Genomic DNA, 461,373 nt, shown 5'->3' with positions numbered 1-461,373 from the left:
GTAATACTAGTTACCACAAAAGACGGTGATGGAGAACCATCTTTTTCTTTCAAAGCATTTACTGGAGTAAAATCCATTCTTAGGTTACCAGATATTCTCAATACTACAGAAACCACAAACTTTGAACGCAATGAAAGACAGTTAAGAGAGAATGCCCTAGCCCTAAGAGAAAATAGGACTCCTAACACCGTAGGCTTTACCAATGTAGAATTAGCTAGTCGTATCATTGCTCAAAACACGAGTCTTGATGGTAATGGGACAGATTGGTTAGATGCCGCAACCAGAGATAATACGACCATTCAGAATTATCAATTTGATGTAGGTGGTGGTAGCCGCTTAACAAAATATTATTTCTCAGGTCAATTCATTCAAGATGAAGGAGTTCTTAAGGATAATGAATATAGAGCGTTGAATCTTCAGGCTCGTTTTAGTACTAAACTTAGTGATGATGTAAAAATCGGTATAAACTTTAGACCTTCTTTTTCAAGACAACAGAGAAGTGCCCAACAATTTTCTGATTTTGCAAGAAACTACAACTTCTTACCTACTAGACACAATCAATTTTCTAGTGATTTGACAGGTGAGCCCGTTGGAAGCTATGCTCACGCTAGACACTTTAGAAATTTGGACTTTTCTATTTTGGACGAGAATGGAGTTCAGAATGATTTCACCATATCCAGCATTTGGGGAACTCGAAATAATAATCCCTTAGCCAGATTAGAGCAGGAAGAACGTTTGCGTTACGAATATAGATTCATAGCAGATGGAAATTTAGATTGGAAAATTGCCAAAAACTTGACTTATCAAGGTAGAGTAGGAGCCTACTTCCGCTTGAGAACTGATGAGGAGTTTAGGAGTTCGCTAGCACGTCAGGATGGACAATCCTATTCTGAAGACGTCAATGGAATACGTAATCGTGTCATTACAGAGCATACCCTTGATTACAATTACAAAACTGGTAAGCACAATTTCAGCGCGCTACTAGGTGGTACTTACGAATACACGTTTTTAAAAACCAGCAGCTTGGTTGGAAATAATTTCCCGACCAATTTTATTCAGACCATTAATGCAGCTACCATAATTGACGCAGATAACAGCTTTACTTTAAAAGAGGAGATAGGATTGCTATCTGGACTGGCTAGGGTAAATTATAATTATGACAACAAATATTTATTGTCTGTTGCAGCAAGAGCAGATGGAAGTTCTCTTTTTGGTCCTAACAATAAATACGGTTTTTTCCCTTCAGCAAGTGCTGGCTGGAATCTGCACAATGAGGACTTCTTTTCTAAGAATGTTCCCGTGTTTGATCAATTTAAGTTAAGAGCAAGTTATGGTGTGGTAGGTAATAATAATATTGACAATTATTCTTTCACTAACCTTTTATTCCCAGCAAACTACTCCTTAGGAGATGGCGGTGGATCTATCGCTTCAGGTCTTGCTGAAAATGGAAATACATTAGCTAATAGAAGCATAAGTTGGGAACAGACAGATTCTTTTGATGTAGGATTGGATCTAGCGATATTAGATAAGCGTGTATCCATCACGACAGATTACTACTATTCTATCACTCAAGACCTTTTGTTGAATCAGAACATTTCTTATGCTACCGGACGCGACAATTTTATCAATAACGTAGGTAAAATTCAAAATCAAGGTATTGAATTTACCGCCACTACAGATTTTGATTTTGGTGGACTCAACTGGGTGTTCTCTGGTAACATAAGTGCCAATAGGAATAAGTTAATATCCCTAGGCGGTGAAGAGCAATTCATCAATAATGGAGAGCGCGAGGATCAATACATTTCACGAGTTGGAGAAGAAGCCATACAGTTCTATGGTTACAGAACCATAGGTATATGGCAAAGTCAGGAAGAAATTGATAATAACCCAAGTTCGGCGGAAGATGCACCTGGTGGCTTAAGGGTAGCAGACATCAATGGAGATGGTGTGATTACAACCGCAGATAGAACAACCACAGGAAGTCCATTTCCAGACTTTACTTGGGGTATAAGCAACACCTTTAAATACAAAGGTTTTGATCTCTACTTCTTGTTTCAAGGTAGTCAAGGTGGCGAGGTATTCTATGGTGATGGTTTCTATCTTGAAACCCGGGCTATTCATACTGATTTTGTTCAAGGTAGATGGATTGATCAAGACATACCTGCAAGTAAACCATTTGAACGCAATGGTCGTGAATGGACAGCAACAGACTACTTGATTCAAGATGCGAGTTATGTAGCGTTGAGAGAAGCCGTTTTGGGATATACGTTCAAGGACAAAATCACGAGTTCTTTAGGCTTGCAATCCATGAGGATTTTTGCATCTGCTCAAAACCTGCTCTACTTCTTTGCAGACGATTATTACGGTAACAACCCTGAAGAACTAAGAAACACCAGCCAGTATGCATCGCCATTAGTTTCTGGTTATCAACGAGGAGCAGATCCTTTGACAAAACAATTTGCAGCAGGTATTGATATTACATTCTAAAAGCTATTATGAAAATGAAGACATACATATTAAGAACAGCCGCAGCCTTAACAATACTGTTATCACTACAGTCTTGTGAAGACGCTATAAATCTAGATCCTATATCAGACATTGGAGCTGATGGGTTTTATTCCAACACTCAAGAGGTTAATCTAGCCGTAATAGGAATTTACAATTCACTACACCTTAAACAACTGGATGAATGGGTAGTGACAGAACTACGCAGTGATAATACACAACTTAGTTTTGACAATTCCCAAAATGCAAACGTTCCGTATCGACAGTTAGATCGTTTTGTTTCCAATCCATTAAATGAATTCACGGCCAGTTACTGGCGTGCATCCTACAAGACGATAGGTTTAAGCAATAATGTTTTAGCAAATCTAGATGCTGTCACAGATGCAGAACTAGGGCTGCAGTATGAAGGTGAAGCAAGATTTCTAAGAGCTCACAGCATGTTTAATCTTGTGAGACTGTATGGTGGTATTTTTATAGTTACCGAGCCCATTGCACCTCAAGAGGCAAGAAATCTAGAACGAAAAAGCATTGAAGAAGCCTATGCGGTTATCATAGAAGACTTAGAATTCGCTTATAACAATTTGCCAGAATCTTATGGATCTGACCAAATAGGTAGAGCCACAAAATGGGCTGCTGGAGTAGAATTAGGGAAAGCATTACTTACCCAAAAAACTGCGGCTTCTACTACCCGAGCAGAGATTGTGCTTAGGGATGTAGTTCAAATGAGCGGTGGTCGATTACTTCCCAATTATGAGGATGTATTTGATACCAACAATGAGTACAATGATGAGATTTTCTTTGCGGTTAGATATCAATCAGGTCTGGTAGGTCTGGGATCTCCTTTTGCTAATTTATTTGCGCCTTTACAAAGTGAGAACAACGTCGTTTTTGGTGGTGGTGATGAATTCAACATACCTACCGGTGACTTTGAAACGCTTTATTCCAGCAACGACCCTAGAGCTGACGTCAACCTGGCTTTCTCATGGGTCGATTCCCGTAATAATGTGAATATGGAGAGATTTGTGACTAAATACAACGGCAACTTCAACAACGTTGACGATGCCCCAAATGATTGGGTAATTAGCAGATATGCAGATGCCATACTGCTACTTGCCGAGGCTATCAATGAAAACAATGGTGCGCCTACTCCAGAGGCCATCGGTTATCTTAATGATGTACGCAATAGAGCTAACCAAGGCGATATTCCAGATGCCCAGGTAGATTCATTCTTTGATTTCAAACTCGCATTAGAAGAAGAACGCCGCAAGGAGTTTGCCTTTGAAAACCACAGATGGTTCGATCTATTGAGAACCAATCGCGCGGTGACCGTGATGAACAATCACTTTGCCACTGACTTTCAGTACAATGACCCAGATCAGCCATTTTTTAACACACCACCTATTCAACCATTTCAGACACTATTGCCTATACCGCAATATGAAATTGACTTGAATCCTAGTGTGGCTCAAAACGTAGGTTACTAATGAATAAGAAGCTGGTTCTATCCTTTGTGGCTGTTATGTTTTTCGCTTTCGCGAAAGCGCAATTAAAACCTGCCAAAGATGCAAAGGAACTAAAGTCTGTAATTGCCACTGCCATTCCAGGTGATACGATCGTCATGCTCGATGGTGAATGGAAGGATACAGAAATAAAATTTGAAGCAAGCGGAACTGCGGCGCAACCCATCGTGTTGAAAGCCCAATCGCTAGGTAAGGTGAAGCTCACTGGTAATAGTACCTTGAGAATAGGAGGCGATTATCTTGAAGTACATGGATTGTGGTTTGACAGTGGCCAGGTTGATGATGAACATGTGATACGTTTTGAAACAGGTTCTGATAAGCCTGCTCGATACTCTCGATTGTCAAATACTGCCATTACCAATGTGACTACAAAACACCAGGATTCTACCAACTATTACGTCTCTCTTCACGGTATCAATAATAGAGTAGATCACTGTGCCTTTATGGGTAAAGTGAATAAAGGTCCAACGCTTGCCGTACGTTTAAAGAATAGCGAAAACAATCAACATAGGATCGATCACAATTACTTTGGAGAGCGCAGGGAATTGGGAATCAATGGTGGTGAAACGATACGCATAGGAACTTCCACCTATTCCAAGGCCAGTTCTAGAACGATCGTTGAAAACAACTTTTTTGAAAAATGTAATGGTGAGATTGAAATCATTTCCATCAAGTCTGCCAATAATATTGTTAGGAACAATTTATTTCTAGAAAGTGAAGGCGCGATTACTTTAAGACATGGTGATTATAATTTGGTTGAAGGAAATGTCATCATAGGCAATGATAATCCTAACGTTGGAGGCATTCGCGTAATCAACAAAGGTCATGTGATTCAAAATAATGTCATGATAGGTGTTAAGGGAACTGAGTATCGCGCTCCATTATCTGTGATGATGGGAATACCTGACGGGCCTTTAAACGGCTACGATCCGGTGGTAGATGTGGTCATACAAAATAACACGATCATCAACTCCAGTCCTATTGCCCTAGCGATAGGTACCCGTGATAATGCTACCGTGGCACCTCAAGGTGTTGTAATGGCTAATAATTTAATCTATAATACTGAAAGAGCCTTGGGAATCCAGACTTTTGACAATATCTCTGGCATTGAGTTGAAAGGCAACAAAATGAATGACCTCACCATAGCCGATTTTAAAGGAGTTGATATATCGACATTTGACATGGTCCCAGCGAACAACATTTTGATTCCATCCAAAGAAAGTGATGAGGCACTTACGGGAGTTGCTACAAGTCCCAAAGCAAGAATTGACGCAACTGGTGCCCTTAGATCTTCCATCAAGGTTGGAGCAATCGTACCCGGAAATTTCAAAGCGCCATTAGCTTTGTCACAGGAATTCGGAACCAGTTTTGTCAACATTAATGATTTGAGAGAACAGGTAATTGAACCCGAACCAGAAACGATTACCGTCGAACCAGGTCTCAAAACCTTGGAAAAAGCTCTTAAAAAGTTAAGCGGTCCAGCTACCATTATTTTAAGAGAAGGTGTGTATGAAATGGAAAAGGGTTTTAAAATCACACAAGACCTCGTCATTAAAGGTACAGGAAAAGATAAAACCTTCCTCAAGATAGCCTCAGGTGCAGAAAGTGCACCTCAATATTATTTTAGAATAGAAAGTGCGTTAACTTTTGATATAACAGGTTTGACGATGGACGGTAATGTAGGCAAGGAAAGTGTGAAGTATGCCATTTCTTCTCCTAGCGAGGGCAATGGGTCTATTTATAAAGTAAAAGTTAATGAAGTTGCCTTTCAAAACTTCATAGATGAAAATGGAGCAGTATTCAAAGCCTATAAAGGAACCATGGCTGATACTATATCTATTTCAAATTCTGTGATCAAAAACTCGTTTAGAGGTTTAAACCTATCTTATGAAAAGGACGGAAACGGAAAATATAACGCTAACCACATCATTATTAGCAACTCAATCTTCAAAGACATTGAGCAATATGCGGTTCATTTTTACCGTGAGGGATCCAATAGTTTAGGAAATGGAGGAAACATCAAAATTGACCATTCTGTTTTTTACAATGTCGATAACAATGAAAAGGGACGAATCATTAGAGTTGATGGCATTGAAAACGTACTTATAACCAATAGCGTTATTGATGCAAGTCCCAATACCACCAACACGATACGATTAAACGGTACTAAACATATTATGGTGAATTCTGTGATTAATAATTCCAGTAAAATCAAGGTATCTAATGGTGCACTTACTAAGGGCGTTGATTACAAGGATCCCAAATGGAAAGACTTAGAAAGCTTTACGATTGAGGAGAACTCTCCACTTAAAGGAGCCGCTACGGACGGCAAAGACATCGGATTAATTCAATAAAAAAATGAATATGAAAACCTATATAAACAAATTCTTCCTACTAGCTACTTTGATAGTATTGGGAGTTTCCTGCGAGGCAGATCTTGAAATTGATCAGACCGTAGAAGAAATTAAATCGGCGCAACCAACCATTACTTCCATTAGTCCCACTACAGCCGCGGTCAATTCAACGGTAACGATTGAAGGTACATTCCTAAATTTTGCCACCAAAGCGTTCATTGGAGATATTGAAGCCCAAATAACCTCTAGAATTACGGGACAAAGATTAGAGATTCAGGTTCCCAACAACGCTTTGCCCGGTATTGTAAGAATCGTAACCGAACAAGAGAAGGAAGCCTCAAGCACTGAGCAACTTTCCATAACTTATCCAGAGCCTACTTTTACTGGTACATTACCTACGGAAGGATTCGTGAATTCAACGATCACTATTCAGGGTAATGCTTTGACATCTATTACAGATGTCAAATTTGGTACGGTAAGCGGTGTTATTGAGTTTCAGGAAGAACAAGCTTTGGTGGTTCGTATTCCAAACAACCCTGGAAATGTAGACATTACTTTGACCTATTTATCTTCAAATGGACCTGTTACCCAAACGATAGCAACAGGATTTGAAGTCATCTTACCGCAACCAACCATAGGAGGATTCCCTAGTGTTTTCAATAGAGATCAAGAGGTAATCGTTATAGGTCAAGATATGAATTTGATAACCAGTGGAACAGTGAAGAGAGAAGATGCTAATGGAATGGTACTGGAAGAAGGTGATATAACCTTTACAACACAATCACCTACAGAAGTAAGATTCATGGTTCCATCAAACATTTTAACTGGTTATGTAGACGTCACACTAAATTTTGATGGCGGTGGCGTGATTACAAGAGAAGGAACTCCATACATTAATGGACAGTTTGCCCAGATTTATGAATTTGACACTACTGGAATTGATGTTATGGCAGCTGAAAGCGGTAGAAACCCACAGCCAATTCGTTCAATCAATGGTAATGTCGAACAACCTCCTTTTCCAGGGACTCAATATTTTGCTTCAGAACTAATTCAAGTAACTGGTAGCACACAGATTCGTCCTAGAATGCATGAGACGGCTGCTGAAGCTACAGCAGATATTTTGGATGCTGGTAACTATGGAGATAATCCAGTGCTTCACTTCTGGATGCATACAGAAAATACAGAACCTAATCTTAATATTTACATAGGTGGTACAGGTAGCGCTAACAGGAGATTATTTGGTGATTATCAAGACGTAGGTCCCAATAATAATATTGATTTAGATTTGAGCCAATGGAATCTCTATGCCGTAAGAGTAAAGAATTTTATACCAGATGTGAATAGTACTGCTGGAACTTTTGAACTTAGAATAGCAAGAGGATCAGATACTGGTGGACCTGCTGGTAGTGGTTCTAAATTTTTCAATTTTGACTGGTTTATTGTTACCGATGCGGTGCTAACCGAGTTTGGTGCAATCGATATTACAGACGATTTTCGTCCAGCTGGATAGAAGGATTAAAATTTACTCTACGCAATCTAAGTGTCTCGATAGGCACTTAGATTGCGTTTTAAGATGTATCAATATCAACTCTAACCCATGAAAGAACGTAGCTAGACGTGTGGTGAATAATTTTTGATAACCTCCTTTCGCGAAAGCGAAAACTCTACGATAAATTAAGTGAGATAGGAATATTCAGCTTAAATCGCTCAGGTTATTTGATAAGTATAGATTCCAACAAACCATGAAGGCACAAAGCATTATTTTAACTTTATCGATGGCTTGTGCCATTGTAAGTTGCAGTACAGAAGAGGTTGCTGAACCAGATCGCATACAATTGGTCGATCCCAGAGATCCAGCTGGTCCAGATGCCGTGAACATCGACTTTTCAAGTTGGAAAGTCACCTTGCCTGTTGATAAAAACAACGACAACAAGCCTGATGAATACATGCCCAGCCAGCTTAAGGATGGAAAATACCGCAACTTAGCTGCTTTAGAGGACTTCATGTATGACGATGATGATAATCAAGGCATCATATTCCATACCTACTACGGTGGTTCGACCACGGCTAACAGCTCTTTTCCCAGAACAGAATTGCGTGAATTGATCAATCCTTCCAACTCTAGGGAAAACTGGAATCTAGCCTCTGGCGGCGTTTTAAAAATACGTACCCAAGTTATCGATGTTTCGAATAACACCTATACTGGAAGCTTGGATAAAGACCGTTTTATCATGGCACAGATTCATGGTATCATCAATCCTGCAGATGTGCAGCGCCTAGGCTTAAGCAGTGATGCTGCGCCACCATTGTTAAAGATGCAATGGCGTGATGGAGAGATGTATGCCTATAAGAAAACGCTTAAAGATGACAACACGACTGGTGACGACCTCTATAGTAAGAGCGATGATATCTGGGGTGATATTTCCTTTAATTTTGGAACAGTAGGCTATGACCCTTTTGATATTGAAATTAGAGCCAGTGCTGCCCGCATCGATGTTACCGTCAATGGCGTTTCACATACGTTCCAAGATGTCAGTCTGGATAAATGGAAGTTTGACAGCTACTTTAAGGCTGGAGTTTATTTACAATCTACAGACCCAGCAGCTTTTGCCACGGTCAAGATCCATAGTTTGGAGGTGACTCATTAGCAAAGTGATCCACGTACGAATCAAGTATTTTTTGAGTTCGCTTTCGCGAAAGCGAATGATCCCCCAAACCTATATTCTCCTTAAAATTATCGAGGAGAAAGAATTTTAAACAAAAACGACCGGTGTGTTAAGCACCGGTCGTTTTTGTTCTTATAGTTCTCTATTTTAATCCATCAAGTCAAAGACTCGAGGCAACCATAGTGTAAGATCCTCAAAATAGGTGATCATCACCAGCACGGCGATCATAGCTAAAAACAAAGGTAGCATGGGTCGTATGACCTTCTGAATCTTAAGGTCTGCCACGCTACAACCCACAAAAAGAACCGAGCCTACCGGTGGTGTACATAAGCCAATACATAGGTTCATGATCATGATGATCCCAAAATGTACGGGATCCATTCCCATGGCAGTTACAATAGGTAAGAAAATAGGAGTGAAGATCAAAACCGCTGGCGTCATGTCCATAAAGATCCCAACAAACAGAAGAATCAAGTTGATTAGAATAAGTATTACTACAGGATTCTCACTAATACCTAGCAATGCAGCGCTTATTTCTTGAGGGATGTTTTCATAACTCATGACCCAACTCATCGCGATGGATGTAGCGATCAACAAAAGAACGATAGCGCTGGTTTTAATAGTTTCCAAGAGGATGGGAGCTAGGTCCTTAATCTTGATTTCTTTATAGATAAATCCTAAAGCAACTGTATACATTACTGCAACAGCACTCGCCTCGGTAGCTGTAAAAACGCCGCCTACGATTCCACCTATAACAACAACAAGGAGCATAAGACTAGGCAAAGCATCAAAAAATCTTTTAAGAAAGGTTTTGAGACTTACCAGCTTATCAGTAGGGTACTTTTTAATGATGGAATAAATCGCAGCCACTACCATTAAGGCGAGTCCCAGTAAAATTCCAGGTACGTATCCTGCAATAAACAAGGCAGCAATAGAAACACCACCGCTGGCCAAGGAATAAACGATCAACACATTACTAGGCGGAATAATCAAACCCGTTGTGGCACTGGTAATATTGACTGCAGCAGAGAATGGTTTGCTGTATCCATCTTTCTCCATCATAGGATTCATAAAACCTCCAATGGCGCTTGCTGCTGCAACCGCACTACCTGATATGGCTCCGAAAAGCATACAAGAAATGATGTTTACAAAAGCCAGTCCACCTGGCAATGGTCCGACTATCGCTTTGGCAAAATTGATAAGCCGTACGGCAATACCACCACGATTCATGATCTGTCCAGCGAGTATAAAGAATGGTATCGCACTAAGTGTGAAACTATCCAATGAAGTGGCCATCCGTTGCGCCAGCGTGGTTACTGATGGTAGAAATGGCATGGAGTAAATTAGTGTTGCAAAAGCTGCAAGTCCTATCGCATACGCGATAGGCACACGAAAGGAAAGAAATATCAAAAAGCTTAAAACGAGAATGAGGATTTCAACATAATTCATATTAGGAAGCTTTTTGGGATTTGAGTTTGGCGAAAAACGAATCCAGACTAAAGTAACAGATCAGGATTCCAGAAATAGGTACAATCAAGTAGATAAAACCTAGTGGTAGTCCCAACGATGCAGAGGTTTGCTCAAATTGGAAAGTCAACTGGCACAATCTAGAACCGCCTATGATCATGACACATAATGAAAAGACGAAAACACTTAAATAAACAAAGCCGTCAAAAAAGGCAAGGTTTTTACCTACCATCTTTTCTGGTAAAAGGTCAATTGCTAGGTGTAGGTGTTCACCTGTAGCATATGCGGCACCCAACAATCCTACCCATATCAAGGCAAAACTGGAGATTTCATCTGTCGCCGTGCTGGGTGATTGAAGAATAAAACGTGAAAACACTTGCCAGATCACGGCGACAAGCATAATGATAAGTACGGCAAGACATACCTTACCTACAATATTAACTACTGCTGCTCTCATATTAATTTTCTTGAATGGATTGAACCAATTTTTTCATGCTTGGATTTTCATCAAATATTTGAAGCATCTCTTTGGTAGCCTCTCTAAAGGGTTGTTTTTCTGGATAGTTGACTTTGACGCCGCTTTTGGTGACCGCTTCTAGAGATTCTTTTTCTGATTTTTCCCAAAGTGCACGCTGGGCTTTTTTAGATTCCTGCACAGCTTCTTCCAACCATTCTTTTTCTTGATCAGTCAATCGTGCTAATGTTTCAGTTCCTATGACCAGAACATCTGGAACTGACGTGTGTTCATCAATGCTTAAAAACTTGCAGACTTCAAAATGCTTTGAGGTATAATAACTAGGAATATTATTTTCGGCACCATCAACCACGCCTTGCTGTAATGCGGTATACAGTTCTCCAAAGGAAATAGGAGTAGGCGCACCACCTAGATCCTGGATCATCTCAATGGCCATATTGCTCTTCATGACTCTTATCTTCATGTCCTTCACATCTGCTGGCGAATTGATGGGTTCTGTTTTTGTATAAAAACTGCGGCTACCGGCATCATAAAATGTCAATCCTTGGAGGTTGAACTTTTCACCTTTGTTGAGAATGGATCTGCCTACTTCTCCGTCATAAATATTGTGGCTGTGCTGCTTGTCCCTAAATAAGTATGGAATACTGAAGACTTTATATTCAGGGATGAAATTTTCCAATACTCCAGCGCTCACCTTTGTAATGTCCAGACTGCCTATTTGGAGTAATTCAATACTTTCACGTTCACCACCTAGCTGGCCGTTAGGATATAATTGAACTTTCATTTTACCGCCAGACTTTTGTTCCAGACTTTCTCCTAGGACGACCATTCCTTTGTGAACCGGATGTTCTGTATCCAGACTATGTGCTAGTCTAAGAACGGTCACATCTTCCTCACTGGCACAGCTGCTCAATAGTAGGATTGGAACAAGAAGCAATACATATTTGAACTTCATGATTTTCATATAATGAGATTATTGAATCAGTATAGGTTTTGCAATGGTTGAACCTGCTTTTTTTACTTCATTAGTAAAACCTCTGGCTGTTGTGAAAGCGGAATCGCTAGCTTCCCAACCGCTCATGAAGTAATAGGTGAACTCATTTCCACCTCCTAAATTCCATAAATGCGTTTGGGTAATTCCAGCTCCTTCTTTTGGAGCTTCACTTTCGGTTAAGTCATCTGTAGTAAAAATGAGCGCCATGCCCAGCTGGTCGTCGTTTTCGGATTGTTTCCCAAATGTGGCGTAAGCGGAATAACCATTAGTTAAAGCGATTTTTTCTCCAACATTGGGTTTAAGATCAACAATACCGGTGACCAGTTCCATTCCTGCTGCATCGCCATTGACAACGACATCGCTCTTATAAAACCAGTCTCCTTTTTCTATAGAAATGGTGTGTATAATGTCCACTATGCGGTCGCCTATAGCTTCATCTTTATAATGCAGTTCAAAGATGGCTCGTACGGGACCTTCCGTAATGGTTTTGAACGTAGCACCATTAGTTCCCGTGACTCTGTAAAGCGAATCTTCATATTTTATGGCTATGGATCCAGCACCTAGAGAAGTGCCTACTTTTAAGATATCCATTCCCCAATCTTCTTGGGCGTGATAGTCCGTTGTCAAGCCTTGTTGCGCCAGAGTAGGTTGCGCAGTGGTTTTACCGAAGATGTCGATCCCATTGCGAGGATCAAAATAAATCCTGAAGCCCAGTTTATCGTTTTCCCAGGCTGGTCCTTCCATTTGGAAAAATAGACTGTCCAGTTCTCTTGGGTCGCCTGTGCGCTCGTACGTTTGGACCTCGGTGGCGTTAGGTTTCGCTTTTCCAACACCAAAATGTACGTCGGTGGTATTAGGAAATGATGCTTGTTCCGCTTTCGCGAAAGCGGAAAAAACAACTTTCTTCTCTTCATTAGGAGCAAAGTCGATCACTGCCGAAAGCTCGTCCCAATTGCCGTCGCCATCCAGATCATCCAACTGGAACGGAATCGCTTCTCCTGCAACGGTTCGCAAACCAGGAATAGAGTCGCCAGAAGAACCGGACCATTCCTTTTCTACCTCAGATCTTGGGAAAACAATCACTTCAGTTCTAGCTACATCGATTGAGTTCACGAGTAAAATGGAGTCGTCCTCCATTTCTTTTTCCTGCTTACAGCTTATCGCTGCCATTGCGATCCATCCTATAAGAATCCAACTATTCTTCATCTAGTCCTCGTTTGATGGCTTGCCAATGGTGGCTAGAATACCACCATCTACATATAGAATATGTCCATTTACAAAATCACTGGCGCTGGCCGCAAGGAAAATCGCGGCACCGGCAAGATCGTCTGGATCACCCCATTTTGCTGCTGGTGTGCGGTTCACGATAAAATCGTTGAATGGATGTCCATCCACTCTAATTGGTGCCGTTTGCGAGGTCGCAAAATATCCTGGACCTATACCATTCACCTGTATGTTGTGTTTTGCCCATTCTGTCGCCATGTTTTTAGTAAGCATGACCAGACCGCCTTTTGCCGCGGCATAGGCACCAACCGTGTTGCGACCCAGCTCACTCATCATGGAGCAAATGTTGATGATCTTTCCTGACTGGCGTTTCATCATTCCTTGAACCACGTGTTTTGATACCAAAAATGGACTCACTAAATCTATATCGATCACTTGTTTGAAGTCTGCGACTTCCATTTCGGCAAGTGGTGTTCTTTTAATGATACCTGCATTGTTCACTAGGATATCAATGCCGCCTACTTCGTTTTCGATTTTTTGAATGGCATCTTTCACTTGTGCCTCGTCAGAAACATCAAATTTGTAGCCTACAGCTTTGATTCCAGCGCTTTCATATTCGGCAACCGCTTTGTCAATTTTTTCTTGTGAAGAGTTCCCGTTCACCACAATGGTGGCGCCGGCCTGACCAAGCCCTTTGGCCATTGACATTCCCAAACCATGTGTACTACCGGTCACTAAGGCAACCTTACCTGTTAGGTCGAATAATTTCATAAATCTGGATTATCTAAGTTCAGTAATTTTCGCAACGTCCATATCTCCATAATCCAGGTTTTCTCCAGCCATACCCCATATAAAGGTATAGTTGGAAGTTCCAGATCCTGAATGGATCGACCATGGCGGTGAAATGATCGCTTGATGATTTTGCATCCAGACGTGTCTGGTTTCCTGCGGCTGTCCCATAAAGTGACACACCGATTGTCCTTCTGGTACATCCAGATAAAAATACACTTCCATCCTGCGATCGTGAACGTGGGCTGGCATGGTGTTCCAGACGCTACCGGTTTTGAGTTCTGTCATTCCCATTTGCAACTGGCAGGTATCCACGATACCGCCTATGATCATCTGGCTTACTGTTCTATGATTGGCTGTTTCAAGACTTCCTAGCTCGATTTTGTTAGCCTCAGCAAGGCTTACTTTTTTTGTTGGGAACGATTTGTGTGCAGGAGCAGAGTTGATGTAAAATTTAGCTGGATCGCTAGCATTAGCACTATGAAAAACCACCTCTTTTGCACCTTGTCCTATATATAAGGCATCTTTATGATTGATTTCATATTTTTTGCCATCTACCTCAACCGTTCCTGCTGCACCTACATTGATGATTCCCATCTCGCGACGTTCCAGAAAATATTCTGCCTTGAGTGGATCAATGGTTTCCAGTTTCAAAGAACTTGAAGTAGGAACAGCACCACCAGCGATGTATCTATCGTAATGAGTGTAGACTAAATTAATTTTACCTTCCTGCAAGGGCTTATCTATCAAAAACTCATTTCTAAGCTCTTGAGTATCTAGTTTTTTCACAGCGTAAGGGCTTGATGCATAACGTGTTTCAAATGTTGTTGACATGGTTGTTAGTTCTATAATCGGGCTGCTGTCATGTAGTCTGCCGACGTTAATTATAATTAATGTAATCGATTGCCTAATATTACGAAATTGATCTTCTCACTCCTAACTCTAGGCCACGTAATTCTGCCAGACCTCTCAATCTTCCTATGCCTGAGTAGCCTGGGTTTGTTTTTTTCTTGAGATCATCCAGCATTTTATGACCGTGATCTGGCCTAAAAGGCATCCTTAAATCTGATCTTCCTGATTGTTCTCTTTTCATCTGTTCTTTAACGAGTGCCTTCATCACGGCATACATATCTACGTCACCATCTAGGTGGTCTGCCTCATGAAAATTTCCCTCTTCATCTCTTTTTGTAGCTCTTAAATGTATAAAATGGATGCGACTACCCAATCGTTCTACCATTCCAGCAAGATCATTGTCTGCCCGCACACCAAAGCTTCCCGTGCAAAATGTCAAACCATTGTTGGGACTGTCCACGGCTGTGTACAAATCAATAATGTCCTGTTCTGTACTTACCACACGTGGCAAGCCCAAAATAGGGAATGGTGGATCGTCTGGATGAATACACATAAGCACGCCAGCCTTTTCTGCAGCTGGAATGATTTCTGACAAGAAATAAAATAGGTTTTCTTTTAATTCCCTAGGACCTATGTTGTCATAGGTAGCAAGAATAGTGTTGAATTCTTTGAGTGTGTAGCCTTCTTCAGCGCCTGGTAGTCCAGCTATGATGTTTTTAACAATTTTCTTTTGTTGTTCTGGAGTGGATTTTTCAAGATAATCCTTGGCAGCTTGTTGCTGGGCTTTTGTATAGTCATTTTCTGCGCCGGGACGTTTTAGCAAATACAGTTCAAATGCTGCAAACGCTGCAGCTTCAAAACGCAATGCCGTAGAACCGTCTGGCAGTTTATAATCTAGATTAGTACGTGTCCAGTCCAGTACTGGCATAAAGTTGTAACAGACGATGTCAATACCGCATTTGCCTAAATTGGTCAAGGTATTCTTATACCGCTCGATGTAGGTTTTATAATCGCCAGATCTGGTCTTTATATTCTCGTGAATAGGTACACTCTCTACAACAGACCAAGTTAAACCGGCATCCTCGATCCATTTCTTACGTTGCATGATCGCCTCGACAGACCATTCTTCGCCATTAGGAATCTGGTGGCAAGCGCTCACGATGCCCGTGGCACCAGCTTGTTTAATATCTGCAAGGGAAACTGGATCCTTGGGACCGTACCATCGCCATGTTTGTTCTAGTTTCATTGTTTATGAGGTTGTTACGCTTTCGCGAAAGCGAAATTATTCTTCTACTTTATTACAAATTATAAATTCTAGACACCGCTATAGGCGCTGAATCCGCCATCTATAGGAACCACGATCCCTGTTATGAAGGAAGCCGCATCGTCACACAACCATTCTACGGTGCTAACGAGATCTTCTGGTTTTCCATAGCGGCCCATGGGTGTTTGTCCAATGATTTGCTCACCACGAGGCGTTGCAGAGCCGTCACTGTTAGTAAGGAGTGCACGGTTTTGATCTGTTAGAAAAAAGCCAGGAGCGATAGCATTGACACGTATTCCAACTTTAGAAAAATGAACGGCAAGCCATTGTGTAAAATTCGATACGGCAGCTTTGGCACCGCTGTATGCTGGGATTTTAGTAAGTGGAGTGAAGGCATTCATGGATGAGATGTTGAGAATGCTACAACCATCGCGACCTACCATGTCTTTGGCAAACACTTGTGTAGGCAAAAGCGTTCCCAAGAAATTAAGGTTGAAGGTAAACTCGATGCCTTTAGGGTCAAGGTCAAAAAAGGTCTTGAATCCATCGGTAGTGTTTTTAAGATCTTCCATCTGGAAAAATGGATTGCTGGTTGTTCCCATGGGATGATTGCCTCCAGCGCCGTTGATCAATATATCAACCTTACCGTATGCGTTGTTGATTTCCTTCTTTGCTGTCTCGAGTGAATCCTTTTCCAAAACATTGCCCGCGATACCCACGGCTTTTCCTCCATTGGCTTTGATTTCATCTGCCACGGCATCTGCAGCTTCTTTTCTCAAATCAAGAACGGCGATGTTGTGGCCGTGTGTAGCAAGTGCAGCTGCTAGTGTGCTGCAAAGCACGCCGCCTGCTCCGGTAAGGACAATTGTTTTAGGCATAATGGATTTTATAAGGTTTTGGTCAACTTGAAAAGGTCAAATATGAGAAATAACTATGAAATCTGGTCGACCAAATATAAATCTATTTATATTTAAACAATATTGAAACATCACTAATTGTCAAAAAACTGATTTCAATACTGATAATTATGCAATGGTGTTGGTTCAAATTTTAAAAACTGCCAACTTTATAACATTAGATTTGAAACTAGCGTTGAGCAGTGCTAATGACTGAATCCTATTTACAATGAATATCATGAAACCATTAATTGCCCTAATATGCTCCAGATTATGCTTTGCACTTTTCATAAGTTGTCTAGGTTTTGAGATGACGGCTCAGGTGACTCCAGAAATTTTAAGATCTAAGGATGTTATCAAATCAGTTTATCTACCTGACTTTAGTTATGCGGGCTATAAAAACGGCGAGGAACAAATTCCAACCGCTACAGGAACCGTGATTCAAGCAACGGATTATGGAGTGGTTGCAGATGACGAGCTGGATGATTCAAAAGCCTTAATAGCAGCTCTAGATGCAGTGAAGTCAATGGACGGTAAAATCACACTAGAATTACCTGCTGGTAGAATCATTTTGAGTGATATTATATATATCGAGCGCAGCAATTTCGTTTTAAAGGGTGCCGGCCAAAATTTAAATGGTACAGAACTTTATTTCCCTAGACCCTTGATTTATGTACCAGATCCAGAGCCACTGCAGGAACTAAGAGAATATCTTGTTGAATTTGACAAGGTACAAAGAGAAAAGAAAAACAACATCGAGTTGCCTTATTCACAATATGCATGGTCTGGCGGCTTTATCTGGACACAGGTTCCAGGAGAGCGAGTCAAGTCCTATTTGCAAAAATATGAGCGTGAACAAAACGTTCTTGCCCATGTAATTACTGGGAAAAGAGGATCACTGGAATTTAAAGTCAAAAACGCCTCAACACTAAAGGTAGGCGACGTGGTGGAACTGCAACTGTTTAATAAAGAAGGTCAGGACGGTAAAATCATTGATGCCTTGTATCACGGTGCAGATGTCAAAATAGGAAGCCACCACTGGAACTTTCCAGATCTACCCATCGTAAGGCAACAAGTAGAAATAAAGGAAATCTCAAGGAATACGATAAAGATCAATACACCACTTACTATAGAAATAGATCCATCTTACCAAGCAAGACTTATTGAATGGAAGCATTTAGAAAATGTAGGCCTAGAAGGTTTTAGAATCAATTTCCCAATGGCTCCAAGAGTGGCACATCATGTTGAGCAAGGATTCAATGGTATATTCCTCACGAGACTTTTCAATAGCTGGGTAAAGGACGTGGTCATCCACAATGCAGATAGCGGCATATTGTCTGAAGAAATAGCAAATGTGACCATCAAAAACATCACCACCACAGGTGACCATCTGGCTCATTATACCGTTGCTATGGCCGCCGTACACAACGTACTGGCCGAAAAAGTGAAGGTGTATAACAAAGCAGTGCATCCGTTAAGCTTCAATACTTTTTCTACCAAAAATGTGTATAAGGATTGTGAAATATTTACAGATCCTGCGCTGGATCAACACAGTGGAGCAAACCACCAAAATTTATTTGACAATACGCTGTTGCGCATCGACGCTGCAAATATTAAGGAGTATCCTCTTTTTGCTGGTGGTGGCGCTGGTTACTGGAAGCCATCGCACGGTGCCTACAGTACCTTCTGGAATCTCCAGGTGCAACTTGAAAACCATGACACCGATTCAGAATTCGTTTTAAATGGAATGGACGACGGCCCAGAAGCGCGCATCATCGGTTTATCGGGAAATGCGAGGTTCAAGATTGAATACGGCCCAGATGCCTACATGGAAAGTATCAATGAAAAGGTCGCGCCGCTTTCCTTGTATGAGTTCCAGTTATCTAGACGTTTGCGTTAAGGTTTATGAAATGGTTGGAGTAGGATCTTATTTCGCTTTCGCGAAAGCGAAATACCTAAAAATAACTGATTAGAGAACCTGATTTTGCCTTCCAAATAATACACGATTAAGCTTTTAGACATTATTGAAAAAACCATTTCATTTTGCTAAAATAAAATTCGTAGATTGTCACCCAATTCTGGTCGACCAGATTTTAATAAAAGTCTTGATGATGAATAATTTTTATAAGTCCCTAATATTTTGGGCGGTAGGCTTGACACTCATGAGTTGCAAGCAGGACCAGAGTCAAAGTGAAGAGCTCAAGCCCTATAACGCTCAAGAAGCGCTTGAGGTGCGTTATGAAAAGTTAGCTTCCTATCCTGTGGATTCTCTCTCTTTTCCGCGTAGTTATAGTCGTAAGGAAAACGCCGTGCAAAAAGTGCCTTCAAAAGACTGGACCAGTGGTTTTTATGTGGGGAACTTGTTTCAAATTCATAGTTTGACCGGTGAGGATCGCTTTCAAAAAGTGGCGCTTGAATGGCTGCCCTACATGCAGAAGGAAGAACTCAATGATGGTACTCATGACATGGGTTTTAAGATTTGGTGTAGTTATGGAGAAGCTTATGAGCAAACTGGTGATACGGCTTATGAAAAAGTAATCTTAAAGGGTGCACAGACTTTATCCACAAGATTTAATGAGACAGTAGGCTCCTTGCGCAGTTGGGATTTTAATGATGACATCTGGGAATTCCCGGTAATCATAGATAATATGATGAATCTGGAATTGTTGTTTGAAGCTACACGCATCAGCGGTGATAGTACGTATCACAACCTAGCGGTCCAGCATGCAAATACGACTCTTAAGAATCACTTTAGAGAGGATCAAAGCAGCGTTCATGTGACGGTTTATGATACTATTTCAGGAGCCGTAAAGCAAAGAGTGACACACCAAGGTCTTAACGATGACTCTTCATGGGCACGTGGACAAGGCTGGGCGATTTATGGCTATACGATGGCCTACCGTTACACTAAAGATCCAGCTTATCTCAATCAAGCCAAAAAAACAGCGGCGTTTTTTCTAGACCACAAAAACTTACCAGATGACGGTATACCTTACTGGGATTTCAATGATCCAGCCATTCCAGATGCGCCACGAGATGTCAGTGCTGGAGCACTAGTCGCCTCAGGTCTAGTAGAGCTATACTCGTACACCAATGATCAAAAATATCTTGACTATAGCAACAAGGTTCTTTCAAGTTTGAAGTCACAAGAATATATTCTACCAGCTGATTTTGATGCGCCGTTCATTTTGGATCACAGTACGGGCAACTGGCCTAAAAATGACGAAATAGATGAACCTATCGTCTATGGTGATTATTATTTCCTTGAACTCATGTTGCGCTTGAATAATCTCAACAATAATTAAGAACTAAACTCCACTTTTTTATGAAGCGTATCATTATGCTCCTATTGTTAATTGGTCTTATCGCCTGCGATGATCAATTCAACTCCTCAAGCGACTCCAGACAACGAACTAAAGTCAACATCAATGAAGATTGGGAATACTTGGAGAATCCAACTCAGGATTTTGCAGATGCCAATAAAGCTACAGGGTGGGAAGCTATCCATCTACCACACACATGGAATGCTCTGGACGCCACAGATCTTGAACCAGGATATCGACGTAGCTCCAGCTGGTACAAAAAGAATGTAGAGTTGGACAGATTACTGGAAAACACTGTTTATCAAATTTATTTTGAAGGTGTCAATATCGTGTCTGAGGTTTATTTTAATGGTGAAAAGGTAGGTGGTCATATAGGTGGCTACATTGGTTTCACTGTCGATGTGAGTGATTTAATACGCTATGGTAACAATGAATTATTGATTCGAGTTGATAATAGCTATGATCCAGAAGTCATTCCAAGTCAGAAAAGTGATTTCTTTATTTATGGCGGTATTACTAGAGATGTGTGGTTTATAACTCTACCCAAAACTCACATCGATCACGTGAAGATCACCACACCTGATGTTTCCCTACAAGGAGCTTCCGTTGTGGCAGATGTTGCCGTAAATAATGCTGGCGAAAACACCAGACTTTCTGCAAAGCTCACCAGCCCATCTGGAAAGACCTATGAGAAAAAGGATGTCAAGATTAAAGATGGTATTTCGACAATTTTGTTTGATGATATTCTAGAGCCTGAATTGTGGAGCCCAAATAATCCTAACCTATATACACTCACCACAACAATAACTGAGGAAGATAAAGTTGTGGACCAGATGGATGAAACACTGGGATTGAGATGGTTTGAGTTTAAGGACTATGGAGCCTTTTATTTAAATGGAGAACGTCTACTGTTGCGAGGAACGCATCGTCATGAAGAACATGCTGGAGTAGGAGCAGCCATGAGCAATGAGCAACATAGGGCAGATATGGAACTAATCAAAAGCATGGGAACCAATTTTGTGAGATTGGCACATTATCCACAAGATCCAGAGATCTATAAAGCCTGCGATGAGTTGGGACTAATCGTCTGGGATGAATTACCATGGTGTCGTGGTGGATTGGGAAATGACACCTGGAAAGAAAATACTACTGGAATGCTCAAAGAAATTATCGAGCAAAACTACAATCATCCCAGCATTGTTTTCTGGTCGCTAGGTAACGAGATGTATTGGCTGCCAGATTTTGAGGATGGCGGCAACACAAACAATATGAATGAATATCTCAAGTCGCTTAACGATCTAGCGCATGAGATGGATCCTTATCGAGTCACTGCCATTAGAAAATATTATGAGGGCGCAGATATAGTCGATGTATTTTCACCCAGCATCTGGTCTGGTTGGTATTCTGGAAGCTATAAAAGCTACCAAAAGGCCATTGATCAATACAAAGCAGAATACAAACACTTTATCCATACCGAGTATGGCGGCAGTAGTCACTTTGGTAGGCATACAGAAAACCCCATTACAGGTGAAGGAGAAATCCAGGCGGACGGTTGGGAAGAAGCCATTGTACAAACTGATGTGGCCAATATTGCACAGATAGGCGACTGGAGTGAGAACTATATGGTGGATCTTTTTGATTGGCACCTGCGTATATCAGAGACAGACAGCACCTTTATAGGGAACGCACAATGGGCGTTCAAGGACTTTGGAACGCCATTGCGACCAGAAAATGACATACCATATGTGAACCAAAAAGGGCTGACAGATCGCGCTGGAAACTTGAAAGATTCCTACTATGTATTTAAAAGCTACTGGAGCGATGAGCCATTTGCCTACATAGAGTCACATACCTGGACAGAGCGTCAAGGACCTGAAGGAACTAAACGCGACATAAGTGTCTATAGCAACTTGAAGAACGTTGAATTCTTCCTCAATGGTGAGAGTTTGGGAAGCAAGACTAAGGATATCAACAAATTCCCGGCATCTGGATTGACCTGGACCGTTGATTTCAAAGAAGGAAATAACACCTTAAAAGCCGTAGGCCAGGATCAAGATGGCAATACTGTTACTGACGAGATGACTGTGAATTATAGGTATACAAAAAACAAGAAACCCGTCGAATTGACACTGGAATATGAACAATTGGAAAATGGAAACTATCTGTTCACCACTTATGCCAAGGATGCCGATGGATTGAGGTGCCTGGATTATGAAGACCGCGTTTATTTTCAGTGTATGTCTGGTGGGACCACTATGAAGAGTTTGGGAACACCTACCGGTAGCGAATCCATTAAAATGGCAAATGGTAAAGCACAAATTGAAGTCGTGCCAGATGACGACTCCAGCACAGAGTTGGTCATGATGGTATTGAACCAAAGCTTCAAGGGTACCTACACTAAAGTAGAATAATAATTATCACTAATAATCCTGTAACTCATAACGCTACAGGATTTTTAATTTATGTATGATCAAGCGCTTCCTTTTCTTTCTAGTTAGTGTCCTGTCGATTTCCTGCCTGCAGAAAAAGAATAACTTCTTAGATCAAGTGGTTGCCATAGAAAGGGATCGTGTTCTTACTAAGGTGGATACACTAATAGACCTTGAGCCCATAACGATTTCACAGGATACCGCCGTGCGCAGCGCTGGTACCGTTCATGATTTTTATTCTGAAGGTGATTACTGGTGGCCAGATCCGCAAAACCCAGAAGGGCCGTACATCAGAAGAGACGGTCTTACAAATCCAGATAATTTTACGGCTCACCGCGAGTCCATGCTTCGTTTTTCACAAATTGTCGGCGCCTTGGGAAGTGCTTACCAGATTACTGGTGATATCGCTTTCGCTAAAGCGATACAACCGCACCTACACGCGTGGTTCGTCCATCCTCAAACCCGCATGAATCCCAGCTTGAACTATGGCCAGGCCATTAAGGGAAAGACCACCGGCCGCGGTATAGGCATCATTGATACGGTCCACCTGGTGGAAGTAGCTCTGTCAATCGAGCGCATTCAAAACTCAGGAGTGCTTACCCAATCAGAACTATCTACCATCAAAAACTGGTTTGCACACTATGTGGAATGGTTGACGACCAGCACATTTGGTCAAGAAGAGCGTGACAACGGCAATAATCATAGTGTGACCTGGGCACTACAGGTTACGGCATTTGCTAGGGTTGCAGGCGATCAAGACCAACTTCAAAAAATGCGAAACTTTTATAAGCAAACCTTGTTGCCACAACAAATGGCGGCAGACGGAAGCTTTCCTGAAGAAACTAGCAGAACCAAGCCTTATGGATATTCCATTTTCAATCTGGACGCCATGACAGCGCTGGCACAATTACTATCTACAAAGGACCAAAACCTTTTTGATCATCAAACAGATCAAGGCTTGAGTTTATCCAATGGTATGGAGTTTTTATATCCATTTCTTAAGGATAAATCCAGCTGGCCCTATGATCCAGATGTGATGTATTGGGAAAACTGGCCTGTGGCACAGCCCAGTCTTTTATTTAGCAGTTATCATTACCAAGAAGAGAAATATATGGATCTTTGGAAAACCTTGGATCGCGACTTCTCAATGGTTGAAGTGGTCAGAAACATGCCCGTCAAGCACTACACATTGTGGTTTGATGACCTCTAGATTACAGAATGAAGGAATTACATAAAGCGATTTTATTTATGATGTTAAGTGCTTTTGCATTTGCTATCATGAACGGTCTCGTAAAATATCTTGCCGATTTTAGTGCCTATCAGTTGGTCTTTTTTAGATCTATTGGGACTTTATTGATTACTTCAAGTCTTCTTATGTACCATAAGATTCCCATGTTGGGTAACAAGCGATGGTTGTTGATTTTGAGAGGTGTTGCCGGTGCGATTTCCCTTCTCTTATTTTTTGCTTCCTTAAAATTCCTGCCGGTAGGTACTGCGGTGACCTTGCGGTATTTGTCGCCTATTTTTGCGGCCATTTTTGCAGTGATCTGGCTCAAGGAACGTATCAAACCTTTGCAGTGGCTTTTCTTTTTGCTGGCATTTGCAGGAGTTTTGGTCCTCAAGGGATTTGATGACGGCCTCAGTTTGATAGGCTTGAGCATGATCATACTTTCGGCGTTATTTATGGGGTTGATATTTGTAGTCATTTCCAAAATAGGGAAGCAGGATCATCCTATGGTTGTGGTCAACTACTTCATGTTTATTGGGACCGTGCTGGGCGGTTTACTCTCTATAGGCAACTGGAAAAACCCGATAGGAGTAGAATGGATATGGTTGGGAATATTGGGAATCGTAGGTTTTGTAGGCCAGCTGTATATGACCAAAGCTTTTCAAATTGCCTCTACCAATCAGATTGCACCTTTAAAATATCTGGAAGTGATTTTTACCGTGATGATAGGTGCATTTTGGTTTCTTGAAATCTATACCTGGTGGTCGCTACTGGGTATTTTGATGGTCATGGCAGGATTGACCTTGAATATTTTGTACAAAGGCAGAAACGCCTGATTCGAGCAAATACTAATCTTTACTTGCAGACCTAGAGACCTCACTGGATGGTTATATAGTTCGCTTTCGCGAAAGCGAATACACCATAAGCTTAACTACTTTATTTCTAGATAGCTCAATCTATAAATGTCTAAAAATAAAAATCCCCATTTCTCAATGGGGATTTTAAACCAATCAAATAAATCATCTACTTCCAGCCGCCACCTAGCGCCTGATAAAGATCTACTCTAGCAAGGAGTTGATCTTTTTTAGTTTCAACAAGTTCCATTTTTGATTCCAAAGCATCGCGTTGGGTCAACAAAACCTCCATATAATCTGCTCTGGCTGAGGTGAACAGTTTGTTGATGATGTCAATAGATTCAGTCAACGCGGCAACTTGCTGTTCCTTGAGGTCATAACTCTTTTTGAGGTTATCAATACGTGACAGCTCGTTTGCCACCTCAAAGTATCCATTAAGGATGTTCTTCTCATACTCAAAAACAGCCTGTAATTGCTGTGCATTCGCCGTGTTGTACTGTGCTTTGATGGCATTTCTATTGATCAATGGACTTACCAGGTCTCCAACGAGATTGTATGCTAGAGATTCTGGAGTTGAGGTTAGGTATTGAGGTTTGAAGGCTTGTAAGCCTACGCCTGCCTTAATCCCGATGGAAGGAAAGAAGTTGGCTCTTGCGACCTTCACATCGAGTTTTGCAGCCATCAATTCATATTCTGCCTGTCTTATATCAGGTCTGTTTTGTAGCAGCTGTGACGGTAGGCCTGCATTGATAGTGTCTACCTTTATATCAAGAAAATTAGCCGAATTACGAGCTATAGGAGACGGTTTCCTTCCTATCAAGAAATTGATTTTGTTCTCAATTTCAGTGATCTGTTGTTCAATCTCATACTTCTCGCTCTGGTTCTTAAATACCTCTGCATCAAAACGTCTCACACCCAACTGGGTTGCTCTTGCAGCCTCTTTTTGAAGCTTTACAATGCGCAGCGCATCAGTTTGCAAGGCAAGGTTTTGTTCAATGATGTCCAGTTTGTTGTCCAACGTTATGAGCTCATAATAGGAGTCGGCCAGTTCTGCAATGAGTTGGGTCACCATAAAGTTTTTCCCTTCAACGCTGGCTAGATATTCCATTACGGCTGCCTTTTTTGAATTGCGCAGTTTTTTCCAGATATCCAATTCCCAGGAGGCTTGAACACCTACATTAAAATCTGTCAATGGATCTGGAAATGCTTCATTCTCACGTATGGGAAGTTGTGTTTCTACAGCACCATTTCTGGTAAATTCACCAACTTTTTCTACTTCTGCACCAGCTTGAACACCAACAAAAGGTAAGTATTCACCCTTGCGAGCTTGCACCTCATTTTGCGCTACACTTACTCGTTGCAGCATGATGTTAAGCTCTTGATTATTTACTAGAGCAGTATCTATAAGGTGTTTGAGATACTCGTCTGCAAAGAAATCTTGCCATTTCATGTTTGCGGTGTTCAGGGAATCCACCAGCTTATTTCTATAATGATCTGGCATCGCTCTATTTTCTTCTCTAACTTCCAGTGTAGGCGCACAGGAATGAACCAGCACCATTGCCAAAATGAGAAAGGCATACAGTTTTATGTTTCTAATCATGGTCTTCAACTTTATCGTTTTTGATTTTAGACTTCAGCTTTTTCATCAATCTGCGTAGTTTACTGATGTCTTGTTTTGCGTCGTATTGCTCTTCACTGTTTCTAATGAATGATTGAGACACGGTCTCGTAATCTTCATTCTTAATGAGTGATTTTCCATCTGCCCAAGAACCGAATATGAAATACAATCCTGGTATGACCAGAACTCCTACCAGAGTTCCCAATAGCATTCCACCTAGGGCAGATCCACCTATGGTTTTATTTGCTATCGCACCTGCACCATGAGCAATTACCAACGGTATCAAACCTGCGATAAAGGCAAAGGAAGTCATCAAAATAGGACGGAATCTCATTCTTGCACCTTCAATAGCCGCTTCTAGAATGTTAGCACCTTCACGTCTTTTTTGGACGGCAAATTCAACGATCAAAACGGCGTTCTTTCCTAAAAGTCCTACCAGCATGATCAAGCCGATTTGCGCATAAATATCATTGGCAAGGCCCATAAATTTGAGTAATACAAAAGATCCAAATACACCAACCGGCAAGGAGAAAATAACGGCTAATGGTAATATGAAGCTTTCATATTGTGCTGCAAGAACGAAATAGACAAACAGTAACACGACCCCAAAAATGTAGATGGACTCACTACCACGATTAGCCTCATCATAAGACAATCCTTCATAGGCAATGTCATAACCACGCGGTAACTGTTCCTTTGCGACCTCGTTGATAGCAGCGATGGCGTCACCACTGGTGAATCCTTTGGCAGGCAATCCACGTATGGAAGCTGAATTATAAAGATTGTAACGAGTGATCTCATTGGGTCCCAGTTTCTTTTCCATGGTCATGAAGGATGAATATGGAACCATTTCACCTTCTTCATTTTTCACAAATAGTTTCTCAAGATCTGAGAATAACCTACGGTACTCAGGACCTGCTTGAGTATACACTTTGAAGAACCTACCGAAACGAATGAATCCTTGCTCATAGGTACTACCAATCAAAATATTCAGATTTTCCATGGCGTTACCGATGGTAACTCCTTTTTGCATGGCTGCCTTATTGTTGATTTTAAGTTCTATTTGAGGATAGTTAGCTGCAAAGAATGTGAAGAGGCCTGTGAGTTCCTCTCTTTCGCGTAAAGCGTCCATAAACTCATTGTTCACTCTTTCAAATTCCTGATAATCCGTACCGTTGGTCTTATCCAATAATCGCATGGAGAATCCACCTGATGAACCAAAACCTGGTACTGCTGGCGGCTCAAAGTATTCAATAACGGCACCTAGATCCTTGCTTTGTTCTTCTAATTCTTCCATGATTTCATGAACGGAATGTTCTCGTTCTGACCAGGGTTTAAGGTTGATCAAACAAGTACCGGCGTTGGATCCACGACCTTCAGTCATGATCTCGTAGCCAGCCAGTGATGATACAGATTCTACACCATCAATTTTGGAACAGACGCGCTGTAGGTTTTGGGCGACTTCATTTGTACGCTCTAGTGTTGCTCCTGGCGGTGTTTGTATGATAGCATAGATAGTTCCTTGATCTTCATTAGGGATAAAGCCTGATGGCAATACCTCGTTAGTCAAGAAGATGCCTACACAAAATGCTATCAAAATACCAAAGGTCACTACACGTCTATTGACAATGTGCCTCAAGACCTTAATATATCTTCCAGTCAGCTTTTCAAAACCACGGTTAAAGGCGTCGATGAACCTATTCATGATAGATCTATGTCTAGGCTTACCATGATTATTCTTAAGAATCATAGCGCATAAAACGGGTGTAAGTGTCAAAGCCACGATGGCCGAAATGATGATTGAACCAGCCATGGTAATGGAGAATTGACGATAGAATACACCAACAGGTCCAGACATAAATGAAATAGGAATGAACACTGCGACCATGACTAGAGTTATGGCGATAATTGCACCGCCTATCTCTTTGATGACTTTCTTGACCGCATCGTAGGGATTGAGATGCTCTTCTTCCATTTTGGCATGGACTGCCTCGACTACTACAATGGCATCATCCACGACAATACCAATCGCGAGTACTAGAGCAAATAAAGTGATCAGGTTGATGGAGAGTCCAAATAATTGCATGACAAAAAATGCTCCAATCAAAGAAACAGGTACCGCTATAATAGGAATCAAGGTAGATCTCCAGTCACCTAAAAAAAGAAAGACCACAATGGCTACCAAGATGAAAGCATCCCGCAAGGTATGAATGACCTGCTCTATGGAAGCATCCAAGAAATTTGAGACATCATAACTGATTTTATACTCGACTCCTGGCGGTAGAGAAGCTTCAAAATCTCTTAAGGTAGACTTCACCTGATCGATGACATCACTTGCGTTGCTTCCTACGGTTTGCTTCAAAACGATAGAAGCTGAGGGCTTACCATCCAGATTGGAGTAAATATCAAAAAACTCGCTGCCCAATTCTACATCTGCAATATCCTTGAGCATGAGAAGTTCACCTTCTGCATTTGCCTTGATGATGATATCCTTGTATTGCTCTTCTTTATTGTACCGTTCTTGGAACGACAACACATATTCTAAAGACTGCGATTTGATACCAGAACTTTGACCCAATCTACCAGGTCTAGCAATGATGCTTTGCTCTTCCATGGCTTTGAGAACCTCTTCTGCCGAAACATTATAGGCTCGCATTCTATCAGGTTTGAGCCAAACGCGCATGGCATACTTTCTACTACCTAAAATTTGTGCACTCGCGATACCGTTAATACGCTGGAGTTCAGGAATAATGGTGGTATAGGAATAGTTGTAAAGGAATTTCTCGTCATTTTTCTTGGCATCGCTATAGAGGTTGACATACATCAACATACTGGGTTGGACTGGTGTGATGATAACTCCTTCACGCTGGACCAATTCAGGTAACAAAGGCATGACCTGATCGACTCTAGTTTTAACTCTAACCACAGCTTCATTAGGATCTGTGCCTGGTTCAAAAATAATTCTGATGGTTCCTTCTCCAGCACTGGTGGCGTCTGAAGCAATGTAACGCATATCTTGAACACCATTAATGGCAGTCTCTAAAGGGATTAGCGTGGAATTTACCAAAACCTCTGCGCTGGACCCTGGGTAGGCGATAAAGATATTGACCGTGGTAGGTGCAATTTCTGGAAATTGAGAAATTGGTAGATTGTTGATCGATAGAAGTCCTGTGAAAACAATGATCACAGAAATGACTATGGCCAGTACTGGCCGTTTTATAAACTTGCTGAACATCTCTTAATATTTTAGGTGGAACTACTCTGCGTAGAGGTCTAGTGAAGAGATGGACTTTTTAGGCTGTACAAAATCATATTCAATATGATCTCCAGCTTTTACAAGTCGAATACCTTCCAGTAAAATCTTATCTGTTGTGGCAAGGCCTTTTTCTACTACAAAAAGATTGGGAAGTTCTGTACCAACGGTGATCTCACGTTGTTGTACGATACCGTTTTCATCAATAACAAATACAAAACGCTTGTCTAAAACTTCAAAGGTTGCTTTTTGAGGAATGATGATAGCCTTCGTTAAAGGTATGGTCATCAATACGCTACCAGTTTCACCGTGTCTTAAAATTCCTTCTGGGTTTGGAAAAGTCGCTCTGAAAGCGATGTTTCCAGTTTCATTGTTGAATTCACCTTCAATGGTTTTTACGATACCTTCATGTGGGAACTCTTTATTGTTTGCCATTAAAAGACGAACATGCTTCTTATCGCCTTGATCCTTACTCATGGCATAATCCAGATATTCAGCTTCTGGGACATTAAAATAAACCCACATTTCACTGTTGTCAGAGAGTGTAGTAAGTAATTCTCCTTCTTCCAAAAGACTTCCTTCTCTAACTCTTAAATGATCAACGATACCATCAAACGGTGCTTTTACATTAGTGAATCCTAAATGAATTTGAGCCATGGAAACCTCGGCCAATGCTTTATCAAGTTTTGCCTTTGACATTGCTAGTTCGTTGGGAGAAACTACATTACCGTCTGATAATAGCTGGGTGTTTTTAAGCTCGATTCTGGCAACATTTGCTTCTGCCTGCGCTTTTTGCAACTCGGCCTGATAAACGTTAGGCATGATTCTAAACAAGGACTGCCCTTTTGAGACGGTTTGCCCTTCATCAATATTGATGCTTTTGAGGTAACCTCTTTCCAGCGCTCTCAACTCTATATTGCGTATGGAATGTATTTGGCTAATGTAATCTTTCGTGATGACCGTATCCATCTGGATAGGACTACTTACTAGATATTTAGTGGATTCGTGTGCTTCTTCTTTTTTATGAGTACAACTGCTTAAGATCGTGCAGAGCCCTAAAAACAATAGGAATTGTTTCATTTTACTAAGTGTTTGTATGTAATATGATTAAAAAAATGGGTGGTATGAACTGGCTCTTATTGGAGTCAATTTGCATACATGAATGTTGACCTATTGATTTTATAAAATCACTAGGTGGACCATAATCATATTATAAAAACACTGTGTAGTAAATAGATATGCGGCGAGGAAGAGGCAAGTGCATTGGAATGCTGTATTGCTCTAGAGGCAGAAACAGGAGCATTATGCACCTCGAATACTTCTTCACTAGAATTCGAATAATCAAAACTGTAGTGATCCTTTCTCGCTAACTTATAGGACTGTCTCCAATCTTCCTCTTCAACTTCTTCGGCGATTAATTCCAGTTCCTTTTCTTGCTCTAAATTTCCCAAGAAATGATGGTCAAAACCTTGATTTTCTTGAGTATGTATGGAATGTTCTGTCTCCAGTATGGATGCTAATCCAGAAAATGTAGAAGAAGTAAGGTTAGCCGTGGAAAGCGAACCTACCGCCATCAAAATGGCAGCGGCAATAAACACGAAAAATGATATTTTTTCATTTCAACGTGCAAAATTAGAATGAAATAATGATATAAGCGTCAAAAAAGGTCTAATTTTTTTCACTTGGTCAATGGAGTTAGAAGAAAAAAACGTCAGCTTGACAATTTAAAATTGCTTCAATCCATCTTGATTAACTTCATAAAAAAAGGCCCTCAAAAACATGAGGGCCTTTCGTGATCGCAGAAGGATTCGAACCTTCGACCGCCTGCTTAGAAGGCAGGTGCTCTATCCAGCTGAGCTATGCGACCTAAAATCTACTTCTTTCAAAGCGGTTGCAAATATAAAGCATTTTTAAAAAGCCAAAAGCGATTTTCAACTAATTATCGCTCTCTTTATCCAGTTGGATTCCGAATCTGGCTAACATTTTCTTTTCAAACTTCCAGAAAAAGTCAAATTGGCCAAAAAGCCAACCCATAAATACCAACAATACCTGATAAAAAGGGAAAATGATTAATAATCGTAACGGCCAGAAAATCCAACCGCTTGTGGTATCTCTATCCAGGCCTATCCATTCTAAAACCGGTCCAGACAATCGTGCCGATGCGGATCCTGTAATGGCAAAAACAATAAAGATGGCAATCAATTCCCAGCGATACTCGACGTTCCATTTTGGCCCCAATTTTTTGAAGAGCCACATCGCTATAAGGTAGAAGATATAAGCATTGACGATCGTAACACCTAAGACAAATAGGTACTCATACATTACATCCTCAAAAGTGTTGGGAATGATCTTGCGAGCCACAAAAAAACCACAGGCGAGAAGGCCTATGATTCCTAGAAAAATATAGATGAGTTGCCAGTTTTTATCTATTTCCCAGCGTTCTTTAAGTCTTTGCATGCTGCAAAAATAATCTACAAGCGTTGATTAAACCGCTCCTCAAAGAATTTAAAGTAATTAAACAGTAAGTAAGTCACCTCATAGCCGTAATCAACAGAAGTATCATAATCGATACGGAATGGATACAGGTTGGGATCGTACTGTAATGGTTGATTTACTCTCAAGTTATACAAAGGGATCTTAAAATCATTGATGATATCCATAGAGCTTTGTGATCGATAACCACGTGGTGGTTGCGTCGCCAGCCAGGAGTTGAAACCTGGCTCAATAATGATGACCTCATATTCCAGACTATCGTTAGCTATACGTATCGTATCAGACTTTTCTAGATAGACACTATCATTTTCTGTACTTCCAGAAGCTTCACTGGTGCCACCACAGCTGGACAGCATCACAATTACAATAAAGAAAGTAAGTACTCCAGCAACTATCTTCATGATCTATTATTTTCCAAAAAGGCCACCCAGCATACCGCCTAAACCACCTTTTTTCTTTGTGTCGCCACCTAGAACCATTCCAGCAACGTCATCGATGATGCTACCATCACCATCTGCGTCTAGAATGGTGGTTAAAAAGGATTGATCATGGCTACCAGATTGACCCAACACAGATCCCAGCAGGTCACCTATGCCGTTTTGACTTATCTGTTGTTCTTGTTTTTGCTTACCTAAAAGCCCCATAATGATAGGAGCGGCGATCTTGATGATTTGGCCTACAGACTGCATGTCCACACCACTTGAAGATGATATCGCGCTTTCTACTTGCGGTTGTTTGCCACCTAGAACATGCTTTAATATTCCAGCGCCATCTTGCTCTAGATCGTCTGGACTGCCTGGTCCATCACCAAATAATCCACCCAACATATCCAGCACGCCACCATTATGTCGTGAATCACTCAACGCGTTTGAAAGTGACGCTGCACCTTCTGGGGTTTTTGCATTGCGTTGCATCGCACCTAGAATAAGCGGCATGGCCTGAGATAAGACATTTGCTGTCTTATCAGGTGAAGTGTTTGTTTTTTGGGCAGCTCCTTGAATAAGCGTTTGCCCCATTTCAGTTTGTAAAAGGTCTAATATAGAAGCCATAATGGGTTGGTTTGGGAGTCAAAATACAAATAAACGTGGAAGTATTTTGTAGGAAGATTATATTATTTCGCTTTCGCGAAAGCGAATACATTTAAAGCCTAGTTCTTAATTCAACATAAAATAGTTCACAGCTTACTTCTCAAGCCATTCAAGGGATTCATGATCTTCTTCAATATCAAAAGTTTTACAGCTAACCGTTGGGATCAACATAAACTCTATATTTAAGTTTTTTCTTAGGGCAGCGTTAGCGGTCACTACAGCCACCTTTTTGACCGATTTGATGAGGTCAATTACATATTCCAGCAGCATTTTAAAATATTCCCAATAAGTGCTCAAGGTAAGTTCTTCAAAATCCTCAAATTTCACATAGAGAGACACGGCAGTTTTGGTTCTCGAGTATTTCTGGTCAATGCGTTCTACCAGCCAGTCCACATCTTCTTGTTCCATCTGGGTTTTGATCATGAAGGCGAGAATATCTGGATTCTCTCTATTGACGAGTTTAATCATGGTCGTTTAGTTTACAAATCACAACTGTTAACTATTTTAATTTCAGTAAGATAGGTTTAGGTCATTAAAGATAATCTAAGCTACGTTGATTTTATGAAAGAAAAAACGCACCTCTGTCGAAGTGCGTTGTCATCCTATACAGACTAGAATTATCCTAAAATGGCAATGATTTGATCTGCCAGTTCTTCACCTATACGATCCTGAGCTTCATTAGTTGCCGCACCTATGTGAGGTGTAAGTGACAATTTACTGTTCATCATCAGGGTAACTTCTGGAGCAGGCTCTTTTTCAAAAACGTCCAAGGCTGCAAAACTTAAATGCTCATTTTCTAGAGCTTCTACCAGTGCAACTTCATCTAGGACTCCACCACGAGCAGCGTTAACTACAGCGCTTCCTTTTTTCATCATGGCAAATTCTTTTTTCCCTAAGACATATTCTTTTTGAGCAGGAACGTGAAGTGTAACAAAATCTGATGTTTTGAGCAGTTCCTCTTTTTCCACTAGCGGAATCTCTACTTTGATTTCCTGACCATCAAAAAGTTTCCATGAAATGGTTGGTGCTTTTTCTGCAAAGCTATCGTGAGCAATTACTTTCATTCCAACTCCAGCAGCGATTTTAGCAACTTCTTGTCCTATACGTCCTATACCGATAATCCCTATGGTTTTGCCACGCAGTTCAACACCAGCGCCGTAAGCTTTTTTCAATCCTTTAAAATTACTATCACCTTCTAGTGGCATGTTTCTATTGGAATCGTACAAGAACCTCACACCACCATATAAGTGTGCAAAAACAAGTTCTGCCACACTAGCGCTACTCGCTGCAGGTGTGTTGATGACTTTAAGTCCTTTATCTCGAGCATATTGTACATCAATGTTATCCATACCTACACCACCACGACCTATGATTTTAAGGCTAGGACAGTTGTCAATAAGATCCTGACGAGCGGTAGTCGCAGATCGTACGAGCAACACGTCAATCTCATGCTTATTGATGTAGTCCTGTAGTTGCTCTTGAGCCACATTTGTAGTTATGACTTCATAACCGTTAGCTTTCAATTTATCTATTCCGCTTTGGGAAACGCCATCATTGGCCAGTACCTTTTTACTCATATTTCTTGTTTTGAGCATCGCTGTAAGGCGACGTTTTGTGATCCAGCCATTTGTCTATAGCTGTAATTGTTTTGATGGTAATGCGTTGATAGTGTTTACGTATCCGCAGTTCTATATTTATCAAAAATATTCTTTGTGAATCAAATTTGTTAGAAAACGAGATCATAATTCATTAAGCCGTACGTTCCAGTTCTTTCATGGTATCTACTAAGGTCTGTACACTTTCCACACTTAAGGCATTGTACATGCTGGCGCGGTAGCCACCTACAGATCTGTGACCATTCAAACCGTTGATTCCAGCTTCTTTTACCATGGCATTGAAACGCTCTGCAAGTGATTCATCATGCAGGGAAAAGGTAGCGTTCATTTTAGAACGATCTTCTTTGTTGATTACAAATCCTTTAAACAAGGGGTTTCTATCAATCTCGCTATAGACCATTTCTGCCTTCTGGTCATTGATTTTTTCAATCCAATCAATGCCTCCATTATCTTTCAACCACTCCAGTGTCAACATCGTGGCATAGATAGGAAATACAGGTGGCGTATTGAACATAGATTCCTTCTCAATATGAACTTTATAGTTGAGCATGGAAGGAATTTGTCTGGAAACCTTTCCAAGAATTTCATCTTTAACCACCACAAGTGTGGTACCAGCTGGTCCCATATTTTTCTGGGCACCGGCATAGATCAAATCGTATTTTTCAAAATCGCGCTGGCGAGACATGATATCACTACTCATGTCACAAACCAACGGTACGTTTACATCAGGCGTTTCATGTAGTTGTGTTCCGAAAATGGTATTGTTGGTTTGGAAGTGAAAGTAATCCACATCGTCAGGTACGGTATATCCTTTTGGAATATGATTGTAATTGTCATCTTTTGATGAGGCCACCACATTTACTTCACCAAACATCTTAGCTTCTTTGATCGCTTTATCAGACCAAGTTCCCGTGTTCAAATAAGCGGCCTTTTTTTCCAATAAGTTATAGGCTACCATAAGGAATTGCATGCTGGCGCCACCACCTAAATACAAAGCTGAATATCCTTTACCAGTCAATCCTAAATGTTCTAGTGCCAGTGCTTGTGCTTTATCCATCACAGCGATAAAATCCTTGCTGCGGTGAGAAATCTCCAGAATACTTAAATCGTTGAAGTTGAGGATCGCATCAGCTGCTTTTTTGAGAACTTCTTGTGGTAGCACGCATGGACCAGCGCTAAAATTATACTTAAGCATATACTAGGATTTAGGTTTACACAAAGGTGCAAAAATGCCCTTTTAACTATGTTATGAAAGCGATAAGTTTTTAAGATAATGTCAACAGAAAATGTATCGTGTCCACACCATCTGCATAATCAGCTAGTCCAGGTTTTTGGGTTTCTCCAAAATCAACCAACTGTGGTGCCGCCATAGCTTTTAAAGATGGTTCTAGTGTCTGCTGCACTTTTTGATTGGCAACCACGCATTGCAAATCTTCTGCATGAGCAGTGATTTCTGCCACCAAGTCATCGTTGGTAGCATAAGAGCTGTACCCAAGCGACGCAATAGGTGAGGCGTAGCTTTCGGTTTCTTCCTTGATGATCAGGAACTCGTTGTCCAATAATTTGAACTCGCTCATCAAATAAACCGCTTTATTATAATCATAATTGTTGGAGTACTTGATGTAGTTGATTAACTCTCGTTTTTCATACATGGCCTTGAAAAAGGCGTCAAAATTGTAATTCTCCGGCACCTTAATGTGACTTACACTGCGACATCCCAATCCAAAAAATAAAAACACATCATCACTCAACGCGACCAGTTCATCGTGGGTTTCATCTCCAGTGAGTATGGCAATAGAATTGCGATTCTTGCGTATGATGTTAGGCTTCTTACCAAAGTAATGCTCAAAATATCGAGCTGTATTGTTACTGCCAGTGGCGATGACCGCATCAAAATCGGTCAGGCGATCTTCAGTAAAGTCAAAAGATTCTTCCAGTGCCGGTACATCTGCGCTGGCTAGTTTCAAGATTAACGGCAACAGCACATCATCGTTGCTGCTGGTTTTGATTTGTGCAAAATGGCCCGTCAAAATGATACAAAGCACATCATGAAATCCCACTAAAGGAATATTTCCCGCAGCGATGACCGCAACTTTTTTAGGCTCTACATGCTCCAGGTGATAAGGCTCCAACCAATTGTTGAGATGCTCAACCGTTAAGGCTTGAGACCATTGTTCCAGCGCAAACAGCAGATTGTCACGTGTAAACCAGGAATTTTTCTGCTCGGCGAGCGTTAGGGTTTGGTTAATGGTAATGGCCCACAAGTCCTCATCGATGTCGATGGCACTGTGGTCTGATGCTAGGTACTGGGATAGAATTTTTCCCGCTTTCGCGAAAGCGGAAACCCTATCATTTAACGAGGTATTAATTGGCTTAACAGGCAATGAATCTTATTTTTGCACAAAAGTAAAGAAAACAGCTATGGCGATCATCATCACAGACGAATGTATCAATTGCGGAGCCTGCGAACCAGAATGCCCCAACACGGCAATCTATGAGGCTGCAGATGACTGGCGATATGCAGATGGAACTGATCTGGATGGCAACGTGGTCTTGCCATCTGGCAAGGAAGTGGATGCCAACGAGACCCAAGAGCCTGTGAGCGATGAGTTCTATTATATCGTACCTGATAAGTGTACCGAGTGTGTAGGTTTTCATGAAGAGCCACAGTGTGCTGCCGTGTGTCCCGTGGATTGCTGCGTTCCTGATGAGGATGTAGTTGAAGATGAAGCCACGCTTAGAACCAAGCAAGCCTTCATGCACAAAAGCTAGTCACGCAATCTTTTACGTATTTTTCTTCTCCTGCGCAAATATCTAAAAAGGATCACTAGCGCAATCAAAACAATGATAAAGGGCCAGATGTTGATCAACCCAATGAAGAACCACACCAGATTGTCCCAACCATTAGCAAAACTCTCAGAAAATCGGTTTTTGTTGTAGCTCAATTCTGGAGTGGATTCATAAAACGAAATATGAAGGGTCGAGTAGGAGACCTGATTTTCCAGATACTTTAAGCGTCCTTCAAAACTTTCAATATCAGATCTAAGAACGGCGATTTGCCTTTCAATTTCTAGAATATCGGTTACATTTTTGGCTTGTTCGAGGATTTCCAGATAACGCTCTTCCAGTTCTTTTTTGGTTTTTAAACGAGCCTCGATATCCAGAAATTCTTCAGTGACATCCTTTACGTTAATGGTTTTGTAGTCCAATCGGTCCACGCCAGCAGTGGCATCTGCCAGTAAGTTGTCAAAGTTTTTTGAGGGAACGCGTACGGTGATGGTGTTGGTTTTACGGCCGGTAGAGCTGGATTCCTCATCTGCAGCAATATAGCCACGATGTTTATTGACGGCCGTGATGATGTTGTTTCTGGTCTGTGAAATATCGTTGGTTTCAAATTCTATCCTACCATTGGTGATCAATTTACGATCAGTTATCTCAATGGCTTCCTGTTCAGGTTCTACCATTGGAAACATATCCACATTTTCAACCATTTCGGCATTTGGATTTTCATCACAAGCGGTAAAGCTCGCAGCAATGAAAAGAAGCAAAAAACTGATTTTAAAGATTCTAGCTGTCATCATTTGGCATATTTTTGGTTTCAAATAATTCCGATATCTCATTGACGTTTCTTCAGATCAAACGCGCAGTGTGCTTCAAATATGCAGAATTTATGAAATATAGTTACTTGATTATGGTTTGTATCGCTTTCGCGAAAGCGAACTCACAACAAACACCACCACAATTAACAGGACCACAGTTGTTGGAAAAAGCGATTGCGTACCACGATCCCAAAGGAAACTGGTCGCGATTTGCAGACAGTCTGGAGATACTGACCACATCACCAGATATGGAGGACCGTACCAGTAACATCAAGATCAATTTGCCGGCAAAAAGTTTTGAATTGGTTTCCAAACGTGGTGATATCGTCAATGAATATACCGTGCTTAAAGACAGCGTCGTGACCGCAGCAAAGATGGATCTATCGCAAATGGACACCACTTTTGTAATGGGAAAGGAAGATTTTAAACGTGCCGTTTTTATGCGTGATTACTACACATACCTTTACGGCTTGCCCATGAAATTAAAGGATAAAGGCACTGTAATCTCCTATGAAGTGGAGCGTAAAATGTGGAAGGAAAAGGAATATCTAGTACTGCGCGCAGATTATGATCCTAGCGTGGGCAGCGATATTTGGTTCTTTTATTTTGACCCAGAAACGTATCGCATGGAAGCTTATCAATTCTACAAACAAAAGGAGCCTAGAGTCAAGGATCCAAAATCTGGTGAGTACATTTTACTATCTGAAGAGTACAAAACCAACGGCATCAAAATGCCTAAGGTGCGCAAATGGTACTACAACAAGAATGATAAATATCTTGCCACTGACACGATTGTGGATTAGGCATCGATCAACTCAATACAGTCGATTAACAATTCAAATTTTTGATCCACTTTTTTTGTGGCAATCAAGAATCTCGCGTGTTTGATTTGATCGTGGTTAAAGTTGGGCATGTTTAGATTCCTACCTCTATAGGTAGGTTTCATTTCATTTAGCTTGATCTCAATAGTTTGCCACTCGCCATTGGTTTCAAATTCTTTAATGTAGCTTTCTCTCGCGTTGTTGGAATGCTGGATTCTAAACTGATAGGTATTGCCGTCGCCTTTAACTTTGATTTTTGCGATTTGGTCAGGATTCACTTTGATGTCCAGTGAGTTATTTTGTACAGAGCTAAACCCGCCATTACTTTCAACGGTAACATTACCATAAAATCTGGCGTGACCATCTTCAGTCAACTCCACTTTACCTTGAGAGATACCGCCCATAACACGGTCGTCCTCAATGCGCCAATTGCCCAGCCCATTTTCATTATTGAAGTCGTAAATCATTATAGGTGCGGTCATAATTAAAGTGCTTAGAAAAAGGAATAAGGATTTCATGAGATCTATTTTTAGAATAGTCGATGAGGAGCGATGGCCTTTCAGTCCACCAATCTAATCTTCATCAAGTTAATTATTAATATTTGATGAGTACGCAACCTTATGGTAAGTTTTGCATCTAGAATAAAAAGCCAGCCCATGAAAAAACTTATTCTTTTACTTATTCCCATTTTGTTATTGTCTTGTGAGGCACGACTGGATGATGATAAGAGAGCTTTCTTTAAAACCAGAATTGTTGATGCTCAAGGCAATCCCATTAATGATGCGGTAGTAGAAGTGACTAATTTTAGAACCTTCGAGTTCAATCCTTTTGTTTCAAGTATAAGTAAGTTTTCAGAGCCTAGTAGGGACTTTTTGCTAGGTAGAGGCGTCACTGACAATAATGGAGAAACAGATTTTCTGCTGTTGTTTGATACTTCAAATGAATATTTTGTCAATGTGTATCGCGATGGTCAAAACATTTTTAGTGTAGCTACTGGAATCGAGAGTTTTAATGACGACTTGACGCTCAACATCCCATTAATTACGGTTAAGGATGTTGCAGAGGTTGAGTTGGATTTTGTAAATACTTCTGGAGCCACAGATGTTTTTGAATTGCGGGTCAATTATTTTGATTTATCCTGTTCAGAAGTTTTTAAAAATGGCGAATTCCTATTAGATGGAAACTGCGGCTTTTTCAATCAGATCTTTACGAGAATAAATGAAACACCAGATGATGGCAACTTTGAGTTTCAAGCTTTTTATCCTTCTATCATCACCATTTCACTTACTGATGAGGCAGGTACTGAAACTATTCAAGAATTGACTATCAACGATCCAACAGAGCGCTATGAGATCAATTACTAAAGTCGTTCTAGCATGTATTGTTTTAATTAGCAGCATAGCATTTGCTCAAGAAGATGAAAGCCGACTAGCTATTCAGATTCCAGATCGAGTTTTTGCTGCAGACATCTACCTTCAAAGAGCTTTTCCTAGTGGTGATAACTTCGTAGGCAATGGACTTGCCAGTGGTACTGGTTTTGGGATTAGACTACAAAGTGATGTGTATAAAAATATCTATGTAGGTGGCGCCTTGACTCAGGATTATTTTGATGTCAAGGATGTTCAGGAAATAGGGCAGTTCGATAGAGCCACAAAGTTCAATGCCTACCTATTTGCAGGTTATGATTATGTACTCAATGATGATTGGAATTTTACCGCAGATCTAGGCTACGGTTACAGTCAGAATAAGAATAAACAAGGATTTGAGCAAGGTGGCGGCACCTTTAGGGATACAGGGAATCTACTGCGACTTACCACGAGCACAGAATATGCACTGAGCAACGGCATATCTGTTTACTTGAGTCCTAGCTATGAAAAAGTCTTCTATAAAATTGAAACCGCTCCAGCCTTGGGCGATCATTTTAATGTTGGTAATTATTTCAATCTCGCCATAGGTTTCAGGTTCAATGTGAGAGACTACAACAGTATGGATAGTACAACCTCTTACGATCAGGAAATCATGGAATTACAGAGCCGTGATCGCGATGATTTAAGCATTAAGGAAAAGCGAAAGCTTTATTTTCTCAAAAAGAAAGCTGCTCGTAAAGCCCGTAGAGAACATAGAAACAATAATTAATCATCTAGAATAAATGTCTTCGCTAATCTTAATTAAGGAAGATTTGCAAGCATCGATTAAATCTGAGATCAAATATAGTTGCGGATCAATAATGAATTCTGTTTTATCACCGTAGGTTTCAGGGTGCAATCCAAAAGAATCAAAGTATTCTTCATTTTTATTATGAAGTTGTAAGATAACCCTATAAGTTTTTGAAGTCTTCAAACACTTACCATTATTATGTACTAAGCAATTTCTGACTGTTTTCAGAGAATTTATAAAGTCCCATTGATATGCAGGATTTGTGATAATCAACTTGCATTGTTTAGTTAAGAACATTTTAATTTTTTCAAAATCGCTATGACCTTTTAAATCCTTTACCGAAAAATTTGAATTGGTCCTACTTGCGTGTGTATCACATATTTTCATCAATTCAACTTCATAAAAACTGAATACGGAAATTAATAATGACGATTGCAATATATTGGAAAAGATAATCCCATATTTTTGAGACTCTTCAATTTTAGAAATTATCGAGCTAACATTCTTATTAGAAATCTTTGTATTTACAACGGGAAAATCAATTTCTTGCGACTTGTCAAGTAAAAAATCCTGTATCAGTAATTGATATTCTGAAAAGAAACTAAATATTTTCTCGAAATCATTTACCATTTTTTTAGTTATCTAACAGCGTCAAAATATCGATCGCGGCCTCACTGATTTTTGTTCCGGGTCCAAAGACAGCTGCCACGCCGGCATCAAACAAGAACTGGTAGTCCTTGCGCGGTATCACGCCGCCCACGATGATCATGATGTCCTCGCGGCCGTATTTTTTAAGATGTTCCAACACTTGCGGCACCAATGTCTTGTGACCGGCTGCCAGCGATGAAATGCCTAGGATGTGGACATCATTTTCCACGGCTTGTTTGGCAGCTTCGGTTGGCGTTTGGAACAACGGTCCTATGTCCACGTCAAAACCTACATCGGCATAGCCAGTAGCGACCACCTTGGCGCCACGATCGTGACCGTCCTGACCCATTTTTGCGATCATGATGCGTGGTCTACGACCTTCTTTTTTTGCAAAGGCGTCTGCTAATTGTTGCGCTTTCGCGAAAGCGGGATCATCCATAATCTCTTTTTTATACACACCTTGAACGCTCTTGATCTGGGCACGGTAACGGCCAAATTCCTTCTCCAAAGAATAGGAAATCTCACCCAAGGTAGCGCGCTCCTTAGCGGCGTTAACGGCGAGTTCCAGTAGGTTACCTTCTCCAGTTTTTGCGCAAGCGGTTAAAGCTTCCAATGCTTTATTCACTTTATCATCGTTGCGATCTGCCTTGATCTTTTTCAATCGGTCGATTTGCTCAATTCTTACGGCCGCATTGTCCACTTCCAGCGTGTCTATAAGATCTTCATCTGGACTTGGGTATTTGTTCACGCCCACGATCACATCTATGTTGGAATCGATGCGCGCCTGCTTTTTTGCAGCGGCTTCCTCAATACGCATTTTTGGGATACCGGCTTCAATGGCTTTGGTCATGCCGCCTAGCTCTTCAACTTCCTCTATAAGTTCCCAGGCTTTATGGGCGATTTGATCTGTTAAAGACTCTACATAGTAGGAGCCAGCCCATGGATCTACGGTTTTGGTAATTCCCGTTTCTTCTTGTAGGTAAATTTGTGTGTTTCTCGCGATACGTGCGCTGAAGTCGGTTGGCAACGCAATCGCCTCATCCAACGCATTGGTATGAAGACTTTGTGTCCCGCCAAAAGCTGCCGCAGCCGCCTCGATGGTAGTTCTAGCCACATTATTAAATGGGTCTTGTTCCGTTAACGACCAGCCTGATGTTTGACAATGCGTTCTTAAGGCAAGTGATTTGGCATTTTTAGGATTGAATTGTTTGATCATTTTTGCCCATAGCATTCTGGCGGCGCGCATTTTGGCGATTTCCATAAAATGGTTCATCCCAATGGCCCAGAAAAAAGATAGTCTAGGAGCAAAAGTGTCTATGTCCATGCCTGCTTCCAGTCCTTTGCGCACATATTCCAAACCATCTGCCAGCGTATATGCCAACTCAATATCGCTGGTCGCGCCAGCTTCATACATATGGTAACCCGAGATCGAGATCGAGTTGAATTTAGGCATGTTCTTACTAGTATACTCAAATATATCAGAGATGATCTGCATGCTAGGCGTAGGCGGATAGATGTAGGTATTACGCACCATAAATTCCTTAAGGATATCATTCTGAATCGTACCGCTCAACGAAGCGATATCCACACCTTGTTCCATGGCCGCAACGATGTAAAATGCCATAATGGGCAACACGGCACCGTTCATGGTCATGGAAACGGACATTTGGTCCAGCGGAATTTGATCAAAAAGGATCTTCATATCCTCAACGCTATCGATTGCAACACCAGCTTTCCCGACATCACCTTCTACACGCTCATGATCGCTGTCATAGCCGCGATGAGTGGCCAGATCAAAAGCTACCGAAAGTCCCTTTTGTCCTGCAGCAAGATTTCTTCTATAAAAGGCGTTGGATTCTGTCGCGCTGGAAAAACCAGCGTATTGTCTTATGGTCCATGGCCGGCGCACGTACATAGTGGAATAGGGTCCACGTAGGTTGGGAGCTATTCCTGCTACAAAATCAAGATGCTCTAGATCTTTGAGGTCTTCTTTAGAATACTGCTTTTTGAGCGAGATACCTTCGGACGTCTCGTAGTGTTCTTGAGTTTGCGTTGCATTCCCATTATCAAGAGCTGTGAAATCTGCTGTTATGTTTGAAATGTTTTTTCTTCTCATTTATTGAATTTTTGTAAACTCTGCCTTTGTTAGATTAAAAAACTTTTCACTTGCTTGTCCTACAACTAATTCATCCTCAGTTATTTCTAGAATTTTAAATTCGAGAATGTTAGATTTATCTAATATTTCGCTGTCACTGGTAATTGTAACATAATTTTTCTCGGAAGTATATTCACATACTTTAGAACTGTAACCTATTCTTCCTATCAACTTGAGGGTAGTTCCATCTTCAAATTCTATCGCTTTATAACTCCGGACAAACGCTTTATCTATTGAGCCATCATCAAATACAGAGATTGGATTTTTAGTTGTTGTATGACTCACTTGCCAGTAACCAATTAACAGATCACTATTGAAGTCTGAAGAACATGAACAGAGTAATATACTAAGCAGAACCGAAATTTTTACAAGGGTAGACTTAAGTCTACTTTCATGAAAATAGGAAGAAACAGCTGATTTTATCATTTCGGCATTTGTTCTATTTCTACATCTTCTGCAAGTCGCTTGAAAAGAATAGGTTGTATCAAGGTCTTGCGAGGCTCTATTTTTTGAAAAGGAAGGATCTCGTATTCTTTTTGAAGTGGTGCTTCTGCATTCGGGAATTTGTTGACGCCTACGAGTGTTTTTTCTCCTTTTTTAAGTCGATCACGCTCTGCCGTATCACTTTCCTTGACTTTGCGTTGTATCGTTCCTTCAAAAAGCGATTGGACAAATCCGCCAGCTTTTTCAATGCTCTTGAAGATTTCCAGCGCTTTTTCGGTCAACTCCTTAGTCAATGCGTTGATGTAGTAAGTGCCATCTGCAGCGTTAGCAACTTTGTTTAGATAAGCTTCTTCTTTAAGAATCAATAATTGATTGCGAGCGATGCGGTCGCCAAATTCATTTTCCTTATTGAAAAAAGCGTCATATGCTAGATTGTGGACCGTATCTGCGCCACCCAAAACCGCGCTCATGCATTCTGTGGTGGTGCGCAGTAGATTGACATTGTAATCCAGCAGTGATTTGTTGCGCAAACTGGGCGTTGCTGTGATGTAACACCCTAGGTCTTTTATGCCGTAGGCGTTACCTAATGTTTTGGTCAATATGCGATAGGCTCTGTACTTTGCGATCTCCATAAAATAGTTGGAACCTATGGTGGTGTCAATGTTGATACGTTTACTTCGACTCCGCTCAGTAACCATTTCCGCTTTCGCGCCAGCCTGCCGGTCAGGCAGGAAAGCGTCGTAAATATCCTTATCGTGTTCCTTAGTGTTATCGCAATAATGATTGAGGTATTCATTAAGGTGCGCTGCAAAATAGGCGAGTTCTTGGGTAACTGTCGCACCAGCTTGTTGATAGGTGCTCGTATTTACCGTAATATTTGAAAAATAACCTTGAAAGGATTTCAGGAAATTGGCATAGTGAGTACGATCTGATTTTTGATTTATAAACCAGTTCCCAGTAGCAGCCAGCTGGTGTATGATATCCAGATGCACATAGGCTTTAGGTTTAAATCCATGAAGTTTCTTTAAAAAATCAAGATCTAAAAATCGAGGATGTACTTGTAAACCAACCTCTGGTAAGTCTTTTAATAAAACCTCGAGATCAATATCTGGATTAGGAATGTCTAATAAAACACCTTCAGCTCCTCGAGATAATACGTTGAGCGCTTTTTTGTTTGCTGCTCGTGCATTGCCGCAGTAAATCTTTTGAGAAATGTACCAATCATTGTTCTGGGTACCTCGACTAGGAGTATCAATGTTTACGGCACTGTCGCTGTGGTAAATAGGTTTGATATTGATGCCGTCTGGAGTAGGCGTGACCAATGTCTGGTTATAATCGGCGCCCTTGAGATCCATTTGAATCTTTTGTTTCCATGCGGCCTCAGAAACTGGTGTAAAGTCATCAAGTAATCGCTTCTTCATCAATCTTCGTTTTTTACGGAATCTGCATACTCTATAATATACACTTCTTCATTTTCCTTCTTCATTAAATATCGCTCACGTCCAAATTTCTCTATCCCAGCACTGTCTTCCAACTGCTGGATACGCGCTTTGTCTGCAGCGATGCCTCGCATATAGAAATCTGCTGTTTGTTCCTTGTCGGCAATTTGCTGGTCCAGCGCTCTGTGTGCAGTAAGCCATGCGCTGTCATCCAGAAACAGAATCCAAATCGCAAATAGAATTGTGATAATGAAGTATTTATTAAAATACCATTTGCTTTTGATCTCTTTCCATTTCATAAAGTCAAGATACCAATTTAAGCCAACTTTTGATCCAGAATAGAGCGCAAGATCTTAACACCAACTTCATTAAGTCTATTGGTAGGTATGATGACATCAGCATAGGCTTTAGTAGGCTCTATAAATTGCTGGTGCATAGGCTTGAGCGTGTTTTGATAGCGATCAAGTACCTCGTTGATGTCACGACCACGGTCTGTGATATCGCGTTTCAATCTGCGTATAAGACGCTCATCGCTATCGCAATCAATGTAAACCTTGATGTCAAAAAGCTCTCGAATTTCCGGCAGTGTCAGAATAAGGATTCCTTCCACAATAATGACATTGCTAGGCTCTGTCACGACCGTTTCTTTAGTGCGGTTGTGTTCTACAAAAGAATAAACCGGTTGCTCAATACTATTTCCCTTGCGCAACTCGATCAAATGTTCCTTCAAAAGCGCAAAGTCTATGGAATTAGGGTGATCAAAATTAATTTTCACACGTTCCTCATAGGTAAGGTGGCTCGTGTCTTTATAGTAGGAATCTTGAGAGATGACAGTAACGTCAGTATCTGGATATTGATGGGCTACCTGACCCACAACTGTGGTTTTACCAGACCCAGTACCGCCTGCAATACCTATGATAAGCATAATTAGATTTTAGTACTGCAAAGGTAATGGTTCATCACAAATAGAATCAATAATAGACACCTTCAAATTCATTACTCATGATGATAAGGCTCGTTTTTCAGAATAGTAAACGCGCGATAAATCTGTTCTGTGGCAAAGAGTCTTACCATCTGGTGGGAAAAGGTCATGGCGCTTAAAGATAATTTTGAATTGGCTCGAGCGTAAACCGCATCAGAGAATCCGTAGGGTCCACCTATCACATAAACCAGTCGTTTCATTCCAGAAAGACTTCGTTTATTGATCAATTGCGCAAATTGCTGGCTGGAAAGGCTTTTTCCCTTTTCGTCCAGTAAGGTCACAAAATCACTGGTTTGCAATTGGTTGAGTAAAAGCTCTCCTTCTTTGACCTTTTGCTGGTCGATGCTTAGGTTCTTCGTTTTTTTGAGGTCCGGAATGATTTCCAGCTCAAAATTGATGTAATGCTTGAGCCGTTCCACGTACATATCTGTAAGGTCTGCGATACGGCTATCATCGGTTTTACCTACCGCCAGTAGAGTTATCTTCATGCGCCAAAGGTAAAATCTTTATTCATTTTCATAAGATTGCCTGCAGAATCTTACTTTTGAGAAACGAGAATTTGACCACTATTATGAAGTACCATGGAGCTGCATTTGAAGAAGAAGTTGACCGCATCATCACCAATGCCTTGCGAGAAGATGTAGGTGATGGCGACCATAGCAGCCTGGCTTGCATTCCACGCAGTGCCAGTGGTAAGGCACGACTGCTGGTAAAGGATGAAGGAGTGATTGCTGGTATCGCTTTCGCGAAAGCGATATTCCACAAAGTCGATCCTACATTAAAAATAGAAGAATTGAAAAAGGACGGTGATCGCGTGGTTTATGGCGACGAAGTGTTTTATGTGAGCGGTTCTTCCAGATCCATTCTCACGGCCGAACGTCTCGCACTTAACAGCATGCAGCGCATGAGTGCGATCGCGACCAAAACTCGGCAATTTGTTGACCGGTTGGAAGGTACCAAAACCAAGATATTAGACACGCGCAAGACCACACCAGGAATACGATTATTGGAAAAATGGGCAGTTCATACCGGTGGCGGCGTTAACCATAGGTCTGGTCTTTATGACATGATCATGCTCAAGGACAACCATATTGATTTTGCAGGTGGCATTACAAAAGCTATTGAAAAAACGACGGACTACCTTCAAGAAACCAACAGGGATTTAAAGATCATTGTAGAGGCAAGAAATCTGGAAGAAATCAAAGAGATTCTAACCTCGGCCGATAAGGTTTACCGCATCCTGATTGATAATTTTAATTACGAAGACACTAGAAAAGCGGTAGAATTGATAGGCGATCAATGCCTGACTGAAAGTAGTGGCGGCATTACTCTGGACACGGTACGACAGTACGCGGAATGTGGTGTGGATTACGTCTCCAGCGGTGCGCTTACTCATAGCGTTTACAACATGGATCTTAGTTTGAAAGCCATGCATGAGTAGGCTTAAGGCAATATTGGATCGCATACCGGTCATTTCTTGGTTCGTCGCGGTTTCCAGCAGGGCACGATTGCCAGGTTTTGAAGGGATGACCGTTTATGATCTTTGGGAAACCTATAGTGTTGGAATTGTTCAAGGTGCTTTTACATTGCGCGCCAGTGCGATAAGCTATAGTTTTTTCATGGCGATTTTCCCGTTCATACTGTTCATGCTTAATCTTATTCCTTTTGTACCGGTAGATAATTTCCAGGTAGATTTTTTAGAGTTTGTCAATGGGTTGCTACCGGCACAGGCCGCTGGTTCTTTTGATACGATATTTAAGGAAATTGCATTACAGGAGAATACAGGCTTATTAACGATTGCTTTTATCACGTCCTTATTTTTTATGAGCAATGGCGTTAATGCGATTTTTGACGGCTTTGAGCGTTCGTATCATTCATCGTTTAATCGCAACATGTTCAGGCAATATTTTGTGGCGGTTGGAGTGTCATTGATGCTCAGTCTTTTTTTATTGATTTCCATTGCCATGTTTGGTGTGGTTGAATACTGGATTGATTCTTTAAGAGCAGAAGATTTTATGACGCAAAGCTCTACAGAGATCTGGTTGATCATACTGCGTTACATCGCGATTATCATCATGCTCTATCTATTTGTGAGTACGCTGTATTACACAGGTACCAAAGAAGGAAGGCAAACCAGATTCTTCTCTATAGGCTCTGTAGTAACCACGGTGCTTATTTTAATTACATCATACCTCTACGGGATTTATATAGACAATTTTGCTTCCTATAACGAGATCTATGGTTCCATAGGTGCACTACTAATTTTAATGATCTATATATGGCTTGCAGCCAACATTTTGCTATTGGGTTATGAGCTTAATGCGTCTATCAGATCATTAAAGGCACGGAATTTGAAATAGGAATACTATATTTAAACAATCTAATAACTACTAATATGAAAAAATTACTCTTAATCGCTGTTGCCGCTCTTGGTACCTATACAGCATCTGCACAAATGACCGTAGAAGGCGTTACTGTAGAAAAAAGCCTGACCGTGGACGGTAAGGAACTTATTCTTAATGGCGCTGGATTGCGTGAGAAGTTTGTTTTTGATCTTTATGTAGGTGGCTTGTACACTACAGCAAAAACTACTAATGGTGCGGCATTGTTAAGCTCTGATCAGCCTATGGCGATCACACTTGACATCGTCAGTAAACTGGTAACACAAGAGAATATGGTTGAGGCCATTACAGAAGGTTTTGAAGACAGCGTATCGAGTGCAGAGCGTAAAAAACTACAACCTAAAATCGATAAGTTCATTGGATTCTTTAATGAAGAGATTGTCAATGGAAACGAATTCCAGATCTCATATGTGCCAGGAAAAGGAACTATGGCTCACAAGAACGGTAAGCTATTGGGAACTATTGAAGGAAAGGATTTTGCTACAGGACTTTTTGGGATCTGGTTGGGTAACAAGCCGGCAGACAAAGATTTGAAAAAAGGAATGTTGGGACTTTAATCTCAAACCTGTTGAATTAATTAAAAGCCCGTGAGATTTCATGGGCTTTATAATACACAGATTATGAAATATGTAGTGTTGGTGCTGTTGTGTTTTTTCGCTTTCGCGAAAGCGAACTCCCAAGACGTCACTGGAACATGGAAAACCATTGATGATGAATCTGGAGAAGTAAAATCTCATGTCCAGGTGTACAAAAAAGGTGATTCCTATTACGGTAAAGTATTGAAGGTACTCTCCAAAGACGCGCCACCTAATCCTAAATGTATTGCCTGTGAAGGAGCCCTAAAAGATCAACCCATTGAAGGTATGGTCATCATGAAGGACCTGAAAAAAAAGGGTAAAATGTATAAGGATGGCACCATTATCGATCCAGAAAACGGCAAAGAATATGACTGTAAAATCTGGCTCAATGAAGATAATCCAGACTTGTTGATGGTACGCGGTTATATCTTGTTTTTGTACAGGACCCAAACCTGGGAACGTCTATAAGTTATTCATAAAATAGCGCACCACAGCAAGCGCACAAAAAGGGAATCGGTTATTTTTACATAACCGATTTTTTTTATGTCCTATTTTCTAGATGTTATACTGCCATTGCCATTGGAGCGCTATTTTTCATACCGCATCACGGCTGCAGAGGCTGGTATGATTCAGCTAGGTATGCGCGTTGCGGTTCCCTTTGGAAAATCAAAGATCTACACCGGTATCGCCGTGGCCGTACGCGAGAATATTGAGGTTGCATACGACATTAAAGACATAGAGTTTGTTATTGATGAGGCACCTATTTTACAAAAGGGACAAATCAAATTTTGGGAATGGATCGCTTCCTATTACCTATGTAGTGTAGGTCAAGTCATGAAGGCAGCCTTGCCTAAATCACTGCTGCTGGAAAGCGAGACCATTATCCAGCGCAACGAGGAAACAACCGTAGAAGACGATGAATTAACAGATCAGGAATTCCTGATCATGGAGGCATTGGAGAATCGTAAAGCCATGAAAGTGGACGAGGTGGCCAGTTTGCTGGATCGTAAAACGGTATTGCCTATTTTAAGGAACATGCTGTCCAAGCATTTGATCATCCTGCAAGAAGAACTCTACAATACCTACAGGGCCAAAACCGAAAAATACATATCGCTCGCTCCAGAATTTCAGGATGAAGATGCTTTAAGAGAACTACTGGACTCTATGACTCGGGCTCCTAAACAGCGCGAGGTACTCATGACACTTTTCATGATGCGCGCTGGTGATAAACCGGTCAAATCCAAAGATCTAGAAACGAGATCCAAAGCTACTCGTGCCGTAATGAAATCTTTGATTGACAAAAAAATTTTGTTGGAAACGGAACAGGAAGTGAGCCGTATGTTGATGGACCGGCAAACGGGTCATGAGTTATATGAACTCAACGATGCTCAAGAAGTCGCATACAATGAGATCAAAACGGCGTTTGAAGACGACAAGGTTTGCCTATTGCATGGCGTGACGTCCAGCGGTAAAACCGAAATTTACGTCAAACTCATTGAGGAATATTTAGTGCTGGGCAAGCAATGTCTGTATCTGTTGCCAGAAATCGCTCTGACCACTCAACTTATTGGAAGATTACAGCATTACTTCAAACATCAAGTGCTGGTGTACCATTCTAAATACAATCTCAATGAGCGACAGGAAGTATGGAATCTCGTACTGGATGCCCATGAACCTTACGTGGTCATTGGCGCGCGCAGCGCTTTATTGTTGCCCTTTGCAGATCTGGGTTTGATCATCGTGGATGAGGAACATGAGACCAGTTTCAAGCAATTTGATCCTGCACCGCGCTACCACGCCAGAGATTCCAGTATCGTGTTGGGAAAAATGAAAAGCTCACAAATCCTTTTGGGTAGCGCCACGCCTTCCTTAGAAAGTTATTACAATACGACTATTGGTAAGTTTGAATTGGTTGAGCTCAAAAAGCGCTATAACAATGTGTTGATGCCAGAAATCAACATGATTGACATTAAGGAGAAGCACCGCAAGAAACGCATGACCGGACATTTTTCCGACACGTTGATTGAGGCCATGACTCAAGCCTTTAAAAATGATGAACAGGTCATTCTATTCCAAAACCGCCGCGGTTTTGCACCCATCATGGAGTGTAATACCTGTGGCCATGCACCACAATGTCCCAATTGTGATGTGAGCCTCACTGTGCACCAGCATCGTGGCCAGATGCGATGTCATTACTGCGGTTACCACACTTTTATCCCTAAGGAATGCATCGCCTGCTCCAGTACCGACCTGGACACTAAAGGTTTTGGAACCGAACAAATAGAAGCCGAATTTCTAGAGATTTTTCCCCAGCGCAAAATCGCGCGGATGGACCTGGATACCACGCGAGGAAAATACAGCTATGAAAAACTCATCGATCAAGTCGAGAATAGGGAAGTGGACGCTTTGGTAGGCACCCAAATGCTTACGAAAGGACTTGATTTTAGACACGTGAGCCTGGTTGGAGTTCTCAATGCAGATGCCATGCTTAATTTCCCAGACTTCAGATCGCACGAGCGTTGTTTCCAATTATTGACGCAGGTGGCAGGTCGCGCAGGTAGAACGGAGAAGCGAGGTACGGTTTTATTGCAGAGCTACAATCCATACCATATGATTTTGCAGCAGGTAAGCACTTATGATTACAAGACGATGTTCAAGGAGCAGTTGCAGGATCGATACCAGTTTAAATATCCGCCATACCAGCGATTGATCAGGATCACGTTCAAGCATAGGGATTACAATACCACTTTGCAGGCAGGTGAGTGGTTTGTGGGCGCTCTAAATCAAATTGAACATGGCGTTGAGGTGCTGGGACCAGAGTTTCCGCCGGTTTCTCGAGTGCGTAATCTTTTCAACGTACACGTGCTGGTCAAAATGGGCAAGACCCATTCACCAGAAACCATAAAAGGCTTCATTGCCAAAGTCAAACGCAGCTTTGAGAGCATCAAACAATACCGTGCCGTGCGCTGCAATATTGATGTGGATTGTTATTAGGCTGCTGTTGAGTTCGCTTTCCTGCCTGACCGGCAGGCAGGCGCGAAAGCGAATTATCAAAAATCAAGGAATAATCAGGCTTAGTTCCTCTCAAACGTGAGAAGATCTGTACCGCCGTTTCCACCACTGATGTCAATAAGTTCAATTTTAGTGGAACTCTGCGAAATAATATCCCAGTCGTCACTTAGGTCTTCAAAATCGTTCATTACAGTGAAATTGATGTTGAAGTCAAGATCATCTGGACTGTCATCGCTGCTATTGCTGCTTTCCACGCTCCAAGTTCCATCATAGGAATTGACGCCGTTAGTGGCATTTAAAACACCATTTGCATTAAAGGTAAAATTATAGCCAGTGAAATCGCTGGTTTCATCGGTACCCGAATCGATAAAGCTGGTAATTCTCCAGGTTCCAATACCTACATTAGCCCTAATCTTATTTTGGATTGTGAGATTGTTAGGATTATCATCATCAGAGGAACATGAAAAAATAAATAAACTGATTCCAAAAAGGAATACTGCAGGAAAATTGGTTTTGAAAGATTTCATCACTTCGTTTTTAGGGTTAGGTTCCACTGAAACGAAAATTTACTCTTCTTATTGTTTCACTAACAGCTCAATGCGGTCGTCCAAAATGTTGATGAGTTTATGCTTGTATAGATTCCCTACGGCTTTTTTAAAGGACTTTTTACTCATGTTGAACTCATGGCGTATTTGATCTGGCGAGCTCTTATCTGTTATCATGATGGCACCAGATGGGCTTTCGCGTAGGGTTTCCAGTATGGTTTCAGAGTCGGTTTCAATCACGTTTACATAACCTTGCGGTCTCAAGGTGACGTCAATCTTACCGTCTTCACGTATGTTTTTGATAAAACCTATGCCTTCCATACCTTCTTCCAGCTCAATGAATACGTCGTCGTGATAGACGAGTCCCTCAAATTCATTTTCTATTAGTACGGTGAAACCTAGTGGTGTCTCTCGTTCAATAAGAAGGTTGACCTTGTCTCCTGGCTTTAGATTCATCGAGTAAAATTTAGAACTTTAATGAAATGCGAAAGTTAGCCAATCCCTTTCAAGAATGTGATAAAAGGAACATAATTACTTTGCTGCTGGAACGGAGCGCTGCTAATTCTTTAAAAATTTAAAGAAGATGTTGGGCTCACGATTATCGATGATTTCCAGGAAATAGATTCCTACATTCAAGCCATTGATGGAATTATTGGAAAGGCTTTTAAGTTCTTAACTTAAACGCGCCTCAATTTTAAAAATGCAAGATTGATTTTCATTTCCAATAAAGAACGCAACTAGGAAAGCAGTTTTGCCTTACGTCTTTTGCGAAAGGTCAAAATTCCACCTATGAGAATCAGAATTAAGGATGGATACAAACTAACGAATGCTAAAATCCCGAATCCTACCGCATTTCTAGCTTCTACGAGATGTAAAGCGTCCAGTAATAAAAGAATGAGTAATGGACCAACCCCAAAAATAAATAGCAGCAATCCAATCTTTAAAGTCAAGTGTAATTTACTCCAGGCTGATTTCATGCGGATTGATTTAGGAAAGTGTTTCTAACTAGTGATTTGTGAATGTACAACTAGTTGAGGCCGTTACTTTCTTTAAATCAATTTATAATTTTTAAAAAGCGAAGTGAAGTATTTTTAAGTGTTGATGGACTGAGGAGTTTCATCACTATTCCTGCATTTTCTAAAATTACTTAGGCTAGGTACAGCTTTGAGGTTTGGCTTTTGCCTTTGGTAATATGTGCCAAAGTAAAAAGACTCGAGGATTTTCAGAAGTAGGCAAGAACAGCGCCATTACTTATTGCCATTGTTAGGCAACGTTTTTTATTTTATCCAGTTCGAAAAATTCATTGATTTTATTCAACAGTTCACTTTTCGATTTATTCATATTCAACACTCCATAAAATGGATTATTTATTGATTTGTCAATTAGCTTTCCATTTCTAATTTTCATTAAATGAGGAAATTTATTGTAGTGTTTTAATCCGTATAATGCTTCAGAAATAAATTCCGAATTATATTCAGACTCAATCTTTCTCCCGTTCAGGTATAAGATTTCAATTCCGTCATTAAGATTTGGTATAATATCATCCTCAATATATTGTTTTGAGTACTTTCTGTTATTGTAGCAGAAGAAATTCTTCCCGTTGTTTTTATTTAGAAACACTGCATATTTCTTTTCAAACTTTTTTCGCTGAAAATGTCCAATCGGGATAATAGCTACCATAAACGGAATAGCCAGAATAAATAGTGGAATTCCTATGATAATAATTGCAATGATTATTAATATGCCTTTCAGTTTTCTCAATGGTCCTTCAAATGTTGCCTATCGGTCTAATATAACCTTCAGTTACGGATTAATATGCGTAAATTTTTGGTTTAGCATAGTCGTTAGCAATTCCGAGTGGATTCGGACATAATCGAATCCGCCGTAATTGCGGTTATATATTTTTGCTACGCGTTTTTTATTTCGGTATGTAGAACTTTTTATGTTCAATCCAGTTGTTTAAAAATTCTTTGTCAGTCAAATGTGTGAACCAAATTTGGTCATTTCCAGTTTTATATTCTAATTCCATTATTTTTCCGCCAACTTTTGATACCAACGTTCTTATTTTCTCTTTGTTTTTCGTAAAATCAGGGTCAATTGCTGTCGAAAAATCCACAAATCCGTTTTCAATTTCCATTACTTTGGACATCACTTCCGCAATAAATTTATGTCCGAATTTTTGGTTGGTCCAAGCCATAAATCCGATATAACATTTTGGAATAAACCAAGCTTTTTTTCAAATTCAGCTTTTGATTCCGAGTCAAACTCCACGTCCTGTTCCGCATCCGAGTAATAAATTCGGAAATGGTAATCTTCTCCATTATTTTCAACACTTATATCGTATTCCAAGTCATTTTCCAATTCAAACTCTCCACAGGATTCAATAGTTTCTTTAATCTGACTTTTTGATTGTTCAGATAAGTAATTTTTGAAATAAATCAGATTTGTAAATCCTCCCATTGCATTTTTCTCAAATGTGTGGTAACGGTCTTGTATATGGCTCGTAGCGTGTAAATTAGCGATTATTGTTCGGTTAAACTTTTATTTTGCAAATATGCTTGAACTTCGATTAAACAACTACCTAGCTATGAGCTATATACTTTGTTAGCAAACGTTTTTATCGATACTTTTTTATTTACTTAAGTTCCTATAGATTTTATCTAAACCTACTTTTATAAGTTTTGAGACTTTATCATTTTTATATATAAATTTAAAACTAACGGACTTAATTTATAATATAATCTAATAAAAGCTCTACCCCACATTGATTTTTTCAATTCTTCATCACGATATTTTCTGAAAGCTATGACTTCTTCTGAATATAAATCTTTATAACAGGCTGTTGCTATAAAACAGTTTGAATTATTTGATGAATTTTGCGACTCTATCAATTCTTTTGGCAATGCTGACTTCCAATATGTATTGAGGAACAAGGTAATGTTAGGTAAAAACTCGCTTGAACAGTACAATACTAGCTTTTGTACAGCACCTTGTTCATTCTCGTAATTTAAAGTTAATTTGTGGCCTTCATATTCTTCGGTATTTACAACCGTAAATTCATCTGCGATATGTCCAGTCAAAGAGCCAACTAAACCGAAAGCACTCTTTCCTAAAAGTTTTGCTTTATGTTTTAGAAACTCTTCTTTTACAAATACCAAATTATTATTTTCTTCAGTTTCGTAATCTAAAATATTCGTACGATGTATATGTGCACCAGCAAGTTCACGAGTTTCATCTCTTACTTTTTTACTAAAATATAAAGTTATTCCATCAATACTCGCTAAAAGTTGACAGACATATCCTAATTTTATGTATCCTTCAGGGTAAAATAACTTATCAAATTCTGGAATTCCAGAATCGTAATAAACTTGTGCTTGATGATGGTCGCCTACTTCAAATGTAGCAATAGCATCAAGCATATCATCATCTCCTTGAGAAAAAGTTTTCCCAGATAGATATATATTTTCGTTATTCAAACGTTTTTTTTCATCAATTAAATTTTAATATTTTCAGTAATAAAGTGATTAAACAAAGCTAAATCCATTTCCGTTTTTACTATATTTTATTTTTCTATCGATGAAATTTTCAGATTTTTTTGGATGTTTTATTGTAAACTCATCTGTTCCATTTCTTTCTATCAAATTTAATCTTCTATCTAAAATAATTTTTAAAAAATGATATCCAAATAATGCGCTGTAAATAAATCTCAAACTCCATTCGTCAAAAGAGATAGTCTGTAATTCCCAGCTCTTTCCTCCATAATTATATAGGTTAATTCGATTGTTATCATTCATTCTATCAAATGAATATTCTGAATGTGCAAACGCATTTCTTAATGAAGTATGAAATCCTTTTTTTATTACTTCCCAAATTTTTAAATTATTATTTTTGAAAACCTTCCGTATTTTGTCGATTATAAAGTCGTGCTTTCCCATCGGTGGAACTTTTACATTCCAGTCGTAATCCTCATTATTATTTAAGTGAGCTAAACGATATAGCTTTTTCAAAAACGATTTTGATTCCCAAACGTGAGAGTATACCATCAACTCGATATTCATTCTATACGAATTGTCGTCAGTTGAAAGCATTTCTTCTGGAAATGAATAATAATTTGTAAGAAATTCTGATAAAAATTCTATTCGTGTTGAATCTTGTTTACCATCAATTCTATAATCAATGCAAAAAGGATTAAAGTCAGCATTATCATTCTCCACATATTGAGCATCCGCTAAAAATAAAATGTAATTGCCTAAATTTTGAGTTTTGAGTTTGTCCAAAGATTCCTCAATACTTTCTTTAACTTCTTTGTCAATTACTGCAAATTGTTTTCTACTTATCATTTTTTTTCTAATGTTTGCTAACTAGTGTATAAACAAACCTAACCAATTTTTATTGCAAACTATCATCAGATGAGTTGGTTATCCAAACTTTTATTGGGAATCGCACATACCAATATTTTAGATGGTTATGAAACCTTTTTAATCTTAAACGTTTAATACCGGTTTTTAAGAAAGTTACTTCTTCCTACTGCAGCAGCGAAAGCTATACATCTATTCAACCAAAAAAAGCCCATTCAATTTGAATGGGCTTTTGAAATAGGGTAGTTGGATTGTTTTAATCCTCGCGCGAGTATTTCTCCATATAGCGTTCATACAGTTCCTTCTGGCGCGTGTCCAGTGAGACATCACGACCATCGATAAAGGCTCTGGTCAACTTATTGGTTCTCATGTCCAGCGCATTGCCTTCAGAGATAAATAGGGTCGCGCTCTTGCCTTGTTCCAGCGAGCCGTACTCCTTATCAATGCCCAAAATCTTGGCGGGATTCAGCGTCACCATCATCAACGCCTTCTCGATATCCAGCCCAAAACCCGCGACGGTGCCCGCATAAAAAGGCACGTTACGCACCTGGTGGCGTTCCATGCTACCTGAGTTTTCCAGACCTACCAAAACACCAGCATCGGCCAGCAGCTTCGGGAATTTGTACGGCATGTCATAATCCTCATCGTCTCTGGACGGCAAGCTGTGCACACGTGCGGCAAGTACAGGCACGCCAGCGGCAGCGATGTCTTTGGCGATCTTTTCAGATCCTTCTGCGCCTACCAGTACGAGATTGTTGGTCAGGTTGTTCGCTTTCGCGAAAGCGAGAACGTCAATCACCGCTTTCTCACCACTCACATGAACGTACATATTAGTCGTTCCTGCCATGGCCGTTCCCATCGCCTGTAGTTTTAAATCCACATTGTCTGGATTTTTAGTTTTGGCATAGGCCTTGGCCTTGTTGAGAAACAGGCGTAATTCTTCTACCTGCTCGTCATAATCCTTAGCCGGTTCGATAGGTCCATAGTTGGGCCAGGAACCAGAACGGGCAAAGCTGCGCGGCCAGTTCACGTGGATACCATCGTCCATGCGTACGGCGGCATCTTCCCAGTTCCAAGCGTCCATGTGCACCACACTGGATTTACCCGAAACACGACCACCACGTGGTGTGATCTGTGCCAGTAGTATCCCGTTGGGACGCATGGTTTCTACGATCTTACTTTCTGCATTGTAGGCGATAATGCTACGTATGTGCGGATTGTAGGTTCCTATCTCACGCTCGTCATCACTGGCACCTACAGCGTCAACCTCTACCAATCCCAGCGTCGTGTTTGCCGCGATCATTCCTGGATAGATATGTTTGCCGCTGGCATCGATCACTTCGCCTTTAGGTGCTGCGAGTCTCATAGTGGTGGCATCACCAACAATAGTCAACTTACCATCTTCAAATTCAATAACCGAATTCTCAATGACCTGACCGTTACCCAAATGTGCCGTACCATTCATGATACGCACGGCCGTTTTTTGCACGGGTGCCGGTGCCTGTTGTGCAAAGCCAGTCGCCGCGACGAGCAAGCTTGCGATATATATTAGTTTTTTCATTCTTTATAATTTACAAATCCAGTTTCCCAGATTCAGAATTTCTATATATGTTTTATTTCCTGTAATTCTTTGTAACAAACCAAACTTGATATTTCAAATTCAAATTCAAATTCAAATTCAGGTTCGAGTTCAAGTTCAAGTTCAAGTTCATCTGTTTACCATTCCAAAGTATCACAGTGGTATTCAGTCTTCTTAGATTGTTTAGGAGTTTGGGTTTTAAGTCCCTTATTTTTGGCCATGATCATCTCGTTGGACAATTGCTGACGCTCTTTCTGGACGGCAGCTCTCATTTGCTTGTCTTTTTCAATGTCAAAGAAAACGATCCCATCCACCATGGTGATTTGTGGTCTCGCTTGAACATCTAGTGGGTGCTTGTTCCACAACACAAGGTCTGCATCCTTTCCTTCCTTGATACTACCAGTACGGTCATCGATGTGTAAGAGTTTAGCAGGATTGAGTGTTACAAATTTCCAGGCTTCTTCCTCGCTAACATTACCATATTTAACGGCTTTGGCGGCTTCTTGATTCAAGCGGCGTGACATCTCGGCATCATCACTATTAAAAGCAGTTACAACGCCTTGAGAATGCATGATGGCACCGTTGTAAGGTATGGCATCGTTCACCTCGTACTTGTAGGCCCACCAGTCAGAAAAGGTAGAACCACCAGCACCGTGCGCAGCCATTTTATCGGCCAGTTTGTAGCCTTCCAAGATGTGCGTGAACGTGTTCAAGGTAAATCCATAGCGTTCTGCTACTTCCATCATCATGTTGATTTCTGTCTGTACATAAGAGTGACAGGTCACGTAGCGTTCGCCTTTCAAGATTTCAGAAAGGGTTTCCATTTCTTCATCATATCTAAAGCCATCTGTACCACGAGTTTTTTCGTATTCCTGCGCTCTGGTAAAGTAGTCCTCAAAAACTTGTTCGACACCCATTCGCGTTTGCGGGAAACGAATACCGTTATCATATCTGGATTGCTTTACGTTTTCGCCTAGAGCGAACTTGATAAATTTAGGAGAGTTGTCATAAATCATCTCGTCTGGCTTGTAACCCCATTTCAATTTGATGATGGCGCTGCGACCACCTATTGGGTTAGCAGATCCATGCAATAGTTGTGAGGTGGTAACGCCACCAGCTAGGTCACGATATAGGTTGATGTCTTCATGATCGACGACGTCCTCGATGGTAACTTCAGCCGTAGAGTTGTGGCCAGCTTCATTGACACCGCCATCAATACCTATGTGAGAGTGCTCATCAATAATACCACTAGTCAAGTGCATGCCGGTAGCATCAATCGTACGAGCACCACCAGCGCTTAGGTTAGTACCTACTTTTGAGATCTTACCGTTCTTTACCAAAACATCCATGTTTTCTACAATACCTTGATCTTCATTAGTCCAGACCGTGGCATTTTTATACAAAACAGTTTCTTGTGTTGGTTTTTTTGTCGAGCCAAAAGCAACATTAGGATAGGTGATAGGTCCTATTTCCATATTTGCCATGGCATCCTCATCTTCTTCTTTTTCGTCTTCATCATCTTTCTCAGATTCCTCACCCGATTTTATCGCAACAAAACTGCTTTCTGTTCCATTAGGTAAATACACTTTACCGTTGATTCTTGAAGTGTCATTAGTCAGTTTTAAGGTCCAGCGTGTGAAGGATTTGTCACTGGTATCTTTTTGAGAAGTGGTTACTGTGATCCATTCACCATTGCGCGCAATCTTGCTGCCTAATTTTGTACTGTCTTGTTTGACGGTGATTTTCTTAGCATCGCCACTGATATCGAAAGAGTAGCTTTCTCCCATCATCTGCACTGTGTAGTTTCCATCTGCATTGATGACACTGCGGTCTTTTAAGATATGCTTGGAACCTTGTACCCAGTTTTCAAAGATCTTGGTGTCCTTATTAAAAAGCTCACCGCTGGTTACTATAAAGTTGGCTAGTTTTCCTTTTTCCAAGGTTCCTACCATAGTTTCTGCTTTGATAATTTTTGCAGGAATGGTAGTTAAAGAAGCTAGTGCTTGTTCTTTAGTCAGACCGTACTCAATGGCCTTCATCAATTTTTCATTCAAATCTCCAGGAGATTTCAAACCGTGCGTTGTGATAGCATAGGTGATTCCTGCTTTAGAAAGCATCATAGGATTTGCAGGACCTTGTTTCCAGTCGCGCATATCAGCTAGGTTCACGTACCATTCCTGATAAGGATCTGTGGTGTCGTAGGCATCTTCAAAATTGATGGGTAAGATCAATTGTGCGTTTGTGGCTTTGATATCGTCCACCATTTCATAAGCGTCTTCACCACCTATAATGACAAATTGTTTACCAACACGGTCACCTAGCTTATCGGCTCTCAAGATATTTTTCTTATCGCCAGCTTCTATATATTGAACTAGATTCTTGGTAGCGTTTAAAGCTTCAAGAGAACGGTCTTTGGTTTTGGAGTTTCCTTTGGCATACCAGTCGGCATCAAAATGCGACTGGCGCAACAACGCCATCGTGCCCATAAGCGAAGTAGGGTAGGACTGGTTCGTTTGACGACTGCGGTCAAAAGAGTAGTAAGCGCCATTTTTGTTGATCAAAATACGCTCAGAATCATTACCGTTGTTATTCAAGGCCACTAACATACCAGTACCTCTTGCAATACCATCATGTAAATGGGTTTGAACCGCACCGTAACCGGCTTCCATCATTTTTTCGGCGGCCTTACTGTCGTACTCGTAAAAATCTATGGCATTCTGCTCTGGTCGTATATGGTCATTCCAGTAAAAACCTTCACGGCCTTCATCATATTGTTGACCTCCACGAGATGCTCTTTCTGGAGTTTTCATTCCAAAGTCTCCATATGCTTCCACAAAAGAAGGATAGATATAGGTTCCTGCAGCATCTTCTACTAGAGTGCCTTCTGGGATCTTGATGTTTTTGCCTATTTCAACGATTTTTCCATCCTTGATGAGAATAGAGGCATTCTCCATCTGTTTTCCTGGGCTGGTGATGATAGTGGCGTTTGTAATGGCTCTAGTGGCACTACTCACGGCAGATATGTCATCATTGTTTGGGAAATACTCTTGAGCAGTAGCGGTAAAAGCCACCACCGTTAAGAGCGAAAAAAGTATTTTTTTCATGTATAAATGATTTATTTAAGCTTTAAAGATAGCAATCTGATCACAATTAAATAGGTGATCTCATTGTGAACTAATCCGTGGTTAGAATTTCCTACAAAACGAATATGGCGGTTACCATTGAAGATTGACGATAGTGGATTAATGATTTTAGATTTTTGATTTGATCTCTGTCATGCTGAATTTATTTCAGCATCCTTCTATTGAAGAGCTTATACTAATTCAGTTCAAGCTGAGCAAAACCTTATTACTCCTGAAAATCTCCAGACCACACCCTTTCAGAAAGCAAGAAATCATTTATAATAATTGACCAGCAAGGCTACCACATAAGAATACGTCCGCATCCCATCTGGCTGATTGTTAGCCTGTAAATACGTATTGTAACTGGCCTGAGAAACTTTCTCGATCACATTGTCATCATACGGCCCCCAGAAATCGTCCAGTTCTTTATAGTTCTTAAAAATCCCAGGTGTTATTTCGGGTCTCAAAAGTTCAAAGGCTTCAGGATCTTTAAGGTATAAATCGTTAAGGCAATAGCGCAAGGCAAAAATACTCGCACTGTACTGAAAGTATGGATCTACATGCTTCATACCCGCAATCACCGCGATAAAGTTGGCCTCATTTTCTTTTGCAAATCCCAATTGATGCGACATTTCATGCAGAATCAGAACTGGTGTTTTGTAATTGTTGATATAGCCATTGGTTTGCGCCTCGCCAGTCATGGGATTGAGATAACCGCTGTAGCCCATATACGTGAGCGGTAACGTGAGCAAGGATTTTTTTATACTGTTGGGTCCATAGGTCAATGATGGATCAACGGATCCTAGATTTTCAAATCCAGAAGGCGCCAGCTCAAATAAATCGGCTTGAGATCTTTTGAAATCAACCGCTAGACTATCTTGAGATTGCAGTTGTTTGTGCAGCTCGTTTGACGTGTACACTAGTTGTCGCGTCACTTTCAGCAATTCCTCATCGGTGTAGGTAGATTCCAGTTCCAGAATCTTATGGAGCGGTTGACGGTAATAATTCAAACCCCAAGCTGCATGAAAAAACGCCAGTACAACATTAAGAGTCACAAATAGCTGGGTATATCGCTTTCGCGAAAGCGTCACAACCTCTTTAAAATGTACGATCAACCACCTAACGGCGAGCAGAATAACCAATACATAAAAAACATCTCCAAAAGAAAACGGAATCCAACCCAATCCAAAACGCATGGCGCGGCCTATGTATGGATAGATGCCCGTACTATACCAGCGCTCCACAATTTCTGGAAAGTGGCGCAGTGCGCGATACATTATAATTTGTACTACCAATAAAGTGATGGAAAGTAAGAGCGGCAGCCATTTTTTCATACTGGCTAAATTACTTTTTAATCTTCTATTTTAACAGGTATTGGGCCGCCATGTCTAACAAAGCCGCCACCTATTTCTTCAACATTAACATCCAGCTCATCCATAGTGCTTATGCGGGAAATGTTTACATCGATAGTCTCTGTATTGGATAAACGTACATTAATAGAGCCGTCTTCATTTACGGGCAGATTAGGCACGGTGGCATGAGTATTATTACTTAGCATTGTTGCGCTTAAAATAGATAGATTGAGTGCAATAACACCTAACATGCTTTTAGTAAACAGGTCATTTTTGAACATAAGATTGTGGTTTTTTAGAATTTGGATATGGATTGTTCTACAATTGGTATTCCAATTTTCTATCTGTTTACTTTTTTCCCGACCTTTGAATCAAAACCTACTACATGAACATCGTCCTGTCTGACTTTAACCTGCACACGCCATTACTGCCATTTACCTTTACACGTCCTACATCTCATATAAGATGCGGGATTCTTACCATGGCACAGCGTTGGGAAAAGATGCTGGAACAACCAGTGAGTTATCAGACAGAAGATTATTTACAAACTAAATATCCGCTTACAGAAACAGACGATAACCTCGTGGTTGCCGGACACATCTTTGCAACCAAAAAGTTAACGCAAGCCATTCTAAATTTAGAAATAGGGCAGAAGCTCATGGGCGGCAATCATGTGATTGCCTACCGGGCAGCAAAAATCCATACACCAACCATAGAGCTCACTCAGGTTTTGTTTACAGATGAAGAAGTCGATGGCATCTTTAATACCTGGGATATTTTCTCTAAAAACGGAAAAGCACTTCAAGCTGACTTTGACCTGATCACCAATGGTCGAAAATCGCAAGCTATTCCAGACAGCGTTCAGACAGTAAATCCTGAGAACATATTCCTGGAAGAAGGCGCCGTCGCTCAGTTTTGTATTCTAAATGCCTCTACAGGTCCTATTTATTTAGGTAAAGACAGCGAGGTCATGGAAGGCAGTATCATACGCGGTGGTTTTGCATTGTGTGAACATAGCGCAACCAAATTAGGAACTAAAGTCTACGGACCAACAACTGTTGGACCACATTCTAAAATAGGTGGCGAGGTGAACAATTCGGTGATTTTTGGATATTCCAATAAAGGTCATGAAGGATTTTTGGGTAACAGTGTGCTAGGCGAGTGGTGTAATCTGGGAGCAGATACCAATACCAGCAACCTCAAAAACAATTATGCCGAAGTCAAATTATGGAATTATGAAACCGGTCGCTTTGCACCAACCGGCTTGCAGTTTTGCGGCCTTGTGATGGGCGACCATTCAAAATGTGGCATCAATACTATGTTCAATACGGGAACCGTGATAGGTGTAAGTGCCAATATCTATGGCGCTGGATATCCACGTAATTTCATCTCGAGTTTTTCTTGGGGTGGACCACAGGGAACCATGACTTACAAACCATCCAAAGCCTATGAGGTGGCCGATGTCGTCATGAAACGCCGTGGTCTATCACTGGAGCAAATCGATATTGATATTCTGGACGCTGTGTTTGAAAAAACGAGCAAATATCGCAAGGACTAATCTGCTCTTACATAGCGCTCACCGCAAGCTTCTATACATTGATAGGTCACCGTTAACTCTCCAGTTGCTTCATCCAATTCATAGCTAGCGGTACAATCTTCTAGGCTAAATTCCTTGGCATCAGGATTCCATTCTGCGACAGTGCCTTCCTTGAAGTTGTTTCCTATACAAACGTTTTGGTTGGAGATGACCGTGCCGTAAGCAGTAAAAAGTAGGGTTTTGTCGCTCTCAACCTTGCGATAGGTGGCGTTACCGTCGCCTATGTCACTCATGGATTCTGATAATTTCCAGGCTCCAACAACATCATTATCAACGGCTGCATCATTGCAGGCAACGGTCAAAACAATCGCTAGTAAAAAATAGGCGTACTTCATAATCGATTTTTAATTTATCTGTGGTGGGACGATCTAGCTTTTAGAATATCCTTATTTTAGGTGTTTTGTCTAAAATTATGAAATACCTATCAACTCTCGCGTGTTATCTGATGGTTTTGAATTTCGCTTTCGCGAAAGCGAACTCCCAACAACCACCTCAACAATTTAAAGGCTTTTATGACTTCACCTATGACGATAGCAAGGGAACCATCCTGCTGGAAGTCAAAGATTTGGACAAGGAGTTTTTATACGTCCATTCTTTGTCTACAGGATTGGGATCCAACGAAATAGGTCTGGATCGCGGACAGTTGGGCGATGGAGTGGTCGTGAAATGGGTCAAGGCAGGAAACAAATTGCTGCTCGTGCAACCCAACCTAAAATACCGCGCCATTACAGATAATGATGAAGAGCGCCAGTCTGTAGAAGAGGCTTTTGCACGATCTGTACTCTACGGTTTTGAGATCAAAAATGACAAGAAAGAAAAGACTGCAAAGGAAACTAATTACACGATCGACCTGACACCATTTTTGCTGGAAGACGCTCATGGAGTAGTGGACCGACTTAAATCCCGTAATGAAGGTTCGTATAAAATCGATAAATCGCGCAGTGCCCTTTGGATGGAAAATACCAAGGCATTCCCTAAAAACGTTGAGTTTGAAGCGATGCTCACCTTTACCGGCGAGCCTAAAGGTCGCAATTTGCGAAGTGTGGCGCCAGATGCGAATAGCGTCACAGTCATCCAACACCACAGCTTTGTGGAATTACCAGACGATGGTTTTGAACCTAGAGCCTTTCATCCACGATCTGGATCATTTTACACAAGTTATATGGATTATAGCAGCTCTATAGGAACACCTATGGAAAAACGCTGGATCACCAGACATAGATTGGAAAAGAAGAATCCGCAGGCAGCTGTGAGTGAAGCCGTAGAGCCTATCATCTACTATCTGGATCCAGGAACGCCAGAACCAGTGCGCAGTGCGCTGCTGGAAGGTGCCAGCTGGTGGAATCAGGCCTATGAAAGCGCTGGCTATTTCAATGCCTTTCAGGTCAAAATGCTACCAGCAGACGCAGATCCTATGGACCTGAGGTACAATTTGATCCAATGGGTACACCGCAGTACACGTGGCTGGAGTTATGGTGGCTCCATCACAGATCCACGAACGGGTGAGATCCTCAAAGGACACGTGAGTCTAGGTAGTTTACGTATACGCCAGGACTATATGCTCGCTCAAGGAATGTTGGAGGCGCCTTTTGCCAATGGAAAAGAATCTCCAGAAATGCTCAAAATGGCTTTGGCGCGAATACGTCAATTGGGTGCTCATGAAGTAGGTCACACGTTGGGTTTTGCACATAACTACGCGGCAAGCGTGAGTGATCAATCTAGTGTGATGGATTATCCGCATCCTAAATATGACTTGGTGAATGGTAAAATCTCCTTGGCAGATGCGTATGATACCGGCATAGGCGAATGGGATAAGTTGACTGTTCAATATTCTTATGGAACACCTGAAGAAAATGAGACTGAAAACGACTTTTTGTTGAGAATTATCAAAAAGGCAGAATATGAAAATCTCCAATTCATTAGTGACAGCGATGCAAGAGCGGCTAGTGGCGCGCATGCAGATGCGCATCTATGGGATGGCGGCGAGGACGCCGTCGAAGAGCTCAATCGTATGATGCAAATTCGTAAAGTGGCGATGGAGCAATTCGGTTTAGATAATATTCCGGCTGGGCAACCCTTAAGTGTTTTGGAAGATGTTTTTGTACCGGTTTATTTTTCGCATCGCTATCAGGTAGAGGCTGCATCCAAGGTGATAGGAGGCATGCGTTATTCTTATGCCATAAAAGGTGATGCCAATTTTGAATACGTCTCCAAAAAGGAGCAGGTAGCAGCACTGGAAGCCTTATTGGCAACGCTAGAACCAGAAAACCTTAGAATCCCAGATGATTTATTATCCTATTTTCCTCCACGTGCTTATGGATATAATAGAGATCGTGAAAGTTTTAAATCAGAGACTGGAGTAGCTTTTGATCCCATTGCCGCAGCTGTCACCAGCGCCGAAGTCACTATAGACTTCATGCTTAACGCTACCCGATTGAATAGAATCGCACAACAAGGTATTTATGGTAAAAACCTGGAATTAGGTGACATGATGAACCAATTAACGGATCAGATATTTGATGCTAAAACTTCTGGTGATTATGAAATTTTAATTGCCAGACGTTTACAGGAACTGTATCTGAGTAAACTTTTGATAGCAAATAATTCCAGCCAGCTGAATCTTAATGTGGAGTCAAAAGTCAAGAAACAAATCGATGCTATTAACAGTCGCCTGCTGGGTTCCAAAGATGATCACGATGTAGTTTTGCACGACATGATAAAGACTGCGCAAGACCATCCCGAAAACATCAAGGCGATTCCAGTGATGGATATTCCTGACGGTAGTCCTATAGGGAGTTGTGGTATGTAATCACTATAAATTATTTATCGTCATTCCTGCCCCAAACAAGTTGAGTTCCCAGAATGGCAGCGCAAAGCACAATCCCTAAAACAGAAACACCTGGCCAGCCATAGTTGTCCCATGCGATGGAAGCACATAAGGTTCCCAACGCACCACCCACAAAAAACCCTACCATATAAATGGTATTGATTCTGTTTCTAGCGTCTTTGTTTTTTGAGAAAATGATATTCTGATTGGTAATATGCAGGGCTTGCATTCCAAGATCGATTAGTACTACGCCTATAATCAATCCTAGGATAGAATTACCAGAGAAATAAAACAGTATCCAAGAAATCAATAGAATAATACTTGCCGATAAGATGATGTAATACTTATTCATGGTATCGTTCAACTTACCAGTTACTGTGGCACCCATGGCGCCTACAACACCTATGAGCCCAAAATACCCAGCAACATCACTGCCGTATCCAAAAGAGTCTTCCAGCAGGAATACCAAGGTGGTCCAAAAGACACTTATTGCGGCAAAACCTAGGCCGCCGCGTAAGGCGGCAACGCGTACGGTTGGCTCTGTCTTGAAATAATGAGCGATGGATCTGAATAAGCTTAGATAGCTTCCTTCATAGGTTGGATTTAATTTTGGGAGCTTAAAGTGCAGGAGAATAAAAAGCAAAACCATCAAACCAGCGGCGATGTAAAAGATGGCTCGCCATCCAAAATATTCACCGACAACACCACTAATAGTACGGCTGGCCAGTATCCCGATGAGCAAACCGCTCATAACGATGCCTATGGCACGGCCACGATGGGCTTCTTCCGACAACCGTGCCGCCATGGGAACAAACAATTGCGGAATCACAGAAGCAAATCCTATGACAAAGCTGCTAGCAATAAGAATGTAGATATTGCTAGCAACAGCGGTAACCAATAAGGAAATCACTAAAATGAGAAAGTCGTATTTTAGAATGAGCTTGTTGGAAAATTTGTCGCCTAAAGGAATGATGATCAGTAATCCTGCCGCATAACCCAACTGTGTGGCTAATGCCACGTTACTAGCTGAAGCCTGAGAAACGCCTAAATTTTGCGATATCAAATTCAACAGCGGCTGATTGTAATAAATATTTGCCACCACGAGACCGGCAGAAATACTCATTAAGTAAAGAACGGTATTGCTTAGTTTAGGTTCTGCAGTTACGTTTTGATTCATAGCCTGCAAAGTTGCGTGCTTTTATGCTTTGGTAGTGGTAAGATTTAGTGAAAAAGAATTTACTACTCTGTTCTGTTTTTCCTGCCTTCGACAAGAATTTACTTTGTTATTGTACATAAAATCCTAGCGTTGAATGGCAGCTTCTGCGCATCGTTCACCATCCATGGCGGCGCTTACAATACCACCGGCATATCCACCACCTTCACCACAAGGAAAGAGATTGGAAATCTGTGGATGCTCCAGAGTGTCATTTCTAGGAATTTTGACCGGTGAAGAAGTTCTGGATTCTACTCCTACAATATTGGCTTCGTTAGTATTGTAACCATGCATTTTATGTCCAAAGGCTTCAAAACCTTTACGCAATCGGCTGCCTAAATGTTTGGGTAATAAACTATGTAAGGGCGCACTGACTAATCCTGGCTGATATGAACTTTCATTAAGTTGAGGCGAGAGTTTACCATCAACAAAGTCCGTCAATCGTTGTGCAGGTGCGGTTTGGGTTCTCCCACCAGCCGTGAAGGATGTGCGTTCCAGACTTTTTTGAAACTCAAGACCAGCAAGCGCACCATGATGCGCAAAGGACCTCAAATCTTCATCGGCATTTATTTCTACGACAATACCAGAGTTGGCAAACTTGTTATTTCTTCTTGATGGTGACATACCGTTAACGACTACCTCTCCAGCTTCAGTAGCTGCTGGGACGATAAATCCACCGGGACACATACAAAAGGAGTAAACACCACGGCCTTTTACTTGTTGGACAAGGCTGTAGGCCGCTGCTGGCAATAAGTCCGGCCGCTCCATACCGCAGTTGTATTGTATGGAGTCGATAATGTGTTGTGGATGTTCCACACGCACGCCCATTGCAAACGACTTTGCCTCAATAGCAATATTTTTTTTATGCAGTAATTCAAAAATATCGCGAGCAGAATGGCCTGTGGCGAGAATAACTTTCTCCACTTTCATTTCACGATTATCGTCTAGAATCAAAGTTTTGATGTGATCCTTTTGGATGACAAAATCAGTTACCTTGGTTTCAAAATGTATCTCACCACCGTAATTCAATATGGTTTCCCTAATGCGCTTGATAATTTTAGGTAGCTTGTTCGTTCCTATATGTGGATGGGCATCTACCAATATCTCATTGGTCGCACCGTGAAACACTAGATTTTCAAAGATGCGTCTCACATCACCGCGTTTTAAACTGCGCGTGTAGAGCTTGCCATCACTATAGGTTCCAGCGCCACCTTCTCCAAAACAATAGTTGGAATCACCATTGACGACATGATCTTGATTGATGGCCTTGATGTCGCGCCGGCGTTTTTGAACATCCTTGCCACGTTCCAGCACCACAGGTTTGTAACCCAACTCAATGCAACGCAAAGCGGCATACATTCCTGCAGGTCCAAAGCCTATGATATGAATTTCGCTTGCACTGGAAACATCTTTATAATCAAAGTGATACTCAGATTCCTTAGGAAGCTCTTCATTAATGTAAACCGCTAGTTTGTAATTGAATACAACGATTTTTTTACGCGCATCAATAGACTTGCGCAATATGACGACACCAGTAATATTGGATACATCCTCATCTAAAAAAGCCGCAGCTCTTTTTTTGATATCAGGATCCTGTTGTTCTTCAGGCAATGTGACGCGCAGTTGTATCTCTTTGATCATGGCGCAAATTTATGGATAAAGCGGTGGATAAAGTTTGCATTCAGGCGATTTCAGATGTCTAGATATTCTGACACAAACCTTATTTTTAAGATTATGAAATCAACTTTCCTTTTTATGCTTATGGCCATTGGTACCAGTGCCCAGCAAACCTATTTTCCAGAGCGTCATGCTATCTGGCAGCAAATCTCAGTTCAAGATGCTGGAATGGATCCAGAAAAGCTGGATGATGTTATCGCTTTCGCGAAAGCGAACGAATATTCAGGCTCTAGGGACTTGCGCATTGCCATTTTGGACGGTTTTAAATCAGAACCATTCCATGAGATTTTAGGTCCTACCAAAAAACGTGGCGGTCCTGCCGGCATGATTCTAAAGAATGGGAAATTGGTAGCAAGTTGGGGCGACACTAAGCGTGTAGACATGACATTTTCAGTGACCAAAAGTTTCCTATCCACGGTTGCTGGACTCGCTGTGGATGATGGATTGATCAAAAATGTCAATAACACGGTAGCTGATTATGTATGGGACGGCACCTTTGCGGGAAGGCATAATTCCCAAATCACATGGAGACAATTATTACAGCAAAATAGCGCCTGGCAAGGAACCTTGTATGGCGGTAAGGACTGGGCAGACCGGCCACCACGAGATGGTGATGTGGATGACTGGCAATATGCAGCGCCTGCCACGCCTGGTACCGTCATGGAATACAACGATGTGCGTGTCAATGTGCTGGCCTATAGTTTACTACAAGTTTTAAGAGAGCCGCTGCCACTTGTGCTAAGAAACAGAATTATGGACAAGATAGGCGCTTCTAGATCCTGGCGCTGGTACGGTTATGATGACGCATGGGAAACGATCGACGGTCTGCAAATGAAGAGCGTTACTGGCGGAGGCCACAGCGGTGCTGGTTTGTTTATCAATACTGAAGATATGGCGCGATTTGGTTTACTGTTTTCCAATAACGGTAAGTGGAAGAACGAACAACTGATCTCCAAAGAATGGATAAAGATGGCCACAACTTCTTCCACACCAGAGCCTAATTACGGTTTTATGTGGTGGCTCAATGCAGATGGCAAACGACAATGGGATGGCGTGGATAAAGAGGTGTTTTATGCCGCTGGTTTTGGCGGGAATTTTATCGTGGTAGATCGTAAGAATGACCTAGTGGTTGTCACCAGGTGGCTTGAGCCCAGTAAGATTGGTGCGTTCATGAAATTATTGAATGCTACTTTGTGATAATTGGCCGAGTTTCTGAAGAATTCTTTTCTTGCGATTTCCTTGATCTTGATATTTTATCATGATATAAACTCTGAAAGATATCACAGTCCAGACGAGAATAGCAATCGCGGTATTTATTTAAAATTTAAAGCCACGTGGATCAATGATTTTTATTAAGACACATTTACCCTTGTAAAATTTATATTTTAGGTGGTTAAATCTAAATATTTCAAAATTAGTAATTGTGGGAATTTCAATTTAGTGAAAGCGACCTAATAAGAGATATATGGATCTCCATTATCGTCATATTGTAACTCTATGTAATGCTCAACAAGCTTTTGCTTACTTACATCATTATAAGCTGATGATGACGTTCTACTGATATATATGTACTCTGGCACGCCAGGATTGTAAAAATATTGATAATAATTATTATCGAAAATTTTGAGATCTATCCCGTCGCGGTCGTGTTCGGGAACATTATTTTTGTCCAGTAATATTTCTAAAACACGACCTATATCTTGAGGATTGAGACGCGACTCCTGGCGCAGGATGCAAAAACCGTTTTTTGTATCTACCTCTTCAAAGGTTATTGTGGCATCAGCCTTAATCTTAGTATTTGTCAGGTGATGATCTACTTCATCTTCGTACATGATGGGTACATCTGTTTCAAACTGTACTCCCAAAGGGAAATGGAAATACTGCAACTCTGGCACTAAGAATTGCTCTATCCCTTCTTTTGAAGTAAATGCCATTAAGTATTGTTGCAATTGTGATTCCACCATATTAAACTTATTGGGATATTTTTCTTTCAACATTCGTATTATTTCATCCCAGATAATTTTGAGTCCTTCGCTTATCTCCTTCCAATTGACGATCCCGGTAAAGACTCCCAATTCATTGGTAGTATATTTTACATTATTAAAATTGAGCTTTTCGATTTCGTTCCACACTGAATCATTGTCATTCAGCGCATTAATAAAATTGAATGATGAATCTTCTACTAATGTTTTTTTGTGTGTCCAGTCTATCGTGTAACTTGTGGCTGTACTATCCACGACTTTAAAATTGGCCAGATATGATGTGGAGTCTTTAGATTGTTCTAAATTATTTTGCCAATTAGTCTCTACCTTGGAAATTTTATAATCATAACTGTCTCCAATAGACCAATAGGCTATGAACGCAATTGATGTACTATCTGTTATAACTTCATCTTGCTGTGCCCACAATGGTGAGATCCAGAAAAGTAAGGTAAAAAGAACGGCAGTGGTTCGCATAATTATCGGTTGAAATCAAATATATTATGCTTTACGCAATTTGCACACAGTTAATAATAATTTAAATACTATTTATTTTATCTAGTTGCTTTTCACATGAATCAAGTTCGTTTGCATAAAAATAAAAAATGCCCTCTCAATTTTGAAAGGGCATTTCCATTTGATACAATTTTAGATCAATCGTTTTTGACGTCATAACGATCCAGCATCATGACTTTGTCCCAAGCTTTGACAAAGTCGTGCACAAATCGCTCCTGTGCATCATCAGTGGCATAAACCTCTGCTATGTTGCGCAGCTGTGCGTTGGAGCCAAAAACAAGATCGCATCGTGTCGCGGTATATTTGGTCTCGCCGTTCGCTCTGCTATTGATGTCAAAGAGCATTTTGCTGGAACTCTTAGGCTTCCATTCATAGTCCATACTGGTAATGACTTGGAAAAAGTCGTTTGTCAATTGTTCTGGTCTTTCTGTGAAAACACCATGTTTAGAGTGATCAAAATTTTGATCCAGCACACGCAAACCACCTACTAAAACGGTCCATTCTGGAGCACTTAAATTCAACAATTGAGCTCTATCCAAGAAGATGCGCTCTGAAGATGTGTGATAACCTACTTTGTTGTTATGGTAGTTTCTAAATCCATCAGAAACAGGTTGTAACCAGTCAAAGCTTTCCACATCTGTCAGCTCTTGAGTCGTATCCATACGTCCAGGAGTAAAAGGTACTTTTACATGAGTACCAGCATCATTAGCTGCTTTTTCAATAGCGACGCAACCTCCTAAAACGATAAGATCTGCAAGTGAAACTTTTTTATTACCAGACTGACTGGAGTTGAAGTTATTTTTAATTTCCTTTAATTTTTGGAGCACTTGATTTAATTCTGCTGGACGATTGACTTCCCAGTTATTCTGTGGTTCTAGTGCAATACGAGCACCATTAGCGCCACCGCGCTTATCAGAATGACGATATACTGCGGCAGAGGACCAAGCTGCAGATACCAATGCCGAAATACTGAGTCCACTGGCTATTATCTGATTCTTTAAGTCTTCTATGTCGCGATCATTGACCAGTTCATGATCCAAAGCCGGAACAGGATCTTGCCATAACAAGTCTTCTTCTGGAACCTCTGGACCTAGATAACGATCTTTAGGTCCCATGTCGCGGTGCGTTAGTTTGTACCAAGCTTTAGAAAAGGCTGTCGTGAAATAGTCAAAATCGCTCATGAATTTCTCACAAACCTTGCGATACTCTGGATCCACTTTAAGCGCGATATCTGAGGTCATCATCATCAAGTCGTCCATCTTGCCATCAATGTGGGCATCTGGAGTTTTAGGAGCGTCAGGATCTATAGGTGTCCACTGACCTGCACCGGCTGGACTTTTCTTTTGCTTCCAATCATACTTAAATAGATTGATCAAATAATCATTATCCCAATTGGTTGGGTTAGGCGTCCATGAACCTTCAATACCGTTGGTACTGGTAAACTCTGCATTTCCTGTTCCCACTGGATTATGCCATCCAAAGCCTTGTTCTTCAATACCAGCGGCTTCTGGAGCAGCACCTATTTTTTCTGCCGGCACGGCACCATGACTTTTACCAAATGCGTGTCCACCTGCAATTAGGGCAACTGTTTCTTCATCATTCATAGCCATGCGCTTGAATGATTCTCTAATATTACGAGCACTATCCGTAGGATCCATGTTACCGCCTGGACCTTCTGGGTTTACATAAATCAAATTAGAGTGCGTCGCTGCAAGTGGGTTTTCAAGATCGTGATATTCTTCTTTAGGTCCACCTACCCAGCGCAAGTTAGCATTCACCATTTCACCTGGATGACCCTTACGATCTCCACCTGTTTGTGATTCATCAAAAGGTTTTCCATCCCAAAATTCTGGTCCCCAATAGGTACTGCGATCTGGTTCCCACGCATCACGACGACCACCTGCAAAACCAAAAGTTGGAAAGTTCATGATTTCTAGGGCACAGTTACCTGTTAGGATGATCAAATCAGCCCAGGAAAGAGCAGATCCGTATTTTTTCTTAATAGGCCACATCAGTCTACGTGACTTATCAATATTACCATTGTCCCACCAGGAATTGATAGGAGCAAAACGCTGCATTCCTTGTGCGGCGCCGCCACGACCGTCTGCGATGCGGTAGGTACCAGCAGAGTGCCAGGCCATACGAATCATTTGAGGACCGTAGTTGTTGTAATCTGCAGGCCACCAGTCTTGAGAATCTGTTAGAGCATTTTTAATGTCTTTCTTTAATTCTTGAAAATCGATCTGGTTGAATTTCTCTTTATAGTCTTCATCGCTTAAGGGATTCGATATGGGTTGTTCCTGGTGTAATAGATCAACTTGTAATCGGTTGGGCCACCAGTCGTCTGTTCTAGGTGCAGAGCCTATAGCACCACCAATTCTGGTACCACGAAAAGGACATTTCTCTAAGTTCTCTGGGTTGTCAATGTGTTTCATTAAAAAGGTTTTTCAATTAGTAAAATGGCAAGAAACAAGATGAAATTTATCGCTTCAAAGGGATTGAAGCTTCTTGAAATCAAGCTATGCTTGTAAAGTTAGAGGATCATCACTAGTTTGAAAACCTTCAAATGCCAAATTTGTTTTAAAAAAGCCTTTTACGCATGCTTATGATGCCTATTGAACAAGCAATGAAAACGATCATTAGTACAAGTCCTATGATCAACTCTCCATAAAGTAGCTTTCCAAAAGAAAAAAGCAAACTGTAGACACCAGCTACTCCTAATAGAAAGGCTATCGTTTTATATTGAAAGTTGTGAAATTTAGATTCGTTGCCAAAGATGGCCTTATTGAACGCTGCTAAAGTGTCTGGACTACTAGGTCTGGTAAAGAAGGTTACGGTTAGCCAGGCGATGCTGGTGACCAGGACGTTCAGACATATTTTTTCATAACCTGCCATATCTGTAAACAGAGCAGCGTCCATTCTTGCGTTAATAAAAAATGCAATAGCCATACAAAAGGAAACGACCATCGCAGTGATTTCTGACCATGGATTGATACGGTACCAGAACCAGCGCAGTATAAAAAGTAATCCAGAGCCAGCACCTATTTGTATCACTAAATCAAAAGCGTCTTTTGCTTCTTCCAATACCAAAGAAAGTAAACCAGCAAGTATCATAATGATAATGATGGATAAGCGACCGGTGATGATTTTTTGTTTTTCACTAGCTTTTTTATTGATGAACCTAGTATAAAAATCATTCACGATATAGCTCGATCCCCAATTCAAGTGAGTAGAAATCGTACTCATGAATGCCGCAACCAGCGATGTAACCACAAGACCCAACAAACCAGCTGGCAAAAAAGTAAGCATGGCAGGATAGCTCAAGTCATTTTTGATAAATTGTGATCCTAGGTCTGGAAAGGCAGTGGCTAACGCATCCAGATTGGGGTAAATGATTAAGGAAGCTAAACCTATGATGATCCACGGCCATGGACGTAGAGCATAGTGTGCCAAATTAAAAAATAGCACTGCCCACGTAGCGTTCTTTTCATCCTTGGCTGCCAGCATACGTTGTGCTACATAACCACCACCACCAGGCTCTGCACCTGGATACCAGGTGCTCCACCATTGTACGGCAATAGGGATGATAAAGATTCCCATAAGCAAATCGATATTGGAGAAATCAGGTAGAAGGTTGATTTTATCGGCTACATTGGGATGCGTGATAAGGTTTTGCATGCCGCCTATTTGTGGTAGATCTAGAATGTACACGGTTGCCCATATAGAGCCTACCATGGCAATGATAAACTGAATGAAATCTGTGATGAGTACGCCCTTCAAACCACCCAAAAGGGAATAGGCCACTGTCACGACACTCGCAATGACTAGAGTGCGCCCAGCGCTAAAACCAAACATAACATGCCCTATTTTGATAGCCGCAAGACAGACAGTTCCCATGATGATCACGTTGAAAATCACACCTAAGTAAATCGCCCTAAAGCCTCTCAAAAAAGCCGCACTTTTCCCATCGTAACGCATTTCATAAAACTCAAGGTCTGTAGTGATACCGCTCCTGCGCCATAATCGAGCATAGAAAAAAACCGTCAACATTCCAGTAAGTAAAAATGCCCACCATTCCCAATTTCCAGCGACTCCAGTGGTTCTTACAATACCTGCAACGAGGTTAGGGGTATCTGCCGCAAACGTAGTGGCAACCATAGAAACACCCAGCAGCCACCAAGGCATGCTGCGCCCAGAAAGGAAAAAGGAATCGGCATTTTTGGAACTTTGTCTGGAAACGACGATACCTACAATAAGTGAAATGGCAAAAAAGGAGATAATGATTGCGAAATCAATGAATTCAAGCGCCATATAGTGAAAAGTTATTAACGATAACGTTTTAGTTGCTACGAAAGGCTAAATATAAAAGAATTAGGTAGCCATTAACTCAAAGATTTAATAGATTAGCTAGGATTTTATCAAAAACTACATGACAAAAAACATTCGTAAGATAGGAGTAATGACTTCGGGTGGAGACTCACCTGGGATGAATGCGGCCATTCGCTCCGTTGTTCGTACCTGTGCTTTTCACAAACTGGAATGTATAGGAATATATCGAGGGTATCAAGGTCTTATTGAAGGTGATTTTAAGCCTATGGATGCACGTAGCGTGAATAACATCATCCATAAAGGTGGTACGATCTTAAAAAGTGCACGATCTAAAGAGTTTAGGACTAAAGAAGGCCGTGATATCGCTTTCGCGAAAGCGAAACAACAAGGTCTTGATGCACTGGTAGTCATAGGTGGTGACGGTAGCTTTACGGGAGCCATGATTTTTTCTGAGGAGAATGATTTCCCTGTGATGGGTATTCCTGGGACCATTGACAATGACATTTATGGTACATCATCAACATTAGGTTATGATACCGCTTTAAATACAGTGGTAGATGCGATCGATAAGATACGTGACACGGCTAGTTCCCATAACCGTCTCTTTTTTGTAGAAGTTATGGGTCGCGATGTAGGTAACATTGCCCTAAATGCCGGTGTTGGAGCAGGAGCAGAGGAAATTCTTATTCCAGAAGAAAACCTGGGCAGAGATCGTTTGCTAGAAAGTTTGAAACGCAGCCGTGCATCAGGAAAATCATCAAGTATCGTTGTGGTTGCCGAAGGTGTGGAGACTGGAGAGAATGTCTTTGCATTAAAGGACTATGTGGAACAGAATCTTCCAGAATACGAAGTACGTGTATCGGTTTTAGGACACATGCAACGTGGTGGCTCGCCAACTTGTTGGGACCGCGTTCTTGCCAGCCGTATGGGTGTTAAAGCTGTTGAAAGTTTGATGGATGGCAATTATAATAATATGGTAGGAATACAGGACACTAAAATTGTTTTGTGCCCTCTAGAAAAAGCTGTAAAAGGTAAAACCGCTATCGATAAGGAACTCATCAGAGTGAGTGATATAATGACGACTTAAAGTGATAGTTAAAGAATATATTTTAGAACTGAAAGGATTTTTTCAGTTTGAAAGTCAATTAAGTGAACAGCTGCTTTGAGTAGCTATTAATAATTAAAGAACAAAAAAATGAGTAAGAAATTAAGATTAGGAATCAATGGATTCGGCCGTATAGGACGTATAGTATTTAGAGCAACATTAGAACGTGATAATGTAGAAGTGGTTGCTATTAATGATCTTGTAGACATTGATCAACTCGCATATTTATTGGAATACGATTCTGTTCATGGCCGTTACGGTGGTACCATTGAAATAAAAGATGGGAATCTCATTATTGATGGTGTTCAAGTGCGTGTAACTGCAGAGCGTGATCCAAAGAACTTGAAGTGGGATGAGGTAGATGTAGATGTAGTTGCTGACTGTACAGGAATCTTCACAGATCTTGATACTGCACAGGCTCACATTGATGCTGGTGCCAAAAAAGTAGTGATTTCTGCACCATCTAAAACAGCTCCTATGTTTGTAATGGGTGTTAATGATGATCAATTGACTGCAGATCAAACTATTGTTTCCAACGCCTCATGTACGACCAACTGTCTTGCACCAATGGCAAAAATCCTTAATGACAATTTTGGAATCAAGGAAGCATTGATGACTACGATACATGCAACCACAGCCACTCAAACTACTGTGGATGGACCTAGCAAGAAAGACTTTAGATCTGGACGTAGTTCCTTAGTAAACATTATTCCAGCTTCTACTGGTGCAGCTGTTGCGGTGACTAAAGTAATTCCTTCATTGAAAGGTAAATTGACTGGTATGGCATTCCGTGTTCCTACAGTTGATGTATCAGTTGTGGACTTAACAGTTAAACTGGAAAAGGAAACTAGCCTTGATGAAATCCACGCGGCTTTTGAAAAAGCATCTAAAGGAGATATGAAAGGAGTAGTAGGTTATACTGATGAGCCTGTCGTTTCTCAGGATTTTGTGAGCGATGCTAGAACAAGTATCTATGACGCTGGAGCGGCTATCGAATTGAACCCTTCTTTCTATAAGTTAGTAAGCTGGTACGATAATGAATTCGGTTACTCCAACAAGTTAGTTGACCTAGCAGAAAAAGTTAACTCTCTGTAATTTTCAAGAAAAGGCTGTTGGAATTGAATCTAACAGCCTTTTTTGTATCTTAAAAATAATAAAAGGGTAACATGATTTTATTAACTGACAGTGGATCAACTAAGTGCGACTGGATTGCTTTATCTGACGATGGAGAGCAATTATTCAAAGCTCGCACACGTGGTATGAATCCTGCAATTTTATCTGTTGAAGATCTACAGCAACGCCTTGAAGAAAGTGAAGAGCTAGTGAATCATCGTGATGAAGTCACAGAAGTTTTTTTCTACGGTGCAGGCTGTGGAACCGAAAAACCAAGAACAGCTCTGAGGTCTTTGTTGTGCAGTTATTTCACTAATGCAGAGGTAATGGTGAAGGAAGATACAGCGGCAGCGGTTTATGCAGCAGTAGGAGATGAGCCTGGAGTGGTCTGTATCCTAGGTACAGGGTCTAATTGCTGTTATTCTGATGGTGAGAAATTACATCAACGAGTGGTGTCACTGGGCTACACACTTATGGATGAGGCTAGTGGTAATTGGTATGGAAAGGAATTGATAAGAGATTATTATTTCAAAAACATGCCAGACAATTTACGTGTGCAGTTCGCAGAGAATTATGATATGAGTGATGACCATATTAAATACAACCTCTACAAACAACCCAATCCCAACGCTTACCTTGCGAGTCATGCCGAATTTATTTTTCAGCATCTGGATGAAAGTTACATCAAGAAATTGTTGAGACGTGGTTTACGCAAGTTTTCAAGGAATATGATATTGCAGTTTCATGAAGAAATAAAATCCTGTCAAGTTCACTTTGTGGGTAGTATAGCCCATTTTGCTAAAGGACGCATCCAACAAGTAGCTGAAGAATTTGATTATGAAGTAGGTAACATCGTGAGACGTCCCATTGATGGTCTTGTAGAATACCATCGCAGCAAACTTAACAGTTAGTGAAACCTGATATATTCAATTTGAAAATTGAAATCGGTAGTTTTTCTGTGACTTGCTAGAATATTGTATCGTTGTATCTCACTCAGGTAATGCTCTAACTTAGGTTTACGGCTTATATATTCTTTATGGGTATTGTAAATTTTGAAATCAGCCATTTCTAGATGCATCACCTTCCATTGGTTGGCAACAATATCAATTTCTACACTCAATTTATCTTCTTGCCATGCAGGATTATGCTCTAACTGAAAGTGATAGGGTTGACCATCTGTTTTTATCTTGATCTCAATGAACTTATAGTCACTTAGGTCGTGCTCTTCTTTTTTGGAGCGCAATCCAGCCCAACCACGATCTAACGTAGGCTTTAGAGATCCTTTAAATTCCAAAAAATCTTCATGAAAGATAATGTCACCTTTAGAGAGTCCACCTACTACTTGATCTGAAAAAGCATGCCAAGTAATATTTTGGTTTTGAGCACCAAATAAGATGACTTCAGGTTTGATATAATTCATTGGTCTGATTGGTGTTAGGTTGTAATTTGTTATTGGTCTTGCAAATATTAAAAATTTTGAACATAGTGCTCAACGGTTTGCAAATCTCTATTTAAAAAGAAGTAAATAATTTGTTTGTCGGTCTCTAATTCCATTTGCAACAAAAATTTATTCTCCTTTATCTTTCTAAAGTTTAGGTCATTTTCAATCCATTGAGGATATCCGGCAACTTGATTTTTTTTAGCTTTTCCTGTCAGCTCCTCTTTAGCCTTTTTATACAGCGTCCAGGGATTGTCGGGCTCTAGAGCTACAATTTCCTTATGCTTCAATACATCTACGTGAATCAAGGATTCCCATGTTGGCAAAGAGGGAAATTCATTTGGTATATTTTGGTTTTCCTTATTCTCTATCACCAACTGAATCTTAGAAGAGTGCTTTGCATTCTGGTCCGAGTCAAGATAAACATGCAATAGATATTCAGGATGTAAAAAAGTTTTATAATAGGGAATAGTTGTTTTCTTAAGATCAAAAAACTGTGGCGTGGTAGACGAACGATCTGCCTCCACTAGACCGTAGGATTTCTTGATTAGAGGCTTTAATATCCTTTTTGCCTCTTGGATTTGATCTTCTGTAATCGTCACCTTAGGATCGCGAGACTTCATCAATTTATCATAGTAGATTGATGAGCCCCCCAAAACACGTTGTAAAAATTTCCACATAGATTAAATATACAATAGTTACCTAAGGCGTCTGACGCTTGTGAACGTTATTTACCAATATGATTTTTCAAAAGAAAGCCCATTCTTCAAAAGAGGAATGGGCTTTCAAGGTTTCCGAAGATTATAGGCATCTAATCCTCATTTTCAGTTCCAGAATCTTCCTCTGTTTCATCTTCATTCTCACGTTCTAACTGTCGTTGTAGAATATTTAACTGCTTTTGTTTTTCTTTAATCACATCCAATTCTTTCTGTAGTGCGGCAATGTTCTTACGCTGCTGCACGAGAAATGGATTCTTATCATCTTTGGCATTAATGAATTGCAGATTATTTTCTAGCTGTCGCATTTCATCTTGAATCTCATCTCGACGTTTTCTTAAGTAGAAACGCTCGTTCTTGAAGTCACGTTCATCACCTTCTTTTAGGCTGTCCAACTTGTTGTTGTACTTCAGCATCTCTGCATCCACGGCGGTCATACCTGCAGCAATGAATTTAGCTTTTACAAGCTTTTCAAATTTATCTTGCAATTGGCGCTTAGAATGCGGTACTCTACCTATGGCAGACCATTCTTCCATTAAAGCCTCTACCTGTGCCTTCATGGCTTCCTGATCATCTTGTGGTAAAAGTTCTTTGATCTTATCATAGACCTTCAACTTAGCCTCATAATTTGCCACTTCTTCTTTGCTTTCGGCTTTGCGCTGAGCGTTTTTCTGATCAAAAAATGAATTACACGCTTTTTGGAATCGTTTCCAGATTTTATCACTGTCTTTGCGAGGTACGTGGCCAATAGTTTTCCATTCTGCTTGAATGCGCTTCATGGTATCCAGTGACTCGTGAAAATTACCAGCTTCTGCATGTTCTTCGGCAATCTTGACCAGTTCCATTTTCTTGTCAAGATTATCCTGTTGCTCTTTTTTCAAGCCTTTGTAATAATCATTTTTCACCTTGTTAAATTCACGCGTCACATTGCGGAATTGATTCCAAAGCTCATTATTTACTTTTTTAGGCGCACCACCAGTAGATGTAAAAAGCTCACGTAAGGCATTAACTTCCTGTAAACTGTCTTGCCAGGCTTTATGACTATCGCCGCCGCGCTCAACTATTTTATGAAGCTCTGCAATGATATTTTCCTTAATGGTTTGATTGGTGGCAGCTTGCTTGTCGCGTTCTTCATAATACGCTTGTCTGCGATCATGAATCACATCTGATGCTGCTTTGAACTCTTCCCAGATAGGATCTCTCATTTCCTTTGCAACAGGACCAGTGTCTTCCTTCCACATACGGTGCAGTTCCTGTAATTCCCGCAGTGCTTTGTGGACATCTGGCTCATCAGCTAGCTCTTGGGCTCTAGCGATAATCTTTTTATGAAATTCAAGATTGCGTTCAAAATCCTTATCTCTTAGTTCCTTACTTAAGGAGATGTAATCATAGAAATTCTGGACATGCAGGCGATAATCTTCCCAAATGATGTTGTAAGCATCGTGTGGTATGCTTCCCGTATTCTTCCACTCGTCCTGTAGCTGGTTGAATTTCTTGAAAGTCGTACCTATGTTTTCTTCTTCGTCAATAAGGTTTTTGATGCCTTCAATAATAGCACGTCTCTTTTCAAGATTTTGTTCCTTTTGTTTTCTTACTTCACGTTGGAATTCTCCACGTTGTTTGCGGTAAAGAGCATGTAGGTCTTTGAATTCCTTACTTTCCTTGTTATCATAATGAAAGTCTGCCGTGCGCTCTTCTTCAGGTAATTGTTTTTGGCCTTTTTCAAAAGCTTCCTTCTGTTCGGCTTGAATTTCCTTATCCTTTTGTTCAAAGGCTTTTTCCAGTTGTTTTACCGGTTCTTTGATCTTATTGATGGGATATTCCTGCATCAAATTGCGCAACTCCTTTGTTAAAAGCGCAATAGACATGACACTGTAATCCTTTTGATCTGGAGATTTGTTTTGGGATGTCGGGTCATCGCTGTCATTATCATCCTCAGATTCCTCATCATCCTCATCATCTTCGTCATCTGCATCGACAAAAGTGTCTACCGTGGTTTCTACTTTTTTCTTTTCTTCAATGATGGCTTCTTCATGGGCGTCATCTTCCTCATTTTCTTTTGAAGTTTGACGGTTGGTTCCTTCTTTCACTTTCTCATCAGATTCTTTTTCTACCTCGATGTGTTCCTCGGTTCTGGTGGTTTCAGATTCTTTGATGATCGCTTCCTCGTGCGTGTTGTCCTCTAACTGCTCGTTAGTAGGTTTTTTGGTTTTTCCGTCTGCGTTTTTGGGCAGGTTATCGTTCGTGTCCATGTAATGGTTTTAAAAAGATGGCAAGATAATTAGAATCTACGGTTGTGACAATGATAGACAGATCACTTATTCCAGAGTTCCCAAGATTTTTCGGCTTGATTTACCAGCATTTGATGGCCGTTGGTGACTTTGGCGCCATGCTGTTGTCCCTTTTTCATAAATAAGGTCAAGCTGGGATTGTAGACCAGATCGTAAAGTACATGATCGCTGGTAAGATGCTCATAGGGAATTGCTGGACACTGGTCAATATTAGGGTGAGTTCCTACAGGTGTGGTATTGACTATGAGTCGTACCTGTTGCATCACATCTTGATTGAGTGATGCATAGCCTATGGTAAAATCATCCTGCGGATTCCTACTTACTTTAAGATATGGGATCTGCAAAGCTTCCAGAGTATAGGCGATAGCTTTTGAAGCGCCGCCAGTACCCAGTATCAGAGCATTTCCCTTGATGGGAAGAAAAGGTTCCAAAGACTTCCCAAAACCGTAGGCATCTGTATTATGGCCCGTCCAGACGTTATCCTCAATAACCACCGTATTTATGGCGCCTATGGCAGCCGCATCTTCGTGGACATGATCCACAATCTTGAGCATGCTTTGTTTATAGGGAATGGTAACATTGAGGCCTCGTAAGATCTCGTTTTTGCCATTAGTGGTTTGATGTTGCTGGTCGTAGAGTACGCTTTCGCGAAAGCGAACTAATTCTTCCTCACTGCTCAATTCAAAATTGCGGTACTCGTGATCGCTCAACTTCAACTTTTCGAATTTTTCACCAAAATAGGCTCTCGAAAAACTGTAGTCCAGGCGTGCGCCTATGAGTCCAAAAATGCTACGCGGGATTTGCTTTGTTTCCATAATGATCCAGTAAATATACGATGGCAAAACCAACGGCAATCATAAGTATGGCAAGCCACGTGTGGCCGCTGGTAATCGATGGCCAGTATCGCTGGTAATTTTCTACGATCCTGTTGCCGTTGTTGTCCAATAATGCAATTCCTGTCTCGCTAAGCTTAAAAATCTCACGTTTCCAAGGCCAGACCACGCCCAATGATCCGGTTATGAAACCTATGATGGTGGCATTGGTCTCGTCTCTATAATGTTTGAATGTCCAGCCCAACAAGTGGGAAAAACTGATTAAACCAGCCAAAGAGCCTGCGACAAAAACGGTAAGAATAAGTAGCAGCTCTGTTTGCATGGGATCATACCACCAACTAACGTCTCCTTGCAAGGTCAACACCACCGCGTTTAGAAAGGCATTCACACTATCGACCATCAACAAGACGTAATTGCCAAATAGAATCAATAAATAGCTACCGCTCAAACCTGGTAGCGTCATTCCTGAGATGCTAACCATCCCGCAAAAGAATACAAATAATAGATTGGTGTTTTGAGTGGCTGGATCGAGTAGGGACGTAGCGATTCCAACCAGCGCACCGGCCATTAGAAATATGACTTTTCTACTGGTCCAGTCTTCATAGCTGCGCGTGAGATAATAGATAGAACCTAGAATCATTCCAAAGAATGCTGCCCAGACCAAAATAGGATAGTAGGAAATAAGGACGTCAAAACCCAGACTCACGGTAAAATAGCTAATGAGTTCACCCAGTATCAGTAACCCCAGAAACCTACCATTGATGTAGTACATAAAACTGCGCAACCTACCAGCAGCCAAAAGCTTTAGTGCCTTGAGGTTGAGTTTTTGGAACGAATAGATGAACTCTTCATAAAAACCGGCGACATAGGCGACAATACCACCACTAACGCCAGGAACTTTATTTGCGGTTCCCATGGCGATACCTTTAAGTACCAGAAAAAATTTATCGCTAAGGTTACGAGTAGGTTGACGCACTTATGCTGGTTTTTTAACTGCCCATTGTTCTAAGATAAGAATAAGCAGAAAACCAATGATTACAACAATACCAACCCATAAAATTTGTGGATCACCCGCATAATTTTGAGGGCACACACTTTTTTCTAAAAAAGGAACTTCAAGACCCTTGGAATTGACCCTGGTACTAAGCACTTCTTTCCATGGCCATAATTTATTGAGTGAGCCAATCATAAAGCCTGTAAGTAAAGCGAGTGTAAGGTTCTTCTTGTTTTCAAACAACCAAGTCAAAACTCTTGAGAATAGTTTGATCCCTAATATGGCGCCTATGCCAACCAACACAAGATTGGTAAAGCTTTTAAAAGCAATGGACCACTCGCCATCCACGATTCCCTCAATCAGATCAGTCAATGAGTTGAGTACCGTTTGATAACTACCCAGAAGCAATAGTAAAAATGCTCCAGACACACCAGGCAAGATCATAGCGATAATAGCGATAAATCCAGAAAAGAGTAAATACCACCAGCTGTCTGGTGCTCCCAATGGTTCTGCTATGGTAATGTAGTAGGAAATTATGCTTCCTACTATAATAGCAACTACGGTAAGAACCTTCCAGCGATCAATCTGTTTCCCAATGTATAAAATACTTGCAAGTACCAGCCCAAAGAAAAAAGCCCAGACTAGCACTGGATAACTCTCAAGCAGATGGGTGATGATTTTTGCCAGACTTAAAATGCTGATGGCAATTCCAAGTAAAAGCGATATAAGAAAACCTAGATTATACTTGACAGTAGTAGCTTTCCATCCTATTCTCCAGAAATCTTTAATAACGTCGATTCCTAGGTTATCGATGGTTTTAATCAACTCCTCATAGATTCCCATAATGAAAGCAATCGTTCCACCTGATACTCCAGGGACCACGTCTGCTGCTCCCATCATCATTCCTTTCAGTATTACGGTAACGTTTCTTCTAAAGGCCATTTTGTGGTATGTGGATGGAAAAGGGTTATTATGTCAACGTCTTAGGTTTTATTTACCTATGGATAGTCTGTGTACGGTCTGGACCAACGCTTACGATCTTAATAGGAATTTCCAGTTCTTTCTCTAAGAAATCTATGTATTCGTTTAATTCTTTAGGGAACTGTGAAGGATCTGTCATTTTGGTCAGGTCTTCTTTCCAGCAAGGAAAGGACTTGTAGACTGGCGTCACATTTTCTGGTTCTATGTTATATGGTAAATGCTCAATTTCTTTATCGTTGGATTTGTATGCAGTACAAACTTTCAACTCCTTAAATCCAGAAAGCACGTCACCTTTCATCATCATGAGTTGGGTAACTCCGTTGACTTGACAGGTGTATTTTAAAGCAACAAGATCTAGCCAGCCACAACGGCGTGGACGACCAGTAACGGCGCCAAATTCGTGTCCTACTTTGGCCATTTTTTCTCCTACTTCATCAAATAATTCTGTTGGGAAAGGACCGCTACCTACACGAGTCGTATAGGCTTTGAAAATTCCATACACTTCACCTATTTGATTAGGAGCAACGCCTAAACCGGTACAAGCACCAGCAGCGGTAGTGTTGGAGGATGTTACAAACGGATAGGTTCCAAAATCAATATCCAACAATGAGCCTTGAGCACCTTCGGCAAGAATGCTTTTTCCACTTTTCTGGGCTTGCTGCAAATACTCTTCAGAATCTATGAACGTCAATTCTTTTAATCGCTCTACAGCGGTAAAAAACTCTTCTTCCATTTCATTGAGATCATACTGAATGTCAACGTCATGGAAATTAATAAGTGCTTCATGCTTGTTAGCCAGTGCACGGTACTTTTCTTTCCAGCCATCCATTTCTAGATCACCTATACGTATACCATTACGGCCAGTCTTATCCATATAGGTAGGACCAATGCCTTTAAGCGTTGAGCCTATTTTTGCCTTTCCTTTTGAAGTTTCAGAGGCCGCATCTAGCAACCTGTGGGTAGGTAGTATGATATGCGCTTTTCTGGAAATGATCAATTTTTTCTTGTAATCAATTTTAAATTGATCTAATCCATCAAGCTCTTGTACAAAAACTACTGGATCGATAACAACACCATTCCCTATGACATTTATGGATTCTTCATGAAATATCCCAGATGGGATCGTTCTCAGTACATGCTTGATACCATCAAATTCAAGCGTATGTCCTGCATTAGGTCCACCTTGAAATCTTGCGATGATATTATAGTTAGAAGTGAGTACGTCTACAATCTTTCCTTTTCCCTCGTCGCCCCATTGAAGACCGAGCAATAGATCTACTGCCATTATTTGTTGTTTTCGGTTGTGTTTTTAACGCCGTAAAAGTATAAAGAATGGCTGGCAATCTTAACATCAAACACCTCTTCAATTGTCTTTTTTATCGACTCAATTCTAGGGTCACAAAACTCGATGACCTCGTTAGTATCCTGAATAATTAAATGATCGTGTTGTCTGTCAAAATAGGACTTCTCATAATGCGACTGATTCTGCCCAAATTGATGCCTGCGAACAAGTCCACAATCCAACAGTAATTCTATGGTGTTATAAAGCGTGGCGCGGCTCACTCTATAATTTTGTTCCTTCATTTTGATGTAGAGCGACTCAACATCAAAATGCTCTTCACTGGCATAAATCTCGTCTAATATGGCATATCGTTCTGGCGTTTTTCTGTGCTTATTTTCGCTTAGAAATTGCGTAAAAACACCTCTAACGATTTCTTGTTCTCTTTCTAAATTGTTGATAATTTCTTTCATTCTATTATGATCTGGTAACCTTATCGATACCATTTATTTTATTCAAATTCTGCATGAGCTTGGTGAGCATACTTATGTTGGGAACCACTACGGTAATCTGTCCCTTAAATATACCATCATCACTGGTAAAGCTTATATTTCTAATATTCACATGCATATTTTCAGAGATAAGCTGTGTGACTTCCTGTACTAATCCCATACGATCTATTCCTTCTAAATTGATATCGGCGCGATGTTCTTTTTGAGAAGAATCAATCCATTTGGCAGAAATAATACGATACGCATATTTACTTTGTAGACTTATCGCATTTGGGCAATTATTTTTATGGACCTTGATGCCTTCACTCACCGTGGTAAAACCAAATACCGCATCACCCGGAATAGGGTTGCAACATTTAGATAAGGTATAATCTAGACTGGCTTGCTCCTTACCGAAGACCAGTTCATCGTACTTTTGAGTAACCTCTTCCTTATACAAATCAACATTTTCTTCCTTTTTGCGCATTTTGCTTTTGAAGAAAGAGTACAAGGCATTACTACGACTGTTTGCGTAGTCCTTGATCATTTTATTGTCAATACTGCCTAATCCAACCCTATAGAAAAGGTCTTGACTGGTTTTCATTTTAAAGAAGGTAACCATTTCATTGACCGTATTCTCGTCCAGCTTGATCTTTTGGGATTTGAGCTTACGGGTAAGAATAACTTTTCCTTCTGCGGCAACGTCCTTTTGATCCTCTTTAAGGGCACTTTTAATTTTTGATCGCGCGCGCGCGGTTGTTGCATAATCCAACCAGTTCTTAGTCGGCTTTTGGTTATCGCTGGTAATGATGTCTACCTGGTCACCACTATTAAGCGTATGTGATAATGGCACAAGTTTACCATTTACGCGAGCGCCACGGGTGTGAAGACCTACTTCAGTATGAATAGCAAATGCAAAATCTAACGGTGTTGCTCCTTTAGGCAGTGACTTGAGCTCACCTTTAGGAGTAAACACAAATATTTCCTTGCTGTAAAGATTGAGTTTGAATTGCTCCACAAAATCAATCGCATTTGATTCTGAATTTTCCAAAGCCTCTTGAAGACGGTTGAGCCATTCATCAAGGCCATCTTCTTGATTTCCTTGTTTGTACTTATAATGAGCAGCATATCCTTTTTCTGCAATCTCGTGCATGCGTTCGCTACGTATCTGTACTTCTACCCAGCGACCATCTGGTCCCATTACGGTGATGTGTAAGGCTTCGTAACCAGTGGATTTAGGTGAGCTTATCCAATCTCTCAAACGTACCGGATTGGGTCTAAAATGGTCTGTGACCACACTGTATATTTTCCAAGCTAGAAACTTCTCGTTTGCTCTGTCGCTTCTAAAAACAATACGCACGGCAAACTTGTCATAGACCTCGTCAAAACTTACATTTTGTTTGAGCATCTTACGACGTATGGAAAAAACCGATTTAGGTCTACCCTTAATATAGTATTCTAGGCCTTCTTTTTCCAGACTATCATCAATTATGGAGCTGAATTGCTTGATGTAAGCATCCTGTTGCTCCTTACTTTCTTTAATCGATTTCTGGATGTCATCAAAAACCTCTGGCTCTGTATATTTAAGACCTAGATCTTCAAGTTCGGTTTTAATGTTGTAAAGCCCCAATCGATGGGCGATGGGCGCATAAATATAGAGCGTCTCGCTGGCAATTTTAACTTGCTTTGCCGGTGGCATGCTGTCCATGGTTTGCATGTTGTGCAAACGATCTGCAATCTTGATGATAATAACCCGTACATCATCATTGAGCGTCAACAACATCTTCCGGAAGTTCTCTGCCTGTGAGGAAATATCGGCCTCATTCTTAAGGTGCATGATCTTGGTCAGTCCATCTACGATCCTGGCAATAGTGGGATTGAATAGCTCCTCGATATCTGCGAGCGTGTATTGGGTATCCTCAACCACGTCGTGCAATAGGGCAGCGGCGATGGCCGTGGCATCAAGGCCTATTTGTTTGGCAACAATTTTTGCCACCGCAATCGGGTGAAAAATGTACGCCTCTCCAGACTTGCGCCGTTGTGGCGCATGCGCTTCTACAGCAATGTCAAAAGCTTTCCTGATCAGCTTCTTGTCGTCATTGGACAAGGCCTGATAACTAATCTTGAGCAATTCCTTGTATTCCTTGGCAATGCGCTTGTTTTCCTCTTTTACGGCAGCTTCTGTCATTATAGTAAAAATACATTAGTTTGAAACATCCACCAATAGTTAATCATGCAGTATGTCGGATTGTTTGAGTTCGCTTTCGCGAAAGCGAGAAAACATTAAACACTGCTTCTTTTAATCTAGATTATTCGTCCCTAATCAATTAAGTCCACGTCTTTAACAATTTTATATGTAGTTTTAAATCCCCTTTAAGTACATCGCTCAAAAAATGGTGTTGACATGAAAGAAGCGCTTAAAATGCACAAGTCCCTACTAAAAAGTAACACTCGTTTACCTGAAGATGATTTGAAAAAATTGATTCACAGGTTCAAACGAGCTTCCAATCAATCGCTGCATAAAAATTCATTTTCTTATCTACTTAATCTGCACACGTTGGGATACGAATTTGTCAGTGATCAGTGTGCTGCATTCACTGGATTAAACTCCGCAGAATTTTGCGAGAAAGGGCTGGATGTTCTTCCAGAAATCATGGTTTCAGAAGATCTGGCAAAACTTGCCCAGCATATATTTCCTGAAATGGAGACTGCCTACAAAGCAATGGAGCCTAAGGATAGATCCAATATCATGTTTGAGGTTTACTATAGATTGAAAGGGCACGATAACAAGGAAACTATTTCTATCGTAGAATATAGTTCTTATACCGTTTTTGATGAACAAGGCAACGCCACTGCATCTACTGGGATATGTTATGAATCGTCATTGCAGATCAACGGAGTGCGCGGTATTGTTAGACTACAAACAGATAGCGGACAAGAATTGATCTATGACCGCATGATTTTACATGAACTTGAGGTGCTTACCGCAACAGAATTAAAACTTGCCGAGTTACTCTCAAAAGGAAACACTAGAAAAGACATTGCTCAAGAATTGAATGTGTCCATTCACACAGTAAAAACCCATGTAAAAAATATTTACAAAAAGCTCAACGTGAATAGCGCTACAGAGCTCATTAGCCATCTTAATCCCAACTAATAGTGGATTGACGCTTGCTATGCGACATGGCACAGTCAATCATTGATGTTAGCTATAGAAAAACACATTGCAATATGACATCATATGTTTTGGGATCGCACTTTAAAGATTATCAACATGATGTATCCAGCCGTTTCAAATTAAACCATAAGCAGATCTTGTTTGATGAAATATTTTTCTCATTCCCTATTTAAATAGGTTTTCTCTGAGTCAGCAGTGATCTTATCAACAACTTGTTATTGATTAATACTGTTGAAACTCAGCTTACGATAGATTTTGACTATGAAGCCGTGCGTTTAATCATTGAAAATCCCCTGTATAAGGCCGCAAATTGAAATATTTTTGAAAAGGTTTAATAAAAATAATTATCATGGATAACAATAATCACCACGACAAAGGTGCTGCTAATTCAAATGTTTGGGATATAAATGATTCCAGCGCAGTAGCCAAATGTCCTTTTATGGGTGGCGCACCTTCCAGTACTGCTGGAAGCGGAACAACCAATAGAGACTGGTGGCCCAATGCCCTTAAATTAAACATACTAAGACAAAACGCACCTAAGTCTGACCCACTGGACGAGACTTTTGACTATGCAACTGCATTTAAGAATCTTGATCTGGAAGCATTAAAAACAGATTTGAAGAATCTCATGACAGATTCTCAAGAATGGTGGCCTGCAGATTATGGTCATTATGGTGGATTAATGATCCGTCTTGCATGGCACGCAGCAGGAACCTATCGCATAGGTGACGGTCGTGGTGGAGCAGGAACTGGTAACCAGAGATTTGCACCATTAAACAGTTGGCCAGATAACGGTAACCTTGATAAGGCGAGATTACTTTTATGGCCTATAAAGAAGAAATATGGTCAGCAAATTTCTTGGGCAGATCTTTTGATTCTTGCCGGTAATATGGCGATCGAGTCCATGGGACTCAAATTAAAAGGTTTTGCAGGTGGTCGTACGGATGTATGGGAGCCAGAACAAGATATTTATTGGGGTTCTGAAACGGAATGGATGGGTAACGAAGCCCGCTATGCAGAAGGAGAATTGGAATCGCCTCTAGGAGCTACTCACATGGGATTGATATATGTGAATCCAGAAGGACCTAATGCAAATCCAGATCCGTTAGGTTCTGCGCATGACATTAGAGAAACCTTTGGTCGTATGGCGATGAACGATGAAGAAACCGTGGCACTGGTTGCTGGTGGGCATACTTTTGGAAAAGCCCATGGTGCAGCAGATCCTGAACAATATGTAGGTGCGGAGCCTGCTGGAGCACCTATGGCAGAAATGTCCATGGGATGGAAAAACAGCTATAAAACTGGAAAAGGTGACCATACTATTACCAGTGGACTAGAAGGAGCCTGGACTCCAAATCCTATTCAATGGGATCACGATTACTTTAAGGTCTTGTTGGATTATGAATGGGAGCTCACTAAAAGTCCTGCAGGTGCACACCAATGGAAACCTACTGAAGCCTCTAATGCCATGAAGGCACCTATGGCTGGCGATGCCTCAAAGACTCAAGATCTAATGATGTCTACAGCAGATATGGCACTTAAGATGGATCCAAAGTATCTGGAAATATCTAAGAGATTTAGAGCCAATCCAGCTGAATTTGAAGACGCTTTCGCGAAAGCGTGGTTCAAACTTACTCATAGGGACATGGGACCTAAATCATTGTATCTAGGTGCAGATGTGCCTGAGGAGGACTTTACATGGCAAGACCCGATCCCAACGGTAGATTATGACGTGATCAATGCAGATGACGTCGAGCAACTGAAATCTGAAATTTTAAGTAAAGGATTGTCTGTATCAGAATTGGTAAGCGTGGCTTGGGCATCTGCCTTTACCTATAGACACTCAGATAAACGTGGTGGAGCTAATGGTGGACATATACGACTGGCACCTCAAAACCAATGGGAAGTCAACAATCCTAAACAGTTGCACAAGGTGTTGAACATTTTGAAAGAGATACAGACTAATTTCAATAATAATGCAAGCGGCAACAAGCAAGTTTCTATGGCAGACCTTATTGTTTTAGGTGGTACAGCTGCGGTTGAAAAAGCTGCTAAAGACGCTGGACATGATGTAGAGGTAGAATTCACACCAGGACGTGCAGATGCATTGCAAGAGCAAACTGATGTAGAATCTTTTGGCTATCTAGAGCCTAAGGCAGACGCCTTTAGAAACTATATCGCTAACGGTCAAAAAGCATCAGGTGAGGAATTGATGATTGATAGAGCTAATTTGATGACGCTTTCCATTCCTGAAATGACTGTGCTAATAGGTGGTATGCGAGCACTTAATACCAATCAAGATGGTAGCGATACAGGAATATTCACTAATACTCCAGGGACATTGACTAATGATTTCTTTGTAGTAATTACTGACTTGGGAATTACCTGGAATGCAGCATCTTCAGCAGAGTTGTTGTTTGACGGTACAGATCGCAAAACTGGCCAGAAGAAGTATCGTGGTTCTAGAGTAGATCTTATTTTTGGATCCAATAGTGAACTAAGAGCCATTGCAGAGGTTTATGCCAGCGATGATGCCAAAGAAAAGTTTGTAAAAGACTTTGCTAAAGCATGGACCAAAGTAATGAACCTAGACCGTTTTGATCTGGTAGATCAATTCTAATATTCATTTATAATATGCAAAAAGCCGATTCAATCTTGAATCGGCTTTTTTGTTTGTTGCCATTTGAGGCTTTTCTAAAAGCTTATTCGACGATCAATTTTCTAACCGTAGTACCTGAGTCACCGCTCAAACGTACCATGTAAATACCACTGGCAAGTTGGTGCTGTATTGGAGCATCGCTGGTAAGTTCCTTGGTTAAAGCTTCACGACCTAAGGTATCATAAACTCGCATGGTCAAAGGTTCTGTAATATTTTTGACATAAAACAAACCGCGAGAAGGATTGGGATATATGCTGACTTGATCCAATACCTCTGTAGTATTAGAAAGCGTAAAGGATTGTCCAACCTTATCGCCAAAGATAAAATCTACCAATTCTGGTCGATCTATGAAAGGGTTTCTATTGCGTTGCCAGTCATAAACCACATTATTTCTATTCATTTCAAAGTCATCCACTGGATCTTCCTGGTGCCATTGCAATAGCGTTTGAAGATCGCCTATTTGACCTAAACGATTTTCAGGATAACCATTTACTACCTGAAGCATTTGAGACTCATTGTAGTTGTAACGTAGGGTCATATAGAAAATGGATCGTGCCACGTCACCATGCCAAGAACCTTGATTGCCTGTAGGGCCGTTATATTCTGGAAAATTATCATCACCTCTAGAAGAGTTTGTTCCAGAGTCTGTGGCTCTTAAATGATGGGCGTCGCTATTACCATGTCTTAAACTATCCACGCTGGTTTCTACCCAAACGTCAATACCATCTGCGATATCATCTAAATCTTCCAGGCTATCGTAACCACCACGAGATCTTGGAAAGACGTGCTCTCGGTTCCATCTTCCAGACCCATCACTACCATCTTGAAACAATACATCACGACGTTCAGTTTCAGAGTACATGAGCCATACTTTATTGCTGTTAAGCGCACTGGCATCAGCTTTTTTAAGAATGGTGGTGATGTCTGCATACGTATGGTGGCGTACGACTCCAGTTTCTGCAATAATCGCGGTAATGGCTTGCTCCAATTCTGGACTGGACTTGTTTTCCAGCTCGTCATAATAATCTGCAGGAATGGTAGGTCTCACATTACCGTAGGTAGGTGTAGTTGGATTCCCATAATTTGCTACGGTAAAATCATCATCTATAACTACGTACTCCACATTGTCTTTGATTCTCTTAAAGCCTATTGGTAGGTTGTCGTTTAGATCGACTCTCATAAATTCATCACCTTCATCTATATTGTCATTCACTAATTCAAAATCCAACTGCTGTGAAGTCTGGCCGGCGGGAATAAATATTTCTGTCACGCCAGTATAATCTGCTTCATCAAAAGTTCCATTATTGAGGCTAAAATCTAAGGTGAATTCCTGATCTGCAGGTCTGGTTAAGGTAAAGGTGAGACTAAAAAAGTCACCTTCGTTCAAATCCTCAGTCGCTGTGATTCTAAAATCAACACCTATGTAGGACGTCTCTGTGGCATCGTTTAAGGAATGCGGTGTAGGTGCTTTTACCTCATAGGTTCCATCTGCCTTGCGTTGGATGGATTCTGTTGTTTTTCTACCGTTTTCATTTTCATTGTATTGCACGGTTTCACCTAGACCATCAAGTAGGACTTGTACATCTGCATCATCTGTATCATACACTAGTGCATCGATCAGATTTTGGTTATTGGGCTGTACAAAACTCTGGTCAGGAAAATCATCTGCCGTACCAAAGTAAATGGCAACAGCGTCTGCACCCAATTGTATATTACTTTCGGCCAATCTTGCGTCAACGGCTGGTGACACCAGTGAACTTCCCAAAACAAGTAAACCATTGACATCACTTGTCAATCCATCAAGTTCATAACTATAGTATACTCTACCATTACCGGTCGTGGAGCTATTACTTCCATTAAAGAAAACGAGTACCATATTTTCTAGGGTTTGGAACGGCTCATCCGTTTTGAGTTCTACAAATTGCCTATCGTTGGTACTTGGCGTGTCGACATCTAGTTCGTTAATGACTACTTGTGAGCTCGCTTTCGCGAAAGCGAAAACCACCACAATACATATAACGTAAAAATTTCTCATAGCTTTTTTTAAGGGGTTCGGCAAAAATATCAATTACCTATACATTCAATGATACCTAAACGTTAAGTCTGGTTTTTTTAGGATTTTAAGTGGAAGTAATTCCTGCGATCTGGTTATGTTTGAGCATGCATCAAGATCGATCTGCACATTTTTATTCTGACTTATATGTGTACTCTGGGCAGCTGGTAGAAATCTATGCCGATCATACTCATTTTTGCCTGGTGCCAGATGATTGGTTCATCATAGTGACCGATGTGGAAAACTCGACCATCGCCGTACAAAACGGTAAACAGCAGGAAGTCAATCTTGCGGCTACTGGCAGCATTGTGGCTTGCCTTAATATTGCTCGTGAGGCAGGAGTTGATATTCCGTTTTTCTTTGGTGGTGATGGGGCAACGCTCCTTGTTCCTAAATTGATTAAAGAGTCTTGCCTACAGGCTTTGACCTATCATCAGGAGCGATGCCTGACTTCATTTGATTTTTACCTGCGTGTAGGCTATCGCACGGTTAAAGAGATGCGTCATAGAGGCTGTGTTCTCAATATTTCTAAGTTTCAGCGCAATTCCTATCACGTGATGCCACTTATTCAAGGCGACGCACTACAGCGAGCAGAAAGTGAGATCAAATCCAACGAGGCCCAGGATTTAGGCATTACCCAATTGGAGACTCAACTGCTCAACCTGGAAGGTATGGAATGCAAATGGGACAAGATCTCGCCGCCACAAGAGCAAAATGAGGTTCTCGCCCTTATAGTGAATGCAACAGATGTCTCGCTTCAACACGACATCTATGCAGCCATTCTCAAAGAAATGGATCGCATCTATGGTGAGGATCACCAGCGCAGTCCAGTTACTATGGAACATTTAAAGATGGTCAATAGTTTAAGCCAATTGAAAAACGAGATCAAGGTCAAGTATGCCACTTCAGGTTTGCGCAAGATCATCAGTACGGCAGCACGGTCCATCTTTGGAAGTTTTTACGTCAAGTACACTGAAAAAGGTCGCAACTATCTCAATGAACTTATACAATTGACCGAGGTATTACTTCTAGACGGATCCATAAATACAGTCATAGCAGGAACTGTAGAGAAACGCAAGGAGTTTTTCAAGATGCTGGATAATATGGAGCGTAATGATCAGATCCAGTACGGTTATTATTCCAGCAAAAGCAGTATTCTATCCTGTTATGTGACGGCTATTGACGATTACCACATTCACTTTCTTGATGGAGACAATGGCGGATATACCAGAGCCAGTAAAGTACTGAAGAAAAAATTAAGTGCTTAACCGCTAACGCCTTTTTTGAGAGAATTCAAGTTAGTAATGTTGCGCTACGTGAAGCCTAAAAAACGATTGAAAACAAAACTGCTTTGAAAAATTCTAGGTTTTAGAATCTTTCAAAGCAGCTTAAGAGTTATGATAATCTCTAGTAGTAGGTGTATCTGCGCACTTTTGCAATATACTTAGCCAGTCGTATCACTTGATGGCTATATCCATATTCATTATCGTACCACACATAAATGACAACTTTATTACCTTCTTCATTGACGATGGTTGCGTTGGAATCATAAATGGATGGCGCATTAGAACCAACGATATCTGTAGATACTAGTTCATTGTCAATGCTGTATTTGATTTGCTCCACTAGATCGCCTTCTAGGGCATATTTTTTCATGATAGCATTGAGTGCATCCTTGCTGGTTTTGGTTTCCAATTCTAGATTGAGAATCGCAAGAGATCCATTAGGTACAGGTACGCGTATAGCGTTAGAAGTTAGCTTACCTTCAAAAGATGGCAATGCCTTGCTTACCGCTTTACCAGCGCCGGTTTCTGTAATTACCATGTTGAGGGCAGCAGCACGACCACGACGGTATTTGCTGTGCATGTTGTCTACAAGATTCTGATCATTAGTATAGGCATGAATGGTTTCCAAATGACCATTGACAACACCAAAACTATCTTCAATCGCCTTCAATACTGGAGTAATAGCATTTGTCGTACAGCTTGCTGCAGAGAAAATATCCACCTTATCAGGATGATGCTCTTTGTGATTCACACCATGGACAATGTTGGGAATCCCTTTTCCAGGTGCTGTAAGCAATACTTTATGGGCTCCTTTAGCTTTGAGGTGTCTGCTTAGAGCATTATCATCTCTAAACGCACCCGTATTATCGATAATTAAAGCATCATTAATGCCATATGCTGTGTAATCAATATCTTCTGGCGCATTGGCGCTGATCAACTTCACAGTAGTACCATTGATGATTAAGGATTCATCATCCAGATTATAACTTACTGTTCCAGAAAAATCCCCATGAACCGAATCCTGGGCAAGGAGTGAGGCTCTCTTTTCAAGAACACTTTCTGTTATCGCGCCTCTGGTCACGATGGCACGCAATCTTAATTGGCTACCTTTTCCAGCCTTGCACATAAGTTCGCGAGCAAGCAATCGACCTATCCTACCAAAACCGTACAACACCACATCTTTAGGCGTGATTTCTTCCGTAGTTCTGGCGTCATTTAACTTGCGTGCGACAAAAGCTTGAGCATCTTGCAATTCGTTTTCTTCCAGATGGTATTCATAAGTCAGTTTACCTATATCCAGTTTTGATGGCGGCAAGTCCAGCGATAGAATAGCCTGAGCGATTTCCACACTATCAAAAATCGATAGGGGTTTTTGAACAAATTCACCAGCATACTCATGCAGGTTGATGATCTCGCTCACATTGCGATCAATCAATTGGTTTCTAAATAGTACCAGCTCGATGGCCTTATCGTACCATAAATCGCTCACCGCTTTGATAAAAGCGACTGCGGCGCGACGTCGATCTGTTTGGAAAGCGAGTTCCTTCTCGTAGATATCTACTTGACTCATGAAATGAAGCGTTTAATTTTTTGCAAAAATAACCCACTAAATCGTTTTCGTAAAATATGGTGGTGTTTTTTTCGCTTTCGCGAAAGCGAACTCACTAAAATCATGAATTTCATAATAGCTAGCCGTGTTTAAGATTTAAGCAAAACCGGTATGACATAAAAAAAAGACCCAACAAATTAAGTTGGGCCTTCTTGTATCAGAGATGAAAATTTATTTAGTCCACGGTCAATCTCCAGCGTTCTGTCTGACCTTGTGGATTCTTCACTTCTAGAATCAATCGCTGATTCGCTTCAGTTTGATCCATGATGTATTTTAGGTTCTCCACATTCTTGACATTCCTATCGTTGACCTTGGTAATGACATAACCGTTAAGGTTAGTGTCGGCAAGGCCGTTTTTTGTTCCTATGATGAGAGCACCGCTGTCTAGGTTATATTTTCGTTTTTCATCATTGGTAAGGTCTCTAAAGTCCATATCCAATTCTGGGATAGTGACTGTGCTATTTTTAGTAATCTCGATGGAGATAGGTCTTTCTTTGCCATTGCGCAATACAGTTGCTTCTACAAAATCCCCAGGATTTTTGGATCCTACATATCCAGAAAGGTCTGCAAAAGATCTCATGCGCACACCGTCAATACTGGTAATGATGTCACCTTTTTTAAGTCCAGCTTTCTCTGCACCGCTGTCTTCTACCACTTCTGAAACATAAATCCCTTCAGCACTTTGAAGACCTAATTCTTGAGCGGCACGTCCGTTAAGAGTACCGCCAGAAATACCCAGCATCCCTTTTTGTACAAAACCATATTCCATCAAATCCTGAATGATCTTGCGGGCATTGTTGGACGGCACGGCAAAGGAATATCCTGTGTAAGATCCAGTTGGTGATTGAATAGCGGTATTGATCCCAATAAGTTCACCACGATTATTGACCAGTGCACCACCCGAATTTCCAGGGTTTACGGCCGCATCTGTCTGAATGAAACTTTGCTGCATTTGATCTCTAGTGTTGAGGTCGCGACCTTTAGCACTAATGATACCTGCGGTTACCGTACTGGTCAAATTAAATGGATTCCCTACGGCAAGTACCCATTCGCCTATTCGTGCTTGATCACTATCTCCAAAGGCGACTACCGGTAAATCCTCATCCACATCAATTTTAATCAATGCAATATCACTTCCAGGTTCCGTTCCTATAATTTCTGCTTCATAGGTGCGATTGTCATTTAAGGTCACTTGTAGCGCCTGAGAATTTTCAATCACGTGATTATTGGTGACGATGTAACCATCTTTGGTGATAATCACACCACTACCGGTTCCTACAGCCTGACGCAAGGGAACAAGTCCATACATTAAATCGCGCATGGTTGGATTACCGCGAGATACGGTCAGGTTTTTAACGTGTACTACTGCATGTACGGTTTTTTCTGCTGCCTCAGTAAAATCTACTGCATTAGGGATGGCATTGTTGGTATAAGTTACTGGCGTTGCAGTAAGAATGGATTCTTGAGCAAGCTCAATTTTTGATGATGTATCGGGTTCTATAAATGTTTTATAAGATCCCAATACCACTGCGCCACCTAGAACGGCAGCTCCTACAGATTTAAGTATGGATTTCATATAATGGTGTTTAAATTAAAAACTGTTTATTTGTTCTTTCATTGTTTGAGCGTCGATGATTAACCCGTATTTAACAATCGTAATTTTAACGATCCACGTACATTTGCAAGATGCAATCTATTACGTTTCATAAATATCAAGGTACCGGTAACGATTTTATCATCATCGATGATCGTCAAGAACAATTCTCCAAAAAAGATACCAAACTTATAGCAAGACTATGCGATCGCAAATTTGGCATCGGTGCAGATGGATTGATTCTGCTTCAAAACAATAAACTGCATGACTTTACCATGGTTTATTACAATGCCGATGGAAATGAGAGTAGCATGTGTGGTAATGGCGGTAGATGTATTGCCAGTTTTGCACGATTTCTGGGCGTAGCTACTGACAATACGACATTTGAGGCCATTGATGGTCTACACCATGCCAAAATATTTGACAACGGTACGGTTAGCTTACAAATGATGGATGTCAAAAATTTACAGCTTTTTGACGGTCATGTATTTACAAACACCGGCTCACCACACCATGTGGAGTTGACAGATAACATTGACCACGTAGATGTATTTCATCAAGGTCGACACTTGCGAAACGAGCTTTACGGTAAAGAAGGTGCCAATATCAATTTTGTCCAACCAGTGACCTCATCCACTTTTAAGGCGCGAACTTATGAACGTGGCGTTGAAGATGAGACCTTAAGCTGTGGTACTGGAGTTACAGCGGTTGCGCTGGCCATGCATAAAACCGGACAGACGCAATCCCAAACGGTAGAATTGCAAACGCCTGGAGGTAATTTGCAGGTAAACTTCGAACCAACACCAACAGGATATCAAAACATCTGGCTCACGGGACCAGCTACTCAAGTTTTTAAAGGCACCATCGAGTTATGATCCTAGAAACTGAAACTTGTAAACTACGTGCCGTAGATCCAGAAGATCTGGAGTACATCTATCAGCTGGAGAATAATCCAGCGCTTTGGGATGTAGGCCACACTTTGACACCTTACTCAAAGTTTACCATACGCGAGTATCTTGAAAATGCCCATCGGGATATTTATGAAGTAAAACAGTTGCGACTTGCCATTTGTAAGAAGGACGATAGCATTGTTGGAGTAGTGGATCTTTACGATTTTGATCCCTATCACAAACGCGCAGGAGTTGGCATCGTGATTCCGCAAGATCTGGATAGATCAAAAGGCTATGCCAGTGCTGGTTTGCAAATGATGATTGACTACAGCTTCAACCGGCTAAGATTGCACCAATTGTATGCAGGAATTGCAGAGGATAATCTGGCGAGCAGGAAATTATTTGAGAAGTTACGCTTTCGCGAAAGCGGAATAAAAAAAGACTGGATTGCAACGGACAAGGCCTACAAAAATGAGGTCATCTACCAATTGATCAATGAATAAATACAAGAAGATATTACTGGGAATCGTCCTCATGGGACTGGTTGTGATGGCGTTTTTTGCCTACAGGGTTTATGATACGTTTTTCACAACAAACACCAACTTTACTGAAGGTACCTTTGAAGTGCTTATTCCAACGGGCGCCGATTATAATACCGCATTTCTCGCAATGGCAGATGCTGTCGAGGATCGAGATGCATTGCATGAAACGGCAGTGCGTAAAGGCTATAATAAGAATGTAAAAGCAGGACGTTTCCTAATCGAGCCTGGTATGAGTAACAATGACATTATTAATGCCGTACGTTCCCGCAATATACCATTGAATGTGAGGTTCAACAATCAAGAGCGATTAGAGGACCTTGCTGGTCGTATCGCGAGCCAGTTGGAACCCGATAGTCTGAGTCTGCTTAATGTCATGAGAGACCCAACTTTTCTTAAGGAAAACGGATTTACCCAAGAGAATGCATTGTCGATGTATCTGCCCAACCAGTATGAATTCTACTGGAACAGTTCTCCAGAAGCTTACAGAAGAAGAATGCTCGCCTCATGGAAAAGCTTCTGGAACGAAACGAGAAGAGCCAGAGCGGCAGCGCTGGGCTTGACGCCACAACAAGTCACATCACTGGCGGCCATAGTTCATAAAGAAACGGCAAAAGTGGACGAACGTCCCGTTGTTGCTGGCGTGTACATAAATAGACTGAAAAACGGAATCAAACTGGATGCAGATCCAACCGTTATTTATGCCAAGAAATTAACGGACAATGATTTTAATCAAGTGATTAAACGAGTTTTGTACAAAGATCTCACGATTGATAACCGCTACAATACCTACAAATATCCTGGCGTGCCGCCGGGACCCATAGTCACGCCTGATTTAAGTGCTATCGATGCGGTTTTGAATTATAAAAAACACGACTATCTCTATTTTGTGGCAAATATTGACAACTTTGGGTACCACGATTTTTCCAAAACCTTGTCAGAGCATAACCGAAAGGCAGATCGATATCGTCAATGGATAAGTGCTCAAAAAGTCAATCGCTAGATCCAGATCTGACGTTTTGAGGTCCAGTATTTCTCCTATTTAAATCCTGAAAAGCCGTTTTTAGTTAATTTTTTTAACTTTTTGAATTCGTTTGGGTTTTCAGCAATCGCCCTAATCATCACTTGTAGCAGCCGATTTTAAGTTCTGAAAATCGGTTAACTAACTGTTTAACAAACTTTTGTAGTTCAGCTGGAATTATGTTGTAAATTTGCAGCGCTTTTAGAAAGGGTGACAGCAGCTTTCGAAACAGTAAACTATGAGAACAAACTTTGTAAACTTTTTAGCTTATCCAGTAGTTTTAATCGCTGGATTCTTTGTCTTCAAAAAAGACAATTTAAGTGTAAAAAGCATCCAAAAGCACCAAGAGTCAAAAATGACGTTTTTGACTAGTGCTACAAGACCTGTCCTTTATGGTCCCAATGATGAAACTTTTGAATCCTATACTAAGGATCTTAAGGAGTACTCACTAGCAACACCTAATTCTGACTCCTTTATCTCTTTTAGAGAGGCACTTGCGTTTAAGGAATCCCAAGGAAAATATGGTGTCGTGAATACATTGGGATATCTTGGTAAATACCAGTTTGGTATGAGTACCCTGCGCACCTTTGGTGTTAATGATTCCTTGGCTTTTTTACAATCGCCTAGATTACAGGAACGTGTTTTTTTAAAGAACCTGAAGTACAACCACACCATGCTGGAAGATTACATTGAAATGTTTGAAGGCAAGGAAGTAGGTGGTGTCAAGGTAACAGAAAGTGGTATTCTTGCCGCGGCTCACCTTAGTGGTGTAGGTGGTGTCAAGAAGTACTTGAGAACAAATGGTTCTGGTCGCAGTCGCGATGCCTACGGTAGTTCTGTAAGAGGTTATCTTAAAAAATTTGGAGGTTATGATTTGAGCCGCGTGCTTGATTAATCACGAATTGACAATAGTATAAAAGCCTGACTGTTAAAGTCGGGCTTTTTGATTTTATCACTTTTTCGTCCCAATGCTCTTGAGCTGTATACTTAATGCTTTTGTAGATAGCTGTACTTCTATAAGTGATAGAATCAAGGAAACCATCAAGGCCAATAGACTCACACCAAAAACAATATTTGCCCAGAAGCTCTTCTCAATATATATCAAAAACATGGTGATCACTGCCAGCAAAAAACTAACGATGGCGACCGCTTGCATGTTTTTGATTATAGTGAGTCGCTTTCTCAATTTACGTACCTGTTGCAACACAGGCTCTGATGCAGACTCTTCGTATTTGCTGTGCAAACTTCTTATCAATGCCGCAATAGCGAGATACCTAGCATTGTAGGCCAGCATGGTCAATGAGATCGCTGGGAATAGTAATGCTGGTATGCTTAAGGTTAGTTCCACGGTTGATGATATTATTTATTCATGATCATGTTAATCTCTACTGCCAAAAATAGCGCTGCCTATGCGTACCATGGTACTGCCTTCTTCTAAAGCGATCTCATAATCACCCGTCATTCCCATGGAAAGTTCGTCAAACTCATGTCTAGGATCCAGCAATTGCTCAGATTTTATTTTGTCAAACATCGCCATGAGCGATTTGAATTCTGCTCTTACTTGGTCCTTGTCATCTGTAAAGGTAGCCATGCCCATGAGGCCGTGAATATTGATGTTTTTCAGGTTTTTGAAGGCGTCAGAGTTTAGATATGCCATCAACTCGTCCTCGTCAAATCCATATTTACTTTCTTCATCTGCTATGAATACCTGTAATAGGCAATTGATGACCCGATCGTTTTTTTGAGCTTGTTTGTTGATTTCTTTGGCCAGTCGCGGCGAGTCAACAGAATGAATCAAATGCACGTAAGGCGCCATGTACTTGACCTTATTACGTTGCGTGTGACCTATCATGTGCCAGTGAATGTCCTTGGGCAACGTTTCCCATTTTTCGGTCATTTCCTGGATCTTGTTCTCACCTAGGTGTCGCTGTCCAGCATCATAGGCCTCTTGCAGGTCGCTTATAGGTTTTGTCTTGCTTACCGCTACTAGGGTGGCTTGTGGTTCTACGCTTTCGCGAAAGCGAACTATATTATCTGCTATTTTACTCATTTTCAAATTCGTATATGATCAATCCACTGGGAAGTTTGGGCCTGATGAAGGTGCTTTTGGGAGGCATCCTTAAGTCAGCATCTGCAATGGATTTCATTTGTTCTACCGTGGCAGGAAATAGTCCAAAACCTACGGCATATTCGCCTTGGTCGATTTTTGACTTCATCACCAACAAGTCTGACTTGCCATAACTGTAATCGATGCGACCTTCATTTCTTAAATCTGCGATTCCCAGGATAGGTTGCAGCACTAAATCGTATAACATCTGTGTATCCAGATCGTCCAGGGCATTCTTGATGCGGTGCAAACCCTTGCGTAAATAAAGGCTGTAGAAATCACCATCCAGATACATGGAAAAATGATGTTTTTTTGAAGGCTTGTAGATTTCCAGACCACGATTCTGTATCCTGAAATACTGATCAAGCTGCATAAGAAAGGACTCTTTAGAATGGCCATTAAGGTCTTTGACCAATCTATTGAATTCATAGATATTGAGCTGACTCTCTGAAATCAAGAAACTCATGAAATAGTTATAGCTATCATGTTTTTCTCCCATTTCTTGCGCCAGCAGTGACGAACTTGAGCTGCGATGATGACCATCTGCAATGTACAAATGCTCTTTGTTTGCAAATATCTTTTGAATGGACGCAATCAGGTCAGGATCTGTAACGGTCCATATTTTGTGGCTGTTAAAATCTGTGGTCGAAAAATGATATGCAGGTAAAGATTTCTTTATCTGTTCGGTGATGTTTTCTATGACATCATCATCTTTATAGGTTAACAATACCGGTTCTGCGTTGAAACCTACGATTTTAAGATACTCTTTAAACAACACCTCTTTATGTGATAAGGTATCTTCGTGTTTTTTGATGCGGTTGCTCTGGTAATCCTCTACACTTGCGGCGGCAATAATTCCCGTGTACTCATGATGGGGATCTTTATTCTCATAAAGGTAAAAGGCAGGAACACTTTCCTGAAGTAAATGATTTTCTTCCCTAAACTCCAGAAACCTATTGCGTACGAGATTGAATCTTTCTTCACCAGTAATCTCGTGGCTGTATTTGTATCCTGGATTAAGGATGTGCAAAAAACTAAACGGATTGAATTTAAGCAATGCCTCCAATTCTTCTGGGCCGTAATCCTGATAGGTGCGCGAGATGACATGCGCCGCCTTTTCTGGCGTTGCTCTAATGGCTTTGAAAGGTTTTATGGTGGGCATTTCTGAAGCTTTGAGTTTATTTTCTCTGAATAGGATACTTCAAAATTGCGATCTCTTGTCTTTCAACAAATTTCTTATGATCAGACTTTTCAAAGTGAAAATATAGAGAATCATAAATTTCAAGATTTGATATTTCCTTTTGACTTATACTGAACAATTTAATTCCTTTTATTCTTAGTAAACTGTCATTGTAAAAATTGAACTTCGGTTCCTTAACATTAATTGTTAATATGGTTATAGAGTCATTATTCATTGACGAAACTCCAAAACTGACATTTTTAGCCTTCGTTTCAGATTTGATTTCTTCATTAAAGGTGTTACGTTCTGAATTGAATTTTGGAAAGACATATGGATTTTCTTTTTTCAATATGTTATCGCAAGACGAGAACATTATCAAAGCAAATACAATTACAATCGATTTTTTCATGTTCGTTAATCAATAAAACTCTTAGAAACCTTTTCTGCTTTTCTTGATACTGAATAATCGTAAAAACCTTCACCAGATTTAACGCCTTTCTTGCCAGCCATCACCATATTGACCAATAGTGGGCATGGTGCGTATTTATCTTTTTTGAAACCGTCATACATCACATTCAATATAGAGAGACAAACGTCCAGCCCTATAAAATCTGCAAGTTGTAGTGGTCCCATAGGATGTGCCATTCCCAATTTCATTACGGTATCAATCTCTTCAACTCCAGCAACGCCATTGTATAAGGTTTCAATCGCCTCATTGATCATAGGCATCAAGATGCGGTTAGCCACAAAACCTGGATAGTCGTTTACTTCAGTTGGTGTTTTTCCTAGCTGAACAGATAAGTCCATAATAGTCTTAGTGACTTCATCGCTGGTGGAATAACCGCGTATGATCTCTACCAACTTCATGATAGGCACCGGATTCATAAAATGCATTCCAATTACCTGATCAGGTCTGCTGGTAATGGCAGCAATTTGAGTGATGGAGATGGAAGAAGTGTTTGTAGCTAGAATACAATCTGCTGGTGCAGCCTCATCCAGTTGTTTGAAGATCTTCAATTTCAACTCTAAATTCTCTGTAGCCGCCTCAACAATAAGATCTGCTTTCTGAACACCATCTGGGATAGAAGTATAGGAGGTGATGTTATCTAGGGTTTCCTTTTTATCTGCCTCGGTAATTCTTTCTTTGGCAATCATGCGGTCCAGGTTCTTACTTATCGTTCCCAAACCTCTATCGATAGCTTCCTGAGATATATCAACCAGAGAAACCTTAAATCCTGACTGGGCAAAAGTATGTGCAATGCCGTTTCCCATGGTTCCGGCGCCTATGATGGTAATATTTTTCATTTGATGTATTTACGGGTTAAAAAAGGTTGTTCTAATAAAAATTTCTAGAGTTGCTTTTTATTAATTTTTATAAGAGATTTTAGTTATTCGGTTTGACGAGATTACAAGGACTTGAAGTTTTCAATCACTTGCATCGCAACGTCCAGCGCTGCTGTGCCGTCTTCCAGACTAACCACAGGAACGGTGTCGTCCTCAATGGCATCTGCAAAAGTCTCCAGTTCCATCAAGATCGCATTGGTTTCGGTAATGTCTGGATTGTCAAAGTAGATTTGTTTCTTGATGCCTTCAGCATTTTGAAGGATCATGTCAAAATCTCCCGGAACTTCTGGAGCATCCTTCATACGAACAACTTCTACCTTCTTGGTTAGAAAATCGACAGAGATATAGGCATCGCGCTGGAAAAATCTTGCCTTGCGCATTTTTTTGAGGCTAATCCTGCTGGCAGTTAGATTGGCCACACAACCATTTTCGAACTCAATGCGCGCATTGGCAATATCTGGAGTTTCTGATATGACGGAAACGCCACTGGAACTCACATGCTTCACGGGACTTTTCACCACGCTAAGTATCGCATCAATATCATGGATCATTAAATCCAGCACCACGCTCACATCGGTTCCTCGTGGATTGAATTCCGCTAGGCGATGTGTTTCAATAAACATGGGATTTTCAATGCGGTCCTGCACGGTTCTAAAGGCATCATTAAAACGTTCTACTTGTCCTACCTGGCCTTTGACATTATGCTTTCGCGCAAGCGATATCAACTCTTGAGCCTCTTCAACGGTAACCGTGATGGGTTTTTCAATAAAGAGGTGCTTACCAGCTTCAAGAACCTTTTTACCAGACTCGTGATGAAAAGTGGTAGGCGTCACGACATCTACCATATCGCAGGCAGCGATGAGCTCATCCATGTTGCTGTAGTACCTGTAGCCGTACTCTTTTTCAATCTCACGGGCATAGGACTCGTTAGCATCATAAAATCCCACAAGATCGTAACGCGTGGACTGCTGTAATAATTTCAAGTGGATTTTACCCAAATGTCCTGCGCCCAGAACCCCAGCTTTCAACATATTGCTTGTGTTTCCCACAAAAATAGGGATTTTGAAGCTGGTTATCGACGTCTTTTGATACCGATATGACCAATTTTAAAACAATTTGATAATGAAATTTTTAAGGGCGTTCCCTCGCCAAAACCTCGGTCGGGCTTTACGTTTCAATCTTTCTTTCTAGAGTGCCATGCAGGCACTCTAGAAAGAAAGGATTTCCTCTTCAATCCCTAACGCAAGCAACCTATGGATTTTTATTTATGTATTGGCATTATCCAGAGTTCCGCATTGTTGTAGGAATAATTGGTAAAAAAAGAGCGTATCTAAATCTGTGAATAAATGATCTCAAAAAGGATGGCTACATCCTGATGGATTTGCAGTAGGCGTTCTATTTTTGCCGCATCAAAGACGACTTCATACATAAAGGAAAACGACGCCACCTCATGCAACTCATGAAGGAGAAAGGTATTTGCGACAATGCCGTGCTGGAAGCTATCAACAAAGTGCCCAGGCATTTGTTTTTGGACAGTTCTTTTATGGAGCATGCATACCAGAACAAAGCTTTCCCTATAGGTGCTGACCAGACCATATCACATCCCTATACCGTAGCTTTTCAAAGCGAACTTCTCCAGGCACAAGCTGGTGATAAGGTCCTGGAAATAGGAACTGGTAGTGGTTATCAATGTGCGGTGCTGTTGGAAATGAAACTGCAGGTCTACACCATTGAGCGACAAAATGAATTGTTCAAAAAAACCAGCACACTTTTTAGGAAGCTGCGTTATAGACCTCGTAAGTTCGTTTTTGGTGATGGATATCTAGGTCTACCGGACGAGGCACCCTTTGACGGAATCATAGTCACCTGTGGCGCTCCAGAAATTCCTCAAAGCTTGCTGGGTCAGCTTAAAATAGGAGGTAGGCTTGTCATTCCAGTAGGTCAAGACGAGCAAATCATGACGCTTATCGTTAGAGAGTCCGAAACAGATTATCGCAAAACCACTTATGGTGAGTTTAGGTTTGTGCCATTTTTAGGTGGTAAGCAGTAAAAATTACTTGTTTCATAGCTGGCAGTTGGTTTAGAAGCTTTAAACTAAAAAAGCCCAACGATTAAGTTGAGCTTTCTTATGATTATGTATTGATTTTTTAGAATTGCGAAAGTGCTTCTACCAAGTCTGCCTTGCGATTACGACTTAATGGCAACACTTCAGAGTCAAGTTCTACTGCTTTGGAATTGAATTTCTCTACACGACGTAAATTGACTATATAAGATTTGTGTATGCGCAGAAAGTCTTCTTCAGGTAACTGCTTTTCAAAAGCTTTCATGGTAGAAAGGACGACCAGACTTTCAGTTTCTGTAATTAATTTAACGTAGTCACCTAATGCCTGTATAAATTTAAGATCCTTCAGATATACCTTTCTTTTCTTCAGGTTGCTTTTGACAAAAATGAATTCGCCTTTGTCCTCTACCATTTCTGTTCGCATCTTATGAGCAAGAAGCGCACGTTCTACGGCATAAAGGAAGCGGTCCTTTTTTATAGGCTTTTGAAGGTAATCAATAGCACTGTAGTCAAAAGCCTTAAAGGCATACTTAGTTTGACCTGTTACAAATATGACGCCTGGCTTTTCAGTAATGTCATCCAAAAGGTCAAAACCTGTCAGAATAGGCATCTCTACATCAAGAAATATAAGGTCAACACCAGCATCCTTAATTGCAGCTTTCGTTTCAATAGCATTGCTAAATTCTCCTGCAAGCTTTAAGTTAGGATGGTTTTCAATCAGCTTAACGATCGCAAGTCGCTGTATGCTTGAGTCGTCAACGACAAAACATTTGAGAATAGTATCTGTCATAAGAAAAGTCTGGTTAAGTAAATACTAAACAATACTAATACCTTTATAGACGAAATGCAAATAAAAGTGTTCATTAATCGATACTTTAGGTTTTTTTAACGATTTGAGCCAGTATTGTTTTTCAGGTAATGACCTAAATAACTAGTATAAAATATATTGCTGGGTTTGTGGAAAAAATGTATTTTTGCACTCGTTTTAAAATAATGTAACATGAATCAATACGAAACTGTTTTCATTTTGAATCCCGTTTTATCTGATGATCAGGTAAAGGAAACAGTAAAGAAGTTTGAGAATTTCCTTACTGAGCGTGGTGCCAAGATGGTAGCTAACGAAGATTGGGGCCTTAAAAAATTGGCTTACACAATCGACAACAAGAAGAGTGGTTTTTACCACCTTTTCCAATTTGCCGCACCAGGTGAGGTAATCAATGACTATGAGGTAGAATTCCGTCGTGACGAGCGCGTGATGAGATACCTTACTGTAAGACTTGATAAATACGCTATCGAGTGGGCAGAAAAAAGAAGAAGTAGAATGTCTAAAAAATCTCAAGCTTAATTATGGCAACATTACAACAACAAGCTAAAGGAAAAAAAGACGGTGACATACGTTACCTGTCTCCTTTAAAGATCGAGACTCAAGAGAGAAAAAAATACTGTCGTTTTCAACGTAGCGGTATTAAATATATAGACTACAAGGATCCAGATTTCTTGATGGGTCTTGTCAACGAGCAAGGAAAAATACTTCCTAGACGATTGACAGGAACAAGTCTTAAATATCAGCGCAAGGTAGCCGTTGCCATCAAAAGATGTAGACACATCGCTTTGATGCCATTTGAAGGTGACCTATTAAAATAATCTAATCAGACTCAAACAATGGAACTAATACTAAAACAAGATGTAGAGCACCTAGGCTTTACAGACGATGTGGTTACTGTTAAGCCTGGTTATGGCCGTAACTTTTTGATACCTCAAGGAAAAGCTGTAATGGCAACACCTGGAGCAAAAAAGCAACTTGCCGAAACGGTAAAGCAGCGTGCACATAAAGAAGCTTCTAATGTCAAGGCGGCACAATCGCAAGCAGACAAACTAAGCGCTTTGGATCTTAAAATGGCTGTAAAAGCAGGAGAAGGCGACAAGCTTTTCGGTTCTGTAACGACAGCAGATCTTTCTGACGCTCTTGCAAAAGAAGGCATTGAAATAGACAAGAAGTTCATCTCTATCGCTGGTGGTAACATCAAGAGATTGGGACAATATGAAGCAACGGTGCGTTTTCACCGTGAAGTACAGACTTCTTTCACATTTGATGTTGTCGCTACAAAAGGATAACACACAATTGAATTGAATAGAGCCGTTCCAAATTTTGGGACGGCTTTTTTATGACTTGATATGAAGTACAGAAGACTTACTAAAGAACAGCTGGAAGAATTACATCCAGAATTCATCAACTTTCTAGCCACTCAATCTATTGACGCGGCAGAATGGGACAAAATAAAAAAAGATAAGCCTGAAGTAGCTGAAGAAGAGATCGACATATTCTCGGATTTGGTCTGGGAAGGTGTATTAGGCAAGGCCAAGTTTTTGGAACACATAAGTCCGCAAACGATGAATCTCTTTGAACTGCGAGAAAAGGACATGGGCTTGATCTCAATCATCGTGGGCGACAACAAGATTGACATCACCACTGCAACCGGTTACAAATGGCTGCAAAACAATTTGCTGGATGAAGAAGTAAAAATCTTTACGGCAAACAAAACCTACGGCGAGGATCCCAACCTCGACAAATTCAAACTCATCGAATCTGGTGCAGTCATCACAAAAGGTGATTTATTCCGCTATTTTGATGATTTGATGGAAATGGGAAAAGAGAAAAACGGTTTCTAAAATAACCGTTGCTGGCCGTGCGTAAGATCGACTCCTTCCAGCTCCAATAACTTTTTCTTGGCGTTCAATCCACCGGCGTACCCAGTCAATGAACCATCACTACCTATAACTCGGTGGCATGGTATGATGATGGAAATTGCATTGGCACCGTTGGCAGCTGCAACTGCTCGCACATCTTTAGGGGATACATCGTTGTTCAGAACCTGAGGTTGAGTTTGTGATGAAAGATTGTTTTGATTTCGCTTTCGCGAAAGCGAACTATACGAAACCGTTTCTCCATAAGGAATTTGCAGTAGGCTGTCCCACACGCTTTGCTGAAATGGCGTACCACACAATAGCAATGGGATATCAAATTGTGTGCGTTCTTTAAGGAAGTATTGATCCAATTGCTGGATGGCGAGATCTATCAATTCATGATCACCTTCAGTCATGGTAGCGCGACAAAAGGTTTGAATGCGTTGATCGATTTGATCACGCATCTTACGATAGGTCCAATCACATAAGCAAAGTTGATTTTCAAAAACACCCAAAGTAAGTTCGCCCAGAGGAGAACGATATACTTGAGTGATGATCTTACTCATACCTCAATGCCTCGATAGGGTCCAATCTTGACGCCTTGATAGCGGGAATAATACCAGAGAATATGGTGATCACAATGGAAATGATGATGGCCCAAATGATGGCTGTCCACGGTATTTGAAACGGAATTTCAAACCCTGCCGAAACGCCCCAACCTATCAACATCCCTAAAATAATTCCGACAATACTGCCGTACTGGCTTACCAGTAAGGTCTCAATAAAAAATTGCCAGGAAATAGTAGATCTTTTGGCTCCAAGCGCTTTGCGCACGCCTATTTCACGCGTACGTTCCGTTACAGATACCAGCATGATGTTCATCAATGCAATGGAACTACCAAAAATGGTAATCACGCTTATGATAATCGCCGCTGCATTAAGCGCAACGCTTATTTCGTCAACTGATGACATGAGCTCGTCACGCTGTACGATCCCAAAATTATCTTCTTCCAGTGGTGTCAAACCGCGTATGCTGCGCATGAGCAGTGTTGCTTTGTCTCTCGCGGCATCCATAAGTTGCTGGTCGTTTACTTTCACACTAATGTCATAATTGATATTAGGCAAGGTGTAGATGCTGCGCGCAACATTTAATGGTATCAGTACGCGTAAGTCGACGTTGTTTCCAAAGGTGGACCCTTTTTCTTCCAACAATCCTATCACGGTAAATTTGTTACCGCGTATGCTAATGGTTTGACCTATAGGATTCAATCCCTGAAATAAAGCATCTTCCATATCGCTGCCCAATAGAGCGACTCTCGAATTATTTTCAATGTCGCTGGCAGAAAAGCCACGGCCATCCACAATTTTAGTACCGCTGTTATCTATGAAGTGTTCATTAACTCCAGATACGATGACTTTAGGTTTCGTCTTTCGATCCTCGCTTTTTACCTCAGCTTGAGAGGTTGCCTGAAATGAGACGCCAACTTGTGCAGTAGGAAAATCGTAATCACCTTCAAAAGCACGAACATCGCTGTACCCTATAACTGGATTGATCTTGCGTACCTCGCCACCGCCGCTGCGTCGTATCCCTAAAGAATATCGCTGGATGCTAAAGGTGTTGGTTCCTATATCAGAAAAACCATCGCTCAAGGTTCTCTCTAATGCATTGACCGCACTTAGAATACCTACCAACGCTGTAATTCCTATAGCGATGATAAAAACGGTAAGAATAGTGCGCAGCAGTTGACCTTTAATGTTCTGCTGGGCGATGCTTAGGTTTTCCTTAAATAATCCAATCATGCTTAATAGGACTAATGATGAGTTTAAAAGTTACAAATCTAAGACTGGAATTTTTACTTAATACTTATTGTTTTATACAAGTGAGAAATATTTAATGTCTCGTTTGTTATTCGACTGACTGGTTTTATAGTTCAACAATAACCGTCACCATAACTTCAGTTCTATGCTCAAGGTTTTATATTTGCATCTTTATTGCAATTCATGGCACAAAAACCTTCCATACCTAAAGGAACTAGAGATTTTAACCCTACTGAAGTATCTCGTAGAGAATATATCATAAGCACCATCAAGAAGCATTTTCAGACCTACGGATTCATGCCGATTGAGACACCGAGTTTTGAAAATTCTGACACATTGCTGGGTAAATATGGAGAAGAAGGCGACCGCTTGATATTCAAAATTTTGAATAATGGTGAGTATTTGAGTAAAGTGAATAACGATGACCTATCCACAAAGGATGAATCGGTCATCACACCGCAAATAAGCGACCGTGCCTTGCGTTACGACCTGACGGTACCTTTTGCGCGTTATGTGGTACAGCACCAGAATGAGATTGCGTTTCCCTTTAAAAGATACCAAGTCCAGAACGTGTGGCGAGCAGACCGTCCGCAAAAGGGTCGCTTTAGAGAATTCACGCAATGTGATGCCGATGTTGTTGGTAGCGATTCATTGCTACAAGAAGTGGAATTTATCAAACTATTTGATGATGTTTATACCGATCTAGGCTTAGAGGGTTGCACGATCAAAATCAACAATCGTAAGGTTCTTGCCGGTATTGCTCAAATGATGGGAGCAGAAGATAAGCTCATTGATTTTACCGTGGCACTGGACAAGCTTGATAAAATTGGAGCAGATAAGGTGAAGCAGGAAATGCTGGACAAAGGCATTGACCCACAAGCGATAGAAAAACTACAACCTGTTTTTGAACTGGATGGTTCTTTTGAAGAGAAGATCGGTCAGATGAAGAATTTGTTGGCGTCTTCCAACATTGGACTACAAGGAATTGCAGAGTTGGAATTTATAAAGGAAAACCTGGTTGGGTTAGAACTCAAAACCACACATCTGGATCTTGACATCACCCTTGCCAGAGGTCTTAACTATTATACCGGCTGCATTTTTGAAGTGGCGGCTCCAGCAGGAGTGGCTATGGGCAGCATAAGTGGTGGCGGTCGATATGATGACCTTACCGGTATTTTTGGAATGAAGGACATGAGTGGTGTTGGAATCAGCTTTGGGCTGGACCGCATCTATTTGGTCTTGGAAGAACTGAATCTTTTTCCAGAAACCGTTAAAGCAGGCGTGCAGATATTGTTTATCAATTTTGGAGAGGTTGAAGCTAGTTACTGTATGAAATTGATGTTTCGCTTTCGCGAAAGCGGCATCAAAACAGAGCTCTATCCAGACAGCGGGAAAATGAAAAAGCAAATGACTTATGCAGATAAGAATGATATACCATTTGTGATTCTAGCCGGTGAAGACGAGATTAAATCTGGTAAGCTAACGCTTAAGAACATGAAGACCGGTGAGCAAAACCAACTCACTGCCGATGAGCTTATCCAGCGATTTAAGTAAGGCTTATTTCAAAATCACCTTGCGCTGGTAATCTTGCCCATCACTTTTCATAGTGACGATGTAATTACCACTGGCTATGCTCTGACGAGGTAGAATGATCTCCTTGCTGCCCGTTGAAACGTTCCAAGATTTTACTTGTTGTCCCATCATATTGATCAATACCACCTCATCCAACTGAATATTTCCAGGAGTTTTGATATGGATCGCGTCAGTCGCTTGTGGCGTGAACACTAAGATATTATCCTGATCTTCCAACGTCTCGTTACTCAAAGTAGATTTACCATGAAATATGATGGAGAATCTGGTTTTGTATTGACCTCTAAATAAGAAAGGACTTTGAAATTTGCCTTCTCTTAGGTTATGCATTTCGCCGGTAACCGAATCTTTAAGAAATACAGGTTGGTCTGGATCTAGGTTTTCTATGTGATCCAATCCTATTTTGATCGTTCCATGATCACTAAGCTTTACAAATAAAGGCAGTTCTATAGCATCGTTCACAATCCCAATCCCTTGAATGGATAGACGCTCATTTTTTACCCAGAAAGCCATGTCATCCATTTGATCATCAAATTGCAAACCATCATAACCGCGATCATAACCTGTGGTAGCGTTTGGATCAATCGTCAATAATAATTGCCTGTGGATCAAGTTAGGGGAATCAAATCCTATTCTAATTTTTGTACGTTCGTCTGCATGTTGCTGATAAGTGGCTAGCGATGGATTGAAATTACTTCCTGGCGCAGCTTTAAAAACACTATTTCCTGATGCTTCCTTTTCAAAAACGCGCTGGGCATTATTGAACTTGATGGCACCGTCATCTTTAACTATCACAAAAAAACCTTGTGCCACTGGGATATAGCGTCCAGGAAGTTCGGCTTGTTTCCCGTCGTTATTCATTAAGGCATCAGAAGTGCCTATGGTAGGATTAGGAGTGCCACCAGAAAGATTGTACATAGAGTAACCACCTTCATAATTTTCAAGGTTGTGACTCTCACCGCCAACATGCTCCCAAAAATAAATCGTGCCATCCAATAAAGGATTGTCTGCGATGAATTGAGTAGCGTCCATAGCACTAGGGTATGGATTGCCAACTAAATAATCGTTACCAGCATTAGCCGTCAACTCGATAGGGCCGTTGTTGGGTAATCCCATAAATGTATAGTTTTGATCTGTAGAACATCCTGTACCTTTCATGGAATAGGCTTCTCCAGCCTTTAGCTTTCCTGTGTTACCTACAAATTGCCAGTTGGCATAGGTTCCTGAGGGTAGATTGGCATATTTGTGTATCCATTTTGAAGATACGGTTGCTGCCTGGCTTTCGGTTGCTGGTGCACCATCTGAGTCGGTTGGATTCGTAAAGTTTAATGGTTTAGGTGCCGCTGGGTCGGTCCCATCCATCATAACGGCAGATAGGTCAAAACCACCATTGATCTCGTTAACACCAGTATAGCTCACCGGTGAGCTCCAGTAGTTGTAATTGTATTTGTTTCCAGTGCCTTGTTGATCACGTTCAATTTTCCCTGTACTGGATGGATCTAATTCACTACCAGCAGTCTGAATAAGTTGGGATTCATTTTCAAGATCTAAGGTTCCATTAAGTTGCAGAAATCCAGTAATGGTTAGGGCTTGATCATTTTGAATTTTGATGGTGTTAGCTTTAAGTTGTAATGCCAAAAGTTCAGTCTCCTCAGAAACGATAATATCATGATAACTGTTCACAATATTCCAAGTAACACGAACTTGCTCCCCATTCATGATTCTAAAAGATCCAGGTGCGTGGATAGTACTTTGAGCATCCCAAATATCACTGGCATTCCAGTTTCCATTTTGAACAGAAACATAGGGTAGTGGTGCACTTTGATTGTTTGTCGTGAAGCTTGAATGTTGAGCGTCTAAAGTGGCAGCGCTCACAGAGAGATCTGTTGCGATTCCATTATTAAAGGTTAAGTAGGTAATCAAGCTGTTCCAGGGTAAAGCACTGGTGTTATTTGAAGACGTTTTGATGATGGCGCCAGCGAGCATATCATTTTCATTAACTAGCTCCTGATTCATGAAGAAGCGTATTTGCTCTACAGTAAGAGCTCTGTCAAAAACACGAACCTCATCAATAGATCCTTTAAAATGTTGCGGAGTTGATGAATTTGTCGCACCTATGATTAAGGGTAGGTTTTGAGATTGATCCGTCAAATTAGAGGATTGAACAGAGTCCAAAATACCATCTATGTGAATCTTCAAACTGCCATCAGTATAAGTAAGAGTGATCTGGCGCCACACGTCATAACTCAAGAAGTGATTTGAAATCATTTGAGTGGCTGCGCCTTCCTTATAAAAAGTCACTTGGATTTTATTGCTTTCATTAAGCTGGATGTTCCAACCGTTATTTTGATCGCCTTTGGAAATGATGGTTTGAACGGCACTGCTTTGATCGCTGCTCGTATTTATCCATGTAGATATGGTAAAGGCTTCACCAAATGATATGTCATTTTGCAGAATGACTTGATCTGTGCTGCCATTAAGCGAAATGCTACCCATAGATGTGAGAATCGTTGGATTAGCAAATGCAAAACTATTAGATAGTACTATTATCAATGTTGAGATAAAGGAATTAATTTTTAGCATATCTAGTAATTTTTAGGACACAACTAATATATCACAGTTAATCGTTAAAATATGCATTATAACATTTTAATAGTTTTTAAACGATATATAAATGCATTTAAACATATTATCGATTAATTAATAACGAATATTTGTTCGCATAAGCGTATAATGTAAAAATAGATATAAAGGTTTTAACGGTTGTTTCGCTTTCGCGAAAGCGAAATTTTAATGGTATCTACAACAAAACATTTACCTTTATTAAAAATTCTAGAGTGAAGAAAAACAAGGTCACCTTAAGTATACTTGCCGAAAAGCTCGGACTGTCTATCTCTACGATTTCAAAATCCCTGAAGAATAGTAACGAGATAAGTGAAGAGACTAAACAACTGGTAGTCAACACGGCCAGGAAGATGGGATACAAAGGAACGGTTGAGCATCCCAAAGCCCATAAGATTATTGCTGTGGTCATTCCAGATGTGGTCAACGGCTTTTTTGCCCAGGTGCTTACAGGTATCGAACAAATGGCAGCCGAGAATGATTACAAGATCCTGACGTGCCTTACTGGAGACTCTACTGAGAAAGAAGCCTCTTTTATAGAAAGCCTTCTCAACAACACTATTGATGGTTTTATAGTTGCCGTGGCAGAGGAATCCCAGGTCGCTTCCAACTACAGTCACTTTCAAAAAGTACTGGATCGTAAAATCCCTATGGTGATGTTTGATCGTGTGGTGGACGAGCTTGAATGCGATAAAATCACTAACGATGATTTACTTTCAGGAATCAGAGCAGTACAGTTTCTAGTTGAAAAAAGAGACAAGCAATTGTGCATGATAAGCACCATAAGTCAATTAAGTGTTGGTAAATTAAGAGAAGAAGGAATTAGAAGACAAGTGGCGCAACACGAAGATGTACTGTTGAATGTCATTACTAATGTGGATGAAAAACAACTTGATGCACGTATTGAGGATGCCTTAAAATACGATGGTATCGACGCCATCATCGCCTTAGATCAAATGGCTGGTATTATTGCGCTTAATAAAGCAAAAGAATTGGGTGTCAATATTCCAAATGATCTACAGATCATTTGCTATTCTAATGTAGTCACCTCAGAATACTCGTTCCCTAAAATGACTGTTGTGGATCAACATGCAGTAGAAATGGGAAATAAGACCTTTACAAGATTGCGCAACTTGATCAACAACCTTGAAGATATCAAGGTGACTAGAGTGCATACCCTAAAGACCTCGCTGCTAGAAAGAGGAACCACTAGAAAATAAAAAAACCCTTCAAATTTGAAGGGTTTTTTCGTAGCGTGAGGCGGGCACGATCCGCCGACCTCAGCATTATGAGTGCTGCGCTCTAACCAGCTGAGCTACCACGCCATTTTCACTTAAACCGCTGATTGCTTAAGCGGCTGCAAATATAACTTTAATTTATATTGTAGACCAAACCCAATCGAGCAAAAATTTTAATTCAATAAATTTTCAAGACTTAATAGGTTTACGTTATATTGCCGCTCAAAGTTTAACACCCATGCAAGAGCCTATAAAATTTGAGTTGGAATTTCTCGTTCAAGTATCTCCCAGTTTATTATACCAATACTTTGCTACACCATCTGGAATGTCCGAATGGTTTGCAGATAACGTGAACAGTCGCGGTGAATACTTTAGATTCATTTGGGATGGCCAGGAAGAGAAGGCAAAAATCATTAAGAGAATAGGCGAGGAGCGCGCTAGATTTCAATGGGATTATGATGAAGATACTAAGAAGTATTTTGAATTCCGTATTGAGGTAGATGAAATCACAAAGGATGTATCATTGATGATCACAGATTTTGGTGATGATGAGGACGAGGTTGAGGAGCAAAAAATGTTTTGGGAAAACCAAGTGAGCGAACTCAAAAAAGTACTGGGATCACGATAGTGAGCCTTTTATAAAGATTAAATTTGTGCCCTGTAAATCAGGGCATTTTTTATGATATTACTTAACGATCAATTAGTAGAAAACGAACAGGCGCACATTGCCTATAACAATCGTGGTACTTATTATGGTGATGGGGTTTTTGAGACCATGCGCTGCTATAAGGGGATTGCTATTTTCTATGAATCACATTATTTTAGACTTATGTCAAGCATGCGCATCTTGCGTATGGAGATTCCCGATTCATTTACCCCAGAATTTTTTGAAGAACAAATCAAAGAGTTGCACGAGGCCAATGAATTGAATTCTGACCATACTAGAATTCGTATTACAGTATGGCGAAATCAAGGCGGACTGTACACTCCAACAGATTCCACCGTATCTTATAGCATGGAGGTAAGTTCACTTTCTCATGTTTTTGAACACATCGCAACCAATGAAGTAGAGCTGTTCAAGGACCATTTGTTGCCGCTTGGAATGCTGGGAACTCTCAAAACGGCTACCAAAACCGTCAACATACTTGCCGGAATTTACAAGACAGAGAACGATTATGATGATATGCTACTGCTCAACCAAAATAAAATGGTTGTCGAATCTATCTCGGGTAATTTGTTTTTAAGATCTGGAAATATCATTAAAACGCCACCTATTACAGACGGTTGTTTGAATGGTATCATGAGAGGCCAAGTGATTGCGCAATTGAAACGAATGCTCAACTATCAGGTTGTAGAAGAAAGCATTACTCCTTTTGAATTGCAAAGAGCAGATGAGATGTTTTCTACTAATGTGATCCAGGGAATCAAATCTATTAGTAAGTATCGTAAGAAAGAATATGAAACCAGCGCGGCTGATGAGTTGCGCGAGTTTTTTAATCAAAAACTTTTCAGTTAAGATTAATTGTAACTAGGGTTTTCTGGGGCATTGGACCAGATTTCATAGCCATTTCCCAAATCACGCATCTTTATTTTCCAGATATCATGAATTTCATCAGATAATACGACCGCACTGTCTTCATTATCTGTAACGACCCAGCTTTTAGAGTCTAATTCCTGTTGTAGTTGATCTCGTTCCCAACCTGAATAGCCCAAAAAGAATTTAATTTCATTCGAGGCAATCTTGTTCTGATTGATTAGTGCGCTAACCGTTTGAAAATCGCCACCCCAATAGATACCGTCTTCTATATGGTGAGAATCTGGAATAAGTTCTGGGACTCGATGTAAAAAATAGAGATTGTCTGTACTTACTGGGCCACCATCATACACTTCAAACTCTTCTTGAATTTCAGGAACCAATTCATTAAGAGTATAGTCCAATGGTTTGTTGATGATAAACCCCACAATTCCTTCATTATTGAACTCAGTTAAGAGAACAACAGATCTAGAAAATGAAGCATCGCCAATAATACTGGGTTCAGATATCAATAGTTTGCCTCGGTTGGGTGCAAGAGTTTTCATAGTGTGGTGGCTATGATTAAACTTAATAAAATAAATCTGTTTATTAACAAATCATTATAATTTATTTTAAATAGATGTCTTAAAAAGAAAAACCCATCCAGCTGTAGCGGGATGGGTTTCAAATTCGTAAGAATGGGAATTAGTTTACAGCTTTCTGTAAATCGCTTCCTGCTTTGAATTTCACTACTTTTTTAGCAGCGATCTTGATGGTTTTACCAGTCTGTGGGTTTCTTCCTTCACGTGCAGCTCTTTTAGAAACTGAGAATGATCCGAAACCTACTAGAGAAACACGGTCACCTTTTTTAAGGGACTTTTCTACGTTACCTAGAAAAGATTCTAATGCTTTTTTTGCAGCTGCTTTAGAAATGCCAGCAGATTCTGCCATTCCTTCGATTAAATCTGTTTTGTTCATAATTGAATTTAAATTAATGTTGGTTAAACTAAAACGTGAAACAAATTTATACGGATTATGCTACCACACAAGGAATACTGCAAGAAATGAGAAAAAATGTTGATAAACCTAAACAATTGTTAATAAGTATGAAGCATACGTACCATTTTATCGCGAGGCCTTGTCAAATCTAGCATTGGCGGTAAATTGATACCCGTTAAGTAAATCGGCTGTCTTCATTCTTTTTTTGTTGGGAAATTGAAGCTCTTTTAGTTCTACCATATTTTCCACACATGCCACCAAAAGTTTTCCATCTTCGATGACAATACTACCAGGTATCATTTCATGAATTTTATCAACAACCTCGGTTTTAAATATCTTGACGGTTTGAGTAGTGTCGTCTTTTAGGACCGCTTTTGCTACTGGAAAAGGGTTTAGGCCTCTAACCATGGCATCCACAGCCGTTGCAGTAATATTAAAGGCAATAGTTGTGTTGGCTGCATCTAGCTTGGGAGCCTCTTTGAGCTCTTCAGCATCTTTTTGTATAGTGGTAGTTACATTGCCTGTTGCGATATCGTTTACCGTTTTTAAGCTCAGCGCAGCGCCTAGCTCCATAAGCTTCATGTAAAGTGTTCCTACGGTTTCTCTTTGTTCTATAGGACACTTTAGTTGATCGATGATGGCACCAGTATCAATTTTTTCATCAATAAAAAAAGTAGTCACGCCTGTTTCCTTTTCATTGTTTATGATAGCCCAATTGATGGGAGCAGCGCCTCGATATTGAGGTAGTAAACTAGCATGAAGATTAAAGGTTCCTAAAGGCGGCATTGCCCAGACCACCTCTGGTAACATACGGAAGGCGACAACCACTTGTAAATCTGCCTTAAGCTCTTTTAATTGTTCTGTAAACTCGGTTGACTTGAGATTAGTGGGCTGCAATAGGTGCAATTGATTTTCTAATGCATACTTCTTCACGTCACTTTGATGAAGTTGTCTGCCACGTCCCGCAGGTTTATCTGGAGCGGTCACCACGCCCACGATTTCATGTTCTGACTCGTTGAGAGTCTTGAGAATACCGGTGGCAAACTCTGGTGTTCCAAAGAATATGATTTTTAGTTTTTTACTCATTGATGTGGTATTTATTGTCCGGAGTAATTTTGATCTTCTTTTGCTCCAGTAAATGTTTAATGTGATAAGTTAATTGATCGGTAGGTATTGCTGCCTTATTTCTGATCTCCTCAAAATTCATGGGTTCTTTCAAAAATTCCAAAAGATCGAGTTCATTGAAAGTGGTTTTTGAACTCCTACCAGGTCGACAATTGGAACAGGAACCGCAAGGCGCACCTGATGGTTCATCAAAATACTCCAAAATGAAATTCTGTAAGCAAAGGTCGCGCTCCTGTACCAGTTGCATCATCGCATCCAGCTTTTTTTTCTTAATCTCATTTTGCTTTTTAAGCAGTCCGGCAAAACGGTTGATCGTGCGATCGTTTTCTCTGGGAACCAGAAAAAATACCTGGGTATCTGCTTGGGCTAGTTGGGCGTCAATGGCCTCAAGTTGCGCCATTTTCTCAAGGACTTGTACCACTTCCTTTTCGGTAGTGTTGCTGCGCATCGCAATAAGTCCCAGATTGATATGGATCTCTTGTTGCTGGCTGCCGCTGTAGGTTCTCAAAATTGCCTGCATGACGCTACCAGCAAGCTGATTGTTTCTTGTGTGGTTGATGATGGTGTTTGCGCTTTCGCGAAAGCGAATACTCGACCGTCTTTCTCCATGTTGATGCATCTTCAACACATCATATCGATCCAGGACCTGCAAGGCATTGAAACAAGATATGGCATTGAAGTCATGATTCTTGCAAAATTCTGAAAACGAAAATTGGTGTTGCGTCTCCATACCTTCGTTAATAGGTATTTGAAGGTGATTGCACAGTGCTCTATAGACTTGTTTGACCAAAGCCACGCTGGGCAATCCTTTTATGAATTGATTGTGAGCATGATTGAGATCATTGATATTATAGATGAATTGCGCTATGCTGGGTTGACCATCGCGACCAGCACGACCGGTTTCCTGATAATAACTCTCGATGCTGTCTGGCAGTTGCAGGTGGACAATGGTGCGCACATCTGGTTTGTCAATTCCCATTCCAAAGGCATTGGTCGCGACCATGACTTGTTTCTGGCCTAGCATCCATTCTTTCATGGAGGCGTCTCGGCTACGCGCATCCAGACCACCATGGTAATACTGGGATGTAACGTTTTGCTGTTCTAGATATGCAGCATATTCTAGACAGTTTTTTCTACTGCGCACGTAGGTGATGGAGCTGCCATTGTATTTTTTGTAAAAGGAAGCTATGGCGACTCTTTTGTTAGGCGTGTCGAGAATCCTGTAGGTAATATTATCCCTTTTGAAACTGTTTTTGAAAACCTGGGTATTTGGTATTTCAAGATTGTTGAGAATGTCTTCTTGAACTTGAGCGGTTGCCGTCGCGGTTAAAGCAATGATAGGAACCTCAGGTTTTAAAGCTGTGACCGTAGAGATCTGTCGATATGCTGGCCTAAAATCGTGTCCCCATTCACTTATGCAATGCGCTTCATCCACAGCAAAAAGGTTGACGTTCATCATTTTGATACGCTGCTGTACCAGTGGATGCTGCAGTCGCTCTGGACTCAAATACAGGAATTTATAGACATTTTTCCCATCGCTGTCAATGGCATGTATAGCATTGTCCAGCATATCATCCAGGTCTTTGATGCGCACCGATCCGGTTATGCCTATGGCCTTCACTCCGCGTTTTTTGAGTTGAGCGACTTGATCTTTAATTAAAGCAACCAGAGGTGAGATTACGATGCATATACCGTCCAACTGGATGGCTGGCACTTGATAGCAAAGAGACTTGCCACCACCGGTAGGTAGTAAGACGAGACTGTTGTTTCCCTTTAAAACATTGGAAATAACTTTTTCCTGTAGCGGTAAAAAATCAGGATGACCAAAAACGTCTTGTAATATTTGCTTTGACTTTTCAATCAATGCTAACATGTTTTAGAATGAATTCCAATCGTTTTTCAACACTGGTCTTAGGCACCTCAATAATTTCATATTTAAGGTCTTGATAATAATGGGCTAGAATGGAACCTATGGTTACTGCTTGATCATAACTTTCATAGCGTTCATTATCGCTTTGATAGATCTCTTTCCATGGTGGCAGGTAGAACACTGCATCATATTGATATTTCTCAGAGGCATCTTGATAAGACTCTGGAATAGGATCGTCGGTGAATTTATGATAAGCCGGTACATCTGGAATGCCGCGATCATAAAAGTTGATACCGCTGGAAGCGCTTTCAAATTGTTCAATGCGACCTTTAAGTAATTCATTACTAAACGCCATAGGATCTTCCAGAAACAGCTGATCAATTCCTTGTTCCTGTGCTCGTTGCGTTACCATTCTAGAGATCTCGTGGTGTACTGTATAACCAGCTTGTTCAATCGCATGGATTAACGTGGTTTTTCCAGAACCTGGACCACCTATCAACAAGATTCTTTTTATCTTTTCCATAAACTACAAATTAAGCAAATCTCCAGTTAGCAGTAGCGCTATCCTATTATTATATTTGCATTTCTTATCACTGTTATGAACGACCCAAAGTCAGAAGAATTCTACGAAAAACTCAGATTACAACTAGCAGATACAAGCTTATGGCCTTCTAAATATCTCTATAAGTTCATCGTACCATCGCAGCAATCCAAAATTGTTGAGATTGAACAAATCTTTGACAACATGGGCGCCGTCATCAATACGAAAGAATCCAGTAAAGGCAAATACACGAGCTTGTCTATTTTAGTCAAAATGAAGAACCCAGAGCACGTGATCCAGAAGTATAAGGAAGTGGCGACAGTAGATGGAGTGATTTCCCTATAAGATAGTATTCTTCTATTTACATTAATTTTTTGTTTGAATTAGTGCTTTTTGCTTATTTTGCAGCACTTCACAATACCAATTACAGTCCATTTTGATATCATCATTAGAGTACAACACAGAGCGTAACCAGCTCAACATACCTGAATACGGTCGTCACATACAAAAACTAGTCGAGCACTGCAAAACCTTGGAAACTAAGGAAGAGCGCAATCGCATGGCTAACGCGATCATAGGTGTCATGGGAAATTTGAATCCGCATTTGAGAGATGTGGCAGATTTCCAGCACAAGCTATGGGATCAGTTTTTTATCATAGCAAACTTTGATCTGGACGTAGATTCACCATATCCTTTGCCTAAAAGGGAAGATCTTGAGGCGCATCCACCTAGAATGCCTTATCCACAAAAGAAGCCAAGATATCGTTTCTATGGAAACAACATCCAGAGCATGATCGATGTGGCAAGCTCATGGGAAAAAGGAGAAAAGCGCGAGGCGCTTACGTTTATCATTGCTAATCACATGAAGAAGTCCTTTCTTAATTGGAATAAGGATTCAGTAGATGATGCCGTGATTTTTAAACACCTGTTTGAATTAAGTGACGGAAAAATCAATCTTGCGGCCAAGGATGAAGATCTTTTGGAATCCAAGGATTTGATCTACCGTAATACCAACACAAAACGTCACAATAATAATAACAACAACAATCGAAACCGCTCCAAAAAAGGCGGACGCAGCAATAATAACAATAGACGTAGACGTAACTAATACAAGTTACGCTTAGATCTGACCTATAATTACTTGTTGTTCTCTAGGCTTGCCTACGAGAGGTCGGCAATTGGTATCGACCATTCACGTATCCTTTTCAACAAGGCCATTTCTTATTCAACATAGAAAATATTCTTCTGTTGATTACTTATGAATACTTCTCCATAAAAATAAAAGATCTGATTATCCAGATGTCTATTTTTAAATTTTAAACCTATTTGTTTTCATGGGAACATTCATTATAGAAGGCGGTCACGCGCTTAAAGGAGATATTCAACCACAAGGAGCTAAAAATGAAGCGCTACAAATTTTATGTGCGGTTCTATTAACAGCAAATCCTGTCACCATCAACAATGTTCCTGATATCATTGATGTCAATAAATTGATTGACTTGTTAAGTCATTTAGGCGTTAAAGTCACAAAAAACTCCAGTTCATCCTACACTTTTCAAGCAGACAATGTAGATCTGGATTTCCTGCAATCTGAAGAATACAAAATATTGGGTCGTGGATTACGCGGTTCCATCATGCTGGTTGGTCCTTTATTGGCACGTTTTGGTAAAGGCTTTATTCCTAGACCTGGTGGCGATAAAATAGGTCGCCGCCGATTGGACACTCATTTTGAAGGTTTCATCAAATTAGGAGCAAAGTTCAGGTACAACCGTGAAGAGTATTTTTATGGAGTAGAGGCAGATCAGCTTCAAGGTACACACATGCTGCTTGATGAGGCATCAGTTACAGGGACCGCAAATATTGTGATGGCTGCCGTCATGGCAAAGGGAATTACCACTATCTACAACGCTGCTTGTGAACCTTATCTACAGCAATTGTGTAAAATGTTGGTGCGTATGGGCGCAAAAATATCTGGTATAGGTTCCAACTTATTGACCATTGAAGGAGTTGACAAATTAGGTGGTACAGAACACCGCATTTTACCAGATATGATCGAGATAGGTAGCTGGATAGGACTAGCTGCTATGACTAAAAGTGAAGTGACGATCAAGAACGTCGCATATGACGAGCTGGGTTTGATCCCATCTACCTTTCGCAAATTGGGTATAACCATAGAGCGTCGTGGCGATGATATCTATATTCCTGCACACACAGATGGTTATGAGATCCAGAACTACATTGATGGTTCTATATTGACCATAAGCGATGCACCATGGCCTGGATTTACACCAGATCTTTTGAGCATTGTGCTAGTTGTTGCCACACAGGCTCGTGGTAGCGTTTTGATACATCAAAAAATGTTTGAAAGCCGCCTGTTCTTTGTAGATAAACTCATAGACATGGGTGCCAAAATCATACTTTGTGACCCGCATCGTGCGAGTGTGATAGGCCACGATTTCCAGTCCAGTTTAAAGGCTACGACCATGACGTCTCCAGACATACGCGCAGGTATCTCTCTACTCATTGCAGCATTGAGTGCAAAGGGGACCAGCACGATTCACAACATAGAGCAGATCGATCGTGGTTATCAAAATATTGATGCCAGGCTCAAGCGCATAGGAGCTCATATCCAGCGAGTGAACTAGTTATTTGTAAAGTGGCTTGAAGACAAGTTCGCTTTCGCGAAAGCGATATTTTCAAGGTCCACATGCAACTATTGGTCTATTCTCGTGTCAGATAGATTAGAAAATTTTCTGCCAAATTCAAGTTAGGCAAGGATTTTGTTATTTTAGTTGTATGAAACTACGATGTTTATGTATCGTTTTGCTTTTGGGATCTTTTGCGATAGCGCAGGAGACGCCTAGAAGTTCTACAGTTAAAGTCAATCCTGTGGAGCGCAAGGTAGAAACACCAGAAGAAACTGGCTCTTTGTTGTTTCCTAAAAAGGAAGAGGCCATCACTCCATTTTTTTCTAGAACCAAAGCTCGTCCAGAAGTAAGTATGCGCACTGACACTGATCTATTAGATCCTGGTGTACAATTTGCAAAACCCAAGTTTAAAAAGGATCTTGGGAACAGTATAGGTTTTGTGAGTGATACCTTTTTAGGAGAGATCAAGACAGGTGAGAATGTATTAACCATGGTGTGCCGTGACCATCAATATGAGGATGGTGATCTGGTCAGAGTCTGGTTGGACGACAAGATTTTAGTAGAGCAGATTTACTTGCGTAATATCTTTCAAGGATTTGATATCAATCTAAAGGAAGGATTCAATAAGCTGGAAATCGAGGCATTAAATCAAGGTTCTTCAGGTCCCAACACTGCCGAATTCAAGGTGATGGATAAAGAAGGTAATGTCATTTCTAAAAATGTCTGGAACCTAGCCTCTGGAGTTAAAGCTACAATGATCGTTATCAAGAAATAGCATCTCTTAACGTATTGTCATCAAGTTCCATCACTTCACCACTTTTCATTGTACCTATTTCGTAAATCCCTATTCTTACTCTTACAAGGCGTAGTGTGGGAAAACCTACGGCGCTCGTCATTTTACGCACTTGCCTAAATTTTCCTTCGTTTAAGGTGAGCGAAATCCAACTTGTAGGGCCGTGCCTTTCATCTCTTATTTTTTGCTTTGTTTCTGGCAGGTTAGGAACAGTTTCAAGTTTTTTCACATCACAAGTATCAGTTACATAGGGTTTGGCATTTGATGTGATCTCTACACCACTGGCGAGCATTTTTGAAGCTTTCTCTGTGATTACTCCATCTACTTGAGCGTAATATTGTTTAGTAAAGGTCTTGGATCTGTTGATGTTATTACTCAGCTGTCCATCAGTGGTTATAATTAATAAGCCTTCACTGGTTTCATCCAATCTTCCAACAGCCATACAGCCATTCGGGAAATCATAAAGTTCTCCTAGAAACCTTTTCTTTTTTTGATGGCGATCATTGGAAATAAACTGGCTGACCATTTTAAATGGTTTGTAGATCAAAAAATGTCGGTGCTCCATAAAGCTTGACTAAAAACTTGACTCTTTTGCTAAATAAAAAGCGCTTTAATGTTCTCGAGTAAAGCGCTTCATTTTATGATAAAATTATTTAGTCTAAATGATAGATCTCCATAATGTCTTTCAAGATAGACTTGAAGTCGATTTTTAAGTCAATCAACTTGCCAGATTCAAGATCAAAAACCCAACCGTGAACCGTGATGTTACGATTCTTTACTGCGATCTGTACATCACTGGTCTTAAGAACATTAATACACTGCTCTTGAACGTTTAATTCCACTAGTCTTTTGTACCTAGCTTCTTCATCTTCTATGGCGTTAAGCTCATCTTTATGAGTACGGTATACATCACGTATGTTGCGCAAATAAGGATTCAATATTCCTAAATCCTGCGATTGCATGGCTGCTTTTACACCACCACAACCATAGTGTCCACAAACAATTACATGGTCTACCTTAAGATGGGTCACCGCATAATTGATCACGCCCATGGCAGTAAGATCTAGATTTGAAGCCATATTGGCGATGTTTCTGTGAACAAATATTTCGCCAGGTCCCATTCCCATGATCTCTTCAGCGGTGGCTCTACTGTCAGAACATCCTATGTAAAGGATTTCTGGACTTTGACCAGAAGCCAATTTATCAAAGTACTGTGCATCTTCATCTAGCTTTGATTGGATCCATTGCTTATTATTTTCGAAAATTTGATCTAGGTTTTTCATGGGAAATTTAATTTGTTCTAAAATACCACTAACCACTAACTATTCAAATCCAAGAAGGATGTTTTTTGAAGTGATATTATAAACGCAAAAAAAAACGGTAAGCTGATTAGGCTTACCGTTTTAAGATGATTCTAGCTGATTCTATTTGAGAAAATCCAATAAAATTTTATGCAATTGCTCCTGATGAGTCAAGTACAAACCGTGCGGTGCTCCTTCTATGATTTCCAATCTGGAATCTTTAACCAATTTATGTCCTTGTTCTGATGTAGGTTTTGAGGGTACAATCTCATCGGCATCACCGTGAATGAATAGGGTAGGAATGTCAATTGATTTTAAAGCATCTCTTAAGTCTGTTTTACCAAAAGCGTCAATACAGTCTAATGTACCTTTAGGAGAAGCGGAAACGGCAATATTAAAGTTATAATCCATTTGACCTTCAGAAACTTTGTCTTTATTGTCATCGTAGTTTACAAAGTTCTTTCCAAACTCTTTCAAGAAACCTGCTCGATCATTCTTGACGTTTTCTTTCATGCCCTCAAATACTTTTTCGGGCACTCCATCTGGATTATCATCTGTTTTGAGCATAAATGGAGCGATAGAGCTTATAAATACTAATTTCTTCAAATTGCTGGTTCCATATTTTTCAACAAATTTTCCCAGTTCGCCACCGCCCATAGAAAACCCTACGAGCGTTACATTATTGAGGCTCAATTTGGTGATGATGTCATGCACGTCCTGTGACATGGTGCTATAATTATAATTTTGATAAGGTCTGGAAGATTTTCCAAAACCACGGCGATCGTAAGTAATGACTCTATAACCAGCTTCAATCAATACAGGTACTTGATATTCCCACATATTGCCGCTCAATGGCCAGCCGTGGCTCAATATAATGGGATCACCTGACCCATAGTCTTCATAATAGATGGATACGTTAGCTTCTGATGTTCCGGTTGTTTTTTCTAGGTATGGCATATTTTAATTTTTTATTTAAGATACGATCCATGGTAGGCGACTTCTGATAAAATGATGTGAATTTGCGTTTTATTTGGAAATTGAACACCATCAAAAAAGCCGCAAACATGATGTTTGCGGCTTTGATTTTTAGCGAGGGATTTCTACAACTCCGTACTTCCTTTTCCTTCTCTTATCAAAGTAGGTTCTGATGTGGTTAAATCAATAACAGTAGAACCCACATTACCACCAGCGCCACCATCGATGACAAAATCGACTAATTTGTCCCATTTCTCATGGATCAAACTAGGGTCTGTGGTGTATTCAAGGACTTCATCCTCATCTTTGATGGAAGTCGATATAATTGGATTGCCCAATGCTCTTACAAGCCCTATAGCAATGTTGTTATCTGGTACGCGTATACCTACTGTTTTCTTCTTTTTAAAGATTCCGGGCAAATTGTTATTTCCTGGCAAAACAAAAGTATAGGGACCAGGAAGGTTACGTTTTAATATTTTAAATGTGCCAGAATCGATTTGACTGGTGTATTCACTCAAGTTGCTCAAATCCTCACAAATAAAGGAAAAGTTGGCCTTCTCAGATTTCACGCCTTTAAGCTGTGCGATTTTTTCAATCGCAGCCTTATTGGTAATATCACAGCCTAGACCATATACTGTGTCTGTTGGATAAATGACCAGTGCACCTTCACGCATTGCCTTAGCAATACGTTTCAATTGTTTTTGGTCGGTTTTCTCTTCGTAAAGTTTGATTAGCTCTGCCATGTTATGATCGGTTTAGAATGAAGTCAAGAGGTATATAAAGCACACTCGCAATGAGTATAAAAACCGCAATTTTTATCATTATTGAAGTTTGATCTTTTGGTTCTGCAGGGACTTTGTGATATTCATGCTTACCATCTTTACGCAACTTTATGGCCACCGTATCCTTATGGTCATTAAAGAGATTGATGCCGTAAATGATGATGGCTACTATAATAGCAATCACAACAAATTCTGACATGCCACTCATGATAAGTTGAATCATAATTGAGATTTATTAATCGGCGCGTTCTACTTCACTTTCTAGTTTAAGAACGGCGCTACCGTCTTCTTGTTTGATATAAAGGGCCTTATTTCCTTCCTCACCGTCTCTAGTCACTTCATTTCCCTCAATGGTTCTAGTCACTTTTTTGGTAAATGTAGATTCCACCGTACCTTCTGCAGTACCGTTACCCCATTCCCATTTTACTTTAGTTCCTTCCTTAATCATAGTTTTTTCTTTTAAAGATAATAGAAGTTCGCTTTCGCGAAAGCGAAATAACATCAACTTAACCTTTTAATTTCATCCTGAAAAGATGCTTTAAGTAGTGTGTTTGACTAAATCCACTTAAGGAATTTCTTGACCAGCGAGATGCTCTTATTATATGGTGGATACTTCAACGAAATATCCAACCAAGTGCCGCGATGCACCACGCTTTTATAATGGCTGAAGGTTTCAAAAGTTTTCTTTCCATGATAACTGCCTATGCCGCTGGTGCCAACACCACCAAAGGGTAATCTTTCGTTCAAAAACTGAACCATACTGTCGTTCACGGCGCCACCACCAAATGAAAAACGTTCTATAAACCAATCTGTAAAATCACTATCGCCCGCATAAACGTAAGCGCCTAACGGCTTGTCATAACTCGTGATCCATCGCTCTAGGTCACTCTTGTCCTTGTAACTTATGATGGGCAAAATAGGGCCGAAGATTTCATCTTTCATCACTTTGCTTTTGCGTGCTGGCTCGTCCAGTAGTGTAGGTGCGATGTACAATTCAGACTTATCATTATCGCCGCCATAGAGTATGGTCCCATCATCGATCATTTCTTTAAGTGCATCAAAATGAGCGTCTCTTATGATACGCGGGTAATCTGTGCTCTCTTGCGGATTCTCACCAAAGAACTCCACAATCGCTGCCTTGAGTTGTTCCACAAACTTCGCTTTAACGGTATGGTGAACGAGCAGATAGTCAGGAGCGATGCAGGTTTGACCGGTATTGAGAAACTTTGCCCAGGCAATTCTTTTGGCACACACTTCAAGATTGGCACTATCATGAACAACGGCAGGATTTTTACCGCCTAGTTCCAGTGTTACTGGAGTTAAATGCTTTGCAGCAGCCTGATAAATCTTTTTGCCTACGCCAGGACTTCCTGTAAAAAAGATATAATCCCAAGATAGCGAGGTGAGTTCTTGTGCGATCTCGCCATCGCCTAAAACCACATTCACATGTCCAGATTCAAAGCTTTCTTCACATATTCGTTTAAGCAAATCACTGGTTGCGCTGGAAAATTCGCTAGGTTTCAAAACCACTGTGTTTCCTGCCGCAATTGCACCTATTAAAGGTGCAAGTGCCAGCTGGAAAGGATAATTCCATGGTGAGATGATCAATGTATTGCCATAGGGTTCTGGATAGCGTCTCGCCTTAGATGGGAAGTTGAGTAGGGCTGCGCTCACTTTTTTGGGTCGAGACCACGTTCTGGTCTTTTTGATATAAGTATCCAATTCGCCCATCACTACCTGAAACTCTGTTACAAAAGCTTCAAATTCGCTCTTGCCCAAATCCTGTTTTAAGGCTTTATAAACCTCGTTTTCATTCTTCTCAAGAACAGATTTGAGCTTTTTTAAAGCCTGGATACGATACGAGACATCAAAGGTTTTACGGGTTCTAAATAAATCAGATTGTTGTTGATGTACTTGGGCTGGCGTCATAAATTCTTTTCTATAGCTTTCCAGATGGGATCGTGTGAAGGAACCGGTGCTGTGATGTGGACCGGTTCCTTTCTTACTGGATGTATGAAAGATAAGAATCTTGCGTGTAAATGGATGCTTCCATCTTTGTTACTGCGTCTGGCACCATACTTTAAATCTCCTTTAATGACATGGCCTATTTTACTAAGCTGCGACCTGATTTGATGATGCCTACCCGTTTCTAGGGTCACTTCTAATAAACTATAGTTGTCCAGCCTGTGCAGTAATTTGTAATGAAGAGTAGCTTTTTTTGAATTAGGGACCTCGTGATCATGAGCATAGCTCTTATTTTGCTTGGGATTGCGCAGCAAATAATGCGTCAAAGACTGACGTTCTTGACTTACATGACCTTCAACTACGGCCCAATAGATTTTTTTGGTGTCGTGGTCGGCAAAGAGCTTATTCATTCTGGTAAGAGCCTTTGACGTTCTTGCAAAAATAACGGCTCCAGACGTAGGCCTATCCAGTCGATGAGTAACGCCTAAATAGACGGCTCCAGGTTTGTCGTATTTGACCGCAATGTAATCTTTGATAATATCGGGCAGGATCACGTCACCGGTTTTATCGCCTTGGACCAGATCGCCAGAGTTTTTGTTGACGGCAATCAAATGATTGTCCTCAAATAGTATACGTTGTGGGTCTAATTTATTCAAACTAGATTTTTACGATAGATACGGCGGCGCTTATGCAGCACAGGATCATAATCCTTCCATAAGGCTTGTACAGCTACATTGTCTTCCAATTCTGGATTAGTCTCACACAATCCAATGCCATAATCCATAAAGTTTTGGGTCACGTTGCGAAACATCATCGCTGTAACGCCTTTACCTTGAAGCTTAGGGTGAATACCTATCAAATAGAAAGCAGCGCGATTGTTCTTCTTTTTAGCTTTTAATAGGTGAAGGATACCAAAAGGAAAAAGCTTTCCATTTGCTTTTTGCAAAGCTTCAGAAAATGAAGGCATGGTGATGGCAAATGCGACCAGCTTTCCTTCTTCATCCACCACACATTCCAGAAAATCAGGATTGATGATGGGTAGATACTTCTCTTTATACAAATCTATTTGATATTGCTGTATAGGAACGAAAGTGACCAATTTCGAATAGGTCTGATTCAGCAACTCAAACATTGCATCTACATAAGGCTCCACTTCCTTGATGTTCTTGAACTTTAAGGTCGTGAGTTTATATCGTTTTGCTACAAGGTCTGCAAACTTGTGGAAACGCTCTGGAATAGGGTTGGGTGGTACAAACTTATATTCTACCCATTCAGCACTTTTTGAGTAGCCCAATTGCTCCATATGTTCCTTATAATAAGGATGATTGTACCAGGTGATCATGGTCGCCAGTTCATCATATCCTTTAACCAGCATGCCGGCCTTGTCCATAAGAGTGAACCCTACAGGACCTTCAGCATACTCAAGGTCGTGTTCTTTTCCTATTTGGTGCACTTCATTCAAAAGAGCCTTGGTCACTTCGATATCGTCTATCATGTCCAACCAACCAAAACGCATCTTAGGCTTGTGTTGCTCATTGACTTCCAGGTGATTGATAATCGCAGCGATGCGTCCTACTATTTCGCTTTCGCGAAAAGCGAGAAACAACCAGCAGTCTGCATTTTTAAACACTTTGTTTTTATCGGGATCAAAAGTTTCCATCTCGTCCTTGATAATGGGCGGAACGAAGTATGGATTGTTCTTGTAAAGCTCCATGGGGAACTTCACAAACTTTTTAATATCCTTTTTACTGGAGATACGTTTAACGGTAATACTCATGAATGATGGTTAGGGAAATTACTGTTGTATTACGGGATCCTTATGACGGTCGATTCTATAGCTCATGCCCACGTTGATTTGAAAAAGGCTAGGAGTATCCTTGAAATTAACGGCTGCACTGGCGTCTAGCTGCCAGTGGTCATTGATCAAATAAGCGCCACCGGCGCGAGCAATATCGTCACTATAAAAATCTGAAATGATGGTTTGAAACTCTCCAAAAGCGGCCCACTTATTATTGATGCTGTGTGTCAACGTAAAAATACCACCGTAAGCTGGGAAATCAGTCCCAATGCGGTCTGCAATAAAGTTCCCTACAAATACCCAACGGCCAAAGTTGTTTTGGGTAATCAACTCTGCTCTAGGTGAAAAGGTCGCATTATCTGGTGGTAATAAACTGTTGGGATCTGCCAGGTCAATATTAGCACCTGCAAAAACCGATATTGCAGGAACCAAGTCGCGCCATTTAAGTCTGCGGTTATCATGATAACTGTAGAGATTCACTTTGCGCTCACCCCATTTTTTTAGCGGATCCAAAATGAGATATTTTGCACCCAACGTGCTGCGGGAGAAATTAGAAAATTTGTTTTCCTGTGTACCAAAACCTTGATTGATCGTCTCGTTTACATTTTCAAAGGCTCCAAAATAGGAGATTTCCAGCTCTTCCCATAAGAGACCATAGCGCAATTGAAAAGCAAGACCGGTTATATCGCGTTCATAATTAAGTAAGCTATGTTCTTCACTGCGATAAAAAGCAGAACCTTCTACTTGAATGACATTCACACCTACTGCAAAGGCACCTTGTGATTGTCCAGGATTGTTGGTATTGATGGTTTCTGTATATTGGCCCAACACCGCAAACGGAATCATGAACATTCCAAGTAGAAAAGGAACGATTGTTTTGTTAGTTAGCATAGTGTATAATGTGAACCAAATTTAAGATTTATTAAAGAGTCTCAAATAGGTAGCACCGTAATTTTATGGCAAAGCTTTAAAACTTGAAATTACTACAGGCTATTCTAATTATCGTGGGCGTTTATCTTGCCGTACGATTGATCGTGAGAATGTATGGCAAATCCATTTTAAAATGGGCAGGTAAGAAAGCCATGGATCGAGTTCAACGCCAGTTTGAGCAACGTCAGAACGATTCTTCCTATCAAAACACTGCCAAGGAAGGCGAGACCATCATCAATAACAGTAATTCTACCTCAAGAACGCATACCCAACCATCCAAGAAAACGGTAGGTGAGTACGTCGACTATGAAGAAATTGACTAATTTTCGGTTTCTAACGATCATAGTTTATTCATGCAGTTTCAGTTCAAGAAAATAATACCGCATCTAGCGGTGTTTGTCATCTTCATCATTACCTCTCTAGCTTACTTTTATCCTGTACTTTCTGGTAAGAAGTTATACCAAAATGATATTGTTCAATACAAGGGTAACGCTAGACAACTTATTGAAAACAGGGAAGTTAATGGCGAGGAGATTTACTGGACAGATTCCGTTTTTGGAGGTATGCCTACCTATCAATTGGGCGCAAGGTATGACTATGACTTTATAGATAGTCTGGATCGTGCGATACGATTCCTGCCGCGTCCTGCAGATTATCTGTTCCTCTACTTTATTTGCTTCTACATTTTAATGATGGTGCTGCGCGTGGATTGGCGATTGGGTCTTTTAGGTGCGCTGGCCTTTGGATTTTCTACGTATCTAGTCATCATTTTGGGAGTTGGTCATAATGCCAAGGCTCATGCTATTGCCTACTTTCCGCTGGTTTTAAGTGGGATTATTCTGGTTTTTCAGCGCAGGTACATTTGGGGTGGTATTTTGACCGCTATTGCCATGGCGCTGGAGCTGCAGGCCAACCATCCACAAATGACCTATTACTTGTTGATGGCTGTGGCTGTGCTAGGCATCGCCTATTTAATCGATGCCATAAGGCGCAACATCTTACCTCATTACTTCAAGTCCATAGGTATCATGATCGCTGCGGTGCTCCTCGCGTTGGGAACTAATGCTAGTAATCTGCTCGCTACTAAAGAGTACAGTCAAGAGAGCACACGCGGCCCATCAGAGTTGACTATTAACGCTCAAGGCGAAAGCGTAACAACCACCAATGGCCTCGATTACGACTACATCACGCAATACAGTTATGGCATCGCAGAAAGTCTGAATCTAATCATCCCAAGGTTTGCTGGCGGCGGCAGCGGCGAGCGACCTGATGAGGAATCCAATACGGTTGATTTTCTAGTCACTACTTACGGCATTCCTAAAGCAGATGCCTTGGCATTTGCCCAGCAAAACGTTCCCTTATATTGGGGCGCACAACCTATTGTCGAGGCTCCAGCATATATAGGAATCACGGTTTTCTTTTTGGCACTGCTCGCTTGCTTTTTAATAAAAGGAAGGTTGAAATGGTGGACAATAGGAGCAGCCGTTCTCGCTTTGTTGCTTTCCTACGGCAAAAACCTGGATTTTTTGACCAGCTTTTTTGTTGAGTATGTGCCTTTGTATTCAAAATTTAGAGCGATCACCTCGATTCAGGTCATTATTGAATTGTGTATTCCTATTCTCGCCGTTGTTGGGCTGTATCAACTGTTCAATAAAAAACATTCTATAGAAGATAAATGGAAGGCGTTGAAGTATGTAGGATTAGGATTGAGTGGCGTGATTCTATTGATTGCGTTATTAGGAAATCAGTTCTTTGATTTTGCAGGTCCTTACGACGCGTCTTATAGAAATAGTGAGCAACTAGGACAAGGTTTTGTGGATGCGTTGCGTCAGGACCGTTTTGAAATGATGCGGGCAGATGCCTTTAGGTCTTTACTTTATGTGGGATTTATCGTGGCAGGCTTATTTCTGTATCTCAAGTCAAAACTTTCAGAAAACCTCTTGATCCTTGGATTGGGTATCTTGATTTTAATTGACCTTGTTGGTTTTGATCAGAATTACATCAACTACGAAGAAACCGCTACAGAGCGCAGCAACTTTGTAAGAGCCAGTGACTACGATCCGCCGTTTGATGCCACGCAGGCAGATCTTGAAATCGCAAAGGACGACGACCTTTTTAGAGTGTATGACCTTTTGCAGGATCCATTCAATTCGGGTCGCAGTCCCTATTTCCATAGATCTTTAGGTGGTTATCATGGTGCAAAACCTAAACGAATTTCAGATCTCGCCGATTTCTACCTAAGAGATGAAAATGGCTATCTAATACCAGAAGTTACTAGCCAGAATCGTGAGATACTCAACATGTTCAACGTGAAGTACATCATCACGGCAAACGAGAATCAAATTCAGATTCAAGAAAATGAAGAACGCCTAGGGCCAGCCTGGTTTGTAAAAGAATATGCAACGGTCAAGGATGCTAATGAGGAGATTCAATCATTGATTTATCTAAAGAGAGACAGTGTTGCTATCATCCAGGAAGATCAAAAAAAACTGCTGAATCTGGGAGAATTAGATTTTGGATTTAATGGATCTATTGAACTAATCGATTATAGTCCTGAAAAACTAACCTATAAATCCAAGAGTTCACAGCCTGAACTAGCTGTGTTTTCTGAAGCTTATTATCCGCATGGATGGAAAGCCACAATTGACGGTAAGGAAGTTCCTATTGCCAAAGTCAACTATGCACTTAGAGGTTTGAGCGTTCCTGCTGGTGATCATGAAATTGTTTTTGAATTTGATCCAGAAGTGGTCAAAACAGGAAATACCATCATGCTAGCGAGCAACGTGTTGTTAGGATTGCTCATTTTGGGATCGATCTTTCTGTGGATTCGTAAATCACGATAATTGAAACATCAATTGTTTATCGTTGCCTTTTACTGGCCGCCAGCTGGTGGTCCAGGCGTACAGCGATGGTTGAAGTTTGTGAAATACCTGCCTAAAGATCAATTTGACATCACGGTAATCATTCCAGAAAACCCTGATTATGCCAGTACGGATAATTCCTTGATGGACGAAATCCCTAAAGAGGTGAGGATTATTAAAGTGCCACTCAACGAGCCCAGCCGATGGATCAAAAAACTGTTTAAAGGCAAAACCAATAAATTGCAACGTGGTTTCATTGATAAAAAGCCAAGCCTTTTGGAGCGCGCGCTGCTATGGATTCGCGGGAACTACTTCATTCCAGATGCTCGTGTTTCCTGGGTTAAAAATGTAGTAGACAAGCTGGAGAATGATATCGCTTTCCTGCCTGACCGGCAGGCAGGCGCGAAAGCGAACTCCATCATCACCACAGGGCCACCACATTCTGTGCATTTGATAGGACAAAGATTGAAGCAAAACGCCAAGTTCCAAAACCTACAATGGATCGCAGATTTTAGAGATCCATGGACCACCATAGGTTATCATAAATCGTTGCGATTGACACAAAAGTCTGCGAAAAAGCATCAGGAACTGGAACGACAAGTATTGAATCAGGCTGATCAACTGATCGTCACCAGTCCATCCACAAAAACCGAGTTTGACTCCAAAACCTCACAACCAGTAACTGTGATCACCAACGGCTTTGATGTGGAGCCCAACACGGTAGATCAACCATCAGGAAAGTTCACCATCAGTCATGTAGGTACGCTGCTGGCAGATCGAAATCCTTTAGAATTGTGGAAGTTACTGTCTGAACTTTGTGAAGAACATGCCGATTTCAAACAAGATTTTGAATTGATACTGGCAGGAAACGTGAGTCAGGAAATCTTGGACGCCATTCATAACGCTGGATTAGGAGATCACCTAAAATTGGAAGGTTATGTGGATCACGATAGAGCAGTGGCGCTCATGAAGCAGTCACAACTACTATTGCTCATTGAAATTGATGCTCCAGAAACCAAAGCGATTATTCCTGGAAAAACCTTTGAATATATTTCGAGCCGCAGACCTATCATCGCCATAGGCCCAAAAGGATCTGATATTAAAGGTATCATTGAATCGGTTCAAGCGGGCAGTTATTATACTTATGAAGCAATAGGTTTAAAGCAGGAAATCCTTGCAGCATACAAACGCTATAAAAACAAGGAACTTAAGGGAAATACCGCAGATGTTTCCCGATTACATAGAAAACACCTTACCCAGCAATTGGTTAAATTATTGGAGCGCTAGATGGGAATTGTCATCAAACATAGCAGCTGGAATCTGGTCATCACAGGCTTTGGGTTTTTATTGGGAGCGATCAATGTTCTGGCACTAGCCACAACCTATCTGGATGCCGATTATTATGGATTGATGAATTACATCTTGAGCACGGCGTTCTTGCTGTTCCCGTTGATGTCTTTTGGGCTGCACAATACCATTGTAAAATATTACAGCAGCTACAAAACAGATCGAGAGCGCGATAATTTCCTGACTCAGATGCTGTTTTGGCCTATAGTAGGTGCGATTCCTATATTCATTTTGGTGTTTGTTTTTTACGATGACATCAGACTGCTGATTTCTACTACCAACCAGCTTACTGGAGATTTTTTGTGGCCTATTTTGCTTATTGCGGTCTTCCAAGCCTATTTTGAGATTTTCTATGCCTGGACTAAAGTCTATTTGAAAACCATAGGCGGCAATTTTCTAAAAGAAGTATTCTATAGAGCCGCAGCGACAATCATATTGCTTCTGGTTGCTATTGACTTTATTACCCAAGTCCAATTCATTTACAGCTTAATACTTATTTATTTCTTACGTATGCTGCTCATGGCCATCATGGCGTGGCGCACCTACGCCCCAAAGTTCATTTTTTACAAATTGGAAGCCTCAAGAGAGATTTTGTGGTACTCGGTTTTGATGGTGATAGCGGGTAGTGTAGGCACCGCATTGATTGATCTGGATAAAAACATGCTCAATCAATACGTAGATCTTGCTGACATAAGCTACTATGGCGTTGCGGGATTCATTGCCACAGTGGTTGCCATACCGGCACGCGGCATGGCGCAAATCATGCATCCATTGACCGCAGGATATTTCAATGCTGGCGACTTAAAGAAAGTGGAATGGCTGTACAAACGCAGTTCACTCAATCTTACCATTGTCGCTGGACTGTTAATGGTTTTAATTATCTGTAATGTCCATGAGTTCTATAAATTTCTTCCGTCAGAATTTGCCGTTGCGATACCGGTTGTTTTATTGATCTGTGTTGTGAAGTTTACAGAGAACCTGTTGGGTAGCAATAACGCGATTCTGTATAATACCAATCTTTATAAATTCACGCTTTGGTTGGGTTTAGGCCTTGCGATCGTCGCCTTTTTGCTGAACATTTGGTTGATCCCAATCTATGGTTTGATAGGAGCTGCTGTGGCTACCTGTGTGGCTTATGTTTTGTACGCTTTCGCGAAAGCGTACTACGTCAACATCAAATTGCAAATGCATCCATGGACCGGCAAAACAAGTATCGCCATTCTGGTCATTTTGGTCACCATAGCCATCTTTTACACTTGGGATTTTCAATGGAATTACATCGTAAACATCCTTTTTAAAAGTACCTTGATTTTCTTGGTGTATGCGGCGTCTGTATATCTACTCAAACTTTCTAGCGAAGTGAATGCAGCCATCGACCAATTGATTTCCAAAATAAAACGCCCGCAATAACTGCGGGCGTTCTCATCATTTATTTTAAATCTATCCTCTCGTACTGCGACGATTGGAAGAACTGGATCTTGTGTTTCCAGATGATCTGCTAGAGCGCTGTGGTGTGCTCTTTGCTTCTGGCCTGCTGGATTTACTACTTGTCGCTCTAGTCGATTGACGTTGCGTATTACCACTAGATCTCGAACTGGTACGATTAGAAGACTGCTTAACCGCTGGTCTGGTAGATCTATTCACTTGAGGTTGAGAAACTCTAGTGGACGTATTTGATCTGGTGCTAACGGCTTTACGCTCATTTGCCACACGACTGTTGGTATTCACACGAGTCGATGTTCTATTAGAGTTGCTCACGTTCCCAACCGATCTTCCTGTAATCCCAACATTGGTACTGGTTCTAGAAGTGGACGTTCTGGCTGTATTACTCTGGCGATTATTAAAAACACCTCTAGAATTACCAGCAGTTGATCTGGTATTTGAGATAGCTCTCGTGCTACGATCATTATTACGAGGTGTAACTACTTTAGATCTTCTATCATTAGAGTTATTGGCAATCGATCTACTGTTTTGACGATTGAAAGTATTGTTTCTAGATATGGATTGTCTACCGCTTGCAATACTGTTGCGATACTCTCTGCTGCTGCGACTATTGGAAATGGCTCGACCGCGATTGTCACGACGACCTCTTTCATAATCTCTATATACGACACGATCATAAGGTCTATAGAAGGATCTACGAACTCTATTATCTATGTAACAACCGTTGTAATAGGTAGGCGTATTCCAATAGTTTCTATGGTATGCATAAGAGAATCTTATCGGGTTGTAATATGCTCTATAAGGTCTATTGTATACCACTACACGATCTACAAATGGCGCAGCATAATATCCATGCCATGGCTGGTAAACATAGTTTCTATTGTGAACATTGATAAAACCAGTATAGTTAAGGATTACTCCTGGACGACTGTAGTTGACATATAAATTTCCAATGTTGCGAACATATCCATTATTGTAATTGATAAATACATCACCAGCTTGAATGATGCGTCCATAGGCATCATAATAAATAGGTGTATTCTCTATTTGAATGACCGCTCCATAAGTATCATATTGTACATAAGGGTCGTAATCATAACCTGTATTAAAGGAAACGTTTACATTACCTATGTTGACATTGGCGCCAAACCTAGGGCCATAATCCAAGAAATTAAAATCAAACTGACCATCAGGGAAAACGGCAAATTCAATTCCACCTTCTGTGAAAATAAAGCTGTTGGAATAACCGCGATAACGCGTGTCGTCATCGGCTGGTATTTCTGCAGACGCCATTCCAAATCCTAGGAATAGCATCGCTAATAGGGTAGATAGCTTTTTCATAATTGAAAGGTATTAGCAGTGAACAACATCGTCCACTGCTATTAACAAATCAACCAGCGTGCCAAAAAATATTTTAGCTATCCAGTAATATATTGTAGGAATTGAAATTAGATAGATAAACAACTTATTTACAGACACTTAAAACTACGAAAATTGCTCTAGGCTAATTGGGTAGAAACTACAACGTTTTCGCTTTCGCGAAAGCGAACTCTTGCTAAAACATCTAAAATCTAGAATTGGATATAAAGAATTTCAATGTCGTCCTCGAGATCTATGGGTTCATAAACACCATAAGAAGTGTCCATTCTAAAACTGACACCATCTTCCTGTACAAAGACTCGAGCCTCGATCTCGCTGCCATAAGCTACTGGGTTCTCATAGGTCTTATGCAGTTGTTCAAAAGTCAATCCTGGACGAATCATAGCATCTGGAACGCCGCCTGGATGTACTATTTCAATGGTGCTGATTACATCTGATTCAAAATAGAAATAAGCAAGTTCATTATCATATTCATCTACCAATTTATAAATATCAAACGTACCGTCACTAGTTTCAAGGATGTCTTGCACCACTGTATCGCCTTCTCTCAAATCAGCATTCAATAAGGTTGAGACAGTGCGATCAGCAATCAATTCGCCCAATTGCAGCCTTTCCAAAACCCTTGCAATATCAAAGGCCTCATAAACAAATTCCAGATGTTGATCGCTGTATTCTTCTTCGTAATTATTAAAAGTTTCTTCCAGGTATTCTACTTCTTCTTCCTCTTCTTCAACTGGAGTAGTATAGATCCGTTCATCTTCAGCAGCGACCGTGTCGATGCTTTCCATCACTGGTGCCGTTGGTGCGACATTTTTGCAACTAAATGAGATGAGTAAAAGGGCGATGAAGCAACATCGAGAGAACATGCGAGACAAATTTATCAAGCTAAGATACAGCAGCCTTGTATATTTTCAAACAGCGTTCTCTTGCTTCTTTATGATCCACCATCATTTCAGGATAATCATCAGTGTCATGTTCTGGTACAAACTCGTTGATGTATTTTCTGTCCTTATCAAACTTGTCCTTTTGAGTAATGGGATTAAATATCCTAAAGTACGGCGCTGCATCCACGCCACTACCAGCAGCCCATTGCCAGTTGCCTACATTGCTGGATAGTTCGTAGTCCAATAATTTCTCGGCAAAATAAGTTTCGCCCCATCGCCAGTCGATCAATAAATGCTTACATAAAAAGCTGGCGACCAACATGCGCACGCGATTGTGCATATAGCCTGTTGTATTGAGCTCGCGCATTCCTGCATCGACTAATTTATATCCAGTCGTTCCCGTTTTCCACTTTTCAAACTCATCCTCATTGTTGCGCCATTCGATACGATCATATTTCGCTCTAAAGGCATTGTCCGTAGTTTCTGGATAGTGGTAAAGAATCTGCATAAAAAACTCTCGCCAGATCAACTCTGATAGAAAAACCTTGTTGTTGGATTGTAAACCTTTCTTAACCATTTTACGCGGACTTGCCACACCGAATCTTAGATAAACACCTAATCGGGTAGTGCCGTCTTGAGCCGGGAAATTTCTAGTCTTTTCGTATTGCTCGATCGTCGTTGGGGTCACATCATATTCAGGAACCTCAATGGATGACTTTTTAAAACCCATATCGCTCAAACTGAGATTGGGTAACCTAGAATTCTGAATACAATTCTCTAGAACGGAGCTGGTATAGTAAATACGCAAACCGTCTGCATCCTTATGTTCTTCTTCAAAACGTTCTAGCCATTTATTTTTATAGGGTGTATAGACCACATATGGATCGCCATCATTTTTGACAACTTCATCCTTTTCAAAAATCACTTGATCTTTAAAGGTGTGAAATTCTATTTCTTCTTTTTCTAGTAGATCCTTGATGGCAGCATCACGTTCCTTGGCATAAGGTTCATAGTCGTGATTGGTAAAAACGGCATTTACATCGTGATCTTTAAGAATCTGTTTCCAGACATCTTCGGGTTTGCCATAATACATCGCGATTGAACTTCCTACTTCATCTTGAAGTTGCGAACGCATACGTTGCAATTCTTCATAGATAAATGTAACGCGAGCATCATCTTCAGGTAGCTTGTCAAGGATTTCCTTATCAAAAATGAAAATAGGCAGCACCGGCAAATCTGCAGATAAAGCCTCATAGAAGCCTACATTATCATCTAATCGTAAATCACGCCGAAACCAAAAAACATTTACTGCATCTGACATATTATCCCAAATCTAATGTGGATTTACCACCGTCAAGACCTAGAACCTGACCTGTCATCCATCCTGCATTTTGTTCCAATAGGTAAACGGCTAGGCCTGCAATATCTTCAGCAGTTCCTACTCGTTTTAAGGGATGTAGGTTACCCATTTTTTCTTTTTTATCATCGCTATTCAATAAACGACCAGCGAGAGGTGTGTCTACCAATGATGGTGCGATGACATTCACACGTACCGTTGGAGCATATTCTGCCGCTAGGGCTTTTGCAAACCCTTCAATAGCACCTTTAGCAGCGGCTACACTGGTATGAAATGGCATACCCGTTTGTACGGCTACGGTGGAAAAGAAAACCACGCTGCCGTTACCGCTTTTAGTTAACAATGGCATGATGTCTCTGGTAACCTTAATCAAAGAGAAAAAATTGATGGCCATATCTTCTTCAAACTGTTCCTGTTTCAACATCTTGAAAGGTTTCAAATTGATGCTTCCAGGACAGTAAACAAAACCGTCCAAGGATTCTGGTAACTGGCTGGTGTCTATGGAATCTGTACTGGCATCAAATGTGATGTGAGTCACACCATCTGGTAGGTTTTCATTTTCTCTCGACGCTACATAAACGTTATTTCCTTCATGAAGGTGTTGAACGATAGCGTTTCCTATTCCGTGGCTGCCGCCTATAAGTAGTATATTTCTTGACATGTTAATTGAGTATATCTTGTTTTAAACTTGATTGATCTGACGGTGCTGTGTAAACACCAAATTTTTTAATGAGTGCGCTTTCGCGAAAGCGAAATATTTCTTCCAGCTTGGGTTTCACTAGAAAGGGCTGCACCATTTTGCCCAAAATGCCCATGGGCAATCTATAATGAACAATATCCTCCATAAGAGTGCCGCCTGGAATCTCACTTATAAAATGTTTGTGGTGCCAAGTGGCATAAGGTCCATACATCTGTTCGTCGACAAAGTATTCTTTGTCTTTCACCTGTGTGATGTGAGTGACCCAATTGGTCTTAAAAAAGGGTAGCGGCTTGACACTATATTCTATGAGCTGGCCTGGATACATGCCGCGTTCTGTTCCATAGAGAACGGTCATTTCCATTTCTGGTGGCGTGAGTAGCTTGAGGTTGTTGGGGTCTGTCAAAAAATCCCAGGCTTGGTCAAGCGATATGGGAAGCTTTTGTTTGGTATGGATCTGGTAAAGTTTCAATACGTTTTGTTTAGCGATTAAAGATAATCCCTAAACAAAAGTACAGCTCTCAATCCTTTGTTAATTGTCAGGCTCGCTATCGTCACGCAGCTCGCCGCGGGTATATTGAGCGTTCAAGGCAAACTTGATTCCTACTGAGAAAATGAGATTGGAAACATCAAAACTGGGCTGTAACCCGGTTTGAAAGACTGGATCATTACTAAAAAAGATGTCGCGTCTATTATCATAAGCAAGAGCATCACCCAGCGATCCATGATATTGTGGCGCAAAGTACAGCTGCACACTACGGCGGAAGTAATAATTAAATCGTAGACCGGTTTCTAAGACTAATGGAAACTCTTTTATAGCATCATTGTTTGGTGAATAATTCTGCTGATTGTTCTGGCTTACCGCATCTTGAGAATTTGTATTGAGATAACCTATTCCAAATCTAGCATAGGCATCTACCTGAAAACGATTAAAGGTTTTTGAACCTGCGATTCCAGCACTTAGGCTTGAGAGAGATGTGTTATCCACATCATACGCGGTAGCAAAGGCCGTCTCGTTATAAGTGTGACGAGCACCTATGCTTAATCCTACATTCTTATTGAGGTAATAATCATAAGTAAGCCCAACGGACAGCCCAGAGCGGGAAATGTCTTGATAATCTCCAGTGGGTTCGGCTATACCCAGATCAATGGAAAGGTTATGCCGTGGAATTTCCCGCAAATGCACAGGCACATTTTCATTTGCGCTTTGTCCTATAACTATAGCTGGAAAAATGAGTAAAAGTAATAGTCTGTTCATGCTGTAAATATATTCTAATCCTCTTGGGAAAGCTTTATATAAGATTATGATTTCGTTTTGTTCGCTTTCGCGAAAGCGTGCTAACTTTAAATAACTTAAATTTAGAAATCATGAGCGATAAAGAAATCGATGGTAAATTAGATCAAGCCAAAGGAAAAGTAAAAGAAGGTTACGGTAAAGTAACTGGAGACAAGTCTGCCGAGGCAGAAGGAAAGGCCGATCAAGCTGAAGGAAAAGTGAAGGAAGCTTTTGGAGAAGCAAAACGTAAAGTTAAAAACGCATTAGACAGCGATAAAAAATAAGAATGGAAAAACTAACCGAAGCACAAATTGAAAAACATCTAGAAAAAGTTGAAGGATGGGATTATTATGATGATGCTATTCATACAACTTTTGAATTTGACAATTTCATGGATGCCTTTTCAGTAATGACAAGAATAGCCATGGAAGCCGAAAAGATGGAACACCATCCAGACTGGCACAATGTATATAACACATTGGAAATTACCCTAAGCACACATGACGCTGGTGGTCTAACGGAAAAGGATTTTAAACTTGCCGCAGCTATTGAGCATATTGTAGGAGATGAGTAATTTTCTCTTTTAAATAGAAACCTCGCTACTAGCGAGGTTTTTTTATGCCTGTATTTTAGAAAAGTCTTAAGAAAAATCCCACGAAATGTGGCTAATTTCAAAATAAAAACATGAAACGATTATTGATTATAGCGGTATTATTGATTAGTGGTATCGCCGCTGCTCAAGATTATGTGGCACCAGAACCTAATGAACGCCAAAAAGAAGAAGGAAAAGAACTAGCCAGAGAAATGGATAAACAACTTTCCCTAACTGAAAAGCAATTGCTACTCGTAGAAAAGGTAAATGCCACTTTTAACGCACAGCGTGATTTAGTACTGGGTAATAAAGATCTCTCTATAGCAGAAAAAAATGAAGTATTACAATCGTTATACGTTGAGCAAGGTCGTGAGATGACTGATATTTTAGTAAGAGAACAGCTTGATCTTTATGAACGAATAAGAGGTGATATCCAGCCACTCATTGTTGTAGAAGAATAGATTGTATTGATAAATTATGAAACCGCCTTAATGGCGGTTTTTTTGTGGTTGCAAGAGATAGAGCATAACCTTAATTTTACACTTCAAAATTTAAGTAATCAATGGGAAGAGCATTTGAATTCCGCAAGGCGCGCAAGATGAAACGATGGAGCGCCATGTCAAAAGCATTTACACGTATAGGAAAAGATATCGTGATCGCTGTAAAAGAAGGTGGTCCAGATCCAGATTCCAACGCAAAGTTGCGTGCCGTTATCCAGAATGCAAAGTCGGTCAACATGCCTAAGGCTAATGTGGAGCGCGCGATTAAAAAAGCAAGCGATAAGGATACCAAAAATTATGAAACGGTACTTTTTGAAGGCTATGCACCTCATGGTATTGCTGTTCTTGTAGAGACTTCTACAGACAACAATAACAGAACGGTAGCTAACGTACGTAGCTACTTTACAAAGTATGACGGCAGTTTAGGCACCAGTGGATCGGTTGAATTTATGTTTGAGCATAAGTGTCATTTTCGAATCCCAGCAGAAGGAAAAGATCTGGAAGAGTTAGAGCTGGAATTGATCGACTATGGAGCTGAAGAATTGTTCCTAGATGAGAAAGATGAAGATGATGACAACAGCGTTGATGGAATCATGATCTATGCAGATTTTCAAAACTATGGTGCGATGCAATCTGGACTGGAAGAAATGGGACTTGAAATATTGAGTTCTGGATTTGAATACATCCCAACCGTTCAAAAAGAATTGACTGATGAGCAGCGTGAAGACGTTGACAAACTTTTGGAGAAACTGGAAGAAGATGACGATGTAAACAACGTTTACACGACCATTAAGGAAGATGAATAAATCGCGTTGCTTTAATTAAAAGTCAAATTCAATTGTCAATCAGTTTGTTGCAGATGTGGTAATCGCTTATTTAATACCTATTGCTTTTGCATCGTCAAGCAAATAGGTATCTTTATTATCTAACCTAAAAATCAAATAAAATGGTAAAGCAGAAATATCAAAGCGTCCTAGATTTAGGAGAAAAATTAAATATCCATGGCGGTGATGTAAAAGTCAATAATGGAAAACTAGAAATTATGGGAACCGCTTCTACACCTTATGAGAAGGACCTTTTGTGGGACGAGATCAAAAAAGTAGGTGGTGAGAATCCATCAGATCTTATGGCAGATATTAAGGTAGCTGATAGCTCTGTTTATGCCATTCACACCGTAGAAAAAGGTGAGTCTCTTAGTTTGATAGCTAAGCACTATTATGGAGATCCAATGAAGTATAAAAAGATCTTTGAAGCCAACACAGACAAGTTGAAAAACCCAGATATGATTCATCCAGGACAAGATTTAATCATCCCTAACAAATAGGTTAATCCACTTCACAAAAATGCCGCTCAATCGAGCGGCATTTTTTGTATCAAGTCGTTAGAGAAATTCTGTAGTTCCTTAAAAAACCTGTGGAATTGATCTTCGAGCTCGTCATAGTGTTCGCGCAATTCCTTCAATGCAAATTGCATCTTGCTCTTGTTTTTGGTGCGTTGGTCCATTTGATAGAGGATTTTACCCATTCCTTCTATCGTGCGGTAGCTGTACAACCAGTTGTGCTCTACCATAATAGGGTAGAAGCGTTGTATGCGCCGTGGTAGAATTTCCCAACGATCTTTCAGATCTTGATAAAAGTCTAATGTAAAGCCTTCTAGATCTTGTGAGTGATACATGGACCAGTTTGCGGCTAGAAAATGGTCGTAGTACAAATCAACAATCACACTGCTCCACAATCCGTAGACAGGACGTATCAGTTCTTTGCTTTCGCTTACGATTTGATGAGAATCTGTGTAGGAATCAATGAGCCGATGAATCGTGATACCACGTGCAACATCTTCTGGAAACCGTGAAAAGTCCTTTCCTCTAACAGAATCTGCTATAAAATTGCCTATACGCAGCTCTTTGTGATCTCCAGAAAGAAGGATGTGGGCAAGATAATTCATCGATGGAATTGCGGTTAATGGCGTAGAAAACTACATTTGCCGTAAATGTAAGGCATAAACAACATGACATTAATAAAATCTATTTCAGGAATACGTGGAACCATAGGTGGAGCACCAGGTGATAACCTCACACCATTAGACGCCGTAAAGTTTGCAAGCGCTTATGGGAAATGGATAAAAGCGGCTTCTGGTAAAGAAAAACCTGTGGTAGTAATAGGTCGTGATGCCCGCATTAGTGGTTCCATGATCCAGTCGTTGGTTCAAAGTACGCTGGTAGGTGTAGGTTGTGATGTTATTGATTTAGGATTGAGTACCACGCCTACGGTAGAAGTTGCCGTACCTATGGAAAAAGCAGATGGCGGTATCATTTTAACTGCCAGCCATAATCCAAAACAATGGAATGCCCTAAAACTGCTCAACAACAAAGGTGAATTTCTGGATGGAGTAGAAGGTCAAAAAATATTGGACACTGCAGATGCAGAAGATTTCGCTTACGCGGAAGTGGATGATCTAGGCCAGGTAACCACCATTACCGACTATATCGATAGGCACATAGATGAGGTGCTGCGATTGCCGCTGGTTCAAACCGAAGCTATTCAAAAAGGAAACTTCAAGGTGGTGGTGGATGGAGTGAATTCCACTGGTGGGATTGCGGTTCCAGCGCTGTGTAAAAAATTAGGTGTTGAGGTAGTCGAATTATATTGCGACCCAACAGGTCACTTTCCACACAATCCAGAGCCGCTTAAAGAGCATCTAGGCGATTTGTGTGCTGCCGTAAAAGAGCATCAAGCCGACTTTGGTATCACGGTAGATCCAGATGTGGATCGCCTGGCATTTATCACAGAAACTGGCGAAATGTTTGGTGAAGAATACACGCTAGTCGCTTGTGCGGACTATGTACTGAGCAAAAACAAAGGCAATACAGTGAGCAATCTTTCATCTTCTAGAGCCTTGCGCGACGTGACTGAAAAGCATGGTGGCACTTACCAGGCCGCTGCTGTTGGCGAGGTGAACGTAGTTCAAAAGATGAAAGACGTCAAAGCTGTAATAGGTGGTGAAGGAAATGGCGGTATTATCTATCCAGACAGTCATTACGGTCGTGACGCACTGGTTGGGATCGCATTGTTCCTTTCTTTGTTGACTGAAAAGAAAATGAAGGTTAGTGAACTTAGAGCCAGTTACCCCAGCTATTTCATGAGCAAGAAAAAGGTAGAACTTACTAAAGGGATGCCGGTAGATGCCATTCTCAAAGATGTAGAGAAAAAATATGCTTCAGAAGATTTAACGACCATCGATGGTGTCAAGATCGATTTTGAAAACGAATGGGTTCACTTGCGTAAATCCAATACAGAACCGATAATTAGAATTTATACAGAATCTGGAAGTCAGGAATCTGCAGATCAATTAGCAGATCGGTTTATTGATGAACTCGAGGCGATAGCTCAACAGCACGCTTAACATCTTGTGGTTTGGTTTTCCAGCGTTTGTGAGACCATAAATAGTATTCTGGCTGTTTCCTGATTTGATCTTCCAGCTTTTGGAAAAATGAATCGGTTACAAACCATTCAGGTTCTTTACTGGCGTCCAGAGTAATCTTGTCAAAATGCGCCTTGTAATAACCACGGCGCACTTTTTCTACCTGCATATAATAAACAGGCATGCGATATTGATGTGCCATGCGCTCGCCACCCATAAATACCGGTGTTACCTGATCAAAGAACTTTGTAAAAAACTGCGCTGATGATGGCTTGGGCGCTTGATCTGCGACGAGAGCGTACAAACCAGCCTCATCAGAGTTGCGACTGGCACGTATGATGTTATAGGCCTTTTTCATGGGAACGAGATCAGAACCAAATTTGGATCGCACTTCTCTTATATACTGGTCAAAGTGCGGGTTTTTTATGGGTTTGTACACCACATAGGTCCTAAAATCAAGGAAATCATCTAGAGCTATGGTCCACTCGTAACTGGCTTGATGTGCTAGCATGAGGACGATGGGTTGTCCCGCTTTCGCGAAAGCGTTAATCTCATCCACATTGTCACAAACAAATCTTTTTTGAACTTCTCCACGGCTTATTCCTGTCGATTTGATCATCTCGACAAATATGTCACAGAAGTGGCGTGTGCTTTTTTTTGAAAGAGCCACCACTTGCTGAGCATCCAATCCAGGAAAGGCAATTTTGATATTTGATGCAATGACCTTTTTACGGTACCCAATGATGTAATATAGGATAAAGTAAACCACATCACTTAAGGCATAAATCACGGCAAAGGGAAGTCTTGCAATGAGCCAAATAAAAGGGTAAGCGATGTAAAATGCAGCGGCTTGCATCAAAGGATTTTTGGCAAATATACTATCTTGCCCACTAAGTATTTTTATATGTTTTACAGCATTGACCTAGTCACCATTGCTATTATCGCAATCACTTGTATCATTAGCTTTAAGGGTTTTCAGGATCTGGAATTCTTTGATAAATACAAGTTCAATATCTATGGCATCCAGCGTGGTGAACACTTTAGGTTTTTCACCAGTGGCTTTCTACATCTAGACTTACAGCACCTGTTTGTCAATATGCTGACGCTTTATTTTTTTGCTAACATCGTGGTGAGCAGTTTAGGAGATGTTTCTTTTGTCATCCTATACATTGTTAGCTTATTAGGCGGTAATTTTTTGAGTTACTTGTTCCACAAGGATGAATACCATTATAGTGCGATAGGAGCTAGTGGCGCGGTTTCTGGAATTTTGTACAGTAGTATTCTACTGTTTCCAGAAATGATGATTTATGGTATTATACCGGGCTATGTTTTTGGTATAGGGTATCTGGTATATTCTATTTATGGAATTAAGAATAGAGTAGGTAATATTGGGCACGATGCGCATTTTGGCGGTGCTGTTGCAGGCTATGCGACTACGCTCATCTATGATTATAGAATTATCTTGAGTGAACCTATAACGGTCATTGCCTTGCTCATACCTATCATTATTCTTTTTGTCCTAATGAAACTGGGAAAAATTTAATTGAGCAGTTCTTCCAGCTTGTCATGTAGTGCTTTTCCTCTCAGGTTTTTCTCAATGATTACGCCGTTTTCATCTAAAAGAAAAGTAGCTGGAATTGCTGAAACGTTATATAATTGGGCAATAGGGTCTTGCCATTTTTTAAGTCTTGAAATGTGATTCCAGGTCATTTGATCATCCTCGATGGCGGCTATCCATTTATCTCTGTCGCTTTCCTGATCCAATGATACACTGATGATATTGAAGCCTTTATCGTGGTATTTTTGGTAGGCTTCAACGACATTGGGATTTTCTCTTCTACAAGGTACGCACCAGCTGGCCCAAAAATCAATTAGGGTTACTTTACCCAGCACTTCAGGAAGTTTGATCACTTCACCAGCTGGGTTCTTACCTTCAAAATAAGGCGCTTTTTTACCTATGGCCACTGTTTCCACTCTAACCAATTTTTCATCAATGGATTGCATAACAGGATGATCTACAAGGTCTTTATCAATAAGGTTGTAGAGTTCTCTAATTTGTTCAGGTTCCAGTCTGTATTCATTGTATAAAGATTGCAGCGCGACTGGTGCTACGATCTTGTTAGAATGCTGCTTGATAAAATTAATCATGTTGTCTTTATAAGTCAATTGCATCTTATCGTACTCTTTCTTGAGTCGTTCCAGGCCTTCTTGACCTTCTTTGTCAAAAACTTCTTGCTGATCCTGACGTAGATTTTGAGAGGCAACCACCTGGTCAACTCTCATTTTAAGATATTCAGAAAACACTTCGTTTTCCTTTCCAGCACGAACCGTACTATACACCAGACTGTCCTTTCTAAGCTCTAATTCTATAGGCTGATTTTCTGACACGAAGAGCAGGATACCATTAGCACCGTCTAGCGTTAGTAGACGTTGATCGCTTAATTCCTGAACTTCCTGCAAGCCGAAGTCAAACTTCTCGTTCATAACAATGGCAGTATCCAGTGGCATAGGAGTACCATTTCCATCGACTTCATTTAAATAGACGCGTATGCCATTAGGAACATTGGGAGCTGTACCTGTAATGATGGCAGGACCTTTATCTTCCTGACAGCTTAATAGACAAAGAGTTAGAAAAAAAAGGGGTAAGACTGATCTCATTTCTTAATTTTTGCCAAAAATACTAGATAATTCGGGTTAAAATAATGCCAAGGCACGGATATTGAACTTTAAGCCATTCAATAATCGTATTTTTAATATATGAAATGTAACTCTAGTTTTAGTGGAGACCACCAGATGGATGTGGTGCTAAGTTTTGATAGATTAATCAATGCTTATGCCTCTCGCGTTGAAACCGAAAAAAATGGTTTTAAGAAGCTTTACTATTCTGCCTTGTTACAGGCCATTTCTAAGAATGGCTTCCCTAATGCTGACATTACTGAAGAAAATCTAGATGATTATTCTGAACCTATCGATCTAATTCTTTCAGAGCTTTTCCCTAAAAGTCTTACTAATAATGAGATCAAGGCGGCCACCATACCATTCTCATCAGTGCTGTTCAATTGTACCGATCGATTGACTAAGATTTTTGAGAATGCTGGCGAGAATTACACTTTTGACTTTTTAGAAGAAGAAACCTTTGATAGGTTTCGACTAGCTTGCGGCTTGGTCCTTAATAATTGTTATGGTATGAAATTGGACCTTGGGAAACTGCTTCATGCAGAGATTCCTGATGCCAACGGTAACATAAGAACTTATAGAATTACTTACAACGCAGATTTTATAGACGTCTTTAGCAATAGTAAATTAGAACAGCTGACTGAGGACGAAATCAATGAGCTATTAAGGTTTCCAGATGATGAAGAACGATGGAGAAAAGCTTTCCCACAAGGAGCATATCAATTCAAGGGTTTTGGAATTATATCTTTTACAGATGTCACCGTCGATGCTGCTATATCTGATTTAAAGACAATACTGCTCAATCAGCCAGGTTCAAAGCTTGCAGACAAGGAGAATTTTGTAAACATCTTCAAAAAGATGTTTAATATGGATAAAATCTATGCGGGATTCACCAGTTTTGACCATTATGACAGCAGTTTTGAGCAAATGCATTTTTCTGATGCACCTAGTTATATTTTAGGGCACAGTCATTCAAAGCTATCGCAAAATGCTATTTGTAGAGACGCGTATAAGCATTTGGTTCAATTGCATAAGCCACTTATAATTCCTGATGTAGAAAATTATCACAGCAAACAGGAAGTTACCTTCATGACAAGCAATTTATTAGAAGCTGGAATTAAAAGTGCCGTTTTGTATCCTGTGACTAAGCACGATAAGCTTTTGGGAGTTCTTGAACTAGGTAGTGATATCACCTTTGGACTTAACAGCTTCAATACGGTTAAGATTGAAAACATCATTGATTATATCAAAGCAGCCGTCATACGTGGTGAAGAAGAAGATGAAAATAGGGTCAAGGCCATTATTCAAACAGAATGTACGTCTATACATCCTAGCGTGCAATGGAAATTTGAGCGTGAAGCTAGACGTATTTTGAAATCCAAAATCAATGGCAAGGATGAAACTTTCAAAGACATCGGTTTTGAGGATGTTTTTCCGCTATACGGGCAAATTGATATTGTAGGTAGTAGTGATTCTAGAAATCATGCTATCAAGGAAGATCTTTGTTACCAATTGGATGAAGTCTGTAGTATTATCGCTTCCGCGAAAGCGTACGAACCACTGCCTATTTATGATCAAATAGGCTTTAGAGTTCAAGACTACAAAGAAACACTAGAAGGTCAGGCGATCGATGCCAATTCTGAACGAGGAATTATCAAACTATTGACCGATGAGATCAATCCTGTGATGGATCACATCAAAACCATTTCTGAAGATTTGAAGGATCGTGTTGATTCCTACCAAGAGAAGTTAGATCCTTTGAGTGGTGTAATTTATGAGAACCGTAATAACTACGATAACACGGTACAGACGATCAATCATGCTTTATCTAGGTATATTGATAAGAAACAAAATGAAGCGCAAGGTATCTATTCACACTTTTTTGAAAGATTCAAAACCGATGGTGTGGAACACAACATTTACATAGGTGGCAGTATCAACGAAGATGCAGAATTCAATGTGGTTTACCTGTACAATCTAAGATTGTGGCAATTGCAGACCATGATTGAAATGGAGGATAAATTTTATTCCATTCAAGAAAATCTTCCTTCACAGCTAGATGCCGCCTCCATGATTCTGGTTTTTGATAATACCTTAAGCATACGCTACCGCATTGATGAAAAACGATTTGATGTAGATGGTACTTACAATGCTCGTTATGAAGTCATCAAGAAACGCATCGATAAGGCGCACATCAAAGGCACGGATGAGCGTATCACTCAGAAAGGAAAAATCTCTATAATCTATACCAATAATGAGAATCGTCGTGAATACATGCGGTACATCAACTATCTCCAACACAAAAAATATTTAGGTGACGAAGTAGAACATCTAGAATTGGAAGATGTACAAGGTGTTATAGGCCTTAAAGCGATTAGGGTTAATGTGCTTTATGGTTTTAAAGCTTCTGAAAACAGAATGACTTATGACGATTTGATTGATGAATTATCTCTTAAGCAAGTAGAGAGCGAATAGTAATCAGTCTCTTACCTTTATAAAAAGTAAATGCCACCATTTTTATAAATGGTGGCTTTTTTTGATATCATGTTTTGAATACTATCCTGGAACTATTTCTGCTACTACAGGATATTCATAGGTAGTAAACGCGATCACAAAGGCAATCACTGATGCAATGATACCTATCATAAATATAGTATACGTCCATCTTAAAAGACTGTATTTACGGTTGAGCACCACACCTAGCAGCCATAAATCCTTTAGAAGACTTTGATAGACTTCTTCCTTATCATCCAGCAAGCTCATCAATGCCTTTTGATATCTCTGGAAAGGCACCTTATGGAAATTACCAAAAAATAGTAGGTTGACTTCACGCTTTTCTACCTGCTCATCGGTAAATTCACCACTTGTAACATTGGGCCTTGTAGATAAAATGGAAAGGATGATACTGGCTACAGAGAATAAAATTAAGATCAATGTAGGATACAGTAAATGACGGTTGCTCACCTGATCCAGTTTAGGAATCAAGTTAGCTAGGGCTAGTGAGATGATAATAGCATTTACAGACAACAAAATGTTTGCCTTAGTATCTGCAATGTCACTAAGCTTTATGTGGTTTCTTAAGGTAGTTCGAAAGAGGGTTTGAATCGCACGTTCTGGGCTTTGGTTCTTAAGGTCAACCTTAAGTTTCTCCTTGTTGTATTTGGCAGCTTTCTTCTTTTTCTTTTTGAAGAGCTTCATCAAGTTTTCGTTCTTCTTGACGTTCCAGTTTTTTACGGCATACTCGCTGTAATAGCGGTGCTTTTCAGTAAAAACCAGAATATTTTCCTTGCGCCATTCTTTATTGGACATTTCCTTACCACGTAGTTCTAGCTCTTTTTTAAGCAATTCACTGGTTTCAAAATAATAGTCCTTGGCAAAATGCGAGGAGTCTGCATCACGCAATATTTCTTCTAGCTTACCTGTGGGTTGGTCATTGAACTTAGTAGCTCTTATTAACTTTTGCACCAATTCAATGGTGTCCTTATCAACGTTTTGATCTTTTAGAAATTCTTCAGCTATTTTTGCGCTCGCTTCTTCATGTCCATCAGCACCGTAAATATAACCCGTGTCGTGCAGCCATGCGGCCAGTAATAAGGCCTCTTTCTCTTTAACATCTATTTCAGAGTTGTCGATAATTTCGTGTGTACTTTTAACAACCCGTTTAGTGTGCGTATAGTTGTGATACACATAAATATCATCTAATTTCTCTTTGAAAAGATGTAACACAAAATCATCGGCTGCGTTAAGAAATTCAGTCATATTAAGGTTTAAGAATTAAAATTACCACGAATTGATAACTTATGCTTAAAAATAACATTCTTTTATTAATAGCAATCTGTACCCTTGCGGGTTGTGCAAGTTATCAAGCACAATATAAAGAAGATGAATTAGAGCAGTATCCAACTGGTCAAGCAGTAGAAAAAAGCTTTTACCTAATAGGTGATGTAGGCTACTCGCCGTTAGGTGGTAAGAGCGATGGTTTATTGTCATTGGAAAGTTATATTGAAGGCAAAAACACTCAAGAAGATTTGCTCATTTTTTTAGGTGATAATATTTATCCCACAGGAATGCCCGCTAAGGATGATGAATTCAGACCTACAGCAGAAAATCATTTAGATGCGCAAATAGATGTCGCCAAAAGCTTTGGTGGGAAAACCATCTTTATCCCTGGAAATCATGACTATTATAATGAGAATCTTGTCAATGTAGAACGGGAAAAGGAATACATAGAAAATGCCATGGATGATAAAGACATCTGGCAGCCTAGCGTTGGGTGTCCCATAGAAAGTCGCGAGATTACGCCCGACATTCAATTAATCATTCTTGATAGCCAGTGGTATCTGGCAAAATGGGATGAGATCCCAACGATTAACGACGACTGTGATCAGATCAAAACCAGAGATCAATTCTTTCTTGCACTGAGAGATGAGTTCAAAAGCAATCAGGACAAAACCATTCTGGTAAGCTTGCACCATCCTTTGTTTACTAATGGTGTTCATGGTGGACAGTATGCCGCTATTAAGCATCTTTTTCCAACTCAAGGCAAATTACCTATTCCCGTACTGGGATCGCTTGTAAGCTTGATCAGAACCAGTGGTGGCGTGAGTGCGCAGGACAAACAAAATAAAAGATATCAGGAAATGGCAGACCGTTTAAGCAAGCTTGCTATTGCCTCAAAAGCTCCTCGCATCATTTTTTCTAGCGGTCATGAACATACCTTGCAATACATTGAAAATTCTGGTGTGAGACAGATTGTTTCAGGGTCTGGTTCTAAGCAAGGATACGCTTCTTTAAGTAATGATGGGCTGTTTGTTTACGGCGGTAAAGGCTTTGCCCGCATGGATGTGATGGAAGATGGTAGCTCTTGGGTTCAATATTATGGTTGGGATGGTGAGGCTCACAAATTACTATATACCAAAAAGGTGATTGAGCAACCTAAATCTTTCAATGTGGACTCGTTGCCAGACCGTTTTCCCGCTTTCGCGAAAGCGAACATATACGAAGATGAAAAAACAGACAAATCTGAAGTGTTTAAAGGATTATGGGGTAAAAAGTACCGAGAGCTCTATGGCACAGAGATCAATGCCAAAGTTGGATTACTAGATACTCTAAAGGGTGGTTTAAAAATTCTGAGAGCCAGCGGTAGCATAGAAACCAGATCCTTAAGATTGCAAGATCCTAGCGGTAAGGAATACGTGTTGAGGGCTTTAAAGAAAAGCTCTGTTCAGTTTTTGCAAAAAACCGTTTTTAACGATACAGATGTATCGGTTGGGTTTGATAATACGGGTGCCGAAGATTTACTGTACGACTTTTACACAGCAGCGCATCCATATGGAGCACTAGTCATTCCAGATCTGGCTGCTGCAGTGGATATTTTTCATACCAATCCAGAGATTTATTATATCCCAAAGCAAAAAGCGTTAGGGCAGTACAATAATAATTTTGGCGATGAATTGTACATGCTGGTAGAACGTCCAGAAGAGAACTATAACGAATTGGCGAGCTTCGGTAGGCCCAACGATATCAAAAGTACCGAGGATCTTTTTGAAAGGTTGCGTCGCGATGAAAAGTATAAGGTGGACGAGGCATCTTTCATTCGCGCCCGCATGTTTGACATGTTAATAGGTGATTGGGATAGAGGCAAGGATCAATGGCGATGGGCAGAATTTGAAAATGCCGATGGCACGGTAATCTATAAACCAATACCACGAGATAGAGATCAGGTGTTTTCTAACTTTGACGGTGCTGTTTTTGCCACCTTGAGAACCTTAGTGGGCATCACCAATCAGTTTGCCACCTATGAGGATGATTTAAGGAACGTAAGATGGTTCAATACCGCAGCAACCTATCTGGATCGAAACCTAGCTCAAGAGGCCAACCTCGAGGCATGGACAGAGCAGGCTAGATACATTCAAGAGAACCTATCAGATGAGACTATTGAGCAAGCCTTCAAAAACCTACCTGCAGAAATATATCCAAACGAGAGTACACAGACGATTATTGAAAGCATGAAGGCGCGTCGCGATAATCTCTTAGATATTGCGGTGCGATATTACAATGTCATTTCAAAACTGGCGATAGTTACCGGTACTGATAAAGATGATATCATAGAAATAGAACGCATTGCAAAAGGTGTTACAAAGGTTAAGATATATAGAAACAAAGATGGCGAGAAAGCAGATGTTGTTTTTCAAAGAACCTTTGATCGTTCTGAAACCAAAGAAATCTGGATTTATGGATTAGATGATGATGATATCATTCACGCCATTGGTAACCCCAACAATCCTATAAAGGTAAGAGTTATAGGCGGCCAGAATAACGATATCTACGATATTGAAAGCGGCAGAGCCATCACGATTCATGACCATAAAACGAAAGAAAACACCTTTTTAGAGATGGAAGATGCCGTAAAGAGATTGACCAACAGTTACGAGGTCAATACCTACGATCCCAAAAAGGCGATACAGGCTTCCAATATTTTGACACCAGCCATAGGTTTCAATCCAGATGACGGTTTGCGACTGGCGGTTCAAAACGTGTATACTGTAGATGGATTTAATCGCAATCCACATACAAGAGTACATAAACTGACTGCTGGATACTTTTTTGCAACTGAAGGTTACACCATTGCGTATGAAGGAGAATTTGCTGGAGTTTTTGGAGAAATGAACCTTTTACTTTCTGGAAAATGGAATGGTCCTACTTTTACTGAAAATTTCTTCGGTTTCGGAAATGAAACCAATAATCCAGATGACGACTTATCATACGATTTCAATCGTGTGCGATTGAGTACTTACAGTGCTGGCGCAGGAGCGATTTATCGCGGTGAATATGGTTCTAACTTGAGAATGAGCCTGACGGTAGAAGGGAATCAAGTACTGGAAGATCGTGGTAGGTTTATTACTCAGTTTCCAGGTTCACAAACAGACCCAGAATTCTTTGATAGAAAATGGTTTGGAGATGTCAATGTCACTTATAACTATACTTCTTTTGATAATAACTTGAATCCTACTCGTGGGATGATCTTTGAGATCAATAACGGTTTGGTGGGTAATTTCCAGCAAATCGATGATACTTTTTATTACTTCAAACCTAAAATGGGCTTTTATAATGCGTTGACTAGAGACCGTAAACTAGTCCTTCGATCCTTGGCTCAGTCTCACATCATTGTTGGTAATGATTACGAATTTTATCAAAGCGCGCAGTTGGGCCAAATGACAGGCTTGAGAGGTTACCGTACCCAGCGATTCTCTGGACAACGGTCCTTTGTCACTTCTGGAGACATACGCTACAGTTTTAATGAATTTAAGTCCGGATTCGTACCCTTACAAATAGGAGTTTTTGTAGGTGGTGATGTAGGTCGAGTGTGGTTGAGTGGTGATTTTAGTGAAAGGTGGTACAACGATTATGGCGGTGGTATTTGGGTAAATTCCGCAGAGGCAATAGGAGCTACTTTCAACCTCTTTCACGGCGATGATGGTTTAAGATTTAGTTTCCAGGTAGGATTTAACTTCTAACAATTTCTGACTATAAATAACAAACCTGATGGATGTTGATATCCATCAGGTTTTCTATTTTTGATCAAAAGAAACACTTATGCTTCATCCCAGAACCGGAATCGTTTTGATCGCTTTAGGTAGTGTGATTGTCATCATCGGTATTCTATTTTATTTTCTAGAGATATTTGGAGCCATAGGAATGATCCTTTTAGGCGTCGTGGTAGAAATAGTTGGTGGGATCAGTTTTCTTAAAACTCGTAAGAAGTACAAGAAGTAAAGCTTTTGTTGAAAATGTAGCATAAAAAAACCGTTCCAATTTTTTGGAACGGTTTTTTAATAATATCGACAAATGTTATACTGACTTATGAATATCACCAGTCTTCATTCTCCATGCGTCTAACATCCAGCTGGTAGTTTCCAACTCACGTATGTAAGCGCCTATCAAATCAATAGTACCTTCATCTTCGGCTTCTCCTGCAACTTCGACGACTTTAGACATTTGCTTCAATAGTAATCCATGATCGTCGATCAGTATATTTACCATATCAACATCTTTAAGTTCAGATTTTGATTCTTTTAGACTTGACATTTCTAAATAATCGCTGTAATTAGAAGTAGGCTGAAATCTAAGTGTTAAAATACGCTCAGCAATTTCATCTATCTTGAGGATAGCATCGTCATACATTTCTTCAAATTTCACGTGTAGATCAAAGAAATTATGTCCTAAGATATTCCAGTGAAAATTTCTTAGTTTTTGATAGTACAAATGATAGTCGGCTAATAAAATGTTCAGTTCTTTTGAAGTATTGTTAGCTTTATCGGCATTAAAATTTAAATAACTCATTTTTTGGTTTTTTCTTTTTCTTTTTTATTGATTGTATTAGAGTCCAGATCAAAATCTTTAGGCTTTGAACGATCTCCTATTTCTCCTAGTGGGCTATCACTTTTGGTTCTTTCAAATTTGCGTTCCATAATGTTTTGTTTTATTTAAAGATAAACCGCAACCTGCTCATCTTTAAAAACATCATGTTAAATCGTGCTTAAGGAGTTGGTAAAGCCGCAACCACAAAGAAGCTCTCAAATTCTCCACTAGGCCATTGCATCCATATCATGGGAGCAAATCCTCGCTCTAAGCTTTGGCGCACTTCTGGCAATAATTGCTCATGAGTAAATGCCACTTGCAAGGACTGTGGTCGCATTTTCCATTGCTTTTTTTCAGGTAGAAAATAGAGGTTGGAGGTTATCGCTTTCGCGAAAGCGAACTCATCCATATAATATCCCTTGATGCATCTTTTATTGAGGTATTTAAATTCACGCTGCCACATTTCTCGTGGGATATAAACGTGCGCCAGGAAGCAAACCTGTTGCTTGATCTGGGTCACATCTATGTTCAATGATTGGATCAGTTCAAGGGTTTCAGGTAATTGTAAAATAGGTAGTTGCCTTTTTTTAAGATGGTCAAATTTCTTAATGAAATAATCGCGCCTATTGGGTCCAACATAACTGGAGAGTTCCTGGTTTTGATCGCGGCTCAAATAAGCGGATTTATAATTTTTGCCCAGTTCAAAAATGTAGAATTTGTACACCAACTCGACATGAAACACCTGCTGCGTGCTTTTGTGTTTCAAGATGTAATCAATCTCGCCTAGGGTACGATTGCCTCTAAACACCTGTACGTTGGATGCGAGAACTTCATAGTTGGAGCTTTGCCTCGCGCAGAATTCAAAAAAGTACTCCGCTCGTTTACCCAATACGGTGCCATGAGGAATCGACGGTAATTCTAGAACATGTTCCTCATCGCTTAAATGGCTAAAATCAAAATTAGATAAAGGAAATTGCTCAATACCACCTAGCGTTCCCTGCCAGAAAGTGGACGTCTGGTAGAAAGCCTTGAACCTGTCATAGTCCGTATTCACAATGGCGATATACTTTTAAGATAAGCTCTTGAAGATGGACCTAAATTGAATAAAAGGTCCAGTCCTGATAACGGGTGCAGGAAGCCATGCTTTTCTTGAAATACCTGCATGTAAGGTTTGATGTCAAGATCTGATTTCTTTTTAGCAGTGATCAAGTAGGTGGCAAGCTCATCACTTTGGTAGTCGTCCGTAAAGTTTAAATCGGTAGCCAGGTTGAGCTGTGACAAGAGCCATTGCATGGTTTTAATATTCCATTCCATTAGCTTCTCTGGAATGTCCTGATACAACTCAATTAAATCATCCTCATAATATTCGTAATAAGGACTGCTTTTATAGGCGCTGGTGATGCTTTTGAGATGGTTGGATGCCCAAGGCTGTGATAGGTCTATAAGAACATCTTTGTATAGCGTGGAGCTTTGCTTGCCATCGTGAACGATAGGAATGTTGAGCGTGAGCGGTCCATTGGCGGCCGCAATATAACAACGGCTGCGATAGGTCTGTTTCACATAACTATCGCTAGCATCTACAAGAATTTGATCGCAATGATAAATATGAACCAAGGATTCTACATCCACAAAGTAGCTAGGATGTATGATAAGTGACATATCTATTTTTTTGCTTTGCGGTTTTTCATGATTTTACGCACCACAAAATAGATGATCAAAAGCACAACAAAATACACGAAATAGGAGGTAGGTTGACCCGTACCGTTCACGGTGGTGAACAAGCGATCCCAACGCACCATATCGGTCAAACTTTTGCTCCAGTCAATACTCATCCAGACAAACACTGGTTTTCCTACCACGTGTGTTTCTGGAACATAACCCCAGATGCGACTGTCTTCACTATTGTGACGGTTGTCACCCATTAGCCAGTAATAGTTTTGCAGGAAAGTATATTCCGTTAGAGGTTTTCCGTTTAGATAGACATCGTTACCGCGTAAATTGATGGTATTGGAGATTTCCATTTCAGAGCCCTCGTAAACTTCAATGATCCTGCGGTAGTAGTCAATGTTTTTATAGGTAATAGGTGTAGTCATTCCTTTAGCAGGAATGAGGAACGGCTTGATGTTATCATAACTATTACCTACAATGCCATCATAAGGGAAATAACGCTGTGAGAATGCATCTGAAAAGATAGTCTGCTCGACCTCAACAATGTTCCCGGTAGCTTCAAGCTTTTCTATCGCCTCATCAGTAGCTGCCTTGATGGATAACGCAGGTGTATTTGTACCAGTCAATTGACCTTGCTGGAAACCATCTGTGATACCAAATTCATTCATTTGTTCCTCAGTGTACTGAGCACCTTTAGTTTTCAATAGGAAGGAATGCTGCAATTTTGCGCGTTCTGGTAGTACGAGTGGTTCACCATTTATGTGCACCTTACCTTCAATCATGGAAAGTGTATCTCCAGGAATACCAACACAGCGCTTGACGTAATTCGATTTCTTATCGATAGGTTTATAGTGGTATTTCCCGTCGTTGTAGGGAAATGCATTGACCGTATCCACTGGCCAGTTGAATACTACAATATCGTTGCGCTTTACGTCACTAACGCCTGGTAGGCGCAAGTAAGGAAGTTGCGGTCTATCCAAATAACTCTTGACACTTAATACTGGAATCGTATCGTGAACCATAGGAGCAGCCACAGGTGTCATGGGAAATCTAGGACCGTAATGAAATTTTGATACAAATAGGAAGTCGCCGGTGAGTAAGGTTTTCTCAAGTGATGGCGTTGGAATGATAAAAGGCTGCATTACATACGTATGCACAATGGTAGCTGCAACCACCGCAAACAAAATAGAACTGGTCCACTCGCCGGCGGCAGTTCTGGGTTTTAGGGAGCGTTCTTTAATGTGCTCTAACGGCTGCGTGTAATTTATATAATACAAATAAAGTCCTAGGGTTAGAACGACTAGCGCAGTGTCTTTGGCTTTGTTATAGCCAAAAGACCTTAAGGTCTCCACCCAAATAACCACAAACATGATTAAATTAACGACTGGTAAAAACAACAAAATCGTCCACCAGATGGGACGATTAATGATTTTCATCAATACAACCGAATTATACACAGGAACAAAGGCTTCCCAAGCTTGTCTGCCTGCGGCTTTATAAAATTTCCACGTACCTGCGCCGTGGACAATCTGTAATATGATAAATAGGATGATCCAACCTGTCCAACTCATTCTGTAATCTTTATTGTATTCGTTTCCCTGATGTATTAGTTATAAAAGTACCGCCATCGTTACAATCCCAGCACATCCTTCATAGTAAAGCTTCCTTTTTTGTCTAACAGCCATTCTGCCGCGATGACAGCGCCTAATGCAAAACCATCACGGCTGTGTGCTGTGTGTTTGATTTCAATTTGATCTACGTCGCTATTCCAAGAAACCAAATGAGTTCCTTTAACATCATGCTCGCGCAAAGCCTCAATGCCAATAGAATCTTTTTCGTTTTCCTTTCCTAGGTGCCAACCTTTAAAATGGGTGTTCTCCATAATGCCTTCCGCAAGGGTGATGGCGGTACCGCTAGGAGCGTCTGCTTTTTCTGTATGGTGTATTTCTTGGACGGCTAATTGATAGTCCTCAAAGGGCTCCATCAAAGCAGCCAATCGCTTGTTGAGTTCAAAGAATAAATTCACGCCCAAACTAAAATTAGAAGCGTGAACCAAAGCCGCATTTTGGTCAGAAACTAGTTTATAGATTTCTTCTATGCTACTATTCCAACCTGTTGTACCACAAATAATTGGAATCTGTTTATTAATGCAATACTTCAGGTTCTCCAGTGCACTTTCTGGTGCGGTAAACTCAATGACCACATCGCTCTTTTCTAGATCGTTTTTAGAATCATCTTTATTGATTCTTGCTACAATTTCGTGGCCTCGCTCTTGAGCAATACGCTCGATGACCTTTCCCATTTTGCCGTAGCCTAATAGTCCGATTTTCATGATTTAAAATGTATAGGATAAAGCGAAACCATAACTGGTTCCAGATGCCGATTGATTATAATCTAGATAAGGTTTGAAAGATAGATCACGGTCCACATCAAACTGACTTAGGTGACCATCCACATTAGCGTCTATGATTTGAATGGCATAAAATGCAGCAGCGATTAACAAACTCAATTCTTTATTGCGCTGTGAGACACGTTGAGCGCGTTCCAGACCAGCGTTAGTCACAATGGGTTCACCGTTTTCATTTGAAAATTCATCATCAGTACCACCAGCGAGTCGTATTTGAAAAGCGGTGCGTAATCGTTGATACTCCTTATCGTTAGATATATACGCCAAAACAGGAATACCTATTCCTGCATAGGCCAGCGGTATTTTCCAGTATTTACCATTGTAAGCCTGTCCCAATCCTGGTAGTACGGCACTGTAAAAAGCAGCCTTAGATGGCCGGTTAGCATCATATAAATAAGCCGAATAATCGGGCTGTATCAAACTGTCCGTTACCGCATTGACTTGAATGGGATCGCCCGTACGTTGCCCAAAACACCAGCAAGACGCCATCAAAAAAAGATATGGAAGCAGCTTAGCCATTAATCATTTTAGTAATGCGCTCCAGGTCTTCTTTGGATTCAAATGCTATGGTCAGTTTTCCTTTTCCGCTGGAACTTGTGGTAGCAGTCACTTTCGTATTCAAGGCATTGCTTAATTCTTTTATCGAGGATTCCACATGTGCAGGCAAGGATTTTGATTTGTTCTGCTTTCGCGAAAGCGGACTTCCCTTAGACTGTTTAACAAGTGCTTCAGTATCTCGTACGGATAAATTATCGCTCAATATTTTTTGATAGATATCCAGCTGATCTTCAAGATTTTCAATCGTAATCAACGCACGACCATGACCCATGGAAATGAAGTTGTCACGCATACCTGTCTGGATGATAGGATCTAACTTCAACAATCTCAAATAATTGGCTATTGCGCTACGGCTCTTGCCCACGCGCTCACTCATCTGTTCTTGAGTCAAATCAATCTCTTCAATCAATCGCTGGTAAGAAAGGGCAATCTCGATTGGATCCAGATCTTGTCGCTGGATGTTTTCTACCAGTGCCATTTCCAGGGATTCCTGATCGTTAGCAATGCGCACGTAAGCTGGAATGGTCTTTAATCCCAATAATTTTGAAGCACGACAACGACGTTCTCCAGAAACCAATTCAAACTTGCCAAATCCCTTTTTTCGAACAGTAATAGGCTGAATCACACCCAATTCCTTGATGGAAGATGCCAACTCGCGCAGATTCTCTTCATTGAAACTGGTACGCGGCTGGAATGGATTCATGTCGATATCTTCCAGCGGCAGGTCAATCACGTTGCCTACGATCTTGTCGGCATTCTTGTCCTGTGCGGTATTGATATCGTTGGATGGATCCTTTAATAAGGCTGATAATCCACGACCCAAAGCTTGTTTTTTAGTTGCTTTTGCCATGTGATTAGGAGTTTTTTGAAATGAGTTCGTTAGCCAGGCTCAGGTAATTTTCTGAACCTTTACTCGCGGCATCATAGTTAATAATACTCTCGCCATAAGATGGCGCTTCACTTAAACGCACATTGCGCTGGATGATTGTCTTGAAGGTCAAACCTTCAAAATGCTGATTGACTTCTTCTACCACTTGATTGGACAATCGCAACCTGCTATCGTACATGGTTAGCAACAATCCCTCAATATCCAGTTGCGGATTATGCAGGTTTTGCACACTCTTTACCGTGTTCAAAAGTTTGCCCAAACCTTCCAATGCAAAATATTCACATTGAATAGGGATCAACACACTGTCGCTGGCTGTTAAAGCGTTAAGCGTCAACAGACCCAATGATGGTGCACAATCTAGGATAATGTAATCGTAATCGTCTTTTATAGGTGCCAGAGCCTTGCGCAACATCTGCTCACGATTCTCTTGATCTACCAGTTCAATTTCAATAGCTACAAGATCAATATGTGCGGGAATGATGTCCAGATTGGGTGACTCTGTCTTTACGATAAGGTCTGCCGCCTTGATGGTGTGTTCCAGCAATTGGTACGTTCCTGCTTCAACCTCGTCCACATTGATGCCTAAACCTGAAGATGCGTTTGCCTGTGGATCTGCATCAATAAGCAATACCTTCTTTTCCAAAACACCTAGACAGGCCGCAAGATTCACGGCTGTTGTTGTTTTTCCTACGCCACCTTTCTGATTTGCAATTGCAATGATTTTCCCCATGAAAATTGTTGAATTTTTAAGACTGCTAATGTAAATATTAATGTTCGTATTGCCCAGATTAATCGGCATACTTATACCGCATTTATGTACAGCATTCTAACCTAACTTTGCGATATGAAAAAGCTGCTCGTCATAGGATACATCTGGCCAGAACCTACTAAAACAGCCGCTGGATACAGAATCCTACAACTTATCGACCTCTTTTTAGATCAGGAATATGAGGTGGTTTTTTGTTGTGCCGCTCGATTGAAACAGACGGCTCAACCATCGTTAAAAGAACGCCATATATCCACACATGGTATTGATTTACATGACGATTCCTTAGATCGATTATTGATGCAATTTCAACCAGCAGTAGTGTTGTACGATAGATTTTTGATAGAAGAACAGTACGGCTGGCGTGTGCGCCACCATACGCCACAGGCGATCCAAATCCTGGATACCGAAGATCTGCATTTCCTGCGAACGGCCAGAGAACAACAGGTGCTGCAAGGGACCAGTCTTCAAGATGGATTTGAGAGCGAACTGGCACTGCGCGAGATAAGCAGTATGAATCGGGTGGATTTGAGCCTAATTATTTCAAGGTTTGAAATGGAACTGTTGCAGGACAATTTCCCGGTGGATCCAGAGACCTTGTTTTACATTCCGTTTTTGGTGGAAGATGATCAAGTCAAAGAATATCAAACTAAGGCAAAACCTTATGAAGAGCGTCAGGATTATTGCACGATTGGTAATTTGAGACACGCTCCTAACGTGGATGCGGTAGAAATACTTAACACCGAAATCTGGCCTATTATAAGAGCCAATCAGCCAGAGGCTCAACTATTCATTTATGGTCCCAATGCACCTCAAAAAATACTGGACCTACATGATCCCGATAGCGGATTCCTCATCAAAGGTCACGCAGCAGACGTAGATGTGGTGTTGTCAAAACATAAGGTATTACTCGCACCGTTGCGTTTTGGCGCCGGTTTGAAGGGCAAAGTATTTGACGCCATGAAAAATGGACTGGCCATCGCAGGAACGCCAGTAGCGTTTGAAGGAATTCGGTTAGAGGATGCTTCTGAAACTAGTTCTTGGACTGATTTTGCACAAGACGCTTTAGATTTATATACCAATCCATCACGCTGGCAGGATCAAGTAAACGAGAATTTTGAGATTCTTAAAAGGGATTTTGAAAAGTCCGCTTTCGCGAAAGCGTTATTCCTTAAAATCAACGACTTAAAGAATCATCATCCCAGAAAAAGAAGTCTGGTCAACAAAATCGCGCTACATCACGCCGATGCGCATTTCAAGTTCATGAACTACTGGATCAACGCTAAAAAGAACTAATCGGGTCTATCGAGTAGTTTTTGCGAAACCTTGAAATCGGCACGATAGAGCATGTCTTTTTGAGCCCTTTTGAACTTTCCAAAAGCCGATTTATACCACTGTGGATGCGTGGCTTTTTTGCGGTAGACCTCGTGGTTATCAGTCCCAAAAAGTTTCCCATCGTGGTAGGCTTCCATATTAAAAATGCCGATACCGTAATGCTCTGCGCGCAGTAGGATAGAGGCAAAATCATTTTCGCTGAAGTAATTTTTGTCCTCTTCCAGACCTTCGTTTTTATTCTCCAGATCGTAGAAAACCTTTTCAACTAGAAATTCCTGTTGCTTGATTTCATTAGAGTCTGGTGTGGTGGATTCGCTCATAATATTCTTATTGGTCCAAAAGTGAAATGCGCACTTTTCGCTTTTTTATTTTACTGTTGTTAAGTGTATTGATCAATTCGTATGCCTTTTCATAAGGCACCGCCACAAAGGCACAATCCTGCTTGAGCTCGATCACGCCCAATTCATCTCTCTCTAGGTTTCCCTGCTTGAAAAACAAGCCGGCAATATCGCCTTTTGAAATCTTATCCTTGCGACCACCAGAAATATAAAGGGTTTCCCATTGTTGGTCTGGTTTGGCTTTTTTGGAATCGCTGAGTTCGAGAAGGTTTGCATTCTCAATAAAATCAGGTAGTTCTTGGTTTTGGAACTTGATCATATAAGCCGTGCCGCTGGCATGCATGCGCGCCGTCCTGCCGTTTCTATGGATAAATTCCTCACGTTTGTACGGCAATTGATAGTGAATGATATAATCCAGCTCTGGAACGTCAATTCCTCGAGCAGCAAGGTCTGTTGCGAGAAGGATTTTGTGGGTTCCATTCCTGAACTTGATTAAGGCACGCTCGCGATCCAGTTGCTCCAATCCACCGTAAAAAACGGAATGCTGGATGTCACAATCCCATAAATAATCGCTCACTTCTGCAATCGTGTCTTTAAGATTGCAAAAAATGATGCCGCGTTTGGATCCTAAATGAGCGATGAGTTGGCGTAATGTAGCCAATTTATCTGGAGTAGGAGACACCACGATTTTAAGCTCGAGATTGGGCTGTTGATCTTCAAGAAAGATCAATCTTTTAGGATTTGCCATTTTCATAAACGGCGGTATGCCTACTTTTTGAGTGGCAGAAGTCAATATTTTTTTACGAACCTTCGGTAATGACTCGGCAATCTCGCGCATCTCGCTTTCAAAGCCAGTTTCCAGTGATTTGTCAAATTCGTCAAGCACCAAAGTCTCAAGTTGAGTAACATCAATATGGCCACGACGTAAATGGTCTGCCACACGACCAGGTGTTCCTATCAATATGGCTGGTGGAGTGGAAAGAAGAATCTTATCTCCAGATCCAGATCTACCGCCATAAACCGCATTGACCTTAAAACCACTGCCCATTTCACGTAGCACTTGCTCAATTTGAATCGCGAGCTCTCTGGACGGTACCAGAATAAGCGCCTGAACTTTATCCACATGAGCATCTAGCAATTGCACTAAAGGCAATAGAAACGCCAGTGTTTTTCCAGTACCTGTAGGCGATAACAACACCACTTCATCCTGTGAGCTGATCGCCTTTTGCGCAGCGACTTGCATTTCGTTTAGCTTTTTGATGCCTAGCTTGTCAAGAATTTGCTGCTGGTTTTTTAGGGAATCGCTCATGCCGTAAAGGTAAGAGGTAGTATGGTCATAAAATTGTACAATTCTTGAAAGCCAAAAAGTTTACAAGAACCGCTTCCCGTTCTCATAAATAGCTTTTGATTACCCTCGATTAACTATTGAAAATCAATAGTTAGATATGATGCATCAAGCAGGAAATCGCTTGAATTACTTTATTTCCTTCACAAACTCCCTGAAAACCTCTTTATGACGTTCCAGATCCAGGTCTGGTGATAGGGAAGCACGTACGATATAATCCTTGTCGCCTTCCTTAGTTGTTCCTTGGGTACTCGTGGCTGGTACGGTCCAGTAACAGCCTTTCAATTGACCATAACTTACGCAAAACTTACTTTCCAGCGGAATCTCATCAATCATCAAATGAATCAATTTGAGATTGAGAGCGCGTTTATAGGTTTCGCGTTCTTCTGGCGTGGAACCTTTTGTTGGCAAGTCCATGGAAAACACAGATGGTGTAAAACCTTCTTGTGCGAGTTCTTCACTCACAAAATTGATTTTGGCTTCTGGCAATTCCTGCTTGATAAAATCAACAAATTCCCGAGTGTTTTCGTAAGCTAATTGAATACGCTCATTCATGGAGGGCAATTGCTGGGCAAGAATCTCGTACTGGTGAGCAGTGGCTTCATTATCGCACAATTCAAGATGCACCGCCACCTTGTCCATCAAATCTTGCGTTTTGCCATTTCCTACGCAATATCCTGCGGTACATCTACCACCGCTAGGAAATTTGGAACCGCTGGCATAAGAAATAGTTCGTACTTCTGATAGGATTTTGCCTTCGCCCAGGAATAAATAGTTAGGACAAAAAGTCTGATCCAGAATAAATACTGGATCGATTGCAGTCGTGCCATTAGGTGTAGTTCGCTTTCGCGAAAGCGCATTTCTCAAATCCTCCAAAACAGGAACTTCCACACGTGGATTGGTAGGAATTTCAGCAATGATAAATGGAACTGCGTCCTGCTGGGCAATTTGATCCAGCACTCGATCCACGCTTTTTACCATGTCGTTATCGCCATCTACAGGCAAGTCGACAATTTCTACATGATCCAAGCAAGCCGCAACGCGTCTGGCCTGATCGTTAGTACCGCCGTAACAGTTAGGTGGCACTACAAATTTGATAGGTTTACCAAGATGTTGCTCTAGAGCACTGTCAATAAGTCCCATCATGATGGCATACTGTATGGACAAACCACTGGAGCCTACATAGGGTTGGAGCGGTGATCCAGTAATCTCATTGATGGAGTTTAGTACGCTGGTTTTATCGTTTTCAACGTCAGGTTCTGTTAGATCCAGCGGAGCATCCTTTACAAAGGATTCTAACGCCAACAGGGAATTTGACGGCGTCATGGCTACCGTTTCTCTACGACGCACGTGTTGGATGTCAGATATATAACCAGAAGTCTCTTTGCCGTTTGCAATCAAGATACTTCCCAGATGACCATATAGATTGACGTAGAAATCAATGTTATTTTCTAAATGGGATACACCCATTTTCTCCTTTTGTGATAGCAAAATAGTAGTACCGTCAAAAAGACCTATATCGCAGGTGGATCGAACTTTTTGCAAATCAAAATGATAACCGTATACCTTTCTGATTTTATCGGCATCAAAAAAGTCGGGCAAATTGTCTTGATGTACTATTCTGGTATTTTTTCCTTTCAACAGATTTGTGCGCAACACCGCAAGAACGGGAACCGTTTGCGATTGAAAGGCGATGACGTGATCTGCAGCGATACCCAATTGCTGAGCAATGCCCCATTCCAGAATACAGGATAGCGGATGACCCAACCTGATATAATCGTAAGCCGTTGGCAGTTCTGCCAAGGCTTCTCTTTTAAAATTGTTGGAAGTATATAGATGTTCAAATTTCTCGAGGAATTCCGTTTTGGCAAATTCTTCATTGTAAACGTCCAGCCTATGAGTTGTAAGACCCAACCAATCTGATGGCTGGTGTTGAAGTACTTGCTTTATGTATTCTAATGACTTGTTTTCTTTCATGTTTCATTCTTATTCTAGACAAAGGTACAATCCATCCGTAGCGATACCATTTTGTTGGTTCGTCTTAGCTAAATTTTGTGAGGATGCAATGTTTTTTAAAAGGCAGAGAAGAATTGTCCATTGGGACCATCATTTTCTACCAATACGGGTTTTAAAGCTCCAGGCAAGACAGCTTCTACAGGATTGTCTGCGTGCTCGCCACCTAGATCTGTTTTTAACCAGGTAGGATCAAAATAGTTCAAGCGAACTGCGGTGTTCTCTAATGCTACAGCCAGGTCTTGAGAGAGTTTATCTACAGCCCATTTAGAAGCGCCATAAGGTGCTAATTGGGGTTGACCAGAAATGCGAGAAGTGACATTTACGACTCTTCCAAAGTTATTTTCAATCATCGCAGGCACAAATGCTGCACATAATTGGTACATCGCCACGACGTTTACTTTATACGTGTCCATCCATTCATCAGTAGAGTGTGACCAGATGTCTTCATGATAATCCTTCATGATCCCTGCGTTGTTATATAAAATATCAATAGGAAAGTTGAGATTATTCACCTGATGGATAAGCGCTTTGACTTCTTGATCATCAGCGAGATTGCCGTGAACGCTGTAGGTTTGAATAGGAAAAGATTCCAATAATTCCAGCGTTTTGTCATTGCTTGATGGCTGGCTTCCATGAACGATAATATTACATCCTAAACGTGCCAGTCCCAATGCTATTTGTTGTCCTACACCACGACTGGATCCTGTAATTAGTGCATTTTTCCCTTGTATATCCATCTTTTTAAGCTGTTTGATTTTAGTTCAAAGTTACGAAGAAGCCTCTTGGAACTTACTTGATGTCACTACCTCTTGGTGCGTCGATTTCCTTCAGGACAAGGTCAGAATGTAAAAAATCTGCGGCAGCTGCCGATTCCTTAACCTTTACTGTACTACGCTCTATCATTTCTTTTTCAAACGCATTGAGCACATTTGTTCTGATTCCTTTTTCTCGCCAGTTCGATGGTGGCCTGCAACCTGTATATATCAGTCGTGCCAGTGAGAGCGCATCCAGTAAGGCTTGATTAGCTCCTTGACCTTTAAAAGGACTCATGGGATGTGCTGCATCGCCCAGTAAAGTTATGTACCTTGATAAGATGCCTAGGCCTTGCGATAAAGATTTATCAGTGTTATCAAAGGCTTTTAGTGACCTCGCTTTCGCGCCTGCCTGCCGGACAGGCAGGAAAGCGAACTCATCCAAAACTTCACGATCATAAACAGGATAACCGGTAACCAAATCCTCTTGCGTTGCTCTTAAGGTTTGCGGAATAGGAGCGTGCCAATCTTGAGTGCGTTGGATGGCTTCCAGCTTTAGGGCTTTGGAGCCTTGAGCGCTAAGACTTTTTGCATCACTTTCTGACATTGGAAAACTAAACTGCCACATGATGGAATCCCTAGAATAAGGCATCATGTACATACGCTCGTGGCCATTTGCAGTTTGAAACACCGTCGCTGAGTCCAGCAGCTCATGATCAGAATTTTCAATATCAGATAACGGACAAATGCCCAAAATCACAATACAATCCAGGTACCGCAGCGGTGTGGAGTCGTTGCTCAAAATCTGATTACGTACCTGGCTACGTATGCCGTCTGCACCCACAACAAGATCTGCCTCGTAGTTCAGGATATCATAGTTCACCTTGAACCGCAGCTGGACACGTTTATTAGAAGCCATGGAACTATCTATAAATTGATGGTTCCATTGAATAGTAGCTTGATCATTTATTTGATCAATAAGCGCTTGTCTCAAAGCCTGTCTGGCTATGTGAATGTTGGTTTTTTTAGGAGCTTCTTTGTCACTGTTTTCCATCCATTTGCGCATGCCCCATTCGGCGATTTTTTTTCCATCGGTATGGTGAACGACATGTCTGGTAGAAACAACACCTTCTTGAAGCTCTTGGATTCCGAAGCCAGCCATGGCCTTACTGGCTTGTTGTAAGGTCAATCCGTAACCTTGGGAACGAGCGTCAAAACTGGCGTCGCGCTCAAACAGAGTAAAAGGAATGCCACGATGCAAACAGGCTACTGCTAGAGCTACACCACCTATACCAGCACCAACAATTGCCACATGTGGGAAACTTTGATTAGGAATAGGAGCCTGGTCGCTTTGAACTAATCCGGTACCGTTACAAGTCGTACAAGTTTTGAGATGACCTTTTGGTTTTTTTGGTGCCTTTCCTTCGCCATCGGATTTTTGGAAGTCTGCTAGAGCTTTTTGATATTGAAGTTTAGCCTTTTTGCGAATGCGCTGGCTTTTCTTGCCGCGTCCTAAACAATCGGTGCAGACCTTCCAGAACATATCGGCTTTTTCCAAAGGAAGCTGGGTTTTAATGTGCGGCAGCTTTATCCTTTTTAAAAAATAAAACCTTCACCAATTTATAGATGCCTAGCGAAAGCGCACCAACTACAAGACCCGTAAGCGCTTCACCTACAATGGCTGGTAAAGAATGCAAAGCATCATGGATAAACTCCAGATTGTGGACAAAGATTCCACCAGCCACTAAAATTAATGCGATGGTTCCTATTACCGATAAACTTTTGACAATCTTAGGCAATGCCGAAACCAAAAATCTTCCAACCGTGTTTCCAAAACCTTTTCCATCGTTGTTTTTGATCAATCGCAATCCTAAATCATCCATACGAACAATCGCAGCCACGATACCGTAAACTCCTATAGTGGCAATGATCGCCACTACTGACACTACCATAATCTGGTTCAAAATGGGTTCATTGACCACAGAGCTTAATGCAATAATCACGATCTCTACAGACAAGATAAAATCAGTCACAATGGCGGCTTTGATTTTTTCTTTTTCATGAGCGATTATTTCCTCTTCAGACATTTCTTGTGGTGGTATGTCCGTTTCTGGTTTTGAATGCGGGAAAATCCATTCATAGATCTTTTCGGCACCTTCAAAAGCTAGGTAAATACCTCCAAGAAGTAAAATGACGGTCACGGCCCATGGCAAAAAAGCACTTAACAGGAAGGCAATGGGTAAGATGATGAGTTTGTTGATAAAGGAACCTTTTGTGATCGCCCACAATACAGGAATCTCTCTGGAAGACACAAATCCAGAAGCTTTCTCTGCATTTACGGCAAGGTCATCGCCCAGGATTCCAGCCGTTTTTTTAGTCGCGACTTTGCTCATGGCAGCCACATCGTCCATAAGGACACCTATATCATCGAGTAATGCAAAAAATCCTGAAGCCATTAAAAAACATTTTGTGGCAAAGGTACAAATAGGCAAGTCTTAAAGTCAAATACCCAACTTTTGTAACAAAATATTAATCCATAAAAAATCCGCAAGGGACACGAGCCTTTGCGGGTTTTTAAAGCGATATGCTGCTTATTTGGATTTTTTCAATTTCTTTTCAGCCTTCTTTTCCTTAGCTGTTTTGGTAGGTTCTTTTTTGACGTTTTTCTTAGCGTCTTGTGATTTTGCCATGAGAATTCATTTTACGGTGAACACTAAATCTAACCTTTATATACGTGCGGCGATCCCATAAGAGACATTTAATTTTAAGCTAGTTTAAGTCTCGTGAGAGCTATGATCAGACTTGGCTTGAGCCATAATTACTCGATCTCTGTAATGATCGATATCGAGAAGCGAGTTGCTGGATCTATGGTTTTGTAACTGCTTTTTTGGGCAATATCAAGCGATTCGTCTTCTGAATCTGGCAATCCCAGCCATGGTTCAATACACACATAATCGGCTCCAGGTTTTGACCAGAGCGCGAGGTGTGGAAAGCCTTCAAATCTAACGATGAGGCCCTTGTTTTTATCGCTTTCGCGAAAGCGAACCCATTCAAAATCGATATTGGATAAAATAAGTGCGTCGCGATCAAATAGATGGTTAGAAAGTGGTAAGGTGGCATTTTTCAATTCGAAAGTCCGGAATTCGTTAGATAGCAATCCAGAAGCGCCCAAGGTTTGCGCACGTAGATCCTGCGATGTAGGAAACTCGATCACGTAATCTTTCAAGGTCTTGCCGTCTGTCAATGGGCAGGCGTAAGCGGTATGGCCACCGCAGGCAAAATGCATGGGGACTTCATCCTGGTTTTCAATGACATAGCTCATTTTTAGACTTTTACCTACTAGTTCATACATTACAGCAAATGAAAATTCAAACGGATATTGTTTCAAGGTCGCTGGCGAACTGTTCAAGGTAAAGGAGCATTTGAAAGCGCTGTGCTGTTCAAAAACCAATTGGTCATTATGCCTAATGATACCGTGCCGTGGCATGGCGTATTCTTGACCTTTATATATGATTTTGTCGTCCTTTATTTTTCCAATCGCTGGGAACAAGACTGGCGAGCTGCTGCCCCAAACGGACGCATCGATTTGCCAGATGTGCTCTTTCCCGGTTTCCTTTTCTTTAAGCGAGCGGATTTCTGCACCGGTAGAACTGATGGTGCAGGTGAGCTGGTCGTTTTCGATGGTGTGAAGCATAGAAATATTTTATAAACTCAATTTAAGCAAATTGAAAAGTAGGTATAATGTTATATAATGAAAAACAGTCTCTTTAGCTTTAATTAAGGTGTTTTTCTATGCATTTTTTTGCAATGCCATCAGTGAAAGAGCTACCTCTTTTAAATCCGCTCCAACAATCTCTGCTTGAGGTGCTAGCGGATATTGCTGGTGACCAGGTCTCGCTACAAAGGCAGCTCGCCAGCCAGCCCATTGTGCACCGGCAACATCCCAACCATGAGCGGCAATCATCATACATGCCGTAGGTTTTGTTTGCATTTGTTGTGCTGCCCAGTCATAGGCTTGCGTAAAGGGTTTGAATTTTCCAGAGTCTTCAATGCTCAATCGAGCCTCAAAAAGATCTGCTATACTAGCGTTTGTGAGTTGTTGTTCTACACCTTCTTTGGACGAATTAGTGAAGGCTACCAGCTTGTAGCCATCATCTTTCAATTGGGTAAGCGCATCTTTCACTTTAGGATGTGGCTTTAAATGACGGAATGAATTTATCACTACGTCTCTAGCGACCTCTTTTGGGATGGTAATATCATGATTAGCTGCCACCATTTGTAAGGTAGCGGCACCTATCTTCCCGAAATCTTCATACTGTCCGCTAGCGCTGGTCACTAAAGAATGGTGAAGTAACGTAGTAAACCATAAATCAATAAAATCATCTCTACCATCCAGCAATCCTCTGATGTTTTCTTTCAAGGTAGAAAGATCCAGTAAGGTTTCATTGACGTCAAAAAACAGCACCTCAGGCCTCATTACATCTTTCATAAACTTACCAATTATGCATGTTGTTCCATAGCCTCTTTCAAAACCTGTTTGAAAACATCGACTGGTTGTGCGCCGGTAACGGCACTTTTTCTATCAAATACTATGGTAGGAACACTATTGACTCCTAAGCTTTTCCGATAAGCCTCTTTTTTAAGTACCTCGTTACGAGCTTCTTGATTATTTAGCATAGACAGTGCTTCATCAGCATCCAATCCTACGTCCAATAAAGCTTGCTTGAGAACTTCGGTTTTTGAAACGTCCTGACGCTCACTAAAAAATGCTTTGGTCAGGCGCATTTTTAAATCGGTTTGTTTGCTACATTGATGTGCATATTCCAGTAGAACGTGAGCATCAAACGTATTTGACATGCGCTGGTCGTCATAATAATCAAAAACAAAACCTACATCATCTCCAGCAGCTGTCATCTGCTCCTGCATTTGACGGTATTGTTCTGGACTCGAGCCATATTTTTCTATGATATGCTCTTTTAAGTTCTGACCTTCTGCAGGCATGTTGGGATTAAGTTCAAAGGGTTGCCATTCGAGTTCGATTTGGTTCTCGATTCCCAGTTCTTTTATGGCTTTTTCTAATCGTTTATAACCTATCGTACACCATGGACAGACGACGTCTGATACAATGTCGATTTTTAGTTTTTCTTTCATGAGTTGTATTTAGTGCGCTTTCGCGCCTGCCTGCCGGACAGGTAGGAAAGCGAAATTAAAATAAGTTCTCTCTTTTGAAGAATCTTTACCATAAACATCAGACCGCGGCAAAATCCTGAACCAGTCGTTCTGAATGGCAAACTACTACAATTCTAATGTGTAGTTTAATTCCAAATTGGTGGAATCCCCATGAAAGAAGCCTTGTTCAAAAAGGAGTTAAGTGATTATATTTTTTATTTCACTTCGTTTTCTAATTCTTGACCTTTGGAAAAGGCATCGATATTTACCAGAGTGGTCGTAGTTATTTCTTTCATGGCTTCTTTAGTAAAATAGGCCTGATGTGAGGTGATCAAAACGTTAGGGAAACTGTTGAGGCGTAACAGCAAATCATCTTGAATGATACTTTCTGATAAATCCTGATAGAACAAGTTTTCTTCCTGTTCATAGACGTCAATTCCCAAATAGCCTATTTTCTTACTGGACAGTCCGTTTATGGCATCTTCTGTATCGACCAATGCGCCACGGCTTGTGTTGATAATCATGACGCCATCTTTCATCATCGCAATGGATTTTTTGTTGATCAAATGTTGCGTCTGTTCATTGAGTGGACAATGCAGCGATATGATGTCTGCTTGTTTGAATACCTCGTTTAAAGACAAAAATGTTACGCCCAGCTCTTTAAGTTCTGCAGATTCCTGTACATCAAAAGCAACAAGATTGCACCCAAATCCTTTCATAACGCGGCAAAAAGTGGCACCAATGGTTCCTGTTCCTATAACGCCTACAGTTTTACCGTGCAGATTAAAACCCATTAAACCATTAAGGGAAAAGTTCCCTTCACGTACCCGATTGTAGGCTTTATGTGTTTTTCTATTAAGCGTTAAGATCAAAGCCACTGCGTGTTCTGCTACGGCTTCTGGTGAGTAGGCAGGAACCCGTACGATTTTGATGTTTTTCTTTTGGGCGGCTTCTACATCAACATTGTTGAACCCAGCACAGCGCAGCGCAATAAGTTGAATGCCATTTGTAGAAAGAATTTCAATGGTTGCCTTGTCAACACTATCGTTTACAAAAACAACCACCGCATCAAAATCTATAGTAAGATTTGCAGTATGCCTATTGAGCGACGTTTCAAAAAATGAAAATTCATGGGCTTGATCTTGGGCATACTTTTCAAAATAGGCTTGATCATAGGGCTTGGTGCTGAATACGGCTATTTCCATAAGAAACTTAAAGTCAATGGGATTACTCCATTAAGTTAGTATAATCCTTTCATCCTTACAAGAGGATATGTTTAGAAAGTTTGTTTATGGTAAATAACAATCACCTACTTAATTAGTGCGCGTGAAGAATAGTTGAAAATTATTTTTAAAGAAAAACTCCCAATCCGACTAAGGATCGAGAGTTTTACAATCATTCACTAGTTATAATGTAGATGCTGAAACCCTTCGACAAGCTCAGGGCAAGTGAGTTCAGCATGACAAAAATAGAGATGCTGAAACGAGTTTAGCATGACAAATCTACAATCGCCAATCTTAAATCACTAAGCTTCAACCAGATCAGAATTCAATTCTAATTCTACTTCTACCTGATTTTTTAAGATATCTTCCATGGTTTCACGCTCGCGTATGAGGTGCGCCTGGCCGTTGTGCCATAGCACTTCTGCTGGACGGTAACGTGAGTTGTAGTTGCTTGCCATAGAGTAGCAGTAGGCACCAGCATTAGAGAATGCCAGAATATCACCTTCACTAATCTCACTAATCTGACGGTTTTGTGCAAACGTGTCTGTCTCACATATATAACCTACCACACTGTAGAAACGATTTTTACCTTCAGGATTAGAGATGTTTTTGATGCCGTGGTAGGAACCATACAACATAGGTCTTATCAAGTGATTAAAACCAGAATCCACACCAGCGAAAACCGTGCTGGTCGTCTGCTTGATCACATTGACTTGAGCCAAAAAGTGTCCAGCTTCAGAAACCAAAAACTTTCCAGGTTCAAACGCCAGCGCGATATCTTTACCATAGGACTTGCAGAATTCATTGAATCTGCCCGATAACTGCTCGCCTAGATCCTCAATGTCTGTAGATACATCGCCTTCTTTATAAGGCACCTTAAATCCAGAGCCAAAATCGATAAATTCCAAATCCTTGAACTTGGCCGCCGTTTCAAAAAGGATTTCGGTGGCATACAAGAATACGCCTATGTCCAGAATGTCGCTACCCGTATGCATATGCACACCGTTAACGGTCATTCCTGTGTTCTCTACAATGCGCAACAAATGCGGTATCTGGTGAATGGAAATACCAAATTTTGAATCAATGTGACCTACACTTATGTTAGCATTACCACCAGCCATCACGTGTGGGTTGATGCGCACACAAACAGGAACTTTGGGATGCTTCGCACCAAATTGTTCCAGAATCGATAGGTTGTCAATGTTGATTTGCACGCCCATACTGGCCACCTTCTCGATTTCTTCGAGAGAGACGCCATTCGGCGTGTAGATAATCTTTGATGGGTCCACGCCAGCAGCGATTCCCAACTGTACTTCCTGTGAACTCACGGTATCGAGTCCGGCGCCTAACTGTTTAAAAAGCTTTAAGATCGAGATGTTTGACAACGCCTTAACAGCGTAGTGAATTCTAAGGTTTTCCACTTTCGCGAAAGCGGACGTCAAACGTTCATACTGCGACACAATCGTGTCTGCATCATAGACATAGACAGGACTACCGTGTTCCTGCGCTACATGTAATAGATCTTTTGCATTCATTAGTTATGCGATTAAATTTTAATTAAGCTAACAAAAATAGGATGGAGACGCCACATAATCGGCTTTATGGCAAAACATTTTAAGTTTTACATCACATAGCAGTATTTGTTTTGATTATAATGCTCATTTATTTTATCTGGGCGTTCCCATCGCTGCCACGATGGTCGGGCTTTACGCTACAAGTCCTCGCTATCGCTGCGGGCTTTCCACTTCAATCCCTAACGCGATATGGAGTAATGATTGGAGAATGTTGAATTTGTCATTGTCATTCGGAACTTGCTTGCCCTAAGCTTGCCGAAAGGTTTCAACATCTGCTTGCTACGATTCCTGTCTTAGAGCTGTCTGGTCAATAATGAAAATCCAAAGCTATTGATTCCCATTTTGAGCGACAGCGTCACTCTGAGCCGGTCGAAGTGTCGAGAAAAGGAATATTTTAGAAACCGGCAGTGGAACACCAACTATATCTCGACTGTCGCTCGATGTTGTTTGATCGGCAGTTTGATTTCTTAATGAAGTGGGTTCGAGCAGCCGTGGTGAAGAAATAACTCTCGGAAAAACGTATAACATTCAACCACATCTCGACTGTCGCTCGATATTGGTTTACAAAGATGAAACTAAAGCAAAAAGAAAGCCGGTTCGAGCGATAGTCGAGAACGAGCGATTTCGTCTCGAAGAAATCAATCCTATATTTCCCACGTTAATCACTCCAATAAATCAAACGTTGCTTTGTCAAGTGAAGGGCAACTTGAATTCATTATTCTCGACAAACCTATCTCAAAATCCCCTAACGTATTATTAGGATCAATAATTTCCATTTAGAGACTTGCTTTGTTATTTTTGCTAGCCTATTACAAAACTTAAAAAACACATATGAATCTTCACGAATATCAAGGAAAAGAGATTTTAGCCAGTTATGGAGTTACCGTACAAAGAGGTAAAATCGCAACCACTCCAGAAGAAGCGGTTCAAGCGGCAAAAGAACTGACCGACGAAACAGGAACTGGATGGCACGTTATCAAGGCACAAGTACATGCTGGTGGACGTGGTAAAGGTGGTGGCGTAAAACTTGCCAAAAGCCTTGACGATGTGAAGAAAATCTCTGGAGAGATTATAGGAATGGACCTGGTAACACCACAAACTTCTGCAGAAGGGAAACGTGTACACCAAGTGCTTATCGCAGAGGATGTCTACGAGCCAGGCGAGGTAGAAGTAGAGGAATTCTACATGTCTGTACTCTTGGATCGTGCGCAAGGGAAAAACATGATCATGTATTCTACCGAAGGTGGTATGGATATCGAGACCGTTGCAGAGGAGACTCCGCACCTGATCTTCACTGAAATTATTGATCCGGCTCACGGCCTACAAGGTTTTCAAGCCAGACGCATCGCCTTCAATTTAGGTTTGAGCGGTAAGGCATTTAAAGAAATGACCAAATTTGTGGCGAAGCTTTACAACGCATACGTAGGGTCTGACAGTGCTTTGTTTGAGATCAACCCAGTATTGAAAGCCAGTGATGAGAGAATTATCGCTGTGGATTGTAAAATTACTTTGGATGAGAATGCATTGTTCCGTCACAAGGATCTTGAAGCGATGAGAGATATACGTGAAGAAAACCCAACTGAGGTGGAAGCACGTGAAGTAGGATTGAACTATGTTGACCTAGACGGTAACGTAGGTTGTATGGTAAATGGAGCTGGACTTGCTATGGCAACCATGGACTTGATCAAGCAATCTGGTGGTGAACCAGCTAACTTCCTAGATGTAGGTGGTACAGCAGATGCAAAAAGAGTAGAAGAGGCCTTCAAAATTATCTTGAAAGACAAAGGTGTGAAAGCTATTCTAGTCAACATCTTTGGTGGTATCGTACGCTGTGACCGTGTGGCGCAAGGAATTATCGATGCTAAGAAAAGTATGGGCGACGCGATGAATGTCCCATTGATCGTAAGACTACAAGGAACAAATGCCGAAATCGCAAAAGACTTGATCGATAACAGCGGCATGGACGTGCAGAGCGCTATCGAATTCAAAGAAGCAGCAGATAAAGTTCAAGCAGTACTCGCATAAGTATTGCGAACTTTTCCAAATAAAAAAACCATCCGCGAGGATGGTTTTTTGTTTTATGATAAAATCAACAATTTAGTCTTCGTCATCTTCAGGTTCTTCGTCTGCAATGTCCTCAGCCTCTGCATTTGGATCCATTTCTGGTAGTGCATCTGGATCATTCATTTCTGCATCGTCATAATCGTCAACGTCAAAAGCTTCCATTTGCATCTCCAGTTTTTGAGAGATTTTCACTAAGTATTTTGTGTCTTCCGTTTTTACCTCTACGGCGTGGATGGTTTCGTTTTTATGGTTTTTAAAACTGATGACATCGTCATCGCCATATCCGTCTGGATAGCGATCTACTAAAAGTTGCAATACATCAGGTGTCAATTTTTTATAATCTACGATGACATTTCTCATAGGAGCAGGTGTTTCAATTTTTTGGGAAAGTATAAAAATATCTTAGTACGGACAATAAAAATGTTCCAGTTTATTTATTTCAGGTATAATTTAAATCCATTACGTATTTGATCTACAGAGACCACACAATCGGTTTTGTATTGTCCTATGGCATTGAGAAGTACAAATCTGACCTCGCCATTGACGTTCTTTTTGTCATGTGCCATGAGGCTGATAATTTGGTCTATTTCTTTATCGGCGAAGGATAATTCCAAGTTCAGACTTTGGTAAAAGGAGTCAATCTGATTGAAATCTGCCGCAGACAATCCAGTGTTAAGCGTACTCAAGTAGGATTCAACCATTATTCCTGCGGCGATCGCCTCACCGTGGAGTAAATCTTCGTGATCGTCACTTGCCATGCAAAAGGATTCAATTGCGTGGCCCACAGTGTGTCCATAATTGAGTGATTTACGGGCATCCTTTTCATAGGGATCGCTTTGTACCACATCATTTTTAATAATGATGGATTGATAGATCAAGGATTCAAAAGTCTCGTCGCTGTAATCAAAATCAATCGCCAGCATATTTTCCCAATACACACGATCTGCAATCAAGCCATGCTTAAACATTTCAAAGCTACCGTTGCGTAATTGTTTTTGAGGTAAGGTTTCTAGAAAAGTTGGATCCACCAGTGTCATTACTGGTGGTTGTATCACACCTATCTGATTTTTCAAATTCCCCAAATCCACACCATTTTTCCCACCAACGGATGCGTCCACCATCGCCAGCAAGCTTGTAGGAACGTGAATGAAGTCAATACCGCGTTTGATGGTACAAGCCACAAAACCACCTAGATCAGTCACCACGCCGCCGCCCAGACTTATAAAAAGACTGTTGCGATCACAGCCCAGTTCAATGAGCGCGCTCCACACACCAGTGCATGTGTCAATATTCTTGAACTCTTCACCAGCTTCAATTTCAATCACCTCGATAGGAGCGACCGTTTCAAGTTTTGCAATAAATGGTGCGTAACAATACTGCATGGTATTCTCGTCGACCAACACAATAATGATGCTGGGCAACTTTTTGGTCACGTACGTATTGAGTTGTACATAACATTCCTCGCCAAAGTGTATGGCATAGGATTCATTGATAATTGAGGTCATTTGCGGGTCATGTTATGATGGCTCTCTTTCCAAAACTCGATAGGTTGCAATGGGATTATTGAGGAGTTCGCTTTCGCGAAAGCGTCACAATCCACGACCATTGAACTACAAGTCTTAATGAGAACTTAAATAGCTTCAAAAGTACCAACTCTATGATAAACGAGCTGTATTTCCCGTTTATATTTGCGGCATGAATAAGCAATTTTTTGAGGATACTAAGACGGCTTTTGCACTCAAGTCCAATGCTGATTTGAAAAAGTCGCGATTTATATTTTCCATGATGGGACAGCAGTGGCTGGTCAATCTAGGGTCAAAACTGACCATGACCGGATTGAAACTAGGTTTGCCCATCAAAGGACTGATTAGAAATACCATATTTGACCAATTTTGTGGCGGCACTACTGAAGATGAGTGTATGCCTATTGTTGAGAATATGTACACTAAAGGCGTAAGTTCCATTCTGGATTATTCTGTAGAAGGAAAAGAAAATGAAGCCGACTTTGATAGCGTTGTAGGTAAGAAGCTTACCTTGATTCACGCAGCGGCTGTTAATGAGGCATTACCCTTTGAAGTGGTCAAACCTACGGGACTTGGAAGATTTTACATCTGGCAAAAAGTGTCAGAAGGTAAGGAACTCACTGCACCAGAACAGCTGGAATGGGAACGAATCGTGAATAGAGTTGACCTACTTTGCAAAACGGCCGTAGATAGTGAAGTGATGCTCTTATTTGATGGCGAAGAAAGCTGGATGCAAGATGCAGCAGACGCCTTGGTTAGAGACATGATGCAGAGTTACAACAAGGATAAAGCATATATCTACAATACGGTACAATGTTACCGTTGGGACCGTTTGCAATACATTGAAAACCTTTATCAAAATGCCAAGGCGAATAATTTTATTGCTGGAGCAAAGATCGTGCGTGGTGCCTACATGGAAAAGGAACGAGAGCGAGCAGAAGAGCTCAATTATCCATCACCTATCTGTAAGGACAAAGCCGCTACTGATCAAATGTTCAACGATGTGATGAACTTTATTCTTGATCATTTAGATACCATCAAATTATGTCTGGGAACTCATAATGAAGAGAGCACGCTTGCGGCTATGGAGTTCATGAAAGAAAAAGGAGTGGATCCTAGAAGTGGCGATGTTTGGTTTGGTCAATTGTACGGTATGAGTGACAATCTCACATTCAATCTAGCTGAAGCAGATCATAATGTATTCAAGATATTGCCTTTTGGACCCATTAATGATGTGATGCCTTATTTGATAAGACGTGCCCAAGAAAATACTTCGGTGGCTGGTCAGGTAGGACGTGAACTGAATTTGATCAATAAAGAGATCAAACGACGCGGTATCTAATCCTTTTCTATAACCAGTTTCTCAACGCGTACATAACGATCGCAATTGGTGACGATCAAGGCAGTTTTGGCCAACTCTTGGCGGCCATTGATGTAATAACGATTACATGGAATAGTGTCTGTATTGGATTTTGAGAAATCAACATCGCCATATTTGAGGATCATGATGACGCTGGTGGTGTCAATCTCTTTATTAGCCAGCAGTTCTCTAAATTCTGGTGAGAATCTTACTGAATTCTTTTTATTAATATCTGCAATGACCCGATCTTCTGGAAACCAGTTGCACTGCGCACGTTTACCGCTTAAAAAGAATACAAGAAATACGAGGCCTATGGCAAAACCGCCCATGTAAAAACCTAGACGTTTGATAAAATTCATGAAGTTTGCTTAAAAGATAAGCAAATTTACATCGCTACAAGGTAAGTTATACCACTCACCAACTGATTTGTTGGTATTAATACCATGATACATGTAAATACCATTTTTAAGTCCTTTATCCATTCTTATGGAATGTTCAATACCGCCATCATCTGCGATATTTAATATATAAGGAGTAAAAATGTTGCTCAATGAGATGGATGCGGTTTTAGAATATCGTGATGGCAAATTGGGAACGCAATAATGCGTCACGCCGTACTTTACAAAAGTTGGATTTTCATGCGTTGTGAGTTCGCTCGTCTCAAAACAACCGCCCATGTCAATACTTACATCAATAATGACAGAACCAATTTTCATGTTCTCTACCATGGTTTGGGATACTACCACAGGTGCGCGGTTTTTCCCTGACAGTGCTGCTATGACCACATCACAACGTCGCAAAGCTTTGGAGAGATATTTGGGTTGAAGAGTACTTGTAAAAATGGATTGGCTAACGTTGTCTTTGACTTTTCTTAAGTTAGAAATAGAGTTGTCAAAGACTTTTACATTGGCCCCAAGACCCAAGGCAGTTCTTATGGCAAACTCGCCTACGGTTCCTGCACCCATGATTACCACATCAACTGGTGGTACTCCTGTAATATTACCGAACAATTGCCCAGTACGATTAGGGCCGCTACTCAATAATTCTGAGGCGATAAGAACAGAAGCTACACCTGAAATTTCGCTTAAAGCCGCAGTTGCTATATAGTGACCATCATCATCTTGAATAAATTCAAACGCAAGTGCGGTTATTTTTTTGGCAGCAAGTTTTTCAAAATACTCTTTATTTCTTGTTTTAAGCTGAAGAGCGCTGATCAAAACGGTTTGAGGTTTGATCATTTTGATTTCCTCCATTGAAGGTGGTGCCACCTTTAGAATAGTAGGGCAGGAGAAGACTTTTTTAGTGTCTGAAGTAAGCTCTGCACCAGAATTTAGATATTCGTTATCAGTAAAGCTGCTTCCTAAACCAGCTCCTTTTTCAATGATGATGCGATGTCCATGTGCCGTGAGTGCCGCAACCGCGTCTGGCGTGAGGCAAATTCGTTTTTCAACCTGTTGGTCTTCTTTGGGAATCCCAATAAAAAGCTCCTTTTTAGTGCGTTGAATCTCTAGACGTTCCTCTTGAGGAATCAACTGATCTTTAGTAAATGGATTGAGAATGTGACTCATAACACGTTTTATGCAGTCAGCAAGTTAGAATAATTACTTGAAAAATCTATCGCTAGGTTTCTTGACGTAGTTTTCAATTTCTGAAATATCGATGCCGTGAACTTTATCAAAGACCTTTGTCCTAGCAAGATAAGACATAGATAAACAAGCAACTACAACAGGAACTATAAAACCTAGCTCTTCGCCCTTATCCATAAATTTGACATCATCATTCAATGCCTGAATTAATTGATAACCATACATCGCCGTAGGTATAAGAATACAATGATACCACCAATGTTTACAAGTTAAAAACCATATCATCAATAAATAGAAAGGTATAAACTTTCCAAAAATGGTCCAGACAGAGAGAACCGCATGTTCATAATGATTTGAAGTATATGTAAACAAAAAAGTGTCCCAAACCATACCGTCAGGGACAACTTCATAAGTATAAAAAAAGTATGGAGTAGTGGCCAAAATGACCGCAACTATACTACCCGTGAGTAGGTAATTTGATCCAGCTTTTATCGATTTCTTTTGCATTTATGTCTTCAGGAGCGAAAGATGTCGCTGCAGTTGCAGCTAAAGATACAGCAAAAAGTGAAACTAGGGCGATTGCTTTGAGTGATTTGTTGTTCATGATATTTGGTTTAAGTAATTAAAAAAAGGGTTTAAGTAAATAAGTGATATAAAACTAGGGTTGAAACCTCCTTTTTTTACTGCTATGAACGTATAATCGTCGAAATGATAGATATGTCGCTTAGAGAGCGTTTTTTATTAATTGTTTCAGTTTTAATATTAATAAATGGTAATAAACTTTATCGACGAACTACATCGCTGATATTTACAATTCTCGATGTGCTGTCAATTATTTTAATTTTAACAAACTGGAAATCAGAAATAATTGGAACAATTAGAGATGGCCATTCAATCAGTCTCAAGGAAGTTGAATCAAAATATTCCTCGACACCAATATCGTGTAGTTCGTCGATAGTATTGATTCTGTACAGGTCAAAGTGATAGATGTCTTTGTCCGTCCCACTATACTCATTGACTATATTATAGGTAGGAGAAGAAATGGCTTCGGTCACGCCTAGTTGTTTACAGATCGCTGTAATTAGAGTGGTCTTACCAGATCCCATGGGAGCTTCAAATAGGAGGTTATCACTTTTCGCAGAAGCGATAATATGAGAGGCAGCCTTATCGATGTCTTTAAGTTGGTATTCCATTTATCGAGGATTGAAGACGGCAAAGGGTATCAACATCTCTTCAAGGGAAACTCCACCATGCTGATACGTGTTCCTATAATAACTTACATAATGGTTGTAATTGTTGGGATAGGCAAAGAATAGGTCACCTTTTGCAAATATGAAGCTGCTGCTCATATTAATTTTAGGGAGACCTATGGTTGATGGGTCTGTTGCTGCTATCACATCCTTATCTTCATAAGATAAACTGCGACCGGTTTTATACCTTAAATTGAGACTTGTGTTTTTATCGCCTATGACTTTGCTGGGCGTGGTGACATTGATAGTACCGTGATCTGTGGTTAGTACGAGTTTCATTCCCAACTCTGCACCACGCTGGATCATCTCTAGTAATGGCGAATTCTTGAACCAGCTCACAGTAAGTGATCGATAGGACTTATCTGTACTGGCGAGATCCTTAATTACTTCCATCTCTGTTTTTGAGTGGGAAAGCATGTCGACAAAATTATATACGATGACCGTTAGGTCGTTATCTTTTTGAGTTTTGAAGCTTTCGGCTAGTTTGCGTCCATTTTGTTCATTAGTGATCTTATGGTATTGATGCTTAATGTTAAGACCCAATCGCTTGAGTTGTGCTTCAAGAAAATCGTTTTCATGCATATTTTTCCCACCATCGTCTGTATCGTTAAGCCAATAGTTGGGATGCCTCTTTTCCATGTCCGCAGGCATTAATCCAGAAAATATGGCGTTGCGAGCGTATTGAGTCGCCGTAGGAAGGATGGAGCAGTAAGTTTCCTCCTGGACTTTTTTATAATTATTGTTGATGATATTCTCAAACATCTTGAATTGATCATACCTCATGTTATCTACGACCACAAACAGAACTGGTTCTTTTTCCTGTAATAGAGGAACAACTCTTTTTTTAAAGAGTTGATGGCTTAAAACCGGCGCGTCCTCTTCATCTTCAAACCATTGCTTGTAGTTTTTGTCAATAAATTTGCAAAACTGTTGATTGGCTTCTGTCTTTTGAGCTGTTAGGATCTCAAACATCCCTGAATCGTCTACATTCTCGAGTTCGAGTTCCCAAAAAAGCAATCGCTGATACATTTGCGTCCACTCTTCATAGCTATTGATCATCGACAAATCCATAGCGATCTTGCGAAATTCGCGCTGGTAATCTGACGTGGTCTTTGCATTGACCAATCTAGAGTGGTCCAAATTCTTTTTTAGAGATAATAGGATCTGGTTTGGGTTCACGGGTTTAATAAGGTAATCAGCAATCTTGGAACCTATGGCCTCTTCCATAATGTATTCTTCTTCGCTTTTAGTGATCATGATCACGGGAAGATTGGCTTGTTTTTCTTTGATCTCGTGCAAGGTTTCAAGACCGGTCAATCCTGGCATATTCTCGTCTAGAAGGACAATGTCATACAATTCTTCTTCAATAGCTTCCAGTGCCTCAGTTCCAGATACTCTTGTATCCACTTCATATCCTTTGTTTTTAAGAAATATGATGTGAGGTTTTAAAAGATCTACCTCGTCATCTACCCATAGTATTTTGATCGTCGTCATATCTGTATATTTGTTGAAACGCTTGCATCTATTGAAACAGCAGAACAAACTTAAAATATTAAACGATCCTATCTATGGATTTATTTCCGTCCCCAACAACGAGATATTTGAGTTAATTGAGCACCCTTACTTTCAAAGGCTGCGTCGCATTACCCAGATGGGTCTAAGTTATCTGGTATATCCTGGAGCCAACCATACTAGATTTCACCATGCAATAGGTTGTATGCATCTTATGCAAAAAGCGGTTCAAGTGCTTAGATCAAAGTCGGTTAGCATCAGTGAAGTAGAAGAAAACGCATTATATAAAGCCATATTATTGCACGATTTAGGTCATGGTCCATTTTCCCACGCGTTGGAGAATTTGATCGTACCTGGAAGACATCATGAGGAGTTATCGTTGCTTTTTATGGAGGATCTCAACCGTCAGTTTAACGGAAGTTTAACCACTGCCATCCAAATATTCAAAGGTGAGTACGACAGGCCATTCATGCTAGAATTGGTATCGAGTCAGCTGGATATGGACCGGCTGGATTATTTGAGAAGGGACAGCTTTTATACGGGTGTTGCAGAAGGTAATATCAATAGCCAGCGACTTATTGCCATGCTCAATGTCAAGGACGATAGACTGGTGGTGGAGGAAAAAGCACTGTACAGTGTAGAGAGTTTTTTATCCAATCGCAGATTGATGTACTGGCAAGTCTACCTGCACAAGACAGGCATAGGCGCAGAACACCTGCTTCAAAGTGTCTTCAAGCGCATTGCAGAACTCATACAGCGAGATGTCGTTGTAGAAATACCACAAACCCTTCGTTATTTTTTGAAAAATGACACCAATGCTACTAAAGACTTACTGGAAGCTTTTGCCATGATTGATGACAGCGACGTCATCCAGTTACTCAAAATAAACATGAGTTCTTCAGATTTCGTTCTTAGCGAGTTATGCAAAATGATCATCAATAGGCAGTTGTTGAAAATCAAGATTGTCGATAAGCCTGTCTCCACCAACAAATTGAAAAGTAAAATCGAGAAGCTCAAAAAATCCTACAACCTCACGAGTGAAGAGGCTGGCTATTTCATATTTAATGGGACTATTAGTGTTTCCGCTTACGCGAAAGCGAATCCTATTCTAATCCTCAACAAAAAAGGAAAGTTAGAGGAATTAACTGACGCTACTAACGAGCAGAGTTTTGAGGCCTTAACCAAAGTAGTGACCAAATATTACTATTGCTATCCAAAGATTCAAGATTGATTTAAATTAGTATTTTTGCTGGAATGAAATTCAAAGCGCAACAAATTGCTGATATCCTCGAGGGCACCGTAGATGGTGACCCAAATATTGAGGTTCACAAATTGTCAAAAATAGAAGAAGGATCTGCGGGTAGCTTAAGCTTTTTGTCAAATCCTAAGTATAACTCGTATCTATACTCTACTAAGGCTTCTGCAGTGATAGTAAATCAAGATTTTCAAGCAGAAAATGAAGTTTCATCAACTCTTATAAGAGTTAAGGATTCCTACAAAGCTTTTTCAAAATTACTGGAATTTTACCAAGCTGCAAAACTCAATAAAAATGGTATTGAGCAGCCTAGCTTTATACATGATAGCGCCAGTCATCTTGATGGTTTCTACTTGGGCGCATTTAGCTACATAGCTGAGAATGTGAAAATTGGTAAAAACGTAAAGATATTTTCTAACGTTCACATCTCAGAAAATGTAAGTATAGGTGACAATTGCGTGATTTACTCTGGTGCAAAAATTATGTCTGAGTCTATCATAGGGAATCAGGTGATAATTAACTCTGGTTGTGTCATAGGTGCAGACGGTTTTGGATTTTCACCCAATGAGGATGGAAGTTATTCCAAAGTTCCACAGATAGGCAATGTCATCATTGAAGACAATGTTGACATTGGTGCTTTAACAACTATCGATAGAGCTACCTTAGGTAGTACGGTTATAAGGAAAGGTGTGAAGTTGGATAACCAGATTCAGGTGGCGCATAACGTAGAGATTGGTGAGAACACCGTTATTGCATCGCAAACTGGAATCGCGGGCAGCAGTAAAATAGGCAAGAATTGTAGAATAGGTGGACAAGTAGGAATTGCCGGTCACCTTACTATAGGTGATAATGTAGGTATACAAGCCCAATCAGGAATAGGTAAAAACATCAAATCAGGTTCCAACATTCAAGGATCACCTGCGTTTGAATATGGAGACTGGAATAGATCTTATGTCAATTTCAAAAACCTCCCGAAACTAGAAAAGAGAATTACACAGTTAGAGAAAAATCACGCATAAATGACGGCAACAGAATTTAAGCAAACTACCATTGAAAAAGAGGTGTCGCTTAGTGGCGTAGGCCTGCATACGGGAAAATCCGTAAAACTTAATTTTAAACCTGCACCAGCAGATCATGGTTATGCCTTTCAAAGAATTGATTTAGAAGGACAACCTATCATTGAAGCTCTTGCTAATTATGTTACCGATACAAAAAGAGGGACAACGCTGGATAAAAATGGTGTGCAGATCAATACGTGCGAGCATGTACTTGCAGCTCTTGTAGGATTGGAAATTGACAATTGCTTGATAGAAATTGATAGCTCCGAGCCACCTATTATGGATGGTTCTTCAAAATTTTTCGTGGAAGCATTAGAAAAAGCTGGAAAAGTAGAGCTTGACGTGATGCGTAAAGAGTTTGTGGTTAAAGAGGTGATCTCTTACAAAGATGAAGAAACAGGTAGCGAGATTCTTCTCATGCCAGCCGATTCTTATCAAATCACTACCATGGTCGATTTTGGGACTAAAGTTTTGGGAACCCAAAATGCCACCTTACAAAAGATCTCCAATTTTAAAGATGATATTGCGAGTTCGAGAACCTTCAGTTTCTTACATGAGATTGAAATGCTATTGGAGCACGGCCTGATCCAAGGTGGCGACCTCAATAATGCGATCGTATATGTCGATAAGGAATTGTCTCAAAAAACCATGGACAATCTCAAGAAAGCATTCAACAAGGATAACATATCGGTTAAGCCTAATGGGATCTTGGATAACTTGACATTACATCATCCAAATGAGGCCGCTAGACATAAGTTGTTGGATGTTATAGGCGACTTGGCATTGGTAGGTTATAGAATACGAGGTAAGGTTATCGCTACTAAACCTGGTCATTTTATAAATACACAGTTCGCTAAAAAACTTTCCAAGCTTATCAAAAAAGAAATCAGGGACAATGTCCCTCAAGTAGATATTCATCAGGAACCATTGATGGATACAGTGAGAATTATGGAAGTTCTGCCACACAGACCTCCATTCCTTTTAGTAGATAAAATTTTCAAGTTGACTGATACTGAAGTTATAGGCTTGAAAAATGTCACTATGAACGAGCCGTTTTTTGTAGGTCATTTTCCAGGACAACCAGTAATGCCAGGTGTTCTCATTGTTGAGGCTATGGCACAAAATGGTGGTATTTTAGTCTTGAGTACCGTACCTGATCCTGAGAATTACCTCACGTTTTTCATGAAAATGGATAATGTAAAATTCAAAAGAAAGGTTTCTCCGGGTGATACACTAATTTTTAAAGCAGAGCTCATAAGCCCCATTCGTAGAGGAATCGCTCACATGCAAGCCTATGCTTATGCAAATGGAGTATTATGTGCAGAGGCTGAACTCATGGCCCAAATCTCTAAAGTCAAATAATGAACCAACCCTTAGCATACGTACATCCAGGAGCTAAAATTGCCAAAAATGTCGTGATAGAACCTTTCACTACCATTCACAATGATGTTATCATTGGTGAAGGTTCGTGGATTGGTTCCAATGTGACCATTATGGAAGGCGCTCGTATAGGAAAGAACGTCAGTATTTTCCCTGGAGCAGTGATATCTGCCATCCCTCAAGACAAGAAGTTTGACGATGAGGATACACAGACCATCATAGGTGATGGGACTACTATAAGGGAATGCGTCACCATTAATAGAGGTACTTCTGATAGGATGAAAACCATCATCGGTAAAAACTGCTGGATCATGGCCTATTGCCATATTGCGCACGATTGTATCGTTGGTGACAATTGCATTTTTTCAAACAACAGCACGCTCGCTGGGCATATTACGGTAGGTGATTATGTGGTGCTAGCTGGAATGGCTGCTGTACAGCAATTTTGTCAAGTAGGTAGTCATGCATTTGTAACGGGTGGATCCTTGGTTCGTAAGGATGTTCCTCCATTTGTAAAAGCTGGCCGTGAACCTTTGAGCTACGTTGGGATCAATAGTGTAGGTTTGCGCCGCCGTGGATTTGAATTGGAAAAAATTCGTGAGATACAAGATATTTTCAGAATACTGTATCAAAAAAACTACAATGTAACCCAAGCGGTAGAGATCATCGAGGCAGAAATGAGTGCAACCACAGAACGTGACGAAATATTAGAATTTATTAAGAACTCAAAACGAGGTATCATGAGAGGATACGTCGGTAGTAACTAACATATGGCATCAACAAGCGACATTAGAAAAGGATTGTGCATTAGGTACAACAACGACATTTATAAAATCATAGAGTTTCTTCACGTGAAGCCAGGTAAAGGACCGGCATTCGTGAGAACCAAGCTTAAAAGCGTGACGTCAGGAAAAGTGCTGGACAATACTTTTTCTGCTGGACACAAAATTGAAGACATTAGAGTCGAGTCCCAAAAATTTCAATATCTCTACAATGATGGTGAATTCTATCATTTCATGAATACAGACGATTATTCACAAATCAGATTGTTGGAGAGCTCTCTGGATACACCAGAGCTTTTGAAAGAAGGTGAGAATGTGACGATCCAGATCAATACAGAGGATAACTCGCCACTTTCCGTAGACATGCCTCAATACGTAGTGCTTGAAGTAACGGCTACAGAGCCTGGGCTTAAGGGTAACACGGCGACAAATGCTACAAAACCAGCTACTGTAGAGACTGGTGCAACGGTAAACGTACCTTTGTTTATCAATGAAGGTGACATCATCCGTATTGATACAGAGAAAGGCTCGTACCAGGAGCGCATGAAGCAATAATTGAAGTTCTCAACTACATACACATTAAGCGAAATAGCATCCATTTTGGGATGCGATTTTGTGGGTGCTCCAGATTTTCCTGTGACTGGCATGAATGAAATTCATGTGGTGACTCCAGGCGACATTGTTTTTGTGGACCATCCCAAATATTACGATAAAGCCCTAAACAGTGCCGCTACCATCATTTTGATCAATAAAAAAGTAGACTGTCCGGAAGGCAAGGCGCTGCTTATATCAGATGACCCATTTCGGGATTTCAATGTGCTTACTAAGAAATTTAGACCTTTTATCGCTTTCGCGAAAGCGAACCAACCAGCCTACAAAATTGGTAAAAATAGTATCGTGCAACCTAACGTCTTCATTGCAGATGGCGTTGAAATAGGCGATAACTGTGTCATTCATAGCAATGTCTCCATCAATAACGATTGTATAATTGGTGATAATGTGATCATACATTCTGGAACCGTCATTGGTACTGATGCGTTTTACTACAAAAGACGACCAGATGGATACGACAAGCTATTAAGCAACGGTCGTGTTATTATAGAGGACAATGTGGAAATAGGGGCACTTTGTACCATTGATCGCGGCGTAAGCGGTGATACGACGATAGGTTATGGTTCAAAAATCGACAATCAAGTTCATATAGGTCACGATACTGTTTTAGGTAAACATGTCTTGATCGCCAGTCAGGTGGGTATATCGGGTTGCGTGGTTATTGAAGATGATGCTAAATTATGGGGTCAAGCCGGTGTTCGCAGCGATGTAACGATAGGTAAAGGAGCAGAGGTTTTTGCCCAAAGCGGTATTTCCAAGGATGTCCCTTCGGGAAGTAGTGTTTTTGGTAGTCCAGCAGGAAATTCCAAAGAAAAGTTTAAAGAGTTGGCTGCTGTTCGTATGCTGCCTAACTTTATGAAAAATAACAAATAAGATGTCAGCAGCGGCAAAAAAGTTAGTAACCTCGTTCTTTGAATCAGACGCCTTCAAACAAAAGGAAGTTTACGAGCAATATATTCACAGTGATCTACAGGTGTACTGGCATTCCAGTACAGGCTACAACGTCTATGATTTCACTAGTTATTGGGAATTAATTGAGTCTGCATCATTATCTTATGAAAGTTTGAGATATGATGTGAGCCATATTTTAAGTGAGAAGGATGAAGTTGCCGTGCGGTACACATTATATACAAGAACTATTGAAAATCCTGGTGAAGAAGTTCCCATAGGATATTTTATAAGCATCTGGAAGATTGAAGATGGAAAGTTGAAAACTTGCCATCAAACCAGTCACCCAGCTATTTAATTAAATAATAATACTCAACTCAAAAAACATATAAATGAGCGTTTTAGTAAACAAGGATTCTAAAATAATTGTTCAAGGATTCACGGGTAGTGAAGGAACATTCCACGCAGGTCAGATGATCCAGTATGGAACTAACGTCGTAGGTGGTGTAACGCCTGGAAAAGGTGGACAAACACATTTAGACAAGCCTGTTTTCAATACCGTACAAGAAGCTGTGGAAAAAGCAGGTGCAGATGTGACCATCATTTTTGTCCCGCCAGCATTTGCTGCAGATGCGATCATGGAAGCTGCTGATGCAGGTATCAAAGTAATCATCGCTATTACTGAAGGTATTCCAGTGGCAGACATGGTAAAAGCGGCTGACTATATCAAAAATAAAGATTGCCGTCTTGTAGGTCCTAACTGTCCAGGTGTGATCACTCCAGGTGAAGCAAAAGTTGGTATCATGCCAGGTTTTGTATTTAAAAAAGGTAAAGTTGGTATCGTTTCTAAATCTGGAACGCTAACATATGAGGCTTCTGACCAAGTAGTAAAACAAGGATACGGAATCTCTACCGCGATAGGAATAGGTGGTGACCCTATCATAGGTACGACTACCAAAGAAGCTGTCGAGCTGTTCATGAACGACCCAGAAACCGAAGCTATCGTTATGATAGGTGAGATAGGTGGTCAATTGGAAGCAGATGCTGCAAAATGGATCAAAGAAAACGGCAACAAAAAACCAGTTATAGGTTTTATCGCTGGAGAAACGGCGCCTGCTGGTAGAACCATGGGTCATGCTGGTGCGATCGTTGGTGGTTCTGAAGATACCGCTCAAGCTAAAAAGAAAATTATGAGAGAATGTGGTATTCACGTAGTAGATTCTCCAGCAGAAATAGGCAAAAAAGTAGCAGAGGTACTTTCTAAGTAATCCTTTGCTAAATGTAGCCAACCATTAAAATTCCCCTTTATGTCTAACTATAAAATTAGTGAGGAAATTGCGGTCAAGATGAAACTGCATTACCAGCAAGAGTATTCACAAACTTTGGAAAAACTTGCAGAGTTAAAATCCATCCTAGAAGAATTGTCTGGTGTGGATACAGGAGTTGTTGAATCTCAGTCTAAATCTTCAGCAGAAGATGTGTCACCACAAAATGATCGTGGTAGGCGAGAAGAAACTGCAGACAAACCTAAACGTAAGTACAAGAAAAAGCCAGGACGTAAATCCATTTGGGGGAAATTTATACTTTCTCGACTTAAAGCAACTCGTACACCATTGTCTTATGACGATATGACGAGTCATGCTATTGCCATCAAAAATATTGAGCCTACGCAATTTGATAAGATTCGTAAGAAAATCATCGCAGCAGCCTTTGTTTTGAGAACCAAACAAGACAAAATTGACAATTTTGCCATCAAAGGTTCCAGAACAAAATATATGGGTCTCAAGGAATGGTATGAGAGAGAAGGATTATTGAAAGAAGAATATAGAACTAAAATAGTAACAGACTAGATGAAATTACTAGAAGGTAAAAATGTCATTATAACCGGTGCAAGCCGAGGAATAGGTAGTGGTATCGCTAGGGTTTTTGCTAACCATGGCGCAAACGTCGCCTTTACCTACAGCAGCTCAGAAGCTCCAGCGTTAGAATTGGAAAAAGAACTTCAGGGATTGGGCGTCAAGGCAAAGGCTTACAAAAGCAATGCTGCAGACTTTAAAGAATCTCAAGACCTGATTGATCAAGTAGCTAAAGATTTTGACTCCATCGATGTGTTGATCAATAATGCTGGAATCACTAAAGACAATCTCTTGATGCGCATTAGTGAGGAAGATTTTGATAAAGTGATCGAGGTCAACTTGAAGTCCGTTTTTAATATGACTAAAGCGGTGCAGCGCACCATGCTCAAACAACGTCACGGTAGCATCATCAACATGAGTAGTGTGGTAGGTGTTAAGGGTAATGCTGGTCAAACCAATTATGCAGCAAGTAAAGCCGGTATCATAGGATTCACGAAGTCAGTGGCTCTTGAATTGGGTTCTAGAAATATTAGATGTAATGCTATTGCTCCTGGGTTCATAGAAACTGAGATGACTGGCGCACTTAATGAAGATACAGTCAAAAGCTGGAGAGAAGCCATACCGCTCAAACGTGGTGGAACACCAGAAGATGTAGCAAATGCCTGTGTGTTTCTAGCCAGTGAGCTTAGCGCTTACGTGACGGGACAAACCTTGCACGTGGATGGCGGCATGTTGACATAACAAATATGATGGTCTGGATCTGGTTGTTTATTGCGGCAATTGCTGCAGTTCTTATTGCACTGATTCAGTATGATTATTTGTTTTCCAGTAGTAAAAAGAATAGAAAACCGTTGTTTGCCATTTTAAGGGCAGCAACGGTTTTTTGCATCTTGTTGCTTTTTATCAGTCCTAAGTTTGAAAGCACTTCCTATCAAACCATCAAACCGCAACTGGTTTTGATGGCAGACAATAGTCAGTCGATTGTAAATCTGGAATCTGATGAACAATTAGCTGCTGACATTGAACAATTACTGACAGATCCAGAATTGAAGAACAAATTTGAAATTATTCCCTACAAGTTTTCTGATGGGATTTCTTTGTCAGATTCCTTGAATTTTAAAGGAGTTGCGAGTGATATTTCTGCGGCTGTGGAGCAACCACAACAGCTTTTTAGAAATAGAAACAAGGCCATTGTGTTGATGACTGATGGTAACCAAACTCTGGGTTCCAACTATCGATATAGTAAAATTGATTCTAAATCACACGTATATCCAGTCGTTTACGGCGACACCACGAGATATCCAGACCTTAGAATCAATCAGGTAAACGTGAATCGATACAGTTATCTCAATAACGAGTATCCCGTAGAAATTTTGGTGAGCTATACGGGTGACGATCCGGTAACGACCACTTTTAGGATCGTCAATAATAACGCCACGTTATATCAGGAGAAACTAAGTTTTGATTCCGAAAAATCTTCTGCCATCATCAATGTACAGCTCAAAAGTACAGCCATCGGTCTGCAAAAAATGGTTGCACAGTTGGATCCCATAACCCAAGAGAAAAATATAACAAACAATAGACGTGATTTTGCTGTAGAAGTCATTGATCAGCAGTCTAAAATATTGATTTTAAGCAATATCGTCCATCCAGATATCGCTGCGCTCAAAAAGGCCATCGAGTCCAACAGGCAACGTACCGTTGAGATCAAGAAGACATCAGACTCCTATGATATCAATGACTACAACCTTGTGATTTTGTATGGTATGGATTCCGCTTTCGCGAAAGCGAACTCTACTATAAACAACTTGCAAAAAAACACATGGCTCATTTTAGGACCCAAGCCTAATCTAGGTTTTCTAAACAGTACATCCGAAGCATTTCAAATTGAGAATTACCCACAAAGTGATGACGTACAGCCTATTTTGAATGAGGCGTATACCAATTTTAATCTAGAATCCTTTGATTTTGAAGATTATCCACCAGTGACGTCACCATTTGGTCAAATCATTCCTAGAGAATCATTGAGTGTTTTGATGTATAAACAAATAGGATCAGTCACTACAGACCAACCGTTGTGGTTTACCTATGAAAACGCAACTGGTAAACATGCCGTTTTTACGGGAAGTGGCCTGTGGCGATGGAGAGCCCAGAGTTACCTAGCGGAAAAGGATTTCAGAAATTTTGATGATCTCATCAATTCCCAAATCCAATTTCTCGCCAGCAACAAGAAAAGAGATCGATTGGATGTGGATTCCAAGACTTTTTATTTTGAAAATGAACGCATCTTAATTTCTGCGCAGTATTTGAATAAAAATTATGAGTTTATTACTGATGGTGTTCTTAATATGACCATCACAAATGATGCTTCACAGGACCAACTGGTACGTCCTTTTGTGCTTTCTGGAAATTCCTATCAGGTAGATTTGAGCGGTTTACCAGCAGGAGATTACAGCTTTAGTGTGAATGCTGCTGGGGAAAATTTGAGCCGATCAGGTGCCTTTTCAATTTTGGAATTTAATATTGAGCAACAATTTGTCAATGCAGACTATTCATCTTTACAGTCTATTGCCACAGATGATCAAGTTTTTTACGGAAAGGAAATAGATAAACTCAAGACCAAGTTATTAAGTGATACCTTGCTGCAGGATGTGGAAAGAAGTGAAGTTACCTATGAGTCACTAATTGACTGGAAAATCCTACTGGCTATCATATTACTATTACTTTCTGCGGAATGGTTCCTAAGAAAATATAACGGATTAATTTAAAAAATTACAAATGGAGAGATTACCTAGAGCTGCAATATTTATCATTATTGGAGTCGTTTTATTTATTATAGTTTTAATCAAAAGTGCCGTCGTTATTGACGCAGGTCAAGCTGGTGTTCTTTTTAAATTGAGTGATGGAGTTGAATTAGAAAACACCTATGGCGAAGGTTTTCAAATCATAGCTCCATGGAATGATATGATCATCTTTCCAGTACGTCAATTGTCCATTAGTGACAGAATGAACGTTTTATCTGTGAATGGACTAGAGGTTTCAGTAGATGCCACCGTATGGTATCAACCTGAATATGACAAGTTACCTTATCTCTATAAAGAAAAAGGAAGAGATTATGTCAACGAGATTCTTTCTCCTGCGATTAGTGCTGCAGCTCGTAGTGTTGTGGGACGTTATACTCCAGAGCAATTGTATTCCAGCAAACGTGATGTGATACAAGCAGAAATTCTAGATGAAGTCCGTAAAGAGTTGGAATCTCAATATGTGCAAGTCAACAGAGTGCTTGTAAAGGATGTAACGCTGCCCGAAAAAATCAAGGAAGCGATCGAGCGTAAATTGCGTCAAGAACAGGAATCTTTGGAATATGAGTTCCGTCTTACTAAAGCAACCAAAGAAGCCGAGCGTCAAAAAATCGATGCGGAAGGTAAAGCGGTGGCCAATCAAATCTTAAGCGCATCACTTACAGACAAAATTTTGACGGAAAAAGGTATAGAGGCGACTCTTAAATTAGCCGAATCACCTAATGCCAAAGTGGTAGTCGTAGGTTCTGGTGATAGTGGTTTACCGATCATCTTAGGCAACCAGTAAAGAAAAGAAGTTATCAGTATTTTGTGAATCAGGCATGAGAGCTTTAAGCTTTTATGCCTGATTTTCTTTTTCAGTCAATTTCTTGGCTTGACCTTTCCAGTCATCTCTATGGATACGCCCTGGAAAGAAATCAATTAGTGCGGTGATGGCTTCCATGTCTTTATCAGACATATTAGCTAACTGACTGAAATTATAGATCCCGATGGAATTGAGCTTTTCTTCTATAAAGGGACCAATACCAATGATCTTTTGAAAATCATCTTTGTTATGGCGATCGCCACGGCCAATGGATTCAAAATCTAACTTCTCTTCAGCTAAAGACATCTTTGCATCATTGCTCAAGGATCCAGAACGTTCTCTGGTCTTTAGGGCTCTAATAGGTCCAGGACGGCTTAATTCGTCTATTTCAATGCGCTTTTTATCCTGTTTATCTTCATTAGCATCTTGTTCTGCTGGCTTTGGTGTGGAACTGGCGAGAGGTACAACAACCTTCTCTGTTTTTACTACCACGGTTTTATTAGATGAATTCCCGAAAAAATAGCCAATGATAAAGGCACCAAAAAGCATGACCACTAGAATTGCATAGAAAGTCCAATTGGTTAGAATATCTTCCATCATAGCTATTATTTGATTACTAGTATTATGCACAAGTTGCTTCCTGATCCACCAGCATTTTGCTCACCGCGAGCCACAGACTGAATGCGGTTGGATGGTATACCACTTTGTAAGAGGATTTTTCTAACAGTGCTGGCATTGTCCCTTGAAATAGCAAAGTTATCCTTACTATCGCCTTCGCTATCCGTATAACTGTATGCGTAAACTTTGCTAGATGGATTTTGATTTAGCAGGCTTTTGATGGTAGTTGCGTATGCTGTAAATTTTTGATCACCGTAAAAGTATTTTTCCTGGAAGCCTGAAGTAAATTTCTTTGAAGCGATGACGGTAGTGGACTCTTTTGGATTGTCTAGCGCTGGGTTTGATTCGTTATCAGCTGTTTGAGATGACGATGGGTTTGAAGTAAATGACCCATTGATTTCCATAGCAACGCCGCCATTAGCAGAACCAGAGCTAAAATTGAGGTTATTTACAGCAGAAGTTGCAATAATTCTGTCTGCTGGAATTCCTGTATTGGTCAATAGTTTTTTTAGATATTCAGCTCTTCCAATTCCTGTATTGGGCGATTCGTTAGGATCAGTATAACCAGTGATTCTAAGAATAGATTGAGGATTTTTGTCTAAAAAAGAGTTGATGCTTATACCGTAATCCCTGCAGGCATAAGGGATTTTCACCCGAACTTGATCTTGAAAAACAACTGAAAAAGAGTTGCACTGAATTAACTGCGTGCCATTAGGCAGTACTACATTAAAAGGAATCGCTGGACGATTTATATTTTCGATTGATGCGCCATCAGTTTCTGCATCAGAATCAGTGAGACCATCAGCATCGACATTATCAGAATTCTGTAGGGAATTATTGATAGAATCATTGTTTACCTCGTCCAATTCACTGGTTACTGATGAGCCTAGATCGGTTGAATCTTCATAGGAAAGATCATCGATCGTTTTTGGATCAATTTCATTCTCTCCAACGATTTCAGGAGAGTTCTCCTTTATGGAATAAGTATCCATGGCATAAGATAGGAGCACTACGCACAAAGCGGCATAGAATAGAAAAACCAATAAGCCTATCAAGAAACTTTTCACTCAAAAAAATTTTCATAAATATAATAGCTTAAACCGTAAGAATGCCAAGATGTTAACTAATACTTAGTCTTGGTCCAGGAACTTGGATTTTAAACTTGGCGTTGGGATCATACAGTTATCCTTCTTACCAAACCAACTGTATCTATTTCTTGCGATAAAATCATAGATGGAGTTGGTTATAAACTTAGGTAAGATGACAAAAGCATACACTAATGATATAGCTCCAGAAAGGTCTTTTGCAATACGTAAAGCAGCACTGGCCTTAATGTAGGCCTTATCGTCTTTGATTAAGATGATGCTGTCAATTTTGGCCGGATCAATCTGATGTTTTGAAAGTAAAGATGTACCTATTTCACTTTGTAAGGCTGCAAATCTAAATTGATCCTTAGGATCATGCTCAATAATAAACGGCACTGCTTTGTTACACAGATTACAAACACCATCAAAAAGCACGATTTTCTTTTCCATTATTTCTTTACTGGTTCTAATTGTTCAAGGCTGACTAAGGTGGTAAACATCCCATAATTGACTGTCGCTTTGCCTTTTTCTATGCTATCAATAGTTCCTATGGATTTTGAGTCGATCAAACGTACCCTTTCGTTCAGCTTAAACGTGTGTTTAGGTTTTTCCTCTACCACAACTTTGGGCTGGGCTGCTTTTCGTTCCTGCCTTATTTTGGTCACCTTTTGAATGACCTCATTTTCCACTTGTTTCTTTTTGCCTTGCTCTTTTTTGGCTTCCGATTTTTTTGCTGGTTTGGGTTGTCGTTTCACGTTTTCAGTGATGACGAGCTTCATGAGTTCGTCCAGCAATAAACGTTTTTTCTTATTGTTTGAAAAGTCCTTAGCCAGCTGATCAAACTTTTTACCCAGCTGAATGTAGCGCTGGTAACTGTCATAGAGTTCTTGAAAATCTTCCAGTTTTTGCTTAACTCGATCCTGAGTGTCCTCTAATTTGTTGGCGGTTTGTGTAGCGCGTACTTCCTTATCTCTCAAAGAAGCGTTGTTCTTACGCAAATCTGAGCGTTCTTTTTGAAGAGCGGCAATGGACTTATCAAAGCGTATTTTACCACGTTCGACTTTCTTTTTGGCCTTATTGATCAATGAATATGGGATCCCATTTTTTTGAGCAACCTCAAAAGTGAACGAACTACCTGCTTCTCCTAGCTGCAACTGGTAAATAGGCTCGAGGGTTTGAGCATCAAACAACATATTGGCATTGGTCATCTCATCCAGCTCGTTGGCCAGCATTTTTAAGTTGGTGTAGTGCGTGGTAATAATCCCGTAGGATTTTCTCGCATAAAGCTCTTCCAGCATGCTTTCTGCTAGAGCACCACCCAATTCTGGGTCAGAGCCTGTACCAAATTCATCGATAAGGAAAAGCGTCCTATCATCTGCTTTGCGCAAAAAGCCTCTCATGTTCTTTAAGCGATAACTATAAGTACTTAATTGATTATCGATACTTTGATTATCACCTATATCAGTTAAAATATTATTGAAAAAACAAACCCTACTTTTTTCATGCACCGGTAATAGCATACCAGATTGCAGCATGACCTGCAGTAATCCAATGGTTTTTAATGTGATGGATTTACCACCAGCGTTAGGTCCAGAAATGACAATGATCCTATTTTCAGGAGCCAGTCGTATACTTTGTGGATAGGTTTTTTGGTCGCGTTCTCTGTTGGCTACCATCAGTAATGGATGATAGGCATTTACCAGATCCAGTTCCAGATGATCCACGATAATGGGTAATAACCCATCAATCTTACGCGCATACTTAGCTTTGGCAGCGACGACATCGGTTTGCGTGAGGTACTTCCGTTGTTCCTCAAAATCTTCGGTGAAATAGCGCATGAAATCTGTCAGCTCTTTGAGAATTCGCTGAATTTCTTCGTGTTCCTCAATTTCTAATTCTGACAGCTTTCGCGAAAGCGTCAACACGCGCTCTGGTTCGATGTAGGTGATGCTACCGGTTTTGGAGCTGCCCATGATCTTTCCCTTTACTTTGCGGCGGTGCATGGAACGAACAGCGAGGACGCGACGATTTTCAACAACCGTTTCCCTGATGTCGTCCAAGTATTCCAACTTGAGATAATGAGTCAATGCAGCGCCAAAGCTACCGTTGAGCTGGCCGCGCACGGTATTCATTTCCCTACGCAGGTTTTTAAGTACTGGTGAGGCGTCATCCTTGATCTCTCCAAAACGATCCAAAATCTCATCAACCTTATCCGGCACTTGAGTGTTGTATTCCAGTTCCTTAGTTCTGGCGGCAAGCGCTGGAAACAGCTCTTCGGTTTTTTTGAAGAATTTGATATGCTCATTGACAGATCTAGGCAATACCACCAACTTGCGAATGCTTTCCTTTTCCAAGACGCTATTCTCGATTCCCAATAGTTGCAACTCGCGATCTATGGGATCAAATCCATGATTAGGAATGGCATAGTCAGAAGAAAATGATGACAGGTACTCGCTGGTGTGCGAGAGCGATTCAACAATTGCTTTTCTACCTTCTAGCGGTCTTACTTTTGATAATGCGGCCTTACCGTCGTCTGTACTGCAATAAACGGTGGCTTGCTCGACAACTTTGTCAAACTCAATATCCTGTAATGTCTTTCTGGAAATTTTCCTCATAATCACTAACAAAAATAGGGCAGTAACGCCGTTCCCAACCGCTGATTGGTGGTTTTTTAACGGTGCTTAGATGATATGAAAGATGTTGTGAATACTTTAGTCCAGATCGCTCCAGCGTTATAGGTTCTGGATTGTAACTTTACGGTAAAAGCTTAAGATGCCTGTAAAAATTGAGCCCAGTTGGAAGGAAATGCTGCGAGAGGAATTTAGTAAAGAGTATTTTGAAAACCTTATTGCATTTGTCAAGCAGGAATACGAAACTAAAACCTGTTATCCACCGGGAAATAAAATCTTTGCGGCCTTTGATCGTACACCTTTTGAAGAGGTCAAGGTGATTATTTTAGGACAAGACCCATATCACGGTGCCGGTCAGGCAAATGGTTTATGCTTTTCAGTAGCAGATGGGATGGCGCATCCACCATCACTCATCAATATATTTAAGGAACAGCAACGCGATATTGATTTGAGAAAGCCTTATCCCAAATCAGGCAACCTGGAACACTGGGCAGATCAAGGTGTTTTACTACTCAATGCCACACTCACTGTAGAAGCTGGAAAGGCCGGTAGCCATCAGAAAAAAGGTTGGGAACAATTCACAGATCATGTCATTAAAACTCTTGCCGAGGAACGTGAGAAGCTTGTTTTTATGCTTTGGGGAAGTTTTGCCAAAAGCAAGCTCAAATTCATCAATGAGAAAAAGCACTTTGTGCTCACTTCTGGACATCCATCACCATTAAGTGCCAATCGTGGCTACTGGTTTGACAACAAGCATTTCTCCAGATGCAACCGCTATTTGCAGGAGCAAGGCAAGAAGCCTATTGATTGGTAATTTATTCTTCCTCGTCAGGAAATGGTAGATCGTATAACAAATCTTCCAGTCTTATAGGCTCTTTTGAAATGCCTACATTCATGAACTGCTCACTGATCTTTGCAACCGTCTTTGCGTTTAATTGCTGGTCGGTAAACTCTGTTCTTAATAGCCATTGTTGTACGTCACCAACTTGCAGATCGTAATGTGAAGCAATAGTACGGTCAATGCTTGGAATCTCTTTAAAATCAGCGGAATACTTATTAATGATTTGTAGCATTTTGATCAGTGCTTCCTGCTTTTCTGCAATGCATTGATCTGTTGCTGCAATAACAAAACTGGGCCATGGCGTTGCGATGGTTTCCAATCGTTTGAAAATACCTTGATCTACATAAGGCTGCGTCATATAACGTTCCCAGAGAAACAATTGCGCTTGTCCTGTACTCAAGGATTTTACGGCGCCATCTAGCGTGTTGACCAGGTCAAATTTTAATTCTTCAGGATTCCAGTCGTGTCGCTTTGCAAGTAGAAAACTCATCAAATGCGAACCACTGCCATAACGACTTATGGCGATGACTGGATCGTGAAGCTGGGCCGTATCCTCTGCAATGAGGTTTGCAGGCGCATGAACGCCCCATAATAAAGGTGATTTCACATACACCTGAAGGATTTTGGACGGATTTCCTGCCGTTATATCCTTGATGATCCCATCTGTCAAAATACAGGCGACATCAAGCTCGCCATCACGCAGCGCTTGGCACATTCTACCAGTACCTTCTGGTATGTCCTGCCAGTTTAATTCTATGTTCGCTTTCGCGAAAGCGTCATCCTCAATAGCAAGGTGCCACGGTAAATTGAAATGTTCTGGAACGCCACCTATATTGATCGTTGTCATATTTGTGCCTGGTGTTTGTTTTTTAAATATTTATAAACCTCTTCTTGGGAGCGAACGATGTTATTCTCATCGGTCTCTACAAAAGGATTGTCTTCTTCAGGCGTGTGAATGCGTGCCTTGACGTTATCATTGAGTTGGATTTCAAGAATCTCGTCCAGCTCCTTGAAAATATCGTCGTCGTAAATAGGAGCGAGGACCTCTATGCGACGATCCAGATTACGGGACATCCAGTCTGCACTGCCCATAAACATGAGCGGCTCACCGTTATTGTGAAACTTATAAATCCTGCCGTGCTCCAGATATCGATCTACAATCGAGGTCATGTAAATGTTCTCACTTATTTGATCCAATTGTGGGATGAGACTTGAAAAGCCACGCACGATCAATCTAATTTTAACTCCAGCTTGACTGGCTTTATAGAGTAGATTGATCATTCCAGGATCTTCCAGCTGATTCATTTTTGCAGTGATTTTGGCTGGTTTTCCTGCTTTAGCCGCATCAATTTCCTTGCGAATCAAATCTTCAAAAGTTCTTCTTGTGGTAAACGGAGAAATGAGCAAATGTTTGGCCCTAGGAATAATTAATTTGCCTTCCAGTACCTTGAAAACGCGCGATAGATCTTTGGTAACCTGTTTATTTGCGGTAAACAAGCCATGGTCGCAGTAGATCTTTGAGGTTTTGGCGTTGAAATTTCCTGTACCTATGTAAGCGTACCGCTTCAGCTTATTTTTCTCACGGCGCAGTACAAGCAATACCTTGCTATGGACCTTAATACGCGGATAACTGTAGATGACCTGAGCGCCATGTTCCTCAAAAATACGACCCCATTTGATGTTGTTTTCCTCATCAAATCTTGCTTTGGCTTCTACGAAAACGGTCACTTTTTTTCCATTTTTAAGAGCCGTCAAGAGCGAATCCGTAAGATCACTTTCATCTGCTACGCGATACAAGCTTATTTTGATTTCTTCTACTTGATCGTCTGTGGAGCTTTGATCAATGAATTTTTGAACATAGTCAAAGGACATGAACGGAAAGTGAACCAATTGATCCTTTTCCTTAATTACATCAAAATAATTCTTACCATGCAATCCTGAATGCTCAATAACCTTCATTTCTGGAGCATGTAGCTCTGGATTGTTGGTAGGATCTGGAAAACCAAAGAAATCATCAAAATTGTGATAAGCGCCACCAGCCACCATATCGATTTTGCCTAATCCTAGGCTTTTTCTAATATTCTTCCGCACCTCTTTAGGCATGGCCTCGTCGTAAAGGAATCGGGTAGGTTGACCATCCGTACGTTGAGCGAGAGATTCGTAAATCTTGTCTGCTAGTTCGCCTTCAAGTTCCTGATCCAGATATAATTCTGCATCTCTAGACAACTTGACCGAATAGCAACCTGTAATCGTTTCTTCTTCAAATAGATGTGGGAGCTTCAATTTAATAATATCATCCAGAAAACAGATGTAAAATTTTCCATCTTCTTGAGCGATCTCAATAAACCGCTGATCTTCATTTGATGGAACCTTGACAATACCGTATTTAGAATCATCCTTAAATGTTACGAGCAGATAGATATGCTGATTCTCTAGGAAAATATCGCTGTGCTTACTGGCTTCCACTAATTCTGAATGGACCAGGCTCTTTAAATTCTTTTCAAAATAATGAAGCGCTTCTTTTTTGAATTTGTCCTGCAGCTCATCTTTTTTAAGAAGAATGATGTTGTGCTTAGCCAAATCAGGGACAATTTGGTCAAAGAAAATATCACCTAGCCATTGCTGTTGCTCATGAACCTTTTGCAGTAATTGTTTGACAAACTTGGATGGCCGTAGTGCTAGTTTTTTGCGTAAGCTTTTATCAACCCTTTTAAGCTGCCGCAGTTGTGACACCCGAACCCGAAAATACTCATCGAGATTGGAAGAAAAAATTGCAATGAACTTCAAACGTTCATATAGCGGATTGCTAGTATCTGCAGCTTCTTGCAGCACGCGATCATTGAAGCTAAGCCAATTGATATCTCTGTGCTGATACGGATAATCCTTTAGTTTTTCCACGAGCGTTTTATATGAACTCAAATTTCTAAATACTTAATATGCGATCTAACGTAAACTGAATCAACTTATCAACCGTCTTGTTGGGCGTTTTGGAAAAATCTCCTGTAGCTCTATTAGCTAGAACCGCATTCAAAGAAACTGCTCTATGTCCCAGCAATGCTGCCATGGCATATATACCAGAAGTTTCCATTTCTAGATTGGTAATTTGGTGACCGTTAAATGAAAAATTGGAGATGAGTTGCTTTAATTCCTTATTGGATGGTGCCAACCTTAATCTACGGGACTGTGGACCGTAAAAACCAACGTTGGTAACCGTGGTACCGTTTAGCATTTCAATCGTCTGAAAGTGTTTTGCAAGTTCCCTATTACACTGGACAATATACGGTGTAGCCATATCATCAGATAACTTAAGTTCTTTGATAAGTGCATCTGTAAATTCTTTATCCTCAATATCATTGTCATACCAGTGCAATAAACTGTCAAAGCCTATACCGCGTTGGGAAAGAAGGAATGAATCAATGGGAATATTGGGCTGTACGGCACCTGTCGTACCTATACGTATGATATCAAGAGAGGTGAGATTCTCCTTGATCTGTCGAGTTTCAAAGTCAATATTGACCAAAGCATCCAATTCATTAAACACGATATCAATATTATCCGTTCCTATTCCGGTAGAAATGACACTGACAGGTTTGCCTTGATAAGTTCCAGTATGTGTATGAAATTCTCTTTTGGCTACTTTATGCTCAATGAAATCAAAGTACTTGGAGACTTCAGGAACACGTTCTGGATCGCCAACGGTGATGATGGTATGGGCAAGTTGATCAGGTCTTAAATTCAAATGATAAATACTACCATCATTATTTAGGATCAACTCAGAATCAGAAAAGGTTGTCTTATCCATTGATCGCGATAGCTGAAATTTCTACATTCACATACTTTGGCAAGTTTGCCACTTCTACTGTTTCCCTTGCTGGTGCGGTGGCTTCATCAAAGTAGCTGCCATACACCTTATTCACTATAGCAAAGTTTTTCATGTCGCTTAAAAAAATGCTGGTCTTGACCACGTGATCAAAACTCATTCCAGCAGCTTTAAGGACTTCTTGTAGGTTTTTCATCACTAAATGAGTTTCCTTTTCAAGATCACTGATATCTAGATTTCCAGTAGATGGATCAATGGCAATCTGGCCGCTGGTATATAATGTATGTTGGTGCAATCCTCTCCATAAAACCGCTTGATTGTACGGTCCTATGGGATTGGGCGCTGTCTTAGTGTATATAATTTCCTTCATGTCGATAAATATAATGGTTTATGGTAGAGCAAAAAAAAACGCACCATTTTCGGGCGCGTTTTTACAATAGATTTAGCTTTTTAGGCTATTGATCGGCTTCCATGAGTTCCATCTCAAAGATGATGTTTGAGTTAGGTGGTATAGGACCGTTTCCAGCCTCACCATAGGCAAACTCTGCAGGAATAAAGGCTACGATTTTGTCACCATAATTCATGGATAATAATGCATCTCTAAAACCAGGAATCGCTGCCGCTTGCTTGCTGTACTGCACTGGAATAGCTCTGTACATATTGGCTCTTTCCTTATTAGGGTTGACCGCATCAAATTCTTGAGCTATTTCAATACTGCTACTATCAAAGAGATTACCGTTTTCTAAAAATCCAGAATATTCCAATAAAACTCTAGTTCCTTCTTCTGGTTTACCGCCATTGCCTTTCTCGATGGAATATACCATTACGCTGCTGTTGGGCAACTTACTGGCTTTAGCTTTCATCTCAGCAAATTCATTTGCTTTTGCTTCACGCTTTGCGGGTGCTGCCGCGCGACGGTCTTCTGCTAGTTTTTGTGCGGCGATACGCTCTTGTTCTGCAAGTTCCTGACCTTCTTTAAAAGTCTTTACGGCATCCCATTTTTTGGCTTCTTTACCTTTTCTAATGATTCTCACTTTTTTCATTATAACGCTATCCACTGGACGATTGTCTCTAGGATTAGTCGCTACCGTCGATATGGAGTCGATTACGGCAAGTCCTTCTATTACTTTACCAAAAACGTTATAACCACCATCCAGATTTGCATTGGGCTCGTCCATGATAAAGAACTGGCTACCATTAGTACCAGGTCCAGCATTTGCCATGGAAAGAATTCCTTTTTCATCGTGCTTTAAAGTGTCGACGATTTCTTGAGCAAATTGGTAACCTGTTTGACCAGAACCTGTACCCGTATAGTCACCACCTTGGATCATGAAACTATCAATGACCCTATGAAAGATCAATCCATCATAGAAAGGTTTTCCTTTAAGACTGTCCAGTACGTACTCGTGATTACCTTCGGTAAGTGCGACAAAGTTTGCCACTGTAGTAGGTGCAGCTTCATAATAAAGCTCTGCCAGCATGGTTCCTTTGGTAGTCTGGAATTCTGCATAAATGCCGTCCTCCATGTCTGGATACTCGTTTTTACAGGACGCTGCAGTTAATATGATGGCTAGAATAAGTAGTAAGCCGTGAATTTTCTTCATTTTCAAAAATTTAATTAGAATTATAGGGTTTGTGGTTGAGTTCGCTTTCGCGAAAGCGAAACAAATTTAATATTAATTACTCTTATCAATCTCCAGCAATTTAACCGTGCTTTTGATAGGTGTATGCAAGCCTATCCTTTTTTCATCGCCATAGAAACCATAGGCCGTGTACGACGGGAAATAAAAGACGACTTCATCATTTTCCTGCATCAATTTAAGACCTTCACGCAAGCCTTTGAAGATGCCGTATTCCTGTTCCAGACTTTTAGTGACCGGTGAGAGTTCTTCCTTGCTATAAATGGTCTCGCCGTCAATAGTCTCGATGTTGTATTCAAAAGTCACGCGATCGCCAAATTCTGGACGGTCACCAGCAATGCTGTCCTGGACAATAAAACGGTAATAAAATCCATTAGAAGACCTCACAAATTCTGTAGAATCTGCCTTGATTAGTTTTTCTATATAGGCTTCTTCGGCAGCGTTTCTTTGTTTGTTGAGCTCGATGGAGAAATCAGTCTTGGTGCTGGTTTTACGCTCGATGGGCTCACGCGCCTCCAGGTTTTTGCAACTGATCAAAAACCCGACAAGTAGCGTCAGTACGAGACTATATTTGAGTATCCTGTAGGGCTTTTTCATAGTCGCGCAATATAAGGATTAATTTGTCTTTAGTTTCTTGCATGCTTAGTTCTGACCTGCCGCCAGCCGCATTCTTGTGACCGCCGCCATTCCAGTGTTTTCGGGCCATTTCATTGACGTCAAAATCACCTTTGGACCTAAGGGACGTCTTTATGATGCTCTCATCCTTTTTCTCGATAAAGATCTGTGCAAATACTACGTCGTCGAGACTCAAGGCATAATTAACGAAGCCTTCAGTATCGCCTTTTTGGTAATTGTTGTCGTCCAGTTCTTGTTGTGTCAAGGTGATAAAGGCAGTTCTATATTTAGGTAGAACGGTGAGATTGTTAAGTGCCACACCCAATAATTTCATTCTTGATGGTGTGTTCACGTCATAGATCTTGCGGTTGATGGCCTCGCTATCGGCACCTTTATCTATCAGGTTAGCTGCCACGCGCAGCGTCGTAGATGTTGTGGATCTATATTTGAAACTGCCCGTATCCGTCAAAATACCAGTATATAGACTTGTGGCCATGGCAGCATCGATTTGATCCAAGGCATCCATCTTATCCAAAAAGTGATACATCATCTCACAGGTACTACTCATACTGGTGTCGCTATACATATAGGTAGCAAAATCATCAGGCTGCTGGTGATGATCAATCATCACAAAGGTCGCATTAGATTGTGATAGCGGTGATTCCATATCACCCGTTCTATGCAAGGCATTATGATCCAGAATAAAAATGAAATCTGCCGCTGCGATAAGCGCGTCAGATTCAGATCTGGTCTGCTCATAGTTCAAAATCTTATCGCTATGCGTCAACCACGACAGAAAGGACGGGAAATCGTTGGGAGAAATCATGCTTACCTCATGATTCTGTTTAACGAGAAAACTATAAAGCGCGGTAATGGAACCAACAGCATCACCGTCCGGACTTTTGTGGGGTACAATGACAATTTTCTGTGGCGTTGATAATTCGGCCTTCAGTTTTTGGATTTCTTCTTTTTGCATAAGGCTGCAAAAATAGGATTTCTAGGCATTTGACGATGGTAGATAAGCAGATATGTGTGAAGTACCTATGGCAAAAAAGCTTAAATACATTGTTTAAAGCCTTTTATATGACGTATTTTTGCACCGCAATTTTAAAAATGAAAAATGGCAACGAATAGAACATTTACAATGATCAAACCTGATGCTGTCGAGGATGGACACATAGGTGCTATACTAGAAAAAATAACAAGCAGTGGTTTTAAGATCGCCGCTTTGAAATTGACACAAATGACTGTGGCAGATGCTGAAGAATTTTATGCCGTTCACAGTGAGCGTCCATTCTTTGGCGAATTGGTAGAATTCATGTCTCGTGGTCCTATTGTGGCTGCAGTGTTAGAGAAAGAAAATGCCGTAGCAGATTTCCGTACCTTGATAGGTGCTACCAACCCATCTGAGGCTGCTGATGGAACCATCAGAAAATTATTTGCCAAAAGTGTAGGAGAGAATGCTGTACACGGTAGCGATAGTGATGAGAATGCAGCGATTGAGGCAGCATTCCACTTTGCAGGAAGAGAGATGTTCTAGAGAACATTCTTTATAAAATTAAAAACCCATCTTGATATTTCAAGATGGGTTTTTTGTTTCAACGCTTTCGCGAAAGCGAATTTATTTAATCCTCGTGACTTTTAAGATCTTTCAATTTATACAAAGTTCGCCACAAATAATACATAGCCATGACCATCAAAGGTGCAATGGTTTGTAGAAATAGCCATGCAAAATTTTTCCAGTTAAAATATTCATACTGGAAATTTATTTCCGAACTATAGAACAGCAGTGATAGAACAGCCGCTGCAATACTTCCAGCCACAAAACCTTTGTAAATTTTATCCATCAATCCTAATCATTTCAAATTCTTCTGGACCATCTGGTGTGTAGGATATGCACTTGTAGCCATAATCCATCACATCAGTAATGACAACTCTCAGGACGCTGGAAACCACGGCCATGTTATCCAGGTTATCGGTATCGGTGATGTGTAGTTCGTATTCACAATCAGTGATCCAGACGACATCGCTGTAAATCTTGAGATCGTCGGTTTTGCTAATTTCCACACTGGTCGTCTCATTGCGATCTATGATCCACTCGCCGTAGGCAGGATTGGCATACTTGAACTTACCCGTTTTAACCGAAGAGCAGTCTAGAACTTCCACCACATCATCTGCGGAAGAGTCCTTATCGTTTTTACAGCTCATGGTAGCCAACATAAGAACCATAAAGAATAGAGTAGAGGCGATGTTGTTTTTCATACTTAGAAATTCTGTGAAAGCCATTCATAGACTTTAGGTAAAGGTAACCCCATCACGTTATAATAGCAACCATCCAACTTTTCAATTCCAGTATAACCTATCCAGTCTTGTATGCCATAGGCGCCGGCGCGATCCATAGGTTGATAGGTATCTACGTAGTAAGATATTTCAGCAGTCGTGAGATTTTTAAAATAGACTTTGGTACAATCGGTTATAGTGTCTTGTTTTTTACTTGTGGTAAAGGTGACCGATGTGTACACTTCATGCATCTTGCCACTCATGGTGGCGAGCATTTCTTTGGCATGCTGTTCGCTTTCTGGTTTGCCAAAAGCCTCGTTTTCCAACCACACAATGGTGTCACTGGTTATCAGCAGCTCATTTTCCTTAACGTCATTCTGAAATGCTTTTGCCTTGAGCGTAGCAAGAAAAGCGCTGATTTCACCAGCCTTTAAGTGATCTTCATAAACTTCATCGACAGGCCTGGTTTCAATTCTAAAATCAATGTCCAGTCCTTTTAGTAATTCTTGCCGGCGTGGCGATTGTGAGGCAAGTATGATGTCTATATGTTGAAGTTTTTCCTGTAACATTTAAAATTTGATTAAGGCGATACCTACTATACCAGTGAGTAAAACCAATTTACAAACCATTGAAAGTGTCGCTAATTCTTTTTTGGATACGGCCGTCCACAGTCTGATTCCCAGAAACATTAACGGCGCCATGATTAAAAACACGATATAGTACAAGGTCACACGGTCTGCAAAAAGCTGATCAAAAACCAGATAACCTATGACCAATACCAAGATAATGGTATAAACGGACAACACTTTCAACGCCCTAGATCGGCCCAGAACTATGGCAAGGCTGTTCCTGCCGGTGGCGTGATCTCCTTTTACATCTTGGCAATCCTTGATGTTTTCTCTTAGGAGATTTACTAAAAATGCAAATAGAGCAAATATCAAGAGATGCTGGAATACAGCTAATTGTATAGCTCTATTTAAATCGGTTATTGCGGGAACCAGTTCAAAAACTGCGGTGATAATCACCACCAGCGCTACCAGTACAGAGATTACCACATTTCCCAAAAGCAGTATTTTCTTTAAGTAGGTCGCATACAAGTAAAGGACAAAGGACACGATGATAAAGATTGCGGCTAGACTAGGTAAGTGCACGCTATTGGCTAAAACAAATCCAGCAATCACGGCAAGGATGGTCAATAGGATGTAAAAATTGAAGGCTTTTTTTTCAGTAATACGTTTGCCCACGATCACCTTTTCCGGTTTGTTGAGCATATCTGTAGCAACGTCATAAATGTCGTTGATCACGTTACCACTCGCTGTTAGCAAAGCGGTGGCCAGTAGCAATAATAAGACCTGCCAAGATTCTAAAGCCAACGAAGCCTGCGTCTGCGGTAAATAGCCATAAATAATGACCAGCTGAGTAAGAATGGTCATCAACACATTAGGCCATCGAGTAAGTTTTAAGTATATCAACTGCTAGCGGCATTTTTACCATATTCCACCTTCCATTTGCCATGCACTTTCATGACTTGCTCAATGACATCGCGTACACAGGCATCGCCACCTTTTTTGTGGGAAATATAATCGCAAACCGCTTTGACTTCAGGAATGGCATCTTGTGGACAAGTAGCCAGTCCTACATGTTCTAAAACAGGAACGTCAGGCATATCGTCGCCCATATATAATAGTTCTTCCGCTTTTAAGTCGTGTTTGTCCTTGTATTCCTGGAGTTGCTTCATTTTGTCGTGAGCATCCAGAAACACATCATTGACACCTAAACCCAGTAGTCTGGATTTGACACCTTCATTTTTACCACCAGTTATAATGCAGACCAGGTAACCATTGTTAAGTGCGGTTTTCATTGCATAGCCATCCTTGGCATTCATGGTGCGCAGCAATTCACCACTATCTGAAATTAGCAACCGACCGTCAGTTAACACGCCATCGACGTCAAAAATAAAGGCCTTGATATTGTTGAGCAGTTTCTTATAATTCGTCTTCATAGGTACGTTTGATGGATTCACTTATGGCCAGATACATGGCTTTATCTTCTTGTTTTAATTGCTTCAAATGACGCTCGATGGTTTTTTGGTCACCACGGCGCGCTGGTCCCGTTTGTGCCTCATGAGCGGTTGTGGACTGTGCGTTAGTCAGCGTTTCTGCCATCAATTCATTCAGCAGATCTTGATCGAGGTCGGCATTTTTTAGGATTTCCGCAGATTTTAAATAACAGTGATTGACAAAATTGTTCATATAGACAGCGGCAAGATGAAGCTGTTGTCGTTGCGTGGAATTGATATGAGTTCGCTTTCGCGAAAGCGTACCAGCCACCAACCTCAATTTTTCATCTATATCAGCTGAGTTAGATTCCAGGCATACGGTAACTTCTTCCAAAGCCGCTCGTCGGTATTTGGTAAAAGTTTGCGGGATGTAGAGAACACCATGCTGCTCCTGCCGTGCCAAAGCATTCATGGGTACACTACCGCTGGTATGCGCCACGGCCTGATCTTGAGGTATGACCTGACTTACTTCTTGAATCGCATCGTCTGGTACCGCGATGATGTAAAGGTCGCATGGCGGCCAGTTTTCTTTGAACAATGGTGCATTGATTTCTGAAAGTTTGGAACCGCTTTGATTCGTATATCCAACAAGCTTGACTTGAGAATCTACAGCCGTTTCCAGCGTGCTACACAATTGCGTTCCCAGATTACCGGTACCTATGACAAAAACAGTGATCATACTGTAAAAATAGGAAGTAACAAGCGACAGACAAGGTATGGCAATGCGGCTTTTGTAAAGTATCTTTGCACACCTTTAAATAGACCTATGAAAGACAGGATAATAGCGATTCTTTTCTCCACTAGAACCATGTCCATTTTACTGATTGTTTTTGCGATAAGCATGGCCGTTGGTACATTTATTGAAAACTCCTACGACACGCCTACTTCAAAGCTTTGGGTGTATAATACCTGGTGGTTTTCTGCCTTGATGTTGTGGTTGATGCTCAATTTTATAGGTAACATTAAACGCTATCAATTATGGCAGTGGAAGAAATGGGCAACGCTTACCATGCACTTGTCATGGATTCTTATCATCATAGGCGCTGGAATCACAAGATACATTTCTTATGAAGGGATGATGTTGATACGTGAAGGCCAGACAGAAAATACCTTTTTAAGCGATGAAACATATTACAGCGTTTTAATTCAAGGCGAAGATCCCAACGGGAATCCCATGCAACGAGAAGTGCGAGAAGAAGTTTTGTTGAGCCGCTATGATTATGACGACGTGGAGACTTTTGAATTCTATGATAAAGAGATCAGTTTTCAAGTGGATACGCTTATTTATGACGCGGTAGAAGGGTTAAAGCCTAGTGAAAATGGCGATCGTTACCTCAAGATTGTAGAGGCTGGATCTGGATCCAGACATGATCACTTGATAAAAGATGGCGAGGAAGCTAGTATTCACGGTGTTCTTTTTGCCGTAAACAAAGATCCTCAAGAAGCGGCCGAGAAAGGCATGATCAACATTATCGAGAACTGGAACGGTTACTCCATCCAGACACCTTTTGAAGGTGATTACCTAAGAATGGCAGACCAGCAAAAGGGCGAAGTCTTTGCAGATTCTCTCCAGCCATTACAGTTACGTTCCTTGTACAACATGGCAGGAATGCAGTTTGTCATTCCAGAACCAATACAGCAAGGAGAAGTAGGTATTGTGGCGAGTGCAGAACCTACATCGGCTAAAGCATATGGTCTTATCGGAACCTTACGCAGCGGTGATGATGAGCAGCGCATTGAATTGATGGGTGGAAAAGGTATTCTAAACGATTTTTCAAGTGTTGATATCAATGGCCTTAAGTTTTACATGAAATATGGTTCCATAGAGCGAGAGCTTCCTTTTAGCATCACACTCAACGACTTTATCGCAAACAAATATCCAGGAACCGAAAAAGCGTATTCATCCTATGAAAGCAAGGTTGTCGTTACTAATCCAGATAGCACAAAAACCGACGAACATATTTACATGAACCACGTTTTGGACAAAGCTGGTTTTAGATTTTTCCAATCTGGTTTTGATCCAGATGAGTTGGGAACTCACCTGTCAGTAAATCATGATTTCTGGGGTAAAGTAGTAACCTATACTGGATATATTTTGTTGTACATAGCGATGATGGCTTTGATCTTTGATCCTAATACCAGATTTGGAGAGCTGCGCAGATTGATCAATAGAGTAGAGAAGCGTAAAGCTAAAAAAGTGTTGATGATCGCAGTGTTGATGAGTGGTAGTTTCGCTTTCGCGAAAGCGAATTACCAACAACCACCTACACAAACCGACAGCGTTGCGGTAGACCATTCAGGTCACAACCACGCGGTCCAACAACCAGCCTTTCAAAATCATGCAGGACACGACCATGAGACTGTAGATGGAGACACTTCCATGGAAAGTCGTGATGGTGTTAGTACCAACATGCCAGCAGACGCCATGAAAGCAGAACAAGCGGCACCTGCCACGCCACAGGTACTTCCAGAAATCCCGTTGCGGGTTTTAGATAGCATCATCGTGGCAAACATGGTTCCTAAGGCACAGGCAGACCGTTTTGGTAGAGTAGTGGTACAGGACAATGGTCGTATGAAGCCTATCGCAACTCTAGCATCTGAGGTGTTGCGCCGCATGTCAGAGCGTGATTACTATGAGGCAAAGGTGGGCGATTCCACAGTGCGCTTATCTCCAGAACAAACGCTTATAAGCATGATGCAAATGGGCCAACTTTGGTTTGAGGTGCCCATTATCAAATTGAATTACAAGAACGATTCCTTAAAATCGGTTATTGATGTGGATAAAAGTCGCTCGTATGCCAGCGGTATGGATTTCTTTAGAAAACCTAACGGCGAGGTAGGTGGCTATAAATTAAGTCCGTTCCTGGACGATGCCAATAGCGCCGACGTCAAAACCAATATCCAAAACGAATTTATCGATATCAACTTTAGTGTTGGTTTGCTGGATCAAGTTATCAGTGGTTCGATTTTAAAAATTTTCCCTAATCCCAACGCAGAAAATAATAAGTGGTACTCTGCACTGGAAAGAGATGAGGCTGGTTTTGAACGTGAAGGAGATTATAATTTTGTCAGGGATTTTGTACCAGCATATACGACCTTACTCAATGAAGGTAAACAGACAGGTGATTATTTAAGAGCCAATACAGCGCTGAATAGTCTATTTGAATTTCAGCGCGCTTATGGTGCAGACGTGATGCCGTCAGAAGACAAGATTGAGGCAGAAATTCTTTACAACAAATACGATGTCTTCAAGGGCTTGTACAAATGGTACGTGTGGTTCGGAGTCGTCATGCTGATCCTATTGATCGTTGAGATCGTTAGGCCTATGAAAGAAATCCGCTGGACTATTAAATTTCACAAGTATGCCATTCTTGGGATCTTCCTGGTGCATACATTGGCGCTGGCCGTTCGCTGGTATTTGAGTGGTCATGCACCATGGTCGGATGCTTATGAATCCTTGATTTATGTCGCTTGGGCTACCATGGCCTTTGGGTTGATGTTTGGAAGAAAAAGTGAAATGACCATTGCCAGTACGGCTTTTGTAGTCGCAATTATATTATGGGTCGCACAATTGAACTGGCTTGATCCATCGATAGCCAACCTTCAACCAGTACTGGATTCTTACTGGTTAATGATTCATGTGGCTGTAATTGTAGGTAGTTATGGGCCATTTGCCTTAGGGATGATTCTAGGTATTGTTACCTTGATCTTGATGATTTTCTCGTCCAAGAAGAATAAAAAGAAGATGGATCTTAACATCAAAGAGTTGACCTACATCAACGAGGTTTCTTTGACGGTAGGCTTGATCATGTTGACCATTGGTAACTTTTTGGGAGCTATGTGGGCTAATGAAAGTTGGGGACGTTACTGGGGTTGGGACCCAAAGGAAACGTGGGCTTTGATTACCATTTTCGTTTATGCCTTTGTGCTGCACTTGAGATTAGTTCCAGGCTTGAAAGGCCGCTGGACGTTTAATCTATGGTCTGTGTTGGCTTTTTACAGCGTGATGATGACCTATTTTGGAGTGAACTTTTACCTGTCTGGACTGCACAGTTATGCCAGTGGTGACCAGATCATTTCTTATCAAGCGATTTTTGGATCTCTTACATTTATAGCTATTCTCGCAGGATTTGCCCGATGGAGAGAGAAAAAGGTGTACGGTAAGAATAGGTTAAAGTAGAATTCGCTTTCTCGTCTGCCGACTGACAGATGCGAAAGCGCGACACTTATCATCTACCGCTAATCAAGAACCAGATTTGTTTTATTAGACTTCGTCTTGTAAATCGCTTTTTTCATAGCGGTTATGAATCGCAATGATGCCAAGACCAAAGGCGACGGCAACGACGATAAGTACCGTGCTGATCAAATCGTCCACACCAAAGGACATGCGAATGAGAATGGTAGATATGATGAATCCTGAGTTTCTTATAATCTTATGAAAATGGTGCGTGTAGAAAAAGCTGATGAGCAAAAGCACGACGTCAACTAGTATCAAAATGGTAAAGAATTGGTCAAAAAACAGATTGTTGATACTCTCAAAAGCATCCACTTGATCGCCGGTGCCAGCAACTCCTATTACCCAATTTATTAATGTATAGAGTGCCATGCCAAAAAATAATGGCAATAGGAAAACAGCAATGGTTTTCTTTTGAAATATAAAGCTCTTGATAATCTTTTGGTCAATTTTCTCACTGATGTACTTCTTCTTGCCTTGCTTCTGGAATAAATAAATGAGGTAGAATAGGACTAGAGAAGCGATGATGTCATAGGTAAACTGCAGGTCTCCTTTAATCTCAAACCAGTCAGAACTTAGCTTTAAAGCAGATAGATCCTTAAACAGCTTACGGATGATAATGAGCGTAATGATTTCATATTGCTTAATGATATAGGTCGTAAATGATTTGGGTAGATAATAAATAAGCAGATAGACCTCATAAATCAATATAAAGGAGAAAGGTGTATAAACAGATGAGATTGGACTCTCCAGTAATTCTGGAAGATTTTGAAAGGTGATCACCTCAAATTTCACCAGATAGATTAATAACAAATGGATAAAGAAACTGATGAGCGCGATGATAAGAATGACACGCTCTACAATGCCTCGAGTTTTGTCTGAAAGAAGAACCTCAAAGGATTTATTGAGTAGTTGATTATTTTGCAGCATGTTGGCAGATTAGCATATGGCAACAAGTAGCGCCATATATCTAAGAGTAGTCAACTATCTCTTTAACTTACAGTAGGCTATGTTTTAAATGAACATTATCAAGACACATTAGAGCACAAAAAATCCCAACCGTTCAGTTGGGATTTTCCTTTGATTTTGTTGAAAATACTACCGCTTCCCAACCATATCCTCAGGTCTGACCCATTCGTCAAACTCTTCGGCAGTTAGATAGCCTGTCGCTACGGCAGCTTCTTTTAACGTAGTGCCTTCTTCATGAGCCTTGTTGGCTATTTCGGCGGCTTTGTAGTAGCCTATCTTGGTATTCAAGGCGGTAACCAGCATTAAAGAGTTGTTTAATAAATCCTTGATGCGTGTATGATTAGGTTCGATTCCCGCAGCACAGTGTTCTTCAAAACTTCTACAAGCATCACCTATCAATTGGGCGCTTTGCAATACCGCAGCAGCCATAACTGGTTTGAATACGTTTAGTTCATATTGACCTTGCATACCACCAACGCTTACCGTGACATCGTTACCCATGACTTGGGCGCTTACCATCGTCAATGCTTCACATTGAGTTGGGTTGACCTTTCCTGGCATAATAGAACTTCCTGGTTCGTTTGCTGGGATGATGATTTCGCCTATACCGCTGCGTGGTCCACTGGCCAGCATTCTTATGTCGTTAGCAATTTTATTTAAGGAAACAGCCACTTGCTTTAACGCTCCATGCGTTTCTACCAAAGCATCATGAGCCGCCAAGGCTTCAAATTTATTATCGGCTGTCTTGAAAGGTAGGCCTGTGAATTCTGCAATGTAGCCTGCCACTTTAACGTCATAGCCGTCTGGTGTGTTGAGTCCTGTTCCTACAGCGGTTCCACCTAGAGCCAATTCACTCAAATGATCCAAGGTATGCTCCAAAGCAATGATACCGTGATCCAACTGGGAAACATATCCTGAAAACTCTTGTCCTAAAGTCAATGGAGTCGCATCCATCAAGTGTGTGCGTCCTATTTTGACTACTTCGCTAAATTCCTGGCTTTTTTCGTGCAATGTGTTGCGCAGCTGTATGATCCCGGGAATGGTGTCTTCTACAATTCTTTTATAGCAGGCAATGTGCATTCCTGTTGGGAAAGTATCGTTACTACTTTGGGATTTATTGACGTCGTCGTTGGGTTGTATGGTTTTATCACCTTCGCCTATTTTTTTACCTGCAATCTGGTGGGCGCGGTTAGCAATCACCTCGTTCACATTCATGTTGGATTGTGTACCAGAACCGGTTTGCCAGATCACCAACGGGAATTGATCGTCATGTTTCCCATCCAGAATCTCGTCACAAACCTGCGCGATCAAATCGCGCTTCTCAGTGGCGAGGACACCTAGCTCTTCATTAGTATAAGCCGCCGCTTTTTTGAGGTAGGCAAAGCCATAAATTATTTCCAACGGCATACTGCCAGATGGACCTATTTTAAAATTCTCACGGGAACGCTGTGTTTGCGCGCCCCACAATTTATCTGCTGGAACCTCAATGGGTCCCATGGTATCTTTTTCTATACGGTATTCCATGGAGTTGATTTTACACAAATATAGAGTTCAAGGCGCTTATGGCTGAATCAACCTCAATAAATTGTTCTTAAGATTTGCACAGAGACTTTTGAGGTTATCGCTTTCGCGAAAGCGAACTTATCCACACCACTTTATTCACATCAAACAGAAGATTTTTGTTAATAAAGTATACCTGCAAGTTTTATTTTATGCCTGCAGCCACTATCTTTGCAGTATCTAAACAAAAGTTATGTTTGAATTTGATCAATATTTAGGCTTTTTAGCATTTGCAGCAATTCTAACGATAGGATTCTGGTTAATGATTTTCTTGACAGCATTTGCGATCCCTTACTGGATTACAGGTACAATGCTTGAAAAAATGAAAATGAAGAGAGAAGCCAAGAAACTGGAAAAGGAGAAGAAAGCGAATTCTTAAACGCTTTTATACTATATAAGAAAAGCCATTCTATCACTAGAATGGCTTTTTTATGAAATAGATCCAGCTGCTTTTACATGCCGCCCAATCTTGTGGGAGATCGTGGTGTAGGCCATTCACTAGGCTCACCAGTACGACGGTTGATAGGCAACACAGCCTTTTCACGAGAGGCTTTCTCAGGATCTTCACTGGCTTTGTAAGCCAGTATCGCAGTCAAGATCGCATTGTTGCGCACGTCGTCAAAAACTATTTTATCATACGTATCTCTATTGGTATGCCAGGTGTAATTCCAGTAATCCCAGCTTATAGAACTCAAACTAAATGCTGGCGCACCAGCAGCCTGGAAGGATGCATAGTCAGATCCGCCACGTGCTGGTGAACCTGGGAAACTCGTTTCAATATGCTTGGTAATATCATTGGGAACGGCACTAAGCCATCTGCTCAAGTAGTCATAAGAATAAAGAAAACCACCACCAGATAAGTTAACCACACGACCAGTACCGTTATCCTGATTGAATACGGCTTGTACGCCTTCAACGATTTCTGGATGATCTTCTACATAAGCTCTAGAACCGTTCAAACCTTGTTCCTCGCTACCCCAAAGGCCAACGATAATCGTACGCTTTGGATTAGGGTAGTGCTTTTTAAGCAATCTTGCAGCCTCCATCATGGTGATGGTTCCCGTACCATTGTCAGTCGCTCCAGTACCGCCATCCCAAGAATCAAAGTGCGCTGATAGCACCACATATTCATCTGGTTTTTCAGTTCCTTTAATTTCTGCTATCGTGTTGAATGTAGGTTGTTTTCCTAGGTCTTTAGATTCGGCTACAATGTTTACTTCTGGTTTGTGACCTGATTCTGCCAGCCTCCATAACATACCGTAGTCTTCCAGTTCTAGGTCGATTTCAGGAATCTTTTCTGTACTGGTGCTGAAGATCTTATTCACTCCAAAACCTCTGGACCAGTTAGATGAAATTACCGCAATAGCGCCAGCCTTTTCAAGAACGGAATCCAAATCGCGGGAAGAAACACCCATATTACTCATGTTTTTTCTAAACTGCTGGTTGAGAGTATCACGCATTTCCTTCATTTTCTCAAATGATTCTGGTGTTGCGAACTCTTCCCAGTTTTCATCTGGTCTACCGGTAGATTGCGGCATAGATGTTAGGACGATTTTACCTTTAATGGTTTTTAACCAATTTTGGAATTCTGCTTCATTGGAAACGGTAGGTAGTGCCACGACTTCACCGCGTACTCCTTTTTTACCGGTGCTAGGACTCCAGGCCAGTTGCATACCCTGCAGCGTTTGTACTCTAGGTGCTACCAAATCAATGTGCGTTATACCGCGTTCCCAGCCGCGCCAGTCGCCATATTTTTCGGTTTTGGCGTCGATGCCCCATGATTTGTATTTATTTACTGCCCAGTCACCAGCGGCCTTCATCTGTGGTGAACCTACTAGACGTGGTCCCACGACATCCATAAGTTCATGCGCTAGGTTTTCCAGTTGGGAGTTTTCAGTGGCTTCTTTTACCATGGCATCTACCACTGGATCTTGTTGTTGGGCCGTCACAAGGCCAGCGGCCAGTATGAGACTCGAGAATAATAATTGAGTTTTCTTCATTGGTTTATATTAATTGTTAGGTTTAAAATTAGACGGAAAAAGTTTTATGAGAGTTCGCTTATGTGATTGCTTGTCGGTAAACAGGAAAGCGAGACTCTGTATCTTCTTGCATCAAGAAAGATGCTTTTTGAAAAAATCAATCGTACGGCTCCAGGCAAGATCTGCAGCAGCTTTGTCGTACCTAGGTGTGGAATAATTGTGGAAGCCGTGGTTGACACCTTCATAAAAATAAGCGGTATGCTCAATGTTGTTGGATTCCAAAACTTCCTTGTATTCTGGCCAGCCGGCATTCACGCGCTCATCCAGTCCAGCATATTGAAGTAGGAGCGGCGCCTTAACCTCGGCGGCTTGTTCCTTATCAGGCTGTCGACCATAAAAAGGTACGGCCGCACCTAAACCTGGCAGTTGTACAGCCATCATGTTTGCCACCCAACCACCAAAACAGAAGCCCACGACGCCTACATTGCCATTGCAGTTCTCATGGTTTTTGACGTAATGGTAAGCAGCAATAAAGTCTTCCAGCATTTCCAATCGATCGCGCTTGCTTTGCATGGCACGACCTTCATCATCATTACCTGGATAACCGCCCAATGGTGTCAAGGCGTCTGGTGCTAAGGTGATGAATCCATCAACCGCACCTTGTCGGCCTACATCTTCCACATAAGGATTCAATCCACGATTTTCATGAACCACGACGATACCAGGAACTTTATCTGTCAGATGAGCTGGTTTTGAAAGCAAACCTTTAATCTCGCCGCCACCTTTAGAAGACTCATAAGTAATGTATTCACTCGCAAATCTATCGTCATCGACGGGAACCGTTGGGTTCTCATAATTAGGTTGCACAAAACTGAGCAAGGAAGGTAGTGTGATCGCGCCTACCGCAAAAACCGATAAACGCTCTAAAAAGACACGTCTGTCAATCTTGTTGTGGGCATAATCGTCATAGAGGTCAAAAACCTCTTGGGAAATGTCTTCTCGTTTGATAATGGCCATAAGTTGTCCTTTTAGTTCCTGTTTGACCCTTTAAAAATAGGCGATCGGCTTGCAATACGCAACAAAAAGGTAGTCGTGAGCTGCCAATTCAAAAATTAATTAAAGGTTCAATCCTATGGCAAGGCCTATAGATAGTAAGTTGTTGATTTTCAAAAGTTTTTTATTTAAATATAACTGATAATAATAGCTGTTCCTACCTAGAATAAGTTCATCTTTGCAGCTTAATTATTATAACATTTACAATGAGTACAGGAACAGTAAAATTTTTCAATGAAACTAAAGGTTTCGGATTCATCACTGAAGAAGGTGTTGACAAGGACCACTTCGTACATATCTCAGGATTGATCGATGAAATTCGCGAAGGCGATGAAGTATCTTTTGATCTTAAAGAAGGAAACAAAGGATTGAACGCAGTAAACGTAAAAGTTCTATAATCAGAATTTAAACAAACTGCCCTTCCCGTTTTCTTAAGGAAATAAGGAATTGAAATTAAAACCCATCTAGGCTTACCTAGATGGGTTTTTTATTGCACGGCATTTAAAAAATTCAATAGTAACACGATTACAGGTGCTTCATCTTGCTATTATGGCAGCTATTTAAAATGGTACAGCGTTTGACCTCTGTAGTTCATGAAAAAGAATCAAACATTATATTCTATACTTGATCTTGCACTGGTATCACAAGGTCAAACCATTCAACAGACCTATCACAATGTTCTTAAGATTGCTGAAGCTGCCGAAGAGAATGGTTACGAGCGATATTGGCTTGCAGAGCATCACAACGCTCCAAACATAGGTAGTAGTGCTACGTCCATATTAATAGGATATCTGGCAGAAAACACCAATACCTTGCGCATAGGATCTGGTGGCATCATGTTACCTAATCACTCGCCATTGATTATAGCAGAGCAATTTGGAACTTTGGCAAGCCTTTATCCCAATAGAATCGATCTAGGTTTGGGTCGTGCACCTGGTACAGATCGTGAAACCGCACAAGCGATTCGCTCTGATTTTATGCAAGCCGCGCATTCCTTTCCAGCAGAACTGGAAAAACTCGAGACTTATTTCAAGAAGGAAAATGCAAGATCAAAAGTTCGCGCTACCGTGGCTGAAGGTGTTGATGTGCCTCTATACATTCTTGGATCCAGCACCGACAGTGCACATCTCGCGGCAGCAAAAGGATTACCCTATGCATTTGCCAGCCATTTTGCTACCACTCATTTATTTGATGCCCTAAAGATTTACCGAGAAGAATTTAAGCCATCAGAGGTTTTGGATAAACCCTATGTGATGGCAGGTGTGAATGTAATTATTGCCGACACTGACGAAGAAGCACAAGCTCTAGCCACCTCGTTGATTAAAATGATTATAGGGATCTTCACGGGCCAACGCGATTTTGTGCAGCCTCCAGTTGTGATGGACGACGATTTACAGCAAGTGATGCAGCATCCACAATTACATCAAATGCTCAAATATTCCTTTATTGGCAGTAAGGAAACTGTTAAGGCGCAAGTAAAAGATTTCTTGAAACAAACCAATGCCGATGAGCTCATCGCAGTTTGTAATATCTATGATGTAAATGATAAGATCAAATCTTACAACTCATTTGCAAATATTATGAAAGAGCTCACGGCCGAAAAGGAAGCAGTGGCAGCATAATTGAGGTTTTAATTTTTAGTTCACTTTCTGCCTATCGGCGCGCTGGCGCGAAAGCTAAAACAGAAGAAGTTCTGAAAAGCAAAATAGCTCCATACGATACTCATTTACCATTTGATTATAATGAAACCCATTGCAGTGCAATGGGTTTTTTAATTAGATGACGTCCAAATTAGATTACTTATTGAATTAAAAATCAAAACTTAGATGGCTGGGCCATCTCTTCTAGGACCTATAACTACGCCAGTTTTTGGTGTTCCGTCTTGATCTTGATCAATAGGTTTTCCAGGTTTTGGTGCGTCTTTTCCTGGCTTTGGTGATGGAGTTTTTTCAGTGCTCATGGTTTAAAGGTTTTTTAGTTAGAACTTAATGACTGTTAAGTTAGCGAATATTTGTTATTAATCCTTAATTTTCAAGTAATTATAAAACCAACCACCAATGACGATAAAGCAATTTATCGCTGAATGTCAAAAGAAGGACGTTCTAAAGCTTATTTCTATCTACTTGGTTTCCACATGGGTGTTACTTCAAGTACTCGCGGTAGTATGGGAACCCATTGGTTTACCTAAAAAGTCGGTTACCGTCCTGATACTCATTTTGGTACTAGGTTTCCCGTTCTATCTGTATTACATCTATAAATTTAAAATTCATATAGAATACAACGAGGATCAAAGCAAAAAAGAATTAGCATCTATTGCTTCTTTTAAAAAGATCTATTTCGGTACGGTAGCTATATTCTCCGTGGTCTGTATGGCTGTTGTAGTGGTCATTACTAAAGCAAATTTCTTTAATAACGATGAACCACTCGTTAAGACGGTTGTACGCGTGGAAAGCGAACCCATAGTAGATGTTGATGATCGCATCGTGGTGCTCAAATTCAAGAATAACAGTATGCAAGATTCTCTGGACGTAGCGGGCAGCATGGCGGCAGATTGGATTATTCAGGGAATTAATGAGAAACAAATTGCCCAGGTAATATCTACCGAGACCATAAAGCAATATGCAGAAGATTTTGAAGGCTATACATCTGGCTCTATCAAGATTCTAGACCGGTTCATACAGCCTAGTAAAATCATTACGGGAACATATTTTCTAAATAAAGATCAGCTGATCGTACAAAGCTCCATAACGGATGGGAAAACATCGGATATATTGGTTTCATTTAAACCGCAATCGTGTTCCAGTAGAGATCCGCTGGTGTGTATCGAGAATATTAAGCAACTCATCATGGGGTATCTGTTTTTAGAAAACAAAAACGATTCTTTGAGCTTGCAACGTAATCCTCCTAAATATATGGCTTACGAGAAACTACTGGAAGCAAAGTCAAAGTCCCATCGCGAGAAAGACTATCTAAATTTATTGAACGAGTCTATATCTATAGATCCTACCTTTTTTGAACCTCAAGTATTGAGAGTGGCCTACCATTACGGTCAAGGCAATTACAAAATCGCAGACTCTTTACGCCGAACCATAAAATTGACAGCCTACGATAATAAAAGACAGGCAAATCTATTGAAGTACTATGAGGCGCTTATCAATGGAGAAAACGATCGAGTCTATCAAACGCTGCTAGAAGAGTATCGATTTGTACCACAACAGCTTGTCGATAACTCTACTGTAATGGTTGTTGCCCAGCAGTACGTCAATAGGCCTGAGGATGTAGAACCTATTTATGAACGTATTTCAAACGATTCTTTGGATCTGTATAACTGCCACACGTGTCTTAATCGTCAATATGTAAGTGCGTTAGCCCATATTGAGCTTGGGGATTATCAAAAGGTGATCAGCGAACTTGAGAAAGTCATTAAGGATCGGGAACAAGAATTGTTGCTGGAACCATTGGTAGTCGCTTATCTTAAAACGGGACAGAAGAGAAAAATCGATCTTTTGCTGGAACGGCAGGAATTATCATTGCGGCCTGAAGAAATAGTCCGGTTGCAGTATTTTCTTGGAATGCAGGCTATGTTGATGGATGATCTCGCTTTCGCGAAAGCGAAATTCCTTAAAGTCATTGAATTAAGTCAAGGTTTTGAAGATGCCAGTACGCTACAATCCATGTTATGGCTAGGGCAAAACGTAAAAGCGCTATCGCTTGCGCAACGTCTAGCAGCCGCAAAACCTGCAGACATTAGAATAAAATCCTTGCTGGCAACGGCATTTTATAAAGCCGGGAATAAATCACAAGCCATGGAAACGCTTGCCCAGATAAAAAGACTTAAAACAGACTACGATTACGGTAGTACTGATTATGAATTAGCTAGATATCACGCAGGAATAGGGAATGATGATAAAGCCCTTCGACTATTACAAACCTCCATTGCTGATGGTAACATTTATACCACGCGCAGGTTTCAAAATGATCCCGTTTTTAAAAATATAATCAAAACCCCTGAATTTGATAAGATCATGAATTACTGGCATTAACCATTAAAACGCTACCATATGACCATCCAAGAATTTATTGCACTCATCAACGTCATCATTTGGCCCTCAATGTTGTTGATTATTATTCTTCTATTTCGCAAACCTATGGTAGCGGCCTTTGGTAGGCTAGGAGCCATAACGGCAAATGCCAGTGGTTTGTCACTTACTTTCGAGAGCGCACTTGAGGCCGCACAAGAAACTTTCGGTAGTGATCTTGCGGCTGGTGTAGAAAAAAGTGGTCCAAAGATAGGGTTTGAGAAAAAGTTAAGGCCTTACGAACAGTTAGTTGAGATCAAAAGGTCAATAGATAATACGTTGGTAGAATTAGCAACCGATTGTTCTATAAATGTAATTGGAAAATCTCCATCTTCTATCTTAACAGAGCTGGTACAACGCAACATCATTCCACCAAAAAAAAGCGTAAAAATGCAACGTCTTATCACCGCGATTGATGCAGCACCTATATCAATTTCACATGCTCAGGTAGCCCAATTACAACAAATGTTAGATTCCATACAATGAGTAGCTCTACATCAAACCTCGACAATGCATATGCGCTTTTAATAGGAGTAGGCAAGGATTTGCCTGCCAGTGCACGAGATGCGGAAGCTATAGCTAATCTGCTTTCAGATCCTGATAAAGTAGGTTATAAGCCAGAGAATATACAATTGCTGGTAGAAAAGCAAGCCACTAGAAAAGGAATTCTGGACGCATTTGATACATTGATCGATAAAACAGACGAAGACTCCAGCGTTTTGCTATTTTACTCAGGTCATGGAGGTACATATACCGATAATGACATACAAGAATGGGAACATGACGGGAAGGATCTCAAACCAGAAGAAGAGAATGAAACCCATTATTTCTGGGTTCCTAACGATTATAATGGTAGAAAGTATAGAGATACTTGGGTTCTCGCTACGGAGCTAAAGGAAAAGCTGGCATCACTCAAAACACGTCGCCTCATTCTAGTGCTGGACTGTTGTCACGCTGGTGGTATGACTAAGAGTTCGCCAGGTATAGGCAAAGCAAGCCTAAAGGATCGATTGACCAATCCAGAAGGGATGATTCACAAGATGGATGATGGTCGCGGTATGTCTATTTTATCATCTTGCCGTGCCGAAGAACGATCGTGGATCATTCCTAAGGATGCAGAAAACAGTCTGTTTACAGAATGTTTGCTAGAAGTCCTGGAAGGAAAACACCATCCTGATTTTAAAGAACCCTACGTGAGAATGACTGATGTAATCAATCATGTGATGCGTAAAGTGCCAGAAGTCAAGAGCGTACAACGACCTTTTGTAACCCTGCAGATGTTTGATAACTTCATATTAAGTAAAAATATACTTAAAGACATACAAGAGACTGTAAAACAATATACTGAATCAAAAGGAACAGAGAAAGAAGCTACTGGTGAAGTGCTATCTAAATTTAGGGAGAATCATGGTGTAAACGCTGCTGTTTTTGTACACGGTTTTTCTGGTGAGGCGCATAAATCCTTTGGTGAAGTCCCTAAGCTACTGGCTCAGGATAGCGATATGGATGGTTGGGATTTATTTCCTCTTGGGTTTTCCCAAAACAACATGCCAGAAATGGGGCATGATATATGGGCCAGCTCGTTAGACCTTCAAAAGTTGGCAGATAATATTGCCTCTGGAATACGTCATAAGTTTGAGGATTATAAAAGGGTGGCACTAGTAGGGCATAGCCTAGGTGGACTTGCTATTCAAATGGCCATGTTGCAACTCAAACCAGAGGAACGTTCTATAATTAGTCATATCATTTTAATGGCAACGCCCAACAAAGGGATTCTTGCCAAGGATAATAAAGAGGTGGAAAAACGACACCAGAATTTATTTTCTACAGGAACGTTTATTCAAAACTTGAGAAAGGAATGGAATGCGTCCTTTTCTACACCAGATTTTACCTTGAAGAATGCTGTAGGAACTGATGACAATCTTGTGGGAACAGAAAATAGCTTTGGCGTTTTTGACGTATCAAGCGATGTATTAGTAGCTGGAGATCATTTCAGTATGGTGCAGCCAGAAGACACTGATCATGATGGTTACCAGTTGATTTGCAAAACACTGACTGACAATACCTTCTCCAATAAATACACCAACAAAGAAGAAATTAATCTATTGTTAGGCGATTACGAGGCTGTGGTTAGGGAACTCTGGCCAGACCGTAAAAATCTAGGTAACAAAGGAACGCGTAATTTAATATTTGCACTAGAAGGACTCGACCGGCTGGATGATGCGATAGACTTTGCAGAAAGTCAGGCAAATGAAAATGAAAGCCTTTATTTCTTAGGCTTACTTGCAGGTCGTGTCAAACGGCGTTTTCTTAAATACAACAAAGAGAAAGACGGCGATCGCAGTTTTGACCTATACAAAAAAGCGTTTGATATGGCTGTTGATGAGAACAATATCGAGAAGCAATATTTTTTAGCTATCAATCTTGCCTTTATGAGCATTGTTCACCATCAGGATAGGGCGGAGATGACAAAGTATGCCACGCTTTCGCGAAAGCGTGCTCAAGAAGATCCTTTTGAAAGCATCTGGAAAGCCGCCACTATTGCCGAAGCCAGCATATATCTAGCCGACTTCTCAACGGCCAAAGAGCAATATACCATTGCCGCTGCTGAGGCTGGACCACGAGAGAAAATTTCCATGCATGCCAATGCCTGCCTTGCCTACACCACATTGACCAGAAAAACAAATGATGAGTTCGTGAGATTTTTAAATGGCGTATTTTTAAACTAACCAACTGAAAACCAATCCATATGAAACGTTTATTTATAAGTTACTCGCGTGCAGATAAGGAGTATGTCAAACATCTGGTTGATGTCCTGCGTGAACAAGAATTTGAAATATGGTTTGATGAGCAAATACCGGTAGGAAAAGGTTGGGATGATGTGTTGGAAGAGCAGATCAAAAAGGCAGACGCCATGGTCCTGGTACTGTCACAAACTTCGGTAGCATCAGAGAACGTCAAGGATGAAATCGCTTTCTCAAAACACAGTAACGTTCCCGTTATACCTATCAAGATCGAAGAATGTGATGTACCGCTAAGGATGGTACGTACCCAGTTTATAGATTTCACTCTAGGTTTTGATGTAGGTGCACAGCGACTCGTCGACGATCTGCGCGCTCAATTTGAAAAACAATCCGCTAGCAGTGGTGAACCCGTAGTGACGGCCATACCCAGAACGCGTAAGAAAGTCAAACGGGTTTACACCAGAAAAAAACCATGGAAAGCCTATATCATAGGTGCCGCTGTGGCTATTTTGATTCCTTTTTTATTAGTCTGGATGTTTGATTCTGATGCTGTAGAAGATACAAGTGACGATCCTATTGGAGAAGTCTCTAGTGACGAAGCCACATGGGCGTACACAGTAGATGCAAATACGCTCAATATTTATACTGATTACCTTATCGAATTCAAAGAAAATGCCACGCATTATGATGAGGCGAGGCAACGCATTGCCTCATTTATGGATGCTACTGGCTACGTTCCTATGGACGTTGATGGTGAAATGGTTATGGCAGTAGAAGCCTTCAATAAAAATAAGAATCCTGAAGGCTATCCATTGCCAGACAATGTGATTTATCCGTTAAAAACCGTAAAGGTGTATGAATTGCCCGTGATTAATGGTCAATCTGCGGTATTGAAAGATGAAGTGTTGGTCAAGGACCAGCCGGTGATTGTTCTTGACATCGAGCAGGACAATGAGACTTTGGAAGTTTGGGTGAAAATAGCTTATCAGCAGGATTATTAATTGTGAGGAGTGTGAGTTATTGATTGATTCGCTTTTCTGTCTGCGAGCAGCCAGGCGCGAAAGCGAACTTTCAACAAACCGTTTGCATCTATCTATCAAGAATGGGTCATGAAGGTGTAGAAATCACGCCTTCCAAAACTTGCCAAACATTATCTGCCAATATTTTGTGACCTTCAACGGTAGGATGTATGCCATCGTTTTGATTTAGGGATGGAACACCGCCAACATCTTCTAATAGAAACGGTATCAAAAAGATGTTGTTTTCAGTGGCAAGATCAGAGAACATGGATTTGAATTCGCTAGTATATTGCTGACCCATGTTAGGCGGTAGTTGCATTCCAGCTAGAATAATTTTGGTTTCTGAGTCGCTGGCTCTAACGGCATCAATAATGGCTTGTAGATTAGCTCTGGTTTCTGAAACAGGCACGCCACGTAAACCGTCGTTAGCGCCTAATTCCAATACAAAAACATCAATTTTTTGATTGAGTGTCCAGTCAATACGGCTTTTTCCACCAGCAGTAGTTTCACCACTAATACCTGAATTAACTACCTGATAATCAAGACCAGCGGCATCAATCTTTTCCTGAATCACACCAGGAAAGGCATCTGCTGTGTCATCGAGACCGTATCCAGCCGTCAGACTATCTCCAAAAAACAAAATGGTTTTATCACTTGAGGTTTGAACTTCCTCAGGTTTCTGACTGGTAGCTTCAGTGGTGGTCTCTGTAGTTGGTGCTGCGTCATTCTTGCAGGAGAAGAGCGACAAAGTACATAGAAAATAACAAAAGTTTAATAGGATGCGTTGCCTATAAATTGCTCTGTTTAAAAGGGTTTCCATAGTTTTAGATTTGAGCATAAGCTTAGCAGAAAATATTAAAAGAATCAATGTCAAAGATATTAAAGATTAATGGGCTGGAGAAAACATATACCAGTGGCTCGCGACAATTAACGGTATTGAAAAATGTCTCGTTTGAGGTAGAAAAAGGGCAAACTTTTTCCATTGTCGGGCCATCAGGTAGTGGGAAGACCACTTTGCTGGGTTTGTGCGCAGGTCTGGATCAGCCCAATGCTGGAACTGTTGAACTTTGCGGTCATGATTTGAATCAACTTAATGAAGATGAGCGCGCTCAACTGCGCAACAAAGAGGTAGGCTTCATTTTTCAAAATTTTCAATTGTTACCTACACTAACAGCTTTAGAGAATGTGAGTGTTCCCTTAGAATTACAAGGTGATGCTACTGCGGTCTCCAGAGCTAGCGAACTGCTGGAAAAGGTAGGTCTAGGCGATCGCGTCAACCATTACCCATCACAATTATCTGGTGGTGAGCAGCAACGTGTAGCGCTGGCCAGAGCTTTTTCCAATCGTCCATCCATTTTGTTTGCAGATGAACCGACGGGAAATCTCGATGAAGAAACCGGCGAGAAGGTGATCAAACTTCTTTTGGATCTCAATAAGGATGCAGGAACAACACTGGTGATCATATCACACGATCTAGATCTGGCTGCGAGAACCCAGCAGATACTAAGGTTGAAAGGTGGACAAGTGCTAACCAATGAACCCACAACCGCGATTTGAATTCTAATCAATTAACCTCGAGTCTAAGGCTAAAATGGCTTTTCAAAATGGCGTGGCGAGATGCCAAAGCTAGTACCTCCAGATTATTGCTGTTTATGGCATCCATAATCTTGGGTATTGCGGCTGTGGTTTCCATTCAGCTTTTTAGTCAAAATCTTACCGACAATATCCAGCGGCAATCCAAATCCCTGATGGGTGCCGATTTTATCATCGACAGCGACGACGTTCCAAATGAACGCGCACAGGCGATCATAGATTCTTTGCAGCCTGATGCCAAGGAAGTCACATTTGTTTCCATGATTGCATTTCCTAAAAATGGTGGCACAAAGCTCGTCAACGTACGCGGTCTGGAAGGAAAGTTTCCCTTTTATGGTACCATAAAAACACTGCCAGCTAACGCTGGAGATCAGTATCAAAATTCTGGCGGAGCATTAGTAGATGCCACATTAATGCTGCAGTACAACATCCAACCTGGAGATTCAATCAAGATAGGTGAACTCACATTACCCATTGCTGGATCGCTCAAATCTATTCCTGGTAGTGAAGGTATTTCCACATCTGTAGCGCCACCTGTGGTGATCCCTTATGAATATGTGGAAGCGACGGAATTGCTTCAATTCGGGAGTCGTAAGGAATATCAATTTTTCTTCAATCAGCCAGATGCAGATTTGACGGCGCTGGAGCAGAGAGTAGAGCCACAACTTGATGTTGAAGACGCAGATCTGGATACACACACGAGCACCAGCAGGCGACTGGGCAGACGTTATGAAAACGTAGGTGCCTATTTAAATCTAGCCGCTTTTATCGCTTTATTGTTGGGCTGTGTAGGTATCGCCAGTTCTGTCAATATCTATATCAAGGAAAAACTCAACGCTGTTGCGGTTCTCAAATGTATGGGCGCTTCCAGAAAACAGAGTTTCCTGATTTACCTCATTCAAATTGCTGGTATTGGCGTCATTGGTGGATTGATTGGAACCGCTATTGGCGTTGGTCTCCAAGCGATATTTCCCTACCTATTAAGGGAGTTTTTACCATTTGATTTAGAGATTACCATTACCGCACAACCCTTAATCATGGGCGTTTTGCTGGGTCTTTTCATGTCTGTGCTTTTTGCCTTGCTGCCCTTGATGCGCACCTGGTATGTTTCTCCATTGGAAGTCTTAAGAGTAACCAATTCTTCATCGGCTAGATCAAATATGGCGCGAGTTATCATTATAGGATTGATCGTTTTGTCCCTGTATCTTTTCTCCTGGTGGCTTTTAAAAGATGCATTGTTTGCGCTAGGGTTCGTGGCTGGTGTACTGGTGACCTTTGCAATTTTAGCCGGTATCGCGATAGGTGCAATGCGCTTGATCAAAAGGTATTTTCCTAAACGCGCGGGATTCACGACCCGACAAAGCTTGCTCAACCTTTTCAGACCCAATAACCAAACCGTCGTGTTACTCGTTGCCATAGGTTTGGGCACCTTTCTCGTAAGCACCTTATACTTTACCAAGGACATTTTACTGGGCAAAACCGAAATAGGGCAGGCGTCTGAAAGAGCCAATATCATTGCGCTGGACGTACAGCCCGATCAGCTGGATGCTGTGGTCGCTACCTTTGAAGAGAATGGATTACCGGTGATTGACAATATTCCGTTAGTCACCATGCGCATGCATAAGATCAAGGATCAATTGGTAAGCGAATTGCGTGTTGATACCACACGACAAATACGCGGCTGGATCCTCAATCATGAGTTTAGAACCACCTATCGTGACAGCTTGATACCGTCTGAAAAAATCATTGCAGGCAGCTGGACACCTTCTCAAAAAACTGGCGAACTGGTACAGATTTCCATTTCAGATAACCTGGCACAAGATGCCAATGTTACGATAGGCGATCGCATTACCTTAAACGTACAAGGCGTTCTTATGGAGACCGTGGTGGGCAGCATACGCCAGGTGGATTGGGCCAATCTGCAGATCAATTTTTCCATCGTTTTCCCTAGCGGAATTCTAGAGAGTGCACCGCAGTTTAATGTGCTAACGACCTATGCACCAACCGAAGAGCAATCGGCAGGATTCCAGCGGGATCTGGTGCGAAAGTTCCCTAATATCTCCATCATCGATTTGCGACAGGTCTTTAACGTGGTAGAAGATATTCTGGACAAAGTCTCCTGGATCATCAATTTTATGGCGTTCTTCAGCATTCTTACGGGAATCATTGTATTGATAGGATCTGTAAGAACCAGCAAATATCAGCGCATCAAGGAAAGTGTGTTGCTGCGCACTTTGGGGGCCAAAAATCGTCAAATCCTTAGGATCACCGCTTTGGAATATCTGTTTCTGGGAATTTTAGGTAGTTTGGTAGGTATCGTACTCGCTTTAGTGAGCAGTTTGCTGCTCGCGCTGTTCATATTTAAGGAGCCTTTTGTACCATCAGCAGTGCCGTTTATAGTGTTTTTACCGGCAATTTCGATATTGGTTTTAATCATAGGGTTAAGCAACATTCGCAGTGTATTGAGCAGTTCACCGTTAGAAGTGCTGCGCAAAGCAGCATGATGCACCTTATTGATTATCAGTTATGAAGTTTAAAAATAGTGGATGAGTGAATGTTTATTTCGCTTTCGCGAAAGCGAAATAGACCACATTTTCATTATCTTTTCTCACCGTATTAAAAACCACCAAAATGACAAAATCTCTAGGCTTCCTCCTGAAAATCGTAGCTGCCCTGGCAGTGATCGCCATTATCGCACTCGCGATAGGCGTGGAATTTTATGCATTTAAAGAGATTTATAGTACGCTCTCAAAGATAGTTTTGGGGTATAGTGAAGAGGACGAAGTGATCAAGAATTGTTTGAAGGCACTTGATCTTGTGTTGCTGGGCGTGATTTTGTTATCTGTTGGGATGGCTTTATCTGAATTGTACGTGTGTAAGATTCCCAATTTGCCATCGTGGCTGGTCATTGAGGACCTGGATGGTTTAAAGGCCTTGATGATCAAGATGGTCATTTTTATCATGACAATCTCGTTTACGGGTCGTGTGGTGGTCTATAACAGTGGTATCGAGATCCTATACCTAGGCGCTGGACTGGCGCTGGTCGTAGGTGCTCTGACCTACTTTTTGGCCAACAAGGACGAGGCCTAAAATTCCAGAAATAGACCGAACACCAATTTTCAACCTAGCATCATGGACTCCAAAAGCATTTTTTACCGTCGCATCCATCACTATGTGATTCCAGTGATCACGCTGGCACTCTGCATGAGTTTTACGAGTTGTCAAGGTCAAAAGAAAGACGAACCGACAGAAAACACCACCGAAATCTATACCTATAAATCTGGTGATTACAATGGAATAGGGAAGTGGTATCTAGGTCGCGAGATCGCTCATGTGATGGGATTTCAAGGTATGGAGTGGCTGAACCGTCCCGAGCGCGAGAAGGAAGAAAATGTTTCCAAACTACTGGAAAATATGGATATCCAAAGTGACGATGTCATTGCCGACATAGGCGCTGGATCTGGATATCACGTGTTTAAAATGGCACCTATAGCTCACGAAGGTGAAGTATATGCGGTCGACATTCAGGAAGAAATGCTGGCAGAGATGCGCAGGCAACTGCAAAATAATGGTCTGGACAACGTGAACCTGATTAAAGGCTACGAGCAAAGCGTTAACCTACCCGAAAATACCATCGACAAAGTCCTAATGGTGGATGTGTATCACGAGTTTAATTATCCATTAGAGATGATGTTGTCCATCAAAAAATCCTTGCGACCCAACGCAAAGGTCTATCTGATTGAATATCGTGGTGAAGATCGATCCATTCCCATCAAAACCATTCATAAAATGACCGAGGCGCAATCCATTAAAGAGATGGAAGCCGCAGGTTTTAAATTGGTCAAGAACATTGACAACCTGCCGTGGCAGCATTGTATGGTTTTTGAGAAATCCTAATCCTCAACAGCGATAAGGGAATCTTCCATTTCCAACACTTCATCGGTTTCATTAAAAACCGGTTTTGAGTCTTTAAGAGCCGTGAAGTTCTTCAAACGTTCTACATCATCTTCCTCACCGGTGAAATATGGGAACACGTCCATAATAGGCGATTCTGAAACGGCTGTAATCGTATATTCTCCCATTGTATCTGCCATGGCGCTTACGGTATTTTCATACGCTTCCTTTACATCGTTGGCTTGTACAAGGAAATAGATGTTGGTTTTACGCTCCTTACCACTTTCTTCATCTACAGCGATGAGTGAGATCTTTGATTTGAACCAGCGATCTGAGTTTTCAAATGGATGGATCTCGGCATAATTAGCCACTTTGATGTTGGTGATTTTGATCTCCTCGTTGTCACTCAAATAAGCCGCCATTTCTTCGGTGATTCTGCTTTCGGCTTCAGTGTACGATATCGCATCTACCAGAAAAGGCTCTGTTTTCATTTTATGACTGGCCGTGGCTTCATCAAATTTTCTATACTTCACTTTGCACTCGTACCATGTGGCGCTCATAGGATTCTTTTTTGGGACGGCAAATATAGAATGCCAGACCAGCGGGAACCGGCAAATTTGTGGATAGATATTCACAATGACTCGCAACAATGCTTAGTCATTTTAGACTGAGTGATTTAGAAGGTGAATGGTTTTTTATCGCTTTCGCGGAAGGATGCAATGGTGAAGGTTGATATAATCTATTTGATTGTGATCAAAATATTCCAATCAGTGATCATATTTTTCTTGTGTTTGCTTAACTGTACATTTTTCAAAGTGAATTACATACGACTATGCGCCTTAATTAATTTTGATCTCTAAGCATTAAATTGGATGGAATATATAGTTATTTAAAATAGAAGCGTAGTTTGTGCCGGTGACTTGTTATAATAAAACGTGTGAGGAGCAGAATATCTTATCAATCGAAATTTGCCCAAATTTGGAATAGTACTTCAAAAAGTGAGATGAAAATCAGGGTTCAACTGTCAATTAATTATCAAATAATTGATAATCAAAGTATTGCTATATTGGTATGAATTTTTATTTGATGTAGATTTATATTGTGAATTTTATAGATTTATTTTCCGGAGCAGGTGGTTTATCCGAAGGTTTTATTAACGCTGGATTCAATCCTATAGCGCACGTTGAGATTGATTCTCACGCATGTAATACTTTAGAGACAAGATTGGTATATCATAAGCTGAAAGGAGAAAATAAAATTGATCATTACTACGATTATCTTTTAGGAAAAATAAGTAGACCAGATTTTATTTTAAAATATGGAACTAAAGAGCTTTCAGAATCGGTATTGAATATTGGCATTGGTGGATGCAACAATGACTCTATTTTTAAACATATTGATTTATTGGCTGGAAATCAAGAGATTGATATAATTATAGGTGGTCCACCGTGTCAAGCATATTCGTTAGTAGGTAGAGCAAGAGATGCCAATGGCATGAGAGAAGATCCTAGAAATCTTTTGTATCAAGAATATGCAAAATTTCTTGAAAACTATAGACCCAAAGCCTTCGTATTTGAAAATGTTTTGGGTCTAATTTCTGCTCAAAAAGGGCAGTACTTTAAAAATATGCAAGAACATTTCAAATCAATTGGATATAATTTAGATTATAAAGTTCAGCATTCAGAAGAATTTGGAGTTCTCCAAAAAAGAAAAAGAGTTATTTTAATTGGTTGGCGGAAGGACATAGATTTTAAATATCCAGAGTTCAAAAAAGTAAAACATGATTTTAAAGTCAGAGATATTTTAGATGATTTAAAAATACTTGAGCCTGGTGAACAAAAAAATGTAACTCGATATAAATCTAATTCTTCAGATTATTTAAATCAATTTGAACTACGAAATGGGATGGATTTTGTGACTCAGCATATTGCGAGACCTCATAATATTAGAGATTTGGAGATCTATAAAATTGCAATTCAAAAATGGGAAAATAGGGAACGTTTAAAATATCCAGATCTACCAAATAAATTGAAAACACATAAAAATCAGAAATCATTTTTAGATAGATATAAAGTTGTCGATGCCAATGGATTATCGCATACAATGGTTGCTCATATAGCCAAGGATGGACACCATTATATATATCCAGACTCTAATCAAATACGCTCATTATCCGTAAGAGAAGCTGCAAGAATACAATCTTTTTCTGATGATTTCTTTTTTGAAGGTGGTAGAAGTGCAGCATTTAAACAAATAGGAAATGCAGTACCTCCCTTGATGTCCAAAACTATAGCGGAACAATTTAATTCATTAATTTAATGGGAGTAAGAACGCACACGTTTCAACCAGGCGCACGGTCTATTATTCAAATGGGTGAAGAGTTGATCGGCCATCCTACATCAGCAATTAATGAGTTAGTCAAAAATGGTTACGATGCGGATGCTACAGAAATTGATGTTTACATTCACATAGCCGAGGAAGAGTCAAAATCTTTTCTAATTGTAAAGGATAATGGGACAGGAATGGCGAAAGAAACACTCTTTGGGGAATGGCTGCAACCCTCGGTTAGCTCCAAAAGAAAAAGGACTCACAGCGAAATCTTCAACCGACAATTCTTGGGTAATAAAGGTATTGGTAGGTTAGCAGCAATGGCTTTGGGTAAGAGACTCACTGTTGTATCTAAAACATCATATTGTGATAAATTCAATTGGTTGAGTTTGGATTCAAATCAATTTTATGAAGAAGTTCTTTTAGATCAAATAAAATTCCCTGGGGACGAAATTCAAAATTATATTGATTTATTTGAAAAAGATCACCTGCTATCGATAAGAAACAAAGATCGAAATGATGTACTGTTGAACTTACTCAATAATAAGTATCAAAATTTTTTAGAAGGAACAATTATTATTTTAGAAAATATTGATGATAGTCTTCAAAATTTAATGATAGATGAATATAGTAATAATGAATTTGATTTAAAATTTGAAGATACCAGCTTAATGAAATCACTTGGGGTCTTAATTACCCCATTGGCAATGAGTGAAATGATACAAGATGAATTATTGACAAACAATATCATTTCCAAAAGATTTCAATCGCAAGTGAAAAAAGTACTTTTAAATTGAATTTTGGTACTAATCTTATTGAAGATCACAAGAATGAATTCCTTCTAACCGAAGTCGTACCATTAAAAATACTTAAAGGATATAGTTATAGGGCTATAGGTAGAATCAACTCCACAGGCGAACTTAATGGAGTGCTTTTTTTTAACAGACTTCCAAATGAATCGTTTGAAAAGAAAATGATTTTGGATGTCTCTGATTATTCTAATTCAAAAACAGAATTAGTTAATAAACAAGAACTTAAAGATTTAACCGATTCTGAAGCACAAGCTGATCTAGGTGGGTTTATGTTTGATATAAGAATTTATGATAGAGAAAAAGATGCAATCGAAAAGCTCGGAAATATATTAAATGAGAAAAATACTCGAACCAAGAATATTTTAAATAAACTTCTTGGTATAAGAATTTCTAAAAATGGATTTGGCGTTAAACCCTATGGAGACATTGATGGAGTTCAAGACTGGTTAGGATTAGGTCAAAAAAGAGTGCAAGATCCAGGAAAAATATTGGACCAAATCTAGTGCTAGGTTATGTTTATTTGTTTTCTCCACAGAATGATGGATTGAAAGAGAAAACAAATAGAGAAGGCTTCTATGAAAACAATGCTTTTAGCCAACTGAAAGGGATGTTGCTAAGAGTGATGCAAGAAATTGGTCAGCAGAGATATAATTATCGCCTTAAGAACAATTTAGGTAGACCAGTTGGAAAATTGAATACGCGACCTGAATCTCAAGAATATTTAAATTTTATTAGGGATAATATTGATAATGATGAAGTTATAAATAAGACTCAATTATTTATAAACGAAACTAACAATGCTCTTAATAGCGCTGAATTCAGATTAACTCTCGCCGAAAGATTAGCCTCTCTAGGCAGTAGTCTTGAGTTATTATATCATGAATTAGCCCAACCAATAACAATTTTGGGAGCTTCGGAATTAGAAATTTATGACCAAAATGAAAAGATTACTCAACGAGAAATAAAGAATAAGATTTCAAATGAGTTAAGTTCAATTGCCGATGCCGTTAGTACTCTAGATGATTTAAAAGAATCCCTAGAGCCTGCGATCGGAAAATCCGTGAGTAGAAATTTTAAACCAATCGTTTCTTTTTCGAAAGTTATCCGATTATATAAAAAAGATATTAATGATTTTAAAATCCAGATTGATATCGATCCTAAATTAAACTCTTATCAAATAAATGATAATGAATATGCTCTTTGGATATCTTTTTTAAATATAATTAATAATGCAGTTTTTTGGTTAAAAACAAGTGATGAATCAAATCGAGCAATATTGTTTTCCCTTGAAAACACAAAATTGGTAATAAGTAATACCGGACCTTTAATTCCCGAGGAAATTTTAGATATTATATTTGAATATGGTGTTTCTAATAAACCCGGAAAGAATAAAAGTGGTTTAGGTCTGACATACACTCAGAGCATTTTATCCAAAAATAATTGGGATATCAGAGCTGAAAACAGAGAATATGGGCCGGCTTTTGTCCTTAATAGAAGATAAAGTAAGTTATGGGTAAAATTTTAATCTACGATGACGAAATTTCTATTGTCAAAAAAATCAAGGCTGATATACGCGGTTTAGACTTGGGTTTGAAACCTATTACATTTATTACTCTTGATAGTCTAAGAGAATATATTTATTCTGATGATAACTGGATGGACGTTAAAGCTGTTATTTTCGATTTAGCTCAGAAAAATGAATTGGATTCTCAAGACATGGATTTTGATATTTTGAAAGATATTAAACATTGTTTTCATCATCGTAGGGTGCCGATTTTTATTCATAGTGCATACGCAATGCAGGTTGAAGAACTTTCAGAGTTACCAACGGTCTTATTATTTAAAAAAGGAGCTTATTCAATTAGAAATGTTCGAGATCACCTTGCAAAACTACAGAAGTCTGGTTTTCTAGATTTATTTAGTGAAGGCAGATTACTCAATGATCAAATATCAATATTGAAGAGAAAAGTAAACTTAGATGATGAAGTTTTGAAAGCTAGAATGCATTCCGAATTTACCTCAATAGCGTTAAATGAAAATTTTATTGAGGAGATTGATAAAATCCTACAACTTGAAAACCCTGCAAGAGAAACGTTTTTGAAGTATTTAAAGCCTGCAGTAAAGAAAATAATTGATTCCCACAGTTAATTATTTGCTCTCGATAAATTAAGTTTTAGTTGTTCAATTACGGTACTATCATAAATATGGAGGTTTTAAAAATCTGCATCAGCATAGAGTCTGAGGTCGGGTTTATTAGATCATTAGTAGAATTGTAACAATCTTACAATTATAAACTGCTATTCAAAATCTATAGGAGGCATAAAGTATTTTATGTATAAAACATCATTTTATTAAACGAATCATTCAAACCTATGCCTGATCTCTTGAGTAGAAGAAGCTTTCAGTAATTGGTGATAGGTTTTGATCAAATTGAAATCGGTGTTGATTTCTTGAGATACGATGATTCCAGAGATTCCGGTGTCCAATATGTTCTTGACATCGTTTGTAGTAATGTTGCCAAAACCTAGTAATGGTGTTTCGGTTGGTAAGGCTTCCGCAATAGCGGTATAACCATGTATCCCTAAGGCATTCGTTTTATCTTCCTTAGCCGTTTGAAAAGGTCCCAAGGCGATATAATCCACTTCTTTTTTAATCAAGTCCTGACAATCCTGCAAGGTGTGTGCGCTAGCACCAATGCTTTGCCATGGGAACAAATGTTCTCTCATTAGAGTAGGAGAAGCGTCGGTTTTTTCCAGGAATACGCCGTCTGCTTTAATGGTTTCGGCAATCTTGTAATGGCTCGTGATGATGAGTCTGGTCTGAAAATGCGAAGTAATCGCCTGAACATCTTTAGCCAACTGTAAAAGCGCTGGTTTCTTGATGTGCTTCATGTCCAGTTGTACCAATTCGATTCCAGCACTGCAAGCTTTCTGAATGTTGTCTAGATGAAGTTGAGGCGTTTTGGCGTTTGATATGTAATGAAGTTTTGGAATCATAAATTTTAATCGAATTTGCTGACAGCACTCAGGTTATTGGACTTACAACTGGAGTGGAAGCAAAGGTACCTAATATGCCAGGCGTTCTTATTTATGGAACTCTTATCGTTTTAGGTGTATTGAATACAATGAATGCTATGGTCGTCATCAACAGTAACAAGAGGTACCACGTGTTAGAAACCAAATCCAGATAATTGATTTGTTCGTTAGACAAACTCAAGATCATCAAGACCTGTGCGCCATACGGCAACAATCCCTGAAAAATACAGGCAAAAATATCCAGAATCGACGCTGTTTTCTTGTTGTCCAGATGGTACTCATCATTAATGGTTTTGGCAATGGGACCTGTGATAATGATGGAAACCGTATTGTTTGCGATGGCTAGATTCACGGTGCTGACCAGTGAAGCAATACCCAATTGCGCTGATTTCTTGCTGGAAATCAGCTTTTTGATTTTGATCAGGATAAAATCAATACCACCATTTCTGGCTACGAGTGCAGCTAGACCACCGGTAAGTAAGGACAGTAAGAAGATCTCGGTCATGCTGGTGAAGCCTTCATAGGCGATTTTGGTAGATTCCAATAAGGTGAAATCACCGTAAGCAATCCCTAAAATGGCAGCACTGATGCAACCCAAAAGTAGCGTGATAAACACATTAACACCCAATACAGAAAGTCCAATTACAAGAAGGTAAGGCAAAATTTTAATCACCGAGTAATCATAAATGATCGTCTCTGCATTGCCAGACTCTAGGTCCAACCCTTGAAAGATCAAAATGGCAATGGTGACCAAAGCAGCTGGAAGCGCGATCTTGATGTTCTCCTTGAATTTATCACTCATCTTACAACCTAAAGATTGGGTCGCAGCGATCGTGGTATCTGATATGACCGAGAGATTATCACCAAACATACTACCGCCCAACAAGGCACCACACAAAATGGCTAGGTCTGCGCTGCTTTTATCGGCAAAGCCCACCACAATAGGCGCCAGTGCGACAATCGCACCTACAGAAGTTCCCGTAGAAACCGATAGGAATGCGGCGATAACAAAGATGCCCACGTAGATGTATTGCACTGCAATAAAGTCCAGACCCAAATTGACTATAGCATCCACGCTACCAGTCGCGTTAGTGATGGCAGCAAAAGCACCGGCCAAGAGATAAATCAAACACATGGTCAAGATCTTATCGTCACCACAACCTTTTAATAGGGTTTGGATTTTGGATTCGATCGTTTGTCTGAACATCAGGAATGCCACGATGATTCCCGCAATAACAGCTATAGGTGCTGGTAATGCGTAAAAGTCATTTTGAATAATACCAACGCCTAGAAAAGTAAGGACGAAGACAAAAAGCGGTATAAGCGCTGAAAATTTAGGGGTAATCACGGTTTTATGATCCATATCTTAATTTGAGATAAGGGAAACAGCGACCAGCAATAGAAGTATGAGTTAACATTTTTTCCAAAAACTTGGCTTATCCATTTAGCACCTTGCTCGTTATTGCAGGTTGCTATCTCCCTAATGAGATTCTTGATAATTATTTGCGGCGGCAAAACTAAACCATAACATTTTAAAATGAAGCTTTGAGAACCATATAATATGTTAAGAATTATGAGGAGCAGACCTTGCTTGGTAATCTAGTCCAATGACGCCTCTGGTAAGGAATAACAATGATCGTATAAATAGTAGAGTAGTGGTCACCGCAGGAGATTTTTATAGCGGCAGATTAGATTATCTTTATTTTAGAAAAAATGCATACCTATGAAAAAGGTTTTGTCAATACTATTTGTTTTTAGTGGGATGGCCTTAGGTGTTGCACAGCAGTCTGTTGAGGATATTTCTGGAGCATATCATATTTCTAGTAATGATCCACATGGAGATTCTCATGTAATTATCTCACCAGATCATCATTTTGCTATCGCATTTTTTGGAGGTGTGCTCAAAGGAACTTGGCAAAAAGTAGAAGACCATTATCTATTCACCTATCATAAGGAACCTAAAGTGGTGCTGTACGCTCGCTATAATTCGAGTATTCAGGATTCGGTTAAAGTTCGTGTTGGACTTGATGCCAATAGAGGTTTTGCGATACGTTTTAATAGTTCTGTAAATGAGGCCTTTACAGCTATATTTAATGAAGCCGCCAATTGCTTTACGTATCCATATATCTACTCGCAGCGCAATTCCATTGAACAAATAGAAATCTATCAGCAGGATTTGAGAAAATATGCAGAAGGCGAAATCACAAACTCTAAGAACTATATTTTTAGTTTTAAACCAAACGCCTCGTATAATGAGTTTTTGCTCACAGGTTTACCTGAAAGTTATTCTCAAGGTGGAACCTCTCAAGTAAGGTTTATGGATGGTCAATTGTTTATGGAAGATCAAGGCGGCATACAAAAGCGTTCTGAGTATAAAGACATCAATACGGAAGATCTTGAATTCTTTGAACAGTATTTCAAGAATGAGATATTTCCAGAAGTTCTGGATTCAAATCATGAGCAGTTCCCATATGCTGAAAATCCTACAGATCAAGATTTAGTACCATTTATTAGAATTACGCCTAAGATGATGCCTGTAAATACTATAGTTATGAATCCGGGCAGTTTATTTTATGCGATTTGTGATGATTAAAAGAATTTGATATTTGAACCATAATGTATATTATGTCAAATAGAATTTTTGAGAACTAAGTAGACTTGTTCTCTTTTTGATTACTCCTTGGAATCGTTCGTAGATACCACTCTTCCTTGATATTGCATGACCGTTCTGGTGGTGCTTCTTACGTAAACCGTTGCTTTACCATTGGCAAATACAACCACGTCCACGTCATAATTTTCGGTTTTGTCATTGGCATCAAATTCAATCTCGTATTTGTATGCCTCATTATCTACCGTGTAGAGATAATCCTCTGGCGCCTGTTCAAAATTGATACCACTGTCCTGCGGATTGTTATATCCAGCACCTTGACGACGCTCTCCAAAAAACGGTAAATTGGCTTTCACCATGTCTGGATGAATTTCTAGAAAATGCCCGTCGCCCGTAAGGTCAATTCTATTGGCAGTATCTCCCGTATTACGCATCAATTGTTGAATCACTTGTTGGGATGCATACGTATTCAAGGGATAAGCCGCATCCATCTCAATGCGCAACGTATCACCATTAACCACTTTATTGGTCAACGCCTCAAATTCTGCTGGGCTTCCCGTTTTTTGAACGCTGCAGGCAGTAATGCTCAAAATAGCGATAAGTAACAACACACATTTACTATATATAGGACGATACATTTTCATAACAAAGATATTTGAAAGTTAAGCTACCATAATAATGCCAAGCTTCTTGGTAAAATCCTATTAAAAAAGCTATTGGCTTCAGGCAATCTGTCACGTGTGTTTTCAGATCAAGACCTTCTACCCTTTTAAAACACTAACTCAAAACATGGAAAAACGATCAAAACTTCATTTTTATAGTGTGATAAATATGGAGTTCGCTTTCGCGAAAGCGTAACTATCTTTTACCTATATACTAATTATATGTCTCAAATTAATATTATGATATTTTAAGATTTTTAACCGTTCGTCGATGAAATTTAACGACAATCGTAATATTTATCAGATTAAAGTGGTCTATATCCATGGTTCTTCTATATTTAGCCTCTTAAACCAATCAACCCATATCACACCAATTCCCCTTATTCAAGTCGTAATTAATTTATATAGGAAGCTATTTTATGAAAAAAAACTACGTAAGTAACTTACTGCCAACACCATGGCTGTTGTTCCTGCTGCTGTTCCTGCCCATGCTAAACGCACAGGCACAGTGTCCAACGGTGACCGCTTCACCTCAAGTGATCTGTGATGCCCCTGGACTGACTTTTCAAGATTTAAATGCATTTGCCAATCCTGGTGCCAATCCTATAAGATGGTATGCTAATCCTACTGGTGGATCGCCTATACCACCATCCCAACTCGTGCGACAAGGCACTTATTATGCGGGTGACACCACAGGAAATTGTGGTACTCGTGAGGAACTGGTCGTAGATTTTACGGTAGATCCCAGCGGCCAAAGTCTAGAAGCGATTTTCTGTGATAACGAGAATCCTACCATTCAATCCTATATCAATCAGGCACTTGCTCCCAACGTCCCAACTGGAGGTTCTGTAGAAATCTATTCAGATTTTGCCCTTACAAATCGACGTCAGCCAACGGAAGCCTTACCAAGAAGTGCAAATTACTTCATCGTTTTTGTGGACAATGCAGGCTGTAGAAGCCAGATAGAATCTGGTAGTATCGCCGTCTTTGATTCACCAGCTGCTCCTAGTCCACCAACCACTCAGGATTTTTGTTCTGATACGGCACCAACTGTAGCAGACCTTGATCCAGGAACGACCAATAATTTCAACTGGTATAGTGAGGTGGATAGTGGTAACAGTCCAATCCCACCATCCTTGTCTCCTACTACTTTGTTGGTGGATGGAGAAACCTACTACGTACAAGCAGACAATTTCTTTTGTGAGAGTGAAGCTGTGGCAGTTACCGTGCGCATTGCAGAGCCACCTGTTCCGGGTGTAGGAACGACCCAGCAATATTGTATCGATAACCTACCTCAAGATGATTTTGATCTTTTTCCGTTATTAACAGGGAATCCAGATACCACAGGTACTTGGGAAGGCCCGACAACGATTACTAATGGTAATACGGGAACCACTAATATTAGTGCATTGACGCCTGGATCGTATAACTATGTGTACACGGTTCCTGGTACAGATCCATGTCCAGATCAAACAGCGACTATTACCATCGTCGTTAATGAAATTTTATCTTCTGGTGTGGCTTCTGACTTGAGTCCGTTGACTTTTTGTGAGTCACAGGCGCCGACGGCCTATGATTTATTCCAATTGATTGATGATGAAGATGCAGGTGGTACATGGACCCAAGGAACGACCAGCTCTGATCCAACGGTCTCCTCTAATTTTGATTTTACAACCTTGGCAGTTGGCACCTATAATTTTACGTACAGTCAGAATTTGGATCCCAATCCTTGTCCTGAAGATAACACGACGGTTCAGGTAATTATTTTGGAAGATCCCAATGCAGGAACTGCTGTCCCTACAGAAATTTGTGAGAACGAGATCGACCAGAATTCCCCTTTTAATTTATTTGATGCTTTAGACGGTTCTCAAGATAACAACAACGGAACCTGGACTGATGCTTCAAACACAACGGTAACCAACAGTATCGATATCACTGGCTTTACTGTGGAAGGAAGCCCTTATGTGTTTACCTATACTATCGACAATGGTTCTTGTACCGATAGTGAATCGATTAGCATCGTTATCCAACCAGCACCAGAATCTGGTAACTATATAGGAACTCCATTTGAGGTTTGTGAAGACGCGGCTGCAGGAAGTTCGCCGTTTGATCTGTTCTCATTATTGGATGGCACGCAAGACACGAATGGTACTTGGTTTGCAGGATCCAATTCAAGTGGTACGGCAGTAACCAACCCCATTGATTTAACCACTCTGGGAACCGGTAGTTTTGACTTTACCTATACCGTACCAGCCATTAGTAACTGTACGGATGACGATGTAACAGTCACCGTGATCATCACAGAGCTGCCTGAAGCAGGAACTCCTACTCCATTTGAAGTTTGTGAAACAGACGCAGCTGCAGTCTCTCCGCTTGATTTATTCGATCAATTAACTGGTGAAGATGCTGGTGGCGATTGGTCAGATGATGATGCGACTGGAGCACTTAATGGCAATAACGTAGACTTGACACTATTAGCGGTTGGGTCCTATAGTTTTACTTATACCATAACTGATGCTAGTTGTACGGAAACGTCCACAGTTACCGTTACGGTTACTGATGCGCCAGAAGCTGGTACAGGAACTGACTTTGAGATTTGTTTGGAAGATGTTACTGCTGGTCAGCAGTTGGATCTCTTCAATCAGTTAGCAGATAATGACACCAATGGAAGCTGGAATGATGATGATGCCACTGGTGCTTTAACTAATAATATCCTTGACTTGAGCGCCTTATCACAAGGTTCCTATAATTTTACCTACACGGTTATAGGTATAGGAAGTTGTGTTGACGATTCTGAAACCATTACGGTCACTATTAATGATATTGCAGCGCCTGTGGCTCCAACTACACAAGAGTTTTGTGATCAAGCCACCGTAGCCGACCTAAGCGCCACAGGTACTACGATTCAATGGTACAGCGATGCCGAATTGACCAATTTGCTTGCTTCAACAGATGCCTTGCAGGATGGTGAAGACTACTACGCTACCCAGACAGATGCAGTAACCAATTGTGAATCATCTGTTGCTACTGCAGTGACCGTTACCATCAATCAAACTCCCGATACAGGAGTTGCTGCACCTATAACGATATGTAGCGATAACAGCGCTGTAGATCTATTTACAGCATTAGATGGCACTCAGGATGCTGGAGGAATTTGGGTGGATACGGATGGATCTGGAGCTTTAACTGGCTCTACTTTTGACGCTAGCGCCGTCGCTCCTGGAACCTACACTTTTGAGTACACCATTACCGGTACAGCCCCATGTGGTGACAGTTCCACACTTACAACAGTAACGGTTCAAAATCCAGTTAGTGCAGGAACGAGTACCAGCATCGATTTTTGTTCTGATAATGCACCAGTAGATTTATTTAGTCTATTGGGCGCCGCAGATGCTGGCGGAACTTGGTCACCTGCCTTAACCAGTAACACCGGTGTTTTTGACCCAGCCGTTGACCCAACTGGCACCTACACCTATACCGTTATGAATGGTTGTAACACATCCAGCGCAACAGTAGAAGTTACGGTAACCGCTGCTCCAGATGCGGGCACCAGTTCCACCATCATGATTTGTAAAATTGATGCACCATTTGATTTGACTGCTAGTCTAGGTGGCTCGCCGGACACCAATGGCGTTTGGTCTCCACAATTGGCCAGCGGTGGAAATATATTTGACCCAGCCGTTGATACGGCTGGAATTTATACGTACACTGTTGCGGCTACGTCTCCATGTAGTACGGATGCCGTATCGCAGGTGGACGTCATGATTGAAGAAACAGCGCCTCCAACGGTGACATCAGCGAGTTTGACATTTTGTGCTAGCGAGATGCCTATGGTAATGGATCTAGATGCAGCGGTTACCGGCGAAACAATCACTTGGTACGATTCTGCAGATGCCACCACACCGTTGACCGATGATACGTTACTTGTAGATGGTGCGACTTATTTTGCTACTCAAACCAGTAATACTGGTTGTGAATCAGATCAACGAGTACAAGTAAGTGCCGTTGTAAATGATGCTCCTACTCCAACACTGACTGCAGATGGTGGCTCATTTTGTGTAAATGACAATCCGACGTTGTTGGACTTGACACGCAACATCAATGAATATGATGCTGCTGCAAACAACATCCAATGGTATGCAGATGCAAACGGCACGTCACCGTTATCCTTATCCACCTTATTGTCGCGAGATACGACTTATTATGCGGTGATTGTTGATCCTGCTTCTGCTTGTGAGAGCAGTGTACGACTAGCCGTTACTCCAGATCTTACCGCGTGTGGCGATGTCGTTGTACCTGATGGCTTCTCTCCTAACAATGATGGCGTCAATGATACTTTTGATATTGATAATCTTGGATTCTTGTATCCAAACTTCGAAATGGAGATTTATAACAGAAACGGAATACTGGTCTATAAAGGTGTGGATAGCACACCAAGATTTGATGGTACCTCTAATCAAGATGCCTTATTTAGCAATGGTCAATTGCCGGTAGGTGTTTATTTCTACATCTTGAAATTCAATGACGGTAGCACTAAACCTAGACAAGGGAGATTATACATAAGTAGATAGAAGCCAGAAAGATGACACACATGAAAAACAACTATACAATCGGTCTGTTCCTAGCTTTTACCTTAGGTATGCTTTGTAAGGCCACTGCACAACAGGATCCACAGTTCACGCAATACATGTACAATCAAAAGATCATAAATCCTGCTTATGCCACTGGCAACCAGCAGGAGATCAATTTGGGAGCTTTGTACAGATCTCAATGGGCAGGCATTGAAGGAGCGCCTAAAACGGCTTCCTTTTTTGTTCATTATCCAGTAAATGACCGCATAGAACTGGGCTTATCCTTTACCAATGATGATATTGGTAACGTAGTTACTGAGAATAATATTTATGCAGACTTTGCATACATACTACCTGTTTCTGAGCAAGGAAAATTATCTCTTGGTTTAAAAGCTGGAGTGACATTATTTGATGCAAATTTTGATGGATTTACCCTACAATCTGGTGGTACGGATACTGATATTGCCTTTAGAGATAACATCAATCAGACATTCCCTAATGTTGGTGCTGGAGCTTTCTATTACACCGATAGATTTTATGCAGGATTATCGGCTCCAAATTTATTGACCACTACTCACCTAGAAAATGATAATGGTGTACAGTCAACAGGAGTTCAGGATATTCATTTATTCTTGACCAGTGGTTACGTGATGGACCTCAATGACGAAATAAAACTGAAACCAGCCTTCTTACTACGAGGTGTAAAAGGAGCACCGTTAACACTAGACCTGACGGCAAATGTGTTGTTTAATGAAAAATTTGAAGCTGGTGTAGCCTATAGATTTGGAGATGCGGTTTCTGGACTGGTCAATTATAGAATAGCGCCTAACTTGAGAGTTGGTTATGCCTATGATTATACTGTAAACAATCTAGGGAATTACAATACGGGTTCCCACGAGATCATGCTACTCTTTAATATACAATCAAAAGTTTGGGACAGAGGTTTTGACCGTTCCCCAAGATTCTTTTAATAAGACACCGAGACATTATGAGATTACGAATTACAATTCTGCTCATGGGGCTATGCACCTCATTTTGCGCCCAAGCACAAGAGCTGAGCTTGAAACAAACCAATAGGCTTTATAAAAATCAAGCCTATGTTGAAGCCATCAAAAATTACGAAAACCTAAAGCCAACCACTGAGGTACTTAAAAAATTAGGGGATTGTTATTACTATGTTGGTGACATGGATAAAGCAGCTTTTACTTATTCCAAAGTAGAAGATAAAGGTGGCGTTATAGAAGACTACGATCGTATTTATAGATATGCACAGTCACTCATGGCGATCAAGGATTATGACAAGGCAGATAGCTATATGCTTTATTATCAAGGCCAATCTTGGAATACCAGAGAATTCCTTAAAGATCTTGAGTTAAGCACACCGCACACCTTCAATGTTAGGCCTATGGCAAATAATGGTTCCAATAGCGATTTTGGAATGTCTTTTATGGGTAATGATAAAGTAGTCTTTGCGTCTTCTAGAAATAAAGAACGTCCCATTTATGCCTGGAACGGATTGCCTTATTTGGATTTATACACGGCAACTTTAGATCGCAACGGCTCCTTGAAATCTGTTGAAGCTTTTGAGGCCGTCAACACAGATTTACATGAAAGCAATGCTGTATTTAACCAAGCTGGTACGGTAATGTATTTCAATAGAAATAATGAGGAACGCGTCAAGGTAGACGGTATGCCTGTTTCCAATATGCAGATTTTCAGAGCAGAACTGGTTGACGGTCAATGGACCAATATCACTTCGCTGCCATTTAACGATGAGACCTATAGCAATCAACATCCTTCTTTGAGCAAAGACGGCTCTACCTTATACTATTCCAGCAATATGCCTGGTGGTTATGGAGAGTTTGATATTTACAAAGTGGACATTCTTGGTAATGGAACCTATGGCGAACCGGTCAATTTGGGCGAGGATATCAATACCCAACACTTGGATCAATTTCCATACATCAGTGGCACTAATACTTTGTATTATGCGACCAATGGTAAACCTGGATTAGGTGGTCTGGATATTCATAGAAGTGATATGGTGAATGGTACGTTTGAAAAACCTATCAATTTAGGGTCTACCATCAATAGTTCAAGAGACGACTTTGCCTATATCGTTGATGAGAATCTGGATAGAGCCTGGTTTTCATCCAATCGTAGCGGTACAGATGTGTTGTATGAGTCCTTTCGTGAAGAAAACATGCTGGATAAATACGCTGTTGGCGGTGTTGTGAAAGACAGCATTACCAATAAGTTACTTCCAGAATCGCTGGTTTCCCTTCTGGATGAGCGCGGTACGGTTATCGACGATGCTATCGTGGGAGAAGATGCCCGTTACTTTTTCAAGATCAAACCTAATAGAAAGTATACCATTAGAGGAACTCGTAAATTGTACATACCTCAAAACGTAGATTTCTCTACAGATAAAAATGGGAAAATAAGCCATGATATTTTACTGACCTTACTTTCTTATGACGATGCAGAAGATATGATCAGACAGGACCGTAAAGGTGATACTCAGGTAGAACTGGACCAGATCTTCTTTGACTTTGACGAGTCCGTTATTAAACCGCAAGCTGCAGCAACGCTGGATAATTTAGTGGACATCTTGAATAAATATCCAGAAATGGAAATCGAGATATCTTCTCACACAGATGTACGTGGTCCGGCAGAATATAATTTGGATCTATCGAATAGACGCGCCGCTGCTACTCTTGAATACATCGTGAGTAAAGGAATTGACAGAGACCGTTTGAGAAGCATTGGTTACGGTGAAATGCAACCTTTGAACAAGTGTGTTAATGAAGGCATGTGTACTGAAGAAGAGTACCGTTTGAATAGACGAAGTGAGTTCAAGATCATGAATTAGAGGTAGTTACCACCTATAATAAGAAATCCAGATGGCATTCACCATCTGGATTTTTTGTTATAGTCTGTTGATGAATTCGTTTTCGCGCCTGCCTGCCGGACAGGCAGGAAAGCGAATTCACTAAAAACTTTATCGCTTCAAAGAAAAATGGCCGGTCACTTCCATATTGTCGTAAATGATGCGATACCAATAATCTGTACTGGGCAAGGGCTCGTTGTTAAAAGTACCGTTCCAGCTAGGATCTGTCGCCGTCATGACTTTCAAAAGCTTTCCAAACCTATCGAACAATTCTACACGAGCGCCAGGAAATGCAGCAAGATTGCCTACTTCCCAGACATCGTTGAATCCGTCATTGTTGGGTGTGAAAAACTGGTTGATGCCCAACCTATTGAAGGTTTGAGTTACCGTGGTACAGTTTTGTAAATCGCTTACCTCTACCACAGCCTGTAAGACGCCAGTAATATCTAAATCATTGCTTCTTTGGTACGCACCGTTGTTGAATCTGTACTGGAAATCACCGTCATTGGTGATGACTGTGAGCATGTTTCCGTTTTCCTGTAATTCTGGGATTTCAGGCGCATCGATGGCGCTAATCGTAAAAGTTGCGGTAGACGAGCATCCATTGGGATTGGTGACTTCTACGTTATACGTGCCAGCACCAGAAACTTGTATGGTGGGCGTGCGCTCACCCGTACTCCATTCATAGTTAGCCAGGCCAGTAAATCCAGTATCCAAAAGGACATTTTCATCTGGACAAACCACTAAATCCTGACCACTCACCACTGGTGGATTGCTTACCGTAAAGTCGATAGCAGCTCTATTAGAACTCACACATCCCGAAGCAAAATCTCTGGTTTGGGCATAATAGGTTCCTGTTTGGGTTACCTGCAGGGTATTACTGGCAGACTGTAAAAAATTACCGCCAGTGGCTGAGTCGTACCAGTCCACGACAAAACCATTGGCTACGCTCACTTCAAGAGTTGCGCCTTCTCCAGCACAGCTCACGACATTATCTTCTACCGGTGTTGGTTCAGGAACGTCCACTACCCTATATTCAAAAATGTCAGAGAAATTGGCGCATTCTGTTCCAATGAGATTCACGGCGTCTTCGGCGATTTTTACCCGATAAAACGTCGTCGCTGTCAATGTTGGTGAAGTAAATGAGTTTCCGTTTTCACCATTGATGTCCGTAAAATTTTGTCCATCAGTACTGGTTTGCCATTGATATTCTGGGCTGTCATAAATGGACTCGCTGGTGTTGATGGTCAATGTAATGGCTTCACTGGGATCGTTGATGCATCTAAAAGCTTCCGTATCATTGTTTGCGTCTTCCAACTGCACCACGTCACCACAAGTACGGAACACGATATCGTCGATCGCAAGATCATTGCCGCAGCCGCCATCACCTTCATTGATCATCTTTAAGATACATCCATTCTGACCTGCTTCTGTGGTGAACGTTAAACCATATTGTATCCATACGGGTTGGTTTTCTGCAAACCTGGGATCCATGACGCCTTGAGCAAGCCTGTTGGTATCGGTCACGTCCCATATTTCAAAACGCACTTGCACGGGTACCTCACGACCGGCACATACATTGTTGGAACCGTTAAGCAAGTTGATGATCCAGGCGCTAAATTCATAGTTGGTATTCTCGCACAGTCCGTTTATGGTCGTTTGGTAAAATTGGTCAGAATCAAAGGAAGCATTGACGATAAAGGCCTTTCCATTAGCATCACCAGTATGATCACCTACGTTATGAAAGCTACCCAGCTGCTGCAAATTACTGGAAATGGTATACTGGCCATCTTGCGTATTGGAGTTCACAAAAGTATAGCCGGTTTGAACCGCTGTCAATGGTGGACCGCTTGTGGTTCCACTGCCAAAGGTTTCTGTAAAAATGGCTTCACTCGATGCACCAGAGCAAAATCCTAATTGCGCTTTCGCGAAAGCGAAACTTCCCACCATCACCACAAAAAATATCATCTTTTTCATATTACGAAGATAATGGAACAAGAGCCATCTTGAGTTCATGGCTCCAATTAGCAATCATTACTGTTTTTCCCGTAGTGAACTCAGGAAATAATAGCTAAAGTGTTTTAATCAAATGATTCTAAGTCATTTGAAATCGCAGAGAAATCTGATTAAGTTTTACCTCAATTTTACTGGATTCTTAATAACCTTAAATAATATGTAAATCAATGCTAAGAATTGATTAAATTAGGGATGAGATCCTCATTCACAAAGTATCTTTAATCAAAAACGTATATTTATGTCCATAAATTTCAACTACCAACACGTAACAGGAAGCCAAGAATTAGAGGCTTTTACCGCTGAAAAACTTCAACCCATTTTTGATCGCTATAACTGGGTCACCAGAGCGGATGTATTTTTTAGATTAGAAAATACTTCCAGCCGTGAGACCGGTATGATTGCAGAAATACGCCTAAGCGCTCCTGGACCAAGACTTTTTGCCGAAGAATCACACAATACTTTTAAAGAATCTGTAAAGAAAGTCGTTGCACAGCTCAAGACACAATGTGAGAAGCGCAAGGCAGATATGATAAATCACTAGGATGGTCTCAATAGCAACTAACGAGCACGAGATAACGCTTATCTATAATAGCGACATTAAAAATCATAAGGAGATTTTTGCCTATGCAAAATCTGCTGATGATAATTTGAACGCTATAGATCTTACTAAACAAAAAGTGACGGGCACTTTTTTTACGGAACTTGCAGATCTATTAGGTGTACAGGTTAAGGACCTGATTCCAACAGATCATAGTGCTTTTGTACTAAAACATGGTGAGAACGTGAAACTAGATAACGATGGCGCTATCAAAATTCTACAACACGAACCAGATATGTTGATTTACCCTATTGCAGTCAAAGGCAAAAAAGCCATTGTTGCAAAACTTTATGGTGATATCACTCAATTTTTTGATACAGATACGGCAGCGGTAAACATACCGTAAGATTGTATCTTTGTACATAACTAAGGCTGTAGAGGAATCATTTTCTTTTACAGCCTTCGTTTTTAAATTCTACTATTTATGATTGTTTGGGTTTCTTTCATCATTCTTGTGAGCATCTTCTTAGTGCTCGACTTATTTGTATTTAATCGCAAAGCACATGTGATTGACACTAAGGAAGCCTCAAAATATACTGCACTTTGGGTAGGAATTGCTCTGGCATTTACCGGTGCCGTTTACCTTATTTATCAAAACGGCTGGATTGCAAATCCCGATGATCTTACGGCTTCTAATGCCGCTTTAAAATATGTAACTGGTTATTTGATTGAGTTGTCCTTGAGCATCGACAACATTTTTGTCATTGCCGTTATCTTCAAATCCTTCTCCATACCCTTAAAATTTCAACATCGGGTTCTATTCTGGGGAATTGTAGGTGCGCTTGTCTTTAGAGCATTCATGATATTGTTTGGCGTGGCATTGATTAATGAGGTAAGCTGGATGACTTATGTCTTTGGTGCATTTCTATTGTATACAGCCTACAATATGTTGACCTCGCATGAAGAAGATTTTGATCCAGAAAAGTCATATGTATATAAATTCGCGCGCAAGTTATTCCCAGTAACCAACACGCTTGATGGACAAAAAATGTTTGTCCATAAAATGGGGAAACGAATCGCTACACCACTATTTCTTGCCTTGATCGTTATTGAGCTAACCGATATTTTATTTGCACTGGATTCGATTCCTGCTATTCTAGCGATTACTGCAGATCCGTTTTTGGTTTTTTCCAGTAATATCCTTGCGATCATGGGATTGCGTAGCATGTACTTCTTCCTGTCCAACTTACTTGATAAATTCCAATACATACATTACAGTCTGGTGGCCATACTTGCCTTTGTAGGTATCAAGCTCATTTTAGTGCACCATGTCGAGTTCCCAGAATGGCTTTCTCTTGCGGTTATCATTCTTGCTTTAGGCTTAGGAATGCTCTTTTCAAGCCTTAAACCTACCGATGAAAAAGATCGACAAAACGTTAAAGAGTCACTCAATACCGATAAAAAGCCCTAAAAAGTGTTAAAACATCCGTTTATCGATATTTAAGTGTTTTTAGTCGGTATATTAGTATCAAATTATTTTTATATGGTACACTTCAACTATAACCACTTAACTAGGAGCAAAAAACTGGAGGAGTTTATTACTGATTCTTTAGAAGAGCTTATGGGAGAGGACTCTCACATCTCTACAGTTTATTGCTTTCTAAGTCGAACTTTTGACAACCGAGACAAACTTATCAGCACTCTTAAGATGCAGATACGTTTGAAGAGCAATGACAGTGTGGTCATCGAGCAATCTGGTACAAATTTTAAGAATGCCTTTAAAACGATTAAACCTGAATTAGCCTTCATGTTTAATGAACAACAGCGCCAGATAGTAGCATCTGCATAGAATGGGATACAGGTTTCCCCTAAAAACCTGACCTTTTTCAATAGTTGTCACTGTACTTGGACATTGATTAGTGCAAACACTTAACTACTTTACATTGCCATGGACTTACCTCTACGTTAATCGAGGTAAATTTTTTATTAGCTAAATATAAAAGCCACGATCCTATAGAATCGTGGCTTTCTTGATTATAATATGTTTCTTGTATCTATCTAACGCCCAAAAGACCGCGCAACTCATCTGCCGTGACCGACTTGCCGTAAACCTTATGATCCACTTCTAACAATTCCAATTTTCGTATCAACTCTTTTTTAATAATTAATATTCTTTTCGTCTAGGTTGCCACGTTAATGAATTCATTAATAATATGTAAAAGGCAATCGCATGAATTATTTGGGACGGTAAAGCTGCCCAGTTTTCGATGAGGCAGGTTCCTATCATAAGAATTCCCATTAAAGCGATACCAGCTGCTAGGGCATACCGTATCACCTTCCATCCTATCAAAATTCCTATTCCTACTAACAGTTCTGCAATAGGAATAAAGTATCCTACAATAAGTGATGGCGCTCCCTGTAATAAAGTATCTGCAAATTCTGTACTAATGCCTTCAGCTACCTGAGTTAGTCTAGGTATTCTAACCGCGCCATGAATCAAAATGCTTATTCCCATCGCAAGTCTGAAGCTGTGATAGGCAAGTTGCTTATTGGACATGAAAAGTCGCTTTTACGATTCGCTTACATCTGCGCGCTGGACATAATCTCCATTAAAGACAAATTCATCTTGCTTTTTGCGTTTACGCTCGCTTTTCTCTTCTTTTTGTAAATCTTCGGGAACATCGCTTACTTCTCCACCATAATATCCTGCGGCAATGGCGGTAGCAACGTGATAGGTATCAGGAAATTTAAATTCTTTGAGAGCTTTCTCGTGATCCAGACCTGCCATTTGATGTATGGCGATCCCCATACTCTGTGCTTGGATCGCCATGTTGGCACTAAATTGACCTAAATCATGTAAAGCATGAAAGTTATCCTTACCATCTGGAGTTTTCTTATCGAAAACACCAAGCATCAAAACTGGAGCATTTTTAGCCCAACCTTGGTTGAATTCGACTAAAACGTTCATGATACGATCATAAGCTTCGCTACCTTTTTTTCCCCAAACGATATTCCAAGGTTGCCAATTATTACTACTAGCGGCCCATCGACCGGCTTCAAATAAAGATTGGAGATCTGTATCGCTTACTGGAGTATCTGCAAAAGCTCGCGGACTCCATCGGTTTTTGATGAGATCGTGGATCTCATGATCAGTTGGAGTTTTTTTTAATACGTCAGTCTTAGGATCGCTCATAACAATAGTTTTTTAAGTTAGTTTCTTAAAATTACAATGCTATAAAAGGATCACTGCACGTTTAAGAATACTTAAACACGCATTTGGATGGATTTAACGATAGCGATTGATTAGGCGCTATTTCTACTGGCGTTGATGTTACCGTAAAGTGATCTCGTCACTAATCGCTCGTAAATTTTACGATCTTCAGAGTCTTCCTGACCCATTTCCTGGATGCGTTTCAAGGCAAATTGCTGTATGGTCAATAAAGGCAATACAATGTTTTCCCTAGCCAAAATACTGGCTTTTCCAGCAGGTTCGTTTTCCATTAATTCCTTCATGCCAGATAGTTCCAGCATTAAGGCTTTTGTGCGTTTATATTCATCATGAATCAACGTCCAGAACGCTCCATATTCTTCATCATCTTGCATGTAGGCGGTTAAACCAAAGAAAGACTTGGTCAAGCTCATCATGCTATTATCCAGCAATGTACGAAAGAATTTAGAGTGCTTGTACAAAGCTTCAACCTCGCTCCATTTTCCAGCTTCCTTCATTTTTTCTAATGCTGTTCCTACACCATAAAAACCAGGTACATTCTGTTTTAATTGGCTCCAGGATCCCACAAAAGGAATAGCCCTCAAGTCCTTAAACTTAAGCTCGCTACTACTACCGCGTTTGCTGGGTCGGCTACCTATATTGGTCATCGCATAATACTTGAGCGTACTCATGTTTTCCAGGTACGGTAAAAACTTAGGATGCTGCTTGAAGGCCATATAAGTTTCATAACTATAGTCTGCCAGCGCATCCATGGTTGCGGCTTCTTCCGCTGTAAAATCATTTTCCTCGCTGTTGTAGATCGCATTGGAAACTCCACTACTTAAGAGCTGCTCCAGATTGTACTGACAACTCTCCAGCGTTCCAAATTTTGAACTAATGGTTTGACCTTGAACGGTTAACTGTATTTGTTTGGATTCAATCTTACTTCCCATAGAGGCATAAAACTGGTGTGTTTGTCCACCACCACGCGCTGGTGGTCCACCACGTCCATCAAAGAAGATTACCTCAATACCAAATTCACGACTTACTGCCGTCAATGCTTCCTTAGCCTTATAAATACTCCAGTTGGCCATCAAGTATCCACCATCTTTAGTACCATCGCTAAAGCCCAACATAATATGCTGCTGGTCGCCACGACGTGTCAAATGCGCTCTATATTCCTTGTTTCCGTACAATTTGCGCATGACTTCTGGTGCATGTACCAGATCTGGAACGGTTTCAAATAATGGGACTACATCAACCGCTGGTTGGTGCATACCACACAATTTGAGCATTGCATAAGCTTCCATAATATGCAGGATCGTCTGCGTGTTTGAGATGATGTAACGATGACAAGCTCTCTCGCCATTGCGTTCCTGAATGGTTTTAATCGCCCTAATGCTACCTATGGTGCGTTTCGTATAATCATCGTCCAAATCATCTTCGGTCAGATCGCCGCTAACGGTTGCCAAAGCCTCTAATTGTTCTGGCTCTGATAGATCCTGATAGTTGTTGGGGAATTTCGCTTTCGCGAAAGCGAACAATTCATCAAACACCTGATCATGAATACTACTGTCCTGACGTATGTCCAAGGCAGAAAAATGAATCCCAAACAACTGAATCTTATTGATAAGCGATTGAAGATCTGCAGCAAACAGCCCGTTGTGACGCTCTACGACCGTTTTCTTGATGTCTTCCAGTTCCTTTTGCAAATCTGCAGCTGTGAAGTCCAGAACACCTTCAGTCGTGATAGCTTCATAACATTGAAGTTCCAACTTTTTAAGCGGTTGCTCTACGCCCTTGAAAGTGAGCCTGCGACCTAATTTTCTAAGGTCTCTATAATAATTTTTAAATATGGTGGAACGTAGCTTTTGTGCCACGTTGAGCGTAATATCTGTGGTTACAAATGGATTACCATCACGGTCACCACCTGGCCAGAATCCCACTTCAATAAGCGCATTTTCAAAGTCTTGATTATCGGGAAAATTGATTTTAATATAATCGTAGATGTTACCCATCGCATAGTAAAACACGTTCTCCAGATACCAAACTAGACTTGTCGCCTCGTCAAAAGGTGTTGGTTTCTCCTTCTTAAAGAATGGCGTTTTTCCCAATTGCGAAAGCAGCAATTTGACTTCCATAATATCATTGCGAGTCACCGCAGCGCTCAAATCATTGATGATTCCTAACACAGATCCCGGATAGAATTGCGTTGGGTGCGCAGTAAGTACTGGCTTGATCTTAAGTTCCTTAAGATACTGAATCAGCTCTGCTTCCTTTTTGTGTTCAACAGCTTCTTCTTTGATGCCTCGTAAAGTACCACGGCCATCTAGGTTTTGTACGGTAGCAAAAGCTGCGTCTTCAATCGCATCAAAGAGCACCACTTGACGCTCGATGTATTGAATAAAGCTAAAGAGCAATTGTTCCTTTTCTTCCTTGGTGGTATCCCGCATGTAGCGGTCATAGAAATACTCCACAATTTCGGTAGGGTTTTTCTTAAGCTCGAACCCTTGTTTACAAATGGTATGAAACAAAGGGAGCAATCCACCGGTGTTGGAAATGTTATCAAAAGGTAGCGTCATAAAAATACCGTTAAATATGTGGTATTTTGAAGCTACTTCATTCTCAAATCGTTGTAGTTTGGGTAGTCGTGCCATAGTACGCTAAGGTACTACAGCACATCTTGATTGCCGAATATATACTTAAAGATTACGTTAAATATTGTGGATATGCTTACTTAATTTTAGTTTCTACAAAGAATGTATAGCCAAATTATGGAAAAATGATTTTGGTGGTTGCTCATTTATCAATCTCTAAATGTTTGGTCAAGCCGTTTTCTTTTGCACGATCCGTACAGCGTCATTGACGGTTTGCATTTCTTCCATGTCCTTTTCATCCAGTGTGATATCAAAAGCATCTTCAACATCTAAAGCCACGTCTACTAGATGGGCGCTATTGATGTTTAAATCATTCATTAAGTGACTGTCTGGTTGGATCGCGCTTGCATCCACATCTTGAGGCAAATAGATTTTCACAATAGAATAGAGTTTATCCTGTATTTCTTCTTTAGTCATCTAGCTTTTTGTTTTGAAAGATACCCATTTGCCTTGTATGAACAAATAGAGCAAGTACAGGTATCAATTTTTATTTCAGTGAAGTTCTTTAGATCAGTCCTTAAACCTAGCAAGAACAGCGCAGGCGTTCACATCACCAAATCCAAAACTTGCTTTCAACAGCAGATCAATCTTAGTGGGTATGGTTTGATTTGGAATTTTGGCGGGATCGACCAATTCTGAAATTTCTGGGTGTAATACGTTTAGATTATTGTTTTTAAAAATGTGCTGTTCCTGGATCTGAAGTATACTACCTACCAATTCAATACTTCCAGCTGCGGCAAGACAGTGTCCAATACTTGACTTAAAGCTGTTCATAAACGGGAAATCAGTTCCTGATCGGTCAAAGGCTTTGGACCAATTCATCACTTCATAGGCATCTTTTCCAGTAGCGGTGACGTGTCCGTTGATGGCATCCACTTCACTCGCATCAATTCCAGCATCTTTCAATGATTGTCGTATCACTTTTTGAACAGCCGCACCATTAGGTGCCGTCATGCTGCCATCACCACGATGACCGCCAGCATTAATAGCGCCGCCTAGCACTTCGCAATAAATTCTGGCGCCGCGATCCAAAGCAGATTCCAAGCTTTCCAACAGAATAGCTCCAGCACCAGATCCTGGAACAAATCCAGCAGCGTCTGCTGCAAAAGGTCTGCTCGCCTGTTCTGGATTCTCATTATAATGTATGGGCAAAATGCGCATCGCATCAAATCCACCCCAAATGTAAGGTCCTGAATCACTGGTAGATCCCACGAGCATCTGTCTAGCTTTACCGGCAGCAATACGTTCGTAACCCATAATCAGCGCCTCGGTTCCTGTAGAACAAGCACTGGAATTACTCGTTACCATATTTCCTGCTCCCAATTCACCTGCAAGCCAGGCGCTAATACCACTGCTCATGGTCTGAATCACACTAGTACTGCCCAATCTGCGTACTTTGCCATCATCAATAAGATGAATCGCTTCCCTAAACTTCTCGCCACCACTTTGACCGGTTCCAAAAATGATCCCGAAATCTTCCAAAGCTTGTTCCTTAGGAGCGATACTCAAACCTGCATCCTCAAAAGCTTGCTTACCAGCTATAATACCATAGAGCATACCGCTGGCTTTAAAACCACGCTGCTGTAGCGGCGTGAGATATTGATCGGTTTGTTCTTGAGTCACTTGCGGAGTTCCAGCCACCTGGCACCCAAAGTTCAAATCGGCTAATTGTTGTTGGAATCTTATGCCGCTGGTTCCTTGCTGTAACGCTTTCGCGAAAGCGGAAACCCCAACAGCATTAGGCGCCACAACACCTAATCCAGTGACCACTACTCTACCCGATTTTTGAGAATTCATATGCGCTAAGCTAGAAACAAAATGGGAGAAAACCGCTCATTGCAATTACCAGAAAGAAGTTTAAAGATGGCGCTCCACATTTACTGATCCAGTTAGTCACCTGAATCAAGCGGTTGATTGAGAATCATACCACTCATCCAGCCTTCAGCGATTTTTTGTTCGTTTTCATCCAGCATTTGAACGACAACTTTAAGCTTATTGAAACGGAAATATTCCTTTTTGGCACTTACGATCACCGTGGTTCCAGGCAGTACCTGATTCAAAAAATTGACGTGAGCTTCTGTAAAGACAAATTGAGGTTTTGACGGTTGATCCTTAAGTAAATAGCTTCCGAGGCAGGCCAGACCAATTTGAGCCATACATTCCTGTAGAATGACGCCTGGTGTGACGGGTTTGTTGGTAAAATGGTGTTTGTAGAAGTATTCGCTTTCGCGAAAGCGATATATCCCAATCACATGAGCATCAGTGAGTTCCAACAGTTGATCGACAAATTTGAAACCATCGCCATAAGGAAGATTTGCTACAATTTTTTCAAGATCTGATAACAACATAGGTTCTAAGTTAGGGACTCGCCACCATCGACTTTGATCACGCTACCGTTGATAAATGCAGCTTCTGCACGGCAAAGTAAATAGACCACGTTAGCCACGTCTTGCGGCTGGGTCAAGCGGTTCATGGGATTGCGCTGCAGGCTGTTTTTCTTGAGTTCTTCATACATGGGAATGCGCTGGAGACTTTCAGTATCTGTCACGCCAGCTTGTATGCAATTGGTGGTGATTCCCAGTGGTGCGTATTCCAGAGCCATATTTCTGGTGAGCGCTTCCAACGTGGCTTTGGCAGCACTTACAGCTGCATAACCTTTCATGGGTTTGTGGTTTCCTTCACTTGTAAAACTCAAAAATCTCGCCGTTGATTCCATAAGATTATTGGAGATCAATTGTTGCGCCCAGCTGTAGTAATTGATTCCCATAGAATGGATGGTCTGCGCAAAGTCTGCTGGAGTGAGTTGATGCTCGCCTGTCAATGGCTTTAAATTTCCCTTGGAGATGCTGTGTAAAAACAGAAACAGCTTGTTGTTGCCCAGATGCTTTTTGATCTGGTCCATCAATGCTGGAATTTTGAGATCATTCCTTGCATCTGCATTGATAAATAAATGATCTGTACTGTTTTCTAAATTCTCAAAACTCTGATTAATAGATTCTTGTTGCGCTCTACCTGAACGATAGATGACGATCAATTTCATGCCGTGGTTGGCACATTTAACGGCTGTAGCATAGCCTAAACCACTACTACCACCCAGAATCAAACCATATTTTTGTTCCAGATCTTTTACCATTCCAGCAAAATCCTTTGTGCGGTAAATCCTGGACCAAAACTCAACATTAAACCTAGATCGCCTTTAGCAACATCTTCTCTATTCATAAAACGGTCCAATACAAATAAAACCGTGGCACTACTCATATTGCCGTAAAGTCTTAGTACTTCTTTTGTATCGTCAATATTCTTACCCAACTCGCTAAAAAGGGCTTCAACCGTTTGCACTATTTTTTTACCTCCAGGATGAAAAATAAGATGATCAACATCTGCTATTTCCAGTCCGTGTTTTTTTAAAAATGGGTGAATAATAGCGGGAAAATGAGAAGCAATGGTTTCAGGAACTTCTTTGTCTAGTACCATTTTAAGACCACTATTGACCACGTCAAAGCCCATCATATGCGTAGCATCTGGAAAATGGTACATCTCGTGACCTTTTATGGTAGGACCGGTTTCATTTTGGTTTGAGGAGAGCAACACACAGGCACAACCATCGCCAAAGATAGCCGCGCTCACCATGTTTGCCATAGAATAGTCGTTGAGTTGGAAGGTTGCTGTAGGCGCTTCTATTGCTACCACAGCGGCTTTTTTGTTGGGATTGGCGCGCAGGAAATTATCGGCATAGATCAATCCAGAAATACCTGCTACGCAGCCCATTTCGGTTACTGGTAAGCGCACAATATCCTGTCGCATGTCCAGTTCATTGATCAAATAGGCATCGATGGATGGTATCATGATTCCCGTACAACTTACCGTGATGATATAATCCAGATCTTGTGCATTCCAGCTGGCCTTTACCAGTGCCTTCTCAACGGCGCGTCTAGCTAGTGGGACGACTTCTCGCCTATAAATCTCGTTACGATCTTCAAAGGATGTTCTCGTGAACACCTCGATGGGATCCATTATGGAATAACGTTTATCCACTGCAGCACCTTCAAAAATCTTGATGGTCTTGCGACGCAGACGTTCGTCTTGATCTGCAAGCCAGGTCTCTACAAAAGGAAGAATTTCTGCTGTTTCTTTATAATATTGCGGTGTTACCGTGGCAACGCTCTTAATTTTTACGCTCATGTGTTGGTATGATCCATATATAACGGAACGACCACTTCCATATCAATCGGTCATCATCTATTTCCAGTGCTGCGGCATATCGCTCAAAATCTGCACGTCTAAAACCTGAGGCCACTGAAATCAATCCATCATGGATCGAGATCTCATTACGTATAAAAATAGGGCTTAAAAATTTAAAGAAACCATAAGCCACTGGATGTCTATGCAGGTCATTTATAATTACTGCCAGACCAGCCATTTGCCTGAAACGCTTGAGAAAATCCAGAATGACATCTTCACCAAAATGATGCAAGGTCAATGTTACCAGCACGATATCACATTCTAGCTCTTTTAAAGGTGTTTTGAAAATATCGCTTTCGCGAAAGCGAACTCCTTCAATACCTCTACTCCTCTCTGTGGCTTTTTCTATGGAACGTCTGCTTAGATCAACGCCCAGAAGATCTAATTCATATTGCGGCAATTCCTTTTTCAAATACCGCAACATCGCGCCATCGCTACACCCTACATCAATAATGCGGTACCTTTTCTGAGGATTTTGCTTGATGATATCCAGAACGGCCTTCTTTGTAAACTGGTAACCGCCTAGATAGGTGTTGCACAGATTGATGTCTGCCACGGCCGTATCCAGAATGTGTGGATCCATTGATGGGTCATCCATCCACTCGGCTTCTGTGTTTCGTTTATTGTAATTAAATCTCAAGGCAGGACTGGTTTACCGTGTGTTTTCTTAATGATCATAGGCATTAGGAAAGGTAGTTTAGAAAGTAGGAAATACATCCTACGAGTCCATTTTTCATGAATCAATATTTTTTGGATCCAGCTGCCATATCTCATTCTAGATTGGAACACTTTGTTCCATTCTTTGGAATAGGATGCAATCATGCCAGGTCTTTCTGTTTTTCCTTGCAGGTATTCGGTTACTTGTAGTGTTGCGAGATGAGCAGTGTGAATGGCCATCGCCATGCCGTTCCCGCATAAAGGATGAATCAAACCAGCACTGTCGCCTATAAAAAGAAAATCGGTGTTTTTAATTTCTTTGGTACCAAAGGAAATTTGTGAGATGGCAATGGGTTTGTCCCATAAAGGAGTCGCTGTTTCAAAGAATTGCTTCAGGTTCTCATTCCTGCTCATAACCTCGCGCTGAAAAGTGTCAATATCCTTGAACTTTTTAAAAGACTTATAACTTGTCAAATAGCACAAGTTCACGGCACCAGTTTCCACTTGTGAAAGTCCAGCATAACCACCTTCAAAATTGTGGAGCTCAACTTTATCACTGGGCATGTCAAACTGATAATGCATTTTGACCGCCAGCCATTCGGACTTAGTTTGAATAAAGTCTCGTTGTAATTTTTTATCTAGAATCGATCGTTTTCCTGTTGCGACAATGACTTGGTCACAGGTATAAGAATCTGTTGCCGTGATGACTGTTTGAACCTCACCAGCAGATTGTAAATCCACCACTCGTTCTTTCACAAAATCGCAACGCTTCATTGCTATTTGATAAAGTGAGTGATCCAGATGATGTCGTGAAATTCCATAGCCTCCTAGCGGTAATGGTGATGTGATACGGCTACCGTTGCGAAGGGTTATTTCAAAATCAGAAATTTTTGCTGGAGTCAATTCGTCTAGGTCTATTCCTTGACTTTTGAGTAAATCGTAAACTTCAGCACTTAGATATTCTCCACACATCTTATGGCGTGGATATTCGTCTGGATCGATGACCAAGACTTTAAATGGATGGGATAAAGAAACGGCAGCAAAAAGTCCTGATAGGCCGCCGCCGCAAATTATGATATCGTAGTGGTTAGTCACATCTCAAAGATAGATGTGATCCAGTGTATCAAGTGATGAGAATGTGTTAAGATTGAATTTCTTCAGTTTCCTTATCAGAATAATATCTGCGTTGAATCACTTTCAGAATCAAATAAATGACCAATAGGCTTGCAAAAAGGCCTAACAATAATCTTCCCGTGCGTCCCAATGTGCCCTCACTAGGACCAAAGAAAACTAAAAAAGAAAAGAGAATTGTCAGGAACCAAAGTACATATCTAAAATTGTCTGCTTCATCCATAAATTTCATAATCGTAATATTTAGTTTATACTGATTAGGGGAATTTCTTCAAATTTAGCAAAATTCTATAAAGTAGGTTTAGTACTCCAGCAAAGATTTAAGAGATTCCTTAATTCTCTTTTGCGGTAAATAATCTGATTCCAGATCTTTATGGAACGGTATAGGTGTATCGATACTACCTATCCTCATCACTGGAGCGTCCAAGTATTCAAAACAGCTTTCTCCAATCATAGAAGCAATATCACTGGAAACGCTACCAGTTAAATTATCTTCAGAGACCAGCAACACTCGACCGGTTTTCTTGACACTCGTGAGAATGGTTTCCACGTCTAGAGGCGATAATGTTCTCAAGTCTAACACATCCATCGTCTCTTCAAAATCGTCGATTAACGGTAATATCCAATGCACAGCGGCTCCATAAGTGATGATGGTCGCATCTTTTCCTTCACAAACCAATCGGGCTTTTCCTATTTCAATTTCTACGTCGTCAACGGGCACATCACCATAAATAGACCTATATAAAGCTTTGTGCTCAAAGTACAGAACAGGATTGGGGTCTTTGATGGCCGCGATCAATAATCCCTTTGCATCTGCTGGACTGGATGGATACACAATTTTCAAACCCGGAATAGTATAGAACCAGGATTCATTAGTTTGGGAATGAAACGGACCAGCGCCAACACCAGCACCACAAGGCATTCTGATCACGACATCTGCATTTTGATTCCAGCGGTAATGAGATTTGGCTAGATAATTTACGATAGGATTAAATCCGCTGCTCACAAAATCTGCAAACTGCATTTCTACAACCGCCTTCATCCCAGCAATACTCAATCCCATGGCCACTTCTACGATAGCGCTTTCGCAAATAGGCGTGTTACGCACGCGATCCTTGCCAAATTCCTCAAGAAAACCATCGGTAATCTTAAAAACACCTCCATAATCTGCGATGTCTTGTCCCATGATGATCAGGTCTTCATGCGCTCGCATGGCAGATTTCAAACCTTTATGAATGGCATCCACAAACCTGATGTTCTCCGTTTCACCGTTAGAAGTTGTATTGTTATACGTGACGGGTTTGTAGACGTCTGCCAACTCTTTTTCTATGGTGGAATTGGGTTCCGCTTTCGCGAAAGCGATATTTAAATGATCTTCAATCTGTGACTTGATCTCATCGCTCCATTCCAAGATCTCTGCTGGTGTAATGTATTGTTTATCCAAAAGTTCCCGCTCCAACATGCGCACTGGATCGCGCTGTTCCCAGTAATCCATGAGCTCATCTGGAACATACTTGGTACCGCTGGCCTCTTCATGTCCACGTCTCCTAAAGGTTTTAAATTCTATCAAAACAGGCCGCGGATTCATTCTCATGTCTTCCAGAATCTGTGAGGTTTTTTGATACACCTCGATGATATTATTACCATCAATGACGTGCGATTCCATTCCATAACCTATGGCACGATCTGCCAGGTTTTCACAACGGTATTGCTCTGACGTTGGGGTGCTTAGTCCATAACCGTTGTTCTCTATACAAAACAAAACGGGAAGATCCCAAACGCTGGCCACGTTAAGCGCCTCGTGAAAATCGCCTTCACTGGTTCCACCTTCACCTGTAAAAACCACGGTAGCCTTTTGGTTATTTCTTAGTTTTTGGGCAAGCGCAATACCATCGGCGACACCCAATTGCGGTCCCAGATGCGAGATCATTCCTATAATCTTGTACTCTTGAGTCCCAAAATGGAAGCTGCGGTCGCGACCTTTTGTAAAACCTTCCAGCTTGCCTTGCCACTGTGCGAATAGTTTCCACAATGGGATGCCTCTTGAAGTGAATACACCCAAGTTTCTATGCATAGGCAAAATGTATTCATCAGATTGCATCGCCATGGTTACACCTACAGCGATCGCTTCTTGACCTATACCAGAGAACCATTTTGAAATCCTGCCCTGGCGCAACAGGATGAGCATTTTTTCTTCTATTAGTCTAGGTAATAGCATGCCTTGGTATAGTTCTAAAGCCAGCTCTTGATTGATTTCCTGCGGTATGCTAATAAGATTTTGAGATTCCATAGGGTTGTGAATGCCTTCCAAATGTAAAATATTCAATATTATAAAAAGGTTTTCAGGTTGACCTTTCTACGCTTTTTTAGAGCATAAAACATTAGTATCTTTATACTATTCTTAATGTTCATTTAGAGCTTGACAGTATTGATACGAGCGATGTTCTTAAGTTTTTAATATTGATACAATGACAAACATACCTAGCGTGGATCTTGCAGATTTCCTAAGCGATGATCCAGAGAGAAAAAAGAAATTTATTGATGAAATTGGAAAGGCCTATGAAGAGATAGGTTTTGTGGCGCTTAAAAACCACTTTCTTTCTGATGAGTTGGTAGAAAAGTTATATGCACAGGTTGAAAAATTCTTTCAGCTGCCTGTGGAAACAAAGGAATCCTATGAGCGTCCAGAATTAGGCGGCCAGCGTGGATATGTTTCTTTTGGGAAAGAACATGCCAAAGGAAAAAAAGAAGGTGATTTGAAAGAGTTCTGGCATTTTGGTCAAGAGCCTAGCGATGACGCAGACCTTACGGAAACCTATCCGGATAACGTCAAAGTCAAAGAACTACCCGAATTCAACAAAACAGGAATGGAAGCTTATAGAATGCTGGAGAAAACCGGTATTTATGTACTTAGAGCTTTGGCACTGCACATAGGACTTCAAGAAAATTACTTTGATCACTGGGCCAGTAATGGGAACTCTATTTTGAGACCTATTCACTATCCACCTATTACCAGCGAGCCAGAAAATGCGGTACGTGCCGGTGCCCATGGTGATATTAACTTGATTACTTTGTTAATGGGCGCGAGCGCTCCTGGATTACAGGTACAACGTCGTGATGGTGAATGGCTGGATGCCATCGCCCAGGAAGATGAATTAGTGATCAACGTAGGTGATATGTTGCAGCGACACACCAACAATAAGTTGCGATCTACCATTCACCGAGTTGTAAATCCACCAAGAGAATTATGGCATACACACCGCTACTCTATTCCGTTCTTTTTACATCCACGTAGTGATATGAGATTGGATTGTTTGGAAGAGTGTATTGATGAGGATCACCCTAAACAATATGAAGACATCACTGCAGGTGAGTTTTTACACCAACGATTAGTGGAAATAGGACTGATCAAGAAATAGTTTGATCTTCAAAAATTGAAAAATCCAGAGCTGGCATATATGCTGGCTCTGGATTTTTTTTGATCTCACATGAAGTTCTAGCCTACCACTACTTTACCTTCAATTTTATCGATCACGGCTTGTGCTGCAGCCTTACCGTTGAGCATTGCTGCATTGAGCGATCCATTACTCAATTGATCACCTGCTAGATATATATTTTGGGTAAGCTGTGTTTCAGTAGGATTCATGGAGTAATTAAGATTTTTCAAATCTGGTAATGCTTTTTTAATCGTTTTAGAATGAACTAATTCACCAGCATCGATTTTACAATGTTCTTTCATCTCCATGCGTACTCTCGCTGCCAGTTCGTTGATGTCGTATTCATGGCTCTTCACAACAGAAACACTCAACATATTTTCATGACCTTCAAACACATCCTGCAAAAAATGGAAATTATTACTTAGCGTGTTTTTTGCGCTCACCAGTCCAATAATAGGCTTGCAGAAACCCTTATGTTCCGTTTTAAAATATAGCACGGTAACCTCATGCCACTTCATATTTGAGATAGGAAGATTAGGTACAAGCCTATCCGCTTGTGTAGCTATGATTGTGTAATCAGATTCCAGTTTTGATCCATCAGCTAGCGTGATTTGGGAACCTACTACTCTGGATACGGGTTGGTTAAGGTGAATGTGCTCACTTGGCAACTGTTCTGCAAGCTGCCCCGGAATGTCTGCAATTCCGTTTTTAGGTAAGGTGGCACTGCCCTGCGCAAACATTTTGAATACAAATTCAAACATGCGGCTACTGGTTTGCAGCTCATCTTCCAGAAAAATTCCCGCATAGAATGGTTTAAAGAACTTGGAAATGATCTTTTCAGAAAATCCAGCTTTTTGCAGGTAAGCCAGTGTGGTTTGCTCCTTTGCCTCAAAGATTTCCTTAAGAGATTTTTGTTTCAGCTTTCGCGAAAGCGTAAATATTTTCAACTTGTCCTTTATCGATCCAACTTTTGAAAAAGCGACCATGAATAGAAAACTAGGATCTCTGGTTGGATCTCCAACGGTTGATTTTTTACCGTCAGTGAATAGGTAGGCACCTGGTGAGAATTTGGTAAGTTCCAAAGATTCCAGGTCCAAAAATTCCTGCGCTGCTGGATAGGAATCCAACAATACCTGAAAACCATGATCAAGTATGTTACCGTCCTTGTAGTCTGTTGCCACACGACCACCTACATGTGCCGCAGCGTCATATAATTGTGCTTTGTACCCAGAATTCTTGAGGTGAATGGCGGCGCACAGACCGCTCACGCCTGCGCCTATGATGGTTATGGTTGGAGAATTTTGCATCTTACAAAAATAAACCAGCAAGGCAGACCGCATCGACTTTTGTTTAAGCTTAACACTTATCATTCAAACACAGTCTATTTTTACATAAATCCAGCATCATGACCCAAGAAAAAATTGAAAACGCAGAGTCCTTTAGCGAGCAGATTAGCATCGCTTTGGGCAATTATTATAACCATTTTGTTGAGTTGCTACCACGCTTAGGACTAGGATTGATCATCATCATTTTAGGATTTTTGATTGCTGGTTATATAGGTAGGTTTACCTCGAGACGCGTGAAAGCCAGAACTGCAGATCCCTTAATGAGCCGTTTCCTGGGACAAGCCATACGGTTATTGTTGATCATTGCGTTTATAGTCTTGTCACTTCAAGCCGCCGGTTTTGGTAACGTGAGTGCAGGAATTTTTGCCACTGCAGGAGCCAGTGCCGTGATATTGGGATTTGCATTCAAGGACATAGGTCAAAACTTTATCGCAGGAGTCATCTTGAGTTTCAACAGACCTTTTAATGTTAATGATACGGTTGAGATTGGAGACAATTTTGGGAAGGTAAAAGCCTTGGAATTTAGATACACTAAACTCAAAACCTTTGACGGGAAAGATGTCTACATCCCAAATAGTGATGTCATCACGAGACCAGTAACCAATTATACCGAAGACGGATTCTTCCGTTGGGATTTTATGGTAGGTCTGGACTATGAAGATGATATCAATCTCGCCAAAGCGGTTATTCTTAAAACCCTGGAAGATGACCCTAGAGTAATTACAGATGAGGAACATCAAAGCTATGTGGCAGAAGACGAACTGGCCACAAGTACCGTGAACGTAAAAGTGATGTTCTGGGTAGATACGACAGATTATGGTAGGGTCGCTACACAAACGAAAGGTCGAGTCATAGGCAATGTGAAAAAAGCCTTGATGCAAGAAGGATTCTATCTACCGGCAGATATTCAGGAAATCAAGCTGTATGGTCGTGAGTCTGAACTAAATTTGTCCATGAAAGAAATAAAAAGCAGCGATGATTAAAATTTTTAGATACCTAGCCATTGCAGAAGGTTATTCATTCCTTTTGGTCCTCTTTGTGACCATGCCACTTAAATATCTAGGCGGTATAGGAATGCCCAACAAAATTGTAGGCATGGCGCATGGTTTTTTGTTTTTAGGCTACGTGGTTCTTGCTATTGTGGTCGCTCAAATCCTCAAGTGGAAGTTTAAGGACATGATTATAGTGATCTTGATGTCTGTAGTGCCTTTCGGTACATTCTGGATGAAGGATAAATATTTGAACGATGGTTCAGAAGCTTTAGAGGCAGCTTAATCTTTGAAATAAGATCTAGAATTAAGACTAAGCTCACTACAAAAATGAACTTATTTAAGAGTTCGTCATTTTCAGTTGCAAACTGAATTTATAGTTTGTTATTCCTCTATTCCTAAGACTATCCGCCTATACCGCGACGCTTCATGCGTTCTGATTGATATTCAGTTTCTGTTTTACCGTGAGGTGCCGGCTTACCATTCTCATCCAGATTGACTAGGATGATTGTTTTGATGGTAATGATGGTTTCATACGTCATCTTATTGCGCACCACACAATGCAGATTGATGGATGTCTTTCCAAAAGAATTCACCTCAAGACCTATTTCAATGATGTCGCCTGTTTTAGCGCTGGCCTTAAAGTCAATGTCACTCATATATTTGGTCACCACTCTAGAATTTTCAAACTGAATGATGGTATAAAGAGCAGCTTCTTCATCGATCCAGTCCAACAACCTACCACCGAATAGCGTGCCGTTAGGGTTGAGATCTTCTGGTTTGATCCATTTGCGCGTGTGGAAATTCATGACTTTAATTTGTTCAAAATTAAGCAAACCCACAATCAATTGCATATTGCATTAACTTTGTCGCATCAACCCTACCACGTGAAATACATCTCGAGCCCGCATAATGCCATCATACGCCATGCAGAGCAACTGCAGCGCAAGAGCAAGACGCGCAAAAAAGAAGGTCTTTTCTTGATTGAAGGACAACGAGAAATAGGTCTTGCTATTACTGGCGGCTTTGAAATCGATAAAGTGCTCATTTGCGGTGATATTCTTTACAGCTCCAACGATTTTACAAATGACCAGGTCATTGCAGATCTTGGTTTAAAAGGTGATGAAGAATTGATTGCCGTCTCTCAGGACGTTTATGAAAAGCTTGCCTACCGCAGCGGTACGGAAGGTTGTATCGCTTTCGCGAAAGCGAAAAAAACCAATCTATCCAATTTACCATTATCAGACAATCCATTGATTCTCATCGCAGAATCACCGGAAAAGCCAGGAAATGTAGGTGCCTTGTTAAGAACGGCAGATGCTGCTGGAATTGATGCCGTGATCATCGTTGACCCTATATCAGATTTGTTCAACCCCAACGTGATTCGATCCAGTGTAGGCTGTATTTTTACTGTGCCTACGGTCATCGCTACCGCTGCAGAATGTGTGGCGTTTTTGAAAAGTAAATCCATTGATCTTTATGCGGCGACCCTTCAAACCAGTGAACGCTATGACCTTGTGGATTTTAAAAAGCCTGCAGCCATCGCGGTAGGCACTGAAGCTACCGGTTTATCCCAAGTGCTACGAGATGCCGCAACCACTAACATTATTATCCCCATGAGTGGCGCCATTGATAGCATGAATGTGAGTGTGAGCGCAGCTATCCTGCTTTTTGAAGCGAGACGCCAGCGTGGTTTTTAACCGAGAATCGTGTACAACTCCTGTGCATTTTGTAAAATTAAACATCATGATCCAGCTACCTTTGTAATATGGATGCGCAAACCCTTTTTTACATCATTATAGGAATTCTGAGCTTTGAATTTCTATTGGAACGCACCTTGAGCTACCTTAACTACTCCTGGTACTCCAAGCCTATACCTAAAGTTGTGAGCGATGTCTATGATGCTGCAGAATACGATCGCTCGCAGGAATATAAAAAGACCAATTTTAGATTTGGCACCATATCGGCTACTGTTTCCTTTGTCGCAACTTTGATGTTCCTGTTTCTGGATGGTTTTGCCATTGTAGATGCCTGGGCGCGATCTGTGGCAGATCATGACATTCTGGTTGCTATTGTTTTCTTCGGGATCATTGCGATTGCTGGCGAGTTGATCTCATTACCGTTCTCCTATTTTGGCACCTTTGTGATAGAAGAACGTTTTGGTTTCAATAAAACCACAAAAAAAACATTCATTATCGATAAGATAAAAGGCTGGCTGCTTACAGCGGTTTTAGGTGGCGGTTTGCTGGCCATCGTCATTTTGTGCTATCAATGGGCTGGCGATGATTTCTGGTGGTACGTCTGGATTCTGGTTTTTGTGATCTCGCTATTGATGAATATGTTCTATGCGCGATTGTTTGTTCCCTTATTCAACAAACAAGTGCCGCTGGAAGAAGGACCGCTGAAACATAAGATCAGCGATTATGCGGCAACGGTTGGATTCCAGCTGGATAAAATATTTGTCATCGATGGTAGTAAGAGATCTACAAAAGCTAATGCCTATTTCAGCGGATTTGGCAGCGAAAAGCGCGTGACGCTTTACGACACCTTGATTGATAAACTCACCCACGAAGAGATCGTGGCCGTCCTCGCTCACGAAGTAGGCCATTACAAGAAGAAACACATCATCTACAATCTTGTGGCCAGCACAATCACTACTGGATTGACGTTGTGGTTGTTTTCGCTTTTTGTCGATAGTGATTTATTAGCTCAAGCGTTAGGCGTGACTCAGGCATCCTTTCATGTAGGTTTGGTCGCTTTTGGATTGCTCTACGCACCCATTTCTAGAATTACAGGTCTGATTATGAGTTCGCTTTCGCGAAAGTTTGAATACCAGGCAGACCACTATGCCCAAAAAACCTATGCAGGTGTTCCATTAATCAATGCGCTCAAGAAACTTTCCAGTTCGAGCCTAAGCAATTTGACTCCACATCCGGCCTATGTAATTTTTCACTACTCACACCCAAGTTTAGAGCAACGTATACAGGCGATGAATGGGTGATCTTCAACTCTATGCCAAGTATCACCATGTATTTTTTGATAAATTTTATCTTTTAGATTGAGCAATAAATTTATATACCGATTATCTCCCGCAGAAAAAGAAAATATAGCAAGTAATTTGATCGGTATTTTAGAAAATGATTCTGCTATTGAAAAACGGACTGCAGAATTTATAAGCAATTGGATTCTTACTGATGCCAGTGAAAAAAGAAAAGCTTTTTTTGACGTTTGGGATATTGTTCTTAGAAATTATTTACCTCAAACTAGACCCGTACTCTTTAGATCCTGTAACAGAATTGGAAGGAAAGATAAACTAGCAAGTTTCACAGGTAGAATTGATGAGGCTAAAAGAATTGGCCAAGGAAAAGGGTTGATTTTAATTTGTAATACTGCAGAAAGTTTAAAGTTTGAAGATCAATTATATCAAACTGGTAATTATCAAAACACGTTTTATCCTTTAGCAAGCGTATTAAGAAAATCCAGAATATTAAATGATTCCATGTTTTCAGATAGATTATTGGATTATGAAATGGAAGACGAATACATAATGAGAATTCGAACGGAAAAAATGCATGTGCTAAAATGGGCTTAAGAAAAATTTTTAATTACTTCTTCTCCTTTTGCGGCGCTCCTTTTTAGCTTTTTTCTTTAAGTACTCCTCACGTTTTTTGGCACGTTCCGCTAGGTTGACTTTGTCATAATTAGGCGGCAAATTGGCCTCAAAATCCTTCCACAACGCACGGCCTGCAAAATAATCTACTGGTATGGCTGGATCCTGTGGTTCCAGCGTGTCACGTTTGAATTGCTGCTGTAGGATGTCCTCGATATAAAAATCTTCTACCACGGTCATGGGCTGGTACTCTTCCTTAAGCGAGATGTCAAAAAAACTCGCGGTATTATTGAACCAGAACGCACTCCAGCCACTGCGCAATCGCTTGATCAATTCAAAAGCGGTATCACCCGTCTGTCTATGGATCAATTTGATAAGGATCTGACCTTCCGTACGGGTTAGTTTTTTCAGTTCTTCTTTGAACTCGTCCTCGATGTAATTCTCCACCATTTTGGCATATCGCCTTTGGTCGCCTTTGTTATCAATGGTAGCGAGCCTTCTGTCCAGTTCGGTAAGTCGTTCTGCGGCGAGTTTTGCATACGGCCAGACACGTTTTACCTTACGTTGTAAAATCAGGTATCTAACACGCTCGTAACGGCTGGTAAATTTTAGGTCTTGGATAAGCAGTATTTCATCCAATTCCACGGCACTTACACTATCGCCGTCTATATAAAAGTAGTCTGCGGTTGCGGTCTTGACGCTGTCTGTAGGTTGTGGAGAAGATGGTATTGTTTGCGCTTTCGCGAAAGCGGAACACATCAAAAGCAACATCACAAAATAAAGTCTCTGAATCATACCCAAATAGTGCCAAAAAGCATTCCAAAGTTAAGAATATACCCTAGAAACAAACGGTTTCTAGAGGTCGATTATTATCTTCACGTCAAATTGAAAAAATAATGGCAGACAAGAGCATACTTAACGATACATCGATGGAATTTCTAGAGAAATACCTCAATACAGCATCGCCTACCGGTTATGAATGGAATGGGCAGCAAGTATGGATGGATTATCTTAAACCTTATGTGGATGAATTTATTACTGACAATTATGGTACCGCTGTAGGTGTCATCAATCCAGATGCAAAATATAAAGTGGTAATAGAAGGACACGCCGATGAAATCTCGTGGTATGTCAACTATATTACTGATGATGGACTAATTTACGTCGTGCGCAATGGTGGATCTGACCACCAGATTGCACCGTCAAAAAGAGTGAACATTCATACACCGCAGGGAATTGTTACAGGCGTTTTTGGCTGGCCAGCGATTCACACTCGTGATAAATCCAAAGAGGAATCTCCAAAACTCGAAAACATCTTTATCGATATAGGTGCCGAGGATAAGGAAGAAGTGCTTAAAATGGGCGTTGATGTAGGCTGCGTCATTACCTATCCAGATAAATTCATGGTGCTGAACAAAAACAAATTTGTCTGTCGTGCCCTGGATAACCGCATGGGCGGATTCATGATCGCCGAAGTGGCCCGATTGCTTAAAGAGAATAAAAAGGAATTGGACTTTGGGCTTTATGTGACCAACAGCGTGCAGGAAGAAATAGGTTTACGTGGCGCCGAAATGATCACACAAACGATCAAACCTAACGTGGCCATCGTGACAGACGTAACACATGACACGACTACACCTATGATCGATAAGAAAACCAATGGTGATGCTGCCATAGGTAAAGGTCCAGTACTGGCTTATGCACCTGCAATACAAAATAAGCTGCGCAACATCATCATGGAAACAGCGACGAAAAATAAGATTCCTTTCCAGCGTCGCGCTACCAGTCGTTCTACAGGAACTGATACGGATGCATTTGCCTACAGCAATGGCGGTGTACCTAGCGCCTTGATTTCACTGCCGTTGCGTTATATGCACACCACAGTGGAAATGGTGCATCGCGAAGACGTAGAGAACGTGATTAAAATGATCTATGAAACCTTGCTGGTTCTTAAAGCAGATCAAAGCTTCAATTATTTTGAAGGTCGCAGCGAGAAACTCATCTAATCTAGGTTTTAAACCAATGATAAATCTGCCAGTTGATGCCTAAAGACATAAGCTGGCAGTTTTTTTTAAACAACACAACTACAATATGTTGACAGCTACAGATTGGATAGGTGCTATAGGAGTCTTCCTTATTTTACTGGCGTACTTCCTCACGGTAATAAAGAAAGTAAAGACCGAAGATCTAACTTTTATACTCCTCAACTTTGTGGGCGCATCGCTGGCCTGCTTTGCTTCCATCCTATTGGAATACTGGCCGTTTATAATTCTGGACGCCTGCTGGAGTTTGATTTCTTTATACTCATTGGTGAATTACTTCACTCGAAAAAACCAACTTTAAGCAGCTCAACTACTTGTTTAGATTACTTAATTTATCTACTTGTAAATAAACTGACTAGCAATCCGATAAGGCTACGTTTACGGCCAGACCGCCTTCACTAGTTTCCTTGTATTTGGAGTTCATGTCTTGTGCCGTTTGCCACATAGTTTGAATGATTTTATCCAGTGGCACCTTGGCATTTTTGGCATCTGTATCCAATGCCATCTCACAGGCATTAATGGCTTTGATAGCGCCCATGGCATTTCTCTCAATACATGGAATCTGGACCAATCCAGCAATGGGATCGCAAGTCATTCCTAGGTGATGTTCCATAGCGATCTCGCTTGCCATTAATACTTGGGCTGGCGTGCCGCCCATAAGCTCGGTTAATGCACCAGCAGCCATGGCACTACTTACGCCTATTTCTGCTTGACAACCGCCCATTGCCGCGCTTATGGTGGCTCCTTTCTTAAACAACGAACCTATTTCTCCCGCAACGAGTAGGAACTTCTTGATGTCTTTAAAATCGGCAGAATGGTTTTCAATCACTAAATAATACATCAATACGGCTGGAATGACGCCAGCGCTACCGTTAGTTGGTGCGGTGACTACTCTACCTAGAGAGGCGTTGACTTCATTAACGGCTAGAGCAAAACAGGAAACCCATTTAAGAATCTCCCTAAATTTTACCTCAGTTCCTCTTATAGCTTCAATCCATTCTTCTTTATTGGAGTATTCGGCGCCTTTCTGTAAACGCTGGTGCGTATCATAGGCTCGGCGTCTTACATTCAAACCACCTGGCAAGATACCTTCTGTATGACAACCAGTGTACATCGAGTCCAGCATCACATCCCAAATATCTTGCAAGCGGGAATCGATGTCTTCAGGATCATTGAGGTACTCCTCGTTTTCCAAAACAATCTGTGAAACCGATTTATTTTCTCGCTCACAGTAGGCTAATAAATCTACCGCATTGGAAACCGGTCGTGGAAAACATTCAAAAATAGCTCTTTGTCTCGCTGCTCTTTTGCGTTCCTTTTGCACAAAGAATCCGCCGCCTATACTGTAATAGGTTTCAAATATCGACTTACCTGAATCCAGCACGGCTTTGAATCGAATACCGTTAGGATGGAATGGCAAAAAGTTTTTATTGAACCTAATCGCCTTTTCTGGATGAAACGTGATGAGGTGAACACCGTCCAGCTGCAACAAGTGCTGGTGGTTGACATACTGCACGGTTTCTGGAATCTCTGCTATATCGCAAGTTTGTGGATCTGCATTGGTGAGTCCTAAGATGACTGCGATGTCAGTCGCGTGACCCTTTCCTGTCAAGGAAAGAGAGCCATAAAGATCAATTTCTATGGCAGTAACATTTCCTAAAACACCTTTATCTCGCAATTTCCCTAAAAAATTGCGCGCTGCTCGCCATGGTCCTAGTGTATGAGAACTGGATGGGCCAACGCCTATTTTAAGCATATCAAATACACTTATGGCCTCGATTTTTTTAGGTATTTCACTCATGCAATCTGTACTTAATTTTCGCGCGCAAATATACATGGATTCCTAAGTCCATAACGCAAAAACCAAGATCACTAATCTACTGAAAAAGTATTCCTTTCCAGATTAAACAAATAGCAACACCAGCGTGAGTACCAATCCAGCGGCGGCAAACCACATCCCTTTTTTGAAAATAGGCGTGGACGGTAAAAACATCCAGAAAGCCGACACTACAAAGAATAATAGACTAACACCAAATAGGATATTTAGATAATATAAAGGCTGTCCTGTTTTTGCCTTGTGAAAATTTTGAAGCTTATCTAATAAATAAGGGTTTTGCAACTTTGTGTAAGAGACAAAACCAGTTTGGACATTATAAACACCTGTTTTAAAGGCAATTTCTTTATCAGTTACTTTACTTGCTTCAAAGTCTTTTATCTTAAGTTCTTTTCCCACCTGTTCAGGACTAAGGTTAGAATCCAACGTTTCTTCAACAGTCACCTGTTGCTTTAAGTAATCTGTATTTCTAAAAATGAGCGCCACGCCACTTATGGCATACACAGCCATGATTCCCGCTAGAAAAAAGCCTAGATAGCGGTGATACATTCTTACTTTATTAGAGGTTTTTCTTCCCATGAAAAATTATTATTTGGAACATTTCTAAATAGCAAATTTACTATAGGTTTCTCAATTCCAAGGACACAAATCCAATTTAATTTTGTGGATATTACGTAAAAATAAATGTGTTTTTATAGAAGTATTTGTTGTCGATGTCTGTTGGAATCAACAAACTGAAGAGTTGTGGTTTTGATGGTACTATACTTCGCTTTCGCGAAAGCGAAATAAAACAAAAGCACTTAACTTTTATTTGGCTCAACTTTTAAAAGCTATTAACGGCAAGGCATGATAGCGCCTTTTATCTTTATATAAAAAGATGAAAAAGATTTTTATTTTATTAATGGCATGCTCAATTACTGGAATCGCCACGGCACAAACCAACTTTGACCTCAAAACCCATCAAGCAACACCGACTACTAAGAATACAGCAGCTACTACAGAAAGTTTGCAATCGACATTGTATCAATTGATCGCTCATTATCATGGTGTACAACAGGCTCATTGGAATGTGCAAGGTCCACAATTTGAAAGTCTACACGGATTGTTAGGAGATTTCTATGGCGCTCTAGGTACGGACATTGATCGAGTTGCGGAACGTCAAATCATTTTAGGCAGTCCAGCTGACGGCAGACCTAGACAAGTAGCTCAAACTACTATATTGGGAGCAACGCCTAATGGTTTTCAAAAGGATTATGATGTTGTAAAAGATCTTTCTACAAAAACTCAAAAACTCAGTAATTTTTTATCGGATCAGATTGAAATTACTGGTGAGACTAATGTGGTTACCCAAGATTTATTGATTGATGTAAAAGCTGGAATTGATATCTACCTATGGAAAATAAGATCGTTTTCTTATAATTAGTAGACCATAAAATAATTGTAGTAAAACCTTCTCATGCGAGAAGGTTTTTTTATGGCCGCTTAGTAGCTACCACATCATCCTTTGTTCTCTTACGGCTATTGATGAAATAGACGCCAGTCAATAACAAGAGTGCTGCGATGCCGGTTTGAAGACTTAATTCTTCTTCAAGAAAGTACCAGCCCAGCAAAATAGCGATCACTGGGTTGATAAAGCTGGATGTAGAAACTTTTTCTGGAGATACATTTTTGAGCAAATAATTAAACGAGGTGAAGGCAGCGATACTTCCAAAAAGAATCAAACAAACCAGTGAGATTTGGGTTTGTGCTTCCCATGCCAGCGGTGATTTCCATCTTTCACCAAAGGCCAAACTCCCAAAGACCAACAAAACTCCAGCAGACAACATCTGGTAAGCTGTCGCTACAAAGAAATTGGCTGGTAAGTCTGCTGAGGCCACAAAGAGACTGCCGCTACACCATGCAATCAAACAGGTGAAGATCATTAGAATCCCTATGATCATGCCGTCTTTTGCGATGATATCATTTTGGCTTACCAAAAAATACATCCCTATAATTCCCAGCGTGACTCCTACCATGGATTTCCACTGTAGTTTTTTACGCTGTATAATGCGCATCATCAATAAAATTATCAATGGCTGTAACGCTGCGAGCAAGGATGCAAAACCAGAATCGACCCATTTCAGCGCCCAGACAAAGACACCGTTACCATAAGCCAAGAACAGAAAACCAGCCAGAATGCAATTGAGCAATTGTTTTTTTGTAATCGCTAGACTGTACTTTAAAGATCTAGCAATAATAAATATGATGATGCTGGCAGATATAAATCGAATCGACGCCAGGAAGAATGGCGGTAACTCAAGCACTGCCATCTTATTCCATAGATAAGTGCTACCCCAAAAAACATAGATACAGAAAAAAGCAAGAATTAATATCCACGTTTTTTTGGAAAACTTCATGGTTGTGCAGCTTCTGGAATTAAGCGGGCAAAGCTATGCTTTTCCACAACCATAGATTGTTGAACGCCTTTATTTAATTCTTAAAAAACCTTAGGACCATTTGTTTCTAATGTCTTCCAGATTCAAATTATGGATGCTGCCCTCGTGAGAATGCTTTTTTGAATAATCAGGTTGGTAGGTTCCATCCTGCACTTGACTACCTATGGTTTTATAGGCGTCTCTAAAACTAGCGCCGTCCACCACCAGGTTATTGATGCTATCTACTGTAAATAAGTATTGATATTTAGGGTCATTGAGATCTATGTCGGATACAATTACTTGCTGGATGGCATAGTTCAAGATCGCTAGACAATCCTGCATGTCCACAATGGCTCTAATCATGGATTCTTTCATCAATTGATAATCTCTGTGATAGCCGCTAGGTAGATTGTTTGTCAACAAAACCATCTCACTTTGAAGCGCTTGTATGCGATTACATTTCCCACGAATGAGTTCAAAAACGTCTGGATTCTTTTTGTGAGGCATGATGCTACTACCTGTGGTAAGCGCATCAGGAAAGCTCACAAAGCCAAAATTCTGACTCATGTACAAACAAATGTCCATTGCAAATCTGGAAAGTGTATTTGCCAGACTTCCCAAGGCATAGCTAATCGTGCGCTCACTCTTGCCACGAGCCATTTGTGCCGCCACCACGTTATATTTGAGTGTGGAAAAACCCATTTTCTCTGTTGTAAAAGTCCTGTCAATCGGGAAAGAACTACCATAACCCGCCGCACTTCCCAACGGATTTTGATCCACGGTTTTAAAAGCGGCTTGAAGTAAATAGTTGTCATCCACCAGCAATTCTGCATAGGCAGAAAACCACAGTCCAAAAGAAGATGGCATCGCTACCTGCAAATGCGTATAACCTGGAAGCAATTGATCTTTATGGGTTTCGGCGAGGTTCAATAAGGTTTCAAACAAATCATGACTTTGAGATTGAATGGCGGTTAATTGCTCTTTATAAAAGAGTTGTAAGGCTGTGATTACCTGATCATTTCGTGATCTTGCAGTATGTATCTTTTTACCAACATCACCATAACGCTGGGTAAGCTCGCTCTCGATTTTTGAGTGTACATCTTCAAATTCTTGCTCAATGACAAATTCGCCATTATCGATCTGTTCTTTGAGAATCGAAAGACCTTCTGTCAGTTGGGCCAATTCATCTGCTTCCAAGATGCCAATTTTCTTAAGCATTTTCGCGTGCGCCAGTGAGGCTTGAACATCATACGCAGCAATATGTAAGTCAATCTCACGATCATTACCTACGGTAAATTGCTCAATCCTGTCGTCTATCTTAATTCCTTTGTCCCAAAGTTTCATAATCTAATTTTCTATTGCTTATTGCCTATTCTCCTAATCCCTAATTCCCAATTCCCAATTCCACCTTACAATATCTTCTCTAAGATCTGCTTGTATATCTCAATACCTTCGACGATTTCAGAAACGTAAATAAATTCATCTGCTGTGTGTGATCGTTGGCTTAAACCTGGACCCAATTTTACAGATGGACAGGTCAAAACAGCTTGATCTGATAAGGTAGGCGATCCATAGGTTTCCCTACCTATCGCAAGTCCTGCCTTTACAATATCGTGATCCATAGGAATGCTGGAAGAATTTAGTTTCAACCCGCGAGGCTTGATGCTGTCGCAAGGCGATTCCTTTTGAAGCAAGTCGGCTATTTCCTTATTGCTATAGGCATCGTTGACTCTAACATCTATAACAAGATCCACTTGGGATGGAACGGCGTTGTGTTGCTGTCCGGCCTTGATTTGTGTAACAGTCATCTTGACATCGCCCAAAGCCTTGCTGCCTTTCTCAAACTTGTAATTCTTGAACCACTCCAACACCTTGATACAGTTATATATTGCGTTGTCATTATTGGGATGCGCCGCATGACTTGCAGTTCCCTTGACGATGGCGTCAAAAACCACCAAACCTTTCTCAGCTACTGCCAGGTGCATTTGGGTAGGTTCGCCTACTATTGCTACATCAATATGCGGAATTACCGGAATCATACTCACCAAACCCTTATTACCACTGCTCTCTTCTTCGGCGCTGGCGACGATGACTAAGTTGTACTTCAAGTCTTTTTTGTCGTAAAAATGAACAAAAGTCGCCAACAAACTCACCAAACAACCGCCAGCATCATTGCTGCCCAAACCATACAATTTATCATCTTCTATGGTCGCGGTAAAAGGATCTCTCGTGTATGCCTTATTGGGCTTGACCGTATCGTGATGCGAGTTGAGCAATATCGTGGGTTTGCTCTTGTCAAAATACTTATTGATCGCCCAAACGTTATAATCCGTTTGCTTGACCTCTACACCATGAGCCTCAAGCCAGTTGGAAATATGGCGAGCCGTTTGATCTTCCTCACTAGAGAATGATGGAGTCTGTATCAATTGCTTGAGTAATTCAATCGCATCTGTAGTCAATGAGCTCATAGGATTAGAGTTGTGTGGTTGTTATCTGTACTTGTAATCATCGATGCCAGTCCTATATGAACGCTGGAAACCCCATTTTGAAGGGCTCTAAAACTGTTCTGCATCTTGGGCAACATGCCGTCTGCGATGACCTTTTCTAGTTTTAAATGCTCGTATTCCTTTTGGTCAATGTCCTGTATCAAACTGCTGGGATCATTAATATCCCTTAAAACACCTTGTTTTTCAAAGCAGTAATAAAGCTGTGTGGTGTACGCTTTCGCGAAAGCGGAACAAACATCAGCCGCAACGGTATCTGCATTGGTATTGAGTAATTGACCAGCACCATCGTGCGTGATCGCGCAAAAAACGGGCGTGATGCCATGGTCCAACAACAGCTGTATAAAATCTACGTTCACCGATTTGGGATCGCCCACATGACCAAAATCAATTGGTTTTTTGTCCCGTATTTTTGATACAATGCTATTGCCATCAGCGCCGGTCAAGCCCAAGGCATTGCAACCTAGACCTTGTAATCGCGCCACCAGATTCTTGTTGATTTTACCGGCATAAGCCATGGTAATGATGTCCAAAGTGGCATCGTCTGTAATGCGGCGACCGTCAATTTGCTGCACTGGAACATCCAAATCCCGAGCCATCGAACTTGCCAAATTACCACCACCATGAATCAAGATCTTGGGCTCTTTGATCGCTGCAAAATCCTCCAAAAATGAACCAATAGCCGTTGGGTCATCAATCAGCTTACCTCCTATTTTTATGACTTTTAGTGTATTCATTTTTAATACCTTGCCTTTATTTACCTAATCAATTACGTTATGTTTTCTAAAAGTGTCTTCAAAACAGCTTGCGCCGCATAAGTGCGGTTTCGAGCTTGCTGGATCACTACCGATTGATCACTGTCCAGTACCGCATCTTCTACCACAACATTGCGTCGTACCGGCAAACAGTGCATGAATATCGCGTGGCCTAATTTTTCTTTGGTCATCATCCAATGGCTATCTGTATTGGTGACTTGGCCATAGTCATCAAAACTGCTCCAGTTCTTCACATAAACCACATCGGCATCCTTGAGCGCTTCCTGCTGATTGTGATTGATGGTAATTCCTTTAGTGATTTTAGGATCGAGGTCATAACCTACTGGGTTTGTAATCACAAACTCTACATCACACAGCTTCATGGATTTCACAAAACTGTTGGCCACGGCGTGCGGCAACGCACGTGGATGTGGCGCCCAAGACAGCACGACTTTGGGACGTTTCTTTGTGACTGTTTCTTTGATCGTTACAGCGTCCGTCAATCCTTGTAAGGGATGCGACAAGGCACTTTCCATGTTCACAATAGGTACTCCAGCATATTTGATAAAAGCATTCAAGACTTTCTCAGTAGCATCTGCTACTTTGTCTTTCAAGCCTGCGAAGGCACGAACGGCAATAATATCAGCATACTGTGCGATGACTTGGGTCGCTTCCTTGATATGTTCTGCAGTGTCTAGGTTCATGACGGTACCGTCACCAAATTCCAAATTCCAAGAGTCAGAAACGTTCAAAACCATCACATCCATACCTAGGTTGCGTGCCGCCTTCTCAGTACTCAGTCGGGTTCTCAAACTGTTGTTGAAAAATACCAATGCGATGGTTTTTCGTTTTCCTAATTCCTCAAACACAAACGGATTTTTCTTAAGCTCTAAAGCCAGATCTACCGTAGCTTCAAAGTTCTCTAGGCTCTCTAAATTGCTATAATGTTTCATTGAACTGCTGTTTTCAAAGCGGTCTTAAGCGCGTCTACAAAAGTGTCTATGTGTGATTTTTGAACCGTTAAGGATGGTAAGATCCTTATCAGATTGGGGTTTTTGGAATTTCCGGTAAAAATATGATGGTTAAGGATCAGGTCTTTACGCAAATCTGCAATAGGGAAATCAAACTCTAATCCCAGCATCAATCCACGTCCTTTGACCCTTTTGATCTCAGGAATATCCTTTATCTGATCCAGAAAATAGGCAGACATATCCGTAGCGGCCTGCATCAATTGCTCTGTCTCAATGATATCCAGTACCGCATTGACCGCGGCGCAAGCGAGATGATTCCCGCCAAAGGTCGTTCCCAACATCCCAAAACTAGCTTTGATGTCATGATGGATCAACACGCCACCTACCGGAAAACCATTGCCCATACCTTTGGCAATCGGTATCAAGTCTGGCGTCCAGTCGTGCTTTTGAAAGGCAAAGAAATCTCCGGTCCTACCAAATCCAGATTGAACTTCATCTGCGATGATGAGGCAATGATGCTTTCGCGAAAGCGAATATATTTCATGAAAAAAGCTCGTGTCAGCTTCATCAAGTCCACCAACACCTTGAATGGTCTCAACAATGATCGCACAGACGTCGCCGGTTTCCAAGGCTTTCTGTACCGCAGCCACATCACCCAACTCACAAAAGATAACTTCCTGCTGGGCATTGAGCGGCGCGACGATCTTAGGATTATCCGTCGCAGCAACGGCAGCCGATGTGCGGCCATGAAAACTGTTTTTAAAAGCAATAATCTTGTGCTTTCCCGTAGCAAACGAGGCTACTTTAAGTGCGTTCTCATTAGCCTCAGCGCCAGAATTACACAAAAACAGATCATAATCAGCACAGCCTGAAAGTTTTGCGAGTTTTTCGGCCATTTCTTCCTGCAACGGATTCTGGATCGAATTACTGTAAAAAGCAATTTTACTAAGTTGGTCTGAAAGACGAGCAACATATTCTGGATGTGAATGTCCTACTGAAATTACAGCGTGGCCGCCGTATAAATCCAGGTATTCCACATCGTTCTCGTCGTAAATAAAAACATCCTGCGCTCGTACCGGCGTGATATCAAACAGCTGATAAACATTAAATAATCCCATTAGAAATAGCTGGCTTTAAATTCAAGACCCAAGGTTTCTTCAAGTCCATAAATCAAGTTCATGTTATGTACCGCTTGTCCAGAGGCACCTTTTAATAAATTGTCAATCGTGCTGGTGATGAGTAATTGATCACCGTGCTTCTCTAAATGAATCAAACAGTTGTTGGTATTCACCACCTGTTTCATATGAATAGGCCGCTCACTGATGTGTGTAAAGGCTGCGTGCTTATAAAAATTGCGGTAAATAGATTGCGCCTTACTCAAATCACCTTCAAAGTGAGTATAAACCGTTGCGAATATTCCTCTTGAGAAATTACCACGATTGGGAATAAAGTGAACGGCTTTATCAAAGCCGTGCTGTAATTGAGCTATGGATTGATTGATCTCACCTAGATGTTGATGGTTAAAAGCTTTGTAGTGACTAAAATTGTTATCACGCCATACAAAACTGGTCGTATCTGAAAGGCTCGCACCAGCACCGGTTGCTCCAGTCACCGCATTCACGTGAATATCAGAATGAATCATTCCTTGAGCGGCCAATGGTAATATGGCCTGCTGAATCGCTGTGGCAAAGCAGCCAGGATTTGCTATATGATCTGCCTTTTCAATCTGTTCCCGATTCAATTCTGGTAAGCCGTAAATGAATTGTTTGCCTTGAAAATGCGCATCTGCATGGAGCCTGAAATCATTGCTTAAATCAATGATTTTAGTGTGGTCTGCAAAAGGATGCTCTTCTAAAAATCTACTGCTATTGCCGTGTCCTAAACAAAGAAAGAGTACATCAACGTCTTTGTTTATTTGATCGGTGAACTTGAGGTCGGTCACGCCATATAGGTCCTGATGGATATCACTAACTGGCTGTCCAGCTTTAGAAGTGGTAAAGACAAAATCTATTTCTGCCGCAGGATGGTTAAGCAGGATTCTGATCAACTCGCCTGCGGTGAAGCCGCTACCTCCTATAATTCCAGCTTTGATCATGAGTCCTTGTTTACGTGTTGGTAAATCTTTTGCGCGTTGCTGTAGATCTTGATAAAACCTTTGGCATCGTCTGCCGCCCAGGCCTTATTTTCTTCACCGTACGTACCAAAACCAGCATTCATCAAATCAAATGGAGATTTAATACCGTCCAATAAGAACTGATACGGTTTCAAGGTAACGAAGACTTTTCCCGTGACGCTTTTTTGACTGCTTTGAAGAAAGGATTCCATATTGCGCATCACGGGATCGAGGTACAAGCCTTCATGCAAATGCATCCCATAGAAACTCGATAGGTACTCTTTATGCTGCAACTGCCATTTGCTAAGCGTATGCTTTTCCAATAAATGATGTGCCTTGACAAGGATTAAGGATGCTGCCGCTTCAAAACCTACACGACCTTTGATCCCAACGATAGTATCACCTACATGAATGTCACGACCTATGGCATAAGCAGATGCTATATCATTCAGTTTCTCGATCAGTTTGTGCGATTCATCTTTGGCTCCATCAATAGAAGTCAACTCACCATTTGTAAAACCTAATTCTATTTGCTTAGGTTCTTTAGCTTCCAACTGCGATGGATAGGCATTTTCTGGTAAGGATTTACTTGAGGTCAAGGTTTCTGCACCACCAACGCTGGTTCCCCATAATCCTTTGTTGACTGAATATTGGGATTTTTCCCAATTCATGTCAATACCGTTGGACTTTAGGTATTCAATCTCTTCCTGACGTGAGAGTTTTTTATCTCTGATAGGTGTGATAATTTCAATATCTGGTGCAAAAGTTTGAAAGATCATGTCAAATCGTACTTGATCATTTCCTGCACCTGTGCTACCATGAGCGATAGCCGTTGCTCCTATCTCGTTTGCATAATTGATGATTTCCAAAGCTTGAATAATACGCTCAGAACTTACTGATAACGGATAGGTGTTATTCTTTAAGACATTACCAAAAATGAGATACTTCACGATTTTCTCGTAAAAAGTCTGGATCGCATCAATGTTTTGATACGTGGAGACGCCCATTTTATAAGCGTTGCTTTCAATATGCTCAATTTCGGTTTTAGTGAAACCGCCTGTATTGACGCTTACGGCATGTACCTCATACCCTAGATCTTTGGATAGATGGACGGCGCAGTATGAAGTATCAAGACCGCCACTATATGCTAGAACTAATTTTTTCATTTGGATGGATCTTTTGGCTCTTCTTTTTTAAAGAGTATTGATTTTTTAATGTTTTGCAAGCGCTCGTGCAGCTTTTTGGAAACCACTTTCTTTTCTGGTTCTTTGACTTTTTTATTGGGGTCATAGAGCATCCCTGTACACAGGCACATCTTACGGTTGGTTCTGGTAAGAACGTCAAAGTTTTTGCAGGTTTGGCAGCCACTCCAGAAAGCTTCGTCTGTTGTTAGTTCTGAAAAAGTAACTGGTTGGTAACCCAATTCATAATTAATTTTCATGACGGCTAGTCCTGTGGTGATTCCAAAGATTTTGGCATCTGGAAATTTGGTTCTGGAAAGTTCAAAGACTTTTTCCTTGATCTTTTTGGCATAACCTAAACCACGATAATCATGATGTACGATCAACCCAGAGTTAGCCACATATTTGCCGTGGTCCCAACGTTCTATGTAACAAAAGCCCACGAACTTATCGCCATCTGTGGCGATAATGGCGTTCCCGTTGTCCATTTTGGTTTTGATATATTCTGGAGTACGCTTTGCAATTCCCGTGTCGCGCTCTACGGCAGATTTATTAATGGTCTCACAGATAATGTCTGCAAACTTGTAATGTGAAGTGTCGGCAATTCCTATATTCATTGCGAGCAGTTTAAAATGAGTAAAAATGGTATTGTGTAATTGCGGAAACGGACTCACCTGATTCCAATGTCGATCTAGCCCTTACGGGCGACGACGGTACCATAACGATGTCCTGCAAAAAGGAATGGCTAAGGTTTGTAAGTAAAAAGCGAAAGTTTGATTCAAAATAATAGGTTTTAAGAAGAGATAACGCGCACAACACTACTAGCAGCTGCGGCGCATTCTGGGAAGGATACCTGTATATCTATTTTGAAACATAATTTAAAACTACATACTTCTAGAAGATCTTGCAACTTATGGACATAATTTCTAAAAATTTATCCCTGTTGAGATGTGTGTAAAGAGTTCGCTTTCGCGAAAGCGAAACTTAATCAATTTAACGTTTTTTTCACATTTTACAATCTTTCATGAAGATCATATTTGTAGGATCGTTCCTATCTTTGTAGTTAATAAATTCTGATTATCAAGTACATATATGAGTAAACAAAGTGACCATAATACTGAAAGACAGTTACAGTCCATCAAAGGAATCTTTGAGGATCAAAACGCACTGTCTTTCAATGTTTTTCAACACATGCCTATAGGGATTTGCGTCACAGATTCTAATGGTATTTTCACTGATGTGAACGCTACGTACTGTGATATTTACGGTTATACTAAAGATGAGTTAATAGGAAATTCCTTTACCTATGTGGTGCCAGAGGAGCATCAAGAAAAACTGGTAAGCTATCATGACGAGTTCATGAAAAAACAATACGAGTTGCAAGGTAGGTGGACCGTTAAAAACAAAAATAACGAGAAGTTTGATATCATCGCCAATGCTGCATTTCTAAGAACTGTAGACAATGACAAGCGTAAAATGACGCTTGTCGTAAAGGCTGAAGAACTTGAAGATACCGTAAGGCGACTAGAGACAACGATCGCTATTCTTGAAAGAAAACTGGAAACTCAAGATATCGCTAACAGACTGGCAGAACATGACTTGCGTAACCGATTGAGCTCCATCGTTTCTGTCGCTGATATTTTGTCTAAAAGTAAAGTTGACGAAAAGCAACGCAAGTGGATTGACACCATTAAGCGTATAGGAAAAGACACCTTATTACTGTTATCATCTGCAAGAGATTTTGCACGTATGGAACGTGGTGAGTTTGAGCCTACCATTACTGAATTTGACCTAGTTACTTCACTAGCTAATGTGACCAAGGATTACATGGAAACCATTGAGCAAAAGGAGCTAGAGATCTTTATGTTGCAAGATGGTCGAGAGCTGGAACCCAGTACCGACGAGATTCTTGTTAAGGGTGATGAATTTTATCTGGAACATATGTTTCAAAATCTTTTGGGGAACGCCATAGATGCTTCTCCTAAAAGGGAAAAATTACCATTGATATTAAATGTGATGACGAGCTCAAGATATCGTTTTCCAATATGGGAATGATTCCCGAGGAAATCCAGCCTACCTTTTTTGAAAAATACACAACATCTGGAAAAGATCGAGGTACCGGTCTAGGAACCTACATCGCTAAAATGATTGCAGGTTTCCATGGCGGTAATATTTCCTTTATATCTTCAAAAGAACAGGGAACTACCCTATTTGTAGTATTACCTATTGAATGTGTTGTTTAAAAGAAACCACGCTTAAAGCGTGGTTTTTTATTTGTTTTTGATTCTATAAACGCATTCCGTTTTTTCTGTATTCCACTTTTAAAGTTGAATCTATGGTCTGGATCTCAAGATCATAAAATATTCCTTTATTGTAATGATGAACTAATTCTGCGCTTACTATTTTTTTTGTTTCATGGTTTTGATTCACGGCATTTACCACAGCGGCTGGAAGGTTGTCTATGTTGACACTGTATTCCGTTTCCACCCAAAGTCCGTTTTGCTGGAAACCTGCTCGTAATGTTTCTCCTTTGCTTTCAAACTGCGCTTCCCATAGTCCATTTTCATCTTTAATCCATTGGGGATTTTCCTGAGTAGGATATTTATTTACAAAAGTGGCCACTACGGATTGTGGCACTTTGATTTGCCTAGATTCTATACAGCCTACCGCCAGCATTAACCATCCTAGGATTAGTATAACTCTGATTTTCATAATCCTTGCATTTTTGGGAAATATAAGCTCATAATGCAGATAATCTTGTTTATAAAAATCCAATTGGCTTAGGTTTAGCGATAGCTTAGGGAAGATTCCCTCAATTGTTAAAAACAAAAATCCTGCTTCTTGTGAAGGGTTTATTTAATCTCGTTTAAAAGATTCTAATTCCTTAAAAAAATCATAGGAAATGTTAGCACTCAAGGGTTTTCAGGTGATTCTTTGTATGTTGCGCTGCTTAAATATGTTGAAAATTATATCACAACATTGAAAGCTTCTATTTAAACAATTTATGAAGACTGCTCCAAGACCTTCGAATGAGAAATTAAGACAGCAAGCTCTAGAAAAATATCAGATTCTAGATAGCTTACCAGAAGATAGTTATGATGATATCACAAGAATCATTGCATCTATCTGTGATACACCTATTGCCCTTATATCTTTATTGGATAACGATAGAAATTTCTTTAAATCTAAACATGGAGTAGAGTTATCAGAAGCTCCTAGAGATCTGTCTTTTTGTTCACATACCATTATAAGCGATGATGACATTATGGTGGTCAATGATGCGCGTGAAGATGAACGATTTATAGGCAATCCTTCTATTGAAGAGGAAAATACGGTGTTTTATGCCGGTGTACCACTCATTGATAAAGAAGGTTTTAAGCTGGGAACTCTTTGCGTTTTTGACGGCAAGCCTAGAGAACTGAATAAAACTCAAATGGATTCTCTTAAAAGCATGGCTAAGCATGTTACCTTATTATTTGAGGAGAGACTCAAAAACTTTGAACTGGAAAGAATACAAGAGGAACTTAAAGTTAAAAATCAGGAACTAAAAGACTTTGCAGGTATTGTAACTCATGATTTGAAAACACCGCTGTCGCATATATCTATGATTTCTCAATTGCTTGCCGCAGACAATAAAGACAAGTTTTCAAAAGATTCCATGGAGTACCTCAAATTGCTTGAAGAAGCCGGCTTTAACTTGAGCCGATATATCGATGGTATGCTACATTTCTATCAAAGTGACGAGCTTGTATCTGATGAATTGGACGATTTTAATTTTAAAGAGCTAGTAGAGGACATTATCGCCATGACGGGCAAAGATCCATCGGTTAAAATTTCTTATTCTCCAGCAGAACCTACAATCATTAAATCAAGTAAAGCCGCGTTGCATCAAATACTGCTCAACCTTGTAAACAACAGCATTAAATATGGAGACAAGAAAACGACTAGAGTTTCTTTAGACCTATTTGATCACGAAGATTATTACAGCATATCAGTATCTGATAATGGTCGTGGTATCCCAGAAGATAAAATTGACCATGTATTCAATCTATTCTATACCGCAGATAATGAAGATCGACACGGTAATAAGGGAACTGGAATAGGTCTCGCTACGGCAAAAAGACTGTTGAACCATCTAGATGGTACGTTTGACATCCAGTCTGAAGTGGGCAAAGGAACCAACATCACCATATTTCTACCTAAGTTCCATAATTTGAACTCCTAACTTATCCTTGTTTTAATTCGGGTTGATCAGGCATCTGCTGCTTAGTCGGTTTAATAACAAAAGGTGTGAACCAATCCCAAGTAATACCTACCGAAAATCTAGTAAAATCATCTAAAAAACGGTAATTGTAGTCGTCACGACCTACAGATAACTGCGCCATGAAACCGAAATCGTTACTAAACGGGTAGATCATAAATCTGGATTCTGATCTAAAGGGTACACTCGACGGATGCGAACCGAAATGATACATCGCCAGCTCGCTCAACACATATCTGATGTCTTTGAAATAACCGGTATACTCATAACCCAACTCTATCCTGTGTCTACCATAAATATCAATATCCTCTGGATTGTAACCTCCAAAACCTGCTACCCCCAAGAATTTATTGTGGTATAACTGATAAGTAGCCGTTATGGAATGTATTTGCTCTGGGACGTTTTGAGCATCAAACGTATTTAATCTATAATTAAAACTTACTCGAGTAAGATTGGTAGAAAAATTACCGGTCTGTCTATTAAGCAATGCAGCAAGATCTGTATCATCTGTAAACGTATCATAGAGCGCTCTACTTTCTTCAGAATTGTCTTCAAATTCTGTACTAAAAGCGCTGCGAGATTGCCCATTACTATAATGACCTGATTCAATGGCCGCAGTCAAAAAGTTGTCATTATCTGTTTTGATGATTTTTTGCCAGCCTATTAATAACTTATAGCTGGGTGTCTTTACTGGTTTAGATTCTTCATTGTAAATTCTAAACTCTGGCTGAAATGCCAAATAAATAGCATCACCATTTGTAATCGTATCCTTATTTAACGCAGATCGCAAATCGTTGTAGATGCCATAATACACGGTTGGCTTGGCTTCCAGAAGTATCTGTTCATAAGGATTATTTCCCAATCCAACCGATAACTCAGGTCGCACAGATATAGGATAATATTCTTTAAAGGCACTTGTCTTGTTGTCTTGGGCTTTGCTTAAAAAGCCCACGAAAACTATAAAAGCAGAAAAATATTTCATCATTGGTATATAGTAAAATCGGGTACTACACATAATGAGCAGTACCCGATTTTAAAAATTAAATTGTTACAATTAGTTTTTCAATGATTGCATATCAATCACAAAACGATACTTGACATCGCCATCTGTGACACGGTCAAAGGCTGTGTTGATTTCATCCATATTGATCATTTCTACATCACAAACAATGTCATTCTCACCACAAAAATCAAGCATCTCTTGAGTTTCCTTAATACCACCTATTAGAGATCCAGCAATGCTCTTACGTCCTATGATGATATTACCACCGTTCATAGGTTCTAGCGGTTCAATGGCGCCCACCATTACCATGGTAGAATCTCTTTTAAGTAATTGTAGATAAGGATTGACATCGTGCTTTACAGGAACTGTATTCAAGATAAAGTCAAAAGATCCACGGTGTTCTTTCATGGCATCTTCATCTTTGGAAATCAATACACCATCTGCGCCTAGTCTTTTTGCATCTTCTGCTTTTTCTGGTGATGTGGTAATCATGATTGTTTCTGCGCCCATAGCGGCGGCAAATTTGATTCCCATGTGGCCTAAACCACCTAATCCTACCACACCTACTTTATCACCTTTCTTGATCTTCCAGTGATTTAGTGGAGAGAATGTGGTAATCCCGGCGCATAAAAGTGGTGCGACGGCTTTAGTATCTAAATTAGTAGGTACTTTTAAAACAAAATGTTCTCTCACGGTAACACTTGTTGAATAACCACCATAGGTATGACCGCCTAAATGCTTGTCCTTACCATTATAGGTTCCCACCATTCCTTCTTCACAAAACTGTTCAAGGTCTTCTTCACAAGCACTACAGCTTAAACAAGAATCTACCATACATCCTACACCTACTAGGTCACCTTCTTTAAAGTTGGAAACGTCAGAACCTACTTCTACTACTTTACCTATAATTTCATGTCCTGGAACTGATGGATATTTTGCATTTCCCCAATCGTTTCTCACAGTATGAATGTCACTATGACACACGCCACAGTATAAAATATCTATTTTGACGTCATTGGAATTCAAATCACGACGTTCAATCGTCATCTCTTTCAAATCTGCTTTTGAATCCTGTGCGCCGTAAGCTTTTATCTTTGTACTCATTTTTTCGTTTTATAATTAGCAATAGTTTTAAAAGTAACATTCAGTGGTAGAGCAATCGGTTAAGTTGTCGTTAAAGATTACGGGAAACGCAGCGACTATGTCGGATTAGTTTAAGTTTAACAGGAATTTCGCTTTCGCGAAAGCGATAACCCTCAAAAGCAACCTATGTCCGTACTCAGTTTGTTGATTTACTTTAGCGGTATTGCATTTCTATTTTTTGGAGTCACTTGTTTGATAACTCCACGAATGAAAATGGAGTTTACAAGATTTGGCCTGTCAACCATACAACGTCAAATCACTGGTTTATTTCAAGTTGCTGGCGCCATAGGTCTTTTAGTTTACAGCTACAACCTGACGATCGCCGCCATTGCTGCTGCAGGATTGTCGCTTCTCATGTTCCTAGGGTTTATAATAAGAATGCGGATCAAGGATTCCATTTATGATTCCTCACCCGCATTAATTTTTATGGTACTCAATGGCATTATCGCCTATAAGCTTTGGTTGATCATCTAGATAAAGATGATAAGTATCGATAGTATTAGAAAGATCGCCGCTGGCAATGACTTTTTAGGTGGATCACCTACTTTAAAGTGCATGGAGATAGCTCCTGCCATAAGCAACGCAATACCTGCGGCACCTATCCATTCTATACTGGGAAATGCATTTGAAGGATAGAAAATGGAAATGAGCAATAAGACGGCAAAAAAGCATTTCAAGGTACCAACGATGATCATCATGTTTTTAGAAAGGCCGTAAACGGCAAATTCTTCCTTCATGCTGCTGGCATCTTTTGCTCGCCATGGAGTTGCTTTTTTTCTATTGATAAGCCATACATTTAGTATGCTTAGGCCTATTCCTAATTTGAGAATGATCTCAAAGACTTCTAGTGCTGTGTATTCCATTTGGTTTGGTATTAATGACTTCTACTAAAGTATTGCAGATGCGCTGACCAACCTCTAAATTAAGTCATAAAAAAACCGCCTTGCGATGAGCAAAGCGGTAATTCAAAAATGAAAGCTGTTTCTTATCCTTTCACTTCTTGTTCTGCATCGCGGCGCATTTCTTCACCAGCGACTATACCTATCTCTACACGACGGTTTTGTGCACGACCTTCGGCAGTATCATTAGTAGCAACAGGATTTGTTTCACCAGAGTAAGTTACAGCCATACGACTTGAAGCGATACCATCTGCTACTAGATAATCACGAACTGCAAAAGCTCTTCTCTTTGAAAGATCCATATTATAAGCAGCTTCTCCTTGGCTATCTGTATGACCAGAAACCAAAATTTCTGTACCTGGATAGTCATTCATTACGTTGACCAATTTATCCAAAGTAGCTTTTGAAGATGCGTTCAATGTTGCTTGATTTGTGGCAAAACGTACACCACTACCTTCATCAAAAGTTACTACGATACCTTCACCTACACGCTCTACTTGCGCTCCAGGGATTTCTTGAGAAATCTCCTGCGCTTGTTTATCCATCTTGCGTCCTATCACATTACCAGCAACTCCACCAACTACGGCACCTATGACAGCTCCTTCAGTTTGATTGTTACCGTCACCTACATTATTACCTATAATGGCACCTAGGATTGCACCACCAGCAGCACCTATGGCAGTACCACGTTGTTGCTTATTAGTGTTTTGAAGGGATTGACAGCTTACGATCAATAATAAAGCTGTCGCTATACTTAATATTTTAGTTTTCATAAATTCAATTTAATATTTGTGATTGTTATTAGGGATAATGCTTAATCTGCTAGCTTTCTAAAGTTCATATTGACCTTAACCGTCTTACCGTTGACAAGAACGCTCTGGCTCCAGGTCATGCTAGTTTCTGTTAGGTTGTTGACATTTAATCTAAATCCAGCATCTGTCTCGCTTTTATAGTTGTCACCCGTAGGCTTCAACAAAAGATCACCTTCAATAATATCTTCAGACCCTGGAATCACCCATATAAAGTTTCTGGTTCCTGTATTACATTCTGGAGATTCAATTTTATAGCTACCACGGTTGTTGTTAGCGACAAAATACCACTGGCTACCCTCAAAACATTGAGCGCTTACATCTTGAAGTAAAGTAGATTCAAATTGGCCATTACCAGAATAAGTGACAGAGTCAATGACCCAGTTCCCACGTACAATTCTTTCGGTTTGTTTGATCGCATTTTGTGTACCACCACAACCTACTAATAGAAGTGCTGCTATGACACTTAAAAGGATATATTTCTTCATTGGTTTTGATTTTGCGACGAAATTAAATGGGTTGCACGATCACATTTCAAAGATTAACTATGTTTAACTAGCAATCGTTAAAAACCATTAAATTCAAACAAGCCTATTAATGATAAAATAGCGGCGCCATTGAGTATTCCTATCTTTGCCTCAAATTTGAGTTATGAAGACCATTCCATTTTTTTTATCTCTACTACTTCTTGTTTCTTGTAATGCACCTAACTCTAATACAAAATCACCGGCAGCTATTAATGAGCAATCAGCGGCACAGGTAAATGAAGCTCCCATCAGAAATTTGAGTCCCGAGTTTAAAGATTACTGGTATGCAGGTGTGGCAGAGATTAGTAATTATGAACTCAAGCAAAGTCGTTATGGCGAGATAAGAGACGGTCACGCGGTACTCATATTTGTTACAGAACCTTTTGATCCTGACGATCAAGTAAAAGCCGATCAAGAACAAGAATCCAACAGATCTGTTTTAAAGCTTAATGCTACTAGAGATTTTAATACGGGAATATATCCTTATAAAATCATGAGCAGTACGTTCTTACCATTGGATCTAGAAGCAAACGCAATTAAAGTAGCCACATCGATTCAAGAATGGTGTGGTCATACCTACATGCAACTTAATAATAGGAACGATCAATATGAAGGTGTTCTCTATAGTTATTTTCAAAGTGAAAGCAACAAAGAATTTGCGATCGATAATGCCATGCTGGAAAATCAAATTCCCAGTCAGTTGCGTATAGATCCTGAGTTGATGCCTACGGGTGACATTAAAATCATTCCTTCAACAGAATATTTACGGCTTACCCACAATCCCACGGAAGTCCTTAATGCAAAAGCAATTTTAGAAAAACAAGATGATCAGTACATCTATTCGGTTAATTATGACAATGGAAGAAAGGTGTCGTACACTCTTGAGAACTCGAGTCCTTTTCAAATTCTTTCATGGAGTGAAGAATATCCAGATCGCGGAAACATCGCTACAACAACTGCGACGTTGAAAAAAACCATAAGAACGCCTTACTGGAATCAAAATAGTAATCAATACTCTGTGTTAAGAGATAGTCTAGGTTTATGAAAGCATATTTATTACAGCCAGAGGTCATTGCGACGCTCATCATTCTCATTGTAGCCTTTTCCATTCATAGAAGTATCATCTGGAGTGCTGGTAAACTCAGTAAAAAAGTAGAACGCTCCAAATTGCGCAAACAGTATCTCAATCGCTATGTAGGCTATGTCATCTGGACCATGGCAATGATCTCCATCATTCTAGTTTGGGGTTTAAAGAGAGATGGCTTTTGGGTGGCATTAGGATCTACCTTTGCTGTAGTAGGTGTCGCTTTATTTGCGAACTGGAGCATCTTAAGCAATGTCACGGCTAGCTTTATACTCTACTTCACCTTTCCCTATAAAATTGGTGATCGAGTGCGTATTCATGATAAAGATTTACCAGTAACAGCAGTGATAGAAGACATCAAAGGATTTTACACTATTTTGAGAACCGCAGAAGGCGAGCTCATCACCTATCCCAATAATTTACTATTGCAAAAAGGGGTCAGTATTCTATATAATCGTGAAGAATCTATATTTGATATCGATAAACACGAAGAAACAGATCCTACCGCAAGATAATTTACCACTATGGACCTAAAAGACCAACTTAAAAATCTATTCCCAGAGCACGAAGTGCCAGAAGAACCGCAAGAAGAGCAAAGCGACATCTGGTTGCAAGACGAACCTTTAGAATGTCGTTTTGAAAAGCGCAAAGGAAAAGTCAATACGATTATTACAGGATATACTGGTGCGACTGAGGATTTTAAAATACTCGCCAAAGACATCAAAACCACTTTAGGAGTCGGCGGCAGTTTCAAAAACGATACTATCATTATTCAGGGTGATTACCGTGATCGCATCATGGATATTCTTAAGGAGAAAGGCTTTAAAGTCAAAAGAGTTGGTGGGTAAAACCTATCTATTCTAGGCTCATCAATTATTTTTTGCTGATCTTGTACCAGATCGACTAAATAACCAACCTATTTTTTCCAAGACCGCAAAATGGCTCAACATTCTACTGCTCATCCTAGCGGGTGAAGCGGTTTTCATTTTGCCTTTTGTACTGCCCAGAATATTTCGGCCTACGGTGCTGGAAGTCTTTCAATTATCTAATGTGGAACTGGGCGCGCTGTTTTCTACCTATGGCGTTGTCGCTTTCTTTTCTTACTTATTTGGAGGTTCCATAGCCGATAAATATCAACCTAAGTACCTCATTAGTGTAGCATTGATGCTTACGGCTGCTGGTGGCTTGGTACTCGCTACCATTCCTGATTTCTGGACCTTGCAACTGCTTTATGGCTATTGGGGTTTCACTACCATATTCTTGTTTTGGGCCGCAATGCTCAAAGCAACCCGTGTTACTGGTGGTAAAAACCGGCAAGGGCTGGCCTTCGGGTTGTTGGACGGTGGTCGTGGACTGGTCGCTGCTGGATTTGGATCCTTGGGAATCTTTGTGTTTACCTTTTTTGTAGTTGATCGGGTAGCCACTTCGGTTGAAAATCAAGCAGATTCTTTTCAATACGTGGTACTTACATTCTCTGCCGTAATTGCCGCAGTAGGAATTCTGGTAGCAATATTTTTAAAATCAACCACTCGTGCGGAAGAAGTACAGGTCACCCAATGGAAGGAATTGATTACCAACTTCAAAACCGTCATCAAAATCAAAGCGGTATGGTTATTAATGGTCATAATCCTTTGCGCCTATGTAGGTTACAAAATCACAGATGTTTTCTCACTTTATGCTAACGATGTTCTCAAGTATGACGAGGTAGAATCGGCTAAAGTTGGGACCTATCTCCTTTACATCCGACCATTTGTAGGCGTTGGCGTCGGTTTACTGGCAGACAAGACCAAAACCTCACTCATGATGATCATCGGGTTTCTCCTTTCCTTACTAGGTTGCGCGCTTTTTGCCAGCGGCATCATCGAAGAAGGTTTGGAAACCTTGTTTATCATTTCCATTCTCGTCACTGCCACTGGCGTTTACGCCTTCCGCACGCTATACTATGCAGCATTGCAGGAAGGTCACATACCGCTTATTATGACGGGCACCGCGATAGGATTGATCTCCTTGGTGGGTTATACACCAGACATATTTATGGGCCCTTTGATAGGTTATTTTTTGGATGGATGGCCTGGTGAGTTAGGCCATCAGTACGTTTTTATCATGTGCGGTGTATTTATGATCATTGGCGCAATTGCCTCTTTAAGCTTTTGGAAAGTGACTCAAAACACACGAGTGCAGTAGAGGTTTTTAATGAATTCGCTTTCGCGAAAGCGAACTACATTCAAACATCACTATCATCAAAGTTTTTACATCTTACAAAGAAAATCTTGCATAGTGCCGACGGTAAAAATTGACAACGATCTTAACCAGCCAAGGTTTGTAAAGTATCTTTGCAGACATGGCTAGACCTAAATTACAATCCATTACAGATAAACAGAAAACCTCTGTTTTCTCTCTTGATTCTTTGTCTGCAATCCCGCGATTTTTTGGCGAAATCTGGCGCGTGAGTCCCAAACTTTTTACGGTCAATTCCATAGGCAGGCTGCTTGCTGCGCTGTCACCAGTGATCACTTTGTGGATAGGGAAAATAATTATTGATGAAATCATTACCCAAATTGCGCTGGAAGAACAAGACCTGACGAGGCTTTGGACTTTTGTAGGTATCGAACTAGGTGTCGTGATTCTGACAGAATTACTCAACAGACTCGTCACACTTACTGATGGTTTGATAGGTGACCTCTACTCCAACGCTTCCTCAGAAAAAATCTTACGCAAGACGAATGAGCTCACGCTGGAACAATTGGAAGATCCAGAATTCTATGACAAACTGGAACGTGCCAGACAGCAAACCAATGGTCGTGTAAACTTGATGAGTGACGCGCTGGGACAGGTACAGGCGCTCATTTCCATTGTTTCATTAATTGCTGCACTTATTTATTTTGAACCTTGGCTTATTGTGCTTTTGATCCTAAGTATCATACCATCATTTATCAATGAGGCAAAATACAGTTCGCACCGCTATTCTCTCGCACGCAGCTGGACCGCAGAACGTCGCGAGTTGGATTACTTAAGATTTGTAGGTGCGAACAATACCACGGCCAAAGAGGTGAAACTTTTTGGACTAACCGATTATATCGCGCTGCGATTTAAAAACTTGTCCAACAAGTACTACCATATCAATAAGAACCTATCGATCAAGCAAAGTATCTACGGCTCCCTTTTTAATATACTGGGAACCTTGTCCTATTATGGTGCTTATGTCTTTATCATTATTGAGGTCATCGCTGGCGTTCTAACGATTGGTGAATTAACCTTCTTATCTGGATCATTCAATAGATTGCGCAACAACTTGCAGCAATTTTTTTCAAGATTCACGCGCATTTCAGAAAGTGCTTTGTACTTAATGGATTATTTTGACTTTCTCGATATACCTCTAGAGCAACATACGGTCAATCCTATACCGCTACCAGAAGTCATTAACGAAGGATTTGAGTTGAGAAATGTTCAATTTTATTATCCAGGCAGTGACACACCAGTGCTTAAAGGTGTCAGTTTCCATATCAAGGCTGGCGAGAAAATTGCCTTTGTAGGCGAGAATGGTGCTGGCAAAACCACACTCATCAAGCTGATTTTAAGATTTTACGAGCCTACCAGTGGTGAAATTTTACTTGACGGTATCAACATCAATAAATTTTCTAAAGAAGAATACCGGGCAAGATTTGGAGTGATATTTCAGGATTTTTTCAAGTATGAATTTCGCTTACGCGAAAACATAGCCGTAGGAGACATTGCCCAAATTGACAATGATTCCTTGATTACAGATGCAGCAGAGCGTAGCCTCGCCAGTCAGGTCATTGCAGAGATGACAGACGGCATTGACCAGCAACTGGGACGTCGTTTTGCCAAAGGTCAGGAACTAAGTGGTGGACAGTGGCAAAAAGTGGCACTCGCGAGAGCCTACATGAAAAATGCCGACATCATGGTGCTGGACGAACCAACCAGCGCACTGGATGCGCAAGCAGAATTTGATGTGTTTGAGCGATTTATAGGGCTTACTAAAGGTAAAACCAGCATCATCATCTCGCACCGTTTCTCTACCGTACGCATGGCAGATCGCATTCTGGTATTGAAAAATGGTAAGATTGAAGAAATTGGGACGCATGAAGAACTCATGAACAATCCACAGACGTATTCCAGATTATTCAATTTACAAGCTGCTGGTTATCAATAATATTAAGTGCGTTTCTAAACCATATCGCGGTAGAATCGCTGTTTAAATTAACTTCGCTTTCGTGCCTTCCATATATTCAGGAAAGTGAAATAAAAAAAGCTCAGAATCACATCTGAGCTTTTGGTTTACCTGGAATATTTCAAATACTATTCACGAATCTGTCCAGTACCTGAAACATAGTATTTGTTCGTGACTAATTGTTTCAATCCTAGTGGCCCGCGATGGTGCAACTTGTCGGTACTAATGGCAAGCTCTGCTCCTACGCCCATTTGTCCACCATCTGTAAATCGTGTAGAGGCGTTATGGTACACCGCTGCACTATCGATTTGCTCCATAAAAGTGGCGGCATCATCCATATTTTCTGTTAAAATGATGTTTGAATGGCCACCAGAATAGGTGTTGATGCGCTCGATGGCATCTTCCAATCCATTGACTGTTCCCATGGCTGCTTTTCTAGCTAGAAATTCTTGAAACCATACATTTTGATCTTCAATCAGATCATTGGTTTCTAAGATGTTGGCAAATTCTTTACTAGCAACAATATGAACCTCTTTATCCGTCAACTCTTTTTCTATCCTGCGACTTACATTTTCAAAATCGGGATGATTTTGATCGATGTAAATTTTGTCAAGAGCATTACAACCAGAGATTTTATTGGTTTTGGCATTCACAATAACCGGAATTACTTTTTCAATATCTGCGCTTGGTGCGACATAGGCAAAATTATTACCGCGACCACTCACCAGAACGGCGCATTTTGCATGCATCTTGACAAATTCAATAAGTCGTTCACCACCGCGTGGCACGATGAGATCTAATGGCTGATCTGGGTTTTTTAAAAACTCCTGAGTAGCTGTGCGATCCATCTTAAGATATTGGATCCAGTCCGTGGAAAGATCATTATCCTTCAAGGCTTGATGCCAACACTTAACCAGTTCTTCATTGCTGTGGTGGGCTTCTTTACCACCTTTGAGTAATATCTTGTTATTGGCTTTAAAGGCGAGAACGGCGGCCTCGATGGTAACATCTGGTCGTGATTCATAAATGATCATGATGGTTCCAAAGGGCGCTGTTTTATTAGTGATGTTCAACCCATTTCCCAAGGTGTCATCACTTATCGTTTGCCCAACAGGATCCTGCTGATCTTTAACCTCACGCACGGCACGAATCATGTCCTCCACTTTACTTTCGTCAACAATCAATCGCTCATAAAGCGCCTGATCATCACCGCTAAAAGCCTCCAGATCCTTTTTATTAGCCGCAATGATATGATCCTTGCGCTCTGCCAATAGCTCCATCATGGACTGTAATACATTATTTTTTATGTCTTCTTTCAATAATTTCATTCTGTTTGTTTCAATTTTTTTTACGCTTTACGCTTCTTCTTCTACTAGGTGGACACGTGTTCCTACATCTTTTCCATTGACAATATCAATGATGCAATCTTCTCGTTTTCCGTTCGCGATGTAGGTTGGAATATTTTTAGCAGCAGTCTGTTTGGCTACGTTTATTTTTGATTTCATTCCGCCACGTCCTTCTCCTTCACTTTTATTGGAAGATTGAATAAACTGCTCTACCGGTTGATTGGTGGTCACGGTTTTAATCACTCTAGACGACTCATCTGCTGGGTTACCGTCGTAGACACCATCAATATCAGTCAATAATATCAACATATCTGCTTGTATCAATTCTGCTACCAGGCTGGCAAGTTCGTCGTTGTCTGAAAACATTGACATGGATAGTGAAACGGCATCGTCTTCATTTGCGATGGGTACAATTCCTTGACTCAACAAACCTTCATAGCAATTGATCATGTTGTCGCGGTGCTTACCTTCTGCAAAATCGCGTTTAGTGGCGAGTACTTGAGCACATCGCATCCCATAATCATGAAAGATGCTATAGTAATGACGCATCATTCTAGGTTGTCCAACCGCGGAGTACACCTGACGTCTGATTGTAATATCCTCAATATCGTTATCGTCCAGAACTTCCATTCCTGCAATGACCGATCCTGAAGAAATCAATACCGTAATCATGTCTTCCTCATACAATCTGGCAATTTGATCCACCAATTTTTTCAAAATGGGTCTCACAATACGATTGTCTTTATTGGTCATCACATTGGTTCCAACTTTTACGACAACTCTCTTTTTGTGTCTCTTTCTTGCTTTATCTAAGTCTAACATATCTATTTTCCTAATTCAACAGCTCTATTAAAAGCAGCATACGCCGCTTCCTGAATCAAATCCTGAACATTATTATCATCCATGGAATCCAATGCAGCTCTTGTGGTTCCGCCTTTAGAGGCCACACGATTCATCCAAGATTCTGGACTCAAATCTGACTGATTGAAAAGCTCTACGGCTCCTTCAAATGTCTGACTTACCAAAACTTTTGAGTCATGATCAGAAAAGCCCATTTTTTTTGCGGCTTCCATCATGGATTGCATGAAATAAAATACATAAGCTGGACCGCTACCCGAAATTCCTGTAGAAGCATCGATGTCATTTTCAGTGTCTAGATACACAGACTTTCCTGTGGTATCCAATAACTTTTGGACGGTTGAAAGTTCCAATCTAGAAACTTCGCTAGATGAAGTAAATGAAGTCAGTCCTTTACCTACCTGTGCCGGTAGGTTAGGCATGGCACGAACGACCTTGACAATGCCTAAACCATCCTGAATGGTTTTGATGGTTACACCAGCCATGATAGAAACAATGACTTGGTCTTTTTTGGTCAATGGTTTTAACTCTGCTAGCAATTCACCAGCATGGTAAGGCTTAACCGCTAAGAAGATAATATCTGCAGATGGTAAACAATCGGCTAGATTGGTGTACACATCAAAACGACTTTCTTTCTTGAGTTCTATGGTTTTTTCAGGACTGGTATCTGAGATCATCAGATTGTCCTTACTTAGGTATTCAGATTTTATGAGTGCCTTTGCATACGCAAGTCCCATATTTCCTGCTCCTATTACAAGTACTTTCATTAGGTAACTTTAATGGTTATTAGTTACCTGTAAAGCTGCAAGCACCATGCGATGGTGCCATATGAAACTTATAATTTGAAAAAACTCAAAATTATCAGTTTAAAACACTTATAATCAATGTCTTATAAAACAAATGGTTTGTAAGATCGCTTTAGCGAAATACTGCCAGATCGGCACCAAAGGATATAAAACTGAATTACTGGCAGGTTTGATAGGGGCAACATCCGTTTAGGTTGCTTCAAGGATGCACTCAACTCACCATCAGAATCAAACGAATTCTTATGAATTATTCTCCAACCAAGCTACCACATTCTTCTCTATACGATCCAGAATGTTATTGGTGTCTGCCTTATCAAATGGCTCTCCAGTGATTTTTTCGTACAACTCAATGTAGCGTTCACTGACAGATAGGATGTACTCATCGCTCATTGTTGGTACTTTTTGACCTTCCAATCCCTGAAAGTCATTGGAGATCAACCACTGGCGTACAAACTCTTTACTCAGTTGTTTTTGAGGTTCGCCTTTTTCTTGGCGTTCTTCATAACCATCGGCATAAAAATATCTGGAAGAATCTGGTGTGTGTATCTCGTCAATGAGAACGATTGTTCCATCTGCAGTTTTACCAAATTCATACTTTGTATCCACCAGTATCAAACCACGATCTGCTGCCAGCTGTGTACCTCTCTCAAATAAGGCGCGTGTGTATTTCTCCAGCACCTCATAATCTTCTTTGGAAACAATTCCACGAGCCAAGATGTTTTCTCTTGAGATATCCTCATCGTGATCGCCCATTTCGGCTTTGGTGGCTGGTGTGATAATGGGCTGTGGGAACTTGTCGTTTTCCTTCATCCCATCAGGCATAGCGACACCACACAACTCACGTTTTCCCGATTTATACTCGCGTGCGGCATGACCGCTCATATAACCACGTATGACCATTTCTACCTTAAAAGGCTCACACTTATGCCCTATCGCCACATTAGGATCTGGCGTTGCAATCAACCAGTTGGGAACGATGTCTGCTGTGGCAGCCATCATTTTGGTCGCTATTTGATTCAGGATTTGTCCCTTAAATGGAATACCACGTGGCATCACCACATCAAAAGCACTCAATCGATCACTGGCGATCATGACCAATAGATCATTTTCCAGCGTATACACTTCACGAACCTTTCCTTTATAAACAGATTGCTGTCCTGGGAATTTAAAATCAGTATTGGTTATGGTATCAAATAGGAACATGAAGGTTTGTTTTAAGCTTTGGTAAATTTCAGAAATCCCACTTGCAATGCAGCAAATGGGATTCATTTTTATTCAATAGTTATTGACGATGGATTAGAAGAGCACGCTTTCGCGAAAGCGAACTCACAAAAAATCTAATTGCGATTTTCGATCTCCTTATAAGCGGCAATCACTTTCTTGACCAGTCTGTGGCGCACCACATCGCTGTCGTCCAGATACATCATACCAACGCCTTCTACTTCTTTAAGGATCAACAAGGCTTCCTTAAGTCCTGAAATGGTGCGTCGCGGTAGATCGATTTGTCCTGGATCGCCAGTAATAAAAAACTTGGCGTCCTTACCCATACGCGTCAGGAACATCTTCATTTGTGCATGTGTGGTGTTTTGGGATTCATCAAGAATCACGTAAGCTTGATCCAGCGTGCGACCACGCATAAAGGCTAGCGGCGCGATCTGGATGGTGCCTTTTTCTATATATGACGCGAGTCGTTCTGCTGGCACCATGTCGCGCAGTGCATCATAAATTGGTTGCATATATGGATCCAGTTTCTCTTTGAGGTCACCAGGTAAAAAGCCTAGATTTTCGCCTGCTTCTACAGCCGGGCGCGTGATGATGATACGTTTTACCTCGCGATTTTTAAGTGCCTGAACAGCGAGAGCAACACCTATGTAGGTTTTACCGGTTCCCGCAGGACCTATGGCAAAAACCATATCGTTTTGCTTGCAAAGCGCTACCAGTTTACGCTGGTTGGGCGTTTTGGGACGTATGAGCGCTCCATTGTTACCATGAACCAAGACATCGTTGGTGCCTTTGGCCTCGTAATTTTCGGTCTCGTTTGCCGTCAATAGGCGTTCCATGACGTTTTCGTCCATTTTGTTGTACTTGGTAAAATGTTTGAGCAACATTTCAAGTCTCTTGTCAAATTCGGCCAGTTGTTCTTCATCGCCATAGACCTTCATGACAGAGCCACGAGCGACGATTTTAAGTTTGGGATAATGTTGTTTTAAGAAGGCTAGATTCTTGTTCTTGACGCCAAAAAATTCTCTGGGATTTGCGTCTGCAAGGTCGATGACAAGTTCGTTCAAAAGCGGTAAATTAAGTGACAGATTGCGTCTATTATTTTTTAGTTTTGTTGAGGATGATCCTATGGCTTATGAAATTAGTAAATTCTAGTCTAGAGCGTTCATTTAAGAGCCAATTTTAATTATCATTTAATCAACAACCACCTACCTTTTATATGGCCATAATTACATTGACGACAGATTTTGGCTGGAAAGATCCCTATGTAGGCGCGGTTAAGGGTGCTATCCTTAAAGAATTGGACGCTGTTACCATTGTTGATATTTCTCACGACATCTCGCCTTTTCACATTGCAGAGGCTGCCTATATCATTCAAAAGGCCTACGATTCCTTTCCTGATGGGACGATTCACATTATAGGCGTCGATGCCGAACATACTCCAGAAAACAAGCATGTCGCCATTCTATTGAACGGCCATTATTTTATTTGTGCTGACAATGGATCACTGTGTTTGATCATGAGTAAGCTCAAGGCAGAAAAAATGGTAGAGATCAACATTCACGATCGCATATCGTCCAACTTCACGACGCTGGACGTATTTGTGAAAACGGCCTGCCACATTGCTCGTGGCGGTACGCTAGAAGTTATAGGCAAGCCCATCAATTCACTACGATCTATTACGGGTATCCACCCGCAAGTGTCTGAAAGTGGGAACTACATTAACGGTCAAGTGATTTACATTGATAATTACGGGAACAGTGTGACCAACATTAGTCGGGAATTGTTCAAAGAAGTAGGTCGTGGCCGTACTTTTGAGCTTGCGGCACGCAGTGAAAAGCACAAAGTGATTTACGACCGTTATTCTGATATCGTGAATTTTGACACGCCACCAGAAAAACGTGATGTGGACGGTAAAGGACTAGTCATTTTCAACACAGCTGGATTGATTGAAATCGCCACTTATAGATCGAATCCTTTGACCGTTGGTAGCGCCAGTACGTTATTCGGTTTACAGCTAGATGCACCAGTCATCATAAACTTTGAAAACAAATGATAGTAAGGATTGTACAGATGCATTTTTCTGAAAACAAAATCGATGATTTCAAAGTCTTATTTGAGGATATCAAAGAGAAGATACGTCATCAACCTGGATGTGAATTTCTAGAGCTTTATCAAGGAACTGATGATCCACAAACCTTTTTTACCTACAGCTACTGGAATTCTTCAACCGATTTAAATAACTATCGAAATTCTGCGTTGTTTCAAGAGATATGGCCTAAAACCAAAGCCATGTTTGATCAAAAGCCCGTCGCTACCAGCGCAGAAAAACTTCACAGCCTTTCATGAAAGCCATTTATCTAAAGGAAATACGTGGATTCTTCAGCAGCCTGAGCGGTTATTTGGTGCTGTGTATTTTCCTATTGGTTAGTGGTTTGTTTGTGTTTGTATTTGATGGTGAATTCAATGTGCTTAACTATGGTTTTGCAGATCTGACTCCGTTTTTTCTATTGATACCATGGTTGTTTATGTTCTTGATTCCCGCGATATGCATGCGCAGTTTCACGGTAGAACGCGATCTGGGCACATTGGAAATATTATTGACCAGACCCATTTCCATACGATCCTTAATAGGTGGGAAATTTGCTGCGGCCTTTACAATAACCACCTTGGCATTGGTGCCTACAATCATTTATGTCATCACGGTTGGTACTTTGGGACAGACTTCTTACAATATCGATTTGGGCAGTACCTTCGGTAGCTATTTAGGTGCCTTATTGATGTCGTTGGGCTACGTGAGTATTTCCATATGGTGCAGTACGGTGACTAAGAATCAGATCATAGCTTTTCTCATTGCGGCGCTGGTTTGTTTTGTAATGTATTTTGGCTTTGAAGGTGCCGCAGGTTATCTCGTTACCGACGATTTGATCGCGTCTTTTGGCATGAAATATCACTATGAAAGTATGGCGCGCGGCGTTATCGACACGCGTGATGTCGTGTACTTTGTGAGCGTCGCTGTTTTCTTTTTCGCTTTAAGCGAAATTTCACTCAAAAAAAGCCTGAATAGGAATTCATGATCAAGATCGTTAGAAATATAGCCTTGTTGATCGTTGCGCTCGTTGCGATAAACTATCTGTCTGGAAAGTTTCACAAACGCTTTGACCTGACTGAAAACCAGCGGTACACCATTGCTCCCGAAACGAAAAAACTGCTGGATGAAGCCGAGCTTCCCATTTTTATAGATGTATTCTTGGATGGCGAGTTACCGTCAGAATTTCTCAAATTGAAACAGGAGACCAGACAATTACTAGAAGAACTGGCCGCCATACATCCCAATGTGAAATATGATTTTCTCGATCCTGTGGAAAATCTCAATCCAGAAGAAGCAAATCAGGTCGTCCAGCAACTCGCTCGAGAAGGCGTACAACCTGCCGTCGCCAATATTATTGAAAAGGGAAAACAGACCAATGTTACCGTGTTTCCCTATGCGATCATCGCTTATGACGGTAAACGTACCGCGATCCCATTGTTGAAATCGGTAGCGCGATCCACTACAGAGCAACGAGTGAATTCTTCCATCAATCAATTGGAATACCAACTGGCAGATGGCTTGCGCAAGGTGTCCAAGCCCAAGGACAAAACCATTGCCATACTGCGCGATAGCGGTGAGTTGAGTAATCTACAAATCGCCGATTTCATTAGATCTCTACAGGCATATTATCGTATTGCGCCATTCGGGATTGAATTTGTTACTTCTAGTGATAGTGTGACGCCAGTAAAAGTGCTGAATGAATTGAAGAAATACGATCTGGTGGTCGAGCCCAAACCAACCGTCGCCTTTTCTGAAACCAAAAAATACGTACTTGATCAATATGTCATGAATGGTGGGAATTTGCTCATGGCGGTAGATCCTATCATTATGGAAAATGATAGCCTAGCAAACCCAGATCAAAAGGCCTATGCACTCTCCAGAGATTTAAATTTGGATGACATGCTCTTTAGATACGGTTTGCGTTTGAATCGTGGCTTGATAAAGGATGTTCAAAGTGGTGCTCTGGCTCTAGCGACAGGACAAGGTCGAAACACACAGTACGAGGCTTTTCAATGGCCCTACTACCCTATGGCCAGTGGTGATAGTACCAGCGACATCACACGCAATCTGGAAGAAGTGAAATTTGAATATACCGGTAGCCTAGACACTTTGAAAAGCTCTAGTAAAAAGCAAATTTTATTATCATCAAGCGCTGAAACTGCTATAGTTACTTTACCATCTGCTATTTCTCTAAATGAATTGGATGATGAGATAGATCCGCAATTGTATAGATCAGGTAGCCAGCCACTGGCAGCCATCGCCCAAGGATCTTTTATTAGTGCCTATAAAAACCGTGTCAAGCCATTCGAAATCAAAGATCATAAGGATGAGACCAGCGAGGCTTCCATTTTTCTGGCGGCAGATGGCGACATCATGAAAAATCAAATAGATCGCGGTCAGCCGCAAGATCTAGGATATGACATGCGAACCGGTCAGTTTTATGGGAATAAGGAATTCTTGATGAATGTGGTCAACTACATGCTGGATGATGACAATTTGATTGCCTTGAGAAATAAGGAAATCAAGGTTCCGTTTCTAGATATCAAGCGCAGTTATGACCATAGATTATTGTGGCAAACGATCAACATTGTCGTGCCGTTGTTGATCATACTCGGTTTCGGTGGATTGTTCCTGTGGTTGCGTAAGAGAAAATACACTTCTTAACTCTTCTTCACGTACTGCGTTAATATCACAATATGCTGGCCATTAACTTTTCCTTCAATGTGGTTTTCATTTTCATGATCCAGTGAAATGTTGCGCACAGGTGTACCACGCTTTGCCGTAAAATTAGCTCCTTTAACGTCTAGGTCTTTGATAAGTACCACGCTGTCGCCTTTTGACAGAACATGACCGTTAGCATCACGATGCACCAATTGCGGTCCAGATGCAATACCTGCCATTGCCCATTCTTTTACATCATCTTCCAAATACATCATATCCAATAAATCCACAGGCCAGCCTTCTGGTTTGAGTTGGTTCAACATTCTATAGGCTACAACTTGAACTGCTGGAACTGGACTCCACATAGAGTCGTTAAGACAACGCCAGTGATTAGCATCTACTTGATCAGAATCTGTAAGCTGATTGACACAGGTAGAACAAGCTAGAATACGAGTATCCTTGACATCACTAGGTGAATCAGGTACATCATAGACCAATAGTGATTCCTTGGAAGCACAAAGTTCACAAACGTTTCCAGAGCGTTCTTCTAGCTCTTTTTGCAATTCTGACATAGATTAATTTTACGACCGCAAAGATAGGTAGAATGAATGGCGTGAGCCATGCATTCATACCTATAGGATATAGAACGATTTAGAAATACGTTCAGCGTTTACTTAAGTATAGTTTATCTGCCCAGCGGCACGCTTTTTTCAAAATCGAGATCCAAGTTGGGATTAGAAATAACCCCATTCGCATCAATCGAGATGACGCGAGGTAATAATAATATTCCAAGATCTTCTCTAAATTCAAAACCATCCTTGGGACTTGCTTTTACATTAAGTCCAGCAAGCTGACTGGAAAATTGCAATTCCTTCCATGTATCCTCATAAAGTGAGGCATCAACTCCATAAGCGACATAGTAGGTGTCTGGCTCTTGCTGTACCGCAAATTTATTCCACTTGGTTAGGTTTTGTCTTAGAAAGGGATCTCTAAAACTGTAAACTAATAATTGGATTTTTTTACCTTGAAAATTATTGAAATTGACGCTGGCACCATCAACGGTTTGCACTTCTGGATACTCAAAATCACTGCCCTTTCCTGTTTTTTTACTTTTTCTATATAGGCGTCGTTCCTTACTTGTATGCGGATTGTAAAGTGGTTTTGAAATGTCATACAAAAAGTCTGCTCTAGGATGGTGCTCCGTAGACTGGACAAATGCTTTCTTTTTAAGATCGCTAGTAATAAAACCATCTAAATCATTGACAAATCGGCGACCATACCGCACCTTTTCTAGTTGCAATAGTTTCTTGAAGTTATATACTTGCGCCATCGCCTTGTATTGTGGTATGGTAGTATAATAACGATTGCTAGAGAAATCCATATCAGGAAAATCCTGCAATTCAAGATCTTCAAGCGAAGTGGTTTGGTCCATTTGATATTGCTGGTGTGCCAGTTTTACATAAGCCTGAAAACTCTTATAATACATGGCCTCATCTTCTTTAAACAACTCGCTAAAAGGCATGCTTTTAAGCTTTTCCATCCATACATTAGTCAGGCTATCCATCGATGGAGCGAGTTGTGCCATGGGCTGCTTCAATAAATCCTTTTGATTGGCAAACTCGGTGTAAACTTCATTACGCGTAATCAAATATTCATTTTTTAACGCGCCTTGAGCACCTGAGTAAATGACCGTAATAAGGCTGTCATTTTTAAAAACAGCTGCATTGAAATCATCAAAGTCCTCTAGATGAATGGGAAAGATTTTATTTTCTACAATCAAGCTGTTAAAGCCTCCAAAACCAGATCTATATGCAGAATCTACTCTTTCATAGACCTGATCGACCAAACTATTGGTAACGATCCTTACCGGTACATTCTCTGTAGTTGTGGTGGTAACATATATAGGAATGTCATATTGCGCCCAAGATATTGGGGCACTAATAAAAAGTAATATTAAAAACGAGACTATTTTAAATTTTGCAATATCCATTCTACACGTTGGTCTTTATTGTTATTGGAATTGTAGGATTTGCATTTATAAGTAATGGGTTTAGCAAGACCTACTTCCTGCAATCTTTTTACAGATGGCAAGTATTCTAGGGAACATTTACCCATCAACAATGATTCCATGCTTTCGCCGGCTTGATGAAGGTTGTATATTTTTTGAAGACCAGAAAGGTATAATGCATCTTTCGTAAAACCGCCACCACGGTGAACTCTCAAGGTAATATTGAAGGCTCGCTCACGATCCAGACCGTACTGATTATGGATCAGGTTAAAGGTTTCTGTGAAGTCGTTTCCTTTGATAAGGCTGTCTGCGGCAATCACACGATAAGCCAATTCTCGCAGTCTGGAAACGGTCAAATTACCACTCATATATTCCGCAAAAACGGCTAGTCCTTCCTGTGTTTCCACATTGTTGGGGAATCCATTCCCGAACACTTTTAAGGGTTGCTCGATCGCATTAAAAGTCGTGACCAGGTGTACACCTATCTCGTGGTGCGCCAAAACATTAAGCTGGTGCTGCGAGAACTGGTGATTCTTCTTCAATATAAGTGCACGGTCTTTATTGGAAACCATTGCCGCGGCACTCATGGCGCTGCTAGTTTTGATGGCAAAGTTGAAACCGTATTCCTTTTTATAATCTTCAAAGAATTGGATCGCTTGTTCTGTAGATAATTGAGGTTCCGCTTTCGCGAAAGCGGACTCATCATCTTCCCTATGGTGTAGGATGAACTTTGCGTTTTCCACCATCTTATCGGTAGGCGTACCGTAAAACCGTAGGCTGTTGAAATAAAACCGATTGTCTGGCTGGCTTATGGTCTCAATGCACTGGACCATACCACTGTAGGTATATACCACGTCCTTGTATAGGTCTCGTATAACCTTGTCATCGATGTCCTTGAGCCGCTGGCTAAAAAATAGACGATGCAGTTTATAGGTGTCAAATCGCACCTTGCGGTATTTGAATTTAGGATTGTACTTGTACTTTTCCTTGAAAAATTGCTTGCGTTCCTGAGCAATATTCAACGGATTTATAAACGCCAGCAGTTCCAGATTACCGACCAATCGATGAATATTCTCATCGATTTCCATCACTTCCTGAAACTCGCCGGTGAACTTAGATAACTTCATAGACTTTTACTGATCAAAGGTATGGTGGCGATCATAGAAACGATAAGCGTGCGACTGTATGTAGTACTTGAGCTTGTCCTTCAAGGCGTGAACCACTTCTGGATACACAACGCCGGTTTCTTCATCGCAATATATTTTTGAAACCTCAGTAGCCAGAACCAAGGAATTCTTGGAATTGGCAGTCACGTATTTTAAAAAGAATCCGTTTCCTTGAAACACATCATTGATTTCGCAAGAAACTTCTTGTTCAATAGGCAATTCAATTTTATTGAGAATTTCCTTCCATTGTTCAATGGCCAATTTGTATTTGATCTGATCAACATTTGAAGTACCTATATTAAATATTGGGACTTTGCGGTCCCAACGTTTGTAATTGTAAGAATGTAGATCATAAAAAACGGTAGTCCCGAAGAGCTCTTCCAGCTTGACAATCAATTGCAGAATGACTCTATAAAAGTTTTCGTGCTTTTGAAGTGCACTGTCTTTTTCCTCTTCTGACAATGGCGTTTTCCAAAGTGTTTTTCCCCAAGCGGTTTCATAAATCGCGTTTTTGGGATCTCTATTGAGATCATACTCAAATCTGCTGTCGTGTGCTATAATCGTGATGGGCAACATGGAAATCATGGTACCCGTTGCCGGATCTTCTTCATACCAGCGATCGTACTCTGTATGCAAGCACTTTTTCCATAGTCTTTTATCAAAATGGTGTCCGTCATGTATTGCAGCGCATACGTAGGGAACGTAATCGTCAATTTTTATGGAAAACGAGTAATCGTCAACAACGGCATGAAATGTTTCTTCATGCTCGATCTTATTCAAGATCTGACGGATGGACATTTTATTCATTCAGTAGGGTGTTCTTGAGTTTTTGGGTTCTATCTAGAGCTTTTTTTCTAATGCTGGTCTCTTCTTCAAAATAGTCAATGATCTTTTCTTGGACCTTGGTTTTAGAGGACTTATTGATTTGAACAATGCCGCCAGGTGACATCACGTTAACTTCTACCAGCATGCCATTGATCACATCGATCCCAACAAAGAACAAACCATCGTTTACTAGTTTGGGACCTATTTTTTTACACAGTAGCTTTTCAGCTTTTGTCAGGTTATGTTTTTCAAAACTGCCGCCAGCGCTAATGTTGGACCTATGATCATCGCCGCCAGGAACACGTCTTACGGCGCCTATAGGTTTACCGTTAAGGAGTAGAATGCGACTATCTCCTTGATCTGCGCCATCGATATAATCTTGAAGGATTACATAATTAGTAGTACCGTCTTTATTGTCAATGTAGAAATCCAGCAAAGAGTTGACATTAAACATCGCACTCTTCTCAATCATGATCACGCCGCTACCACCATAACCGTTAAGTGGCTTCATGATCATGCGATCTCGAGGGTTTTCCTTAATGACTGATTTTAAATATTCCTTGTTTTTGGAAACGTGCGTACGAGGTATGATCGTGTTGTCTGGATCTACAAAACAAGCTGTATACAACTTATTGTTGGCCTCACGCAATCCTTCAATATCATTCACTATAAATACATCTTCCTTAACTGAGTCCAAGAAGTTGAGTGCAATAGGATCTAGAGGTGGATTAGCCCGCATCATGATCACATCAAAACCAGCCAGTGGTAACATCTTTTCCTTGAATTGTGCTCGCTTATAGAAAGATTTCATTTGAGCTGGCACTTTGTCCATCTTACGTATCACTTTTGAGAATGCATAAGCTATGCTATCACGTATGGTAAGATTTGCTGGAGTTGCCATTGCAACAGTGTGACCACGCTTCATGCATTCATGGATCAGCACCAGCGTGGAATCACTCTCGGGATGGACTTCTTCCCACGGGTACATGATAAAACAGACATTCATAAGATTTTCTTTTTGGTTGGTACCGTGCAAACTAGGAATAAAAAGAAAATGATGCTGTTAAGTAAATGCAATAGTTAAGTGGTAGAGGTTGAGATTATTTTGCTTTCCTGCCTGACCGGCAGGCAGGCGCGAAAGCGCACAAATCGTAGGCCGGCATCTAACCAACATAATCTACGTACCTAAGAACTTAAAAGAAAGAATTACTCAATAGGGGTTTATGAAGAAACCTCGTCCAGGTGGTCATCCCATTCCTGTACATCTGGCTCGCCAAATTTACCCAAAGACTTCGCCACTATAGAAGCTACTGTCGCGTCACCAGTAACATTCACTGTAGTACGCAACATATCCAGCGGTCGGTCGACGGCAAATATTAAGGCTAGAGCAACCGGTAGTAGTTCGCTAGGAAAATTAATGGACTCCAAAACAATCACCAGCATCACCATTCCAGCGCCAGGAACCGCAGCAGAGCCAATAGATGCCAACAGCGCCGTCAACACTATAGTTAATTGAGCGGTCAAAGCCAATTCAATTCCCAATGCCTGACAAACAAACACCGCAGCCACTGCCTGATACAGACTGGTGCCATCCATATTAATGGTAGCACCAACAGGCAGTACAAAACTCGCTACTTCTTTTTCCACGCCCATGTGTTCTTCCACACGCTCCATGGTTACAGGTAGCGTTGCGGCACTAGAACTGGTTGAAAAAGCCAATAACTGAGCTGGAGCGATTTTGTCCAAAAACCATAGCGGCGATTTCTTGACGTATAACCAGAATATTAAACAGTACACCACAATCATCAAAATTAGTCCTAGAACAACCGTACCTGCATAGAATAACAAAGCGAGTAGAATATCTGGATCGTCTGCACTCACGACAACATTTGCTAACAATGCAAACACTGCAAAAGGTGCTGTCAACATGATCAAATCAACCATTTTTAGTACCACATCATTTAAGGAATCAAAGAAATTCTTCAAAGGTTCTGCAGCCTTCTCACCTATCAATAGCATGGAAATACCTAAGAAAATAGCAAAGAAAATAACCTGAAGCATCAGGCTGTTGTTGGACATCGCAGCAACGGCATTATCTGGAACCATATCTACAAGTGCTTGTAAAGGTCCGCTATCTTTTTGCATGGCTGCAGTAGATAGTTTACCAGCGATATCAGAATTGCCTTCATAGGTAGCGCTTAAATTATCGATGGTTTCTTGTGAGATTCCAGATCCTGGATTTAATAGATTCACCAGTCCTAAGCCTAAGGTGATCGCAATTACTGTGGTGGCTATATAGATGAGAATGGTGCGCAATCCCATTTTACGGAATTTCGCTATGTCCTTAAGATCAGAAATACCTTTGATCAGCGAGGCAAGAATCAATGGCACCGCTATAAGCTTAAGCAAATTCACAAATATCGTCCCGAATGGATTGATCCAGTCTTCTACAAAACCACGACCCCAATCAAATTGTACCATCAGGAATCCAAAAAGGATTCCCAGTACCATTCCTATTAATATTTGCCAGTGAAGTGCTAATTTTTTCATGTATGATGATTAATTCGCTTTGGTTCGTACCCGACGAGCAGGTATAAAAGCGATTTTATATTAAACTTTTGATGTTTTATTTCTCAAAAAATGATCTGCTAGAACCAGTGCTGCCATGGCTTCTACAATGGGAACCGCTCTGGGAACCACGCATGGGTCGTGACGGCCTTTGCCTTGCATTTCAGTGGCGTTTCCATCTTTGTCGATGGTAGATTGAGATTGCATAATGGTGGCGACGGGCTTGAAAGCCACGCTAAAGTAGATATCCATTCCATTAGAGATACCACCTTGAATACCACCGCTGTAATTGGTTTTTGTACTACCGTCTGCATTGTAGAGATCGTTATGCTCGCTGCCCAGCATGGCGCTACCCGCAAAACCGCTACCGTATTCAAAACCCTTGACGGCATTGATGGAGAGCATGGCTTTACCCAGATCTGCATGTAGTTTGTCAAAAACAGGCTCGCCTAAGGATGGTGGCACATTTTGAATCACGCAACTTACCACACCACCTATAGTATCGCCAGCCTTGCGCACTTGCAGGATCTTTTCTTCACACGCTTTCGCGAAAGCGGAATCTGCACATCTTACTGCATTATTTTCAATTTCTGCAAAGTCTAGCTCTTGATAGGGTTTGTCCATTTTGAGATCGCCAACGCTACTCGTGTAGGCGTGGAACTGGATGGATGATAGCATTTGCTTTGCCACGGCACCAGCCACTACCCTACAGGCAGTTTCTCGAGCACTGCTGCGTCCACCGCCGCGATAGTCGCGGGTACCGTACTTATCGGTATACGTCTTATCTGCATGGCTGGGACGATAACTGTCTGCGATGTGTGAGTAGTCCTTAGACTTTTGGTTCTCGTTGACGATCTGAAAGCCGATGGGCGTTCCCGTAGTCACTCCTTCAAAAATACCTGATAGAAATTCTACGGTATCAGATTCTTTGCGCTGGGTAACGATCTTGCTTTGACCAGGCTTGCGTCTGTCAAGATCTCTTTGAACGGCAGCAAAATCAATTTTGATTCCTGCGGGACAACCGTCAATGATGCCACCTATTGCTATACCGTGTGATTCTCCAAAGGTGGTCAGTTTAAAAGCCTGCCCAAAAGTATTTCCTGCCATAGAAGACAAATATAAGGTTTGCAGGAAATTTAGCGACAAGTTGATCTTTGTATTCCAGTTCCTATATTTAGCAGTTTAAAAATCCCATTGATGTATAGATTATTCGCTTCTTTTTTGCTTTTCAACTTTTTCTCCTTTTCGATTTATGCGCAAACTGAAATATCGATTAGCAAAAAGAATGAAAAGCTACTGGGCCAATCTTATAAATACTACTCCAAAAAGAAATTTGACAAAGCGTTGAATTATGTAGAAAAGGCCATGCAGGAATCTGAAGTTCAAGATATTGCCATGGCATCATTACTGGAAGGCAACATTCACTTTGCACTAGATAACTTAGAAGAAGCGAAAAAAGCCTACGTAAAAGCCATTCAGGTTTCAAAACCAAGTGATAATGCTGCCTACACAGCGCAAATAGGCCTCGCTCGCAGTATGACTAAAATAAACAGACGTAAGGAAATTGAGACCAAGAAAAAGGAAAGGGAAGCTTTAAAAGACTCCATCGATACGGAAAAGAAGAACAAAGATAAAACTACTGCCTTTGCCATAATTGAACAGGTTCCTATCTATCCTGGTTGTGAAGGAAAGATTTCCAATGCTGCTTACAAAAGCTGCATGCAGGAAAAAATCACGGCGCACGTTTCTGAAAACTTCAATACAGGTGTTTCCAAAGCCATAGGCATCAAGGGTAAAATCAATATAAATGTGCAATTTAAAATTAGTGCCCAAGGTGATGTCATCGATATTTATGCAAAGGCTTTAAACCCGTTACTGGAAGAAGAAGCTATACGAGTGATCCAGCGACTACCTAACATGCAACCCGGCACGCAGCAAGGAAAACCAGTAAACGTTATTTATGGTCTGCCAATTATTTTTCAGGTGAATTGATAAGCTTTGTGTGAAAGTTTATTTCATTGCGACATTTTGTATTCTGGATAAGTAGCCTCCAGATATTCTTCCGCACGTTTAGGAATCTCGATGGTTATGATATATAGAAAAAGATATAAACTACAGATGAATAGGCTAAGTGCAAGGATCCATCCTGCGTTTATGGAAGAAAGATCGCTAAAGATATTATAGAAGTGCAAAGGAATAAGAGCGAGGCCTGCTAATGCGCCTTGGCTAAAAATAATATCTTCAAGCATCCATTTTTTATCGCTTACCATACGGTGGCTTTTAATCTGTCGACTACGATACAACAGAAAAGCGACGTAAATCAACGCACAAGTGCAAATAGCGCCTAAAAGGAACCCTTCTGAAAAGCTCGTAAACTTCAAAATGATAAAAGTGACCAGAATACTCGCCGCAAATGCAGCAATCTTTGGCACCTTCATATAATTTTTAAAATGGTTCCAGACCATACGCGTGTATTTCTTATTCATGGCTTTTTGCCGTTGCTCTACTACTTCCATAAATCCAAAAACACCAAACTTTTTGAACTCAAGATCTCTCGCCTGCTCAAAAGTCAGTACTGGAAATTTCTGCCATTGTTGCTCGATGCCGTTTGCCATATGATCCACCAGCTCGGTTTGCAAATCATAATGCTCGACAAAGTGCTGCCGGGTAAATTTGTATAAAGACTCTATCTGCTCATCGTTAAGTTGCGCCATCAATAGCTCCATTTAGGGTTAAAGATCTGTTCCATGGTCGCCATATATTCCCTTATCGCTTCCAGTTGGCTCACACGCTCCTTCTCACCGGCTTCCGTGATTTTATAGTATTTACGCGTGCGTTTTCCCACTTTTTCTATCTCTACGTTAAGGTAGTTATCGGCTTCCAGTTTGTGTAAAATGGGGTACAAAGCACCTTCTTTGATTTCAAGGGAACCATTGGTTTTTTCCTTCACTTTCTGCGTGATTTCATAACCATACATGCGACCATTAGTCTCTAACATCTGGAGCACGATAGCCGTAAGATTACCTCGATATAAAGAATGGTTTGACATACCTATGTAACTTAGGTATAAAAATAAGCTTTAAGTTGAAATAAGCAAATACTGCTATTTAAGGTATTTCGCTTTCGCGAAAGCGAACTAAACCAACGCTACCCTAACAATACCATCTTCATCGATTGTATCTAGCTTTACGGTTTGTAATTCATTGACCAACTCTGGATTATAGTAAGTTTTGACCTTGACGTAGTTCTCGGTAAAACCATGGATAAATCCTTCCTTATTCTCGGCTTCCCAAAGAACTGTTTTTGTTTTACCCAGCTGGCTCTCATAAAAGGCTCTGCGCTTTTTGACCGATAAGCCACGCAGCATTTTGGAACGCTTTTTACGCACGTTCATGGGCACGACGCCATCCATCACAGCGGCTTCTGTGTTTTCTCGTTCGCTATAGGTAAACACATGCAGGTAGGAAATATTTAAGTCACTCAGGAACTTATACGTATCCATAAAATGGGCATCTGTCTCACCTGGAAAACCTACAATCACATCAACACCGATGCAGCCATCTGGCATGACTTCTTTAATCCTGGACACGCGATCCACGTACAGCTCACGGTTATAACGACGCTTCATTTTTCCCAGCAATTCGTTATTACCTGACTGCAACGGAATGTGAAAGTGCGGTACAAAAGCGCGCGATCTGGAAACCAAATCAATGGTTTCATTCTTCAACAAATTGGGCTCTATGGAAGAGATGCGCAAGCGCTCAATGCCTTCTACTTGATCCAATTCTTTGACCAAATCCAAAAAGGTATGCTCATGACGCTTGTTGCCAAATTCACCTTTCCCATAATCGCCTATATTGACGCCGGTAAGAACGATTTCTTTGATATCCTGCGCAGCAATATCACGGGCATTTTCCAAAACATTTTCCAGGGTATCGCTACGTGAAATACCTCGTGCCAGCGGTATGGTGCAATAGGTACATTTGTAATCACAACCATCTTGAACCTTCAAGAAGGCTCTTGTACGATCGCCTATGGAATAGGATCCCACATAAAAATCTGCCTCATCAATCTCGCAGGAATGAATTTGCGCAGGCTCATCTTTGGACAGCTGGTTGATATAATCTGTAATCTTGAACTTCTCGGTGGCACCCAGCACCAGATCCACGCCATCGACGGCCGCCAGTTCTTCAGGTTTCAGTTGCGCATAGCAGCCTACGGCAATGGTAAACGCATCTTTATTTTGCTTTTGGGCTCTCTTGACAATAGACTTGAAACGTTTGTCAGCATTTTCGGTAACGCTACAGGTGTTGATAACATAGATATCAGCTGGTTCGTCAAACTCCTTGCGATCGTAGCCCTGCTTATCAAAATCGCGCGCTATGGTAGATGTCTCGCTAAAATTAAGCTTACATCCCAAAGTATAAAAAGCAACGGATTTCTTATCTGCTACGGCGTTCATGATACGTTTTTATAGTTTGCAAAGATACTGGCATTTCAAGACAGTAAAAAGTTTCAAAACCCATTTTGCAAAGCGATGAATTATAGATGTTAAAGTCCATCAAACCCCTATCTTTGCTGCCATGAATCGATGGTGGTCTCTCCTACTTTTTTACGTTTTGATTATTGCCTGTTCTGAAGGTTCAGATCAGATTGATTCTACGACTGTTTTCCGTTATAATGAGCATGCCAATATCACAAGTCTGGACCCTGCTTTTTCAAAGGATCAACGCAACATTTGGGCCTGTAACTTGATGTATAATGGTTTGGTCAAACTAGACAACAATCTTCAAGTGGTTCCAGATATAGCTGATTCATGGGAGGTTAGCAGCAATGGTCTTACCTATAGCTTTAGATTAAAGGACAGCATTTATTTTCATGATAATTTCGCTTTCCTGCCTGATCGGCAGGCAGGCGCGAAAGCGAATACAACTTCAACATCACTACACAAAGTAACCGCAGCCGATTTTAAATATGCTTTGGAACGACTTACAGATCCCAGCGTTGCCTCGCCTGGCGCATGGGTCATGAGCAATGTCAAACAAATCAAGGCAACATCTTCCAACGAGTTAGTTATAGAATTGAAACAACCGTTTCCAGCATTTTTAGGATTGTTGACGATGAAGTATTGCTCGGTCATTCCAGAAGCTTCACGATTAGTGGATGACTACGACCGGCGTTCCAATCCCATAGGCACTGGACCATTCTACATGAAGCGCTGGGAAGAAAATGTCAAACTGGTGCTGCGACGCAACGATCATTACTTTGAACGTGATGAAAAAGGAGCACCACTGCCCTATCTGGAAGCTGTGGCAATCACATTTAAAAATGATAAGCAGTCCGAATTTCTGGAGTTTGCCCAAGGTAATCTGGACTTTATAAATGCATTGGATCCCAGTTACAAGGACGAGTTGCTAACCACTCAAGGTGATTTAAAACCTGCTTATGCGTCCAGTGTGAATATGATTAAAGCTCCGTTTCTCAATACAGAATATCTAGGCCTACAACTGGATAGTGACACACCAGAATTACAAAGTTTGAAGTTGAGGCGCGCTATTAATCTGGGCTTTGATCGGGTTCAAATGATCAAATACTTGAGAAACAACATAGGCACACCTGCCACAAAAGGTTTTATTCCAGCAGGATTACCCGCTGGCGGACAGGTGGAAGGTTTTGAATATGATCCAGTAGAGGCTCAAAAATTAGTGAACGAGTACCGTCAGGAAACGGGTGATGAAAATCCGCAAGTGGTGATAAGTACGAATGCAAATTATCTGGATTTGTGCGAATACATTCAAAAGGAATTAGAGAAAATAGGCATTCAGGTCAACGTAGAAGTAATGCCACCATCAACCTTGCGACAAGCGCGCAGTGCAGGTCAATTGGATATTTTCAGATCCAGCTGGATAGCCGATTATCCAGATGCTGAAAACTACCTTTCCCTATTTTATTCTGACAACTTTGCGCCCAACGGGCCGAATTATACGCATTTCTCCAGCGAGGCTTATGATCGCCTTTATGAGCAGGCGCTAGCAAATCCAGATCCTAATTCACGTGAACGTCTATACGTTCAAATGGATTCGCTAATCATTGATCAGGCTGCGATCGTTCCTTTATATTATGACCAGAGCGTAAGGTTCATCAGCAAGAATGTTTATGGACTGGAAACCAATGGGATCAATATTTTGGATTTGACTAGAGTGTATAAAACAGCCCATTGATGCGCGATTTCAAACTACTTTCCTCACCATTACAAGGCTTTACCGATTTTAGATTCCGTAATGCGTTGCATGAATTTTATGGTGGTATTGATACCTTTTATGCACCCTACATAAGATTCAATGGGAAACTGGAAATCAAATCTTCCTATCAAAGAGATCTAGATCCAGAGAACAATCAGGTTCCTGAACTGATCCCACAAGTCATGACGGCAGATGCAGATGAGTTTCTGCTGGCAGCAAATTATATCAAATCCTTGGGCTACAACGAGCTTAACTGGAATCTAGGTTGTCCCTATCCTATGGTGACCAAACGCGGTATGGGATCTGGACTTATCTGCAACCATGAAGGCATTAACCAAATTCTCGAAAGAGTTCATGCAGAAACCGATGTGACCATATCCATGAAGATGCGTTTGGGCTATCACGAGACTACCGAAATTCTAGAAGCGTTTGATACGCTCAAAAAATATCCGCTTAAAAGTATTGCTGTCCACGCTCGTACGGGTCAGCAGCTATATAAAGGTGGCGTGCATCTGGATGCTTTTGAAAAATGCATAGAGCAATCGCCGCATACCTTATACTACAATGGTGACATCACCACGGTAGAGATATTTCAACAGCGACTGGATCGCTTTCCCAGCATTGAACATTTCATGATAGGCCGCGGACTCATCGCAGATCCTTATTTGCCGCTCATGATCAAGCAAAATATTCATGAACACCCATCAGATCGTTGGGAACGATTCAGGGCGTTTCACGATCAGATCTTCACGCAATACGATGCGTTTCTTCAAGGGCCAACGCCCATAAAAATGAAGATGCAAGGATTCTGGGGCTATTTTGCAGAGCAATTTGACAACCCACAAAAGACTTTTAAAAAGATCAAGAAAGCTGGAAATACAAAAAATTATCAGATCGCTGTCAACGAGATCTTGAACTCGGTGAAATAATCTGAATTTACTCCATAAAAAAAAGAGCGATCTCCACCGCTCTTTTTACTAGCGATCTCCACCGCTATATTTTAATAAACAACAAATTTTCAGATTGATTGCTTATTTACTTAAACCGTTATAAATGTAATACGTCGATTCAATTTAGAAGCTCTAGAACTTGTTAATTTATCCTTATAACGGTTTTTAAAATATAACAACCTGTTTATCAATTGTTTGAAATTTAGCTAAAAATGCAGTTTATCGATAGCCTATTTTCGATAAAGTTCAAATCGGCTGATCTGGTTGTTTCCTGCTAACAGTCCTTTCTGATCATTGGTCATCGCAATGGTGTAAAAACCAGTAGTTGATAACTGTTTCCAGTCTTGGCCTTGATTGCCGCTCCACCATATTCCAGGGCTACCTACAGCGATAAGCTCGTTACCACCTGTTTGAGGCACAAAAGCAATGTCGCTGCAATAACCAGGACCATTACCGTCGGCGATGAGCTTCCAAGTTTTACCGCCATCGCGGGTAATCGCCTTATTGGCAATCTTATTATCCTTTGCATTCCAATCGCCGCCTATCATAACTCCTAGGTTTTCGTCATAAAAATCTAACGCATAGATACCAGTCATTTCGCCACCGCTCGTCATAGGCGTTTCTTGAACTTCCCAGGATTTCCCGTGATCTGGACTGTACAATACTCTAGCCGCCTGGCCACCTGTTGCGATCCATATATGCTCACCTTGTAAGGCAATGTTTGAGTTGCTGGCCGCATAAGCCGCTTCTCCTTCTACTATTGTAGGTAATTTATCGCAAGTTATCTTGGACCAAGTATCGCCGCCATCGGTGGTGGTTAGTACCGTAAAACAATCTTCCTGCGGGTCGCCCATGGCAATACCGTCCATGTCGTTCCAAAATTTCATGCTGTCGTAAAATACCTTCTCACCAGATTCTTCATACACCAGCGCCAGTGAATCGTTTTGGTGCGATATCCTATAGATCAAAGCGGGATTTCCAGCCGTAAGGATAAAGGTGTAATCGGCAGTAACCGCGATGGATCTAAATTCCAATTGATCGTTGCCGTTATATACCACACGACCTTTTTGAATGCTCCCTAAAGTGTCATGGAAAGAACCGTAAGTGCTGCGATTACCTGCAAACCAAAAGGTGCCATCCTTCACATCCAGCGCCCTAACGCTCAATGTATCTGTAGATAAAGGTTCCAATTGTATGGAAACATCCTTGGGTGACTGATAATTGGAAGTTGAGTCGTTCTTGCAGGACAGTAATAAACCTGGCAATAGAAATAAGAAGATCTTTCTCATGAATAGGATTGAAATGGATGGTAAAGTTGAGGAATAGTTCGCTTTCGCGAAAGCGATTACAAAAACAACCTTTTAATAACTTTAAGAGCGATGAGATAAATGTATTTTTGCAGCATGAGATTTCACCACAATTTACTTCAGGCAACGGTCGATGCCTTACACAACATATTTAATGACGGCAAATATGCCGATCAAGCCATACAGCGCATTCTTAAAAGGGACACGCGATGGGGTTCTAGAGACCGTGGTTTTATTGCAGAGACGACTTATGACATCGTGCGCTACAAGCGACTCTATGCAGCTATTGCAAATGTCAAAGAGCCATTTAAACCAGCAGATTTATGGCGCATGACTGCCGTATGGATTGTGCTTAAAGGGCATGATGTTCCTGCATGGGAAGAATATTACAACACACCGGTACGACGCATCAAAGGAAAATTTGACGAACTATCAGCCATAACCAAATACCGTGAATCCATTCCAGACTGGATGGATGAAATGGGTAAAGAAGAACTGGGCGAGGAATTGTGGAACAAAGAAATAAGCGCCCTTAACCAGCAAGCTGATGTAGTACTGCGTGCCAACACACTTCAAACAGACGTTAAAACACTACAGGAAAAATTACTCGCGCTAGAAATAGCAACGACTACAGACGAGCGTTTTCCAGATGCCTTGATTCTTAAAGAACGTGCCAACGTTTTTCAAACCGAATTATTCCAAAACGGTCTTTTTGAAGTACAAGATGCTGGATCACAGACCATTGCTCCTTTTGCTCAAGTAGAACCAGGCATGCGTGTCATGGATTCTTGTGCTGGTGCTGGAGGCAAATCATTGCACCTCGCAGCTTTGATGGAAAATAAGGGTCAGATCATCTCTACAGATATTTACAACGGTAAACTTAACGAGCTAAAGCGTCGCGCACGTCGTGCTGGTGCCCACAACATAGAAACCCGATTGATTGACTCGACTAAAGTGATCAAAAAATTGGATGGAAAGATGGACCGACTTGTCATAGATGCACCTTGTAGTGGTCTAGGCGTATTACGCAGAAATCCTGATGCCAAATGGAAACTGGAACCGGAATTCTTGGATAACATAAGAAAAACGCAACAGGAGATTCTACAATCCTACAGTCGTGTTGTAAAACCAGAAGGCATGATGGTATATGCTACCTGCTCCATTCTACCATCAGAGAATGACAAACAGGTCGAGACTTTTTTGAATTCTGAATCTGGAGCTGATTTTGAGTTGTTAGATTCCCAGTCGTTAATGGCTCACAAAGACGGATTTGATGGGTTTTACATGGCCTTGATGAAAAAGAAAAAATAAACTTGTTCCCCTATGAGAATAGCATTACTCTCTACCCTATTTCTAAATGTTGTTCTAGGTGCTGCACAACCGCCAGAAGGTTATTACAGCCGCGCTCAAGGCCTAACTGGCTACGAACTCAAAACCGAACTTAAGGAAATCATTACCAACGGTTTTAATGGACAGTCGTATGGTGATCTTATTGATCTATACCAAACATCTGACAACGATGATTACTACGATGACAATCAATCGTTCACCATTCTGGACATGTATTCTGAAAATCCTGATGGGCCAGATCCTTATGTGTACTCCTTCAACGATAATTGCGGGAATGTAAGTGCCAATGAAGGTGGCTGCTACAATCGCGAGCACCTATATCCACAAGGTTTTTTTAATCAAGAGGACATCATGCGCAACGATGCGCACCACGTCGTACCTACAGACGGTCAAGTGAATGGAAGACGTAGTAACTTTCCTTTTGGCGAAGTGAACAACCCAACCTTTACCTCGCGCAACGGCAGTAAGGTAGGACCATCTGCTACTCCAGGATTTACACAAACCGTATTTGAACCTATCGATGAATTTAAAGGAGACATCGCACGAAGCCTATTGTATTTTGCTACCCGATATGAAGACAACTGGGACGACAGCTCCTGGGATGATAAGGATTCTAATGTAAGCGATCCACGTGGTGGACCCAACAAGAATCAATGGTATGAGCAATGGTTCATCGATCTAATGGTAAAATGGCACAATGAAGATCCTGTAAACCAGCGTGAGCAAGATCGCAACAATGATGTTTTTGAATATCAGAACAATCGCAATCCATTTATAGATAATCCAGATTGGGTCAATCAGATCTGGACTACAACTGCATCTACCAGCGACAATTCCTTTGCTAGAGTAAACATTTTCCCTAATCCATCCACTGGTAGATTTCAAATCATCGATTTGCAAGAATCGGTAACAATTTCAGTGTTTGATGTGTCAGGAAGAATGGTGAAGGCAAATCAAACTTTGGAAGGCAACGCATTTGAAATTAACGGTACAGGTGTATATTTTGTGAAGTTGAATTCAAACTTAGCCAGCAAGACTTTTAAGGTGATCGTGAAATAAGTTAAGAGATATAAAACTAAAAAGCCCAATCAATAATGATTGGGCTTTTTTATTTAGAAAATAAACAAGGTCTATCTATAAACTCATATTGAGCACCGCTCTGAATCTGGTCTCGTTATTCATCATTTTTTCAAAGGCTTCTTTAGCATCCTTCAAAGCAAACTCTTCAATCATAGGTTTGGTGCCTGTCATCGCGCTAAAGTTAAGCGTATCCTCACTATCTGGCGCCGTACCACTAGGCCATCCTTTCAGACTTTTACGTGCTTGAAGCAGTTGCATGGGTGATACTTCCACATTATCAGCGGTCGCTGCAATAAGCAACATCGTACCATCCATGGCGAGGCCATCAACGATGCTCGAGATAGCGTCAGCATGTGGTGCGGTAGCAACGATTAAGTCGGCTCCACCCAATTCTTGTAGCTTTTCTACAGCATCCACATCATCTGTTGCGATAAACTCGTGAGCACCTAATTCTAAAGCTAGTTTCTTTTTATCCTCACTGGTAGAAATGGCGATGGTACGCATTCCCATTTTGTTGGCATATTGAATGGCAAGGTGACCTAAACCACCTATTCCTTGCACGGCTACGGTGTCTCCAGCTCTCAACCCAGCATTGCGCATACCGTTATAAACCGTAATACCGGCACAAAGCAACGGTGCCGCTTCGGTACTTTTAAGTTCGTCTGGAATGGATGCCGCGGCTTCATAAGGTGCCGTCATATATTCTGCATAACCACCGTCATAGGAGATTCCAGAAACTTTTGCATTTTCACAATTAATGAATTTTCCACGTCGACAGGGATCACAGGTAAAACAGTGGCCACCATGCCAGCCTATGCCTACACGCTGTCCTTTCTTAAGACTGGTAACATTTTCGCCCAACTCTTCGATAATACCAACAACTTCATGTCCTGGTGTTCTAGGAAATTCGTTTCCCATTGCACCTTGTTTGACAAAAACATCGCTGTGACAAACGCCACATGCTTCGACTTTTATTAAAATCTCATTACTTTTTGGTGTTGGTTTGTCCATATCAACGACTTGTAAATCGCCGCCTTGTTCTAAAAATCTTGCTGCTTTCATAATAGTTTTTGGTTTGAAGTTAAGTTACAAAGAGAACCGCTGATGTGACTTGAAATTTGAAAAACCTTAACTGTAAAACAAGGTTTATTGGGATCTCGCTTGCGCGCGTGTTTGAACATCAGGCAGTAAAGCGAACTTATTTTTCCAGCTATTTCACATCTATTTCTGTCCCTTTTATCCTAGAATCCGCTTACTTTTAAAGTTTAAGATCGATCTAATGAAATGGACCCAAATTCTCGTCTTGTGCCTGCTGGCTTCCAGTTGTAAAACTCCAGTGAAACGCATCATGACCATGCCTGTCAAACAGGACGCCAAATTGACCCTGATTTCTGAAACAACCAACCTTTCTCATGCCGAATCTGTGGCCTACGATCCTAATTACAATAGGTTATACGTCTCAGTTCAAGGAGAGCAAGAGCCAGGTGATGGTGGTATTGCCACAATTGATGTGGAAGGTAATATCATTGATAACGCTTTTACAACAGGCTTAAACAACCCTAAAGGTATTGCTCTATCAGGTGATTACATTTACGTTTCTGATGTCACAGAACTGGTAGAAATCTCCCGAGAAACTGGAAAAGTTTCTAACCGATATGCCGTAGGTGACGAACAGTTTTTAAACGATGTTGCTGTGGACGATCAAGGTAACGTCTATGTTTCTGACATGCGCAGTTCTTCCATTTATCGTCTGGATTTTGATAAGGTTTTTACCAAATGGCTTTCTAGTCTAGAACTTGAAAATCCCAACGGATTATTAGCTGTAGAAAATGACCTTTACATCGCTGGTTGGGGTTTGCCAGGATCTGAAAATAGCGAAGGAAATACTCAAGGAAGGTTGCTTAAACTTAACATTACCAACCAAAAAATCGATAAGGTAACTGCACTACCACAGGGAAATCTTGATGGTATCCAGGTTTTTGACGACACCCATTTTTTGGTTTCTGACTGGCGCAGAGGCACCATATTCAAAATTTCCAAGTTAGGTGATGTCAAAGTCTTCATGACTTCTGAAGCTAGTGTTGGTGATATTCTTTATTTACGGGATCAAAAACTTCTGGCCTTACCACTCAATCGACAAAACAAGGTACAGCTGTACAAAGTAAACTGATGGTATGAAACGAGAAGCTTTACAACTCAATGAAGATATCAAACTCTTACCCATCGCCATTGATGAGCAGGAACGTTTAAGGCGCATGATGCATCTAATTTATAAACCTGTATATCAGCATTTATGGCAAGATAATGGCGAGGCTTATGTAGAATCCCAGTACAATCGGGATCAAGTGATGAGCGAACTTTCCTTAGAAAATGCCAGATACTATTTTGTAGAGTATAAAGGTGAGGTCATGGGAATGTTGCGCTATCTCTTTGATTGCCCATTTCCTGACAGCCATTATCATAACGTGACAAAACTACACCGCATATACCTGGATCCTGCAACACACGGCTCTGGTATTGGCGCATTGTTAGTGAATTACGTGGTTCAGCAAGCCACGCTTGCAGGGCAAAAATCAGTCTGGTTGGAATGCATGGATACCCAAGAACCTGCCATAAAATTTTACACCAAAATGGGGTTTTATACAGAGCGTCGCTTTCAACTGGATTCTCCAACTATGAAACCAGAATTTCGCGGGATGTTGTTGATGAAAAAGGATCTTTGATATTGTTAAAAAGCTGGTGGTAATTCCGCTTTCGCGAAAGCGTATTCCCATCAAATACCGTCCTAAAAAACTATCTTTGTAACAGCCACAAAAGCGCTCGCAATGATCCATTTTTACGGAAATCCCACCAAGAAAATTTACGCAGTACAGACCTCTTCCCATCTTACTGAAGAAGACGATAAAAAATTACAATGGCTCTTTGCCGGTGCCCCAAAATTAGAGGCCGAAGCCCTACCAGGTTATTTTACGGGACCACGTGCAACGACGATAACACCATGGTCTACCAATGCGGTAGAAATCACCCAAAACATGGAAATCAAAGGCATCACTCGCATTGAGGAGTTTGTTGCCTGTACGGAAAATTCGGCCTACGACAAGATGTTACAAGTCAAGTTTGACGGTCTGGACCAGTCGCAATTTGAAATCAATGTTGCTGCTGATGGTGTTTTGGAAGTAGAAGACATTGCGGCTTACAATATGCAGGAAGGACTTTCTCTAAGTGACGATGAGATTGATTATCTCATAGCGTTGTCAGAGAAGCTGGATCGCAAGCTTACGGATAGTGAGGTTTTTGGATTCTCTCAAGTGAATTCAGAGCACTGTCGTCACAAGATTTTCAACGGGACTTTTATCATCGATGGCGAGGAAAAACCTACTTCTCTATTCAAGCTTATCAAAGAAACGAGCAAGCAAAACCCTAACGAGATCGTTAGTGCCTATTCTGATAATGTTGCTTTTGTCAATGGTCCAAATGCGGAGCAATTTGCACCCAAAACGCCTAACAAACCAGATGTTTATCAAACCAGCCTTTTTGATAGCGTGATATCGCTAAAGGCAGAAACTCACAACTTCCCAACAACGGTGGAACCGTTTAATGGTGCGGCAACAGGATCTGGTGGAGAAATACGCGATCGACTGGCTGGTGGTCAAGGATCTTTGCCACTGGCAGGAACAGCCGTTTACATGACCAGTTATTCCAGATTGAACGATGAGCGTCCTTGGGAAAAGGGATTTGAAGCCAGAAAATGGTTGTATCAAACACCTATGGATATCTTGATCAAGGCGTCTAACGGTGCCAGTGATTTTGGGAACAAATTTGGGCAGCCATTGATCGTTGGGTCTGTGTTGACCTTTGAACATCAAGAAGCTGATCAAAACCTAGGTTTCGACAAAGTCATCATGCAAGCTGGTGGTATAGGTTATGGGAAACGTTCCCAAGCCTTGAAAAAAACACCAGAAACTGGCGACGACATTATCGTTATGGGTGGTGATAATTACCGCATAGGAATGGGCGGCGCTGCCGTGAGCAGCGCAGATACCGGTGCTCTAGATTCAGGACTGGAACTCAATGCCGTGCAACGCTCCAATCCGGAAATGCAAAAACGTGCTGCCAATGCCATACGTGGCCTGGTAGAAAGCGAGAACAACCCTATAAAATCCATTCACGATCACGGCGCTGGTGGACACTTGAATTGTCTATCAGAATTAGTGGAAGAAACTGGTGGTACCATAGATGTAGAAGCACTACCTGTTGGTGATCCTACGCTATCCCGCAAAGAATTGATAGGTAATGAATCCCAGGAACGCATGGGACTGGTCATGGATGCCGGCGATACACCTATCCTAGAAGAAATAGCCGCTCGCGAGCGCGCACCACTATATAAAGTTGGTAAGGTTACCGGCGACAATAGATTCACCTTTAGCGAGAAGGATGGTCGCAGCCCAATGGATCTGGCGTTGGAAGACATGTTCGGTTCGAGTCCTAAAACGATCATGAATGATACCACCATTGCTCGCACATATCAAGACATTTCATACGATCAAAAAGACCTTAAAAAATATGTCGAGCAAGTCCTGAAACTAGAGGCTGTGGCTTGTAAAGACTGGCTTACCAACAAGGTAGATCGTTGCGTGACCGGTCGTGTGGCTAAACAGCAAACCTGCGGCGAGCTGCAGTTGCCACTCAATAATGTAGGTGTCATGGCCATGGACTACCAGGGCAAAAATGGCGTCGCTACCACCATTGGACACGCACCTGTGGCCGCGCTTATCAATCCTGCAGCTGGCTCGCGCAATGCGATTGCAGAGGCATTGACGAATCTGGTTTTTGCACCGCTGGAAAAAGGACTAAAAGGAGTAAGCCTTAGTGCCAACTGGATGTGGCCATGCAACAATCCCGGCGAGGACGCTAGATTATACGCCGCTGTAGAAGCCGTTAGCGAATTTGCCATTGATCTAGGCATCAACATCCCAACAGGTAAGGACAGCTTGAGCATGAAGCAAAAATATCCTGATATGGATGTGCTGGCGCCTGGAACCGTTATCATTAGTACCGTTGGCTCTTGCGACAATATTACAAAAGTGGTCGAGCCTGTTTTACAGCGGGATATGGATGCACCTATTTATTATATCAACATGAGCAGCATGGCTTTGGAGTTAGGTGGCTCCAGCTTTGCACAAACTCAAAATGCCGTTGGAAAAACTTGTCCAGATGTGTTGAATGTTTCCGCTTTCGCGAAAGCGTTTACTTCCATCCAACAGTTCATCAAGCAAGGCAAAGTACTTGCAGGTCACGATGTTGCCAGCGGCGGATTGATCACCACCTTATTGGAAATGTGTTTCCCATCGCAAAATGTAGGAATGGATCTGGACCTGTCTAAATTAGGTGACGATTTGATCAAAACATTGTTCTCTGAAAATGCTGGAATCGTGCTCCAAACCACTGATGCATCGATTGAAAAAGAGTTGGCCAACAGTGGTGTCGCCTTTTACAAAATAGGAACCGCTACCGCAGAAGCCACATTAAAATTCAACGGAAATATGTTAGATATCAACGAGCTGCGCGATGTATGGTATGAGACTTCTCACCTACTCGACCGCCAGCAATCAGGAACAGCCAAAGCCGACGAGCGATTTGAAAACTATAAAAAGCAGCCGTTGCAGTTTGAGTTCCCATCACAATTTGACGGGAAATTACCAGCCTTGCCTGCCAAAAGAATAAAAGCCGCAGTCATAAGAGAAAAAGGTAGTAATTCTGAACGTGAGATGGCGCGCGCCATGTATCTCGCTGGCTTTGAAGTGCTGGACGTCCACATGACCGACTTGATTAGCGGTCGTGAAAATCTGGAAGATGTTCAATTCATTGCAGCAGTTGGAGGCTTTTCCAACAGCGACGTTTTAGGAAGTGCCAAAGGCTGGGCTGGTGCCTTTCTCTATAATGACAAGGCAAATACTGCACTAAAAAACTTTTTTGCTAGACCAGACACCATGAGTATTGGAGTCTGTAATGGTTGTCAATTGTTTGTGGAATTAGGATTGATCCATCCAGATCATGATGAAAAGCCTAAAATGCTTCATAACGACAGCGGTAAGTTTGAATGTAATTTCACGAGCGTTGAGATTGCACAGAACAATTCCATCATGCTGAAATCCTTAGCAGGTAGCAAACTAGGTATCTGGGCAGCGCATGGTGAAGGAAAATTCCAGTTACCCAAGGATCGTAGTGCTTACCAAATACCAGCGACTTACGCTTATGAAGGTTATCCTGCAAATCCTAACGGCTCTGATTATAATGCCGCCATGCTTAATTCAGAAGATGGTCGTCACCTGGTGATGATGCCACACTTGGAACGCAGCACATTCCCGTGGAATTGGGGTTACTACCCATCAGATCGTAAAGATGATGTGGTCACGCCTTGGTTGGAGGCCTTTGTGAATGCTAGGGTTTGGTTGGAAGCTAACTAATTTTCAGACTACTATAAGGTAAGCACTTTAGGGGTTTGAAATGGTCCAAATTCGACTTGGAAACATCTGTCCTCGCCTACTTTTAGGCGAGCAGTTACCAACGAGTTCGTTTTGTTTGTATAATCACCCAACCATCTGCTTTAATCCAGCGCGGTATTTACTGGCGCTTTTACCAGTGACTTCCTTAAACAGTTTATTGAAGTGCGAGAAATTATTGAAGCCACATTCAAAAGCCACATCGCTAATGCTCATAGGACTTTCTGCTAATAGTTTTGTGGCGTGAACCACACGATACTCGTTGACCAGTTTTGTAAAGGTCTTTCCTGTAGATTTTTTGAAGTACCTACAAAACGCTGGAACGGTCATGCTCACCTTATCAGCAATCTCGTCTAGTGAGATGTGCTCCTTAAAGTTTTGGTTGATGTGTTTGTAAATGGTCTCCATCTTAGAATTATTTTGATGGTCGGTTTCAAACACAAACTTTTCGGCATTGAGGATCTCGTAATGTTCGGTAGTGGCCAGCGTATTCAAAATATTCAATAACAGCAGGATACGCTCAAAACCTTCCACTTCATTCAATTGATGAAGCTTGTCTCCTATTTGCTCCTTCACCGGTTTGAGGAACACGATTCCGTTTTTGGCCCTTTCAAACAGTTGTTTGATAGGTTGTGTCGCTGGCCGTTCCAGAAAATCCTTACCCAAAAAGTCAGGTAAAAATTGAACGAGCAGTTCAGAACCGTGATTGGGACTATCCGTATAACCTATATGAGGTAGGTTGGACCCAATCAAAATAAGCTGGCTGTTGTTATAATAAGACATGTGGTTCCCTATGTGGCGCTTGCCTTGACCTTTATCTACATAAACCAACTCTATTTCTGGATGATAATGCCAGAAGGGTTTCCAGTCGATACGCTCTGTGGTGCTCCTGCTCACAAAGACGGTACTCTTCATTTCTGGATGGACTTTCTTGAGGACTGGTTTACGTAATTGCATGTCTTTCATAACACTACAAATGTACTACAACTCAAAAATTCAAATGCTACTCTATTACCCTAAAATTATGGTATTTTAATACGAAAACGTTTTAGTTAATAACCTACATGTTAATTAAGTATATAAAGTGGTCAAATATGATGTTTTCTATGCATGCATAGCTATATAACTTTGCCATGTACAACAGTTAAAAACTGATTACTATGAAAACACTAAAACACATCGTACTGACTGCCTTAATGCTTACAGCACTTAACGGCTACTCCACTGAAATCGAAATCGTATCATCTGCGAGCGTGACCACGCTGCAATTTTCAAATGTCAAGAAAGGACAACAGATCATGATCAAAGATGGGCTTAAAACCGTGCTGTATAAAGAATTTATCAATACAAGCGGAACCTATCTAAGAAAGTTTGACTTAACGGCACTTAAAGATGGAATGTATTTTATTGAATTACATAAAGATTGTGAAATCATTATAAAATCTCTTTACATAGAAAATAACAATGTTATGATAATTCAAGATTCTGAGAGTAAAGAGTTTAAGCCAGTGCTGAAATTAAACAAAGGAACAGTTATGATTTCTCAATTAACTCTAGCTCAAAAACCTTTGAGCATATCATTTTATTATGATGGCGAGCTTATTCATGAGGAAACACTTTCTGGATCGATGATACTTAATGGAGCGTATCAACTCTCTACCGATAAAAAAGGGGATTATGTAGTTTTTATGAAATCTGGCGATCGTACTTATACGAATAACTTTACTCTATAGACTGAGTAAAATAGACGAAGGAAAAATTGAAAAGGCTGCCTATCATGGGTAGCCTTTTCGATTTGATGAAAACGTAGTAAATATCAAAGTCTTAGCGCAAACAATAAAGCGAACACAAAAAAAGCTTCTCTAATAGGAGAAGCTTTATAATTTATAGTCAGTATAGCTGATTATGCCATTTCTTGATCCTTCTTGCTTTTGCGATACAAATAGTCGTTGAAGATATTGCGTTTTGCAAAACGATACCTGTTAGGTGCGTTGATCAACTTTTGAAAAATAGGTTTTTGAACGCCAAAGTATTCATACGTACTACCATCTGTAAAAGTAATTTCCAACACTTGACCTTTGTGGTCAAAATCCTCGATTCCCGTATTGGTAGTGGTTTCCTTATAGGCTTCTAGGTTAGCTTCTTTGGTTTCTGGAGCGATGCTTACCAGAAAATGGTACCCATCAATAATTTGACGGCTCATCACCTCGGCTTCTTCCTTCTTTTCATCACCATCCTGGAATTTATCAGGATGCCATTCTTTGACAAGATTTCGGTAAGACTTCTTAAGCTCTTTAAGCTCAATGGGTCCTTCTACACTAAACATCTTTTTATATTGATTGATACGCTTCATAATCGCATTTTTTAAAACGCGCAAAAGTACGTCCTTAAATTTGATTACAGCATATTGGGATCACAAATAAAATTTTAAGAATTATCAATCTTAATCAATTGTAAATCAACGTATAATATTTTGCAAGTTTAAGAAATAGAAAATGAAAAACTAATGCAGATATACATACATTAGATCTAAAATTTAATCAAAATAAAGGTGATACATCCGCATACCGAAGTACGTTTTATCAGTGAAGAAATAGGCTATGGAGTCGTGGCAAAACAGCTCATTCCAGCAGGTACCATCACATGGGTACTGGACCAATTGGACCGCGAGTTCACGCCCGCACAGTACGAGCAAATGGACTTTGTTTACAAGGAGATCCTCGATACCTACACCTTTAGAAATAACAAGGGAAACATGATTCTATGCTGGGATATAGGCAGATTTGTGAATCACAGTTTTAATTCCAATTGTCTGACCACAGCCTATGATTTTGAAATCGCTATACGCGATATTCAACCAGGCGAGCAATTGACAGACGATTATGGCTACCTAAATATTTCTGAGCCTTTTGAGGCCATGGATGAAGGTACCGACCGCAAAATGGTCTATCCAGATGACCTGACCCGTTACCACGATGTTTGGGATGAGCAGATCAAAAAGGTATTTCACAAAATACCAGAATTGGATCAACCCATGAAGTTTCTGTTAGCAGAATCACTGTGGACTAAAGTACAGCACATTGCCGCAGGCCGTGAACAAATGGCATCCATACTCACCAACTATTTTGACCCAGAAATGGCTTAATTCTGTTATTAATTTTAAATAGTATTCGCTTTCGCGAAAGCGTAACAGTTACAGACTACATCGTACGATTCACCTTTCATTCATTTTTCAAATACTATGCGCTTTACAGATGAGGTTGAAACCAAATTAGCTCCAGACGAATTGGTGTTGAACAATCCTACCTTTGAAGCTTGCAGCATCGTGAGTGTACGTCAGGATGCTTTGAGAATAACAGATCTAGAACGTAGCTTTGTGAACCATTACGCCAGGAACTAATTACTGAATCCCTATGTGGAAAAAGATTTCTCTCATTCTGTTTATCATTTTTTATGGCTTTGCTGGAGTCAACCACTTTTTGAATCCAGAAACCTATGAGGAAGTCATCCCTAATTGGTTGGGAGATGCAGGTGTCATCAACATTCTTGCTGGCGTGGTAGAAATAGCAGTAGCTGTGCTTGCCATTTTTAAGCCTACTAGAAAATATGCCGGATGGATCACGATCGCCATGTTGCTGGCGTTTGTCATCTCGCACGTTTACTTTATTCAATTAGGCCATTGTGCAGGCGGTGTCTGTCTCGATCCATGGATAGGTTGGGTTCGACTGGTTGTTATTCATCCGCTATTGATCTATTGGGCATATGCCATTAGTAAATCCTAAGGCTGAACTTATTTTCTATAGCAAAGTAGAAAGCAAAAGGGTTCCCACAATCCACAATATGATGCTTAAAATACCGCCTATGATTAAAAAGTGCTTGAATTTATAGATTCCAGTACCATAAATCAAGGCGTTGGTTTGATAACCAACAGGCGTAAAAAAGCTGAAGTTTGCCGCAAACATGACGGCAAGAATAAATGGCTTTACCTCTAGGCCAAATCCGACACCAACAGACATTGCAATAGGCGTCATGATGATGGCGGTTGCATTATTGGAAATGGTACCGCTCATCAACATGGTAAACAAAAATATAAGTCCCAGAACGATTATAGGCGCCTGACCTTGAAGGAGATCCAGCAATTGCTCTGATATCCACGTATCTGTACCGGTGTTGTTCATTGCAATTCCCAAAGGAATCATTCCTGCAAGTAGAAAAACAATTTGCCAGTTCACCTTTTGATAGATTTTTTCCAGAGAGATACAATTCGTCAACAACAAAATCCCGATGCCTGTCAGCGCACTGGCAAGAATGGTCAAAACGCCGCTACTGGCTAGACCTATGACCGCTAACAAAGTAAATAACGTGATATATTTTTTGTACAAAGGCACGCTGCTTTTAAGTTCGTGCTCGTTGAGTATCGCCACATTTTCCAAACGTTCCAAGTCTCGCATCGATCCATCCTGTAATTCTAGCAACAATCTATCACCGGGTTTGACTCGTATGTCGTTAATGTTTTTGCGTATCAAGCGCTCTTTAGTATTTCTAATATTTTTACGCTTTTGAATGGCCAGCGGATAAGCGCCGTATAAGGATGACCTACGTATTTTTCTGAGCGTACTACCTATAAGATTGGAACCTGGTAAAATGAGTAGCTCGATATATTTCATGACAGGCGACTCTTCATCCTTTTCCTCAATATTGTTGGCCTGTTGTATTTTATCCTTAGTGTTGCGCTCGTCGTGCAGTAATAAATTTTCCTTTTGGACAAATTGTGCAAGATCGTCAACCGTACCCATCAGGACCAGCTCATCTCCTACTTTTACATTGATGTATTTTCCTGGCGCGTTGACCACCTTGCGATCACGTATCAATTTGATGATGCTTATATCAGGATTTTCTTCAAGGATACTTTCTGATAGTAATTGATCGACCAACTTACTCTCTTCAGTAATGGTCACTGTAAAGATGAATTCCTGCAGTCCATAATTCTCTGCCAGGTCTTTGTTTTTGTCCTTGGGAAGCCATTTTGAGGCGATGGTCATAAATACGATACCGATAATGAGAAATACCAATCCAAATACGGTAAACTCAAAAAATCCCAAACGCTCGGCGCCTAGGTTACGCGCAACAGAGTTCACTATAAGGTTGGTGGAGGTTCCCATCAAGGTACAACTACCACCTAAAATACCAGCAAAAGATATGGGCATCAATAACTTACTGGCAGAGAAATTATACTTAGCCGAGAGCTGTGAAACAATTTTTATAAAAATGATAACCACTGCCGTCGTACTAATAAACGCAGATATACTGGCACTAACAAACATAAATACAGGTGTGATGAGAATTAATGGCAGTATGCTCACTTTTTTTATGCCACTCGTCAACCATTCAATCACGCCGTTATCTTCCAGGCTTATGGCAATCATCATAAGCGACAATACGGTTATGGTGGCAGGATCTGCAAAGCCACTAATGGCTTCTTCTGGCTTTGTAAGACCTAGAAGTACCAGGCTTACGATGATTAAAAATGCAATTTTGTCAATGGGAAACCATTCGGTTAGGAACAGTAAGATGGTCATTCCCAACACACAAAACACTAAAATGATTTCCATTTCCATAAAGCAGCGCTAAGTCTTAAATGTATTTTTTTGTTAGGCTACACCGCTATTAAAGAATTACTAAATTTTAGAAGCTTTTGAAGCGACTTGGCTAACTTCCATGAGTTGCTTTAAAGAAACATAACGAAATGCTTAAACAGAAAGGTTACTCGAGAATCAAATACAGTTGGATCTATGCGTTAATCATAACCGGTTCCATTGTGATCCTTTCTATACTGGTTTTTCAATTAGGCCTGCGTCAGGAATGGTATGTAAAGGCATTGTACATTCCTATAATTTTTTTGGGAATTCTCTCTTTTATTAGGGATGTCGTCTATAACTCTGCGAAAAAATTAAAGTTCAAAAAGCTCATGTTTTACGCTATGCGCACAGGAGTATTTACTTGCGTGTTCCTCTATCCGCTCATTATGTTGTTTCTGATTTATTATTACTCAGACGGCGGCATGATCAAAATGCGCGAGACCGTCATGGGTGATGCCGGTGATTTACGAGTGCTCTTCTCGCTAGAATTGGAGATTTTTATGATCGTAATCTTGTCCGCATTGGTTTCCAGTGCGATTTATTTGAACCGGCAAGACAGACCTGCGGATCTATAGATGGTTGGATTTTTCGCTTTCGCGAAAGCGAAATACCTTTAGATCATAAGAAGCATATTTATCCTATAAAATTTGAAGAAGGCGAGTACTTTAGGAAATTCGCCTATCGAAAATTCAAGTCATTAAAAAACTAGCTCCAGAAGTATGATAATAAATTAGAGATATAGATAATCGATTATAAGTCTTGCTGGTGAAAATTAAGATAGTTACCAATACAAGAGAAAAGGTCATTTTTACTAAAAAGTCCCGATAGCGTGCAACCATCGGGACTTTTTAATTTAAAGGTGATTTGAATTACAATACTTTAGCATTTTTCACCTTCTGCTTAGTCAATGCCAGTTCCAATACATTGCTCATATCGCTTACATAATGGAAGGTCAAGCCTTTTAGATAGTCAGGTTTGATTTCCTCTATGTCTCTACGGTTTTGCTCGCAAAGTAAGATTTCCTTGATTCGGGCTCTCTTTGCCGCGAGGATCTTTTCCTTAATTCCGCCAACGGGCAAGACTTTACCGCGTAGCGTGATTTCACCTGTCATGGCGATGCTTTTCTTGACTTTACGTTGTGTAAATAAAGAAACTAGCGAAGTCAACATCGTGATTCCAGCACTAGGACCATCTTTAGGAGTAGCTCCTTCAGGTACGTGAATGTGAACGTTATATTTCTCAAATATTCCTGGATTGATGCCCAGTTCATCGGCATGTGCCTTAATATATTCCATCGCTATTGTGGCACTTTCCTTCATCACTTTACCTAGATTACCGGTAACGCTCAACTGGCCTTTACCTTTACTTAGGATAGATTCTATAAATAATATATCACCACCTACACGTGTCCAGGCAAGTCCAGTGACCACACCAGCCACATCATTGTTTTCATACTTATCGCGCGTCATGCGTGGTGCACCTAATACTTCAATAATAGTATCGTTGGTGACCTTAAGATCGTACTCGTCTTCCATCGCGATACTTTTGGCAGCATAGCGTACCATTTTTGCGATTTGTTTGTCTAGTGTACGTACACCACTTTCCCTAGTGTATCCTTCAACGATCTTCTCTATTTGTGGTTTCCCTATTTTCAAGTGGTCTTTAGTAAGGCCATGTTCCCTCAATTGTTTGGGTAACAAGTGCCTCTTCCCTATCTCTACTTTTTCCTCTATGGTATAGCCTGTTACATTAATGACTTCCATACGATCGCGTAAGGCTGGCTGGATGGTTTGCATACTGTTGGAAGTAGCCACAAACATCACTTTACTCAAATCAAACCCCATTTCTAGGAAGTTGTCGTAAAAACTATTGTTCTGCTCTGGATCCAAAACTTCCAGCATCGCGCTGGATGGATCGCCGTTGTGCGAACTTCCCAATTTGTCTATCTCGTCCAGTACAAATACTGGATTGGATGTTTTGGCTTTTTTGATGCTCTGTATGATACGACCTGGCATGGCTCCTATATAGGTTTTACGGTGCCCGCGTATTTCTGCCTCATCGCGCAATCCACCTAGCGAAATGCGAACATACTCGCGTCCCAAAGCCTCAGCTATAGATTTTCCTAAAGATGTTTTACCAACTCCTGGAGGTCCATAAAGACAAAGGATAGGAGACTTCATATCATTACGCAATTTCAAAACCGCTAGATATTCTATAATACGTTTCTTGACATCATCCAGACCGTAATGATCACGGTCCAAGATTTTCATCGCACGCTTCAGGTCAAAATTATCCTTAGAATACTCGTTCCATGGTAAGTCCAGGAATAAATCCAAATAGTTGCGCTGTATGGAGAACTCTGCCACTTGCGGATTCATGCGCTGCATTTTGGCCAGTTCCTTTTCAAAATGTTCCTTGACCTTGTCGTCCCATTTTTTGGTTTTGGCGCGCTGGCGCATTTCATCAATTTCTTGATGCGAGCTCACGCCACCACCCAATTCCTCTTGAATGGTTTTCATTTGCTGGTGCAGGAAATACTCGCGTTGTTGCTTATTGATATCAGTTTGCACGCGTGACTGGATATCATTTTTTAGTTCGAGCTTTTGACGTTCAATATTCATGAACTTCAAGGTTTCCAATGCACGTTCTTTAAGATCATTGATCTCCAGTAATCGTTGTTTATCCTCAACCTTTAAGTTCATATTTGAGGAAACAAAATTGACGAGAAAGCTATTGGACTCGATGTTTTTGATAGCAAAACTCGCTTCACTTGGAATGTTGGGACTTTCTTTAATGATCTCTAGAGAAAGCTCCTTAATCTTATCAATAATCGCGTTGAACTCCTCATTATCTGCGGCTGGCCTGGCTTCATCAATCGCTTTGGTAGTTGCTTTTAAATACGGTTTGGTTTCTACGATGGCATCAATTTGAAATCGCTTTTTCCCTTGTATAATGACCGTGGTATTCCCATCAGGCATTTTGAAAACCTTAAGAATACGCGCCACCACACCAGTCTCGTGCAGATCTTCCAGTCCTGGATCTTCTACAGATTCATCTTTTTGCGCCACGACACCTATAGGCTCGTTGGCCTTGTTAGCTTCCTGTAATAATTTTATGGATTGATCACGTCCAGCAGTAATGGGAATCACCACACCTGGAAAAAGGACCATGTTGCGCAACGGTAGGATCGCTAGGGTTTCCGGCACCGCTTCTGCATGCATTTCTTCCTCATCCTTAGAGCTCAACAATGGAATAAACTCAGCATCCTGATCAAATTCCTGCTGTGACATAATGTCTATTTGAAACTTCTTTGGTTTGAACATATATCTTCAAGTCGCCACAATGACAGTGCAGTGCAGCTTATTTAAATTATTTTATTTTGGATCGTTGGAAAGTTTGTAGGTATTTCGCTTTCGCGAAAGCGAACTCATCCACCATCAACCCTTTATCAATCAGCATTTTATTTGGATCTTGTCTCTTGAACAATCTGCATTTCCAAAACATGAATACCGATATTTCTCTTTAAATTTCAAAATCAATGCCATCAACTGTAACATGCAGGCGAAAGTTGCATCTTTAAGACAGAAACACTAACCAAGTGAACCTAACCGAACTAAAAAACGACGTATTTGATCTGTGTGAAAAAGGCGACCGGCGCGCACAAATGCAAGTGTATAATGATTATGCAAAAGGAATGTACCATGTGGCATTACGCATTGTTGAAGATACCGCACAGGCAGAGGACATCATGCAGGAAAGTATGATCACCGCATTCTCAAAAATCCACCAGTGGAATCGTGAAGCCACCTTTGGCAGCTGGCTCAAACGCATCGTGATCAACAACTGCCTGAACTATAAAAGAAAAGCTGGTAGAATGACCACCACGACTTTTGAAGATCATCACGATGCCGTGGATGACACTGAAAACATCGATATGGAGCATGCCGGTTGGACCGCAAAACGCGTCCTGGCAGCCATGAAGGAACTAAAGGATAGCTACAGAGAAGTGCTCACTCTATCGCTTATTGAAGGCATGGATAATGAAGAGATCGCACAGATCATGGGAATCTCGCACGGTATGTGCCGCACGACGATCTCAAGAGCAAAAACAAGTTTAAGAAGTAAAATGGAGTTGATATGAAAGATGAAATGAAAGAGTGGTTCAAGAAGCAGGATTTTGATCTTACAGACTTACCACAAGGACATGAACAACGTTTTCTAGACAAGCTGGAAGCCGCTTGCCAGGAAGAACCCACAAAGGAAGCCGCTGAAAATAATGAGGTACATCAAGAAACCAAACCTAAAGGTCGCATCATAAAAATGTCTGCAATCCTGAAATGGTCTGCAGCTGCCGTGATTGCCTTAATGATAGGTTCTGCCAGTTTTATGGCCGGTCGTTCCCAGACTTATGAACTCAAATCTGTTTCTCCAGAGATGGCTGCCGCACAAAGCAATTATGTAGAAGCGATTGACCAGCAACTGGCGGCCTTGAACCAGCTACAATCACCAGCGACAGAACGCATCATTGCAGATGCTAAAGCCAGCCTGCAAAAACTGGAAACCGATTATAAAAAGATCCAAAAAGATTTTAGGTCCAATAGTGAGAATCCAGCCGTCATTGACGCGATGATCCAAAACTTCAAGACCAGAATTTTATTGCTAGAGGACGCTCGAGCACAGATTAAAGCCAAAGAACAACAACTTAAGAAACAACAAAATGAACTTATATAAAACCCTATTCCTTGTATGGATGATGTTGCCACTAATAGCGGTAGCAAATCCTAACGACAAGTACAGAAAAACCAAAAAGATCAATAAGACCTACAGCGTCAACAGCGATGCTCGAGTGGATATTGAAAATAGCTTTGGCGATGTAACTGTAGCGTTATGGAATCAAAACACCGTAAGCATCGATGTCATCGTTGAGGTAAGCGGTAACGATGAAGATCGTGTTAATGAACGTCTGGAACGTATCGATGTAGATTTCACAGCATCCAAGTCCAATGTGAGCGCAAAAAGCGACATTCCTAATGAAAACTCTGGTTTTATGAGCCTATTCACAGGCAAAAATAAAACGAATACCAAGGTTGACTTTGTGGTGAAAATGCCCATGAATTCACCATTGGATCTTGAAAATGATTATGGTGCCGTGATCATCAAAAAAATGATGGCTCCATTGAAGATGAGCTGTGATTTTGGAAGATTGGAAATAGGCCAATTGTTAAATCCTAATAATGATCTTTCCTTTGACTATACCAAGAGTTCACATATTGATTATATGAAAGGCGGCGTGATCAAAGCAGACTTTAGCGAGTTTAAAGTTTACGGTGCTGGAAACATTGATTTTAGTGGTGACTATACTACAGCGACTTTTGGAGAGATGGAAAACATGAAATATAATTCTGATTTCTCAACCTTTAACATTGAGAAACTCATAAGTGTGGATGGTCGTGGTGATTACAGTAAAGTTACTCTTGACAAAGTAGAGAAAGAAGCTATTTTAAAAGCAGATTTTGGTACAATGACCATCAATGAGTTAAGCAAGGACTTCAAGACCGTAAATATCAAGTCAGATTACACCACCATCAAAATAGGATATGATAAGGAAGCCAGTTTTGAATATGAATGCGATACGGAATTTGGTTCACTTAACTTAGGTTCTGGATTGAACACTGTAAATTCCAAAAAAGAAATGAACGCATCCTACAAGCAAGGTTACCATATCACTCAAGGCAGCTCAAGCAACATTAATATTAATAGCAGTTTTGGTAGTGTAACCCTAAAACCCAGCAACTAAACAATCAACTATAAAAATTACATCATGAAAAAAGCAATTCTTATTCTGATGACCATCGCTGCATTTCAATCTGCAAATGCACAATGGTTCGGCAATAAAAAAGTAACTGGTAATGGCGATGTCATAACCAAGAACTTCAAGACCTCAGGCTATGACGAGGTAAGCATGGCAGGTTCCATGGATGTGGAACTTGTAAGCGGCACAGAAGGTACCATCACCGTCGAGGCAGAATCCAACCTAATGGAATATCTAGAAATCGAGGTCAAAGGTGATCGTCTTACCATAGGTGTGGAAAAGGGCATCAACCTTAACAGTCGTAAAGGTATCAAGGTGACCGTTCCTGTAGAGTATATCGACCACGTGAGCCTTGCAGGCAGCGGCGATATCTATAGCGACCTGAACTTGAAATCTGAAAAAATGAAAATATCACTAGCTGGTAGCGGTGATATCAAATTAAAAACAGAATCCAAGAACCTAAGTCTTGCCGTGGCCGGTAGTGGTGATCTAAAAATTTCTGGAAGAACTGAGAATCTGGATGCCAGTGTTGCTGGTAGCGGCGATATAAGTGCTTATGATCTTAAGGCTAACAATGTAAAGGCGAGTATTGCCGGTAGCGGCGATGTAGCTGTTTTTTGTAATGGTGGTGAGATGAATGCCAGCATTGTAGGATCTGGTGACTTACGTTATAAAGGTGAAACCAGCAAGCTAAAAAAGACCGTCATGGGTAGTGGAGACATTACCAAGATGTAACTGATTCACGCTTTCTCGCCTGCCTGCCGGACAGGCAGGAAAGCGAAATCAACCTCAAATTAACAACATCTAATCCCGAGCAGGAAAATCTGTCTCGGGATTTTTTGCTCTTGGAAATCAGGATTTTTAACCAAAACTCAATTCGTCATTATGCACTAAGTTTGCAAATTCAAATTTGAGATTGCCTTCATGTCTAAATTACCGCCTAAACACCAATTTCTAGATCTTTCCGATTATGGTCGATCTGGTGGTAAGTGGATTGCCCATTCTTTAAAAGAAACCAGCTTCACTCCTATTCATGTGACATTGCTTTTTGTATTGAGCGGTATGATCGCCATCTACGCCATTTTGAATGGTCACTACGTCACCGCTGCCTTTTTTCTTATTCTTAAATCGGTTATTGATGCGGCAGATGGTGAACTGGCACGTTTAAAGAAGACACCTTCTTATGTAGGACGCTATTTGGATTCGGTGAGTGATTTGTTGCTCAACATGATGTTTTTGCTGGCCATAATGTATGTGACCCAGGCAAGTTTGCTCTGGACGGTTTTGGCTTTTGTAGGTTTGCAATTACAGGGAACCTTATATAACTTTTACTATGTCATTTTACGCAACAGTGTAGACGGTGACCTGACCAGTCGCGTGCGTGAGAATAGCGTGCCTGTAGCATTAAAAGGTGAAAGTCAATCTACGGTTACCTTTTTCTACCATTTATATAAAAGCCTTTATGGAGTTTTTGATTTTGTAATCTACCGACTGGACAGTAGCGCGCGCAAATGCGAACCCTTTCCCAGCTGGTTCATGACGTTGCTTTCTGTTTATGGATTGGGCTTTCAGTTATTGATCATGGCGGTGCTATTGCTGTTCGGTTGGGTGCATCTCATCATCCCAACGTTACTGGGCATGTCTGTCCTAATCTTTGCCTTCATAGGCATACGCAAAGTGTTCCTTAAATAGCGTAGCAGATTATTCTTGATTCACTTCGCTGGTTGTTTTGAGTTTGGGAACGCGTATCAATAGAATGATACCAATCACAAAAAATACTACCAGAAATAGTATACTACCACGCATGGATCCTGTAATCTCACCAACGACGGCAAAAAGCAACATCCCTATCACGATCCCAATCTTTTCAGCAACATCAAAAAAGCTGAAATAGGATGCGGTATCCAGACTGCTTTCTGGAATCATTTTAGAATACGTACTTCTGGAAAGTGACTGGATGGAACCCATCACAAAACCTACAAATCCAGCGGTGATATAGAACTGTATGGGCGTGGTGACAAAATAGCCGTAGATACAAACGCAGGCCCATACGATGTTGATACCTATGAGAACGTTGATGTTTCCATGCTTTCGCGAAAGCGAACTCGCCACAAACGCTCCTGCAATGGCCACCAGCTGTATCAATAGGATAGATATAATCAAGCCTGTTGTAGCGCCGCCTTCACCCCATTCTACTTCTTCCGTACCAAAATAGGTTGCCACGAGCATCACGGTCTGAACGGCCATACTGTAAATGAAAAATGCGGCTAGATAGCGCTTCATCTGTAAGTTTTCACCCAACTGATTCCATATTTTCCTCAATTCCTTGAAGCCATTGGTGAAAATGTTGTCGACGTTACTACTATCCTTTCTGGTTCCCATGGGCAAATACGCATAGGTGTACTGCGCAAATCCTATCCACCATACTCCAACGAGAACGAAGGATATCTGCGTGGGCAATTTTTCACTTTCAAAAAAACCACCTTGAATCAAAACAAGACAAATGACCAATAGAATAACACTTCCTATATATCCCATGGAAAAACCTCGTGCGCTCGTTTTGTCCTGTTGGTCTGGATGCGCTACATCTGGTAAATATGAATTATAAAATACAAGCGATCCCCAAAAACCTACCAAAGCCAGCAAATAAATCAACAAACTGATCCACAGGTGATCAAAACTAAAAAACGCCAAGCCGATGCTGCAGGCGCCACCCAAATAACAGAAAAACTGTAAAAAGCGTTTCTTCTTACCAGAATAATCTGCCACTCCAGAAAGTATAGGTGAAATGATACTCACGATTAAAAAGGCAATAGCTGTGGTAATGATGATGATGGACTCATTATTCATTCCCTTGAAAATCTCTGGCACGTTACCGGCCTCATAAGCACTGCTGCTGATGGCGCTATAATAAATCGGGAAAATGGCACTTGCGATGACCAGGGAATAAACAGAATTTGCCCAATCATAGAACGCCCATGCGGTCAATAATTTGGGATGGCCTTTGGGATAAGTTGGTTTCATAAAAAAAGGGTTCTTGAAGAACCCTTTAAAAGTATGTGTTTGAATTGACTATTTGAATGAAGTCACTCCGTATTTTGCCGCTTCTTTTTTAGCTACTGGCGCTAGTTGTCTCAAGTTGGCGATACGAGTATCGTTTGAAGGGTGCGTGCTTAAAAATTCTGGTGGAGCCTGACCGCCGCTATTGGCTTTCATACGTTCCCAAAGTCTCGCACCTTCATCAGGATCATATCCTGCGATAGCGGTAAGTACCAATCCTATTTTGTCTGCTTCAGACTCTTGAGCTCTTGAAAATGGAAGAATGGCACCATACTGTGACCCTAATCCATAAGCTTGATTTAAAATACCCATTGTTTGAGAACTAGTTCCAGATACCACTCCACCTACGGCAAGACCAACAGCGCCTAATTGTTGAAGCTGGCTGGCGCGCATGCGCTGCCCTCCATGATTTGCAAGTGCGTGTGCTACTTCATGACCCATAATAACTGCCACACCTGTCTCTGATTGTGCGATGGGTAAAATACCTGTGTAAAATGCAATCTTACCACCTGGCATCGCCCAAGCATTTACTTGGTCATCATTAATAAGATTATATTCCCATTCGTAACCATCCAAATATTCTGGGTGACCTAAGGCATTCAACCATTTTTGAGATGCATTTTTAATATTCTGACCTACATTGGTGATCATTCTAGATTCTGATGTTCCAGTGACAACTTTACTTTCCTGAAGAACTTCATTATAGGCAGAAAATGCAGCAGGAAAAACCTGGTCGTTAGATACAGGCTTTAAGGTTCTTTCTCCCGTAAATACATTAGTAGCACAAGAGAGGACTAGCATCGAGCTAGCGAGTAAGTAAAATCGAATGTTTTTCATGGTTAGTTTATTTGATTAGGGACTGGATTTTTTTGATATCGATACCGTGATGACTTTCAGTATGGATGATCTTTTCATCTTTAAGGACAATGACTTGAGGTGATTGATGCTGTACCTTAAGTTCCTCTGCAATAGAATTACTAACCTCTCTAAAGTTGAGCAGGTCTAATAAGTAATAGGTTACATTTTGATCTAAATTCTCGTAATTACGCTCAAAACTGCTAAGCGCCATTCTTGAAATCCCACATCTCGTACTATGCTTAAAAATTACTTTGGTTTTAAGATTTGAATTTTTAACAAGATTATGCAACTGGTCAACAGACTCCAATGGTTCCCATTGAATACCTTTGATTTCGTCCTTGGCAATGTCTCGTTGCGATTTGAATAACTTGTCCATTAAACCCATGATCTGTAAGAATTTTAACCCTACAAATATAGGTGGATGTCAGGTGATAAAGTGCTAATTAATTAATAATATGTCAACCTGTCGCTTAAATTATCAAAATTTACTGACTTTTTGTCAAAAATGTTTTAGGAACATCATTTGACATAGACTCACAAAACAAAACATATGAACTTTAATAAACTCACTATAAAATCGCAAGAAGCTGTTCAACAAGCACAGCAGCTTGCACAGGAAATGGGACATCAAATCATTGAGAATGCCCATTTATTCAAGGCCATCTTGACTGTTGATGAAAACGTGATGCCTTTTCTTTTCAAGAAATTGAACCTTAATCTATCTCTGGTCGAACAGCTTATCGATAGCCAATTAGCCTCTCTTCCAAAAGTAGAAGGTGGTGAACTTCAACTTTCTAGAGAAACTAATAGAGTATTGAACAACGCCACATCAATTGCCAATAAAATGGGCGATGAATATGTGTCCGTTGAACATTTATTGCTCAGTATTTTTGATGGTAATTCAAAAACTGCCCAGATTCTCAAAGATCAAGGCTTGACGCTTAAAGACCTTAATGCTGCTATTAACGAATTGCGTCAAGGTGAAAAGATTACCTCGCAAAGCGCTGAGGAAACGTATAACAGTTTAAGCAAATACGCCAAAAACCTCAACGAATTAGCCGACCAAGGTAAATTGGACCCAGTAATAGGACGTGATGAAGAGATTCGCAGAATTCTACAGATCCTATCCAGACGTACCAAGAATAATCCGATGCTGGTAGGTGAACCAGGTACTGGTAAAACCGCCATTGCCGAAGGTCTTGCACACCGTATCGTGGCTGGTGACGTACCAGAAAATTTGAAAAACAAACAGATTTTCTCTTTAGATATGGGTGCACTTATTGCCGGTGCAAAGTATAAAGGTGAATTTGAAGAACGCCTAAAAGCCGTTATCAAAGAAGTGACCTCAAGCAATGGAGACATCGTGCTATTCATAGATGAGATTCATACTCTCGTGGGTGCCGGTGGTGGTCAAGGCGCTATGGACGCAGCCAATATTTTAAAACCAGCTTTGGCTCGTGGCGAGCTTAGAGCCATTGGTGCCACAACTCTAGATGAATATCAAAAGTATTTTGAAAAAGACAAGGCATTAGAACGTCGCTTCCAAAAGGTGCAAGTGAACGAACCAGACACCGAAAGCGCCATATCCATCCTGCGTGGTATCAAGGATAAATATGAAACGCACCACAAGGTACGTATCATGGATGAGGCCATTATAGGCGCCGTAGAGTTGTCACAACGTTACATAACGAATAGATTCCTGCCAGACAAAGCCATTGACCTTATGGACGAGGCTGCATCAAAATTACGCATGGAGATCAATTCCAAACCAGAAGAACTGGACGTGCTCGACCGTAAGATCATGCAAATCGAAATTGAAATTGAGGCCATTAAGCGCGAAAAGGACGAAGTCAAAATGAAAACCCTGCGCAGTGACCTCGCAAATCTTAAGGAAGAACGTAACGCACTCAATGCCCAATGGGAAACTGAAAAAGAACTGGTCGACAATATCCAGAACACCAAAACTGAAATTGAGAACCTCAAACTAGAAGCAGAACGTGCTGAGCGTGAAGGTGACTATGGTAAGGTAGCAGAGTTGCGTTATGGTAAAATCAAGGAAAGTCAGGAAGAGCTGGAACGTCTTCAAAAAGAAGTCAATGAAAGCGATAAGAGCAAATCGCTCATTCAGGAAGAGGTAACTTATGATGATATTGCAGAGGTTGTCGCAAAATGGACCGGTATTCCAGTAGCCAAAATGCTGCAAAGCGAGCGTGAAAAACTACTGAGACTTGAAGAAGAACTACACAGACGTGTGGTAGGGCAAGAAGAGGCCATTGTGGCCGTAAGTGATGCCGTGCGACGCAGTCGTGCCGGCTTGCAGGATCAGAAAAAACCAGTAGGTTCCTTCTTGTTCCTAGGAACAACCGGTGTAGGTAAAACAGAACTTGCCAAAGCTCTAGCAGAATATCTATTCAATGACGATAACGCCATGACTCGTATCGACATGAGCGAGTATCAAGAGCGTCACAGCGTGAGCCGTCTGGTAGGCGCACCACCAGGATACGTAGGCTATGATGAAGGCGGACAGCTCACTGAGGCCGTTCGTAGAAAACCATATTCTGTGATCTTGTTGGATGAAATTGAAAAATCGCATCCAGATACGTTCAATATCTTGTTACAAGTCCTTGATGAAGGTCGCTTGACTGACAATAAAGGACGTGTGGCAGATTTCAAAAACTCCATCATTATCATGACTTCCAATATGGGAGCCGAGGTGATTCAGGAGCGATTTGAAAACGCGGTAGCAGATCGAGAGTCCGTTATCGAAGCGACTAAACTTGAGGTTCTTGCAGCGCTTAAGCAACGTGTGAGACCAGAGTTTATCAACCGTATTGATGACATTGTTATGTTCACGCCGCTTAATGCCGCAGAAATTAAGAAGATCGTGAGCCTGCAGCTTAAAGGCGTGACTAAAATGCTCGCACAACAAGGCATCATTATAGACGCTACACAAGAGGCGATCGACTTACTGTCACAGCAAGGATTTGATCCACAATATGGAGCGAGACCCGTGAAGCGTGTGATTCAAAAGAACGTCCTCAACCAGCTTTCAAAAAGCATTCTTTCGGGATCGATTACCACAGATAGTGTGGTATTGATAGATGCTTTTGAAAATGAGTTGGTGTTCCGTAATCAATCGCAGGACGTCGATGTTGAATAATTGAAATGTGGATGATGGTTAGTTCGCTTTCGCGAAAGCGAACTCAAAATCAACCCTAATAAAAAAGCCCATTCTACCTAAATAGAATGGGCTCTTTGTTTTTAATTGAATGGCTTATTCAATAATCAACTTCAAACTTTGAGACTGATCTGCCGCGATAACTTGAACTATGTAGATTCCAGCGGACAGATTTTTCATCTGTAAATTGTTAACTCCTGTTCTAAGGCTTGATCCACCTACTACTTTTCCAGTCATATCTGTAATTCTGTAGGTAGCTGTCGATGTCACCTGTGCAGGTAACTGTATGTTAAATCGCCCATCACTACTAGGATTAGGATACAAACGTACGGCGGCTAATGCAGCGGCAATGTCATCATTAGAAAGGGTTTGTTGCGCTTCAAAAGAACCAATATCACGTGCTGGTCCAAAAACGGCTTCACCGCGTTGATCCGTCAGATTGTTATTGGGATTTCCTTGATCCTGCGCTCTTGTTCCATCCAGTATCGCATGAGTAAAGGTGTTACCACCATTATCCTGCAATGGTCCTAAGGATGCAAATTCTGGACTAGCGACCGTACCAACAATATCATTAGGCATTGCAGTAAATGAATTTGTGTCATCGATCTCGATAAGGTTATAATCGTTAGAAGTAATACCTGAAACGTTGAAATCACTAGCAGCTTGATTTTCTGCTACCAAAGTATTAGTAATACTAAACGTCCCTGCAACTGATGCTAAGCCACCACCGTTACCAGTGGCAATGTTTCGGGCAACGGTAACAATATCAAAAAGAGCATTCGTACCTGCGTGATAAACTCCTGCGCCATCTAAAGATGCCGTGTTTGACGATATTGTTGAAGTCTCAACGATTAAAGATCCCACTTGGTTAGAGATACCACCACCATTGGAAACACTGGTATTATTTGAAATCGTTGTGTCATAAACCTCAGTATCACCACCATTATTGAAAATAGCTCCACCACCATTGTCGACGGCTGTACCATTAGCACTGTTGCCATCAAGTGTTGAGTTGGAGACCACCAGTACAGAATTCAATTGATTCCAAAGTGCTCCACCTTCTGCAGCTGCACTGTTGGAATTCATGATACTAGAGTCAATATTAACTACAGAACTTCCTGAGATATGCAAAGCACCACCATTTCCTGGGGCTGCCGTACCTGCAGTTCCATCAACATCATTATTCGATATTTCAGAACCTGAGATATCCAACGTACCGTCAATTAACTCAATCGCACCACCAGCTCTATTAGCGGCGTTATTGGTAATTGTAGTATTAGTAATGGTTACGGCTCCAGTAGTGCTTAATAATGCTCCACCAGATCCAGAAGCTCCTGTTGCGAGGTTTCCATCAATAAAGGAATCAGATACATTTAAAGTACCACCATTATTAAATAAAGCTGCACCACCATCATCTGCACCAGCTCCAGTAGAAGTATTATTTGTGATATCCACATCACTAATGCTCATGGTACCTACATTATTCCAAAACGCTCCACCTTCCAACGCAGCCGAATTAGAATCTGCTGTACCTGCTGTGATTTCTACAATTCCAGGTCCCGTAACGTGAATGGCTCCACCATTACCTGGACCGCCATTAGCCGTAAATGTGCCAACGCTTATACCAGCTGTGTTTCCAGAGAAATTTGTATTGGTAATAGTAGCAGTTGTTGCTCCTAAAGACCAATCCTCAATTCCACCACCAGCACGACTAGCGCTGTTGTTAGAAATTACCACTGGATTTGTTACCGTACCATTGATGCTTAAAGTGGTTCCTGTAGCCATCAATATTCCACCACCAGAACCTTGTACTCCAGTTGCGACATTACCGTCGATAATGGTTCCTTCATTGATAACAACAGTACCAGTCATGCTATCTTCAGAGAAGATTGCTCCACCACCAACTATTTCTGGAGGCATGCCTGCAACAAAGTCACCTTGAGCATCATTTCCTGATAAGGTAGTTCCGTTAATGGTAAGTAATCCACCATTATTCCAGAGTCCACCACCTTCTTTTCTTGCGATATTGTTATTAACAGTTCCACCAGTAATAGTTACAGGTGCTGCTCCACTCACGTGAAGACCACCACCATTACCTGGTGCTCCAGGACCAGTTGTTGCTCCTGTAAGGTTTCCGTTAAGGTTTGTGTTTGTAAGCTCTACTGAACTATCGCCATTGGTTTCAATTCCGCCACCAGCTCTGTTGGATTCATTTCCTGAAATCTCAGAATCTGTTGCTGTAAATACACCAGCAGCATTTAAAACTCCACCTCCGGTAGATTGAGCACCATCTGCAACATTGTTTGAAACGACGGCACCATTTACCATATTGACTGTTCCACCTTCATTAAAGATTCCGCCACCACCTGCAGCGCCAGGTACAGTTTCATCATTACCACTTGCAGTGTTTTGATCAATCAAGGTACCGTCTACGGTCATTGTGCCAGATCCATTCCAGAATCCACCTCCTTCATTAGCTGCGGTATTATCACTTGCAGTACCACCAATGATAGTATTATCACCTGGGCCAGTAACGTGAATAGCACCACCATTTCCTGGGCCACCATTAGCAGTAAAGTTCATGCCGTCCAATCCTACACTATTGTTAGTAAAATTGACGTTAGTAATGGTATTTATATTTGCATCGAGAGACCAATCTTCCAATCCACCACCGGCTCTACTTGCCTTATTGTTTGAAATGGTTACTGGATTAGCTTCTGTTCCATTAATGGTAAGAGTTGTTCCTGTGGCCATTAAAATTCCTCCACCAGAACCCTGAACTCCTGTAGCTACATTATTGTCTATTGTAGTTCCTTCATTGATAATTACACGTCCAGTCATGCTGTCTTCAGAGAAGATTCCACCACCACCAACTATTTCTGGTGGTGTTCCAGCGACAAAGTCTCCTCGAGCATCATTTCCTGAAATCGTAGTTCCATTAATGGTCAATGCTCCACCGTTATTCCAGAGTCCACCACCTTCTTTTGCAGCAATGTTATTGTTAACCGTTCCACCTGTGATCGTAACAGGTGCTGACCCACTCACGTGAAGACCACCGCCGTTTCCTGGTGCTCCTGAACCTGTAACCACACCGGTAAAGTTTCCGTCAAGGTTAGTATTTGTAAGTTCAATGGAACTATCACCATTAGTTTCTATTCCACCACCAGCTCTGTTAGATTCATTTCCTGAAATCTCTGAGTCAGTCGCAGTAAATGTTCCAGCAGCATTTAAAACACCGCCACCAGTAGACTGTACACCTGTGGCTTGATTGTTTGAAACAACTGTGTTGTTAGTAAGATTTACTGTTCCTCCTTCGTTATAAATTCCGCCACCACCAGCTGCGCCAGGAGATGATGTGTCATTACCTACTGCTATGTTAGAATCAATTTGGACTCCACTTACGGTCATCGTTCCGGATCCATTCCATAGACCACCACCTTCGTTAGAGGCAGTATTATTATTTACGGTTCCACCTGTGATCGTGGAAGTAGCCGCGCCAGTGAGGTGCATACCACCACCATTACCTGGAGAAGCAGAAGTGTTGTTGCTATCTAGATTCACACCATCTAGAGAAATTGAACCTACTGGTACCGATCCACTTACATCAATAGTAGAATTATCTTCAATTCCACCACCAGCTCTCACTGCTGTATTATTAGTTATTAATGAGGACGTAACATTCAAAGTTCCTCCGCGGGTATTCAAAATACCGCCACCAGATCCAGCAGTACCGCTAGCGGCATTACCATCAATAATAGCATTTGAAATATCTAATGTACCACCTAGATTGAATAATCCGCCACCACCATTTGCGGCTCCTGCTCCGCTTGCTGTATTATTGGTGATGCTGGTACCATCAACAGTCATTGTTCCCGTACCATTCCAAAATGCTCCACCTTCATTAGCTGCAAGATTAGCTGTTGCAGTACCACCAGTTATCGTATTACTTCCTGGTCCAGTAACGTGAATCGCGCCTCCATTACCTGGACCACCATTAGCGGTGAAATTTGTACCATCTAGCCCAGCGGAATTTCCAGAGAACTCAACATTTGTAATCGTGTTTGAATTAGTTTCTAGAGACCAGTCTTCAATTCCACCACCTGCGCGGCTTGCTTGATTATCCATGATCATGACAGGGTTTGCAACCGTACCATTAATCGTAAGTGTGGTACCTGTAGCCATCAAAATTCCACCACCAGAACCTTGTACACCAGTTGCCTGATTACGTCTAATGATCGTACCTTCATTAATGACAACAACACCAGTACCGTCCTCTGCAAATATTCCTCCACCACCAACGATTTGTGGAGGCGTTCCAGCAACAAAGTCGCCTTGTGCAACATTATCTTCTATGATAGTGCCATTGATGGTAAGTGTTCCTAGATTGTTCCATAAACCACCACCTTCTTTTCCTGCAATATTTTCACGTACGACTCCGCCATCAAAAGTGTAAGAACTAGATCCTGAAACGTGCAAAGCACCACCATTTCCAGGATTGGTTCCTGCATCATTTGAAATGAAGGAAGTATTATCCACAGTTATCACAGTAGTTGCACTTGCATTGTCCTCTATTGCACCACCTGCACGGTTAGAAGTATTCGTTCTGAACATAGCATCTGTAATACTTAGATTTCCACCGTTAGAATTGAGTATAGCACCACCACTTCCAGACGTACCTGAAGCTATATTAGATTCAAAAGTTGTAGCAGATATGTTTATTGTAGCACCATTATTCCAGATCGCACCTCCACCATTGGTTGCGGCGGCACCTGTAGCTATATTACTGCGGAATTCACAATCTGTGATATTGACTACCGTGGTTGCGCCACTGGCAAGAATAGCACCTCCATTTTCTGCAGATCCGTCTCTAAAAATTACAGAGTCAAAATTAATGACTGCCGCAATGGTTGCATCCACATCAAAGATGCGGCTGTTGGATCCTGAAGAAATCGTGGTTGGCGTACCACCATTATTTCCATCAATAGTGATGGCCGCAAAGGCATTAATAGGTATCGCTCCCATGGTCACGTTGATGGTTTGACCTTGAATAGACGGGTCAAAAGTGACCGTGCCGCCTGTTCCAGCATCAGCGATCTCAATTCGTAAAGTTCCATCAGTACCGTCATCTACCGTTTTAGTTACTACTTGCGCATCAACACAAAAAGCACCTAAGAAATAGACCGCCACTACAGAAACTAGTAGAGTAAAGTTTTTCATAAGTTTTTTATTAAATTTTTAATTTATCTCTTTAAAGCTATCCGATTGTCAAGTTAAAGCAGTGTTTTCCAGCACTATTTGGTAAAGTTTTAAGGATTTTAACACCGTTTATCGGGCTACGAAATTTTTACATTTTCGGTTTTTAAGGAAAAATCTTACTTAAATTTTAAGTAATTGTTTATCAGATGTTTAACTATTTAAACTAGATAGGATTCATGCATATTTTCGATGAAAGTGGATTATTTCGCTTTCGCGAAAGCGAACTTTTTACCAATTGTGTAGTTGCTAGTATTACGTTTGGAAAATGAAGATCTTTCCTTACTTTGCAGTATCAATTATCAAATATGCAAATCAAAAGACTTTTTGACTTTCCTTATTATCAATTGGAAAGATTTCCTAGAGAAGACGCTCTAGTCACCAAAAAAAATGGATCCTGGGTAAAAACGTCTACGCAGTCGTTTGTTGATCAATCTAGAGCCATATCTAGAGGTTTGATGAAAATGGGTGTAGAAAAAGACGATAAGATCGCGATTATTTCTTCTGTGAACCGCACAGAGTGGAATATCATGGATATAGGTATTATGCAAACTGGGGCACAGGATGTTCCTATCTACCCTACTATTTCTGAAGAGGAATATGCCTATGTGCTTAATCATAGCGAGTCAAAAATGGTCTTTGTATCTGATCAAGAGGTCTATGATAAGGTCATGGCCATAAAAGATCAAGTGCCTACCTTAACTGAGGTTTTTAGCTTTGATGACATACCTGGTTGTAAAAGCTGGGAAGAGGTCAAAGAAAAAGGAAAAGAAACCGATAATGACAAGGATCTTGATGCCATGATGGCGTCGATTCATGAAGACGAACTTGCCACACTTATCTACACGTCTGGGACAACTGGAAAACCTAAAGGTGTTATGTTATCTCATAAGAACATCTCCAGCAACGCCATCAATTCTGAAACTAGATTGCCTATTGAATTGGGGAACTCTAAAGCGCTCAGTTTTTTACCAGTATGCCATATTTATGAGCGCATGCTGCAGTACCTATACATTTATACAGGTAGCGGTATCTATTTTGCGGAATCACTGGAAACCATATCTGACAACCTTAAAGAGGTGCAACCAGAAGTGATGAGTGCCGTACCACGATTGTTGGAAAAGGTATATGACAAGATCATCGCCAAAGGTGCTGACCTTGATGGCGTCAAAAAGAAATTATTCTTCTGGGCTGTGGAACTAGGCCTGGAATGGGAACCATACGGACAGAATGGTTGGTGGTATGAGACCAAACTCAAACTCGCCAAAAAAATCATCTTCTCTAAATGGCAAGAAGCCCTTGGTGGAAACCTAAAGGCTATTGCTAGCGGTAGCGCTGCCCTGCAGCCTAGACTTGCCAGAGTTTTCAATGCGGCAGGTGTTCCTGTGATGGAAGGCTATGGTCTGACCGAAACCAGTCCGGTAATATCTGTGAATGATATGCGCAATAACGGATTCAAAATAGGAACCGTAGGTAAAATGTTGCCAGAAACTGATGTCCAGATTGCATCTGATGGTGAGATCATAATTAATGGGCCGCAACGTATGTTGGGCTACTACAAAGATCAAGAAAAAACGGATGAAGCGATTGATTCCAATGGTTATTTCCATACCGGTGATATAGGAGAAATCGATTCTGAAGGGTTCTTAAAAATTACCGACCGTAAAAAAGAAATGTTCAAGACTTCTGGAGGTAAGTATGTAGCACCACAACTTCTTGAAAACACCATGAAGCAGAGTCGTTTTATCGACCAAATCATGGTCATAGGTGAAGGCGAAAAAATGCCGGCAGCGATCATACAGCCTAATTTTGAGTTTTTGGAAGATTGGGCAAACCGCAAGGGAATCTCCTTTAAGGATCATAAAGACCTAGTCAATAATGAGAAGGTCATAACTCGTTTCCAGAAGGAAGTAGATCAACACAACGAGAAGTTTGGAAAATGGGAGCGCGTCAAGCGTTTTGAGTTGACTCCAGATGTATGGAGTATTGAAGCAGGTCACCTCACTCCAACCATGAAATTGAAGCGCCGCAATATTAAGGAAGCTTATCAAGATCTTTATGATAAGATCTATCATGAAAAGATCTGATGTGAACACCATCCACAAAAAAGAGCCACTACTACGTGGCTCTTTTTTATTTCCTGTCGTTCAAATCGTTGTTGAGAAAATGGACCGCTATTCTTTCAAATGGAATAAATATTTCAGGTATCCTTACATCAGGGCAGCACAGACTCCAGAATTCGTAAAAATCAAATAATACCGTACATTTGAAAGCTTCTCGTATCTAAAATGGGACGGACTTAAAACTTAGTATTTGTACGCAATAGTTGATGTAGAAACCACTGGTGGTAAATTCAATGAAGAAGGAATTACTGAAGTGGCGATTTATAGATTTGACGGTCATGAGATCGTGGATCAATTTGCCAGCCTAATCAATCCAGAAAAGGAAATCCAGCCGTTCGTGGTCAAACTTACCGGCATCAATAATAAGATGCTCGCACGCGCTCCTAAATTTTACGAGGTTGCAAAACGCATCATAGAAATCCTGGATGGAACCATACTTGTCGCGCACAATGCCAATTTTGATCATCGCATGCTGCGATTGGAGTTTGAGCGATTGGGTTATGAATTTGACATGCAAACCTTATGTACGGTAGAACTTGCTCAAAAATTAATGCCAGAACAAGAAACCTATAGCTTAGGCAAACTGGTGAGAAATCTGGGCATCCCTATAACCGATAGGCATCGTGCTACTGGCGACGCACTGGCAACGGTTAAACTATTCAAACTCCTACTCAACAAGGACAGTTCTAAAAGCATCTTACAGCAAAGCCTAAAGTCTTTTCCTAAAACCGTGGTGGCTAACAACCTCAAGACGCTTTTGGAAAAAGTGCCAGCATCCACAGGTTTGTATTACCTCTATGACGATCAAGATCAATTGATCTACATAGGCCGCAGCCGTAATATGAAAAAGAGCCTCACACAGCATTTCACCACAGATCGCAGACGATCTGTAGAAATGAGCAAGCAAGTGGAAAATGTGAGGTATGAAAAGACCGGTAACGATCTGCTCGCTCTACTCAAGGAACACCTTGAAGTGAAAAAGCATAAACCTAAGTTTAACAAGAAAAGCAATAAGCCACGTTTTAGTCACGGGATTTTTTCAGGCAGTGATGATCATGGCTATATCACCTACTCTGTACAGTCCACCAGACGAAACAATAATTACTTCACCACCTTCAGCAATGGTAAGTCTGCGAGATCGTTTATGGAAAAAATGGTGGAAGAATACCAGTTATGCGTGATTTTATCTGGACTGGAAAAGGAAACCGAAGGTCCTTGCAGTAGATATGAAACCGGCCATTGCCACGGTGCTTGCATTCAAAAGGAAACTGTAGAGCAATACAACGAGAGAGCGATCGAGGTGTACAACCTACACAATTTTAATATCAAAAGGCGCATTCTAGTGGATCGCGGCAGGGAACATACAGAACGCAGTGTAATTCTTATAGAGGATGGCGTGGTTAAAGGTTACGGTTTTGTAGATCTACAAATCCAGTTTACGGACCCTAAAATCCTAAAAAATATCATTACGGAAATACCAGAAGATCGCGACACTAGGCACATTGTTCAAAGTTATTTGAGACAACGCAAGGTGTACCGTATCATTGATCTTTAAAATAGTTTCGCTTCCGCGAAAGCGAACTCATCTACCATCCATCAAACAAAAAATCAACCCATAACTCCAGATCCATCATGGCAACACCTCACGGAAAACTATACCTGATTCCAGTAACCTTGGGCGATGTAGAACCGCTAGACGTCATGCCGGCATCGATCCAGCGAGTGGTAGAACTGGTGGATCACTACATCGTGGAGAATGAAAAAACCGCGCGTAGGTCCATAAAAAGCCTACTGCCTGAAAAGGAGCAGTCCATTCTTGAGTTTTCATTAATCAACAAGTTCACAGAACCTTCTGAAATTCCGTCCTTTTTACAGCCTTGCCTAGAAGGCAAACCCATGGGATTGATGAGCGAGGCTGGTGTACCTGGCGTGGCAGATCCAGGTGCAGATGTGGTGGCGATCGCGCACCAAAAAGGTATCCAAGTCATCCCACTAGTAGGTCCCAGCTCCATTTTAATGGCCATCATGGCCAGCGGTTTGAATGGTCAGAACTTTGCCTTTAATGGTTATTTGCCTATTGATAACAAGGATCGTAAACGTAGAATATTGGAATTGGAACAACGCTCCAAACAAGAGCAACAGGCACAATTGTTTATTGAAACGCCTTATCGCAATAACAAAATGCTTGAGGTATTGTGTAACAACCTGCATCCAGAAACGATGTTGTGCGTTGCCTGTGATATCACACTGCCTACAGAGTTCATTCTCACACAACCCATCTCACAGTGGAAACATAATAAAGAGGATCTTCATAAACGACCTGCCATCTTTATGATACAACAGCAGGATTTGAGGTTTTAGTTATTTGGATAAATAGATCCCGAAGGCCAAACGGCCGCCTTCTTCTCCCGTAAAATAGGAAATGGATCCTTTGATCAAACCTGGAAATGCAAGTTCGATACCACCACCATAACTAGTATGGAATGTACTAACTGTATCTCTAGAAACCCAAACCCTACCTGTATCAATACCTACATAAGGAATCAATCGTAGCGGTAGTAATCGCGTTTTGATAGGTGCTGCGTCATATCTCAAATCCACGCTGGCATTTAAGGCATAATTACCTGTAAAGCGTTCCTGTCTAAAGCTGCGCAAGCCATTGGCGCCACCTAGACGTGCTGCTTGGTAAAACAAAGGTGCATCGCCCATACGCAATTGTCCTGCAATGACAGATTTGATGATCAATCTGCGGTTATCATCTATGGCATTCCAAAAAGTCAATGAAGGATCTACACCTACAAAATGTTCGCCGTTGGCTAGATTGTCCGTAAAGGAAAAGTCACCTTTAAGCCACATGCCTCGTGTGGTGAAACGATTATTGTCAATGCTCTTGAATTCATAATTGAAATATGCCTTGAAATAATCATCGCGCTCATTGTTCACATTGGTATATTCAGGAATGTTGGGCTCTACTTCGATGCCTTCATACTGGGAACCAAATGTAAAACTGCTCCCATAATCTCCCATTTTGTAAATGGAGCCACCAATGGACTGGCGTTGCAAAAAGACCCGATTCACATCAAAATCGGTATCCTTATCAAAAGCGGAATCATTCCCGTAACCAAAAAAGTTCTCAGTATAATTATTGGTGGTGATGCTGGCATCTACTTGTAGGTTCCATTGCCCTAGAACATTAGCTTTTGACCAATAGCCATCAAAAACAGCCGCTTGGGTCAAAGATCTGTAATCCACATTGACACCATATTTGATGGTGAATGGATTGCGATCATAACCGATGGTAGCTTTTTCAATACCCAATTGCGGGCGGAATCCATCATCTGGATTGTACTCCATCTCAAGACTGAAAGTACTTTTATTAGCTGGTGATTTCCTGTGATCGTAATGGTTGATTTCATAATCATCTCGCAAGATATTGCGGGCATCACTGGCTTTGCTCAAATCATTCTCCTCACTTTTGTAATCAAATATGGAAATACCTTTCCCGTTTTTGACATCATAAATATCCTTGCCTTTTCCTCCAGCAATTACAATGCGGATTTTACTGTCGCCATCACCAGTAACGATAAACTCATCGTCATCATCCAGACCGTAGATCCAGATTTCTTCGGTTTCATCATCCCTAAAAGTTCGTTCAAACAGCACATCTTCTGACTTGCCGTCTTTGATGCGGTAGGCATTGATGGTGGTTTTCCCATGAGCTCGATCGATGGTGAATCTGTCGTCCTTGTCAGTTCCTTTCAAGGTCTGAAATTCTAGAAAATGCTTGTAGTAGCGTTGCACGATGCTATTGAGATTTCGCTTTCGCGAAAGCAAATCCTGCTGTGTCTGCAACCACTGTTCATCCTTGACCTCTTCAGGCATTTCATTGAAGGCTTTTTCTACTACTTCAGGAGTAATATTGTCCTGAATGTATTGTACCTGCTTTTCCCAATCTGCCATAGAAGAACGCTGCAATACGGCGCGATCCAGATGTATCGCGCTTCGGCTGAATTGTTTGATGTATTCAATATCTGGCCCGTAATTCCCGAATTGCTTGGTACTGCCTATGGCACCATTCATGAACTCCAATAACTTCCCATCAAATCGCGCAAAAACCTGATCTCTATCGCGCGGTATCGCTTCAAATTTGCTGTGGTCTTCATCGACCTTGATTTCAGCCCAGCGCCATTGATCTTCATGACGATCCCAATCGCCCAGCAACATATCAAATATTCTGGCGCGTATGTAAAGTTCCTCGTCAACGGTGTATTCCTCATCAGACCTAATTTTTTCAAATAGATCGTCCGTGCTCTCAACATCTTCGTTATACCCAAACATATGTGCATTGTCAAAGCTATCATCTGGTTTCTCCACGATCATATATAATCGGTCTCCATGAGTTTCATTAAAATTCCCTAATACAGGCTGCTTGGGAACGTAAAACAATTTAGGGTGTGTGTGGCTTAGCTTGATGGCTCCAGCTAATCGAGGCACCGCAAAAGCACCATAAGGATGCGCTGCGGTATAAAAATCGCGTATCAATTTTTGTGGCAAAGTTTCCGCAAAATATTTGTCGGCATCCAGCTTATCGTAGCCTGCACTTTTGAGAAACTGGAGCGCATCTTTTTCCAAAGCACGCATATTGAATTCTCTATCCAGACTGTCCACAAGACGTAATCCTTGAGTTTGATTACCACCACCAGCGCGCTCTACCTTGAGGCCGCCGTATAAAGTATCCAGTAAAACGACCGGCGCTTCCACATCAAGACCGTAAAGTCTGCGGTAGTGCTTGCCATAAAATTCTTCATAATCCTGATCGACTTCGGTTTCTTCTTTAGGATAGACGCTTGCCTTTACTGTTTTGGCGGTTACGGCTGGTAAACTAGCGATGTCATAATCTTCTTTAGGCTCAAATAAATCGGCGGCATAGACTTCTTCTAGGTCTCCATTTTCATTGACGATATGGAAAAAAATTTGCGAACTCTGATCCTGGAAAACGCGCAGCTCTGCAAACCCCAATTTACCAGCACTAAATTTCCCCTTTTTTCCCAAAGAAGCGACGTTAGTAGCGGTCACTGCTCCTGAAATGATTTGTTTGATATTATCATGGTCCATATACTGCAGGCTTTCTTCATGAGCAGACACCACAATAAGCCGATCGATGCCACTACCTATGGTCTCGATCTCTTCCATCAATTCATTCATTAACGGATTGTAACGATCCTGCGGATACAGACCTGCCTGTGATCTTACAAAACTGTATAGAAAACCAACGCCTGGTAGGTAGGCGTTTTCCTGTTTAGGCGTGCTCAACATGCGCAAGCCTAGCGTACCACCATGGACGCCATTAGTATACAAAGGATGATGCATGGCTAGTATCACGGTCTTGTGTCTTGCCTTTCTTACGGCATCGGCGAGGACCTTGATGAATTTCTCTCTGGTTTTGATCTCGCATTCATCATTGAATTCGGGATTTTTATCCCAGTTTTCAATGTACCACTCACTATCCACTACGATAAGGTGCATACTGTCAGAGATATCCACTTCTTCAATAGGACATGCATTCTCAGGCTGGAACGCTTCATCATTGTTTAAAAGTTCCTCGGTAAGCTCTTCAATATTTTTAAGACCTGAAATTCCTTCATCATTCCAGTCTTCATCGCCTGGCAATACCAGTACATTCAGTTTTTTATCAGCGAGTAGGTTGAGTTGTTTGGTAAGCTGCTCTTTGTCTTTAGAATCCTCGTCCTTTTTACGCAGGGATTCGGCATCAACATTATCGCCCAGAACCAATACATAATCTTGCGGTTGTGATTGATCTGCAATGTGATTCACCATTTGATCAAATACTGATGGATCTTGAGCCTGATTAACACCTAGATTTCCTAAAAGATAGAAACTACGGTATTCTTCGTTTGAAGTAGAAAGTGTAGCGATACCGCGCGTTTGAATGGCACGTTTTGCACAGGAGCCCACGATCGTGGCGGTCAAAACAACAAGAATAATGGATCGTAAAGATGCAGTCATAGGTTAAGAAAATTCCTGCGAAAGTAAAATTTTAGCTTCATTTCAGTTTTCACTTTAACGATAAGTGTTAAAAATATTCGTCGAGATACAAAATAGAGGTTGAGATGAGTTCGCTTTCGCGAAAGCGAAATAGTTAAAGAAACACCTTACAATATTATGAATCCACGTTTTCCACACCTATTTTTAAAGCTTTCTAAACTATAACCCAGAAATTATGAAATTAACCAAGGTGTATTACGTGTTTGCCGCATCGTTGATTCTTGCCTGTTCTCCAAAAATGACAGACCAGAAAAAAACGGATGTTTCTACTGTAGACAATCAAGATACCAGTGCGGGCGAGTCCATGACTCCAGCAATGCCTGGAATGAATCAAAAGATCCCAATGGATCCCAGCGTGCGCATGGGTGTTTTAGACAACGGTCTGACCTACTACGTGCAAAACAATGGTAAGCCAGAAGATAAGGTAGAATTGCGTCTTGCGGTCAATGCAGGGTCCATCCTGGAAGATGATGACCAGCGAGGTCTTGCGCACTTTATGGAGCACATGAACTTTAATGGTACTACTAACTTCCAGAAAAATGAACTGGTAGATTACCTACAGGGAATAGGTGTAAAATTTGGTGCTGACTTAAATGCCTACACCAGTTTTGACGAGACGGTTTACATCTTGCCTATTCCAAGTGACGATCCAGAGAAACTGGAAAAAGGATTTACCATTCTTGAAGACTGGGCACACGGTGCGCTGTTGGAAACTGACGCCATCAACGATGAACGTGGTGTTGTTCTTGAAGAATCCAGAAATGGTAAAGGTGCCAGTGATCGTATGAACAAGGTGACCATTCCTGTTCAATTTTATGGTTCTAAATATGCAGAGCGTTTGCCTATAGGTAAAGACGAGATTCTCAAAAATTTTGAACCAGCAGTACTTAAAAGATTTTACAACGACTGGTACCGTCCAGACTTGATGGCCGTAGTTGCGGTAGGTGATCTTGATCCAGCAATCATGGAGCAAAAAATCAAGGATCATTTTGCTGGAATCAAGCCTAATGAGAATCCAAGAGAACGTCCCACGTTTGATCTACCTAATCACAACGATACTAAGATAGCGATAGCGCAGGATCCAGAAGCCACCTTTGCCTCTATCAACGTGAGCTATAAAGATACTTTTGAATCAGAGCCTACGACAACGGTTGGTGACTATCGCGACGATCTTGTCAATGGATTGTTCTCCTTTATGATCAACAATCGTTTGCAGGAATTAACACAGAAGCCTAACCCACCATTCATATTTGCGAGTAGCAGTTATGGTGGTACGGTAGCCAAAAACAAAAATGCTTATTCTTCTTTTGCAGGTTCTGCACCAGACGGACAATTGGGAGCTTTGAAAGCGGTTCTTGAAGAAAATCAACGTGTCAAGCTGTATGGTTTTGGCGAGGCGGAATTAGAGCGTGCAAAAGCGGCCTACAAATCCAGTTTTGAATCCTTCTATGCCAATCGCGATAAAACAGAAAGCGGTCGTCTGGTAGGTCAATACGTGAACAATTACCTGAATGGTGGCGTTGTACCAAGTCCAGAATGGAGATATGAAAAGACGATGGAATTATTGCCAGGCATCCAAGTAGATGAGGTAAATGCCAAAATCGAAAAGTACATCCACGACGATAACAGAACGATTGTCTTTACAGGACCAACCACTGAAAACAAGCCTACTGAGGCAGATATCCTAAAAGTGGTCAATGAAGTAGCTACTGCAGAAGTCGCTCCTTATGAAGATACAGAGGTGCGTGAAAATCTTATTGAAGAATTACCGGCTCCTGGTAGTATTACCAATACAGAAACCAATGAGAAGTTAGGAACCAAGACCTTCACATTGAGCAATGGCGCTACCGTAACAATCAAGATGACTGATTTCAAAAACGATGAAATATTAATGTCTGCCTACAGCTATGGTGGTACCAGCTTATATTCTGATGAAGATTACCTAGCTACCGTTTTTGCTAACGGCGGTCTTACGGAAGCTGGTGTCGCTGGATTATCGGCTACAGATATGGATAAGTACATGACTGGAAAACTCGTTAGCGTGCGTCCATTCATAGGAAGTACCACAGAGAATTTAAGCGGATCTGCCACACCACAGGATCTGGAAACCATGTTCCAATTGATACACTTGTATTTTACAGATCTCAACATGGATGAAGAAGCATACAGCAGCTTTATCTCTAAGCAGAAGTCTTTCATAGGTCGCATGATGTCAAATCCGCAGACGTATTTTAGTAATGAAGTGAATGAAATGCGTAATCAAGGCAACCCTAGATATGCTGGTTTCCCAGATGAGGCTGCCTATGATGCTGCAGATTATCAGCGTGCTTATGAATTGTATAAGGAACGTTTTTCCAACGCTGGTGATTTCAACTTTTTCCTTGTTGGAAATGTGGACGAAGCTGCCGTGATGGAATTGTCCAAAAAATATCTGGCTAACTTACCTTCTACCGGTGAGAAGGAAATGTACAAGACCTTTGACTGGAAAGAAAAGCAGGGAACTCGTGAGATCACTGTAAACAAAGGAACTGAAGAGAAAAGTCTGGTACAGATGCGATGGGATTATGACATTCCAGCGTACAGTGCTCAAGAAGATCTTGCCGTGGACGCGTTAGGCGAAGCATTAACCATAAGAATTATTGAAGTTTTAAGAGAACAAGAAGGTGGTATCTATGGTGGTGGCGCTCGTGGTAGCATGAGTAAAATCCCAGAACCAGGTTTCAACTTTAGCGTATCCTTCCCATGTGGTCCTGATAATGTAGAGAAACTGGTTGCCGCTACTCAAAAGGAAATTGCCAATCTTAAGGAAAATGGCCCATCAGAAAAAGACTTGAATAAAGTTAAAGAAGGTTATTTGTTAGAGCGTAAGGAAGACTTGAAATCCAACCGATTCTGGTTGAGCAACTTGGTCAATGCGAGCCGTGATCAACGTGATCCTAACAGCATGATGAACTTTGAAGCTGAGGTAGCTAAAATGACTACCAAAGATGTTCAGGAAGTGGCTAAGAAGTATCTTAATGAAGATTACATTCTTGCGATCTTGATGCCTGAAGAAATGTAAACCTCCTTTTCAAAATATCAGAAAGCCCATCATTGATTTGATGGGCTTTTTTTGTGGCTGCTTTTCAGGTTTGATGAAGCGCTGAACAAAAACCTTTTCTCGACTGTCGCTCGAAACAGATTTTATGAAGTTTGGAAGAAAAATCTTTTCTCGACGGTCTGCTTCGGCAGGCTCAGTATGGCGGCTCGAAATAGGTTTGATAGACGTTTGAAAACAACCTTTTCTCGACTGTCGGCTAGAAAACGACTTTTGCATAGCCGCCTGATTGTTTTGACTTGTACAGGACGCCAGTTCCTTTACAAATGGGACAGGTTTGGGTTTCATAATGGTCCACCTCGCTTTTTGTGCCATAGACTTCCTTACCTGGCGCGACGTAGTAACTGCTATTGACTTTAGTACCACTCATCATCGCTACTCTATATTCGGTTCTTTTGACCTCGCCAGGTAGCGTGTACAACAATACTTTTTTTTCTCTATACACGGGAACTCTTTTAACAGTAGGACAAGCTTCCTTATAGGAATTCATTCTGGTATCCCATGCGTAAATATCACCATCTGCAATAATGAAATCCTGAGTGGTTCCTGGACGATCGGTTTGTACGGTGATGACGCCTTTTGCTTTGTCCACACTTATGGGACTCAGGACTCTTTTCAAGGACTTGATATAGACATAGTGTTTCATGGACACTTCATTGATTCCTATGGTTGCACCGGTTACCAAAGAGTTTTCCTTATTGCCTACAAAATCGTAATTGTCGTAAGCAGGCTCTGTAAAAATATCCTTATCAAAGGAATAGGCATTTTCTGTAGAGAATTTGCGCCCTTGTTTAAAGTTCCCATTTTCAAAAGTTCCTGCCATTAAATCCCATCGTGCATTCAGGAATAATATCTCGCCACTCTTGCTGGATCTAGTGACATTATATACACCAGGATAGTAATCAATGCGTGCGGTAAAACCTTGACCATGAAGCTTACCGTTTTTATACATACCTATCTCTACCATCGATCCATCTTCTCCTAACCGATTCGTAACGGGAAATACCTTAACATGGTATCCATCTTTGGGTATCTCACGCTGTGCGTTTGCCTCCAGGACCTCTAGACTGAAATACCATTTCTTGTACCAGTGCTCGTCTGGTACCATGAAGGCCTGTTTGGCTTCTTCGGTAACTTTGGACTTGCTGAACGCATCCACATCCCAGTTGTACTGATTGACATCCCAGTTTTCATTGAGTTCTTGAATGTCTGGTTTTTCTGTACAATCTGCTGGTTGTATGGATATGATTTTGTAATTGAGTAACGTGGCCCAGTAACACAAATTAGTCGCTCTATTGGCAATAAAAAACACGCCACCATTTCCAAATCTCTTTCTCAGACTCGTCATAAAACCGGTGATTTCCCAGCCTTCACTGGTATATAGAGTGCCCACATGTTGATAGCCCATATAGGAAACCCCATTGGGATAGGTTTGATAATTAGGAGTGTAACCTGGAACAGGCGTTACCATTCCTGGACTTTTTTCACCAAAGATGGGATGAGGTTCCTGTTTACCGTAATAGTACGTGAGCTGGCGGTACAAACTACCGTCTTCATTAAAAGCAATACTGGAATAATGCTGCGCAGGCGCGGCATCCCACATTTTCTCTTCATACCACAATTGCCCATTGCCGTGATAGATAGGTACAGAATTAGGAATATAACCGTTCTTGTCTGGTCCTTCTGCTGCAAAGGGTGCATCGTTTTCCACGTATTTGAAAGGCGAGGCATTTTTAAATTCATAAAAGAGACCATTATTCTTCTTACACTTAGCCGAAAACCAAAGCTGTTTACCATAATGCGTAAACTCTATTCGATCATATTTTTTGCCTTCTTCCAGTTTTTTGGGGTTGATCAGGTTCTTGTCATGAATCGTCACTCTAGGCAGGAATTCAAAACCATTAAGATCAAATGCAGGGTTAAATTCTACTTGAGGTATGCTGTCGCCTACTTTTTGAGCCAGTCCATAACTTGCCATGAGTAGAATCACAAGGGTTGCTAGGTAATTTTTCATCGATTGGAATTTGTTTGAAATTATCAAAATCCTAGGACTGCGACAATAGGGCATTTGCCGTATCCCTTAAAAATCTTGTGGTGAAAGCTTTTGAGAACCAACTAGTTCCCAGGGTTTCTTCCTGATGCTGGAATGGGAATTTCGCTTTCGCGAAAGCGAACTCCATCAGAACCGCATTACTCCATGCTGACATGGTTTCTAATGCAAATACCAGATTATTCTGACAATTTGAGCGAGTTTCTGACAGCTTGTCATTTGAAATCTGCTGGCACAAACATTGACTTTAAGAGAGTGTTCAAGAAAATAAAATTGCTAACTAAAACATATTATAATGAGTAAAATAATTGGAATTGATTTAGGTACGACCAACAGCTGTGTTTCCGTAATGGAAGGAAGCGAGCCTGTGGTAATACCTAATGCAGAAGGGAAACGCACTACTCCATCTGTCATTGCCTTTGTAGAAGGTGGCGAGATCAAAGTAGGTGACCCTGCAAAAAGACAAGCCGTAACAAACCCAACCAAAACCGTTGCGTCCATCAAGCGTTTCATGGGTAACAAATTTAGCGAGGTTTCTAAGGAAGCTGACCGTGTTCCCTACAGCGTAGTAAAAGGTGATAACAACACGCCACGTGTCGATATCGACGGTCGTTTGTATACACCACAGGAATTGAGTGCTATGATTCTTCAAAAAATGAAGAAAACTGCCGAGGATTACCTAGGAACTGAAGTCACTGGAGCGGTAATTACCGTACCAGCCTACTTTAACGACAGCCAGCGCCAGGCGACTAAAGAAGCTGGTGAGATCGCTGGACTTAAGGTAGAACGTATCATCAACGAGCCTACTGCAGCAGCGCTGGCGTACGGTCTTGACAAAAAAGATACGGATCAGAAAATCGTGGTATTTGACTTTGGTGGTGGTACGCATGACGTTTCCATCCTGGAATTAGGTGATGGTGTATTTGAAGTACTGGCAACTGACGGTGACACACACCTAGGTGGTGATGACGTGGATGAAAAGATCATCGACTGGCTGGCAGACGAGTTTCAAAGTGCGGAAGACATTGACTTGAGAAAAGACCCAATGGCTTTGCAACGTTTGAAAGAAGCTGCAGAGAAAGCCAAAATCGAGCTTTCTTCAAGTGCACAAACCGAGATCAACCTACCTTATGTAACGGCTACCGCTAGCGGACCTAAACACTTGGTAAAAACATTGACCAAATCCAAATTTGATCAATTGATTTCTGACCTAGTAAAGAGAACCATCGAGCCATGTGAAAAAGCATTGAAAGCTGCTGGATTGTCTAAGAGCGATATTGATGAGATCATCCTTGTAGGTGGATCTACTCGTATCCCAGCCGTACAGGATGCCGTTGAGAATTTCTTTGGTAAGAAGCCATCAAAAGGTGTAAACCCAGATGAGGTAGTTGCCGTAGGTGCAGCAATCCAAGGTGGTGTATTGACTGGTGATGTAAAAGACGTATTGCTACTAGATGTAACGCCACTATCTCTAGGTATTGAGACTATGGGCGGCGTGATGACTAAGTTGATTGAGTCCAACACGACCATCCCAACCAAGAAGTCACAGGTATTTTCTACCGCAGCAGACAATCAACCTAGTGTGGAGATCCACGTGTTGCAAGGAGAACGTTCCATGGCGACAGACAACAAGACGATAGGTAGATTCCACCTGGATGGAATCCCACCAGCACGTCGTGGTACACCGCAAATTGAGGTAACTTTTGATATTGATGCCAACGGTATTATCAAGGTAAGTGCAGAAGATAAAGCTACTGGTAAGAAACAAGACATTCGTATCGAGGCATCTTCTGGATTGACTGAAGAGGAAATCCAAAAAATGAAGCAGGAAGCAGAAGCAAATGCTGAAGCAGATAAAGCAGCCAAAGAGAAAGCCGACAAGCTGAACCAGGCAGATCAAATGATCTTCCAGACGGAGCAGCAGTTGGAAGAATTTGGCGATAAGCTAGGCGACGACAAGAAAGCTCCTATTACAGAAGCTCTTGCCGACTTGAAAGCCGCTTATGAGACTAAAGAAATCGAGAAAATCGATCCAGCACTGGAAAAATTGAATACCGTATGGACCGCTGCCAGTGAAGAGATGTACAAAGCACAAGCAGATGCCCAAGGTGGACAACCTGGTCCAGATGCCGGCGCTGCAGGTGCAGACCAAGGTACGGATAACACCAGCGATGTAGAAGACGTAGATTTTGAAGAAGTGAAGTAAGCAGGACGTTGGTTTTGCAACAGCAAAACTTTACGTATCGCTTATCCCAAACAAGCGGTAGCGCAGATTTGGGATCTCAATAAAGTAAGAAAGACTCTGATTCATTTCAGGGTCTTTTTTTGGTTTTTTGAATTTGCTTAAGTAAAACCCTACGTATCGCTTATCCCAAACAAGCGGCAGCGCAGATTTGGGATCTCTACAAAGTAGAAAAGACTCTGATTTATTTCAGGGTCTTTTTTGTTTGTGGTTTTTTCGCTGTCGCGGAAGCTAAACAAGGAACCAACATCGCTTCAAATTCGCACTAGAAAAACGTTTTGACACAAACGATTGTAAAAGCTTCAACTAAAAACATGCTGATAACCGCACTTCTAGGAGTATTGGACATCGGTTGGTAATTCAAAGCTAGACTACTGGAAACAGGTAGATTGTGAGGTTTAATTGTGTAAATTGCGGATATATAATAGTTAGCAAAAATTTAAAAACCAACCGAGATGAATAAAATAATACTGTCATCAATTATCATATTTTTTGCTTGCAATTCCATTTTCGGACAATCTAATGATGAAAAATACAGAAAAGATGTAGAATCATTAGATGCAATTATAAATGCATATTATGATGTTGTTTCTGGTTCGAGTAGTGAACCGTGGGAATTTGAACGGGATAAATATATTCACTCAAAAAATGCTGTTATAACGAGATTAGACGAAAACGGAAAAGCAGAATCGCATACTCTTGAAGCAGAATATATACCAATCGGATTATCACCAAAAGAGGATTTTTACGAAAAGGAACTTAAAAGAAAAGTGAGCAAATATGGAAATATTGCACAAGTTTGGAGTGCATTTGAAATACGAACTGACCCAAAAACGGAATCTAATATTAGAGGACTGAATAGTATCCAACTACATTATGAAAATGGAAGATGGTTTATTGACAGTTGGACTTGTGAAATGGAATCTGATAAAAATAATATTGTGACTGACTTTTTAAATGAAGAATAAAAACTTTTGCTAACAATGTATAACCGCAATTACGGCGGATTCGACTACCTCCGAATCCACTCGGAATTGCTAACGTCAGTGCTAAACCGAAATTAACGCATATTAGCCCGTAACTGACGGTTATATGAGACCGTTTAAAACATTTTGAAAAAAAAAAACAAACCTATGACCAAAGCACATTTCGTATTTGAATATGATGGAAAGATAAGCGGACTTTTCGAGAATGATTATATTTCTGAACAGACGTTATCAAAAATAAAACAAACGCACGTTTCAACAATTGATTATCTCAAAAAGGTTATGTCTGCATCCGATTTAAACTTGTTTAAAAAAGACAATCCAATTACTATGGATTATTATTCTCTATACGATGTGTTTCCAGAACAGATAAACAGCCAACAAGTAAATCAAAGAATTGGTTTTAAACTAAAATCAAAACCAATTGAAATAATAGACCTGAAAAACCAAAATATTACTTTTTTAAATCACGAAAAAAATATTGTCAACATAGAAATTCCAAATAATTATAAACTTTACAAAGACTAAACAATCAATTTAAATCCATAACTATGAAAAAAGTATTTTTAATCTTAACGTGCCTACTTGTAACAAGCATTTCGATTGGTCAGACCCTAATTGCGAAGACTGAAGATGGTCGCCGTGTAGTTCTAAACGAGGATAAAACTTGGTCATTTATAGATTTAGAACCAACGACAACAAAGACTGAGGAAAATTACCCAGTTTGTAATTTACCTGCTGATTTTGAAGAGCCAGAAGTTGATAGAAAAATTCAAGGTTGGCTTAAAAAATTCGACGCTCAAGTAGAAGATTTAAAAAAACACGTCGCAGTCGATAATGGATGTTCTGTCGATAAAATAAAAGTAACAAGTGTATCAGAACAAAAAGGTAATGGAAATTATGTTTTATGTGTTAAAGGAAAGGAAATGCGTTACAGAAGAACAGGAAGTGTATTTCACAGACAAGGTGTAAGCCCAATAGGTAAATATTGAGCAAAAAAACGTTTTACAACAATGTTTAAAAAAATAGGCGAAACATTTAAAAATTCAAGGGTTTTGGCTCGTATCAAACTTTGTGCTTAACCAAAAGTTTAGTGCTTCGAAATCGCCTACTTATCATATACTAAACGTTAGCACACATTTAAATCAACATATGGAAAACAAAACGGAAATCGAAATTAAGAAAAATGACATTCGGACTTTATTGCTAATTATTTTTGTGCCAATACTATTGACTTTTGGCATTGAACATTTTGGAAAATTTCATTATCAAAGTTATGGCGGACAAATATCAACTTTAACACTTTCTGGAGGTTCATTTACAACACCTTTCGGCAACAAAGTAATTATAGAAGGTGGACAAAAAGCATATAAAAGACATAGCGACGGAACTTATAAAATCAATGGATATTATACCGACAAGCTACCCTACTATTTTCAAGGTTTAATTAAGGATATAGTATATCCCACAATATTAATTGTAGTATTATTATTAGTTTATTTCTTCAAACATAAATATTCAATTAAGATTAGCTAATGGCAAAACAACTGAACATAAATGGGAAATCTTTATCTGTTTTCCTACTTATCCTATTGTTAGGAATTACAGGATTCGGATATTGGAAATATCAAGATTATGAAAATAAATTATCTTGGCTTGAATCTGAAAATTACGATTTAACTGATAAAATTGATGAATTAGAAAGTGAAAGAGATGACCTGCATTCTGAACTTGATGATGCAATATCCGAAAAAGAAAGAACTGAAAGCCTTTATGAAGTGATGTCCGCAAACTACGATGACCTTTTAGAAACCAGGTCAAACTACAACAGTTATAATAGTTATAACAGTAGCAGTTACGGAAATTCATATTCAAATGATGGAGCAGATATAGACCTTCCTAAATCTCTTTCAAAATCATATCTCGATGGCGGTTACATAATTAAACCAGATTTTGGAAATCTTCACTTGTTAATGCAAATGTCACAAAGTGATTTCGAAAAAAATATGCGGTCAAATAATTATGTGCTAACAACGACAAGAGAGAGTTATATAAATAATGATACGAAAAGCGTTTATTGCACCATTGATAAAGAATGGAATAGCGTTGCGATGATTATTACAGATAATTATAATTCGGATATTGAATCGTTTTTTAGTAAGAATGATATTAGCTATAAATACGAAGATGGTGCAAAAGTCTATTATTACACATTTGGTAGTACGAGTTATTCATTGCTGATTAAAAAATCATACGATTCGTTTTTAGCCTTGTTAAAGAAAACGTAAAAAACGTGTGCTGACAACGTATATAGCTCAAATATAATTAGTTGACTAAATGCAGTTACGGCATATTTGAAATTCTGCCAAATTTTTTAATTTGGCTTATTGAAAAGAAAAGATAGTAGAAAAACTAGGCTAGCTTTTTAACCGCAAATACATCGCTAATTTCTACATATAGGACCATCACTGCTCATTCCATAGAATACTATGCAACCTATCAAAACTCAACCAAATATTGGAAATCGATTTTTAGCTGGATTTATAGATTACCTCATTATTTACACAGTCACATTCGTTTTAATTTTTGCCATTGGAGAACCCAATGATGAAGGCGGCTATTCCTTAGATGGCGCGCAGGCATTCATACCTATGCTTTTCTGGCTGGCGATGACTGTTGGATTAGAAAGCGGTTTAGGTGGTACCATTGGAAATTCATTAGTTGGGTTAAAGGCAATTCCACTAAGCGGTGTCAACCGTAACCTGACCTTTATAGAATCATTTAAAAGACATCTACTAGACCCTGTAGATATGTTCTTTTTTGGTTTAGTAGGAATTGTAACCATCAAGAATACAGAAATGAATCAACGAATTGGAGATTTATGGGGAAAAACCATTGTTGTCCCGATGAAATCTCTAAACGAGAATGTAACGGATTAGGCGGCGAGAAGAACGTTTAGTCACAATGGCCAGAAAAGATTGCTAGTTCTGGCCCACTGAATATTACAAATTTTGAGTGCATAGCGCCCGAAGAGTATATTTACAGATAAGAAACCAAGTTTAAAAGGAATAGCGAATGAGAAAGTTGATACAGCAAAAAAGCGTGATTATTATTGGAACTATAATACTCTTGGGACTATCCTACTCCTGTGGTAATAGTAAGGAACAGGAAAGTGATTCCTTGCTAGAGTATACAGAAGACGATCTAGAAAATTCAAGTTCTGAGGTCGCAAAAGTATATACCTTCAATCAAGACTGTAAAGCAACTATAGAGAATATGGACTTTTCTAGTCTATGTTTTAGTGATGAAAAAACTCCAGCATATAAAATTGGAGAAATGTCCAATTTTGGTAACCGATGTCAATTTGAGTTAGCTGATGGACAATTGAGATTTGCTTTGGTATATAGAGATTATAGCGAGGTTGCGCCTGATGAAGTGGCAATGGCAAATCAAGCTTTTCAGCAAAGTCATCAAAAAACTGCCGAAATGATGTACAAAAAATTAAATTCTGTGAAAGATTTAGGGGACTATGCATTCATTGGGGCTGATTCTATCGATAATAGTGATGAAAAGGTTTTAGAAATATTAGTCAGCAATGTTCTTATTTCCATTGCTGCAGATCCTGAATACTGCGGGTTTTCTGATGAAGAACTTATAAAGTTAGGTCGCATCCTCACGGCATACGTAAAGAAATAAACAAGGAGAAATACTCCTGTAACTCCAGTTAAAGCAAATCAGAATTTTGACTGGCTTTGTATAATTCTTGGTAAACAAATTTCAAAAGCTATTGACAAATGCCCAACTTCTCCTTCAACCACATCGCGATAGCCGTAAGAGATGTCCAGAAATCTATTTCATTTTATCAAAATGTATTTCAATTGGAAGAAATTGAAAATACAGCTTCTCATTCTTCCACTAGATGGCTTTCTCTAGGCGAAGGAAAGCAACTGCATTTGATCTCAAGGCCAGAAGCACAGATCCAGACGGTAAAAGCAGTTCATTTCGCATTAGCGACAAACAATATTACCTCTTTTATAAAGCACATTAAAACCCTTAAAATTGACTATTCAGACTGGCCAGGCTCGATCAACAAAGATTATGTCCGTAACGATGGCATTCAACAAGTCTACTTTCAGGATCCTGATGGGTATTGGATTGAAGTGAATAATGATACGAAGTAATTTTTAGTCCGCTTCGCTAGCTGCTCCAAGTCTGAGAAATACCTTCAACAGTCAACAAATTATAAGATTTCTTTACGACTTCTACGGTGCTTCCTTTTCTAACTTTAAGAAAAAAGAAGCCTCATGAAAGATATTAAAGCCGCTGTCGTCGAACAGAAAGAAGGGAAGTTCAATATGAAGTCCCTTAAATTAAAGGACTTACAACCGAACGAAGTGCTCGTAGAGATCAAAGGCGCTGGGATTTGTCATACAGATTTAACCGCCAGAGACCAATCTTATGATGTGCCATTACCCATGATCTTAGGGCATGAAGGTTCTGGTGTGGTCAAAGAAGTAGGTAGCCAAGTTAAAAAAGTACAAAAAGGAGATCACGTGGTACTCACCTACGGTTCCTGCGGTACTTGTCGTACGTGTCTAGAAGGAACTCCGCAATACTGTGAGAAATTCTTCGACCTTAATTTTGGCGGAGAACGATTGGATAGTGATGAAGAAGCCATCGATCAATCTAAAGAAGAAGTGCATAGCCGGTTTTTCCAGCAATCTTCATTTGCCACATTCTCCATCGCCACAGAACGCAATGTTGTAAAAGTAACTAAAGACGCTCCTATCGAAATGTTAGGGCCACTAGGTTGCGGGATCCAAACTGGATCAGGTGCGGTGATTAATTCTTTAAAGCCAACCGCCGGAAGTACCATTGCCGTTTTTGGAGCTGGATCTGTAGGGTTATCGGCCATCATGGCAGCAAAAATTTGTGGTTGCCAGACCATCATCGCCGTAGATATCAATGCAGACCGTTTGAAACTTGCCAAGGAATTAGGCGCGACGCATACGGTCAACAGTGACCAAAAAGAAAATGTGGTTGAAAAAATCAAGGAACTTACTGCTCAAGGTGTGGATTATGCCGCAGAGACTTCCGGAATTCCTGCCGTACTTGCCCAAGCGGTAAGCGCTCTGCGCTGGAAAGGTAAAGTAGCCGTTGTAGGCGCACCACCTATGGGCGAAACAGCTCCTATTGATGTGAATGAGGTGTTGGTTTGGGGTAAACAAATCATTGGTGTCGTAGAAGGCGACAGTATTCCAGATGTATTCATACCTCGCTTGATAGAATATTACCAGAATGGCCAGTTCCCATTCGACAAATTGGTAACCAAATTTGATTTTGAAGACATCAACCATGCTATCGAACAAATGGAAGCCGGCAATACCATCAAACCTATTCTAACCTTTTAAAAACTCCTCATGGATTTCTCAAAAAACTTAAATAAACAATATATCAATGGATCATGGGTCGACGGTAGCGACGATGACGTGATCATCAATAAAAATCCCTACAATCAAGAGAAACTGCAAGAAATAAAAGCAGCTTCAAAAAGTGATGTAGATAAGGCCTATAAAGCCGCAAAAGACGCGTCTACTTCTTGGGCCAACGCTTTACCACAAGAACGGTCCAAAATCGTTATGAAGTTTAGCGAGGTGCTGGAAAAGAATAAGGAAAAGATCATGGAATGGTTGATCAAAGAAGCTGGTAGCACCACGGTCAAAGCAGCTGTAGAAATACAGATTTGCCAAGCCATCATCAAAGAAGCTGCCTCATTCCCTACTCGATCGCATGGCTTTATAATGCACTCTTCCATTCCAGGAAAGGAAAACCGTGTATATCGCAGACCCATAGGCGTCATGGGAATCATAAGCCCATGGAATTTCCCTATGAATCTTTCCATAAGATCTGTCGTCACCGCTATAGCATTGGGAAATACGCTAGTACTTAAACCCGCATCACAAACTCCAGTGACTGGCGCCATATTGATCGCTAAGCTTTTTGAAGAAGCTGGATTGCCTAAAGGCGTTTGTAACGTCGTCGTTGGTAAAGGGTCTGAAATTGGTGATTACTTCGTGGCTCATGAAACGCCGCAATTGATTTCATTTACGGGATCAACTCCTGTAGGTCGCAACATCGGGAAAATCGCTGGTGAGGCGCTCAAAAAAGTAGCATTGGAATTGGGAGGCAATAATGTATTTATCGTCATGAAGGATGCAGATGTAGAAAAAGCCGTCGATGCCGCACTTTTTGGAAAATTCATGCACCAAGGTCAGATATGTATGTCCATCAACCGTATAGTCGTGCATGAAGATATTGCCGATGAGTTCGTGGATCTGTTTGTCAAAAAAGCCAAAAAGCTCAAGGCTGGCGATCCATCTGACCAAAAAGTTACCGTAGGTCCACTTATCGATACCGATCAAGTAGAGCGCATCCAGGAAGATTTAAAGAAGAGTATCGACGCTGGCGCCAAACTTGTTTTGGACGGCAAAGTTGAAGGGACTTTAATGCATCCTACCATTTTGGATCATGTGACGGACGATATGCCTATTGCTGCTAACGAAATTTTTGGCCCGGTTGCTGCCATCATTCGCTTCAAGAAGGAAGAAGATGCCCTCAAAATAGCCAATAGCAAGGACTTTGGATTGAGTGGAGCGCTGCACACTAAAGACATTGAGAAAGGAGTTGCCTTTGCCAGAAAGGTAGAAACTGGCATGATTCACATCAATGATCAGACCGTCAATGATGAGCCCAATGTGCCATTTGGTGGCGAGAAAGGTTCTGGTGTAGGCCGTTTCAACGGTGAGTTCATCCTTGAAGAATTTACCAGGTTACAATGGGTTTCCATACAGCACGAAGGCCGTGATTATGCACCTTTCGCTTAAAGCGAAAACGCAATAACCTCTAGCATTACAGCACATCCATTCTTTGGTAGTTACCTTAACCTTGGTAGCCATCAAAGAGTGGTTTTTTTATGTCAAAACCAAAGGAGCAAGAATTTTTACTTTTGAAAGGACCTAACCAAAAAATGCTTCATAGATTTTTCCCTTTCAACTGAAACTTTGCGTCATGATCTCATGATTATCTATGAAAAATGTCGCGCCAGCTAAGTTTTCATTTTCGATATTGAGCCTTAGATTTGCTGCCTTTTTACATTTTATGTTACACAACTACTTCAAAACAGCACTTTTACTTGTTTCCGTAACCTTAGTCATGTCCTGCGATTCTACGCCTTGTGATGAAGGATATACCGAGGTCGAGCAAGATGGTAATGTTATTTGCCTACCAGATTATGTCGTCGGGATTGAAAAAACGACATGGTTGGGAACGGCTTTTTACCATAGCGATTACGGCATCATTGAATTTGACAATGGTTCTTGGGTAACCACGTATGGTGAGGTTCTGGCGGTTGAAGATCTGGACTAGTTTTTCAAAACACTGCATCGGTGACTTCGTGTCTTTCTAAGGAATCAAAGCACTACATTAGCCGTAATTAAGACGAGCGACACATGCAAACCTTTGTCCATTACTTCTTGCACTTTGGAGCGCCGTTGGTGATCGCCCATGTCTTTTTTAGATCCCAATGGAAGAAAGCTTTTTTGATACTACTGGCTACCATGATCGTAGATCTGGATCACCTGCTAGCTGATCCCATTTTTCAGGCAGATCGATGCAGCATCAATTTTCACTTGCTACATACCTACTACGCCATGATTTTATACGTTGTACTTCTATTCTTTAAAGGCCCATTGCGACTTATAGGCATCGGTTTGTTGTTTCATATGCTCACAGATACGATCGATTGTCTTTTTACCTATGCCGACTGCAAGGAATGCCTCGCCACTTCACCAGCGATTAGTTTGCTGGAAAGCATCGCCGAATTATTCCATATTTGAATTTTGAACATGAGATCACTTTCCTGCCTATTCGGCAGGCAGGCGCTAGAGCGCTATTATCATCTACATCTCACTTGATAACTTGACTATAATAAAAAAGCCCATACGTTATCGTATGGGCTTTGTTCAGATGGGTTTAAATTTACTTCACTAAATCGTATAGCATCTCTGCCACTTTCTTAGAGGATGCTGGGTTTTGACCTGTAATCAAACGACCGTCCTGCAATGCATATTCTGACCAGTCATCGCCTTTAGAATAGATACCTCCATTTTCTTTCAACATATCCTCTACTAGAAAAGGAACTACATCTACCAATTCCACCGCTTTCTCTTCAGAATTGGTGAATCCAGTGACTTTTTTACCTTTTACTAAAGGTTCGCCATCAGTTCCCTTCACATTTTTCAAGGCTGCTGGAGCGTGACAAACAAAGGCTACCGGCTTTTCCTGCTCGTTAAAGGTCTCAATCAATTTGATGGAAGTCGCATCATTAGCAAGATCCCACAATGGTCCATGACCACCTGGATAGAACACCGCATCATAATCTGACGCGTTTACATCGCTCAATTTATGAGTGGTGTTGATTCTTTCCTGTGCTTCTTTATCGTTGTGAAAACGCTCCGTTGATTCTGTAGAAGCATCTTCCGTATCACTACTAGGGTCGATAGGTGCCTTTCCTCCTTTAGGAGTTGCAAGCGTGATCTCAACGCCTTTATCTTTTAATGTGTAATACGGTCCAGCAAACTCCTCTACCCAGAAACCAGTTTTTTTTCCTGTGTCACCTAACTTATCGTGTGATGTCAATACAAATAATACTTTCATGATCTTGTTTTTAAATTTCTAATTAAGTCCGCTTAAATCGTAGCGGTATTTTCTAAATCAATTCATTTAATCAATGACGGTAACCAGTTCTTCCATAGGTTTTCTCACCTTGATTAGATCAGACAACCAGTCCTCTGAAGCTTCTCGATAGCCTATAGGAAGCAGAACCGCACTGCGCAATCCTTTTTCTCTCAAACCTAGGATCTTGTCCACTGCATCTGCATCAAAACCTTCCATAGGTACAGAATCCACTTTCTCCTCTGCAGCTGCCATCAAAGCATGAGCTAGGCCTATATACGCTTGTTTTGCTGCATGGTTGAAATTCTCCTCAGCATCCTTTTGTGGATATGAGTTCAACAATTGTTGACGGTAGTTTTCCCAACCTTCATTTTTAAAACCGCGTATCTCATTGGTCAAATCAAACATGTGGTTGATACGCTCTTTGGTGTATGTATCCCAAGCGGCAAAAACCAATAGATGAGAACAGTCGGTCACGGTGGATTGATTCCACGCGACAGGCTTGATCTTTTCCTTGATCTCTTGATTGGTAATGACCATCACCTCAAAAGGTTGCAGTCCGCTAGAGGTAGGTGCCAGGCGTACTGCTTCCAGTATACGGTCAATTTTATCTTGGGATACTTTCTCGCCATTCATGGCTTTAGCAGCATAACGCCACTTCAAATTTTCTATTAAATTCATTTTATTGTTTTCTATTATTATGTTCTTCTTTAGAGGTAAGCGCATCCATCCAGCTGTCCAGAATATTCTTCAAATGCTTGATTTCAGATAGTGTAACGTTCTCTGTCATGAGCAACTCCAGCATCTCATTAGGGATGCTAGCAGCAGTTTCCTTAAGCTCTTTTCCTTTTTCTGATAAGCAAATGATCACGCTGCGTTCATCATCCTTACAGCGGTTGCGATCGATCCATCCCTGATTTTCGATACGTTGCAACAGCGGTGATAAAGTATTGGTATTGAGCAACAACTTTTCTGATATATAATTCACGGACACTTGATCTTGTTCCCAAAGCACCAACATAACCAGATATTGAGGATAAGTCATCCCCATTTTATCAAGATAGGGCTTGTAAGCTTTAGTAATCAACCTAGAAACTGAGTAGATAGGAAAACACATTTGATTGCTCAGTTTGAGTGCATCGGTATGTGGTTTTTGATCTGTCATAAATCGATTTAATCTCGCGTTTAGAATTTATATCGTGCGCGATACAAATGTACAGATCGACAGCATGAGCACTTGCTAAACTTATGTTATAAGAAAAAGGACCGCGACCGATGACTATTGTTCTCGCCTTAATTGATAACATGAAACTTAATAACCCTTAATCGTGATAGTCTTAAACAGATTGAAGAAGTTACCCCAACTTTGGCACATTGATGTGATGTTGAAAAAGTTCGCTTTCGCGAAAGCGAAATCCTATCTTTGTCCTCTCATATAAAAAATCTTCATGGACAACAATGACATCTTACGCCGGCTGCGCTACATCTTGAACTTGAGCGACGATGCGATGATGGATATGTATGCTAAAGGTGGTGAACCTGTTTCCAGAGCAGAAGTAAGCGACTGGCTCAAAAAGGAAGAAGATGAAGCCTTTGATGTAGTCATCGATGAGAACCTTGCCACATTCCTCAACGGTGTGATCGTGAACTATCGAGGCAAAAAAGATGGACAGACTCCAGTGGCCGAAGTTGTCTTAGACAACAATATCATTTTAAGAAAGCTCAAAATCGCTTTCAACTTCAAGTCTGACGAGATGGTTTATTTGATGAAATTGGGTGGTCAAAAAGTAAGCGCCACAGAGCTTAGCGCATTTTTTAGAAACCCCAAACATCCCAAATACATGCCGCTTAATGATCAATATCTGCGTAATTTTTTGAACGGTTTTCAAAAACAACGCGATGCGCAGCGCAAGAAAATCGAGCAGGATACATTGGGAAATCTTAATTCATAAAACCTTAAGACAAACACGCAGACCAGCCTGGTATTTTTGATGCTAAAACAAGCTCGTGTTATACATTCTGCCTTTACTGCTGCTCGCTGGTGCGGCACTCTATTTTTTCGTTTTTAGAGCACCAGATCCTAGAACCACTACCCATCCAGAATCCTGGCATAAACTGCTGCTGGAGCACGTGATATTCTACAAGGAATTGAGCGCTATTGCCCAAAAGAGATTCCGTAATCGCATGATGCTGTTTCTGGAAGAAACTTATGTAGAAGCCGTAGGCTTTGAGCTGGAAGAATTGGATACCGTTCTCGTGGCCGCAAGCGCCGTCATACCAGTTTTCAAGTTCAAGGAATGGCATTATGAAAATTTGACCGGTGTCGTGTTGTATCCAGATAATTTTAATGAAGACATGAATTTTGACCAGGAGCATCCAGATCGCATGATAGGTGGCATGGTGGGCAATGGCCGTTATGAGAACCAGATGATCCTGTCCAGGTCTTCCCTACACCACGGTTTTGAGAACAACAGCGACAAACACAATACGGGCATTCACGAGTTTGTGCATTTGATCGACAAGGTAGATGGCGAGACAGATGGCGTTCCAGAGCGCCTGCTGGAAAAATCTTACGTCTTGCCCTGGATCAACTTGATGCACAAGGAAATGGAGTCAATCGACCGCAATAAATCAGATATCAGGAAATACGGCGGCACCAATCAAGCCGAGTTTTTTGCCGTGGCTTCAGAGTACTTTTTCTCCAGACCCAAACTCATGAAGCGCAAACATCCAGAACTTTACAAGATGTTGTTGATGTGCTTTGATCCACGCAAGAAGCCTAAGGCTGCATGATGGATGTTTGGAAGAGTTCGCTTTCCTGCCTGTCCGGCAGGCAGGCGCGAAAGCGTCACTAAAACCAACCACCATCAATCACTTCATAAACCTGTGGATTATTAATGATAACGTAACGTGAAGGCGTTACAATAAGATTTAAATTGCGAGAAAATTTGAGAGTTATGAAATATTTGGTTTTGGTAGGGTTGCTATTACTTTCCGTGCAGGTAAAGGCAGATGATTGGGGAAAAACCGGTCATAGAGTCACAGGCGCCATCGCTGAAAAATACTTGAACAAAAAAGCTAAAAAAGCCATCGCTGAACTGTTAGATGGAGAATCGCTGGCCTTTGCCTCCACTTATGCTGATGAGATCAAAAGTGATGACGCCTATCGTTCCTATGGGCCTTGGCATTATGTAAATGTCCCTTTTGACAAAACCTATGAAACCCATGAACATAACGATCAAGGCGATGTGATTCAAGGTATTGACAAATGCATTAGTGTTCTACAATCAGAAACAACTACAAAAGAAGACAAGGCTTTTCACTTGCGCATGCTCATCCACTTTGTAGGCGACCTGCACCAACCTATGCATGTAGGGATAAGTGAAGATAAAGGCGGTAACGATTTCCAGGTGCGTTGGTACAACGATGGAACCAACTTGCACAGCGTTTGGGATACTAAAATGATTGAGAGTTACGGCATGTCCTACACAGAATTGGCCGATAATGCAGACCGACTAAGTAAAGAAGAACGCAAAACGATCGCCAGCGGCACGCACCGTGACTGGATGAAGGACAGTCGCATTCTGGTCAAAGATATTTATGCCAATACTGAAGTAGGTGAAAAACTAGGCTATCGCTATATGTATGACTACTTTGATACCGTTCGCAACCAATTGCAAAAAGGAGGCATCAGACTGGCGGCATTACTCAACGAGGTATTAGGGTAATGTGGTAATGTGGTAATGTGGTAATGTGGTAATGTGGTAATGTGGTAATGTGGTAATGTGGTAATGTGGTAAATTAGAAATTCGTTTTTAGAAATACTCTAATTACAATTTAATTTCATAATTATTATATCAGTTTCATTATTGATAATTGATTCCGTTATTAAATAACTTTCGACTACGCTCGAGCAGGCATATATCTAAATTCTATTCAGAATACCCGTATCGAACAGCAGTCGAGATATGATTTTTGTTCCTATTTTGTTATAATATTAGTCTTTGAATCGTTTAGAACAAGTATCGAGCGTCAGTCGAGATATGGTTTCGGTTCCTAGGATAATTTGCTACAAATTCCTTTTCTCGTTCCGAATTTGAAGAGAGGCCTAGCTTTTGAGAATTTAAAACCAGTATCGAGCGGCAGTCGAGATATGGTTCTTATTCCATTGATAGTTTCTAAAAAATTCCTTTTCTCGACTACCGCTCGAAACAGGAATTACAGTCTCTTAGGGATTTTTGAAAACTTACACGACCCTATAAATGGCGCTTAATCTGGTTTTTATCCATCTCAAATTAAAAAATCTGAATCAATCAGCAGTCTAGTAACGTTTCTCGTTTCGAATTTGAAGAGAGGTCTGGCTTTTAAAAATTTAAAACCAGTATCGAGCGACAGTCGAGATATGGTTTTAGCTCCTAATATAATTTTCTACAAATTCCTTTTCTCGACTGCCGCTCGAAACAGGAATCGCAATCTCTTGAAAAGCTGATTAAACTTCACGGTAGGAAATTAATGTGAGAATTTGATTTCCGTTTAAATCTTTGATACTATAAAATTCAACTGCTACTTGTCAAAGTCTTGTGATTTAGTCTATCGTTTATTTTTTACTTTAGAGTACTTAAAGCTGTGCTCATGAGTAATTACCACATCAAGGGATTAGAAGAATATTTTCAAGTATATCGCAAGAGCGTCCATCATCCCGAACAATTCTGGGAAGAAATCGCCGAAGAGAATTTTGTCTGGCGCAAGCGCTGGGACAAAGTGCTGGAATGGGATTTCACCAAACCCGAAGTAAAATGGTTTCAAGGCGCCCAACTTAACATTACAGAGAACTGTCTGGATCGACACCTTTACACTCGAGGTGATCAAACAGCCATCATTTTTGAACCGAATGACCCTAGTGAGCCGGCAGAGCACATCACTTATAAAAGCTTACACAAGCGCGTTTGCAAGTTTGCTAATGTCCTCAAGGATCAAGGTATAAAACGCGGTGATCGTGTTTGTATTTATTTACCTATGATACCACAGCTTGCTGTCGCCATGCTGGCTTGCGCTCGTATAGGTGCCATTCACTCCATTGTTTTTGCGGGATTCTCCAGCACGGCTCTACGCAGCAGGATAAATGATGCAGGATGCAAGCTACTCATTACCAGCGATGGCTCCTATCGCGGCGCCAAAACCATCGACTTAAAAGGTATTGCTGATGAAGCGCTCAAAGACACACCTACTATTGAATCCGTACTTGTGGTGAAGCGCATCAAATCTGATATACATATGGAGGATGGTCGTGATCAATGGCTGGAACCGTTACTGGAAAAGGCTTCTGACCAATTTGATCCAGTAATAATGGAAGCTGAAGACCCTTTATTTATTCTATACACTTCTGGTTCTACCGGTCAACCTAAAGGTATGTTACACACCACGGCAGGTTATATGATTTATGCCGCCTATACGTTCAAAAATGTATTTCAGTATAGAGAGCATGATGTGTATTGGTGTAGCGCAGACATAGGTTGGATTACTGGTCATAGTTATATTGTTTATGGACCACTTGCAAACGGTGCGACCAGCGTACTCTTTGAAGGAATTCCCAGCTATCCAGACCATAGTAGATTCTGGCAAGTTGTTGAAAAGCATAAAGTCAATCAGTTTTATACGGCGCCAACGGCTATACGAGCACTGGCCAAAGAGAAACTGAGCTACACCCAACAAAATGATTTGAGTTCGCTTAAGGTACTAGGCACCGTAGGCGAGCCTATAAATGAAGAGGCTTGGCACTGGTATAATGAAAATATAGGTCACAAAAATTGTCCTGTAGTGGATACTTGGTTCCAGACGGAAAACGGCGGTATCATGATCAGTCCTATTCCTTTTGCAACGCCTACGGTTCCTACCTTTGCGACCTTACCGTTACCTGGAATACAGATCGCCTTAATGGATGAAAATGGTAAGGAGATTAAGGGCAATCAAGTCCATGGTCGATTGACCATTAAGTTCCCATGGCCAGGAATTGCACGCAGCATTTGGGGCAATCATGAGCGTTATCGAGCGACCTATTTTGACACATTTCCTGGGTATTATTTTACCGGCGATGGTGCTTTGCGCGATGCCACTGGTTACTATAGAATCACCGGTCGTGTTGATGACGTTATTATTGTGTCTGGTCATAATCTAGGAACTGCACCTATTGAAGATGCCATCAATGAGCATCCAGCCGTCGCCGAAAGTGCTATAGTTGGATATCCGCACGATGTGAAAGGCAACTCACTGTATGGTTTTGTCATTCTTAAAGAAGCTGGAGAAACCCGTGACACTACCAACCTGCGCAATGAAATCAACCAATTGATTGCAGAGCGCATTGGACCTATTGCAAAATTGGAGAAGATCCAATTCACCACTGGCCTACCCAAAACCCGATCTGGTAAAATCATGCGCCGCATACTGCGTAAGGTGGCTGCAGGCGAGCTAAAGGATCTGGGAGATATCTCAACATTATTGAACCCAGAAGTGGTGGAAAGTATTATCGAGAATAAATTGTAGGTAATTATAAATCGTCAGATTTTAAACTTGCTTTGCCCTAACGGCAGGAAAGCAAAAAACTTTACTTCAACCATTCCCTAGATTTCCTAAAATGAAATACAAAAATTACATCGCTAGTGCTGTTCCTGTTTCAGAAATTGGTTTAGGAGCCTGGCAATTAGGAGCACAATCTGGTTGGAAGGATATGAGCGAACGAGACGCGATACATTTGGTTCAAGAAGCTGTGGAATTAGGAGTCAACTTTTTTGACACAGCGCCAAATTATGGGCACGGAACGAGTGAGGAACGCTTAGGCAAAGCACTAAAAAATGTCAATCGCAGTGACATTGTGATCAATACTAAATTTGGGCATACCAAGGAAGGTCATATCAACTTTGATGCAACGAACATAAGAACCTCCTTAGAAGCTAGTTTACAAAGATTACAAACGGATTATGTTGATTCCTTGATCATCCACAGCCCGCCAGCTTCCTATTTGGATGGCTCTAAGAACGATCATTACGATATACTGGAGCAATTAGTTATAGAAGGTAAAATAAAAGCCTACGGCGCTTCTCTGGACACCTATGAGGACATGAAAACCTTGATGGATACTACCAATGCGAAAGTGATCGAGGTGTTTTTCAATATGCTCCATCAAGATACAGCAAAAGGTTTTGATCAAGCCCAAAAACAAAACATAGGTATCATTGCCAAAATACCACTGGATTCTGGATGGCTCACCGGGAAATACAACGCCCATAGTCACTTTGATGGCATTAGAAGTAGATGGTCCCAAAAAGATATCGAGACCAGAGCTCTATTGGTAGAAAAGATCCAATCCATTGTTGGCGATGAACATTCGCTACTGGAATCGGCGTTGGCGTTTTGCAGATCCTACGACGCCGTTTCTACCGTGATTCCGGGAACTACTAGTGTGGAACAATTAAGAAGGAATGTAGAAAGCACGCGCATTTCCTTGCCAGACAGCACCATTAAGGATCTGGAAGATTTTTATCATAAAGAAGTAACTCATTTACAGCTGCCTTGGTAATGCGACTTAGCAAATTTTGAATGGTGCGCTCAGTTATTAAATGTAAAACCCACCACAATGTCTTCTAAGTTTTCCAATTTTATGTAGCACGATGCTGGATATGAAAACCTAATATTTTTATTGAAAAGTGGCTTGAAGGGTTTTCGCTTTCGCGAAAGCGAACTCAAAAAAAAAAGCAGACCATCAAGACCTGCTTTTAATCTTAAATTTAAAATGAATCTACTTTTCGGGATTCAGGATATTATCTATCCTAGCCAATAAGTCTTGATAGTGAAACTTTGTAATCGTATCGTTTGTGCCTCGCATCTTGCCGCGCAATGTGGACTGTAAAGAATTGAGTTCTCCACGTACGATGGAACGTACATCACTCTGGTTGACATCATAATAGTCACCGCCACGTCTACCGCGCTGCATCTCGCCTGTCATGAGATATGACATGTGATCTACAAAGGCGCGCTGTAGGTTTCTCTCATAGATGTCAAGCTTGCCATTAGGTGCAAAAACACCTTTTCTGGCATCATCAAATAGATTGATGGCGCTGTAGTAATCGCTGTTGACGGTTTCTGCATTAAGTAATCGACCTATGCGGTCCAGACTTAAAAGATTAGTCAAGTGGCGCGCTTGCGCAGCTCTCATGGTTTCCGCATAACCGGCATAATCGATATTCTGGACGATGCTGGGATCAATCAACCATTCTGGTGTGGAGAAGACGTTTTCATTCAACCATTCAACAGATTCCTTTTGGGTTTCTTTGTCCACATTGCTGTAAACCATTCCTGGTTGGTTAGGCTTTTTGAGATCCTCATTGACGCCACCTACATTAGTGACTACATGACCTACATATCGGTTCCATACTCCTAGAAGCTCTCCATACAATTCTTCCAGATCATCATAATCATTAGTGGTATCTGAAGTCCATTCAGGCAAATTTTTAGCCACGTATTTTAGGTTTTTGATTCCGTAGGTGCTTGCCTTTACAGGATCATTACCTATGGCTTCCGTCTGTGATTGTGGATCAAAACTGCTGCTCTGGCGACCAAATTTATATTTGGGATCTCCAGCCTTTTCCATAATCCATTTATTGAGTGTTTCCACTTCGGCTTCTGGTGTGCTGGCGTTAGGAATCACACGATAACCCCAATTCACGGCATAGTGATCGTAAGGTCCCATTTGGCGTACAAATCTGATGTTCTCATCGCCTGGTTGTGCGATGTAATTATAACGTGCATAATCCATAAGGCTGGCGGCGATACCGTTTTCCTGTGTAAAATCACCGTCGCGATAATCCTCTACATCATAGGCAAAGCTTGCGGCCATATTATGTGGAAAGCCCAAGGCGTGTCCCACTTCATGCGCAATCACCTGGCGCATCATCTCTCCTATTTCTTCTGGATCTGTATTCAACGTGCGTGCAGATGGATTTGCAGCACCAGTTTCCAATAAGTAACGATTTCTATAAGATCTCAAATGGTTGTGGTACCAGATGATGTCACTCTCAATGATCTCTCCAGATCGTGGATCGCTTACACTAGGACCTACGGCATTTCTGGTCGTACTGGCCACATAACGAACTACTGAATACCGAATGTCTTCTGGGCTAAACTCTGGATCCTCTTCAGGCGATGGAGCATCCTTTGCTATGATTGCATTTTTGAAACCTGCCGTTTCAAAAGGCTTTTGCCAGTCCTCGATACCTTGTTTGATATATTCCTTCAAGTTTTCTGGAGTTCCAGGATCTAGGTAATAAACGATAGGTTTTACCGGCTCTACCAGCTCGCCTCTAGCGTAAGCTTCGGGATCTTTTGGCTCCAATCTCCAGCGACGTATATAGGTGTTCTCGTCTGCTTTCAAGGCACTACTTGAATAATCAATCTGATCAATGGTAAAGAACCCGACCCGTGGATCATAAATACGCGGTTGCATAGGATCTTCTGGCAACAATATCATGGATTGATTCATCTGCAGGCTTATGGAGCCTACAGAACCATTGGAAGGTGGCTCGCTGGCATTATAGGTAAAGTCTTGCTTCACCTCAATATTTTCTGGAAAGCTCTTGATGGAATTGATAAAGCTACGGTCACTGTCCAGGTTGCGCACTTTATAAGTAGAACGTAGTCTGGAATTTAAACCGCTCAATGCTGGAATATCAGAACTAAAGAATTTTGTCACATCAATCACAGTGGCTGTGGAATCCTTACTCACCGTTTCAATATCAAAAGCGTAAAGAGTAGGCTCGTAATTATTGACCTTGACCGAGTTTGTGATCGCTGCCGTGGAGTCTCTAGTAATTTCTGAATAGGACTTCACTTTCAACAAGATCTTATCCTGGAAACGTTCCCAAGAAACCACTTGCTCATTGGTTTTACTACCGGCGTTCATATAGCCACCACCTAGATTAGATGGAATTTGTGCAATACGACTTACCAGCAACATATCCTTTTTAAGGGTGTTGTTAGGGATCTCGTAATAATACTTATCCTTTACTTGATGCACTTTGAAAAGACCTTCATCTGTCTTGGCCTCCTTAGTGATCACTTTATCATACGCTTTCATTCCGTCATCAGAACCCTTTGATTTTGAGGACTCGGTAGCAGATTTTGCAGCGACTGACTTATTGGTTTTACAACTAGATAGAGCCATGGTTCCCGAGAGAAGAATGGCCAAAATAATTTTTTGATTCATAGATAATTTTTAAGATCACTAATTTAAGGATTTGATGGCGATTAAATAAATCCACAGCCTACTTATCTTAGACCCAAAGAATGCTAGGATGGATTATCGAATTGAAGATGAAAAAATAGTATATAAAGGTTTTTTAAAAGTGCTGGAAGCTCAAGTAACTCACGACACTTTTAATCAGGACCATCAAAAACAAGCCACTCGAGAATGTCTGGAACGTGGTGATAGTGTTGCCATATTGATCTATGAAAGAGACACGGACAGTTTTTTGTTTACCAGGCAATTTAGGTATCCATCGGCCAGACGCGACGCACCGTGGATGCTGGAACTAGTTGCCGGTTCTATTGATACAGGTGAGACTGATATCGCTTCCGCGAAAAGAGAAACTCGAGAAGAAATAGGATACGAAGTCGAGCATTTAGAAAGAATACATACCTACTTCCCATCACCTGGTGGATGCTCTGAACAAATCCACCTATTTTATACCGAAGTCAACCAAAGCCAGCAAACAGAGTCTGGTGGCGGCAAGCCAAGCGAAAAAGAAAACATTCAAACCGTACGTATCAAAAAATCCGAGGCAAAAAAAATGCTCCTAGAAGGAGCATTTAATAATAGTATTACCATTATTGGGTTGCAGTGGTATTTTTTGAGAGATGCCTTTAACAAATAATGGTGGTTTGGTATTCTAGAAATCAATTACTGAGAACGAAAACTCTAAATCTGTATCTAATCTAGCAGAAACACCGTTATCGTTATCTCCAATATTTATTCTAAAACCTGTAGCTGTCCTGTTGTAATAAGTGATTCCAGGGTCATCATAAGTTGTTCCGTTTTGACAGTTACCACCACAATCTAATGTGGCAATATTAATGACATAATTGGCACTGGGTCTTGCTGTAGTGAATGTTACTTGATAATCTCCAACATTTATTTTAGATACCGTAGCACCATTTATTTTTAGTGCGATTCCAGCAGCATTTACAACTCCAGCAGCAACAATTTGAGGTGTTCCTGGAGCAACTGCAGGTTGCCAAGAAGCTCTACCGTTAGCATCCGAGGTTAACACCTTGCCTGTGCCTTGAGTGCCATCAACAATTTTGACCTTACCTGCGACGTGTAATTTCGTTGCATTATCTGGTGAGGATGTACCTATGCCTACATATGCATCTGCATTTCCTAAAACGATAGCATCAACACCGTTTGCAATGGCTCCTCTACCTATAGCTGTAGAACCTGTAGAATTAGCTTGTGCTCCTGAGCCAAACGCTGCAGCCTCAAAACCATCTGCTATAGAACCATTACCTATCGCTAAACTGTTATCCCTTTTCGCATCCGCTCCAGCACCTAAAGCAACAGTTGATTGTTTTCTGGCAAATGAGGAGGCTCCTATCGCAACACCACTTCCATCAAGAGCCTGAGCTTCATTTCCGATCGCTATAGCTTTTGAGGCTCCAGCATTAGAAGCATTACCCATTGCCATCGCATTTTGAGCAGATGCTGTTGCACTTACACCTAAGGCGGTACTGTTTTGTCCTGATGCAGCGCTATTATTACCTAATGCAAGACTCCTATCTTGAGAAGCTTTACTGCCTAAACCTATGGAAGTAGATTGAAAAGCTGAGGCATCAGCACCATATCCAATCGCAAGTGCCTGATTACTGGTGATTGCTTTGGCATTAGTCCCTATAGCTATAGAATTATTATCCTTTGCCTGAGTATTTAATCCTATTGCAATACCTCCATTGGGAGCAAAGAGCCCAATCTGATTATTGTTTACCCGTAATTGAAGCGACTGCTCATTCGTGGTTCCTAAAAATTCATTACCTGTCAATTCGTTTCCAGATAACGACCAGTCACTAGATTCTGTACTAATGTCAAGAAAAGTACTCCAGCGGCTACCGTTCCAATAAGTATAACCTACGTTTAAGCCTGGAACATTTGCAGTATTAAAAATAAGTAAACCCATCGCAGGATTAGCGATGGTCGTAACATCTGTAGTGCCTGTCAACGCCACTTTTGGTAACAAAACCCCTTTATTGGAAGATGAAACTTCTAACAAGGTAGAAGCATCTGGAGTTATTGTTCCAATTCCTACTTGAGAATAAGATAAAACTGAAAAAAGAAGAGTGGCAAAGAAAAGTGGGGTAATTTTCATATAGCAATTTGTAGAGTAACAAACATAATTCCTACAACTTGCATACATCATTTTCTCAGGCATAAAACCTCATTTAGCCTTATAATCATACATTTCATCGATGAATTTAACTTTAGATAAATCCAGAATAATTTCAAAACAAGACAAGATGTCAACTAGCGGTGTGTTTATGAAGTTTATTGAGAGCTTCTAAAAATGTCAAAAGCGTTTATCACTACTATCTTTATTTTTACATAACGACAAGTTATTACTCTTGACGATTTAGGTCAGCAATAAAACGATCATAACTAATAATTGGATCTGCCAATTAGTTCAATTGATACGGATGAGACTGATATCGCTTCCGCGAAAAGAGAAATTCAGGAAGAAATAGGATATAAAGTTGAGCATTAAGAAAGGATACATACCTATTTCCCATCACCTGGTGGCTGGCCTGAACAGATCCACCTATTTTATACCGAAGTCAACCAAAGCCAGCAAACAGAGTCTGGTGAAGGCAAGGCTAGCGAAAAATAGGACATTCAAACCATAAGCATCAAAAAATCCGAGGCAAAAAAATGCTCCTGGAAGGAGCAATTAATAATAGCATTACCATTATTGGGTTGCAGTGGAAGTTTTTGAAACACTAATTGTGCGAATACACAAAGACATCTATAAAAATCTTAATATATTCTCTTTTGCAAAAAAATAAAGTTTTTGTTGATAACAATTAGGTTTTGAACCTTCTTCATTTAGAAAATAATATTTTTCTCTGGAATATCAATTCTATATGATTTAAATACTGGACCCAAAGTAGGTGGTTAGCACTAATCTTGACTAATATTTGCAAAAGTATTAATGATCTTTATAAACTGGAATATTCTCAAGTAAATGATTTTTACATGATCATATGTTAATGAATGACGTCAATTAAATATTGTTTGATTCAAATGCGCGCTACCATTAAAGCTAAAAGATTCGTTCTGCACTCATGTAAATACGTCGTTCTCCATTATCAGGGTTGTTTGCTCTAAATGCAAACCACGTTATTTCGTACATACTTCAATTAGGTAAGGCTATTTGAGAAGTAACGGTCTCACTTCTTACATCCCAGTAAGTAATGCCATCTGGATCAGGACTAACAAATCCTCCTGCTGGTAAAATCAAATTGGTATCATAGTCTCTTTGAACAGTGGCTCCTAGAGTATTACCACTTAAGGTAACCTCAATAGGGCTTCCAGAAATATTTATTATTTGAGGTCTGTAAACCACAGCATTATCTCTTTGTACTGTTACTCGTATCAAACCCTCCAATTCTATCAATCCTGTGTTGCTCAAATATTCATTATCAGCTAGGGTCACCCTTCGATAAACACTAGTTCGCTGGCCAACATTTAAGCTTCCACTATTTAAAAGATTCCATCTATTTTGCGACGATGAGAAAACATATAAACCTTCAGAAGTTACATTGATGGTTTGACCAGCTGGAGCAGTTGCTGCTGAGGTAGCATAAACGATGGCTCCGTTTTGGGCAGCAGTATAGGTTTTAGCTTGTAATTGATTCCCTGTCAAGCGAGGAGGTATCATACCGTCTAAAACCGCAGTATTGGTAGGTTGGCCAGTAACCTCTAAAGTGGAAGCTGGAGCATCAGTACCTATACCTACTTTTCCATCAGACTTGATAGTCATACGCTCTATGGTAGAGAGAGCTCCTACTGGCGTAGTTGCAAAATTAATTTCAGCGGCACTTGAAGTAGGACTGCTAGCTCCTTCTGTCTGAAACCAGATTTCAGCACTGGGATTAAATATGGTGCTTGAACCTGTAAAAGATTGTCCTCTTAATCCACCTAAACGAGTATTATCTTGAAGTAAGGCTGGTGAAGATGCCGTTCCTCTGGCTCTTAGAAGATCTATATCTAAATCATCACCAGGAGAATCTATAAATCTAAACAATAGAACATCTCTTGAATTTTGGGTAGTGATATGAAGAGCTCCCAATGGATTATCAGTACCTATACCAACTTGACCTTGTGTATAGATGTTATCTGTGTTAAGAGTTGCGGGATTATTCGTACCCGCGCGATTCCATGGTTCAATGGTACTATTAATTGGAGTCCAGGCGCTTAGAGCATCATCCCAATAATGGAAGCCTTTAGTAAATGTAGAAACATCTTCCGTTAAGTAAACCAATTGTCCATCCGTTGCTCCTGCGGTAGACAAGTCGTTGACTCGAGGAACGAGCACACCATCAGAGGCAGATACATTACCTAAATGATTTGCTGCCCTTATATCTAACGAGGATTCTGGCATAGCGGTACCAATGCCCACTTGTGAGAATGCAAATACAGAAAAAAAAGAAATGATTATAAACGTAAAGTACTTCATAGTAGAGTGTTGTAGTACAAAAATATCGATATGAATAAATTTGATACGTTAAGAATGGTTAAATCAAACGACATTGAACACTCCTAATACACTTAATCGGTTAATCTAATATTTAAACCTTTATTTTTCACAGATGATAATAAATATTAGATAATATTTTGTAGGAAAAATAACTGTTTTATTCAACAATTTGATTAAGCTGAAAGTGACTGATAAAAAGAATACCTTTAGAAAACGTATAAGAATCTACTCATACAAATTCACCACTACGGTCTTGATATTCACAAATTCACGAATACCAAATCTAGACAATTCACGTCCGTAACCAGAAATTCCTGTACCACCAAAAGGTAAGTTAGGATGACTGCTCACTTTCTCATTGATAAATACGGCGCCATCATCAAAATGAACAGACAACCGCTCCATACGGTCGGTATCTTCAGAGAAAAGGCTTACACCTAAACCAAATTCTGACTCATTTACTATATCAATCGCTTCTTGATCACTTTCAAAAGTGGTCACTGCTAACAATGGACCGAAGGTTTCTTCCTTAAAAGCTGGCATGTCTCTGGTTACATGCGTCAAAATAGTAGGCTCAAAATAGGCGCCATCTCTTTTCCCACCTAGATGTAGGTGTGCGCCCATATTAATGGATTTGTGCATGGTTTCTTCCAGCTCTTCCGCAAGGTCTGGTCGTGCCATCACGCCTATATAAGTATCTTCTTTTAAAGGATCTCCAGATTTCAGTTCCTTCACCTTATTGGTTAGCTTTTGCAAGAAAACGGTTGCTATTTCCTTGTGCAGTAACAATCGTTTACCCGCGATACAACTTTGGCCAGTATTCTGGTATCTTGCATCCACACAAGTTTCTACGGCATTATCAATATCAACATCTTCAAAAACCACTAGGGCATTACTACCGCCCAATTCCAAAACAGTCTTTTTAATCTCGCTACCTGCGGTAGATGCCACGGCACTTCCTGCTGGTTTAGAACCGGTAAGAGTGACCGCTTTTACAATAGGATTTTTAATCACCGATTCTATAGGGTCACTACTCACGGTAAGGTTTTTTAAACACCCATCTGGAAATCCAGCTTCTCTAAACAGTTCTTCCAGCATAAGAGCGCAACCCATCACGCTACTGGAATGTTTGAGAACACCTACATTTCCTGCCATTAAAGCAGGCACGATAAATCGCATGACTTGCCAGAATGGATAGTTCCATGGCATTACGGCCAGCACCACACCTATAGGCTCATAAGTCACATAGGATTTATGATAATCAGTTTCAAATTTTTCTGGTTTTAAAAAACCTGGAGCATGGTCTGCATAATAATCACATAGCCAGGCACATTTTTCAGCTTCGGCTTTACCTTGACTTATAGGTTTTCCCATTTCCATGGCCATTTGCCGGGCATAGTTTTGGGCGTTTTGGCGCAGCAACTCACCTACTCTTTTGATGAGTTTTGCTCTAAAATCCATATCGGTTTTGCGCCATTCCTTAAAGGCTGCATCAGCCATTTTAAGTTTGTCTTCAATTTGGCTTTCCGTATCTTCTTGGTAGGTTTTAAGTTCGCTGCCGTTATATGGATTGATGGTCGTGATCATGGTTTTTATTTTAAAAATACGACGAGCGCCCACTTGCGTCGAGGCTCTTTGCAATGGTTTAACGTATTGTGATTGTTGATAAGGTTGTGGAGAATGTCCGCTTTCGCGAAAGCGAATCCAGCCACATCATCCCTACATTTAAAAAACACTTTATTATGGAAAACAGAGATGAGTATCTCGTGGCGCTGCGACCTGGAATTCCGAACGCCAAGGTCAATGATACGATGAGCGCAGATGAACAGTTCCAGAATCGCACACTGCGTCCAGTGGCAAAACTGCAGCATGATTTGCTGGTAGAGGTTTTTCGCAACTATATCAAGAAACACAAGAATGTTTTTTATGGCTTGACGGCTGTAAAAAGGGTGGACTATATTGAGAATGCCGTGAACCGTGATCAAAAATTTAGGAATAGTCTCAAGGGAATTATCATAGGAATGTTCACCATCAAAGAATATTTATTTTACATCTCCAATTCCAGTGCACTTAACAAACGTATGATGAATATCGTGCGAGAACGCCTTATAAGTAGCATTCAGGTTTTTGAGCGTCCTACCATCGACTTATAGCAATATGCTAAATTTAAACTAAGTTATCGGTACCAGCTATTACAGCCTTATATCTTTACACCAAACTAAAGGCTATGAAAGAATTGAAAATGGCTGCCGTTGCAGCTTGTAAGCAAGAAATTAAAGACCGCATCGCTGTCCATAAGGAGCAGCTGGATGATATCAATAACAGTATCGAGTCCAATGAGACCAAACACGGGTATGATAATGATGACAGTCAAGGTGAACTGTTGGGAGATTTTGAACGGTATGCCCAGTTGCGTGAAGAGCATGAAGACATGCTAGTAGAATTCAACAATATTGATTTTCACGGTGGCAAGAAAACAGTTCAAGAAGGCGCGATTGTAAGAACTACGGATCGATTATTACTCATAAGCGTAGGAATAGGACAACTGGAACTAAGAGAACAAAACAGCGATCTTTTTGCAATTTCCAACAAGGCGCCCATTTACCTCGCTATGAAAGGAATGAAGGAAAATGAAAGCTTTACTTTCAACAACAAAGAATTTAAAATTTTAGAAGTTTACTAGATATCAACTATTACAATAAAAAAAGCCCGATCGCATTAAGGATTGGGCTTTTTTGTTATCAAAATTGAACTGTTATTTAATGATCAATTTGCGTGTGGATTTAAGATTACCATCGCTTATCTGTACAAAATATACTCCAGATCCCAAATCTGAAATATTGACTTGCTGGTTAAATCTGCCATTGTTATTGAAGGATTCATTACGAACCATTTGCCCGAGAGTGTTATAAAATTGCACATTGACTTTACTGGAAACAGTAGTAGCATCAAAAGTTATATTAACAAATTCGTTTGCAGGATTAGGGAAAATACTAAGCCCAGAAATTTCTTCAGAACTGGAAGAGGCTGTTTGTGGTGTTGCGCCGTTTACTAGAAGAGAATAAGCTTGCGTTTCTGACAGCTCCCCTTTGTGAGTGATTTCGACCCTATAATTTCCTGCTGGCGCATCAATGTGGATGATTTCTATGTTGTCAACATTGTTGACACCTGTTGTGGCTGCACTTTCTGGTTTAGAAGGATCTAATTTATATGGAAAGTATTCTACACCTTGATCGTCTACTACTTTTAAGTCTAGGTCGTTGATTATATTGGGGGTTTCTAAATCTTCTTCTGCATCAAACGCTATTTCGTTTCCAGGTGCATCTGTCCAAGATAAAGCAAAACTAATACGTTCATCGTTTTCAGAAACAAATCTCTGTTCATAAATTTCGTTGTTTTGAAGATCATTCTCTATCATTATACTACTACTATCGAGATTTAGTATCATATTAGCTGCTGCTTCTACGTCGAACAATCCCCATCCGAATCTGTAATCAGGTCCAGGATCTCTACCTGCTTCTTTTGTAGTCATCAATGCTATACCTCTTGCAGTGGCTGATTTCATATAAAAACCTTTCTCTTCATTGTAGAGTTGTTGCAAAAGCATAAGGCCACCTGTTACCATGGGAGCAGACATCGATGTTCCACTTTTAACACTTGTGGCAGTGTCTGAGTCACTACCTAAACTAAGAACTCCAACACCTTTTGCGACAATATCAGGCTTAATTCTACCGTCGTCAGTCGGACCAAATGAACTAAAGGTAGACATGACCACACTAGAAGGATCCCTGTATCTGAAAACATTATCAACCGCTCCAACCGTTAAGACATTTTTCGCTACCGCTCTGTCTGTTAGAATATCATACCCAACATCGAATCTGTTAAAACCTTGACCTCTATCGTTTCCCGCGCTAACTATTGGAAGAAAATAAGGGTAAACATGCGCTATAAAATCGAATGCTACCGCAGATTCAGTGTAACGTCCAAAATAAGATACTGGAGTTTCTGAAGTTACTTCTACACCATAGCTATGGTTAGAGAGAAGACTTCCAGCTTGTGCTTCGAGTAGCATTTCATTTACATCATTATCGAAACGGTAAGATTTTAGATTTCCTTTAGGCGCCATTCCTCTTAATATCAAATCACTAGAACCCGCACTTATAATGGTACCACCAACGTGAGTACCGTGATCACTCAAATTTTGTCCTTCTTCGCCGTAATTAACTCTTGATAAAATTTCTATATGCGATTCACGAGTGTAACCACCATCCCAAATTACCGCAGTTATACCTTGTCCCTCAATATTTAACCCCAAACTACCTCCAGAATGAAGGTGGTCTACTCCGATACTAATACCTCCTATATAATTGTAAGGTTTAAGGTATATTGGATTTCCATAACCATCAATTCGTTCCAGCCATTTAAACTCACCGTCAGACGTTTTTGCAATTGCTTTAGAAGGATTAGCAGTCAAATAGTCTGAAACGTTTTTACTATTGAATTTAGACCTCTTCAATATAAACTGTTTCAGTTCTTGTTCATCAATTGGATCTACGCTTTTCACCATTTGCTGACGTTGCTGACTTGTTTGAGCTTCGCAATAAATAAAGATTAAAAGGAAAATACTTAACAGTGTAATTTTATTTTTCATAGTAGACAAAAAGGAATGTATTGTTAATAAGTAAATGTGCACAACGATATTATAAAAAATATCTTTGCTTTGCGATTGAGAGTCGCAATTTAATTGATTAGTTTACAAGTTTTATACCATTGTCTGCTTAATTTGGGACACCGGTAAATGATTTTAATAAGACACGATGAAGTTTATAGTATCAAGTTCCTACTTGCAAAAGCACTTACAATTACTAGGTGGTGTGATAAATAATAATAACACATTGCCTATTCTTGACAATTTTCTTTTGGAATTGGTCGGTAATGAATTGAAGGTTTCTGCATCTGATATGGAGACTACAATTATTAGTAGACTAAATGTTGAAAGTCAAGATGATGGTCAGATTGCTATTCCAGCAAGATTATTATTGGATACCTTAAAAACCTTTCCTGAGCAGCCACTTACGTTTCATTCTGAAGGAACAATGATGACCGTAAGTCATGACAAAGGAAAATCTGAAATAGCTTGTGCTCCAGCTGAAGAATTCCCAAAAGCCGTTCAACTACAAGATCCTAGTAGTACTTCTGTGATGGGTGATACCCTAGCGACAGCCATCAACAAGACGATTTTTGCAGCAGGAAATGATGATTTGAGACCTGTGATGAGTGGAGTATTCTTCCAATTTGCTAGTGACTCCCTAACCTTTGTAGCTACTGATGCTCATAAATTGGTTCGTTACAGAAGAGAAGATGTTACTGCAAGTCAGACGGCAGAATTTATCATGCCTAAAAAGCCACTCAACTTATTGAAGTCAATTCTACAAGGTAGCGAGGCTGATGTACTCATTGAATACAATGAAAGTAATGCTCAATTTACTTTTGAGAACACAACCATCATCTGTAGATTGATTGATGGAAAGTATCCTAATTATGAGGCAGTAATCCCTAAGGAAAACCCTAACAAACTTACCATTTCAAGAACGCAGTTCTTGAATAGTGTGCGACGTGTGAGTATTTTCTCCAATAAAACCACGCACCAGATAAGGCTTAAAATGGCAGGTGCAGAATTAAATATTTCTGCTGAAGATCTAGATTATAGCAATAAAGCAGACGAGCGCCTCACTTGCGATTATCAGGGTGATGATATGCAAATAGGCTTTAACAGTCGTTTCTTGATTGAAATGCTCAATAACCTTAATTGTGATGATGTATCGCTTGAAATGTCATTACCTAATCGCGCTGGTATTCTAACCCCAGTAGATGGACTTGATGAAGGTGAAAATGTAACGATGCTGGTAATGCCCGTGATGCTTAATCAATAATAACTTACAGTTCAAAATACTAAAAACACAAAATTATGCGTGTTGTCTCTCGTGTTTTCCTTCTCTCAACTCTTCAACAATTTTTTTGTTGAACGCTGGAAGATCGTCGGGATTTCTACTAGTCACAAATCCTTGATCGGTTACAACTTCTTGGTCTACCCAGTTAGCTCCTGCGTTTTCTAAATCTTTACGTATAGTGTGGTAGGACGTCATTTTTCTGCCTTCCACGACTTCTGCATTAATTAAGGACCACGGCCCGTGACAAATAGCACTTACTGGCTTCTTCTGTTTGAAAAAGTCTTTAATAAAAGAAAGGGCATCTTCGTTGGTTCTCAAACTGTCTGGATTGATTACGCCTCCAGGCAACATCAGCGCATCATAATCACTGGCACTGACTTCATTTAATTGTTTATCTACCTTATAGGATTTGGACCAATTACCATCTGCCCAAGCTTTAATTTCACCTTTTTCAGGTGATACTATATGTACAGTGGCTCCTGCATCTTCAAAAGCTTTTTTAGGACTGGTAAGTTCGCTTTCTTCAAATCCGTTCGTGGCTAGTATGGCTACATTCTTATTCATAATATCTATTTTTTTGGTTCATCACAAAGATCAGGATGAAGCAAAGTAAAACAGCGTTAACAAATCAGAAGCCTACCTAAAGGAAACGGTAAATTTGTGGGAAACTTCTTAAAGGACGTTAATATCTGTCCTCGATGATTTTTAAGTGATGCTTCCAGTGTCCACATATCACAAACGGAATTGCTCTAACTGACATAGAATGGCCGCTACCAACACCTAGATTATTAAGTGATTCAGGCGTTGCATTCTCAAACAAATCAATGGTAGAAGCTCGTACAATTTCTAGGGATGATATAAGGTTCGCTTTCGCGAAAGCGAAATCCCTTAAACCTCTCACATATAAATCCTGATCAAATCCCGGAAGGTTGGTCGCATCACCTCGCATGAATGACAAGGCGCGGTAACTAAAAATACGTTCCGTATCCATGCTGTGGACGAGCAGTTCACCTATGCTCCACTTATCTGGCGCATAGCGATGGTCTAAGGGCTTTTCTAGATTATCTATGAACTTAATTGTTTCCCGAAGCGTTTCCTTAAGCATAAATAGCATATCACTGGAGAGCGATATGCTATTTATGTAAGGTTCGTAATACGCCGCATATTCTGACGGCCTAATATCTCTACGGAAAACCATTATAGATCCTGAAATACTTTATGCAGCAATCGTTTTTTATCATTGATGCTTTCTTCCAGACTTATCATAGTCTCTGTACGGCTCACACCGTCGATGTCGTCTAATAGGAAAATGATTTTTTTGGCATGCGTGGTATCTTTTGCTCTTATCTTACAGAAGATATTAAATTTACCTGTGGTAATGTGAGCCACTGTTACATAAGGAATCTCTGCAATGCGCCCCAATACAAATTGTGTTTGACTGGTACGGTCCAGATATACTCCTATGTAAGCGATGAAATTGTAGCCCAGTTGTTGATAGTCCACCGTTAAAGAGGAACCATGAATGATGCCTGATTCTTCCATCTTTTTCACCCGAACGTGAACCGTTCCAGCGGAAATATTTAATCTTTTTGCGATATCAGTAAAAGGTGTTCTTGTGTTTTCAATTAAGACATCAAGAATTTGCTTATCGATCTCGTCTATTTTAGCCCTCATTTTTTTCTGTATTTTAATACAAAATAAAAGATTGCATTGATAGATTCCTAATAATATTGAAGAATAAATGATTATTTAATGAAAGAACTGATTTTTAGCGATTCAGAGGTAACCACCATATCGTCTTCTATAATCAGATCATTTTGGAAAATTTCTTCTTTGGCTAGGTCTATAGTTCGATGTCCATATAAGATAGAGACCTCGTCAATAGCATATATCATAGGTATGAACTCAAGTCCACCAGTAGCAACCTGTTCATGGTACATGATCGCAATGTCTCGGGTTCCATTAATTGATGGTGCATTGCGCAACAATATATCTACATAATTTTTCTGCACGGCAGGAATGGATTGATAAGCTCGTAAAATGGACTCATTTTCATTCTCGATATCTTTGATCATGGGTGCATTTTTCAAAACGCTCATTAGCGATTCCTTAATCAGTTCTAGTACATGGTCGCGACTATAGTCTTCGCCAGCGTGTCCAGCCTCAAATAAAATAGTGGGAATGCCTTGAGACTGACAGTAATCACCCCAACAATAGATATTAAAGGCATCATCATATCGGCCTACAGCTGCCTTAGGAAGATCTCCAAGGTCGGTAATTATGTGATTGATGAGTTTCATAGACTGCAAACGAGATGGTGTTACGCGCTTATCTGGATCTGCAGATGGCGTCAAAAAAGACAATTGACAGGGCAAGACCGAATTTTCTAAACCATAAATGGTTCTTTGACCATGAAGATTTAAGGCCAGATCAGGTTCAAAAAAATCAATAGCATCTTTTAAAATCAAACTTTCTGGCTGACTCAATTCCTGGGCATCCCGATTTATATCAATGTTCTTAGCATTATTACGTGTCCATTTATCGGCGCCATCAGGATTTAAAACGGGAATAATGTATAATGATATATTATCCAAAAGTTGAAAGAATTCCTTGTTTTCCAAAAGCTCAACAATGGCTCTTGTGGTCGTTGATTCGTTACCATGCATTTGTGACCACGCGAGAACCTTAAGATCTCCATGACCTAGACGTAATCCAAAAATAGATCGATTTTCAACTGAAGATCCTAGATAGGAAAAGGAATAAAAATCCTGCGGCAACTTTTCAATGACTTCCATAAAAACTTTTTCAAAAAGTTCGTAGGTAAAGTACCGAGGTAGCTTTTGAATGGATGAGCTCATAGTAATTACTCTTTGATGCAAAAGTACGTTTAGAAAAGTAAACGTAGAAGATCAAATGATGTGTTTACATTCGTAAACAACAATAATTTTACAATTGTAAACAGAAGAAATGATTGAAATGTTTATCAATGTAAACAGAAAGAATACAAAATATATAGCAAGCACGATAGAGAACCTTGCGAAACAATTCAAGCATTGTATATTTCAATCATCATTTTATTTATCAGATAATTAAATTAACTCAATTAAACCTTTAATTCATGTATAATGGCTCGTTAGATCTAAATTTTCGCTAGTTAAACAAAGAATGTTTACAAATGGAAAAGGTGTTTGAACTTAGTTTTGGTTATCTTTGTAAACATGGTAGATTCAGAAGAATTTTCGAAACGATTAGAGCTCATTATGAAGCGGCATGAGCTTAATGCGTCCAGTTTTGCCGAGCAAATTGGTGTAGGACGCAGTTCCATATCGCATATTTTATCTGGACGTAACAAGCCTAGTCTAGACTTTGTTTTATCCATTCTCAAGAGTTTTGATGATGTGGATCTTTACTGGCTGTTGAATGGAAAAGGCACCTACCCTAAATCAAGTGCTACAGAAAATTCAAATGCATCAAGTGAATCACCACCGGTAAATAGGAAAGAAGTCGTTCCAGAGAAAGCTAACATTCCAGAACAACCTGCAGAGCAAAAATTAACGGAACAGCTTACCGAGGTTCCACAGCCAACATCTAGATCATTTATTAAAAACGGGAAAAATATAACAAAGGTAATTTGGTTCTATGAAGATGGAACCTTTGAAGAGTTCGTACCTAATTCTTGATTTAGAATATAGTCAGTCACAACTCTAAAACTCCTGTAAGATTTCTTTGACAATCAAAACAGACCAAACCGATCTCCAGCGCTTATTTTTGTAATGGGTTATATACGGTAGCCGACTTCTATAATATAATGTCATTATGCGCAGCTTCACCATCATTTTTCTTGCTATCATTTTTACCTCTTGTTCTAATTATACTAATACGAGAGACTGTGATGATTTTAGAACTGGAACTTTTGTCTGGGAACAAGAGTCTGGTGGCAAATTATTGAAAACTACTTTTGAACGCACAGAGGATTTGCAAATCGAGACCTTTGAAGGTGTAGTGGATACTTCCAGAGTGGAATGGATCAACGCCTGCGAGTGGCGCATTATTCCCATCAACCCCAAAACTAATGCAGAGAGTCGCGCCTACCTTTTCAAGATCCTTAACACGACAGATGATAGTTATTCATTTGAATTCAAGCAGTCTGGTCGCGACCAGATCTACTACGGGACGGCCACTAAACTTAGTGACGAATAGAAATCAATAAAAAAGCGCCAGAGTCTTTCTCTGGCGCTTTTCTTTGGCTATTCAAATAAATCTAACATGAAAACTATTTTCAAGAGAAGTGTTTTGGCTAAAAAACAGCTTCAAATTCGTTTTCAAGTTTCTGACTATAGAACGCCTAAAAGGTTTAATTAAGGCTTTTAACAGTTCGCTTTCGCGAAAGCGAACTAATCACAAACACCTTAAATACAATAAGTTAGTCTCTAAAATTATTTTTGAGAGAGTATTTTGTTTTGCTCTTGCATGAGCTCTTTTAAATCATTGAGCAGTTCGATATCCTTAGGAGTGACCACTTCTGGATTTTTAGGATCCTGTGCCCTATTGCGCAGCTTGTTCATGAGTTTAATCACGACAAAAACGGTAAATCCAATGATTAAAAAGTCAATGGAAACCTGGATCAACTCACCGTAGCCTATAGCAATCTCTTCGGTTCCTGGTGTAGGCATGGCACCTGCGTCATTGGTGGCTTCAATGCCTTCTCGCAGTACCCATTTACGGTTTGAGAAGTTGACACCATCAGTCAAAAGTGATAACGGCGGTAAAAAAACCTTTTCTACAATGGCTGTCACCACCTTGTTAAATGCCGTACCAATGATGATACCTACGGCCATGTCGATCATGTTTCCCTTGACCGCAAACTCTTTAAATTCAGTTAATAAGCCCATTTATTATTCCTTTCTTACTTAAAATAGACTGGCTTGTCCCTTATCATCTATAGGCGACTCACCATCTTGGTCTTTCTCTTTTGTAGGTTTCTCGTCTTGAGAATTGTTGCCGTTATCAGGTGCATCGTCCTCGTCATCTTCTTCAATGACCTCTACATCTTCTACTTCTGGCTCTTCATAAGGCAAAGGGTCCAGAAGGTTGATTTGCTTGACTTTTTCCTTTGTCAACATATTACCTTGAGCCGTGATACCTTTGATGCTTATGAATTCCTCCAACGGGATTGCCTCATTAGGTGGTTGTTCCTTACCACGAGGTTTATTGAAAACCACTTCCGCTAGCGGTAGATGATCTGTAGAGATGATTTCTAGATAGGATTTCTCGTGGTCTGATATGAAAAGCTCTTCTTTGTCTTCATTCTCGATCAAGAAACGTTTCACGTAAAATAAATCCTTCTCACCATTAAAATAAATAGCACTGATAGGTTTGTTGGGAATCCATTTTTCCAAAACGATCATATCATCGTCAAAACGCGCTGTAACTTCTGGAACCACCGTTTTGGCTATTCCTTTTTGATTGATGATAAGCAATCGATCATCGCCTTTAAACTCGCCTAGCAATTCACCGCGACCGTCCACATTAAGTCGTCTTACCGTGTCATCAAACCAGATCTTGCGCGGTTTGAGCGTACTCACGCCTTCTTCCTTGAGTTCGACCTTCTTGATGTTGTATTTAGTCACCAGATTTCCTTTACTAGATCTTCCTTTGATCAAGATGTCAGAGAAATCTAGGTCCCATTTTAATTTTTTGATGCTGCCTTGTTGGCGTAAATTAATCGTGACAATTTCTGCCTCACCATTAGGATTGGCGCTAAAATAATGAACGCTGGTACCTGCCGTTCCATAACCTACACTGTACTCACGATCTCTGGTCATGCTCGTCACTGAGAATCGCTTTACATAACTAGGACCAGTTTTACCATCACGGTAAATCAAATTGTAAATAGTGCGTTTATCCTTCTTTTTCCAGACAGCCACATGCAAAATGTCTTTACCAACGAACGTCTTGGCATCTACCTTAGTGACCATCATGGTTCCGGCTTTCGTGAAAACGATAATATCATCAATGTCTGCGCAATCACAAACATATTCATCGCGCTTCATGCTGGTCCCAACGAAACCTTCTTTGCGATTGACGTATAGCTTTGTATTTCTAATGACCACCTTACTAGCTACGATATCATCAAAGGCTTTGAGTTCTGTCTGGCGTGTACGATCCTTACCGTAGTCCTTTTGCAACTTCTTGAAATAATCAATGGTAAATTCTACCAGGTTCTCCAGGTTCTTTTTGAGTTCTGCAATACGGTCTTCCAGCGCTTCAATTTTTTGCTGTGCCTTATCGATATCAAACTTGGAAATGCGCTTGATGCGGATTTCTGTCAACCTCACTATATCATCTACTGTAATCGCTCGCTTCAAATGCCCAATATGCGGCTTCAAACCTTTGTCAATGGCATTGATCACGCCATCCCAAGTTTCTTCATCTTCTATATCGCGGTAGATCCTGTTCTCAATAAAAATGCGCTCGAGCGACGCAAAGTGCCACTGCTCTTCTACTTCATCCAGCTGGATTTGCAACTCTTGACGTATGAGTTCTACCGTATGATCTGTGCTGCGGCGCAGCATTTCAGTCACGCCTACAAATAATGGCTTGTTATCTTCAATGACACAACCTAGTGGCGATACGCTTACCTCACAATTGGTAAATGCAAACAGTGCATCCATAGTTTTGTCTGGTGACAATCCTGGTGGTAGGTGGATCTGGATCTCAACTTCGGCAGCTGTGTTGTCCTCGATCTTTTTAATCTTAATCTTTCCTTTCTCGTTGGCCTTGAGAATGGAATCAATCAGCGAACTGGTAGTTGTAGAGAATGGAATCTCTGTGATGATAATGGTGCTCTTGTCTGGCGAATGCATTTTTGCACGCACGCGTACTTTACCACCTCGCATCCCGTCATTATAGCCAGAGATATCTGCCTCACCACCCGTTGGGAAATCAGGATACAATTTGAAACGCTTGCCCTGCAAGTGTTTAATGCTGGCATCAATGATCTCGTTAAAGTTGTGTGGTAATATTTTGGTGCTTAAACCTACGGCGATACCTTCTGCTCCTTGCGTGAGCAGTAAAGGAAACTTGACCGGTAGATTGATAGGCTCCTTACGACGGCCATCATAACTGGATTGCCATTCAGTTATTTTAGGGTTGAAGAGAACTTCTAGAGCAAATTTGGATAAACGCGCTTCAATGTAACGAGAGGCCGCTGCAGGATCGCCGGTAAGAATGTTTCCCCAGTTTCCTTGCATGTCAATAAGCAGGTCCTTCTGCCCTATTTGTACCATGGCATCACCTATGGATGCATCACCATGTGGGTGATATTGCATGGTGTGACCTACAATGTTTGCCACCTTGTTATAACGACCATCATCTAGATCCTTCATGGATTGCATGATACGTCGTTGCACTGGTTTAAAACCATCTTCTATGGCAGGTACCGCACGTTCCAGAATTACGTAACTGGCATAGTCCAGGAACCATTCCTTGTACATGCCAGTGACACGTGTAATGGTTTCTGTGGCTTGTTCTTCAAAGCTGTTGTCCAGATTCTCTAATTCTTCGTTTTCGTTTTCTTCGCTCATTCTGCTTTTAAAATCTATCTGGTTTTTGCTTCGTTTTCAGTGAAGTTAGCGGTGATGGATGGGTTCTCGCTTCGTAACATCATCAAAAGCTCTGTAGCTCTAATCGTTTCTCTGACTTCACTCAAATTACGTTGCTTCCCGTTTTCCAAAACTAGATAAAAAACCGAGCTATTGTAAGAGCTTTGCTTCATTTGAATAATGGCTGTAATGGGTATTTGACTTGTAAAGGTTTTCTTGATCAATGCCCAGCAGATTACCAAAATGCAAAAAATTAAAAGACTCCAAGTAAAAATAGTAAAGGCATCAGATTCCTGATTCCTATTACTCAAAAGTGTCAGAAACAAGCTTGCTGCTGTAAAGCATACCGCAATGTATGGCATTGCTAGCATGAGCGAACTTGAGTCTGTCATTTTCAGATTACCATCAATATTTTTAAAATGTTTCACGATCACTAATTCAGTTTCTTTTTTGCTGTCAACCAACTAATCATAAAACCGAGTAATGCTGCCACCTTCAAGGTCAGACCAGTTGCTAAAATCGTATTCCCGTTAATCCAAGCACCTTCTCCAAAACCCCAATGCATGATTTTGAATAATGCACCTGTGATAATAAGAATCATCGCAATTAATAAAATTAAAATGAAAGCTTTATTCTTCAAATTATACTTATTCGTTAGCTACTATTGTTAATTATTCCAGCTATTTATTGAATCATAATGGCAAGCCTTCCTCCACCACATCCAACTCCACCTTCAAATTATCAATGATAAATTCCTGACGGTCTGGTGTGTTTTTACCCATATAGAAACTCAGCAATTCTTCAATACTCATATTGTCATCCAGCATAATAGGATCTAGTCGTATGTCATCACCTATAAAATGCTGGAACTCATCTGGGCTTATTTCACCCAAACCTTTAAATCGAGTGATTTCTGGATTTTTACCCAGTGCCGCTAGTGCCTCTGAGCGTTCTTCTGGTGTGTAACAGTATCGGGTTTCCTTTTTGTTACGTACCCTAAACAATGGCGTTTGTAATATGTACAAATGACCTTTTTTGATCAATTCTGGGAAAAACTGAAGGAAGAACGTGATCAACAATAAGCGTATGTGCATTCCATCCACATCGGCATCTGTGGCGATGACGATCTTGTTGTAGCGCAGGTCTTCCATGCTGTCCTCAATATTTAAGGCCGCTTGAAGCAAGTTGAATTCTTCATTTTCATAAACAATCTTCTTGCTCATGTTATAAGAATTCAGCGGTTTACCACGCAGTGAAAACACCGCTTGGGTATTCACGTTGCGGGATTTGGTGATGGATCCACTGGCACTATCACCTTCGGTAATAAATAGTGTGCTGTCTAGGTAGCTATCTTTTTTATTGTCCGTTAAATGCACGCGACAATCGCGTAGTTTTTTGTTGTGCAGGCTGGCTTTCTTTGCTCTATCCTTGGCCAGCTTTCTAATACCACTCAGTTCTTTGCGTTCGCGTTCTGCCTGTATGATCTTGCGCTGCAGGGCATCTGCCGTTTCTGGGTTTTTATGCAGATAGTTATCCAGCTGCGTTTTTACAAAGTCATTGATAAACGTGCGCACGGTAGGCAAATCGCCGCCCATGTCTGTAGAGCCTAGTTTTGTTTTAGTCTGCGATTCAAAAACGGGCTCCATTACTTTTATGGCAATAGCACTTACAATGGACTTGCGTATGTCACTGGCATCGTAATTTTTGTTATAAAATTCGCGAATGGTTTTTACGACAGCTTCTCTAAAAGCGGCTTGATGCGTACCACCTTGCGTGGTATTCTGTCCATTGACAAAGGAATGATACTCTTCAGAATACTGTGTTTTACTGTGCGTCATCGCGATCTCGATATCCTCGCCACGCAAGTGGATGATAGGATAAAGCCGATCTGATTTATTGATGGTCTCGCTCAACAAATCTTTCAAACCATGTTCTGAGAAAAACTTCTCACCATTGAACACAATGGTCAATCCAGGATTGAGATATACGTAGTACTTGAGCATGCGTGAGACATACTCTGGACGGTACTTGAAGTTTTTGAAAATCTCCTCGTCAGGAATGAATGTAATTTTAGTTCCCTTGCGACGGCTGGTTTCTTCCAGCATTTCTTGGTCGGTAAGTTCGCCGCGAGAGAATTCTGCACTTGCACTCTTACCGTCACGTGTGGATTCTACCCTAAAAAAGTTGGACAGTGCATTTACCGCCTTGGTTCCTACTCCGTTTAATCCGACTGATTTCTTGAACGCGCGACTGTCGTACTTACCACCGGTATTCATTTTTGACACCACATCGACCACCTTACCCAGCGGTATTCCACGACCATAATCACGCACGATGACACGCTCGCCTTGTATGGAAACCTCAATGGTTTTACCGGTTCCCATCACAAATTCATCGATGGAGTTATCAATAACCTCTTTAAGTAGAATATAGATTCCGTCATCGGCACTGGAGCCGTCGCCCAGTTTCCCAATGTACATTCCAGGACGCATTCTTATATGCTCCTTCCAGTCCAGCGACCGGATATTATCCTCGGTATATTTAGTTTCCTCGCTCATTTGCTCTCCATGTGTACTAGCTTGAAATATAGGAAAGGTTGTTGGGAGTTCGCTTTCGCGAAAGCGAAACTAATCAACATAAATCTTCACAAAATTGTGGATAAACGTACTATTAACACAATGCCGCGCAAGTTTGCCTATTTTTACCACCACAAAGATCTACCCATGAAAAATATCGTCCTGATACTCGCACTGGCACTGGTGTCGTGTAATAATTCCAACTCCCAAGACACGGAAAAAGATGATGATGGTCTGACCACTTTTTACTTTATACGCCATGCCGAAAAACAGCAAGGCGCAGATCCAGACCTGACCGTCTACGGCGAGCAGCGCGCTACAGAATGGGTCAACTACTTCTTTCTCAAGGATGTGGATCACGTGATATCGTCAGACACTAAACGTACTCGCGCCACGGCAGCACCACTCGCCAAAGCCAAAAAACTAGATGTAGAAACTTATGATGTAAGCACGGTGACCGGTAAATCACTGCTGGAGCAATATCGCGGTAAAACGGTAGTGCTCTATGGCCATAGCAATACCATAAATAAATATGCCAACGATCTTCAAAAAGACACCAATTACCCAGAACTGGATGATGCCGATTTTGATCATTTTTTCATCGTAAAGATTGATGAAAACGGGAATACCAATGCCGTCAAGGAATCCATGGATTTTGATATTGATTGATGGAATCACAACCCAATAATCCCTTACACGGCGTCAAACTCGCTGATATCGTTGAAAAGCTGGTAAGACATTACGGCTGGCATGAATTAGGCGGCAAGGTCAGAATCAACGCATTTAACACCAATCCATCCATAAAGTCCAGTCTCAAATTTTTACGTCGCACACCATGGGCACGTGAGAAAGTCGAGGAACTGTATCTGGAGACGTTTCACAGTAAATAGAGAAGTGTCAGCGATTACTTCTTTAGAAGGAATTCTAGATGTTTATTTGATTTTAAATGTTTCGCTTTCGCGAAAGCAATCACATCATCAGATCATTAGTTGCTTATCTTTTTAGCGTAAAATGTGCTGAAAAATCTCTTGGCACATCATCATTTCTAGGTATGTAGTTGATCCTGAACCAATAGTCAGATGAAGGCATCAACTCACCTTGAAAGGTGCCATCCCAAGAAGAATCTGAAAAATTAAGCTGCTTGAGTAACTTCCCGTACCTGTCAAAAATGTTGATGATTGGATTTTGACTTTCTTGTAATCCTGCGATGCTCCATAGATCATTGAATCCATCACGATTGGGTGTAAAAAATTTGGGGTAGCTAAGTATAAACACCACTTGAGCATCTTCACCACAGCCATTTTTATCTCTAACTATCACTTCATATCTGCCATCGTCTAGATTGTCAAAAACACCGTTCTCTTGCCACAGTCCATCGCCTATACTATACTCAAAATCACCATCACCAGTTGCCGTGGCGATGATGGTTTGGTCCTCGGCAAAATCGATAGAAGTAATTTCTACAGATAAGGATGGTGGTTCCTTGCGCAAGGCGATGGTCTCGTCTTCAAAACTACATCCTGTAAGGTTGTTCGTAGCAATTAGTTTATACTCACCAGAGAACGTCACCTCCAAACCATTGTTTGTCTCATCAGGTAATAGCTCATCGTTCAAATACCATTCAAAAGTATGGCTGGAAGAATCCAGTCCAGATTCTAAAAATGGGGTTTCAAGAATGACGTTTCCTTCATCATCAGTACATACAATGACGGTTTCTGGTAAAATGAATTCTGGTAAAGATTCCACTGTTACTTGAATCTCGCCACGGCATCCATTATCATCAATCGCTGTCATGGTCGTTATCCCAGCTAAAATAGCAGATACCAGTCCATTCTCATCTACAATAGCAACATCAGGATTTGAAGAAGTCCAACTCAAAGCTGAACTACCGCCGGTAAAAATCAATTGCAACTGTTCATTCTCACAAACAGGATTTATAGGTGTAATCTCTATGGGATCTGTCACTGTAATATCAATATCGCCTGCACATCCATTCACATTAGTAAAGGTGACGGTAGCGGTACCTGGACCTACAGAGGTTACCAATCCTGTATTATCAACAGTCAAAACTGACGGATTTGAAGATTGCCATAGATCAGCAATTGATGTAGGAGAAACGGTCGTTAATTGGCTTGATTCACCTAAACATAACAGTGTATCTCCACTTAAGGTGGCATCGGTACTAACCTCAATCATCATCGTATCAAAACAGCCACCTAGAGTGGTATATGTAATGGTGGTTGAGCCACTGGAAAGAGTTGATAATTGACCATTTTGATCTATAGTTGCCACTGCCGGATCAGAAGATGTCCATGCGTCTGTAGCTGCTGGAGTTCCATTTGCTGTGTATGTAATTTGTGAGTCAAGACAAACTGTTTGCGGCCCCATAATTACCGGTTGGGTAAGAACGGTAAACGTTGTCGTAACGCTGTCGTTGCAACCACCTTGCTCTGTATAGGTTATCATAGTTGTACCAGCTGAGACAGCTGTAACAAACCCATTATTGTCTATCGTCGCCACATTCTCGTCAGAAGACACCCAAGGGTTTGTGGCAGATGGAGTTCCTGATCCAGACAACTGGCTGGTTTCAAACTCGCAGACGCTCGTATCACCCGTAATCTGCAAACTGTTGTCAATGAAGAGATCTATGGCGTTACTCTGCAGGCAAATCTCATCTGCTTTAATAAGTATACGGTAATCATTGCTTAATTCTATTCCATCTGGAATGGTGCACGTTATGGTTCCGCTGGTTGACGTTTCACTCGTCCCTATAACGGTCGCATTGTTAAAGTTACCTTGGGCATTACTTAGGATCACTTCAAAAAGGGTTGAACTTGTAAATCCTCCAGACAGCTCAAACTCGACCTCAAAAGAATTACTGTCGCAAAAGTCAGGTAGCGTATCAAATTCGTTCAATCGTATGTTCTTCAATAAATCTGGAAATACAGATAGGTAGATTTGCCCGTTGCTGGAGTATACTGCGACGATATCGTCCGTGAATGGATTACGTGCGATATTGTGGCTCTCTCCTACCGCTATGACCACTGCTTCACCAAAGGTTGCACCTTGATCAGCGCTTATTTTCATTTCCAGTTGACCGCTTGAGGATTTGTAACCGTCAATCAATGTTCCTGTATTATCGGCAAACAAGGTTCTACCTTGAACGTTATTGGAGTTATCTGACAATTGGATGGTTCTAGTCATACCGGTTTCCACATCTAGACGGTAGCCTTCTGTACCGCTACCACCTGTAAAAATATAGGTGCCACAAGGCCCATCGCTTAACGCATAACTGGAAAAGAAAACTATTCCGGCAGGATTGAGTGCAATTTGATCAACTGTCTGGCCAGCATCTTCACTTTTAAAAAGATATAGGTTGGGATCGTCTGTGGGAAGAAAAATGGTTCCGTTAACATCAGTCAGGATATCTGCATATACAAATGCACCACCGGTAGGCGTGGATGAATAGGCACCATTTCCAAAATTATTATTATAAATCAAATCAATACCAGAGGTCTGAGTCAGGTATACATTGTCGTTATAGTGCGCCATATGAACAGCGCGGGAATTAGTAGAAAAAATGAATCTAGGTGGCTCAAACGTTTCTCCTTGATCGAGACTTCTTGAAACCATCAATCCATTCGAGCTAAAAGAGACAAATACGATCCCTTCATCGTTGACCATAATACTAGATTCTGCATTTTGCGCTGGACTTACCTGTACACTGGGCAAAAAAGATGCACCACGATCCTCACTTTTTGCTACCCAAACTCCTGTAGGTCCTTGATAGACGACATAAATAATTCCGTCAGGAGATACCGCAACATTTTTACTCGTATTTGCCTGTCCTATATCATAAAAACCACTTGAATCACTGACTAAAGTACCAGTAAATACTGGTGGTTGCGAATAACTAAGTTTAAAGACAAACAGAAAGAAAACAAGGGCGCGGATGGGTAAAAATCGAGGCAAGTGCAAGTTGATATAATTTTGAAATAAGATCTTAGTGTTTTTAGCCTAAGAAATGGAAGTGCAAAATAAAAACATATGTTAATTGAAAGGACCTTAATCTATATTATTTCGAAAAATAAAATGACAAGTACAAAGTCTCTTTAATAGTTCGCTTTAGCGAAAGCGAAATTCATCAAATCCCTATTTCACTATTTTAATTTGCTGCCCTTGAGATTTTTTGAGCACATAAAAATCTGCTTTAAGTCGGTCCTTATAGCTGCTGCGAGTGCTGTCCACTGGATTTAAGTCAAAGGTTTCCACGGATTCTACTCGATACTTTTCGTTCAGAAAATCGAGTTTGTTCTTTTCCACAGAATAATCTGTGAATACACCTATGATCGATTCGTTCATCAACAATAATTCTTCTTCAGTTTTATGGATCGTACTGGTTCCATAATCCCAAACCAACTCTGGAGCAAGATCTTCCAAGGCATAAGTGGGTAGTTGACGTTCACTCAAACTGGTAAGCGAATTGTAATCTGGATTTCCTAAAAGCGCATTTGATAGCGGAAAACCAAATGTAATTACCACCATCACAAATGCGATCGTTCCATAAAACACTCTGCCTAATTTCTGCTGGATCAGACTATACCAGATAAAGGCTCCAACCGCTACCAGAGCAATTGATGTCAAGATATAATACAGATAATAACCATCGAGCTTTTCACCAAAATATAGGAAGGCTCCCAAAGGAAAAACCAAGCCTATAGTCGCGATAAGTCCAAAATTGAAATACACCGGCCATTTTTCCCATTTGCTGGTGATCTGCCTAAAATTTAAAATAAGATACTCGATATAAAATGCTGTGGTCATCGCCAGCGGAATCAACACTGGCAATAGATAACGTGATTTTTTGGTTGGGATCAAAGACAACAGTACCACAGCCATAATAGTCCATAAAAGAACAAAACGATAGGCTTTTTTATTGGAAACTCTCTTCTTCAAATAGGGATATAATAAAGCGACGAATGCTGGTATGGTCCATATTCCAGACTGTGTGAAAAAGCTCCAATAATAGTAGAATGGCTTGAGCTCGTAGCCTACCCAACGGCTGGATTCTTTGGTGGCAATTCTGGTGGCTTCTGCAGTGTCATAAACGTAGATATAGATGGCCCACCAAGATGATAATAAGGCAATTACTAGAATCATCGCCAGTAATGGCCACCATTTTTTTCTGAAGGCTTTGTACTTGTAGGTGAACCCATAAGCGATAAGGAATGGAAGCAACAAGGCATAATGTGATACTGGACCTTTGCTCATAAAACTTAATCCTATAAGTAATCCAGCTAGTAGCGCGTTTCGGTAGTGTTTTTCAGCTTGCGATAAGAATTGGAATAGGTAATAAATACCGACCAACATAAACGCATGAGCAAATATGTCCCAAGTGCCGTTACGTCCTGCAAATATGACGTAGAAGCTGGTGCCTGTAATCAAGCTGGTAAGGAGCGCGAGATGATTGTTTTGAGTCAGCTTTCGCGAAAGCGAGAACATATAAAACAACAATAACAAGGTCACAAGCGCTGCCGGTAGTCTCAATGCCATCAAACTTTCCCATCCTATGAGTTCTCCAGAAAATGCCGTCAACCAAGTAGGTAATGGTGGTTTTTCATAGCGCGCCAGACCATCCATGGTGGTGAGTATCCAGTTGCCGTCTGTAACCATCTCACGAGCGGTAACGAAATTGCGCGCTTCCATGATGTTGGGATACAGCCATCCCAAATGGGCGATATAGACTGCAGCCCAAAGAATAATGATGCTCCAATATGGATGTTTCTCAATGAATTTTGTCATTCCTGCGTTTTCAAAATAATAATGTTGCGGGAATACAATACGATTCCCAACAAGTGACCTAAAAATAACACTGGATCTTTTCTAATAATGGCATAGGTCAAGATTAAAAGGGAACCCAGCAAGCTCAACGCCCAAAAACCCATGGGCAATGATGATTCCTTACGTTTCTCACTATAAAACCACTGATAGATAAAGCGCAATGTAAAGACAACCTGTGCCACGATGCCTAATGCCAGCAGCCAGTTGGGAATGTTCTCATTCTGGAATAACAATTCCCTATCATACACCTGATTGTTATATCCTATAATTAAAATTATAAGCGGAAATAGGTATAAAAACCAACGCAAAGCCTTTGGAAAAGATCGCCAGCTGTCCTGCAACTGCATATTGCGTATGTAGATAAAATAGGTCAATATCTGACCCAACATGATGGCAAAGTCGTTGCGCAAGTAGCCATACAAAAAAAGCGCAAAGGATGCGATAAGACTAAGCTGCCAAAATAAAACTGGCGTCAGGACACGCTTATTCTTTTCTGAAACGATCCATTGCATAATGGATCGAGCGGAAAAAAGAATTTGGGCAACAAAACCTATGGCATAGATGACCCATTCATTCATGCCTTATCTGCTACTTTGTAGTTGATGTATTTCTTTTTCATCCATAGATAGGCAAAGCAATCCATTAATGGTCCAAGTAATCTATTCCACAAACCAAACTTTGCCGTGCCCGCAACGCGTTCAAAATGTTGCACGGGAACTTGCTTGATCTTACCATTTTGCAATAAAATCATTGCAGGTAAGAATCGGTGCAATCCCTTGAACATAGGGATGCGTTTTGCATAATCTGCTTTGATGATCTTAAGTGGACAACCGGTATCGTCCATTCCATCATGAGTGAAACTGCGTCTTATACCATTTGCTATGGTAGAAGACATGTTTTTGACAAAACTGTCCTTGCGCTGTGAACGCACACCAGTCACGAGATCATATTCTCCAATGTGTTCCAACAACAAATCAAAATCCATGGGACTGGTCTGCAAATCTGAATCGATATATCCTACCAGTGAAGTTGTAGCGTGATCAAAACCAGCTTTAATGGCAGCGCTCAAGCCATAATTCTTATCAAAATTAATGTAGTGAAACTTTGGGTTTGAAGCGCAAATGTCCTTGATAATCCGTAAGCTCTCATCTGTGGATCCATCGTTTACTAAGAGGACCGACGATTCTACCTTAGAACTATTGATATAGGCGCTCAGTTCACGTTCCACTCGTTTTAGATTATCTGCCTCATTATAAACAGGTACGATAATCGTTAAGGAATTTGTCATTCAACAATGGGGTTATTTAGGTTGGATTTACAAGGTTAATAATAAAATCTAAAGTAATTTTGAAATCTGGTCAAATTGCCAAGTAATAGGCAAACCTTTTTCAAATCAAAATAAAATCTATTCCTTTGGAATAGAAAATTCCATTCTTCATGAAAATTTTAATTACTGGCATCGCTGGTTTTATTGGGTCCCATCTCGCTGAAAGATTGCATGCCAACCATCATGAGGTTATTGGAATCGACAACTTTTCTGATTATTACGATGTCACATTAAAGCGCGAAAATGCAGCTGCTCTTTCGCAGTTGGATATCAAAGTAATGGAGTTGGATTTGCGAGAAGACGATCTAGAGGCAGCCTTGCCTAAAGATGTGGAATATATTTTTCATGCAGCAGCTTTACCAGGCATTGCAAGTACCTCAACTTTTGAGCAGTACCTTACCAATAATGTCATTGCAACACACAGATTGACAGTAGCTGCCGCTCATCTAGCGCAGTTGAAAATGTTTGTCAATATTGGGACCTCATCGATTTATGGTAAAGACGTTTTTTGTGATGAAGAACAAATGGCAAAACCCATTTCGAACTATGGTGTCACAAAACTTGCTGCAGAGCAGCTCGTTATGTCCCAATCTCGATTAGGGAACTATCCAGCCTGCTCACTGCGATTATACTCCGTTTATGGATCGCGAGAACGACCAGACAAAATGTTTAGCCAATTGATTAATTGCGCGATACATGGGGAAAAATTCTCATTGTTTGAAGGCAGTCTAGAGCACAAACGCAGCTTTACCCATATCACTGACATTATTGACGGTATCGTGAGTACCATAGGTAAAGAAGATGTTTGCGATGGCCAAGTTATTAATCTGGGCACAGATCAGGAATACACAACCGCACAGGGAATTCAAACCGTGGAGAAATTAATGGATACCAAAATTGGTATCGACCTTAAACCAGCTCGTAGCGGTGATCAACTTAGAACCAAAGCAGTGATTGACAAAGCCAAAAAGCTGCTGGATTACAATCCGCAAGTAGGTCTTGAAGAAGGCGTCCAGGAGCAGATCAACTGGTTCGAACAGTAATTCCTAAAATATCTTTCTATCCGCGATTCCTTTATTTGCAAAAAATTGAAGTTGGATTATTTCGCTTTCGCGAAAGCGGAATAGCGAAAGACTGATAGATAAGTTATTAAGAGTTAGCCTTATTATAGCAAATAAGCTCATGGTCATTCATTAATAGGTGGCTTTATAGAGCTCCTTGATGGGATGTTTTCCGAAACAACATAGAATGAATAGAACGCGCTTTCTCAACTGCCCTACAATTTGATGTTTTACTGGGTTGAAATTAATACTCCTTTGTTTATCACCCATGAACTACATCACTATCTCGCTGCACCGTCTTACGTTTTTGAATTAGCAGGCGAACATCCTCCAATGCTAAATATAGACAAGGAACAATCACAAGAATAATAGAGGTCGCAAATATGATCCCAAATCCTAATGAAATGGCCATGGGAATTAGATAAAAAGCCTGGCTAGACGTCTCCAAAATGATAGGCGTCAATCCTCCAAAAGTTGTTAATGTGGTCAACATGATCGGGCGGAACCTTCTAAGACCTGCTTCGTGTATGGACTCATAAATGGAAAGTTCGCCACGCTTTTTATTGGCGTAATCAATCATTATTAATGAATCATTTACCACCACTCCAGACAAGGCAATTACTCCCATCAAACTTACCAATGACAAATCATAGCCTAGAATGATGTGACCAAGCACCGCTCCCACTATACCGAAAGGTATTGCTGTCATCACAATAATAGGTTGAATGTAATTTGAAAAAGCCATTGCCAATAGTGCATAGATCAATATCATGGCCATGGCAAAATTGCTCCAAAGAGATTGAGTGGACTCCCGCATATCTGCCTGACCTCCTTCAAAAGTCCAAGTGATTCCAGGAAAATCAGCTCTCAATTGAGGCAACTCTTCTTCTTTAACTTTTGCCAAAACCCGCCCAACGGCATTTGCAGGTTCTACATCAAAACCTACATTGACCACTCTTAGACCATCCCTACGATTTATGCTAGTAAAAGCCTCTCTTTGGGTTACTTCAACAACATCCATAAGCGGTACTTCTATTCCATCAGGACTACGAACTATAAAGTCCTCGAGATTTTGAATGTCTGTACGTTCTGAAAGAGGCAGTTTCACCCTAACCTCAATTTCATTTGTACCTCTTAACTGGCGTAACGCCAAGGCACCAAAAAATGCATTGCGAACCTGTCTTCCCACCTCGTTAGAAGTCAACCCCAGATTGCGACCTTCTGGTAGGATATTAAAGTCATACTGCTGTTTCCCGTTGTCGTAATTGTCGCTTACATCTCTAGAGTTTTCTAAGGCTTCCATGCGTTCCACAAAAGCCATGCTCGCGCGCTCCAACATCTCAATATCTGGATGACTTAAGTCCACGCTAATATCTTGCTGGTAGCTTCCAGGACCACGCTCTGCTTCAAAAGTGATTTGATCCACCCCTTTAATCTCGCCTATATTGTCCCTCCATAGGGCGATGACCTCAGCTGCAGTAATGTCCCTTTGATCTGGTGGTAGTAATACAATTTCTGTATCGATGAAGTTCTGACCGCGGATATTCGTTTTTATGCCCTCTGCAATCTTATAGAGATCGTATTCCTCAAACATTTTTTGAGTAGCCGTCGTAATTTCTGCAGCCACCTCTTCAGCTTGAGCTCTTGTGGTTCCTACCGGCAAACGAACTCCTGCTTCAATTTCTTCAGCCGCTACTTGTGGCATCAATACCATACCCATATGATCACTATAAGCATAGCCACCTACTACAAGTAATAAGGCGGTTGCAAGACTGAGCGTTATGTAACGGTGCTTGAGACATCGATCAAGAAATGGCCTGTAATAAGTTTCAATGATCCGGTCAAACGCTTTCGCGAAAGCGTGCTGATAACCTTCCAATTTTTCAACCCACTTTCTCTTTTTCTTCTCTGAAAGGTGTGCCAAATGCGATGGAAGAATAAACAAAGCTTCCAATAAACTCACTGTCAATATGACGATTACCACGGCAGGTAAAGGCCACCAAAACTTGCCCGTTTCACCAGGAATAAATAACAGAGGTACGAATGCAATAATTGTGGTAAGAATACTGAAAATCACTGGTTTTGAAACGTCCTTAGTTCCTTCTACAGCCGCCTTCATATAGCTCATGCCCTGCTGCCGCTTTTCATATATATTTTCCCCTACCACAACGGCATCGTCAACAACAATACCCAGTACCACTAGAAAACCAAACATGGATATCATATTAATACTCACGCCTATGAGTGGTAGGAATATCATACCACCCACAAAGGAGATAGCCATACCTATCATTACCCAGAATGCGAGTCTATATTCTAGGAACAATGTCAAAATCACCAACACAATGACGATGGCCAAAATCCCGTTTTCAGTCAATAGTGAAAGTCTCTCCCTATAATCCTCAGCTCTGTTGCTATCGATTCTAAAATTGACGCCTGGAGGCAGAGGAAATTCTTCCATAATTTCCTTAACACGCTCTTCAATGTCTAATGGCGATTGATCACCAATACGGAAAATTTCCATCTCTACGGAAGGCGTTTGATTGAATTGTCCATGAAAGCCAGCTTCTTCAAACGTATCTTCTATAGTTGCCAGATCACCTAAAGTAACCTTAGCACCTGATGCTGCCGTGATAATGGTGATGTTTCTAAATTCATCTGCCCACTGCTTGCGCTCCTTCATGCGCAATAATATTTCACCTGAATTTGTTTCGACCGCTCCAGCTGGTACATCCTGACTGCTTTGAGCAATAATGTCTGCTACTTGTTGAAGGGTCAAACCATATTCTTGAAGTTTATATCGAGGGATCTCGATACTTGTTTCATAATCAGGAACACTACCTATCTCTACTTGGGTAATTTCAGGATCGCTCAAAAGAGTATTCCTCATCTGCTCAGCCAGTTTGCGTAGGGTCCAGATGTCGACATTACCGTAGAGGCCAATCTCCATCACATCGCGCTGGCGATTTTGCAAGCTTACCTGCGGTTGCTCAATATCGTCTGGAAAAGTATTGATACGGCTCACCGCCTGATCAATATCCTGGAAAGCCTTCATACGATCTGTACCGGCAATAAGCTCTATAGTGACGTTTCCTGATCCTTCGTTAGCTGTGGAAACAATTTCTTTGATTCCCTGAATGCCACGAATTGTTTCTTCCACAGGCAGTAAGATACCTTGTTCGACCTCAGCGGGTGCTGCACCAGGATAGCTCACGTTGACTTCTACAAAGTCTAGTTGAAATTGCGGAAAAACCTCCTTTTGGATACTGAACATGGTATAGATTCCACCACCTACAAGAAGGATCATCAAAAGATTTGTAATCACAGAATTGCGCGCCATAAATCCAATAGCACCTTCCTTTCTCACCTTATTCTTTTTATCCTTTGACATTGTGGGTGTCCTTTATCGTTGATTTACTGTTTCATCTGGCTACTCGTGTCTTCTTTAAGGTCAACACCTTCGGCTACTGTACTTAAATTAGTTATTACCACCTGGTCGCCATCGTCTAAACCTTCCATGACGTATGCATATTCTGAATCTGTTAGTGCAAATTTGAGTTGACGAATTTCCAGTTTACCCTCTTTCATCACCCATGCTGTATTATTAGGGCGCACATAATCTCGATTGATTCTTACCACATTTTGAACAGGTTTCCCTTCAATGGCTACATCAACAAATGACCCTATAATCAAATCAGGTTTATTAGGATCTGGATTGCCTAAGGGCTGTGGGACTTTCACCAAAACTCTGGCTAACCTTGATTGTCCTTCCAAGGCTCCAATTTTTTTATCTAAGAAGCCTTCTCTTGATGCACCATCCGGCCAAGCCGATTTATTGCGAATCCTTACGGTTGAGCCCTGAGTATTACCGCCGGTAGGAAAGTTTAGCCATCTTAATTTTGAAACTGGGATATTGACTTCTACCAAATAAAACTCGGTTCCCACCAGTCGACCTAAATTATCACCGGGAGCTACTTGTGATCCCACCGTTACATTTTGATTTAAGATGTGAGCATCAAATGGTGCTCTAATACTTGTTCTGGTTAAATTTAACGATGCTTGATTTACAGAGGCCTGTGCCGATTGTATGTTTGCCTTGACCGCGTTTAACTGTGGTTGACGTAACACCAATTTACGCTCTTGGTCACTTATGGTATCAATCCCAATTAGATCCAAATCCAACTGGGCTACTTCCTGCCTTCCCATCTCTATCTCTAAATTGGTCTTTTCCTGGTTTAGATTGCTTTGCTCCAATGCTAAAGTATTGCGATAATCGGCTGGATTGATTTGTAATAACAGCTCTCCTTTCTTTACAAAACTTCCAGGCAAAAAGTTTTCTGATCTTTTAATAACTGGACCTGAAACCAAAGGGCTTATGATCACATCTTCCAACGGTCGAACCGTTCCCGTGGCTTCAATTAGTGGTATATATTCGTTTTTCTCTACAGTAGTTAGGTTGACGAGCATGGCACTTTGCTTCACGCTGCCTTCACTTTTTGCAGTGGGTTCTGTGCTAAATATTAGGAACACAGCGATTGCCGCTATTAGCACGATTGAAGTACATATGATTACTATTTTCTTTGTACCCATTATTTATTCATTAATTTCATTTTCACGTATTGTTTTAAAGCTTCCTGCCAATGCACGATAAAGACTTACTCTAAACTCAAGCAATTCTTGTTGAGCCGTTATTTGTTCCCTACGCAGCTGTTGTTGCTCATTTAAAGCAATTAAGAGATCTAGGTACTCACTGAATCCATTCAAAAATTCTAAACGGATTTGCCGGTTTGTTTTATCAGAAAGTGATAGCTGACGTTCCAAGACCTCCATTCGCTCTTTTTGCTTCAGCTCATTGATAAGTGCATCCTCTACCTCTCTGAAAGCTATCAGTACGGTTTGACCATAATCATATAAGGCACTTTGTTTTAAAGATTCTGCCTGATTTGCCTCGGCTTTTAATCTTCCTCCGTAAAATATTGGAGCCACTAAATTTCCAGAGATGCTATACGCCCAATCTTGAAATAGATTAGCATATGTATTGGATCTTGCCTGAGTGGCCACGGTGAAGGAAAGTCTAGGATATTTATTGCTGATGGCTGCTGCAAAATCCCTATCTGCCGCCAAAACACGTTGGTACGCACTTTTTAAATCAGGTCTTCTACGGGTCAATTCCAAGGGAAGACCCGTGGCAGGAAGGCTATCCACTTTTGGTAAGGATCTTTTTTTAATTAATAGATTGCTTTGTGCCGGTTTACCTACCAAAAGTGCCAATTGATTTTGAGCCAATTCCAAGTCTTGTTCTGCCCGAATCTGCAATGCCTTGGTAGATTCCAATAACTGTTGCTGGCGCAGCACATCTACGGCCCTAAGTTGGCCGCTAGAGAAACGAGCTTTAATGAGTTTTGTAATCCTTTCATTAATATTGATTTGTTCCTTTATGAGATCAATTTGCTGCAAAGCACTCAGAACATTAAAATAAGCGATGCTTACCTCTGCTGATAAGCTCATAGTAGCTGTTTGATAATCATAATAGCTTGCCGTGGCACGAAAAGTTGCCGCGTTCTTTGTCGCTTTAATACGTCCCCATAAATCAACTTCATAGCTGGCTGAAAGTCCTGCCTGAGTATTTTCACCACCAGCAAAATCAGGTTGAGGGCGCGATATACCGCTACGAAGTGAAGCTTCTACCTGCGGCCATTGATTTGAACCTTGGATTCTTACGTTTTCCTTTTCCGCCTGGAATTGTTCCCAGATTGACGCTATGCTCAAATTATCTGACAGTGCCGAGTCGATGAGGCTATTTAATTGTTCGTCTTCAAAAGTGGTCCACCATTCATCAGGGATTTCTTGATTCCCTGTATTACTGAAATCTTCAGAATAGTCAATAGGAGTTTCAAGGGAAGCGGTTTTAGGGCTACAAGAAATTATTATCCATACCATTACTAGGTAAAAGCATCTGTAGGATTTCAGTAATCCTAGACTTTTTGTAATTATTCTATCGTTGAGGTTCTTGTCGTTTTTTATTTTGAAGATTTTCGCCAAGTTTACTAGAATATTTAGGAGGATTTCTTAAAAATACTTCTCAAAAGCCATCAATTTTAAGCTATTGTGGATTATTTAACGATGACAAAGCCTTAGTTGAGGCAAGCCTTATTCATTTGAAATGAATGGGACGGCGATCTAGTTTTGCAGCGATTTGAAGATTTTAAAACGCGATCCCGATGACAGAGTAATAGAAATACATTGGCTAGTATGCTGTTATAAAACAACATGGAAAGAATGCAGTACACCTTATCATTTGCCAATTTCTGATCATGTGATTATCCACATCACAGTAGCGAGAAAAGATCTTCTAGAAAAGGGTTTGAACGGTTATAATTCCTTTATTTTCAAATTTCCAAGGACACGATGTCCTATCTATATTATACTCTAACCAGACTTTCATTAAAAATACTGATGATTATCCGTTGGTGTTGAGTTTTTTATTTTAAGGAATAAGATTTACCCACGACTTTTTACATGTCTTTATTCTCAAATCTTAATAATGAAACAAGCTCTAGTTCTAATTTTATTCCTCTTTGGAATGACTCAAATTAGTCCCAAAATCAATACTGAAAAATCAACAGTGACCTTCACTTTTAAGAGTCGTGATTTAAACGGAACTATAGGTGATATTCAATCTCAATCTTCAATCGACCTAAGTCAACTTCAAAACTCAAAAATCAAAGGCTCAGTGAGTGTTCAAAGCCTTGATACCGGTAACTTTTTAAGAGATGGGCACTTGATGTGGAAGAAATATTTCAATGAAGATGATTATCCGCGCATTAATTTTGAAAGCACTTCAATTTCTAATCAACCAGATGGTTCTTTTGCGGTAGAAGGTAATTTATCTATTAAAGGAATAGAAAAACCAGTTAAATTTCAGGCAACAAGAACGGGAAATAATATCAAAGTCTATGGCAGCATTTACACTAGCGACTGGGACATCAATATTGAGGACGATAGAAGTGAAAATGAAGTGGCTGTGATTTTAAACCTACAGCTCGATTAGGTACCTAAATGATGTGGCTTTCACAGTCACAAGGCCTGATTTGAGCATAAATATCAAGATATTTCTAAATGAATTATAGATAGTTTCCTGTATTTCCAAACACTAAATAACTTTTTAGCTTTAAGCAAACGAATGTTCTTAGCAATTAACTGTAAAGAGTATGTTTATTTCGCTTTCGCGAAAGCGAAATGAAACCATCAAATGATCTAAAATGATTAAGTATTGTACTAGAATAGACCTTTAATCACGATCTATTGAGATTGAGATTTACCAATGGTGAGGATCTCATTCCATTGTGTGGTGTATCTTGGGCTACGGTGTTCTTTAATTAAAGCCCATTCCTTTTCCCGGTTTCCTACTGTAGCCACTTTTACTTTATTCTTGCCAAATTTGTTATTCAAGGCGTCAATGACTTGAGTGATTTCTTTACTTTCGTTTTTGTGTTTTTCTTCAAACAAACTCGTTTGTATCTGATTATCTGGAACGATTTGTAAGAGATTCACACTTACCTTTTTATAACGGTAGCCCTGCCTGAATATCTGTTTTAGACCCTTTAAGGCCTCTTTATTCAATCTAATGGTACTGTTTGTAGGACTATCTAATTGAATACTTATTTTGTTCCTGTATTGTTTGTCATAACTGCTAAAATTATTGGTTTGCAGCCCTACCTCAATCATGGTCGCAGAGCTCTTTTGTTGTCTTAAAAGATCAGCAACCTCTGCCACATAATAGCTACAGGCTTCCGCAATGAGGCTGTAATCTGTCAACATAAAACCAAAAGATTTTGCTGTTCCTATTCCTTGTTTTGCGTCTGGTTCTTCTACTAATTCTAGACACGGTATATTATTAAGCTCTCTCCACAAGCGCTCACCGATCACTGTCATTTCTTTACGAACCCAGGCCACTGGCATTTCAGCAAAATCTAGAGCCGTAATGATGTTCTTATCTTTGAGTCTTACAGCATGCTTTTTCCCTACACCCCAAATATCTTTAACCTGTAAGCTACGTAGCAAATGTTGTCGTTTCTCTTCTGTATCGACCACATAAACGTCCTTATTTTCTTGTAATTTCTTAGCAAACTTGTTCGCAAGTTTAGCTAGTGATTTGGTTTTAGCAATCCCAACACCTACAGGAATACCTGTGTTTTTCTCTACTGTTGATTTTATTGTTCTTCCATAGTCATCAAAATTAGCGTGTGGATAGTGAGAAAGGTCGACAAAACTCTCGTCAATGCTATATTCTTCGATCAATGGTGAGAATAATTTAAGGGTGTCCATTACTCTCCTGGACATGTCGCTGTAAAGCGTGTAGTTCGATGAAAAATAAGCCACATTATTAGCATCCAATATTTTCTTGATCTTGAAGATGGCCTGAAACATTGGTATATCAGCAAGTGCCTTAGCTTGTTTATTTGCAGCAATGACACAGCCGTCATTATTGCTCAAAACAATTACCGGTCTTCCTTTTAAGTCGGGTCTAAATACCTGCTCACAGGATGCGTAAAAGCTATTGCAGTCCACTAAGGCAATCATAACACAGATTTGATAACATAATATGTAATCACGCCCCAAACGTTAAGCTCAGTACACTCCTGAGCACTTACTCTATGAATCTGGAAACTGTCCTCTTGAATTACAATGGCAAGTTGATTAGCTTGGGGAACCAAAGATTTATCTACAATGAGAACATCATTCTTCTTCACCTCAAAACCTTCAAAAGAATCATCTATCACCCTAATGTAAAATGTGGATTCTTGATTTGTTACCAATACATTATTCAAATCTATCCTAGGCTCATTGTAATGAGTCGCTGGACTTGAAAAACCAGTTTGCTTAGGTCGCTCCACCCTATGATTATCGATAGGCTTTTGAATGAGATTGACATCTTTAGCTTTCATAAGCTAGATTCCTTGTTTTAGCATTTATCTTCTATTATGTCTTTGTTACAATTTACAGCTTTCACTAAAGCATAAAGATAGATTACCTATAAGACCTGATTCATCAATTACCAGTGGCCTGTACCACTATCTCCTTTAAAAGGCCCAGTCAAGTCTGGTGTGATCCAGCCGGCATAGAATTCGCCTGGCTGGGCTTTTACCTCAACACCATCCACAAAACAATCCAGGTGTTGTGGGTAGAATGCTAGGTGGTGTTTGAGATCTTCAAATTCTGGAAAAGGATTGGTATAGGACCATGCGATAGCACGAGAGTTATTTTCTTTTAAAGCCCAATAGGTTGCCTTGCCCTTCCACTCACAAAAAGAGCTCTTACCAAGAATTTGTTCCAACAATTCCATGTCGATATCCTCTTGTGGTATATAATAGGTAGGCGGACTGGCTGTTTCTAGTACCGCTAGTGCTCGTTGCGTTTCCGCAATGGATTTGCCCTGGTGACTGACCATTACTACTTTTTCTACCTTTTCTATGGCTGGCGGACGCGGAAAGTCCCACACGGAACGCTGACCTTTTTTAGGCTCAATGGCAAAAGGCGGTCTTGTATTACCTCTATTGTTCCAACCATCGCGAGATTTTTGTAATCGATCTTCATTATTATTTTGCATGGCGGTATGATTTTAATTTCGTGTGATTCTTTGGTATTCTACAAAATTCAGGAGTTTTCAAAATTTCGATGAATTAAAATATACATGCACTTATTGACAAAATATAACCTACTCTGTTTAATATGCGAAAAGTATTAAGCGAAACTTGTGATCAAAAGCAGTAACTCTAATTCTCCCTTAGAAAAAAATCACCAACCTACTCTCTATGTAAAATGACGTGTAAATCGATAGTACGCCGGATGGAAATCCTGAGAGTAATTGATCAATTAAATTATTGCCACTACGTCTCAATTATTTTTATTGTACTCTAACTAATTACCTCGATGCACGAAATACAATACTTACATGCTTATCTGCGGCTGTAGCATTTAACTGGGCCATGTGGGGTTTGAGAATTGAGGTTTGAAATAATGCCATTGACGCTACCGGAGTTTGGAACTAAGATAGTCATGCAAATGGGTTGAAATGGTGTGCTTTGGGATTTGGACTACAAAGTTGTTATGGGGTTTTTAACAGTAGGTTTGATCTCGCGGTTTATTCTGTTCAATCGTTTAAATGCAACCAAGGCAAAAAATAATTTTCTACCTGACGGAAAGGTTGAGTAGTCTATTTAAATGATCGAAGAAATTCATATTAATTTTAATGACTACTTAAAGCATATGCTCATTCCCTATTAGCAATTATTGGAGGTATGCTCTATTATTGTATAATAAGAAATGAAAGTGATTAAAACGATCTATATACTTTTTGCGACAGTTTTACTTAGTGCGAGCTGTGAGCTAGAAGAAACTGATAAATTCGATTACATCAATCAATCTAATCATGGTGTATTTTTCTATGAAGCTAATACAAATGCCGGTATTGTATATCCTGATACCTCTATAACCCTAAATCGTAATCTACTGTCGGTAATTGCTCCATACACTACTCTAAGCACTGGTGGTTTCAGAAGTTCGAAAGAAACATTCTCGGAATTACCGACTGATACTTTATCTGTTTATTTCTTTCACCCAGAGGTCATTGAATCTAGCACATTTGAGAGTTTACGTTTGAACTATAGGGTTCTTAAGAGATATGATTTGAGTTATAAAGATTTCCTAATGCTAAATAAGGAAGTAATTTATCCACCAACACCAGCGATGGCTAACATTCAACAATTACCGTCATATCCATAAATCTTAAAAAGAATATATCGGGACTTTAATCGTTTTACCATCATGAAACCCATCTATTTAATGAAAAATAACTTTTTTTACTTTGTAATTTTTATCCTATTAGCGTCCTGTGGGCCCAGTGATGATTCAATGGACCCTGAAGTTGTCCCTGAAGATTTCAATATTCAACTTTCTGCCACGAACACTGCGGTTGTGGATGAGGTTGTACCCGTGATGATAAACTCATCAAAACCAATGGCTAGCCTGACCATATCATTTGATAATTTTCAAACCAGCACTACTGCCTTTTCAGATCAAGGAAGTTCACAAACCCGTTTTTTTAAGTTTGATAAATTGGGCATGAATTCTACTGTATATTTTCGTGCCAAGGACGAGGACGGTAATGAGTTTGATACTACCTACACTCCAAATATCTCTAGAGGTAATTCCGTTAAAATTAATCAGATAAAAATCAACTCTTTTGCAGGAATCGATACCACGCTAGATCCAGAATTTCCAGAAACTGACCCTAATCGTTTGGCAGATGTATTTTTTGTTTTACTGAAACCTGGAGTGGATATACGCAATGGCGATGTCAATGGGGCTAACGAATGGTACAGATCTCCGGTAAAGCAAAATCAAGGAGACCTGACCTGGGATCTTACCAACGCGGAACTTTACATTAACCCAGAATTTAGAATTTTATATACCATGGCCGATGATGATGGCAATTTTGTGCAAGACTTGATGCAAGCACCACCGTTTGAGCGTGAATTCAGACTTTCTGATTTTGCAGATACTCGTCCTAGTGAAGTAACTCTTTCTGTGCCATCGATAGATCTAGAAGTTGTGTTTACAGTGGATTGGAATTAAGACTTTGAAGTTGCTCTGCTTTCGCGAAAGCGAAATCCCATCACAACACTACTAAATAGATCGTTTGCCTTAACTTGCTTTCGAACTCTAAGTACCAATGAAAAAGATCATTGCCGTTTTAATCCTATGCATTTCTAGCCAGATATTAGTAGCACAAGGTGAGGCCAATATCTGGTATTTTGGTGATAAAGCTGGACTGGATTTTAACAGTGGCGTACCTGTCCCATTGAATAATAGCCAAATGACCACACAAGAAGGGTCTGCCTCTATAGCTGACCGATCTGGGAGGTTGCAGTTTTATACCGATGGTGTGAAGGTCTGGGCTAGAGACCATTCCATCATGCCTAATGGAAGGGGATTAAAAGGTAGTTTCTCCAGTACGCAGTCTGCGATGATCGTACCTGTACCAGGATCATCTACAGACTACGTTATTTTCGTCGTAGATAGCCAGGCAGACTTTAAGGGGTTAAACTATTCCACCGTGGACATGACCTTAAATGGTGGTCTGGGTGATGTGGTGGAGAAGAACGTGCAACTCGTTGCACCAACCTTGGAAAAAGTAACCGCAATAAAACATGCTAATGGCAGAGATATATGGGTCATCACCCATGAGAGAGAAAGTGACGCGTTTTATGCTTATCTCGTTACCGATACTGGTGTAAATGCTACACCCGTTGTTACCAACATAGGTCCGGTTATCGCAAGTGATTTTGTTTCCGATAATATCGGTTATATGAAGAGTTCTCCTGATGGAACCAGAATAGCAATGATTCACGCCAGAAATAGGGATTCTTTTCATTTGGTCGATTTTGACGCTAGCACAGGTGTAGTTTCCAATTTTATGAATATACCTGATAGTCGTGGTAACTATGGCGTCGAATTCTCTCAAAATAGTCAGGTGTTATACACTACTGATATTAATTCTACTGGTAACGGAATCATTCAATACGATATCACAAAAAGTACACCGTTTGAAATTTCCCTGACCATTAAGCGTTTAGCAGATCCTGTTCCAGGTAGTGGTTGGGGTGCACTACAGCTTGCCACGGACGGTAAGATTTATGCGACAAGAGTGCCTAATGATACCATAAACGATCAAATTAAAACACTGAGTGTCATCAACAATCCTGATGTACTTGGATCTGGTGCTAATTTTGAACTTGACGCGATCGATTTAGGTCAAGGTGCTGCACGGCTAGGGTTGCCACCTTTCATTCAAAGTTTTTTCAGTGTCGCTTTTGAAAGCGAGAATTTTTGTTTGGGCGATACCACAGAATTTAGGTTGAGCTCCTCACTAGACACTTTCGATTCTGTGTTATGGGATTTTGGCGATGGAAACACCTCTACTGTTGAAAATCCCACACATATTTATAGCGCTGCAGGGATTTATGAGGTGACATTAACCGTAAATGCGGGTGGAGAATCCAGCACCGAAACCCAAGAAATCGAAATCTTTGAACAGCCTGTTGCCAACCCTGTTGAGGATATAGCCATTTGCGATGTTGACAATGATGGATTTGCAGCTTTTGATCTCACTCAATGGAATAGCGTTCTTTTAGGCAGTCAGGATCCCGCACAATTCAACGTGACCTATTTTGCGTCTCAGACGGACTTGGATAATAACACACCTATTCAAGATCCAACCGCCTATATCAATAGCAACACGTTTACCGCTCAAGAAATTATTGCCCAGGTTACCAACAATGATAATGATGATTGTGCCGCTTTCGCGAAAGCGAATATACAAGTATTTGAAAGCGCTGTTCTAGCTGCAGATATTCCTAATCTCGTTTTTTGCGATAATACGAGTGTGGGAACCGATGCAGACGGCAGGACTCTATTTGATCTTACCACTCATGAGAATAGCTTTTTGGCCAATAGTTCCAATACCGTTTTTGACATCGCTTATTTTGAAGATAGTGGTCTTGCTACTCCTATTGCAGATCCTGCGAATTATGGTAACCTTACAAGGTCCCAACAGATTTATTTTACCGCTTCCAACCCAGACAATAATGACTGCCAGACGGTTGGTTCTTTTACCATCGAGGTCGAGGAACTGCCTAATGTAAATCCTGTCATCAGTCTCGAGCAATGTGATGATGACCAGGATGGTTTTAGTGTTTTTAACCTCGAGGAAACCAAAGAAGAGATTTCGAGTAATGCCAGCAACGAGGTTTTTACTTTTTACAGCTCCTTAACCGATGCAGAGCAAGGAGTTAATTCGATCACCGATCCAACCGATTATACCAATCAAACGGTTAGTAGTGATCTGGTTTTCGCACGAGTAGAAAGTCAAGCCGGCTGTTATCGTACAGCAGAAATACAGCTGACTGTAACCACCACACAGATTCCTGATTCTTTCTTACGAGAGTTTTACGCTTGTGATGACGGCGCTGATATCACCGATGGAGTTGCGACATTTGATTTTAGTAGCGTGGTACCAGAAATTGAAAATCAGTTCCCATCTGGACAGCAGTTGGTGATTCGGTTTTATAGGAATGAGAATGACGCCCTACGTGAACTGAATGCGATTGCCGATGTGTCTAATTATCAGAATGCAGGTTACCGCGACCAGCAAGAAATCTACGTGCGTGCGGATAGCGAGATTGATAATGACTGTTTGGGCTTAGGTCATCATATCACACTGAATGTGACGCGGCAACCTGAACTCGTCACGATTACAATACCAGATCAATGTGATACGGATGACGATGGTTTATACGAGTTTGATACCTCAGATCTAGAAAACCAATTGACAGGCAATGATCCGGCGTTTTCCATCACCTATACCGATCAAAACGGTACAACCCTATCCTCACCATTGCCTAATCCATTTGTGACTGGTTCTCAAACCCTAACTGCTAGGGTAGAAACCAACGCGATTGCTGGAAATACGGCCACATGTTTTGTTGAAATACCGCTGGAGTTTAATGTTAGAACTGCACCGCAAGCGCAGCCTGTCGATGACCTTAGAGCTTGTGGCAGTGACCAAGATGGATTATATGAGTTTGACCTCACACAAATTGAACAAGGTATTATCAATGGTCAAGCAGGTGCGGAGATCCGATATTTCAGAACCGACGGATCAGAGATTACATTAACTGCAGATAAAACTTTTATATCAACTGGAGAGCGCATTACCGCACGCTTAAGTTCTAGCGAAGAAAATAGTTGTTTTACCGAAACATCTTTCAACCTAATTGTTGATCAGCAGCCTGTTGCCAATGCTGTGGATGATGTGTTTTTGTGCCTGGATCCAAGTGTGCCTTTGACTAATGACTTTGACCTGACCGAGTTTGATGGGGTCATTTTAGGAAATCAGACAGCGGCATCTTTTACCATAGAATATTATGAATCGGCCGCAGATGCCATTGCTAAAGTTAATCCTATCACCACAGATTATACCGTTAACAATAGAAATACCGAAGTATTTGCCCGCATCAGTAATGTAGCTAATGAGACTTGTTATGAGGTCACCTCGTTTAGTTTAGGAGTTTATAGAATGCCCGTGGCCAACTCACCTGATGAGCTAGAGGTTTGTGAAAATCAAAATGGAGGTCCAGTTACCGTAGATTTAAATGTCCAAACGGATGCCATATTGAATGGACAGTCTGAAGTGGATGTGATCGTTTCCTACTATTTAAGTCTAACAGATGCAGAAGCTGGTATCAATGAAATAGCTTCTGGCCTATTAGAGACCGATCAATCAATAGAAGTGTTTGTACGCTCGGAAAACTTTCTTTTAGAGGATTGTTATGATACCACGTCATTTCAAGTGGAGCTTGTTGCTAGGCCCATTCTAGACCTAGAAACTGAATATCCATTATGTAATAGCCTCAATAGTTTAGAAATCGAATTCGACGGTGCCTATGATCGTATCGAATGGTCCACAGGGTCGACGACTAATCTTGTTAGTATTACTGAACCAGGAAGTTATTCGGTTACCGTTTATAATGAATACGATACGGTGATATGCGAAACCTATCGGGAGTTTACCGTGGTACCTTCCATAGTTCCAGAAATCGAGCGGATCGATGTTCAGGATTTTTCCCAAAACAGTAATTCAATAGAGGTTGTTTTGAGTTCGCAAGGCAGCTTTGAATACTCCATCGATGGGTTTAGCTTTCAGCGATCTAATGTTTTTGAGGGATTGGACGCCGGCACTTATGAGGTAACTGTTAGAGATATATCGGGTTGCGGTGTTTCTACAGAAACGGTGATTATACTGGATTACCCTAGATTCTTTACTCCCAATGGGGATGGATTTAACGATACCTGGCATATTGAAAACGCAGTTGCAGACCCTGCCTCACAAGTCTTTATTTTTGACCGCTACGGTAAATTATTGGGTAGGTTGACAGCTGCCGATCAAGGCTGGAACGGAACGTTTAATGGTGAACCTTTGCCATCCAGTGACTATTGGTTTGAGTATCAAATGTCGGATGGTAGGAGTTTTAGAGGGCATTTTAGTTTGAAGAGGTAGGTAAAAACTCTACTAAATCTCTTTTGAAATTATAGATAAGATTTAGTCCATATCTCTTAGATCTTCTGAAGTTGGATGGAACATTTCCATCATACCAGAGCGCAGTCAAGGACGGTAATCCTCTTCAAACTCCTCTGCGTTTAAATTTTGGGCTTATTATCATCTCCACCCATCTTCTGATTTCAAGGAAAAAGAAGATTGTGCCTTTAACGACACCTCCTAAGATTAAAAAGCGATCATAAAAAAGCCGCCCTTTTAAAGGCGGCTTTTCACATGAAAACTAAGCAGTCTATTCCTTATGCGGGAAGCAACACAGTGTCTACTACATGGATTACTCCATTCGATTGGTTTACATCTGCAATCGTAACCGTGGATGTTCCCCCATTTGAATCTGTCAAGATGACTTTACCACCTTTTAAGCTCGCCTCAAGTTCCTGACCGTTCACCGTGGTGACCGTGAAGGATCCGTTGTTTTGATTGATGGCATCAATTATCTTTTTTGCGCTGTAGTTACCTGCCACCACATGGTAGGTCAATACTCCTTGAAGAGCGGATTTACTTTCTGGCTTTAAAAGGCTTTCTACCGTGCCTGTTGGTAGTTTGTCAAATGCCGCATTAGTAGGTGCAAAAACCGTAAATGGTCCTTCACCTTGCAGCGTACCCACTAGGTCTGCCGCTTTAACCGCAGCAACCAGCGTGGTGTGGTCTTTTGAGTTCACGGCATTCTCGACAATATTTTTAGAAGGATACATCGCTGCGCCTCCAACCATGACGGTTTTCTCGTTGTTCATCATTTTATCACCTTCCATGCTTTTTGAAGGTCCACAGGAAACGATAGCGATGGCTGCAGACAGCATTCCTACTCTTAAGATGTTCTTGAAATTCATTTTTTTGTTTTAAGGTTATCTGCACATACAAACGCCTGATGCCAACTAACGGTTTTGCGATCTCAAGGTTTTGGTTTTTTATTAACGTGAAGAGTATAAAACAACAGTAGAACATTGTTGCTGTTACCGCTCTTTTACGTCGCTTATCTACACTTGCCTTATCAAACGATAATAGGTTGAACATTTCTCGCATGTGCTAGCATATGCGCTCAAAAAATTTCTTCCGAATTTTACCAGCAGTTACAAACAGTGCGTTCCCTTTTTTTTCGTGATCAAAGAATTTTCAATTAAATACCTTGGATTCACAATAAAGCATTAAAAATAGGCGGTTAACCGGCCTTTCAGGACACATTAAATAATTCCATTTTGCAATGATTTCAAAAAAACACTTGCTACCTCCTTTTGCCTTTCTTTTTGAACTTTCCCAATATATAAGAAATCCAGTGACAGGAAGGCTTGCGATGAGAATACTCAACAAAAAGGCCAGTATTTTACCTGGTAAACCAGCAATTGCACCGACATGTATATCAAAATTCATCCGCAAAATTTTATCAGACAACTCCAGATCCTTGTACGTACTATAAATTGTTTTGGAGGTTATCGGTGCAAGGGTTGTCTGGTCAAAGAATAGGTAATCTGAGTCGTAATATACCCCATCAGTATTTGAGACCTCCACATAGATACTACTTGTGGGCGCATGAGGATAATGAATTTCAAAATTGTCTGCCTCTGGATATTGCTCCCAAAGCTGCGGTAGCAATCGGTCAATAGGCTGGACATTTCCTTTATTGGAAAACTCATATGGGCTATCTGGAATCATAAAGGTCACTTCTTTTTCACCTCCCAATATTTTATAAATTCCTGCCTGAAACCAATCGTATGACATAGCTAGGCCAGAAACCGCAAAAATCAGTGCAAAAACGCATATGTAAAAGCCGCCTATAGAATGAAGATCAAAGTTCTTGCGCTTCCATCTTGTGGTATCCTTCCATTGAAAACTTAGCCTTTGCTTCAAACCTTTGCGCCGCTTAGGCCACCACAAAATGATACCGGAAATCAACATTATTAAAAAGATCAAAATAGCCACTCCTACCACCTGTTCTCCTATTTTATCAGGTAACCATAAATGCATATGTCCATCCAGTACCCAAGCGAAAAATCCGGTTAAATGATCTTCAGTATGTAGCAATTTACCTGTATAAGGATTTAGGAAAATGCTGCGATAAAACAAAGGTGACTCTTGGTAAAAAATGGCTTCTATAGATTCACCTGGTTCATTATAAACCGTCCCATGTAGAGATTTTCCTGGATACATTTCTGCAGCTAATTCTTTCACCATCGTTGGGGTTAAGACAGGTTGATCCCTTACCGTTACATATTTATAATCATCTGATAAGGCTTTGACTTCATCTTTAAAAGCCCACAAGGCACCGGTGATGGCCACTATAAATACCGCGGTCCCACTGGCAAGACCTAGGATTTTGTGTATGGATCTGATTATTTGTTTGAAAGTCATCTTAAAAAGTAGGTTTAAGTTCCACTGCCGTTTTGGTGCGATATCGCTTTCGCGAAAGCGAGATCTTACTAAAACTTATAGGTGAAGTTTGCCAGCACTGCACGTGGTTGTTGTGGATTTATCGTAGTCCAACCCTTGTAGTATTCTAAATTGGTCAGGTTATTAACCTTTAAAGCGATACGATACTTGTTGACTTCATAAAAAGCTGAAGCATTGTAAACCGTGTATGAAGGCAAAGTGAAATTACCAGTGGTGGTGTAGTTTTTCACAAATCTCTCACTAGCACCGTTGAAGCCAAACCCAACACCGAAACCTTGTAATGTGTTATCTTGAAAAGCATAGCTAGCCCAGAAGTTGTATAGATTTTTTGGTCCTGCCTCCAAAGGTCTTTTATTTAAAATGAGAGGATCGTCAGTTCTAGTGGTTTCACTGTCATTGTAGCTATAACCACCTCTAATGTTAAGTCCATTGATAGGGTTGGCATTAATTTCCAATTCTACTCCTTGACTTACTACCTCTCCATTGGCGATAAAATTGAATGGGTTTGCTGGATCTTGAATCACCCTATCTTGAACTGTAATATTATAATAGCTAAGTGTCCCATCAAGTCTATTGTCAAATAAACTGGACTTAATACCAGCCTCGAACTGGTTGGCCTGCTCTGGGTCAAAGGTTTGTAACCTTTGGGCGCCATCTTGAGGATCACCGACTAAACGAGGTGCTACATTATTAAATCCATTTTGATAATTTGCAAAGACCGAAAGTTCATTGTCAATGATTTGATAAAGCGCACCTAACTTAGGTGATAAGGCGGTTTGATTAAAATCATCTTCATCAGTAAGTATGTCACCATTATTATCAAAATGATCTAGTCTTAAGCCAAGCATTAAGGATAACTGAGGAGTGAAATTGACCACATCAGAAACATATAAGCTATAGATGCTATATTTTGAATTATTATTACCAACAGGTGTGTTTTCAAGAGCGGCATCAACGCCAGCAGTGGATAATGGAAACAAGTCATCTTCTACGACATCAGGTGTAAAAGGATCGTCGCCATTGAACCCACCTTCTGGTGTTACATTCCCATAAAACACATAACCCGTGCTATTATCAGTTGTGTTTACATTAAGGTAATCAAGTCCAATGACCATGCGGTTACGTTTCCCATCAATGTTGAAATTACCTATGAAGTTTTGTTGAATGTCTGTAGTATTAGTTTGAGAGTTCTGTTTACTAATGAAACGGGTAAAGGTATCATCAGGTAGAATGCCAAATTCAAAAAGATAGGAGTAATAACCGCGAGTCGAAGTGGCGCTTTTAGAAAGCAATGTTTGTGACTGCCAGTTGTCAGAAAGTTTGTAATCCATTTCAACGCGATAGTTTTGAGTAGGATTTGTAAGAGTTAAATCATTGCTGGTAAAAGAAAGTTTATTGTTGTAATTGAGCTCTTCAAGATTAGCTGATTCTGTTGGTGCATTTCTGTTCAGAAAAAGAAATGTAGGGTTTGTTTGTTCGGCTTGGGTAATCTCACCATAGAATGAGAACGAAAGCCTGTTATTCACACGGTAGGATAATGAAGGTGCAACAAAAAAGGAGTTTCTAAATCCCGCATCCTGAAACGATTCTTGAGTACTGTAAGAAGTATTCAAACGGAAGTAGAGATTCTCATTGCTGTCAAGGTTTGTATTAAAATCACCAACAATTTGATTGAAACCATAGGATCCAGAGGTGAATGAAAGCTCTCCACCGGTTCCAGAATAAGGTTTTTTTGTTACGACGTTAATTAAACCGCCGTAGGAAGAAACTGCATTCCCGAATAAAGTTGCTGACGGACCTTTAATCACCTCAATACGTTCAATATTTGCAGGGTTTATGGTACCATTTGTCAAGCCTGGCAATCCATTAACCAGTTGCGGCTGCAGAGAAAAACCTCGTAAGGCATAATATCCAGCACCATCACCTCCACGACCTGTGGAAGTCCATAATTGCTCTACGCCGGTGGCATTTTTTAGGGCATCATCAAAGTTGGTCACGACTTGAGACTCCAACAACTCAGAAGTTACTGTGCTATATACCTGTGTGTTTTCTATATCCTTTAGAGGAAGCTTTGCCACGTAAGCACTCTTTTTTCTGGAAAACTTATTGCGACGTTCGCCGTTTAAAGTAACTGTGCCTAAAATTTCATTCCCTTCATAGAGGACTATGGTTCCTAAGTCTTTGGGCGAACTATCTTGAATAGAAACTTGAATTTCTCGAGATTTGTATCCAATCGAAGAGAATAGTAAGGTAATTGTTCCTTCTCCTATCCCAGAGATCTTAAAGTCACCGTTGCGATCACTTTGACTTCCAACAGTAGAATTCAAAACCGAAACATTAACAAGAGATAAAGGTTGATTGTTACTGTCTACTAACCTTCCACTGATGGTGGTAGTTTGAGCGTAAGAGATGAAAGAGAACAGTATTAATAATAACGAGAAATTAGAACGAACTTTCATTTGTTTTTATTTAGACTAATTATATATAGTTGAATTTGGCTGCGAATTTATACAGCGGAAATGTACTTTCCAAGCTATTTGTATTTATTCTAAATAATATTTTAGCGACGTATTTTGGATAGCGTGTTGACGCTGCTTGCGGGAAATATTTTACCTTCAATTATCCACTGCTTTTGGATCTATAGCGGTTTTGGCTTGACTTAATTGATGTAGTTACTCGCCTCCATGACCTAAGTAGGGTAAAACTCGAATATTAATAGTGATTAGTGTTACAACTTAAACTTTACATTTATTCTGAGACTTGGGAAAATCCGTTGGGTATTAACAGATAGTCTGAAATACCAAGGGTGGAAGCTGTAATAATTTTATTAAGATTCGTAGCAGAGTGTACTTAAAAAATTACTCTAGGTCACATAAAATTGTTGAAAATAAAAATTTGAAACCAATGTAAATTCAGCAATAGTGGTACATACGCTCATTTTCATAAGCAAAAAAAGCCACCTTACAGGTAACCTTTAAATTGAAGATAGCCAATTTAGATGGTGTTCTTAAAAATCAAATAACTAAAAATCATAGCATTTGCTATGATTTGATAGGCATTGAAAGCCTCATTTGTCGGGATGACAGGATTTGAACCTGCGACCACACGGCCCCAGCCGTGTACGCTACCAGACTGCGCCACATCCCGATTTGATCGCTACTTAAAGCGTCAAATATAACTCGTGATTAAACATTGAACAAGAAATGCATGATGTCACCATCCTGTACAATGTATTCTTTTCCTTCTACTTTAAGTTTTCCAGCTTCCTTTACTTTTTGCTCTGATCCATATTCCACATAAGTGTCGTATTTGATCACCTCAGCGCGTATGAAGCCTTTCTCAAAATCGGTGTGTATAACGCCTGCAGCTTGAGGTGCAGTTGAACCGGCATTGATGGTCCATGCTCTCACTTCTTTAACTCCTGCAGTGAAATAGGTTTCTTGATTAAGCAACTTATAGGCAGAACGTATCAATTTTGCACTACCAGGCTCATCTAATCCCATGTCAGATAGAAATTCCTTGCGCTCTTCATAATCCTCTAACTCTGTAATATCTGCTTCCGTTCCCACAGCAAGTACAAGAACTTCGGCGTTTTCATCCTTGACAAGTTCCCTTACTTTTTCAACATATTCATTACCATCAACCGCTGCATCGTCGTTCACATTGCATAAATACAAAACAGGCTTGTCTGTAATGAACTGTAAAGGCTTTATAAATTCTTGTCTTGCGGTATCATCTACTTGCACCGTACGAACAGATTTACCCGATTCCAACGCACGCTTTACAGCTGAAAGTACTTCATCTTCCTTAATGGCATCTTTGTTGCCTGTTCGCGCAGCCTTTTTGACCTTCTCCAATTTCTTATCAACGGTCTCCAAGTCCTTTAATTGAAGTTCGATATCTATGGTTTCCTTATCTCTAATTGGGTCAACGCTACCATCAACGTGAACAATATTATCATTCTCAAAACAACGTAAGACATGAATGATGGCATCTGTCTCGCGTATGTTACCCAAAAACTGATTCCCTAATCCTTCTCCTTTACTGGCTCCTTTAACCAGTCCTGCGATGTCCACGATTTCCACAGTTGCTGGCACTACTCTTTCTGGATTGACAAGAGACTCCAACTTCTCTAATCGTGGATCTGGTACATTTACCACACCTACATTAGGTTCAATAGTACAAAATGGAAAGTTGGCGCTTTGCGCCTTTGCATTAGACAAACAATTAAACAAGGTGGACTTACCTACATTAGGAAGACCTACGATTCCTGCTTTCATAAAAGACTTTTTTTAAGCGGCTGCAAATATACGTTTATAGCTTAGGAATATTTAAAAATGCGATAAAACAAAAAGGCTCTTGCGAGTACCGCAAGAGCCTTTTCAAATATCCTTTGACTGTTGTAATCTATTCTGTTTCCATCTTCATTTCCTTTACTGGCATACCAAGTTCACCTATAATAGATTTTAGGCCTGGAATGTTGATGTCTTTAATCTCAACTTCTTGAATCATGGACATGATCTCGCTCACATTCATATCATCTCCCAAAATTCTCGCGACACCTAATCCCATATCGTCTGATCTGCCATACACAATGATCTCATCGATCGCATCTTGAGAACCGTCAAACATCATCTTCATTTTTACGCCATCACTACTGTGTGACATCAGTAATTCATACTTCTCATTTTGAAAGATCTTATCCAGTTTAGCCGATTCTGTAAGGTACAAGTCCTTATTATCATCTTTTGCCGGTAAAGCAATAAGATTTACCTTTTCTATGGATTCATAAGCCTCACGTGACTCTGGTGAAAATTTTGATGCATCGACTCCTAGGATGGATTTAGGAATACTTGTGGTGATAAACCCATCTTTTTCTGCGCTGTCAACGTAGAATTGTTGAAGTGATTCTTCGTTACTACATGATGTCAATAGCGCCATGACTGTTAGTGATATGGCAACAATTTTTAATATTAGCTTGTTCATGATAAAAGTTTTTGGTGGTGGTTATTTATTTCTGCGTTGCTTTTTCTATCTGCTTCTGGCCTGGTATGTTCATTTTTTGGGTAATTCTAGCAATCTCGTTAAGATCAAGGTCTCCAGTGATGACTAGAAGAACCGTGTCTGCTTTATTGCCATCTGCATCTTCCATGAACATGACCAGTTCACGTATTTTAGTATCAGTGTTGCCCTTGCGCATATGAAAGGTGAACTTCTGGCCATCTTCCTTATTGCTCATCAATAATTCCATCTTGTTTTTGGCAATCATTCCGTCTGTAAATGTTCTCATTTTTTGAGCAGAGTTCATATCATCGGTAGTGTAAACCCTTAAATCTTTAAGGTTACCAACGGTTTTCATCAATTGTGCAAATTCTGGGTCCTCGCTGTCTATTCCAGCGATCATTTTGAACATGGCACTGGTCACTCTAGTTTCTGACACGTGCTTTAAATTGCCCACTTCGTCAAAATTCTGGGCGTTTGCTGTTATTGCAAGTGCAAAAAACAGGACTAGGGTTATTATCTTTTTCATCGTTTTGTTTTTAAAAATTAATCTTGGTTGATATTAAAAACCTGTGCGGTTTGTTTATTTATTTGGGTAATGGGTTGCAAGTTTTGTTTGCCTTTGTTGAATTTACTGGACACTAATTCAAGGGCTGCCACGGTTGCTTCATAGGCTTCTTCTGGAGATTCATAGGTTCCCAAATCAGCGTCGTTTGAATGATCATATAGGCCTGAACCTACAGCTACCATTAGGGAAACACTCGCGGCTACCGCAATGCCGGTCCAGGTCCTGCGATTGAATTTTTTGTTGTGGAGCTGTTTTGATTTCACTTTCGCGAAAGCGTCAAAACCACCATCATCAATGCTCTTCTCCATCTCATAACTATGAAACAGACCTTTGTAGACCAAGTGCTCCTGAGACACACGATCACTTTTGAAATAATCTCTTAAATCCTGCTCTTCTTGAAGGCTGGTCTCGCCTTCCCAATATTTTTCCAGTAGCTTGTTCATGCTATTTCGGTTTTATATGCTTCTTCTATTTTTTTCTTGAGCAACTTGCGTGCCCTGCTCAAATTGACTCGTACTGCGGTGGACTTCATGTCCATAATACGCTCGATGGCTTCATAATCGTAATGCTCAATATCACGCAAGTGCAGTATGGTTCTATAATTCTCTGGCAGGCCTGCAATCATTTTTCTCACCATGCTTACCTGCGACTCTCTTTCCAGTTCATCCTGTGCATTGCGGTCTGCAGACTCATAATTGCTGTGTACAATCTTTAAATGACTGGCCTGTTTACTCTTTAATCTATCTAGGGAATAATTCTTCACCATCTGCATCGCATAGGCTTCCTTATTATTGATGTCTTTGATATCAGATCGCTTTTCCCAAAGCTTCAACATGGTTTCCTGTACAGCATCTGCAGCCTCTTCATGCGAGGTGAGCAATCTGCGGGATAGGAAATACATTTTTTGCTGTACTTCTTTGAAGGTCGCTATGAAAGTTGGTTGATTCATTCCTGCGGTTCTATTTTCATGACGAGCCTACTATCGAGTTGTTACAAAAGCCTTGCATTTTTTTCCTAAAGCATCGATATGTAGCATGATTTGTGCATTACTTAAGTGATTTATGATGTCTGTAAAGGACATTGATTATTTTTAGCTCTATATATTTTCCCTTTATGAAACTTTTCAAATCCCTATTTATCATTATCGCCAGCATGGGAATCCTATCCAGTTGTGCAGAAGATAATGATGATCAATTTGCCAGCGATAGAATAGTAAAGAACTTTATCTATCGAGGCATGAATACCTTCTACTTATATAAACCTAATGTGGATGTATTAGATAATGACCGTTTTGCAACAACAGCAGAGTTGGAAAATTATCATTCCCAATTTGATTCACCAGAATCCTTTTTTGAATCCTTAATCTTTGACCGCGAGCGTACAGATCCTTTCAGCATCGTAGTCAGTGATTACGTTGCCTTAGAACAGGCACTGTCAGGAAACACTCTGAACAATGGTATGGAATTCGGTTTAGTTAGATATCAAGGTAATCAAAGCCAAGTTTTTGGTTATCTACGTTATGTGTTGCCCAATTCTGATGCTGATAATAAAGGTGTCGAGCGTGGTCAGATCTTTAATGCGATTGATGGCATTCAATTGAATGACACTAATTTTAGAACATTGTTAGCACAAAACACCTATACCATAGGCCTAGCTGATTTTAATGGTGGTAATCCTGTTGCCAATGGAGACGAAATAACACTTTCAAAAACACAGCTACAGGAAGACCCAATTCTAGTGAGTAAAGTCATCACTCAAGGTAATGCTAAAATAGGCTACCTACTTTACAATAGTTTCTTGAGGCAATATGACGATAATCTCAATGCTGTATTTGCAGATTTTAAAGCACAAGGTGTTACCAATCTTGTTCTGGATCTTAGATACAATAGCGGTGGTAGTGTCAATACCGCTATCACACTGGGAAGTCTCATCACTAACAACCCTACCACTGATGTATATTCCAGAGAACAATGGAATCCTGAAGTACAGGAATTTCTCCAAAACAACAATCCTGATCAATTGACCAATTTCTTTAGAAACACCACTTTTGATGGTAATAATCTCAATCGATTAGGTCTTAATAAGGTGCACATCATTACTACCTCAAGTAGCGCCAGTGCTAGCGAATTGGTGATCAACGCCTTGGATCCTTATATCAATGTGGTTCAAGTAGGTGATGAAACGGCAGGTAAGTTTCAGGCAAGCATTACTTTGTACGACAGCGAGGATTTTGGACGTTCTGGAGCAAATACTTCACATCGTTATGCAATGCAGCCATTAGTACTAAAAAGTCTTAACAGCATAGGAAACACAGATTACTTTGACGGTCTTGCTCCTGATATTGCTTTACGAGAGGATTTCGGTAACCTTGGAGTTTTAGGCGATCCTGATGAACCTTTGTTGAGAGCGTGCCTTAACGATATATCCATTAATGGAAGTATCTGGAGACCAACTGATATTTCACTAAGTGTTCAAAACCTTGAATTTATGGACAGTAATGATTTCAAGCCACTGGGTAATGAAATGTGGAAGGAAGATACCACGCTGCCTATAAAGTAAGCTGTATCACAACGTATCTTTGCAGCCTTTGGAATTTCCCAAAGGCTTTTTTATGCATTCAAAAGTATCTATAATCGGTGGTGGTCTTACAGGCTTGACACTGGCTTATCTCTTAAATAAGGCTGGAATTGATTTCCACGTTCTGGAGGCAAGACCACGACTAGGCGGCCGTATTTTTACAAAAATGTCTGGTAACCACATACCGGTAGATCTAGGCGCCGCATGGTTTTGGGATTACAACCCACAATTGATAGGGCTTTTGAAAGAACTTGAACTTCTTTCTTTTCCTCAAGAAATGGGTAATAAAGTGTGGTATCAGCCGAGTCCCAACCAGGCTTTTCAACAAATTGAAATCCCAGAGCAGCAACAGACCAGTTATCGAATTCATGGTGGTACAACCAATTTGACTCTCTCGCTGGCGTCCCAATTAAACCCAGATAAAATCAAATTAGATTCTCAAGTAATCAACATCGCCTATCGCTATTCCAAATATACCATTCAGACCACTA

The 461,373-nt window shown here is 40.7% G+C and carries 423 protein-coding genes, 3 tRNA genes and 1 riboswitch (2 of these 427 running past the window's edge); of the genes, 180 read left to right on the top strand and 246 right to left on the bottom strand.

Annotated features, from left to right (window positions below; all coding sequences use genetic code 11):
- The 5 genes from BST86_RS06190 to BST86_RS06170 form a co-directional block, all read left to right on the top strand.
- A protein-coding gene (locus BST86_RS06190) for a SusC/RagA family TonB-linked outer membrane protein (RefSeq protein ID WP_105982504.1) crosses the window boundary here: on the top strand, window positions 1-2,487 show its 3' portion. The gene continues 660 nt to the left of window position 1, outside the view; only the last 2,487 of its 3,147 coding nucleotides appear in the window; its start codon lies beyond the left edge, outside the window; it ends in the stop codon at window positions 2,485-2,487.
- Window positions 2,488-2,501: 14 nt separating this feature from the next.
- Complete coding sequence (locus BST86_RS06185; protein WP_172443319.1) at window positions 2,502-3,989, top strand: RagB/SusD family nutrient uptake outer membrane protein; 1,488 nt, start codon at window positions 2,502-2,504, stop codon at window positions 3,987-3,989.
- Window positions 3,989-6,379: a polysaccharide lyase 6 family protein gene (locus BST86_RS06180; protein WP_105982502.1), complete on the top strand. Its 2,391-nt coding sequence runs from the start codon at window positions 3,989-3,991 to the stop codon at window positions 6,377-6,379. The genes BST86_RS06185 and BST86_RS06180 overlap by 1 nt, the downstream gene beginning before the upstream one ends.
- A gap of 10 nt (window positions 6,380-6,389) precedes the next feature.
- Window positions 6,390-7,889 carry an IPT/TIG domain-containing protein gene (locus BST86_RS06175; RefSeq protein WP_172443318.1) on the top strand — a complete coding sequence of 500 codons (1,500 nt, stop codon included), beginning with the start codon at window positions 6,390-6,392 and terminating at the stop codon, window positions 7,887-7,889.
- 232 nt (window positions 7,890-8,121) lie between these two features.
- Window positions 8,122-9,027, top strand: coding sequence for a polysaccharide lyase family 7 protein (locus tag BST86_RS06170; RefSeq protein ID WP_105982500.1), 906 nt, complete (start codon window positions 8,122-8,124; stop codon window positions 9,025-9,027).
- Window positions 9,028-9,192: 165 nt separating this feature from the next.
- On the opposite strand, the gene BST86_RS06165 is transcribed toward BST86_RS06170, so the two are convergent.
- The 8 genes from BST86_RS06165 to BST86_RS06130 all read right to left on the bottom strand — a co-directional run bounded on the left by BST86_RS06165 (window position 9,193) and on the right by BST86_RS06130 (window position 16,988).
- Entirely contained in the window at window positions 9,193-10,494 is a 1,302-nt protein-coding gene (locus BST86_RS06165; protein WP_105982499.1) for a TRAP transporter large permease, read from the bottom strand.
- 1 nt (window position 10,495) lies between these two features.
- Window positions 10,496-10,969 (bottom strand): TRAP transporter small permease, encoded by a 474-nt coding sequence (locus BST86_RS06160; RefSeq protein ID WP_242446478.1) that lies wholly within the window; start codon window positions 10,967-10,969, stop codon window positions 10,496-10,498.
- Window position 10,970: 1 nt separating this feature from the next.
- On the bottom strand, window positions 10,971-11,951 hold the full coding sequence (locus tag BST86_RS06155; RefSeq protein ID WP_317046522.1) for a TRAP transporter substrate-binding protein: 981 nt from the start codon (window positions 11,949-11,951) through the stop codon (window positions 10,971-10,973).
- 9 nt (window positions 11,952-11,960) lie between these two features.
- A complete protein-coding gene (locus tag BST86_RS06150; protein WP_105982498.1) occupies window positions 11,961-13,187 on the bottom strand; it encodes a DUF4861 domain-containing protein in 1,227 nt (408 codons plus the stop codon).
- Entirely contained in the window at window positions 13,188-13,976 is a 789-nt protein-coding gene (locus BST86_RS06145) for a gluconate 5-dehydrogenase (RefSeq protein ID WP_105982497.1), read from the bottom strand. It lies immediately after the preceding gene.
- A gap of 9 nt (window positions 13,977-13,985) precedes the next feature.
- On the bottom strand, window positions 13,986-14,828 hold the full coding sequence (gene kduI, locus BST86_RS06140; protein WP_105982496.1) for a 5-dehydro-4-deoxy-D-glucuronate isomerase: 843 nt from the start codon (window positions 14,826-14,828) through the stop codon (window positions 13,986-13,988).
- A 79-nt stretch (window positions 14,829-14,907) separates the two neighbouring features.
- Window positions 14,908-16,092 carry a mannonate dehydratase gene (uxuA, locus tag BST86_RS06135; protein WP_105982495.1) on the bottom strand — a complete coding sequence of 395 codons (1,185 nt, stop codon included), beginning with the start codon at window positions 16,090-16,092 and terminating at the stop codon, window positions 14,908-14,910.
- A 68-nt stretch (window positions 16,093-16,160) separates the two neighbouring features.
- Window positions 16,161-16,988, bottom strand: a complete 828-nt coding sequence (locus BST86_RS06130; protein WP_105982494.1) for an SDR family oxidoreductase — start codon at window positions 16,986-16,988, stop codon at window positions 16,161-16,163.
- Window positions 16,989-17,244: 256 nt separating this feature from the next.
- Between BST86_RS06130 and BST86_RS06125 the strand changes: the two genes are divergently transcribed.
- The 5 genes from BST86_RS06125 (at window position 17,245) to BST86_RS06105 (ending at window position 24,822) form a co-directional block, all read left to right on the top strand.
- On the top strand, window positions 17,245-18,906 hold the full coding sequence (locus BST86_RS06125; RefSeq protein WP_105983959.1) for a DUF4955 domain-containing protein: 1,662 nt from the start codon (window positions 17,245-17,247) through the stop codon (window positions 18,904-18,906).
- Between the two features lie 208 nt (window positions 18,907-19,114).
- Window positions 19,115-20,311 carry a glycoside hydrolase family 88 protein gene (locus BST86_RS06120; protein WP_242446477.1) on the top strand — a complete coding sequence of 399 codons (1,197 nt, stop codon included), beginning with the start codon at window positions 19,115-19,117 and terminating at the stop codon, window positions 20,309-20,311.
- A gap of 20 nt (window positions 20,312-20,331) precedes the next feature.
- Window positions 20,332-22,740 carry a glycoside hydrolase family 2 protein gene (locus BST86_RS06115; protein ID WP_105982493.1) on the top strand — a complete coding sequence of 803 codons (2,409 nt, stop codon included), beginning with the start codon at window positions 20,332-20,334 and terminating at the stop codon, window positions 22,738-22,740.
- Between the two features lie 55 nt (window positions 22,741-22,795).
- A complete protein-coding gene (locus BST86_RS06110) occupies window positions 22,796-23,968 on the top strand; it encodes an alginate lyase family protein (RefSeq protein ID WP_197709223.1) in 1,173 nt (390 codons plus the stop codon).
- 8 nt (window positions 23,969-23,976) lie between these two features.
- Complete coding sequence (locus tag BST86_RS06105; RefSeq protein WP_146126720.1) at window positions 23,977-24,822, top strand: DMT family transporter; 846 nt, start codon at window positions 23,977-23,979, stop codon at window positions 24,820-24,822.
- 187 nt (window positions 24,823-25,009) lie between these two features.
- Here the strand turns inward: BST86_RS06105 and BST86_RS06100 are convergent, their stop codons facing one another.
- From BST86_RS06100 to BST86_RS06045, 13 genes are all read right to left on the bottom strand, one after another.
- Window positions 25,010-26,440: a TolC family protein gene (locus tag BST86_RS06100; protein ID WP_105982492.1), complete on the bottom strand. Its 1,431-nt coding sequence runs from the start codon at window positions 26,438-26,440 to the stop codon at window positions 25,010-25,012.
- Complete coding sequence (locus BST86_RS06095) at window positions 26,433-29,693, bottom strand: efflux RND transporter permease subunit (protein WP_105982491.1); 3,261 nt, start codon at window positions 29,691-29,693, stop codon at window positions 26,433-26,435. Before BST86_RS06095 ends, BST86_RS06100 begins: the two co-directional genes overlap by 8 nt.
- 21 nt (window positions 29,694-29,714) lie before the next feature.
- On the bottom strand, window positions 29,715-30,791 hold the full coding sequence (locus tag BST86_RS06090; RefSeq protein ID WP_105982490.1) for an efflux RND transporter periplasmic adaptor subunit: 1,077 nt from the start codon (window positions 30,789-30,791) through the stop codon (window positions 29,715-29,717).
- Window positions 30,792-30,916: 125 nt separating this feature from the next.
- Window positions 30,917-31,309 carry a hypothetical protein gene (locus tag BST86_RS06085; protein ID WP_105982489.1) on the bottom strand — a complete coding sequence of 131 codons (393 nt, stop codon included), beginning with the start codon at window positions 31,307-31,309 and terminating at the stop codon, window positions 30,917-30,919.
- A gap of 195 nt (window positions 31,310-31,504) precedes the next feature.
- Window positions 31,505-31,578 (bottom strand) — tRNA-Arg (locus tag BST86_RS06080).
- A 68-nt stretch (window positions 31,579-31,646) separates the two neighbouring features.
- Window positions 31,647-32,168 (bottom strand): DUF6787 family protein, encoded by a 522-nt coding sequence (locus tag BST86_RS06075; RefSeq protein WP_105982488.1) that lies wholly within the window; start codon window positions 32,166-32,168, stop codon window positions 31,647-31,649.
- 14 nt (window positions 32,169-32,182) lie between these two features.
- Window positions 32,183-32,605 carry a hypothetical protein gene (locus BST86_RS06070; RefSeq protein WP_105982487.1) on the bottom strand — a complete coding sequence of 141 codons (423 nt, stop codon included), beginning with the start codon at window positions 32,603-32,605 and terminating at the stop codon, window positions 32,183-32,185.
- A gap of 6 nt (window positions 32,606-32,611) precedes the next feature.
- Complete coding sequence (locus BST86_RS06065; protein WP_105982486.1) at window positions 32,612-33,253, bottom strand: DUF937 domain-containing protein; 642 nt, start codon at window positions 33,251-33,253, stop codon at window positions 32,612-32,614.
- A 132-nt stretch (window positions 33,254-33,385) separates the two neighbouring features.
- Window positions 33,386-33,760 (bottom strand): SpoIIAA family protein, encoded by a 375-nt coding sequence (locus BST86_RS06060; protein ID WP_105982485.1) that lies wholly within the window; start codon window positions 33,758-33,760, stop codon window positions 33,386-33,388.
- Window positions 33,761-33,909: 149 nt separating this feature from the next.
- Window positions 33,910-34,869, bottom strand: coding sequence for an NAD(P)-dependent oxidoreductase (locus tag BST86_RS06055; RefSeq protein WP_055412950.1), 960 nt, complete (start codon window positions 34,867-34,869; stop codon window positions 33,910-33,912).
- Window positions 34,862-34,993: a hypothetical protein gene (locus tag BST86_RS15085; RefSeq protein ID WP_262497914.1), complete on the bottom strand. Its 132-nt coding sequence runs from the start codon at window positions 34,991-34,993 to the stop codon at window positions 34,862-34,864. Before BST86_RS15085 ends, BST86_RS06055 begins: the two co-directional genes overlap by 8 nt.
- 48 nt (window positions 34,994-35,041) lie before the next feature.
- Window positions 35,042-36,103, bottom strand: a complete 1,062-nt coding sequence (serC, locus tag BST86_RS06050) for a 3-phosphoserine/phosphohydroxythreonine transaminase (protein WP_105982484.1) — start codon at window positions 36,101-36,103, stop codon at window positions 35,042-35,044.
- Window positions 36,104-36,173: 70 nt separating this feature from the next.
- A complete protein-coding gene (locus BST86_RS06045; protein WP_105982483.1) occupies window positions 36,174-37,292 on the bottom strand; it encodes an acyl-CoA reductase in 1,119 nt (372 codons plus the stop codon).
- Window positions 37,293-37,329: 37 nt separating this feature from the next.
- Between BST86_RS06045 and BST86_RS06040 the strand changes: the two genes are divergently transcribed.
- Window positions 37,330-37,680, top strand: a complete 351-nt coding sequence (locus BST86_RS06040) for a 4Fe-4S binding protein (protein ID WP_105982482.1) — start codon at window positions 37,330-37,332, stop codon at window positions 37,678-37,680.
- Here the strand turns inward: BST86_RS06040 and BST86_RS06035 are convergent.
- Window positions 37,677-38,489 (bottom strand): DUF4349 domain-containing protein, encoded by an 813-nt coding sequence (locus BST86_RS06035; protein WP_172443317.1) that lies wholly within the window; start codon window positions 38,487-38,489, stop codon window positions 37,677-37,679. The genes BST86_RS06040 and BST86_RS06035 overlap by 4 nt on opposite strands.
- Window positions 38,490-38,578: 89 nt before the next feature.
- Here BST86_RS06035 and BST86_RS06030 point away from each other — a divergent pair, with 89 nt between their 5' ends.
- Window positions 38,579-39,310: a DUF6503 family protein gene (locus BST86_RS06030; protein ID WP_242446476.1), complete on the top strand. Its 732-nt coding sequence runs from the start codon at window positions 38,579-38,581 to the stop codon at window positions 39,308-39,310.
- Here BST86_RS06030 and BST86_RS06025 read toward each other — a convergent pair.
- Window positions 39,307-39,846, bottom strand: coding sequence for a CIA30 family protein (locus BST86_RS06025; RefSeq protein ID WP_242446475.1), 540 nt, complete (start codon window positions 39,844-39,846; stop codon window positions 39,307-39,309). The two genes, BST86_RS06030 and BST86_RS06025, sit on opposite strands and share 4 nt — an antisense overlap.
- Before the next feature lie 138 nt (window positions 39,847-39,984).
- On the opposite strand from BST86_RS06025, the gene BST86_RS06020 reads away from it, so the two are divergent.
- Both BST86_RS06020 and BST86_RS06015 read left to right on the top strand, forming a co-directional pair.
- The gene (locus BST86_RS06020) at window positions 39,985-40,692 is read left to right on the top strand and encodes a hypothetical protein (protein ID WP_105982479.1); all 708 of its coding nucleotides are present in this window, start codon (window positions 39,985-39,987) and stop codon (window positions 40,690-40,692) included.
- Window positions 40,676-41,464: a porin family protein gene (locus BST86_RS06015; RefSeq protein ID WP_105982478.1), complete on the top strand. Its 789-nt coding sequence runs from the start codon at window positions 40,676-40,678 to the stop codon at window positions 41,462-41,464. Before BST86_RS06020 ends, BST86_RS06015 begins: the two co-directional genes overlap by 17 nt.
- Here BST86_RS06015 and BST86_RS06010 read toward each other — a convergent pair whose 3' ends face one another.
- The 7 genes from BST86_RS06010 to rlmH form a co-directional block, all read right to left on the bottom strand.
- On the bottom strand, window positions 41,465-42,115 hold the full coding sequence (locus BST86_RS06010) for a hypothetical protein (protein WP_105982477.1): 651 nt from the start codon (window positions 42,113-42,115) through the stop codon (window positions 41,465-41,467).
- 4 nt (window positions 42,116-42,119) lie between these two features.
- A complete protein-coding gene (scpA, locus tag BST86_RS06005; protein ID WP_105982476.1) occupies window positions 42,120-44,249 on the bottom strand; it encodes a methylmalonyl-CoA mutase in 2,130 nt (709 codons plus the stop codon).
- Window positions 44,250-44,714, bottom strand: a complete 465-nt coding sequence (locus BST86_RS06000) for a hypothetical protein (RefSeq protein WP_105982475.1) — start codon at window positions 44,712-44,714, stop codon at window positions 44,250-44,252.
- Window positions 44,711-46,153: a methylmalonyl-CoA mutase subunit beta gene (locus BST86_RS05995; protein ID WP_105982474.1), complete on the bottom strand. Its 1,443-nt coding sequence runs from the start codon at window positions 46,151-46,153 to the stop codon at window positions 44,711-44,713. Before BST86_RS05995 ends, BST86_RS06000 begins: the two co-directional genes overlap by 4 nt.
- Window positions 46,153-46,470, bottom strand: coding sequence for an FtsB family cell division protein (locus tag BST86_RS05990; protein WP_105982473.1), 318 nt, complete (start codon window positions 46,468-46,470; stop codon window positions 46,153-46,155). The genes BST86_RS05995 and BST86_RS05990 overlap by 1 nt, the downstream gene beginning before the upstream one ends.
- Before the next feature lie 17 nt (window positions 46,471-46,487).
- Complete coding sequence (gene udk / locus BST86_RS05985) at window positions 46,488-47,096, bottom strand: uridine kinase (RefSeq protein ID WP_105982472.1); 609 nt, start codon at window positions 47,094-47,096, stop codon at window positions 46,488-46,490.
- 71 nt (window positions 47,097-47,167) lie between these two features.
- The gene (gene rlmH / locus BST86_RS05980) at window positions 47,168-47,641 is read right to left on the bottom strand and encodes a 23S rRNA (pseudouridine(1915)-N(3))-methyltransferase RlmH (RefSeq protein ID WP_105982471.1); all 474 of its coding nucleotides are present in this window, start codon (window positions 47,639-47,641) and stop codon (window positions 47,168-47,170) included.
- Window positions 47,642-47,724: 83 nt separating this feature from the next.
- Here rlmH and nadC point away from each other — a divergent pair, with 83 nt between their 5' ends.
- From nadC to priA, 5 genes are all read left to right on the top strand, one after another.
- Entirely contained in the window at window positions 47,725-48,594 is an 870-nt protein-coding gene (nadC, locus tag BST86_RS05975; RefSeq protein ID WP_105982470.1) for a carboxylating nicotinate-nucleotide diphosphorylase, read from the top strand.
- Window positions 48,587-49,513: a YihY/virulence factor BrkB family protein gene (locus BST86_RS05970; RefSeq protein WP_105982469.1), complete on the top strand. Its 927-nt coding sequence runs from the start codon at window positions 48,587-48,589 to the stop codon at window positions 49,511-49,513. Before nadC ends, BST86_RS05970 begins: the two co-directional genes overlap by 8 nt.
- A 35-nt stretch (window positions 49,514-49,548) precedes the next feature.
- The gene (locus tag BST86_RS05965; protein ID WP_105982468.1) at window positions 49,549-50,112 is read left to right on the top strand and encodes a chalcone isomerase family protein; all 564 of its coding nucleotides are present in this window, start codon (window positions 49,549-49,551) and stop codon (window positions 50,110-50,112) included.
- Window positions 50,113-50,175: 63 nt separating this feature from the next.
- Window positions 50,176-50,601 (top strand): DUF2147 domain-containing protein, encoded by a 426-nt coding sequence (locus BST86_RS05960; RefSeq protein WP_105982467.1) that lies wholly within the window; start codon window positions 50,176-50,178, stop codon window positions 50,599-50,601.
- A 75-nt stretch (window positions 50,602-50,676) separates the two neighbouring features.
- Window positions 50,677-53,127, top strand: coding sequence for a replication restart helicase PriA (priA, locus tag BST86_RS05955; protein WP_105982466.1), 2,451 nt, complete (start codon window positions 50,677-50,679; stop codon window positions 53,125-53,127).
- A gap of 80 nt (window positions 53,128-53,207) precedes the next feature.
- Here the strand turns inward: priA and BST86_RS05950 are convergent, their stop codons facing one another.
- The 11 genes from BST86_RS05950 to BST86_RS05895 all read right to left on the bottom strand — a co-directional run bounded on the left by BST86_RS05950 (window position 53,208) and on the right by BST86_RS05895 (window position 64,307).
- Entirely contained in the window at window positions 53,208-53,672 is a 465-nt protein-coding gene (locus BST86_RS05950) for an META domain-containing protein (RefSeq protein WP_242446474.1), read from the bottom strand.
- 48 nt (window positions 53,673-53,720) lie between these two features.
- Window positions 53,721-54,146, bottom strand: coding sequence for a S1 RNA-binding domain-containing protein (locus tag BST86_RS05945; RefSeq protein ID WP_105982465.1), 426 nt, complete (start codon window positions 54,144-54,146; stop codon window positions 53,721-53,723).
- Window positions 54,147-54,427: 281 nt separating this feature from the next.
- Window positions 54,428-54,667 carry a hypothetical protein gene (locus BST86_RS05940; protein ID WP_105982464.1) on the bottom strand — a complete coding sequence of 80 codons (240 nt, stop codon included), beginning with the start codon at window positions 54,665-54,667 and terminating at the stop codon, window positions 54,428-54,430.
- A gap of 286 nt (window positions 54,668-54,953) precedes the next feature.
- The gene (locus tag BST86_RS05935; RefSeq protein ID WP_105982463.1) at window positions 54,954-55,451 is read right to left on the bottom strand and encodes a hypothetical protein; all 498 of its coding nucleotides are present in this window, start codon (window positions 55,449-55,451) and stop codon (window positions 54,954-54,956) included.
- Between the two features lie 157 nt (window positions 55,452-55,608).
- Complete coding sequence (locus BST86_RS05930; RefSeq protein WP_262497932.1) at window positions 55,609-55,911, bottom strand: DUF6368 family protein; 303 nt, start codon at window positions 55,909-55,911, stop codon at window positions 55,609-55,611.
- A gap of 451 nt (window positions 55,912-56,362) precedes the next feature.
- Window positions 56,363-57,166 carry a CFI-box-CTERM domain-containing protein gene (locus BST86_RS05920; protein WP_105982460.1) on the bottom strand — a complete coding sequence of 268 codons (804 nt, stop codon included), beginning with the start codon at window positions 57,164-57,166 and terminating at the stop codon, window positions 56,363-56,365.
- A 48-nt stretch (window positions 57,167-57,214) separates the two neighbouring features.
- Complete coding sequence (locus BST86_RS05915) at window positions 57,215-58,030, bottom strand: hypothetical protein (RefSeq protein WP_105982459.1); 816 nt, start codon at window positions 58,028-58,030, stop codon at window positions 57,215-57,217.
- A gap of 274 nt (window positions 58,031-58,304) precedes the next feature.
- Window positions 58,305-59,609 (bottom strand): amidohydrolase family protein, encoded by a 1,305-nt coding sequence (locus BST86_RS05910; protein WP_105982458.1) that lies wholly within the window; start codon window positions 59,607-59,609, stop codon window positions 58,305-58,307.
- A 155-nt stretch (window positions 59,610-59,764) separates the two neighbouring features.
- Window positions 59,765-62,731 carry an amidohydrolase family protein gene (locus BST86_RS05905; RefSeq protein ID WP_105982457.1) on the bottom strand — a complete coding sequence of 989 codons (2,967 nt, stop codon included), beginning with the start codon at window positions 62,729-62,731 and terminating at the stop codon, window positions 59,765-59,767.
- Between the two features lie 290 nt (window positions 62,732-63,021).
- Entirely contained in the window at window positions 63,022-64,083 is a 1,062-nt protein-coding gene (locus BST86_RS05900) for a DUF3810 domain-containing protein (RefSeq protein ID WP_105982456.1), read from the bottom strand.
- A gap of 17 nt (window positions 64,084-64,100) precedes the next feature.
- A complete protein-coding gene (locus tag BST86_RS05895; protein WP_242446473.1) occupies window positions 64,101-64,307 on the bottom strand; it encodes a hypothetical protein in 207 nt (68 codons plus the stop codon).
- Between the two features lie 179 nt (window positions 64,308-64,486).
- Here BST86_RS05895 and BST86_RS05890 point away from each other — a divergent pair, with 179 nt between their 5' ends.
- Complete coding sequence (locus tag BST86_RS05890) at window positions 64,487-65,659, top strand: GlmU family protein (protein ID WP_105982454.1); 1,173 nt, start codon at window positions 64,487-64,489, stop codon at window positions 65,657-65,659.
- On the opposite strand, the gene BST86_RS05885 is transcribed toward BST86_RS05890, so the two are convergent.
- Window positions 65,656-66,033 carry a hypothetical protein gene (locus BST86_RS05885; protein ID WP_105982453.1) on the bottom strand — a complete coding sequence of 126 codons (378 nt, stop codon included), beginning with the start codon at window positions 66,031-66,033 and terminating at the stop codon, window positions 65,656-65,658. The two genes, BST86_RS05890 and BST86_RS05885, sit on opposite strands and share 4 nt — an antisense overlap.
- 77 nt (window positions 66,034-66,110) lie before the next feature.
- On the opposite strand from BST86_RS05885, the gene BST86_RS05880 reads away from it, so the two are divergent.
- Entirely contained in the window at window positions 66,111-68,507 is a 2,397-nt protein-coding gene (locus BST86_RS05880) for a zinc-dependent metalloprotease (RefSeq protein ID WP_105982452.1), read from the top strand.
- A 10-nt stretch (window positions 68,508-68,517) separates the two neighbouring features.
- On the opposite strand, the gene BST86_RS05875 is transcribed toward BST86_RS05880, so the two are convergent.
- Together BST86_RS05875 and BST86_RS05870 are read right to left on the bottom strand one after the other, a co-directional pair.
- Entirely contained in the window at window positions 68,518-69,702 is a 1,185-nt protein-coding gene (locus tag BST86_RS05875) for an MFS transporter (RefSeq protein ID WP_105982451.1), read from the bottom strand.
- A gap of 123 nt (window positions 69,703-69,825) precedes the next feature.
- Window positions 69,826-71,379: an NAD(P)/FAD-dependent oxidoreductase gene (locus tag BST86_RS05870; RefSeq protein ID WP_105982450.1), complete on the bottom strand. Its 1,554-nt coding sequence runs from the start codon at window positions 71,377-71,379 to the stop codon at window positions 69,826-69,828.
- A 93-nt stretch (window positions 71,380-71,472) separates the two neighbouring features.
- On the opposite strand from BST86_RS05870, the gene BST86_RS05865 reads away from it, so the two are divergent.
- Window positions 71,473-72,612: a serine hydrolase domain-containing protein gene (locus tag BST86_RS05865; RefSeq protein ID WP_197709222.1), complete on the top strand. Its 1,140-nt coding sequence runs from the start codon at window positions 71,473-71,475 to the stop codon at window positions 72,610-72,612.
- A 254-nt stretch (window positions 72,613-72,866) separates the two neighbouring features.
- On the opposite strand, the gene BST86_RS05860 is transcribed toward BST86_RS05865, so the two are convergent.
- The 3 genes from BST86_RS05860 to BST86_RS05850 form a co-directional block, all read right to left on the bottom strand.
- A complete protein-coding gene (locus BST86_RS05860) occupies window positions 72,867-73,871 on the bottom strand; it encodes a hypothetical protein (RefSeq protein ID WP_105982448.1) in 1,005 nt (334 codons plus the stop codon).
- A gap of 176 nt (window positions 73,872-74,047) precedes the next feature.
- The gene (gene katG / locus BST86_RS05855) at window positions 74,048-76,345 is read right to left on the bottom strand and encodes a catalase/peroxidase HPI (RefSeq protein ID WP_105982447.1); all 2,298 of its coding nucleotides are present in this window, start codon (window positions 76,343-76,345) and stop codon (window positions 74,048-74,050) included.
- 145 nt (window positions 76,346-76,490) lie between these two features.
- On the bottom strand, window positions 76,491-78,221 hold the full coding sequence (locus BST86_RS05850) for a sodium:solute symporter family protein (protein ID WP_105982446.1): 1,731 nt from the start codon (window positions 78,219-78,221) through the stop codon (window positions 76,491-76,493).
- 118 nt (window positions 78,222-78,339) lie between these two features.
- Here BST86_RS05850 and pfkA point away from each other — a divergent pair, with 118 nt between their 5' ends.
- The 3 genes from pfkA to BST86_RS05835 all read left to right on the top strand — a co-directional run bounded on the left by pfkA (window position 78,340) and on the right by BST86_RS05835 (window position 81,368).
- The gene (gene pfkA / locus BST86_RS05845; RefSeq protein WP_105982445.1) at window positions 78,340-79,326 is read left to right on the top strand and encodes a 6-phosphofructokinase; all 987 of its coding nucleotides are present in this window, start codon (window positions 78,340-78,342) and stop codon (window positions 79,324-79,326) included.
- A 108-nt stretch (window positions 79,327-79,434) separates the two neighbouring features.
- On the top strand, window positions 79,435-80,439 hold the full coding sequence (gene gap, locus BST86_RS05840) for a type I glyceraldehyde-3-phosphate dehydrogenase (RefSeq protein ID WP_105982444.1): 1,005 nt from the start codon (window positions 79,435-79,437) through the stop codon (window positions 80,437-80,439).
- Between the two features lie 71 nt (window positions 80,440-80,510).
- A complete protein-coding gene (locus BST86_RS05835) occupies window positions 80,511-81,368 on the top strand; it encodes a BadF/BadG/BcrA/BcrD ATPase family protein (RefSeq protein WP_105982443.1) in 858 nt (285 codons plus the stop codon).
- Here the strand turns inward: BST86_RS05835 and BST86_RS05830 are convergent.
- The 9 genes from BST86_RS05830 to BST86_RS05790 form a co-directional block, all read right to left on the bottom strand.
- Entirely contained in the window at window positions 81,365-81,877 is a 513-nt protein-coding gene (locus BST86_RS05830; protein ID WP_105982442.1) for a CIA30 family protein, read from the bottom strand. The two genes, BST86_RS05835 and BST86_RS05830, sit on opposite strands and share 4 nt — an antisense overlap.
- A gap of 47 nt (window positions 81,878-81,924) precedes the next feature.
- On the bottom strand, window positions 81,925-82,575 hold the full coding sequence (locus BST86_RS05825) for a hypothetical protein (RefSeq protein WP_105982441.1): 651 nt from the start codon (window positions 82,573-82,575) through the stop codon (window positions 81,925-81,927).
- A gap of 131 nt (window positions 82,576-82,706) precedes the next feature.
- Window positions 82,707-84,863: a DUF349 domain-containing protein gene (locus BST86_RS05820; RefSeq protein WP_105982440.1), complete on the bottom strand. Its 2,157-nt coding sequence runs from the start codon at window positions 84,861-84,863 to the stop codon at window positions 82,707-82,709.
- A 62-nt stretch (window positions 84,864-84,925) separates the two neighbouring features.
- Entirely contained in the window at window positions 84,926-85,717 is a 792-nt protein-coding gene (locus BST86_RS05815; protein WP_105982439.1) for a shikimate dehydrogenase family protein, read from the bottom strand.
- Complete coding sequence (locus BST86_RS05810; RefSeq protein WP_105982438.1) at window positions 85,692-86,711, bottom strand: DUF368 domain-containing protein; 1,020 nt, start codon at window positions 86,709-86,711, stop codon at window positions 85,692-85,694. The genes BST86_RS05815 and BST86_RS05810 overlap by 26 nt, the downstream gene beginning before the upstream one ends.
- Window positions 86,712-87,671, bottom strand: coding sequence for a DUF368 domain-containing protein (locus BST86_RS05805; RefSeq protein WP_105982437.1), 960 nt, complete (start codon window positions 87,669-87,671; stop codon window positions 86,712-86,714).
- 52 nt (window positions 87,672-87,723) lie between these two features.
- A complete protein-coding gene (locus BST86_RS05800; protein WP_105982436.1) occupies window positions 87,724-88,995 on the bottom strand; it encodes an adenylosuccinate synthase in 1,272 nt (423 codons plus the stop codon).
- Window positions 88,995-89,462, bottom strand: coding sequence for a Fur family transcriptional regulator (locus tag BST86_RS05795; protein ID WP_055412907.1), 468 nt, complete (start codon window positions 89,460-89,462; stop codon window positions 88,995-88,997). Before BST86_RS05795 ends, BST86_RS05800 begins: the two co-directional genes overlap by 1 nt.
- Window positions 89,463-89,466: 4 nt before the next feature.
- The gene (locus BST86_RS05790) at window positions 89,467-91,668 is read right to left on the bottom strand and encodes a RelA/SpoT family protein (RefSeq protein ID WP_105982435.1); all 2,202 of its coding nucleotides are present in this window, start codon (window positions 91,666-91,668) and stop codon (window positions 89,467-89,469) included.
- Window positions 91,669-91,884: 216 nt separating this feature from the next.
- Between BST86_RS05790 and BST86_RS05785 the strand changes: the two genes are divergently transcribed.
- On the top strand, window positions 91,885-92,637 hold the full coding sequence (locus BST86_RS05785; RefSeq protein ID WP_105982434.1) for a helix-turn-helix transcriptional regulator: 753 nt from the start codon (window positions 91,885-91,887) through the stop codon (window positions 92,635-92,637).
- Window positions 92,638-93,007: 370 nt separating this feature from the next.
- Window positions 93,008-95,278: a catalase/peroxidase HPI gene (katG, locus tag BST86_RS05780; RefSeq protein ID WP_105982433.1), complete on the top strand. Its 2,271-nt coding sequence runs from the start codon at window positions 93,008-93,010 to the stop codon at window positions 95,276-95,278.
- 82 nt (window positions 95,279-95,360) lie between these two features.
- Here the strand turns inward: katG (BST86_RS05780) and BST86_RS05775 are convergent, their stop codons facing one another.
- Window positions 95,361-97,352 carry an endonuclease gene (locus BST86_RS05775; RefSeq protein WP_105982432.1) on the bottom strand — a complete coding sequence of 664 codons (1,992 nt, stop codon included), beginning with the start codon at window positions 97,350-97,352 and terminating at the stop codon, window positions 95,361-95,363.
- A gap of 89 nt (window positions 97,353-97,441) precedes the next feature.
- Here BST86_RS05775 and BST86_RS05770 point away from each other — a divergent pair, with 89 nt between their 5' ends.
- Window positions 97,442-98,638 carry a DUF3095 family protein gene (locus BST86_RS05770; RefSeq protein WP_242446472.1) on the top strand — a complete coding sequence of 399 codons (1,197 nt, stop codon included), beginning with the start codon at window positions 97,442-97,444 and terminating at the stop codon, window positions 98,636-98,638.
- 139 nt (window positions 98,639-98,777) lie between these two features.
- Here the strand turns inward: BST86_RS05770 and BST86_RS05765 are convergent, their stop codons facing one another.
- Entirely contained in the window at window positions 98,778-100,226 is a 1,449-nt protein-coding gene (locus tag BST86_RS05765; RefSeq protein ID WP_105982430.1) for a glyceraldehyde-3-phosphate dehydrogenase, read from the bottom strand.
- A gap of 214 nt (window positions 100,227-100,440) precedes the next feature.
- Entirely contained in the window at window positions 100,441-101,841 is a 1,401-nt protein-coding gene (locus BST86_RS05760) for a trypsin-like peptidase domain-containing protein (RefSeq protein WP_105982429.1), read from the bottom strand.
- A 110-nt stretch (window positions 101,842-101,951) separates the two neighbouring features.
- Between BST86_RS05760 and dapF the strand changes: the two genes are divergently transcribed.
- The 4 genes from dapF (at window position 101,952) to BST86_RS05740 (ending at window position 105,204) form a co-directional block, all read left to right on the top strand.
- Window positions 101,952-102,734 (top strand): diaminopimelate epimerase, encoded by a 783-nt coding sequence (gene dapF, locus BST86_RS05755; protein WP_105982428.1) that lies wholly within the window; start codon window positions 101,952-101,954, stop codon window positions 102,732-102,734.
- Window positions 102,731-103,252, top strand: coding sequence for a GNAT family N-acetyltransferase (locus tag BST86_RS05750; protein WP_055412899.1), 522 nt, complete (start codon window positions 102,731-102,733; stop codon window positions 103,250-103,252). Before dapF ends, BST86_RS05750 begins: the two co-directional genes overlap by 4 nt.
- Window positions 103,245-104,291 carry an endolytic transglycosylase MltG gene (gene mltG / locus BST86_RS05745; RefSeq protein ID WP_105982427.1) on the top strand — a complete coding sequence of 349 codons (1,047 nt, stop codon included), beginning with the start codon at window positions 103,245-103,247 and terminating at the stop codon, window positions 104,289-104,291. The genes BST86_RS05750 and mltG overlap by 8 nt, the downstream gene beginning before the upstream one ends.
- Before the next feature lie 256 nt (window positions 104,292-104,547).
- Complete coding sequence (locus BST86_RS05740; protein WP_105982426.1) at window positions 104,548-105,204, top strand: peptidoglycan-binding protein LysM; 657 nt, start codon at window positions 104,548-104,550, stop codon at window positions 105,202-105,204.
- Window positions 105,205-105,261: 57 nt separating this feature from the next.
- Here the strand turns inward: BST86_RS05740 and BST86_RS05735 are convergent, their stop codons facing one another.
- From BST86_RS05735 to BST86_RS05710, 5 genes are all read right to left on the bottom strand, one after another.
- Window positions 105,262-105,657, bottom strand: coding sequence for a DUF2721 domain-containing protein (locus BST86_RS05735; RefSeq protein ID WP_105982425.1), 396 nt, complete (start codon window positions 105,655-105,657; stop codon window positions 105,262-105,264).
- Between the two features lie 30 nt (window positions 105,658-105,687).
- Window positions 105,688-106,359: a YggS family pyridoxal phosphate-dependent enzyme gene (locus BST86_RS05730; protein ID WP_105982424.1), complete on the bottom strand. Its 672-nt coding sequence runs from the start codon at window positions 106,357-106,359 to the stop codon at window positions 105,688-105,690.
- Window positions 106,352-107,578, bottom strand: a complete 1,227-nt coding sequence (locus BST86_RS05725) for a DUF1015 domain-containing protein (RefSeq protein ID WP_105982423.1) — start codon at window positions 107,576-107,578, stop codon at window positions 106,352-106,354. The genes BST86_RS05730 and BST86_RS05725 overlap by 8 nt, the downstream gene beginning before the upstream one ends.
- A 432-nt stretch (window positions 107,579-108,010) precedes the next feature.
- Window positions 108,011-108,901 (bottom strand): 3-hydroxybutyryl-CoA dehydrogenase, encoded by an 891-nt coding sequence (locus BST86_RS05715; protein WP_105982421.1) that lies wholly within the window; start codon window positions 108,899-108,901, stop codon window positions 108,011-108,013.
- A 101-nt stretch (window positions 108,902-109,002) separates the two neighbouring features.
- Complete coding sequence (locus tag BST86_RS05710) at window positions 109,003-109,971, bottom strand: Gfo/Idh/MocA family protein (RefSeq protein WP_105982420.1); 969 nt, start codon at window positions 109,969-109,971, stop codon at window positions 109,003-109,005.
- A 377-nt stretch (window positions 109,972-110,348) separates the two neighbouring features.
- Here BST86_RS05710 and BST86_RS05705 point away from each other — a divergent pair, with 377 nt between their 5' ends.
- Window positions 110,349-110,990, top strand: a complete 642-nt coding sequence (locus BST86_RS05705) for a protein-L-isoaspartate(D-aspartate) O-methyltransferase (RefSeq protein WP_105982419.1) — start codon at window positions 110,349-110,351, stop codon at window positions 110,988-110,990.
- 97 nt (window positions 110,991-111,087) lie between these two features.
- Here BST86_RS05705 and BST86_RS05700 read toward each other — a convergent pair whose 3' ends face one another.
- Entirely contained in the window at window positions 111,088-111,792 is a 705-nt protein-coding gene (locus BST86_RS05700) for a LytR/AlgR family response regulator transcription factor (protein ID WP_055412890.1), read from the bottom strand.
- A gap of 210 nt (window positions 111,793-112,002) precedes the next feature.
- Here BST86_RS05700 and rpsF point away from each other — a divergent pair, with 210 nt between their 5' ends.
- Genes rpsF through BST86_RS05680 form a run of 4 tightly spaced genes read left to right on the top strand, consistent with a single transcriptional unit; the run spans window position 112,003 to window position 113,672 of the window.
- Entirely contained in the window at window positions 112,003-112,347 is a 345-nt protein-coding gene (gene rpsF / locus BST86_RS05695; protein ID WP_055412889.1) for a 30S ribosomal protein S6, read from the top strand.
- A gap of 2 nt (window positions 112,348-112,349) precedes the next feature.
- Window positions 112,350-112,646 carry a 30S ribosomal protein S18 gene (gene rpsR, locus BST86_RS05690; RefSeq protein ID WP_041496972.1) on the top strand — a complete coding sequence of 99 codons (297 nt, stop codon included), beginning with the start codon at window positions 112,350-112,352 and terminating at the stop codon, window positions 112,644-112,646.
- 18 nt (window positions 112,647-112,664) lie between these two features.
- Window positions 112,665-113,117: a 50S ribosomal protein L9 gene (rplI, locus tag BST86_RS05685; protein WP_105982418.1), complete on the top strand. Its 453-nt coding sequence runs from the start codon at window positions 112,665-112,667 to the stop codon at window positions 113,115-113,117.
- Between the two features lie 60 nt (window positions 113,118-113,177).
- Window positions 113,178-113,672: a DUF6495 family protein gene (locus BST86_RS05680; protein WP_055412887.1), complete on the top strand. Its 495-nt coding sequence runs from the start codon at window positions 113,178-113,180 to the stop codon at window positions 113,670-113,672.
- Here BST86_RS05680 and BST86_RS05675 read toward each other — a convergent pair.
- Together BST86_RS05675 and BST86_RS05670 are read right to left on the bottom strand one after the other, a co-directional pair.
- Window positions 113,669-114,253, bottom strand: a complete 585-nt coding sequence (locus tag BST86_RS05675) for a methylated-DNA--[protein]-cysteine S-methyltransferase (protein ID WP_105982417.1) — start codon at window positions 114,251-114,253, stop codon at window positions 113,669-113,671. The genes BST86_RS05680 and BST86_RS05675 overlap by 4 nt on opposite strands.
- Window positions 114,246-115,487 (bottom strand): ABC transporter permease, encoded by a 1,242-nt coding sequence (locus BST86_RS05670; RefSeq protein ID WP_105982416.1) that lies wholly within the window; start codon window positions 115,485-115,487, stop codon window positions 114,246-114,248. The genes BST86_RS05675 and BST86_RS05670 overlap by 8 nt, the downstream gene beginning before the upstream one ends.
- 201 nt (window positions 115,488-115,688) lie before the next feature.
- On the opposite strand from BST86_RS05670, the gene hisS reads away from it, so the two are divergent.
- Entirely contained in the window at window positions 115,689-117,059 is a 1,371-nt protein-coding gene (gene hisS / locus BST86_RS05665) for a histidine--tRNA ligase (protein WP_105982415.1), read from the top strand.
- A gap of 3 nt (window positions 117,060-117,062) precedes the next feature.
- On the opposite strand, the gene BST86_RS05660 is transcribed toward hisS, so the two are convergent.
- Window positions 117,063-119,678, bottom strand: a complete 2,616-nt coding sequence (locus BST86_RS05660; RefSeq protein ID WP_105982414.1) for a LamG-like jellyroll fold domain-containing protein — start codon at window positions 119,676-119,678, stop codon at window positions 117,063-117,065.
- Between the two features lie 254 nt (window positions 119,679-119,932).
- Between BST86_RS05660 and BST86_RS05655 the strand changes: the two genes are divergently transcribed.
- Window positions 119,933-120,937 (top strand): LacI family DNA-binding transcriptional regulator, encoded by a 1,005-nt coding sequence (locus BST86_RS05655; protein ID WP_105982413.1) that lies wholly within the window; start codon window positions 119,933-119,935, stop codon window positions 120,935-120,937.
- A gap of 31 nt (window positions 120,938-120,968) precedes the next feature.
- Here BST86_RS05655 and BST86_RS05650 read toward each other — a convergent pair.
- A tRNA-Met gene (locus BST86_RS05650) sits at window positions 120,969-121,042 on the bottom strand.
- Between the two features lie 151 nt (window positions 121,043-121,193).
- On the opposite strand from BST86_RS05650, the gene BST86_RS05645 reads away from it, so the two are divergent.
- Window positions 121,194-121,583, top strand: a complete 390-nt coding sequence (locus BST86_RS05645) for an START-like domain-containing protein (protein WP_055412880.1) — start codon at window positions 121,194-121,196, stop codon at window positions 121,581-121,583.
- A 51-nt stretch (window positions 121,584-121,634) separates the two neighbouring features.
- Window positions 121,635-122,471, top strand: coding sequence for an aminotransferase class IV (locus BST86_RS05640; RefSeq protein ID WP_105982412.1), 837 nt, complete (start codon window positions 121,635-121,637; stop codon window positions 122,469-122,471).
- 2 nt (window positions 122,472-122,473) lie between these two features.
- Here the strand turns inward: BST86_RS05640 and BST86_RS05635 are convergent, their stop codons facing one another.
- The 5 genes from BST86_RS05635 to BST86_RS05615 form a co-directional block, all read right to left on the bottom strand.
- Window positions 122,474-123,034 carry a YqgE/AlgH family protein gene (locus BST86_RS05635; protein WP_055412878.1) on the bottom strand — a complete coding sequence of 187 codons (561 nt, stop codon included), beginning with the start codon at window positions 123,032-123,034 and terminating at the stop codon, window positions 122,474-122,476.
- A gap of 139 nt (window positions 123,035-123,173) precedes the next feature.
- Entirely contained in the window at window positions 123,174-123,446 is a 273-nt protein-coding gene (locus tag BST86_RS05630; RefSeq protein ID WP_041496960.1) for an HU family DNA-binding protein, read from the bottom strand.
- Window positions 123,447-123,593: 147 nt separating this feature from the next.
- Window positions 123,594-124,553, bottom strand: a complete 960-nt coding sequence (gene fmt / locus BST86_RS05625; protein ID WP_105982411.1) for a methionyl-tRNA formyltransferase — start codon at window positions 124,551-124,553, stop codon at window positions 123,594-123,596.
- Window positions 124,546-126,465, bottom strand: coding sequence for a RecQ family ATP-dependent DNA helicase (locus tag BST86_RS05620; RefSeq protein WP_242446471.1), 1,920 nt, complete (start codon window positions 126,463-126,465; stop codon window positions 124,546-124,548). Before BST86_RS05620 ends, fmt begins: the two co-directional genes overlap by 8 nt.
- Window positions 126,449-126,985: an AAA family ATPase gene (locus BST86_RS05615; protein WP_105982410.1), complete on the bottom strand. Its 537-nt coding sequence runs from the start codon at window positions 126,983-126,985 to the stop codon at window positions 126,449-126,451. The genes BST86_RS05620 and BST86_RS05615 overlap by 17 nt, the downstream gene beginning before the upstream one ends.
- 75 nt (window positions 126,986-127,060) lie before the next feature.
- Here BST86_RS05615 and BST86_RS05610 point away from each other — a divergent pair, with 75 nt between their 5' ends.
- From BST86_RS05610 to BST86_RS05595, 4 genes are all read left to right on the top strand, one after another.
- Window positions 127,061-127,348 carry a DUF493 family protein gene (locus BST86_RS05610; RefSeq protein WP_105982409.1) on the top strand — a complete coding sequence of 96 codons (288 nt, stop codon included), beginning with the start codon at window positions 127,061-127,063 and terminating at the stop codon, window positions 127,346-127,348.
- A 91-nt stretch (window positions 127,349-127,439) separates the two neighbouring features.
- Window positions 127,440-128,111 (top strand): DUF4290 domain-containing protein, encoded by a 672-nt coding sequence (locus tag BST86_RS05605; RefSeq protein ID WP_105982408.1) that lies wholly within the window; start codon window positions 127,440-127,442, stop codon window positions 128,109-128,111.
- A gap of 226 nt (window positions 128,112-128,337) precedes the next feature.
- A complete protein-coding gene (gene murA, locus BST86_RS05600) occupies window positions 128,338-129,648 on the top strand; it encodes a UDP-N-acetylglucosamine 1-carboxyvinyltransferase (RefSeq protein WP_105982407.1) in 1,311 nt (436 codons plus the stop codon).
- Window positions 129,649-129,799: 151 nt separating this feature from the next.
- On the top strand, window positions 129,800-130,426 hold the full coding sequence (locus tag BST86_RS05595; protein ID WP_146126718.1) for a hypothetical protein: 627 nt from the start codon (window positions 129,800-129,802) through the stop codon (window positions 130,424-130,426).
- Here BST86_RS05595 and BST86_RS05590 read toward each other — a convergent pair.
- The 10 genes from BST86_RS05590 to BST86_RS05545 all read right to left on the bottom strand — a co-directional run bounded on the left by BST86_RS05590 (window position 130,416) and on the right by BST86_RS05545 (window position 138,156).
- Window positions 130,416-131,009, bottom strand: a complete 594-nt coding sequence (locus tag BST86_RS05590; protein ID WP_105982406.1) for a pseudouridine synthase — start codon at window positions 131,007-131,009, stop codon at window positions 130,416-130,418. The two genes, BST86_RS05595 and BST86_RS05590, sit on opposite strands and share 11 nt — an antisense overlap.
- Window positions 131,010-131,097: 88 nt before the next feature.
- Complete coding sequence (locus BST86_RS05585; RefSeq protein ID WP_055413744.1) at window positions 131,098-131,727, bottom strand: carbonic anhydrase; 630 nt, start codon at window positions 131,725-131,727, stop codon at window positions 131,098-131,100.
- A gap of 141 nt (window positions 131,728-131,868) precedes the next feature.
- On the bottom strand, window positions 131,869-132,702 hold the full coding sequence (locus BST86_RS05580) for an alpha/beta fold hydrolase (protein ID WP_105982405.1): 834 nt from the start codon (window positions 132,700-132,702) through the stop codon (window positions 131,869-131,871).
- Window positions 132,703-132,845: 143 nt separating this feature from the next.
- Window positions 132,846-133,463 carry an L-threonylcarbamoyladenylate synthase gene (locus BST86_RS05575; protein WP_105981499.1) on the bottom strand — a complete coding sequence of 206 codons (618 nt, stop codon included), beginning with the start codon at window positions 133,461-133,463 and terminating at the stop codon, window positions 132,846-132,848.
- Window position 133,464: 1 nt separating this feature from the next.
- Window positions 133,465-133,725: a hypothetical protein gene (locus BST86_RS05570; protein ID WP_105981498.1), complete on the bottom strand. Its 261-nt coding sequence runs from the start codon at window positions 133,723-133,725 to the stop codon at window positions 133,465-133,467.
- 12 nt (window positions 133,726-133,737) lie between these two features.
- The gene (locus tag BST86_RS05565) at window positions 133,738-133,950 is read right to left on the bottom strand and encodes a hypervirulence associated TUDOR domain-containing protein (RefSeq protein ID WP_055413743.1); all 213 of its coding nucleotides are present in this window, start codon (window positions 133,948-133,950) and stop codon (window positions 133,738-133,740) included.
- Window positions 133,951-134,057: 107 nt separating this feature from the next.
- Window positions 134,058-135,431 (bottom strand): aldehyde dehydrogenase, encoded by a 1,374-nt coding sequence (locus BST86_RS05560; protein ID WP_105981497.1) that lies wholly within the window; start codon window positions 135,429-135,431, stop codon window positions 134,058-134,060.
- Entirely contained in the window at window positions 135,428-136,123 is a 696-nt protein-coding gene (locus tag BST86_RS05555) for an RluA family pseudouridine synthase (protein ID WP_105981496.1), read from the bottom strand. Before BST86_RS05555 ends, BST86_RS05560 begins: the two co-directional genes overlap by 4 nt.
- Window positions 136,120-137,244 carry a GTP cyclohydrolase gene (locus BST86_RS05550; protein ID WP_105981495.1) on the bottom strand — a complete coding sequence of 375 codons (1,125 nt, stop codon included), beginning with the start codon at window positions 137,242-137,244 and terminating at the stop codon, window positions 136,120-136,122. The genes BST86_RS05555 and BST86_RS05550 overlap by 4 nt, the downstream gene beginning before the upstream one ends.
- 18 nt (window positions 137,245-137,262) lie before the next feature.
- The gene (locus BST86_RS05545) at window positions 137,263-138,156 is read right to left on the bottom strand and encodes a transporter (protein WP_242446419.1); all 894 of its coding nucleotides are present in this window, start codon (window positions 138,154-138,156) and stop codon (window positions 137,263-137,265) included.
- An 83-nt stretch (window positions 138,157-138,239) separates the two neighbouring features.
- On the opposite strand from BST86_RS05545, the gene BST86_RS05540 reads away from it, so the two are divergent.
- From BST86_RS05540 to BST86_RS05525, 4 genes are read left to right on the top strand one after another with little or no spacing between them, the layout of a single operon-like run.
- The gene (locus BST86_RS05540; RefSeq protein WP_105981494.1) at window positions 138,240-138,518 is read left to right on the top strand and encodes a DUF4834 family protein; all 279 of its coding nucleotides are present in this window, start codon (window positions 138,240-138,242) and stop codon (window positions 138,516-138,518) included.
- Window positions 138,519-138,548: 30 nt separating this feature from the next.
- Window positions 138,549-141,038: a YfhO family protein gene (locus BST86_RS05535; protein ID WP_105982404.1), complete on the top strand. Its 2,490-nt coding sequence runs from the start codon at window positions 138,549-138,551 to the stop codon at window positions 141,036-141,038.
- Complete coding sequence (locus BST86_RS05530) at window positions 141,039-142,343, top strand: glycosyltransferase family protein (protein ID WP_105982403.1); 1,305 nt, start codon at window positions 141,039-141,041, stop codon at window positions 142,341-142,343.
- Window positions 142,344-143,813 (top strand): oligosaccharide flippase family protein, encoded by a 1,470-nt coding sequence (locus BST86_RS05525; protein ID WP_105982402.1) that lies wholly within the window; start codon window positions 142,344-142,346, stop codon window positions 143,811-143,813.
- 30 nt (window positions 143,814-143,843) lie between these two features.
- Here BST86_RS05525 and BST86_RS05520 read toward each other — a convergent pair whose 3' ends face one another.
- From BST86_RS05520 to BST86_RS05495, 6 genes are all read right to left on the bottom strand, one after another.
- Window positions 143,844-145,187 (bottom strand): hypothetical protein, encoded by a 1,344-nt coding sequence (locus tag BST86_RS05520; protein ID WP_105982401.1) that lies wholly within the window; start codon window positions 145,185-145,187, stop codon window positions 143,844-143,846.
- A 230-nt stretch (window positions 145,188-145,417) separates the two neighbouring features.
- Entirely contained in the window at window positions 145,418-146,092 is a 675-nt protein-coding gene (locus tag BST86_RS05515; protein WP_146126717.1) for a hypothetical protein, read from the bottom strand.
- Window positions 146,093-146,111: 19 nt separating this feature from the next.
- Entirely contained in the window at window positions 146,112-147,431 is a 1,320-nt protein-coding gene (locus tag BST86_RS05510) for a cryptochrome/photolyase family protein (RefSeq protein ID WP_105982399.1), read from the bottom strand.
- 1 nt (window position 147,432) lies between these two features.
- Complete coding sequence (locus tag BST86_RS05505; RefSeq protein ID WP_105982398.1) at window positions 147,433-148,128, bottom strand: SDR family NAD(P)-dependent oxidoreductase; 696 nt, start codon at window positions 148,126-148,128, stop codon at window positions 147,433-147,435.
- A 1-nt stretch (window position 148,129) separates the two neighbouring features.
- A complete protein-coding gene (locus BST86_RS05500; protein WP_105982397.1) occupies window positions 148,130-148,636 on the bottom strand; it encodes an SRPBCC family protein in 507 nt (168 codons plus the stop codon).
- Between the two features lie 60 nt (window positions 148,637-148,696).
- Complete coding sequence (locus BST86_RS05495) at window positions 148,697-149,422, bottom strand: hypothetical protein (protein ID WP_105982396.1); 726 nt, start codon at window positions 149,420-149,422, stop codon at window positions 148,697-148,699.
- Between the two features lie 110 nt (window positions 149,423-149,532).
- On the opposite strand from BST86_RS05495, the gene BST86_RS05490 reads away from it, so the two are divergent.
- From BST86_RS05490 to BST86_RS05470, 5 genes are all read left to right on the top strand, one after another.
- Window positions 149,533-149,724, top strand: a complete 192-nt coding sequence (locus BST86_RS05490; protein WP_105982395.1) for a CsbD family protein — start codon at window positions 149,533-149,535, stop codon at window positions 149,722-149,724.
- A 2-nt stretch (window positions 149,725-149,726) separates the two neighbouring features.
- Window positions 149,727-150,014: a 4a-hydroxytetrahydrobiopterin dehydratase gene (locus BST86_RS05485; RefSeq protein ID WP_055412852.1), complete on the top strand. Its 288-nt coding sequence runs from the start codon at window positions 149,727-149,729 to the stop codon at window positions 150,012-150,014.
- Between the two features lie 110 nt (window positions 150,015-150,124).
- Entirely contained in the window at window positions 150,125-150,493 is a 369-nt protein-coding gene (locus tag BST86_RS05480; RefSeq protein ID WP_105982394.1) for a hypothetical protein, read from the top strand.
- A gap of 101 nt (window positions 150,494-150,594) precedes the next feature.
- Complete coding sequence (locus BST86_RS05475) at window positions 150,595-151,338, top strand: YebC/PmpR family DNA-binding transcriptional regulator (RefSeq protein ID WP_055412850.1); 744 nt, start codon at window positions 150,595-150,597, stop codon at window positions 151,336-151,338.
- Window positions 151,339-151,478: 140 nt separating this feature from the next.
- Window positions 151,479-151,856, top strand: a complete 378-nt coding sequence (locus BST86_RS05470; RefSeq protein ID WP_105982393.1) for a LysM peptidoglycan-binding domain-containing protein — start codon at window positions 151,479-151,481, stop codon at window positions 151,854-151,856.
- 26 nt (window positions 151,857-151,882) lie between these two features.
- Here the strand turns inward: BST86_RS05470 and BST86_RS05465 are convergent, their stop codons facing one another.
- On the bottom strand, window positions 151,883-152,476 hold the full coding sequence (locus BST86_RS05465; protein ID WP_105982392.1) for an acyl carrier protein phosphodiesterase: 594 nt from the start codon (window positions 152,474-152,476) through the stop codon (window positions 151,883-151,885).
- 63 nt (window positions 152,477-152,539) lie between these two features.
- Here BST86_RS05465 and glmM point away from each other — a divergent pair, with 63 nt between their 5' ends.
- Window positions 152,540-153,934, top strand: a complete 1,395-nt coding sequence (glmM, locus tag BST86_RS05460) for a phosphoglucosamine mutase (protein ID WP_105982391.1) — start codon at window positions 152,540-152,542, stop codon at window positions 153,932-153,934.
- On the opposite strand, the gene BST86_RS05455 is transcribed toward glmM, so the two are convergent.
- Entirely contained in the window at window positions 153,894-154,808 is a 915-nt protein-coding gene (locus tag BST86_RS05455) for a lysophospholipid acyltransferase family protein (protein ID WP_105982390.1), read from the bottom strand. The two genes, glmM and BST86_RS05455, sit on opposite strands and share 41 nt — an antisense overlap.
- 27 nt (window positions 154,809-154,835) lie before the next feature.
- Between BST86_RS05455 and BST86_RS05450 the strand changes: the two genes are divergently transcribed.
- Window positions 154,836-155,495, top strand: a complete 660-nt coding sequence (locus BST86_RS05450; protein ID WP_317046518.1) for a rhomboid family intramembrane serine protease — start codon at window positions 154,836-154,838, stop codon at window positions 155,493-155,495.
- Here BST86_RS05450 and BST86_RS05445 read toward each other — a convergent pair.
- Window positions 155,492-156,610: a TlpA disulfide reductase family protein gene (locus BST86_RS05445; protein WP_105982388.1), complete on the bottom strand. Its 1,119-nt coding sequence runs from the start codon at window positions 156,608-156,610 to the stop codon at window positions 155,492-155,494. The genes BST86_RS05450 and BST86_RS05445 overlap by 4 nt on opposite strands.
- A 99-nt stretch (window positions 156,611-156,709) precedes the next feature.
- Here BST86_RS05445 and BST86_RS05440 point away from each other — a divergent pair, with 99 nt between their 5' ends.
- The gene (locus tag BST86_RS05440) at window positions 156,710-159,103 is read left to right on the top strand and encodes a GAF domain-containing protein (RefSeq protein WP_242446469.1); all 2,394 of its coding nucleotides are present in this window, start codon (window positions 156,710-156,712) and stop codon (window positions 159,101-159,103) included.
- Window positions 159,104-159,184: 81 nt separating this feature from the next.
- Here BST86_RS05440 and BST86_RS05435 read toward each other — a convergent pair whose 3' ends face one another.
- Entirely contained in the window at window positions 159,185-160,387 is a 1,203-nt protein-coding gene (locus BST86_RS05435) for a Pycsar system effector family protein (protein ID WP_105982387.1), read from the bottom strand.
- 41 nt (window positions 160,388-160,428) lie between these two features.
- Between BST86_RS05435 and BST86_RS05430 the strand changes: the two genes are divergently transcribed.
- The gene (locus BST86_RS05430; protein WP_105982386.1) at window positions 160,429-164,145 is read left to right on the top strand and encodes a metallophosphoesterase; all 3,717 of its coding nucleotides are present in this window, start codon (window positions 160,429-160,431) and stop codon (window positions 164,143-164,145) included.
- A gap of 79 nt (window positions 164,146-164,224) precedes the next feature.
- Window positions 164,225-164,404 (top strand): hypothetical protein, encoded by a 180-nt coding sequence (locus tag BST86_RS05425; protein ID WP_105982385.1) that lies wholly within the window; start codon window positions 164,225-164,227, stop codon window positions 164,402-164,404.
- A gap of 75 nt (window positions 164,405-164,479) precedes the next feature.
- Here the strand turns inward: BST86_RS05425 and BST86_RS05420 are convergent, their stop codons facing one another.
- From BST86_RS05420 to BST86_RS05385, 9 genes are all read right to left on the bottom strand, one after another.
- A complete protein-coding gene (locus BST86_RS05420; protein ID WP_105982384.1) occupies window positions 164,480-164,971 on the bottom strand; it encodes a Dps family protein in 492 nt (163 codons plus the stop codon).
- Window positions 164,968-165,099, bottom strand: a complete 132-nt coding sequence (locus BST86_RS15080; protein WP_262497913.1) for a hypothetical protein — start codon at window positions 165,097-165,099, stop codon at window positions 164,968-164,970. Before BST86_RS15080 ends, BST86_RS05420 begins: the two co-directional genes overlap by 4 nt.
- Before the next feature lie 68 nt (window positions 165,100-165,167).
- Window positions 165,168-166,043: a DUF1853 family protein gene (locus tag BST86_RS05415; RefSeq protein ID WP_105982383.1), complete on the bottom strand. Its 876-nt coding sequence runs from the start codon at window positions 166,041-166,043 to the stop codon at window positions 165,168-165,170.
- A complete protein-coding gene (locus BST86_RS05410; protein ID WP_105982382.1) occupies window positions 166,040-166,648 on the bottom strand; it encodes a WbqC family protein in 609 nt (202 codons plus the stop codon). The genes BST86_RS05415 and BST86_RS05410 overlap by 4 nt, the downstream gene beginning before the upstream one ends.
- Before the next feature lie 2 nt (window positions 166,649-166,650).
- Window positions 166,651-168,228, bottom strand: a complete 1,578-nt coding sequence (lepB, locus tag BST86_RS05405) for a signal peptidase I (RefSeq protein ID WP_105982381.1) — start codon at window positions 168,226-168,228, stop codon at window positions 166,651-166,653.
- A 59-nt stretch (window positions 168,229-168,287) separates the two neighbouring features.
- On the bottom strand, window positions 168,288-168,989 hold the full coding sequence (dapB, locus tag BST86_RS05400) for a 4-hydroxy-tetrahydrodipicolinate reductase (RefSeq protein WP_105982380.1): 702 nt from the start codon (window positions 168,987-168,989) through the stop codon (window positions 168,288-168,290).
- A gap of 3 nt (window positions 168,990-168,992) precedes the next feature.
- A complete protein-coding gene (locus BST86_RS05395; RefSeq protein WP_197709221.1) occupies window positions 168,993-169,583 on the bottom strand; it encodes a DUF5683 domain-containing protein in 591 nt (196 codons plus the stop codon).
- Window positions 169,576-170,472: a ParB/RepB/Spo0J family partition protein gene (locus BST86_RS05390; protein WP_105982379.1), complete on the bottom strand. Its 897-nt coding sequence runs from the start codon at window positions 170,470-170,472 to the stop codon at window positions 169,576-169,578. The genes BST86_RS05395 and BST86_RS05390 overlap by 8 nt, the downstream gene beginning before the upstream one ends.
- A gap of 4 nt (window positions 170,473-170,476) precedes the next feature.
- Complete coding sequence (locus BST86_RS05385; RefSeq protein ID WP_105982378.1) at window positions 170,477-171,241, bottom strand: ParA family protein; 765 nt, start codon at window positions 171,239-171,241, stop codon at window positions 170,477-170,479.
- A gap of 114 nt (window positions 171,242-171,355) precedes the next feature.
- On the opposite strand from BST86_RS05385, the gene BST86_RS05380 reads away from it, so the two are divergent.
- Window positions 171,356-172,573 (top strand): glycosyltransferase, encoded by a 1,218-nt coding sequence (locus BST86_RS05380; protein WP_105982377.1) that lies wholly within the window; start codon window positions 171,356-171,358, stop codon window positions 172,571-172,573.
- On the opposite strand, the gene BST86_RS05375 is transcribed toward BST86_RS05380, so the two are convergent.
- The 11 genes from BST86_RS05375 to lysA form a co-directional block, all read right to left on the bottom strand.
- On the bottom strand, window positions 172,570-172,932 hold the full coding sequence (locus BST86_RS05375; protein ID WP_242446468.1) for a hypothetical protein: 363 nt from the start codon (window positions 172,930-172,932) through the stop codon (window positions 172,570-172,572). The two genes, BST86_RS05380 and BST86_RS05375, sit on opposite strands and share 4 nt — an antisense overlap.
- A 7-nt stretch (window positions 172,933-172,939) precedes the next feature.
- Window positions 172,940-174,259, bottom strand: a complete 1,320-nt coding sequence (locus BST86_RS05370) for a DEAD/DEAH box helicase (RefSeq protein WP_105982376.1) — start codon at window positions 174,257-174,259, stop codon at window positions 172,940-172,942.
- Window positions 174,260-174,424: 165 nt separating this feature from the next.
- Entirely contained in the window at window positions 174,425-176,272 is a 1,848-nt protein-coding gene (locus BST86_RS05365) for a PLP-dependent aminotransferase family protein (protein ID WP_105982375.1), read from the bottom strand.
- Window positions 176,273-176,367: 95 nt separating this feature from the next.
- A complete protein-coding gene (locus tag BST86_RS05360) occupies window positions 176,368-177,048 on the bottom strand; it encodes an SDR family NAD(P)-dependent oxidoreductase (protein WP_105982374.1) in 681 nt (226 codons plus the stop codon).
- A 52-nt stretch (window positions 177,049-177,100) separates the two neighbouring features.
- Window positions 177,101-178,606: an FAD-dependent oxidoreductase gene (locus BST86_RS05355; RefSeq protein WP_105982373.1), complete on the bottom strand. Its 1,506-nt coding sequence runs from the start codon at window positions 178,604-178,606 to the stop codon at window positions 177,101-177,103.
- A 28-nt stretch (window positions 178,607-178,634) separates the two neighbouring features.
- Complete coding sequence (locus tag BST86_RS05350; RefSeq protein WP_105982372.1) at window positions 178,635-179,519, bottom strand: DUF808 domain-containing protein; 885 nt, start codon at window positions 179,517-179,519, stop codon at window positions 178,635-178,637.
- A 362-nt stretch (window positions 179,520-179,881) separates the two neighbouring features.
- Window positions 179,882-180,757: an aldose 1-epimerase family protein gene (locus BST86_RS05340; protein ID WP_105982370.1), complete on the bottom strand. Its 876-nt coding sequence runs from the start codon at window positions 180,755-180,757 to the stop codon at window positions 179,882-179,884.
- A gap of 96 nt (window positions 180,758-180,853) precedes the next feature.
- Window positions 180,854-181,552, bottom strand: coding sequence for a haloacid dehalogenase type II (locus BST86_RS05335; protein ID WP_105982369.1), 699 nt, complete (start codon window positions 181,550-181,552; stop codon window positions 180,854-180,856).
- Between the two features lie 11 nt (window positions 181,553-181,563).
- A complete protein-coding gene (locus BST86_RS05330) occupies window positions 181,564-182,214 on the bottom strand; it encodes a DsbA family oxidoreductase (protein WP_105982368.1) in 651 nt (216 codons plus the stop codon).
- Window positions 182,215-182,447: 233 nt separating this feature from the next.
- Window positions 182,448-183,437, bottom strand: a complete 990-nt coding sequence (locus tag BST86_RS05325) for a 2-hydroxyacid dehydrogenase (RefSeq protein ID WP_105982367.1) — start codon at window positions 183,435-183,437, stop codon at window positions 182,448-182,450.
- A gap of 320 nt (window positions 183,438-183,757) precedes the next feature.
- On the bottom strand, window positions 183,758-184,990 hold the full coding sequence (gene lysA / locus BST86_RS05320; protein ID WP_105982366.1) for a diaminopimelate decarboxylase: 1,233 nt from the start codon (window positions 184,988-184,990) through the stop codon (window positions 183,758-183,760).
- A gap of 870 nt (window positions 184,991-185,860) precedes the next feature.
- On the opposite strand from lysA, the gene sucC reads away from it, so the two are divergent.
- Window positions 185,861-187,054 (top strand): ADP-forming succinate--CoA ligase subunit beta, encoded by a 1,194-nt coding sequence (gene sucC, locus BST86_RS05315; protein ID WP_055412823.1) that lies wholly within the window; start codon window positions 185,861-185,863, stop codon window positions 187,052-187,054.
- A gap of 72 nt (window positions 187,055-187,126) precedes the next feature.
- On the opposite strand, the gene BST86_RS05310 is transcribed toward sucC, so the two are convergent.
- Window positions 187,127-187,453, bottom strand: a complete 327-nt coding sequence (locus tag BST86_RS05310) for a hypothetical protein (protein WP_105982365.1) — start codon at window positions 187,451-187,453, stop codon at window positions 187,127-187,129.
- 74 nt (window positions 187,454-187,527) lie between these two features.
- Window positions 187,528-188,598 carry a 3-dehydroquinate synthase gene (gene aroB, locus BST86_RS05305; RefSeq protein WP_105982364.1) on the bottom strand — a complete coding sequence of 357 codons (1,071 nt, stop codon included), beginning with the start codon at window positions 188,596-188,598 and terminating at the stop codon, window positions 187,528-187,530.
- A 190-nt stretch (window positions 188,599-188,788) separates the two neighbouring features.
- On the opposite strand from aroB, the gene BST86_RS05300 reads away from it, so the two are divergent.
- Window positions 188,789-189,958 (top strand): proline dehydrogenase family protein, encoded by a 1,170-nt coding sequence (locus BST86_RS05300; protein ID WP_105982363.1) that lies wholly within the window; start codon window positions 188,789-188,791, stop codon window positions 189,956-189,958.
- Here BST86_RS05300 and BST86_RS05295 read toward each other — a convergent pair.
- The 5 genes from BST86_RS05295 to porX all read right to left on the bottom strand — a co-directional run bounded on the left by BST86_RS05295 (window position 189,955) and on the right by porX (window position 194,306).
- Window positions 189,955-190,335: a DUF4258 domain-containing protein gene (locus BST86_RS05295; protein WP_105982362.1), complete on the bottom strand. Its 381-nt coding sequence runs from the start codon at window positions 190,333-190,335 to the stop codon at window positions 189,955-189,957. The genes BST86_RS05300 and BST86_RS05295 overlap by 4 nt on opposite strands.
- Before the next feature lie 9 nt (window positions 190,336-190,344).
- Complete coding sequence (locus BST86_RS05290) at window positions 190,345-191,544, bottom strand: alanine dehydrogenase (RefSeq protein WP_055412818.1); 1,200 nt, start codon at window positions 191,542-191,544, stop codon at window positions 190,345-190,347.
- 33 nt (window positions 191,545-191,577) lie between these two features.
- Complete coding sequence (locus tag BST86_RS05285) at window positions 191,578-192,069, bottom strand: hypothetical protein (protein ID WP_105982361.1); 492 nt, start codon at window positions 192,067-192,069, stop codon at window positions 191,578-191,580.
- 275 nt (window positions 192,070-192,344) lie between these two features.
- Window positions 192,345-192,755, bottom strand: coding sequence for a tRNA (adenosine(37)-N6)-threonylcarbamoyltransferase complex ATPase subunit type 1 TsaE (gene tsaE, locus BST86_RS05280; RefSeq protein WP_105982360.1), 411 nt, complete (start codon window positions 192,753-192,755; stop codon window positions 192,345-192,347).
- A complete protein-coding gene (porX, locus tag BST86_RS05275; protein ID WP_105982359.1) occupies window positions 192,756-194,306 on the bottom strand; it encodes a T9SS response regulator signal transducer PorX in 1,551 nt (516 codons plus the stop codon). It abuts the gene before it with no gap.
- A 31-nt stretch (window positions 194,307-194,337) separates the two neighbouring features.
- Here porX and BST86_RS05270 point away from each other — a divergent pair, with 31 nt between their 5' ends.
- From BST86_RS05270 to BST86_RS05215, 12 genes are read left to right on the top strand one after another with little or no spacing between them, the layout of a single operon-like run.
- A complete protein-coding gene (locus tag BST86_RS05270; protein WP_105983950.1) occupies window positions 194,338-195,555 on the top strand; it encodes an HD domain-containing protein in 1,218 nt (405 codons plus the stop codon).
- Between the two features lie 23 nt (window positions 195,556-195,578).
- The gene (gene lpxD / locus BST86_RS05265) at window positions 195,579-196,598 is read left to right on the top strand and encodes a UDP-3-O-(3-hydroxymyristoyl)glucosamine N-acyltransferase (RefSeq protein ID WP_105982358.1); all 1,020 of its coding nucleotides are present in this window, start codon (window positions 195,579-195,581) and stop codon (window positions 196,596-196,598) included.
- On the top strand, window positions 196,599-197,999 hold the full coding sequence (locus BST86_RS05260) for a bifunctional UDP-3-O-[3-hydroxymyristoyl] N-acetylglucosamine deacetylase/3-hydroxyacyl-ACP dehydratase (RefSeq protein WP_105982357.1): 1,401 nt from the start codon (window positions 196,599-196,601) through the stop codon (window positions 197,997-197,999).
- Window positions 197,999-198,784, top strand: coding sequence for an acyl-ACP--UDP-N-acetylglucosamine O-acyltransferase (gene lpxA, locus BST86_RS05255; protein WP_055412812.1), 786 nt, complete (start codon window positions 197,999-198,001; stop codon window positions 198,782-198,784). The genes BST86_RS05260 and lpxA overlap by 1 nt, the downstream gene beginning before the upstream one ends.
- A gap of 3 nt (window positions 198,785-198,787) precedes the next feature.
- Complete coding sequence (gene efp, locus BST86_RS05250; RefSeq protein WP_055412811.1) at window positions 198,788-199,354, top strand: elongation factor P; 567 nt, start codon at window positions 198,788-198,790, stop codon at window positions 199,352-199,354.
- A complete protein-coding gene (locus tag BST86_RS05245) occupies window positions 199,355-200,284 on the top strand; it encodes a UDP-3-O-(3-hydroxymyristoyl)glucosamine N-acyltransferase (protein ID WP_105982356.1) in 930 nt (309 codons plus the stop codon). It abuts the gene before it with no gap.
- A 1-nt stretch (window position 200,285) separates the two neighbouring features.
- A complete protein-coding gene (locus BST86_RS05240; RefSeq protein ID WP_055412809.1) occupies window positions 200,286-200,657 on the top strand; it encodes a nuclear transport factor 2 family protein in 372 nt (123 codons plus the stop codon).
- A 34-nt stretch (window positions 200,658-200,691) separates the two neighbouring features.
- Window positions 200,692-201,567 (top strand): succinate--CoA ligase subunit alpha, encoded by an 876-nt coding sequence (sucD, locus tag BST86_RS05235; protein ID WP_105982355.1) that lies wholly within the window; start codon window positions 200,692-200,694, stop codon window positions 201,565-201,567.
- A 39-nt stretch (window positions 201,568-201,606) separates the two neighbouring features.
- Entirely contained in the window at window positions 201,607-202,149 is a 543-nt protein-coding gene (locus BST86_RS05230; protein ID WP_105982354.1) for a hypothetical protein, read from the top strand.
- On the top strand, window positions 202,150-202,896 hold the full coding sequence (gene fabG, locus BST86_RS05225; RefSeq protein WP_105982353.1) for a 3-oxoacyl-[acyl-carrier-protein] reductase: 747 nt from the start codon (window positions 202,150-202,152) through the stop codon (window positions 202,894-202,896).
- Between the two features lie 5 nt (window positions 202,897-202,901).
- Window positions 202,902-204,923, top strand: a complete 2,022-nt coding sequence (locus tag BST86_RS05220) for a hypothetical protein (RefSeq protein ID WP_242446467.1) — start codon at window positions 202,902-202,904, stop codon at window positions 204,921-204,923.
- Window positions 204,924-204,933: 10 nt separating this feature from the next.
- Window positions 204,934-205,743 (top strand): prohibitin family protein, encoded by an 810-nt coding sequence (locus BST86_RS05215; RefSeq protein WP_055412805.1) that lies wholly within the window; start codon window positions 204,934-204,936, stop codon window positions 205,741-205,743.
- A gap of 51 nt (window positions 205,744-205,794) precedes the next feature.
- Here BST86_RS05215 and BST86_RS05210 read toward each other — a convergent pair whose 3' ends face one another.
- The 4 genes from BST86_RS05210 to BST86_RS05195 form a co-directional block, all read right to left on the bottom strand.
- A complete protein-coding gene (locus tag BST86_RS05210) occupies window positions 205,795-206,361 on the bottom strand; it encodes a hypothetical protein (RefSeq protein WP_146126716.1) in 567 nt (188 codons plus the stop codon).
- Window positions 206,362-206,366: 5 nt separating this feature from the next.
- Window positions 206,367-207,446: an OmpA family protein gene (locus BST86_RS05205; protein WP_146126715.1), complete on the bottom strand. Its 1,080-nt coding sequence runs from the start codon at window positions 207,444-207,446 to the stop codon at window positions 206,367-206,369.
- Window positions 207,447-207,509: 63 nt separating this feature from the next.
- On the bottom strand, window positions 207,510-207,914 hold the full coding sequence (locus BST86_RS05200; protein WP_105982350.1) for a thiol-disulfide oxidoreductase DCC family protein: 405 nt from the start codon (window positions 207,912-207,914) through the stop codon (window positions 207,510-207,512).
- A complete protein-coding gene (locus tag BST86_RS05195) occupies window positions 207,914-210,079 on the bottom strand; it encodes an endonuclease MutS2 (RefSeq protein WP_105982349.1) in 2,166 nt (721 codons plus the stop codon). The genes BST86_RS05200 and BST86_RS05195 overlap by 1 nt, the downstream gene beginning before the upstream one ends.
- A 157-nt stretch (window positions 210,080-210,236) precedes the next feature.
- Between BST86_RS05195 and ung the strand changes: the two genes are divergently transcribed.
- Window positions 210,237-210,908 (top strand): uracil-DNA glycosylase, encoded by a 672-nt coding sequence (gene ung / locus BST86_RS05190; RefSeq protein WP_105982348.1) that lies wholly within the window; start codon window positions 210,237-210,239, stop codon window positions 210,906-210,908.
- Window position 210,909: 1 nt separating this feature from the next.
- Here the strand turns inward: ung and BST86_RS05185 are convergent, their stop codons facing one another.
- The 7 genes from BST86_RS05185 to BST86_RS05155 all read right to left on the bottom strand — a co-directional run bounded on the left by BST86_RS05185 (window position 210,910) and on the right by BST86_RS05155 (window position 217,986).
- Window positions 210,910-211,782: a substrate-binding domain-containing protein gene (locus tag BST86_RS05185; RefSeq protein ID WP_105982347.1), complete on the bottom strand. Its 873-nt coding sequence runs from the start codon at window positions 211,780-211,782 to the stop codon at window positions 210,910-210,912.
- A complete protein-coding gene (gene ppk1 / locus BST86_RS05180; protein ID WP_105982346.1) occupies window positions 211,779-213,833 on the bottom strand; it encodes a polyphosphate kinase 1 in 2,055 nt (684 codons plus the stop codon). The genes BST86_RS05185 and ppk1 overlap by 4 nt, the downstream gene beginning before the upstream one ends.
- Before the next feature lie 25 nt (window positions 213,834-213,858).
- Complete coding sequence (locus tag BST86_RS05175; protein ID WP_105982345.1) at window positions 213,859-214,737, bottom strand: nucleoside phosphorylase; 879 nt, start codon at window positions 214,735-214,737, stop codon at window positions 213,859-213,861.
- Window positions 214,730-215,125, bottom strand: a complete 396-nt coding sequence (locus BST86_RS05170; RefSeq protein ID WP_105982344.1) for a Rid family detoxifying hydrolase — start codon at window positions 215,123-215,125, stop codon at window positions 214,730-214,732. The genes BST86_RS05175 and BST86_RS05170 overlap by 8 nt, the downstream gene beginning before the upstream one ends.
- A gap of 85 nt (window positions 215,126-215,210) precedes the next feature.
- On the bottom strand, window positions 215,211-216,359 hold the full coding sequence (locus tag BST86_RS05165; protein WP_105982343.1) for a peptidylprolyl isomerase: 1,149 nt from the start codon (window positions 216,357-216,359) through the stop codon (window positions 215,211-215,213).
- A 72-nt stretch (window positions 216,360-216,431) separates the two neighbouring features.
- Window positions 216,432-216,992: a gliding motility-associated peptidyl-prolyl isomerase GldI gene (gene gldI / locus BST86_RS05160; RefSeq protein WP_105982342.1), complete on the bottom strand. Its 561-nt coding sequence runs from the start codon at window positions 216,990-216,992 to the stop codon at window positions 216,432-216,434.
- Window positions 216,961-217,986 carry a DHH family phosphoesterase gene (locus tag BST86_RS05155; RefSeq protein ID WP_105982341.1) on the bottom strand — a complete coding sequence of 342 codons (1,026 nt, stop codon included), beginning with the start codon at window positions 217,984-217,986 and terminating at the stop codon, window positions 216,961-216,963. Before BST86_RS05155 ends, gldI begins: the two co-directional genes overlap by 32 nt.
- Window positions 217,987-218,130: 144 nt before the next feature.
- Between BST86_RS05155 and BST86_RS05150 the strand changes: the two genes are divergently transcribed.
- The gene (locus BST86_RS05150; protein WP_105982340.1) at window positions 218,131-218,550 is read left to right on the top strand and encodes a nucleoside-diphosphate kinase; all 420 of its coding nucleotides are present in this window, start codon (window positions 218,131-218,133) and stop codon (window positions 218,548-218,550) included.
- 85 nt (window positions 218,551-218,635) lie between these two features.
- Here the strand turns inward: BST86_RS05150 and BST86_RS05145 are convergent, their stop codons facing one another.
- The 6 genes from BST86_RS05145 to BST86_RS05120 are packed head-to-tail and all read right to left on the bottom strand — an operon-like array spanning window position 218,636 to window position 222,028.
- Window positions 218,636-218,857 (bottom strand): hypothetical protein, encoded by a 222-nt coding sequence (locus BST86_RS05145; RefSeq protein ID WP_105982339.1) that lies wholly within the window; start codon window positions 218,855-218,857, stop codon window positions 218,636-218,638.
- On the bottom strand, window positions 218,850-219,296 hold the full coding sequence (locus BST86_RS05140; protein WP_105982338.1) for a hypothetical protein: 447 nt from the start codon (window positions 219,294-219,296) through the stop codon (window positions 218,850-218,852). The genes BST86_RS05145 and BST86_RS05140 overlap by 8 nt, the downstream gene beginning before the upstream one ends.
- The gene (locus BST86_RS05135; protein WP_105982337.1) at window positions 219,275-219,859 is read right to left on the bottom strand and encodes a Maf family nucleotide pyrophosphatase; all 585 of its coding nucleotides are present in this window, start codon (window positions 219,857-219,859) and stop codon (window positions 219,275-219,277) included. Before BST86_RS05135 ends, BST86_RS05140 begins: the two co-directional genes overlap by 22 nt.
- Window positions 219,860-220,762: a geranylgeranylglycerol-phosphate geranylgeranyltransferase gene (locus tag BST86_RS05130; RefSeq protein ID WP_242446466.1), complete on the bottom strand. Its 903-nt coding sequence runs from the start codon at window positions 220,760-220,762 to the stop codon at window positions 219,860-219,862.
- Window positions 220,759-221,292 carry a KdsC family phosphatase gene (locus tag BST86_RS05125; RefSeq protein WP_105982335.1) on the bottom strand — a complete coding sequence of 178 codons (534 nt, stop codon included), beginning with the start codon at window positions 221,290-221,292 and terminating at the stop codon, window positions 220,759-220,761. Before BST86_RS05125 ends, BST86_RS05130 begins: the two co-directional genes overlap by 4 nt.
- The gene (locus BST86_RS05120) at window positions 221,276-222,028 is read right to left on the bottom strand and encodes a Rossmann-like and DUF2520 domain-containing protein (protein ID WP_105982334.1); all 753 of its coding nucleotides are present in this window, start codon (window positions 222,026-222,028) and stop codon (window positions 221,276-221,278) included. The genes BST86_RS05125 and BST86_RS05120 overlap by 17 nt, the downstream gene beginning before the upstream one ends.
- 87 nt (window positions 222,029-222,115) lie before the next feature.
- Here BST86_RS05120 and ccsA point away from each other — a divergent pair, with 87 nt between their 5' ends.
- On the top strand, window positions 222,116-225,529 hold the full coding sequence (gene ccsA, locus BST86_RS05115) for a cytochrome c biogenesis protein CcsA (RefSeq protein WP_105982333.1): 3,414 nt from the start codon (window positions 222,116-222,118) through the stop codon (window positions 225,527-225,529).
- A gap of 84 nt (window positions 225,530-225,613) precedes the next feature.
- Here the strand turns inward: ccsA and BST86_RS05110 are convergent, their stop codons facing one another.
- Together BST86_RS05110 and fumC are read right to left on the bottom strand one after the other, a co-directional pair.
- Window positions 225,614-226,513, bottom strand: a complete 900-nt coding sequence (locus tag BST86_RS05110) for a hypothetical protein (protein WP_105982332.1) — start codon at window positions 226,511-226,513, stop codon at window positions 225,614-225,616.
- A 168-nt stretch (window positions 226,514-226,681) separates the two neighbouring features.
- Window positions 226,682-228,076, bottom strand: a complete 1,395-nt coding sequence (gene fumC, locus BST86_RS05105; RefSeq protein ID WP_105982331.1) for a class II fumarate hydratase — start codon at window positions 228,074-228,076, stop codon at window positions 226,682-226,684.
- Window positions 228,077-228,305: 229 nt separating this feature from the next.
- Between fumC and BST86_RS05100 the strand changes: the two genes are divergently transcribed.
- The gene (locus BST86_RS05100; RefSeq protein ID WP_055412782.1) at window positions 228,306-228,491 is read left to right on the top strand and encodes a hypothetical protein; all 186 of its coding nucleotides are present in this window, start codon (window positions 228,306-228,308) and stop codon (window positions 228,489-228,491) included.
- 73 nt (window positions 228,492-228,564) lie between these two features.
- Here the strand turns inward: BST86_RS05100 and BST86_RS05095 are convergent, their stop codons facing one another.
- Window positions 228,565-230,112: a M20/M25/M40 family metallo-hydrolase gene (locus BST86_RS05095; RefSeq protein ID WP_105982330.1), complete on the bottom strand. Its 1,548-nt coding sequence runs from the start codon at window positions 230,110-230,112 to the stop codon at window positions 228,565-228,567.
- A 111-nt stretch (window positions 230,113-230,223) separates the two neighbouring features.
- Entirely contained in the window at window positions 230,224-231,108 is an 885-nt protein-coding gene (locus tag BST86_RS05090) for a dienelactone hydrolase family protein (RefSeq protein WP_105982329.1), read from the bottom strand.
- Between the two features lie 242 nt (window positions 231,109-231,350).
- Here BST86_RS05090 and BST86_RS05085 point away from each other — a divergent pair, with 242 nt between their 5' ends.
- Window positions 231,351-231,542, top strand: a complete 192-nt coding sequence (locus BST86_RS05085) for a cold-shock protein (RefSeq protein ID WP_041496837.1) — start codon at window positions 231,351-231,353, stop codon at window positions 231,540-231,542.
- Between the two features lie 195 nt (window positions 231,543-231,737).
- The gene (locus tag BST86_RS05080) at window positions 231,738-232,766 is read left to right on the top strand and encodes an LLM class flavin-dependent oxidoreductase (RefSeq protein ID WP_105982328.1); all 1,029 of its coding nucleotides are present in this window, start codon (window positions 231,738-231,740) and stop codon (window positions 232,764-232,766) included.
- 200 nt (window positions 232,767-232,966) lie between these two features.
- Here the strand turns inward: BST86_RS05080 and BST86_RS14880 are convergent, their stop codons facing one another.
- The gene (locus tag BST86_RS14880; protein ID WP_172443316.1) at window positions 232,967-233,104 is read right to left on the bottom strand and encodes a hypothetical protein; all 138 of its coding nucleotides are present in this window, start codon (window positions 233,102-233,104) and stop codon (window positions 232,967-232,969) included.
- A 97-nt stretch (window positions 233,105-233,201) separates the two neighbouring features.
- Here BST86_RS14880 and BST86_RS05075 point away from each other — a divergent pair, with 97 nt between their 5' ends.
- Genes BST86_RS05075 through BST86_RS05060 form a run of 4 tightly spaced genes read left to right on the top strand, consistent with a single transcriptional unit; the run spans window position 233,202 to window position 238,968 of the window.
- Complete coding sequence (locus tag BST86_RS05075; protein WP_105982327.1) at window positions 233,202-235,187, top strand: tetratricopeptide repeat protein; 1,986 nt, start codon at window positions 233,202-233,204, stop codon at window positions 235,185-235,187.
- An 18-nt stretch (window positions 235,188-235,205) separates the two neighbouring features.
- A complete protein-coding gene (locus BST86_RS05070; protein WP_105982326.1) occupies window positions 235,206-235,709 on the top strand; it encodes a hypothetical protein in 504 nt (167 codons plus the stop codon).
- Window positions 235,706-237,952, top strand: a complete 2,247-nt coding sequence (locus BST86_RS05065; RefSeq protein ID WP_105982325.1) for a caspase family protein — start codon at window positions 235,706-235,708, stop codon at window positions 237,950-237,952. Before BST86_RS05070 ends, BST86_RS05065 begins: the two co-directional genes overlap by 4 nt.
- A 20-nt stretch (window positions 237,953-237,972) precedes the next feature.
- On the top strand, window positions 237,973-238,968 hold the full coding sequence (locus BST86_RS05060) for a TIR domain-containing protein (protein WP_105982324.1): 996 nt from the start codon (window positions 237,973-237,975) through the stop codon (window positions 238,966-238,968).
- 106 nt (window positions 238,969-239,074) lie between these two features.
- Here the strand turns inward: BST86_RS05060 and BST86_RS05055 are convergent, their stop codons facing one another.
- Window positions 239,075-239,806 (bottom strand): arylesterase, encoded by a 732-nt coding sequence (locus BST86_RS05055; protein WP_242446465.1) that lies wholly within the window; start codon window positions 239,804-239,806, stop codon window positions 239,075-239,077.
- A gap of 47 nt (window positions 239,807-239,853) precedes the next feature.
- Here BST86_RS05055 and BST86_RS05050 point away from each other — a divergent pair, with 47 nt between their 5' ends.
- The 4 genes from BST86_RS05050 to BST86_RS05035 all read left to right on the top strand — a co-directional run bounded on the left by BST86_RS05050 (window position 239,854) and on the right by BST86_RS05035 (window position 244,476).
- Window positions 239,854-240,543, top strand: a complete 690-nt coding sequence (locus BST86_RS05050; protein WP_105982322.1) for an ABC transporter ATP-binding protein — start codon at window positions 239,854-239,856, stop codon at window positions 240,541-240,543.
- A gap of 47 nt (window positions 240,544-240,590) precedes the next feature.
- Window positions 240,591-243,083 (top strand): ABC transporter permease, encoded by a 2,493-nt coding sequence (locus BST86_RS05045; protein WP_105982321.1) that lies wholly within the window; start codon window positions 240,591-240,593, stop codon window positions 243,081-243,083.
- Window positions 243,084-243,210: 127 nt separating this feature from the next.
- Entirely contained in the window at window positions 243,211-243,669 is a 459-nt protein-coding gene (locus tag BST86_RS05040) for a YqhA family protein (RefSeq protein ID WP_105982320.1), read from the top strand.
- Between the two features lie 42 nt (window positions 243,670-243,711).
- Window positions 243,712-244,476 carry a class I SAM-dependent methyltransferase gene (locus BST86_RS05035; protein WP_317046516.1) on the top strand — a complete coding sequence of 255 codons (765 nt, stop codon included), beginning with the start codon at window positions 243,712-243,714 and terminating at the stop codon, window positions 244,474-244,476.
- Here the strand turns inward: BST86_RS05035 and BST86_RS05030 are convergent.
- Complete coding sequence (locus BST86_RS05030) at window positions 244,473-245,033, bottom strand: DUF4494 domain-containing protein (RefSeq protein ID WP_105982319.1); 561 nt, start codon at window positions 245,031-245,033, stop codon at window positions 244,473-244,475. The two genes, BST86_RS05035 and BST86_RS05030, sit on opposite strands and share 4 nt — an antisense overlap.
- A gap of 541 nt (window positions 245,034-245,574) precedes the next feature.
- Between BST86_RS05030 and BST86_RS05025 the strand changes: the two genes are divergently transcribed.
- The 5 genes from BST86_RS05025 to BST86_RS05005 are packed head-to-tail and all read left to right on the top strand — an operon-like array spanning window position 245,575 to window position 249,761.
- Window positions 245,575-246,792: a DNA cytosine methyltransferase gene (locus BST86_RS05025; protein ID WP_242446464.1), complete on the top strand. Its 1,218-nt coding sequence runs from the start codon at window positions 245,575-245,577 to the stop codon at window positions 246,790-246,792.
- Window positions 246,792-247,598 carry an ATP-binding protein gene (locus BST86_RS05020; RefSeq protein ID WP_105982317.1) on the top strand — a complete coding sequence of 269 codons (807 nt, stop codon included), beginning with the start codon at window positions 246,792-246,794 and terminating at the stop codon, window positions 247,596-247,598. The genes BST86_RS05025 and BST86_RS05020 overlap by 1 nt, the downstream gene beginning before the upstream one ends.
- Window positions 247,595-248,116: a hypothetical protein gene (locus BST86_RS05015; protein WP_105982316.1), complete on the top strand. Its 522-nt coding sequence runs from the start codon at window positions 247,595-247,597 to the stop codon at window positions 248,114-248,116. The genes BST86_RS05020 and BST86_RS05015 overlap by 4 nt, the downstream gene beginning before the upstream one ends.
- Window positions 248,117-248,157: 41 nt before the next feature.
- Window positions 248,158-249,114: a sensor histidine kinase gene (locus BST86_RS05010; protein ID WP_146126713.1), complete on the top strand. Its 957-nt coding sequence runs from the start codon at window positions 248,158-248,160 to the stop codon at window positions 249,112-249,114.
- A gap of 8 nt (window positions 249,115-249,122) precedes the next feature.
- Entirely contained in the window at window positions 249,123-249,761 is a 639-nt protein-coding gene (locus BST86_RS05005) for a hypothetical protein (protein WP_105982314.1), read from the top strand.
- A gap of 212 nt (window positions 249,762-249,973) precedes the next feature.
- Here BST86_RS05005 and BST86_RS05000 read toward each other — a convergent pair whose 3' ends face one another.
- Both BST86_RS05000 and BST86_RS04995 read right to left on the bottom strand, forming a co-directional pair.
- A complete protein-coding gene (locus BST86_RS05000; RefSeq protein ID WP_105982313.1) occupies window positions 249,974-250,609 on the bottom strand; it encodes a thiamine phosphate synthase in 636 nt (211 codons plus the stop codon).
- A 91-nt stretch (window positions 250,610-250,700) separates the two neighbouring features.
- Window positions 250,701-252,011: a Na+/H+ antiporter NhaC family protein gene (locus BST86_RS04995; protein ID WP_105982312.1), complete on the bottom strand. Its 1,311-nt coding sequence runs from the start codon at window positions 252,009-252,011 to the stop codon at window positions 250,701-250,703.
- 44 nt (window positions 252,012-252,055) lie between these two features.
- Window positions 252,056-252,152, bottom strand: a riboswitch (SAM-I-IV-variant riboswitch).
- Window positions 252,153-252,371: 219 nt separating this feature from the next.
- On the opposite strand from BST86_RS04995, the gene BST86_RS04990 reads away from it, so the two are divergent.
- Complete coding sequence (locus BST86_RS04990) at window positions 252,372-253,241, top strand: hypothetical protein (RefSeq protein ID WP_146126712.1); 870 nt, start codon at window positions 252,372-252,374, stop codon at window positions 253,239-253,241.
- A gap of 80 nt (window positions 253,242-253,321) precedes the next feature.
- Here BST86_RS04990 and BST86_RS04985 read toward each other — a convergent pair whose 3' ends face one another.
- A complete protein-coding gene (locus tag BST86_RS04985) occupies window positions 253,322-253,900 on the bottom strand; it encodes a DUF4251 domain-containing protein (RefSeq protein ID WP_105982310.1) in 579 nt (192 codons plus the stop codon).
- 437 nt (window positions 253,901-254,337) lie between these two features.
- On the opposite strand from BST86_RS04985, the gene BST86_RS04980 reads away from it, so the two are divergent.
- Genes BST86_RS04980 through BST86_RS04970 form a run of 3 tightly spaced genes read left to right on the top strand, consistent with a single transcriptional unit; the run spans window position 254,338 to window position 261,361 of the window.
- Window positions 254,338-258,489, top strand: a complete 4,152-nt coding sequence (locus tag BST86_RS04980; protein WP_105982309.1) for an Ig-like domain-containing protein — start codon at window positions 254,338-254,340, stop codon at window positions 258,487-258,489.
- Between the two features lie 20 nt (window positions 258,490-258,509).
- Window positions 258,510-259,460, top strand: a complete 951-nt coding sequence (locus BST86_RS04975; protein WP_055412768.1) for a PorP/SprF family type IX secretion system membrane protein — start codon at window positions 258,510-258,512, stop codon at window positions 259,458-259,460.
- 17 nt (window positions 259,461-259,477) lie between these two features.
- Window positions 259,478-261,361 carry an OmpA family protein gene (locus tag BST86_RS04970; RefSeq protein WP_105982308.1) on the top strand — a complete coding sequence of 628 codons (1,884 nt, stop codon included), beginning with the start codon at window positions 259,478-259,480 and terminating at the stop codon, window positions 261,359-261,361.
- Between the two features lie 129 nt (window positions 261,362-261,490).
- Here BST86_RS04970 and BST86_RS04965 read toward each other — a convergent pair whose 3' ends face one another.
- Window positions 261,491-263,356: a T9SS type B sorting domain-containing protein gene (locus BST86_RS04965; RefSeq protein ID WP_105982307.1), complete on the bottom strand. Its 1,866-nt coding sequence runs from the start codon at window positions 263,354-263,356 to the stop codon at window positions 261,491-261,493.
- Between the two features lie 277 nt (window positions 263,357-263,633).
- On the opposite strand from BST86_RS04965, the gene BST86_RS04960 reads away from it, so the two are divergent.
- From BST86_RS04960 to BST86_RS04945, 4 genes are all read left to right on the top strand, one after another.
- A complete protein-coding gene (locus BST86_RS04960) occupies window positions 263,634-263,936 on the top strand; it encodes an HPF/RaiA family ribosome-associated protein (RefSeq protein ID WP_105982306.1) in 303 nt (100 codons plus the stop codon).
- Between the two features lies 1 nt (window position 263,937).
- A complete protein-coding gene (locus BST86_RS04955) occupies window positions 263,938-264,339 on the top strand; it encodes an arsenate reductase family protein (RefSeq protein WP_105982305.1) in 402 nt (133 codons plus the stop codon).
- Window positions 264,340-264,417: 78 nt separating this feature from the next.
- Entirely contained in the window at window positions 264,418-265,404 is a 987-nt protein-coding gene (locus tag BST86_RS04950; protein ID WP_105982304.1) for a TerC family protein, read from the top strand.
- Between the two features lie 72 nt (window positions 265,405-265,476).
- Window positions 265,477-265,782, top strand: coding sequence for a hypothetical protein (locus BST86_RS04945; protein ID WP_105982303.1), 306 nt, complete (start codon window positions 265,477-265,479; stop codon window positions 265,780-265,782).
- Window positions 265,783-266,097: 315 nt separating this feature from the next.
- On the opposite strand, the gene BST86_RS04940 is transcribed toward BST86_RS04945, so the two are convergent.
- The 12 genes from BST86_RS04940 to BST86_RS04885 all read right to left on the bottom strand — a co-directional run bounded on the left by BST86_RS04940 (window position 266,098) and on the right by BST86_RS04885 (window position 278,118).
- Window positions 266,098-266,490 carry a DoxX family protein gene (locus BST86_RS04940; protein WP_146126711.1) on the bottom strand — a complete coding sequence of 131 codons (393 nt, stop codon included), beginning with the start codon at window positions 266,488-266,490 and terminating at the stop codon, window positions 266,098-266,100.
- Between the two features lie 12 nt (window positions 266,491-266,502).
- Window positions 266,503-267,126 carry a nitroreductase family protein gene (locus BST86_RS04935; RefSeq protein WP_105982301.1) on the bottom strand — a complete coding sequence of 208 codons (624 nt, stop codon included), beginning with the start codon at window positions 267,124-267,126 and terminating at the stop codon, window positions 266,503-266,505.
- A 110-nt stretch (window positions 267,127-267,236) separates the two neighbouring features.
- Window positions 267,237-269,798: a phosphoenolpyruvate carboxylase gene (locus BST86_RS04930; RefSeq protein WP_105982300.1), complete on the bottom strand. Its 2,562-nt coding sequence runs from the start codon at window positions 269,796-269,798 to the stop codon at window positions 267,237-267,239.
- Window positions 269,799-269,966: 168 nt separating this feature from the next.
- Window positions 269,967-270,215: an acyl carrier protein gene (locus BST86_RS04925; protein WP_105982299.1), complete on the bottom strand. Its 249-nt coding sequence runs from the start codon at window positions 270,213-270,215 to the stop codon at window positions 269,967-269,969.
- Window positions 270,216-270,308: 93 nt separating this feature from the next.
- On the bottom strand, window positions 270,309-271,595 hold the full coding sequence (locus tag BST86_RS04920) for a beta-ketoacyl-[acyl-carrier-protein] synthase family protein (protein WP_105982298.1): 1,287 nt from the start codon (window positions 271,593-271,595) through the stop codon (window positions 270,309-270,311).
- A gap of 92 nt (window positions 271,596-271,687) precedes the next feature.
- Window positions 271,688-272,146 (bottom strand): 3-hydroxyacyl-ACP dehydratase FabZ family protein, encoded by a 459-nt coding sequence (locus tag BST86_RS04915; RefSeq protein ID WP_105982297.1) that lies wholly within the window; start codon window positions 272,144-272,146, stop codon window positions 271,688-271,690.
- Between the two features lie 5 nt (window positions 272,147-272,151).
- Window positions 272,152-272,931, bottom strand: a complete 780-nt coding sequence (locus BST86_RS04910) for an SDR family oxidoreductase (protein ID WP_105982296.1) — start codon at window positions 272,929-272,931, stop codon at window positions 272,152-272,154.
- On the bottom strand, window positions 272,925-273,980 hold the full coding sequence (locus BST86_RS04905) for a type III polyketide synthase (protein WP_105982295.1): 1,056 nt from the start codon (window positions 273,978-273,980) through the stop codon (window positions 272,925-272,927). Before BST86_RS04905 ends, BST86_RS04910 begins: the two co-directional genes overlap by 7 nt.
- The gene (locus BST86_RS04900) at window positions 273,964-274,680 is read right to left on the bottom strand and encodes a methyltransferase domain-containing protein (RefSeq protein ID WP_242446463.1); all 717 of its coding nucleotides are present in this window, start codon (window positions 274,678-274,680) and stop codon (window positions 273,964-273,966) included. The genes BST86_RS04905 and BST86_RS04900 overlap by 17 nt, the downstream gene beginning before the upstream one ends.
- Entirely contained in the window at window positions 274,677-275,792 is a 1,116-nt protein-coding gene (locus BST86_RS04895) for an NAD(P)/FAD-dependent oxidoreductase (protein WP_105982293.1), read from the bottom strand. Before BST86_RS04895 ends, BST86_RS04900 begins: the two co-directional genes overlap by 4 nt.
- Before the next feature lie 46 nt (window positions 275,793-275,838).
- On the bottom strand, window positions 275,839-276,060 hold the full coding sequence (locus BST86_RS04890) for a hypothetical protein (protein WP_055412750.1): 222 nt from the start codon (window positions 276,058-276,060) through the stop codon (window positions 275,839-275,841).
- A gap of 69 nt (window positions 276,061-276,129) precedes the next feature.
- Window positions 276,130-278,118: an alpha-ketoacid dehydrogenase subunit alpha/beta gene (locus tag BST86_RS04885; protein WP_242446555.1), complete on the bottom strand. Its 1,989-nt coding sequence runs from the start codon at window positions 278,116-278,118 to the stop codon at window positions 276,130-276,132.
- 178 nt (window positions 278,119-278,296) lie between these two features.
- Here BST86_RS04885 and BST86_RS04880 point away from each other — a divergent pair, with 178 nt between their 5' ends.
- Window positions 278,297-279,247, top strand: a complete 951-nt coding sequence (locus tag BST86_RS04880) for an isopenicillin N synthase family dioxygenase (RefSeq protein WP_105982292.1) — start codon at window positions 278,297-278,299, stop codon at window positions 279,245-279,247.
- Between the two features lie 77 nt (window positions 279,248-279,324).
- Here the strand turns inward: BST86_RS04880 and BST86_RS04875 are convergent, their stop codons facing one another.
- A complete protein-coding gene (locus tag BST86_RS04875) occupies window positions 279,325-280,572 on the bottom strand; it encodes an NAD(P)/FAD-dependent oxidoreductase (protein WP_105982291.1) in 1,248 nt (415 codons plus the stop codon).
- A gap of 98 nt (window positions 280,573-280,670) precedes the next feature.
- Between BST86_RS04875 and BST86_RS04870 the strand changes: the two genes are divergently transcribed.
- Together BST86_RS04870 and BST86_RS04865 are read left to right on the top strand one after the other, a co-directional pair.
- Window positions 280,671-281,594 carry a mechanosensitive ion channel family protein gene (locus BST86_RS04870; RefSeq protein WP_105982290.1) on the top strand — a complete coding sequence of 308 codons (924 nt, stop codon included), beginning with the start codon at window positions 280,671-280,673 and terminating at the stop codon, window positions 281,592-281,594.
- A complete protein-coding gene (locus tag BST86_RS04865) occupies window positions 281,587-281,886 on the top strand; it encodes a DUF3817 domain-containing protein (RefSeq protein ID WP_105982289.1) in 300 nt (99 codons plus the stop codon). Before BST86_RS04870 ends, BST86_RS04865 begins: the two co-directional genes overlap by 8 nt.
- Window positions 281,887-282,004: 118 nt before the next feature.
- On the opposite strand, the gene BST86_RS04860 is transcribed toward BST86_RS04865, so the two are convergent.
- Window positions 282,005-282,409, bottom strand: coding sequence for an acyl-CoA thioesterase (locus BST86_RS04860; RefSeq protein ID WP_055412743.1), 405 nt, complete (start codon window positions 282,407-282,409; stop codon window positions 282,005-282,007).
- Between the two features lie 78 nt (window positions 282,410-282,487).
- Here BST86_RS04860 and BST86_RS04855 point away from each other — a divergent pair, with 78 nt between their 5' ends.
- From BST86_RS04855 to BST86_RS04845, 3 genes are all read left to right on the top strand, one after another.
- The gene (locus BST86_RS04855; RefSeq protein ID WP_105983946.1) at window positions 282,488-283,300 is read left to right on the top strand and encodes a TrmH family RNA methyltransferase; all 813 of its coding nucleotides are present in this window, start codon (window positions 282,488-282,490) and stop codon (window positions 283,298-283,300) included.
- A 68-nt stretch (window positions 283,301-283,368) separates the two neighbouring features.
- Window positions 283,369-284,601: a M48 family metallopeptidase gene (locus tag BST86_RS04850; RefSeq protein ID WP_105982288.1), complete on the top strand. Its 1,233-nt coding sequence runs from the start codon at window positions 283,369-283,371 to the stop codon at window positions 284,599-284,601.
- Window positions 284,602-284,658: 57 nt separating this feature from the next.
- The gene (locus BST86_RS04845; RefSeq protein ID WP_197709220.1) at window positions 284,659-285,192 is read left to right on the top strand and encodes a hypothetical protein; all 534 of its coding nucleotides are present in this window, start codon (window positions 284,659-284,661) and stop codon (window positions 285,190-285,192) included.
- Window positions 285,193-285,201: 9 nt separating this feature from the next.
- Here BST86_RS04845 and BST86_RS04840 read toward each other — a convergent pair whose 3' ends face one another.
- Entirely contained in the window at window positions 285,202-286,005 is an 804-nt protein-coding gene (locus tag BST86_RS04840; protein ID WP_105982287.1) for a DUF4294 domain-containing protein, read from the bottom strand.
- Between the two features lie 101 nt (window positions 286,006-286,106).
- Here BST86_RS04840 and BST86_RS04835 point away from each other — a divergent pair, with 101 nt between their 5' ends.
- Together BST86_RS04835 and BST86_RS04830 are read left to right on the top strand one after the other, a co-directional pair.
- A complete protein-coding gene (locus BST86_RS04835) occupies window positions 286,107-287,216 on the top strand; it encodes a M42 family metallopeptidase (protein ID WP_055412740.1) in 1,110 nt (369 codons plus the stop codon).
- An 85-nt stretch (window positions 287,217-287,301) separates the two neighbouring features.
- Window positions 287,302-287,553, top strand: a complete 252-nt coding sequence (locus BST86_RS04830) for a CBU_0592 family membrane protein (RefSeq protein ID WP_242446462.1) — start codon at window positions 287,302-287,304, stop codon at window positions 287,551-287,553.
- Between the two features lie 54 nt (window positions 287,554-287,607).
- On the opposite strand, the gene BST86_RS04825 is transcribed toward BST86_RS04830, so the two are convergent.
- Entirely contained in the window at window positions 287,608-289,053 is a 1,446-nt protein-coding gene (locus BST86_RS04825) for an L-serine ammonia-lyase (protein WP_105982286.1), read from the bottom strand.
- A gap of 102 nt (window positions 289,054-289,155) precedes the next feature.
- Window positions 289,156-289,665 (bottom strand): PepSY domain-containing protein, encoded by a 510-nt coding sequence (locus tag BST86_RS04820; protein WP_105982285.1) that lies wholly within the window; start codon window positions 289,663-289,665, stop codon window positions 289,156-289,158.
- Between the two features lie 298 nt (window positions 289,666-289,963).
- On the opposite strand from BST86_RS04820, the gene BST86_RS04815 reads away from it, so the two are divergent.
- A complete protein-coding gene (locus BST86_RS04815) occupies window positions 289,964-290,509 on the top strand; it encodes a Dps family protein (RefSeq protein ID WP_105982284.1) in 546 nt (181 codons plus the stop codon).
- Between the two features lie 49 nt (window positions 290,510-290,558).
- On the opposite strand, the gene BST86_RS04810 is transcribed toward BST86_RS04815, so the two are convergent.
- From BST86_RS04810 to BST86_RS04770, 9 genes are all read right to left on the bottom strand, one after another.
- Window positions 290,559-291,482 carry an EamA family transporter gene (locus BST86_RS04810; RefSeq protein WP_105982283.1) on the bottom strand — a complete coding sequence of 308 codons (924 nt, stop codon included), beginning with the start codon at window positions 291,480-291,482 and terminating at the stop codon, window positions 290,559-290,561.
- A gap of 90 nt (window positions 291,483-291,572) precedes the next feature.
- On the bottom strand, window positions 291,573-292,844 hold the full coding sequence (gene argH, locus BST86_RS04805) for an argininosuccinate lyase (protein WP_105982282.1): 1,272 nt from the start codon (window positions 292,842-292,844) through the stop codon (window positions 291,573-291,575).
- 65 nt (window positions 292,845-292,909) lie between these two features.
- Window positions 292,910-293,968, bottom strand: coding sequence for a M20 family metallo-hydrolase (locus BST86_RS04800; protein WP_105982281.1), 1,059 nt, complete (start codon window positions 293,966-293,968; stop codon window positions 292,910-292,912).
- Window positions 293,965-294,741, bottom strand: coding sequence for an acetylglutamate kinase (gene argB / locus BST86_RS04795; protein WP_105982280.1), 777 nt, complete (start codon window positions 294,739-294,741; stop codon window positions 293,965-293,967). The genes BST86_RS04800 and argB overlap by 4 nt, the downstream gene beginning before the upstream one ends.
- 32 nt (window positions 294,742-294,773) lie before the next feature.
- A complete protein-coding gene (locus BST86_RS04790; protein ID WP_105982279.1) occupies window positions 294,774-295,712 on the bottom strand; it encodes an N-acetylornithine carbamoyltransferase in 939 nt (312 codons plus the stop codon).
- On the bottom strand, window positions 295,709-296,848 hold the full coding sequence (locus BST86_RS04785; RefSeq protein ID WP_105982278.1) for an aspartate aminotransferase family protein: 1,140 nt from the start codon (window positions 296,846-296,848) through the stop codon (window positions 295,709-295,711). Before BST86_RS04785 ends, BST86_RS04790 begins: the two co-directional genes overlap by 4 nt.
- Entirely contained in the window at window positions 296,848-297,825 is a 978-nt protein-coding gene (gene argC, locus BST86_RS04780) for an N-acetyl-gamma-glutamyl-phosphate reductase (protein ID WP_105982277.1), read from the bottom strand. The genes BST86_RS04785 and argC overlap by 1 nt, the downstream gene beginning before the upstream one ends.
- On the bottom strand, window positions 297,822-299,009 hold the full coding sequence (locus BST86_RS04775; protein WP_105982276.1) for an argininosuccinate synthase: 1,188 nt from the start codon (window positions 299,007-299,009) through the stop codon (window positions 297,822-297,824). Before BST86_RS04775 ends, argC begins: the two co-directional genes overlap by 4 nt.
- Window positions 299,006-299,641, bottom strand: a complete 636-nt coding sequence (locus BST86_RS04770; RefSeq protein WP_105982275.1) for a GNAT family N-acetyltransferase — start codon at window positions 299,639-299,641, stop codon at window positions 299,006-299,008. Before BST86_RS04770 ends, BST86_RS04775 begins: the two co-directional genes overlap by 4 nt.
- 475 nt (window positions 299,642-300,116) lie before the next feature.
- On the opposite strand from BST86_RS04770, the gene BST86_RS04765 reads away from it, so the two are divergent.
- Both BST86_RS04765 and BST86_RS15020 read left to right on the top strand, forming a co-directional pair.
- Window positions 300,117-301,079: a PAS domain-containing sensor histidine kinase gene (locus BST86_RS04765; protein WP_242446461.1), complete on the top strand. Its 963-nt coding sequence runs from the start codon at window positions 300,117-300,119 to the stop codon at window positions 301,077-301,079.
- On the top strand, window positions 301,070-301,267 hold the full coding sequence (locus BST86_RS15020) for an ATP-binding protein (protein ID WP_242446460.1): 198 nt from the start codon (window positions 301,070-301,072) through the stop codon (window positions 301,265-301,267). Before BST86_RS04765 ends, BST86_RS15020 begins: the two co-directional genes overlap by 10 nt.
- 43 nt (window positions 301,268-301,310) lie before the next feature.
- Here the strand turns inward: BST86_RS15020 and BST86_RS04760 are convergent, their stop codons facing one another.
- Window positions 301,311-301,736, bottom strand: a complete 426-nt coding sequence (locus BST86_RS04760; protein ID WP_146126710.1) for a PepSY-like domain-containing protein — start codon at window positions 301,734-301,736, stop codon at window positions 301,311-301,313.
- 292 nt (window positions 301,737-302,028) lie between these two features.
- On the opposite strand from BST86_RS04760, the gene BST86_RS04755 reads away from it, so the two are divergent.
- On the top strand, window positions 302,029-303,249 hold the full coding sequence (locus tag BST86_RS04755) for a GAF domain-containing sensor histidine kinase (protein ID WP_105982273.1): 1,221 nt from the start codon (window positions 302,029-302,031) through the stop codon (window positions 303,247-303,249).
- Window position 303,250: 1 nt separating this feature from the next.
- On the opposite strand, the gene BST86_RS04750 is transcribed toward BST86_RS04755, so the two are convergent.
- Complete coding sequence (locus BST86_RS04750) at window positions 303,251-304,270, bottom strand: hypothetical protein (RefSeq protein ID WP_105982272.1); 1,020 nt, start codon at window positions 304,268-304,270, stop codon at window positions 303,251-303,253.
- Between the two features lie 69 nt (window positions 304,271-304,339).
- Entirely contained in the window at window positions 304,340-305,392 is a 1,053-nt protein-coding gene (locus BST86_RS04745; protein WP_105982271.1) for an NAD(P)-dependent alcohol dehydrogenase, read from the bottom strand.
- A gap of 165 nt (window positions 305,393-305,557) precedes the next feature.
- Between BST86_RS04745 and BST86_RS04740 the strand changes: the two genes are divergently transcribed.
- Window positions 305,558-305,905, top strand: a complete 348-nt coding sequence (locus tag BST86_RS04740) for a DoxX family protein (protein ID WP_105982270.1) — start codon at window positions 305,558-305,560, stop codon at window positions 305,903-305,905.
- Here BST86_RS04740 and BST86_RS04735 read toward each other — a convergent pair.
- The 3 genes from BST86_RS04735 to BST86_RS04725 all read right to left on the bottom strand — a co-directional run bounded on the left by BST86_RS04735 (window position 305,902) and on the right by BST86_RS04725 (window position 307,627).
- Window positions 305,902-306,294 (bottom strand): DoxX family protein, encoded by a 393-nt coding sequence (locus BST86_RS04735; protein ID WP_055412722.1) that lies wholly within the window; start codon window positions 306,292-306,294, stop codon window positions 305,902-305,904. The two genes, BST86_RS04740 and BST86_RS04735, sit on opposite strands and share 4 nt — an antisense overlap.
- Window positions 306,295-306,416: 122 nt before the next feature.
- Window positions 306,417-307,103, bottom strand: a complete 687-nt coding sequence (locus BST86_RS04730; RefSeq protein WP_105982269.1) for a YiaD family glycine zipper/OmpA-like lipoprotein — start codon at window positions 307,101-307,103, stop codon at window positions 306,417-306,419.
- Window positions 307,104-307,144: 41 nt separating this feature from the next.
- Window positions 307,145-307,627, bottom strand: a complete 483-nt coding sequence (locus BST86_RS04725; RefSeq protein WP_105982268.1) for a lipocalin family protein — start codon at window positions 307,625-307,627, stop codon at window positions 307,145-307,147.
- Between the two features lie 163 nt (window positions 307,628-307,790).
- On the opposite strand from BST86_RS04725, the gene BST86_RS04720 reads away from it, so the two are divergent.
- The 5 genes from BST86_RS04720 (at window position 307,791) to BST86_RS04700 (ending at window position 312,924) form a co-directional block, all read left to right on the top strand.
- Window positions 307,791-308,711: a septum formation inhibitor Maf gene (locus BST86_RS04720; protein WP_105982267.1), complete on the top strand. Its 921-nt coding sequence runs from the start codon at window positions 307,791-307,793 to the stop codon at window positions 308,709-308,711.
- Complete coding sequence (locus BST86_RS04715; RefSeq protein ID WP_105982266.1) at window positions 308,708-309,265, top strand: mechanosensitive ion channel family protein; 558 nt, start codon at window positions 308,708-308,710, stop codon at window positions 309,263-309,265. Before BST86_RS04720 ends, BST86_RS04715 begins: the two co-directional genes overlap by 4 nt.
- A 9-nt stretch (window positions 309,266-309,274) precedes the next feature.
- Complete coding sequence (locus BST86_RS04710) at window positions 309,275-309,598, top strand: translation initiation factor (protein ID WP_105982265.1); 324 nt, start codon at window positions 309,275-309,277, stop codon at window positions 309,596-309,598.
- 139 nt (window positions 309,599-309,737) lie between these two features.
- Window positions 309,738-310,934: an MFS transporter gene (locus BST86_RS04705; RefSeq protein ID WP_105982264.1), complete on the top strand. Its 1,197-nt coding sequence runs from the start codon at window positions 309,738-309,740 to the stop codon at window positions 310,932-310,934.
- 157 nt (window positions 310,935-311,091) lie between these two features.
- Window positions 311,092-312,924: an ABC transporter ATP-binding protein gene (locus tag BST86_RS04700; RefSeq protein ID WP_105982263.1), complete on the top strand. Its 1,833-nt coding sequence runs from the start codon at window positions 311,092-311,094 to the stop codon at window positions 312,922-312,924.
- A 146-nt stretch (window positions 312,925-313,070) separates the two neighbouring features.
- Here the strand turns inward: BST86_RS04700 and BST86_RS04695 are convergent, their stop codons facing one another.
- The 5 genes from BST86_RS04695 to BST86_RS04675 form a co-directional block, all read right to left on the bottom strand.
- A complete protein-coding gene (locus tag BST86_RS04695; RefSeq protein WP_105982262.1) occupies window positions 313,071-314,270 on the bottom strand; it encodes a glutamate-5-semialdehyde dehydrogenase in 1,200 nt (399 codons plus the stop codon).
- A 27-nt stretch (window positions 314,271-314,297) separates the two neighbouring features.
- A complete protein-coding gene (gene proB / locus BST86_RS04690; protein ID WP_105982261.1) occupies window positions 314,298-315,110 on the bottom strand; it encodes a glutamate 5-kinase in 813 nt (270 codons plus the stop codon).
- Window positions 315,111-315,112: 2 nt separating this feature from the next.
- Window positions 315,113-315,913 carry a pyrroline-5-carboxylate reductase gene (gene proC / locus BST86_RS04685; protein WP_105982260.1) on the bottom strand — a complete coding sequence of 267 codons (801 nt, stop codon included), beginning with the start codon at window positions 315,911-315,913 and terminating at the stop codon, window positions 315,113-315,115.
- Window positions 315,914-316,192: 279 nt separating this feature from the next.
- Window positions 316,193-317,155: a phosphoribosylaminoimidazolesuccinocarboxamide synthase gene (locus tag BST86_RS04680; protein WP_105983943.1), complete on the bottom strand. Its 963-nt coding sequence runs from the start codon at window positions 317,153-317,155 to the stop codon at window positions 316,193-316,195.
- Window positions 317,156-317,289: 134 nt separating this feature from the next.
- Window positions 317,290-318,240 (bottom strand): PhoH family protein, encoded by a 951-nt coding sequence (locus BST86_RS04675; RefSeq protein ID WP_055412709.1) that lies wholly within the window; start codon window positions 318,238-318,240, stop codon window positions 317,290-317,292.
- A 152-nt stretch (window positions 318,241-318,392) separates the two neighbouring features.
- On the opposite strand from BST86_RS04675, the gene BST86_RS04670 reads away from it, so the two are divergent.
- From BST86_RS04670 to gldG, 4 genes are read left to right on the top strand one after another with little or no spacing between them, the layout of a single operon-like run.
- Entirely contained in the window at window positions 318,393-319,229 is an 837-nt protein-coding gene (locus BST86_RS04670) for an SAM hydrolase/SAM-dependent halogenase family protein (RefSeq protein WP_055412708.1), read from the top strand.
- Entirely contained in the window at window positions 319,226-319,522 is a 297-nt protein-coding gene (locus BST86_RS04665; protein WP_105982259.1) for a putative quinol monooxygenase, read from the top strand. Before BST86_RS04670 ends, BST86_RS04665 begins: the two co-directional genes overlap by 4 nt.
- On the top strand, window positions 319,519-320,250 hold the full coding sequence (gene gldF, locus BST86_RS04660) for a gliding motility-associated ABC transporter permease subunit GldF (protein WP_105982258.1): 732 nt from the start codon (window positions 319,519-319,521) through the stop codon (window positions 320,248-320,250). Before BST86_RS04665 ends, gldF begins: the two co-directional genes overlap by 4 nt.
- Entirely contained in the window at window positions 320,247-321,929 is a 1,683-nt protein-coding gene (gene gldG / locus BST86_RS04655; RefSeq protein ID WP_105982257.1) for a gliding motility-associated ABC transporter substrate-binding protein GldG, read from the top strand. The genes gldF and gldG overlap by 4 nt, the downstream gene beginning before the upstream one ends.
- Here gldG and BST86_RS04650 read toward each other — a convergent pair.
- The 7 genes from BST86_RS04650 to aroC all read right to left on the bottom strand — a co-directional run bounded on the left by BST86_RS04650 (window position 321,926) and on the right by aroC (window position 329,600).
- A complete protein-coding gene (locus tag BST86_RS04650) occupies window positions 321,926-322,498 on the bottom strand; it encodes a PhnA domain-containing protein (RefSeq protein ID WP_105982256.1) in 573 nt (190 codons plus the stop codon). The two genes, gldG and BST86_RS04650, sit on opposite strands and share 4 nt — an antisense overlap.
- 113 nt (window positions 322,499-322,611) lie before the next feature.
- Complete coding sequence (locus tag BST86_RS04645) at window positions 322,612-323,916, bottom strand: hypothetical protein (RefSeq protein ID WP_105982255.1); 1,305 nt, start codon at window positions 323,914-323,916, stop codon at window positions 322,612-322,614.
- Complete coding sequence (locus tag BST86_RS04640) at window positions 323,892-325,061, bottom strand: peptidase MATCAP family protein (protein WP_105982254.1); 1,170 nt, start codon at window positions 325,059-325,061, stop codon at window positions 323,892-323,894. The genes BST86_RS04645 and BST86_RS04640 overlap by 25 nt, the downstream gene beginning before the upstream one ends.
- 6 nt (window positions 325,062-325,067) lie before the next feature.
- Window positions 325,068-325,907 (bottom strand): N-formylglutamate amidohydrolase, encoded by an 840-nt coding sequence (locus BST86_RS04635; protein WP_105982253.1) that lies wholly within the window; start codon window positions 325,905-325,907, stop codon window positions 325,068-325,070.
- Complete coding sequence (gene gshB, locus BST86_RS04630) at window positions 325,900-326,931, bottom strand: glutathione synthase (RefSeq protein WP_105982252.1); 1,032 nt, start codon at window positions 326,929-326,931, stop codon at window positions 325,900-325,902. Before gshB ends, BST86_RS04635 begins: the two co-directional genes overlap by 8 nt.
- 215 nt (window positions 326,932-327,146) lie before the next feature.
- Window positions 327,147-328,475 (bottom strand): dicarboxylate/amino acid:cation symporter, encoded by a 1,329-nt coding sequence (locus BST86_RS04625; RefSeq protein ID WP_105982251.1) that lies wholly within the window; start codon window positions 328,473-328,475, stop codon window positions 327,147-327,149.
- 60 nt (window positions 328,476-328,535) lie between these two features.
- Window positions 328,536-329,600, bottom strand: a complete 1,065-nt coding sequence (aroC, locus tag BST86_RS04620; protein ID WP_105982250.1) for a chorismate synthase — start codon at window positions 329,598-329,600, stop codon at window positions 328,536-328,538.
- A gap of 90 nt (window positions 329,601-329,690) precedes the next feature.
- Here aroC and BST86_RS04615 point away from each other — a divergent pair, with 90 nt between their 5' ends.
- Window positions 329,691-330,485: an energy transducer TonB gene (locus BST86_RS04615; protein WP_105982249.1), complete on the top strand. Its 795-nt coding sequence runs from the start codon at window positions 329,691-329,693 to the stop codon at window positions 330,483-330,485.
- Between the two features lie 23 nt (window positions 330,486-330,508).
- On the opposite strand, the gene BST86_RS04610 is transcribed toward BST86_RS04615, so the two are convergent.
- From BST86_RS04610 to mtaB, 3 genes are all read right to left on the bottom strand, one after another.
- Window positions 330,509-331,207, bottom strand: coding sequence for a hypothetical protein (locus BST86_RS04610; RefSeq protein WP_105982248.1), 699 nt, complete (start codon window positions 331,205-331,207; stop codon window positions 330,509-330,511).
- Window positions 331,207-331,542: a PadR family transcriptional regulator gene (locus BST86_RS04605; RefSeq protein WP_105982247.1), complete on the bottom strand. Its 336-nt coding sequence runs from the start codon at window positions 331,540-331,542 to the stop codon at window positions 331,207-331,209. The genes BST86_RS04610 and BST86_RS04605 overlap by 1 nt, the downstream gene beginning before the upstream one ends.
- Before the next feature lie 87 nt (window positions 331,543-331,629).
- Window positions 331,630-332,955: a tRNA (N(6)-L-threonylcarbamoyladenosine(37)-C(2))-methylthiotransferase MtaB gene (gene mtaB, locus BST86_RS04600; RefSeq protein ID WP_105982246.1), complete on the bottom strand. Its 1,326-nt coding sequence runs from the start codon at window positions 332,953-332,955 to the stop codon at window positions 331,630-331,632.
- 121 nt (window positions 332,956-333,076) lie between these two features.
- Between mtaB and BST86_RS04595 the strand changes: the two genes are divergently transcribed.
- Together BST86_RS04595 and BST86_RS04590 are read left to right on the top strand one after the other, a co-directional pair.
- Window positions 333,077-334,714: an ABC transporter substrate-binding protein gene (locus BST86_RS04595; RefSeq protein WP_105982245.1), complete on the top strand. Its 1,638-nt coding sequence runs from the start codon at window positions 333,077-333,079 to the stop codon at window positions 334,712-334,714.
- Window positions 334,714-335,664, top strand: coding sequence for a tRNA dihydrouridine synthase (locus BST86_RS04590; RefSeq protein WP_105982244.1), 951 nt, complete (start codon window positions 334,714-334,716; stop codon window positions 335,662-335,664). Before BST86_RS04595 ends, BST86_RS04590 begins: the two co-directional genes overlap by 1 nt.
- 251 nt (window positions 335,665-335,915) lie before the next feature.
- Here BST86_RS04590 and BST86_RS04585 read toward each other — a convergent pair whose 3' ends face one another.
- The gene (locus BST86_RS04585) at window positions 335,916-336,974 is read right to left on the bottom strand and encodes a sialidase family protein (RefSeq protein WP_105982243.1); all 1,059 of its coding nucleotides are present in this window, start codon (window positions 336,972-336,974) and stop codon (window positions 335,916-335,918) included.
- Window positions 336,975-337,088: 114 nt separating this feature from the next.
- Here BST86_RS04585 and BST86_RS04580 point away from each other — a divergent pair, with 114 nt between their 5' ends.
- Window positions 337,089-338,303 (top strand): RsmB/NOP family class I SAM-dependent RNA methyltransferase, encoded by a 1,215-nt coding sequence (locus BST86_RS04580; protein ID WP_105982242.1) that lies wholly within the window; start codon window positions 337,089-337,091, stop codon window positions 338,301-338,303.
- A gap of 12 nt (window positions 338,304-338,315) precedes the next feature.
- Complete coding sequence (locus tag BST86_RS04575; RefSeq protein WP_146126709.1) at window positions 338,316-339,401, top strand: endonuclease; 1,086 nt, start codon at window positions 338,316-338,318, stop codon at window positions 339,399-339,401.
- 75 nt (window positions 339,402-339,476) lie between these two features.
- Here BST86_RS04575 and BST86_RS04570 read toward each other — a convergent pair whose 3' ends face one another.
- Complete coding sequence (locus tag BST86_RS04570; protein WP_105982241.1) at window positions 339,477-340,484, bottom strand: alcohol dehydrogenase; 1,008 nt, start codon at window positions 340,482-340,484, stop codon at window positions 339,477-339,479.
- Between the two features lie 217 nt (window positions 340,485-340,701).
- Here BST86_RS04570 and BST86_RS04565 point away from each other — a divergent pair, with 217 nt between their 5' ends.
- From BST86_RS04565 to purL, 3 genes are all read left to right on the top strand, one after another.
- Window positions 340,702-341,592, top strand: coding sequence for an SMP-30/gluconolactonase/LRE family protein (locus BST86_RS04565; RefSeq protein ID WP_105982240.1), 891 nt, complete (start codon window positions 340,702-340,704; stop codon window positions 341,590-341,592).
- A gap of 4 nt (window positions 341,593-341,596) precedes the next feature.
- Complete coding sequence (locus BST86_RS04560; RefSeq protein WP_105982239.1) at window positions 341,597-342,145, top strand: GNAT family N-acetyltransferase; 549 nt, start codon at window positions 341,597-341,599, stop codon at window positions 342,143-342,145.
- Window positions 342,146-342,247: 102 nt separating this feature from the next.
- Window positions 342,248-345,889: a phosphoribosylformylglycinamidine synthase gene (gene purL / locus BST86_RS04555; protein WP_105982238.1), complete on the top strand. Its 3,642-nt coding sequence runs from the start codon at window positions 342,248-342,250 to the stop codon at window positions 345,887-345,889.
- 123 nt (window positions 345,890-346,012) lie between these two features.
- On the opposite strand, the gene BST86_RS04550 is transcribed toward purL, so the two are convergent.
- Window positions 346,013-346,882 (bottom strand): AraC family transcriptional regulator, encoded by an 870-nt coding sequence (locus tag BST86_RS04550; RefSeq protein WP_105983941.1) that lies wholly within the window; start codon window positions 346,880-346,882, stop codon window positions 346,013-346,015.
- Window positions 346,883-347,085: 203 nt separating this feature from the next.
- Here BST86_RS04550 and BST86_RS04545 point away from each other — a divergent pair, with 203 nt between their 5' ends.
- Window positions 347,086-347,658 carry a hypothetical protein gene (locus BST86_RS04545; protein ID WP_105982237.1) on the top strand — a complete coding sequence of 191 codons (573 nt, stop codon included), beginning with the start codon at window positions 347,086-347,088 and terminating at the stop codon, window positions 347,656-347,658.
- Window positions 347,659-347,828: 170 nt separating this feature from the next.
- On the opposite strand, the gene BST86_RS04540 is transcribed toward BST86_RS04545, so the two are convergent.
- The gene (locus BST86_RS04540; protein WP_055412685.1) at window positions 347,829-348,278 is read right to left on the bottom strand and encodes a KTSC domain-containing protein; all 450 of its coding nucleotides are present in this window, start codon (window positions 348,276-348,278) and stop codon (window positions 347,829-347,831) included.
- Between the two features lie 198 nt (window positions 348,279-348,476).
- Here BST86_RS04540 and BST86_RS04535 point away from each other — a divergent pair, with 198 nt between their 5' ends.
- From BST86_RS04535 to BST86_RS04530, 3 genes are all read left to right on the top strand, one after another.
- On the top strand, window positions 348,477-349,070 hold the full coding sequence (locus tag BST86_RS04535; RefSeq protein ID WP_105982236.1) for an SET domain-containing protein: 594 nt from the start codon (window positions 348,477-348,479) through the stop codon (window positions 349,068-349,070).
- Window positions 349,071-349,166: 96 nt separating this feature from the next.
- Entirely contained in the window at window positions 349,167-349,325 is a 159-nt protein-coding gene (locus BST86_RS14875) for a hypothetical protein (protein ID WP_172443315.1), read from the top strand.
- Between the two features lie 13 nt (window positions 349,326-349,338).
- Window positions 349,339-349,707, top strand: a complete 369-nt coding sequence (locus tag BST86_RS04530; RefSeq protein ID WP_105982235.1) for a DoxX family protein — start codon at window positions 349,339-349,341, stop codon at window positions 349,705-349,707.
- Between the two features lie 15 nt (window positions 349,708-349,722).
- On the opposite strand, the gene BST86_RS04525 is transcribed toward BST86_RS04530, so the two are convergent.
- Complete coding sequence (locus tag BST86_RS04525) at window positions 349,723-351,543, bottom strand: SLC13 family permease (protein ID WP_105982234.1); 1,821 nt, start codon at window positions 351,541-351,543, stop codon at window positions 349,723-349,725.
- A 128-nt stretch (window positions 351,544-351,671) separates the two neighbouring features.
- On the opposite strand from BST86_RS04525, the gene BST86_RS04520 reads away from it, so the two are divergent.
- A complete protein-coding gene (locus BST86_RS04520) occupies window positions 351,672-352,139 on the top strand; it encodes a hypothetical protein (protein WP_105982233.1) in 468 nt (155 codons plus the stop codon).
- Between the two features lie 294 nt (window positions 352,140-352,433).
- On the opposite strand, the gene lon is transcribed toward BST86_RS04520, so the two are convergent.
- Window positions 352,434-354,887: an endopeptidase La gene (lon, locus tag BST86_RS04515; RefSeq protein ID WP_105982232.1), complete on the bottom strand. Its 2,454-nt coding sequence runs from the start codon at window positions 354,885-354,887 to the stop codon at window positions 352,434-352,436.
- A gap of 46 nt (window positions 354,888-354,933) precedes the next feature.
- Complete coding sequence (locus tag BST86_RS15075) at window positions 354,934-355,068, bottom strand: hypothetical protein (protein ID WP_262497912.1); 135 nt, start codon at window positions 355,066-355,068, stop codon at window positions 354,934-354,936.
- A gap of 94 nt (window positions 355,069-355,162) precedes the next feature.
- Here BST86_RS15075 and BST86_RS04510 point away from each other — a divergent pair, with 94 nt between their 5' ends.
- The 5 genes from BST86_RS04510 (at window position 355,163) to BST86_RS04490 (ending at window position 359,068) form a co-directional block, all read left to right on the top strand.
- On the top strand, window positions 355,163-355,705 hold the full coding sequence (locus tag BST86_RS04510; RefSeq protein WP_231717793.1) for an RNA polymerase sigma factor: 543 nt from the start codon (window positions 355,163-355,165) through the stop codon (window positions 355,703-355,705).
- Window positions 355,702-356,295, top strand: coding sequence for a hypothetical protein (locus BST86_RS04505; protein WP_105982231.1), 594 nt, complete (start codon window positions 355,702-355,704; stop codon window positions 356,293-356,295). The genes BST86_RS04510 and BST86_RS04505 overlap by 4 nt, the downstream gene beginning before the upstream one ends.
- Window positions 356,282-357,361 (top strand): hypothetical protein, encoded by a 1,080-nt coding sequence (locus BST86_RS04500; RefSeq protein WP_146126708.1) that lies wholly within the window; start codon window positions 356,282-356,284, stop codon window positions 357,359-357,361. Before BST86_RS04505 ends, BST86_RS04500 begins: the two co-directional genes overlap by 14 nt.
- Before the next feature lie 24 nt (window positions 357,362-357,385).
- Window positions 357,386-358,111, top strand: a complete 726-nt coding sequence (locus BST86_RS04495) for a head GIN domain-containing protein (protein WP_105982229.1) — start codon at window positions 357,386-357,388, stop codon at window positions 358,109-358,111.
- Between the two features lie 189 nt (window positions 358,112-358,300).
- Entirely contained in the window at window positions 358,301-359,068 is a 768-nt protein-coding gene (locus tag BST86_RS04490; protein WP_105982228.1) for a CDP-alcohol phosphatidyltransferase family protein, read from the top strand.
- Window positions 359,069-359,077: 9 nt separating this feature from the next.
- Here the strand turns inward: BST86_RS04490 and BST86_RS04485 are convergent, their stop codons facing one another.
- From BST86_RS04485 to ytxJ, 3 genes are read right to left on the bottom strand one after another with little or no spacing between them, the layout of a single operon-like run.
- A complete protein-coding gene (locus tag BST86_RS04485) occupies window positions 359,078-360,400 on the bottom strand; it encodes an MFS transporter (RefSeq protein ID WP_105982227.1) in 1,323 nt (440 codons plus the stop codon).
- A 48-nt stretch (window positions 360,401-360,448) separates the two neighbouring features.
- The gene (locus BST86_RS04480; RefSeq protein ID WP_105982226.1) at window positions 360,449-361,273 is read right to left on the bottom strand and encodes a M48 family metallopeptidase; all 825 of its coding nucleotides are present in this window, start codon (window positions 361,271-361,273) and stop codon (window positions 360,449-360,451) included.
- 7 nt (window positions 361,274-361,280) lie between these two features.
- Complete coding sequence (gene ytxJ / locus BST86_RS04475; protein WP_242446459.1) at window positions 361,281-361,670, bottom strand: bacillithiol system redox-active protein YtxJ; 390 nt, start codon at window positions 361,668-361,670, stop codon at window positions 361,281-361,283.
- A gap of 174 nt (window positions 361,671-361,844) precedes the next feature.
- Between ytxJ and clpB the strand changes: the two genes are divergently transcribed.
- Window positions 361,845-364,454, top strand: coding sequence for an ATP-dependent chaperone ClpB (gene clpB / locus BST86_RS04470; RefSeq protein WP_105982224.1), 2,610 nt, complete (start codon window positions 361,845-361,847; stop codon window positions 364,452-364,454).
- Window positions 364,455-364,568: 114 nt separating this feature from the next.
- Here the strand turns inward: clpB and BST86_RS04465 are convergent, their stop codons facing one another.
- Entirely contained in the window at window positions 364,569-369,689 is a 5,121-nt protein-coding gene (locus tag BST86_RS04465) for a beta strand repeat-containing protein (protein ID WP_105982223.1), read from the bottom strand.
- A gap of 344 nt (window positions 369,690-370,033) precedes the next feature.
- Between BST86_RS04465 and BST86_RS04460 the strand changes: the two genes are divergently transcribed.
- The 4 genes from BST86_RS04460 to BST86_RS04445 all read left to right on the top strand — a co-directional run bounded on the left by BST86_RS04460 (window position 370,034) and on the right by BST86_RS04445 (window position 374,209).
- Entirely contained in the window at window positions 370,034-371,812 is a 1,779-nt protein-coding gene (locus tag BST86_RS04460) for an AMP-dependent synthetase/ligase (RefSeq protein ID WP_105982222.1), read from the top strand.
- Window positions 371,799-371,981, top strand: coding sequence for a hypothetical protein (locus tag BST86_RS04455; RefSeq protein ID WP_105982221.1), 183 nt, complete (start codon window positions 371,799-371,801; stop codon window positions 371,979-371,981). The genes BST86_RS04460 and BST86_RS04455 overlap by 14 nt, the downstream gene beginning before the upstream one ends.
- Window positions 371,982-372,038: 57 nt before the next feature.
- On the top strand, window positions 372,039-373,403 hold the full coding sequence (locus BST86_RS04450) for an exonuclease domain-containing protein (protein ID WP_105982220.1): 1,365 nt from the start codon (window positions 372,039-372,041) through the stop codon (window positions 373,401-373,403).
- Window positions 373,404-373,480: 77 nt separating this feature from the next.
- Complete coding sequence (locus tag BST86_RS04445; RefSeq protein ID WP_105982219.1) at window positions 373,481-374,209, top strand: SAM-dependent methyltransferase; 729 nt, start codon at window positions 373,481-373,483, stop codon at window positions 374,207-374,209.
- On the opposite strand, the gene BST86_RS04440 is transcribed toward BST86_RS04445, so the two are convergent.
- Window positions 374,210-377,875 (bottom strand): metallophosphoesterase, encoded by a 3,666-nt coding sequence (locus BST86_RS04440; RefSeq protein ID WP_105982218.1) that lies wholly within the window; start codon window positions 377,873-377,875, stop codon window positions 374,210-374,212.
- A 214-nt stretch (window positions 377,876-378,089) separates the two neighbouring features.
- Here BST86_RS04440 and BST86_RS04435 point away from each other — a divergent pair, with 214 nt between their 5' ends.
- On the top strand, window positions 378,090-380,975 hold the full coding sequence (locus tag BST86_RS04435; protein WP_105982217.1) for a M16 family metallopeptidase: 2,886 nt from the start codon (window positions 378,090-378,092) through the stop codon (window positions 380,973-380,975).
- 235 nt (window positions 380,976-381,210) lie between these two features.
- Here the strand turns inward: BST86_RS04435 and BST86_RS04430 are convergent, their stop codons facing one another.
- Both BST86_RS04430 and BST86_RS14870 read right to left on the bottom strand, forming a co-directional pair.
- A complete protein-coding gene (locus tag BST86_RS04430) occupies window positions 381,211-383,025 on the bottom strand; it encodes a hypothetical protein (RefSeq protein ID WP_105982216.1) in 1,815 nt (604 codons plus the stop codon).
- A gap of 31 nt (window positions 383,026-383,056) precedes the next feature.
- Window positions 383,057-383,218, bottom strand: coding sequence for a hypothetical protein (locus BST86_RS14870; protein ID WP_172443314.1), 162 nt, complete (start codon window positions 383,216-383,218; stop codon window positions 383,057-383,059).
- Between the two features lie 138 nt (window positions 383,219-383,356).
- Between BST86_RS14870 and dnaK the strand changes: the two genes are divergently transcribed.
- The 13 genes from dnaK (at window position 383,357) to BST86_RS04365 (ending at window position 394,184) form a co-directional block, all read left to right on the top strand.
- The gene (dnaK, locus tag BST86_RS04425; protein WP_105982215.1) at window positions 383,357-385,267 is read left to right on the top strand and encodes a molecular chaperone DnaK; all 1,911 of its coding nucleotides are present in this window, start codon (window positions 383,357-383,359) and stop codon (window positions 385,265-385,267) included.
- A 491-nt stretch (window positions 385,268-385,758) separates the two neighbouring features.
- Window positions 385,759-386,271 carry a hypothetical protein gene (locus BST86_RS04420; RefSeq protein WP_105982214.1) on the top strand — a complete coding sequence of 171 codons (513 nt, stop codon included), beginning with the start codon at window positions 385,759-385,761 and terminating at the stop codon, window positions 386,269-386,271.
- A gap of 165 nt (window positions 386,272-386,436) precedes the next feature.
- Window positions 386,437-386,817, top strand: coding sequence for an FHA domain-containing protein (locus BST86_RS04415; RefSeq protein WP_105982213.1), 381 nt, complete (start codon window positions 386,437-386,439; stop codon window positions 386,815-386,817).
- A gap of 23 nt (window positions 386,818-386,840) precedes the next feature.
- The gene (locus tag BST86_RS04410; RefSeq protein WP_105982212.1) at window positions 386,841-387,281 is read left to right on the top strand and encodes a DUF3157 domain-containing protein; all 441 of its coding nucleotides are present in this window, start codon (window positions 386,841-386,843) and stop codon (window positions 387,279-387,281) included.
- 160 nt (window positions 387,282-387,441) lie between these two features.
- A complete protein-coding gene (locus BST86_RS04405) occupies window positions 387,442-387,825 on the top strand; it encodes a hypothetical protein (RefSeq protein ID WP_105982211.1) in 384 nt (127 codons plus the stop codon).
- Complete coding sequence (locus BST86_RS04400; RefSeq protein ID WP_105982210.1) at window positions 387,825-388,577, top strand: hypothetical protein; 753 nt, start codon at window positions 387,825-387,827, stop codon at window positions 388,575-388,577. Before BST86_RS04405 ends, BST86_RS04400 begins: the two co-directional genes overlap by 1 nt.
- Window positions 388,578-388,778: 201 nt before the next feature.
- The gene (locus tag BST86_RS04395; protein ID WP_105982209.1) at window positions 388,779-389,228 is read left to right on the top strand and encodes an RDD family protein; all 450 of its coding nucleotides are present in this window, start codon (window positions 388,779-388,781) and stop codon (window positions 389,226-389,228) included.
- A gap of 136 nt (window positions 389,229-389,364) precedes the next feature.
- A complete protein-coding gene (locus BST86_RS04390; RefSeq protein ID WP_105982208.1) occupies window positions 389,365-389,985 on the top strand; it encodes a hypothetical protein in 621 nt (206 codons plus the stop codon).
- Window positions 389,986-390,083: 98 nt separating this feature from the next.
- Entirely contained in the window at window positions 390,084-390,470 is a 387-nt protein-coding gene (locus BST86_RS04385) for a VOC family protein (protein ID WP_105982207.1), read from the top strand.
- Between the two features lie 123 nt (window positions 390,471-390,593).
- Window positions 390,594-391,700 (top strand): NAD(P)-dependent alcohol dehydrogenase, encoded by a 1,107-nt coding sequence (locus BST86_RS04380; protein ID WP_105982206.1) that lies wholly within the window; start codon window positions 390,594-390,596, stop codon window positions 391,698-391,700.
- A 9-nt stretch (window positions 391,701-391,709) separates the two neighbouring features.
- Window positions 391,710-393,173 carry an aldehyde dehydrogenase family protein gene (locus BST86_RS04375; RefSeq protein WP_105982205.1) on the top strand — a complete coding sequence of 488 codons (1,464 nt, stop codon included), beginning with the start codon at window positions 391,710-391,712 and terminating at the stop codon, window positions 393,171-393,173.
- A 274-nt stretch (window positions 393,174-393,447) separates the two neighbouring features.
- The gene (locus BST86_RS14745) at window positions 393,448-393,714 is read left to right on the top strand and encodes a hypothetical protein (RefSeq protein WP_172443313.1); all 267 of its coding nucleotides are present in this window, start codon (window positions 393,448-393,450) and stop codon (window positions 393,712-393,714) included.
- Window positions 393,715-393,797: 83 nt separating this feature from the next.
- Window positions 393,798-394,184, top strand: a complete 387-nt coding sequence (locus tag BST86_RS04365) for a DUF6122 family protein (protein WP_105982203.1) — start codon at window positions 393,798-393,800, stop codon at window positions 394,182-394,184.
- A gap of 142 nt (window positions 394,185-394,326) precedes the next feature.
- Here the strand turns inward: BST86_RS04365 and BST86_RS04360 are convergent, their stop codons facing one another.
- The 3 genes from BST86_RS04360 to BST86_RS04350 form a co-directional block, all read right to left on the bottom strand.
- Entirely contained in the window at window positions 394,327-395,004 is a 678-nt protein-coding gene (locus BST86_RS04360) for a type 1 glutamine amidotransferase domain-containing protein (protein WP_105982202.1), read from the bottom strand.
- Between the two features lie 66 nt (window positions 395,005-395,070).
- Complete coding sequence (locus tag BST86_RS04355; protein ID WP_105982201.1) at window positions 395,071-395,703, bottom strand: NAD(P)H-dependent oxidoreductase; 633 nt, start codon at window positions 395,701-395,703, stop codon at window positions 395,071-395,073.
- A gap of 1 nt (window position 395,704) precedes the next feature.
- Window positions 395,705-396,187 carry a MarR family winged helix-turn-helix transcriptional regulator gene (locus tag BST86_RS04350; protein ID WP_105982200.1) on the bottom strand — a complete coding sequence of 161 codons (483 nt, stop codon included), beginning with the start codon at window positions 396,185-396,187 and terminating at the stop codon, window positions 395,705-395,707.
- A gap of 283 nt (window positions 396,188-396,470) precedes the next feature.
- Between BST86_RS04350 and BST86_RS04345 the strand changes: the two genes are divergently transcribed.
- The 5 genes from BST86_RS04345 to BST86_RS04325 all read left to right on the top strand — a co-directional run bounded on the left by BST86_RS04345 (window position 396,471) and on the right by BST86_RS04325 (window position 402,595).
- On the top strand, window positions 396,471-396,974 hold the full coding sequence (locus BST86_RS04345) for a YehS family protein (protein WP_055412641.1): 504 nt from the start codon (window positions 396,471-396,473) through the stop codon (window positions 396,972-396,974).
- Window positions 396,975-397,029: 55 nt separating this feature from the next.
- Entirely contained in the window at window positions 397,030-397,815 is a 786-nt protein-coding gene (locus BST86_RS04340) for a M90 family metallopeptidase (protein WP_105982199.1), read from the top strand.
- A gap of 164 nt (window positions 397,816-397,979) precedes the next feature.
- Window positions 397,980-398,750 (top strand): S1/P1 nuclease, encoded by a 771-nt coding sequence (locus tag BST86_RS04335; protein ID WP_105982198.1) that lies wholly within the window; start codon window positions 397,980-397,982, stop codon window positions 398,748-398,750.
- A gap of 904 nt (window positions 398,751-399,654) precedes the next feature.
- Window positions 399,655-401,562 carry an acetate--CoA ligase gene (gene acs / locus BST86_RS04330; protein WP_105982197.1) on the top strand — a complete coding sequence of 636 codons (1,908 nt, stop codon included), beginning with the start codon at window positions 399,655-399,657 and terminating at the stop codon, window positions 401,560-401,562.
- A 91-nt stretch (window positions 401,563-401,653) separates the two neighbouring features.
- On the top strand, window positions 401,654-402,595 hold the full coding sequence (locus BST86_RS04325) for an aldo/keto reductase (RefSeq protein ID WP_105982196.1): 942 nt from the start codon (window positions 401,654-401,656) through the stop codon (window positions 402,593-402,595).
- Window positions 402,596-402,814: 219 nt separating this feature from the next.
- Here the strand turns inward: BST86_RS04325 and BST86_RS04320 are convergent, their stop codons facing one another.
- Window positions 402,815-405,277, bottom strand: a complete 2,463-nt coding sequence (locus BST86_RS04320; RefSeq protein ID WP_105982195.1) for a zinc-dependent metalloprotease — start codon at window positions 405,275-405,277, stop codon at window positions 402,815-402,817.
- 88 nt (window positions 405,278-405,365) lie between these two features.
- Here BST86_RS04320 and BST86_RS04315 point away from each other — a divergent pair, with 88 nt between their 5' ends.
- Window positions 405,366-405,944, top strand: a complete 579-nt coding sequence (locus BST86_RS04315) for an NUDIX domain-containing protein (protein WP_105982194.1) — start codon at window positions 405,366-405,368, stop codon at window positions 405,942-405,944.
- Between the two features lie 15 nt (window positions 405,945-405,959).
- On the opposite strand, the gene BST86_RS04310 is transcribed toward BST86_RS04315, so the two are convergent.
- The 3 genes from BST86_RS04310 to BST86_RS04300 all read right to left on the bottom strand — a co-directional run bounded on the left by BST86_RS04310 (window position 405,960) and on the right by BST86_RS04300 (window position 411,401).
- Window positions 405,960-407,429 (bottom strand): hypothetical protein, encoded by a 1,470-nt coding sequence (locus BST86_RS04310; protein ID WP_172443312.1) that lies wholly within the window; start codon window positions 407,427-407,429, stop codon window positions 405,960-405,962.
- A gap of 1,041 nt (window positions 407,430-408,470) precedes the next feature.
- Window positions 408,471-409,793, bottom strand: a complete 1,323-nt coding sequence (locus tag BST86_RS04305) for a hypothetical protein (RefSeq protein ID WP_105982192.1) — start codon at window positions 409,791-409,793, stop codon at window positions 408,471-408,473.
- Between the two features lie 246 nt (window positions 409,794-410,039).
- On the bottom strand, window positions 410,040-411,401 hold the full coding sequence (locus tag BST86_RS04300) for an NAD-dependent succinate-semialdehyde dehydrogenase (protein WP_105982191.1): 1,362 nt from the start codon (window positions 411,399-411,401) through the stop codon (window positions 410,040-410,042).
- Window positions 411,402-411,556: 155 nt separating this feature from the next.
- Between BST86_RS04300 and BST86_RS04295 the strand changes: the two genes are divergently transcribed.
- Together BST86_RS04295 and BST86_RS04290 are read left to right on the top strand one after the other, a co-directional pair.
- The gene (locus BST86_RS04295; protein ID WP_105983940.1) at window positions 411,557-411,967 is read left to right on the top strand and encodes a glyoxalase; all 411 of its coding nucleotides are present in this window, start codon (window positions 411,557-411,559) and stop codon (window positions 411,965-411,967) included.
- A gap of 74 nt (window positions 411,968-412,041) precedes the next feature.
- The gene (locus tag BST86_RS04290; protein ID WP_055412631.1) at window positions 412,042-412,497 is read left to right on the top strand and encodes a hypothetical protein; all 456 of its coding nucleotides are present in this window, start codon (window positions 412,042-412,044) and stop codon (window positions 412,495-412,497) included.
- A 72-nt stretch (window positions 412,498-412,569) separates the two neighbouring features.
- Here the strand turns inward: BST86_RS04290 and BST86_RS04285 are convergent, their stop codons facing one another.
- Window positions 412,570-414,465, bottom strand: a complete 1,896-nt coding sequence (locus BST86_RS04285; RefSeq protein ID WP_105982190.1) for a S8 family serine peptidase — start codon at window positions 414,463-414,465, stop codon at window positions 412,570-412,572.
- A 166-nt stretch (window positions 414,466-414,631) separates the two neighbouring features.
- Between BST86_RS04285 and dnaN the strand changes: the two genes are divergently transcribed.
- Complete coding sequence (gene dnaN / locus BST86_RS04280; RefSeq protein ID WP_055412629.1) at window positions 414,632-415,747, top strand: DNA polymerase III subunit beta; 1,116 nt, start codon at window positions 414,632-414,634, stop codon at window positions 415,745-415,747.
- Window positions 415,748-415,780: 33 nt separating this feature from the next.
- Here dnaN and BST86_RS04275 read toward each other — a convergent pair whose 3' ends face one another.
- From BST86_RS04275 to BST86_RS04260, 4 genes are all read right to left on the bottom strand, one after another.
- A complete protein-coding gene (locus BST86_RS04275; RefSeq protein WP_105982189.1) occupies window positions 415,781-416,329 on the bottom strand; it encodes a type 1 glutamine amidotransferase domain-containing protein in 549 nt (182 codons plus the stop codon).
- A 118-nt stretch (window positions 416,330-416,447) separates the two neighbouring features.
- Entirely contained in the window at window positions 416,448-416,963 is a 516-nt protein-coding gene (locus BST86_RS04270; protein ID WP_105982188.1) for a DinB family protein, read from the bottom strand.
- Entirely contained in the window at window positions 416,963-417,439 is a 477-nt protein-coding gene (locus BST86_RS04265; RefSeq protein WP_105982187.1) for an Lrp/AsnC family transcriptional regulator, read from the bottom strand. Before BST86_RS04265 ends, BST86_RS04270 begins: the two co-directional genes overlap by 1 nt.
- Before the next feature lie 71 nt (window positions 417,440-417,510).
- Window positions 417,511-418,623, bottom strand: a complete 1,113-nt coding sequence (locus BST86_RS04260) for a M14 family zinc carboxypeptidase (protein WP_105982186.1) — start codon at window positions 418,621-418,623, stop codon at window positions 417,511-417,513.
- A gap of 402 nt (window positions 418,624-419,025) precedes the next feature.
- Here BST86_RS04260 and BST86_RS04255 point away from each other — a divergent pair, with 402 nt between their 5' ends.
- Both BST86_RS04255 and BST86_RS04250 read left to right on the top strand, forming a co-directional pair.
- Window positions 419,026-419,445 (top strand): transcriptional regulator, encoded by a 420-nt coding sequence (locus tag BST86_RS04255; protein ID WP_242446458.1) that lies wholly within the window; start codon window positions 419,026-419,028, stop codon window positions 419,443-419,445.
- A gap of 136 nt (window positions 419,446-419,581) precedes the next feature.
- Window positions 419,582-419,965, top strand: coding sequence for a DNA topoisomerase IV (locus BST86_RS04250; protein ID WP_105982184.1), 384 nt, complete (start codon window positions 419,582-419,584; stop codon window positions 419,963-419,965).
- 236 nt (window positions 419,966-420,201) lie between these two features.
- Here BST86_RS04250 and mscL read toward each other — a convergent pair whose 3' ends face one another.
- From mscL to BST86_RS04230, 5 genes are read right to left on the bottom strand one after another with little or no spacing between them, the layout of a single operon-like run.
- Window positions 420,202-420,657: a large conductance mechanosensitive channel protein MscL gene (mscL, locus tag BST86_RS04245; RefSeq protein WP_105982183.1), complete on the bottom strand. Its 456-nt coding sequence runs from the start codon at window positions 420,655-420,657 to the stop codon at window positions 420,202-420,204.
- 18 nt (window positions 420,658-420,675) lie between these two features.
- A complete protein-coding gene (locus BST86_RS04240) occupies window positions 420,676-423,351 on the bottom strand; it encodes a DNA gyrase/topoisomerase IV subunit A (protein ID WP_105982182.1) in 2,676 nt (891 codons plus the stop codon).
- A gap of 14 nt (window positions 423,352-423,365) precedes the next feature.
- Window positions 423,366-423,797: a hypothetical protein gene (locus BST86_RS04235; protein WP_146126706.1), complete on the bottom strand. Its 432-nt coding sequence runs from the start codon at window positions 423,795-423,797 to the stop codon at window positions 423,366-423,368.
- A gap of 5 nt (window positions 423,798-423,802) precedes the next feature.
- Complete coding sequence (locus BST86_RS14740; protein ID WP_146126705.1) at window positions 423,803-424,009, bottom strand: hypothetical protein; 207 nt, start codon at window positions 424,007-424,009, stop codon at window positions 423,803-423,805.
- Between the two features lie 52 nt (window positions 424,010-424,061).
- Complete coding sequence (locus BST86_RS04230; protein WP_105982180.1) at window positions 424,062-425,927, bottom strand: DNA topoisomerase IV subunit B; 1,866 nt, start codon at window positions 425,925-425,927, stop codon at window positions 424,062-424,064.
- Between the two features lie 165 nt (window positions 425,928-426,092).
- Here BST86_RS04230 and BST86_RS04225 point away from each other — a divergent pair, with 165 nt between their 5' ends.
- Entirely contained in the window at window positions 426,093-426,614 is a 522-nt protein-coding gene (locus BST86_RS04225) for a SixA phosphatase family protein (RefSeq protein ID WP_105983939.1), read from the top strand.
- Window positions 426,614-426,835 carry a VF530 family protein gene (locus BST86_RS04220; protein WP_105982179.1) on the top strand — a complete coding sequence of 74 codons (222 nt, stop codon included), beginning with the start codon at window positions 426,614-426,616 and terminating at the stop codon, window positions 426,833-426,835. The genes BST86_RS04225 and BST86_RS04220 overlap by 1 nt, the downstream gene beginning before the upstream one ends.
- 103 nt (window positions 426,836-426,938) lie before the next feature.
- Here BST86_RS04220 and BST86_RS04215 read toward each other — a convergent pair whose 3' ends face one another.
- The 4 genes from BST86_RS04215 to BST86_RS04200 form a co-directional block, all read right to left on the bottom strand.
- Window positions 426,939-429,917: a T9SS type B sorting domain-containing protein gene (locus BST86_RS04215; RefSeq protein WP_105982178.1), complete on the bottom strand. Its 2,979-nt coding sequence runs from the start codon at window positions 429,915-429,917 to the stop codon at window positions 426,939-426,941.
- Between the two features lie 180 nt (window positions 429,918-430,097).
- Window positions 430,098-431,747 (bottom strand): ArnT family glycosyltransferase, encoded by a 1,650-nt coding sequence (locus BST86_RS04210; protein ID WP_105982177.1) that lies wholly within the window; start codon window positions 431,745-431,747, stop codon window positions 430,098-430,100.
- Window positions 431,744-432,364, bottom strand: a complete 621-nt coding sequence (locus tag BST86_RS04205) for a lipid-A-disaccharide synthase N-terminal domain-containing protein (protein WP_105982176.1) — start codon at window positions 432,362-432,364, stop codon at window positions 431,744-431,746. The genes BST86_RS04210 and BST86_RS04205 overlap by 4 nt, the downstream gene beginning before the upstream one ends.
- Window positions 432,361-433,074: a glycosyltransferase family 2 protein gene (locus BST86_RS04200; RefSeq protein WP_105982175.1), complete on the bottom strand. Its 714-nt coding sequence runs from the start codon at window positions 433,072-433,074 to the stop codon at window positions 432,361-432,363. The genes BST86_RS04205 and BST86_RS04200 overlap by 4 nt, the downstream gene beginning before the upstream one ends.
- A 149-nt stretch (window positions 433,075-433,223) precedes the next feature.
- On the opposite strand from BST86_RS04200, the gene BST86_RS04195 reads away from it, so the two are divergent.
- Window positions 433,224-434,156, top strand: a complete 933-nt coding sequence (locus BST86_RS04195) for an NAD-dependent epimerase/dehydratase family protein (protein WP_105982174.1) — start codon at window positions 433,224-433,226, stop codon at window positions 434,154-434,156.
- A 280-nt stretch (window positions 434,157-434,436) separates the two neighbouring features.
- Here BST86_RS04195 and BST86_RS04190 read toward each other — a convergent pair whose 3' ends face one another.
- The 3 genes from BST86_RS04190 to BST86_RS04180 all read right to left on the bottom strand — a co-directional run bounded on the left by BST86_RS04190 (window position 434,437) and on the right by BST86_RS04180 (window position 440,114).
- The gene (locus tag BST86_RS04190; RefSeq protein WP_105982173.1) at window positions 434,437-437,565 is read right to left on the bottom strand and encodes an efflux RND transporter permease subunit; all 3,129 of its coding nucleotides are present in this window, start codon (window positions 437,563-437,565) and stop codon (window positions 434,437-434,439) included.
- A gap of 23 nt (window positions 437,566-437,588) precedes the next feature.
- The gene (locus BST86_RS04185; protein ID WP_242446457.1) at window positions 437,589-438,704 is read right to left on the bottom strand and encodes an efflux RND transporter periplasmic adaptor subunit; all 1,116 of its coding nucleotides are present in this window, start codon (window positions 438,702-438,704) and stop codon (window positions 437,589-437,591) included.
- 63 nt (window positions 438,705-438,767) lie between these two features.
- A complete protein-coding gene (locus BST86_RS04180) occupies window positions 438,768-440,114 on the bottom strand; it encodes an efflux transporter outer membrane subunit (RefSeq protein ID WP_105982171.1) in 1,347 nt (448 codons plus the stop codon).
- 604 nt (window positions 440,115-440,718) lie between these two features.
- On the opposite strand from BST86_RS04180, the gene BST86_RS04175 reads away from it, so the two are divergent.
- The gene (locus BST86_RS04175; RefSeq protein WP_105982170.1) at window positions 440,719-441,225 is read left to right on the top strand and encodes a YceI family protein; all 507 of its coding nucleotides are present in this window, start codon (window positions 440,719-440,721) and stop codon (window positions 441,223-441,225) included.
- A gap of 251 nt (window positions 441,226-441,476) precedes the next feature.
- On the opposite strand, the gene BST86_RS04170 is transcribed toward BST86_RS04175, so the two are convergent.
- From BST86_RS04170 to BST86_RS04160, 3 genes are all read right to left on the bottom strand, one after another.
- The gene (locus BST86_RS04170) at window positions 441,477-442,757 is read right to left on the bottom strand and encodes a Y-family DNA polymerase (RefSeq protein ID WP_105982169.1); all 1,281 of its coding nucleotides are present in this window, start codon (window positions 442,755-442,757) and stop codon (window positions 441,477-441,479) included.
- The gene (locus BST86_RS04165) at window positions 442,754-443,122 is read right to left on the bottom strand and encodes a S24 family peptidase (protein ID WP_105982168.1); all 369 of its coding nucleotides are present in this window, start codon (window positions 443,120-443,122) and stop codon (window positions 442,754-442,756) included. The genes BST86_RS04170 and BST86_RS04165 overlap by 4 nt, the downstream gene beginning before the upstream one ends.
- A 107-nt stretch (window positions 443,123-443,229) precedes the next feature.
- Complete coding sequence (locus BST86_RS04160; RefSeq protein ID WP_105982167.1) at window positions 443,230-443,784, bottom strand: DUF427 domain-containing protein; 555 nt, start codon at window positions 443,782-443,784, stop codon at window positions 443,230-443,232.
- A 716-nt stretch (window positions 443,785-444,500) separates the two neighbouring features.
- Here BST86_RS04160 and BST86_RS04155 point away from each other — a divergent pair.
- From BST86_RS04155 to BST86_RS04145, 3 genes are all read left to right on the top strand, one after another.
- The gene (locus tag BST86_RS04155; protein WP_105982166.1) at window positions 444,501-444,959 is read left to right on the top strand and encodes a hypothetical protein; all 459 of its coding nucleotides are present in this window, start codon (window positions 444,501-444,503) and stop codon (window positions 444,957-444,959) included.
- Between the two features lie 60 nt (window positions 444,960-445,019).
- Window positions 445,020-445,811 carry a hypothetical protein gene (locus BST86_RS04150; protein WP_146126704.1) on the top strand — a complete coding sequence of 264 codons (792 nt, stop codon included), beginning with the start codon at window positions 445,020-445,022 and terminating at the stop codon, window positions 445,809-445,811.
- 97 nt (window positions 445,812-445,908) lie between these two features.
- Entirely contained in the window at window positions 445,909-450,294 is a 4,386-nt protein-coding gene (locus tag BST86_RS04145; protein ID WP_105982164.1) for a T9SS type B sorting domain-containing protein, read from the top strand.
- Window positions 450,295-450,590: 296 nt separating this feature from the next.
- Here the strand turns inward: BST86_RS04145 and BST86_RS04140 are convergent, their stop codons facing one another.
- The 9 genes from BST86_RS04140 to BST86_RS04100 form a co-directional block, all read right to left on the bottom strand.
- Window positions 450,591-451,181 carry a fasciclin domain-containing protein gene (locus tag BST86_RS04140; protein WP_105982163.1) on the bottom strand — a complete coding sequence of 197 codons (591 nt, stop codon included), beginning with the start codon at window positions 451,179-451,181 and terminating at the stop codon, window positions 450,591-450,593.
- Window positions 451,182-451,464: 283 nt separating this feature from the next.
- Window positions 451,465-452,697, bottom strand: coding sequence for a PepSY-associated TM helix domain-containing protein (locus BST86_RS04135; RefSeq protein WP_105982162.1), 1,233 nt, complete (start codon window positions 452,695-452,697; stop codon window positions 451,465-451,467).
- 68 nt (window positions 452,698-452,765) lie between these two features.
- Window positions 452,766-455,195: a TonB-dependent receptor gene (locus BST86_RS04130; RefSeq protein WP_105982161.1), complete on the bottom strand. Its 2,430-nt coding sequence runs from the start codon at window positions 455,193-455,195 to the stop codon at window positions 452,766-452,768.
- Window positions 455,196-455,810: 615 nt separating this feature from the next.
- Window positions 455,811-455,883 (bottom strand) — tRNA-OTHER (locus BST86_RS04125).
- A 38-nt stretch (window positions 455,884-455,921) separates the two neighbouring features.
- Window positions 455,922-457,016, bottom strand: a complete 1,095-nt coding sequence (gene ychF, locus BST86_RS04120) for a redox-regulated ATPase YchF (protein WP_105982160.1) — start codon at window positions 457,014-457,016, stop codon at window positions 455,922-455,924.
- A gap of 127 nt (window positions 457,017-457,143) precedes the next feature.
- On the bottom strand, window positions 457,144-457,722 hold the full coding sequence (locus tag BST86_RS04115) for a DUF4252 domain-containing protein (protein WP_105982159.1): 579 nt from the start codon (window positions 457,720-457,722) through the stop codon (window positions 457,144-457,146).
- Window positions 457,723-457,747: 25 nt separating this feature from the next.
- Complete coding sequence (locus BST86_RS04110; RefSeq protein WP_105982158.1) at window positions 457,748-458,266, bottom strand: DUF4252 domain-containing protein; 519 nt, start codon at window positions 458,264-458,266, stop codon at window positions 457,748-457,750.
- Between the two features lie 17 nt (window positions 458,267-458,283).
- Complete coding sequence (locus BST86_RS04105) at window positions 458,284-458,748, bottom strand: hypothetical protein (protein ID WP_105982157.1); 465 nt, start codon at window positions 458,746-458,748, stop codon at window positions 458,284-458,286.
- The gene (locus BST86_RS04100) at window positions 458,745-459,254 is read right to left on the bottom strand and encodes an RNA polymerase sigma factor (protein ID WP_105982156.1); all 510 of its coding nucleotides are present in this window, start codon (window positions 459,252-459,254) and stop codon (window positions 458,745-458,747) included. Before BST86_RS04100 ends, BST86_RS04105 begins: the two co-directional genes overlap by 4 nt.
- Window positions 459,255-459,418: 164 nt before the next feature.
- Here BST86_RS04100 and BST86_RS04095 point away from each other — a divergent pair, with 164 nt between their 5' ends.
- On the top strand, window positions 459,419-460,864 hold the full coding sequence (locus tag BST86_RS04095; RefSeq protein WP_105982155.1) for a S41 family peptidase: 1,446 nt from the start codon (window positions 459,419-459,421) through the stop codon (window positions 460,862-460,864).
- Between the two features lie 52 nt (window positions 460,865-460,916).
- Window positions 460,917-461,373 carry the start of a flavin monoamine oxidase family protein gene (locus BST86_RS04090; RefSeq protein WP_146126703.1) on the top strand. The gene runs 599 nt beyond the window's last position, so the window shows 457 of its 1,056 coding nt (coding positions 1-457); it begins with the start codon at window positions 460,917-460,919; the stop codon falls past the right edge of the window.

The sequence above is a fragment of the Nonlabens agnitus genome (genome assembly GCF_002994045.1).
In the GTDB taxonomy this organism is placed as follows: Bacteria; Bacteroidota; Bacteroidia; order Flavobacteriales; family Flavobacteriaceae; genus Nonlabens; species Nonlabens agnitus.
Note: the sequence above shows the minus strand (reverse complement) of the source record. Positions and strands in the feature narration are given on the sequence as shown.

Coding starts and splice junctions, on each gene's coding strand:
- BST86_RS06185 (WP_172443319.1), top strand. CDS start 2,502: ATGAAGACATACATATTAAGAACAGCCGCAGCCTTAACAATACTGTTA.
- BST86_RS06180 (WP_105982502.1), top strand. CDS start 3,989: ATGAATAAGAAGCTGGTTCTATCCTTTGTGGCTGTTATGTTTTTCGCT.
- BST86_RS06175 (WP_172443318.1), top strand. CDS start 6,390: ATGAAAACCTATATAAACAAATTCTTCCTACTAGCTACTTTGATAGTA.
- BST86_RS06170 (WP_105982500.1), top strand. CDS start 8,122: ATGAAGGCACAAAGCATTATTTTAACTTTATCGATGGCTTGTGCCATT.
- BST86_RS06165 (WP_105982499.1), bottom strand. CDS start 10,494: ATGAATTATGTTGAAATCCTCATTCTCGTTTTAAGCTTTTTGATATTT.
- BST86_RS06160 (WP_242446478.1), bottom strand. CDS start 10,969: ATGAGAGCAGCAGTAGTTAATATTGTAGGTAAGGTATGTCTTGCCGTA.
- BST86_RS06155 (WP_317046522.1), bottom strand. CDS start 11,951: ATGAAAATCATGAAGTTCAAATATGTATTGCTTCTTGTTCCAATCCTA.
- BST86_RS06150 (WP_105982498.1), bottom strand. CDS start 13,187: ATGAAGAATAGTTGGATTCTTATAGGATGGATCGCAATGGCAGCGATA.
- BST86_RS06145 (WP_105982497.1), bottom strand. CDS start 13,976: ATGAAATTATTCGACCTAACAGGTAAGGTTGCCTTAGTGACCGGTAGT.
- kduI (WP_105982496.1), bottom strand. CDS start 14,828: ATGTCAACAACATTTGAAACACGTTATGCATCAAGCCCTTACGCTGTG.
- uxuA (WP_105982495.1), bottom strand. CDS start 16,092: ATGAAACTAGAACAAACATGGCGATGGTACGGTCCCAAGGATCCAGTT.
- BST86_RS06130 (WP_105982494.1), bottom strand. CDS start 16,988: ATGCCTAAAACAATTGTCCTTACCGGAGCAGGCGGCGTGCTTTGCAGC.
- BST86_RS06125 (WP_105983959.1), top strand. CDS start 17,245: ATGAAACCATTAATTGCCCTAATATGCTCCAGATTATGCTTTGCACTT.
- BST86_RS06120 (WP_242446477.1), top strand. CDS start 19,115: ATGATGAATAATTTTTATAAGTCCCTAATATTTTGGGCGGTAGGCTTG.
- BST86_RS06115 (WP_105982493.1), top strand. CDS start 20,332: ATGAAGCGTATCATTATGCTCCTATTGTTAATTGGTCTTATCGCCTGC.
- BST86_RS06110 (WP_197709223.1), top strand. CDS start 22,796: ATGATCAAGCGCTTCCTTTTCTTTCTAGTTAGTGTCCTGTCGATTTCC.
- BST86_RS06105 (WP_146126720.1), top strand. CDS start 23,977: ATGAAGGAATTACATAAAGCGATTTTATTTATGATGTTAAGTGCTTTT.
- BST86_RS06100 (WP_105982492.1), bottom strand. CDS start 26,440: ATGATTAGAAACATAAAACTGTATGCCTTTCTCATTTTGGCAATGGTG.
- BST86_RS06095 (WP_105982491.1), bottom strand. CDS start 29,693: ATGTTCAGCAAGTTTATAAAACGGCCAGTACTGGCCATAGTCATTTCT.
- BST86_RS06090 (WP_105982490.1), bottom strand. CDS start 30,791: ATGAAACAATTCCTATTGTTTTTAGGGCTCTGCACGATCTTAAGCAGT.
- BST86_RS06075 (WP_105982488.1), bottom strand. CDS start 32,168: ATGCAAAGACTTAAAGAACGCTGGGAAATAGATAAAAACTGGCAACTC.
- BST86_RS06070 (WP_105982487.1), bottom strand. CDS start 32,605: ATGAAGATAGTTGCTGGAGTACTTACTTTCTTTATTGTAATTGTGATG.
- BST86_RS06065 (WP_105982486.1), bottom strand. CDS start 33,253: ATGGCTTCTATATTAGACCTTTTACAAACTGAAATGGGGCAAACGCTT.
- BST86_RS06060 (WP_105982485.1), bottom strand. CDS start 33,760: ATGATTAAACTCGTCAATAGAGAGAATCCAGATATTCTCGCCTTCATG.
- BST86_RS06055 (WP_055412950.1), bottom strand. CDS start 34,869: ATGAGTAAAAAGGTACTGGCCAATGATGGCGTTTCCCAAAGCGGAATA.
- serC (WP_105982484.1), bottom strand. CDS start 36,103: ATGCTTAAGTATAATTTTAGCGCTGGTCCATGCGTGCTACCACAAGAA.
- BST86_RS06040 (WP_105982482.1), top strand. CDS start 37,330: ATGGCGATCATCATCACAGACGAATGTATCAATTGCGGAGCCTGCGAA.
- BST86_RS06035 (WP_172443317.1), bottom strand. CDS start 38,489: ATGATGACAGCTAGAATCTTTAAAATCAGTTTTTTGCTTCTTTTCATT.
- BST86_RS06030 (WP_242446476.1), top strand. CDS start 38,579: ATGAAATATAGTTACTTGATTATGGTTTGTATCGCTTTCGCGAAAGCG.
- BST86_RS06025 (WP_242446475.1), bottom strand. CDS start 39,846: ATGAAATCCTTATTCCTTTTTCTAAGCACTTTAATTATGACCGCACCT.
- BST86_RS06020 (WP_105982479.1), top strand. CDS start 39,985: ATGAAAAAACTTATTCTTTTACTTATTCCCATTTTGTTATTGTCTTGT.
- BST86_RS06015 (WP_105982478.1), top strand. CDS start 40,676: ATGAGATCAATTACTAAAGTCGTTCTAGCATGTATTGTTTTAATTAGC.
- BST86_RS06010 (WP_105982477.1), bottom strand. CDS start 42,115: ATGGTAAATGATTTCGAGAAAATATTTAGTTTCTTTTCAGAATATCAA.
- scpA (WP_105982476.1), bottom strand. CDS start 44,249: ATGAGAAGAAAAAACATTTCAAACATAACAGCAGATTTCACAGCTCTT.
- BST86_RS06000 (WP_105982475.1), bottom strand. CDS start 44,714: ATGATAAAATCAGCTGTTTCTTCCTATTTTCATGAAAGTAGACTTAAG.
- BST86_RS05995 (WP_105982474.1), bottom strand. CDS start 46,153: ATGAAGAAGCGATTACTTGATGACTTTACACCAGTTTCTGAGGCCGCA.
- BST86_RS05990 (WP_105982473.1), bottom strand. CDS start 46,470: ATGAAATGGAAAGAGATCAAAAGCAAATGGTATTTTAATAAATACTTC.
- udk (WP_105982472.1), bottom strand. CDS start 47,096: ATGCTTATCATAGGTATTGCAGGCGGTACTGGGTCTGGTAAAACCACA.
- rlmH (WP_105982471.1), bottom strand. CDS start 47,641: ATGAAGATAACTCTACTGGCGGTAGGTAAAACCGATGATAGCCGTATC.
- nadC (WP_105982470.1), top strand. CDS start 47,725: ATGAAGTACCATGGAGCTGCATTTGAAGAAGAAGTTGACCGCATCATC.
- BST86_RS05970 (WP_105982469.1), top strand. CDS start 48,587: ATGAGTAGGCTTAAGGCAATATTGGATCGCATACCGGTCATTTCTTGG.
- BST86_RS05965 (WP_105982468.1), top strand. CDS start 49,549: ATGAAAAAATTACTCTTAATCGCTGTTGCCGCTCTTGGTACCTATACA.
- BST86_RS05960 (WP_105982467.1), top strand. CDS start 50,176: ATGAAATATGTAGTGTTGGTGCTGTTGTGTTTTTTCGCTTTCGCGAAA.
- priA (WP_105982466.1), top strand. CDS start 50,677: ATGTCCTATTTTCTAGATGTTATACTGCCATTGCCATTGGAGCGCTAT.
- BST86_RS05950 (WP_242446474.1), bottom strand. CDS start 53,672: ATGAAATCTTTCAAAACCAATTTTCCTGCAGTATTCCTTTTTGGAATC.
- BST86_RS05945 (WP_105982465.1), bottom strand. CDS start 54,146: ATGAATCTAAAGCCAGGAGACAAGGTCAACCTTCTTATTGAACGAGAG.
- BST86_RS05940 (WP_105982464.1), bottom strand. CDS start 54,667: ATGAAATCAGCCTGGAGTAAATTACACTTGACTTTAAAGATTGGATTG.
- BST86_RS05915 (WP_105982459.1), bottom strand. CDS start 58,030: ATGATAAGTAGAAAACAATTTGCAGTAATTGACAAAGAAGTTAAAGAA.
- BST86_RS05910 (WP_105982458.1), bottom strand. CDS start 59,609: ATGAAAAAACTAATATATATCGCAAGCTTGCTCGTCGCGGCGACTGGC.
- BST86_RS05905 (WP_105982457.1), bottom strand. CDS start 62,731: ATGAAAAAAATACTTTTTTCGCTCTTAACGGTGGTGGCTTTTACCGCT.
- BST86_RS05900 (WP_105982456.1), bottom strand. CDS start 64,083: ATGAAAAAATGGCTGCCGCTCTTACTTTCCATCACTTTATTGGTAGTA.
- BST86_RS05895 (WP_242446473.1), bottom strand. CDS start 64,307: ATGCTAAGTAATAATACTCATGCCACCGTGCCTAATCTGCCCGTAAAT.
- BST86_RS05890 (WP_105982454.1), top strand. CDS start 64,487: ATGAACATCGTCCTGTCTGACTTTAACCTGCACACGCCATTACTGCCA.
- BST86_RS05885 (WP_105982453.1), bottom strand. CDS start 66,033: ATGAAGTACGCCTATTTTTTACTAGCGATTGTTTTGACCGTTGCCTGC.
- BST86_RS05880 (WP_105982452.1), top strand. CDS start 66,111: ATGAAATACCTATCAACTCTCGCGTGTTATCTGATGGTTTTGAATTTC.
- BST86_RS05875 (WP_105982451.1), bottom strand. CDS start 69,702: ATGAATCAAAACGTAACTGCAGAACCTAAACTAAGCAATACCGTTCTT.
- BST86_RS05870 (WP_105982450.1), bottom strand. CDS start 71,379: ATGATCAAAGAGATACAACTGCGCGTCACATTGCCTGAAGAACAACAG.
- BST86_RS05865 (WP_197709222.1), top strand. CDS start 71,473: ATGAAATCAACTTTCCTTTTTATGCTTATGGCCATTGGTACCAGTGCC.
- BST86_RS05860 (WP_105982448.1), bottom strand. CDS start 73,871: ATGCGAACCACTGCCGTTCTTTTTACCTTACTTTTCTGGATCTCACCA.
- katG (WP_105982447.1), bottom strand. CDS start 76,345: ATGAAACACATTGACAACCCAGAGAACTTAGAGAAATGTCCTTTTCGT.
- BST86_RS05850 (WP_105982446.1), bottom strand. CDS start 78,221: ATGGCGCTTGAATTCATTGATTTCGCAATCATTATCTCCTTTTTTGCC.
- pfkA (WP_105982445.1), top strand. CDS start 78,340: ATGACAAAAAACATTCGTAAGATAGGAGTAATGACTTCGGGTGGAGAC.
- gap (WP_105982444.1), top strand. CDS start 79,435: ATGAGTAAGAAATTAAGATTAGGAATCAATGGATTCGGCCGTATAGGA.
- BST86_RS05835 (WP_105982443.1), top strand. CDS start 80,511: ATGATTTTATTAACTGACAGTGGATCAACTAAGTGCGACTGGATTGCT.
- BST86_RS05830 (WP_105982442.1), bottom strand. CDS start 81,877: ATGAATTATATCAAACCTGAAGTCATCTTATTTGGTGCTCAAAACCAA.
- BST86_RS05825 (WP_105982441.1), bottom strand. CDS start 82,575: ATGTGGAAATTTTTACAACGTGTTTTGGGGGGCTCATCAATCTACTAT.
- BST86_RS05820 (WP_105982440.1), bottom strand. CDS start 84,863: ATGGACACGAACGATAACCTGCCCAAAAACGCAGACGGAAAAACCAAA.
- BST86_RS05815 (WP_105982439.1), bottom strand. CDS start 85,717: ATGGAAACAAAGCAAATCCCGCGTAGCATTTTTGGACTCATAGGCGCA.
- BST86_RS05805 (WP_105982437.1), bottom strand. CDS start 87,671: ATGGCCTTTAGAAGAAACGTTACCGTAATACTGAAAGGAATGATGATG.
- BST86_RS05800 (WP_105982436.1), bottom strand. CDS start 88,995: ATGGCAGTAGATCTATTGCTCGGTCTTCAATGGGGCGACGAGGGAAAA.
- BST86_RS05795 (WP_055412907.1), bottom strand. CDS start 89,462: ATGAAAGAAATTATCAACAATTTAGAAAGAGAACAAGAAATCGTTAGA.
- BST86_RS05790 (WP_105982435.1), bottom strand. CDS start 91,668: ATGACAGAAGCTGCCGTAAAAGAGGAAAACAAGCGCATTGCCAAGGAA.
- BST86_RS05785 (WP_105982434.1), top strand. CDS start 91,885: ATGAAAGAAGCGCTTAAAATGCACAAGTCCCTACTAAAAAGTAACACT.
- katG (WP_105982433.1), top strand. CDS start 93,008: ATGGATAACAATAATCACCACGACAAAGGTGCTGCTAATTCAAATGTT.
- BST86_RS05775 (WP_105982432.1), bottom strand. CDS start 97,352: ATGAGAAATTTTTACGTTATATGTATTGTGGTGGTTTTCGCTTTCGCG.
- BST86_RS05765 (WP_105982430.1), bottom strand. CDS start 100,226: ATGAGTCAAGTAGATATCTACGAGAAGGAACTCGCTTTCCAAACAGAT.
- BST86_RS05760 (WP_105982429.1), bottom strand. CDS start 101,841: ATGAAATCCATACTTAAATCTGTAGGAGCTGCCGTTCTAGGTGGCGCA.
- dapF (WP_105982428.1), top strand. CDS start 101,952: ATGCAATCTATTACGTTTCATAAATATCAAGGTACCGGTAACGATTTT.
- BST86_RS05750 (WP_055412899.1), top strand. CDS start 102,731: ATGATCCTAGAAACTGAAACTTGTAAACTACGTGCCGTAGATCCAGAA.
- mltG (WP_105982427.1), top strand. CDS start 103,245: ATGAATAAATACAAGAAGATATTACTGGGAATCGTCCTCATGGGACTG.
- BST86_RS05740 (WP_105982426.1), top strand. CDS start 104,548: ATGAGAACAAACTTTGTAAACTTTTTAGCTTATCCAGTAGTTTTAATC.
- BST86_RS05730 (WP_105982424.1), bottom strand. CDS start 106,359: ATGAGTAAAATAGCAGATAATATAGTTCGCTTTCGCGAAAGCGTAGAA.
- BST86_RS05725 (WP_105982423.1), bottom strand. CDS start 107,578: ATGCCCACCATAAAACCTTTCAAAGCCATTAGAGCAACGCCAGAAAAG.
- BST86_RS05715 (WP_105982421.1), bottom strand. CDS start 108,901: ATGAAAAATATTACCATCATAGGCGCCGGAACCATGGGAAACGGCATT.
- BST86_RS05710 (WP_105982420.1), bottom strand. CDS start 109,971: ATGTTGAAAGCTGGGGTTCTGGGCGCAGGACATTTGGGTAAAATCCAC.
- BST86_RS05700 (WP_055412890.1), bottom strand. CDS start 111,792: ATGACAGATACTATTCTCAAATGTTTTGTCGTTGACGACTCAAGCATA.
- rpsF (WP_055412889.1), top strand. CDS start 112,003: ATGAATCAATACGAAACTGTTTTCATTTTGAATCCCGTTTTATCTGAT.
- rpsR (WP_041496972.1), top strand. CDS start 112,350: ATGGCAACATTACAACAACAAGCTAAAGGAAAAAAAGACGGTGACATA.
- rplI (WP_105982418.1), top strand. CDS start 112,665: ATGGAACTAATACTAAAACAAGATGTAGAGCACCTAGGCTTTACAGAC.
- BST86_RS05680 (WP_055412887.1), top strand. CDS start 113,178: ATGAAGTACAGAAGACTTACTAAAGAACAGCTGGAAGAATTACATCCA.
- BST86_RS05675 (WP_105982417.1), bottom strand. CDS start 114,253: ATGAGTAAGATCATCACTCAAGTATATCGTTCTCCTCTGGGCGAACTT.
- BST86_RS05670 (WP_105982416.1), bottom strand. CDS start 115,487: ATGATTGGATTATTTAAGGAAAACCTAAGCATCGCCCAGCAGAACATT.
- hisS (WP_105982415.1), top strand. CDS start 115,689: ATGGCACAAAAACCTTCCATACCTAAAGGAACTAGAGATTTTAACCCT.
- BST86_RS05660 (WP_105982414.1), bottom strand. CDS start 119,678: ATGCTAAAAATTAATTCCTTTATCTCAACATTGATAATAGTACTATCT.
- BST86_RS05645 (WP_055412880.1), top strand. CDS start 121,194: ATGCAAGAGCCTATAAAATTTGAGTTGGAATTTCTCGTTCAAGTATCT.
- BST86_RS05640 (WP_105982412.1), top strand. CDS start 121,635: ATGATATTACTTAACGATCAATTAGTAGAAAACGAACAGGCGCACATT.
- BST86_RS05635 (WP_055412878.1), bottom strand. CDS start 123,034: ATGAAAACTCTTGCACCCAACCGAGGCAAACTATTGATATCTGAACCC.
- BST86_RS05630 (WP_041496960.1), bottom strand. CDS start 123,446: ATGAACAAAACAGATTTAATCGAAGGAATGGCAGAATCTGCTGGCATT.
- fmt (WP_105982411.1), bottom strand. CDS start 124,553: ATGAGTAAAAAACTAAAAATCATATTCTTTGGAACACCAGAGTTTGCC.
- BST86_RS05620 (WP_242446471.1), bottom strand. CDS start 126,465: ATGTTAGCATTGATTGAAAAGTCAAAGCAAATATTACAAGACGTTTTT.
- BST86_RS05615 (WP_105982410.1), bottom strand. CDS start 126,985: ATGGAAAAGATAAAAAGAATCTTGTTGATAGGTGGTCCAGGTTCTGGA.
- BST86_RS05610 (WP_105982409.1), top strand. CDS start 127,061: ATGAACGACCCAAAGTCAGAAGAATTCTACGAAAAACTCAGATTACAA.
- murA (WP_105982407.1), top strand. CDS start 128,338: ATGGGAACATTCATTATAGAAGGCGGTCACGCGCTTAAAGGAGATATT.
- BST86_RS05595 (WP_146126718.1), top strand. CDS start 129,800: ATGAAACTACGATGTTTATGTATCGTTTTGCTTTTGGGATCTTTTGCG.
- BST86_RS05590 (WP_105982406.1), bottom strand. CDS start 131,009: ATGGAGCACCGACATTTTTTGATCTACAAACCATTTAAAATGGTCAGC.
- BST86_RS05585 (WP_055413744.1), bottom strand. CDS start 131,727: ATGAAAAACCTAGATCAAATTTTCGAAAATAATAAGCAATGGATCCAA.
- BST86_RS05580 (WP_105982405.1), bottom strand. CDS start 132,702: ATGCCATACCTAGAAAAAACAACCGGAACATCAGAAGCTAACGTATCC.
- BST86_RS05575 (WP_105981499.1), bottom strand. CDS start 133,463: ATGGCAGAGCTAATCAAACTTTACGAAGAGAAAACCGACCAAAAACAA.
- BST86_RS05570 (WP_105981498.1), bottom strand. CDS start 133,725: ATGATTCAACTTATCATGAGTGGCATGTCAGAATTTGTTGTGATTGCT.
- BST86_RS05565 (WP_055413743.1), bottom strand. CDS start 133,950: ATGATTAAGGAAGGAACTAAAGTAAAATGGGAATGGGGTAACGGTACT.
- BST86_RS05560 (WP_105981497.1), bottom strand. CDS start 135,431: ATGACGCCAGCCCAAGTACATCAACAACAATCTGATTTATTTAGAACC.
- BST86_RS05550 (WP_105981495.1), bottom strand. CDS start 137,244: ATGAGTATTACCGTTAAACGTATCTCCAGTAAAAAGGATATTAAAAAG.
- BST86_RS05545 (WP_242446419.1), bottom strand. CDS start 138,156: ATGCTAACTAACAAAACAATCGTTCCTTTTCTACTTGGAATGTTCATG.
- BST86_RS05535 (WP_105982404.1), top strand. CDS start 138,549: ATGCAGTTTCAGTTCAAGAAAATAATACCGCATCTAGCGGTGTTTGTC.
- BST86_RS05525 (WP_105982402.1), top strand. CDS start 142,344: ATGGGAATTGTCATCAAACATAGCAGCTGGAATCTGGTCATCACAGGC.
- BST86_RS05520 (WP_105982401.1), bottom strand. CDS start 145,187: ATGAAAAAGCTATCTACCCTATTAGCGATGCTATTCCTAGGATTTGGA.
- BST86_RS05515 (WP_146126717.1), bottom strand. CDS start 146,092: ATGTTCTCTCGATGTTGCTTCATCGCCCTTTTACTCATCTCATTTAGT.
- BST86_RS05510 (WP_105982399.1), bottom strand. CDS start 147,431: ATGTCAGATGCAGTAAATGTTTTTTGGTTTCGGCGTGATTTACGATTA.
- BST86_RS05505 (WP_105982398.1), bottom strand. CDS start 148,128: ATGTCAAGAAATATACTACTTATAGGCGGCAGCCACGGAATAGGAAAC.
- BST86_RS05495 (WP_105982396.1), bottom strand. CDS start 149,422: ATGAACAGACTATTACTTTTACTCATTTTTCCAGCTATAGTTATAGGA.
- BST86_RS05490 (WP_105982395.1), top strand. CDS start 149,533: ATGAGCGATAAAGAAATCGATGGTAAATTAGATCAAGCCAAAGGAAAA.
- BST86_RS05485 (WP_055412852.1), top strand. CDS start 149,727: ATGGAAAAACTAACCGAAGCACAAATTGAAAAACATCTAGAAAAAGTT.
- BST86_RS05480 (WP_105982394.1), top strand. CDS start 150,125: ATGAAACGATTATTGATTATAGCGGTATTATTGATTAGTGGTATCGCC.
- BST86_RS05475 (WP_055412850.1), top strand. CDS start 150,595: ATGGGAAGAGCATTTGAATTCCGCAAGGCGCGCAAGATGAAACGATGG.
- BST86_RS05470 (WP_105982393.1), top strand. CDS start 151,479: ATGGTAAAGCAGAAATATCAAAGCGTCCTAGATTTAGGAGAAAAATTA.
- BST86_RS05465 (WP_105982392.1), bottom strand. CDS start 152,476: ATGAATTATCTTGCCCACATCCTTCTTTCTGGAGATCACAAAGAGCTG.
- glmM (WP_105982391.1), top strand. CDS start 152,540: ATGACATTAATAAAATCTATTTCAGGAATACGTGGAACCATAGGTGGA.
- BST86_RS05455 (WP_105982390.1), bottom strand. CDS start 154,808: ATGCAAGCCGCTGCATTTTACATCGCTTACCCTTTTATTTGGCTCATT.
- BST86_RS05445 (WP_105982388.1), bottom strand. CDS start 156,610: ATGAGATCAGTCTTACCCCTTTTTTTTCTAACTCTTTGTCTATTAAGC.
- BST86_RS05440 (WP_242446469.1), top strand. CDS start 156,710: ATGAAATGTAACTCTAGTTTTAGTGGAGACCACCAGATGGATGTGGTG.
- BST86_RS05435 (WP_105982387.1), bottom strand. CDS start 160,387: ATGACTGAATTTCTTAACGCAGCCGATGATTTTGTGTTACATCTTTTC.
- BST86_RS05430 (WP_105982386.1), top strand. CDS start 160,429: ATGCTTAAAAATAACATTCTTTTATTAATAGCAATCTGTACCCTTGCG.
- BST86_RS05425 (WP_105982385.1), top strand. CDS start 164,225: ATGCTTCATCCCAGAACCGGAATCGTTTTGATCGCTTTAGGTAGTGTG.
- BST86_RS05420 (WP_105982384.1), bottom strand. CDS start 164,971: ATGAGTTATTTAAATTTTAATGCCGATAAAGCTAACAATACTTCAAAA.
- BST86_RS15080 (WP_262497913.1), bottom strand. CDS start 165,099: ATGGAACGCAAATTTGAAAGAACCAAAAGTGATAGCCCACTAGGAGAA.
- BST86_RS05410 (WP_105982382.1), bottom strand. CDS start 166,648: ATGTCACTTATCATACATCCTAGCTACTTTGTGGATGTAGAATCCTTG.
- lepB (WP_105982381.1), bottom strand. CDS start 168,228: ATGAGTTGGACAGGTTGGATCATCCTATTTATCATATTACAGATTGTC.
- dapB (WP_105982380.1), bottom strand. CDS start 168,989: ATGAAAATCGGACTATTAGGCTACGGCAAAATGGGAAAGGTCATCGAG.
- BST86_RS05395 (WP_197709221.1), bottom strand. CDS start 169,583: ATGGCTAAGCTGCTTCCATATCTTTTTTTGATGGCGTCTTGCTGGTGT.
- BST86_RS05390 (WP_105982379.1), bottom strand. CDS start 170,472: ATGGCAAAAGCAACTAAAAAACAAGCTTTGGGTCGTGGATTATCAGCC.
- BST86_RS05385 (WP_105982378.1), bottom strand. CDS start 171,241: ATGGGGAAAATCATTGCAATTGCAAATCAGAAAGGTGGCGTAGGAAAA.
- BST86_RS05380 (WP_105982377.1), top strand. CDS start 171,356: ATGAAAAAGCTGCTCGTCATAGGATACATCTGGCCAGAACCTACTAAA.
- BST86_RS05375 (WP_242446468.1), bottom strand. CDS start 172,932: ATGAGCGAATCCACCACACCAGACTCTAATGAAATCAAGCAACAGGAA.
- BST86_RS05370 (WP_105982376.1), bottom strand. CDS start 174,259: ATGAGCGATTCCCTAAAAAACCAGCAGCAAATTCTTGACAAGCTAGGC.
- BST86_RS05365 (WP_105982375.1), bottom strand. CDS start 176,272: ATGAAAGAAAACAAGTCATTAGAATACATAAAGCAAGTACTTCAACAC.
- BST86_RS05360 (WP_105982374.1), bottom strand. CDS start 177,048: ATGGATATACAAGGGAAAAATGCACTAATTACAGGATCCAGTCGTGGT.
- BST86_RS05355 (WP_105982373.1), bottom strand. CDS start 178,606: ATGTTCTGGAAGGTCTGCACCGATTGTTTAGGACGCGGCAAGAAAAGC.
- BST86_RS05350 (WP_105982372.1), bottom strand. CDS start 179,519: ATGGCTTCAGGATTTTTTGCATTACTCGATGATATAGGTGTCCTTATG.
- BST86_RS05340 (WP_105982370.1), bottom strand. CDS start 180,757: ATGCTTCACACCATCGAAAACGACCAGCTCACCTGCACCATCAGTTCT.
- BST86_RS05335 (WP_105982369.1), bottom strand. CDS start 181,552: ATGAAAGATGTAATGAGGCCTGAGGTGCTGTTTTTTGACGTCAATGAA.
- BST86_RS05330 (WP_105982368.1), bottom strand. CDS start 182,214: ATGAAAGAAAAACTAAAAATCGACATTGTATCAGACGTCGTCTGTCCA.
- BST86_RS05325 (WP_105982367.1), bottom strand. CDS start 183,437: ATGGAAATAGCCGTATTCAGCACCAAGCCCTATGATCAAGCCTATTTT.
- lysA (WP_105982366.1), bottom strand. CDS start 184,990: ATGAATGCAAAAGATCTATTACATGTAGCGCAGGAACACGGTAGTCCT.
- sucC (WP_055412823.1), top strand. CDS start 185,861: ATGAATCTTCACGAATATCAAGGAAAAGAGATTTTAGCCAGTTATGGA.
- BST86_RS05310 (WP_105982365.1), bottom strand. CDS start 187,453: ATGAGAAATGTCATCGTAGATTATAAAAAATTGACACCTGATGTATTG.
- aroB (WP_105982364.1), bottom strand. CDS start 188,598: ATGACCTCAATTATCAATGAATCCTATGCCATACACTTTGGCGAGGAA.
- BST86_RS05300 (WP_105982363.1), top strand. CDS start 188,789: ATGAATAAGCAATTTTTTGAGGATACTAAGACGGCTTTTGCACTCAAG.
- BST86_RS05295 (WP_105982362.1), bottom strand. CDS start 190,335: ATGAATTTTATCAAACGTCTAGGTTTTTACATGGGCGGTTTTGCCATA.
- BST86_RS05290 (WP_055412818.1), bottom strand. CDS start 191,544: ATGAGTCACATTCTCAATCCATTTACTAAAGATCAGTTGATTCCTCAA.
- BST86_RS05285 (WP_105982361.1), bottom strand. CDS start 192,069: ATGCAAAAGAAATCGATAAAAGCTGGATCAAATTACCTACTCACGGGT.
- tsaE (WP_105982360.1), bottom strand. CDS start 192,755: ATGGAATACCAACTTAAAGACATCGATAAGGCTGCCTCTCATATTATC.
- porX (WP_105982359.1), bottom strand. CDS start 194,306: ATGACGACGATCAAAATACTATGGGTAGATGACGAGGTAGATCTTTTA.
- lpxD (WP_105982358.1), top strand. CDS start 195,579: ATGAAATTCAAAGCGCAACAAATTGCTGATATCCTCGAGGGCACCGTA.
- BST86_RS05260 (WP_105982357.1), top strand. CDS start 196,599: ATGACGGCAACAGAATTTAAGCAAACTACCATTGAAAAAGAGGTGTCG.
- lpxA (WP_055412812.1), top strand. CDS start 197,999: ATGAACCAACCCTTAGCATACGTACATCCAGGAGCTAAAATTGCCAAA.
- efp (WP_055412811.1), top strand. CDS start 198,788: ATGGCATCAACAAGCGACATTAGAAAAGGATTGTGCATTAGGTACAAC.
- BST86_RS05240 (WP_055412809.1), top strand. CDS start 200,286: ATGTCAGCAGCGGCAAAAAAGTTAGTAACCTCGTTCTTTGAATCAGAC.
- sucD (WP_105982355.1), top strand. CDS start 200,692: ATGAGCGTTTTAGTAAACAAGGATTCTAAAATAATTGTTCAAGGATTC.
- BST86_RS05230 (WP_105982354.1), top strand. CDS start 201,607: ATGTCTAACTATAAAATTAGTGAGGAAATTGCGGTCAAGATGAAACTG.
- fabG (WP_105982353.1), top strand. CDS start 202,150: ATGAAATTACTAGAAGGTAAAAATGTCATTATAACCGGTGCAAGCCGA.
- BST86_RS05220 (WP_242446467.1), top strand. CDS start 202,902: ATGATGGTCTGGATCTGGTTGTTTATTGCGGCAATTGCTGCAGTTCTT.
- BST86_RS05215 (WP_055412805.1), top strand. CDS start 204,934: ATGGAGAGATTACCTAGAGCTGCAATATTTATCATTATTGGAGTCGTT.
- BST86_RS05210 (WP_146126716.1), bottom strand. CDS start 206,361: ATGATGGAAGATATTCTAACCAATTGGACTTTCTATGCAATTCTAGTG.
- BST86_RS05200 (WP_105982350.1), bottom strand. CDS start 207,914: ATGGAAAAGAAAATCGTGCTTTTTGATGGTGTTTGTAATCTGTGTAAC.
- BST86_RS05195 (WP_105982349.1), bottom strand. CDS start 210,079: ATGAGGAAAATTTCCAGAAAGACATTACAGGATATTGAGTTTGACAAA.
- ung (WP_105982348.1), top strand. CDS start 210,237: ATGCCTGTAAAAATTGAGCCCAGTTGGAAGGAAATGCTGCGAGAGGAA.
- BST86_RS05185 (WP_105982347.1), bottom strand. CDS start 211,782: ATGACAACGATCAATATAGGTGGCGTTCCAGAACATTTCAATTTACCG.
- BST86_RS05175 (WP_105982345.1), bottom strand. CDS start 214,737: ATGGATAAGACAACCTTTTCTGATTCTGAGTTGATCCTAAATAATGAT.
- BST86_RS05170 (WP_105982344.1), bottom strand. CDS start 215,125: ATGAAGGAAATTATATACACTAAGACAGCGCCCAATCCCATAGGACCG.
- BST86_RS05165 (WP_105982343.1), bottom strand. CDS start 216,359: ATGAAGAAAATTCACGGCTTACTACTTATTCTAGCCATCATATTAACT.
- gldI (WP_105982342.1), bottom strand. CDS start 216,992: ATGAAAAAGCCCTACAGGATACTCAAATATAGTCTCGTACTGACGCTA.
- BST86_RS05155 (WP_105982341.1), bottom strand. CDS start 217,986: ATGCAAAAAGAAGAAATCCAAAAACTGAAGGCCGAATTATCAACGCCA.
- BST86_RS05150 (WP_105982340.1), top strand. CDS start 218,131: ATGGCAACGAATAGAACATTTACAATGATCAAACCTGATGCTGTCGAG.
- BST86_RS05145 (WP_105982339.1), bottom strand. CDS start 218,857: ATGGATAAAATTTACAAAGGTTTTGTGGCTGGAAGTATTGCAGCGGCT.
- BST86_RS05140 (WP_105982338.1), bottom strand. CDS start 219,296: ATGGCTTTCACAGAATTTCTAAGTATGAAAAACAACATCGCCTCTACT.
- BST86_RS05135 (WP_105982337.1), bottom strand. CDS start 219,859: ATGTTACAGGAAAAACTTCAACATATAGACATCATACTTGCCTCACAA.
- BST86_RS05125 (WP_105982335.1), bottom strand. CDS start 221,292: ATGAAGACGAATTATAAGAAACTGCTCAACAATATCAAGGCCTTTATT.
- BST86_RS05120 (WP_105982334.1), bottom strand. CDS start 222,028: ATGATCACTGTTTTTGTCATAGGTACCGGTAATCTGGGAACGCAATTG.
- ccsA (WP_105982333.1), top strand. CDS start 222,116: ATGAAAGACAGGATAATAGCGATTCTTTTCTCCACTAGAACCATGTCC.
- BST86_RS05110 (WP_105982332.1), bottom strand. CDS start 226,513: ATGCTGCAAAATAATCAACTACTCAATAAATCCTTTGAGGTTCTTCTT.
- fumC (WP_105982331.1), bottom strand. CDS start 228,076: ATGGAATACCGTATAGAAAAAGATACCATGGGACCCATTGAGGTTCCA.
- BST86_RS05100 (WP_055412782.1), top strand. CDS start 228,306: ATGTTTGAATTTGATCAATATTTAGGCTTTTTAGCATTTGCAGCAATT.
- BST86_RS05095 (WP_105982330.1), bottom strand. CDS start 230,112: ATGAAGAAAACTCAATTATTATTCTCGAGTCTCATACTGGCCGCTGGC.
- BST86_RS05090 (WP_105982329.1), bottom strand. CDS start 231,108: ATGGCCATTATCAAACGAGAAGACATTTCCCAAGAGGTTTTTGACCTC.
- BST86_RS05085 (WP_041496837.1), top strand. CDS start 231,351: ATGAGTACAGGAACAGTAAAATTTTTCAATGAAACTAAAGGTTTCGGA.
- BST86_RS05080 (WP_105982328.1), top strand. CDS start 231,738: ATGAAAAAGAATCAAACATTATATTCTATACTTGATCTTGCACTGGTA.
- BST86_RS14880 (WP_172443316.1), bottom strand. CDS start 233,104: ATGAGCACTGAAAAAACTCCATCACCAAAGCCAGGAAAAGACGCACCA.
- BST86_RS05075 (WP_105982327.1), top strand. CDS start 233,202: ATGACGATAAAGCAATTTATCGCTGAATGTCAAAAGAAGGACGTTCTA.
- BST86_RS05070 (WP_105982326.1), top strand. CDS start 235,206: ATGACCATCCAAGAATTTATTGCACTCATCAACGTCATCATTTGGCCC.
- BST86_RS05065 (WP_105982325.1), top strand. CDS start 235,706: ATGAGTAGCTCTACATCAAACCTCGACAATGCATATGCGCTTTTAATA.
- BST86_RS05060 (WP_105982324.1), top strand. CDS start 237,973: ATGAAACGTTTATTTATAAGTTACTCGCGTGCAGATAAGGAGTATGTC.
- BST86_RS05055 (WP_242446465.1), bottom strand. CDS start 239,806: ATGGAAACCCTTTTAAACAGAGCAATTTATAGGCAACGCATCCTATTA.
- BST86_RS05050 (WP_105982322.1), top strand. CDS start 239,854: ATGTCAAAGATATTAAAGATTAATGGGCTGGAGAAAACATATACCAGT.
- BST86_RS05045 (WP_105982321.1), top strand. CDS start 240,591: ATGGCGTGGCGAGATGCCAAAGCTAGTACCTCCAGATTATTGCTGTTT.
- BST86_RS05040 (WP_105982320.1), top strand. CDS start 243,211: ATGACAAAATCTCTAGGCTTCCTCCTGAAAATCGTAGCTGCCCTGGCA.
- BST86_RS05035 (WP_317046516.1), top strand. CDS start 243,712: ATGGACTCCAAAAGCATTTTTTACCGTCGCATCCATCACTATGTGATT.
- BST86_RS05030 (WP_105982319.1), bottom strand. CDS start 245,033: ATGAGCGCCACATGGTACGAGTGCAAAGTGAAGTATAGAAAATTTGAT.
- BST86_RS05020 (WP_105982317.1), top strand. CDS start 246,792: ATGGGAGTAAGAACGCACACGTTTCAACCAGGCGCACGGTCTATTATT.
- BST86_RS05005 (WP_105982314.1), top strand. CDS start 249,123: ATGGGTAAAATTTTAATCTACGATGACGAAATTTCTATTGTCAAAAAA.
- BST86_RS05000 (WP_105982313.1), bottom strand. CDS start 250,609: ATGATTCCAAAACTTCATTACATATCAAACGCCAAAACGCCTCAACTT.
- BST86_RS04995 (WP_105982312.1), bottom strand. CDS start 252,011: ATGGATCATAAAACCGTGATTACCCCTAAATTTTCAGCGCTTATACCG.
- BST86_RS04990 (WP_146126712.1), top strand. CDS start 252,372: ATGAAAAAGGTTTTGTCAATACTATTTGTTTTTAGTGGGATGGCCTTA.
- BST86_RS04985 (WP_105982310.1), bottom strand. CDS start 253,900: ATGAAAATGTATCGTCCTATATATAGTAAATGTGTGTTGTTACTTATC.
- BST86_RS04980 (WP_105982309.1), top strand. CDS start 254,338: ATGAAAAAAAACTACGTAAGTAACTTACTGCCAACACCATGGCTGTTG.
- BST86_RS04975 (WP_055412768.1), top strand. CDS start 258,510: ATGAAAAACAACTATACAATCGGTCTGTTCCTAGCTTTTACCTTAGGT.
- BST86_RS04970 (WP_105982308.1), top strand. CDS start 259,478: ATGAGATTACGAATTACAATTCTGCTCATGGGGCTATGCACCTCATTT.
- BST86_RS04965 (WP_105982307.1), bottom strand. CDS start 263,356: ATGAAAAAGATGATATTTTTTGTGGTGATGGTGGGAAGTTTCGCTTTC.
- BST86_RS04960 (WP_105982306.1), top strand. CDS start 263,634: ATGTCCATAAATTTCAACTACCAACACGTAACAGGAAGCCAAGAATTA.
- BST86_RS04955 (WP_105982305.1), top strand. CDS start 263,938: ATGGTCTCAATAGCAACTAACGAGCACGAGATAACGCTTATCTATAAT.
- BST86_RS04950 (WP_105982304.1), top strand. CDS start 264,418: ATGATTGTTTGGGTTTCTTTCATCATTCTTGTGAGCATCTTCTTAGTG.
- BST86_RS04945 (WP_105982303.1), top strand. CDS start 265,477: ATGGTACACTTCAACTATAACCACTTAACTAGGAGCAAAAAACTGGAG.
- BST86_RS04940 (WP_146126711.1), bottom strand. CDS start 266,490: ATGTCCAATAAGCAACTTGCCTATCACAGCTTCAGACTTGCGATGGGA.
- BST86_RS04935 (WP_105982301.1), bottom strand. CDS start 267,126: ATGAGCGATCCTAAGACTGACGTATTAAAAAAAACTCCAACTGATCAT.
- BST86_RS04930 (WP_105982300.1), bottom strand. CDS start 269,798: ATGGCACGACTACCCAAACTACAACGATTTGAGAATGAAGTAGCTTCA.
- BST86_RS04925 (WP_105982299.1), bottom strand. CDS start 270,215: ATGACTAAAGAAGAAATACAGGATAAACTCTATTCTATTGTGAAAATC.
- BST86_RS04920 (WP_105982298.1), bottom strand. CDS start 271,595: ATGAATTCTCAAAAATCGGGTAGAGTAGTGGTCACTGGATTAGGTGTT.
- BST86_RS04915 (WP_105982297.1), bottom strand. CDS start 272,146: ATGTTGTTATCAGATCTTGAAAAAATTGTAGCAAATCTTCCTTATGGC.
- BST86_RS04910 (WP_105982296.1), bottom strand. CDS start 272,931: ATGGTAAAAGATCTGGAACAAAAATATGGTTTGATTCTGGGTGGTAGT.
- BST86_RS04905 (WP_105982295.1), bottom strand. CDS start 273,980: ATGAGCGTAAAAATTAAGAGCGTTGCCACGGTAACACCGCAATATTAT.
- BST86_RS04890 (WP_055412750.1), bottom strand. CDS start 276,060: ATGAAATTTATGGATGAAGCAGACAATTTTAGATATGTACTTTGGTTC.
- BST86_RS04885 (WP_242446555.1), bottom strand. CDS start 278,118: ATGGAATCTCAAAATCTTATTAGCATACCGCAGGAAATCAATCAAGAG.
- BST86_RS04880 (WP_105982292.1), top strand. CDS start 278,297: ATGACAAACATACCTAGCGTGGATCTTGCAGATTTCCTAAGCGATGAT.
- BST86_RS04875 (WP_105982291.1), bottom strand. CDS start 280,572: ATGCAAAATTCTCCAACCATAACCATCATAGGCGCAGGCGTGAGCGGT.
- BST86_RS04870 (WP_105982290.1), top strand. CDS start 280,671: ATGACCCAAGAAAAAATTGAAAACGCAGAGTCCTTTAGCGAGCAGATT.
- BST86_RS04865 (WP_105982289.1), top strand. CDS start 281,587: ATGATTAAAATTTTTAGATACCTAGCCATTGCAGAAGGTTATTCATTC.
- BST86_RS04860 (WP_055412743.1), bottom strand. CDS start 282,409: ATGAATTTCCACACGCGCAAATGGATCAAACCAGAAGATCTCAACCCT.
- BST86_RS04850 (WP_105982288.1), top strand. CDS start 283,369: ATGGATGCGCAAACCCTTTTTTACATCATTATAGGAATTCTGAGCTTT.
- BST86_RS04840 (WP_105982287.1), bottom strand. CDS start 286,005: ATGATTCAGAGACTTTATTTTGTGATGTTGCTTTTGATGTGTTCCGCT.
- BST86_RS04835 (WP_055412740.1), top strand. CDS start 286,107: ATGGCAGACAAGAGCATACTTAACGATACATCGATGGAATTTCTAGAG.
- BST86_RS04830 (WP_242446462.1), top strand. CDS start 287,302: ATGTTGACAGCTACAGATTGGATAGGTGCTATAGGAGTCTTCCTTATT.
- BST86_RS04825 (WP_105982286.1), bottom strand. CDS start 289,053: ATGAGTGAAATACCTAAAAAAATCGAGGCCATAAGTGTATTTGATATG.
- BST86_RS04820 (WP_105982285.1), bottom strand. CDS start 289,665: ATGGGAAGAAAAACCTCTAATAAAGTAAGAATGTATCACCGCTATCTA.
- BST86_RS04815 (WP_105982284.1), top strand. CDS start 289,964: ATGAAAAAGATTTTTATTTTATTAATGGCATGCTCAATTACTGGAATC.
- BST86_RS04810 (WP_105982283.1), bottom strand. CDS start 291,482: ATGAAGTTTTCCAAAAAAACGTGGATATTAATTCTTGCTTTTTTCTGT.
- argH (WP_105982282.1), bottom strand. CDS start 292,844: ATGAAACTTTGGGACAAAGGAATTAAGATAGACGACAGGATTGAGCAA.
- BST86_RS04800 (WP_105982281.1), bottom strand. CDS start 293,968: ATGAGCTCATTGACTACAGATGCGATTGAATTACTCAAGCAATTGATA.
- argB (WP_105982280.1), bottom strand. CDS start 294,741: ATGAATACACTAAAAGTCATAAAAATAGGAGGTAAGCTGATTGATGAC.
- BST86_RS04790 (WP_105982279.1), bottom strand. CDS start 295,712: ATGAAACATTATAGCAATTTAGAGAGCCTAGAGAACTTTGAAGCTACG.
- BST86_RS04785 (WP_105982278.1), bottom strand. CDS start 296,848: ATGGGATTATTTAATGTTTATCAGCTGTTTGATATCACGCCGGTACGA.
- argC (WP_105982277.1), bottom strand. CDS start 297,825: ATGATCAAAGCTGGAATTATAGGAGGTAGCGGCTTCACCGCAGGCGAG.
- BST86_RS04775 (WP_105982276.1), bottom strand. CDS start 299,009: ATGAAAAAATTAGTTCTAGCATATAGTGGCGGTCTTGATACTTCATAC.
- BST86_RS04770 (WP_105982275.1), bottom strand. CDS start 299,641: ATGAATATAGGAATTGCCGACACTTCACATTACAAGTTTGCAGACATT.
- BST86_RS04765 (WP_242446461.1), top strand. CDS start 300,117: ATGAGTAAACAAAGTGACCATAATACTGAAAGACAGTTACAGTCCATC.
- BST86_RS15020 (WP_242446460.1), top strand. CDS start 301,070: ATGGGAATGATTCCCGAGGAAATCCAGCCTACCTTTTTTGAAAAATAC.
- BST86_RS04760 (WP_146126710.1), bottom strand. CDS start 301,736: ATGAAAATCAGAGTTATACTAATCCTAGGATGGTTAATGCTGGCGGTA.
- BST86_RS04755 (WP_105982273.1), top strand. CDS start 302,029: ATGAAGACTGCTCCAAGACCTTCGAATGAGAAATTAAGACAGCAAGCT.
- BST86_RS04750 (WP_105982272.1), bottom strand. CDS start 304,270: ATGATGAAATATTTTTCTGCTTTTATAGTTTTCGTGGGCTTTTTAAGC.
- BST86_RS04745 (WP_105982271.1), bottom strand. CDS start 305,392: ATGAGTACAAAGATAAAAGCTTACGGCGCACAGGATTCAAAAGCAGAT.
- BST86_RS04740 (WP_105982270.1), top strand. CDS start 305,558: ATGTCCGTACTCAGTTTGTTGATTTACTTTAGCGGTATTGCATTTCTA.
- BST86_RS04735 (WP_055412722.1), bottom strand. CDS start 306,294: ATGGAATACACAGCACTAGAAGTCTTTGAGATCATTCTCAAATTAGGA.
- BST86_RS04730 (WP_105982269.1), bottom strand. CDS start 307,103: ATGAAAACTAAAATATTAAGTATAGCGACAGCTTTATTATTGATCGTA.
- BST86_RS04725 (WP_105982268.1), bottom strand. CDS start 307,627: ATGAAGAAATATATCCTTTTAAGTGTCATAGCAGCACTTCTATTAGTA.
- BST86_RS04720 (WP_105982267.1), top strand. CDS start 307,791: ATGAAGACCATTCCATTTTTTTTATCTCTACTACTTCTTGTTTCTTGT.
- BST86_RS04715 (WP_105982266.1), top strand. CDS start 308,708: ATGAAAGCATATTTATTACAGCCAGAGGTCATTGCGACGCTCATCATT.
- BST86_RS04710 (WP_105982265.1), top strand. CDS start 309,275: ATGGACCTAAAAGACCAACTTAAAAATCTATTCCCAGAGCACGAAGTG.
- BST86_RS04700 (WP_105982263.1), top strand. CDS start 311,092: ATGGCTAGACCTAAATTACAATCCATTACAGATAAACAGAAAACCTCT.
- BST86_RS04695 (WP_105982262.1), bottom strand. CDS start 314,270: ATGAAATTATTGAAAGAAGACATAAAAAATAATGTATTACAGTCCATG.
- proB (WP_105982261.1), bottom strand. CDS start 315,110: ATGTTAGACTTAGATAAAGCAAGAAAGAGACACAAAAAGAGAGTTGTC.
- proC (WP_105982260.1), bottom strand. CDS start 315,913: ATGAAAGTACTTGTAATAGGAGCAGGAAATATGGGACTTGCGTATGCA.
- BST86_RS04680 (WP_105983943.1), bottom strand. CDS start 317,155: ATGTTCCTATTTGATACCATAACCAATACTGATTTTAAATTCCCAGGA.
- BST86_RS04670 (WP_055412708.1), top strand. CDS start 318,393: ATGGCCATAATTACATTGACGACAGATTTTGGCTGGAAAGATCCCTAT.
- BST86_RS04665 (WP_105982259.1), top strand. CDS start 319,226: ATGATAGTAAGGATTGTACAGATGCATTTTTCTGAAAACAAAATCGAT.
- gldF (WP_105982258.1), top strand. CDS start 319,519: ATGAAAGCCATTTATCTAAAGGAAATACGTGGATTCTTCAGCAGCCTG.
- gldG (WP_105982257.1), top strand. CDS start 320,247: ATGATCAAGATCGTTAGAAATATAGCCTTGTTGATCGTTGCGCTCGTT.
- BST86_RS04650 (WP_105982256.1), bottom strand. CDS start 322,498: ATGTCAGAATTGCAAAAAGAGCTAGAAGAACGCTCTGGAAACGTTTGT.
- BST86_RS04645 (WP_105982255.1), bottom strand. CDS start 323,916: ATGGATATTGCAAAATTTAAAATAGTCTCGTTTTTAATATTACTTTTT.
- BST86_RS04640 (WP_105982254.1), bottom strand. CDS start 325,061: ATGAAGTTATCTAAGTTCACCGGCGAGTTTCAGGAAGTGATGGAAATC.
- BST86_RS04635 (WP_105982253.1), bottom strand. CDS start 325,907: ATGAATAAAATGTCCATCCGTCAGATCTTGAATAAGATCGAGCATGAA.
- gshB (WP_105982252.1), bottom strand. CDS start 326,931: ATGAATGTCTGTTTTATCATGTACCCGTGGGAAGAAGTCCATCCCGAG.
- BST86_RS04625 (WP_105982251.1), bottom strand. CDS start 328,475: ATGAAAAAATTAGCACTTCACTGGCAAATATTAATAGGAATGGTACTG.
- aroC (WP_105982250.1), bottom strand. CDS start 329,600: ATGGCAGGAAATACTTTTGGGCAGGCTTTTAAACTGACCACCTTTGGA.
- BST86_RS04615 (WP_105982249.1), top strand. CDS start 329,691: ATGTATAGATTATTCGCTTCTTTTTTGCTTTTCAACTTTTTCTCCTTT.
- BST86_RS04610 (WP_105982248.1), bottom strand. CDS start 331,207: ATGGCGCAACTTAACGATGAGCAGATAGAGTCTTTATACAAATTTACC.
- BST86_RS04605 (WP_105982247.1), bottom strand. CDS start 331,542: ATGTCAAACCATTCTTTATATCGAGGTAATCTTACGGCTATCGTGCTC.
- mtaB (WP_105982246.1), bottom strand. CDS start 332,955: ATGAACGCCGTAGCAGATAAGAAATCCGTTGCTTTTTATACTTTGGGA.
- BST86_RS04595 (WP_105982245.1), top strand. CDS start 333,077: ATGAATCGATGGTGGTCTCTCCTACTTTTTTACGTTTTGATTATTGCC.
- BST86_RS04590 (WP_105982244.1), top strand. CDS start 334,714: ATGCGCGATTTCAAACTACTTTCCTCACCATTACAAGGCTTTACCGAT.
- BST86_RS04585 (WP_105982243.1), bottom strand. CDS start 336,974: ATGAGAAAGATCTTCTTATTTCTATTGCCAGGTTTATTACTGTCCTGC.
- BST86_RS04580 (WP_105982242.1), top strand. CDS start 337,089: ATGAGATTTCACCACAATTTACTTCAGGCAACGGTCGATGCCTTACAC.
- BST86_RS04575 (WP_146126709.1), top strand. CDS start 338,316: ATGAGAATAGCATTACTCTCTACCCTATTTCTAAATGTTGTTCTAGGT.
- BST86_RS04570 (WP_105982241.1), bottom strand. CDS start 340,484: ATGAAAGCAGCAAGATTTTTAGAACAAGGCGGCGATTTACAAGTCGTT.
- BST86_RS04565 (WP_105982240.1), top strand. CDS start 340,702: ATGAAATGGACCCAAATTCTCGTCTTGTGCCTGCTGGCTTCCAGTTGT.
- BST86_RS04560 (WP_105982239.1), top strand. CDS start 341,597: ATGAAACGAGAAGCTTTACAACTCAATGAAGATATCAAACTCTTACCC.
- purL (WP_105982238.1), top strand. CDS start 342,248: ATGATCCATTTTTACGGAAATCCCACCAAGAAAATTTACGCAGTACAG.
- BST86_RS04550 (WP_105983941.1), bottom strand. CDS start 346,882: ATGCAATTACGTAAACCAGTCCTCAAGAAAGTCCATCCAGAAATGAAG.
- BST86_RS04545 (WP_105982237.1), top strand. CDS start 347,086: ATGAAAACACTAAAACACATCGTACTGACTGCCTTAATGCTTACAGCA.
- BST86_RS04540 (WP_055412685.1), bottom strand. CDS start 348,278: ATGAAGCGTATCAATCAATATAAAAAGATGTTTAGTGTAGAAGGACCC.
- BST86_RS14875 (WP_172443315.1), top strand. CDS start 349,167: ATGCGCTTTACAGATGAGGTTGAAACCAAATTAGCTCCAGACGAATTG.
- BST86_RS04530 (WP_105982235.1), top strand. CDS start 349,339: ATGTGGAAAAAGATTTCTCTCATTCTGTTTATCATTTTTTATGGCTTT.
- BST86_RS04525 (WP_105982234.1), bottom strand. CDS start 351,543: ATGGAAATGGAAATCATTTTAGTGTTTTGTGTGTTGGGAATGACCATC.
- BST86_RS04520 (WP_105982233.1), top strand. CDS start 351,672: ATGCTTAAACAGAAAGGTTACTCGAGAATCAAATACAGTTGGATCTAT.
- lon (WP_105982232.1), bottom strand. CDS start 354,887: ATGTTCAAACCAAAGAAGTTTCAAATAGACATTATGTCACAGCAGGAA.
- BST86_RS15075 (WP_262497912.1), bottom strand. CDS start 355,068: ATGTTTTGGAAATGCAGATTGTTCAAGAGACAAGATCCAAATAAAATG.
- BST86_RS04505 (WP_105982231.1), top strand. CDS start 355,702: ATGAAAGATGAAATGAAAGAGTGGTTCAAGAAGCAGGATTTTGATCTT.
- BST86_RS04500 (WP_146126708.1), top strand. CDS start 356,282: ATGAACTTATATAAAACCCTATTCCTTGTATGGATGATGTTGCCACTA.
- BST86_RS04495 (WP_105982229.1), top strand. CDS start 357,386: ATGAAAAAAGCAATTCTTATTCTGATGACCATCGCTGCATTTCAATCT.
- BST86_RS04490 (WP_105982228.1), top strand. CDS start 358,301: ATGTCTAAATTACCGCCTAAACACCAATTTCTAGATCTTTCCGATTAT.
- BST86_RS04485 (WP_105982227.1), bottom strand. CDS start 360,400: ATGAAACCAACTTATCCCAAAGGCCATCCCAAATTATTGACCGCATGG.
- BST86_RS04480 (WP_105982226.1), bottom strand. CDS start 361,273: ATGAAAAACATTCGATTTTACTTACTCGCTAGCTCGATGCTAGTCCTC.
- ytxJ (WP_242446459.1), bottom strand. CDS start 361,670: ATGGACAAGTTATTCAAATCGCAACGAGACATTGCCAAGGACGAAATC.
- clpB (WP_105982224.1), top strand. CDS start 361,845: ATGAACTTTAATAAACTCACTATAAAATCGCAAGAAGCTGTTCAACAA.
- BST86_RS04465 (WP_105982223.1), bottom strand. CDS start 369,689: ATGAAAAACTTTACTCTACTAGTTTCTGTAGTGGCGGTCTATTTCTTA.
- BST86_RS04460 (WP_105982222.1), top strand. CDS start 370,034: ATGCAAATCAAAAGACTTTTTGACTTTCCTTATTATCAATTGGAAAGA.
- BST86_RS04455 (WP_105982221.1), top strand. CDS start 371,799: ATGAAAAGATCTGATGTGAACACCATCCACAAAAAAGAGCCACTACTA.
- BST86_RS04445 (WP_105982219.1), top strand. CDS start 373,481: ATGGCAACACCTCACGGAAAACTATACCTGATTCCAGTAACCTTGGGC.
- BST86_RS04440 (WP_105982218.1), bottom strand. CDS start 377,875: ATGACTGCATCTTTACGATCCATTATTCTTGTTGTTTTGACCGCCACG.
- BST86_RS04435 (WP_105982217.1), top strand. CDS start 378,090: ATGAAATTAACCAAGGTGTATTACGTGTTTGCCGCATCGTTGATTCTT.
- BST86_RS04430 (WP_105982216.1), bottom strand. CDS start 383,025: ATGAAAAATTACCTAGCAACCCTTGTGATTCTACTCATGGCAAGTTAT.
- BST86_RS14870 (WP_172443314.1), bottom strand. CDS start 383,218: ATGTCAGCATGGAGTAATGCGGTTCTGATGGAGTTCGCTTTCGCGAAA.
- dnaK (WP_105982215.1), top strand. CDS start 383,357: ATGAGTAAAATAATTGGAATTGATTTAGGTACGACCAACAGCTGTGTT.
- BST86_RS04420 (WP_105982214.1), top strand. CDS start 385,759: ATGAATAAAATAATACTGTCATCAATTATCATATTTTTTGCTTGCAAT.
- BST86_RS04415 (WP_105982213.1), top strand. CDS start 386,437: ATGACCAAAGCACATTTCGTATTTGAATATGATGGAAAGATAAGCGGA.
- BST86_RS04410 (WP_105982212.1), top strand. CDS start 386,841: ATGAAAAAAGTATTTTTAATCTTAACGTGCCTACTTGTAACAAGCATT.
- BST86_RS04405 (WP_105982211.1), top strand. CDS start 387,442: ATGGAAAACAAAACGGAAATCGAAATTAAGAAAAATGACATTCGGACT.
- BST86_RS04400 (WP_105982210.1), top strand. CDS start 387,825: ATGGCAAAACAACTGAACATAAATGGGAAATCTTTATCTGTTTTCCTA.
- BST86_RS04395 (WP_105982209.1), top strand. CDS start 388,779: ATGCAACCTATCAAAACTCAACCAAATATTGGAAATCGATTTTTAGCT.
- BST86_RS04390 (WP_105982208.1), top strand. CDS start 389,365: ATGAGAAAGTTGATACAGCAAAAAAGCGTGATTATTATTGGAACTATA.
- BST86_RS04385 (WP_105982207.1), top strand. CDS start 390,084: ATGCCCAACTTCTCCTTCAACCACATCGCGATAGCCGTAAGAGATGTC.
- BST86_RS04380 (WP_105982206.1), top strand. CDS start 390,594: ATGAAAGATATTAAAGCCGCTGTCGTCGAACAGAAAGAAGGGAAGTTC.
- BST86_RS04375 (WP_105982205.1), top strand. CDS start 391,710: ATGGATTTCTCAAAAAACTTAAATAAACAATATATCAATGGATCATGG.
- BST86_RS14745 (WP_172443313.1), top strand. CDS start 393,448: ATGTTACACAACTACTTCAAAACAGCACTTTTACTTGTTTCCGTAACC.
- BST86_RS04365 (WP_105982203.1), top strand. CDS start 393,798: ATGCAAACCTTTGTCCATTACTTCTTGCACTTTGGAGCGCCGTTGGTG.
- BST86_RS04360 (WP_105982202.1), bottom strand. CDS start 395,004: ATGAAAGTATTATTTGTATTGACATCACACGATAAGTTAGGTGACACA.
- BST86_RS04355 (WP_105982201.1), bottom strand. CDS start 395,703: ATGAATTTAATAGAAAATTTGAAGTGGCGTTATGCTGCTAAAGCCATG.
- BST86_RS04350 (WP_105982200.1), bottom strand. CDS start 396,187: ATGACAGATCAAAAACCACATACCGATGCACTCAAACTGAGCAATCAA.
- BST86_RS04345 (WP_055412641.1), top strand. CDS start 396,471: ATGGACAACAATGACATCTTACGCCGGCTGCGCTACATCTTGAACTTG.
- BST86_RS04335 (WP_105982198.1), top strand. CDS start 397,980: ATGAAATATTTGGTTTTGGTAGGGTTGCTATTACTTTCCGTGCAGGTA.
- acs (WP_105982197.1), top strand. CDS start 399,655: ATGAGTAATTACCACATCAAGGGATTAGAAGAATATTTTCAAGTATAT.
- BST86_RS04325 (WP_105982196.1), top strand. CDS start 401,654: ATGAAATACAAAAATTACATCGCTAGTGCTGTTCCTGTTTCAGAAATT.
- BST86_RS04320 (WP_105982195.1), bottom strand. CDS start 405,277: ATGAATCAAAAAATTATTTTGGCCATTCTTCTCTCGGGAACCATGGCT.
- BST86_RS04315 (WP_105982194.1), top strand. CDS start 405,366: ATGGATTATCGAATTGAAGATGAAAAAATAGTATATAAAGGTTTTTTA.
- BST86_RS04310 (WP_172443312.1), bottom strand. CDS start 407,429: ATGAAAATTACCCCACTTTTCTTTGCCACTCTTCTTTTTTCAGTTTTA.
- BST86_RS04305 (WP_105982192.1), bottom strand. CDS start 409,793: ATGAAGTACTTTACGTTTATAATCATTTCTTTTTTTTCTGTATTTGCA.
- BST86_RS04300 (WP_105982191.1), bottom strand. CDS start 411,401: ATGATCACGACCATCAATCCATATAACGGCAGCGAACTTAAAACCTAC.
- BST86_RS04295 (WP_105983940.1), top strand. CDS start 411,557: ATGGAAAACAGAGATGAGTATCTCGTGGCGCTGCGACCTGGAATTCCG.
- BST86_RS04290 (WP_055412631.1), top strand. CDS start 412,042: ATGAAAGAATTGAAAATGGCTGCCGTTGCAGCTTGTAAGCAAGAAATT.
- BST86_RS04285 (WP_105982190.1), bottom strand. CDS start 414,465: ATGAAAAATAAAATTACACTGTTAAGTATTTTCCTTTTAATCTTTATT.
- dnaN (WP_055412629.1), top strand. CDS start 414,632: ATGAAGTTTATAGTATCAAGTTCCTACTTGCAAAAGCACTTACAATTA.
- BST86_RS04275 (WP_105982189.1), bottom strand. CDS start 416,329: ATGAATAAGAATGTAGCCATACTAGCCACGAACGGATTTGAAGAAAGC.
- BST86_RS04270 (WP_105982188.1), bottom strand. CDS start 416,963: ATGGTTTTCCGTAGAGATATTAGGCCGTCAGAATATGCGGCGTATTAC.
- BST86_RS04265 (WP_105982187.1), bottom strand. CDS start 417,439: ATGAGGGCTAAAATAGACGAGATCGATAAGCAAATTCTTGATGTCTTA.
- BST86_RS04260 (WP_105982186.1), bottom strand. CDS start 418,623: ATGAGCTCATCCATTCAAAAGCTACCTCGGTACTTTACCTACGAACTT.
- BST86_RS04255 (WP_242446458.1), top strand. CDS start 419,026: ATGAAGCGGCATGAGCTTAATGCGTCCAGTTTTGCCGAGCAAATTGGT.
- BST86_RS04250 (WP_105982184.1), top strand. CDS start 419,582: ATGCGCAGCTTCACCATCATTTTTCTTGCTATCATTTTTACCTCTTGT.
- mscL (WP_105982183.1), bottom strand. CDS start 420,657: ATGGGCTTATTAACTGAATTTAAAGAGTTTGCGGTCAAGGGAAACATG.
- BST86_RS04240 (WP_105982182.1), bottom strand. CDS start 423,351: ATGAGCGAAGAAAACGAAAACGAAGAATTAGAGAATCTGGACAACAGC.
- BST86_RS04230 (WP_105982180.1), bottom strand. CDS start 425,927: ATGAGCGAGGAAACTAAATATACCGAGGATAATATCCGGTCGCTGGAC.
- BST86_RS04225 (WP_105983939.1), top strand. CDS start 426,093: ATGAAAAATATCGTCCTGATACTCGCACTGGCACTGGTGTCGTGTAAT.
- BST86_RS04220 (WP_105982179.1), top strand. CDS start 426,614: ATGGAATCACAACCCAATAATCCCTTACACGGCGTCAAACTCGCTGAT.
- BST86_RS04210 (WP_105982177.1), bottom strand. CDS start 431,747: ATGACAAAATTCATTGAGAAACATCCATATTGGAGCATCATTATTCTT.
- BST86_RS04205 (WP_105982176.1), bottom strand. CDS start 432,364: ATGAATGAATGGGTCATCTATGCCATAGGTTTTGTTGCCCAAATTCTT.
- BST86_RS04200 (WP_105982175.1), bottom strand. CDS start 433,074: ATGACAAATTCCTTAACGATTATCGTACCTGTTTATAATGAGGCAGAT.
- BST86_RS04195 (WP_105982174.1), top strand. CDS start 433,224: ATGAAAATTTTAATTACTGGCATCGCTGGTTTTATTGGGTCCCATCTC.
- BST86_RS04190 (WP_105982173.1), bottom strand. CDS start 437,565: ATGTCAAAGGATAAAAAGAATAAGGTGAGAAAGGAAGGTGCTATTGGA.
- BST86_RS04180 (WP_105982171.1), bottom strand. CDS start 440,114: ATGGTATGGATAATAATTTCTTGTAGCCCTAAAACCGCTTCCCTTGAA.
- BST86_RS04175 (WP_105982170.1), top strand. CDS start 440,719: ATGAAACAAGCTCTAGTTCTAATTTTATTCCTCTTTGGAATGACTCAA.
- BST86_RS04170 (WP_105982169.1), bottom strand. CDS start 442,757: ATGATTGCCTTAGTGGACTGCAATAGCTTTTACGCATCCTGTGAGCAG.
- BST86_RS04165 (WP_105982168.1), bottom strand. CDS start 443,122: ATGAAAGCTAAAGATGTCAATCTCATTCAAAAGCCTATCGATAATCAT.
- BST86_RS04160 (WP_105982167.1), bottom strand. CDS start 443,784: ATGCAAAATAATAATGAAGATCGATTACAAAAATCTCGCGATGGTTGG.
- BST86_RS04155 (WP_105982166.1), top strand. CDS start 444,501: ATGAAAGTGATTAAAACGATCTATATACTTTTTGCGACAGTTTTACTT.
- BST86_RS04150 (WP_146126704.1), top strand. CDS start 445,020: ATGAAAAATAACTTTTTTTACTTTGTAATTTTTATCCTATTAGCGTCC.
- BST86_RS04145 (WP_105982164.1), top strand. CDS start 445,909: ATGAAAAAGATCATTGCCGTTTTAATCCTATGCATTTCTAGCCAGATA.
- BST86_RS04140 (WP_105982163.1), bottom strand. CDS start 451,181: ATGAATTTCAAGAACATCTTAAGAGTAGGAATGCTGTCTGCAGCCATC.
- BST86_RS04135 (WP_105982162.1), bottom strand. CDS start 452,697: ATGACTTTCAAACAAATAATCAGATCCATACACAAAATCCTAGGTCTT.
- BST86_RS04130 (WP_105982161.1), bottom strand. CDS start 455,195: ATGAAAGTTCGTTCTAATTTCTCGTTATTATTAATACTGTTCTCTTTC.
- ychF (WP_105982160.1), bottom strand. CDS start 457,016: ATGAAAGCAGGAATCGTAGGTCTTCCTAATGTAGGTAAGTCCACCTTG.
- BST86_RS04115 (WP_105982159.1), bottom strand. CDS start 457,722: ATGAACAAGCTAATATTAAAAATTGTTGCCATATCACTAACAGTCATG.
- BST86_RS04110 (WP_105982158.1), bottom strand. CDS start 458,266: ATGAAAAAGATAATAACCCTAGTCCTGTTTTTTGCACTTGCAATAACA.
- BST86_RS04105 (WP_105982157.1), bottom strand. CDS start 458,748: ATGAACAAGCTACTGGAAAAATATTGGGAAGGCGAGACCAGCCTTCAA.
- BST86_RS04100 (WP_105982156.1), bottom strand. CDS start 459,254: ATGAATCAACCAACTTTCATAGCGACCTTCAAAGAAGTACAGCAAAAA.
- BST86_RS04095 (WP_105982155.1), top strand. CDS start 459,419: ATGAAACTTTTCAAATCCCTATTTATCATTATCGCCAGCATGGGAATC.